This is a genomic window from Streptomyces sp. NBC_01190, assembly GCF_045039895.1.
Classification (GTDB): Bacteria; Actinomycetota; Actinomycetes; order Streptomycetales; family Streptomycetaceae; genus Actinacidiphila.
Genome location: NZ_CP108580.1, coordinates 4,958,727 through 5,417,803, shown reverse-complemented (window position 1 = coordinate 5,417,803; position 459,077 = coordinate 4,958,727). Strand labels below are relative to the sequence as shown.

408 protein-coding genes, 4 tRNA genes, 9 pseudogenes and 1 riboswitch (2 of these 422 cut by a window edge) are annotated in these 459,077 nt (G+C 71.4%); of the genes and pseudogenes, 170 read left to right on the top strand and 251 right to left on the bottom strand.

Going from position 1 to position 459,077, the window contains the following annotated elements:
- Together OG519_RS22835 and OG519_RS22830 are read left to right on the top strand one after the other, a co-directional pair.
- A protein-coding gene (locus OG519_RS22835) for a hypothetical protein (RefSeq protein WP_405587023.1) crosses the window boundary here: on the top strand, window positions 1–993 show its 3' portion. 165 nt of this gene lie to the left of the window's left edge; only the last 993 of its 1,158 coding nucleotides appear in the window; the start codon falls outside the window, past its left edge; its stop codon occupies window positions 991–993.
- Window positions 994–1,604: 611 nt separating this feature from the next.
- Window positions 1,605–3,989, top strand: coding sequence for a protease pro-enzyme activation domain-containing protein (locus OG519_RS22830; RefSeq protein WP_405587020.1), 2,385 nt, complete (start codon window positions 1,605–1,607; stop codon window positions 3,987–3,989).
- 122 nt (window positions 3,990–4,111) lie between these two features.
- On the opposite strand, the gene OG519_RS22825 is transcribed toward OG519_RS22830, so the two are convergent.
- The 7 genes from OG519_RS22825 to OG519_RS22795 form a co-directional block, all read right to left on the bottom strand.
- The gene (locus tag OG519_RS22825; RefSeq protein WP_405587017.1) at window positions 4,112–5,161 is read right to left on the bottom strand and encodes an ABC transporter ATP-binding protein; all 1,050 of its coding nucleotides are present in this window, start codon (window positions 5,159–5,161) and stop codon (window positions 4,112–4,114) included.
- On the bottom strand, window positions 5,145–6,182 hold the full coding sequence (locus OG519_RS22820; protein WP_405587014.1) for an ABC transporter ATP-binding protein: 1,038 nt from the start codon (window positions 6,180–6,182) through the stop codon (window positions 5,145–5,147). Before OG519_RS22820 ends, OG519_RS22825 begins: the two co-directional genes overlap by 17 nt.
- An 11-nt stretch (window positions 6,183–6,193) precedes the next feature.
- The gene (locus OG519_RS22815) at window positions 6,194–7,126 is read right to left on the bottom strand and encodes an ABC transporter permease (RefSeq protein ID WP_405587011.1); all 933 of its coding nucleotides are present in this window, start codon (window positions 7,124–7,126) and stop codon (window positions 6,194–6,196) included.
- Window positions 7,119–8,042 carry an ABC transporter permease gene (locus tag OG519_RS22810; protein ID WP_405587008.1) on the bottom strand — a complete coding sequence of 308 codons (924 nt, stop codon included), beginning with the start codon at window positions 8,040–8,042 and terminating at the stop codon, window positions 7,119–7,121. Before OG519_RS22810 ends, OG519_RS22815 begins: the two co-directional genes overlap by 8 nt.
- A 147-nt stretch (window positions 8,043–8,189) precedes the next feature.
- A complete protein-coding gene (locus OG519_RS22805; RefSeq protein WP_405587006.1) occupies window positions 8,190–9,842 on the bottom strand; it encodes an ABC transporter substrate-binding protein in 1,653 nt (550 codons plus the stop codon).
- Window positions 9,843–10,287: 445 nt separating this feature from the next.
- On the bottom strand, window positions 10,288–12,156 hold the full coding sequence (typA, locus tag OG519_RS22800) for a translational GTPase TypA (RefSeq protein ID WP_405587003.1): 1,869 nt from the start codon (window positions 12,154–12,156) through the stop codon (window positions 10,288–10,290).
- A gap of 256 nt (window positions 12,157–12,412) precedes the next feature.
- The gene (locus tag OG519_RS22795; RefSeq protein WP_405587000.1) at window positions 12,413–14,227 is read right to left on the bottom strand and encodes an ABC transporter family substrate-binding protein; all 1,815 of its coding nucleotides are present in this window, start codon (window positions 14,225–14,227) and stop codon (window positions 12,413–12,415) included.
- 418 nt (window positions 14,228–14,645) lie between these two features.
- Between OG519_RS22795 and OG519_RS22790 the strand changes: the two genes are divergently transcribed.
- The 3 genes from OG519_RS22790 to OG519_RS22780 all read left to right on the top strand — a co-directional run bounded on the left by OG519_RS22790 (window position 14,646) and on the right by OG519_RS22780 (window position 18,116).
- Complete coding sequence (locus tag OG519_RS22790; RefSeq protein WP_405586997.1) at window positions 14,646–14,933, top strand: hypothetical protein; 288 nt, start codon at window positions 14,646–14,648, stop codon at window positions 14,931–14,933.
- Between the two features lie 275 nt (window positions 14,934–15,208).
- The gene (locus OG519_RS22785; protein WP_405586995.1) at window positions 15,209–17,371 is read left to right on the top strand and encodes a TPM domain-containing protein; all 2,163 of its coding nucleotides are present in this window, start codon (window positions 15,209–15,211) and stop codon (window positions 17,369–17,371) included.
- A 28-nt stretch (window positions 17,372–17,399) separates the two neighbouring features.
- A complete protein-coding gene (locus OG519_RS22780) occupies window positions 17,400–18,116 on the top strand; it encodes a PspA/IM30 family protein (RefSeq protein WP_405586992.1) in 717 nt (238 codons plus the stop codon).
- A gap of 104 nt (window positions 18,117–18,220) precedes the next feature.
- On the opposite strand, the gene OG519_RS22775 is transcribed toward OG519_RS22780, so the two are convergent.
- The 7 genes from OG519_RS22775 to OG519_RS22745 form a co-directional block, all read right to left on the bottom strand.
- Window positions 18,221–20,707 carry a SpoIIE family protein phosphatase gene (locus OG519_RS22775; RefSeq protein WP_405592915.1) on the bottom strand — a complete coding sequence of 829 codons (2,487 nt, stop codon included), beginning with the start codon at window positions 20,705–20,707 and terminating at the stop codon, window positions 18,221–18,223.
- A 389-nt stretch (window positions 20,708–21,096) separates the two neighbouring features.
- A complete protein-coding gene (locus OG519_RS22770) occupies window positions 21,097–23,553 on the bottom strand; it encodes a SpoIIE family protein phosphatase (protein WP_405586989.1) in 2,457 nt (818 codons plus the stop codon).
- A 347-nt stretch (window positions 23,554–23,900) separates the two neighbouring features.
- The gene (locus tag OG519_RS22765) at window positions 23,901–24,287 is read right to left on the bottom strand and encodes a (deoxy)nucleoside triphosphate pyrophosphohydrolase (protein WP_405586986.1); all 387 of its coding nucleotides are present in this window, start codon (window positions 24,285–24,287) and stop codon (window positions 23,901–23,903) included.
- On the bottom strand, window positions 24,284–24,469 hold the full coding sequence (locus OG519_RS22760; protein ID WP_405586984.1) for an SPOR domain-containing protein: 186 nt from the start codon (window positions 24,467–24,469) through the stop codon (window positions 24,284–24,286). The genes OG519_RS22765 and OG519_RS22760 overlap by 4 nt, the downstream gene beginning before the upstream one ends.
- Window positions 24,466–24,915 (bottom strand): RpiB/LacA/LacB family sugar-phosphate isomerase, encoded by a 450-nt coding sequence (locus tag OG519_RS22755; protein ID WP_405586981.1) that lies wholly within the window; start codon window positions 24,913–24,915, stop codon window positions 24,466–24,468. The genes OG519_RS22760 and OG519_RS22755 overlap by 4 nt, the downstream gene beginning before the upstream one ends.
- Window positions 24,916–25,046: 131 nt before the next feature.
- The gene (locus OG519_RS22750; protein WP_405586978.1) at window positions 25,047–25,799 is read right to left on the bottom strand and encodes a GntR family transcriptional regulator; all 753 of its coding nucleotides are present in this window, start codon (window positions 25,797–25,799) and stop codon (window positions 25,047–25,049) included.
- Window positions 25,800–26,064: 265 nt separating this feature from the next.
- Window positions 26,065–27,093 carry a DUF4190 domain-containing protein gene (locus tag OG519_RS22745; RefSeq protein ID WP_405586975.1) on the bottom strand — a complete coding sequence of 343 codons (1,029 nt, stop codon included), beginning with the start codon at window positions 27,091–27,093 and terminating at the stop codon, window positions 26,065–26,067.
- Window positions 27,094–27,298: 205 nt separating this feature from the next.
- Between OG519_RS22745 and OG519_RS22740 the strand changes: the two genes are divergently transcribed.
- The gene (locus OG519_RS22740; RefSeq protein WP_405586973.1) at window positions 27,299–28,693 is read left to right on the top strand and encodes a glycoside hydrolase family 18 protein; all 1,395 of its coding nucleotides are present in this window, start codon (window positions 27,299–27,301) and stop codon (window positions 28,691–28,693) included.
- Window positions 28,694–28,757: 64 nt separating this feature from the next.
- Here OG519_RS22740 and OG519_RS22735 read toward each other — a convergent pair whose 3' ends face one another.
- Window positions 28,758–29,585, bottom strand: coding sequence for an oxidoreductase (locus tag OG519_RS22735; protein ID WP_405586971.1), 828 nt, complete (start codon window positions 29,583–29,585; stop codon window positions 28,758–28,760).
- A gap of 133 nt (window positions 29,586–29,718) precedes the next feature.
- Here OG519_RS22735 and OG519_RS22730 point away from each other — a divergent pair, with 133 nt between their 5' ends.
- Window positions 29,719–30,621 (top strand): LysR family transcriptional regulator, encoded by a 903-nt coding sequence (locus OG519_RS22730; RefSeq protein ID WP_405586968.1) that lies wholly within the window; start codon window positions 29,719–29,721, stop codon window positions 30,619–30,621.
- A 284-nt stretch (window positions 30,622–30,905) separates the two neighbouring features.
- On the opposite strand, the gene OG519_RS22725 is transcribed toward OG519_RS22730, so the two are convergent.
- A complete protein-coding gene (locus tag OG519_RS22725; protein WP_405586965.1) occupies window positions 30,906–31,460 on the bottom strand; it encodes an RICIN domain-containing protein in 555 nt (184 codons plus the stop codon).
- Window positions 31,461–31,822: 362 nt separating this feature from the next.
- Between OG519_RS22725 and OG519_RS22720 the strand changes: the two genes are divergently transcribed.
- The 4 genes from OG519_RS22720 to OG519_RS22705 all read left to right on the top strand — a co-directional run bounded on the left by OG519_RS22720 (window position 31,823) and on the right by OG519_RS22705 (window position 34,613).
- Window positions 31,823–32,539: an alpha/beta fold hydrolase gene (locus OG519_RS22720; RefSeq protein ID WP_405586962.1), complete on the top strand. Its 717-nt coding sequence runs from the start codon at window positions 31,823–31,825 to the stop codon at window positions 32,537–32,539.
- 265 nt (window positions 32,540–32,804) lie between these two features.
- Window positions 32,805–33,338, top strand: coding sequence for an EF-hand domain-containing protein (locus OG519_RS22715; RefSeq protein ID WP_405586959.1), 534 nt, complete (start codon window positions 32,805–32,807; stop codon window positions 33,336–33,338).
- 52 nt (window positions 33,339–33,390) lie between these two features.
- Complete coding sequence (locus OG519_RS22710) at window positions 33,391–34,335, top strand: SAM-dependent methyltransferase (protein WP_405586956.1); 945 nt, start codon at window positions 33,391–33,393, stop codon at window positions 34,333–34,335.
- Between the two features lie 47 nt (window positions 34,336–34,382).
- Complete coding sequence (locus OG519_RS22705; protein WP_405586953.1) at window positions 34,383–34,613, top strand: prevent-host-death protein; 231 nt, start codon at window positions 34,383–34,385, stop codon at window positions 34,611–34,613.
- A gap of 278 nt (window positions 34,614–34,891) precedes the next feature.
- On the opposite strand, the gene OG519_RS22700 is transcribed toward OG519_RS22705, so the two are convergent.
- The 3 genes from OG519_RS22700 to tdh form a co-directional block, all read right to left on the bottom strand.
- Complete coding sequence (locus OG519_RS22700; protein WP_405586950.1) at window positions 34,892–35,800, bottom strand: LysR family transcriptional regulator; 909 nt, start codon at window positions 35,798–35,800, stop codon at window positions 34,892–34,894.
- 148 nt (window positions 35,801–35,948) lie between these two features.
- Window positions 35,949–37,142: a glycine C-acetyltransferase gene (locus tag OG519_RS22695; protein WP_405586947.1), complete on the bottom strand. Its 1,194-nt coding sequence runs from the start codon at window positions 37,140–37,142 to the stop codon at window positions 35,949–35,951.
- 96 nt (window positions 37,143–37,238) lie between these two features.
- Window positions 37,239–38,267 carry an L-threonine 3-dehydrogenase gene (gene tdh / locus OG519_RS22690; protein WP_405586945.1) on the bottom strand — a complete coding sequence of 343 codons (1,029 nt, stop codon included), beginning with the start codon at window positions 38,265–38,267 and terminating at the stop codon, window positions 37,239–37,241.
- Window positions 38,268–38,486: 219 nt separating this feature from the next.
- On the opposite strand from tdh, the pseudogene OG519_RS22685 reads away from it, so the two are divergent.
- Window positions 38,487–38,816: pseudogene (locus OG519_RS22685) on the top strand (Uma2 family endonuclease); the annotation flags it as partial.
- A 480-nt stretch (window positions 38,817–39,296) separates the two neighbouring features.
- Here the strand turns inward: OG519_RS22685 and OG519_RS22680 are convergent.
- Together OG519_RS22680 and OG519_RS22675 are read right to left on the bottom strand one after the other, a co-directional pair.
- Window positions 39,297–40,700, bottom strand: coding sequence for an IS1380 family transposase (locus OG519_RS22680; protein ID WP_405586942.1), 1,404 nt, complete (start codon window positions 40,698–40,700; stop codon window positions 39,297–39,299).
- 298 nt (window positions 40,701–40,998) lie between these two features.
- Window positions 40,999–42,438 carry an ATP-binding protein gene (locus OG519_RS22675; protein ID WP_405586940.1) on the bottom strand — a complete coding sequence of 480 codons (1,440 nt, stop codon included), beginning with the start codon at window positions 42,436–42,438 and terminating at the stop codon, window positions 40,999–41,001.
- Window positions 42,439–42,717: 279 nt separating this feature from the next.
- Here OG519_RS22675 and OG519_RS22670 point away from each other — a divergent pair, with 279 nt between their 5' ends.
- Window positions 42,718–42,984 (top strand): hypothetical protein, encoded by a 267-nt coding sequence (locus OG519_RS22670; protein WP_405586937.1) that lies wholly within the window; start codon window positions 42,718–42,720, stop codon window positions 42,982–42,984.
- Complete coding sequence (locus OG519_RS22665; RefSeq protein ID WP_405586935.1) at window positions 42,981–43,373, top strand: twitching motility protein PilT; 393 nt, start codon at window positions 42,981–42,983, stop codon at window positions 43,371–43,373. Before OG519_RS22670 ends, OG519_RS22665 begins: the two co-directional genes overlap by 4 nt.
- A 212-nt stretch (window positions 43,374–43,585) precedes the next feature.
- On the opposite strand, the gene OG519_RS22660 is transcribed toward OG519_RS22665, so the two are convergent.
- Both OG519_RS22660 and ychF read right to left on the bottom strand, forming a co-directional pair.
- Window positions 43,586–44,416, bottom strand: a complete 831-nt coding sequence (locus OG519_RS22660; RefSeq protein ID WP_405586932.1) for a hypothetical protein — start codon at window positions 44,414–44,416, stop codon at window positions 43,586–43,588.
- Window positions 44,417–44,564: 148 nt separating this feature from the next.
- The gene (gene ychF, locus OG519_RS22655; protein ID WP_405586929.1) at window positions 44,565–45,653 is read right to left on the bottom strand and encodes a redox-regulated ATPase YchF; all 1,089 of its coding nucleotides are present in this window, start codon (window positions 45,651–45,653) and stop codon (window positions 44,565–44,567) included.
- Window positions 45,654–45,888: 235 nt separating this feature from the next.
- On the opposite strand from ychF, the gene OG519_RS22650 reads away from it, so the two are divergent.
- Window positions 45,889–46,446: a DUF6542 domain-containing protein gene (locus OG519_RS22650; protein WP_405586926.1), complete on the top strand. Its 558-nt coding sequence runs from the start codon at window positions 45,889–45,891 to the stop codon at window positions 46,444–46,446.
- Here the strand turns inward: OG519_RS22650 and ppgK are convergent.
- Together ppgK and OG519_RS22640 are read right to left on the bottom strand one after the other, a co-directional pair.
- Complete coding sequence (ppgK, locus tag OG519_RS22645) at window positions 46,367–47,104, bottom strand: polyphosphate--glucose phosphotransferase (protein WP_405586923.1); 738 nt, start codon at window positions 47,102–47,104, stop codon at window positions 46,367–46,369. The genes OG519_RS22650 and ppgK overlap by 80 nt on opposite strands.
- Before the next feature lie 30 nt (window positions 47,105–47,134).
- A complete protein-coding gene (locus OG519_RS22640) occupies window positions 47,135–48,121 on the bottom strand; it encodes a 4-hydroxy-3-methylbut-2-enyl diphosphate reductase (RefSeq protein WP_405586920.1) in 987 nt (328 codons plus the stop codon).
- Window positions 48,122–48,190: 69 nt separating this feature from the next.
- Between OG519_RS22640 and xseA the strand changes: the two genes are divergently transcribed.
- Both xseA and OG519_RS22630 read left to right on the top strand, forming a co-directional pair.
- Window positions 48,191–49,411 carry an exodeoxyribonuclease VII large subunit gene (xseA, locus tag OG519_RS22635; RefSeq protein ID WP_405586917.1) on the top strand — a complete coding sequence of 407 codons (1,221 nt, stop codon included), beginning with the start codon at window positions 48,191–48,193 and terminating at the stop codon, window positions 49,409–49,411.
- A 66-nt stretch (window positions 49,412–49,477) separates the two neighbouring features.
- On the top strand, window positions 49,478–49,768 hold the full coding sequence (locus OG519_RS22630; protein ID WP_405586914.1) for an exodeoxyribonuclease VII small subunit: 291 nt from the start codon (window positions 49,478–49,480) through the stop codon (window positions 49,766–49,768).
- Between the two features lie 119 nt (window positions 49,769–49,887).
- On the opposite strand, the gene OG519_RS22625 is transcribed toward OG519_RS22630, so the two are convergent.
- Window positions 49,888–50,442, bottom strand: coding sequence for a DUF4245 domain-containing protein (locus OG519_RS22625; protein WP_405586912.1), 555 nt, complete (start codon window positions 50,440–50,442; stop codon window positions 49,888–49,890).
- 281 nt (window positions 50,443–50,723) lie between these two features.
- On the opposite strand from OG519_RS22625, the gene glpX reads away from it, so the two are divergent.
- Window positions 50,724–51,755: a class II fructose-bisphosphatase gene (glpX, locus tag OG519_RS22620; protein WP_405586909.1), complete on the top strand. Its 1,032-nt coding sequence runs from the start codon at window positions 50,724–50,726 to the stop codon at window positions 51,753–51,755.
- A 102-nt stretch (window positions 51,756–51,857) separates the two neighbouring features.
- Here the strand turns inward: glpX and OG519_RS22615 are convergent, their stop codons facing one another.
- Both OG519_RS22615 and OG519_RS22610 read right to left on the bottom strand, forming a co-directional pair.
- On the bottom strand, window positions 51,858–52,211 hold the full coding sequence (locus OG519_RS22615; protein ID WP_405586906.1) for a WhiB family transcriptional regulator: 354 nt from the start codon (window positions 52,209–52,211) through the stop codon (window positions 51,858–51,860).
- Window positions 52,212–52,393: 182 nt separating this feature from the next.
- Window positions 52,394–53,218, bottom strand: coding sequence for a DUF1707 domain-containing protein (locus OG519_RS22610; RefSeq protein ID WP_405586904.1), 825 nt, complete (start codon window positions 53,216–53,218; stop codon window positions 52,394–52,396).
- Window positions 53,219–53,451: 233 nt separating this feature from the next.
- Between OG519_RS22610 and OG519_RS22605 the strand changes: the two genes are divergently transcribed.
- The 11 genes from OG519_RS22605 (at window position 53,452) to OG519_RS22555 (ending at window position 67,972) form a co-directional block, all read left to right on the top strand.
- The gene (locus OG519_RS22605) at window positions 53,452–55,116 is read left to right on the top strand and encodes a fumarate hydratase (RefSeq protein ID WP_405586901.1); all 1,665 of its coding nucleotides are present in this window, start codon (window positions 53,452–53,454) and stop codon (window positions 55,114–55,116) included.
- Between the two features lie 484 nt (window positions 55,117–55,600).
- On the top strand, window positions 55,601–56,986 hold the full coding sequence (locus OG519_RS22600) for a class II fumarate hydratase (RefSeq protein WP_405586900.1): 1,386 nt from the start codon (window positions 55,601–55,603) through the stop codon (window positions 56,984–56,986).
- A 23-nt stretch (window positions 56,987–57,009) separates the two neighbouring features.
- Entirely contained in the window at window positions 57,010–57,687 is a 678-nt protein-coding gene (locus OG519_RS22595; RefSeq protein ID WP_405586897.1) for a DUF402 domain-containing protein, read from the top strand.
- A 280-nt stretch (window positions 57,688–57,967) separates the two neighbouring features.
- Window positions 57,968–58,717, top strand: coding sequence for a class I SAM-dependent DNA methyltransferase (locus OG519_RS22590; RefSeq protein ID WP_405592913.1), 750 nt, complete (start codon window positions 57,968–57,970; stop codon window positions 58,715–58,717).
- 251 nt (window positions 58,718–58,968) lie between these two features.
- On the top strand, window positions 58,969–61,068 hold the full coding sequence (locus OG519_RS22585) for a SpoIIE family protein phosphatase (RefSeq protein WP_405586894.1): 2,100 nt from the start codon (window positions 58,969–58,971) through the stop codon (window positions 61,066–61,068).
- Between the two features lie 186 nt (window positions 61,069–61,254).
- Complete coding sequence (locus OG519_RS22580) at window positions 61,255–62,712, top strand: catalase (RefSeq protein WP_405586892.1); 1,458 nt, start codon at window positions 61,255–61,257, stop codon at window positions 62,710–62,712.
- A gap of 207 nt (window positions 62,713–62,919) precedes the next feature.
- Window positions 62,920–63,444 (top strand): PadR family transcriptional regulator, encoded by a 525-nt coding sequence (locus OG519_RS22575; protein ID WP_405586890.1) that lies wholly within the window; start codon window positions 62,920–62,922, stop codon window positions 63,442–63,444.
- Window positions 63,441–64,130 (top strand): ABC transporter ATP-binding protein, encoded by a 690-nt coding sequence (locus OG519_RS22570; protein ID WP_405586887.1) that lies wholly within the window; start codon window positions 63,441–63,443, stop codon window positions 64,128–64,130. Before OG519_RS22575 ends, OG519_RS22570 begins: the two co-directional genes overlap by 4 nt.
- Window positions 64,127–66,610, top strand: coding sequence for an FtsX-like permease family protein (locus OG519_RS22565; protein ID WP_405586884.1), 2,484 nt, complete (start codon window positions 64,127–64,129; stop codon window positions 66,608–66,610). The genes OG519_RS22570 and OG519_RS22565 overlap by 4 nt, the downstream gene beginning before the upstream one ends.
- Before the next feature lie 206 nt (window positions 66,611–66,816).
- The gene (locus OG519_RS22560) at window positions 66,817–67,374 is read left to right on the top strand and encodes a peroxiredoxin (protein WP_405586882.1); all 558 of its coding nucleotides are present in this window, start codon (window positions 66,817–66,819) and stop codon (window positions 67,372–67,374) included.
- Between the two features lie 7 nt (window positions 67,375–67,381).
- A complete protein-coding gene (locus OG519_RS22555) occupies window positions 67,382–67,972 on the top strand; it encodes a carboxymuconolactone decarboxylase family protein (RefSeq protein ID WP_405586879.1) in 591 nt (196 codons plus the stop codon).
- Window positions 67,973–67,979: 7 nt separating this feature from the next.
- On the opposite strand, the gene OG519_RS22550 is transcribed toward OG519_RS22555, so the two are convergent.
- The 4 genes from OG519_RS22550 to OG519_RS22535 all read right to left on the bottom strand — a co-directional run bounded on the left by OG519_RS22550 (window position 67,980) and on the right by OG519_RS22535 (window position 73,133).
- Window positions 67,980–69,539 (bottom strand): AI-2E family transporter, encoded by a 1,560-nt coding sequence (locus tag OG519_RS22550; RefSeq protein WP_405586876.1) that lies wholly within the window; start codon window positions 69,537–69,539, stop codon window positions 67,980–67,982.
- A 154-nt stretch (window positions 69,540–69,693) separates the two neighbouring features.
- The gene (locus OG519_RS22545) at window positions 69,694–70,362 is read right to left on the bottom strand and encodes a transglycosylase SLT domain-containing protein (protein ID WP_405586873.1); all 669 of its coding nucleotides are present in this window, start codon (window positions 70,360–70,362) and stop codon (window positions 69,694–69,696) included.
- 434 nt (window positions 70,363–70,796) lie between these two features.
- Window positions 70,797–72,125, bottom strand: a complete 1,329-nt coding sequence (locus tag OG519_RS22540) for a PhoH family protein (RefSeq protein ID WP_405586872.1) — start codon at window positions 72,123–72,125, stop codon at window positions 70,797–70,799.
- Between the two features lie 246 nt (window positions 72,126–72,371).
- On the bottom strand, window positions 72,372–73,133 hold the full coding sequence (locus OG519_RS22535; RefSeq protein WP_405586869.1) for an isoprenyl transferase: 762 nt from the start codon (window positions 73,131–73,133) through the stop codon (window positions 72,372–72,374).
- A gap of 229 nt (window positions 73,134–73,362) precedes the next feature.
- Here OG519_RS22535 and mgrA point away from each other — a divergent pair, with 229 nt between their 5' ends.
- On the top strand, window positions 73,363–74,391 hold the full coding sequence (gene mgrA / locus OG519_RS22530; RefSeq protein ID WP_405586866.1) for an L-glyceraldehyde 3-phosphate reductase: 1,029 nt from the start codon (window positions 73,363–73,365) through the stop codon (window positions 74,389–74,391).
- A 127-nt stretch (window positions 74,392–74,518) separates the two neighbouring features.
- Here the strand turns inward: mgrA and OG519_RS22525 are convergent, their stop codons facing one another.
- On the bottom strand, window positions 74,519–75,238 hold the full coding sequence (locus tag OG519_RS22525) for a prepilin peptidase (protein WP_405586863.1): 720 nt from the start codon (window positions 75,236–75,238) through the stop codon (window positions 74,519–74,521).
- A 74-nt stretch (window positions 75,239–75,312) separates the two neighbouring features.
- On the opposite strand from OG519_RS22525, the gene OG519_RS22520 reads away from it, so the two are divergent.
- Window positions 75,313–75,657: a DUF192 domain-containing protein gene (locus OG519_RS22520; protein ID WP_405586860.1), complete on the top strand. Its 345-nt coding sequence runs from the start codon at window positions 75,313–75,315 to the stop codon at window positions 75,655–75,657.
- Window positions 75,658–75,775: 118 nt separating this feature from the next.
- On the opposite strand, the gene OG519_RS22515 is transcribed toward OG519_RS22520, so the two are convergent.
- The 12 genes from OG519_RS22515 to OG519_RS22460 form a co-directional block, all read right to left on the bottom strand.
- Window positions 75,776–76,312, bottom strand: a complete 537-nt coding sequence (locus tag OG519_RS22515; RefSeq protein ID WP_405586857.1) for a hypothetical protein — start codon at window positions 76,310–76,312, stop codon at window positions 75,776–75,778.
- 187 nt (window positions 76,313–76,499) lie between these two features.
- Window positions 76,500–77,165, bottom strand: coding sequence for an OmpA family protein (locus tag OG519_RS22510; RefSeq protein ID WP_405586855.1), 666 nt, complete (start codon window positions 77,163–77,165; stop codon window positions 76,500–76,502).
- A 7-nt stretch (window positions 77,166–77,172) separates the two neighbouring features.
- Window positions 77,173–77,760 carry a hypothetical protein gene (locus tag OG519_RS22505; protein ID WP_405586853.1) on the bottom strand — a complete coding sequence of 196 codons (588 nt, stop codon included), beginning with the start codon at window positions 77,758–77,760 and terminating at the stop codon, window positions 77,173–77,175.
- Window positions 77,761–77,773: 13 nt separating this feature from the next.
- A complete protein-coding gene (locus OG519_RS22500; RefSeq protein ID WP_405586850.1) occupies window positions 77,774–78,331 on the bottom strand; it encodes a pilus assembly protein TadG-related protein in 558 nt (185 codons plus the stop codon).
- A 32-nt stretch (window positions 78,332–78,363) separates the two neighbouring features.
- Entirely contained in the window at window positions 78,364–78,567 is a 204-nt protein-coding gene (locus tag OG519_RS22495; protein WP_405586847.1) for a hypothetical protein, read from the bottom strand.
- A gap of 274 nt (window positions 78,568–78,841) precedes the next feature.
- The gene (locus OG519_RS22490; protein ID WP_405586845.1) at window positions 78,842–79,741 is read right to left on the bottom strand and encodes a DUF5936 domain-containing protein; all 900 of its coding nucleotides are present in this window, start codon (window positions 79,739–79,741) and stop codon (window positions 78,842–78,844) included.
- Window positions 79,742–79,751: 10 nt separating this feature from the next.
- The gene (locus OG519_RS22485; protein ID WP_405586842.1) at window positions 79,752–80,900 is read right to left on the bottom strand and encodes a type II secretion system F family protein; all 1,149 of its coding nucleotides are present in this window, start codon (window positions 80,898–80,900) and stop codon (window positions 79,752–79,754) included.
- A complete protein-coding gene (locus OG519_RS22480) occupies window positions 80,897–82,231 on the bottom strand; it encodes a CpaF family protein (protein ID WP_405586839.1) in 1,335 nt (444 codons plus the stop codon). The genes OG519_RS22485 and OG519_RS22480 overlap by 4 nt, the downstream gene beginning before the upstream one ends.
- Entirely contained in the window at window positions 82,228–82,629 is a 402-nt protein-coding gene (locus OG519_RS22475; RefSeq protein WP_405586837.1) for a TadE/TadG family type IV pilus assembly protein, read from the bottom strand. Before OG519_RS22475 ends, OG519_RS22480 begins: the two co-directional genes overlap by 4 nt.
- A gap of 113 nt (window positions 82,630–82,742) precedes the next feature.
- A complete protein-coding gene (locus OG519_RS22470; RefSeq protein ID WP_405586835.1) occupies window positions 82,743–84,305 on the bottom strand; it encodes a CpaE family protein in 1,563 nt (520 codons plus the stop codon).
- On the bottom strand, window positions 84,302–85,024 hold the full coding sequence (cpaB, locus tag OG519_RS22465; protein WP_405586832.1) for a Flp pilus assembly protein CpaB: 723 nt from the start codon (window positions 85,022–85,024) through the stop codon (window positions 84,302–84,304). The genes OG519_RS22470 and cpaB overlap by 4 nt, the downstream gene beginning before the upstream one ends.
- 12 nt (window positions 85,025–85,036) lie before the next feature.
- Window positions 85,037–85,891 carry a hypothetical protein gene (locus OG519_RS22460; RefSeq protein WP_405586829.1) on the bottom strand — a complete coding sequence of 285 codons (855 nt, stop codon included), beginning with the start codon at window positions 85,889–85,891 and terminating at the stop codon, window positions 85,037–85,039.
- Window positions 85,892–86,272: 381 nt separating this feature from the next.
- On the opposite strand from OG519_RS22460, the gene OG519_RS22455 reads away from it, so the two are divergent.
- The gene (locus OG519_RS22455; RefSeq protein WP_405592911.1) at window positions 86,273–87,805 is read left to right on the top strand and encodes a chitinase; all 1,533 of its coding nucleotides are present in this window, start codon (window positions 86,273–86,275) and stop codon (window positions 87,803–87,805) included.
- 79 nt (window positions 87,806–87,884) lie between these two features.
- Here OG519_RS22455 and OG519_RS22450 read toward each other — a convergent pair whose 3' ends face one another.
- The 3 genes from OG519_RS22450 to OG519_RS22440 all read right to left on the bottom strand — a co-directional run bounded on the left by OG519_RS22450 (window position 87,885) and on the right by OG519_RS22440 (window position 90,201).
- On the bottom strand, window positions 87,885–88,292 hold the full coding sequence (locus OG519_RS22450; protein ID WP_405586826.1) for a RidA family protein: 408 nt from the start codon (window positions 88,290–88,292) through the stop codon (window positions 87,885–87,887).
- Between the two features lie 65 nt (window positions 88,293–88,357).
- On the bottom strand, window positions 88,358–89,206 hold the full coding sequence (locus OG519_RS22445; protein ID WP_405586823.1) for an IclR family transcriptional regulator: 849 nt from the start codon (window positions 89,204–89,206) through the stop codon (window positions 88,358–88,360).
- On the bottom strand, window positions 89,203–90,201 hold the full coding sequence (locus OG519_RS22440; RefSeq protein WP_405592909.1) for a sugar kinase: 999 nt from the start codon (window positions 90,199–90,201) through the stop codon (window positions 89,203–89,205). The genes OG519_RS22445 and OG519_RS22440 overlap by 4 nt, the downstream gene beginning before the upstream one ends.
- A gap of 354 nt (window positions 90,202–90,555) precedes the next feature.
- On the opposite strand from OG519_RS22440, the gene OG519_RS22435 reads away from it, so the two are divergent.
- The 3 genes from OG519_RS22435 (at window position 90,556) to OG519_RS22425 (ending at window position 94,779) form a co-directional block, all read left to right on the top strand.
- A complete protein-coding gene (locus tag OG519_RS22435) occupies window positions 90,556–91,821 on the top strand; it encodes an amino acid deaminase (RefSeq protein ID WP_405592907.1) in 1,266 nt (421 codons plus the stop codon).
- Window positions 91,821–93,398, top strand: a complete 1,578-nt coding sequence (locus OG519_RS22430; RefSeq protein ID WP_405586820.1) for an amidohydrolase family protein — start codon at window positions 91,821–91,823, stop codon at window positions 93,396–93,398. The genes OG519_RS22435 and OG519_RS22430 overlap by 1 nt, the downstream gene beginning before the upstream one ends.
- Before the next feature lie 169 nt (window positions 93,399–93,567).
- The gene (locus tag OG519_RS22425) at window positions 93,568–94,779 is read left to right on the top strand and encodes a pyridoxal phosphate-dependent aminotransferase (protein WP_405586818.1); all 1,212 of its coding nucleotides are present in this window, start codon (window positions 93,568–93,570) and stop codon (window positions 94,777–94,779) included.
- 95 nt (window positions 94,780–94,874) lie between these two features.
- Here the strand turns inward: OG519_RS22425 and OG519_RS22420 are convergent, their stop codons facing one another.
- Window positions 94,875–96,809 (bottom strand): phosphoenolpyruvate carboxykinase (GTP), encoded by a 1,935-nt coding sequence (locus OG519_RS22420; RefSeq protein WP_405586816.1) that lies wholly within the window; start codon window positions 96,807–96,809, stop codon window positions 94,875–94,877.
- A gap of 235 nt (window positions 96,810–97,044) precedes the next feature.
- Between OG519_RS22420 and OG519_RS22415 the strand changes: the two genes are divergently transcribed.
- Window positions 97,045–97,779 (top strand): hemolysin III family protein, encoded by a 735-nt coding sequence (locus tag OG519_RS22415; RefSeq protein WP_405586815.1) that lies wholly within the window; start codon window positions 97,045–97,047, stop codon window positions 97,777–97,779.
- Window positions 97,780–97,831: 52 nt separating this feature from the next.
- On the opposite strand, the gene OG519_RS22410 is transcribed toward OG519_RS22415, so the two are convergent.
- Window positions 97,832–99,886 carry a thioredoxin domain-containing protein gene (locus tag OG519_RS22410; protein WP_405586812.1) on the bottom strand — a complete coding sequence of 685 codons (2,055 nt, stop codon included), beginning with the start codon at window positions 99,884–99,886 and terminating at the stop codon, window positions 97,832–97,834.
- A gap of 202 nt (window positions 99,887–100,088) precedes the next feature.
- Between OG519_RS22410 and OG519_RS22405 the strand changes: the two genes are divergently transcribed.
- From OG519_RS22405 to OG519_RS22395, 3 genes are all read left to right on the top strand, one after another.
- The gene (locus tag OG519_RS22405; RefSeq protein WP_405586809.1) at window positions 100,089–100,655 is read left to right on the top strand and encodes a Uma2 family endonuclease; all 567 of its coding nucleotides are present in this window, start codon (window positions 100,089–100,091) and stop codon (window positions 100,653–100,655) included.
- 118 nt (window positions 100,656–100,773) lie between these two features.
- Window positions 100,774–101,127 carry a YciI family protein gene (locus OG519_RS22400; protein WP_405586806.1) on the top strand — a complete coding sequence of 118 codons (354 nt, stop codon included), beginning with the start codon at window positions 100,774–100,776 and terminating at the stop codon, window positions 101,125–101,127.
- Between the two features lie 149 nt (window positions 101,128–101,276).
- Window positions 101,277–102,566 (top strand): RNA polymerase sigma factor, encoded by a 1,290-nt coding sequence (locus tag OG519_RS22395; RefSeq protein WP_405592905.1) that lies wholly within the window; start codon window positions 101,277–101,279, stop codon window positions 102,564–102,566.
- Window positions 102,567–102,704: 138 nt separating this feature from the next.
- On the opposite strand, the gene OG519_RS22390 is transcribed toward OG519_RS22395, so the two are convergent.
- Together OG519_RS22390 and mca are read right to left on the bottom strand one after the other, a co-directional pair.
- Complete coding sequence (locus OG519_RS22390; protein ID WP_405586803.1) at window positions 102,705–103,001, bottom strand: hypothetical protein; 297 nt, start codon at window positions 102,999–103,001, stop codon at window positions 102,705–102,707.
- A 6-nt stretch (window positions 103,002–103,007) separates the two neighbouring features.
- Window positions 103,008–103,880, bottom strand: coding sequence for a mycothiol conjugate amidase Mca (gene mca / locus OG519_RS22385; protein WP_405586800.1), 873 nt, complete (start codon window positions 103,878–103,880; stop codon window positions 103,008–103,010).
- 119 nt (window positions 103,881–103,999) lie between these two features.
- On the opposite strand from mca, the gene OG519_RS22380 reads away from it, so the two are divergent.
- Together OG519_RS22380 and greA are read left to right on the top strand one after the other, a co-directional pair.
- Window positions 104,000–104,497, top strand: a complete 498-nt coding sequence (locus tag OG519_RS22380; protein WP_405586797.1) for a DUF4307 domain-containing protein — start codon at window positions 104,000–104,002, stop codon at window positions 104,495–104,497.
- 316 nt (window positions 104,498–104,813) lie between these two features.
- Window positions 104,814–105,311, top strand: a complete 498-nt coding sequence (gene greA / locus OG519_RS22375) for a transcription elongation factor GreA (RefSeq protein WP_405586795.1) — start codon at window positions 104,814–104,816, stop codon at window positions 105,309–105,311.
- 142 nt (window positions 105,312–105,453) lie between these two features.
- Here the strand turns inward: greA and OG519_RS22370 are convergent, their stop codons facing one another.
- The 3 genes from OG519_RS22370 to ilvA form a co-directional block, all read right to left on the bottom strand.
- Entirely contained in the window at window positions 105,454–106,308 is an 855-nt protein-coding gene (locus OG519_RS22370) for an ABC transporter permease (protein WP_405586793.1), read from the bottom strand.
- Complete coding sequence (locus tag OG519_RS22365) at window positions 106,305–107,366, bottom strand: ATP-binding cassette domain-containing protein (protein ID WP_405592903.1); 1,062 nt, start codon at window positions 107,364–107,366, stop codon at window positions 106,305–106,307. Before OG519_RS22365 ends, OG519_RS22370 begins: the two co-directional genes overlap by 4 nt.
- Before the next feature lie 223 nt (window positions 107,367–107,589).
- On the bottom strand, window positions 107,590–108,810 hold the full coding sequence (gene ilvA / locus OG519_RS22360; protein WP_405586790.1) for a threonine ammonia-lyase: 1,221 nt from the start codon (window positions 108,808–108,810) through the stop codon (window positions 107,590–107,592).
- Window positions 108,811–109,071: 261 nt separating this feature from the next.
- On the opposite strand from ilvA, the pseudogene OG519_RS22355 reads away from it, so the two are divergent.
- The 3 genes and pseudogenes from OG519_RS22355 to OG519_RS22345 form a co-directional block, all read left to right on the top strand.
- Window positions 109,072–109,536: pseudogene (locus OG519_RS22355) on the top strand (MarR family winged helix-turn-helix transcriptional regulator); the annotation flags it as partial.
- Window positions 109,537–109,739: 203 nt separating this feature from the next.
- Entirely contained in the window at window positions 109,740–110,252 is a 513-nt protein-coding gene (locus OG519_RS22350) for a sigma factor-like helix-turn-helix DNA-binding protein (protein ID WP_405586788.1), read from the top strand.
- Window positions 110,249–110,515, top strand: a complete 267-nt coding sequence (locus OG519_RS22345; RefSeq protein ID WP_405586786.1) for a hypothetical protein — start codon at window positions 110,249–110,251, stop codon at window positions 110,513–110,515. Before OG519_RS22350 ends, OG519_RS22345 begins: the two co-directional genes overlap by 4 nt.
- A 135-nt stretch (window positions 110,516–110,650) precedes the next feature.
- Here OG519_RS22345 and OG519_RS22340 read toward each other — a convergent pair whose 3' ends face one another.
- Entirely contained in the window at window positions 110,651–111,829 is a 1,179-nt protein-coding gene (locus OG519_RS22340) for a cystathionine gamma-synthase (protein WP_405586783.1), read from the bottom strand.
- A 173-nt stretch (window positions 111,830–112,002) separates the two neighbouring features.
- Here OG519_RS22340 and OG519_RS22335 point away from each other — a divergent pair, with 173 nt between their 5' ends.
- Window positions 112,003–112,962, top strand: coding sequence for an aminoglycoside phosphotransferase family protein (locus tag OG519_RS22335; RefSeq protein ID WP_405586780.1), 960 nt, complete (start codon window positions 112,003–112,005; stop codon window positions 112,960–112,962).
- Between the two features lie 8 nt (window positions 112,963–112,970).
- Here the strand turns inward: OG519_RS22335 and OG519_RS22330 are convergent, their stop codons facing one another.
- The 3 genes from OG519_RS22330 to xylA form a co-directional block, all read right to left on the bottom strand.
- Entirely contained in the window at window positions 112,971–115,040 is a 2,070-nt protein-coding gene (locus OG519_RS22330) for a glycosyl hydrolase family 28-related protein (protein WP_405586777.1), read from the bottom strand.
- Window positions 115,041–115,280: 240 nt separating this feature from the next.
- Complete coding sequence (locus OG519_RS22325; protein WP_405586775.1) at window positions 115,281–115,733, bottom strand: VOC family protein; 453 nt, start codon at window positions 115,731–115,733, stop codon at window positions 115,281–115,283.
- Between the two features lie 291 nt (window positions 115,734–116,024).
- Window positions 116,025–117,230: a xylose isomerase gene (xylA, locus tag OG519_RS22320; protein WP_405586772.1), complete on the bottom strand. Its 1,206-nt coding sequence runs from the start codon at window positions 117,228–117,230 to the stop codon at window positions 116,025–116,027.
- 306 nt (window positions 117,231–117,536) lie between these two features.
- On the opposite strand from xylA, the gene OG519_RS22315 reads away from it, so the two are divergent.
- Both OG519_RS22315 and OG519_RS22310 read left to right on the top strand, forming a co-directional pair.
- Complete coding sequence (locus OG519_RS22315) at window positions 117,537–119,036, top strand: FGGY family carbohydrate kinase (protein WP_405586770.1); 1,500 nt, start codon at window positions 117,537–117,539, stop codon at window positions 119,034–119,036.
- 213 nt (window positions 119,037–119,249) lie between these two features.
- Entirely contained in the window at window positions 119,250–120,419 is a 1,170-nt protein-coding gene (locus OG519_RS22310; RefSeq protein WP_405592901.1) for an ROK family protein, read from the top strand.
- 120 nt (window positions 120,420–120,539) lie between these two features.
- Here the strand turns inward: OG519_RS22310 and OG519_RS22305 are convergent, their stop codons facing one another.
- Complete coding sequence (locus OG519_RS22305) at window positions 120,540–121,934, bottom strand: Ig-like domain-containing protein (RefSeq protein WP_405586767.1); 1,395 nt, start codon at window positions 121,932–121,934, stop codon at window positions 120,540–120,542.
- Window positions 121,935–122,355: 421 nt separating this feature from the next.
- On the opposite strand from OG519_RS22305, the gene OG519_RS22300 reads away from it, so the two are divergent.
- Entirely contained in the window at window positions 122,356–122,640 is a 285-nt protein-coding gene (locus tag OG519_RS22300; protein ID WP_405586764.1) for a hypothetical protein, read from the top strand.
- Window positions 122,641–122,815: 175 nt separating this feature from the next.
- Here the strand turns inward: OG519_RS22300 and hutH are convergent, their stop codons facing one another.
- From hutH to OG519_RS22275, 5 genes are all read right to left on the bottom strand, one after another.
- Window positions 122,816–124,399 (bottom strand): histidine ammonia-lyase, encoded by a 1,584-nt coding sequence (gene hutH, locus OG519_RS22295; RefSeq protein ID WP_405586762.1) that lies wholly within the window; start codon window positions 124,397–124,399, stop codon window positions 122,816–122,818.
- Window positions 124,400–124,979: 580 nt separating this feature from the next.
- A complete protein-coding gene (locus OG519_RS22290; RefSeq protein ID WP_405586759.1) occupies window positions 124,980–126,191 on the bottom strand; it encodes a diguanylate cyclase domain-containing protein in 1,212 nt (403 codons plus the stop codon).
- 176 nt (window positions 126,192–126,367) lie between these two features.
- Complete coding sequence (locus tag OG519_RS22285) at window positions 126,368–127,168, bottom strand: enoyl-CoA hydratase-related protein (RefSeq protein ID WP_405586756.1); 801 nt, start codon at window positions 127,166–127,168, stop codon at window positions 126,368–126,370.
- Window positions 127,169–127,362: 194 nt separating this feature from the next.
- Window positions 127,363–128,454 (bottom strand): adenylate/guanylate cyclase domain-containing protein, encoded by a 1,092-nt coding sequence (locus OG519_RS22280; protein ID WP_405586753.1) that lies wholly within the window; start codon window positions 128,452–128,454, stop codon window positions 127,363–127,365.
- Between the two features lie 232 nt (window positions 128,455–128,686).
- Window positions 128,687–129,583, bottom strand: a complete 897-nt coding sequence (locus OG519_RS22275) for a biotin--[acetyl-CoA-carboxylase] ligase (protein WP_405586750.1) — start codon at window positions 129,581–129,583, stop codon at window positions 128,687–128,689.
- A 290-nt stretch (window positions 129,584–129,873) separates the two neighbouring features.
- Between OG519_RS22275 and OG519_RS22270 the strand changes: the two genes are divergently transcribed.
- From OG519_RS22270 to OG519_RS22260, 3 genes are all read left to right on the top strand, one after another.
- Window positions 129,874–131,463 (top strand): acyl-CoA carboxylase subunit beta, encoded by a 1,590-nt coding sequence (locus tag OG519_RS22270; RefSeq protein ID WP_405586748.1) that lies wholly within the window; start codon window positions 129,874–129,876, stop codon window positions 131,461–131,463.
- 108 nt (window positions 131,464–131,571) lie between these two features.
- Window positions 131,572–131,787: an acyl-CoA carboxylase subunit epsilon gene (locus tag OG519_RS22265; RefSeq protein WP_405586745.1), complete on the top strand. Its 216-nt coding sequence runs from the start codon at window positions 131,572–131,574 to the stop codon at window positions 131,785–131,787.
- Between the two features lie 49 nt (window positions 131,788–131,836).
- Entirely contained in the window at window positions 131,837–132,442 is a 606-nt protein-coding gene (locus OG519_RS22260; protein WP_405586742.1) for a Maf family protein, read from the top strand.
- 47 nt (window positions 132,443–132,489) lie between these two features.
- Here the strand turns inward: OG519_RS22260 and OG519_RS22255 are convergent, their stop codons facing one another.
- Complete coding sequence (locus OG519_RS22255) at window positions 132,490–132,939, bottom strand: hypothetical protein (protein WP_405586739.1); 450 nt, start codon at window positions 132,937–132,939, stop codon at window positions 132,490–132,492.
- Window positions 132,940–133,417: 478 nt separating this feature from the next.
- Here OG519_RS22255 and OG519_RS22250 point away from each other — a divergent pair, with 478 nt between their 5' ends.
- Complete coding sequence (locus OG519_RS22250) at window positions 133,418–135,178, top strand: acetyl/propionyl/methylcrotonyl-CoA carboxylase subunit alpha (RefSeq protein ID WP_405586736.1); 1,761 nt, start codon at window positions 133,418–133,420, stop codon at window positions 135,176–135,178.
- A 109-nt stretch (window positions 135,179–135,287) separates the two neighbouring features.
- On the opposite strand, the gene OG519_RS22245 is transcribed toward OG519_RS22250, so the two are convergent.
- Window positions 135,288–136,817 carry an MFS transporter gene (locus OG519_RS22245; protein WP_405586733.1) on the bottom strand — a complete coding sequence of 510 codons (1,530 nt, stop codon included), beginning with the start codon at window positions 136,815–136,817 and terminating at the stop codon, window positions 135,288–135,290.
- 173 nt (window positions 136,818–136,990) lie between these two features.
- Here OG519_RS22245 and OG519_RS22240 point away from each other — a divergent pair, with 173 nt between their 5' ends.
- The gene (locus tag OG519_RS22240; RefSeq protein WP_405586730.1) at window positions 136,991–137,680 is read left to right on the top strand and encodes a TetR/AcrR family transcriptional regulator; all 690 of its coding nucleotides are present in this window, start codon (window positions 136,991–136,993) and stop codon (window positions 137,678–137,680) included.
- A 17-nt stretch (window positions 137,681–137,697) separates the two neighbouring features.
- On the opposite strand, the gene OG519_RS22235 is transcribed toward OG519_RS22240, so the two are convergent.
- Together OG519_RS22235 and OG519_RS22230 are read right to left on the bottom strand one after the other, a co-directional pair.
- The gene (locus OG519_RS22235) at window positions 137,698–138,621 is read right to left on the bottom strand and encodes a DeoR/GlpR family DNA-binding transcription regulator (protein ID WP_405586727.1); all 924 of its coding nucleotides are present in this window, start codon (window positions 138,619–138,621) and stop codon (window positions 137,698–137,700) included.
- Between the two features lie 218 nt (window positions 138,622–138,839).
- Window positions 138,840–140,288 (bottom strand): NAD(P)H-quinone dehydrogenase, encoded by a 1,449-nt coding sequence (locus OG519_RS22230; RefSeq protein ID WP_405586724.1) that lies wholly within the window; start codon window positions 140,286–140,288, stop codon window positions 138,840–138,842.
- A 132-nt stretch (window positions 140,289–140,420) separates the two neighbouring features.
- On the opposite strand from OG519_RS22230, the gene OG519_RS22225 reads away from it, so the two are divergent.
- Window positions 140,421–140,858, top strand: a complete 438-nt coding sequence (locus tag OG519_RS22225; RefSeq protein ID WP_405586721.1) for a gamma-glutamylcyclotransferase — start codon at window positions 140,421–140,423, stop codon at window positions 140,856–140,858.
- Here the strand turns inward: OG519_RS22225 and OG519_RS22220 are convergent.
- Together OG519_RS22220 and OG519_RS22215 are read right to left on the bottom strand one after the other, a co-directional pair.
- Window positions 140,830–141,666: a DUF6907 domain-containing protein gene (locus tag OG519_RS22220; RefSeq protein ID WP_405592899.1), complete on the bottom strand. Its 837-nt coding sequence runs from the start codon at window positions 141,664–141,666 to the stop codon at window positions 140,830–140,832. The two genes, OG519_RS22225 and OG519_RS22220, sit on opposite strands and share 29 nt — an antisense overlap.
- Window positions 141,667–141,740: 74 nt before the next feature.
- Complete coding sequence (locus OG519_RS22215; RefSeq protein ID WP_405586719.1) at window positions 141,741–142,115, bottom strand: ATP-binding protein; 375 nt, start codon at window positions 142,113–142,115, stop codon at window positions 141,741–141,743.
- 360 nt (window positions 142,116–142,475) lie between these two features.
- Here OG519_RS22215 and OG519_RS22210 point away from each other — a divergent pair, with 360 nt between their 5' ends.
- From OG519_RS22210 to OG519_RS22190, 5 genes are all read left to right on the top strand, one after another.
- A complete protein-coding gene (locus OG519_RS22210) occupies window positions 142,476–143,723 on the top strand; it encodes a helix-turn-helix domain-containing protein (protein WP_405586716.1) in 1,248 nt (415 codons plus the stop codon).
- A 166-nt stretch (window positions 143,724–143,889) separates the two neighbouring features.
- Entirely contained in the window at window positions 143,890–144,636 is a 747-nt protein-coding gene (locus tag OG519_RS22205) for an NPCBM/NEW2 domain-containing protein (protein WP_405586713.1), read from the top strand.
- Window positions 144,637–144,771: 135 nt separating this feature from the next.
- Window positions 144,772–145,581, top strand: a complete 810-nt coding sequence (locus tag OG519_RS22200; RefSeq protein ID WP_405586710.1) for a purine-nucleoside phosphorylase — start codon at window positions 144,772–144,774, stop codon at window positions 145,579–145,581.
- An 89-nt stretch (window positions 145,582–145,670) separates the two neighbouring features.
- Complete coding sequence (locus OG519_RS22195; protein ID WP_405586708.1) at window positions 145,671–147,356, top strand: phospho-sugar mutase; 1,686 nt, start codon at window positions 145,671–145,673, stop codon at window positions 147,354–147,356.
- A 578-nt stretch (window positions 147,357–147,934) separates the two neighbouring features.
- Window positions 147,935–149,776, top strand: a complete 1,842-nt coding sequence (locus OG519_RS22190) for a DUF4157 domain-containing protein (RefSeq protein ID WP_405586705.1) — start codon at window positions 147,935–147,937, stop codon at window positions 149,774–149,776.
- Window positions 149,777–150,047: 271 nt separating this feature from the next.
- Here the strand turns inward: OG519_RS22190 and OG519_RS22185 are convergent, their stop codons facing one another.
- The 3 genes from OG519_RS22185 to OG519_RS22175 form a co-directional block, all read right to left on the bottom strand.
- Window positions 150,048–150,764, bottom strand: a complete 717-nt coding sequence (locus OG519_RS22185; RefSeq protein WP_405586702.1) for a PH domain-containing protein — start codon at window positions 150,762–150,764, stop codon at window positions 150,048–150,050.
- A gap of 80 nt (window positions 150,765–150,844) precedes the next feature.
- The gene (locus tag OG519_RS22180; RefSeq protein WP_405586700.1) at window positions 150,845–151,264 is read right to left on the bottom strand and encodes a type II toxin-antitoxin system VapC family toxin; all 420 of its coding nucleotides are present in this window, start codon (window positions 151,262–151,264) and stop codon (window positions 150,845–150,847) included.
- Window positions 151,261–151,587, bottom strand: coding sequence for a CopG family transcriptional regulator (locus tag OG519_RS22175; protein WP_405586697.1), 327 nt, complete (start codon window positions 151,585–151,587; stop codon window positions 151,261–151,263). The genes OG519_RS22180 and OG519_RS22175 overlap by 4 nt, the downstream gene beginning before the upstream one ends.
- 132 nt (window positions 151,588–151,719) lie before the next feature.
- Between OG519_RS22175 and deoC the strand changes: the two genes are divergently transcribed.
- The 5 genes from deoC (at window position 151,720) to OG519_RS22150 (ending at window position 156,106) form a co-directional block, all read left to right on the top strand.
- Window positions 151,720–152,733, top strand: a complete 1,014-nt coding sequence (gene deoC, locus OG519_RS22170; RefSeq protein ID WP_405592897.1) for a deoxyribose-phosphate aldolase — start codon at window positions 151,720–151,722, stop codon at window positions 152,731–152,733.
- A 3-nt stretch (window positions 152,734–152,736) separates the two neighbouring features.
- Window positions 152,737–154,230: an aldehyde dehydrogenase family protein gene (locus tag OG519_RS22165; protein ID WP_405586695.1), complete on the top strand. Its 1,494-nt coding sequence runs from the start codon at window positions 152,737–152,739 to the stop codon at window positions 154,228–154,230.
- 89 nt (window positions 154,231–154,319) lie between these two features.
- Entirely contained in the window at window positions 154,320–155,249 is a 930-nt protein-coding gene (locus OG519_RS22160) for an aldehyde dehydrogenase family protein (RefSeq protein ID WP_405586692.1), read from the top strand.
- A gap of 42 nt (window positions 155,250–155,291) precedes the next feature.
- On the top strand, window positions 155,292–155,606 hold the full coding sequence (locus OG519_RS22155; RefSeq protein ID WP_405586690.1) for a hypothetical protein: 315 nt from the start codon (window positions 155,292–155,294) through the stop codon (window positions 155,604–155,606).
- Complete coding sequence (locus OG519_RS22150) at window positions 155,603–156,106, top strand: hypothetical protein (protein WP_405586688.1); 504 nt, start codon at window positions 155,603–155,605, stop codon at window positions 156,104–156,106. Before OG519_RS22155 ends, OG519_RS22150 begins: the two co-directional genes overlap by 4 nt.
- 18 nt (window positions 156,107–156,124) lie before the next feature.
- On the opposite strand, the gene OG519_RS22145 is transcribed toward OG519_RS22150, so the two are convergent.
- Window positions 156,125–156,523 (bottom strand): hypothetical protein, encoded by a 399-nt coding sequence (locus tag OG519_RS22145; RefSeq protein WP_405586685.1) that lies wholly within the window; start codon window positions 156,521–156,523, stop codon window positions 156,125–156,127.
- Between the two features lie 17 nt (window positions 156,524–156,540).
- Here OG519_RS22145 and OG519_RS22140 point away from each other — a divergent pair, with 17 nt between their 5' ends.
- Complete coding sequence (locus OG519_RS22140) at window positions 156,541–157,278, top strand: hypothetical protein (protein WP_405586683.1); 738 nt, start codon at window positions 156,541–156,543, stop codon at window positions 157,276–157,278.
- A 105-nt stretch (window positions 157,279–157,383) separates the two neighbouring features.
- Here the strand turns inward: OG519_RS22140 and OG519_RS22135 are convergent, their stop codons facing one another.
- A complete protein-coding gene (locus OG519_RS22135) occupies window positions 157,384–158,214 on the bottom strand; it encodes a SigE family RNA polymerase sigma factor (protein WP_405586680.1) in 831 nt (276 codons plus the stop codon).
- Window positions 158,215–158,572: 358 nt separating this feature from the next.
- Between OG519_RS22135 and OG519_RS22130 the strand changes: the two genes are divergently transcribed.
- The 4 genes from OG519_RS22130 (at window position 158,573) to OG519_RS22115 (ending at window position 162,166) form a co-directional block, all read left to right on the top strand.
- Window positions 158,573–159,250 (top strand): response regulator, encoded by a 678-nt coding sequence (locus OG519_RS22130; protein ID WP_405586678.1) that lies wholly within the window; start codon window positions 158,573–158,575, stop codon window positions 159,248–159,250.
- On the top strand, window positions 159,247–160,830 hold the full coding sequence (locus OG519_RS22125; protein WP_405586676.1) for an ATP-binding protein: 1,584 nt from the start codon (window positions 159,247–159,249) through the stop codon (window positions 160,828–160,830). The genes OG519_RS22130 and OG519_RS22125 overlap by 4 nt, the downstream gene beginning before the upstream one ends.
- Window positions 160,830–161,528, top strand: coding sequence for a hypothetical protein (locus OG519_RS22120; protein WP_405586673.1), 699 nt, complete (start codon window positions 160,830–160,832; stop codon window positions 161,526–161,528). Before OG519_RS22125 ends, OG519_RS22120 begins: the two co-directional genes overlap by 1 nt.
- A 146-nt stretch (window positions 161,529–161,674) precedes the next feature.
- Window positions 161,675–162,166, top strand: a complete 492-nt coding sequence (locus tag OG519_RS22115; protein WP_405586671.1) for a VanZ family protein — start codon at window positions 161,675–161,677, stop codon at window positions 162,164–162,166.
- Between the two features lie 249 nt (window positions 162,167–162,415).
- On the opposite strand, the gene OG519_RS22110 is transcribed toward OG519_RS22115, so the two are convergent.
- Both OG519_RS22110 and OG519_RS22105 read right to left on the bottom strand, forming a co-directional pair.
- Window positions 162,416–162,736, bottom strand: a complete 321-nt coding sequence (locus tag OG519_RS22110) for an ATP-binding protein (protein WP_405586668.1) — start codon at window positions 162,734–162,736, stop codon at window positions 162,416–162,418.
- Window positions 162,737–162,829: 93 nt separating this feature from the next.
- The gene (locus OG519_RS22105; protein WP_405586666.1) at window positions 162,830–163,996 is read right to left on the bottom strand and encodes an adenosine deaminase; all 1,167 of its coding nucleotides are present in this window, start codon (window positions 163,994–163,996) and stop codon (window positions 162,830–162,832) included.
- Window positions 163,997–164,099: 103 nt separating this feature from the next.
- Here OG519_RS22105 and OG519_RS22100 point away from each other — a divergent pair, with 103 nt between their 5' ends.
- Window positions 164,100–164,900 carry an alpha/beta hydrolase gene (locus OG519_RS22100; RefSeq protein WP_405586663.1) on the top strand — a complete coding sequence of 267 codons (801 nt, stop codon included), beginning with the start codon at window positions 164,100–164,102 and terminating at the stop codon, window positions 164,898–164,900.
- Window positions 164,901–165,008: 108 nt separating this feature from the next.
- Here the strand turns inward: OG519_RS22100 and OG519_RS22095 are convergent, their stop codons facing one another.
- From OG519_RS22095 to OG519_RS22040, 12 genes are all read right to left on the bottom strand, one after another.
- Complete coding sequence (locus OG519_RS22095; protein WP_405586660.1) at window positions 165,009–166,298, bottom strand: thymidine phosphorylase; 1,290 nt, start codon at window positions 166,296–166,298, stop codon at window positions 165,009–165,011.
- Window positions 166,299–166,397: 99 nt separating this feature from the next.
- Entirely contained in the window at window positions 166,398–166,817 is a 420-nt protein-coding gene (locus OG519_RS22090) for a cytidine deaminase (protein ID WP_405586658.1), read from the bottom strand.
- Window positions 166,818–168,107, bottom strand: coding sequence for an ABC transporter permease (locus OG519_RS22085; RefSeq protein ID WP_405586655.1), 1,290 nt, complete (start codon window positions 168,105–168,107; stop codon window positions 166,818–166,820).
- Window positions 168,104–169,213 (bottom strand): ABC transporter permease, encoded by a 1,110-nt coding sequence (locus OG519_RS22080; RefSeq protein ID WP_405586652.1) that lies wholly within the window; start codon window positions 169,211–169,213, stop codon window positions 168,104–168,106. Before OG519_RS22080 ends, OG519_RS22085 begins: the two co-directional genes overlap by 4 nt.
- Window positions 169,210–170,883: an ABC transporter ATP-binding protein gene (locus OG519_RS22075; RefSeq protein WP_405592895.1), complete on the bottom strand. Its 1,674-nt coding sequence runs from the start codon at window positions 170,881–170,883 to the stop codon at window positions 169,210–169,212. The genes OG519_RS22080 and OG519_RS22075 overlap by 4 nt, the downstream gene beginning before the upstream one ends.
- A 270-nt stretch (window positions 170,884–171,153) precedes the next feature.
- Entirely contained in the window at window positions 171,154–172,185 is a 1,032-nt protein-coding gene (locus OG519_RS22070) for a BMP family protein (RefSeq protein WP_405586649.1), read from the bottom strand.
- Between the two features lie 238 nt (window positions 172,186–172,423).
- Entirely contained in the window at window positions 172,424–173,593 is a 1,170-nt protein-coding gene (locus OG519_RS22065) for an amidohydrolase (protein ID WP_405592893.1), read from the bottom strand.
- 493 nt (window positions 173,594–174,086) lie between these two features.
- The gene (locus OG519_RS22060) at window positions 174,087–175,556 is read right to left on the bottom strand and encodes a glycosyltransferase (protein WP_405586646.1); all 1,470 of its coding nucleotides are present in this window, start codon (window positions 175,554–175,556) and stop codon (window positions 174,087–174,089) included.
- 164 nt (window positions 175,557–175,720) lie between these two features.
- Window positions 175,721–176,917, bottom strand: a complete 1,197-nt coding sequence (locus tag OG519_RS22055) for a hypothetical protein (RefSeq protein ID WP_405586643.1) — start codon at window positions 176,915–176,917, stop codon at window positions 175,721–175,723.
- A 107-nt stretch (window positions 176,918–177,024) separates the two neighbouring features.
- Window positions 177,025–177,996, bottom strand: a complete 972-nt coding sequence (locus OG519_RS22050; RefSeq protein WP_405586640.1) for an N-acetylneuraminate synthase family protein — start codon at window positions 177,994–177,996, stop codon at window positions 177,025–177,027.
- Window positions 177,997–178,077: 81 nt separating this feature from the next.
- Entirely contained in the window at window positions 178,078–179,337 is a 1,260-nt protein-coding gene (locus tag OG519_RS22045; protein ID WP_405586638.1) for a cytidylyltransferase domain-containing protein, read from the bottom strand.
- Between the two features lie 82 nt (window positions 179,338–179,419).
- Window positions 179,420–180,718 (bottom strand): DUF6716 putative glycosyltransferase, encoded by a 1,299-nt coding sequence (locus OG519_RS22040; protein ID WP_405586635.1) that lies wholly within the window; start codon window positions 180,716–180,718, stop codon window positions 179,420–179,422.
- A gap of 212 nt (window positions 180,719–180,930) precedes the next feature.
- Between OG519_RS22040 and OG519_RS22035 the strand changes: the two genes are divergently transcribed.
- The 3 genes from OG519_RS22035 to OG519_RS22025 are packed head-to-tail and all read left to right on the top strand — an operon-like array spanning window position 180,931 to window position 184,495.
- Complete coding sequence (locus tag OG519_RS22035; protein WP_405586632.1) at window positions 180,931–181,926, top strand: glycosyltransferase family 2 protein; 996 nt, start codon at window positions 180,931–180,933, stop codon at window positions 181,924–181,926.
- Window positions 181,926–183,278, top strand: a complete 1,353-nt coding sequence (locus tag OG519_RS22030) for a polysialyltransferase family glycosyltransferase (protein ID WP_405586629.1) — start codon at window positions 181,926–181,928, stop codon at window positions 183,276–183,278. Before OG519_RS22035 ends, OG519_RS22030 begins: the two co-directional genes overlap by 1 nt.
- Window positions 183,279–183,292: 14 nt before the next feature.
- Window positions 183,293–184,495, top strand: a complete 1,203-nt coding sequence (locus OG519_RS22025) for an acyltransferase family protein (protein WP_405586627.1) — start codon at window positions 183,293–183,295, stop codon at window positions 184,493–184,495.
- A gap of 105 nt (window positions 184,496–184,600) precedes the next feature.
- On the opposite strand, the gene OG519_RS22020 is transcribed toward OG519_RS22025, so the two are convergent.
- Window positions 184,601–185,941: a polysialyltransferase family glycosyltransferase gene (locus tag OG519_RS22020; protein WP_405586624.1), complete on the bottom strand. Its 1,341-nt coding sequence runs from the start codon at window positions 185,939–185,941 to the stop codon at window positions 184,601–184,603.
- Window positions 185,938–186,906: a glycosyltransferase family 2 protein gene (locus tag OG519_RS22015; RefSeq protein ID WP_405592891.1), complete on the bottom strand. Its 969-nt coding sequence runs from the start codon at window positions 186,904–186,906 to the stop codon at window positions 185,938–185,940. Before OG519_RS22015 ends, OG519_RS22020 begins: the two co-directional genes overlap by 4 nt.
- Window positions 186,907–187,091: 185 nt before the next feature.
- On the opposite strand from OG519_RS22015, the gene OG519_RS22010 reads away from it, so the two are divergent.
- Window positions 187,092–187,778 (top strand): TetR/AcrR family transcriptional regulator, encoded by a 687-nt coding sequence (locus OG519_RS22010; RefSeq protein WP_405586621.1) that lies wholly within the window; start codon window positions 187,092–187,094, stop codon window positions 187,776–187,778.
- Window positions 187,779–187,821: 43 nt separating this feature from the next.
- Here the strand turns inward: OG519_RS22010 and OG519_RS22005 are convergent, their stop codons facing one another.
- A complete protein-coding gene (locus tag OG519_RS22005) occupies window positions 187,822–189,402 on the bottom strand; it encodes a methylmalonyl-CoA mutase (RefSeq protein ID WP_405586618.1) in 1,581 nt (526 codons plus the stop codon).
- A 302-nt stretch (window positions 189,403–189,704) separates the two neighbouring features.
- On the opposite strand from OG519_RS22005, the gene OG519_RS22000 reads away from it, so the two are divergent.
- Window positions 189,705–190,610 carry a L,D-transpeptidase family protein gene (locus OG519_RS22000; protein WP_405586615.1) on the top strand — a complete coding sequence of 302 codons (906 nt, stop codon included), beginning with the start codon at window positions 189,705–189,707 and terminating at the stop codon, window positions 190,608–190,610.
- 148 nt (window positions 190,611–190,758) lie between these two features.
- On the opposite strand, the gene OG519_RS21995 is transcribed toward OG519_RS22000, so the two are convergent.
- Both OG519_RS21995 and OG519_RS21990 read right to left on the bottom strand, forming a co-directional pair.
- On the bottom strand, window positions 190,759–191,364 hold the full coding sequence (locus OG519_RS21995; RefSeq protein ID WP_405586612.1) for a hypothetical protein: 606 nt from the start codon (window positions 191,362–191,364) through the stop codon (window positions 190,759–190,761).
- A gap of 20 nt (window positions 191,365–191,384) precedes the next feature.
- Window positions 191,385–192,086 (bottom strand): RNA polymerase sigma factor, encoded by a 702-nt coding sequence (locus OG519_RS21990; RefSeq protein ID WP_405586610.1) that lies wholly within the window; start codon window positions 192,084–192,086, stop codon window positions 191,385–191,387.
- A 291-nt stretch (window positions 192,087–192,377) separates the two neighbouring features.
- Here OG519_RS21990 and OG519_RS21985 point away from each other — a divergent pair, with 291 nt between their 5' ends.
- The 5 genes from OG519_RS21985 to OG519_RS21965 are packed head-to-tail and all read left to right on the top strand — an operon-like array spanning window position 192,378 to window position 196,605.
- On the top strand, window positions 192,378–193,130 hold the full coding sequence (locus OG519_RS21985) for a 2-oxo-4-hydroxy-4-carboxy-5-ureidoimidazoline decarboxylase (protein ID WP_405586607.1): 753 nt from the start codon (window positions 192,378–192,380) through the stop codon (window positions 193,128–193,130).
- Window positions 193,131–193,179: 49 nt separating this feature from the next.
- Entirely contained in the window at window positions 193,180–193,560 is a 381-nt protein-coding gene (gene sdhC / locus OG519_RS21980) for a succinate dehydrogenase, cytochrome b556 subunit (RefSeq protein ID WP_405586605.1), read from the top strand.
- Window positions 193,561–193,567: 7 nt separating this feature from the next.
- Window positions 193,568–194,050, top strand: a complete 483-nt coding sequence (locus OG519_RS21975) for a succinate dehydrogenase hydrophobic membrane anchor subunit (RefSeq protein ID WP_405586602.1) — start codon at window positions 193,568–193,570, stop codon at window positions 194,048–194,050.
- A gap of 27 nt (window positions 194,051–194,077) precedes the next feature.
- The gene (gene sdhA, locus OG519_RS21970) at window positions 194,078–195,832 is read left to right on the top strand and encodes a succinate dehydrogenase flavoprotein subunit (protein ID WP_405586599.1); all 1,755 of its coding nucleotides are present in this window, start codon (window positions 194,078–194,080) and stop codon (window positions 195,830–195,832) included.
- Complete coding sequence (locus tag OG519_RS21965) at window positions 195,832–196,605, top strand: succinate dehydrogenase iron-sulfur subunit (protein WP_405586596.1); 774 nt, start codon at window positions 195,832–195,834, stop codon at window positions 196,603–196,605. Before sdhA ends, OG519_RS21965 begins: the two co-directional genes overlap by 1 nt.
- Window positions 196,606–196,772: 167 nt before the next feature.
- On the opposite strand, the gene OG519_RS21960 is transcribed toward OG519_RS21965, so the two are convergent.
- The 3 genes and pseudogenes from OG519_RS21960 to OG519_RS21950 form a co-directional block, all read right to left on the bottom strand.
- Window positions 196,773–197,627, bottom strand: coding sequence for a carboxymuconolactone decarboxylase family protein (locus OG519_RS21960; RefSeq protein WP_405586593.1), 855 nt, complete (start codon window positions 197,625–197,627; stop codon window positions 196,773–196,775).
- Window positions 197,624–199,276, bottom strand: coding sequence for a sensor histidine kinase (locus tag OG519_RS21955; protein WP_405586590.1), 1,653 nt, complete (start codon window positions 199,274–199,276; stop codon window positions 197,624–197,626). The genes OG519_RS21960 and OG519_RS21955 overlap by 4 nt, the downstream gene beginning before the upstream one ends.
- 209 nt (window positions 199,277–199,485) lie before the next feature.
- Window positions 199,486–200,253 (bottom strand): annotated as a pseudogene (locus OG519_RS21950) (response regulator transcription factor); the annotation flags it as partial.
- Window positions 200,254–200,420: 167 nt separating this feature from the next.
- Here OG519_RS21950 and OG519_RS21945 point away from each other — a divergent pair.
- The 5 genes from OG519_RS21945 (at window position 200,421) to OG519_RS21925 (ending at window position 205,763) form a co-directional block, all read left to right on the top strand.
- Window positions 200,421–202,703, top strand: a complete 2,283-nt coding sequence (locus OG519_RS21945; RefSeq protein ID WP_405586587.1) for an MMPL family transporter — start codon at window positions 200,421–200,423, stop codon at window positions 202,701–202,703.
- A 234-nt stretch (window positions 202,704–202,937) separates the two neighbouring features.
- The gene (locus OG519_RS21940; protein WP_405586585.1) at window positions 202,938–203,366 is read left to right on the top strand and encodes a hypothetical protein; all 429 of its coding nucleotides are present in this window, start codon (window positions 202,938–202,940) and stop codon (window positions 203,364–203,366) included.
- A gap of 55 nt (window positions 203,367–203,421) precedes the next feature.
- Window positions 203,422–204,177 (top strand): thiol-disulfide oxidoreductase DCC family protein, encoded by a 756-nt coding sequence (locus OG519_RS21935; protein WP_405586582.1) that lies wholly within the window; start codon window positions 203,422–203,424, stop codon window positions 204,175–204,177.
- Window positions 204,155–205,012 carry a TetR family transcriptional regulator gene (locus tag OG519_RS21930; protein WP_405586579.1) on the top strand — a complete coding sequence of 286 codons (858 nt, stop codon included), beginning with the start codon at window positions 204,155–204,157 and terminating at the stop codon, window positions 205,010–205,012. Before OG519_RS21935 ends, OG519_RS21930 begins: the two co-directional genes overlap by 23 nt.
- A 382-nt stretch (window positions 205,013–205,394) precedes the next feature.
- Window positions 205,395–205,763, top strand: a complete 369-nt coding sequence (locus OG519_RS21925; protein ID WP_405586576.1) for an Ig-like domain-containing protein — start codon at window positions 205,395–205,397, stop codon at window positions 205,761–205,763.
- A 69-nt stretch (window positions 205,764–205,832) separates the two neighbouring features.
- Here the strand turns inward: OG519_RS21925 and OG519_RS21920 are convergent, their stop codons facing one another.
- A complete protein-coding gene (locus tag OG519_RS21920) occupies window positions 205,833–206,039 on the bottom strand; it encodes a DUF397 domain-containing protein (protein WP_405586574.1) in 207 nt (68 codons plus the stop codon).
- A gap of 321 nt (window positions 206,040–206,360) precedes the next feature.
- Here OG519_RS21920 and OG519_RS21915 point away from each other — a divergent pair, with 321 nt between their 5' ends.
- The 3 genes from OG519_RS21915 to OG519_RS21905 are packed head-to-tail and all read left to right on the top strand — an operon-like array spanning window position 206,361 to window position 209,280.
- Window positions 206,361–207,467 (top strand): hypothetical protein, encoded by a 1,107-nt coding sequence (locus tag OG519_RS21915; protein ID WP_405586571.1) that lies wholly within the window; start codon window positions 206,361–206,363, stop codon window positions 207,465–207,467.
- Between the two features lie 26 nt (window positions 207,468–207,493).
- Window positions 207,494–208,804 (top strand): AAA family ATPase, encoded by a 1,311-nt coding sequence (locus OG519_RS21910; RefSeq protein WP_405586568.1) that lies wholly within the window; start codon window positions 207,494–207,496, stop codon window positions 208,802–208,804.
- A 2-nt stretch (window positions 208,805–208,806) separates the two neighbouring features.
- Window positions 208,807–209,280 (top strand): hypothetical protein, encoded by a 474-nt coding sequence (locus OG519_RS21905; protein ID WP_405586565.1) that lies wholly within the window; start codon window positions 208,807–208,809, stop codon window positions 209,278–209,280.
- Window positions 209,281–209,326: 46 nt separating this feature from the next.
- On the opposite strand, the gene OG519_RS21900 is transcribed toward OG519_RS21905, so the two are convergent.
- Window positions 209,327–209,635, bottom strand: a complete 309-nt coding sequence (locus tag OG519_RS21900) for an SCO4848 family membrane protein (RefSeq protein ID WP_405586563.1) — start codon at window positions 209,633–209,635, stop codon at window positions 209,327–209,329.
- Between the two features lie 194 nt (window positions 209,636–209,829).
- Between OG519_RS21900 and OG519_RS21895 the strand changes: the two genes are divergently transcribed.
- Complete coding sequence (locus OG519_RS21895; protein WP_405586560.1) at window positions 209,830–211,377, top strand: D-alanyl-D-alanine carboxypeptidase family protein; 1,548 nt, start codon at window positions 209,830–209,832, stop codon at window positions 211,375–211,377.
- Here the strand turns inward: OG519_RS21895 and OG519_RS21890 are convergent.
- From OG519_RS21890 to OG519_RS21875, 4 genes and pseudogenes are all read right to left on the bottom strand, one after another.
- Window positions 211,337–212,317, bottom strand: a pseudogene (locus OG519_RS21890) (YihY/virulence factor BrkB family protein); the annotation flags it as partial. The gene OG519_RS21895 and the pseudogene OG519_RS21890 overlap by 41 nt on opposite strands.
- 164 nt (window positions 212,318–212,481) lie before the next feature.
- Window positions 212,482–212,862 (bottom strand): annotated as a pseudogene (locus tag OG519_RS21885) (GtrA family protein); the annotation flags it as partial.
- A 221-nt stretch (window positions 212,863–213,083) separates the two neighbouring features.
- Complete coding sequence (locus tag OG519_RS21880) at window positions 213,084–214,088, bottom strand: decaprenyl-phosphate phosphoribosyltransferase (RefSeq protein ID WP_405592890.1); 1,005 nt, start codon at window positions 214,086–214,088, stop codon at window positions 213,084–213,086.
- A 181-nt stretch (window positions 214,089–214,269) separates the two neighbouring features.
- Entirely contained in the window at window positions 214,270–214,812 is a 543-nt protein-coding gene (locus tag OG519_RS21875) for a phosphatase PAP2 family protein (RefSeq protein ID WP_405586558.1), read from the bottom strand.
- Window positions 214,813–215,006: 194 nt separating this feature from the next.
- On the opposite strand from OG519_RS21875, the gene OG519_RS21870 reads away from it, so the two are divergent.
- Together OG519_RS21870 and OG519_RS21865 are read left to right on the top strand one after the other, a co-directional pair.
- The gene (locus tag OG519_RS21870) at window positions 215,007–216,581 is read left to right on the top strand and encodes an FAD-binding protein (RefSeq protein ID WP_405586555.1); all 1,575 of its coding nucleotides are present in this window, start codon (window positions 215,007–215,009) and stop codon (window positions 216,579–216,581) included.
- Between the two features lie 148 nt (window positions 216,582–216,729).
- Complete coding sequence (locus OG519_RS21865; protein WP_405586553.1) at window positions 216,730–217,485, top strand: decaprenylphospho-beta-D-erythro-pentofuranosid-2-ulose 2-reductase; 756 nt, start codon at window positions 216,730–216,732, stop codon at window positions 217,483–217,485.
- A 92-nt stretch (window positions 217,486–217,577) separates the two neighbouring features.
- Here OG519_RS21865 and OG519_RS21860 read toward each other — a convergent pair whose 3' ends face one another.
- From OG519_RS21860 to rocD, 3 genes are all read right to left on the bottom strand, one after another.
- Window positions 217,578–218,153 (bottom strand): 2'-5' RNA ligase family protein, encoded by a 576-nt coding sequence (locus OG519_RS21860; RefSeq protein ID WP_405592888.1) that lies wholly within the window; start codon window positions 218,151–218,153, stop codon window positions 217,578–217,580.
- Between the two features lie 241 nt (window positions 218,154–218,394).
- On the bottom strand, window positions 218,395–219,429 hold the full coding sequence (gene trpS / locus OG519_RS21855) for a tryptophan--tRNA ligase (RefSeq protein ID WP_405586550.1): 1,035 nt from the start codon (window positions 219,427–219,429) through the stop codon (window positions 218,395–218,397).
- Window positions 219,430–219,696: 267 nt separating this feature from the next.
- Entirely contained in the window at window positions 219,697–220,881 is a 1,185-nt protein-coding gene (rocD, locus tag OG519_RS21850) for an ornithine--oxo-acid transaminase (RefSeq protein ID WP_405592886.1), read from the bottom strand.
- A gap of 623 nt (window positions 220,882–221,504) precedes the next feature.
- Here rocD and OG519_RS21845 point away from each other — a divergent pair.
- Window positions 221,505–222,407: a hypothetical protein gene (locus tag OG519_RS21845; RefSeq protein ID WP_405586547.1), complete on the top strand. Its 903-nt coding sequence runs from the start codon at window positions 221,505–221,507 to the stop codon at window positions 222,405–222,407.
- 184 nt (window positions 222,408–222,591) lie between these two features.
- Here the strand turns inward: OG519_RS21845 and OG519_RS21840 are convergent, their stop codons facing one another.
- Window positions 222,592–223,185 carry a DinB family protein gene (locus OG519_RS21840; protein ID WP_405586544.1) on the bottom strand — a complete coding sequence of 198 codons (594 nt, stop codon included), beginning with the start codon at window positions 223,183–223,185 and terminating at the stop codon, window positions 222,592–222,594.
- Window positions 223,186–223,447: 262 nt separating this feature from the next.
- Here OG519_RS21840 and OG519_RS21835 point away from each other — a divergent pair, with 262 nt between their 5' ends.
- A complete protein-coding gene (locus OG519_RS21835) occupies window positions 223,448–224,893 on the top strand; it encodes an NF041680 family putative transposase (RefSeq protein ID WP_405586541.1) in 1,446 nt (481 codons plus the stop codon).
- Between the two features lie 26 nt (window positions 224,894–224,919).
- Here OG519_RS21835 and OG519_RS21830 read toward each other — a convergent pair whose 3' ends face one another.
- The 5 genes from OG519_RS21830 to OG519_RS21810 form a co-directional block, all read right to left on the bottom strand.
- Complete coding sequence (locus tag OG519_RS21830; RefSeq protein WP_405586538.1) at window positions 224,920–225,162, bottom strand: hypothetical protein; 243 nt, start codon at window positions 225,160–225,162, stop codon at window positions 224,920–224,922.
- A 148-nt stretch (window positions 225,163–225,310) separates the two neighbouring features.
- Entirely contained in the window at window positions 225,311–225,934 is a 624-nt protein-coding gene (locus tag OG519_RS21825) for a DUF4253 domain-containing protein (protein ID WP_405586535.1), read from the bottom strand.
- Window positions 225,935–226,116: 182 nt separating this feature from the next.
- Window positions 226,117–227,139, bottom strand: coding sequence for an RHS repeat-associated core domain-containing protein (locus tag OG519_RS21820; RefSeq protein ID WP_405586533.1), 1,023 nt, complete (start codon window positions 227,137–227,139; stop codon window positions 226,117–226,119).
- Window positions 227,140–227,146: 7 nt separating this feature from the next.
- Window positions 227,147–228,031 (bottom strand): IS3 family transposase, encoded by an 885-nt coding sequence (locus OG519_RS21815; RefSeq protein ID WP_405586530.1) that lies wholly within the window; start codon window positions 228,029–228,031, stop codon window positions 227,147–227,149.
- Entirely contained in the window at window positions 228,028–228,333 is a 306-nt protein-coding gene (locus OG519_RS21810) for a transposase (protein WP_405585552.1), read from the bottom strand. Before OG519_RS21810 ends, OG519_RS21815 begins: the two co-directional genes overlap by 4 nt.
- 19 nt (window positions 228,334–228,352) lie before the next feature.
- Between OG519_RS21810 and OG519_RS21805 the strand changes: the two genes are divergently transcribed.
- Genes OG519_RS21805 through OG519_RS21795 form a run of 3 tightly spaced genes read left to right on the top strand, consistent with a single transcriptional unit; the run spans window position 228,353 to window position 229,048 of the window.
- Window positions 228,353–228,610, top strand: a complete 258-nt coding sequence (locus tag OG519_RS21805) for a Scr1 family TA system antitoxin-like transcriptional regulator (protein ID WP_405586528.1) — start codon at window positions 228,353–228,355, stop codon at window positions 228,608–228,610.
- On the top strand, window positions 228,586–228,807 hold the full coding sequence (locus OG519_RS21800; RefSeq protein WP_405586526.1) for a DUF397 domain-containing protein: 222 nt from the start codon (window positions 228,586–228,588) through the stop codon (window positions 228,805–228,807). Before OG519_RS21805 ends, OG519_RS21800 begins: the two co-directional genes overlap by 25 nt.
- A 19-nt stretch (window positions 228,808–228,826) precedes the next feature.
- Window positions 228,827–229,048, top strand: a complete 222-nt coding sequence (locus OG519_RS21795) for a DUF397 domain-containing protein (protein ID WP_405586523.1) — start codon at window positions 228,827–228,829, stop codon at window positions 229,046–229,048.
- An 83-nt stretch (window positions 229,049–229,131) separates the two neighbouring features.
- On the opposite strand, the gene OG519_RS21790 is transcribed toward OG519_RS21795, so the two are convergent.
- The 4 genes from OG519_RS21790 to OG519_RS21775 form a co-directional block, all read right to left on the bottom strand.
- Window positions 229,132–230,121, bottom strand: a complete 990-nt coding sequence (locus tag OG519_RS21790) for a malate dehydrogenase (RefSeq protein ID WP_405586520.1) — start codon at window positions 230,119–230,121, stop codon at window positions 229,132–229,134.
- Window positions 230,122–230,290: 169 nt separating this feature from the next.
- The gene (locus OG519_RS21785) at window positions 230,291–231,145 is read right to left on the bottom strand and encodes a helix-turn-helix domain-containing protein (RefSeq protein WP_405586517.1); all 855 of its coding nucleotides are present in this window, start codon (window positions 231,143–231,145) and stop codon (window positions 230,291–230,293) included.
- Between the two features lie 465 nt (window positions 231,146–231,610).
- Window positions 231,611–231,973 (bottom strand): DUF3017 domain-containing protein, encoded by a 363-nt coding sequence (locus OG519_RS21780; protein ID WP_405586514.1) that lies wholly within the window; start codon window positions 231,971–231,973, stop codon window positions 231,611–231,613.
- A gap of 175 nt (window positions 231,974–232,148) precedes the next feature.
- The gene (locus tag OG519_RS21775) at window positions 232,149–233,090 is read right to left on the bottom strand and encodes a bifunctional methylenetetrahydrofolate dehydrogenase/methenyltetrahydrofolate cyclohydrolase (RefSeq protein ID WP_405586511.1); all 942 of its coding nucleotides are present in this window, start codon (window positions 233,088–233,090) and stop codon (window positions 232,149–232,151) included.
- Between the two features lie 247 nt (window positions 233,091–233,337).
- Here OG519_RS21775 and OG519_RS21770 point away from each other — a divergent pair, with 247 nt between their 5' ends.
- Entirely contained in the window at window positions 233,338–234,102 is a 765-nt protein-coding gene (locus OG519_RS21770; protein WP_405586509.1) for an RDD family protein, read from the top strand.
- Window positions 234,103–234,286: 184 nt separating this feature from the next.
- On the opposite strand, the gene purH is transcribed toward OG519_RS21770, so the two are convergent.
- Both purH and purN read right to left on the bottom strand, forming a co-directional pair.
- Window positions 234,287–235,912 (bottom strand): bifunctional phosphoribosylaminoimidazolecarboxamide formyltransferase/IMP cyclohydrolase, encoded by a 1,626-nt coding sequence (gene purH, locus OG519_RS21765; protein ID WP_405586506.1) that lies wholly within the window; start codon window positions 235,910–235,912, stop codon window positions 234,287–234,289.
- Window positions 235,909–236,532: a phosphoribosylglycinamide formyltransferase gene (gene purN / locus OG519_RS21760; RefSeq protein WP_405586503.1), complete on the bottom strand. Its 624-nt coding sequence runs from the start codon at window positions 236,530–236,532 to the stop codon at window positions 235,909–235,911. The genes purH and purN overlap by 4 nt, the downstream gene beginning before the upstream one ends.
- A 582-nt stretch (window positions 236,533–237,114) precedes the next feature.
- Between purN and OG519_RS21755 the strand changes: the two genes are divergently transcribed.
- Together OG519_RS21755 and OG519_RS21750 are read left to right on the top strand one after the other, a co-directional pair.
- Window positions 237,115–238,032, top strand: coding sequence for a hypothetical protein (locus tag OG519_RS21755; protein ID WP_405586500.1), 918 nt, complete (start codon window positions 237,115–237,117; stop codon window positions 238,030–238,032).
- Window positions 238,033–238,208: 176 nt separating this feature from the next.
- Window positions 238,209–239,012 (top strand): ferritin-like domain-containing protein, encoded by an 804-nt coding sequence (locus OG519_RS21750; RefSeq protein ID WP_405586497.1) that lies wholly within the window; start codon window positions 238,209–238,211, stop codon window positions 239,010–239,012.
- Window positions 239,013–239,060: 48 nt separating this feature from the next.
- Here OG519_RS21750 and OG519_RS21745 read toward each other — a convergent pair whose 3' ends face one another.
- Window positions 239,061–240,566, bottom strand: a complete 1,506-nt coding sequence (locus tag OG519_RS21745) for a DUF6350 family protein (protein WP_405586494.1) — start codon at window positions 240,564–240,566, stop codon at window positions 239,061–239,063.
- 482 nt (window positions 240,567–241,048) lie between these two features.
- Between OG519_RS21745 and OG519_RS21740 the strand changes: the two genes are divergently transcribed.
- Complete coding sequence (locus tag OG519_RS21740; RefSeq protein WP_405586491.1) at window positions 241,049–242,146, top strand: RNA polymerase subunit sigma-70; 1,098 nt, start codon at window positions 241,049–241,051, stop codon at window positions 242,144–242,146.
- Window positions 242,147–242,301: 155 nt separating this feature from the next.
- Here the strand turns inward: OG519_RS21740 and sucD are convergent, their stop codons facing one another.
- From sucD to OG519_RS21715, 5 genes are all read right to left on the bottom strand, one after another.
- Window positions 242,302–243,189 (bottom strand): succinate--CoA ligase subunit alpha, encoded by an 888-nt coding sequence (gene sucD / locus OG519_RS21735; RefSeq protein ID WP_405586488.1) that lies wholly within the window; start codon window positions 243,187–243,189, stop codon window positions 242,302–242,304.
- Between the two features lie 22 nt (window positions 243,190–243,211).
- Window positions 243,212–244,384, bottom strand: a complete 1,173-nt coding sequence (gene sucC / locus OG519_RS21730) for an ADP-forming succinate--CoA ligase subunit beta (RefSeq protein WP_405586486.1) — start codon at window positions 244,382–244,384, stop codon at window positions 243,212–243,214.
- 392 nt (window positions 244,385–244,776) lie between these two features.
- On the bottom strand, window positions 244,777–245,985 hold the full coding sequence (locus OG519_RS21725) for a VWA domain-containing protein (protein ID WP_405586484.1): 1,209 nt from the start codon (window positions 245,983–245,985) through the stop codon (window positions 244,777–244,779).
- On the bottom strand, window positions 245,978–249,028 hold the full coding sequence (locus tag OG519_RS21720) for a DUF5682 family protein (RefSeq protein ID WP_405586481.1): 3,051 nt from the start codon (window positions 249,026–249,028) through the stop codon (window positions 245,978–245,980). Before OG519_RS21720 ends, OG519_RS21725 begins: the two co-directional genes overlap by 8 nt.
- Window positions 249,025–250,191: an AAA family ATPase gene (locus tag OG519_RS21715; protein ID WP_405586479.1), complete on the bottom strand. Its 1,167-nt coding sequence runs from the start codon at window positions 250,189–250,191 to the stop codon at window positions 249,025–249,027. The genes OG519_RS21720 and OG519_RS21715 overlap by 4 nt, the downstream gene beginning before the upstream one ends.
- Before the next feature lie 140 nt (window positions 250,192–250,331).
- Between OG519_RS21715 and OG519_RS21710 the strand changes: the two genes are divergently transcribed.
- Window positions 250,332–251,678, top strand: a complete 1,347-nt coding sequence (locus OG519_RS21710; RefSeq protein ID WP_405586476.1) for an SWIM zinc finger family protein — start codon at window positions 250,332–250,334, stop codon at window positions 251,676–251,678.
- A gap of 222 nt (window positions 251,679–251,900) precedes the next feature.
- Window positions 251,901–253,526 carry a DUF5691 domain-containing protein gene (locus tag OG519_RS21705; protein ID WP_405586475.1) on the top strand — a complete coding sequence of 542 codons (1,626 nt, stop codon included), beginning with the start codon at window positions 251,901–251,903 and terminating at the stop codon, window positions 253,524–253,526.
- A gap of 396 nt (window positions 253,527–253,922) precedes the next feature.
- Here the strand turns inward: OG519_RS21705 and OG519_RS21700 are convergent, their stop codons facing one another.
- The gene (locus OG519_RS21700) at window positions 253,923–254,333 is read right to left on the bottom strand and encodes a cobalamin B12-binding domain-containing protein (protein WP_405592884.1); all 411 of its coding nucleotides are present in this window, start codon (window positions 254,331–254,333) and stop codon (window positions 253,923–253,925) included.
- Window positions 254,334–254,686: 353 nt separating this feature from the next.
- Here OG519_RS21700 and OG519_RS21695 point away from each other — a divergent pair, with 353 nt between their 5' ends.
- The 3 genes from OG519_RS21695 (at window position 254,687) to OG519_RS21685 (ending at window position 261,037) form a co-directional block, all read left to right on the top strand.
- Window positions 254,687–255,709, top strand: coding sequence for a lipase family alpha/beta hydrolase (locus tag OG519_RS21695; protein ID WP_405586472.1), 1,023 nt, complete (start codon window positions 254,687–254,689; stop codon window positions 255,707–255,709).
- Window positions 255,710–255,848: 139 nt separating this feature from the next.
- Complete coding sequence (locus OG519_RS21690; RefSeq protein WP_405586469.1) at window positions 255,849–257,459, top strand: M23 family metallopeptidase; 1,611 nt, start codon at window positions 255,849–255,851, stop codon at window positions 257,457–257,459.
- A 188-nt stretch (window positions 257,460–257,647) separates the two neighbouring features.
- Window positions 257,648–261,037: an NACHT domain-containing protein gene (locus tag OG519_RS21685; protein WP_405586466.1), complete on the top strand. Its 3,390-nt coding sequence runs from the start codon at window positions 257,648–257,650 to the stop codon at window positions 261,035–261,037.
- A 35-nt stretch (window positions 261,038–261,072) separates the two neighbouring features.
- On the opposite strand, the gene pcrA is transcribed toward OG519_RS21685, so the two are convergent.
- Window positions 261,073–263,637, bottom strand: a complete 2,565-nt coding sequence (pcrA, locus tag OG519_RS21680; RefSeq protein WP_405586463.1) for a DNA helicase PcrA — start codon at window positions 263,635–263,637, stop codon at window positions 261,073–261,075.
- A gap of 295 nt (window positions 263,638–263,932) precedes the next feature.
- Between pcrA and OG519_RS21675 the strand changes: the two genes are divergently transcribed.
- Together OG519_RS21675 and OG519_RS21670 are read left to right on the top strand one after the other, a co-directional pair.
- Window positions 263,933–265,072, top strand: coding sequence for an NlpC/P60 family protein (locus tag OG519_RS21675; RefSeq protein WP_405586460.1), 1,140 nt, complete (start codon window positions 263,933–263,935; stop codon window positions 265,070–265,072).
- A 202-nt stretch (window positions 265,073–265,274) separates the two neighbouring features.
- Window positions 265,275–265,431: riboswitch (cyclic di-AMP (ydaO/yuaA leader) on the top strand.
- Window positions 265,432–265,437: 6 nt separating this feature from the next.
- Window positions 265,438–266,541: an NlpC/P60 family protein gene (locus tag OG519_RS21670; protein ID WP_405586457.1), complete on the top strand. Its 1,104-nt coding sequence runs from the start codon at window positions 265,438–265,440 to the stop codon at window positions 266,539–266,541.
- On the opposite strand, the gene OG519_RS21665 is transcribed toward OG519_RS21670, so the two are convergent.
- Window positions 266,538–267,626, bottom strand: coding sequence for a dihydrodipicolinate synthase family protein (locus tag OG519_RS21665; RefSeq protein WP_405586454.1), 1,089 nt, complete (start codon window positions 267,624–267,626; stop codon window positions 266,538–266,540). The two genes, OG519_RS21670 and OG519_RS21665, sit on opposite strands and share 4 nt — an antisense overlap.
- 72 nt (window positions 267,627–267,698) lie before the next feature.
- Here OG519_RS21665 and OG519_RS21660 point away from each other — a divergent pair, with 72 nt between their 5' ends.
- From OG519_RS21660 to OG519_RS21640, 5 genes are all read left to right on the top strand, one after another.
- On the top strand, window positions 267,699–268,694 hold the full coding sequence (locus OG519_RS21660; protein ID WP_405586452.1) for a LysR substrate-binding domain-containing protein: 996 nt from the start codon (window positions 267,699–267,701) through the stop codon (window positions 268,692–268,694).
- A 409-nt stretch (window positions 268,695–269,103) separates the two neighbouring features.
- Complete coding sequence (locus OG519_RS21655) at window positions 269,104–270,180, top strand: C40 family peptidase (protein WP_405586449.1); 1,077 nt, start codon at window positions 269,104–269,106, stop codon at window positions 270,178–270,180.
- 183 nt (window positions 270,181–270,363) lie between these two features.
- Window positions 270,364–270,789 carry an ester cyclase gene (locus OG519_RS21650; protein WP_405586447.1) on the top strand — a complete coding sequence of 142 codons (426 nt, stop codon included), beginning with the start codon at window positions 270,364–270,366 and terminating at the stop codon, window positions 270,787–270,789.
- Between the two features lie 84 nt (window positions 270,790–270,873).
- The gene (locus tag OG519_RS21645) at window positions 270,874–271,323 is read left to right on the top strand and encodes a VOC family protein (RefSeq protein ID WP_405586444.1); all 450 of its coding nucleotides are present in this window, start codon (window positions 270,874–270,876) and stop codon (window positions 271,321–271,323) included.
- A gap of 268 nt (window positions 271,324–271,591) precedes the next feature.
- Window positions 271,592–271,921, top strand: coding sequence for a hypothetical protein (locus OG519_RS21640; protein WP_405586441.1), 330 nt, complete (start codon window positions 271,592–271,594; stop codon window positions 271,919–271,921).
- A 125-nt stretch (window positions 271,922–272,046) separates the two neighbouring features.
- On the opposite strand, the gene OG519_RS21635 is transcribed toward OG519_RS21640, so the two are convergent.
- Window positions 272,047–272,820, bottom strand: coding sequence for a LuxR C-terminal-related transcriptional regulator (locus OG519_RS21635; protein WP_405586440.1), 774 nt, complete (start codon window positions 272,818–272,820; stop codon window positions 272,047–272,049).
- A complete protein-coding gene (locus OG519_RS21630; RefSeq protein WP_405586437.1) occupies window positions 272,817–274,136 on the bottom strand; it encodes a PspC domain-containing protein in 1,320 nt (439 codons plus the stop codon). Before OG519_RS21630 ends, OG519_RS21635 begins: the two co-directional genes overlap by 4 nt.
- Window positions 274,137–274,302: 166 nt before the next feature.
- Here OG519_RS21630 and OG519_RS21625 point away from each other — a divergent pair, with 166 nt between their 5' ends.
- Together OG519_RS21625 and OG519_RS21620 are read left to right on the top strand one after the other, a co-directional pair.
- Entirely contained in the window at window positions 274,303–275,607 is a 1,305-nt protein-coding gene (locus OG519_RS21625) for a PspC domain-containing protein (protein WP_405586434.1), read from the top strand.
- Window positions 275,604–275,825 carry a hypothetical protein gene (locus OG519_RS21620; protein WP_405586431.1) on the top strand — a complete coding sequence of 74 codons (222 nt, stop codon included), beginning with the start codon at window positions 275,604–275,606 and terminating at the stop codon, window positions 275,823–275,825. Before OG519_RS21625 ends, OG519_RS21620 begins: the two co-directional genes overlap by 4 nt.
- On the opposite strand, the gene OG519_RS21615 is transcribed toward OG519_RS21620, so the two are convergent.
- Window positions 275,785–276,321, bottom strand: a complete 537-nt coding sequence (locus tag OG519_RS21615) for a DoxX family protein (protein ID WP_405586429.1) — start codon at window positions 276,319–276,321, stop codon at window positions 275,785–275,787. The genes OG519_RS21620 and OG519_RS21615 overlap by 41 nt on opposite strands.
- 243 nt (window positions 276,322–276,564) lie before the next feature.
- Window positions 276,565–278,157 (bottom strand): glutamine-hydrolyzing GMP synthase, encoded by a 1,593-nt coding sequence (gene guaA, locus OG519_RS21610; protein WP_405586426.1) that lies wholly within the window; start codon window positions 278,155–278,157, stop codon window positions 276,565–276,567.
- Between the two features lie 312 nt (window positions 278,158–278,469).
- Here guaA and OG519_RS21605 point away from each other — a divergent pair, with 312 nt between their 5' ends.
- Window positions 278,470–278,877, top strand: coding sequence for a chorismate mutase (locus OG519_RS21605; protein WP_405586423.1), 408 nt, complete (start codon window positions 278,470–278,472; stop codon window positions 278,875–278,877).
- Between the two features lie 312 nt (window positions 278,878–279,189).
- On the opposite strand, the gene OG519_RS21600 is transcribed toward OG519_RS21605, so the two are convergent.
- The 7 genes from OG519_RS21600 to OG519_RS21570 all read right to left on the bottom strand — a co-directional run bounded on the left by OG519_RS21600 (window position 279,190) and on the right by OG519_RS21570 (window position 293,363).
- The gene (locus OG519_RS21600) at window positions 279,190–281,127 is read right to left on the bottom strand and encodes a GMC oxidoreductase (RefSeq protein ID WP_405586421.1); all 1,938 of its coding nucleotides are present in this window, start codon (window positions 281,125–281,127) and stop codon (window positions 279,190–279,192) included.
- 78 nt (window positions 281,128–281,205) lie between these two features.
- A complete protein-coding gene (locus tag OG519_RS21595) occupies window positions 281,206–282,870 on the bottom strand; it encodes a succinic semialdehyde dehydrogenase (protein WP_405586420.1) in 1,665 nt (554 codons plus the stop codon).
- 492 nt (window positions 282,871–283,362) lie between these two features.
- Window positions 283,363–285,009 carry a serine/threonine-protein kinase gene (locus tag OG519_RS21590; protein ID WP_405586417.1) on the bottom strand — a complete coding sequence of 549 codons (1,647 nt, stop codon included), beginning with the start codon at window positions 285,007–285,009 and terminating at the stop codon, window positions 283,363–283,365.
- A 433-nt stretch (window positions 285,010–285,442) separates the two neighbouring features.
- Complete coding sequence (locus OG519_RS21585) at window positions 285,443–287,446, bottom strand: protein kinase (protein WP_405586416.1); 2,004 nt, start codon at window positions 287,444–287,446, stop codon at window positions 285,443–285,445.
- Window positions 287,447–287,789: 343 nt separating this feature from the next.
- On the bottom strand, window positions 287,790–289,709 hold the full coding sequence (locus OG519_RS21580) for a protein kinase domain-containing protein (protein ID WP_405586414.1): 1,920 nt from the start codon (window positions 289,707–289,709) through the stop codon (window positions 287,790–287,792).
- 176 nt (window positions 289,710–289,885) lie between these two features.
- On the bottom strand, window positions 289,886–291,595 hold the full coding sequence (locus OG519_RS21575; protein WP_405586412.1) for a protein kinase domain-containing protein: 1,710 nt from the start codon (window positions 291,593–291,595) through the stop codon (window positions 289,886–289,888).
- 61 nt (window positions 291,596–291,656) lie between these two features.
- Entirely contained in the window at window positions 291,657–293,363 is a 1,707-nt protein-coding gene (locus OG519_RS21570; RefSeq protein ID WP_405586411.1) for a glycerol-3-phosphate dehydrogenase/oxidase, read from the bottom strand.
- Between the two features lie 371 nt (window positions 293,364–293,734).
- Here OG519_RS21570 and OG519_RS21565 point away from each other — a divergent pair, with 371 nt between their 5' ends.
- Together OG519_RS21565 and OG519_RS21560 are read left to right on the top strand one after the other, a co-directional pair.
- Entirely contained in the window at window positions 293,735–295,012 is a 1,278-nt protein-coding gene (locus OG519_RS21565) for a nucleotide sugar dehydrogenase (RefSeq protein WP_405586409.1), read from the top strand.
- Window positions 295,013–295,200: 188 nt separating this feature from the next.
- Window positions 295,201–295,839 carry a hypothetical protein gene (locus OG519_RS21560; RefSeq protein ID WP_405586408.1) on the top strand — a complete coding sequence of 213 codons (639 nt, stop codon included), beginning with the start codon at window positions 295,201–295,203 and terminating at the stop codon, window positions 295,837–295,839.
- Between the two features lie 80 nt (window positions 295,840–295,919).
- Here OG519_RS21560 and OG519_RS21555 read toward each other — a convergent pair whose 3' ends face one another.
- The 4 genes from OG519_RS21555 to OG519_RS21540 form a co-directional block, all read right to left on the bottom strand.
- Complete coding sequence (locus OG519_RS21555) at window positions 295,920–297,041, bottom strand: GuaB3 family IMP dehydrogenase-related protein (RefSeq protein WP_405586405.1); 1,122 nt, start codon at window positions 297,039–297,041, stop codon at window positions 295,920–295,922.
- Window positions 297,042–297,310: 269 nt separating this feature from the next.
- Window positions 297,311–298,810 carry an IMP dehydrogenase gene (guaB, locus tag OG519_RS21550; protein WP_405586402.1) on the bottom strand — a complete coding sequence of 500 codons (1,500 nt, stop codon included), beginning with the start codon at window positions 298,808–298,810 and terminating at the stop codon, window positions 297,311–297,313.
- A 139-nt stretch (window positions 298,811–298,949) separates the two neighbouring features.
- Window positions 298,950–299,558 carry a sigma-70 family RNA polymerase sigma factor gene (locus OG519_RS21545; protein WP_405586400.1) on the bottom strand — a complete coding sequence of 203 codons (609 nt, stop codon included), beginning with the start codon at window positions 299,556–299,558 and terminating at the stop codon, window positions 298,950–298,952.
- Window positions 299,559–299,841: 283 nt separating this feature from the next.
- Entirely contained in the window at window positions 299,842–300,453 is a 612-nt protein-coding gene (locus OG519_RS21540; RefSeq protein WP_003948568.1) for a response regulator transcription factor, read from the bottom strand.
- A gap of 611 nt (window positions 300,454–301,064) precedes the next feature.
- Here OG519_RS21540 and OG519_RS21535 point away from each other — a divergent pair.
- From OG519_RS21535 to OG519_RS21520, 4 genes and pseudogenes are all read left to right on the top strand, one after another.
- Window positions 301,065–301,388 (top strand): annotated as a pseudogene (locus OG519_RS21535) (WhiB family transcriptional regulator); the annotation flags it as partial.
- A gap of 531 nt (window positions 301,389–301,919) precedes the next feature.
- On the top strand, window positions 301,920–302,708 hold the full coding sequence (locus OG519_RS21530; protein WP_405586397.1) for a GNAT family N-acetyltransferase: 789 nt from the start codon (window positions 301,920–301,922) through the stop codon (window positions 302,706–302,708).
- On the top strand, window positions 302,705–303,394 hold the full coding sequence (locus OG519_RS21525) for an MOSC domain-containing protein (RefSeq protein WP_405586394.1): 690 nt from the start codon (window positions 302,705–302,707) through the stop codon (window positions 303,392–303,394). The genes OG519_RS21530 and OG519_RS21525 overlap by 4 nt, the downstream gene beginning before the upstream one ends.
- Window positions 303,391–304,155 carry an SDR family NAD(P)-dependent oxidoreductase gene (locus OG519_RS21520; RefSeq protein WP_405586391.1) on the top strand — a complete coding sequence of 255 codons (765 nt, stop codon included), beginning with the start codon at window positions 303,391–303,393 and terminating at the stop codon, window positions 304,153–304,155. The genes OG519_RS21525 and OG519_RS21520 overlap by 4 nt, the downstream gene beginning before the upstream one ends.
- Before the next feature lie 104 nt (window positions 304,156–304,259).
- Here the strand turns inward: OG519_RS21520 and groL are convergent, their stop codons facing one another.
- Window positions 304,260–305,885, bottom strand: coding sequence for a chaperonin GroEL (gene groL / locus OG519_RS21515; protein WP_405586390.1), 1,626 nt, complete (start codon window positions 305,883–305,885; stop codon window positions 304,260–304,262).
- A gap of 146 nt (window positions 305,886–306,031) precedes the next feature.
- Window positions 306,032–306,340 (bottom strand): co-chaperone GroES, encoded by a 309-nt coding sequence (groES, locus tag OG519_RS21510; RefSeq protein ID WP_401474591.1) that lies wholly within the window; start codon window positions 306,338–306,340, stop codon window positions 306,032–306,034.
- A 232-nt stretch (window positions 306,341–306,572) separates the two neighbouring features.
- Here groES and OG519_RS21505 point away from each other — a divergent pair, with 232 nt between their 5' ends.
- Window positions 306,573–307,754 carry a THUMP-like domain-containing protein gene (locus OG519_RS21505; RefSeq protein ID WP_405586388.1) on the top strand — a complete coding sequence of 394 codons (1,182 nt, stop codon included), beginning with the start codon at window positions 306,573–306,575 and terminating at the stop codon, window positions 307,752–307,754.
- A gap of 105 nt (window positions 307,755–307,859) precedes the next feature.
- Here OG519_RS21505 and OG519_RS21500 read toward each other — a convergent pair whose 3' ends face one another.
- The 4 genes from OG519_RS21500 to tsaB are packed head-to-tail and all read right to left on the bottom strand — an operon-like array spanning window position 307,860 to window position 310,654.
- Window positions 307,860–308,120 carry a hypothetical protein gene (locus tag OG519_RS21500; RefSeq protein ID WP_405586385.1) on the bottom strand — a complete coding sequence of 87 codons (261 nt, stop codon included), beginning with the start codon at window positions 308,118–308,120 and terminating at the stop codon, window positions 307,860–307,862.
- Entirely contained in the window at window positions 308,117–309,301 is a 1,185-nt protein-coding gene (gene tsaD / locus OG519_RS21495) for a tRNA (adenosine(37)-N6)-threonylcarbamoyltransferase complex transferase subunit TsaD (RefSeq protein ID WP_405586383.1), read from the bottom strand. Before tsaD ends, OG519_RS21500 begins: the two co-directional genes overlap by 4 nt.
- Window positions 309,294–309,959: a GNAT family N-acetyltransferase gene (locus OG519_RS21490; RefSeq protein ID WP_405592882.1), complete on the bottom strand. Its 666-nt coding sequence runs from the start codon at window positions 309,957–309,959 to the stop codon at window positions 309,294–309,296. The genes tsaD and OG519_RS21490 overlap by 8 nt, the downstream gene beginning before the upstream one ends.
- A gap of 29 nt (window positions 309,960–309,988) precedes the next feature.
- Window positions 309,989–310,654, bottom strand: a complete 666-nt coding sequence (gene tsaB, locus OG519_RS21485) for a tRNA (adenosine(37)-N6)-threonylcarbamoyltransferase complex dimerization subunit type 1 TsaB (protein WP_405586380.1) — start codon at window positions 310,652–310,654, stop codon at window positions 309,989–309,991.
- Between the two features lie 153 nt (window positions 310,655–310,807).
- Here tsaB and OG519_RS21480 point away from each other — a divergent pair, with 153 nt between their 5' ends.
- The gene (locus OG519_RS21480) at window positions 310,808–311,386 is read left to right on the top strand and encodes a hypothetical protein (protein ID WP_405586378.1); all 579 of its coding nucleotides are present in this window, start codon (window positions 310,808–310,810) and stop codon (window positions 311,384–311,386) included.
- A gap of 868 nt (window positions 311,387–312,254) precedes the next feature.
- Here the strand turns inward: OG519_RS21480 and tsaE are convergent.
- The 5 genes from tsaE to OG519_RS21455 all read right to left on the bottom strand — a co-directional run bounded on the left by tsaE (window position 312,255) and on the right by OG519_RS21455 (window position 317,541).
- The gene (gene tsaE / locus OG519_RS21475) at window positions 312,255–312,800 is read right to left on the bottom strand and encodes a tRNA (adenosine(37)-N6)-threonylcarbamoyltransferase complex ATPase subunit type 1 TsaE (RefSeq protein ID WP_405586375.1); all 546 of its coding nucleotides are present in this window, start codon (window positions 312,798–312,800) and stop codon (window positions 312,255–312,257) included.
- Window positions 312,801–312,811: 11 nt separating this feature from the next.
- Entirely contained in the window at window positions 312,812–314,053 is a 1,242-nt protein-coding gene (locus tag OG519_RS21470; RefSeq protein WP_405586373.1) for an alpha/beta fold hydrolase, read from the bottom strand.
- 8 nt (window positions 314,054–314,061) lie between these two features.
- Window positions 314,062–315,276: an alanine racemase gene (gene alr / locus OG519_RS21465; protein ID WP_405586370.1), complete on the bottom strand. Its 1,215-nt coding sequence runs from the start codon at window positions 315,274–315,276 to the stop codon at window positions 314,062–314,064.
- Window positions 315,277–315,381: 105 nt separating this feature from the next.
- Window positions 315,382–316,824, bottom strand: a complete 1,443-nt coding sequence (locus OG519_RS21460; protein WP_405586367.1) for an NAD(P)H-hydrate dehydratase — start codon at window positions 316,822–316,824, stop codon at window positions 315,382–315,384.
- Window positions 316,825–317,172: 348 nt separating this feature from the next.
- On the bottom strand, window positions 317,173–317,541 hold the full coding sequence (locus OG519_RS21455; protein ID WP_405586364.1) for a holo-ACP synthase: 369 nt from the start codon (window positions 317,539–317,541) through the stop codon (window positions 317,173–317,175).
- Between the two features lie 417 nt (window positions 317,542–317,958).
- Here OG519_RS21455 and coaA point away from each other — a divergent pair, with 417 nt between their 5' ends.
- Entirely contained in the window at window positions 317,959–319,005 is a 1,047-nt protein-coding gene (gene coaA / locus OG519_RS21450; RefSeq protein ID WP_405586361.1) for a type I pantothenate kinase, read from the top strand.
- Between the two features lie 104 nt (window positions 319,006–319,109).
- Here the strand turns inward: coaA and glmM are convergent, their stop codons facing one another.
- The 4 genes from glmM to OG519_RS21430 all read right to left on the bottom strand — a co-directional run bounded on the left by glmM (window position 319,110) and on the right by OG519_RS21430 (window position 323,694).
- A complete protein-coding gene (gene glmM / locus OG519_RS21445) occupies window positions 319,110–320,468 on the bottom strand; it encodes a phosphoglucosamine mutase (protein ID WP_405586359.1) in 1,359 nt (452 codons plus the stop codon).
- A gap of 343 nt (window positions 320,469–320,811) precedes the next feature.
- A complete protein-coding gene (gene rpsI / locus OG519_RS21440; protein ID WP_405586356.1) occupies window positions 320,812–321,327 on the bottom strand; it encodes a 30S ribosomal protein S9 in 516 nt (171 codons plus the stop codon).
- A 39-nt stretch (window positions 321,328–321,366) separates the two neighbouring features.
- A complete protein-coding gene (gene rplM / locus OG519_RS21435; RefSeq protein ID WP_405586353.1) occupies window positions 321,367–321,810 on the bottom strand; it encodes a 50S ribosomal protein L13 in 444 nt (147 codons plus the stop codon).
- A gap of 261 nt (window positions 321,811–322,071) precedes the next feature.
- Window positions 322,072–323,694: an ABC-F family ATP-binding cassette domain-containing protein gene (locus OG519_RS21430; protein WP_405586350.1), complete on the bottom strand. Its 1,623-nt coding sequence runs from the start codon at window positions 323,692–323,694 to the stop codon at window positions 322,072–322,074.
- 178 nt (window positions 323,695–323,872) lie between these two features.
- Here OG519_RS21430 and OG519_RS21425 point away from each other — a divergent pair, with 178 nt between their 5' ends.
- The gene (locus OG519_RS21425; protein ID WP_405586347.1) at window positions 323,873–325,264 is read left to right on the top strand and encodes a hypothetical protein; all 1,392 of its coding nucleotides are present in this window, start codon (window positions 323,873–323,875) and stop codon (window positions 325,262–325,264) included.
- 57 nt (window positions 325,265–325,321) lie between these two features.
- On the opposite strand, the gene truA is transcribed toward OG519_RS21425, so the two are convergent.
- From truA to rpsJ, 32 genes are all read right to left on the bottom strand, one after another.
- Window positions 325,322–326,167 (bottom strand): tRNA pseudouridine(38-40) synthase TruA, encoded by an 846-nt coding sequence (gene truA / locus OG519_RS21420; RefSeq protein ID WP_405586344.1) that lies wholly within the window; start codon window positions 326,165–326,167, stop codon window positions 325,322–325,324.
- Between the two features lie 101 nt (window positions 326,168–326,268).
- Window positions 326,269–326,832, bottom strand: coding sequence for a 50S ribosomal protein L17 (gene rplQ, locus OG519_RS21415; RefSeq protein ID WP_405586341.1), 564 nt, complete (start codon window positions 326,830–326,832; stop codon window positions 326,269–326,271).
- Window positions 326,833–327,123: 291 nt separating this feature from the next.
- Entirely contained in the window at window positions 327,124–328,146 is a 1,023-nt protein-coding gene (locus tag OG519_RS21410) for a DNA-directed RNA polymerase subunit alpha (RefSeq protein ID WP_033177813.1), read from the bottom strand.
- A 163-nt stretch (window positions 328,147–328,309) separates the two neighbouring features.
- Window positions 328,310–328,936 carry a 30S ribosomal protein S4 gene (rpsD, locus tag OG519_RS21405; RefSeq protein WP_311298484.1) on the bottom strand — a complete coding sequence of 209 codons (627 nt, stop codon included), beginning with the start codon at window positions 328,934–328,936 and terminating at the stop codon, window positions 328,310–328,312.
- Window positions 328,937–328,963: 27 nt separating this feature from the next.
- Window positions 328,964–329,368 (bottom strand): 30S ribosomal protein S11, encoded by a 405-nt coding sequence (rpsK, locus tag OG519_RS21400; protein WP_006376016.1) that lies wholly within the window; start codon window positions 329,366–329,368, stop codon window positions 328,964–328,966.
- Window positions 329,369–329,437: 69 nt separating this feature from the next.
- Entirely contained in the window at window positions 329,438–329,818 is a 381-nt protein-coding gene (gene rpsM / locus OG519_RS21395; RefSeq protein ID WP_405586336.1) for a 30S ribosomal protein S13, read from the bottom strand.
- 184 nt (window positions 329,819–330,002) lie between these two features.
- Complete coding sequence (gene rpmJ / locus OG519_RS21390) at window positions 330,003–330,116, bottom strand: 50S ribosomal protein L36 (RefSeq protein ID WP_003956441.1); 114 nt, start codon at window positions 330,114–330,116, stop codon at window positions 330,003–330,005.
- A 40-nt stretch (window positions 330,117–330,156) separates the two neighbouring features.
- A complete protein-coding gene (infA, locus tag OG519_RS21385) occupies window positions 330,157–330,378 on the bottom strand; it encodes a translation initiation factor IF-1 (RefSeq protein WP_003956442.1) in 222 nt (73 codons plus the stop codon).
- Window positions 330,379–330,521: 143 nt separating this feature from the next.
- Window positions 330,522–331,355, bottom strand: a complete 834-nt coding sequence (map, locus tag OG519_RS21380; RefSeq protein ID WP_405586333.1) for a type I methionyl aminopeptidase — start codon at window positions 331,353–331,355, stop codon at window positions 330,522–330,524.
- A gap of 191 nt (window positions 331,356–331,546) precedes the next feature.
- The gene (locus OG519_RS21375) at window positions 331,547–332,209 is read right to left on the bottom strand and encodes an adenylate kinase (RefSeq protein ID WP_405586331.1); all 663 of its coding nucleotides are present in this window, start codon (window positions 332,207–332,209) and stop codon (window positions 331,547–331,549) included.
- Window positions 332,209–333,525 carry a preprotein translocase subunit SecY gene (secY, locus tag OG519_RS21370; RefSeq protein WP_405586328.1) on the bottom strand — a complete coding sequence of 439 codons (1,317 nt, stop codon included), beginning with the start codon at window positions 333,523–333,525 and terminating at the stop codon, window positions 332,209–332,211. Before secY ends, OG519_RS21375 begins: the two co-directional genes overlap by 1 nt.
- 272 nt (window positions 333,526–333,797) lie before the next feature.
- A complete protein-coding gene (gene rplO, locus OG519_RS21365; protein WP_405586325.1) occupies window positions 333,798–334,253 on the bottom strand; it encodes a 50S ribosomal protein L15 in 456 nt (151 codons plus the stop codon).
- A 2-nt stretch (window positions 334,254–334,255) separates the two neighbouring features.
- Window positions 334,256–334,438 (bottom strand): 50S ribosomal protein L30, encoded by a 183-nt coding sequence (gene rpmD / locus OG519_RS21360; RefSeq protein WP_030890715.1) that lies wholly within the window; start codon window positions 334,436–334,438, stop codon window positions 334,256–334,258.
- Window positions 334,438–335,043 carry a 30S ribosomal protein S5 gene (gene rpsE, locus OG519_RS21355; RefSeq protein WP_093713222.1) on the bottom strand — a complete coding sequence of 202 codons (606 nt, stop codon included), beginning with the start codon at window positions 335,041–335,043 and terminating at the stop codon, window positions 334,438–334,440. The genes rpmD and rpsE overlap by 1 nt, the downstream gene beginning before the upstream one ends.
- Window positions 335,044–335,091: 48 nt before the next feature.
- A complete protein-coding gene (gene rplR, locus OG519_RS21350) occupies window positions 335,092–335,475 on the bottom strand; it encodes a 50S ribosomal protein L18 (RefSeq protein WP_405586320.1) in 384 nt (127 codons plus the stop codon).
- 2 nt (window positions 335,476–335,477) lie between these two features.
- Complete coding sequence (gene rplF, locus OG519_RS21345; protein WP_405586318.1) at window positions 335,478–336,017, bottom strand: 50S ribosomal protein L6; 540 nt, start codon at window positions 336,015–336,017, stop codon at window positions 335,478–335,480.
- A 21-nt stretch (window positions 336,018–336,038) separates the two neighbouring features.
- A complete protein-coding gene (gene rpsH, locus OG519_RS21340; protein WP_405586315.1) occupies window positions 336,039–336,437 on the bottom strand; it encodes a 30S ribosomal protein S8 in 399 nt (132 codons plus the stop codon).
- Between the two features lie 139 nt (window positions 336,438–336,576).
- Window positions 336,577–336,762 carry a type Z 30S ribosomal protein S14 gene (locus OG519_RS21335; RefSeq protein ID WP_033177806.1) on the bottom strand — a complete coding sequence of 62 codons (186 nt, stop codon included), beginning with the start codon at window positions 336,760–336,762 and terminating at the stop codon, window positions 336,577–336,579.
- A 3-nt stretch (window positions 336,763–336,765) separates the two neighbouring features.
- Complete coding sequence (rplE, locus tag OG519_RS21330; protein WP_405586311.1) at window positions 336,766–337,332, bottom strand: 50S ribosomal protein L5; 567 nt, start codon at window positions 337,330–337,332, stop codon at window positions 336,766–336,768.
- Window positions 337,332–337,655 (bottom strand): 50S ribosomal protein L24, encoded by a 324-nt coding sequence (gene rplX / locus OG519_RS21325; protein ID WP_405586308.1) that lies wholly within the window; start codon window positions 337,653–337,655, stop codon window positions 337,332–337,334. Before rplX ends, rplE begins: the two co-directional genes overlap by 1 nt.
- 3 nt (window positions 337,656–337,658) lie before the next feature.
- Window positions 337,659–338,027, bottom strand: a complete 369-nt coding sequence (gene rplN, locus OG519_RS21320) for a 50S ribosomal protein L14 (protein WP_405586305.1) — start codon at window positions 338,025–338,027, stop codon at window positions 337,659–337,661.
- Between the two features lie 119 nt (window positions 338,028–338,146).
- Window positions 338,147–338,437 (bottom strand): 30S ribosomal protein S17, encoded by a 291-nt coding sequence (gene rpsQ, locus OG519_RS21315; RefSeq protein ID WP_405586302.1) that lies wholly within the window; start codon window positions 338,435–338,437, stop codon window positions 338,147–338,149.
- Complete coding sequence (rpmC, locus tag OG519_RS21310) at window positions 338,437–338,679, bottom strand: 50S ribosomal protein L29 (protein WP_405586299.1); 243 nt, start codon at window positions 338,677–338,679, stop codon at window positions 338,437–338,439. The genes rpsQ and rpmC overlap by 1 nt, the downstream gene beginning before the upstream one ends.
- Complete coding sequence (rplP, locus tag OG519_RS21305; protein ID WP_093742370.1) at window positions 338,679–339,098, bottom strand: 50S ribosomal protein L16; 420 nt, start codon at window positions 339,096–339,098, stop codon at window positions 338,679–338,681. Before rplP ends, rpmC begins: the two co-directional genes overlap by 1 nt.
- A gap of 5 nt (window positions 339,099–339,103) precedes the next feature.
- A complete protein-coding gene (gene rpsC / locus OG519_RS21300; protein WP_405586296.1) occupies window positions 339,104–339,949 on the bottom strand; it encodes a 30S ribosomal protein S3 in 846 nt (281 codons plus the stop codon).
- Window positions 339,949–340,296 carry a 50S ribosomal protein L22 gene (gene rplV / locus OG519_RS21295; RefSeq protein WP_405586293.1) on the bottom strand — a complete coding sequence of 116 codons (348 nt, stop codon included), beginning with the start codon at window positions 340,294–340,296 and terminating at the stop codon, window positions 339,949–339,951. The genes rpsC and rplV overlap by 1 nt, the downstream gene beginning before the upstream one ends.
- A 56-nt stretch (window positions 340,297–340,352) precedes the next feature.
- A complete protein-coding gene (gene rpsS, locus OG519_RS21290) occupies window positions 340,353–340,634 on the bottom strand; it encodes a 30S ribosomal protein S19 (RefSeq protein ID WP_405586290.1) in 282 nt (93 codons plus the stop codon).
- Window positions 340,635–340,646: 12 nt separating this feature from the next.
- Window positions 340,647–341,483, bottom strand: coding sequence for a 50S ribosomal protein L2 (gene rplB, locus OG519_RS21285; protein WP_405586288.1), 837 nt, complete (start codon window positions 341,481–341,483; stop codon window positions 340,647–340,649).
- Between the two features lie 48 nt (window positions 341,484–341,531).
- Window positions 341,532–341,879 carry a 50S ribosomal protein L23 gene (rplW, locus tag OG519_RS21280; protein WP_405586285.1) on the bottom strand — a complete coding sequence of 116 codons (348 nt, stop codon included), beginning with the start codon at window positions 341,877–341,879 and terminating at the stop codon, window positions 341,532–341,534.
- Window positions 341,879–342,538 (bottom strand): 50S ribosomal protein L4, encoded by a 660-nt coding sequence (gene rplD / locus OG519_RS21275; RefSeq protein ID WP_405586282.1) that lies wholly within the window; start codon window positions 342,536–342,538, stop codon window positions 341,879–341,881. Before rplD ends, rplW begins: the two co-directional genes overlap by 1 nt.
- A gap of 5 nt (window positions 342,539–342,543) precedes the next feature.
- A complete protein-coding gene (rplC, locus tag OG519_RS21270; RefSeq protein WP_405586279.1) occupies window positions 342,544–343,188 on the bottom strand; it encodes a 50S ribosomal protein L3 in 645 nt (214 codons plus the stop codon).
- 14 nt (window positions 343,189–343,202) lie between these two features.
- Window positions 343,203–343,511, bottom strand: a complete 309-nt coding sequence (gene rpsJ / locus OG519_RS21265; protein ID WP_014144312.1) for a 30S ribosomal protein S10 — start codon at window positions 343,509–343,511, stop codon at window positions 343,203–343,205.
- A 505-nt stretch (window positions 343,512–344,016) separates the two neighbouring features.
- Here rpsJ and OG519_RS21260 point away from each other — a divergent pair.
- Both OG519_RS21260 and OG519_RS21255 read left to right on the top strand, forming a co-directional pair.
- A complete protein-coding gene (locus tag OG519_RS21260; protein WP_405586275.1) occupies window positions 344,017–344,724 on the top strand; it encodes an ABC transporter ATP-binding protein in 708 nt (235 codons plus the stop codon).
- Complete coding sequence (locus OG519_RS21255; protein ID WP_405586272.1) at window positions 344,721–346,523, top strand: hypothetical protein; 1,803 nt, start codon at window positions 344,721–344,723, stop codon at window positions 346,521–346,523. The genes OG519_RS21260 and OG519_RS21255 overlap by 4 nt, the downstream gene beginning before the upstream one ends.
- Window positions 346,524–346,755: 232 nt before the next feature.
- On the opposite strand, the gene tuf is transcribed toward OG519_RS21255, so the two are convergent.
- The 11 genes from tuf to rplK form a co-directional block, all read right to left on the bottom strand.
- Window positions 346,756–347,949 (bottom strand): elongation factor Tu, encoded by a 1,194-nt coding sequence (gene tuf, locus OG519_RS21250; RefSeq protein ID WP_405586270.1) that lies wholly within the window; start codon window positions 347,947–347,949, stop codon window positions 346,756–346,758.
- A 176-nt stretch (window positions 347,950–348,125) separates the two neighbouring features.
- Entirely contained in the window at window positions 348,126–350,252 is a 2,127-nt protein-coding gene (gene fusA, locus OG519_RS21245) for an elongation factor G (RefSeq protein WP_405586267.1), read from the bottom strand.
- 39 nt (window positions 350,253–350,291) lie between these two features.
- The gene (rpsG, locus tag OG519_RS21240; protein WP_073492360.1) at window positions 350,292–350,762 is read right to left on the bottom strand and encodes a 30S ribosomal protein S7; all 471 of its coding nucleotides are present in this window, start codon (window positions 350,760–350,762) and stop codon (window positions 350,292–350,294) included.
- A gap of 2 nt (window positions 350,763–350,764) precedes the next feature.
- Window positions 350,765–351,136: a 30S ribosomal protein S12 gene (gene rpsL / locus OG519_RS21235; protein WP_014144289.1), complete on the bottom strand. Its 372-nt coding sequence runs from the start codon at window positions 351,134–351,136 to the stop codon at window positions 350,765–350,767.
- Window positions 351,137–351,513: 377 nt separating this feature from the next.
- Window positions 351,514–351,948, bottom strand: coding sequence for a DUF1707 and DUF4190 domain-containing protein (locus OG519_RS21230; RefSeq protein WP_405586263.1), 435 nt, complete (start codon window positions 351,946–351,948; stop codon window positions 351,514–351,516).
- 176 nt (window positions 351,949–352,124) lie between these two features.
- Window positions 352,125–356,042 carry a DNA-directed RNA polymerase subunit beta' gene (locus tag OG519_RS21225; protein ID WP_405586260.1) on the bottom strand — a complete coding sequence of 1,306 codons (3,918 nt, stop codon included), beginning with the start codon at window positions 356,040–356,042 and terminating at the stop codon, window positions 352,125–352,127.
- A gap of 89 nt (window positions 356,043–356,131) precedes the next feature.
- Window positions 356,132–359,617, bottom strand: coding sequence for a DNA-directed RNA polymerase subunit beta (gene rpoB, locus OG519_RS21220; RefSeq protein WP_405586257.1), 3,486 nt, complete (start codon window positions 359,615–359,617; stop codon window positions 356,132–356,134).
- A gap of 596 nt (window positions 359,618–360,213) precedes the next feature.
- Window positions 360,214–360,597, bottom strand: a complete 384-nt coding sequence (rplL, locus tag OG519_RS21215; RefSeq protein WP_405586254.1) for a 50S ribosomal protein L7/L12 — start codon at window positions 360,595–360,597, stop codon at window positions 360,214–360,216.
- Between the two features lie 87 nt (window positions 360,598–360,684).
- Window positions 360,685–361,245 (bottom strand): 50S ribosomal protein L10, encoded by a 561-nt coding sequence (gene rplJ, locus OG519_RS21210; protein ID WP_405586252.1) that lies wholly within the window; start codon window positions 361,243–361,245, stop codon window positions 360,685–360,687.
- Window positions 361,246–361,694: 449 nt separating this feature from the next.
- Window positions 361,695–362,420 carry a 50S ribosomal protein L1 gene (gene rplA, locus OG519_RS21205; RefSeq protein ID WP_405586250.1) on the bottom strand — a complete coding sequence of 242 codons (726 nt, stop codon included), beginning with the start codon at window positions 362,418–362,420 and terminating at the stop codon, window positions 361,695–361,697.
- Between the two features lie 74 nt (window positions 362,421–362,494).
- Window positions 362,495–362,929, bottom strand: a complete 435-nt coding sequence (rplK, locus tag OG519_RS21200; RefSeq protein ID WP_405586248.1) for a 50S ribosomal protein L11 — start codon at window positions 362,927–362,929, stop codon at window positions 362,495–362,497.
- 104 nt (window positions 362,930–363,033) lie between these two features.
- Here rplK and OG519_RS21195 point away from each other — a divergent pair, with 104 nt between their 5' ends.
- Entirely contained in the window at window positions 363,034–364,029 is a 996-nt protein-coding gene (locus tag OG519_RS21195) for a TDT family transporter (RefSeq protein WP_405586246.1), read from the top strand.
- A gap of 175 nt (window positions 364,030–364,204) precedes the next feature.
- Here the strand turns inward: OG519_RS21195 and OG519_RS21190 are convergent, their stop codons facing one another.
- From OG519_RS21190 to OG519_RS21175, 4 genes are all read right to left on the bottom strand, one after another.
- On the bottom strand, window positions 364,205–364,462 hold the full coding sequence (locus OG519_RS21190; RefSeq protein ID WP_405586244.1) for a type II toxin-antitoxin system RelE/ParE family toxin: 258 nt from the start codon (window positions 364,460–364,462) through the stop codon (window positions 364,205–364,207).
- Window positions 364,459–364,821, bottom strand: a complete 363-nt coding sequence (locus tag OG519_RS21185; RefSeq protein WP_405586242.1) for a hypothetical protein — start codon at window positions 364,819–364,821, stop codon at window positions 364,459–364,461. The genes OG519_RS21190 and OG519_RS21185 overlap by 4 nt, the downstream gene beginning before the upstream one ends.
- A 137-nt stretch (window positions 364,822–364,958) precedes the next feature.
- Window positions 364,959–365,183 carry a DUF397 domain-containing protein gene (locus OG519_RS21180; protein WP_405586240.1) on the bottom strand — a complete coding sequence of 75 codons (225 nt, stop codon included), beginning with the start codon at window positions 365,181–365,183 and terminating at the stop codon, window positions 364,959–364,961.
- Window positions 365,180–366,046, bottom strand: coding sequence for a helix-turn-helix domain-containing protein (locus OG519_RS21175; RefSeq protein ID WP_405586238.1), 867 nt, complete (start codon window positions 366,044–366,046; stop codon window positions 365,180–365,182). Before OG519_RS21175 ends, OG519_RS21180 begins: the two co-directional genes overlap by 4 nt.
- Window positions 366,047–366,294: 248 nt before the next feature.
- Between OG519_RS21175 and OG519_RS21170 the strand changes: the two genes are divergently transcribed.
- From OG519_RS21170 to OG519_RS21160, 3 genes are read left to right on the top strand one after another with little or no spacing between them, the layout of a single operon-like run.
- The gene (locus OG519_RS21170) at window positions 366,295–366,720 is read left to right on the top strand and encodes an ATP-binding protein (protein ID WP_405586236.1); all 426 of its coding nucleotides are present in this window, start codon (window positions 366,295–366,297) and stop codon (window positions 366,718–366,720) included.
- A 52-nt stretch (window positions 366,721–366,772) separates the two neighbouring features.
- Window positions 366,773–367,483, top strand: coding sequence for a hypothetical protein (locus OG519_RS21165; protein WP_405586234.1), 711 nt, complete (start codon window positions 366,773–366,775; stop codon window positions 367,481–367,483).
- A gap of 27 nt (window positions 367,484–367,510) precedes the next feature.
- The gene (locus OG519_RS21160; protein WP_405586233.1) at window positions 367,511–367,825 is read left to right on the top strand and encodes a 4a-hydroxytetrahydrobiopterin dehydratase; all 315 of its coding nucleotides are present in this window, start codon (window positions 367,511–367,513) and stop codon (window positions 367,823–367,825) included.
- A 25-nt stretch (window positions 367,826–367,850) separates the two neighbouring features.
- Here the strand turns inward: OG519_RS21160 and OG519_RS21155 are convergent, their stop codons facing one another.
- The 3 genes and pseudogenes from OG519_RS21155 to OG519_RS21145 all read right to left on the bottom strand — a co-directional run bounded on the left by OG519_RS21155 (window position 367,851) and on the right by OG519_RS21145 (window position 370,629).
- Entirely contained in the window at window positions 367,851–368,906 is a 1,056-nt protein-coding gene (locus tag OG519_RS21155) for a YeiH family protein (RefSeq protein ID WP_405586230.1), read from the bottom strand.
- A 113-nt stretch (window positions 368,907–369,019) separates the two neighbouring features.
- A pseudogene (locus tag OG519_RS21150) lies at window positions 369,020–369,586 on the bottom strand (cysteine dioxygenase); the annotation flags it as partial.
- A 137-nt stretch (window positions 369,587–369,723) separates the two neighbouring features.
- Complete coding sequence (locus tag OG519_RS21145) at window positions 369,724–370,629, bottom strand: LysR substrate-binding domain-containing protein (RefSeq protein WP_405586228.1); 906 nt, start codon at window positions 370,627–370,629, stop codon at window positions 369,724–369,726.
- Between the two features lie 200 nt (window positions 370,630–370,829).
- Here OG519_RS21145 and OG519_RS21140 point away from each other — a divergent pair, with 200 nt between their 5' ends.
- The gene (locus OG519_RS21140) at window positions 370,830–371,633 is read left to right on the top strand and encodes an SGNH/GDSL hydrolase family protein (protein WP_405586225.1); all 804 of its coding nucleotides are present in this window, start codon (window positions 370,830–370,832) and stop codon (window positions 371,631–371,633) included.
- Between the two features lie 287 nt (window positions 371,634–371,920).
- Window positions 371,921–372,739, top strand: coding sequence for an NPCBM/NEW2 domain-containing protein (locus OG519_RS21135; RefSeq protein ID WP_405586222.1), 819 nt, complete (start codon window positions 371,921–371,923; stop codon window positions 372,737–372,739).
- 157 nt (window positions 372,740–372,896) lie between these two features.
- Here OG519_RS21135 and nusG read toward each other — a convergent pair whose 3' ends face one another.
- From nusG to OG519_RS21120, 3 genes are all read right to left on the bottom strand, one after another.
- Window positions 372,897–373,883 (bottom strand): transcription termination/antitermination protein NusG, encoded by a 987-nt coding sequence (nusG, locus tag OG519_RS21130; RefSeq protein WP_405586220.1) that lies wholly within the window; start codon window positions 373,881–373,883, stop codon window positions 372,897–372,899.
- Window positions 373,884–373,957: 74 nt separating this feature from the next.
- Entirely contained in the window at window positions 373,958–374,251 is a 294-nt protein-coding gene (gene secE / locus OG519_RS21125; RefSeq protein WP_405586218.1) for a preprotein translocase subunit SecE, read from the bottom strand.
- A gap of 95 nt (window positions 374,252–374,346) precedes the next feature.
- Window positions 374,347–374,419: transfer RNA gene (locus OG519_RS21120), tRNA-Trp, on the bottom strand.
- 295 nt (window positions 374,420–374,714) lie between these two features.
- Between OG519_RS21120 and OG519_RS21115 the strand changes: the two genes are divergently transcribed.
- The 3 genes from OG519_RS21115 to OG519_RS21105 all read left to right on the top strand — a co-directional run bounded on the left by OG519_RS21115 (window position 374,715) and on the right by OG519_RS21105 (window position 378,243).
- On the top strand, window positions 374,715–376,034 hold the full coding sequence (locus OG519_RS21115) for a pyridoxal phosphate-dependent aminotransferase (protein WP_405586215.1): 1,320 nt from the start codon (window positions 374,715–374,717) through the stop codon (window positions 376,032–376,034).
- 77 nt (window positions 376,035–376,111) lie between these two features.
- Window positions 376,112–377,155, top strand: coding sequence for an adenosine deaminase (locus OG519_RS21110; RefSeq protein WP_405586212.1), 1,044 nt, complete (start codon window positions 376,112–376,114; stop codon window positions 377,153–377,155).
- A 32-nt stretch (window positions 377,156–377,187) separates the two neighbouring features.
- Window positions 377,188–378,243 (top strand): UDP-N-acetylmuramate dehydrogenase, encoded by a 1,056-nt coding sequence (locus OG519_RS21105; protein WP_405586210.1) that lies wholly within the window; start codon window positions 377,188–377,190, stop codon window positions 378,241–378,243.
- A 92-nt stretch (window positions 378,244–378,335) separates the two neighbouring features.
- Here OG519_RS21105 and OG519_RS21100 read toward each other — a convergent pair whose 3' ends face one another.
- The 8 genes from OG519_RS21100 to OG519_RS21065 form a co-directional block, all read right to left on the bottom strand.
- Window positions 378,336–379,841, bottom strand: a complete 1,506-nt coding sequence (locus tag OG519_RS21100; protein WP_405586207.1) for a DHA2 family efflux MFS transporter permease subunit — start codon at window positions 379,839–379,841, stop codon at window positions 378,336–378,338.
- 116 nt (window positions 379,842–379,957) lie between these two features.
- The gene (locus tag OG519_RS21095) at window positions 379,958–380,512 is read right to left on the bottom strand and encodes a TetR/AcrR family transcriptional regulator (protein WP_405586204.1); all 555 of its coding nucleotides are present in this window, start codon (window positions 380,510–380,512) and stop codon (window positions 379,958–379,960) included.
- A 120-nt stretch (window positions 380,513–380,632) separates the two neighbouring features.
- Window positions 380,633–381,022 (bottom strand): SCO0607 family lipoprotein, encoded by a 390-nt coding sequence (locus tag OG519_RS21090; protein ID WP_405586201.1) that lies wholly within the window; start codon window positions 381,020–381,022, stop codon window positions 380,633–380,635.
- 271 nt (window positions 381,023–381,293) lie between these two features.
- Window positions 381,294–381,722: a MaoC family dehydratase gene (locus OG519_RS21085; RefSeq protein ID WP_405586198.1), complete on the bottom strand. Its 429-nt coding sequence runs from the start codon at window positions 381,720–381,722 to the stop codon at window positions 381,294–381,296.
- Entirely contained in the window at window positions 381,722–382,255 is a 534-nt protein-coding gene (locus OG519_RS21080; protein ID WP_405586196.1) for a MaoC family dehydratase N-terminal domain-containing protein, read from the bottom strand. Before OG519_RS21080 ends, OG519_RS21085 begins: the two co-directional genes overlap by 1 nt.
- Window positions 382,256–382,553: 298 nt before the next feature.
- Window positions 382,554–382,718: a 50S ribosomal protein L33 gene (rpmG, locus tag OG519_RS21075; RefSeq protein WP_405586193.1), complete on the bottom strand. Its 165-nt coding sequence runs from the start codon at window positions 382,716–382,718 to the stop codon at window positions 382,554–382,556.
- Window positions 382,719–382,802: 84 nt separating this feature from the next.
- Window positions 382,803–382,875, bottom strand: a tRNA-Met gene (locus tag OG519_RS21070).
- A 47-nt stretch (window positions 382,876–382,922) separates the two neighbouring features.
- A tRNA-Thr gene (locus tag OG519_RS21065) sits at window positions 382,923–382,995 on the bottom strand.
- Between the two features lie 421 nt (window positions 382,996–383,416).
- Here OG519_RS21065 and OG519_RS21060 point away from each other — a divergent pair.
- From OG519_RS21060 to OG519_RS21050, 3 genes are all read left to right on the top strand, one after another.
- Window positions 383,417–384,667, top strand: coding sequence for an amidohydrolase family protein (locus tag OG519_RS21060; RefSeq protein WP_405586191.1), 1,251 nt, complete (start codon window positions 383,417–383,419; stop codon window positions 384,665–384,667).
- Between the two features lie 9 nt (window positions 384,668–384,676).
- The gene (locus tag OG519_RS21055; protein ID WP_405586188.1) at window positions 384,677–385,339 is read left to right on the top strand and encodes an NAD(P)H-binding protein; all 663 of its coding nucleotides are present in this window, start codon (window positions 384,677–384,679) and stop codon (window positions 385,337–385,339) included.
- Window positions 385,340–385,420: 81 nt separating this feature from the next.
- The gene (locus tag OG519_RS21050; RefSeq protein ID WP_405586185.1) at window positions 385,421–387,118 is read left to right on the top strand and encodes a GAF domain-containing protein; all 1,698 of its coding nucleotides are present in this window, start codon (window positions 385,421–385,423) and stop codon (window positions 387,116–387,118) included.
- Between the two features lie 490 nt (window positions 387,119–387,608).
- Here OG519_RS21050 and OG519_RS21045 read toward each other — a convergent pair whose 3' ends face one another.
- Both OG519_RS21045 and OG519_RS21040 read right to left on the bottom strand, forming a co-directional pair.
- Entirely contained in the window at window positions 387,609–388,292 is a 684-nt protein-coding gene (locus OG519_RS21045; protein ID WP_405586182.1) for a response regulator, read from the bottom strand.
- Between the two features lie 217 nt (window positions 388,293–388,509).
- A complete protein-coding gene (locus tag OG519_RS21040) occupies window positions 388,510–389,079 on the bottom strand; it encodes an FAD-dependent oxidoreductase (RefSeq protein WP_405586180.1) in 570 nt (189 codons plus the stop codon).
- A 274-nt stretch (window positions 389,080–389,353) separates the two neighbouring features.
- Between OG519_RS21040 and OG519_RS21035 the strand changes: the two genes are divergently transcribed.
- From OG519_RS21035 to OG519_RS21020, 4 genes are all read left to right on the top strand, one after another.
- Window positions 389,354–391,732 carry a phosphoketolase gene (locus OG519_RS21035; RefSeq protein ID WP_405586177.1) on the top strand — a complete coding sequence of 793 codons (2,379 nt, stop codon included), beginning with the start codon at window positions 389,354–389,356 and terminating at the stop codon, window positions 391,730–391,732.
- A 142-nt stretch (window positions 391,733–391,874) separates the two neighbouring features.
- A complete protein-coding gene (locus tag OG519_RS21030; RefSeq protein WP_405586174.1) occupies window positions 391,875–392,606 on the top strand; it encodes a hypothetical protein in 732 nt (243 codons plus the stop codon).
- 347 nt (window positions 392,607–392,953) lie between these two features.
- Window positions 392,954–396,526 (top strand): DNA polymerase III subunit alpha, encoded by a 3,573-nt coding sequence (locus OG519_RS21025; protein WP_405586171.1) that lies wholly within the window; start codon window positions 392,954–392,956, stop codon window positions 396,524–396,526.
- Between the two features lie 289 nt (window positions 396,527–396,815).
- A complete protein-coding gene (locus tag OG519_RS21020) occupies window positions 396,816–397,844 on the top strand; it encodes an ImpB/MucB/SamB family protein (RefSeq protein WP_405586168.1) in 1,029 nt (342 codons plus the stop codon).
- 362 nt (window positions 397,845–398,206) lie between these two features.
- Here OG519_RS21020 and OG519_RS21015 read toward each other — a convergent pair whose 3' ends face one another.
- From OG519_RS21015 to OG519_RS21000, 4 genes are all read right to left on the bottom strand, one after another.
- Window positions 398,207–399,124, bottom strand: a complete 918-nt coding sequence (locus OG519_RS21015) for a hypothetical protein (protein ID WP_405586166.1) — start codon at window positions 399,122–399,124, stop codon at window positions 398,207–398,209.
- Window positions 399,125–399,670: 546 nt separating this feature from the next.
- Window positions 399,671–400,771, bottom strand: a complete 1,101-nt coding sequence (locus OG519_RS21010; protein ID WP_405586163.1) for an MrcB family domain-containing protein — start codon at window positions 400,769–400,771, stop codon at window positions 399,671–399,673.
- A 241-nt stretch (window positions 400,772–401,012) separates the two neighbouring features.
- Window positions 401,013–402,230: a NaeI family type II restriction endonuclease gene (locus OG519_RS21005; protein ID WP_405586160.1), complete on the bottom strand. Its 1,218-nt coding sequence runs from the start codon at window positions 402,228–402,230 to the stop codon at window positions 401,013–401,015.
- A 69-nt stretch (window positions 402,231–402,299) separates the two neighbouring features.
- A complete protein-coding gene (locus tag OG519_RS21000; protein ID WP_405586158.1) occupies window positions 402,300–403,373 on the bottom strand; it encodes a DNA cytosine methyltransferase in 1,074 nt (357 codons plus the stop codon).
- 635 nt (window positions 403,374–404,008) lie between these two features.
- Between OG519_RS21000 and OG519_RS20995 the strand changes: the two genes are divergently transcribed.
- Entirely contained in the window at window positions 404,009–405,370 is a 1,362-nt protein-coding gene (locus tag OG519_RS20995) for a PIN-like domain-containing protein (RefSeq protein ID WP_405586155.1), read from the top strand.
- 110 nt (window positions 405,371–405,480) lie between these two features.
- Here the strand turns inward: OG519_RS20995 and OG519_RS20990 are convergent, their stop codons facing one another.
- Together OG519_RS20990 and OG519_RS20985 are read right to left on the bottom strand one after the other, a co-directional pair.
- A complete protein-coding gene (locus OG519_RS20990; protein ID WP_405586152.1) occupies window positions 405,481–406,164 on the bottom strand; it encodes an HAD family hydrolase in 684 nt (227 codons plus the stop codon).
- A complete protein-coding gene (locus OG519_RS20985; RefSeq protein ID WP_405586149.1) occupies window positions 406,161–407,000 on the bottom strand; it encodes a GntR family transcriptional regulator in 840 nt (279 codons plus the stop codon). The genes OG519_RS20990 and OG519_RS20985 overlap by 4 nt, the downstream gene beginning before the upstream one ends.
- 464 nt (window positions 407,001–407,464) lie before the next feature.
- Between OG519_RS20985 and OG519_RS20980 the strand changes: the two genes are divergently transcribed.
- The 13 genes from OG519_RS20980 (at window position 407,465) to OG519_RS20920 (ending at window position 417,944) form a co-directional block, all read left to right on the top strand.
- Window positions 407,465–407,734 (top strand): hypothetical protein, encoded by a 270-nt coding sequence (locus OG519_RS20980; protein ID WP_405586146.1) that lies wholly within the window; start codon window positions 407,465–407,467, stop codon window positions 407,732–407,734.
- Window positions 407,731–408,219 (top strand): Pycsar system effector family protein, encoded by a 489-nt coding sequence (locus OG519_RS20975; protein ID WP_405586143.1) that lies wholly within the window; start codon window positions 407,731–407,733, stop codon window positions 408,217–408,219. Before OG519_RS20980 ends, OG519_RS20975 begins: the two co-directional genes overlap by 4 nt.
- On the top strand, window positions 408,216–409,076 hold the full coding sequence (locus tag OG519_RS20970) for a DUF2637 domain-containing protein (RefSeq protein WP_405586140.1): 861 nt from the start codon (window positions 408,216–408,218) through the stop codon (window positions 409,074–409,076). The genes OG519_RS20975 and OG519_RS20970 overlap by 4 nt, the downstream gene beginning before the upstream one ends.
- Window positions 409,077–409,093: 17 nt before the next feature.
- Window positions 409,094–409,411 (top strand): hypothetical protein, encoded by a 318-nt coding sequence (locus OG519_RS20965; RefSeq protein ID WP_405586137.1) that lies wholly within the window; start codon window positions 409,094–409,096, stop codon window positions 409,409–409,411.
- 3 nt (window positions 409,412–409,414) lie between these two features.
- On the top strand, window positions 409,415–409,600 hold the full coding sequence (locus OG519_RS20960) for a DUF6257 family protein (RefSeq protein WP_405586135.1): 186 nt from the start codon (window positions 409,415–409,417) through the stop codon (window positions 409,598–409,600).
- Window positions 409,601–409,684: 84 nt separating this feature from the next.
- Window positions 409,685–411,841 carry an ATP-binding protein gene (locus OG519_RS20955; protein WP_405586133.1) on the top strand — a complete coding sequence of 719 codons (2,157 nt, stop codon included), beginning with the start codon at window positions 409,685–409,687 and terminating at the stop codon, window positions 411,839–411,841.
- 210 nt (window positions 411,842–412,051) lie between these two features.
- A complete protein-coding gene (locus tag OG519_RS20950) occupies window positions 412,052–412,330 on the top strand; it encodes an RRQRL motif-containing zinc-binding protein (RefSeq protein WP_405586130.1) in 279 nt (92 codons plus the stop codon).
- Window positions 412,327–412,689: a hypothetical protein gene (locus OG519_RS20945; protein WP_405586127.1), complete on the top strand. Its 363-nt coding sequence runs from the start codon at window positions 412,327–412,329 to the stop codon at window positions 412,687–412,689. The genes OG519_RS20950 and OG519_RS20945 overlap by 4 nt, the downstream gene beginning before the upstream one ends.
- Window positions 412,690–412,776: 87 nt before the next feature.
- Window positions 412,777–413,502 carry a DNA methylase gene (locus OG519_RS20940; protein ID WP_405586125.1) on the top strand — a complete coding sequence of 242 codons (726 nt, stop codon included), beginning with the start codon at window positions 412,777–412,779 and terminating at the stop codon, window positions 413,500–413,502.
- Window positions 413,499–414,332 carry a bifunctional DNA primase/polymerase gene (locus OG519_RS20935; protein WP_405586122.1) on the top strand — a complete coding sequence of 278 codons (834 nt, stop codon included), beginning with the start codon at window positions 413,499–413,501 and terminating at the stop codon, window positions 414,330–414,332. Before OG519_RS20940 ends, OG519_RS20935 begins: the two co-directional genes overlap by 4 nt.
- A gap of 2 nt (window positions 414,333–414,334) precedes the next feature.
- Complete coding sequence (locus OG519_RS20930) at window positions 414,335–415,810, top strand: ATP-binding protein (RefSeq protein ID WP_405586120.1); 1,476 nt, start codon at window positions 414,335–414,337, stop codon at window positions 415,808–415,810.
- A 471-nt stretch (window positions 415,811–416,281) separates the two neighbouring features.
- Window positions 416,282–416,473: a helix-turn-helix transcriptional regulator gene (locus OG519_RS20925; RefSeq protein ID WP_405586118.1), complete on the top strand. Its 192-nt coding sequence runs from the start codon at window positions 416,282–416,284 to the stop codon at window positions 416,471–416,473.
- A 61-nt stretch (window positions 416,474–416,534) separates the two neighbouring features.
- The gene (locus OG519_RS20920) at window positions 416,535–417,944 is read left to right on the top strand and encodes a site-specific integrase (protein WP_405586116.1); all 1,410 of its coding nucleotides are present in this window, start codon (window positions 416,535–416,537) and stop codon (window positions 417,942–417,944) included.
- Window positions 417,945–418,079: 135 nt separating this feature from the next.
- Here OG519_RS20920 and OG519_RS20915 read toward each other — a convergent pair.
- Window positions 418,080–418,161, bottom strand: a tRNA-Tyr gene (locus OG519_RS20915).
- A gap of 241 nt (window positions 418,162–418,402) precedes the next feature.
- Between OG519_RS20915 and OG519_RS20910 the strand changes: the two genes are divergently transcribed.
- Window positions 418,403–418,891, top strand: coding sequence for a YajQ family cyclic di-GMP-binding protein (locus tag OG519_RS20910; protein WP_093734939.1), 489 nt, complete (start codon window positions 418,403–418,405; stop codon window positions 418,889–418,891).
- Between the two features lie 59 nt (window positions 418,892–418,950).
- Here the strand turns inward: OG519_RS20910 and OG519_RS20905 are convergent, their stop codons facing one another.
- Complete coding sequence (locus OG519_RS20905) at window positions 418,951–419,409, bottom strand: peroxiredoxin (protein ID WP_405586112.1); 459 nt, start codon at window positions 419,407–419,409, stop codon at window positions 418,951–418,953.
- A 285-nt stretch (window positions 419,410–419,694) separates the two neighbouring features.
- On the opposite strand from OG519_RS20905, the gene OG519_RS20900 reads away from it, so the two are divergent.
- Window positions 419,695–420,108, top strand: coding sequence for a YccF domain-containing protein (locus tag OG519_RS20900; RefSeq protein WP_405586109.1), 414 nt, complete (start codon window positions 419,695–419,697; stop codon window positions 420,106–420,108).
- Window positions 420,109–420,210: 102 nt separating this feature from the next.
- On the opposite strand, the gene htpX is transcribed toward OG519_RS20900, so the two are convergent.
- The 11 genes from htpX to OG519_RS20845 all read right to left on the bottom strand — a co-directional run bounded on the left by htpX (window position 420,211) and on the right by OG519_RS20845 (window position 431,103).
- Entirely contained in the window at window positions 420,211–421,071 is an 861-nt protein-coding gene (htpX, locus tag OG519_RS20895) for a zinc metalloprotease HtpX (RefSeq protein ID WP_405592880.1), read from the bottom strand.
- A 103-nt stretch (window positions 421,072–421,174) separates the two neighbouring features.
- Window positions 421,175–422,800 carry an NADH-quinone oxidoreductase subunit N gene (locus OG519_RS20890; protein WP_405586107.1) on the bottom strand — a complete coding sequence of 542 codons (1,626 nt, stop codon included), beginning with the start codon at window positions 422,798–422,800 and terminating at the stop codon, window positions 421,175–421,177.
- Window positions 422,800–424,365 (bottom strand): NuoM family protein, encoded by a 1,566-nt coding sequence (locus OG519_RS20885; protein WP_405586106.1) that lies wholly within the window; start codon window positions 424,363–424,365, stop codon window positions 422,800–422,802. Before OG519_RS20885 ends, OG519_RS20890 begins: the two co-directional genes overlap by 1 nt.
- Window positions 424,366–424,371: 6 nt before the next feature.
- Window positions 424,372–426,486, bottom strand: coding sequence for an NADH-quinone oxidoreductase subunit L (locus OG519_RS20880; RefSeq protein ID WP_405586103.1), 2,115 nt, complete (start codon window positions 426,484–426,486; stop codon window positions 424,372–424,374).
- Entirely contained in the window at window positions 426,483–426,863 is a 381-nt protein-coding gene (nuoK, locus tag OG519_RS20875; RefSeq protein ID WP_405586101.1) for an NADH-quinone oxidoreductase subunit NuoK, read from the bottom strand. Before nuoK (OG519_RS20875) ends, OG519_RS20880 begins: the two co-directional genes overlap by 4 nt.
- Window positions 426,863–427,516 carry an NADH-quinone oxidoreductase subunit J gene (locus tag OG519_RS20870; protein ID WP_405586099.1) on the bottom strand — a complete coding sequence of 218 codons (654 nt, stop codon included), beginning with the start codon at window positions 427,514–427,516 and terminating at the stop codon, window positions 426,863–426,865. The genes nuoK (OG519_RS20875) and OG519_RS20870 overlap by 1 nt, the downstream gene beginning before the upstream one ends.
- Window positions 427,513–428,139: a NuoI/complex I 23 kDa subunit family protein gene (locus tag OG519_RS20865; RefSeq protein ID WP_405586096.1), complete on the bottom strand. Its 627-nt coding sequence runs from the start codon at window positions 428,137–428,139 to the stop codon at window positions 427,513–427,515. The genes OG519_RS20870 and OG519_RS20865 overlap by 4 nt, the downstream gene beginning before the upstream one ends.
- 3 nt (window positions 428,140–428,142) lie before the next feature.
- Complete coding sequence (nuoH, locus tag OG519_RS20860) at window positions 428,143–429,105, bottom strand: NADH-quinone oxidoreductase subunit NuoH (RefSeq protein WP_405586094.1); 963 nt, start codon at window positions 429,103–429,105, stop codon at window positions 428,143–428,145.
- Window positions 429,102–430,106, bottom strand: coding sequence for an NADH-quinone oxidoreductase subunit C (locus OG519_RS20855; protein WP_405586091.1), 1,005 nt, complete (start codon window positions 430,104–430,106; stop codon window positions 429,102–429,104). Before OG519_RS20855 ends, nuoH begins: the two co-directional genes overlap by 4 nt.
- Window positions 430,103–430,744, bottom strand: coding sequence for an NADH-quinone oxidoreductase subunit B (locus OG519_RS20850; protein ID WP_405586088.1), 642 nt, complete (start codon window positions 430,742–430,744; stop codon window positions 430,103–430,105). The genes OG519_RS20855 and OG519_RS20850 overlap by 4 nt, the downstream gene beginning before the upstream one ends.
- Complete coding sequence (locus OG519_RS20845; protein ID WP_405586086.1) at window positions 430,735–431,103, bottom strand: NADH-quinone oxidoreductase subunit A; 369 nt, start codon at window positions 431,101–431,103, stop codon at window positions 430,735–430,737. The genes OG519_RS20850 and OG519_RS20845 overlap by 10 nt, the downstream gene beginning before the upstream one ends.
- 284 nt (window positions 431,104–431,387) lie before the next feature.
- On the opposite strand from OG519_RS20845, the gene OG519_RS20840 reads away from it, so the two are divergent.
- Window positions 431,388–432,587: a sensor histidine kinase gene (locus OG519_RS20840; RefSeq protein WP_405586083.1), complete on the top strand. Its 1,200-nt coding sequence runs from the start codon at window positions 431,388–431,390 to the stop codon at window positions 432,585–432,587.
- 190 nt (window positions 432,588–432,777) lie between these two features.
- Entirely contained in the window at window positions 432,778–434,145 is a 1,368-nt protein-coding gene (locus OG519_RS20835; RefSeq protein WP_405586080.1) for a sensor histidine kinase, read from the top strand.
- A gap of 290 nt (window positions 434,146–434,435) precedes the next feature.
- On the opposite strand, the gene OG519_RS20830 is transcribed toward OG519_RS20835, so the two are convergent.
- The gene (locus tag OG519_RS20830) at window positions 434,436–435,392 is read right to left on the bottom strand and encodes a zinc-binding alcohol dehydrogenase family protein (protein ID WP_405586078.1); all 957 of its coding nucleotides are present in this window, start codon (window positions 435,390–435,392) and stop codon (window positions 434,436–434,438) included.
- Between the two features lie 240 nt (window positions 435,393–435,632).
- Between OG519_RS20830 and OG519_RS20825 the strand changes: the two genes are divergently transcribed.
- The 3 genes and pseudogenes from OG519_RS20825 (at window position 435,633) to OG519_RS20815 (ending at window position 439,560) form a co-directional block, all read left to right on the top strand.
- On the top strand, window positions 435,633–436,292 hold the full coding sequence (locus tag OG519_RS20825; RefSeq protein WP_405592878.1) for a LuxR C-terminal-related transcriptional regulator: 660 nt from the start codon (window positions 435,633–435,635) through the stop codon (window positions 436,290–436,292).
- 183 nt (window positions 436,293–436,475) lie between these two features.
- Window positions 436,476–438,407, top strand: a pseudogene (locus OG519_RS20820) (2-oxoacid:acceptor oxidoreductase subunit alpha); the annotation flags it as partial.
- Window positions 438,408–438,483: 76 nt separating this feature from the next.
- Complete coding sequence (locus OG519_RS20815; protein ID WP_405586075.1) at window positions 438,484–439,560, top strand: 2-oxoacid:ferredoxin oxidoreductase subunit beta; 1,077 nt, start codon at window positions 438,484–438,486, stop codon at window positions 439,558–439,560.
- Window positions 439,561–439,661: 101 nt separating this feature from the next.
- On the opposite strand, the gene OG519_RS20810 is transcribed toward OG519_RS20815, so the two are convergent.
- Window positions 439,662–440,060, bottom strand: coding sequence for a winged helix-turn-helix transcriptional regulator (locus OG519_RS20810; protein WP_405586073.1), 399 nt, complete (start codon window positions 440,058–440,060; stop codon window positions 439,662–439,664).
- Between the two features lie 116 nt (window positions 440,061–440,176).
- Between OG519_RS20810 and OG519_RS20805 the strand changes: the two genes are divergently transcribed.
- Window positions 440,177–441,037, top strand: a complete 861-nt coding sequence (locus OG519_RS20805; RefSeq protein WP_405586070.1) for an SDR family oxidoreductase — start codon at window positions 440,177–440,179, stop codon at window positions 441,035–441,037.
- Window positions 441,038–441,215: 178 nt separating this feature from the next.
- A complete protein-coding gene (gene rarD / locus OG519_RS20800) occupies window positions 441,216–442,154 on the top strand; it encodes an EamA family transporter RarD (RefSeq protein ID WP_405586067.1) in 939 nt (312 codons plus the stop codon).
- Here the strand turns inward: rarD and OG519_RS20795 are convergent.
- From OG519_RS20795 to OG519_RS20780, 4 genes are all read right to left on the bottom strand, one after another.
- Window positions 442,144–443,106 carry an ABC transporter permease gene (locus OG519_RS20795; RefSeq protein ID WP_405586064.1) on the bottom strand — a complete coding sequence of 321 codons (963 nt, stop codon included), beginning with the start codon at window positions 443,104–443,106 and terminating at the stop codon, window positions 442,144–442,146. The genes rarD and OG519_RS20795 overlap by 11 nt on opposite strands.
- On the bottom strand, window positions 443,093–444,049 hold the full coding sequence (locus tag OG519_RS20790; protein ID WP_405586061.1) for an ABC transporter ATP-binding protein: 957 nt from the start codon (window positions 444,047–444,049) through the stop codon (window positions 443,093–443,095). The genes OG519_RS20795 and OG519_RS20790 overlap by 14 nt, the downstream gene beginning before the upstream one ends.
- 245 nt (window positions 444,050–444,294) lie before the next feature.
- The gene (locus tag OG519_RS20785) at window positions 444,295–445,632 is read right to left on the bottom strand and encodes a LolA family protein (protein ID WP_405586058.1); all 1,338 of its coding nucleotides are present in this window, start codon (window positions 445,630–445,632) and stop codon (window positions 444,295–444,297) included.
- A gap of 308 nt (window positions 445,633–445,940) precedes the next feature.
- Entirely contained in the window at window positions 445,941–446,960 is a 1,020-nt protein-coding gene (locus tag OG519_RS20780; RefSeq protein WP_405586055.1) for a polyprenyl synthetase family protein, read from the bottom strand.
- A gap of 479 nt (window positions 446,961–447,439) precedes the next feature.
- On the opposite strand from OG519_RS20780, the gene egtA reads away from it, so the two are divergent.
- The 4 genes and pseudogenes from egtA (at window position 447,440) to egtD (ending at window position 452,481) form a co-directional block, all read left to right on the top strand.
- The gene (gene egtA / locus OG519_RS20775) at window positions 447,440–448,696 is read left to right on the top strand and encodes an ergothioneine biosynthesis glutamate--cysteine ligase EgtA (protein WP_405586052.1); all 1,257 of its coding nucleotides are present in this window, start codon (window positions 447,440–447,442) and stop codon (window positions 448,694–448,696) included.
- A 240-nt stretch (window positions 448,697–448,936) separates the two neighbouring features.
- Window positions 448,937–450,301, top strand: coding sequence for an ergothioneine biosynthesis protein EgtB (egtB, locus tag OG519_RS20770; protein WP_405592876.1), 1,365 nt, complete (start codon window positions 448,937–448,939; stop codon window positions 450,299–450,301).
- A pseudogene (locus OG519_RS20765) lies at window positions 450,301–450,924 on the top strand (hypothetical protein); the annotation flags it as partial. The gene egtB and the pseudogene OG519_RS20765, both read left to right, overlap by 1 nt.
- Before the next feature lie 540 nt (window positions 450,925–451,464).
- Window positions 451,465–452,481 (top strand): L-histidine N(alpha)-methyltransferase, encoded by a 1,017-nt coding sequence (gene egtD / locus OG519_RS20760; protein ID WP_405592874.1) that lies wholly within the window; start codon window positions 451,465–451,467, stop codon window positions 452,479–452,481.
- A gap of 123 nt (window positions 452,482–452,604) precedes the next feature.
- Here egtD and nuoN read toward each other — a convergent pair whose 3' ends face one another.
- The 5 genes in view from nuoN to OG519_RS20735 are tightly spaced (at most 13 nt apart) and all read right to left on the bottom strand, a layout consistent with a single transcriptional unit that may run on beyond the window.
- On the bottom strand, window positions 452,605–454,275 hold the full coding sequence (nuoN, locus tag OG519_RS20755; protein WP_405586049.1) for an NADH-quinone oxidoreductase subunit NuoN: 1,671 nt from the start codon (window positions 454,273–454,275) through the stop codon (window positions 452,605–452,607).
- Window positions 454,272–455,897, bottom strand: a complete 1,626-nt coding sequence (locus tag OG519_RS20750) for an NADH-quinone oxidoreductase subunit M (protein WP_405586046.1) — start codon at window positions 455,895–455,897, stop codon at window positions 454,272–454,274. Before OG519_RS20750 ends, nuoN begins: the two co-directional genes overlap by 4 nt.
- A gap of 6 nt (window positions 455,898–455,903) precedes the next feature.
- Window positions 455,904–458,195, bottom strand: a complete 2,292-nt coding sequence (gene nuoL, locus OG519_RS20745; RefSeq protein ID WP_405586043.1) for an NADH-quinone oxidoreductase subunit L — start codon at window positions 458,193–458,195, stop codon at window positions 455,904–455,906.
- A 13-nt stretch (window positions 458,196–458,208) separates the two neighbouring features.
- A complete protein-coding gene (gene nuoK, locus OG519_RS20740; RefSeq protein ID WP_405586040.1) occupies window positions 458,209–458,508 on the bottom strand; it encodes an NADH-quinone oxidoreductase subunit NuoK in 300 nt (99 codons plus the stop codon).
- Window positions 458,505–459,077: the 3' portion of an NADH-quinone oxidoreductase subunit J gene (locus OG519_RS20735; RefSeq protein ID WP_405586037.1), read on the bottom strand. The gene runs 321 nt beyond the window's last position; the window shows 573 of its 894 coding nt (coding positions 322–894); its start codon lies beyond the right edge, outside the window; the stop codon is at window positions 458,505–458,507. The genes nuoK (OG519_RS20740) and OG519_RS20735 overlap by 4 nt, the downstream gene beginning before the upstream one ends.

Sequence of the window (459,077 nt, the reverse complement as noted above, 5' to 3'; positions counted from 1 at the left end):
TACGCGCTGCACGCACCCTCGCCGCACCGGATACGTGTGGATGTCGTCGCGCCCCCGTCGACCACCGCACAGGTCAGGGGGCAGCTCGAGAAAACCGCGCACGGCGGCTTCGACGTGCGGGCCAGGAGCACGGAGCACCAGGCGCGCGCCGACATCCTGGACACGTCCGCCTCCGGCGCGCTCGTCGTGCCGTCCTCCGGTCCGGCGCGCGTGCTGACCGCCGGGGCCGGGGGCGTCTCGCTCCAGCAGGTCGTCTCCGGCGGGCTGGGCGGGGCCGCGCGCATGCTGGACCGCCCGGTGCGGGCGGTCGACGAGGCGCCGCTGCCGGCCGGTGACCGGGCGGGCCAGTCGTCGTTCGGGTACGAGATCGGCCTGGTCGTCCCCGGGGTGGCCGGGAGCATCGGGCTGTACCTGTTCGGACGCCGGATCCGGCTGTGGTTCCGGGTCGCCGCCGCACTCGGCTACGCCGTGCTGTCGGCCGCACTCGGCGTGTTCATGATGGACGGCGTGCTCGGCGCGCTGACCGGCTCGCCGTGGGCCCTGATCGCGACCGGGGCCGCCGCCTCGATGGTGTTCCTGCTGACCATGGCCGCGGTGCACGCGCTCTTCGGCCTGCCCGGCACGACCCTCGGGGCCGCCGCGCTGGTGATCGTCGGCAACGCGGCCAACGGTTCGACGGTCCCGGTACCGATGCTCCCGAACGTCTATCGCCAGGTGTCGCCGTGGCTGCCCAATGGCGCTGCCATAAGGTCCTTCCGCGACGTGACCTACTTCGCCGGGCACGGCCTGACACAGCCGCTGCTGGCCCTGGCGCTGTGGGCGCTCGGCGCGCTGACGGTGATCTCCCTCGCGGACCTTCTGCATCTGCGGCAGAAGCGGCACTCCGGACTGCCGCCCGCCCAGATCCACGCCACCCCCGCCCTGATCCACTTGCGGCGCCGCCACGCGGCGCGGCGATCCGGCGCGCGGATCCCGGGCCGCGCCGGCCGTTGATCCCCTTTTCCTGACGGGCAGCCACCTTTCGGCTCGACGCCACGTCAACTCCGGCCCCCCGGCAAAAGGCGACGCGCCTCCGCGCCGACGGGCCTGGGACAGAGCCTCGGCAATTCATTTACCCGACCATGACCCGGGCCTTACCAAATCCCTTGGGTAAAGCACGGGTAAGGGACGCCACCGGCCGCGCGGCGATTTCCCGGCAGCCCGGCCGGCGGCCCTTCCAACGGCCGCCGGACCGCGCCCGACCGCGCCGTTCCCCGACCGGTCCATCCCTCGAACTCAGCCTTGTGCCCAGCCTTGGGGTCTGCCTATCGTGGCACCGTTGTCCCCAGATCTCCGCGAGTAGATGTCCGTTTCGACTTGTCATGCCCATGATATCCCGTAGTCAATCGGGCATGTCCGACGGGGTGTTCCCACCGCTGCGCGGGCGCCCCGCCGAATGTTTCGAAAGTCAGCACGTGCGCCACCGCTCGATCCGGTTCCGCACGGTCCGAGGGCAACCGCCGTCGTTCCGGCCCTCGTGTCCGAGCATCTCCCAGAGAAGGTGTTCCTTGCACTCGTCTCCTTCCGCGCCCCGGCGCGGCCTCCGCAGAGCCGTCACCGCGTCCGTGACGACCGCGGCACTGATAACCGCCGGTCTCGCCGCCGGCGCCAGTGCGTACGCCGCGCCCTCCCCCGACGCCGGCACCGCGCGTACGGCGCTGGCCCAGAACCTCGCCCCCGCGCTCGGCCGTTCGCAGGCCCTGGGCGCGGTCCCCGACACCCAGCGGCTGTCGGTGGCCGTCAGCCTCAAGCTGCGCGACAGCGCCGCGCTCGACCAGCTCATCACGGCGGTCTCCACACCCGGATCGGCGGACTACGGGCACTATCTGACACCCACCCAGTTCAACGCCCGCTTCGCCCCGGCGCGGGCCGACGTCGACCGGGTGACGGCGTACCTGCGCGCCCAGGGCCTCACCGTCACCGCGGTCAGCCCCAACGCGCAGGTCATCGACGCCAGCGGCCCCTCGTCCGTCGTCGAGGCGGCCTTCGGGACCCAGGAGGTGAACTACTACGACGCGGCGTTGGCGCGGCACTTCTACGCCAACACCGGCACGCCCACCCTCCCGGCGGACGTGGCCTCCGTCGTGCAGGGCGTCTCCGGTCTCGACAACCACACGGTGCTGCACCCCGAGCTCGCCGGCGGCACCGCGACCCCGAACGCGACACCGAGCGGTTTCGGTCCGAGCCAGTACGACGCGGCCTACCGGCTCAACCAGTTGGGCGCCGACGGCACCGGGCAGACCGTGGCGCTGTGGGAGTTCGACGGCTACAAGGCGGCCGACCTCACCACGTACAACAGCCAGTTCGGGCTGACCGGTCCGACCGCGAGCACCGTCTCGGTGGACGGCGCCAACTACGACAGCCGGCCCGGCGACGGCCAGGTCGAGGTCGAGCTGGACAGCGAGATCGTGCGCGGCGTCGCCCCGAAGGCGACCCAGCTCGTCTACGAGGCCCCCAACAGCGACCAGGGCGAGATCGACATGGCCGCCAAGATCGTCTCCGACAACCGCGCCTCGGTGATCTCGATCTCGTGGGGCGGCTGCGAGCGGGACACCACGTCGTCCGTACGGACCGCCGTGGACAACTCCTTCCGGCAGGCCGCGGCGCAGGGCATCAGCATCTACAGCGCCTCGGGCGACGACGGTTCCCGTGACTGCGCGGGCTCGTCCACCAAGGCGGTCGACTACCCCGCCTCCAGCCCCTACGACACCGGCGTCGGCGGCACCACGCTCACCCTGAACGGCGGGGCCTACGGCTCGGAGCGGGCCTGGAGCGACAGCGGCGGCGGTGTCTCCACCGTCTACGCCAAGCCGTCCTGGCAGACCGGCAGCGGCACGATGCGCTCGGTGCCCGACGTCTCCTCCAACGCCGACTACCCCGGCTCCCCGTTCGCGGTGTACACCACCGGCGGCTGGACCGTCGTCGGCGGCACCAGCGCCGCGGCCCCGCTGTGGTCCGGTTTCAGCGCGCTCTACAACCAGAAGGCCACGGCGGCCGGCAAAGCGCGCCTGGGTGAGGCCAACCCGGCGCTCTACCGGATCGCGTCCGGCAGCGGATACGCCGCCGCCTTCCACGACATCACGGCCGGCGCCAATCAGGACTACAGCACCGCCACCGGCTACGATCCGGTCACCGGTGTCGGCTCCCCGATCGCCGACGGCCTCACCAACGCCCTGCTGAACGGCAGCACCGGCGGGGGCGGCGGCAACACCGTGACCGTCACCAACCCGGGCGGCAAGTCAGGCACCGTCGGCACCGCGACCTCTCTGCAGATCGCCGCGGCCGACTCCACCTCCGGCCAGACGCTGAGCTACAGCGCCACCGGACTTCCCCCGGGCCTGTCGATCGGCGCCACCAGCGGCCTGATCTCCGGCACCCCGACCACCGCGGGCGGCTACAGCGTGACGGTCACCGTCAAGGACGGCACCGGCGCCGCCGGCAGCGCGAGCTTCACCTGGACCATCACCGGCACGGGTGGTGGCGGCGGTGGCTGCACCGCGCCCGGCCAGAAGCTCGGCAACCCGGGCTTCGAGACCGGCACCGCCTCACCGTGGAGCGCCAGCACCGGGGTGGTCGACAACTCCACCGACGAGGCCCCGCACGCCGGCAGTTGGAAGGCGTGGCTCAACGGCTACGGCTCCACCCACAGCGACACGCTCTCCCAGGCGGTGGCCGTGCCGGCCGGCTGCGGCGCCACCTTCACCTTCTACCTGCACATCGACACCGCGGAGACCTCCGGGACCACGGCCTACGACAAGCTCACCGTCAAGGCAGGCGGAACCACGCTGGCCACCTACTCGAACCTGAACGCGGCCACCGGCTACGTCCAGAAGAGCTTCGACCTCTCGTCCTTCGCGGGCCAGACGGTCACGGTGGCGTTCGCCGGCAGCGAGGACTCGTCCCTTCAGACGAGCTTCGTGATCGACGACGCGGCGCTGACGGTTTCCTGACCGTCGGCCGGCTGAACAAGGCGGCGGAGCCGCGGTGGAAGAGGTGTGTCCCAGCGGGACACCCTCACCACAGCGGCTCCGCTGTCGGATCAGGCCGCTCCCCCGACTCGACGGCCCCGCGATCAGACGACCGCGGCCTCTTCCGCGAAGTGGCAGGCCGACTCGTGCGCCGCCGGGGTGTCCTGCCCGGCGAAGACGCTGGGCACCGCGAGCAGCGGCTCCTCGACCGCGCACCGCTCCTGCGCCTTCCAGCAGCGGGTGCGGAAGCGGCAGCCCGAGGGCGGGTTGGCCGGTGAGGGCACATCCCCGGAGAGGATGATCCGCTCCCGGTGCTCACGCGCCCGCGGGTCCGGCACCGGCACCGCGGAGAGCAGCGCCTGGGTGTACGGATGGGTCGGGTGCTCGTAGATCGCCGCGTCCGAGCCGATCTCCGCCATCCGGCCGAGGTACATCACGCCGACCCGGTCGGAGATGTGCCGGACGATGGACAGGTCGTGCGCGATGAAGATGTACGACAGGCCGAACTCGTCCTGGAGCTTCTCCATCAGGTTGATCACCTGCGCCTGCACCGAGACGTCGAGCGCCGAGACCGGCTCGTCGCAGATGATGATCTTCGGGTTGAGCGCCAGGCCGCGGGCGATGCCGATGCGCTGCCGCTGACCGCCGGAGAACTGGTGCGGATAGCGGTTGATGTACTCGGGGTTGAGCCCGACCACGTCGAGCAGTTCCCGTACCCGCTTGCGGCGGTCGCCCTTGGGCGCCACCTCCGGGTGAATGTCAAACGGCTCGCCGATGATGTCGCCGACCGTCATCCGGGGGTTGAGCGAGGTGTAGGGGTCCTGGAACACCATCTGGATGTTGCGGCGGACCGCCTTCAGCGCCCGGCCGGTCAGCTTGGTGATGTCCTGGCCCTGGTAGAACACCTCACCCGCGGTGGCGGTCTCCAGGCTCATCAGCAGCTTGGCCACGGTGGACTTGCCGCAGCCGGACTCGCCGACGATGCCCAGCGTCTCCCCCGGGTAGAGGTCGAAGGAGATGCCGTCCACCGCCTTGACGGCGCCGGTCTGCTTCTTGAAGAGGATGCCCTGGGTCAGCGGGAAGTGCTTGACCAGGTTGCGGACCTGGAGAATCGGTTCGCGGGCCGGGCTGGCCGGCTCATTCACCGTTGACACCGAGGGTCTCCTTCCAGAAGTGGCAGGCACTGCCGCGCCGGTCGCCGACCGGCTGGAGCCGGGGCACCTCGGTACGGCAGATGTCCTGGGCCATCGGGCAGCGCGGGTTGAAGGCGCACCCCGAGGGGACGTGCAGCAGGTTGGGCGGCAGGCCCTGGATCGCGTAGAGCTCCTGGCCCTTCTGGTCCAGCCGGGGAATCGACTGGAGCAGACCCTTGGTGTACGGGTGGGCGGGCGCCGCGTAGATGTCGTGCACCGGGGCGTCCTCGACGATCCGTCCCGCGTACATCACCGAGATCTTGTCGGCGACGTCCGCGACCACACCGAGGTCGTGGGTGATCAGGATCAGGCCCATGTTCAGCTCGCGCCGCAGTTCGGCGAGCAGATCCATCACCTGGGCCTGCACCGTCACGTCGAGCGCGGTGGTCGGCTCGTCGGCGATGATCAGCTCGGGCTCCAGCGCGAGCGCCATCGCGATCATGATGCGCTGGCGCATACCGCCGGAGAACTGGTGCGGGTAGTCGTCGACCCGCTCCTTGGCGGCCGGGATGCGCACCCGGTCCATCAGCTCGATCGACTTGGCCTTGGCGGCCTTGCGGGACATGCCCTCGTGCACCCGGAACATCTCGCCGAGCTGGTAGCCCACCGAGAGCACCGGGTTCAGCGAGGAGAGCGCGTCCTGGAAGATCATGGCGATCTTCCGGCCGCGGATCTTGCGGCGCTGCTCGCCGGACATCTTCAGCATGTCCTGGCCGTGGAAGAGGATCTCGCCCTGCGGGATCCGCCCCGGCGGCATGTCCAGGATGCCCATCACGGCCTGCGCGGTGACCGACTTGCCCGAGCCGGACTCGCCGAGCACCGCGAGGGTCTCGCCGGCGTTCACCGAGTAGTTGACGCCGTTCACGGCACGCGCCACACCGTCGCGGGTGTGGAACTCGACGTGCAGGTCCCGTACTTCCAGCAGCGGGGTGGTGGTCGCGGCGGACGGCTGGGCGCCCGCGCTCTCATCGATGACAGTCAACGTACGCCCTCCTAGCGCAGCTTGGGGTCGAGGGCGTCGCGAACCGCGTCGCCCAGCATGATGAACGCCAGCACCGTGATGCTCAGCGCTCCCGCGGGCCACAGCAGCATGTGCGGGGCGTTGCGGATCTGGTCGGAGGCGGCGGAGATGTCGATGCCCCAGGAGACGGCCGGCGGCTTGAGGCCGACGCCGAGGAAGGACAGGGTCGCCTCGAGCGAGATGTACGTGCCGAGCGCGATCGTCGACACCACGATGATGGGCGCGAGCGCGTTGGGCGCGATGTGCCGCAGCAGCATCCGGCTGTTGCTCGCGCCGAGCGCCTTGGCCGCCTGCACGTAGTCCTGCTGCTTGGCGGTGATCACCGCGCCGCGGGCGATCCGGGCGATCTGTGGCCAGCCGAGCAGCACGATGAACGCGGAGACGGTGAAGACCGAGCCGCCCTTGACGACGGAGAGGAACACCACGCCGCCGAGCAGGATCGGGATGCCGAAGAAGATGTTGCTGAGCATCGAGATCAGCGCGTCCCAGATGCCGCCGAGGAAGCCGGCCATACCGCCCAGGAAGGTGCCGATCAGCGCGGCCCCGACGGTGGTCAGGATGCCGACCGAGACCGAGTCGCGGGCGCCGAACACCGTACGGGTGTAGACGTCGCAGCCCTGGGTGTCGAAGCCGAACGGATGACCGCTCTTCGGCCCCACCTGGGAGTTGATCAGATTGCAGTTGAGCGGGTCGCCGCTGGCGATCAGTCCCGGCCAGATCGAGATCACGATCAGAAAGAGGATGATCAGGCCGGAGATGTAGAACATGGGCTTGCGGCTGAGGTCGTGCCAGGCGTCGTTCCACAGACTGCGCGGCTTCTCGCGCTCTTCCGCGGGGACCGCGAGGCCGTCCGGGGTGGTCGCGGCGCCGTCTTCCAGCACCGTGGCGGGGATGGATTCAGGCATACCGGATCCTCGGGTCCAGGACCGCGTAGAGCAGGTCGACGAGCAGGTTGGCGACGAGGAAGATGATCACCAGGATGGTCACGAAGCCCACCACGGTCGGCGGGTTGTTGCGCAGAATGCCCTGATAGAGCTGGTAGCCGACGCCGTGGATATTGAAGATCCGCTCGGTGACGACGGCGCCGGCCATCAGGCCGCCGATGTCGGTGCCGAGGAAGGTCACCACGGGTATCAGGGAGTTGCGCAGCAGGTGCACGGTGACCACGCGCCGCCTGGGCAGGCCCTTGGCGACGGCGGTGCGCACGTAGTCCGCGCTGGAGTTCTCCGCGACCGAGGTTCGGGTCAGCCGGGCCACGTAGGCCAGGGACACCCCGGCCAGCACCACACCCGGCAGGATCAGATCGCCGAACGGCGCGCCCTCGGCGACCGCCGGGTGCGCCACGTGCCACTTGACGCCCAGGAAGTACTGGAGCAGGTAGCCGGTGACGAAGGTCGGGATGGAGACCACGAGCAGGGTGAACGCCAGCACACCGGTGTCGGCGAAGCGGCCCCGGCGCAGGCCCGCGAGCAGGCCGAGCGCGACACCGACGACCGCCTCGATCGCGAACGCGACCAGCGCGAGCCGCAGCGTGACCGGGAACGCGGTCCGAAGGAGCTGGGTGACCGGCTGGTCGTTGACGCCCTGGCCGAAGTCCCCGGTGAAGATGCCCTTCATGTAATGGATGTACTGGGCCGGCAGCGAGTGGTCGAGATACAGCTGATGCCTGATCTGGGCCGCCGTGGCGGGGTCGGGGGCACGGTCGCCGAACATGGCGGCCACCGGGTCGCCGAGTGCGTAGACCATGACGAAGATCAAAAAGGTGGTACCGATGAAGACCGGAACCATCTGGAGCAGTCGTCTGATGACGTAGCGCCCCATCTGCCCTCCAGGGATCGGGCAGACGCCGGCCGGGGCCTGTGGACCCGGCCGGCATCGTTACCGCGAGCGATTGCTGTCAGTCCCCCGTGTGCCTCCGTGTGCCCGCCCTCCGGCGCGGAGGGCGGGCGGCGGCTTCTTCCGGTCAGGTCAGTGGTTGACCGTGATGTCGGTGAAGACGGGGTAGCTGAAGGCGTTCTCCTTGACGTTGGACACCCGGGAGGACCAGGCGGCGCCGCCGTTCTGATACCACAGCGGGATGACCGGCATGTCCTTGAAGAGCAGCTTCTCGGCCTGCTGGTAGAGCGCCGTCGCCTTGGCGGTGTCCGGCTCCGCGTTCGCCTGCTTGATCAGCGCGTCGAACTGCGGGTTGCTGTAGTGCGAGTCGTTCGAGCTGGCGCCGGTCGCGTAGAGCGGCGTCAGGAAGTCGTCGATCAGCGGGTAGTCCATCTGCCAGCCGGAGCGGAAGGGCTCGGTCTCCTGGCCCTTGGTGATCTGGTTGCGGAAGTCCGCGAAGGTGCCGGTGGGGGCGCCGACGCAGGCCTTGTTGTTGCCCAGCACCTGGTTGATGCTGTTGCAGACCGCGTCCACCCACTCCTTGTGGGAGCCGGTGTCGGCGTTGTAGCCGATGGTGATGTGGCCGCCGGGCAGGCCGCCGCCCTCCGCGATGAGCTGCTTGGCCTTGGTGGGGTTGTACGTGACGGCGTCGCCCGCGATGGTCGAGCTGTAGCCGCCGGCCGCGCCGAGCACCGGGGAGGTGAGGTCGGTGGCCGGGGTACGGGTGCCCTGGAAGATCTTCTGGGTGATGGTCTTCCGGTCGATCGCCATCGACAGGCCGAGCCGCACCTTGTCCATGCCCGGGGCGCTCCACGCCTTCTGGTTCAGCGGGAACGAGATGGTCTGGTTGATGCCGGCCGGCTGGTTGAGGTAGCGGCCGTCCATGTCGGTCTTGACGTGGCTGAGGTCCTGGGCCGGGATGGAGTCGTCGACGTCCAGGTTGCCCGCCTGGAGATCGGCGTAGGCGGTGTTCTCGTCGGTGTAGACCTTCAGCAGCACGCCCTTGTTCTTGGGCTTGCTGGGGCCGGTGTAGTACGGGTTCGGGACCAGCTTCATGCTGCTGCCCTTGGTGTAGGACTGCACCATGTACGGCCCGTCGCCGACCGGCTTGGCGAGGTAGGCGGCGTGGTTGGTGAAGAACGAGGCCGGCAGCGGCGCGAACGCCTTGTAGCCGAGCCGGTCCGGCCAGGTGGAGAACTTCTGGGTCAGCTTGACCGTGAAGGTGTCGTCGTTGACGACCTTCAGACCTGACATGGTCTTCGCGGTCGGCTTGGCGCCCTCCGCCGAGGGGTGCACGGCGTCGTAGCCCTGGATGTCCTCGAAGAAGTACGCGTTCAGCTGGGCGTTGGTGAGCAGCGCGCCGTAGTTCCACGCGTCCACGAAGGACTTCGCGGTGACCGGCGTGCCGTCGGAGAACTTCAGCCCCGGCTTCACCTTGATGGTGAAGTTCTGCTGGTCGGTGGTGGTGATGGACTGCGCGGCCTCAAGGTTGGCCTTGCCCGTGGCGGGGTCGTACTCCTTGAGGTCCATGAAAATCATGTCCATGACCTTGCCGCCCTGCACCTCATTGGTGTTGGCCGGCTCCAGGGGGTTCTGGGGGTCGCCCCACCAGGCCCGGACTATGCCGTCGTTCCCGCTCCCGGCGTCGGACTTGCTGTCACCGGAACCGCCGGAACCACAGGCGGTTGCTGCCAGGGCGACGACTGCCGCCCCTACCACCCACTTGGCGCTCTTGGCACCACGCATGGGTTGCCTCCTCAGGAGTCACTGTCGATACGTGAAAGGAAGGCCGTGCGCTGACACCCCTGACAGCGAAGGCGGCCTTCCGTGCTCGTGAGTCGGCGCTCTCCATCGGCGCTTGACCCATTGACCCGAGCTCAACATCGTCCACTATCGGTCATGTTTGGCTTGGGAATGAACAGAAGACGGTTTCGCTTTGATCACAGCGCGCTGGAAAATGTCCCGGAATCCGGACATTCCGGAAGTAGACAGACACTATCCAAAGGGACAATGTGACCTATCTAACGATGAAGAGTGTCCGAATAACGGACATCCGTCGGCCGACGATCCGGCCAACGCAAAGGGTCCGGGGGACGTCCCCCGGACCCTTGGACAGGCTCGCTTCAGGCTCTCGACACGCTCACCCCGGGCTCATCCCCGGAGTCGCGGCCGACGGCGCCCGCGGCGGCTGCTAGCCGTGCTTGGCGCGTGAGGCGGCGCGGCCGCGCTCCTTCTGGTCGAGGACGACCTTGCGGATCCGGACCGTCTCCGGGGTCACCTCGATGCACTCGTCCTCGCGGCAGAACTCCAGCGACTGCTCAAGGGAGAGCTTGCGCGGCGGCACCACGTTCTCGGTGTTGTCCGCGGACGCGGCGCGCATGTTGGTGAGCTTCTTCTCCTTGGTGATGTTCACGTCCATGTCGTCGGTGCGCGAGTTCTCACCGATGATCATGCCCTCGTACACCTCGGTGGTCGGCTCGACGAAGATCACGCCGCGCTCCTGGAGGTTGATCATCGCGAACGGCGTCACGACGCCGGACCGGTCGGCCACCAGCGAGCCGTTGTTCCGGGTCCGCAGGTCGCCGAACCACGGCTCGTGGCCCTCGAAGATGCTGTGCGCGATGCCGGTGCCGCGGGTGTCGGTGAGGAAGTCGGTGCGGAACCCGATCAGACCACGGGCCGGCACGACGAACTCCATGCGGACCCAGCCGGAGCCGTGGTTCGTCATGGTCTCCATCCGCCCCTTGCGGGTCGCCATCAGCTGGGTGACCGCGCCCAGGTACTCCTCGGGGCAGTCGACCGTCATCCGCTCGACCGGCTCGTGGATCTTGCCGTTGATCAGCTTGGTGACGACCTGCGGCTTGCCGACGGTCAGCTCGAAGCCCTCGCGGCGCATCTGCTCGACCAGGATGGCCAGCGCCAGCTCGCCGCGGCCCTGGACCTCCCAGGCGTCCGGACGCTCGGTCGGCAGCACCCGGAGCGAGACGTTGCCGATCAGCTCCCGGTCCAGGCGGTCCTTGACCTGCCGGGCGGTGACCTTGTGGCCCTTGCCGCCCTTGCCGACCAGCGGGGAGGTGTTGGTGCCGATGGTCATCGAGATGGCGGGCTCGTCGACCGTGATGAGCGGCAGGGCGACCGGGTTCTCCAGGTCGGCGAGGGTTTCGCCGATGGTGATGTCCGGGATGCCGGCCACCGCGCAGATGTCGCCTGGGCCCGCCATCTCGGCCGGCTTGCGGGTGAGCGCCTGCGTCATCAGCAGCTCGGTGATCTTGACCTGGGTGACCGAGCCGTCGCGCTTCATCCACGCGACCTGCTGGCCCTTGCGAAGCTCGCCCTCCTCCACCCGGAGCAGTGCGATCCGGCCGAGGAAGTTGTCCGCGTCGAGGTTGGTGACGTGCGCCTGGAGCGGCGCGCCCTCGGTGTAGGTGGGGGCCGGGACGGTGGACAGGATGGTGGAGAAGAAGGGCTCCAGGCTGTCGCTGTCGGCCGGCACCGTGCCGTTCTCCGGCTTGGTCAGCGAGGCCACCCCGTCCCGGGCGCAGGCGTAGACGATCGGGAACTCGATCTGCTCCTCGTCCGCGTCCAGGTCGAGGAAGAGGTCATAGGTCTCGTTGACCACCTCGTCGATCCGCGAGTCGGGGCGGTCGGTCTTGTTGATGCACAAGATCACCGGCAGCCGGGCGGTCAGCGCCTTGCGGAGCACGAAGCGGGTCTGCGGCAGCGGACCCTCGGAGGCGTCGACCAGCAGGACCACCGCGTCCACCATGGACAGGCCGCGCTCGACCTCACCGCCGAAGTCGGCGTGGCCCGGGGTGTCGATGATGTTGATCGTGACGGGGTCGCCGCCGTCCTTCGGGTGGTACTTGACGGCGGTGTTCTTCGCGAGAATGGTGATGCCCTTCTCGCGCTCCAGGTCGTTGGAGTCCATCATCCGGTCGTCGAGATGCTGGTGGGCGGCGAACGCGCCGGCCTGCTTGAGCATCGCGTCGACCAGGGTCGTCTTGCCGTGGTCTACGTGAGCGACGATGGCGACGTTACGGATGTCGTGGCGCGTGGACATGCTGCGGCGCTTCTCCCGGAATCGTGGATGACGTCGCGTCCCTCGTTCGACGCGCTCGCCTGCCGGGCAAGGTCGAGCCACGGCCTCCCCCCATGGTACGGGGCCCCGGTCCCTGTCAATACAGCGGCAAACCCGGGGACCGATGCGGCGACCGACGCAGGGGCCGATCAGGCGGCCGATCAAGCGGTCGATCAAGCGACCGGGGCGGGGCGGGACCGGGATGGTCCGGCCGCCGCCCCGCCTCAGTAGCGCCCGCTCACTTGCGGAAGCCGAGATCCTCGTACGCCGGGGTCTGGAAACCGAAGGCTCCCGCGTTGGCGACGTTGGTGCGCAGGGCCACCACCTGGGGGCGCTGGTAAAGGGGGATGGAGCCGGCCGCCGCCCAGATCCGGGAGTCCGCCTGGGCGGTGAGGTCGTGGGCGGCGGAGGCGTCGAGTTCGCTGCCGGCCCGGGTCAGCAGCTGGTCGATCTGGTCGGTGCCGACCCGGGAGTAGTTCTGGGCGACCGAGACCGAGCCGTCGGCGGCCGGCACCGGCTTGGCGAAGATCGGGGTGTCGTCGGTCGCCGGGTAGGCGGTGCCGGGCCACGACCACAGCGCCAGATCGAAGTGCCCGCCGGCGATGCTGTCCTGGAAGGCGTCGCCCGCGCCCACCTTGCTGATCTCGGTACGGACCCCGATGCCGGAGAGCATCCGGGCGATCCGGCCGCCGACGTCGTCCAGGGTCGGGGAGTTCGACGGCAGCACCAGCCGCAGGCTGAGCGGCTTGCCCGCCTTGGCCACCACCCGGCTCGGCTCGACCACGGTGAGCGCGCCGGAGGCCGCCGTCCGGCCGGGACCCGCCGCCTTCTCGCCGGTCTTCGCCGCCGACCGGTGCCAGCCGGCGTCGGCCAGCATCGCCTCGGCCGACTGGAGCCCCGCGGCGCCCAGCGCCGAGCTGTGGTCGGCGTATCCGTTCTGGGAGGGCAGCACCAGGTGGTTGCCGAGCGCGATCACCGGCAGCCCGAGCGGCTTGAGCACGGCGGCGGCGATCTTCTTGCGGTCGATCGCCCGCGCCACCGCGTGCCGCACCCGCTCGTCGGCCAGTGGCCCACCGCTGCCGTTGATGGCGAGCTGCGCGTACGCCGCGTCGGGTGCCTTGCGCACCGCGAAGCCGCTGGTCCCGCGCACCACGGCGAGCGAGGTCGGGTCGATGTCGGCGAGGTCGAGCCTGCCGGCGGCGAGCTGGGCGGGCCGGGCGGCGCGCGGCACCGCGGTCAGCACGATCCGGTCGAGCCTGGCCCGGTGGCCCCACCAGGAGGTGTTGCGGACCAGGGTGACCGTCTTCGCCTTGGTGTCCGTCGCCCCCAGCCGGAACGGCCCGGCGACGACCGGCAGGGCGGTGCGGGCGCGGTCGTTGAAGGCGTCGGCGTTGCCGCTGACCGAGGCCGGGTAGAGCGGGCCGAACAGCGAGCGCCAGTCGGCGTACGGGGTGGCGAAGGTGACCTTGATCTGGTGCGCGTCCGCGCCCTGCCGGATGGCGGAGATCCGGTCGTAGCCGGCGTTGCGGGCGGTCCAGAAGGCGGTGTTGTTGCCGTTGAGCGCCTTCCACTGAGCGGTGAAGTCGGCGAGGCCGATCGCCCTGCCGTCGCTCCAGCGTGCCCGCGGGTTCAGCCGGTAGGTGACCACCTGGCGCGGTTCCTGCTTGGTGACCTCGGCCTTGGTGACGAAGTTCTTGTCGGCCTTCGGAGTGCCGTGCCCGTCGAGCCGGAACATCGCCGGCAAGGTGGCGGCCGCGACGGCGGCGGTCTCGACCCCGGCGTCCGCCTGATAGGCGTTGAGAGTGCGCGGCATCGCGTCCACCGCCCAGCGCAGGGTGCCGCCGTCGCGCACCCCTGACCTGGCGACGGTGGCCAGGTCGGTGCCCGCGGTGCCGGCCGCTTTGTTGCCGCCGGCCGAGCAGGCGGTGAGCGTCAGCGCGGCTCCGGCGGTGAGCGCCACGGCGATCCGCAGCGTCCGGCGCCGGGCCGCCGGGGCCGGGCCGGCCGGTTTCATGCCGTCGCGCGGGGGGCTGCTCATGGGGCTGCCGTTCATGGGTGGGACACCTCCGCGGCCCCGCCGGCGCCGGTACGGCCTGCGTACGCGATGTGCCGGGGACCTGGCTCGGCTGGTCTGATCTGCCGTTTATCGGTTTTATCGGGCGATTCCGCAGGGATATGGCATCCCGCCCCGGCCGTCCCCGACCGCCGACCCGCCGCGCCGGGCCACCGAGATCATCCGGACGGCCCACCGGCGGGGGCGGGGGGCGGGCGCGGGCGGCCGGGGGCAGGCGGGCGACCAGGGGGCACGCGGGGGCGGCCAGGAACGAACCCGGAACGGCCCGGAGCGGCCCGGAATACGGTGCAGCCGTCTTCACAAGGCCCGGTGTGCCGCGCGACACTCACAACCGCGGCGGTGCCACCGCCCACCTGAGCGTCATCCACCGCACGCCGGCAGATGGTGAGGGCACCGCATGTCCCTGCACGACGACCTGAGCTCGGTCCAGCGACGACTCGACGATCTGATGCGGTGTGTCGCCCGGCTGGACGAGCACGCGGCGGACTGCCTCGACATGCGCCGGGTCCGGACGGACGCCGCGCGGCTGCGGGAGAGCATGGCGCTGCTGCGGGAGTCGCTGCCGGTCAGCGTCGGAAGCCGGCAGGTCGAGATGGTGTCCATACCGGAGGCGCCCTACGACCGCGGGCTGTGGACGGACGCCGAGGAGGAGGGGCTCGGCTCACCGCACCGGCGCGCACCTTGAGCCGCCGCCCGCGGTCGGGATCGGCCCCTCGGTGAAGCGGCCCTTCCGTCGAAGCAGGGGGGATCACAAGGGGCGCGAGGAACCGCGCGAGCGACCCACCGCCAGCCGGAGGTCCGGCGACAGCGGCAAGGCGCTGGGGCAGCCGGCCCCGGCCACCGGGGGCTCAAAGGCCGGGGCGGCGGCGCCCCCTCCCGGTCGCGCCACCGGCAAACCGCACATAGCCTCCGAAAAAGGAGCCACGCGGTGGGCCGTGGCGCGGAGCGGGAGGCGGCGCGGTGCGCAAGAGACGTCGGGCGGTCCCAGCGTTCCTCGCGGCTCTCGGCGCGGTGGCCCTCTGCCTCGCCCCGCCGGCCGGCGCCGCCCGCGCCGACGACCCGGTCCGGCTCGGCCCCGGCGCCCGGGTCACCGACCGGGTGGGCGCGCTCGGCAGCCGCGGCCCCGCGGTGCGGGCCGCCCTCGACCGGCTCTACGACACCCAGCGCATCCGTCTCTACGTCGTCTACGTCAGCGGCTTCTCCGGCCGCATCCCGCAGGACTGGGCCAACGCCACCGCGGTGCGGAACGGTCTCGGCCGCCGGGACCTGCTGCTCGCGGTGGCGACCCACGACCGGCAGTACGCGGTCTCCGCCGATCAGGACTCCGTGCTCAGCCAGACCCAGCTGGGCGAGGTCACCGACGGCGCCGTCGAGCCGGCGCTGCGGGCCAACGACTGGGCGGGCGCGGCGATCGGCGCGGCCGACGGCTGCGCCGCGGTGCTCGCCGGCCGTCCGGTGGCCTTCCCCGCCATCACCCCGGGCGCCGTCGACCCCGGCGGCGGCGCCTCGGGCACCCGGCAGGGTGCCTCCGGTCTGTGGGTCCCGGTGGCCGCGGTCGTCACCGTGGTGGTGCTCGGCGCGATCGCCACCCGCAGGCGCCGGTTCCGGCAGGCGGCGGCCGGCCGGCCGGTGGCCGGCGTGGCCGGCTGGGGCGCGGCCAGGCCCAAGCCCAAACAGCCGACGCCGGTGACCGCGCTGCCGGAGCTGGACGCCCAGGCGCGTCAGCTCCTGGTGGCCACCGACGACGCGGTGCGCACCAGCCAGGAGGACGTGGGCTGCGCCGCCGCCCAGTTCGGCGAGGCGGCGGCCCGCCCTTTCGGTGAGGCCGTGGAGTACGCGCGCAGCGAGCTGACCGCGGCCTTCCGGCTGCGGCAGAAGCTCGACGACACCTTCCCCGAGGACGACGGCACCCGGCGGCTGATGCTGGACGAGATCCTCTCCCGCTGCACCCGGGCCAACCGCAGGCTCGACGCGGAGTCCGAGGCCTTCGACGAGCTGCGGGCGATGGAGGCCAACGCGCCCCAGGTGCTGGAGCGGGCCGAGGCCACCGCGGCCGGACTGCCCGGCCGGATCGGCGCCGCCGAGAGCGGCCTGCGCGCGCTGGCCCGGCGCTACGCCGACTCCGCCCTGGACCCGGTCGCCGCCCACCCCGCCGAGGCCATGGACCGGCTGGAGTTCGCCCGCGCCAGCCTGCACCAGGCCCGGGCGGCCCTCGGCACCGACCACAGCCGGGTCGCGGTCTTCGTCCGCGCCGCCGAGAGCGCCCTGGATCAGGCGGCCACGCTGGCCGACTCCGTCACCCGCCGTGAGCAGGAGCTGCGGGCGGCGGACACCAAGCTGCGGGGCGCGCTCGCCGGGACGGACACCGATCTGGCCGAGGCGCGCGGGCTGCTGGAGTCCACCGCGCGGGCCGCCGGCACGGCGGGCACCGGCGCCGGCACCCCGTACGCGGATCTGCGCGGCCGGATCGCCCGCGCCGAGTGGGTGGCCGAGGACGTACGGCAGGAGGTGACGGCAGGCCGCTACGACCCGATCGCGGCGCTGCGGCGGGTGGAGGAGGCGGACTCCGGGCTCGACCAGGCGCTGGCCGGCGCCCGGGAGCGGGAGGACGGGGAGCGAAGGGCCCGGCTGCTGCTCGACCAGGCGCTGCTCGCCGCCCGCAGCGAGGTGGCCGCCGCCGGGGATCTGATCACCACGCACCGGGGGGCGATCGGCAGCCAGGCGCGTACCCGGCTGACCGAGGCCGAACGCCGGCTCAGGATCGCCGAGTCGACCGCGGCGACCGACGCGGCGGGCGCGCTGCGGCATGCCAGGCAGGCGGACCGGCTGGCCCGGGAGGCGCAGACCGACGCCCGCCAGGACCTCAGCGGCTACCGGGACTTCGGCTACGGCGGCGGGGGCGGCGCGGGCGGTACGGGCGGCATGGGCGGCGCGGTGGTCGGCGGCATCCTGCTGGGCGGCATCCTCGGCGGCGGTGGGGGCGCGGGCGGCGGGGGCGGCGGTGGACCCGGCGTCCGGGACCACGACCCGGACGGCCCCGGCGGGGGCTACGGCGGCCCCGGGCCCGGCAGCTTCGGCGGCGGCCGGACCCGCGGCCGGATGAGCGGCGGCGGGCGCTTCTAACCGAACATCGAGGCACAGGGAGTCAGGTATGTCCAAGCAGACCGTCCTCGGCCGGGTGGGGCAGCTCGCCAGGGCGAACGTCGGCGAGGTCCTCGATGAGGCCGAGGACCCGCAGAAACTGATCGACCAGCTCATCCGTACCTACGGCGCCACCATCGCCGAGGCGCAGGAGGCGCTCACCGCGGCCATCGCCGACCACCGGCTGATGCAGCAGGACCACGCCGAGGACGTGGGCGCCGCCGCCGAGTGGGGTGCCAGGGCGCGCACCGCCAGCGGCCGGGCCGACGAGCTGCGCACCGCCGGGAGCGGCGCGGCGGCCGACCGGTTCGACCGGCTCGCCCGGGTCGCCCTCGGCCGCCAGCTCCAGTCGGAGAAGGAGGCCGCGACGGTCGCGCCCACCCTCACCGGGCAGCGCGAGGCGGTCGACAAGCTCAAGTCGGGGCTCGACCGGATGAGGCACAAGCTGGAGCAGCTCAAGACGCGGCGGGACGAGCTGGTGGCCCACTCGCGGTCGGCGAAGGCGCGGGCCCCGATGATGGACGCGGTACGAGAGGTCGACCTGTGCGATCCGACGACCGATCTGGGGCGGTTCGAGGACAAGATGCGGCGCGAGGAGGCCCGGGTGGCGGGCCGGGAGGAGCCGGCCGCTTCATCGCTGGACGCGCAGTTCGAGGCGCCGGATCCGTTCTCCGACACGGGCGAGATCGAGGCGCGGCTGGCCCGGCTGAAGTCCCGGGCCGGCTGATCCGCCGTCGGGTCCCGCCCCTGGCCCTGGTCCCGCCTGTGGGTCCCGCTCCTGGTCAGGGCACGGTCTCTGTCACAGTCCGGTCACGGCGGGTCACGGCACGGTCAGAACATGCTCAGCAGATCGTCCACCGAGGGACCGGAACCCGGCGCGCCGCCACGCAGCGCCAGTTCGAACCAGACGGTCTTGCCGCGGTGGGTGCGCCGGCTGCCCCAGCTCTGGCTGAGCATGGAGACGAGCTGGAGGCCCCTCCCGCCCTCGTCGGTCTCGCGGGCCCGGCGGCGGCGCGGCTGCATCAGCGCGTTGTCCCACACCTCGCAGACCAGGGTGCGGTCGAGCAGCAGCCGCAGTCTGATGTCGCCGTAGCCGTGCCGGAGGGCGTTGGTGACCAGCTCGCTGACGAGCAGTTCCGTGGTGTCCACCAGCCCTTCGAGGCCCCAGGCCAGCAGTTGGTCACGGGCCAGTTCACGGGCCCGGGCGACCGAGGTGGGCTGCGGCTCCAGCGTCCAGTCGCCGACCTTCTCGGCGGACAGGCCGTCGATCCGGGCCATCAGCAGGGCGATGTCGTCCTCGCCGTGCGCGGTGTCCAGGGTGGCGAGCACGTGGTCGCAGACGTCCTCAAGCGGCCGGGCGGGGCCGGCCAGCGAGTCGCGGAAGGCGTCGAGGCCCTCGTCGAGCGGGAGGCTGCGGGACTCCACCAGGCCGTCGGTGTACAGGGCCAGCAGCGCCCCGTCGGTCAGCTCGACCTCGATCTCCTCGAACGGCTCGCCGCCGACACCGAGCGGTACGCCTCTGGGCACTTCGAGCAGCAGCGGGGTCTCGCCCGGCTCGACCACGACCGGCGGGAGATGCCCGGCGTTGGCGATGGTGCAGCGCCGGGTCACCGCGTCGTAGACCACGTAGATACAGGTGGCCAGATAGACCTCCGCGAGGTCGGCGTCGCCGCGCTCCTTGGCCCGGCGGGTGCCGCCGCGGGCCGGGGCGCCGAGCCCGCTGACCACCTCGTCCAACGCGCCGAGCACCTCGGCGGGTTCGAGGTCGAGCATGGCCAGGGTGCGGACGGCGGTGCGCAGTTCGCCCATCGCGACGGCCGCCCGCAGGCCGCGGCCCATCACGTCGCCGACCACCAGCGCCGTACGGTGGCCGGGTAGTTCGATGACGTCGAACCAGTCGCCGCCCACCTCGGTCTCCATGCTGCCGGGCAGATAGCGGCAGGCGATGTCGAGCCCGGCCGCCTCCGGGTCGTCGGGCGGCAGCAGACTGCGCTGGAGGATCAGCGCGCGCTCGTGCTCCCGGCGGTACAGGCGCGCGTTGTCGGTGAAGATGGCGGCGCGGGCGGCGAGTTCCTCGGCCAGCATCCGGTCCCGCTCGGTGAACCGCTCGCTGCCCTTGGCCCGGGAGAACTGCACCAGGCCGAGTACGGTGTCGCGGGCCACCATCGGCACCACGAGGGTCGACTGCACCAGCGAGTTGCCCTGCCCGTGGTCGCCGTCGAGCATCTGCGGCTGGGCGGTGCGCAGCGCGCGGGCGCTGGCCGAGCCGAACCGGTAGCGGTGCACCGCGCCCACCGAGACCGGTCCCTCCGAGGGGTCGACGTCGTCGTCGCCGGGCATCGCCACCGGCGCGTCGGAGACGGAGCTGGCGAAGGCGACCCGGCGCAGCTCGCCGCTCCCGTCGGTGGTGCCCGGCAGGTCCTCCACGCCGGAGAGCAGCGCCTGGTAGAGGTCGACCGAGGCCAGGTCGCAGAAGTGCGGGACCGCCACACCGAGCAGTTCGCGTGCAGTGGTCTCCAGGTCGAGCGAGGTGCCGATCCGTGCGCCGGCCTCGTTGAGCAGGGCCAGGTTGCGCCGGGCGTGCGCGGCCTCGCGTTCGGCGCGCTGCCGTCCGGTGACGTCCATCGCCAGGCCCGCCACACCGATCGGCCGCCCGGAGCCGCTGTGCAGCCGGTAGAGCGACATGGACCAGCGGCGGCGGCCGGGGTCGCCCGGCACCGTGCCGACGAGGGGCATGTCGAGCACCGGGTCGCCGGTCTCCAGCACCTGGCGCAGCGCCGCGGAGAGCCGGTCGGACTCCACCCGGGAGAGGAAGTCGTGCGGGCCGCGGCCGCGGTGCTCCTCGGAGGCCCGGCCGAAGACGGCGGCGAAGCGCTGGTTGACCCGGATCAGCCGCAGTTCGGTGTCGAAGAGCACGAAGCCCATCGGGGACTGCCCGAAGATGGCCTGCGACGCGGCGAGGTCGGTCTCGATCTGCCGGAGCGTCGCCACGTCCACCGCGATGCACAGCGCGCCCTGGCCCGAGGGCATCACATAGACCTCGGCGAGGCCCTCACCGCCGTTGGCGTCCTTGTACGGCACCAGGCCGTTCCACTCCCGGCCGTCGAGGATCTCGGTGAGCCGGTCGTGTGCGCGCCGCTGCACATCGGGCGGCGCGAAGGCGGTGACGGGGTCCCGGCCGAGCGCCTCGGCGGCGCTGACGCCGAAGAACTCCTCGGCGCGGTTGCTCCATTGTTCGATCCGGCCGTGCCGGTCGAGCGCGAAGGAGGCGACGCGGATGTAGTCGTAGAGGGAGCCGGGTGGGCTGGACTGCCAGATGCCGCCGCGCACCGCGGTCGCCGTGCGGTCGCCGCCGTCACTGCTGCCGGCCCTGTTGCCGCCGTCGGCGGAGCCGGCCGCGTCGGATGCGGCCGAGGCAGCCGATGCTTCACTGTGGGGCGGAACCGCCCCTGCTGGCCTGTCGCTCACTCGCCCGACCCCTCCAGCTCAGCACACATGGACCGGTTGGAGCTGAGTATTCAGCATGACGACCGTCCAGCACACGGTCTTGTCGATCACAGCATCATCTCGGCTCAAGGGGTACGGGGAAGAGCCCCGGGACTCCAATGTCACCCCTTTCCCTCCTGTTTCGAACCTGCCTCTTCGGCATACCCGGCCCAGTCCCGTCGAACCATGCGTTCCGCCGGTGCCGCCCGGGCGTCCCGGGGTCACGGCAGGGCCAGTTCGAACCAGACGGTCTTGCCGAGCGGGCCGTGCCTGGTCCCCCATCGACGGGACGCCACGGCCACCAGTTGAAGGCCGCGGCCGCCCTCGTCGTCGATGGCGGCCACCCGTTCGCGCGGCGGGTCCGGCAGCGGGTCGGAGACCTCCACGAGCAGCGAGGACCCCCGGACGACCCGGACCCCGATGGGACCGTGGGCGTACCGAAGTGAATTGGTGACCAGCTCGCTGACGAGCAGCACCGTGACATCCGAGAGCTGGGCGAGGCCCCACTGGGTCAGGATGTCACGGACCCGGCGCCGCGCCAGTCGCACCGCCCCGGCCTCGGCGGGAAAGGTCCAGAAGGCGGTGGAGCCCTCCGGCAGGCCGCCGAGCCTGGCCATCAGCAGCGCCACGTCGTCCGGCTCCCGGCCCGGCTCCATGGTGGCCAGCAGTTCGTCACAGGCCGCTTCGAGCGAGGCCATCGGGCGGCACAGCCGCCGGCGCAGGTTCTCCAGGCCGACACTGATGTCCTGGCCGCGGGCCTCCACCAGCCCGTCGGTGTAGAGCACCAGGACGCTCCCGTCCGGCACCTCAAGCTCGGTGGTCTCGAAGCTGAACCCGCCGATGCCCAGCGGCACTCCGGGCGGCAGGTCGAGCAGCTCCGCCTGGTAGCCGCCGGCGCCGGCGCTGTCGGCCGGCCGGACCAGGACCGGCGGCAGGTGCCCGGCCTGGGTGATGGTGCAGCGCCGGGTCGAGGGGTCGTAGACGGCGTAGACGGCGGTGGCCATCCACCCCTCCTCCTGGCTCTGGGCCAGGTCGTCGCCGAGGTCGTTGACCCGGCGCAGCAGTTCGGCGGGCGGCAGGTCGAGGCCGGCCAGGGTGCGTACCGCCGTCCGGAGCCGGCCCATCGTGGCGGCGGCCCGCATGCCGTGGCCCATCACATCGCCGACCACCAGGGCGATCCGGCCGCCCGCCAGCGGGATCACGTCGAACCAGTCGCCGCCGATCTCGGCGCCGCTGCTGGCCGGCAGATAGCGGAAGGCGATGGCCACGCCGGGCGGCTCCGGCAGCAGTTGCGGCAGCAGGCTCCGCTGGAGCATGAGCGCGCCCTCGCGCTCGCGGACGTAGAGCCGGGCGTTGTCCAGCGCGGTGCCGGCCCGGCCGACCAGTTCCATCCCGAGGGTCAGGTCGTCGCTGTCGAAGGGCTCGCGGTCCTTGCCGCGGGCCACCACCAGCAGGCCGAGCACCACCCCGCGGGCCCGCAGCGGCAGCACCATCACCGAGGCGATGCCCAGTTCGAGCGCGGCCCGCATCCTGGGGTCGCCGGGATACGTGGTGGCGACGAGCTGCTCCTTGGAGTCGATCACCCGGGGGCGGCCCGAGGTGAGCACCTCCGCGAAGAGCGAGTTCTCCCCGAAGCCGACGAGTGAGCCGGGCTGGAGCATCTGGTCCACCGCCGACTCCCAGCGGACGGCGCCGGCGCCCACCAGCCGCATCGAGGTGTCGACGCTGTAGGAGGCGGTGGGCAGTTCGCCGCCCTCCGCGGCCCCCGCGTGCAGGATCACCCCGGAGAAGTCGCAGAAGGCGGGGACGACCGCCTGCGCGAGGCCGTCGGCGGCCCGCCGCACGTCCAGCTCGTCGCCGATCCGGGAGCCCGCGTCGTCCAGCAGCGCCAGCCGGCTGCGGGCGTGCTCGGCCTTGGCGGCGGCGACCACCCGCTGGGTCACGTCCATCACGATGGCGCTGACCCCGAGCACGTTTCCCAGCCGGTCGACCAGCCGGTGGTACGACAGTGACCGGTACCCCCCGCCGCCCGGGGCGCGCACCACCCGGTCGACGACCGGGTGACCGGTGGCCAGCACGTTGCGCTGGAGCTTCATCAGCGCGCTGCCGAAGTCGGGGTCCAGGACATCGACGACGGTACGGCCGATGTGGTCGGCGACGGGCAGCCCGTTGAGTTCGGCGAGGGATTCGTTGATCCTGGTGTAGCGCAGCTTGTCGTCGAAGATGGCCACGCCGAGCGGGGAACTCTCCAAGAGGGCGTCGAGCGCGGCGAGATCGTGCTCCAGGGTGCGCAGCCGGCTGGTCTCCACGATGGAGGCCAGCACGAAGGGGCGGCCGTCGCCGTCGACCAGCAGGCTGGCCCGCGCCTCCACCTGGACGCCGTGCCCGTCCCGGTGCCGCAGCGTCAGGATGCCGTCCCATCGGCCGCTGCGCAGCAGCTCCACCAGGATCTGCTCGCTCTGCTCGGGGCGGGCCTCGTCGGGGGCGGCCTTGTCGGTGGGGCCGAAGAGGCCGCCGACCCGGCGGCCCACGATGTGCTCCCCCGCCCACCCCAGGACCTCTTCGGCCAGCGGGCTCCACAACAGGACGCGGCCGGTGGTGTCGAGCATGACGACGGCGACCCGGAGCATGTCCAGGAGTGCTTCGGCCTGCGGCTCCCCCTCCGCTCCGTCGGTCATCCCATTCCACCCCCGCACCGGGTCCGCGCCGGACCCAGGCCGGCTCCACAAGAGAGATCTCATTCCCTATTACCCGATATTGCCCCGATCCCCGCCGATCCGCCCATACGGGGCACCCACGCGAACCCGCACGGTCCGGAGCGCGGGGGAAGGGGTGCCCGACCCGCCCGCGCGGGGCAGCCACGCGCCGCCGCGCGGACGGGCGGGCCGGACGTGGGTCGGGGCGCGGGGGAAGGAGGGCACGATCTGCCCGCGCGGGTACCCGCGCGCGGACGGGCGGGCGCGGACGCCGTCCGGGGGGTCGAAGGGGGATGGGCCGCTGCGGGGGGATGCGGGTACGCGGGGAGTCAGAGGTGGGTGGTGGTCCAGGTGACGGCGGGGCGGTCGGGGGGGAGCCAGTCGAGGGTGAGCGCCTCGTGTGCGGTCACCCAGCGGAGCTGATCGTGGTCCTGGAGGGCCCGCGGCTCGCCCCGCACCAGGGCGGCGACCCAGACGTGCAGCACATGGCCCGAGGGCAGCGCCCACTCCCCCGGCACCCGCTCGACCGGGCGGACGACGACCCCCAGCTCCTCCTGGAACTCCCGCACCAGCGCCTCCGGCGCGGACTCACCCGGCTCCACCTTCCCGCCGGGCAGCTCCCACCGGCCCGCGAGTTCGGCCGGCGCGGTCCGCCGGGCCGCCAGCAGCCGCCCCTCGCGCAGCAGCGCCCCGCCGACGACGATCGGCCGGCTCACGCCGACGCGGTCCTGGGCGCGGGCACCCGCTCTATCAAGTAGACCCGGCCGGCCCCGCCGCGGCCACCACCGAGTGTGTCGGCGACCCGCTCGGCCTCGGCCCGGGTCGCGTACCGCCCCACCCGGTAACGGTTCGCCCCGCCGTCCTGCCGTATCAGCACCCAGATCAGTTCGGACGTCACGACGAAATCCCCTCAAGCGCGGTCAGATGCGCCACGTTCTCCCGGTCCTCCGTCTGCTGGCTCGGCGCGCCGTTGAACCAGGCGTCGAGGATCTCACCCAGCACCGGCCCGGACAACGTGCGCAGGCTCAGCGCCAGCGCGTTCGCGTCGTTCCACCTGCGCGCCCCACCGGCGGTGTACGCGTCGGCGCACAGCGCCGCCCGCACGCCCGGGATCTTGTTCGCCGCGATGGACGCGCCCGTTCCGGTCCAGCAGCACACCACCGCCTGGTCGGCCGCCCCTTCGGCGACCGCCCTGGCCGCGGCCTCCGCGCTCCAGGCCCAGTCCGTGTGATCGCCCGGGCGCAGCGCCCCGTAAGCCAGCACAGTGTGCCCGCGGCGCCTGAGTTCGTCGACGGCGTGTCGGGCCATGGGTTCATCCATGTCCGAGGAAACGGCGATGCGCATATGCCCGACCCTACGCCCGAGGTTTACGGCGCGGGCACGCATTGCCCCGATAATGGCGAACGACGTACCGATCCGGCCATCTGTTCGACCGAATGCCGATCGTCCGTCAGTACGTTCTGATATAAGGCGCGTTAGCGCACCGGAAGGTGGTAAACGGCCCGATAGCGTTCGGCCGGGATCACCACGTCCGCGGTCTCCACCGGCCGCCCGGAGGCGTAATAGGTGCGCCGGATCTCCATCACGATGTGCCCGGGCACCCCGCCGAGCGCCGCGGTCTCCTCGGCGAGTCCGGGCCGCGCGGCGACCTCCTCGGCCATGTGGTCGACCAGGACGTCGATCGCCGCCATCCGGGACACCACGCCCTGTCCGCCCACCGGCCCCTCCTCGGGCAGCAGGACGGGGGTACGGGCGGTGAGCGCCAGCGGCTCCCAGGAGGTGGAGAGCATCGCCGGTTCGCCGCCGGACCGCAGCAGATAGCGCGTGCGCATCACCCGGTCGCCGGGCGCGATGCCGAGCCGCTCGGCGATGTGGACCGGCGCGGTGTCCTGCACACTGCGCGACTCCCACGTGCCCTCGCTCGCCTCGTCGGCCTGCTCCTGCCGGAAGAGGGTGGGGGTGCCGGCCGGCCGGTACCCGCTGCGGATGATCCGCCGGGGCCTCGGGCGCTCGCGGACATACGTACCCGAGCCGGAGCGGCCCTCCACGAAGCCCTCGGCCATCAGCACTTTGCGTGCTTCCAGGGCGACGGTGTCCGAGACGCCGTACTCGGTGCGGATACGGGCCTGTGACGGCAGCCGGGCATGCGGCGGCAGCGTTCCGTCCAGAATCTTCCGCCGCAGGTCTCCCGCCACACGAAGGTAGGCGGGCTGCTCACCGAAGGCCACGTGCCCCTCCCAGGGGTTGACTGTCCGCGACAGCTTGACAACCCTCGGTACTCGACCGCAAGCCTTGCCCCGAGCTTCACCCTCGGAAGTGGGAGGTGGCAGCCCCGTTCGCACCGATGGCGTCACCCGTTCGAGTGACGCCATCCGTGGCCTCGGCTCAGCGCGGGGGCACGCGCGCCGGCCGGCCGGCCCGTTCCCGGCGACAGCGGACTCCCCCTCGGCTCCCCGCCGGCCCCCGGCCGGCCGTCAGCGGTGAGCCGGCCGCTCAGACGCCGAAGCCGCCCCCGTCCCCCGCGTTCCGCGCCGAACCGGTGACCTTGCCGGAGCGGCTGCCGAAGAAGCAGGTCACATCGCGGTCGCCGCGGTTCCACCCGTCCTCGGGCGGCATGTAGTAGTAGATCTCCAGGCCCTTGGCGAGCGGTGTGCCGTCGAGGTACTCGTCGGCGAAGTCGTTGCACTGGGCGCCGGCCTCGTCGGAGATCGTGTCCACGCCCGGGTAGCCGCCGTCCGGCGTGGCGTCGACCGCGAAGACCTTGTACGCCTCCGCGTCGTGCTTGTGGTCGCAGGGCACCACGTCCACCGTGGTGGACCGGGCGCCCCGCCCGTCGTAGTCGGAGAGCGAGGTGTTGACGGTGTTGAAGCACTGCCCGGCGACAAGGTCCGCCACCCGCGTGTTGCCCTCGTCGAACGCGCCGGCCGCGCCGAGGGCGACGAGCGCGGCGATCAGCAGGGTCGTGACGCTGGAGATGACGATGGCCGCGACCGCCATCGCCTTGCCCCGGTCGCCGCGGCGGTTGACCTGCCGCAGCGCGAAGACGCCGAGGACGAGGCCGAGCAGCGGAATGCAGATCACCAGCGCGGTCACCAGCGCGGCGATGGCCAGACCGTTGGTGGGCCGCTCGGCGTACCAGCCCGCCTGCGGCGGGTAGCCGTACGCCGGCGGCCCGTACGGCGGGCCGGGATACGGGCCCGGCTGCTGACCGGGAAAGGGCCCGGGCTGCGGGCCGGAATACTGACCGGGATAAGGCCCGCCCGGATAACCCGGGTAGGGCTGCCCGGCGTAAGGCTGGCCGGGATAAGGCGGTGAGCCGTAGGACGGCCCGCCGGCGTACGGCGGCGGTGTGCCGTAGCCGCCCTGCGGATACGTGGGCAGGCCGCCGTACGGCGAACCCGGCTCGTGCGGCGCGGGGGACGGCGGGGGTTCCGGGGGCGACGGGGGCCCGGCGGGGGGCGGCGTGCCGTCGGGGGACGGCGTGGCGTCAGAGGACGGAGGCGGGGGCGGAGGTATGTCCACCAGGGGAGTTTACGGGCTGTTCGAACAAGGGAAGGCCCCTGTCGGGGCCTCACCGGCCCCCGGCAGCCGGGCGGTTCGGACCGGCCCCGCGCGGCCACCTCCGGCATGGACCCGGTATGAACCCGGTATGAATTCGGGTACGCACCGGTGGCCGGTTTTCCCGTTTCGCTTGACCCACATTGGTCCAGACCAATACTTTCCCGGCATGCGTCGAAGACTCCTCGGCCGTTTGGCCGCCACTGCCGCCACGCTCTCGGTGGTCGCTGTCCTCCCCGCCCTCACCGGCGGCAGTTCCGCGCAAGCCCACGACGGCCACGGATCCGGGCACGCCACCCCGGCCCACGCCGACTCGTCCTACAAGAACGTCGGTTACTTCACCCAGTGGGGCATCTACGCCCGCAACTACCAGGTGAAGAACGTCGAGACCTCCGGCACCGCCGCCAAACTCACCCATCTCAACTACGCGTTCGCCAACATCGGCGCCGACGGCAAGTGCTTCGAGGCCAATGTCGCGGGCGAGGGTGACGCCTGGGCCGACTACCAGCACCCGGTGGACGCGGCGACCTCGGTGGACGGCACCGCGGACACCGCGGCGCAGCCCCTGGCCGGCAACTTCAACCAGCTTCGCGAACTCAAGGCGAAGAACCCCAAGTTGAAGGTGCTGATCTCGATCGGCGGCTGGGGCTGGTCCACCCACTTCTCCGACGCGGCGCTGACGCCAGCCTCCCGCACGGCACTTGTCGCCTCCTGCCTCGACATCTTCGTCAAGGGCAATCTGCCGCTGCTCGACGGCAAGGGCGGCCCGGGCTCGGCGGCCGGCCTCTTCGACGGCGTCGACATCGACTGGGAGTGGCCCGGCTCCTCCGGTGACGTGGACACCGTCTACCGGCCCGAGGACAAGCGGAACTTCACCGCGCTGGCGGCCGAGTTCCGCAAGCAGCTCGACACGTACGGCCGCACGACGCACAAGCACTACGACCTGAGCGCCTTCCTGCCCGCCGCGCCGGCCAAGATCGACGCGGGCTTCGAGGTCAAGAAGATCTTCAGGTACCTCGACTTCGGCACCGTGCAGGGCTACGACTTCCACGGCCCCTACGAGGCCACCACCAACCAGCAGTCCGCGCTGAAGGCCCCGCGCGACACCCCGGTGGCGAACGACTTCAGCGACACCCAGGCGGTCGGCGACTGGCTGCGCCGCGGCGCCCCGGCCCGCCAACTCGTGCTCGGCGTACCGTTCTACGGCCAGGGCTGGACCGGCGTCCCGGACGGCGGCAAGGCCGGCCTCTTCCAGACCTCCACCGGTCCCGCGCCCGCCACCTGGCAGGCCGGCAACGAGGACTACCACGCGCTCAAGGCCCTTGCCCAGTCGGGCACGTACGCCCTCCACCGGGACACCAGGGACGGCTTCGCCTGGCTCTACGACGGCACCAACTTCTGGACCTACGACGACCCGCAGGTCATCGCCCAGAAGACGGCCTACATCCGGCAGCAGCACCTCGGCGGCGCGATGGCCTGGTCTCTGGACGGCGACACGTCCGACGGTGAGCTGATCACCGCCATCGACAGCGGCCTCAACCCGCACCACCAAGGGCATCACTGACGGACCGTCAGCCCCTGGCCGCGGGCCGGCTCCCCCCACCCTGCCGGGGGGAGCCGGCCCGTCCTCACGCGTCGAAGCGGGTGGCGCGGGCGCGGGATTCCCAGGGGGTGATGTCGGCGCGCACCTCGTCGAGATGGCCGAGGACCGCGCTCACCCCGTCGTCGCCGAGCGGGAGACGCAGCGGGGTGTGCTCGGCTTCCAGGGCGTCGATGATGAGGGCGGCGGCCTTGGCCGGGTCGCCGGGCTGGGTGCCGTCGCCGGCCGCGACCATGGTCCGGGTGGGGCCCACCGTCGCCTCGTAGTCGGGGAGTTGCGCGCTGACGCCGCCGTTGCCCATCAACGAGGTCCGGAAAGCGCCGGGTTCCACGATCAGCGTCTTGATGCCGAGCGGCCGCACCTCGTCGGCGAGCGCCTCCGTCATCCCCTCCAGGGCGAACTTCGTCGCGCTGTACGCCGAGAAGCCGGCGAAGGACATCTGCCCGCCCATGCTGCTGAGCTGCACGATCGCGCCCGAGCGGCGGGCCCGCATCCCCGGCAGCACCGCCCGGACCAGCGCGGCAGGACCGAACACGTGCACCTCGAAGAGGCCGCGCAGCTCGGCGTCGGTGGTCTCCTCGAAGGCGCCCACATGGGTCCGGCCCGCGCTGTTGACCAGTACGTCGATCCGGCCGTGCCGTGCGGTCACATCCGCCACCGCCGCGTCGATCGCGGCCGGATCGGTGACGTCGAGCGGCAGCGGCTCCACCTGGTCGGGGTGCGCGGCCACCAGGTCGTCCAGCGCCTTCGCCCGGCGGGCGGCGGCCACCACCACGTCACCGGCCGCCACCGCCGCTTCGGTGATCGCCCGGCCGAAGCCGCTGCTCGCGCCGGTGATCAGCCAGACCCTGCTCATCCGTTCACCCTCTTCATCTGTCGTCAGTCGTCGTCAGCCGTCGGCAGCCACGTCTCTTTTCCCGGCCCGAGTCGCCTCACTGTGCCCGGCGGCACCCTTGCCGGTCCAAGATCCGTCGTGATAGCCGACGGACATGGATGTTCACGGGCGGGACCTGCGCTACTTCGTCGCGGTGGCCGAGGAGTTGCACTTCACCCGGGCCGCCGAACGCCTCTACGTCTCCCAGCCCGCGCTCAGCAAACAGGTGCGCGCGCTGGAACGGCAGCTCGGCGCGCTCCTGTTCGTCAGGGACCGGCAGGGCGTCGCGCTCACCCCGGCCGGCGCGGCCCTGCTGCCGTACGCCCGGCAGGTGCTGGAGACCTGGGACGAGGCATGGGCGGTGGTGGAGGGGGCGAAGTCCGCCGAGCGGAGCACCCTGGTGATCGGGATGAGCACCAGCCCGGGGCGCGGCGGTCTGCTGCCCGCCATCCGCTCCCGCTTCGGCGCCCGCTGTCCGGGAGCCACGCTGCGGCTGCGGCAGGTCGGCTGGACCGATCCGACGGCCGGGCTCGCCGACGGGGCCAGCGATCTCGCCTTCGTCTGGCTGCCGTTGCCCGACGAGGAGCGCTACGACCATCTCGTCCTCGCCGAGGAGCCCCGCTTGGTGGCGTTTCCCGACTCGCATCCCCTCGCCGCCCGCGCCGGCGTCGACTTCGCCGAGTTGCTCGACGAACCGTTCCTGGCCCTGCCGCCCGACGCCGGCCCGCTGCGGGACTACTGGCTCGCCCTGGACGCCCGGGGTGGCCGGCCGGCCCGGATCGGCGGCGAGGTGGCCGGCACGGAGGAGACGTACGAGGCGCTGGTGGCGGGGCTCGGGGTCGTCCTCGTCGCGGCGGGCAACGCCCCGCTGATCACCCTCGGCGGGGTCACCACCCGCCCGGTCGTGGGGCTTTCGCCGAGCCGCTTCGCGCTGGCCTGGCCGCGCGCGTCCGCCCATCCGCTCGTCCCGGCTTACGTGGCCGCGTGCCGGGAGGCCACCCGGGGCCGGCGGGGGTGAGCGCGGCCGGCGGGGGTGAGCGGGGCCGGGGTGAGAGGTGACGTCATGCGGTGTGCTCCTGACGGACGAGGCGGGTGGCGCCGCCCGGGCGATGGAGGCAGGAGCACCTCTCGCCCACCGGCCGGCGCCCCCCACCCCGCCCGCCCGACCCCCGCACCTGCGTGTCGGGGGTCGTCACCGGGAAACGGCTCACGGTGTCCCAACGCGGTCGGCGGGCCGGGAGGTTGCCCGTCGGCCGCGCGGGGATCAGGACCGGGAGCCGCGCCCCGGGAGCCGGGGGCCGGTCAGAGCGAGGCGTTCTCCCAGACCGGCAGCCATACGTCGTTGGGCAGGCCGCCGACCGTACAGGTGTACTGGATCAGCGGGTTGCCCTTGCCGACGCCGCCCTTGACGTTGAGGCACTTGTGGCTGGACCTGACGATGATCTGGTAGCCGATGCCCTTGGGGACGAACTTCCACTCCTCGTTGCTTTCGGTGCCACAGGTGTACTGGATCACCTGGGTGCCGTTGGCGTTTCCACCCCCCTGGACATTGAGGCACTTGCCGCTCTCCACCGACCTCAGCCGGAAGTAGCCGCCCGAGACGGGCTCCGGCTCCCACCGCTCGTTGTCCGTGTGGGAGAGCGGCCACTGGATGACATGGGCGAGGTTCTCCGTCGAACCGCCGGCGACGTTGGCGACCTGGCCCGGATGGCTCGCCAACCGCAGCGTCACGGTCCGCACGCGGGCGGCCGCGTCCGCGGCGGGCGCCGCGCCGAGCGCCCCGAACACCAGCCCGGCGCCGATCACCGCCGCACCCAGACCCCGGACGGGGCCGCCGCGGCGGCCCGGGCGCTTCATGCCGTTCCTACGTGTCGTAGTCGTTGCCACAAATCCTCCATACGGTGTGACATCGGGACAAGACGATCCGAGCATGCCCATCCCCACGCCTTCCGCACAACACATCGGCCCCACCCTCCACTCCAAGGAGTGATCGCGGCGGTAATGTCCGTCGGGAGTGACGCGGCATGCGCGGCCTGGCCTGGCCCGCGACCGGCAGCCCATAGCGGGGAGCACCAGTGAACACACCATCGAATACTGTGATCCGCCCGCGGTTCAGGACCATTGACGGATTGTCGGTCCGCTTCGCCGAAACGGAGAGCGAGGGTTCGGAAGATTCGGAGCGTGCGGACGCGATTCTGCTGAGCCCCTGGCCGGAAAGCGTGCTGGCTTTCGAACAGATCTGGCCCGAACTCTCCCGTCACGCGCGACTGCTGGCCGTCGACCCGCCCGGTTTCGGACAGTCGGAGCGCCGCGATTCGCTGATGAATCCCCGGGCGATGGGCGACTTCATCGTGCGCCTCGCCGATGAGTTCGGACTGGAGAACCCGCACCTCGTCGGCCCCGACATCGGCACCTCCTCCTGCCTCTTCGCCGCGGCCGCGCAACCCGGCCGTTTCCGTAGCCTGGTCATCGGCAGCGGCGGCGCCGCGGTGCCGGTCCAGGTGACGGGGGTGCTGCGGGAGTGGGTGGAGGCGCCGGACCTGGCGCCGTACGAGCGGATCGACGGCCGCGAGATCGTCACCGCCGCGCTGAGCACCATCGAGGGATACACCCCGTCCGCCGAAATCCGCGAGGACTACCTCACCTCGTACGCCGGTGACCGCTTCGTGGCGACCATGCCGTATGCCCGCGCCTATCCGGAACAGTTGCCGATCCTGAGCGAACTGCTGCCGGACATCCAGACCCCCGTCCGTATCGTCCAAGGCGTGAACGACCAGGTCGTCCCGCCGGTCAACGCCGAATTCCTGGCCGCCCGGCTCCCCCGCGGCCGAGTCGACCTCATCGAGGACGCGGGCCATTTCTGCTGGGAGGAGAAACCCGCCGAATACGCCTCCCTCGTGATCACCTGGTGGAACGGCGGCCACCTCTCCGTATAGCCCCCGCCATAACCCCCGTCCGGGCCGGGCCGGCGCTGCATATCGCCGCCCCACCCACCGGCGTTATGACGACAATTAGCCCGTTGGAGTGAAGAGCGGCCTCGGTCGAGCCTCGATCCGGCGCGTGGACCGGATAGTGAACGGGTCCGGTCGGCGAGGAGACGGCGCCGCCGGATCCGCGGCGGGGGTAGGCGCCTTGGCGCTTTTGGTACCTGCCGCCGCGACCCGATCGCACGGGGACGGACCGAGAAAGGTGACAGCATCCATGCGCGCAGAAGCCACCAAGCGGGTCGCACTCGTTTTCTCTCTTTTCGACGCGGACGGCAACGGCGTCCTCCAGGCCGAGGACTTCGCACTCATGGCGGACCGCGTCGTCGAGGCGGCGCCCGCGGCGGACGAGTCGGCGCGGGACGCGATGCGCGCCGCCTTCCGGCAGTACTGGACCACCCTGCTCACCGAGCTCGACGCCGACCACGACGGCGAGATCAGCTTCGCGGAGTACACCGCGTGTGTGCTCTCCCCCGCGCGGTTCGACGCGACGATCGACGCCTTCGCCCAGGCGCTCGCCGCCCTCGGCGACCCGGACGGCGACGGACTCATCGAACGCCCGGCGTTCGTCGCGCTGATGACGGCGATCGGCTTCGAACACGGCAACATCGAGGCGCTCTTCGACGCTTTCGGTCCGTCGGACGAGGACCGGATCCAGGTGGCGACCTGGGCGGAGGGCATCAAGGAGTACTACGCGCCGGACAAGGCGGGGATCCCCGGCGACCACCTGGTCGCGGGCGCCACGGTCTGAGCCGCTGAGGCGGCGGGCGAACCTGGCGGACGGCGACTCAGGAGGGGGCGGCATGGCGGGCACCGCCGGGCCGAACAGCGGCGTCGGTGTCAACGACGGCGACGGCGACGGGATCGAGGAGGGCGTCGGCGTCGAGGAGGGCGTCGGGGCGACGGCCCTGATGGTCGCCGCGGCGCGGGCCATCGAGACGTACCGCCACGACGCACTGGCCCGGGACGTCTACGCGGAGCACTTCGTACGGGCGGCCCGGGTCTCCGCGGACTGGCCGGTGCGGCCCGGGGAGGTGCCCGGCGGTGAGGCCGATCCGCTGTGGGGCCGGCTGGGGCGTTACTTCGGGCTGCGCACGCGGGTCCTCGACGACTTCCTGCTGGACCGGGTCCGCGCCGGGACCCGGCAGGTGGTGCTGCTCGGGGCGGGCCTGGACACCCGGGCGTACCGGCTCGACTGGCCCGCCGACCTCGTGGTCTTCGAGATCGACCAGGAGGAGGTGCTCGCCTTCAAGCGCCGGGTGCTCGACGGTCTCGGCGCGGTCCCGACGGCCCGGCGGATCACGATCGCCGCCGATCTGCGGTTCGACTGGGCCGGGAAGCTGGCCGCCGCCGGCTTCGACCCGACCGCGCCGACCGCCTGGCTCGCCGAGGGCCTGCTGCTCTACCTCCCGCACGCCGCCGAGCGCGCCCTCATCACCACCGTCGACACCCTCAGCGCGGCGGGCAGCGCCCTCGCCTACGAGGTCAAGCTCGGCACCGAGTCCGCGGCCGTGCGCGACAGCCCGGTCTACACGGCCGCCCGCCACCGCATCGGCGTCGACCTGCTCGCCCTCTTCGACGCCGAGCCCCGCCCCGACTCCGCCGCCGCCCTCACCACCCACGGCTGGTCCACCACGTCCCACACCCCCTTCCACTTCACCCACCACCACGGCCGCGGCCCCTACCCCGACTCCCCGGACGCCCTGGCCGCCAACCGCTGGATCTTCGCTACCAACCCCACGGCGTGACGGTGACCTTTTGCCAGGGCGCCGGGATGGCTGGCACCCTCCGTCACATGACAAGGGAGCTGTCCGGAGAATCCGTCCACGATGTCCGCGCCCACCCGGCCGACATCACGGACCGAGCCGATCGCGACAACCTGCCCACAGCCTTGGACGAACGCGAGATCAACCGGATCATCGACCGCCGTATGTCCGATCCGGGCCCGGGCATCCCGATCGAGGAGATCATCCGGGAGACCCTGGCGCGCAACCGCACACCCCCGCCCCGAGCGTCCAGGAGGTGAACGCCCAGGGCCTCACATAACCCGGGACCGGTAGGAGGATCGGCGCCATGAGGACGCGCAGGAAATACACCATCACCCTGCCCGGGGAGCTTGCCGAGGCGGCATGCGCCTACGCCGGGCCCGGCGGCTTCTCCGCCTACGTCACCGAGTCCCTCGAACAGCGGTTGGCCATGGACAAGCTCCGCGAGATCGTCGCCGGCCAAGGGCCTCTCCCAGCCGTACCGCACTCGCCTGGTGGCCGCCGGCGAGGGCCGCTTGCGCAGGTCGGGGCGCCGGGGTCAGGGGAGGGTGGGGGTGGAGTGGGTGAGGGCGGTGAGGACGGGGCGGATCGGGGGGTGTTTTTCCGCGCCGCGCCGGACCGCGGCGAAGACGCGGCGGGTCGGGGCGTTGCCCACCACCGGGCGGACGACGGCGTTGCGGCGTTCCATGCCGCTCAGGGCCGAGCGGGGGACGAGGGCGACGCCCGCACCCGCGCCGGCCAGGGCGACGACGGCGCGGAAGTCGTCGGAGGAGTGGATCAGGCGCGGGGCGAAGCCGGCCATCTCGCAGGCGAGCAGGACCACGTCGTGGCACGGGTTGCCCGGGTAGGGGCCGATCCAGTCGCGGTCGGCGAGCTGGTCGAGGGAGATCCGCGGCTGGCCGCTCAGCGGATCCGCGGCGGACAGCACCGCGTCGAAGGGCTCGGCGTAGAGCGGCACCCGGGTGAGCCGGCGGTCGTCCTCGCGCGGGGCGCCGCGGTAGGCGACGGCCACCGCGAGGTCGGCGGCCCCGTCGAGCAGCATGGGCAGGCTCTCGTCGCCCTCGGCGTCCAGGATCCTGACCCGGATCCCCGGGTGGAGCGCCGCCAGGTGCCCGATGGCCGGCGCGACCACCTCGGCGATACCGGTGGCGAACGAGGCGATGGCGACCTCGCCGATCTCACCGTCGGCGTACGCGGCCAGTTCCGCCTCGGCCTGTTCGAGCTGGGCCACCACGGAGTGGGCGTGCTCCAGCAGGATCCGGCCGACGGCGGTGAGCTGGACGCCCCGGGTGCTGCGCGTCAGCAGGGTATGACCGGACTCACTCTCCAGGGAGGCGAGTTGCTGGGAGACGGCCGACGGCGACAGGTACAGAGCGGCCGCGGCCGCGGTCACCGTGTGGTGCTGCGCCACGGCACGCAGGACACGCAGCCGCCGAGGGTCGATCACGTGTCCATCCTCGCACGTCAGCGGGGCTAACCCCGAGGGCCCGGAACGCCGGGCCCGTGCCGGGCCGGGCCCCCCATCCGCCGTGCCGTCACCCCGCCGTACGTTCCCGGTCCCGCCCCGCCGGCCCCGCCCCCGCGACCGGCGGCCCTCAGCCCCGCAACGCCCGCCGCGCGTCCACGAACGCCTCGACCGCCCGGTCGACATCCCCCGCCGAGTGCGCCGCGGACAGCTGGACCCGGATCCTGGCCTGCCCCAGCGGCACCACCGGATACGAGAAGCCGATGACGTACACCCCTCGTTCAAGCAGCAGTTCGGCCATCCGGCCCGCCTCCGCCGCGTCGCCGATCATCACCGGGGCGATCGGGTGGTCACCGGGCAGTACGTCGAAGCCCGCCGCGGTCATCGCGCTCCGGAACCGCCGGGTGTTCGCGTCCAGCCGCTCGCGCAGTTCGGCCGCGCCCTCGATCAGGTCAAGCACGGTCAGGGAGGCGGCGGCGATGACCGGGGCCAGCGAGTTGGAGAAGAGGTACGGCCGCGAGCGCTGCCGCAGCAGGGCCACGATCTCCGCGCGCGCCGCCACGTACCCGCCGGAGGCACCGCCGAGCGCCTTGCCGAGAGTGCCGGTGACGATGTCGACCCGGTCGGACACGCCGTGCAGCTCGGGGGTGCCGCGGCCATTGGCGCCGATGAAGCCGACCGCGTGCGAGTCGTCGACCATGACCATCGCGTCGTACGCGTCTGCCAGGTCGCAGATGGCGGCCAGCGGGGCCACGTACCCGTCCATCGAGAAGACGCCGTCGGTGACGATGAGGCGGCGGCGGGCGTCCTGGCTGTCCTTGAGGCACTGTTCGAGCTCGGCCAGGTCGCGGTTGGCGTAGCGCAGCCGGCGGGCCTTCGACAGCCGGATGCCGTCGATGATGCTGGCGTGGTTGAGGGCGTCGGAGATCACCGCGTCCTCGGCGCCGAGCAGCGTCTCGAAGACACCGCCGTTGGCGTCGAAGCAGGAGGAGTAGAGGATGGTGTCCTCCTGGCCGAGGAACTCCGACAGGCGCCGTTCGAGCTCCTTGTGCACGTCCTGCGTGCCGCAGATGAAGCGGACGCTGGCCATTCCGTAGCCCCAGCGGTCCAGCGCGTCCTTGGCGGCGGAGACGACGGCCGGGTGGTCGGCGAGGCCGAGGTAGTTGTTGGCGCAGAAGTTCAGCACCTGGTCGGGGCTTCCGCCGGAGGTCACGGCGACCGAGGAGCTCTGCGGGGTGCCGATGACCCGCTCCGGCTTGAACAGGCCGGCCTCGCGGATCTCGTCCAGGGTGGCGCGGAGGTCGTCGCGGACGGACTGGTACACGGGGGGCTCCTTGGTGGGCGGTCGGGCGGGGCTGGGGCTGGGGCTGGGCGCGGGTCGGGCGGGGCGGTGGGCGAGGCGGGGCGGTGGGCCGGCCGCTCAGCCGGTCCAGTCGAGGATGATCTTGCCGCCGGTCGCGGTGGCCGCCTCGTCGAAGGCGCGGTCGAAGTCCCGGTACCCGTACCGGCCGGTGATCACCGGGCTGAGGTCGAGGCCCCGCTCCAGCAGCACACTCATCGCGTACCAGGTCTCGAACATCTCGCGGCCGTAGATCCCCTTGATGGTGAGCATCGAGGTGACGATCCGCGACCAGTCGACCGGGAACTCCTCGGCGGGCAGCCCCAGCATCGCGATCCGGCCGCCGTGCGTCATGTTGTCGACCATCGCGCGCATGGCCTCGGGGCGGCCGGACATCTCCAGGCCGACGTCGAAGCCCTCTTTCAGGCCGATGGCGGCCCCGGCCTCGGCGATGCTGACGCGCGAGACGTCCACGGCGAGGTCGGCGCCGGCCTTGCGGGCCAGTTCCAGGCGCGGCGCGCTGATGTCGGTGATCACGACGTTGCGCGCCCCGGCGTGCCGGGCGACGGCGCAGGCCATGATGCCGATCGGGCCCGCGCCGGTGATCAGTACGTCCTCGCCGACGAGCGGGAAGGAGAGCGCGGTGTGCACGGCGTTGCCGAACGGGTCGAAGATCGCGGCGATGTCCAGGTCGACCTCGGTGCGGTGCACCCAGACGTTCGAGGCGGGCAGGGTGACGTACTCGGCGAAGGCGCCGTCCCGGCCGACGCCGAGACCGATCGTGCTCCGGCACAGGTGGCGGCGGCCGGCCAGGCAGTTGCGGCAGGTCCCGCAGACCAGGTGGCCCTCGCCGCTGACGAGGTCGCCGACGGCGATGCCCGTCACGTCCCGGCCGGTCCCGGCGACCTCGCCGACGAATTCATGGCCGAGCACGAGCGGGGCGGAGACGGCCTGCCGGGCCCATCCGTCCCAGGCGCGGATGTGCAGGTCGGTGCCGCAGATGCCGGTGCGCAGGACTTTGATCAGCACGTCACCGGGCCCGGCCACCGGTTCCGGCACGTCGGCGAGCCACAGGCCGGGTGCGGCGTCTTTCTTGACCAGGGCCTTCACGGTGCGCTCCTGAGGAGGGGGATATAGCCGCGTCGCGCGCTACGCCCTCCAATGTGCCCATCCCCCGCCGCGAGGTCCATCGCGGTTTTCTTAACCACCCCAACAGCATCCCTGCACACCCGACCCCCGCCGCCCTCCGGCGAGGCCACCGGCGAGCGCGTCGACTGGCGCCGCTCACGAAGCCTCTTGGTCGGGAACTCGGATCGCTGGGGTTGTGCCATGACCGCACTGCCCGGTTGGATGCGCCCGCCGCGCGCGGAGGGGTGGTTCGCGGAGGACTTGGACCGCCTTCCCGAGGCGCCGCGGCACACCGAGCTGATCGACGGAGCGCTGGTCTTCGCGACGTGGCCGCGGAGGTGGGGGCACGGAGAGATCGTCACCCTGCTCACCGTCGCCCTCATGGAGCAGGCCCCGGCGGGTTTCAGGGTCGGCCGGGAAATGACGATTCGCCTCGACGCCCGAAATCGTCCGGAGCCGGACCTCGTGGTGACCACGGCCCCGTACGACCCCGATCGCACCTGGTTCGCTCCCGAAGACGTTCAGCTCGTCGGGGCAGGCGGTCGAGCGCGTCGCGGATGGCGACGCTGTTCCAGTGCTCTTCGATTGCGATGATCTTCATATTGCTGTCCCTGGAAGTCGAATCCCGCCCTCGTGCTCACCGCACCCGCTCCGGCAGCAGCCTCCATGAGCGGACTCCCGAACGAACAACTCGCCAACCTGACCGGAGCCACGGACGGCGAGGACACCGCGCCGCGAGCATCCCCGCCCCTTCATCGCCTCCGGTGCTGGTGGCGGTCCCGGTGCCGATCGACTCTCGGGATGCCGGTGCCGTGGGGGATGGCGGCCCAGTGCGGACCGCCGAGCCGGCGGAGCTAGCCTCGCTGTTTCGTTTGGGGTCGGCTGAGTTGGGCTGATGTCTCTTTTCGGTGGTCGGCGCCGTTTGTGGCTGGGTGGGCATGGTTTTGGCCCGACGCTGGGTCGGGTGCTCCGGGGGTCCTCGGGTCGTGGTGGTCAGGGCGGTGTCATCGTTCAGGTGGCTGGCCTGGGCAGGGCCGCAAGGCGGGTGAATGCCCTGGTCAGCTCGTGGCGCCAGGGCCAGGTGGAGGCGATCCGTAGGTGGAGACGTCGCCCGCCACGGGTGAGGCGGGCGGCTGCGTGCAGCAGGCGGTAGCGGAGTTTCTTCGGCTCGCACGCGGCCAGTTCGCCGTCCAGCAGGAGGGTCTGGGCCCAGGCGAGCAGGTCGATGGCGGTCAGGGCCAGCTCCAGCCACGCGGTGTTGATGGCGAAGTGGCGGGAGGGGAAGCGCCCGAAGCCGGTGGTCTTGCCGCAGCGGATGCGGTCCTCGACGCGGGCATGGCCGCGGTGGCGGACCTCCAGATACTGCAGGGAGCCTTCGCCGACGGGGGTGTCGGTGAGGAATGCCTGGTGGCGCATGCCGGCGTCGAGGTCGAACAGGGACAGCTGTGCGCCGGGGTGCGGGCGTTCGCGCCGGACGATGATCCGGGTGCCGTCGGGGTGTCCAGTCAGGTCGATCATGCCGGTCAGTTCGGCGACCCCGGCGCCTGTCCGCAGGGTGCCGTCCTGTTCGAGGGCGGGGTGCCAGAACCGGTCGGGCAGGGCCCGGATCGCCCGGCGGACCGGTTCGGTAACCGGGTATCCCACGGAGAAGGATGTGTGGATGCCCCGGTTCCGCAGGGCGCGCAGGTGGGTGAGGAAGGGTTTCGCGCCGCCTGCGCTGTCCGTGCGGACCAGGATCGGGGTGCCGTGGCGGTGGGTGTCGGGGACCTGGGCCAGGGCGTGGTCGAGGACGGTGATGTGGTCGCTGGCGGTGTTGGCGCCTGCGTTGCCCGGCCGCAGCAGTCCGGCCAGGGCCTCGCCGGTGTTGTCCAGGAAGCACAGCAGCGGGTGGTAGCCGAAGCCGCGTTTGTATGTGGGTGCCGCCTGTTCCGTGTCGGAGTGACAGGTGACCAGGGTGGCGTCGATGTCCAGGACCAGGCCCGGCAGGTCGCGTCCACCTGCGCGGGCCGCCGGTATGCCGGTCCTGGTCTCGGCGGCCTGGAGCCAGGCGACTTCGCGTGCGGCGGCCCTGGCCGAGCGCAGCCCGGCGAGTGCAGCCGGGTCGAGGCCGGCCAGCATCCGCCAGGCGGTCGGGGTGGAGGCGACCGGGCCGAACACGTCCGCCTGGTCGCGCAGCAGTGCCAGATCTGAGATGGCCTGGCCGCCGTCGGCGAGCATGACCGCCACATCTACTGCGATCCTGCCCGGGTCGTGCCCGGTGCCACGTGGCCGCAGCCGGCGCAGCGTGTCAGTGAATGCCGCTGTCAGGCCGGTGGCATCGGCAAGGTCGGCCAGCAGCCGGGACCCAGCGTGGCTGACCACCCCGCGGCCCTCGGCTGACACGATGAGCTGGGGGCGTGACCCGGTAGTGTGCACGCAGAAAGTGCCTTCTCGCTGTGGTGACGGAAGCCCTAGACAAGCCTCATCATCCCAGCTCAGAAGGCACTTTCGCGTTCCCGCTCAAGATCCGGACGCCACCGCAAACGAAACGCTGAGGCTAGGCCGTGTCTGACAAATCCCGCCTGCCCCGCGACGCCTGGCACGCACGCTCGCTGCGTTGTCGGAGTCGTCCGAGTAGGCCCACTACGAGGACGACCCTCCGCCTTGCGAGCGCACGCACCAGACGCCGCGGGCCCCGCCCTGCGGGCGGACGACGCTATTTGTCAGACACGGCCTAGCGGGGCTGCCATGCGCGGACGAGGTCCTCCGGGCCCCAGTGGGCGGTGAGCGGCAGATCATCGGTCACTCCGCAGCGGGAAACCGCGATCAGGGGGGTGTCCGGGGTGGTGCCGGGGACGGCGGGCATGGCGCGTACCAAGGCGTCGTAATCGTGACGCCCGAAGGGCTGGGTCTCCAGCCACTTGACCGACCCGACGAAGGAGACCTGCCGGGCCACCGGCTCGCGGTCCGCGCCGATGAGGTCGATCTCGGGGTTGTTCCGCCGGTTCCACCAACCGCCGACAGCCTCGGTCTCGGGCCACTCGTCATTGGGCATCAGCCGCAGCAGGGACTCGCGGATCAGCGGCTCGACCGCCCGCCCGCGCCAAGTGGTCCATGACCGCTCGATGCGTTCAAGCGCCACCTCGCCGCGGCCTCGCTCGATGAGCGGGATCGCGCGGGCCAGGAACGCCAGCCAGAACCGCAGATACGGGTCGGCGATCCGGTAGCGCTTGTTCTTGCTGTCCGGCGTGACCGAGAGCGGGAGATCAGCGGCCAGGACCCGCTTGGCCTGGAGCGCGGCCAGCAGCGGGGACAGCGTGCCGGACGGGAGCGCGCCGGCACCGCCGGCCTGGGCCGCGATCGCGCTAAAGGTGCGCTCGCCACTGCCGACCGCTTCCAGCACCGCCCGTGAGTGCGAGGCCTCGGGGAATTCGCCCAGCAGGGACAGCTCGCCGGCCACCAACAGGGGCGAGAGCGGATGGGTGACCGACGCCCGCAAGAAGTCTTTCCGCCCCATTCCCGGCCGCCACGACTGCACGATCTCGGGGAATCCGCCAGTGATCAACTGGGCGTCGACGGCCCCCGCCGCGTCGAGTCCGGTCATGGCCCGCACGTCGGCGAGGTTCAGGGGATGGACGGTCATTTTCGCCGCCCGGCCGAAGAACGGGCGTCCGTACGACTGCAGTGCCTCCATCACCGAGGTATCGCTGCCGACCAGCAGCAGAAGCACGGGTTTCGCTGACAGGTGACGGTCCCAGACCGTCTGGAGCGCCCCCTCGAATTCCTGATCCTGCTCGACCAGCCAAGGCACCTCGTCGATCACCGCGATGCTGGGTGAGTCATCGGGTACCGCGAGCGCCAGCGAACGCAGGGCCTGGTTCCAGTCCTGCGCCTGGAGGCCGGAGACCAGTTCCGCCCCTGGCAGCGGCGCATGGGTGAGCGTCGCGGCGAAGTCGGCCCGCTCCGTCACCGGGTTACGCCCCCGGGTGGCCTGGAACACCACATACGGCGCCGCCGAGCGGTCGCAGAATTCCTGAACCAGCCGCGACTTCCCCACGCGACGCCGCCCCGTCATGATCACCGCCCGCCCCCGAGTGGCCCCGCCGCCCTCTGCCACGATCCGGTACTGCTCAGCCAGCAGCTCAAGATCACCGGCCCGACCTCGGAACTCCATGAGCCGCTCCCCGGGAGGCTAAACGTAGATGCATTCTTACGTAGATTGCATCTTACGTTACCTCGCAATATCGGCCCCCGGAAAGACACAGGGCCCGGCTCAGAGGAGCCGGAGCCCGCCCCGCAGCCTGACCGGGCGACGGATTCGTCCGCGATGCACCCGGTCGCCACCCGGGACGCTCCGCCGCAGGTCAGAGGGCTTACACCTAAGCTCTCCTGCCTCATCGGCGTCTGATCCATGGGCCAACGAGCAAACGGCATACCAGAGTATGGTTGTTATATGGCTACCAAGAAGGTGACTATCACTCTCGACGAAGCCCTGGTCGAAGCCCTGGCCGGAGCCGCCGAGGAAGAAGGCATCCCACTCTCCCGCCTCGTTGCCGGAGCAGCCGAACGTGAGCTGCGCTTGCGGGCCGGCCGGGCCGTCATCCGGGAGTGGCAGGCGGAGCACGGCGCCTTCACACCGGAAGAGCTCGCCGCCGCCCGCGCGGACCTGGCCAACGCCGACGCCGAGTACCTCAGCGGCGCGGGAGCCTCGGCCGCGTGAATATCCCTTACCTGTACGACGCCGGTGTACTGATCGCCATCGACAACGACGACCGGCGCATGTGGGCGCGCCACAGTCTGGCGCTGGACGACGGCCGGGACATCCACATCCCATCCATCGTCGTCAGCCAGGCTTGGCGGGACTCCCGCCGCCAGGTAAGACTCGGCAAGTTTCTCGCCGGGTGCCACGTCGTACCCGTCGGCCTCGAAACCGCCAAGACCGCAGGCATCCTCTGTGGCAAGGCAGGCACCTCCGACATCGTCGACGCCACCGTCGTAACCATGGCAGCCGGACTCGGCGCCATCATCTGGACCTCGGACCCGAACGACATCCGCACCCTCATCGACGCCCAGGACCTCAAACCCGCCCCTGTCCTCCGCACCGTCTGATCATCGACAATCTCCGTTGGACGGTCCCCGCGGGTCCGGTTATCACGAGCGCGGAGCCGGGTGCGGCCGATTGATTGCGCACAACGTCAGTTGCCGCCGGCGTTTTACGGGTGTCCTGCGGAGGTCGGTCGGCCCCGCCGGAGAACTCCGTGACGCAGCGGCTAGGCCCGCGACGACGCTGCGCGGGTGAGGGACCGCCGGCTTGGGGCGCCTCAGGCAGTGGTCCCCTTGGCTGCGGACTCGTCGACGGTCTGCACGGCGGGCGGCTCCTGGATGTGCTTGAGACCGCCGAAGCCGGTGAAGTCCTGGGTGTTGCGCTGCTCCCCGTCGTCGGTGATCATCCGGAGCGGAAGCCCGTCCGCCCCCACCCACACGTCGACCCGCTGAGTGGCCGGAACCTTCCGCGACGCGACGATCCGGGGGTCTACCGGCTCCGTGCCACGGTAGTGGACCGCGGGTCGACCATCCACCGTCTCACGCCCGATCAGCGTCACCGGCCCGCTCGACGGCATCAGCGACAGGCGGTGCACCGGGCTGTGCTCCAGCGCCTCCGCCATCGCGTCCGCAGTGCCCTGGCCGAGTGTTGACAGGCTCAAGCGGATCCACGTCCTGCCCTTGTAGGGACCGGGCGGCATCGGGTCGATCCGCACATACTCCGACCCGTTCACCGTCCGCATCTCCGTACGGTCCTGGTGGTTCAGCCCCTGCATGCCGATCGCCGAGGGCGCCACCGTGTAATCGGTGCCCTCGCCCGCGCCGCCCCACGCGATGAGCCCGCTCATCGTGACCTTCGACGTGCTCCGCTGCTGCACCGTCACCACGTGGACCGAGTCCATGGCATCCGCCCGGTCGACCATCGCGACGACCGCCCTGCCCGCCGCGTCGCCGGCGGAGGCCCCAACGGAGCCGGAGGGCAGGGGGGTCCCGGCGGTCCCATGCACGGCCTTCGCGCCGGGCGCCGCGGCCCGCTGGTGCGAGGCATCGCATCCGGCGGCGCCGAGCATCAGCGTGAGAGCCAGCCCGGACACTGTCAACGTACGCACAGCCGCTTCCTCCGTTTCGCTGAACGGGAACTCTCAATAAACGGTCCGCCCCGCACACATCGGCGATCTGAATTCCTGCGGACCGCAGCGGACAGCAGCACGGCCTGACCCGCTTCGTCGCAGGTCAGGCGACCTTCCGCAGAGGCAACTACACGTTGAAGCGGAACTCGACCACGTCGCCGTCCTGCATGACGTAGTCCTTGCCCTCCATGCGGGCCTTGCCCTTGGCACGGGCTTCGGGGACGGAGCCGGTGGTGAGGAGGTCGGCGTAGGAGATGACCTCGGCCTTGATGAAGCCGCGCTGGAAGTCGGTGTGGATGACGCCGGCCGCCTCGGGGGCGGTGGCGCCGCGCTTGATGGTCCAGGCGCGGGATTCCTTGGGGCCGGCGGTGAGGTACGTCTGGAGGCCGAGGGTTTCGAAGCCGACCCGGGCGAGGGTGGCGAGGCCGGGTTCCTGCTGGCCGACGGACTGGAGGAGTTCGAGCGCCTCGTCGTCGTCGAGTTCGGCGAGGTCGGATTCGAGCTTGGCGTTGAGGAAGATCGCCTCGGCGGGGGCGACCAGGGCGCGCTGCTCATCCTTGAACGCCTCGTCGACCAGCTCGTCCTCGTCGACGTTGAAGACGTAGAGGAACGGCTTGGTGGTCAGCAGGTGGAGCTCGCGCAGGAGGAGGCCCTGTTCCGTGCTGCCGCTGATGCCGTGGGAGAAGAGGGTGTCGCCGGCCGCGAGGATGCTCTGGGCGGCTTCGGCGGCGGCCAGCACCGCCGCCTTCTCCTTCTGCAGCCGCGCTTCCTTGGTGAGGCGCGGGATCGCCTTCTCCACCGACTGGAGGTCGGCCAGGATCAGCTCGGTGTTGATGGTCTCGATGTCGTCCTTGGGCGAGACCTTGCCGTCGACATGGACCACGTTCTCGTCCTTGAAGGCCCGGATGACCTGGCAGATCGCGTCGGACTCACGGATGTTCGCCAGGAACTTGTTGCCGAGCCCCTCACCCTCCGACGCGCCGCGGACGATGCCGGCGATGTCCACGAAGTCGACGGTGGCGGGCAGCACCCGGGCCGAGCCGAAGATCTCCGCGAGCTTGTGCAGCCGGGGGTCGGGGACGCCCACCACGCCGACGTTGGGCTCGATGGTGGCGAACGGGTAGTTGGCCGCCAGGACGTCGTTCTTGGTCAGGGCGTTGAAGAGGGTCGACTTGCCGACGTTCGGCAGGCCGACGATTCCGATGCTGAGCGACACGTGGCGACTTCCCGTAGCGAGCGAAGAGGGTGCGAGACGGCCCCCAGTTTACGGGCCGCACCGCCCCGGCCCCGCCGCGCGTCCCGGCCCGGGCGCCGCACACCCGCCCAAGCCCACGCCACCGGCCCCGCCGCGCGTTCACGGCCGCCCCGCGCTGCGGCCGGCGCGGGCCCAGCCGGGCGACATCGCGTGTCCCGCGCTGCGGTCACCCATCCGCCACACTTACTGTGAGTAGGTGGATCAACACACTGCGCGCACACCGCCGCCCCCGCCACCACCCGGGCCCACCGGTGAGGTCCCGCCGGAGGCCTACCCGCCGCCGCGCCCGGCCCGCCCGCTCAGCGGGCTGCTGCGCCGGCTTAGGTCCGTCCGGCCGCCCCGGGCCCGGCTCACCGGCCTGGGCACCGGCCTGCTCACCACGGCGGTGACCGTGCTGGGCGGGGCCGTCGACGCGACGGTCTTCAACGGCCCCGGCCTCCTCTTCGGCCTGGTCTTCGTGCTGATCAGCGTGGTCGGCGCGGTCTACGTGCGCCCCTACGACCTGGTGGCCGCGCCGGTCGCCGCGCCGATCGCCTTCGCGGCCGGCATCCTGCTGACCTCGGACGGCGGCGGCGGCGGCCTGGTCGGGCATCTGCTGGGCGTCTTCACCGGTCTGGCGCTGCTGACCGGCTGGCTCTACACCGGCACCGTGCTGGCCGCGATGATCGTCGGGATCAGAGCTTTGCTGCGGCCATCGCGGCGCCGACGATCCCGGCGTTGTTCTGAAGCTCCGCGGGAACGATCTCGGCCTTGATTCCCTCGATCAGCGGTACGAACTTCTCGGCTTTGCGGCTGACCCCGCCGCCCAGCACGAAGAGGTCGGGCGAGAAGAGCATCTCCACGTGGGCGAGGTACTTCGTCAGCCGGTGCGCCCAGTGGTGCCAGCTCAGGTCCTCGTCCTCGCGCGCCTTCGCCGAGGCCTTCTTCTCCGCGTCGTGCCCGTGCAGCTCCAGGTGGCCGAGCTCGGTGTTGGGTACGAGGCGGCCGTCGACGAAGATGGCGCTGCCGATCCCGGTGCCGAGGGTGAGCAGGATGATGGTGCCGCCCCGCCCGCGTCCGGCGCCGAAGGTGATCTCGGCGACCCCGGCGGCGTCGGCGTCGTTGAGCACGACCACCGGCAGGCCGAGCTTCTCGCTGATCTTGGTGCGGGCGTCGAATCCCACCCAGCCCTGATCGACGTTGGCGGCGGTCCTGGTCACACCGTCCACCACCACCCCGGGGAAGGTCACACCGAGCGGGCCGGTGTGTCCGAAGTGCGTGACGACCTCCTGCACTCCCTCGATCACCGACTCGGGGGTGGAGGGTTGCGGGGTCAGGACCTTGAAGCGCTCCTCGGACAGATCCCCCTTGTCGAGGTCGACCGGAGCGCCCTTGATACCGGTACCGCCGATGTCCACACCGAACACGTTCATGGCCTCCACGTTAAGGGGCAGCGAAAAAGCTCACCTCTTGGTAGCTGCCCGGTCGGCGAGCTCGGCACGCAGATCCCGGCGGAGTTCCTTCGGCAGCGAGAACTGAATGGACTCCTCGGCGGACCGCAGCACCTCCACCTCGCCGAAACCGCGTGCGGCCAGCCACTCCAGCACACCCTCGACGAGGATCTCCGGCACGGACGCGCCTGATGTGACACCTACCGTACGGACGTCTTCCAGCCACGCATCGTCGCACTCCTCGGCGAAGTCCACCAGATAGGAGGCGGTGGCGCCGGCCTGGAGGGCGACCTCGACGAGCCGGATGGAGTTGGAGGAGTTGCGGGAGCCGACCACGATCACCAGGTCCGCCTCGGCCGCGATCTCCTTCACCGCGACCTGCCGGTTCTGGGTGGCGTAGCAGATGTCGTCGCTGGGCGGGGAGAGCAGGTTCGGGAAGCGGTTCTTCAGCGCGTCGACGGTCTCCATCGTCTCGTCCACCGAGAGCGTGGTCTGGGAGAGCCAGACCACCTTGGACTCGTCGCGGACGGTGACCTTGGCGGCGTCCGCGGGGCCGTCCACCAGGTGCATCCGCTCCGGGGCCTCGCCCATGGTGCCGACGACCTCCTCGTGGCCCTCGTGGCCGATGAGCAGGATGTCGTAGTCGGAGTCGGCGAAGCGGACGGCTTCCTTGTGGACCTTGGTGACCAGCGGGCAGGTCGCGTCGATGGAGGCGAGATTCCGCTCGGCGGCCTCGTCGTGGACGACCGGGGCGACGCCGTGCGCGGAGAAGATCACGATCGCGCCCTCGGGCACCTCCTCCGTCTCGTCGACGAAGACGGCGCCCTTCTTCTCCAGGGTCTGCACGACGTATTTGTTGTGCACGATCTGCTTGCGCACATAGACCGGGGCGCCGTACTGCTCGAGCGCCTTCTCGACGGTGATCACGGCACGGTCCACTCCCGCGCAGTACCCGCGGGGGGCGGCGAGGAGGACGCGGCGGGGAGCTTCGGTGGTCATGGCGTCCATCGTACGGGGCGGGTCCGACAGGCAGGCAGTCGTGTCGGTGGGGCGCACTAGGGTGCGGGTATGGCACTGAACACCTCGGCGGACGCGCCGATTCCGGTCGGCGAGGTGTCGCGGCTGATCGGGGCGTGGATCGACCGGCTCGGCGCGGTGTGGGTCGAGGGGCAGATCACCCAGCTCTCGCGGCGACCGGGGGCCGGGGTGGTGTTCTTGACGCTGCGCGACCCCTCGCACGACATCTCGATCGGGGTCACCTGCTTCCGCGGGGTTTTCGAGCAGGTGGCGGAGGTGGTCGGGGAGGGCGCGCGGGTCGTGGTGCACGCCAAGCCCGAGTGGTACGGGCCGCGGGGGCAGTTGTCGCTGCGGGCGGTCGAGATCCGCCCGGTGGGGATGGGCGAACTCCTGGCCCGGCTCGAACAGTTGAAGAAGACACTGGCCGCAGAGGGGCTCTTCGCGGCGGACCGCAAGCGGCCGCTGCCGTTCCTGCCGCAGCTCATCGGGCTGGTCACCGGCCGCGCGTCGGCCGCCGAGCGTGATGTGCGGGAGAACGCGCGGCTGCGCTGGCCGGCCGTCCGCTTCGAGGTGCGCAATGTGCCGGTGCAGGGCGCGACCGCCGTGCCGCGGGTGATCGAGGCGGTGCGGGCGCTGGACGCGCACCCCGAGGTCGATGTGATCATCGTGGCGCGGGGCGGCGGCAGCGTGGAGGATCTGCTGCCGTTCTCCGACGAGCGGCTGGTACGGGCGGTCGCCGAGTGCCGTACGCCGCTGGTGTCCGCGATCGGCCACGAGCCCGACACCCCGCTGCTCGATCTCGTCGCCGACCTGCGCGCGTCCACTCCGACGGACGCGGCGAAACGGGTGGTGCCGGACGTCCGCGAGGAGCTGGCCCGGGTGCAGTTGGTACGGGACCGGGCGCTGCGGGTGATCCGCGGCCTGCTGGACCGCGAGGAGCGCGGCCTCACCGCGGCGCTCAGCCGCCCGTCGATGGCGGCGCCGTACCGGATGGTGGACGACCGGGCGGCCGAGGTCGCGGACCGCGTCGACCGCGCCCGGCGCGGCCTGCGCCACGCGCTCGACCGGGCCGACGCCGACCTCTCCCACACCTTGGCCCGCGTGGTCGCCCTCTCCCCCGCGGCCACCCTCCGCCGGGGGTACGCCGTGCTGCAACGCGCCGACGGCACCGTGGTCCGCGACCCGTCGGAGGTGACCCCGGAAGAAGACCTCCGGGCCCGCGTCGCCGAGGGCACCTTCGGGGTCCGGGTCACCGAGCTCCCGCACCCCTGACCGGCGGCACCCGGGCATCCCGGCCACTCGGGGTGGGGTGTCGGAGGGACGCCCTAGGGTGGCGGCATGGCTGGAGATCAGGAGGGCCGGGCGACGCTCGGTTATGAGCAGGCGCGTGACGAGCTCGTCGATGTCGTGCGGCGGCTGGAGGCGGGGGGCGTGAGCTTGGAGGAGTCACTCGCGCTGTGGGAGCGGGGCGAGGAGCTGGCCAGGCTCTGCCGGCACTGGCTGGAGGGGGCCAGGGCGCGGCTCGACGCGGTGCTGGCGGCGGAGGAGCAGGAGGAGCTGGCGGCCGGCGAGGCGGAGCAGCGCACGGTGGACCGCGAGGAGGCGGCGCGGGGCGAGCGGGGGAAGTGACCGGGCGGGAGGGCCGGAGGGGCGGGGCGGACGCCGGGCGGCGAGGCCCCCGGAACGCCCAGCCGCCAGGCGCTTGGGCGGCCAGCCTTGCGAGACCGGCAGGACGCTGAGCCCCGGCCCTACGAGGAGATGTGCTGCGGGCCGCGGCTTGAGGTGAGCGCGCCGGCCAACTGGGCGAGCTGCGTGTCGGGGGCCGTGCCGAGGACGACCGTGGTGACGTCGTGCTCCTTGCGGACCAGGGCGGTGTAGCGGCCACCGGTGTAGCGCTGCCAGCTCTGGCCGCCGGCCTGGACGGTGCGGGTGCCGTCGCGGTGGGCGTTGAGGGTGACGTCGGCGATGAAGGTGTCGGCCGGCCCGTTGCTCTGCTCGAGCGCCACGTACTGCTCCTGTGGGTCGATGAAGCCGAGGTGCCAGGTGATGTCCTGCCGGTTGGCGCCGTCGTAGGTGACGGAGGTGGAGCGCCACCGCGCGCCGAGGCCCTCCGGGCCCGCCACCGGGAAGGGCGCGTCGCGTCGCGCCTGGCCCAGCTCGACCGAGAAGGGGACCACCCGCACCGGGTCCGCGTTCGAGTCGTGCGGGATGAACAGGTAGATCAGGAAGACGGCGAACCCGAGCACGATCAACGACAGCGTCAGGTCCACGAGAGTCTTGTTGCCACGTTTGTCTGCTGCCACGGGCCTATCGTCCCCCATGCCGCCGATCCCGCCGACCGCCGGGTCCGCCCGTCGGCTCCGGACAGCCGCACCGTCACTCGACCGCTCATCTGACACATGTACTGCTCATATTGCCGGGTAAACGATAAGTTCGAACCACGGCTCATGCTCATCCCTGTCGTTCATGGTCATTTTCGTCCGTGCCCGTCTGTTTCCGTCCTTATCCGTCCAAGAACGTCTTTGCCCGCCTATGCCCGTCCAATTCCGGCCGTCCGGCCGTCCCGTACAGAAAGGTGCGCGTGATGACCGAACAGCACTTGCCCCCGCAGCTCGAAGTGAGCCCGGAGGCGCCCGACCGCAACCTCGCGCTCGAACTGGTCCGGGTCACCGAGGCCGCCGCGATGGCCGCCGGGCGGTGGGTCGGCCGCGGTGACAAGAACGGCGCCGACGGTGCCGCCGTCAAGGCGATGCGGACGCTGGTGTCGACCGTCTCGATGAACGGCGTCGTCGTGATCGGCGAAGGCGAGAAGGACAAGGCGCCGATGCTCTTCAACGGGGAGCGCATCGGCGACGGCACCGGGGCGGAGTGCGATGTCGCGGTGGACCCCGTGGACGGCACCACGCTCACCGCCAAGGGCATGCCGAGCGCGGTGTGCGTGCTGGCGGTGGCCGACCGGGGCACCATGTTCGACCCGTCGGCCGTCTTCTACATGGACAAACTGGTGGCCGGCCCGGAGGCCGCCGAGTTCGTGGACATCACCGCGCCGCCGTCGGTGAACATCCGCCGGGTGGCGAAGGCCAAGGGCGGCGCGCCGGAGGACGTGACCGTCGTGGTGCTCGACCGGCCGCGCCACGACGGCATCGTCAAGGAGATCCGGGAGACCGGCGCCCGTATCAAGTTCATCCAGGACGGCGATGTGGCCGGCGCGATCATGGCGGTACGCGAAGGGACCGGCGTCGATCTGCTGCTGGGCATCGGCGGTACGCCGGAGGGCATCATCGCCGCCTGTGCGATCACCTGCCTGGGCGGCACCATCCAGGGAAAGCTCTGGCCGAAGGACGACGCGGAGCGGCGGCGGGCGCTGGACGCGGGCCATGACCTCGACAAGGTGCTGCACACCGGGGATCTGGTCAGCGGCGAGAACGTCTTCTTCGTGGCCACCGGCATCACCGACGGCGAGTTGCTGCGCGGGGTGCGCTACCGCGCCGAGACCGCGACGACCTCATCCCTGGTGATGCGGTCCAAGTCCGGCACCATCCGGCAGATCGACTCGGTGCACCGGCTGTCGAAGCTGCGGGCGTACAGCGCGATCGACTTCGACCGGGCCCGCTGACCGGACTGCCTCTCACCCTCTCACCGCTCCGCCCCGCCCCGGCCGCCGCCGCCCGAGCCCCGTCGTCCCAGGGCCGCGGTGGAGGGGTGGGAGAGCGGTGGGTCAGCCGGCCGCCGCTATGGACGCGGCGGGGCGCTGGAGTTCGACCTCACGGCGCCGTCTGCGGGCCAGCACCACGCGGCGCTCGGCGGCCGTCATCCCGCCCCACACACCGTACGGTTCCGGCTGGAGCAGCGCGTGCTCACGGCATTCGAGCATCACCGGACACCGGGCGCACACCCGCTTCGCGGCTTCCTCACGCGACAGTCGCGCCGCGGTCGGTTCCTTGGAAGGCGCGAAGAAGAGCCCCGCCTCGTCGCTGCGGCAGGCGGCATCGGAGTGCCAAGGACCGCCGGGGTCCCGCGGGTGGCCTGGTGGCTGAGCGGGGACCGTGGCGGGCTCGATCGGTTGCAGCACGGATAACTCCTGACGACGGCTCGGCGTTTGCCACGCTGGCGTCGTCGACCGGGTCCGCGGGCTGGGGATGCCTGAGCTGCCGGGCGACGGCGTGCTCCATCCCCTACCCGCTGTACGCGACTTCATGCGCACCGTGTTCGCCGCCGGGCGTTTTTCGCCGCCGTCAACCAGTAGGCGCGGCTTCAACTTTCGAGCGGCTTCTTTGTCCAGTCCTTGACTTTCTTACCCCGCTTGGCCTTTGCCTCCACGCCGCCCCAGAAGGCGAGTCCGTCGACCCGGACCACGGGTGCGCCGGGATCGGGCGCCTCGAACGCCTTGATGTCGGAGCCGCCCATGACGCCGACCACGCCGCCGCCGCGCAGCGTCACGTTCTCCGGCAGCCGGATGCTGACACCGCCCATGATCGCGGTGCAGTGGATCACCAACTCCGGCGCGGTGAAGGTGGCTTCGGTGAGGTCTATCTCGATCCCGCCCAGGATGGCCACCGCGGTGATCCGGCTGCCCACCCGCCAGCGGCCCTTGCGCTCGGCGCCGCCGAGGATGCCCACGAGGTGCGGGTTCTCGCCGCTCTGCCCCGGGTCGTAGCCTCGGGGCGCGGCGGGCGCGTGGCTCGCGGTGGCGGCCCGGCCCATCGGCAGATCCCTTACCAGCGGCTCCAGTTGGCCGATCGTCTTGGCCGCGTAGACCTGGTCGAGCCGCTCGGAGTGCTCGGCGGCGTCCAGCCGGCCCTCGGCGAGGGCGTCCCGCAGGATGTCGGCTATCCGGTCCCGGTCGGCGTCCGAGGCGCGCAGTTCGGCGTCGGCGACCGGTCGGCCGGCGCTCGCCGGCTGGACCGGACGCGCGGCCGGCCGGGGGCCCGGCTGGGAGGTCGGCTGCGAGGCCGCCTGGGGGGCCGGCTGCGACGTCGGCTGGGGGTCCGAATGCGAGGCCGACGCTGACGTCGGCTGGGGGTCCGATTGCGGGCCCGATGGGGGTTGCGGGCGCTTTTCGAGCGACGATTCGTCCACGCCATCACCGTACACAGACGCGATAGATCGCGACTACCCTGAAGTCCGCCGGAGTCCGGCCCCTAGGGGTTCGACGGCGCCCCGGACAACCGGCGCGGGCTCCGCCGAAGAACCGGCTCCGCCCCGGGAGGCCCGGGTCCAGCGGTGAGCGCCACCTCACACCGAGCGCGCCCCGCCGACGTTCTACGCTTGACGCGCTTCAGCGTCGACGCAGCCGAGTGAGGATGCCCCCCATGCCTGAGTTTGTCTATACGGATCTGCTGCCCCTCGGCGAGGACACCACCCCGTACCGCCTGCTCACCTCCGAGGGCGTCAGCACCTTCGAGGCCGGCGGCCGGACGTTCCTCTCGGTGGAACCGGCGGCGCTGCGGCTGCTCGCGGCGGAGGCGATGCACGACATCTCGCACTATCTGCGCCCCGCCCACCTCGCCCAGCTCCGCCGGATCCTCGACGACCCGCAGTCCAGCGCCAATGACCGCTTCGTCGCGCTCGACCTGCTGAAGAACGCGAACATCGCCGCCGCCGGGGTCCTCCCGATGTGCCAGGACACCGGCACCGCGATCGTGATGGGCAAGCGCGGCCAGCAGGTGCTCACCGAGGGCGGCGACGAGGAGGCGCTGTCCCACGGCATCTACGACGCGTACACCAAGCTCAATCTGCGCTACTCCCAGATGGCGCCGCTGACCATGTGGGACGAGAAGAACACCGGCTCCAACCTGCCGGCCCAGATCGAGCTGTACGCGACCGACGGGGGCGCGTACAAGTTCCTCTTCATGGCGAAGGGCGGTGGCAGCGCCAACAAGTCCTTCCTGTACCAGGAGACGAAGGCGGTGCTCAACGAGTCCGCCATGATGCGGTTCCTGGAGCAGAAGATCCGCTCCCTCGGTACGGCCGCCTGTCCGCCCTACCACCTGGCGATCGTGGTCGGCGGGACCAGCGCGGAGTTCGCGCTGAAGACCGCGAAGTACGCGTCGGCGCACTATCTGGACGAGCTGCCCGCCGAGGGGTCGGCGGCCGGCCACGGCTTCCGGGACAAGGAGCTGGAGCAGCAGGTCTTCGAGCTGACCCAGCGGATCGGTATCGGGGCGCAGTTCGGCGGCAAGTACTTCTGCCACGACGTACGGGTGGTGCGGCTGCCCCGGCACGGGGCGTCCTGCCCGGTCGCGATCGCGGTGTCCTGCTCGGCGGACCGGCAGGCGCTGGCCAAGATCACCGCGGCGGGGGTCTTCCTGGAACAGCTCGAGACGGACCCGGCGCGGTTCCTGCCGGAGACGACGGAGGAGCACCTGGACGAGGCCGACCAGGACGCGGTGCGGATCGACCTGAACCGGCCGATGGCCGAGATCCGGGCGGAGCTCACCAAGTACCCGGTGAAGACCCGGCTGTCGCTGTCCGGGCCGCTCGTCGTCGCGCGCGACATCGCGCACGCGAAGATCAAGGAACGGCTCGACGCGGGCGAGGAGATGCCGGGGTACCTGCGGGACCACGCGGTCTACTACGCCGGCCCGGCCAAGACCCCGGAGGGTTACGCCTCGGGCTCCTTCGGCCCCACCACGGCCGGCCGGATGGACGCGTACGTCGAGCAGTTCCAGGCGGCGGGCGGCTCCTTCGTGATGCTGGCCAAGGGCAACCGGTCCCAGCAGGTCACCGACGCGTGTGCCGCCCATGGCGGCTTCTACCTGGGCTCCATCGGCGGCCCGGCGGCCCGGCTGGCCCAGGACTGCATCAAGAGGGTCGACGTCCTCGAATACGCCGAGCTGGGCATGGAAGCGGTCTGGAAGATCGAGGTCGAGGATTTCCCGGCGTTCATCGTCGTGGACGACAAGGGCAACGATTTCTTCCAGGACCCGGCGCCGGCCCCCACCTTCACCTCGATCCCGGTCCGCCACGGAGCGTAAGCCTCCGGCGGCAACCCCGGGCACCCGCGGCCCTCGCCACCCCGGGGTTGCCACCCCGGCCCGCCACCCGACCGGCCGGCGCCCGTCGCCGCCGCCCACCCCCCGACGGACGGAGTCCGGCGCAGCCGGCCGAAGCCGGTGAGGCCCCCCGGGGCCGAGCCGTGCGAGGGCGGCGATCAAAACGTGCCCCCGGCGCCGGCCCCCACCTTCACCTCGATCCCGGTCCGCCACGGAGCGTAAGCCTCCGGCGGCAACCCCGGGCACCCGCGGCCCTCGCCACCCGAGGTTGCCACCCCGGCCCGCCACCCGACCGGCCGGCGCCCGTCGCCGCCGCCCACCCCCCGACGGACGGAGTCCGGCGCAGCCGGCCGAAGCCGGTGAGGCCCCCAGGAGCCGAGCCGTGCGAGGGCGGCAATGGGAGGTTCGTGCGAGTGTGGCCATGCGAAAGGGGAACAAATCGCGGCGGGGCGGGCACTGTATGGGTATGGACGAGTACCGGATCGAGCATGACTCGATGGGCGAGGTGCGGGTGCCGCGGGCGGCCAAGTGGCGGGCGCAGACGCAGCGGGCGGTGGAGAACTTCCCGATCTCCGGGCAGCGGATCGAACGCGCGCACATCGAAGCCCTGGCCCGGATCAAAGCCGCCGCCGCGAAGGTGAACGCCGAGCTGGGGGTGGTCGACAAGGAGATCGCCGAGGCGATCCAGGAGGCCGCAGCGGAGGTGGCCGCCGGGCGGTGGGACGCCGAGTTCCCGATCGACGTGTTCCAGACGGGTTCCGGCACCTCCTCGAACATGAACACGAACGAGGTGATCGCCACCCTGGCCACCGAGCGCCTCGGCCGGGACGTCCACCCGAACGATCATGTGAACGCCTCCCAGTCCTCCAACGACGTCTTCCCCTCCTCCATCCACATCGCCGCGACCGCCGCCGTGACCCGGGACCTGATCCCCGCGCTGACCCGGCTGGCCGAAGCCCTGGAGCTGAAAGCGGCCGAATTCGCCACGGTGGTGAAGGCCGGCCGGACCCACCTCATGGACGCCACCCCGGTGACGCTGGGCCAGGAGTTCGGCGGATACGCCGCCCAGGTGCGCTACGGCATCGAGCGGCTCCGGTCCGCCCTCCCCCGGCTGGCCGAGCTGCCGCTGGGCGGCACCGCCGTCGGCACCGGCATCAACACCCCGGCCGGCTTCCCCGCCGCGGTGATCGCGGAGGTGGCGGCGGCGACCGGGCTGCCGCTGACCGAGGCCCGCGACCACTTCGAGGCCCAGGGCGCCAGGGACGGCATCGTGGAGGCCTCGGGCCAGCTCCGTACGATCGCGGTCGGCCTCACCAAGATCGCCAACGACCTGCGCTGGATGTCCTCGGGCCCCCGCACCGGCCTGGCCGAGATCGCGCTGCCCGATCTCCAGCCGGGCTCCTCGATCATGCCGGGCAAGGTGAATCCGGTCATCCCGGAGGCCGTGCTGATGGTCGCCGCCCAGGTCATCGGGAACGACGCCGCGATCGCGACCGCCGGCGCGGCCGGTAACTTCGAGCTGAACGTGATGCTGCCGGTGATCGCCCGCAACATCCTGGAGTCGGTCCGGCTGCTGGCGAACGTCACCCGGCTGCTCGCCGACCGCACGGTCGAGGGGATCACCGCCAACGTGGAGCGGGCCAGGGAGTACGCGGAGTCCTCCCCCTCCGTGGTCACCCCGCTCAACCGCTACATCGGCTACGAGGAGGCCGCCAAGGTGGTCAAGAAGTCGCTGGCCGAGCGCAAGACGATCCGTCAGGTCGTGGTCGAGGGCGGCTACATCGAGCGCGGGCAGCTGACCGAATCACAACTCGACGAAGCGCTGGACGTGCTGCGTATGACGCGTCCGTAACACCTGCTCCGTAAGCTCTGTTCATGACAGCCGACGTCGACACCACCTTCAGGAACGGACCGCAGCGGCACTTCTGGGCCCCCGGCGAGCAAGTGCTGTGGCGCTATCGCTGGAACGGCACCGGCGAGGTGCACATCGCCCGGCCGGTGACCGTGGTGCGGGACGACGCCGACCTGCTGGCGGTGTGGATGGCGCCGGGGACGCCGTGTGTGAAGCCGGTGCTCGCGGACGGCACCCTGGTCCACCACGAGCCGCTCGCCACCCGTTATCGCAAGCCGCGGGTGGCCACCCGCGACCAGTGGTTCGGCTCCGGCGTACTGAAGCTGGCCCGGCCGGACGAGCCGTGGTCGGTATGGCTCTTCTGGGAGGAGGGCTGGCGGTTCAGGAGCTGGTACGTGAACCTCGAGGAGCCGCGGCGCCGCTGGTCGCGCGGGGTGGACTCGGTGGATCACTTCCTGGACATCTCGGTGCGCCCGGACCGGAGCTGGCACTGGCTGGACGAGGACGAGTTCGCGCAGGCCCAGACGGACGGTCTGATGTCGCCCGAGCTGGCGCCGCAGGTCCGGCAGGCGGGGCTGCGCGCGGTGGGGCTCATCGGGTCGTGGGCCTCGCCCTTCCGCGACCACTGGGAGGACTGGCGGCCGGACCCGGCCTGGCCGGTGCCCGCGCTCCCGGCCGACTGGGACCGTCCGGCCGACTGACCCGGCCGCGCCGGCGCAGGGTTGACCCCCGGCGCACGAACCGATGCGCCTGAGCCTCTTGTTGCGCCCCTGGCGGTCAACCGTAGGATCGTGCTCCTGAGGACTGCGCAAATACGCACCAGGGCCTAGAGTTTGACGACACGTCACGGACTTTGTTGTCGGCTGATGCCTTCGGCATATGCCAACCGCACCACAGCACGCCGCACCACCCGGATCGCTTGGACAGTCACGGAGGCCCTGAGCAGTGGGAACCGGCAACTACGAGCAGTCGCGCGCCGAGATCAGCGAGACCACCGAGACCGGCTCCGGTGCGGGTCCCGCACGGGACCGCAGCGGCCAGGCAGCGGCGTTCGACGCGATCGGTGACCGTTACGACGAGGCGTTCCCGCACAAGGAGGGCCAGCTCGCGGCCGGTGAGTGGCTGCTCGCCGCGCTGCCCGCCGGGGCCGGGGTGCTCGACCTGGGCTGCGGTACGGGGCTGCCGACCGCGGCACAGCTCAGCGCGGCGGGGCTGCGGGTGACCGGCGTCGACCTGTCGCCCGGCATGCTCGCGCTGGCCCGGCGGAACGTGCCGGGCGCCCGCTTCGTGGAAGCGGACATCTCGGATCTCGCGGATCTCCCGGACCTGACGGCTCCCGCCGGTCCGGCAGATCCCACGGTTCCCGCAGATCCCGCCGCGCCGACCGATCCCGCAGCGCCAGCCGGGGACACCTTCGACGCCGTCACCGCGTTCTTCGCCCTGCTGATGCTCCCCAGGGCCGAGATCCCGGTGGTGCTGCGGGCCATCCACGGCCGGCTGGCACCCGGCGGGCTGCTCGCGCTGTCGATGGTGGAGGCGGATGTGGACGACGTGTCGATTCCGTTCCTCGGCCACACCATCCGGGTATCGGGTTATCTACGGGACGAACTGGTCGAGGTCGTGACGGACGCGGGGTTCGAGGTCATCAAGGAGGACGCCTACGCCTACGCTCCGGCGAGCGTCGAGGTGCCGCCGGAGGAGCAGATCTTCCTTTACTGCCGACGCGCCTGACCAGGCCCGAGCCCCGCCGCACGCCGGCCCGCGGCGGCGCACCGACGGATGGAACGACTCGCGTGACCACGGACCCGCCCCGCCCAGCCCCTGCGGACCCCCTTCCGGGGGCTTCCGCCGATGACCCGCGCGCACCTCTCGACGCCCCCGACACCCCGCGTCCCACCCCGCCCGGGCCCGGTCGGCAGCCGCGGGGCGGCGCCCGCTATCCCGCCGGTGCGGCCGGCGAGTGGCACGCGCACGACCACGGCGTGGCCGATCCGCACCCGGCGGCCGCGCACGCGGAGGCTCCCGGCGCGGCCGGATCCGGTGGCCGGGAACCCCAACCACCGGCCCCTGAGGGCGAATCCGGTACGGTGACCGGCCAGCCGCACCCCGGGCCCGGGGCGAGGACGAGTGGCGGAGACAATGACTCCGCTGGCACCATCGACGGCGGCGAGTTCGCCGGGTACGGCGGGACGCCGAGCGGGCTCCCACCGTTTCCGCCGATCACGCCGGTCCCGGCGCACGGCAGCGGCTGGGGCGTGGCGACGACGGACGGGAGCGAGGCGTTGGGCGCTTATCTGAGCACGCCGCCGCGGGATACCCCGCTGGAGGCGGCGGGACATCCCGGGGACGAGGACTCGGTGGGCACGCGCATCCCGATGCCCGCCCAGACCGGCCCCGAGGCCGACCGGCTGCGGTATGTCGGCGCCGCTACCCGGCGGATCGCCCGCGGTCTCGACCTGGACGAGATCCTGCTGGGGCTGTGCCGGTCGGCGGTACCGGCCTTCGCCGATGTGATCATGGTCTTTCTGCGCGATCCGCTGCCGGTCGGCGACGAGCGCCCGTCGGGTCCGCTGCGACTGCGGCTGCGCCGGGCGGACGGCAGCCTCAACGGACCCTCGGACGACGACGCCCCGGTCGGCGCCCTGCCGGTGCTGCCGGCGCTGGAGCCCGCCTACGGCTCGGAGCCGATCAGTGTGCTGCTCGACGGCCCGCTGGCCGAGGTGCTGCGCGGCGTACGCCCGGTGTTCGCCGAGTCCCGGCGGGCCGCGGACGCGCTCGAAGAGCTGCTCGGCCACCCGGACAGCCCACTTCCCACCGGCCGCCGGGCGCTGCTGGCCCCGCTGCGCGGCCGGCGGCGGGTGATCGGCGCCGCGGTGCTGCTGCTCAGCGCCGACCGGCCGCCGTTCGAGAACGACGACCTGCTGGTGGCCGCCCAGCTCGCCACCCACACCGCGCTCGGCGTGGACAAGGCGGTGCTCTACGGCCGCGAGGCGTACATCGCCGACGCCCTCCAGCGCGAGATGCTGCCGGACTCGCTGCCGCAGCCGACCGGGGTGCGGCTGGCCAGCCGCTATCTTCCGGCGGCCGAGTCGGCCCGGGTCGGCGGCGACTGGTACGACGCGATTCCGCTGCCGGGCAGCCGGGTGGCGCTGGTGGTCGGCGATGTGATGGGCCATTCGATGACCTCGGCCGCGATCATGGGTCAGCTCCGTACCACCGTGCAGACCCTGGCCGGGCTCGATCTCGCGCCGCAGGAGGTCCTCTACCACCTGGACGAGCAGGCCCAGCGGCTCGGCCAGGACCGGATGGCGACCTGTGTCTACGCCGTCTACGACCCGATCGCGCACCGGCTGGTGGTGGCCAACGCGGGCCATCCGCCGCCGGTGCTGCTGCACGCCGACGGTCTCGCCGAGGTGCTGCGGGTGCCGCCGGGCGCCCCGATCGGTGTCGGCGGGGTGCCCTTCGAGGCCGTCGAGCTGCCCGCGCCGGCCGGCGCGACGCTGCTGCTCTACACCGACGGCCTGGTGGAGTCCCGCAGCCGCGATGTCTGGGGCGGCATCGAGCTGCTGCGGGAACGGCTGCACGCGGCCGCGTCGGTGGTCTCGCCGCCACCGCTCGAACCGTTGTGCGACGAGGTGCTGGAGATCCTCGGGCCCGGCGACCGGGACGACGACATCGCGCTGCTGGCCGCCCGCTTCGACGGGATCTCGCCGAGCGATGTCGCCTACTGGTTCCTGGAGCCGCAGGCGCAGACCGCGGGTCGGGCCCGCCGGCTGGTCCGGCAGGCGCTGCGCCGCTGGGACCTGGACGACCAGCTGGACGCGGCCGAGCTGCTGGTCAGCGAGATCGTCACCAACGCGGTCCGGTACGCGGAACGGCCGATCACGCTGCGGCTGTTGCGGACCGACGTGCTGCGCTGCGAGGTCGGCGACGACGCCCCGCTGCTGCCCCGGATGCGGCACGCCGCGCCGGAGGAGGAGGGCGGCCGCGGGCTGTATCTGGTCAACCGGATGGCGCAGCGCTGGGGAGCGACCCGGCTCGGCGCGGGCAAGGTGGTCTGGTTCGAGCTGCCCCTCGGGTAGTGGCCGAGCCCCCGGCCGGTCGTGTCCCCCGAGTGGTGGTCGCGTCGCGCGCGTCCCGACACGTATGGTGATGATGCGGTCACCTGGCGTGCCGGGTCGCGTGTTCGGTGCGAGTGTGGGTAGCAGCCCCGCGATGTGACGCGACCTACGGTGTCCGCGGACCGGCACCGGACGGAGGACTGCCCGATGAGTACGCCGAACTTCCAGCACACCACCAACAACGCCGGCATCCCGGTGGAGAGCGACGAGCACTCACTGACGGTGGGGGCCGACGGGCCGATCCTGCTCCAGGACCACTATCTGATCGAGAAGATGGCCCAGTTCAACCGGGAGCGGGTCCCCGAGCGGGTGGTGCACGCCAAGGGCAGCGGGGCGTACGGCAGGTTCGAGGTGACCAACGACGTCAGCCAGTTCACCAAGGCGGATCTCTTCCAGCCGGGCCGGAGCACCAGGATGCTGGCCAGGTTCTCCACCGTGGCCGGCGAGCAGGGCAGTCCCGACACCTGGCGGGACCCGCGCGGCTTCGCGCTCAAGTTCTACACCGAGCACGGCAATTACGACCTGGTCGGCAACAACACACCGGTGTTCTTCGTCCGGGACACCATCAAGTTCCAGGACTTCATCCGCAGTCAGAAGCGCCGCCAGGACAACGGGCTGCGCGACAACGACATGCAGTGGGACTTCTGGACGCTCTCACCGGAGTCGGCGCACCAGGTCACCTGGCTGATGGGCGATCGCGGTATCCCGAAGACGTACCGTCATATGAACGGCTACGGGTCGCACACGTTTATGTGGATCAACGCGTCCGGCCAGAAGTTCTGGATCAAGTACCACTTCAAGACCGACCAGGGCATCGAGTTCCTCACCCAGGCCGAGGCCGACGAGCTGGCCGGGCAGAACGCGGACGCGCACCGGCAGGATCTGTGGCAGGCCATCGAGCGCGGCGACCACCCGTCCTGGACGCTGAAGGTCCAGGTGATGCCGTTCGGCGACGCGCCCGACTACCGCTTCAACCCGTTCGACCTCACCAAGGTGTGGCCGCAGGGCGACTATCCGCTGATCGAGGTCGGCCGGATGACGCTGGACGCCAACCCCGAGGACTACTTCGTCCATATCGAGCAGGCCGCCTTCGAGCCGTCCAACATGGTGCCGGGCATCGCCCCGTCGCCGGACAAGATGCTGCTCGGCCGGCTCTTCTCGTACCCCGACACCCACCGGTACCGGATCGGCCCCAACTACGCGCAACTGCCGCCGAACCGCCCGCACGTGCCGGTGCACTCGTACGCCAAGGACGGTCCGATGCGGTTCGAGCCCAACCGGGTGGGCGCGCCCTATGCCCCCAACTCCTACGGCGGACCGGCCGCGTCGGCGGAGGCGTACCGGGACATCGCCGGCTGGCGGGCGGCCGGCGACATGGTCCGCGAGGCGTACACCCCGCACGCCGAGGACGACGACTTCGGCCAGCCGGGCACGCTGGTCCGTGAGGTGATGGACGACGCGGCCCGCGACCGGCTGGTCACCAATGTGTCGGGCCACCTGAGCGACGGGGTGAGCGCGCCGGTGCTGGAGCGCGCCCTGGCCTACTGGCGCAGCATCGACCAGCGGATCGGCGACCGGATCGCCGACGCGGTCAAGCGCGGCTGACCCCGCGCCCCGCCCCCAGAGCGCAGCCCCGGCGCACGTGATCACCTCCCGTGCGCCGGGGCTGCACCGCGTGGTGGGGCCGGTGCGAACGCAACAGGGACCGGCACGGAGCGGCACGGCCCCGGCAGGGAGCGGTACGAACCAGCGGGGTGGACCATTCCCTCGGTGTATACACGCGATGTATACCCGTCGTGTAGTGTGCTCCGCATGTCAATCGGCCACACCCTTCTCGGGCTCCTGGAGTCCGGACCGCGCCACGGTTACGACCTCAAGCGCGCATTCGACGAACGCTTCGGACACGACCGGCCCCTCGCCTACGGACAGGTCTACTCGACCATGGCGAGGCTGCTGAAGAACGGCCTGGTCGAGGTCGACGGGATAGAGCCGGGCGGCGGCCCCGAGCGCAAGCGGTACGCCATCACCGACGCCGGGGTCACCGATGTGGCCGCCTGGCTCGCCCAGCCGGAGAAGCCCGAGCCGTATCTCCAGACCACTCTCTACACCAAGGTCGTCCTCGCGCTGCTGACCGGCCGCCCGGCGGCGGACCTGCTCGACACCCAGCGCGCGGAGCACCTGCGGCTGATGCGGGAGCTGACCCGGCGCAAGTCGGCCGGCGACCTCGCGGACCAGCTCATCTGCGACCACGCCCTGTTCCATCTGGAGGCGGACCTGCGGTGGCTGGAGCTCACCGCGGTCCGGCTCGACCAGCTCGCCGCGGAGGTGGCCCGATGAACGACCGACCCGAACCCCTGCTCGTCGCGACGGCGCTGCGCAAGGCCTACGGCCCCACCGCCGCGCTCGACGGCGCCGATCTGACCATCCACGCCGGCGAGGTGGTGGCCGTGATGGGACCGTCGGGATCCGGCAAGTCGACGCTGCTGCACTGTCTGGCCGGCATCGTGCGGGCCGACTCCGGTGAGGTGCTCTACCGCGGCCGGGACCTGATGGTGATGTCCGACGGCGAGCGCAGCGCGCTGCGCCGCTCCGAGTTCGGCTTCGTCTTCCAGTTCGGCCAGCTCGTGCCGGAGCTGACCTGTGCGGAGAACGTGGCGATGCCGCTGCGGCTCGGCGGCGTCAAGCGGCGCGAGGCCGAGACGAAGGCGGTCGGCTGGCTGGAGCGGCTGGAGGTCTCCGACATCGCGGGCAAGCGGCCCGGTGAGGTGTCCGGCGGCCAGGGCCAGCGGGTCGCGGTGGCCAGGGCGCTGGTCTCAGGACCGCGGGTGGTCTTCGCGGACGAGCCGACCGGCGCGCTCGACTCCCTCAACGGCGAGCGGGTGATGCGGCTGCTGACCGAGGCGGCCCACGACACGGGCGCGGCGGTGGTGCTCGTCACCCATGAGCCGCGGGTGGCCGCGTACTCCGACCGGGAGATCGTCGTGCGGGACGGGAAGTCGCGCGACATGGAACGGGTGTCATGAGCGGCTCCGCCATCTCCCCCGGCTCTTCCGGCCCTCCCGACTCTTCTGGTCCCTCCGGCCCCTCCATCGGTGTCGACGCGATCGGCCCCCGCGGGCCGCACGGCCGGGAGCCCGAGCAGCGCGTCTCGCCGCGGACCTGGATACGTGATCTGGCGCTCGGCGTCCGCTTCGCCGCGGGCGGCGGCCGCGAGGGCTGGACCCGGACGATCCTCACCGGGGTCGGCGTCGGCCTGGGCGTGGCGATGCTGCTGCTCGCCGCCGCCGTCCCGGCGATGATGCACGACCGCGAGGAGAGGTGGGCGGCCCGCAACCCGCAGACCACCGGCTACATCGCCAAGCCCACCGACAGCACCCTGCTCCTTGCCGACGCCTCCACCACCTACCACGACAAGGCCATCACGGGGATCCTGGTGCGTCCCGAGGGGACGAAGCCGCAGCGCCCGCCGGGCGTCGCCGAACTGCCGCCCGCCGGGCACATGGTGGTCTCCCCCGCGCTCCGGAAGCTGCTGGCCGCCGCGCCGTTGCTGCGCGAGCGCCTCCCGTACCGGATCGACGGCACCATCGGGCACGCCGGGCTGATGGGTCCCGCCGACCTCTACTACTACGCGGGCAGTGACCGGTTGACCGCGCGGGACGCCGACTACCGCACCGGCGACGCCGACCGGGTGGCCGGCTTCGGCCGGCCGGCCGACTCCGATCCGATGGGCCCGGTGTTCGACCTGCTGCTGCTCATCGTGCTGGTGGTATTGCTGCTGCCGGTGGCGGTGTTCGTCGGGACCGCGGTCCGGTTCGGCGGCGAACGCCGGGACCGGCGGCTGGCCGCCCTGCGGCTGGTCGGCGCCGACATACAGATGACCCGCCGGATCGCCGCGGGTGAGGCGCTCTTCGGGGCGGTGCTCGGGCTGCTGCTCGGCGCGGTCTTCTTCCTGATCGGGCGCGGGCTCTCCTCGCGGATCACCATCAGGGACATCTCCGCCTACCCGTCGGACCTGACGCCCAACGCGGGCCTGGCGCTGCTGATCGTGCTCGCGGTGCCGCTCGCGGCGGTCGTGGTCACCATGCTGAGCCTGCGCGGCACCACGATCGAACCGCTGGGCGTGGTCCGGCAGTCGCTCGGCCGGCCGCGCCGGCTGTGGTGGCGGCTGGTGATCCCGGCGATCGGCCTGCTGCTGCTCGTCCCGCTCTTCGGCGCGGTCAAGGGCGACGCGCACATCAACGAGTACCAGATCGCCTTCGGCACGATCCTGCTGCTCATCGGGGTCACCGCCGTGCTGCCGTGGCTGGTGGAGTCGGTCGTCGGACGGTTGCGCGGCGGACCCGTCGCCTGGCAGCTCGCCGTCCGCAGGCTCCAGTTGAACAGCAACGCGTCGGCCCGGATGGTCAGCGGTGTCACGGTCGCGGTGGCCGGGGCGATCGCCCTCCAGATGCTCTTCACCGGTGTCGACGGCACCTTCGTCTCCAGCACCGGCGCCGACCCGACCCGGGCCCAGGCCCATGTCCTGGCGCCGATCACCAACGGCGCCCAGACCCGGCGGTACATGAGCACGATCGCCGCCACCACCGGCGTCCAGCAGGTCTTCGGCTACGTCGACGGGAGTGCCACCCAGCCCGACGCGAAATCCGCGCCGGCCACCGACCTCGCGTACATCCCGCTCGCCGTCGCCGACTGCCCGACCCTCGAACAGATGGCCACCATCACCTCGTGCACGGCCGGCAGCGCCTTCCTGGTCCCCTCCACGGACGGCGGGGACGACGGGTCGCTGGCGAAGTACGCCAAACCGGGGGCGAAGCTCGACCTCAACGTCCCGGACGGCGAGAAGTACACCGGCACGCCCGAACTGTGGACGGTCCCGACCGATCTGCGTCCCGCCACCTCCCGTACGGACCCGGCGGGCGACCACAACTGGGGGCTGTTCGTCACCCCGCAGACGCTGGACGCCGGGCGGCTGCGGATGCCCAGCTCGCAGATCCTGGTCTCGCTCGACCCGAAGCAGCCGGAGGCGATGGAGTACCTCCGCAACGCGGGGGCGAAGCTCGGTCCGGGTGTCGCGGTGCTGAGCATCAGGAGCACCAGCGAGAAGACCGCCTTCACCCAGCTCAGGCGCGGCCTGTTCGCCGGCGCCGCGCTCACCATGGCGCTGATCGGGGCCAGTCTGCTGGTGACGATGCTGGAGCAGTTGCGGGACCGCAAGAAGCTGCTGGCCGTGCTGGTCGCCTTCGGCACCAAGCGGATCGCGCTGGCCTGGTCGGTGCTCTGGCAGACCGCGATACCGGTGGTGCTCGGGCTGCTGCTGGCCTGCGCGGGCGGTATCGGCCTCGGCGCCGCGCTGCTCGCCATGGTCGGTGAGCCCTTCCACACCGACTGGGGCAGCGTCGCCGCGATGTCGGCGATCGGCGCCGGCGTGGTGTTCGCGGTGACGCTGCTGAGCATGCCGCCGCTGTGGCGGCTGATGCGGGCGGACGGGCTGCGCACCGAGTAGCCCATCCGGTGGCATCTGCCCGGGGTGCCTGGTCCTGACGTGGCCGGGCACCCCGAGGCGTTTCCCGGATCGGCACGCTGTGTGGCAGTCTGGTCACCTTCCGTACGGCCTGCTTTTCCCGTTGACCATCCATAAAGCCCATGGCGTCCAGAACATCCAGGCCATGCGGACCGTCCAGATCATCCCCGCCGCAAAGGAGAACGCACGTGCTGTCAGTCGGTGACCAGTTCCCCGCGTGGAAGCTGATGGGCGTGACCGGCCCGTCGGACGACAAGCTGGAGATCAGGGAGTTCCGCGCCGCGGACTTCGCCAAGGGCTGGACGGTGGTCTTCTTCTGGCCCAAGGACTTCACCTTCGTCTGTCCCACCGAGATCGCCGCCTTCGGCCGGCTGGCCGGCGACTTCGCCGACCGGGACGCCCGGATCCTCGGTGTCTCCGGCGACTCGGAGTACGTCCACCACGCCTGGCGCAAGGACCACCAGGACCTGCGGGACCTGCCCTTCCCGATGCTCGCCGACGCACGGCACGAACTGATGCGCGGCTGCGGGGTGGAGAGCGCCGACGGTTCGGCGCAGCGCGCGGTGTTCATCGTGGACCCGGCCAACGAGATCCAGTTCTCGATGGTCACGGCCGGCTCGGTGGGCCGCAATCCCAAAGAGGTGCTGCGGGTGCTCGACGCGTTGCAGACCGACGAGCTGTGCCCGTGCAACTGGAACAAGGGCGAGCGCACCCTCGACCCGGCCGCGCTGCTCGCGGGGGCGTGAACCGCCCATGTCACTGGACGCGCTGAAGGACGCGCTGCCCGACTACGCCAAGGATCTGCGGCTCAACCTCGGCTCGGTGCTCGGCCAGGCGGATCTGTCCGAGCAGCAGCTCTGGGGCACCGTGCTGGCCGCCGCCATCGCCGTACGCTCCCCGCTGGTGCTGACCGGGCTGGAGCCGGAGGCGCGGCAGCGGCTGTCGCCCGAGGCGTACACCGCGGCCAAGGCGGCCGCCGCCGTGATGGCGATGAACAACGTCTTCTACCGCGCCCGCCATCTGCTCTCCGATCCGGCGTACGGCACCCTGCGCGCGGGCTTGCGGATGAACGTGCTGGCCGATCCGGGCGTGGACAAGAGCGACTTCGAGCTGTGGTCGCTCGCGGTCTCGGCGGTGAACGGCTGCGGGCAGTGCCTGGACAGCCATGAGCGCGTGCTGCGGTCGGCCGGGATGCCGCGCGAGGCCGTACAGGAGGCGTTCCGGATCGCGGCCGTGGTGCAGGCGGTGGCGACCACGCTGGAGGCGGAGGCGGTGCTCGCCGCGGCCGGGGAGGCCGCCGTGGCGGACGGCGCGGTCCTGGCGGGCGAGGGCGCGGGCGTCTGAGGCGGCTTCAGAGGATGGGGGTGCGCATGCCCTCGTCCTCGGTGGCGCCCTTCCCGGGGTTCCCAGCCTTCTCCGGCGCCGCGGCCTTCCCGGGCTCTGCCGCGTTCTCCGGCTCCGCGGCGTTCTCCGGCGTGTCCGCCGGGTCCGCGGCGCTCAAGGCCGCGCCCCCGGCGCCCGTCTGCCCGGCCTCGGCGGGCCGTTCGGCCCCCGCCGCACCGGCCGGCGCGGCCGGTGCCAGCTCCGCCGCCTCCCGGGCGGCGGCCAGTTCCCGGGAGTGCGCCCGCAGATAGCCGACCACCGTATTGCCGACCGCGACCAGCGGCACCGCGGACACCGCGCCGCCGATCCCGGCCACCAGCGAACCGGCCGCGACGGACAGCACCACCGCCAGCGGGTGGACCCGTACCGCCCGGCCGAGGATGAACGGCTGGAGGATGTGGCCCTCGATCTGCTGCACCGCGAGCACCACCACCAGCACCATCAGCGCGGTGAACGGGCCCTGCGTGACCAGCGCGACGATCACCGCGATCGCCCCTGAGGCGACCGCGCCCACCAGCGGCACGAAGGACGCCAGGAAGATGACGACGGCCAGCGGCACCGCCATCGGCACGCCGAGGAAGAAGATGCCGACCCCGATGAAGATGGCGTCGATCAGCGCGACCAGCACGGTGCCGCGCACATAGAGGGTGAGGGTGTGCCAGGCCCGGGGCCCCGCGCCGGCCAGCCCCTCCCTGGCGGACTCGGGGAAGAGCCTGAGCACCCAGTTCCAGATGTTGGGTCCGTCGTAGAGGAGGAACAGCGTGCTGAACATCGCCAGCAGCATGCCGGTCAGCAACTCGACGATGACGGTGACGCCCTGGAGGCCGGCGTCGGTGAGTTCCTGGGTGTTGGAGCCGATGGCGTCACTGAGGTTCTTGGCGATCTGGTTGATCTGATCCTCGGTCACATGGAAGGGGCTGTTGAGCAGCCACTTCTTGCCTTCCGCCACACCGTCCTGGAGGCTGCCGGACAGATTGTCGATGTTGGCCATCACCTGCCACACCATGAACCAGCCGAGCAGGCCCATCACGATGAAGCCGCCGATGAAGACGATGGCGGTGGCCAGTCCCCGGGGGACGCCGGTCCGCTTCAGCCGGGCGACGAAGGGTTGCAGCAGCGCGGTGATCAGCAGGGCGGCGATGAAGGCGAGCACCACGAGCTGGACCGCGCCGATCACCCGCATCAGCACCCAGACCGTGCCGGCCAGCACCAGCAGCCGCCAGCCGAGTTCGGCGGCGACCCGCATGCTCCACGGCACCACCTCGACCGCGTCGACCGACGAACGGCCGGCCGCCCGCTGGGCGGGGACGGGGGGCTTCTTGCCGGCCACCGCGCGCGGTTGCTCCTGCGGCGCGACGACGGCGCCCGCCCCGGCGGCGTCCACCGGGGCGGTCATGGGTTCAGGGCCGGCCGTCTGCCGGGGATCCGCGTCGCGCGCCGAGACGGCGGCGTGCCGCTCCTCGATCTTGCCGGCCAGACCGGCGAGCCCGGCGGCGAGCGCGGAACTCCAATGGCGCTTTTCCGGCATCCTGTTCTCCCCCTGCCCCCCTCGACCGCCGATGGCACCGCCAGTGGCGGCACGGTCGGTCGCTGTGTCCCGGTTGTGAGGACGACGTTACCCGGGACCTGGGTTGCTCCGGTCGGGGGGATCAAGCGGGAGGCACGGAACCGCCGGGCCCACGTCAGTAGTTGCTGTGGACCTGCCAGTAGTCCCACGCGCCGCACGGGCTGCCGTAGCGGCTGTTCATGTAGTTCAGGCCCCACCTGATCTGGGTGGACGGATTGGTCCGCCAGTCGGCGGCCACCGAGGCCATCTTGTAGCCCGGGTTGGACTGCACCAGGCCGTAGGCACCGGAGGAGGGGTTGGTCGCGGTGTAGTCCCAACCGCTCTCGTGGGAGACGATGTTGGAGAAGCACATGAACTGGGCGCTGCCCACGATCTGCTGGGCCATCGCCTTGACCTGCGCGATCGTGTACGTGGCCTGGATCGGGAAGGAGGCGCTGGCATCGCCGGCCGACTCCTTCGCCAGCTTCTCCTTGGCCGCCTTGTCCGCGGCCGCCTTCTTCGCCGACGCGTCGTGCGCCGCCTGCATGCGGGCCGCCTGTTCGGCGTACTGCCGCGCTGTCGCGTCGGCGGCGTCGGACTGCGCCTGGACCTGCTCGGTCAGCGAGGCCTGCTGGACCTGCTGTCCGGCGGGCAGGTCCGCCAGCAGCGTGGTGGTACCTGCCGCCTCGACGGGCTCAGGGGCGGCGGCCTTCTCAGCACCTGACGCGACGCCGACAACGGCGCCCACGGTGGTGACGGCGGTGGCGGATGCCACCGCGAGGCCCCGTACCGAGATCGGGCTCACACGGTTTCCTTCCGGCAGCGTCCGCGTGGTGACCGCACGGACGCAATCGTGCCCCTGGCGCTCGCCCCCTGGCTCCGGTCCGCCCGCAAGGGCCGGTCGGTCACGGGGGTACTGGCCCGGTGCGAAGTCCCGTGCGGGACCCGCATGGTGCTCGGGCGGCTTATGGCGGTCTGTGTGGACTTGTCTGGGTCGTGCTGATCCCACCCCCGTAAGGAGGTAGGACTGCCATAAGCGGGGCCTGACAGCCTCACACCATGCCGTACCCGGACGCCGCGCGGCAATTTCCGGTTGAGTGGCAAAGTTCACACGCCGCGAATGAAGGAATATCCAGGCCCGCGCAACCGCCGGACGCTAAGCTGCTGCGTCCTCCGCGGAGGACGCAGCAGCTTCACATCATCCGATTCCCGGACGGATCGGGACATCCCGCTCCGGGATCAGACACCGCCCTCGGCGCCCTCCTCCAGCATCTCGGTGACGAGCGCGGCGATCGGCGACCGCTCGGAACGGTTGAGCGTCACATGGGCGAACAGCGGATGACCCTTCAGCTTCTCCACCACCGCCACCACGCCGTCGTACCGCCCGACCCGGAGGTTGTCCCGCTGGGCCACGTCGTGGGTGAGCACCACCCGCGAACCGGAGCCGATCCGGGACAGCACGGTCAGCAGCACATTGCGTTCCAGCGACTGCGCCTCGTCCACGATCACGAAGGCGTCGTGCAGCGAGCGGCCCCTGATGTGGGTGAGCGGCAGCACTTCGAGCATGCCGCGGGCCACGACCTCCTCTATGACGTCCTTGGTGGTGACCGCGGACAGGGTGTCGAAGACCGCCTGGGCCCACGGGCTCATCTTCTCGGCCTCGGTGCCCGGCAGATAGCCGAGCTCCTGGCCGCCCACCGCGTACAGCGGGCGGAACACCATCACCTTGCGGTGCTGGCGGCGCTCCAGGACCGCCTCAAGACCGGCGCACAGGGCCAGCGCGGACTTGCCGGTGCCGGCCCGGCCGCCCATCGAGACGATACCGACGTCCGGGTCGAGCAGCAGATCGAGCGCGATCCGCTGCTCGGCGCTGCGGCCGTGGATGCCGAACGCCTCGCGGTCGCCCCTGACCAGCCTGACCCGGCCGTCGGCGGTGACCCGCCCCAGCGCCTTGCCCCGGTCGGACTGGAGCACCAGACCGGTGTGCACCGGGAGATCCGTCGCCTCGGGCAGCACGATGGTCTCCTGCGCGAAGAGCGCGTCCACGTCCTCCGCGGAGACCTGCAACTCCTCCATTCCGGTCCAGCCCGAAGTGATCGCGAGCTCGGCGCGGTACTCCTCGGCCAGCAGACCGACCGAGGAAGCCTTCACCCGCAGCGGCAGGTCCTTGGAGACGACCGTGACGTCGTACCCCTCGGCCTGGAGATTGCGGGCGACCGCCAGGATGCGCGAGTCGTTGTCACCGAGCCGGAATCCCGCGGGGAGCACCCCGGGGTCCGAGTGGTTGAGCTCGACACGAAGCGTGCCGCCGATGTCGCCGATGGGGATCGGCGCGTCGAGCCGGCCGTACCGGATCCGGAACTCGTCCAGCAGGCGCAGCGCCTGCCGGGCGAAGTAGCCCAGTTCCGGGTGGTTGCGCTTGGCCTCCAACTCCGTCACCACGACGACGGGCAGCACGACCTCGTGCTCGTCGAAGCGGGTCAGGGCATTGGGGTCTGCAAGCAGCACGCTGGTGTCGAGTACGTACGTGCGCCGGTCGTGATCACGGCGGTTTTTGCTGGTCACCACGTGTGGACGAACCCCCTCGGGAGAGGTGAGTCTTGCGGTCCGGCAGCCAAGGTCCGGATGCCGGTCTCTGCCAGTGATATGCCCTGGAAAGCCGACCGCCATGCGGATGCATATGACAGAGGTCCGACGGTCATCGACCGGCCATCGGGCGCTCATCGCACTGCGGCGAGCTCTGCGGCCACCGTAACTCCGCAGGCAGGCGACCCACCAGCCCTTTTTGTCCGACTGCCGGCCGGTTGCGCTCGACTACGATCCGTAGCGGCGGTGCCGGGCCGCATAGTCACGCAGGGCCCGGAGGAAGTCCACCTTCCGGAACGCGGGCCAGAAGACCTCGCAGAAGTAGTACTCCGAATGGGCACTCTGCCAGAGCATGAAGCCGGACAGCCGCTGCTCGCCCGAGGTGCGGATCACCAGGTCCGGGTCGGGCTGGCCGCGGGTGTAGAGGTGCTCGGCGATGTGCTCGACGTCCAGGATCTCGGCGAGGTTCTCGATGGTGGTGCCGCGCCCGGCGTGCTCGTGCAGCAGCGACCGTACGGCGTCGGCGATCTCCTGCCGGCCGCCGTAACCGACCGCGACGTTCACCAGGATCCCGGTCGCGCCCTGGGTGGCCTGCTCGGCTTCCTTGAGCACATGCTGGGTGTGGGCCGGCAGCAGGTCCATGGTGCCGACGTGGTTGACCTTCCAGCGGCCGCTGACCGCCAGTTCGGTCACCGCGTCCTCGATGATGCCGAGCAGCGGCACCAGCTCGTCGGCCGACCGGTCCAGGTTGTCGGTGGAGAGCAGCCACAAGGTGACCACCTCGACGCCGGTCTCCTCGCACCAACCGAGCATCTCGGCGATCTTGTCGGCCCCGGCCCGGTGGCCCTGCTCGGTGGTGCCGCCGGCCGCCTTGGCCCAGCGCCGGTTGCCGTCCAGGATCACACCGATGTGCTTGGGCGCCTGCGAGATGTCGAGCCGGCGTTCCACTCGGCGGGAGTACAGCCCGTACACCAGGTCGCGCAGACTCATCGCGTACCAGCCCCTCCTGCACTTCGACGCCCGGCGGCCACAGTACTGCGGGAAGTGGCGCGGGCACGAACCGGCCGAGGCCATGGGAGGGACGGGACGGCTGGGGGTATGGGGGGCAAGCGGGCCCGGGGAGGCCCGGGGAGGCCCGGGCCGGATGAAGAGGAGGCGGCGGCGCTGACCGGCGATATCCGAAGGTAAGCGGTTCAACCTCTCGTGATAAGCAGTGCCGGTGAATATCCGCAACCTCTACCGCGCCTCCGACGAGCGCTACGACTCGATGGAGTACCGCCGCACCGGCCGCAGCGGCCTCAAACTGCCGGCCATCTCCCTCGGGCTCTGGCACAACTTCGGCGACGACCGCACGCTGGACTCGCAGCGGGCCATCCTGCGGCGCGCCTTCGACCTCGGAGTCACGCACTTCGACCTGGCCAACAACTACGGGCCGCCCTACGGCGCCGCCGAGGCCAACTTCGGCACCCTCTTCGCCCAGGACTTCCGCCCCTACCGGGACGAGCTGGTCATCTCCACCAAGGCGGGCTACGACATGTGGCCCGGGCCGTACGGCGAGTGGGGCTCCCGCAAGTACGTGCTCGCCTCGCTGGACCAGTCGCTGTCCCGGATGGGCCTGGACTACGTCGACATCTTCTACTCGCACCGCTTCGACCCGGACACTCCCCTTGAGGAGACGATGGGGGCGCTGGCCTCCGCGGTCCAGCAGGGCAAGGCCCTCTACGTCGGCGTCTCCTCCTACGGCCCCGACCGCACCCGTGAGGCCGCCCGCATCCTGCGCGAGCTCGGCGTACCGGCGCTGATCCACCAGCCGTCGTACTCGATGATCAACCGCTGGATCGAGGACGAGGGCCTGCTCGATGTGCTGGAAGAGGAGGGCATGGGCTGCATCGGTTTCGTGCCGCTCGCCCAGGGCCTGCTGACCGACCGTTACCTCGGCGGCATCCCGGAGGACTCCCGGGCCGCGCAGGGCAAGTCCCTCAACCCGTCGCTGGTCAACGACGAGACGATCGCCCGGCTGCGCGCCCTCAACGACATCGCCGCGGGCCGCGGCCAGTCGCTGGCCCAGCTCGCGCTGAGCTGGGTGCTGCGCGACCCGCGGGTCACCTCGGCGCTCATCGGCGCGTCCTCGGTCGCCCAGCTGGAGACCAATGTCGCGGCGCTCGGCGCGGCGCCGCTCACCGCGGAGGAACTGGCCGCGATCGACGAGCACGCTCTGGAGCCGGCCGGGGTCAAGCTCTGGTCGTGACCGGGCGCTGATCCGCCGGGCCGCGGGGCCCCTCCTTGAGGTCCGGGTTCTCCCGGGGCTTGAGGTCCGGGTTTTCCCGGGGCGGGGCCCCGCCGCTTGTCGCGCTTGTCGGCGGGGCCCGCCGGTGTCAGCCGGCCAGCAGCAGCGCGCCCAAGGCGCCGAGCAGCATGAACGGGCCGAACGGGATCGGCGTCTTGCGGTTGGCGCGGCGGGCGGCGATGAGCACGAGGCCGGTCACCGCGCCCAGCGCGAACCCCGCGAACGTACCGGTGAAGACGGCCGGCCAGCCGTACCAGCCGAGGGCCAGTCCGAGGGTGGGGGCGAGTTTGACGTCGCCGAAGCCCATGCCGGCCGGATTGATGAAGAAGAGCAGGAAGTAGACCGCCCCCACCACCGCCCCCGCGCACAGCGCGCGGAGCCAGGACCCCTGGTGGGACGGCAGCAGCGCGGCCACCCCGAGCAGCGCCGCCGTACCGCCGAGCGCGGGCAGCGTCAGCACGTCGGGCAGCCGGAAGACGGTGAGATCCACCCGGGCGAGCAGCAGCCCGACCGGTATCAGGACCAGCCAGACCGCGACCTCGGGGTGCGCACCGACCGCCCACGCCACCCCCGCGCTCGCCAGCCCGCAGCCGATCGCGGCGCCGGGGCCGAGGCCGTACCGCGGGGTCGGGCACCCCGGCGCCCCGCAGCGGGCCGGACCCAGCCAGCCCCGCACCGGGTGCCCTGACGGGCAGGTCCCCGCCCACGGCTCCTCGGCCGGCACGGCCAGCCGGTACGCGGCCCGGGGCAGCAACGACCCGCCGGCCATTCCCCAGACGGCGGCGACCGCGATCAGATAGACATGCACCGGCCGACCGTACACGGGCCCGCCGGGGCCGAGTTGGCTTTCCGGCCCGGCAACAGCGCGACCTCGGAGGGGACATGCGGCGACGCCGGCAGGACGGCGAGGGCACTCTGCGGACCCCGGAGGCGGAGGTGCGGCTGCGGATCGCGGCCTCGTACCGCGCCCGTACCCGGGGGCTGTTGGGGCAGGACGGCATCGAGGGCGCGCTGCTGCTGACGCCGGCCGCGAGCGTGCACACCTTCCGGATGCGGTTCGCGATCGACGTGGCGTATCTGGACCGGCGGCTGCGGGTGCTGTCCGTCCGTACGATGCCTCCCGGCCGCCTCGGCCGGCCGCGGCTGCGGGCCCGCCACGTCCTGGAGTCGGAGGCGGGCGCGATGGCGGGGTGGGGGATCCGGCGGGGGGTGCGGCTCGATTTTTGAGGCGGGGGGTTAGTGGCTGGTGCCGGTGCCTGGGCGGGTGCCGGGTGTCTCTGCCTGCGCCGGTCCGCCGGGCCGGTCCGCCGCCGCTGGCTTGCCGCCGCTGGTTCGCTGCCGCAGGTCAGGGCAGCCGCTCGGCCGAGAACTCGACGCTGTTGACGATCTCCCTGAGCACCGCCGGGTCGCGGACCGTGCCGTCCACCGCCCAGGCGCGGATCAGCAGCGGGCGGCCGTCCCGGCCCGGTACGCGCACCTCGGCGTAGGCGGCGGGCCGGCCGTCGGGGGCGGGGCGGGCGTAGTCGTAGACCCGGGCGCGGTGGCCGTCGAGGATCAGCGTTGACGCGCGGGCTCCGGCGGGCACGGCTTCCGGGGCCGGCCCCTCGGCGGCGGCTCGGGGCGCCGGGGCCCGGTTGGGGGAGCCGCCGGGCGCGGCCGGGGCCGCTTCCACGGTGAGAGCCGCGTCCGTACGGCCGTGCGGGCCGCGCAGTGCGGCTCCGTTCGCCGTCTGCCGCCAGGTCTTCGGGTAGGCCACCGCCGCCTGCCCGGACCGCAGATACCGCCACCCGTCCGGCGAGCCCTGGCCGACCGCGCATCCCGCGGCGAGCAGGGCGGTCAGCACGGCCGCGCCACGGGCGGCTGACTCGTGTTTTCTGGCCATGGCGGCAATGTACGGGCGGCCCGGTCCGCGGCGGGGGAAGCCATGCGGAGTGCGGGCGGGCCGAGATATGGGCCGGATATGGGCCGGGCCCGGACAAGAGAAAACGGGCCGGCTCGCAGGGGGGGAGAGCGAACCGGCCCGAGGGGGGGAGTTACACCGTACCGCGTCCGAGCCCGTGCTCAGGTCGTTACGCGGCAGGTGGCGTGAAAGTGATCTCCACGCGTCGGTTCTGCTGCCGCCCGCTTTCGGTGGAGTTGTCGGCGATCGGATAGTCCTCGCCGTAGCCGCGAACCTGAAAGGTGTGGGACGCGTCACCCAGGCCGTCCAGTTCCGTTGCCAGAATTTGGTACACGGCGTCCGCCCGCTCCTTGGACAGCACGTCCCCGTGCTCGGCGCTGCCCAGATTGTCGGTGAAGCCGAAGACCCGAATGGGTGAGGAGACGTGGCGTGCCTTGATGTCGTTGGCGATCGCCTGGATCCGGCCGGTCGCGGCCGGCGCGAGCTTGGCGCTGTCCTTCCCGAAGACGACCTCGGCCTGGAGGGCGTAGGTCACGATCGAGTTCGAGGTCTCCTGCCGCTGCTCGGGCTGGCTCGCCGCGACCCTGCTCTGGTCGGTGACCGAGACGATGTCCAGCACCTTGGCCGGCGCCAGCGTGGCGCCGGCCGGCAGCTTCAGCCCCGGCGAGGTCGGGTCGATCTCCACCGGCGGGGCCGGCGTGCTCTCCCCCGCACTCGGCGGCGGATTGTCGTCCGCCACCGCCACCGACCCGTTCACCACCCCGGCGGCGAACAGCACAGCGAGCAGGGCGGTGACCGTCACCGAGGCGGCGGTGCTGGAAGCGGCGCGCTTCACTCGTTCCTCACCCCTCAGAAAGCGTGATTTTTGCGGGCGGCATGGTGGGCAGCTCGAACTCCACCTCGGTGGTGGCGGCGGGGGGGGAGGGGAACTGCGCGAAGAAGGGGCGTACTTCCTTGGGCTTGATGAGGATGAGTCCCATGGTGCAGAGGCACTTCCCATCGGTGTCCCGTAGGACGTAGTACCTCTTCTTACCCGCCTCGTCGATCAGCACCGCCCCCGCGACGGAAGCGCCTGACTTCTGCACGGCCAACTCCTCGCCGGACCAGGAGGAAGCGTTGAAGATCGATTCGCCTTCGTTGGTGATCACTCCCTCTACGGTGACAAACCCACCACTGTCACGGACTGCCGAGTTGATCGTGACGACCATGTCCTTTTCGCCCTTGAGTTGCGCCAAGACCGGCGCCTCAGTGGCTGAAACGCTGGGCGTACCCGGGTCCGGTGCGGCAGCCGACGCGGAGGCCGAGGACACCGCGGGCGGTTTGTCGTCTGATTTGCCCCCACCGCAACCCGTCACGGTCACAGCGGCGACAACCGCAAGGGTTCCCGCTACCACCGCACGCCAGCTTCTCATCGATTTCCGCTCCTCCATGCGTGATCTTGGGTCAACTCGTCAGATGGACCGAATAGAACATCGACAGGTCCAAAGTGAAACCGTCATCGGTCGGATCGATGTCCACATCCGGCTCACCAATGCAGGAGAAGTGAATCGCGTCCCCGTCCTTGCCGAGCACACCACAGCGTGCCTCGACCACCGCCGTGGCATGGGCTGAGGCGTGCATGGCGTCGGTGCCACTGATCACCGAATTGCCGACGCTGCGCTGGTTGATCACCGTGACCGCGTAGCCCAGCGGATTTCCGACACGATTACACAGCCCCCTCGTCGCATGATTGAGATTCGCATAGTCCGCAGCCGCCGCGCAGGGACCGGCGTCACCCACACCGTCACCCAGGAGAAGCCGCCCGAGATCATCGATGTCCCCGGCCGTGAGGGCCGCCAGAAAGGGGGCCTTCATCTCATCACGCGCTTCGCGGGCCGCGGCCAGTGCGGCGGCGTCGGCAGCGGTCTGACTGCCGTTCCGGTTCACCGCCGCCTGGCCAACTGCAAAGTAGGCGAAGGCAAGGAAGAAAAGTGCCGAGATGGCGACGATGTAGATACCCACCGTCTGCCCCGAGTCCTCCGCGAGTCCGCCGATCAGGCTCCGACGATATCGGCGATCTTGTCCAGAATGCCGGTACGGATGGCATTGCCGATGTCCGTAGTCGCCAGCACCCCGATGATCACCGCGATCACGACGGCGATGCCGAGATACTCGATCCCGGTCTGGCCGCGGTCGCGGCCGAGACCGGCCATCCGTGTGCGGATCCGGACGAAGCGCCGGACTAGCCACCTGTTCATGATTGTTCGCCCCATCCTTTGTCACCTGGCTATTGCGTTGGGCGGCCGTGCGCAGCTCAACGGGGGAGATGGACACGGCGCACCGCCTCTCGCTGGTCGTAGTGCGGGTTCGCAGAGCTTCATTGCAGGTGCAAATATGGTTGCGAATGCAAAGGTAACTCAACTCCTCCTCATCCGCACCCGGTTGGTCCGTGACCGGCTGAAATCCTGCTGCTTCTACCGGAATCACAGCCCCCGCCAGCATGACGCCCAAGTCCACCCCGCGGCACCCTAATCACCCATTCCCGAAGAGATCGCCGAAGTTGGTCTGCGACCCAAGGATCGTCCCCGAGATCAGGAGGATCATCGTTGCCGGGACCAGCAGCGTGGTGATCACGCCCGTTGCCCTTGGGACCGCGCGGGCTGCGCGGCGGCGGGCGTTTTGGGCCTCGGCGCGGCGCATGTCCTGGGCGATCTGGAGGAGGGTGCGGGCGATCGGGGCGCCGAGCTCCTCGCCCTGCTGGAGGGCGGAGACGAACTGCGCCACCTGCTCACTGTTGTTCCGCTTGCGCAGCTGGTCGAAGGCGTCCCGGCGGCTGACGCCGACGTCCATCTGACGCAGCGCCACCCGGACCTCGTCCGACCAGGGGCCTTTGTAGACCGCGTTGACCCGTTCCAGCGCCTGCCGGAAACCGAGCCCCGCGCTGACCACCACCGCGAGCACGTCGAGGAAGTCCGGCAGCGTCCGCTCGATGTCGTCGCGGCGCCGCCGCAGCGCCAGCCAGATGATGACGTCGGCCCACCACCAGCCGTAGGCGAGCACGAGCAGCGCGAGCAGCCAGCTCCCCCGGGTGAGCAGGACCAGCCCGCCGAGGCCGCCGACCGCTCCGTAGACCGCGCGCCGGGCGGCGTACCGCTCGACGGTGAGACCGTACGGATGCCCCGCGTGGTCGATTCTGGCCCGGATCCGGGAGATCCGGGCCGGCCCCATCATCCGCAGCACCATCGGCGCCCAGCGGATGCCGAGCCGGTCGATCGCGTTGCCGGTGCGGGTGGTCCGGGTCCGGCCGACTTCGAGGGCGAGCGCCAGGTCGTCGGGGAGTTTGACGTCGGCCCGCAACAGCGCGACCGCGTACACCACACCGACCGCGCAGGCGGCGACCACCAGCGCGAGCCCGGCTCCGATCAGGTTCATCGCCGCCTCCTCACACGTCGATCCGGGACATCCGGCGGATCAGCAAGAACCCGATCACGTACAGGCTGAGCGAGATCAGCACGCAGATCCGGCCGATGTTGGAGCCGGTCAGCGAGCCGAGCGAGCCCGGGATGATGCGGTCCAGCAGCAACAGCGCGCCGATGCCGATCACCGGGACGGCGTAGGCGGTCACGGTGACCTGGGACATCTGGGTACGGACCTCCCGCCGGGTCTCCTTGCGCTCCTCCAGCGTGACGGTGAGGTTGCGCAGCGACTCCACCACCGAGCCGCCGGCCCGGCTGGACAGCACGAGGGTGGACACCAGCACGATCAACTCCCGGCTGGGAAGTCGCTGTTGCAGCTCGGCGAGGGCGTCCTCCACCGAGTGGCCGACCGCCATCGCGTCGGCGACCTGCCGCAGTTCCTCACCGGCCGGGGCGTCCAGCTCGTCGGCGGCCATCGAGACGGCGGTGCGCAGCGCGAGGCCGGCCTGGGTGGCGTTGGCCAGCACCCTGGCCAGGTCGGGGAGTTGGGCGATGAAGAGTTCGGTACGGACCCGGCGGCGCCAGGACAGGAAGGAGTACGCGGTCCAGCCGGCCAGCAGCGCGGCGATCGGGCCGAAGAAGGGGGCCAGCACCATGGCCGCCAGCAGCCATGCGGCGGCGACCGTCGCGATGAACGCGGCGGTGAACTGCCCCGGAGTCAAGGCCGTCCCGGTCGCGGCGAGTTGCGTTTCGAGCCGGCGGCCCCAGGCGTAGCCGCGCACCCGCCGGTCGAGGCCGGAGAAGGCGGCGCGCTGCGCGGCCTTTCCCGCGCCGCCGGCGAGGCGTTCGACGAGCGCGGCGCGGTCGGCCCGGCCGCCCCGCCAGGCGTTCAGCCCCCAGACGCCGAGCACCAGCGCGACGGTGGCGAGCAGCAGCACCAGCAGCGGGTAGGGACCGGAGGCGAAGGCAGGCGCCGCCAACCGGGCGTGGCCGCCCGGCAGATACCCCGGGTCCGTGCGCGCGGCCGGGATCCCGACCGTCGCCCGCACCGGCCAAGGCCCGGGCGCCCCCACCGACACCGGCACGGGCCCAGGCACAGGCACCCGCACCGGCACCGGCACGGGCACCCCCACCGGCACCCGCTCACCCACGGCCGCCGCCGCGAGGCACCTCATTTCGCCTCCCGGCTGTCGAGTTCCAGTTCACTGGCGCCGATCCCGAACGCGGCCGGCACGTGCTCGCCCGCCAGATAGAGCCGCTCGCCGATCTCCCGTGGCACCGGCCGGTGTTCGTACCAGCCGCGCACGATGCGGTCGACGCCGAGCGGTTCGGCGCGGAAGCGGGAGGCCGAGGCGAGCAGGAAGGAGGACCGGCCGCGCGAGGACAGGACGGCGATCTCGCCGACCCGCCGGGTGCCGTCGATGTGCCGGTTCAGTTGGACGATGACGTCCACCGCCGAGTTGATCTGGTCCCGGAGCGCCTCGAAGGGGATCTTCACCTCGCTCATGGAGGCCAGCGTCTGGAGCCGGAGCACCGCGTCCTCGGCCGAGTTGGCGTGCACGGTGGCCAGCGAGCCGTCGTGGCCGGTGGACATCGCCTGGAGCATGTCGAGGGTCTCGCCGCCGCGGACCTCGCCGACGATGATCCGGTCGGGCCGCATCCGCAGCGAGTTGCGGACCAGGTCGCGGATGGTGACCCGGCCCTCGCCCTCGACGTTCGGCGGCCGGGACTCGAGCCGGATCACGTGCTCCTGCTGGAGCTGGAGTTCGGCGGCGTCCTCGACGGTGATGATCCGCTCGCCGTCGGGGATCAGCCCGGACAGGGCGTTGAGCAGGGTGGTCTTGCCGGAGCCGGTGCCGCCGCTGACGATGATGTTGCACTTGGCCCGGACGAACGAGGAGAGCAGGAGCAGCATGTGCTCGTCCAGGGTGCCCAGGCCGATGAGTTCCTGGAGGGTGTAGGCGCGTGGGAAGCGGCGGATGGTGAGGGTCGGCCCGGTCAGGGAGAGCGGCGGGATGATGACGTTGACGCGCTCGCCGGACGGGAGCCGGGCGTCGACCATCGGATTGGACTCGTCCACCCGGCGGTTGACGGTGGAGACGATGCGTTCGATGGTCTGGAGGAGCTGCTCGGCGGAGGAGAAGCGGGCCGCGACCTGCTCGACGCGGCCGCCGCGTTCGACGTAGATCTTGTCCGGGCCGTTGACCATGATCTCGGTGACGGACGGGTCTTCGAGCAGCGGTTCGAGGATGCCGAGGCCGAGCGCCTCGTCCACCACCCGGCGGATGAGCGCGGCGCGTTCGGCGGTGGAGAGGACCGGGCCTTCGCGGCTGATGATGTGGCCGAGGACGCGTTCGAGCCGGGCGCGGCGCTCGGCGGCGGCCAGCGCGGACATCTCGGCGAGGTCGATCTCCTGGAGCAGCTTGCCCCGGTAGACGGCGACCAGGTGGCTTTCCTGGGTCTGCGGGGTGGCCTCTTCGACGGTGATGCGGGCACGCAGGCTCATGGTGTCGTGTCCTCCCTCGGCATCGTCGCGGAGCGCGTTATCGGGTCGACGAGGCTGAACCCGGGCAGCACCGAGGGCACCCGGACGCGGGCGGAGACGGTGACGCTGTCGGCGCCGCCGCCGGAGAAGCTGATCGCGGGGTTCACCCAGCCGCTGACCGCGTCCTGCCCCGCCGTCGCCGGGTCGAGTTCGGGGTGTGCCTGGGCGGCGGTGCGCGCGGCGGTCCGCGCGGCCGTGCCGGCCTGCTCCGCACAGTAGGCGACGATCCCGAGCTGGATGCCGGCCAGCGCGATGAGCAGCAGAAACGGCACCATGCCGAGATATTCGAGCGACGCGACACCCCGCTCCCGCCGGCCCGGCAGCCGCGCCTCCTTCTGCCCCGCCCGCACGGCCCGCACGGTCCGCGCCGTCCTCGGCGTCCGCGGTGCCCTCACGGCCCTCACGGCCCGCACCGTCCGCGCCGTCCGCGCCGTCCGCACCGTCCGCGCCGTCCGCGCCGTCCGCGCCGTGATCATCGGTTCGGCTCCTCGTCGACGGTACGGGCGTGGCCGTGGACGGTCAGCGGGAAGTCGATCGCCCCGGGGAAGAGCACCGGGACCTTGAGGCCGACGGTCGCGTCGACCTGTCCGTCGCCGGTGGGACCGGCCGAGAACTCGGCCACGTTCCACGCGCCGGGGATGTCGCGGGTCGCGGCGGCGCGGGCGTCCTGGCCGACGGCGGCGGCCCGGGCCGCCTCGTCGGCGGCGTTGCCGGCCAGGGTGAAGGTGTAGCCGGCCAGCACGGCCTGCCAGACGAGGATCAGGGTGATCAGGATGAGCGGGGTCATCCCGAGGGTTTCCAGGGTGACTTGGCCGCGGTCGCCGCGGCGCTGCCGCCGGCCGCGGGCGATGGCCGGCGCGGCCCCGGTGATGAGCCCCAACTCCCCGGCCAGCGCCCAGATACCGGCCTTGACGGTGGACTTGCTGTCGAGGTCCTGGAGCCGTCCGGCGTCGATGACGCCCTGCAACTCCCGGAAGGCGGCCGGGATGACCGAGGAGGCGATCCTGGTGCCGGTGATCCGGCCGATCAGCGAGGGCTGGATCTCGCTGCTCCGGGTGTGGCGGTTGACGACGGTGGTGGTGTCCTGCGGTTTGCGGATCTGGAGCCGGTCCCACATCCGCACCATCCGCTTGGCGGCGCGGACCGCGATGACATCGGGGGTGGTGACCAGGACAGCGGTGTCGGCGGTCTCCACGGCGACGGCGTTCGCGCTGGTCACCTGGGTGCCGCAGTCGACCACGACCACTTCGTAGCGCTGCCGGAGCGCGGCGAGCACCAGCCGGGCGGAACGGTCGGTGACGTCCTCGCCGCGTTCGCCGTCGGCCGGCGCGAGCAGCAGCGCGGGCCCAGACTCGTGGACGTACATCGCGTCGTTCAGCACCCGCGAGGAGACATCGGCGATGTCGGCGAGATCGGCCATCGAGCGGCGGAACTGCACGTCCAGGTAGGAGGCGACGTCACCGCCCTGGAGGTCGAGGTCGACCAGGGCGGTGGAGCGGCCGGACGCGTGGGCGGCGAGGGCGAGTTGGATGGCGGCGACGGTGGTGCCGACCCCGCCCTTGGCGCCGGCGACCGCGACGAGGACGCCGCCGGCCACCGCGGGCAGCGGGGCCCGGTTGCCGCTGAGGTGCCGCCGCACGCCGACCGCCCAGTTGGCGGCGGCTTCCACCCGGGCGCCCAAGTCGTCGTAGGCCAGCGGCAGTCCGATGACACCGCGGGCGCCGGAGTTCATCGCGGCGGCCAGCATGCCGGGGCTCGGGTCGGCGGTGAGCAGGACGACCCCGACGGCCGGGAAGCGCAGGGCGACGTCCCGGATCAGGTCGAGCGCGGGCATCGGCCCGATCGCGTCGTGCAGGACGACGACCTCCGGCAGGTCGTCGAGGCTGGTCTCGGCGGCGCGGCCGAGGACGTCGAGCAGCGAGGTGGAGTCGCCGACGGCGGGTGCGGGCTCCACGCCCGGGAGTTGGCCGAGCAGTCCGAGCAGCGCCCGGGCGGCGTCGGGGTCGCCGGTGGCGGCGAGGATGCGTACGCTCATTGCGCGCTCCCGGTGGTGGCGTCGCCGCTCAGGGTGTAGGTGCGGTCGCTCTGGGCCGGCGTGCCGGTGTCGCCGGGGGCGACGAGGGCGAGCCGGACGTGTTCGGCGAACGACTCGGAGTAGGCGATGCGCTGGGCGTCCTTGACGTCGAGCGCGAAGGTGATCGGCACGCCTTGGGTGGAGAGCCGCTCGGGGTCGGTGTTCTTGTCGAACGCCTTGATCTCACCGACGTCGATGACCTCGGCGTTGGCCACCATGAGCTTGGAGATGTCCGGGTCCTGGTCCCGGCGGCCCTTGAAGGTGGCGAAGAGGTCCACCCGCGCGCCCGGCGTGATCTTGCCGGCCACGCCGGTCTCCGCGTCGATCATGATGGCGAGTTCCATCTGGCCGGCCTGGAGTTCGGGCCGGGGGGCCATCATGTCGGACTGGAGCAGCGACCCCTTGGTGAGCGACACGGCGGCGATCTTCCCCTGGAGGTCGCCGAGATCACGGATCGCGGTGTCGGGCAGCCAGCGCTTCGGCACCGATATCCGGCGCACGTCGGAGGCGCCGAGCGAGGCGTACGCCGGTATGTTCGCGGTCAGTTCGTACGCGGTGACTTTCGATCCGACCTGCGAGCGCGCGTTGCCGACGACGGCGAGCACCCCGGCGAAGGCGGCCACCGCGCAGAGCACGGAGATCACCAGGAGGACGACACCACGGCGCTGACGTGAGTTCATGTGCGGGTGGACCTATCGCTTGTGGGGTTCGAGTTGCGGGCGGCGCGGGGCCTCGACCGCCCGCCCCTGACCGGTGGTGACGGCGGCGTGCTTGGGCGGGGTGGCGCGTTCGCCGAGCCGGGTGGCGCAGAACAGGCACTGATCGCCGATGACTTCGAGGCCGCACCAGGTGCAGGTGTCGCGCCGTACCGAGGTGACCAGTTGGTAGAGCATGCCGACGTCGGCGATGTACGCGGTGAACTCGACCAGCCGCGACGTGCCCCACCAGGCGGCGGAGTCGGCGGGCAGCGGGATCTCCCGCAGGTGCTGGGTGTGCCAGGCGGCGGCGAGCGGTCCGGTGATCCAGCCGGCGTCGACGCCGGAGCCGGCCAGCGCGAGCTGGGTCTGGTAGCCGGGCCCCGGCGGCAGATGGTCGGGGTCGGCCTCGGCGAGATAGGGCTCGGGGTGGGCCATGACCGCGAAGTGCTTGCCGGGGACGAGGGATTTGACGTGGCTGGCGACACCGACCGGCACCCGGTCGAGTTTGGTGATCGAGCCGAGCAGCGCGCCGGAGTGCAGATAGTACGAGAGCAGCCGGGCGGCGCCGGCCAGCACGCCGGGGCCGAGGTCGGTGCCGGCCAGTTGCCGTAACTGCTCGGCCAGCAGGGTGACGGCCAGCGGCGGCAGCGAGATCGGCACGATGGCGATCCGGTCGGCCTCCAGGGCGGACCGTACGGTGTGCATCCGGCGGCGGGCCGGTTCAGCGGGGTCGGCCGGGGCGAGCGCGACGATGTGGCCGTGCGCGTCGAGGGCGGCCGAGGTGCGCATCACCTGGTCCTCCAGCGGGAGTTCCAGGTCGTCCTTGGTGACGGTGATGACGCTCGGCATCCGGAACCTCCCCTTCTCCGTTCGGCGCCGGCCCTGGACCCGGTGCGGGGACGATCCGTGGGTCGTCCCGCCGAGTCCGGTTTTACCTGGCGATTCGCGGTCGTCAGCTTATCGATGTGTAGCGGCATGGGTGCGGAAAGTTGCGGATCGGGATCGGTGAACGACAGGTGGCCACCAGAGGTCTTGACAACCGGATTGGTCTGGACCAGCTTTCTCCCTAATAGGTGTCACCTGTGTTCGCAGCGTTTTTCACCTTCTTTGCAGCACCTGTCAACACCTGTCAACACCTGTCAACACCTGTCAGCACCTGTCAGCACCCCGCACTCCCACCACCCCCCAACTCCTTGCCCCCAGGAGGCAGTCGTGGAACGTGCAACACCCATGAATCAGGACGGGACCGTGCGCGCCAAGCAGAGATCGACCGTGCTTCAGCGCACCCTGGCCGCGGTGAGCGCCGCCGCCGTCATCGGCACCGGCGCAGTCCTCGTCGATGTCGGCGCCGCCAGCGCCGCGACCACCAATCTGATCGCCAACCCCGGCTTCGAGAGCGGCCTTTCCAACTGGAGCTGTACCGCGGGCAGCGGCTCCACCGTCTCCAGCCCGGTGCACTCCGGCGCCTCCGCGCTGAAGGCGGCGCCCTCCAGCAGCGACACCGGACAGTGCACGCAGACGGTCAGCGTCCAGCCCAACTCGCAGTACACGCTGAGCGCGTGGGTGCGGGGCTCGTACGTCTACATCGGTGCCACCGGCACCGGCACCACCGACCCGTCGACCTGGACCCCGGGCACCTCCGGCTTCCAGCAGTTGAGCGTCAGCTTCACCACCGGCGCGAGCACCCACGCGGTGACGGTCTACACCCACGGCTGGTACGGCCAGCCCACCTACTACGCCGACGACCTCAGCCTCTCCGGCCCGGCAGGCAACCCGACCACGCCGCCGACCACGACCAAGCCCCCGACCACACCCCCCACCACCCCGCCGACGACACCCCCGACCACCCCGCCGACCACTCCGGTCACCCCGCCGCCCGGCAACCTGCCCAAGCACGTGGTCACCGGCTACTGGCAGAACTTCAACAACGGCGCGACGGTCCAGACCATCGCCCAGGTGCAGAGCCAGTACGACATCATCGCGGTGGCCTTCGCGGACGCGACCACCACGCCCGGCGCGGTCTCCTTCACCCTCGACCCGACGCTCGGCTACAGCGTGGCCCAGTTCAAGGCGGACATCGCGGCCAAGCAGGCGGCCGGCAAGAAGGTCATCATCTCGGTCGGCGGCCAGAACGGCACCATCTCGATCCGGGACTCCGCCTCGGCCACCAACTTCGCCAACAGCGCCTACTCGCTGATGCAGACCTACGGCTTCAACGGGGTCGACATCGACCTGGAGAACGGCATCGACTCCACCTACATGCCGCAGGCGCTGCGGGCGCTGAGCGCCAAGGCCGGCTCGTCGCTGATCATCACGATGGCCCCGCAGACCATCGACATGCTCTCCGCTGGCAGCGACTACCTGGCCACCGCGCTGAAGGTCAAGGACATCCTGACCATCGTCAACACCCAGTACTACAACAGCGGTTCGATGAACGGCTGTGACGGCGGCGTCTACAGCCAGGGCACGGTGGACTTCATCACCACGCTGGCCTGCACGGCGATCCAGGCGGGTCTCTCACCGGCCCAGATCGGTATCGGCACCCCGGCGTCCACCAGTGCGGCCGGCTCCGGCTATGTCGACCCGAGCGTGGTCAACAACGCGCTGGACTGCCTCGCCAAGGGCACCGGGTGCGGCCACTTCAAGCCCAGCACCACCTGGCCCACGATCCGCGGCGCCATGACCTGGTCGACCAACTGGGACGCGAAGAACGGCAACACCTGGTCCAGCAGTGTGGGCGGCCACGTCCACTCGATGTCGTAGTCGGCGCTCCGTAGTCGGCACTCCGCACAGCGAGCCCCGTGCCGCCGGTCCTCCGACCGGCGGCACGGGGCTCGGCGGTTCAGCCCAGCACGGCCAGCGCGTCGATCTCGACCAACAGCCCGGCGGGCAGGCCCACATACACGGTGGTCCTGGCGGCCGGCGCCTCCAGCAGGCTCGCGAAGTACGCGTTGTAGATCTCGTTGAACTCCGCGAAGTGACCGGTGTCGGTGAGGTAGACGCGGATCATCACCACGTCCTCCCAGGTCGCGCCGCCGGTCTCCAGCACCGACCGGACATTGGCGAGCGTCTGCAGGGTCTGTTCGCGCAGCGTGGGACCGGCCGGGGTCGGCGGCTCCCCCACCACGGCGGGCAGAAAGCCGACCTGCCCGGCCACCTGGAGGATGTTGCCCTTGCGCACCCCGTGCGAGAACTTCGCGGGCGGGGTGGCGTGGGTGGGCGGGACGACGGCGGTCTTGGGCTCGCTCATACGGGATGTTCCTTGTGCTCGGGGCGAGTTGCCGTGCTCGGGCGGTGTTGAGCGCTCGGCACGGGTTACGTGCTCGGTACGGGGAGGTGGGCGGTGCCGGGGAGGTGGGCGGTGCCGGGGAGGTGGGCGGTGCCGGGGAGGTGGGCGGTGCCGGTGTGCGGCGGCGGCGAGGGCGCCGCGCCGGACAGCTCCGCGCTGATCGCCTCGGCCGCCTTGAGCAGCTGGGGCCGCAGCCGCAGCAACTCCTCGGCCGAGACGACCACGTTGGGCGCGGAGACGGACATCGCGGCGCGGGCCCGGCCGTCCGGGCCGCGCAGCACCGCGCCGAGGCAGTTGATGGACTCCTCGTGCCCGCCGAGGTCGGTGGCCCAGCCCTGCTCGCGCACCCGGGCCAGCTCGGCGAGGAAGGCGGCGGCGTCCGGCGTCGACCGGGAGGTGTAGCGCGGGTACTCCAGGCCTTCCGCCACCGCCCGCCGTTCGGGTTCCGGCAGGTCGGCGAGGAGCAGTTTGGCGACGGCGGCGACCGTGATGGCCACCGGGCGGCCGATCCGGGAGTACATCCGGACCGGGTAGCGGCTCTCCACCTTGTCGATGTAGACCACCTCGCCCTGCTCGTAGACCGCCAAGTGGACCGTGTGACCGGTCCGTTCGTTGAGCGCGGCCAGATGCGGGTGGGCGATGCCGCGTACGTCGAGTTCCTCGATGGCCTGGTGCGCCAGCGCGAACAGCCGGGCGCCGAGCCGGTAGCGCTGGTCCTGCTGCCGGTAGACCAGGCCGTGCTCGTGCAGGGTCCGCAGCAGCCGGAGTGCGGTCGACTTGTGCACGTCCAGCCGGGTGGCGACCTGTTCGAGGCCGGCCGGGCCCTCGGCGAGCAGCGGCAGGATGCTCAGTGCGCGGTCGACGCTCTGGCTCATCGCGGCCCCTCCGTTTCCGTCCAGCCGGGGCCGAGCCGCAGGCTCTCCCACCGCTCGTCGTCCAGCGCGGTGAGCGCGTCGGCGTGCGACCGGCGGGGCGGCGCCGCGTGGTCGGCGGGGACGGCGAGCGCGGCGGCGGCCAGCAGATGGCCGTGGCGCAGCCGGTCCCGCAGCGGCAGCCCGCGCAGGGCGGCGGACAGGAAGCCGGCCGCGAAGGCGTCGCCCGCGCCGACGTGGGAGACGACGTCGACCCGCGGCGCGGGTATGTGCAGGCGTTCGGTGCCGGTGAAGGCGGTGGCGCCGAGCGCGCCCTGTTTGACGACGAGGACGGCGGGTTCGGGCAGGGCGGCCCGGATCGCGTCGGCGTCCGGGAGCCCCCAGGCCGCCTCGGCCTCGTCCTCGCCGACGAAGACCAGGTCGCAGCCGCGGGCGAGTTCGGCGAGCCGCCCGGGATCGCCGTCGTGCCACAGCGCGGGCCGGAAGTTGACGTCGTAGGAGACCGTCGGGCGGCCGGGCTCGCGCTGGGTCAGGCGCCGCATCAGGGCGTGGCACGTGGCCGAGAGGGCGGCGGTGATGCCGGTCAGGTGGAGGACCCGGCCGGACCAGGCGTCGCGCCGCCTGACCAGCGCGGGTGACAGCGCCGAGGCGGCCGAGCCGCCGCGGTAGTAGACGACCTCGGCCTTGGCCGGGTGGGTGTCGCCGACCGAGGTGGCCCGCTCCCCCGCCGTACGGAAGTACACCCCGGTGGGCCGGCGCGGGTCGCGCTGTACGGCGCCGACGTCGACCCCGGCCGCCGCGATCGTGTCGACCAGGTGGTCGCCGAAGCCGTCCGCGCCGACCCGGCTGATCCAGCGCACGGAGTGTCCTGAGCGGGCCAGCGCGCAGGCGACGTTGGACTCGGCGCCGCCGATCGCCCGGTGGAAGGTCGGCACGTCGGCGAGGCGGCCGGGGCGGGCGGGGACGAAGGTGACCATGGACTCGCCGAGGCACACCACGTCGAAGCGGGCGGCGGCGCGGGCCCCGGCCGCGGGAGGCTCGGCAGCGGCCCGGTCCGGAGCGGCCCGGTCCGCCGCGTGGGCGTCGGCCGCGGCGACTTCGGGGACGGCGTGGTGGTCACCAGCGGTCACGACGGTTTCCCCGCTCTCCTGGACGCCGGGCGGCCGGGCGGGTGCCGACCCGGCGCAGACGTCGGAGCGTAGACCGGGTGCGGCATCCTGTGCAATGCCCGTTGCGCGGGACGCAACGACTTGATGGATGACGCGGTACGCGCCAGGGTGCGTGCCATGGGCATCGAAGCGGAGATCACCGACACCACTGCGATCACTGGTATCGACGACATCAGTGCGTACATGGCCGAGCTGGACCGGGAGCGGATCGACCACCGCTTCAAGGGGCTGCCCCCGGACGCCGAGGGCCTGACCCTGGGCGAGCTGGCCGCGCAGCGGCGCTCCCTCTTCGACGGCGGCTTCACCACCCCCGTGCTGGTGCTCTCCGAGGAGGCCCTCGATCACAACCTCGGCCTGCTGGAGCGCTACACGGCCGAGCACGGTCTGGTCTTCGCCCCGCACGGCAAGACCTCGATGGCCCCGCGGTTGTTCGCCCGCCAACTCGCCCACGGCGCCTGGGGCATCACCGTCGCCGTCCCCCACCAGGCCCGGGTCGCCCACGCCTTCGGGGTGCGGCGGATCTTCCTCGCCAACGAGGTGGTGGACCCGGCCGCGCTGCGCTGGATCGGCCGACAGCTCGACGCGGACCCCGACTTCACCCTGCTGTGCTACGTGGACTCGGTGCGGGGCGTCACGCTGATGGACGAGGCGCTGCGGGCGGCCGGTACCCGCCGCCCGCTCGATGTGGTGATCGAACTCGGCGCCGGCGAGCAGGCCCGTACCGGTGTCCGCACCGAGGCGGAGTGCCTGGCGCTGGCCGAGGCGGTGGCCGCCGTCCCCTCGCTGCGGCTGGTCGGCGTGGCGGGCTACGAGGGCGAGGTGCCGGACGCCGATCCCGAGCGGGTACATGCCTGGCTGCGCCGGCTGGTGGCGCTGGCGGCCGATCTGGACGCGGCCGGCCGCTTCGCCGACACCCAGGAGATCGTGATCAGCGCGGGCGGCTCCGCCTGGTTCGACGCGGTGGCGGACGTCTTCGCGGAGATCCCGGAACTCTCCGCCCCCGTCATGAAGCTGCTCCGCTCGGGCGCCTATCTCACCCATGACGACGACCACTACCGAAGGATCACCCCCTTCAACCGCGTCCCGGCGGAAGGCCATCTGGAGCCCGCCTTCCGCCTCTGGGCCCAGGTCCTCTCCCGCCCCACCCCCACCCAGGCGTTCCTCAACGCGGGCAAACGCGACGCCCCTTACGACCTCGGCCTGCCGCACCCGGTCGCCGTCCGCTCGGCCCGCGACGGCTCGGTCCGGGACCCTTCGCCCGGCTTCGCCGTCACCAAGCTCTCCGACCAGCACGCCTGGCTGAGCGTCCCGGCGGCCGAGCCGCTCGAAGTCGGCGACTGGGTCGCTCTCGGCCTCTCCCACCCGTGCACCACCTTCGACAAGTGGCCGCTGATCCCGGTCGCCCGCGCGGACGGCACGGCGACGTCGTTCGTCCGCACCTTCTTCTGATGGAGACGGTGCTGCGGGGCGCCCGCGTGGTGGACGGTTCCGGCGGGGCCGCGTACACCGCCGATGTGGGGCTGGCGGCCGGGCGGATCGCGGAGATCAGGACATCCGGCGCGCGGCTGTCCGGCAAGCGGGTCGTGGACGCGGACGGGCTGGTGCTCGCCCCCGGTTTCATCGACATGCACGCGCACAGCGATCTGGCCCTGCTGCGGGACCCGGCCCACGAGGCGAAGGCCGCGCAGGGTGTCACGCTGGAGGTACTGGGGCAGGACGGGCTGTCGTACGCGCCGGTCGACGACGACACGCTGGCGGGGCTGCGCACCCAGCTCGCGGGGTGGAACGGCGACGGGCACGACATCGGGTTCGGCTGGCGGCGCGTCGGGGAGTACCTGGACCTGCTGGACCGGGGTGTCGCCGTCAACGCGGCCTATCTCGTACCGCAGGGCACCGTAAGGGCGTTGGCCGTCGGCTGGGAGGACCGGCGGGCGACGCCGGGGGAACTGGCCCGGATGAAGGAGCTGGTGGCCCAGGGCCTCGCGGAGGGCGCGGTCGGGCTGTCCTCGGGACTGACGTACACCCCCGGGATGTACGCGTCGGACGCCGAACTGACCGAGCTGTGCCGGGTGGTGGCCGCGTACGGCGGCTACTACTGCCCGCATCACCGGTCGTACGGGGTGGGCGCCCTGGAGGCGTACGCGGAGATGCTCGCGCTCGCCCAGGAGGCGGGCTGCGCGCTGCACTTGGCGCACGCCACGATGAACTTCGGCGTCAACGAGGGCCGCGCCCCCGAGCTGCTCGCGCTGCTGGACAGGGCGCTGGACGCGGGCGCCGACGTCAGTCTCGACACCTATCCTTACACCCCGGGCTGTACGACGCTGGCCGCGCTGCTGCCGAGCTGGGCGGCGGCGGGCGGCCCGGCGGCGACGCTGGCCCGGCTGCGGGACGACGCGACCGCCGAGCGCATCCGGTACGACCTGGAGGTGACCGGCTCGGACGGCAGCCACGGGGTGCCGATGGACTGGTCCACCATCGAGATCTCCGGGGTCGGCGATCCGGCCCTCGGCGGCCACACCGGCACCCGGCTGGACGGCTGGCCCACCGCCCGGCGGCTGCTGCTCGCCGACCGGCTGGGCACCACGATCCTCCAGCACGTCGGCGACGAGCGGAACGTCGTCACGATCATGCGGCACCGCGTCCACACGGCCGGCTCCGACGGCATCCTGCACGGCGCCAAGCCGCACCCGCGGGCGTACGGCACCTTCCCGCACTATCTCGGCCGGTACGTGCGGGAGTTGGGGGTGCTGACGCTCGAGGAGTGCGTCGCCCACCTCACCGGCCGGCCCGCCGCCCGGCTGCGGCTGGCCGACCGCGGCCTGGTACGCCCCGGCTACCGCGCCGACCTGGTGCTCTTCGATCCGCGGACGGTCGCGGCGGGCGCCACGTACGACCGGCCCCGCACCCTGCCCACCGGGATCCCGCACGTCCTCATCGACGGCCGTTTCGTCATCGAGGACGGCCGCAGGACCCAGGTGCTCGCCGGACGCTCGGTACGGCGGCGCGGATTTCGCCCATTCGGGTGAAGGGGCACGCGTGTCCGGCACCCGGGCGGGCCGGCCGCTCCACCGCTGGCGGGCGCCGCCGGACAGCGGGCCGTCGCACGCTCGGGCGGCCCGGCGCGCGGATGGCCGGTCGTGACGGGTGGCGAAAAACACCGCGCGGCGGCCGTTACGTAGCCGTAAGGTGACCGGCATGCAGGTGATCCAGTCCACGAAGCTCGCCAATGTCTGTTACGAGATCCGGGGTCCGGTTCTTGAGGAGGCGATGCGGCTCGAGGCCGCCGGGCACCGCATCCTCAAGCTGAACACCGGCAACCCCGCGCCCTTCGGCTTCGAGTGCCCGCCGGAGATCCTGGAGGACATGCTCCGCACCCTCCGGGACGCGCACGGCTACGGAGACGCCAAGGGCCTGCTCTCCGCCCGCCGCGCGGTGGTGCAGCACTACCAGACCAAGAACATCCCGCTCGACGTCGAGGACATCTACCTCGGCAACGGCGTCTCGGAGCTCATCCAGATGTCGATGCAGGCGCTGCTCGACGACGGCGACGAGGTGCTGGTTCCGGCGCCGGACTACCCGCTGTGGACGGCCGCGGTCTCGCTGGCCGGCGGCACCGCGGTGCACTACCGGTGCGACGAGCAGGCCGACTGGATGCCGGACCTCGCCGACATCGAGCGCAAGGTCACCGACCGCACCAAGGCCATCGTCGTCATCAACCCGAACAACCCCACCGGGGCGGTGTACGACGACGAGATGCTGCGCGGCCTGACCGACATCGCCAGGCGGCACGATCTGATCGTCTGCTCCGACGAGATATACGACAAGATCCTCTACGACGACGCCACCCACACCCCGACCTCGGCCATCGCCCCCGACCTGCTGACGCTCACCTTCAACGGCCTGTCGAAGGCGTACCGGGTGGCCGGCTTCCGCAGCGGCTGGATGGCGGTCTGCGGGCCCAAGAAGGGCGCCGCCAGCTACATCGAGGGTCTGACGATCCTGGCCAACATGCGGCTGTGCGCCAACCAGCCGGCGCAGTACGCGATCGCCACCGCGCTCGGCGGCCACCAGTCGATCCACTCCCTGGTGCTGCCCGGCGGCCGGCTGCGCGCCCAGCGGGACGCCACCTACGAGGCGCTCACCGCCATCCCGGGCGTCACCTGTGTGAAGCCCAAGGGCGCGCTCTACGCCTTCCCCCGGCTCGATCCGCAGGTCTACAAGATCAAGGACGACCGGCAGATGGTGCTCGACCTGCTGCGGGCCGAGAAGATCATGATCGTGCACGGCACCGGCTTCAACTGGACCGAGCCGGACCACTTCCGGATCGTCACACTGCCGCGCGCCGAGGATCTGGTGGAGGCGATCGGCCGGATCGGGCGCTTCCTCGACGGGTACAGCCAGCCGTAGCCGGGGCGCCGGTCGACGGGGCCGCCGCACGGAGCGGGTCCGCGGGCCCGGTGGACGGCGGGCGCCCCCGGCCAGGGGCGCCCGTCCGGTCGATGTCAGCCGAGGCGCGCGACCAGCGCCTCGTACTCATCCCACAGCTCCTTCGGCAGCTGCGCGCCGAAGGTCTCCAGATGGGCCGGGATCAGCGACGCCTCCTCCCGCCACACCTCGCGGTCGACCGTCAGCAGCAGATCGAGGTCGGCCCGGGACAGCCCGAGGCCGTCCGTGTCGAGCGCGCCCTCGGCGGGCAGCACGCCGATCGGGGACTCGACGCCCGCGGCCCGCCCGTCGAGCCGCTCCACGATCCACTTCAGCACCCGGCTGTTCTCACCGAAGCCGGGCCAGACGAAGCGGCCGCCGGCGTCCTTGCGGAACCAGTTGACGTAATAGATCCTCGGCAGCCGGTCCGCGGTGCCCCGCCGGCCGGCGTCCCGGCCGAGCTTCAGCCAGTGGCCGAAGTAGTCGCCCATGTTGTAGCCGCAGAACGGCAGCATGGCGAAGGGGTCCCGGCGCAGCTCGCCGACCTTGCCCTCGGCCGCGGCGGTCTTCTCGCTGGCGATGTTGGCGCCGAGGAAGACACCGTGCTGCCAGTCGAAGGACTCGGTGACCAGCGGGACGGCGGAGGCGCGCCGGCCGCCGAAGAGGATCGCGGAGATCGGCACGCCCGCGGGGTCCTCCCATTCGGGCGCGATGATCGGGCACTGAGCGGCCGGCACGGTGAAGCGGGCGTTGGGGTGGGCGGCCGGTGTGCCGCGGTCCGGCGTCCACTCCTCGCCCCGCCAGTCGGTGAGCCGGGCCGGGGGTTCCTCGGTCATGCCCTCCCACCACACGTCGCCTTCGCCGGTGAGGGCGACATTGGTGAAGATCGAGTTGCCGTACATGGTCTTCATGGCGTTGGCGTTGGTGTGCTCGCCGGTGCCGGGGGCGACGCCGAAGAACCCGGCCTCGGGGTTGATGGCGTAGAGCCGGCCGTCCGCGCCGAAGCGCATCCAGGCGATGTCGTCGCCGATGGTCTCCACCGACCAGCCGGCGACGGTGGGCTCCAGCATGGCCAGATTGGTCTTGCCGCAGGCGGAGGGGAAGGCGGCGGCCACATAGCGGCTCTGGCCGCGCGGCGGGGTCAGCTTGAGGATCAGCATGTGCTCGGCGAGCCAGCCCTCGTCCCTGGCCATCACGGAGGCGATCCGCAGCGCGTAGCACTTCTTGCCGAGCAGCGCGTTGCCGCCGTAGCCGGAGCCGTAGGACCAGATCTCGCGGGTCTCGGGGAAGTGCGAGATGTACTTGGTGCCGTTGCACGGCCAGGGGACATCGGCCCGGCCGTCGGTGAGCGGCGCGCCGACGGTGTGCACCGCCCTGACGAAGGCGCCGTCCGGGCCGAGTTCGTCGAGCACCGCGCGGCCCATCCGGGTCATGGTGCGCATCGAGACGGCGACGTACGCGGAGTCGGTGAGCTCCACGCCCATCGCGGCCAGCGGTGACCCGATCGGGCCCATGCAGAACGGGACCACGTACATCGTCCGGCCGCGCATGGAGCCGCGGAAGAGGCCGCCCTCGCCGCCGTCGGCGTCACCCTCGCCCTCGCCCTCGCCCTCGCGCCCGACGAAGATCTCCCGCATCTCGGCCGGCGCTTTCCAGTGGTTGGTCGGGCCGGCGTCGGCCGCGCGCTCGGAGCAGATGAAGGTACGGTCCTCCACCCGCGCCACGTCAGAGGGGTCGGAGGCGGCGTAGTACGAGTTGGGCCGCAGGGTCGGGTCGAGCCTGGTGAAGGTGCCCTTGGCGACGAGTTCCGCGGCGAGGCGGTCGTACTCCTCGGCGGAGCCGTCGCACCACACCACCGCGTCGGGCTGGGTGAGGCGGGCGATCTCGCCGACCCAGGCGATCAGTTCCCGGTGGCTGGTGGGAGGGTCCTGGGGGGTGAGGGGGTCCGGCCGGGGGCCTTGTCGGGGGTGCTGCCCGGGGTTTTGCTGGGTGAGGGTGTTGGCGCGCGTCACGATCGCTCCGTCCCGCCGGGTCCGCACAGACCGGCGTCGCACAGTGAGGGTTCGGTTCGGCCCCTTGGGGGCTGCGACCCGGACGCTTGCTGGCGCTCATCCGGTGCCGACCACACTCATATGAGTGTGGCCCCCTTCAAATGATTCTGTCCAGAGCGGCCAAACGGGTCACCGGGGATCCACCCGGGCTTCTTCCTAACAAGTGACCTACGGGACCGTAGATATGATTGACGCCATGAGCGCTCGGGAAAGGACTGGCGGCGTGGTCGCGGACATCGAAAACGTCAACCGTGGCGATGACGCCGGGGACGCCGCGGCGGCCGACCTGGCCTCGCTGGTGAAACCCAAGCTCAGAGGGTGGCTGCACGCCGGAATGTTCCCGGCAGCCCTGGTGTCGGGCGTGATCCTCACCGCGTTCGCGCAGAGCACCCGCGGCCGCGTCGCCTGCGCCGTCTTCACCCTCACGGCGTGCGCGCTCTTCGGCACCAGCGCGCTCTACCACCGGGGGAACTGGGGCAGCCGGGCGTCGGGAATTCTGCGCCGCCTTGACCACGCCAACATCTTCCTGATCATCGCCGGCACCTACACACCGCTGACGATCCTGCTGCTGCCCGGCGCCACCTCCGAGCTGCTGCTGTGGCTGGTCTGGGCCGGCGCGCTGGCCGGCATCGCCTTCCGGGTCTTCTGGGTGGGCGCGCCCCGCTGGCTCTACACCCCCTGCTACATCGCGCTCGGCTGGGTGGCCGTCTTCTTCCTGCCGGACTTCCTGCGGACCGGCGGGGTCGCGGTGACGGTGTGCGTGGTCGCGGGCGGGGTGCTCTACAGCATCGGCGCGGCGGTCTACGGCTTCAAGCGGCCCAATCCGTCACCCCGGTGGTTCGGCTTCCACGAGGTCTTCCACTCCTTCACGCTGGCCGCTTTCGCCGTGCATTACGTGGGCATCTCGCTGGTGGCGTACCAGCACGCGTAGCGGCCGCTCGGCGCGGTGATCGCCGAGCGGACGGCCCGCTCTCCCCACCCGGCTACGAACCGCGGGGGCCTGACCACTGCTGCGAGCGGAGCTGGGCGCTGAGGGCGCGGGGGTCGGAGGTCGGGGCGTCGCAGACGAAGTGGCGGCAGACGTAGGCGGTGGCGAGGCCGGCCCGGGTGGGGCGGTCGGCCAGCAGCGGGAATTCGGCGGAGCCCTCCTCGCCCACCGCGACCACCGCCCCTGGCGCGGAGCCGAGCAGGGCGGTGCGGTGCAGTTCCGCGGTGAGCGGGTCGGCGGTGGCGCCGACCACGGCGACCTCGCGGGGCCCGTCGAGCGCGGCCTCCGCGACCGCGAGCCCCCAGCCGATGAACCGCGGCGCCTTGTCCGCCAGCGCGCCCACCACGCCCAGCGCCCGTTCGGCCGCCTCGCGGTGCTGGTCGGAGCCGGTGTGGGCGGCGTAGGACAGCAGCGCGCCGGCCGCCGCCGTCCAGCCGGAGGGCGTGGCGTTGTCCGTCGGGTCCTGCGGCCGGCGGATCAGGGTCTCGGCGTCGTCGGCGGTGTCGTAGAAGGAGCCGTCGGCGGCGGTGAAGTGGTGGAGCACGGAGTCGAGCAGCAGCCCGGCGACATCCAGCCAGACCCCTTCGCCGGTGACCGAGGCGAGCGCGAGGAAACCCTCGGCGACATCGCCGTAGTCCTCCAGGACGCCCGCGTTGCGGCCCGCGGCGCCGTCGCGGGAGGTGCGCAGCAGCCGGCCGCGGTCGTCCAGGTGCACCCGGACCAGCAGATCGGCGGCGTCCACCGCGGCCTGCACCAGATCGGGCCGGTCGAAGTAGGCGCCGGTCTCGGCGAGCGCGGCGATGGCCAGGCCGTTCCAGGCGGCCACCACCTTGTCGTCCCGCCCGGGCCGGGGGCGGCGGCCGCGGGCGGTGAGCAGCCGTTCGCGGACCGAGGCGACCCGGTCGGCGTCCACCACGCCGTTGCCCTGCGGGAGCTGGAGCACGGAGGAGCCCTCCTCGAAGGTGCCCTCTTGGGTCACCCCGAAGTATCCGGCGGCGAATTCGCCGTCGGCGGGGCCGAGTTCGGCCACCAGTTGCGGCGGGGTCCAGACGTAGTAGGCGCCTTCGACGTGCCGGCCGGTGCCGTCGTCGCTGTCGGCGTCCAGCGCGGAGGCGAAACCGCCCTCGGGGGTGCCGAGTTCGGCGATGAGGAAGTCCGCGGTCTCCAGAGCGACCCGGCGGGCGAGGTCGGAGCCGGTGGCCCGCCACAGGTGGGCGTAGACCCGGGTGAGCAGGGCGTTGTCGTAGAGCATCTTCTCGAAGTGCGGCACGGTCCAGGTGCGGTCGACGCTGTAGCGGGCGAAACCGCCGGCCAGTTGGTCGTAGATGCCGCCGCGGGCCATCGCCTCGCAGGTGTCCCTGGCCATCTGAAGGGCGCGCTCGTCACCGGTCCTGGCGTGGTGGCGGAGCAGGAACTCCAGCGTCATCGCGGCCGGGAACTTGGGCGCGCCGCCGAATCCGCCGTGCTCGGCGTCGTACCCGCGGGTCAGCCCGCCCAGCGCGGCGCCCAGTTCGGCCGGTCCGACGGGGCCGGCCGCCGCCGCGAACGCGCCGGTCCGCTCGCCCAGTTCGCGGGTGATCCGGGCGGCGACCTCGCCGACCTCCGCCCGGCGGTCCCGCCAGGCGGCGACGACCCCCTGGAGCACCTCCATGAAGGCCGGCATTCCGTGCTGCGGCCGGGGCGGGAAGTAGGTCCCGAAGTAGAAGGGCTCGCCCTCCGGGGTCAGGAACACCGTCATCGGCCACCCGCCCTGCCCGGTGGCCGCCTGCACCGCCTCCATATAGACGGCGTCGACGTCCGGCCGCTCCTCGCGGTCCACCTTCACGGCGACGAAGTGCTCGTTGAGATAGCCGGCGGTCGCCTCGTCCTCGAAGGACTCGTGGGCCATCACATGGCACCAGTGGCAACTGCTGTACCCGACGCTCAACAGCACCGGCACCCCGCGCTTGCGCGCTTCCCCGAACGCCTCCTCCCCCCACGGCCACCAGTCCACCGGGTTGTCCGCGTGCTGAAGCAGATACGGCGAGGTCGCGTCACCAAGTCGGTTCACGCGGTTACTTTCTCACGCCCGCCCCCTCCAAAGCGCCCACACCTCACCCACCCCACCAACCTCCCCGATCCCCGCCCCCACCGCACGACCCCCCGCCCCGCCCGGAGCGGTACGCCGCCGGACCAATACGTGGCGACATGTCCGCCTCTAAGCTGTGGTCAGCGGCGCCCCGCGCGTCGCGTCCGAACTCCGGGAGGTACGCATGAGCGCCGAGATGATCGCGCCTGCCTGGATGCACGAACGCATCACCGCGGAGCAGTACGACTCCTGGTCCGAGGAGCAGTGCGCCGGCATCGAGATCGTTGACGGGATGGTCGTCGTGAGCCCGAGTGCGGCAAAGCGGCACAACCGGCCGGCCCGGATCCTGGCCAACGCGTTGGACGCCGCCGCCGGGCCGGACTGGAACGCCGACACGGACTTCGACGTCCGCCTCCAGGACGTGCCGCTCACCAACCGGCGTCCGGATGTCGTCGTGTACCGGGCGGAGACCATCGACCTCGCGCCGACCCGCCCGGAGCACGTGCTCCTCGTCGTCGAGGTCGTATCGCCCGGCTCCGAGACCACGGACCGGATCGTGAAGGTCGACCAGTACGCCAAGGCGGGGATCGCCTTCTACTGGCGCGTCGAACAGGCTGCCACCGGTGTCCCGCTCGTTCATACCTACGTGCTCGATCCCGCCAGTAGGTCCTATCGCGACGGAGAGGTGTTCGCCGGCGTGATCAAGGCCGCGGTCCCCTTTTCCGTGGAGATCGACCTCGGCCGGGTCTGAGCTCCGGGTTCCCGGCGGCGGCCGGGAGAAGTTTCGGGTGCGGTGTCGATTCCGGTGGGGGTCGCTCGACGTAGGGGTGTGGGTGGGAGGAGATCCGCCCCGTTGAGAGGACGGCGCTATGCGTTACATGATGTTGCTCAGGCTGGACCCCGCCGCGCAGCCCGGGGCGCCGGGTGAGGAGTTGATGGCGGAGATGGGGAAGCTGCTGGAGGAGATGACGCGGGCCGGGGTGCTGTTGGACACCGGTGGGCTGCGGCCGGTGGAGGAGGGGACGGTGCTGCGGCTGTCCGGCGGCAAGCAGACCGTGGTGGACGGCCCGTACGCCGAGGCCAAGGAGGTCGTCGGCGGCTATCTGCTGCTCCAGGCGAGGTCGCTGGAGGAGGCCGCGGAGTGGGGCGGCCGGTTCCTGGCGATCCACGGTGACGGATGGGAAGTGGACGCCGAGATCCGGCAGGTCGTGGAGCCCGACTGAGCCCGGCCGGGGCGTCCGCTTGGCGCGGGCGCCCCGGGCTGCTCTGATGGGTGGTCGTGACCCGTGACGACGCCCAAGGCACGCCCGACGCCGAAGGCAGCCCCGACGCCGCCGGCCCCGGTCGGCCGGACGGCTCCGTGGGCCGCACCGTGGACGCGGTGTGGCGCATCGAGTCGCCGCGGCTCGTCGCCGGGCTGACCCGCATCGTGCACGACATAGGCGTGGCGGAGGAGCTGGCCCAGGACGCGCTGGTCGCCGCGCTGGAGCAGTGGCCCCGCGAGGGCGTGCCCCGCAATCCGGGTGCCTGGCTGATGACCACCGCCAAGCGGCGGGCGATCGACCAGATCCGCCGTAACGAGACCTTCGCCCGCAAGCTGCGGCTGCTCGGCCACGAGCTGGAACTCGAACAGGACGCCGCCGCCTTCGGCGACGTCAAGGAGCCCGACGATCCGCGGGACATCGAGGACGACCTGCTGCGGCTGGTGTTCGTCGCCTGCCACCCGGTGCTGCCCCGCGAGGCCCGGGTCGCCCTGACGCTGCGGCTGCTGGGCGGTCTGACCACGGACGAGATCGCCCGGGCGTTCCTGGTCGCCGAGTCGACGGTGGCGCAGCGGATCGTCCGGGCCAAGCGGACCCTCGCCCGGGAGCGGGTGCCGTTCGAGGTGCCCTCCGGCGCCGCGCTCGCCGAGCGTCTCGCGTCCGTCCTGGAAGTCGTCTATCTGATCTTCAACGAGGGCTACGCGGCGACCGCGGGGGACGACTGGACCCGGCCTGGCCTGTGCGAGGACGCGCTGCGGCTGGCCCGGGTGCTGACCGGACTGCTGCCCCGGGAGCCGGAGGCGTGGGGGCTCGCGGCGCTGCTGGAGATCCAGGCGTCACGGTCGGCGGCCCGCTCGGGACCGACGCCGGTGCCGCTGCTGGAGCAGGACCGGGGCCGCTGGGACCCGCTGCTGATCCGCCGCGGCTTCACCGCGCTGGCCCGCGCCGACGCCGCCGCCAAGGCCAGGGGCGCCGCGCCGGGCCCGTACGCCCTGCAAGCCGCCATCGCGGCGTGTCACGCGCGGGCGCCGCGGCCCGAGGAGACGGACTGGCGGACCATCGCCGCCCTCTACGACGCCCTGGCCGCCCGTGCGCCCTCCCCGGTGGTGGAGCTGAACCGGGCGGTGGCGGTCGGCCGGGCGCACGGCCCGGCCGCGGGTCTGGCCCTGGCCGACGCGCTGGCCGCGACCGGCAGCCTGGGCGACTACCACCTGCTGCCCGCCGTGCGCGGCGATCTGCTGGCGAGCCTCGGCCGCCGGGCCGAGGCCCGTACCGCGTTCGAGCACGCCGCCGCCCTCACCCGCAACAACGCGGAACGCGCCTTCCTGCTCGCCCGAGCGGCCTCCTGCGCCGAAGGGGCCGCCGGGGGGAGCGCTGACGCCGGGAGTAGTGGCAGTTAGCAGGAGCGCTCGGGCCGGCGGGGCCCACTCGCCCGGCGGGGCGGGCCGCCCTCAGGAACGCCTGACCACCCGTCCCACGGGCGGCTCCGGCACGCGGCCGACCGCGCCCCGAGCCGGCGGATGTGCAAGCGGAAGCGCTCAGGCGCCGGGCGCCTTGGGCTCCGGGTGCGGGGCCGGCGACTGGGCGGGCACCCGGCCGGCCGGGGCCGGGCCCCCGCTGTCGCGGCGCGCCGCAGGCGTCCCCTCCTCCGGCTGCTCCTCGAAGTCGATCTTCTTCATCTGCTTGCCCATGTTCTTCATGAGCGCCCACAGTCCGAGGGCGATGACAGCGAAGATCACGAATCCGAGGAGCCCCGGCGTCACCTTGTTCTCGTCCAGGTCGGCGGCGAGCGGCACGAGCTGATGAAGGGCGGGAGTCTGGTTCACGCCCACCATTGTCGCCTAAGCCTTCCGGAGGCCCGCAAAGAGGTCGTCCTCGGGGAGCGATACGTCCACCCGGGACGCCACCAGCTCGTAGTCCTCGGTGGGCCAGACCTCCCGCTGGATGTCCATCGGCACCTTGAACCAGCCGCCGTCCGGGTCGATCTGGGTGGCGTGCGCGAGCAGCGCCTTGTCCCGGATCTCGAAGAACTCACCGCACGGCACATGGGTGGAGATGTTCCGTTCCGGCCGGTCCATCTCCTCCCAGCGCTTGAGCCACTCACCGTACGGGGACTCCAGGCCGCGGGCGAGCAGCGCCTCGTGGATGGCGACCGTACGGCTCCGGTTGAAGCCCTGGTTGTAGTAGAGCTTCGACGGCGTCCACGGCTCGCCGGCCTCCGGATACCGCTCCGGGTCGCCGGCCGCCTCGAAGGCCACCATCGTGATCTTGTGGGTCATGATGTGGTCAGGGTGCGGATACCCGCCGTTCTCGTCGTAAGTGGTGATCACCTGCGGCTTGAACTCACGGATCAGCTTCACCAGCGCGCCGGCCGCCTCGTCGACGTCCTGGAGGCCGAAGCAGCCCTCGGGCAGCGGCGGCAGCGGGTCGCCCTCGGGCAGCCCGGAGTCGACGAAGCCGAGCCACGCCTGCCGCACCCCGAGGATCTGCCGGGCCTCCTCCATCTCCTTGGCCCGCACCTCGTGGATGTGCTCCTCGATATAGGCGTCGCCCTGGAGCTTGGGGTTGAGCACCGAGCCGCGCTCACCTCCGGTGCAGGTGGCCACGAGCACGTCCACCCCTTCGGACACGTACTTGGCCATGGTGGCCGCGCCCTTGCTCGACTCGTCGTCGGGGTGGGCGTGCACGGCCATCAGTCGCATCTGCTCAGTCAAGGCTGGGTCCTCATCAGGTCTCCGTCGTGTGGGCCCCTCGCCTGGGCCGAGGGAACACCTTCTATAGTGACCGAGCGAGGGGGCGAATCATTCCGGTGGTCCCGATTGGGAGGAACATCATGACGGCCGTGCAGTCAGGCCCGCCGGACTCCCCGCCGAACTCGCCGCCCGAAGGCCGCTACGGCCCCGCGAGCCGCCGTGACGCCTCTGGTGCCGACGCCCGCGCGGACCGCGATCTCAAGGTCGTCGCCATCGTACTTGGCGCGCTGGCCGCGGTGGTGCTCGCCTGGTACGGCTGGCACTCGGTGGCGGGGAACAAGGTGAGCGCGCAGGTGGTCGCCTTCAAGGTGGTGTCGGATCAGGCCGTCGAGGTCCACCTGGAGCTGCACAAGGACGCGGGCACCGTCGCGGTGTGCACGCTGCGCTCGGAGGACGCCGACCACAACGAGGTCGGCCGCAAGGACGTCCGGATCACCCAGCACGCCAAGCAGGTGGACACTTTGGTGACGGTCCGCACCACCGCCCGCGGCGAGACCGGTGAGCTGGTGAGCTGCGAGGCGGCGGCCGGCACCGCGTCGGGCCCGGCGCCGGGCGCCTCGGGCGCGTCGGCGAAGTAAGCGGCCCCGCGGGCCGCTGAGCGGCTCGGAGCCGCGATGGCGGGAACCGCGGCTGACGCGGATCCGTCGGCGGCCGCGTCGCTCGCTCCCCTCCACGGCCGCTAATTGTTAGGCTCGTGGTTTCGTCCCGGCGGCCGGTGGCAATGCAATGGTGCAACCGGGTTTGTCCCTGACCGGCTCAATGGGACAGCGCAGGCCATATGGGGAGCGGCAGGAGTACGACACTGCGGCCGCATCGACCAGATGGGGCGCTTATCGTCCGCGGGGAGTCCGCCGGACAGGCACACGGCATGAACAGTACCGACGAGGAGCACCTGTGACCCAGACCAGCGACAACGTCACCTGGCTCACCCAGGCGGCGTACGACCAGCTCAAGGCCGAGCTGGAGCATCTGTCTGGTCCGGCGCGCGCCGAGATCGTCGCCAAGATCGAGGAAGCCCGCCAGGAAGGCGACCTGAAGGAGAACGCGGGGTATCACGCGGCGCGTGAGGACCAGGGCAAGCTGGAGCTGCGCGTCCGCCAGCTCAACCAGATCCTGGAGACCGCGAAGGTGGGCGAGGCCCCGGCGGACGACGGTGTGGTGGCGCCCGGCATGGTGGTCACCATCGCGTTCGACGGGGACCCGGACGACACCATGACCTTCCTGCTCGGCTCGCGCGAGGGCATCGCCGACGACCTGGAGACGTACTCTCCGCAGTCGCCGCTCGGCACCGGTGTGAACGGCCGGCGGATCGGTGAGGACGCGACGTACGAGCTGCCCAACGGCAAGACCGCGGCGGTGAAGATCCTCGAAGTGAAGCCGTACCGGGGCTGAGCCCGCACCGAAGCCCCGGCCGCCGGAAAGGAATTCCGGCGGCCGGGGCTTCGTCGTATCCGGCGGCCCCCGAGGGCGCCCGCCGGGGCGTCCGGCGAGGCCCGGAGCCGCTACCGGGTCACGCGGTCAGGCGGTCACACGGTCACGCCGTCGCCGAGCGGTACTTGCGGACCGCCAGCGTGCGGAAGACCGCGACGATCACCAGCGACCAGACCAGCGAGGCCCAGACCGGGTGCTGCATCGGCCAGGCGCTCGACTTCACCACGCCGGGGTTGCCGAAGAGCACCCGGCCCGCCTGCACGGTGGCGCTGAACGGGTTCCACTCGGCGACATGCCGCAGCCACGGCGTCATGCCGGCCGGGTTGACGAACGCGTTCGACACGAAGGTGACCGGGAAGAGCCAGACCAGGCCGCCGGAGGTGGCCGCCTCCGGGGTGCGCACCGACAGGCCGATCAGCGCGCCGATCCAGGAGAAGGCGTATCCCAGCAGGAGCAGCAGCCCGAAGGCGCCGAGCATCTTGGGCACCCCGTTGTGGATCCGCCAGCCGACCAGTACGCCGACGATCGCCAGCACGATCACGGTCAGCAGCGTCTGCACCAGATCGGCGATGGTACGGCCGGTGAGCACCGCGCCCCGGGACATCGGCAGCGACCGGAAGCGGTCGACGAGCCCCTTGTGCATGTCGTCGGCGATGCCCGCGCCGGCGCCGGCGGTGGCGAAGGTGACGGTCTGGGCGAAGATGCCGGCCATCAGGAAGTTGCGGTAGGCCGAGGCGTTGAAGGTGCCGCCGATGTTGACCGATCCGCCGAAGACGTAGCTGAACAGCACGACGAACATGATCGGCTGGAGCAGCCCGAAGACGATCACTTCCGGGATCCGGACCATCCGCAGCAGGTTGCGTTTGGCGACCACCAGCGAGTCGTGCGCGGCCCCGACCAGGCCGCCGCGCGGGGTGGGCGCCAGGGTGTTGCGCGGGTTGTCGGTCGCGACGCTCACTTGGCGTTCTCCTTCGCGGACGGACCGGGCGGGTTGTCGCCGGGCGGGTTGTCGCCGGGTGAATTGCCGGGGGCCGTTGTGCCGGTGCCCGGCTTGTCGGGGTCGCCGTTCTCCCCGGCCTCGGCGCCGTGGCCGGTCAGTGAGATGAACACATCGTCGAGGGTGGGACGGCGCAGACCGATGTCGTCGATCTCGATGCCGTCCGCGTCCAGGTCGCGGATCACTTCGGCGAGCAGCTTGGCGCCGCCGGTGACCGGGACGGTGATCTTGCGGGTGTGCTCCTCGATCTTGGCCTCGCTCTTGCCGTATCGGGCGAGCACCCGGGCGGCGTCCTCGATCCGGTCCCGTTCGTGCGCGACGACCTCGACCCGCTCGCCGCCGGTCTGCGCCTTGAGCTGGTCGGAGGTGCCGCGGGCGATGACCAGGCCGTGGTCGATCACGCAGATGTCGTGCGCGAGGTGGTCGGCCTCCTCCAGATACTGGGTGGTCAGCAGCAAGGTGGTGCCGCCGGCGACGAGTTCCTGGATGACCTCCCACAACTGCTGCCGGTTGCGCGGGTCGAGCCCGGTGGTGGGCTCGTCCATGAACATCACCGGCGGGCTGACCACGAGCGCCGCGGCCAGGTCGAGCCGGCGGCGCATACCGCCGGAGTACGTCTTGGTGGTGCGGTCGGCGGCGTCGGCCAGATGGAACCGCTCCAGCAGTTCGGTGGCTCTGGCCTTGGCCGCCTTGGCCGGCAACTGGTAGAGCTGAGCGACCATCTGGAGGTTCTCCCGGCCGGTCAGATACTCGTCCACCGCCGCGAACTGACCGGAGAGGCCGATGTGGCGGCGTACCTCGTTGGGGTGCTTGAGTACGTCGATGCCCGCGACAACGGCGGTACCGCTGTCGGGCTGGAGCAGGGTGGTCAGGACGCGGACGGCCGTGGTCTTCCCCGCGCCGTTCGGGCCGAGCAGGCCCAGAACGGTGCCTTCGGGTACGTCGAGATCCACTCCCCCCAGTGCCCTGACATCGCCGAAGGTCTTCACGAGACCTTCTGCGTAGATGGCGCCCGGCATGTTCTGGCTCCCGTTCGTTGCGGTGATCGTGTGGCGATCGGCGGCGGTGATGGGTTTCGCGTCGGCGCGCTTCTTCACCTGTCCGGCTGATGGCGCGCTCGTGTGTTCGACCGGCCGCGCGGGCGAAACTCATCGCTCGCCGCGGCACGACGCGACAATGCCAGACGCGATATATCGCGTCAAGCGGATTATCCGACTTGCCCGTACGAACGAAGACCTCGCGTCAGGCGATCACCGTGTACCCCGCGTCCTCCAGGGCCGCGCCGACCGCCGTGCAGTGCTCGGGCCCCTTCGTCTCCAGGTGCACCTCGACCTCCGCCTCGGTCAGCCCCAGCCGGGGGTCGGTCCGCACATGGCTGACGTCCAGGACGTTGGCGTCCGCGAGCGAGAGCACGCCCAGCAGGGTGGCGAGCACCCCCGGCCGGTCGGTGAGCCGTACCCGCAGCGACAGATAGCGGCCGGCCGCCGACATGCCGTGGCGCAGGGTCCGCTGCAAGAGCAGCGGGTCGACGTTTCCGCCGGACAGCAGCGCCACCACCGGGCCCTCGAAGGCCTCGGGCGCGGCCATCAGCGCCGCCACCGGACTCGCCCCGGCCGGCTCAACCACCAGTTTGGCCCGCTCCAGACAGAGCAGCAGCGCCGAGGACAACTGGGCCTCGGAGACCGTCACCACCTCGTCCACCAGGTCGCGGATGATCGCGAACGGTATGTCACCCGGCCGGCCCACCATGATGCCGTCGGCCATCGTCGCCACCGACCGCAGCACCACCGGCCGGCCGGCGGCCAGCGAGGGCGGATAGGCCGCGGCGCCCGCCGCCTGCACCCCGACGATCCGCACCTCCGGCCGCATCGCCTTGACCGCGACCGCCACACCGGCCGCGAGCCCGCCGCCGCCGATGCCCACCACGATGGTGCGCACCTCGGGGCACTGCTCCAGGATCTCCAGGCCCACCGTGCCCTGCCCCGCGATGATGTCGGGGTGGTCGAAGGGGTGGATGAAGACCGCGCCGGTCTCCTCGGCGTACGCGATGGCCGCGCGCAGCGTCTCGTCCACCACCGCGCCGTGCAGGCGGACCTCGGCGCCGTACTCGCGGGTCGCGGCGACCTTCGGCAGCGGCGCGCCCATCGGCATGAAGACGGTCGAGCGCACCCCGAGCAGCGAGGCGGCGAGCGCCACCCCCTGGGCGTGGTTGCCGGCGCTGGCCGCGACGGCGCCGGCCGCGTGCTCCTCAGGACTCAGCCCGGCGATCCGTACGTAGGCGCCGCGGATTTTGAAGGATCCGGTCCGCTGCAAATTCTCGCATTTGAGGTGCACCGGTGCACCGACCAGTGACGAGAGATGGCGGGAGGTTTCCATGGCGGTGTTCCTGGCGATTCCCGACAGCATTTTGTGCGCGCCACGCACATCGTCGAGAGTGATCGCCCGCGGGGTCCTGGAATCCATGCCCTCAGTCTCGCAGTTCCGCCCCGATCATGGCTGCGCCGCTCCCACCAGCGCGTCTGCCGGGCGGCGGCGCGATGCGGCGGCCGGGCGCGGGTCGGGACCGGCCCGCGCGGCCCCGGCGGACGCGGCCGGAAGCGGTCAGCCGGCTGATTGCTGTTTGTGCGGGAACGGCCCCGGGGCTGGCCGGTCCGCGTACTCTTCTGCCAACTTCCCGCAGCCCGCCCCCCTTAACAGGACCGACAGAACGCGAGCTTCCAGGTCATGTCCAACCCTCCGGAGACCTCGGCCGAACTGCTTGAGCGGCTCCAGCATCAGGTCGCCCTCTTCGCCCGCCGTGCCGAACAAACCCGGCTCGGCGGCGTCGGCAAGGCCCGCAACTCCATGGACCGCGCCGCCTATCTGCTGCTCAACCGGCTCGACCGGGAGGGCCCGATGGGCGTCAAGGCGCTCGCCGAGGCCATGGGCATCGACTCGTCCACGGTGACCCGGCAGGTCGCGCCGCTGGTCGACACCGGGCTGGTCAAACGCACGTCCCACCCCGAGGACGGACGTGCGGTCGTGCTCGCCCTTTCGCCGCGCGGCCGGGGCCGGCTCGACGATGTGCGCGTCTCGCGGCGGCGGCTGATGGCCGACGTCACCGGTGACTGGACCACCGAGGAGCGGGAGGCCTTCACCGAGCTGCTCGTACGGTTCAACACCGCGCTGTCCGAGTGGCACGCGGGGGGCGGGCAGCCCGGTCAAGAGGGCCGGCAGGGCTCCTCGGGCCAGTCAGCGGACCCCGCGGCCGGGGAAGCCGCCGGGGAGGCCCTGGAGGCCGGGAGCGTCGCCGCTGGGGCCGGTGAGTCCGGTGGCACGGGCGGGGGCACCGGGTCGCGGGGGGAGACGCAGGGGGCTTGACCCGGGCCGTCCGGTTGCCGTCCCATGGCCGCGTGGGGAAGCGCCGGGCGGCAGCGGAACTCCGACGGGACGCCGAGTTCGCGGCGTTCACGGCGGGCGCGGCGGGACGCCTGCTGCACGCCGCGACGCTGCTCACCGGCGACCGGGAGGCGGCGGACCGCCTGCTCACCGCCACGCTCGCCCGGGTCTACGCCGACTGGCTGCGGATGCGCGCGGATGATCCGTACGACCAGGCGAGGGGCGAGCTGGTGCGGCGGTTCGCCTACCGCCCCTGGTGGCGGCGGCCGCAGGGCGGCGAGCTCGACCGGCTCACCGCGCAGGAACGGCTCGTGGTCACCCTGCGGTTCTTCGAAGGGGTCGCCGAGGAGCAGACGGCGGCCCAACTCGGGCTGCCCGCCGAACGGGTGCGGGCGATCGGGGCGCGCGCGACGGCGACGCTGCGCAGCCGGCGGGACGATCCCGGCGGGCTCTACGGCGGAGGTCCGGCCGCGCCGCGCTCGGTGGCCGAGGCCCGCCAGGCGGCGGCCGAAGAGGTCACGCGGTGAGCGCGGTGCCCAATCGCCGCGACGACGAGGTGCGGCGGCTGCTCGACACCCCGCACCCGGTCGTCCCCGCCGACCTCGGCGCCCGCGCGATGCGCCGCGGCCGCCGTATCGTCCGCCGCCGCCGCGCCCTCCACACCACCCTCTGGCTCCTCCTGACCGCCGCCCTCCTCACCGCCCTCGCCCTCACCATCACCTTCTGGCCCCACCCCGCCGCCTCCACCTCCCCCACCGACAACCCCTGGTGGTCCCCGATAGCCCGCTAAAACTCCCCGGCGAACCCGCACCAACCCCTTCGGGCCAGCGGACCCCCGCCCAAAGGGGCGCGAGGAACTGCGCGCTCAGCCCAAAACGGCGGCACCCGACAGACAACCGAAGCGACCCGAACCCCGAGGGCCCTCTTAGCCCAGCGCCCGCGTCAAATCAGCCAAAAGATCATCCGCCGCCTCGATCCCGACCGACAGCCGAATCAAATCCCCCGGCACCTCCAGCTCCGACCCGGCCACCGACGCATGCGTCATCCGCCCCGGATGCTCGATCAGCGACTCGACACCGCCGAGCGACTCCCCGAGCGTGAAGAGCCGCGCCCGGTCGCACACCTCGACCGCCGCCTCCTCGCCGCCCTCGACCCGGAACGACACCATCCCGCCGAACGCCTTCATCTGCTTGGCGGCCACCTCGTGCCCGGGGTGTTCGGGCAGCCCGGGGTAGTACACCTCGGCGACCCGCGGATGCGCACTCAGCATCGCCACCACCCGTTCGGCGTTGGCGCAGTGCCGGTCCATCCGTACCGCGAGCGTCTTCAGACCCCGCATGACCAGCCACGCGTCGAACGGCCCGGACACCGCGCCCATCGCGTTCTGGTGGTACGCCAACTCCTCGCCCAGTTCCGCGTCCGCGGTGATCAGCGCGCCGCCGATCACGTCGGAGTGCCCGCCCATGTACTTCGTCGTGGAGTGCACGACCACGTCGGCGCCGAGCGCGAGCGGCTGCTGGAGGTAGGGGCTGGCGAAGGTGTTGTCCACCACCAGCCTGACCCCCGCCTGCCGGGCCACCCCGGCGAGCGCGGTGATGTCGCTGATGCCGAGCAGCGGGTTCGACGGGGTCTCCACCCAGATCAGCTTGGTCTCCGGCCGGACCGCGTCCCGTACCGCCGCCGGGTCCGAGGTGTCGGCGACCGACCATGTCACCCCCCAGCGCTCCACCACCTTGGCGAACAGCCGGAACGTGCCGCCGTAGGCATCGTTGGGGATCACCACGTGGTCGCCGGGCGCCAGCACGGTCCGCAGCAGGCAGTCCTCGGCGGCCAGCCCGGAGGCGAAGGCGAGACCGCGGCGCCCGCCCTCGAGCGCGGCGAGGTTCCGCTCCAGGGCGGTCCTGGTGGGGTTGGCGGACCGGCTGTACTCGTAGCCGCCGCGCAGGCCGCCGACGCCGTCCTGCTTGTACGTCGACACCTGGTAGATCGGAGTCACCACGGCTCCGGTCTGCGCGTCGGCCGGCTGGCCGGCGTGGATCGCGAGCGTCTCGAAGTGCTCGCTGTGGTGCTCGGAGGAGTGGTGCTCCCGGTGCTTGTCGCTCATGGGCACCGAGGGTATCCGCCCGCGGCGGTACCGCGTCGGCAGTCGATAACGGCCCGCCGCGGTCGTGGCGCCGATCATGACCGCCGGGCCTGGCCGGAAAGGAGTTGCCGACAGGGGCGGGGGTCGGTTGGATCGGGGGCCTTGGCGGCGAGGTGGCGGGAGGGGTGGGGCTCATGGGAGCTGTGCGGCGCCCGAGGATGCATGCCGACGAGGTGGCGACCGACCCGGACCTGGTACGGCGGCTGGTCGCCGGGCAGTTCCCGGAGTGGTCCGGGCTTCCGGTCGAGCCGGTCGACTCGGCCGGGACCGTCAACGCGGTGTACCGGCTCGGTGACACGATGGCCGTACGGCTGCCCCGGATCGAAGGCGGGGTGAAGGACGTCGAGACGGAGGCCCGCTGGCTGCCGGCACTGGCGCCCGCGCTGCCGGTGGCGATCCCGGCGCCGCTCGCCAAGGGCCGCCCCGCCGAGGGGTATCCGTATCCCTGGTCGGTGCACTCCTGGCTGCCGGGCGCGAATCCGTCGCCCGGACAGGTCGCCGGGGCCGACCCGCTGGCCCGCGATCTGGCCGGCTTCATCACCGCACTGCATCGCGTCGACCCGGCCGGCGGCCCGCCCTGCTACCGCAGCGAGCCGCTGACCGCGCGGGACGCCGCCACCCGCGCCGCGATCGGCACGCTGCGCGGAGACATCGACACCGGCGCGGCGACCGCCGGCTGGGAAGCCGCCCTGGGCGCGCCCTCCTGGCCGGGCCCCTCCGTGTGGGTGCACGCCGACCTCTCCCCCGGCAACGTCCTGCTCGACGCCGGCCGCCTCAGCGCGGTCATCGACTTCGGCTGCGTCGGCCTCGGCGACCCGGCGGTCGACCTGATCGCGGCCTGGAGTCTCTTCCCCGCCCCCGCCCGTACCGTCTTCAGGACCGCCCTGGACGTCGACGACGCGACCTGGCTGCGCGCCCGCGGCTGGGCCCTGTCCATCGCCCTCAGCGAGCTGGCCTACTACCGGGCCACCCATCCGGTGATGGCCGCGACCGCGCGCCACGTCCTGGCCGAGCTGCTCATGGACGCCGCCGGCCACCCGGGCGGGGAGGCCCGGGCGGCCGGCGGGGATGGGTCAGGTTGTGCGTCGCGGTAGGTGCCCGGTCACCACTGGGCGGGGGCCGGCGGGGTGACGACCGGCGGGCGGTCGTCGCAGGTGATGGTGTTGGGGAGTTCCCAGGGCGCCAGCCAGTCGCCGGTGGTGCCGCCACCGTCGTTGCCGCCGAGGTCGGTGACGGTGAACTCGGAGCCCGCCGGGGTGAAGTTGAACGAACCGCAGTTGTTGACGCCGACCGCGCCGACGTTGCGGGCGTCCACGTTCTGGAAGGTGGCGCCGCCGGCCACCCGGGCACTCAGCACCGACGTACCCGTGCCGTCGACCTTGATGTCCTTGAAGTGGACGTTGGTGATGGAGTAGAGGTCCTTCACCGGGAAGTCGGAGACCAGCATGATCGCGTTGTAGGTGGAGTCGAGGAAGCTGTCCCCGGTCACCTCGATGTCCGCGCTGATGTTCTTCTCCAGCGCGTAGAACCAGATCGCGCCGAGCCCGATGTTCCAGTTGAGCTCGTAAGTCCCGGCCCTGACCGTGGTGTTGCCGGTGATCCACAGGTGTCCGGTGAACGCCTCGGAGCCGAAGCGGGAGCCGACCTGGATGGCGCTGCCCTCGCGGATCGGGTCCGCGACGAGGTTGTCCGAGATGGTGTTGTCGGTGCCGCCGTAGACCGCGATGCCGTTGGCGAGCACCGGCGTCTGGACGGTGTTGTGGTCGATGGTGTCGCCCGCGTCCTCGGTCTTCTCCGACCACAGGGCGATGCCGTCGTCACCGCTGTTGCGGATGAAGTTGTTCGCGATCGTCGAATGCGTCACGCCGGTGTGGAAGTTGATGCCGTCGGCGATCTGGTCGACGATCACGTTGTCGGTCAGCTTCAGGTTGTCCATCGGGCCGTCGAACCACATGCCGACCTTGGTGTGCTGGATGTAGAGGCCGTCGATGGTGGAGTCGCTCAACGCGCCGCCGATGCCGTTCACCTGGTCGGTGTCGATGCGCTCGCGCACGTCGCCCTCGATGGCGAAGCCGGACAGGTGGACGTCGGAACTGCCGCCGGCCGAGGCGTCCTTGCCGTAGAAGCCGACGCCGGTGTGCACCGAGCCGTCGGGGGCGGGGGCGGCGAGTTCGACCTGGTGACCCTTGATGATCGTGTACCAGTTGCCCGCGCCCTCGATCGTCACGTTGTCGACGATGATGTGCCGGTTGACCTGGTACGTGCCCGGTGGGATGTAGACCTTGAGGTGGCTCCGCTTCGCGAAGGCGATCGCCTTGTCGATGGCGTCGGCGGAGTCATGGCGGCCGGTCGGGTCGGCGCCGAAGAGCAGCACGTTGGCGGCGAGCAGGTCCACCTTCGGCGGGGCGACCTGCTGGGAGTCGAGCAGGTCGATGGTGGTGGGCGCGGCGCCGGCCGGCGCGGTCAGCCTGATGGTGTCGCCCGCGTGGTAGGTGCGGCCGAGCAGCAGGCGCTGCTCGTCGTAGAAGTGGTTGGGGCGGAAGGGCTTGGGGAAGACCGGGGCGGGTGTGGTGTCCTGGGGGACGCAGGCGCACTCGGTGACCCAGTAGTCCGGGTGCAGGATGTCCGCGCCGGGGTCGTTCGAGAACGGGTACAGGTTGTAGAGCCAGGCGTACTGCGAGCTGAGCGTCATCGACTTCTTGGCGCCGCCGTTGACCGTCACGTTGAGCGGCGAGGTGATGCCGCCGCCGGCCGGGGCGTCCGGGATGCTGTAGCGGACGTTGATCGCGTTGGTGGTGTTCGGCAGCGTGAACTCGACGTACTGGCCCGGCTGGAGGGTGACGGCGCTGCGGCCGGACGCTTCGGCGGGCAGGGTGTACGCGGCGCGGCCGGGGCCGATGACGGTGCCGTTGGTCCTGGCGTGCTCGGCCTCCTGCTCGGCGAAGCCGACGCTCGCGCCCTTGCCGGCGACGAGCGAGGGGGCGAGGGCGGCGCGGGTGACCGCGGGCTGCGCGGTGGCGGTCGCGGTGCCGCGGGTGCCGGCGACGGCGGCGCCGCCGGTCAGCATGGTGAGGCCCGCCGCGGCCGCGGTCAGCGAGGCGACCACCACGACGGCTCTTCGCCGCGGCCTGCCGGACCGTCTCGCCGCGGCACCTGTGCTGCTCCGTGACATCGAAGGCTCGTTTCTCTCGGGTCTGACGCCATCAAGGGTGAGGTGACATTAGGGCCCGGCTGTCCCGTTCCACAAGATTCCTGCGAAATGATTTCGCAACTTTGGACTCAAACTACGCCCTCCTGTTCATTTTTTGCATTACCCCGACAATTCCTTACCCTCCACCCACCCCACCAGCCCCAGCGGTCGTCCCATCCTCCGCGTGGGGCGCACCTCCACCAACACCTGGTCGACGGCGGGTCAGGGGGTGGGGGTCCAGAGGCAGAAGGGGTGGCCGGCGGGGTCGAGGAGGACGCGGACGTCGGGCTGGGGCTGGAAGTCGGGGAGGGTCGCGCCCAGGGCGCGGGCGTGGGCGACGGAGGCGGCCAGGTCGGGGGTCTCGATGTCGAGGTGCAGCATCATCTGCTGCTCGCCCGGCGTGGCCGGCCAGTGGGGGCGTACGAAGGCGGGCTCGGCCTGGAAGGAAAGGCCAGGCCCCCCGCCGGGCGGGTTGAGTTTCACCCAGTCCGGCTCGTCCTGCGTGACCTCCCAGCCGAGCAGCCGCCGGTAGAAGTCGGCCAGGGCATGCGGGTCGGGGGTGTCGAGGACCGTGCCGGTCATGGTCAGCGGGGGCGGCGGCGTACGCGGCGCGGCGTCCACGGGCTGTGCCGGCTGCGTTGGGCGCGCGGGCTGCGTTGGCTGTGTGCGGGTCATGGACGCACACCTACCCGGGACCGCGCCGGCACACAAAGCCGTTCGGGGGACACCCGGCGGACACATATGCCCGGCCGACCGGCACCCTACGGCCCGGACAAACGCCAGAACCGCCGCACCCGGCGGACCGGGCCGGGGCCGTACCGGAAGCCGTACGGAAAGCCGTACGAGAAGGGCGGCGCGGCCGGCAAGCGCGGGGCACCCGGAGGTCGGCGGCCGGGCGGCAGCCGGTGCGGCGGCGGGGCGGGTGGGGCGCCGGAAAGGCGACGGGCGGCCCACCCGCCCAGGGGGTCAGCGGGCGCCGAGGAGGTGGTCCATCGCCAACTGGTCCAGCCGCTCGAACGCCATACCGCGGGCCGCGAGAGCCTCCACGTCGAACTCCTCGTAGGCCGTACGGTCGGCGAGCAGATCGGCCAGGGTCTCCCCCTCGCCGAGGGTCGGCTGGACCAGCTCGTGCAGCCGGGAGGCCCGCAGCGCCTCCTGGACCTCGGGGTCGGCGCGGAAGGCGGCCGCGTGCTCCTTGAGGATCAGGTAGTTGCGCATACAGCCGGCCGCCGAGGCCCACACGCCCTCGTAGTCCTCGGTACGCGGCGGCTTGAAGTCGAAGTGCCGCATCCCCTCGTAGCCGGCCGTCTCCAACAGGTCCACCAGCCAGAACGCCGACCGCAGGTCACCCGCGCCGAAGCGCAGGTCCTGGTCGTACTTGATGCCGGTCTGCCCGTTGAGGTCGAGGTGGAAGAGCTTGCCGTGCCAGAGCGCCTGGGCGATGCCGTGCGGGAAGTTCAGCCCGGCCATCTGCTCGTGGCCCACCTCGGGGTTGACGCCGACGATGTCGGGCCGCTCCAGCGAGTTGATGAAGGCGAGGGCGTGGCCCACGGTCGGCAGCAGGATGTCGCCGCGGGGCTCGTTCGGCTTGGGCTCGATGGCGAACCGCAGGTCGTAGCCCTGCTCGGTGACATAGTCGCCCAGCAGGTCGAACGCCTCCTTCATCCGGTCGAGGGCGGCCCGTACGTCCTTGGCGGCGCCGGACTCCGCGCCCTCCCGGCCGCCCCAGGCGACGTACACCTTGGCGCCCAGTTCCACCGCGAGGTCGATGTTGCGGATGGTCTTGCGCAGCGCGTAGCGGCGGACGTCGCGGTCGTTGGCGGTGAAGGCGCCGTCCTTGAAGACCGGGTGGGTGAAGAGGTTGGTGGTCGCCATCGGGACGGCGAGCCCGGTGCTGTCCAGCGCCTGCCGGAAGCGCTTGATGTGCGCGTCGCGCTCGGTGTCGGAGGAGCCGAACGGGATCAGGTCGTCGTCGTGGAAGGTCACCCCGTACGCGCCGAGTTCGGCGAGGCGGGTGACGCTCTCGACCGGGTCGAGCGGCGCGCGGGTGGCGTCACCGAACGGGTCGCGGCCCTGCCAGCCGACCGTCCACAGGCCGAAGGTGAACTTGTGCTCGGGCGCCGGGGTGTAGGGGTTCCCGGAACCGGAGGGCGCGGGCGTGGCGGAAGTCATGGTGGTCCACTCCTATTCGTCAGACTGTTGAACAAATTAGTATGCGAGGCCGATGATGGGAAGTGGGCACCGCCGAGAAGCACGGTCGAGCGTCGACAAGCACGGTCGAGCTTCAAGAAGCGCGGCGGGCACAACAAGCACGGCCAGTACGGTCAGAGCCCGGCAAGGGTGGTCATGGACGCGGGAAAGGATGCGGATCGCATGGCGTCGGAGAGTCAGCCGCAGGACGAGCCGCGGAGTCGGCCATCGAACCCTCGGGGCGGGGCGGGGAGCGGGGAGCGCGGCCACGGGCCGATCGTGCTCGGGGTGGACAGCTCAACCCAGTCCACCAAGGTGCTCGCGGTGGACGCCGACACCGGCGAGGTGCTGGCCCGCGGCCAGGCCCCGCACACCGTCAGCGGCGGCGCGGGACGCGAGAGCGACCCCGAGGAGTGGTGGCGCGCGCTGCTCGACGCGCTCGACCAGTTGGGTGACTACGCCCGCCGCGCGGCGGCCATATCCGTCGGCGGTCAGCAGCACGGTCTGGTCGTCCTCGACGCGGCCGGGCGCCCGCTGCGTCCCGCCCTGCTCTGGAACGACGTACGGTCCGCGCCGCAGGCGACCGCCCTGGTGGAGCGGTACGGCGCCGGGTGGTGGGCCGAGCGCTTCGGCTCGGTGCCCGGCGCCAGCTTCACGGTGACCAAGTGGGAGTGGCTGCGGGCGCACGAGCCCGAGGTGGCGGCGGCAGCGGCGGCCGTACGCCTGCCGCACGACTTTCTGACCGAGCGGCTCAGCGGGGCCGCCGTCACCGACCGGGGGGACGCGTCCGGCACCGGCTGGTGGGCTTCGGGCGCCCCGTCGGCCTCGGCCACGGATACGGCCCCCGGTTCGGCCACCGCTTCGGCCGCCGGGGACAGCGCGGCCGCCCCCGGCGGGTACGACGAGACGCTCCTGGGCGAGATCGGGCTCGACCCGAAGCTGCTCCCCACCGTGCTGCGGCCCGGTCAGCAGGCCGGCACCGTACGGGAGCGGCTGCCGCTGCCGGCCGGCGCGCTGGTCGCGGCCGGCACCGGCGACAACGCGGCGGCGGCGCTCGGCCTCGGGCTCACCCCCGGCCGGGCCGTGCTCAGCCTCGGTACGTCCGGCACCGTCTACGCAGTCTCCCGCCGGCGCCCCGCGGACCCGACCGGCACGGTGGCCGGGTTCGCCGCCGCCGACGGGGGCTGGCTGCCGCTCGCCTGCACCCTGAACTGCACGATGGCCGTCGACAAGGTGGCCGCGCTGCTCGGCCGGCGGCGGGAGGAGGTGGAGCCCGGCGGCTCGGTGGCCTTCCTGCCCTTCCTCGACGGGGAGCGGACGCCCAACCTGCCGTACGCGTCCGGGCTGCTCACCGGGTTGCGGCACGAGACCACCGCCGGGCAGGTCCTGCAAGGGGCGTACGACGGGGCGGTGTGGGCGCTGCTGCGGGCGCTCGACGAGGTGCTCGCGGTCGACGGCGACGGGGATTCGCGGGGCTCCGGTGCGCCGGGGTCCGGGTCGGGGTCGGGGTCGGGCGAGCCGCTGCTGCTGATCGGCGGCGGCGCCCGGGGCGCGGTCTGGCGCGACACGGTCCGCCGGCTGTCCGGCCGGCCCGTACAGGTGCCCGAGGCCGAGGAGCTGGTCGCCCTCGGCGCGGCCGTCCAGGCGGCGGCGCTCCTCAGCGGCGAGGAGCCCACCGCGATCGCCCGCCGCTGGAACACCTCGCGCGGACCGCTCCTCGACCCGCTCCCCCGGGACGACGACGCGCTGGCCCGGCTGTCGGCCGCCCTGCCCTTGGCGGCAAGCTGACCTTCCGGCGTGGCCGGGCCGCACATACTGAGGGCCGGACGGGCCGGACGGGCTGGACCGGCCGGACGACCCGCACCGGCCGAACGGAAGAGCGCACCAGAACACCGACGCCGGCGCCAAGGCACGCGAGGAACCGAAGGAAGGAGCTCCGTGGGGAAAGGCAACGGGACGGGCGCCCAGACGGGGCTCCGGCGGCGGAACATGGCGGCGGTGATGCGGGTGCTCGCGGCCGGCGAGAAGGTGACGCGGGCCGGGGTCGCCGTGGAGGTCGGCCTGACCCGGGCCACCGTGTCGACGCTGGTGGACGAGTTGCTGGTGGCCGGCCTGCTGGAGGAGCGGGGCGCCCAGCGCCCCGGGACGGTGGGCCGCCCCGGCACCGCGCTCGCGCTGTCCGCCACCGGCCCGGCCGGGGTGGGCGCCGAGATCGGCGTCGACCATCTCGCCGCCTGTGTGGTGGACATGCGCGGCGTCGTCCGCTGCCGCGCCGAGGCTCCGGCGGCGAACCGCAACCGCCCGGCCCCCGCCGTCCTCGCCGAACTCGCCGAGCTGACCGCCCGCGTCACGGCGGAGGCCGAGCAGGCGGGACTGCGCCCGGTCGGCACCACTATCGCCGTCCCGGGCCTGGTCGGCCGCGACCGGGGCACCGTACTGCGGGCGCCCAACCTCGGCTGGGAGGACGTCCCGGTCGCCGCGGCCCTCGGCGAGCGGACCGTCGTGGAGAACGAGGCCAATCTCGGCGCCCTCGCCGAACTCTGGCTCGGCGGGCACGACAAGCTCGCCGACTTCGTCCATGTCTCCGCCGAGATCGGCATCGGCGCCGCCCTGGTGGTGGAGGGCCGGCTCTTCCGGGGCGCGCGGGGCTTCGCGGGTGAACTCGGCCATGTCCCGGTCCGCCCGGACGGTCCGCTGTGCTCGTGCGGCGCGACCGGCTGCCTGGAGACGTACGCCGGGGAGGAGGCGCTGCTGCGGGCGGCGGGGGTGGCGGCGCCCGGGAACAGCGGGGAGCAGGCGGACCACGCGGATCACGGGAACAGCGGCCCGGCGGCGCTGCGCGAGGCCGCCCGCAGGGGCGATCCGGCCGCGCTGCTGGCCCTCGCGGAAGCGGGCGCGGCGCTCGGCATCGCGCTGAGCGGGGCGGTGAACCTGCTCGACCCGCAGGCGGTCGTGGTGGGCGGCCCGCTGGCCGATCTGGCGCCCTGGCTGCTGCCCGGCGTCCGGCGCGAACTGGCCGCCCGCGTCACCGACCGCCAGTGGCGGCCCGAGGACCTCGTCACCTCACGTCTCGGCCGTGACGGGGTGCTGCGGGGCGCCGCCTACAGCTCGGTACGGACCGTGCTCGACGACCCGGCGGCCTGGATCAGCACCGTGACGGCGAAGGCGTAAGGCGACCGCCCGTCCCGTCCGGCCGTGGGGCCGGACGGAACGGGCGGAACGCGCGGGTGCGGGAGCGGGCCTGAGCCGATCGCGCGGCAGGCGGGGCCGGGGCCCATCGGACGAGGACGGTCAGCGGAGCGCCGACCCGGCCAGCCAGTCGCTCCAGCTCATGTTCCAGCCGTTGAGCCCGTTGTCCGGCGCGATCGTCTTGTCCGGCGAGTTCTTGACGACGACCACGTCACCGACCATCGAGTGGTTGTAGAACCACGCGGCCGGGGTGTTCGGGTCCTTGCCGCCCTTGACGTCGGCCATGCCGATGCAGCCGTGGCTGGTGTTGGCGTGGCCGAAGACGGACGGGGCGGCCCAGTAGTTGCCGTGGATGAAGGTGCCGGAGGTGCTCAGCCGCATGGCGTGCGGGACGTCCGGGATGTCGTACTCGCTCTTGCCGTCCTTGTCCTTCAGGCCGACGGTCGCGCTGTTCATCCGGGTGGACTGGTCCTTCTCCGAGATCACCATCTGCCCGTTGTAGGTGGTGAACTGCGGGGTGGTGCCGGACGAGATCGGGATGGTGCCGATGACCTTGCCGTCACGGACGACGGTCATCTCATGGGTCTGGGTGTCGACCGTGGAGACCTGGGAGCGGCCCACGTCGAAGCTGACGGTCCTGTCCTGGACGCCGTGGACGCCGGGCGCGCCCTCCACCCCGTCGAGCTTGAGGGTGAGCGAGACGTGCGAGCCGGCCAGCCAGTAGTTCTGCGGGCGCAGATCGAGCCGGCTGGAGCCGAACCAGTGGCCGACGACCTGCTGGCCGCTGCTGGACGACACGGTGACCGCCTTCTGCACGGCGGCGCGGTCCTGGCTCGCGATGGGCTTGTCGAAGTTGATCGAGACCGGCATGCCGACGCCGACGGTCGAGCCGTCCTCCGGCGTGAAGTAGCCGATGAAGCTGCCGGCCGTGGAGACGGTGGCGAAGACGGAGTTCGCGGTGGTGCTCCGGCCGTGCGTGTCGGTGGCCGCGGCGGATATCTGGTACTGGGTGCCGCGGGCGAGCTTGACGTCCGGCGACCAGCTCGTGCGGTCGGCGGATATCGTGCCGGCCACCTTCTGGCCGGTGGGCTTCACCGTCATGGTGACCGAGGTGAGGGTGCCGTCGGTGACGAAGACCTTGGTGCCCCTGTTGATGTCGGCGCCGGTGCTGCCGGTCCTCGGCGTGATGTTGATCTTCACGTCGGACGCCTGCTTGGCGACGTCGGCGTCCACCCGGGACTGGGTGGCGGCGGGGGTGGAGGCAGCACCCGAGGGACCTGCGGGGGCACCAGGGGCCGAGGGCGAGGCGGACGGCGCGGCCGATGTCCGGGCCGGGGCGGAGGTGGCCGCGGCGGCCTTGTCACTGCCGCCGCCATGACCGCAGGCGGCCACCCCGACGGCGCCGCCCACCGCGAGGACCACGGCGGCCGCTATGGTCCGACGGCGGCGCAGGCGGGAGCGCTGAGCAGGGGTCTTTCCGGCGTCTGACGGCGTCACACGTACTCCAATATGTGGGGGGTCCCGCCGGGACCGCGCGGGCCCGCACTGCTGCGGGCCGTGGACCGGCGCCTCATCGGGCGGCCATGCGGTCCCGTCGGTCGTCGGGCGAGCTGGTTCCTCGTCCTTGGCTCTTGCGGTTCGGCGTGATCAACGCGGCGCGTCGCGGCTCACGGGGTCCGCCGTGGACAGAGCATCCTTACCTATTCATGGAAACAGGCGAAAGGGGAAAACAGGCCCTCTTCGGTGAGAATTGTGGGCTTTCACACGTGCCAGTGGGGTTGATTTCCTGACTGCGGGCATACGATCCGTGTAATCACTTCTACACACCGTGAGCGTTTCGTCGCCGCTTCACAGGGCAGCACCGAGTCACTACCATCGGCCCTCACGGTCAAGTCACCGCTCTCGCTTGGGGGATACGTTGACCTCACCCCGCCCTTATGTCGCCGCGGCCGCCGCTTCCGTGCTGGCCGCGCTGTATTTCGTCCCCTCCGCGACGGCCGGACCGGTCGACGCGGCCCCCGTCACGTCGACGACAAGCCACTCCATCGCCGCGACGAACGGCTCCGCACGGCACCTGGGCGATCTCGCCGACACCGGTGCGGTGGATACGAAGCCGTATGTCATTGGCGGGGCGGCGTTTCTGGTGGCGGGGGCGGGACTCGTCCTCAACGCGGGGCGGCGCTCCCGCGAAGCGGTCAGCTGAGGGTTTCCCTTACGCCTCGGGGTGCCCGTTTGCGGCCGGCCGTCGCGGGAGGACCAGCACCACCAGGGGCGCGAGGAACTGCGCGAGCAACCGGCCACCGGCCGATGGTCGGGCGACGGCCCGGATTGGCACCCCGAGCCGTCCGAGGACGCCGGCCGCGCGCCGGCAGCGGCGCTTACGCCAACGGCCCGGTGACCGACTCCGCCGCCCGCGCGAGCGCACCCTCGCGGACAAAGACATACGCCGCCTCCAGGTCGGGCGAGAGGAAGCGGTCGGGACCCGCGCCCCGCACCCCGGCCTCGCGCACCGCGTCGAGCACCGCCTGGGACGCGGGCGCCAGCCCCAGCACGCTGGTCGCGGACCTGATCTCCAGCGCGCGGGTGGCCGCGAAAAGCTCCACCGCGATGACGCGGGTGAGGTTGTCGACGGCGGTACGGAGCTTGCGCGCCGCCGACCAGCCCATGGAGACGTGGTCCTCCTGCATCGCGGAGGACGGGATGGAGTCGACCGAGGCCGGTACGGCCAGCCGCTTCATCTCGCTGACCAGGGCGGCCTGGGTGTACTGGGCGATCATCAGACCGGAGTCGAGCCCGGGGTCGTCGGCGAGGAACGGCGGCAGGCCGTGCGAACGGTTCTTGTCCAGCAGCCGGTCGGTACGGCGCTCGGCGATGGAGGCCAGGTCGGCGGCGGCGATGGCGAGGAAGTCCAGCACGTAGGCGACCGGGGCGCCGTGGAAGTTGCCGTTCGACTCGACCCTGCCGCCCCCGGAGCCTTCGTCGTCGGAGGTGTCCCCGACGAGCACCACCGGGTTGTCGATAGCGGCCGCGAGTTCACGGTCGGCGACCAGCCGGGCATGGGCCAGGGTGTCCCGGCCGGCGCCGGCCACCTGGGGGGCGCAGCGGATGGAGTACGCGTCCTGGACGCGGGGGGCGTCGTCCTGGTGGTGGCCGGTGAGCCCGGACCCGGCGAGCACCCGGCGCATGTTCTCGGCGCTGGCCGCCTGGCCGGGGTGCGGGCGGATCGCGTGCAGCTCGGGCGCGAGCACCTTGTCGGTGCCGAGCAGGGCTTCGAGGCTGAGGGCGGCGGTGATGTCGGCGGCGGTGAAGAGGCGGGCGAGGTCGGCGCAGGCGAGCAGGAGCATGCCGAGCATGCCGTCGGTGCCGTTGATGAGGGCGAGGCCCTCCTTCTCCCGCAGTTCGACCGGGGCGATCCCGTGCGCGGCGAGGAGTTCGGCGGCGGGGCGGACGACGCCGTCGGGGCCGGCCGCCTCGCCCTCGCCCATCAGGACCTGGGCGCAGTGCGCGAGGGGGGCGAGGTCGCCGGAGCAGCCGAGCGAGCCGAATTCGTGCACGACCGGGGTGATGCCGGCGTTGAGCAGCGCGGCGATCGTCTCCACGACCACGGGGCGGACCCCGGTGTGGCCCGAGGCGAGCGTCTTGAGCCGCAGGAACATCAGCGCGCGTACGACTTCGCGTTCCACCTGGGGGCCCATGCCGGCCGCGTGCGACCGGACGAGGCTGCGCTGCAACTGGACGCGCAGCTCGGGGCTGATGTGCCGGACGGCGAGGGCGCCGAATCCGGTGCTCACGCCGTAGACCGGTTCGGGCTTGGCCGCGAGCGCCTCGATCACCCCCCGCGCCCGGGCGACCCCCGCCAGCGCGCCCTCGCTCACCACGACCTTCGCGGCCCCCCGGGCCACCGCCAGCACGTCCTCCGCCGCGATCCCCTCGGCGCCCACCACCACGTTCTGCATATCCATATTCACGCACCCTAAGCACTGAATCCCCGCCTGTCACCCCGCGGCTCCCTGCGGGGCCGACCCCCGAGAACCGGCGCGCGCCCCGACGTCGCGAGACCCGCGGACGGACCGATTTCGCTGCGCGGCCGAACCGGGCGCCCACCGCCGGTGGGCAGGTACACGGGCGGACCCGCACGCGGCAGCGGACCCGCATGCCGGGCCGCCCGCCGACGCCGGGCAACCCGCACCGGAAGACCCGCACGTGGTAGCGGAGGCGCACGGGCGGGGAGCCGCCGACGCCGGGCAAGGCACGTGGAGACGAAGTCGCACGGGCTGGGGGCTGCCGGTGCCGGGCAAGCGGCACGGGAAGACCCGCACGCGGCAGCGAAGCCGCACGGGCGGGGAGCCGCCGACGCCGGGCAAACCGGACCGGAAGACCCGCACGTGGTAGCGGAGGCGCACGGGCGGGGAGCCGCCGACGCCGGGCAAGGGGTACGGGGAGACCCGCAGGTGAAGACGGAGTCGCACGGGTGGTGCGGGTGGGAAACACCCCCCTCCCCCCGGAGGGGCCCGCACCGCACCCCGCGGGGAAGGGGAACCCTCAGCCGTGGCGGCCCCGCAAAGAGCGGCGCTCGGGGGCGGAAGGCGACGCCGGTGGCGAATCCGCGAGGCGGACGACCGGGTCGTCCGGAGCCTCCCGCCCCGCCACCACCGGATGCGCCGCGCGCAGCGCCTTCGCCCGATACTGCGCCGCGTCCGCCAGCCGGAACAACCGCCGCGCCGAACTGACCTGCCCAATCGCGTCCCCCGTGGACGCCACCCCGACCGCCACCCCCTCCCCCACCTCCAGCTCCTCCGCCCGCCTGCACACCTCCTCGGCCATCCGCTCCACCTCCGCCGCCTCCTGCCCCACCGCCACGATGCAGAACTCGTCCCCGCCCAGCCGCGCCGCGAGACTCCCCGGCAGCATCGCCGCGCTCAGCGACAGCAGCGACCCGAACCGTTCCAGCAGCCGGTCCCCCACCGCGTGCCCGAGCAGATCGTTCACCTTCTTCAGCCCGTTGAGGTCGCACACCACCAGGCTGACCACGGTCCCCCGCTCCCGGTGCCCCTCCAGCGCCTGCTCCAGCCGTACGTCGACCGCCCGCCGGTTGCCCAGGCCGGTGAGCGGGTCGGTGAAGGCGAGCCGTTTCACCTCGGCGAGCCGCTCGGTCTGCGCGATGGCCGCCGCGATCAGCGCGGCCAGCACACTGGCGAAGTCGGCGTCCGTACGGCCGAAGACGGGTTCGCCGATCTCCCGGGCCACGTACAGCTCGCCCCACGCCCGTCCGTGCACCACGATCGGCGCCACCACACAGCTGCCGCGCCCGCGCCGCCGCAGCGCCGCCGTACGGCTCCAGCCGCCCGCCCCGCCGGAAGCCGCGCCGGAGGCGTCGGCCGCGTCGGACGCGGGCCGCGAAGGGTCGGAGGGCCCCGCACCCTCGACCGTGTCCACCCACGCGTGCGGCGCGCCGCCCCCCGCCCAGGTGTCGTGCAGAAACTCCGCGATCTCCGGGAAGTCATGGACCGAGTACGACTCGTCGACCGGTTCCGGCTCCTCGCCCGCCGCGAGATCACCGTCGTTGACCAGCACCCGGAGCCGTCCCGCCTCCCGCTCCCACGCCGAGATCGCCGCGAAGGAGCCGCCGATGGCCAGCCGGGCACGCCGGGCCCCCGCCCGTACCGCGGCGCGCGGTGTCTGGGCGGTGGCGAGCGCCTGGGCGAGTTCGACGACCGCCCGCAGCCGTACGTCGGCCGCCGTCCCGTCAACCATTCCCCCAGGCTAGGGACGTTTCTCCGGCTATGACCGCTGGCCCGGCGCCGGATGGGCCGAACGGGCGGCTCGCCCCGGACGGCACCAGGCGGCACCAGGCGGCACCAGGCGGCATCACTCGGCCCAAGCCGCCCCAAGCCTCCGCCGGCCGGAGCCCGGCCGGGCCGTACCGCCCGCTACTCGCCCGGCCACTCCGGGGTGCGCTTGTCGTTGAAGGCGGCGACGCCCTCGGCCCGGTCGGCGGAGAAGGCGACCGTGCGCCAGGCCGCGTCCTCGATCTCCAGACCGGTGCGGAGGTCCGCGCCGTGGCCCAGCCGCAGGGCGCGCTTGGCCGCGCGCAGCCCGACCGGGGAGTTCGCGGCGATGGTGGCGGCCAGTTCCAGCGCGGTGGCGCGGGCCGCCCCGTCTTCGGGGGCGAGCCGGTCGATCAGGCCGAGCTCAACCGCCTCGGCCGCGGCCAGCCGGCGGGCGGTGAAGATCAGCTCGGCGGCACGGGCCGCGCCGACCCTGCGCGGCAGGAGCTGCGTTCCGCCGCCGCCCGGAATCACGCCGACCGACACCTCGGGCAGACCGAGCACGGTGGTCGCGTCACCCACGATCAGGTCGCAGGAGAGCGCCAGCTCGAAACCGCCGCCGAGCGCGTAGCCGTGCACGGCGGCGACGGCCGGCATCGGCAGCTCCAGCACCCCGGTGTACGCGGCCCTGGCCAGCGGGCGCTGCCGGCCGAGTTCGGCGTCGCTCAGCGCGTTGCGCTCCTTCAGGTCGGCGCCGACGCAGAACGCCTTGTCGTTGGACGAGCTGACGACGGTCACGCTCACCGCGCGGTCCCGGCCGAGCGCCTCGCAGGCCGCCGCGATGGACCCGGCCATCGCCGTCGACACCGCGTTCATGGCCCGCGGCCGGTCCAGCACCAGCTCCGCCACCCGCGCGCCGTGCCGCCGCACCACCACGAACTCGCCGAACCGCTCCTCAGCCATCACGCCGTCCTCCCGGTTAACGCCCGTGAACCCCCATCCTGTCAGCCCCGCCGGGGCCCCGGCGGACCGGGGGTCAGAGGGCGTTCCGGCAGCTCAGCGAGGCGCCGTCCGGCGGCGAACCCACGGCCCCACCGACCCGTGAGGTCCCCGGGGGCCGATTCAGGAGCGGCGGCCACTCAGGAGCGGCAGCCGATTCAGGAGCGGCGGCGGGTCAGGAGCCACGGCTCGACCACGCCGAGGCCCCGGACCGGGCGGCGCCACATCGGCTGGAGCGCGAAGCGGTACTTCTCCGCCGAGGAGGGGTCGACGTCCGCCTCGGAGGCCGGCGCGTCGCCCGCCTCCGCCAGTGCCTCGGCGAAGTCGCCGTCGACGAGGACCGCGTCCCTGGGCGCTATCGAGGTCAGGCGCGACGCCAGGTTGACGGTGGTGCCGAAGACATCACCCATCCGGGTGGTGACGGTGCCGAACGCCATGCCGACCCGGAGCGCCGGCATCGACTCGTCCCCGGTCATCGTCTCGATCAGCCGCATCCCGATCTCCGCCGCCGTACCGGGGTCGTCGGCGACGAAGAGCACCTCGTCGCCGAGAGTCTTGATGAGCCGGCCCCCGTAAGCGGCGACCTGATCGGCCGCGGTGGTCTCGAACGCCTCCACCAGCTCGCCCAGTTCCTCCTCCTCCAGGCGCCGGGTGAGCCGGGTGAACCCCACCAGATCGGCGAAGCCGACCGCGAGCCGCCGGTCCACGGCCTCCTCGTCGTCGGACTGGACCACCCGGCTGGTTGCCGCCGCGACCTGGCGCCGCCAGACGTAGACCAGGAACTCCTCCAGCTCCGGCAGCAGCAGCTCCACCAGCGGGTACGCCACCTCGGCCCGGGTCATCCCGGGCTCCGGCGGCTCGGTGAGGCCCTCCAGGAAGGAGTCGGTCTGCCAGTCGGCGAGCCGCGCGGTGGTCTGGCCGGTGGAGCGCGCCACCTGGATGGCCATCGACTCGCTGAGCAGGCCCGCCTCGACCAGACCGGCCAGCCGCCGCAGCGCCAGCACGTCCGCCTCGGTGAGCGCCTTGGCCTGGCCGATGTCGGCGAAGCCCATCGCCCGCCAGAACCGGGACGCCAGGTCCATCGAGACGCCGGCGGTACGGGCCGCCTGGAAGGGGGTGTAGCGGCGGGGCGCGCCGAGGATCAGCTCCTCCAGCCGGAGGGCCAGCGGATGCTCCCCGGTGTCGGGATACTCGCCCGTCTCGGGGTCGGCGTCCGGATCGGCCCCGTCGCCGGGGTCGACAAAGCCCATCGTGGGATGTTCCGACGCCCCGGAAGCGCCGCGCACACCGCGCACCGGATCCCGGTGGGCACCCGGATCCGGTGAGTTCGGCTGGTCCGGTGCGGCGCTGTCGTTGTCCACGACCTACCGCCCGGCCCGCGAAGAATCCCTGCGCACAGCCCTTCCGATCATCGAGACGACGCAGCTCCTCAAAGATACGGCAGGTGTGCGGTGGCTCACTCGCACCGGGCCGCGACGCCGGTCAGAGCTGCCCGGTCCCGGGCCGCAGATGCACGACGTCGCCGGCCCCGACCGCCTCTTCCCCGTCCGGCCCGGCGATCACGAGCCGGCCGTCGCCGTCGACGGCCACCGCCGTACCGGACAGCTCCTTGCCGCCGGGCAGTTCGGCCCGGACCTGGCGGCCCAGCGTGGCGCACCCGGCGCCGTACGTCTGCTGGAGGCGGGAGACGGCCGGGTCGCCGTCGGCCGCCCGCCAGGCCCCGTACCAGTCGGCGAGCGAGCGCAGCACGGCGCGCAGCAGCGGGTCGCGGTCGGTGCCCTGGGCGCCGGCCAGCGCCAGCGAGGTGGCGGTGGGGACCGGCAGCTCCGCCGCCCGCAGCGAGACGTTGACGCCGATACCGACGACCACCGCACCGCCGGAGCCGTCGGCCGGGGAGGTGCCGCCGCCGACCCGCTCGGCGAGGATGCCGCCGGCCTTGCGCTCCTCGCCGTCGACGGTGAGCAGCAGGTCGTTCGGCCATTTGAGGGCGGTGTCGATGCCGGCCGCCCGGGAGAGCGCGGTCGCGGTGGCCACCCCGGCGAGCAGCGGCAGCCAGCCCCAGCGGTGCACCGGCACCGGCCCGCGGTCGCCGCGGGCCTCGCCCGGCCGCAGCAGGACGGAGAAGAAGAGGCCGGAGCGGGCGGGCGCGCTCCACCGCCGGTCGAGCCGGCCGCGGCCGGCCGTCTGCTCCTCGGCGATCAGCGCGACGCCCTCGGGGGCGCCCTGCCGGGCCCGCGCGGCCAGGTCGAGGTTGGTGGAGCCGGTGGCCTCGACCACGTCGAGTTCGGTCCACAGGCCGTCCGGGACGACCACCGCGCGGCGCAGCGCGGTGGCGTTCAGAGGCGGTCGTTCCAGATCGGACCAGCGGCTGCGCGTCATGGCGCAAGCCTACGATCCGCCACCGCCCGGCTCCCGGCGAAGCCCCCGGCGGGGTCCTGTTGGCGGCTCCCGACGAGGTCCCGGCTGCGTCCTGGCGGGGTCCTGTTGGCGGCTCCCCGCGCTTTTCCGGCGGCGTCCCGCTGACCGCTGTCGAATGCCCGGCCGCTGTGTCGAACGCCGCGGTGCCCGGGGCCGGGCCTCCGCACTACGCTGAACGCAGCGTTACCCGCCGGTCATATCACCGGCGGGACGCCACCGTAGGATCCGCCGAGAGCAGGAGAGCCGCCTCCATGGCCGAGCCGGAGTACGACATCCACACCACCGCCGGAAAGCTCGCGGATCTGCGCCGCCGTATCGAGGAGGCGACGCACGCCGGTTCGGGGAGCGCGGTCGAGAAACAGCACGCCAAGGGCAAGCTGACCGCCCGCGAGCGGATCGGGATGCTGCTGGACGAAGGGTCGTTCACCGAGCTGGACGAGTTGGCCCGGCATCGCTCCACCAACTTCGGCCTGGCGGCCAACCGGCCTTACGGCGACGGTGTGGTGACCGGGTACGGCACGGTGGAGGGCCGCCCGGTCGCGGTGTTCTCGCAGGACTTCACGGTCTTCGGCGGCGCACTGGGTGAGGTCTACGGCGAGAAGATCGTCAAGGTGATGGACTTCGCGCTGAAGACCGGCTGCCCGATGATCGGCATCAACGACTCGGGCGGTGCCCGGATCCAGGAGGGCGTCACCTCGCTCGGCATGTACGGCGAGATCTTCCGCCGCAACACCCACGCCTCCGGGGTGATCCCGCAGATCAGCCTGATCATGGGCCCGTGCGCGGGCGGCGCGGTCTACTCGCCGGCGATCACCGACTTCGTGGTGATGGTCGACCGGACCTCGCACATGTTCATCACCGGGCCCGACGTGATCAAGACGGTGACCGGCGAGGACGTCGGGATGGAGGAGCTGGGCGGCGCGAGGACCCACAACACCACCTCGGGCAACGCGCATCACCTGTCCGGCGACGAGAAGGAGGCCGTCGAGTACGTGAAGGCGCTGCTGTCGTATCTGCCGAGCAACAACCTGGAGGAGCCGCCCGAGTTCGCCGGCGGGGCGGACCTGGTGGTCGGCGACGAGGACCTCGAACTCGACACGCTGATCCCGGACTCGGCCAACCAGCCCTACGACATGCACAAGGTCATCGAACACGTGCTGGACGACGGCGAGTTCCTGGAGACCCAGAGCCTGTTCGCGCCGAACATCGTCACCGGCTTCGGGCGGATCGACGGCCGGCCGGTGGGCGTGGTAGCCAACCAGCCGCTCCAGTTCGCCGGCTGTCTCGACATCAACGCCTCGGAGAAGGCGGCCCGTTTCGTCCGGACCTGCGACAGCTTCAACGTCCCGGTGCTCACCTTCGTCGACGTGCCCGGTTTCCTTCCCGGCACCAACCAGGAGTGGGACGGCATCATCCGCCGGGGCGCCAAGCTGATCTACGCGTACGCCGAGGCGACCGTACCGCTGATCACCATCATCACCCGTAAGGCGTACGGCGGCGCGTACGACGTGATGGGCTCCAAGCACCTGGGCGCGGACCTCAATCTGGCCTGGCCGACGGCGCAGATCGCGGTGATGGGCGCGCAGGGCGCGGTGAACATCCTCTACCGCCGCACGCTGGCCGAGGCGGAGACGCCCGAGGAGGCCGAGGAGCTGCGCCGGCGGTTCATCACGGAGTACGAGGACACGCTGCTCAATCCGTATGTCGCCGCCGAACGCGGTTATGTGGACGGGGTGATCGCGCCGTCGCAGACCCGGGTGGCGCTGGTGAAGGCGCTGCGGACGCTGCGGAACAAGCGGGAGAGCCTGCCGCCGAAGAAGCACGGCAACATCCCGCTCTGAGGCAGTCCGCCAAACCCCGCGGCGGTCCGTGGCGATCCGCGGCAGACGGGCGGGCAGGCGGGTAGGCAGGCGGGTCGTCGATACGTCGCTGAGAGGAGTCGTCCCGTGATGATCAGGGTGGAACGGGGATGTCCGACCCCGGAGGAGCTGGCCGCCGTGGTGGCGCTGGTGCAGCTGAGGGCCGCGTCGGCCGAGGCGGCCGGGGATCCCGCCGACGACGCTCCGGGGCCGCCGGCCGTCTGGGCCGACCCGGCCCGTACGGTGCCGCGTGCCGTACCCCGGCCGGGTCCCGGCGCCTGGCGGACCTCGGTGTGGCCGGCCTGAACCGACGCCCCTGGACCGCGGTCGCCGGACGGGTCCCTACGATGTGCGGGTGACCTCCAAGCGACCGCTCGTCCTCGCCTCCGCCTCCCCCGCCCGGCTCGGGCTGCTGCGCCAGGCCGGGTTCGAGCCGCGCGTGGTGGTGAGCGGGGTGGACGAGGACGCCATCACGGCGCCGTCCCCCGCCGAGCTGGCCCGGGTGCTGGCGGTGGCGAAGGCGGAAGCGGTGGCCGGCGGCGGGCTGCTGACCGGCGGTGAGCTGGTGGTCGGCTGCGACTCGGTACTCGACCTGGACGGCGCGGCGCTGGGCAAGCCGAAGGACGCGGCGGACGCGACCGCCCGCTGGCAGGCGATGCGCGGCCGCAGCGGGGTGCTCAGGACGGGGCACTGTGTGATCGACAGGGCGAACGGCCGCCGGGTCTCGCGGACCGCGTCGACCACCGTACGGTTCGGGACGCCGGACGACGCGGAGATCGCGGCCTATGTGGCGAGCGGCGAACCGCTGAGCGTGGCGGGCGCGTTCACCCTCGACGGGCGTTCAGCGCCCTTCGTGGAGGGCGTCGACGGCGACCCGGGCAACGTGATCGGGCTCTCGCTGCCGCTGCTGCGGCTGCTGCTGGCCGAGTTGGACGTACGGATCACCGATCTGTGGGCGTGACGGGCGGGGCCGGGCACGGCGGGCACGGCAGCGGGCAGGACGGCCCGCTAAGCGGTCGCCGGGGGCGGCAGCTCACCCGGCTCGGGTACGGCGGCGGGCCGCGGTTGGTCCTCCGGCGCGTACAGGACCAGGGTGGCCACCAGCAGCGAGAGGACGACCATCAACGCCACGAACGCGGGCCAGCCGACCGGGCCGACCACGACCGCGCCGGCCACGCCCTGCACCACGGCGCAGACGATGAGCACGATCCGGGCGACCCGGCCGGTCATCCGGTCGCGCCGGGCTATCCGGAGGGCGAGGACCGCGCAGCCGATCAGGAAGAGCGCGAACACCCCGCCGGCCACCCACGATCCGATCGCCATGGCGTCGGGGTCGAGGCCGGCGAGCGACATGCTCTGGTGCCGTATCGCCAGGCCGAGCAGCCAATTCACCAAGGCGATCGCGAGGGCTTCGAGAACCAGGGCGACCGCCGCGCCGACGGCTGTTCCTCTGCGCATCCGCTCCCCCTCTTGCTCTCGTGCCCTCGTGCTCTCTTGCCCTCGTGCACTCGTGGCCTGTTGTCCCCGTTGTCGTCGTGCCCCGGCTTCCCCCGCTACGATCGCCAGCGCCCGCCGCGTTACCGGGGGTACTCCGGGGCTTGCAGGCTACGCATGAGTACGGTCAGTGACAAGAGCGGGCGGCCCGCCACCCGTTCGGGGGTGTCCGGGATGTCGGGACGAAAATTTTCCGCCCACTATTCGTGGGGTTTCCACAAAAGGCGGCCGGATGGTGGAGCCCCGCAGACCGCCGAACCGCCCGGCGCCGGGGAGTCCGGGACAACGCCCCCAACCGGGCCGTACCGTGGAATGAGCAGGCTTTCAGGGATTCTTAAGCCCCCTGAATCACCCTCCGTGTGGGCAAGCTCACGTGCAGGGGTGCCTCGGCATCGAGTGTGGCCAGTACCTAAACTCGGCTTGTTTCAAGGAGGGAGCCATCGTGCGTAAGGTGCTCATCGCCAATCGCGGTGAAATCGCAGTTCGTGTCGCCCGTGCCTGCCGGGACGCGGGGATCGCCAGCGTGGCCGTCTACGCTGACCCCGATCGGGACGCGCTGCATGTCCGCGTGGCCGACGAGGCCTACGCCCTGGGCGGTGATACCCCCGCGAGCAGTTATCTCGACATCGCCAAAGTCCTCGCGGCAGCCGCCGAATCGGGCGCCGACGCCGTCCACCCCGGCTACGGATTCCTGTCGGAGAACGCGGAGTTCGCACAGGCCGTGCTCGATGCCGGCCTGACCTGGATCGGCCCGCCGCCGCAGGCGATCCGTGACCTGGGCGACAAGGTGGCGGCTCGTCACATCGCACAGCGCGCGGGCGCCCCGCTGGTCGCGGGCACCCCCGACCCCGTGTCGGGCGCCGAAGAGGTCGTGGCCTTCGCCAAGGAGCACGGCCTGCCGATCGCGATCAAAGCCGCCTTCGGCGGTGGCGGTCGCGGTCTGAAGGTCGCCCGCACCCTGGAGGAAGTCCCCGAGCTCTACGACTCGGCCGTCCGTGAGGCGGTCGCCGCCTTCGGTCGCGGCGAGTGCTTCGTCGAGCGTTATCTGGACCGGCCCCGGCACGTGGAAACGCAGTGCCTGGCCGACACCCACGGCAATGTGGTCGTCGTCTCCACCCGCGACTGCTCGCTCCAGCGCCGTCACCAGAAGCTCGTCGAGGAAGCTCCCGCGCCCTATCTGAGCAAGGAGCAGAACGCCCAGCTCTACGCCGCCTCGAAGTCCATCCTGCGCGAGGCGGGCTATGTGGGCGCCGGTACCTGTGAGTTCCTGGTCGGCCAGGACGGGACGATCTCGTTCCTTGAGGTCAACACCCGTCTCCAGGTGGAGCACCCGGTGACCGAGGAGGTCTCGGGCATCGACCTGGTGCGCGAGATGTTCCGGATCGCCGACGGCGAGGCCCTCGGTTACGACGACCCGCCGCTGCGCGGTCACTCCTTCGAGTTCCGCATCAACGGTGAGGACCCGGGGCGCAACTTCCTGCCGGCCCCCGGCACCGTCACCAAGTTCGCGGCCCCCACGGGCCCGGGCGTGCGGCTCGACGCGGGCGTGGAGTCGGGCAGCGTGATCGGCCCGGCGTGGGACTCGTTGCTGGCCAAGCTCATCGTCACCGGCGCCACCCGCGAGCAGGCCCTCCAGCGGGCCGCCCGCGCCCTGGGCGAGTTCGAGGTCGAGGGCATGGCGACGGCCATCCCGTTCCACCGCGCCGTGGTCGTCGATCCCGCCTTCGCGCCGAAGGAGGGCCCGTTCAAGATCCACACCCGGTGGATCGAGACCGAGTTCCAGAACACCATCCCGGCCTTCGCCGGACCCGTGGTGAGCGAGGACGAGGACCTCCCCGGCCGCGAGACCGTCGTGGTCGAGGTCGGCGGCAAGCGGCTGGAGATCTCGCTGCCGGTGTCGCTCGGCATGACGCTGGCCCGTACCGCCGCGGCGGGCGGTGCCAAGCCCAAGCGCCGCGCGACCGCCAAGGCCGCCAAGGCGGTCTCCGGTGACACGCTCTCCTCGCCGATGCAGGGCACCATCGTCAAGGTCGCCGTTGAGGAGAACCAGAAGGTGGCCGAGGGCGATCTGATCGTCGTCCTGGAAGCCATGAAGATGGAGCAGCCGCTCAACGCGCACCGGGCCGGCACCGTGGTCGGGCTGACCGCCGCGGTCGGCTCCTCGGTCACGTCGGGCGCCGTGATCTGCGAGATCAAGGACTGACCCGCGGCACACGTCACCAAACGCCGGCCCGCTGGTCACTGACCAGCGGGCCGGCGTTCGTCCGTACGGGTCCCGGCGCCCGGCGGGGCGCCGATGGCCGGGCGGGTGTTCACGAGCCGCCGACACGCTCCAGGGTCGGCGGCTTCGGCCGGATCGAGAGGGCCAGCACCAGCGCGATGGCGGAGAAGACGGTGCCGGCCAGGAACGCGGTGGTGGCGCCGTGCAGGAACGCGTTGTGGTGGGCGTGGCGCGCGGCGGTGCCGAAGACGGTGACCAGGATGGAAAGACCGAGACTCGCGCCGACCTGCTGCATCGTCTGGAGCAGTCCGGAGGCGGAGCCGGCGTCCTTCGGCTGGACGCCGGACAGGATCACCGTGTTGAGCGGCATCATCGTGCAGCCCATGCCGAACCCGAAGAGCATCAGCGGCCCGAGCAGACCGGCCGCGTACCCCTCGGACGCCGACAACTGGGCGATCCACAGGCCACCCGCGAGGGTGAGGCCGATCCCGGTGGCGGCCATCCGCCGGGGGCCGAACCTGCCGAGCGCGCGCGGTGCCACCCGGGCGGCGGCGAAGAGCAGCCCGGCCAGCGGCAGGAAGGCGAAGCCGGTACGCAGCGGGCTGTAGCCCAGTTGGTTCTGGAGGTACTGGGTGGTGAAGTAGAAGACGCCGAACATGCTGGCCGGCACGAGCAGCATGACGCAGTACGCCAGCGCCCGGTTGCGGTCGGCGAAGAGGCCGAGCACCACCAGCGGGCGCTCCGCCCGCACCTCGTTGACCAGGAAGGCGGCGAGCAGCGCGAGGGCGGCGCCGAAGCAGATCAGCCCGCGGCCGTCACCCCAGCCCGTCTCGGCCACCCGGATGAACGCGTAGGAGAGCGTGGCCATGCCGAGGGTGCCGGTGACCGCGCCGGCGATGTCGAACCGGCCGCCGCGGTGCCGCTGGGTCTCCTTGATGAAGCGGGGGGCGATCAGCACCACCGCGAGGCCGATCGGGATGTTGATGAAGAACACCCAGCGCCAGGAGCCCCACCCGGTGAGCATGCCGCCGACGGTGAGGCCGATGGCGAAGCCCGCGCCGGCCACCGCGGAGAACACGCTGAGCGCGCGGTTGCGCTCGCCGCCCTCGGTGAAGGACGTGGTGATCAGCGCGAGCGTGCTGGGCGCGGCGAGCGCGGCGGCGGCGCCCTGGAGGGCGCGGGCGATCAGCAGCACGGTGGCGCTGGTGGCCACACCGCCGGCGACGGACGCGAGGGTGAAGGCCGTGACGCCCCAGACCAGCGCGGTGCGCCGGCCTATCAGGTCACCGATCCGGCTGCCGAGCAGCAGCAGCCCGCCGAAGGCCAGGGTGTAGACGTTCAGCACCCAGGACATGCCGGTGGGGGTGAAGTGCAGATCGCGGCCGAGGTCGGGCAGCGCGACGTTCACCACGGTCGCGTCGAGCAGCAGCATGAGCTGGGTGCCGATAATGGCGGCCAGGGCGAGGAAGGAACGGCGGCGGGCGGCCGGCGACGGGCGGGAGAAGCCCGTGGCCAGGTCACTCGTGGCGGGTGCGGAGGGTAGGGGCGGCGTGGATGGCGTGGCCGAGGTGGACGGCGTGGCCGAGGTGGATGGGGTGGACGGCGTGGACGGTGTGGACACGGAAGAAGCCTCCGGCGGGCGTCGGCGAGGGGCTCGGCGCGGGATTCAGCGCAGGGCTCAGGAGTGGGCATAGAAACGGAGGGCGCCTCCGTTAACTATACGGAGACTACCTCCGGTTCTACCATCGGTTTCGGGTGAACGGCTGAAACGGCGCTTCAGGAGGAATGACGGCCATGCGGGCGGACGCGCAGCGCAACTACGACAGACTGCTCGAAGAGGCCAGACAGGCGTTCATCGTGCACGGCACGGATGTGGCGCTGGAGGACATCGCCCGCCACGCCGGAGTCGGCGTCGGCACCCTCTACCGGCACTTCCCCGACCGGTACGCGCTGATGAACGCGGTCTTCGAGCAGGAAGTGCAGGCCCTCGGGGTGCGCGGCCGGGAACTGCTCACCGAGGACGACCCGGCGACGGCGCTGATCCTGTGGCTGCGCGCGGTGGCCGGCCACTCCGCGATGTACCGGGGGCTGGCGGCGGCGATCACCGAGGCGTCCACCACGAAGATGCCGGCCTGCGCGTCGATGCCGCACGTGGGCGGCGCGCTCCTGTGGCGCGCCCAGCAGGCGGGCGCGATCAGGGCGGATGTACGGATCGCCGATCTGCTGAAGCTGACGTACGCGATCGTGGTGACCGCCGAGAAGAACACCGCGGACAAGGAGATGTTCAAGCGGCTGATGTCGCTGATGATCGACGGGATGCGCACGCGCGGCGGGGCGGCCGGGGTGGCAGGGGTGGCCGCGCCGACCGGGGCGGCCGATGCGGGGCCGGCGCCCGAGACGTCGGAACCGTCGGAGCTGCCGGAGCCGTCGGAACCGTCAGAGCTGCCGGAGCCAGCCTCGCCGGAAGCCGAACTGACGCGCTGACCGCCCGGCGGACGGACTCAGCGGCGGCGGACGTCCGCGAGGCGGGGGGTGGACTGGTCGGCGCCGCCGGCGGTGCCGCGCAGCGGTGGCTGGTGCCTTCTGGGGCCCGGCAGCGGCGTCTCCCGGCGCTGCCGCCCCGCCCCCGCCGGGTCCGCGCCCGGCACCGTCGCCACCACGATCTGCACCCCCCGGTCGGCGAGCGCCTGCAACTCGGTGCCGGCCCGTTCGTCCTCGGCGGGCGGCTCGTCGGTGACCAGATGGGTGATCAGCTCCGTCGGCACCGTCTGGAACATGGTGTCCGCGCCGAGCTTGGTGTGGTCGGCGAGGACCACGACCTCGGCGGCGGCCTGCACCAGCGCCCGGTCCACGCTCGCGGCGAGCATGTTGGAGGTGGACAGGCCGCGTTCCGCGGTCAGACCGGCACCGGACAGGAAGGCCCGCGAGACCCGCAGCCCGTGCAGCGACTGCTCGGCGCCGCTGCCCACCAGGCCGTAGTTGGAGCCGCGCAGGGTGCCGCCGGTCATCACCACCTCGACCCGGTTGGCGTGCGCGAGCGCCTGGGCGACCAGCAGCGAGTTGGTGACCACGGTCAGTCCCGGCACCCGGGCCAGCCGTCTGGCCAGCTCCTGCGTGGTGGTGCCGGCGCCGACCACGATGGCCTCGCCCTCGTTGACCAGACCCGCGGCCACGTCGGCGATGGCCGTCTTCTCCGCGGTCGCTCGATGGGATTTCTGTGGGAAGCCGGATTCCCGGGTGAAGCCACCCGGCAGCACCGCACCGCCGTGTCGGCGGTCCAGTAGTCCTTCGGCCTCCAGGGCGCGTACGTCACGGCGCACGGTCACTTCGGAGGTCTGGACGACCCGGGCGAGCTCACGGAGCGAAACCGCTCCGTTCGCCCGCACCATTTCCAGGATCAATTGGCGACGTTCTGCAGCGAACACGGAACCGACAGTAACCCCAACGACCGTCTGTTTTCAGCGTTTTGCGCCGGATGACGAAAGTCGTGCCGGAAACAGACCGGGAAGTGCTATGAGCCGACCGTGCGTTCCCACTGCGGGAAAGGTTTGGATCGCCGGCCGGGAGTGCCGCCCGGTCCCGCCCTGTCCTGCTCGGTGCCGTTCAATGCCGCCCAGTGCCGTTCAGTGCCGCCCAGTGCCGCTCAGTCCCGCTCGATCGTCTTCCGGCTGTGCAACTGCCGCGCCACCTCGGCGATCGAGCCGGACAGCGACGGGTAGACCGTGAAGGTGTTGGCGATCTGGTCCACCGTCAGGTTGTTGTCGACCGCGATCGAGATCGGGTGGATCAGCTCGCTCGCCTTGGGCGCGACCACCACGCCGCCGACCACGATGCCGGTGCCGGGGCGGCAGAGCAGCTTCACGAAGCCGTCCCTGATGCCCTGCATCTTGGCCCGCGGGTTGCGCAGCAGCGGGAGCTTGACGACGTTCGCCTCTATCCGCTGGGTGTCCACGTCCGCCTGGGTGTAGCCGACGGTGGCGATCTCCGGGTCGGTGAAGACGTTGGACGAGACGGTCTTGAGGTTGAGCGGGCTCACCGTCTCGCCGAGGAAGTGGTACACCGCGATCCGGCCCTGCATGGCGGCGACCGAGGCGAGCGCGAAGACGCCGGTGACGTCGCCGGCCGCGTACACGCCCGGGGCGCTGGTGCGGGAGACCTTGTCGGTCCAGATGTGCCCGGAGTCGGTGACCTTGACGCCGGCCTCCTCCAGGCCCATGCCCGTGGTGTTGGGTATGGCGCCGACCGCCATCAGGCAGTGCGTGCCGCTGATCACCCGGCCGTCGGCGAGCGCGACCTCGACCCGGTCGCCTATCCGCTTGACCGACTGGGCCCGGGAGCGGGCCATCACGTTCATGCCGCGGCGGCGGAAGACGTCCTCGAGTACGGCGGCGGCGTCCGGGTCCTCGCCGGGCAGCACCCGGTCGCGGGAGGAGACCAAGGTCACGGTGGAGCCGAGCGCCTGGTAGGCGCCGGCGAACTCGGCGCCGGTCACCCCGGAGCCGACCACGATCAGCTCCGAAGGCAGCTCGTCGAGGTCGTAGACCTGCGTCCAGGTGAGGATCCGCTCGCCGTCCGGCCGGGCGTCCTCCAGCTCGCGCGGCCGGGCGCCGGTGGCGATCAGCACGGCGTCGGCGGTCAGCCGCTCGACGGTGCCGTCGGTGCGCTCCACCAGCACGGTCCTGGTGCCGCCGGCCGACGGCGGGCCCTCCAGGCTGCCGCGGCCCCGCTCCACCTTGACCCCGGCCCGGGTCACCGAGGCGGTGATGTCGTGCGACTGGGCCAGCGCGAGCCGCTTGACCCGGCGGTTCACCTTGCCGAGGTCCACCCCCACCACCCGGGCGGCGCGCTCCAGCGGCGGGGTGTCGTCGGCGACGATGATGCCCAGCTCCTCGTAGGAGGAGTCGAAGGTCGTCATCACCTCGGCGGTGGCGATGAGGGTCTTCGACGGCACGCAGTCGGTCAGCACCGACGCGCCGCCCAGGCCGTCGCGGTCCACGACGGTCACCTCCGCGCCGAGCTGCGCCGCCACGAGGGCCGCTTCATAGCCGCCGGGTCCGCCACCGATGATCACGATCCGAGTCACGTACCCCATTGTCCCGCACGCGCCAAGCTTGTCCTGCCGCGGGGCGGGTCTGCTCCGTCCCGGCCGGTCGTGGGGCAATCATGGGGAGGCGCGGGCCCGCTCCTTACGCCGGGCCGATCCGGCTCCCGTACCCTCATTTCCATGTCGCTCTACGCCGCCTACGGAAGCAACCTCGACGCGCGGCTGATGACGCGCCGCGCCCCGCACTCCCCGCTGCGCGGCACCGGATGGCTGGACGGCTGGCGGCTCACCTTCGGCGGTGAGCAGATGGGCTGGGAGGGCGCGCTGGCCACCATCGTGGAGTCGCCCGGCAGCCAGGTCTTCGTCGGCCTCTACGACATCGCGCCGGTCGACGAGGAGTCGCTCGACCGGTGGGAGGGGTTGCCGCTCGGCATCTACCGCCGCACCACGGTCCGCGTCCACACGCTGGAGGGGGACGCGCCGGCCTGGCTTTTCGTCCTCAACGACTACGAGGGGGGGTTGCCGTCGGCCCGCTACCTGGGCGAGCTGGCGGATGCGGCGGAGTCGGCGGGGGCGCCGTACGACTACGTCATGGAGCTGCGGAAGAGGCCCTGCTAGAGCCTTTGCCCGGGCCCGCCCCGTCTGCCCCGGGAGGCCGCCCCCGGACCTCCCCCGGTGGTGGGTTCCCCGCGCAGTTCCGCCCCCAGAGCTTCGCCTGGGGGTACCCCCAGCGCCTCCTATCGGGGCACGGTTCCGCCGGGCGCTGGGTTCGAGTGCCCCGAAGGGGAGCGACGAACTGCGCGCCCAGCCACAGCGCATCCGCAGCCGCACCCGGCAACGAACCGCACAAGGCAGGACGCACCCCGCGAGCTCTGGGGGCGGACGGGCCAAGGCGGGTCAGTCCGGTTCGGGAAGGCAGGTAGGCCCGGCAGGCCCGGCGTGGGCGGCCCAGTCCGCGCGGGCAGCGCAGCTTCGGTGCCACGTCGAACCGTAGGTAGTCCGCGTGGGCGCGCAACACTTCGGCGAACGCGGTGAGATCTTCAGGGCTCATGCCAGGCATGCAGGACTCATCGGTCAGGTGCAGGTTGAAGACCGGGACACGCACAGCCGGATCACCCGCGTACGGGTCGCAGTCGATGCTGCCCCACAAGATCACCGCATCCCGCACCACCGGGCTGCCGCCGTCCCCGTCCCCGCTCCCGCCCCCGTAAAAGCGGACCCCGAGGGCCATCGCCCCGTCGGTGACGTAGAAGTGGTTGACGTCCTCAAGCCGGACGGCCAGGACCTCATCCGGCACGCGGTCCGCGCTCGGGTCCCGCTCCGCCCACGGCGGCAGGTAACCGCGGATCTCACGGCCCGACCCGGTACTGATCAGCCACCTACTCCCGGGCCCGGCGAACGACTGCTCACGAGCGCCCGGCGACACATCACCGGCAGACGACGGGACAGCGGCGCCCTCACCCGCCCCGCCCAGCGGAACGCTCTGCCACTCCACGGCCGTCACGCCGCACCCCCTTCGCCGCCCGAACCACCGGCCCGCACCACGGCCCAGACCACTTTCCCCGGCCCCTGCCGCTCCCCGACCCCCCACTGCCCTTCCGTGATCGCGTCCACCAGGATCAGCCCCCGACCGGACTCCGACCATTCCGACCGCTCCCGCAGCACCGGCCGCCCCTCGCCCGTGTCATGCACCTCGATCCGCACCGCACCCGCCAGCCGCTCAAAACGCGTCTCGATATACCGGTCCCACGGCTCGTCGCCGTGCCTGACCGCATTACCCAGCAGCTCCGACAGCACGACCTCCGCCCCCTCCACCACAGCCACCAGACCCCAACCGCCAAGCACCGCCCCCAGATAGCTCCGCGCCTCACCCACACAGCGAGGATCACGAACCCACCACGCCACCACCACGGCGTCACCCTCACCACCCGCCGAACCCCGCCCAGGCGGAGCAACCATCAACCGCACCGGCCTACCCCCATACCCCGCACCAGCACCAGCACCAGCACCAGCACGAAACCCCCGCCGGACCATAAGGCGCCCACCCGCCCCACCCATCCGAACCAACGCCCGAACAACTCCCGCATGTCAGCCCACTTTCTCCACCTCGGCCACGCCCCGAACCGTCACCCGGTCGCGGGGGTCTGTCATCTCCATCGAATCGGTCCGCCCCGTTCAGGTGAGGAACCAGACAGGGGGCCAGGAAGAGGCCATAATGGACGAGGAAGGGGCCAGATGAGCGAGAGTGAACGGCGGCAACGGTTCGGTGCCTATCTGGCGCAGCTCCGACGTCGAGCCACGAAATCACAACGGCAGTTGGCTCTTGCGCTCTGCGATGGCGCGGGTATCGCTTCCGTCACACGTAACGAGGTCTCTCGCTGGGAACGGGGCGAACGTATCCCCGATACGTGGCTCCCCTTTCTGGCCGAAGCCCTTGGGACTCCACTGCATGACCTGGAACGCGCCGCAGCGTACGCGCGGAACGAAGCCGACGGTGTCCTGCCCGGCCCCAGCGCCACGCTGGCCGAGTTGCTGCCCGACAGCGAACTTCTGGCCCCCCGGGTGGCCTTGCGGGGCAGGCATCTTGGTGCCGAGAACGTCAGCAACCTCGCCGCCCGCGTGCATGCCCTGCGGTTGGCGGACGACGTAGTGTCCGGCGGTGACTTGATCGGACCCGCTTTCCGCGAACTGCATGGGGCCGTTCGCCTCCATCAAGAGAGCACGTTCAGCCAGGACATCGGGCGGGACTTGCTGATCCAGATCGCAGAACTCGCCCAGATCTCCGGCTGGATCGCTTCCGACGCAGGGCAGCACGCCGATGCCGAGCGCGCCTACACCTTGGGAATCTCCGCCGCGCGCAACGCCGGAGACCGCACCCTGGCCGCCAACCTGGCCGGATCACTGGCCTACCAGCACACGAACACCGGTCGAGAGCGTGAGGGCATCGACCTCGCACACGCGGCCGTCGAAGAGGCCGGGCCGCACGCTTCGGCGAAGCCCAGAGCGCTCTTCCTCGATCGAGTCGCATGGGCGCACGCAAAGGCGGGGGAAGCACAACCCGCGATAAGAGCGCTCGAACAAGCCCATGCGGCCTTGGCTGATGATGACGGGACCACCCCGCCGACCTGGGCCTACTGGGTGACCTCGGAAGAGCTCGATGTCATGGACGCGCGCGCGTACACAGAGCTGCGCAGACCACTCCGAGCAGTCCCCGTCTTGTCGGACGTGCTTGAGCGCTACGACACCACCCACGTACGGGAGGTCGCCCTGTACCGATCGTGGCTGGCAGAGGCACTGGCGGACGCCAACGAGCCAGAGCAAGCGGTACAAGAAACCCTGCGGATCATCGAACTGTCCGACGGTCTCACCAGCGACCGCACGGCCGAGCGGACCCGCGTCGTCCTGCACCGGCTCAAAGAACACGCCGACGTATCCGAAGTCCGCGAGTTGCTCCGAGACTACGGCCACCTGCTGATGCTGTAACGCGAGTCGAGGCCCTTCCATTTCGGCGTCTCGCCGTCGGATCGGCAACCATTGGCGCTGACCGTGTAACGATAGTGCCACAAGATCCCGGCCCCGAAGCGGCCCGCTCCGGGGCCGCATACTCTCTAGCCACGCAATTTGTACCGAGGGATCAAAAGGGGCGGATGTGGCTGAGGGGATTTCAAAGAACACGATAATCGAGGTGGCGGGGGCGATCGTCGCCGCGATCATCGGGGCCGGCGTATTCCATTCCTGTACATCCGACAAATCCTCCGACGCCGCGCCTCCCCAATCGTCCGCCTCCGCTCCCCTGTACACCGAGACGCCCGCAACGCCCGGTCCCACCACCGACCCTCCCAGCCCGAGCGATTCTCCCTCTCCCACCGATTTCTCCACCGACTCGGAAGAGACCGCGCCACCGACCACCGGGGGAGGCGACGACCCGCCCGCATCCGGCGGCGACGATACGGGCGGTGTCGCTCCGCAACCTGACGTGCGGTACCTGTCCGACCTCGACCCGATCGGCGGCTTAGGGAATGGGGAGAGCACCGGAAGTATGGAGATGAGGCAGCAGCCGTACGGCAACAGCGTCGAATTCTCGCCGAGTTATTTCGGTGCGCAGCGCCTCAGCCTCACGTATAACATCCCCCTGCATATGCGGTACTTCGATGCCACGGTGGGACTCGACGACAGGACGGGGGTCGAATCGAGCGTATTCTTCCAGGTCGAGCGCAATGAGAGTCCAGTCGATTCCGGCTTTACCCTGGGAGTCGATGGAACGAAGAATCTGCACCTACCGATCAGCGGTTTCCAGCGCATCACGATCACCATCGAGGTGATGAAGCGCGGCCCTGACGCGGTCAACGCGAAGCTCCATGCCGTGTGGGGCAACGCGCGGTTCGCGACCCATTAGTTTCTCAAGCGCCCGACGGCCCGGTCTCGTGCGCACCGCCGGATGGCAAAGAACCGTGCGGGACAGGGCGCGCCCCGGGAGAAAGGGCGGCGCCCCGTCTACGCGCGTAGGAAGCAACAGGTTACCCTCGTGCGCGTGAACGCTTCCCTGAACCCCGACCCCTACGCCGCGGCCGACGCCGCCGCCGCGCGTCTGCGCGAGCTTACCGGCTCCGACACGCACGACGTAGCTCTCGTGATGGGCTCGGGCTGGGTGCCCGCCGCCGACGGTCTCGGCGCCCCCGATCATGAGTTCGCCGTCACGGACCTGCCGGGCTTCCCGGCCCCCGCGGTGGCCGGCCACGCCGGCAAAGTGCGCTCGGTACGGATCGGCGGGATCCGCGCCCTGGTCTACCTCGGCCGGACCCACCTCTACGAGGGCCGGGGCGTCGCCACCGTCGTGCACGGGGTGCGCACCGCGGTCGCCGCGGGCTGCAAGACGGTCGTGCTCACCAACGGCTGCGGCGGCCTGCGCCCCGGCTACCGTCCCGGCCAGCCCGTACTGATCAGCGACCACATCAACATGACGGCGATCTCCCCGATAGTCGGCGCCAACTTCGTGGACCTCACCGACCTCTACTCACCGCGGCTGCGCACCCTGTGCCGCGAGGTGGACCCGTCCCTGGAGGAGGGGGTCTACGTACAGCTCCCCGGCCCGCACTACGAGACGCCCGCCGAGATCCGGATGGTCCGCGCGATAGGCGGCGACCTGGTCGGCATGTCCACCGCGCTGGAGGCGATCGCCGCCCGTGAGGCGGGCGCGGAGGTGCTCGGCATCTCCCTGGTCACCAATCTGGCCGCGGGGATGACCGGCGAGCCGCTCAACCACGAGGAGGTCCTGGAGGCGGGCCGGGAATCGGCGACCAGGATGGGCACCCTGCTGGCCCAGGTGCTCGGGCGACTGTAGCCCCTGGGATTTCGGTACTTCCGGGACTTCCAGGACTTCCAGGACTTCCGGTACGCACACCCAGGAGCGCGAAGAGGTGGAGGAACGACGTGGCCGACGTACTCGCTCAGGTCCGGGAGTGGATCGCCGAGGACCCGGACCCGGACACCCGCGGGGAGTTGGCGACGCTGCTCGCCGCGGCGGACGCGGGTGACCCGGCGGCGCTCGCCGACCTGACAGAACGGTTCGCCGGGACGCTGGAGTTCGGCACCGCGGGGCTCCGCGGTGAGCTGGGCGGTGGCCCGATGCGGATGAACCGGGCCGTGGTGATCCGCGCCGCCGCCGGGCTCGCGGCGTATCTGCGGGCGCGCCAGGGCGGGTTGGTGGTCGTCGGCTACGACGCGCGCCACAAGTCGTACGACTTCGCCCGGGACACGGCCGCCGTCATGGTGGGTGCCGGGCTGCGCGCCGCGGTGCTGCCGCGGCCGCTGCCCACCCCCGTACTGGCCTACGCCGTACGGCACTTGGGCGCCGCGGCCGGTGTGATGGTGACCGCGAGCCACAACCCGCCACAGGACAACGGCTACAAGGTCTATCTGGGCGACGGTTCACAGATCGTGCCGCCCGCCGACGGCGAGATCGCCGCCGAGATCGCGGCGGTCGGGCCACTTGCCGAGGTGCCGCTCGCCGAAGCGGGCTGGGAGGTGCTCGGCGAGGACGTACTGGCGGCGTATCTGGCGCGGGCGGCGGAGGTGGTACGGCCGGGCGGACCACGCGAGGTGTCCGTGGTCTACACGCCGATGCACGGAGTCGGCCTGGACGCGCTGACCGCGGCCTTCGCCCGGGCGGGCTTCCCCGCGCCCGTACCGGTGGCCGAACAGGCCGCCCCCGACCCGGACTTCCCGACCGTCGCCTTCCCCAACCCGGAGGAGCCGGGGGCGATGGACTTGGCGTTCGCCACCGCCCGGACGGCGGACCCCGACATCGTCATCGCCAACGACCCCGACGCGGACCGCTGCGCCGTCGCCGTTCCCGACCCGGCCGCCGGCTCCGGGTGGCGGATGCTGCGCGGTGACGAACTCGGCGCGCTGCTCGCGGTCCACCTGGTACGGGGCGGCGGCGCGAAGAGCGGCCAGGACGTCTTCGCGGCCAGCATCGTCTCGTCCTCGCTGCTGTCCAGGATCGCCGCGGGCGCCGGACTCGGCTACGAGGACACGCTGACCGGCTTCAAGTGGATCGCCCGGGTGCCGGGGCTGCGCTACGGCTACGAGGAGGCGCTCGGCTACTGCGTCGACCCGGCCGGTGTGCGGGACAAGGACGGCATCACCGCGGCGCTGCTGGTCGCCGAGCTCGCGGCGGGCCTCAAGGGGGAGGGCCGCACGCTGGGTGACCTCCTCGACGAGCTCGCGCTCACCCACGGGCTGCACGCCACCGACCAGCTCTCGGCGCGCGTCGCCGACCTGTCCCTCATCGCCGACGCGATGGCGCGGCTGCGGGGGCGGCCGCCGGCCGCGCTCGGCGGTCTTACGGTCACCGGGGCGGAGGATCTCGCGGCGGGAGGTGGTGGGCTGCCGCCGACCGATGGGTTGCGCTATCGCCTTGGCGGGGATCCCGGCCGGGGGGTGGCGGGTGGGCGGGTGATTGTTCGGCCGAGCGGGACGGAGCCGAAGCTGAAGTGTTATTTGGAGGTGGTGGTGCCGGTGGCCGGTCCCTTGGCCTTGCCGGCGGCTCGCGCTACCGCGGCGCGCGTCTTGGCCGAGCTGAAGACCGACTTCGCCTCGGCGGCGGGCCTCTGAGGGGGTTCCCTCTCGGGGCCCGCGCTGCCCCTTGCGGTTCCTTGCCGGCTTCCGGTCCGCTGTGGCTGGTCGCGCAGTTCCTCGCGCCCCTTGCGGGGCACGTCCTGCCTCGTGCGGTCCTTTCCCGGCTGCGGGTGCGCGGCCCTCTCGGGGCCCGCGCTGCCCCTTGCGGTTCGTTGCCGGCTGCGGGTCCGCTGTGGCTGGTCGCGCAGTTCCTCGCGCCCCTTGTGGGGCAGGTCCTGCCTTGTGCGGTTCCTTGCCGGCTTCCGGTCCGCTGTGGCTGGTCGCGCAGTTCCCCGCGCCCCTTGCGGGGCACGGTTCCGCTGGGCGGGTGGGTTGGAGTGCCCCGGAGGGCGCGCGGACTGGTCCGGGCAGAGGGATCCGAGCCCTGAAGGGGCGGGAGGAAATGCGCGGGCAACCCAGCGCCGGGGGGAGGTCTGCCGCACAAGGGTCAAAACCCATACGTACGGCCCCCCGCCGCAGTACCGTCGGAGGCCATGCCCGGAGGGACCGCCGGGTGGGGGACGGCTCACGGGGAGCCGTAGTCAGCAGGGGGACAAATGAGTGGTGTTCGAGGTATGCCCGCAAGCGTGCGCCGGGAGTTCGAGGAACTCTTCGAGGCCGGTTTCCGGGACGTGCGCGTCGGGTGGGACGGAGTGCCCGGGGCTCCAGGACCGGATCGCGGGGGACCGCTGGCGGCCACGCACGGCAGCGAGATCCGCATCGCCGCCCAGGCTTGCCACGCCCCCTCCGGCGACTTCGGCCGCGAACTGCTGGGGCACGAACTCGCGCACGTGCTACAGCAGCGGTACGGGCGGGTGCTGCCCGGCGCCGACCTGCGCGCGCTGGAGGCCGAGGCCGTCGCGGCCGGAAGGCGGGCCGCGCGCGGGGAGCAGGTGCGGATCCCCGGCCGCCCGTCGGCCCGGGCCCGCGCGGCGACACAGTTCTACACCGTGGTCACGGCGCCGAACCGCGCACTCGCGGGCATCGCCGTCCCCAACCCCAACACGCACGCGCCGACCCAGGTCCAGGACACCTTCGTGGGCCAGAACAAGGGCGTGGGCGGCGCCGCTTCATCGTTCCTGAACGCCGGGGCGGTGGCGCTGGTCTCGACTCCGCACGGCGCCGCGCCGATCCGGTTGTCCGCCAATGGCGACCTGGCCATCGAGGACTGCGACCTGAGCGTCCGTCAGCCCAAGGCGTTCTACGCCACCGCGGCGATCGTCACGGCGAGCAACGACCGTCTGGCGATGATCGGTTCGACCTACCGGCTCGTGCCTGACGCGGTGGGCCCTCATCAGCAGCGGATCACGGTCAACGGCAACGTCCTGCTGCGGGTGACGCCCGCGAACAACGCGGACGGCACGGCAGGATTCACCACCAACGGCCTCCAGGCGTGCAACGACCTGGTCCTGCGCGTCGTCGGCGTCCCGGCTCTGACGCCCCGGTTCGACGTCGACCCGGTGCTGGGGCCCAACCCCCTGGTCGAGTACTCCGTCGCCCGCCAGTTGCTGCCGCCGCCGCGGCCCGCGGACCTCGACAACTCCACGGCGGCCAATCGCGGCGCCACCGCGCGGGCGATCGCCATCCCGTACGGGCAGGCCGCGCACGCCGCCGCGGCGGGTTTCGTCACCGATCTCCAGCACTACGGGGTGAACCAGTTCGTGGCCCCCGGGGTGGGCGAGGCGTTCTGCACGGCCTCCCTGGTCGGCGGGGTGGCCGGAATGAGCCTGGGCATGGGCGCCAATCCGCCCACCCATACCGACTACTACCGCCCGATCGGCGGCGTGAACCCGGTGGTCATGACGGCGCGGACATGGGGATCGCACTGGGCCGGAGTGGTCGCCGTCGACGGCAACGACGTCATCACCCTGGAGAACTACGCCCGCAACACCGAGGACGCGCTCGCCAACAACGACACCCGCTACTACTTCCAGATGTACCAGACCACGCCCGGCGGGCCCGGCGACACCTTCCACTCGGCCTGGACCAGCACGCCGATGCAGGTGATCCCGCCGCCTGTCCCGGTCGTCGCCGGCCCGCACCTGCCCCCGACCCACCGGCCCGTCTCACCCGGCGCGCGCAGCTTCACCAACCCGGTCACCCTGCGGATGACCGGCGCGGAGGACAGGTGGGACGCGATCGCCGACACCCTGTACGGCGCGGTGGCCACCAACACGATCAAGAACGATCACAACCTGATCGCCCCCGCCGCCACCGCGGACGCCGAGGTGCGCGAGATCCTCAAGGGGCTGCGCTACGCCAACCGCCGGCTCGCCGCGCACGACCGCGGCGACCCGGCCCGGGTCAACGCCTGGATCCTCGCTGTCGGCACGGCGGCGACCGCCCCCCGCTGGCAGCAGAACGTCCAGCCCGCCCTGCGCGCCCACGCCCGCCTGGTGGCCCTCCTCGGGATGTGACCCCTACCGCTCACCGGCTGCGGCGCGGCTGAATCGGCTGCCTCCAGGTGAACCGCGGGTTCGCCTGGAGGCGCCCCACCGCCCTCCGGTTCACGTGGAGGTGCCCACCGCCCTCTCGTCGGGGCACGGTTCCGCCCAGCGGCGAAGTCGGGTTCACCAGGGCACACGGACTGCTCCGGCCACGCGAACCCGACCCCCAAAGGGGAGCGAGGAACCGCGCCAGCGCCGTGAGCCCCGCCCGGTGAGGACGACGCTCCCTCTCAAACCCGCCCTAGATCGCGAAAAGAACGATCAGCACGACCGCCCCCGCCACCGCCGGGGCGACAATCTCCCAGCACCACCGAACCGCCGGATCGACCCGTGCCTCGCCCTCCACCACCGGGTGCCGCTCCGCGATCTCCGTGAGTTCGGCCACCGCCTGGTCCGACCACGCGCGCACCGGCTCGCCGTCGACTCCCCGGGCCGCGGCCGCGGCCGCCGCGGAAGAACGCTGCGGGCGCCGCCGGAGGCCGGCTATCCCGGCCACCCCGTACTGATCGTCGCCCGCCGCCTTCGCCCGGACGGTCTGCCGGCTGGCCCGCTTGCGCGCGCGGATCGACACCGGGATCGCCCAGAGCTGGAACTTCCGCTCACCGGAGAAAAGCTCCGTCGAGTACGAGGCGCGGATCCGGTCCACCGCGGACCAGGGCAGCGTGATCGTCCGGAACGGGTTCCGGATCCGGAGCTGCTCGGCCCCCGCGTAGACAGCCGGCCGGATCGTGAAGGCGACGACCAGCGGCACCGCGAGCAGCAGCCCGGCCAGCGCGAGCCACGGCGTATGCCCGGAACCGCGCACCACCGCGTCCCCGCCCAGCCACGCCGCCAGCACGAGCAGCAGCACACCGCCGGCGAACCCGGCCGCCGAACGGTAGACCCGGTCGGCGTACTGCGGCTGCCCGCCGACGGTGGCCGCCGCCCCGCCCGAACGTTCCTGGTTGAAGCTCCTCATACCCTCGATTCTGCCTGACCCGTCCGACAGAGCCACCCTCCGGCCCACTCCCCCACTCTTTTCGCCCCGGAACCGCCGCCTCAGATCTTCATCACGGTGACCCGCCCAGCGCACAGCGCCGTGACGTCCTCCGGATCGGAACTCAGCACGGTGACCGGGCCGGCAGCCGCGAGGGCCGTGGCGCAGAGCATGGCGTCGATGGCGTACTTGTGCCCGTGCAGACCGGCGTCGGCGAGGAGTGCCGACGCCTGGCGGGCGATCGATTCGGTGACGGGCTCGATGACCAGGCGGGAAAGCGTCCACTCCAGAGCCGCGCGATTGATGCCGGGATGCATGACTTCGACGAGGGTGGCCGCGCTGGTGACGACCCGCATGTCGTCGGCCCTGGCCAGCGCGAGCCAGCCGGTGACCTCGCGATCGCGCAGCACCGCCTTGGCCAGCCCCTCGCTGTCGATCACCAGCGTGCCACCGGGAACGGCGACAGGGGTGACCCGGCTCATGCGGCGTGCGTCCCTGGTCCGCCCGCCGGCCCGGAACCCGGCCCCGACCCGGTCCCCGCGGGCGCCCCCGCCCCACGGTTCCCGCCCTGATCCACCCGCGCCTGGTGAAGCTGGTCACGCCTGGCCTGGATCTCCTCCTCGGTGATGGGCCCGTGCTCGGCCTCGGCGACAGCGATCAGCTCGTTGAGGTTGTCCCGCTCGATCTGCCGGGCGACGGCGGCGGCTACGTAGGCGGACAACCCGGAGGGACCGCTCCGGGCCCGGGCGGCCTCGGCGATGTCGCGGGGCATCGTGATCGAGTACTTCTGGGTAGGCTCGCTCATACCACTTATGCTACCGCTCATGCCCCGTGTCACCGCCGCCCAGGACGGCACCGCCGCCGGGAAAGCCTCCAGAGAGGCTTCCCACAAGGGTGGCGGAGCTGCTACGCGCGTAGATATGGTGGTGTGGTGACCATGTCCTCCGTTGTTCCCGCATACGCACCCGACGCCCCGGGGAAGCTGGCCGGTTTCGCGGACGCCACGGCGTCCGCGAGCGCGCTGCGCCGCTTTCTGCACGGACTGCCCGGGGTCGACGCCGTCGGGCTCGAAGCCCGGGCGGCCGGCCTCGGCACCCGGTCGATCAAGACGACGGCGAAGGCGTACGCCATCGACCTCGCCATCTCGATGATCGACCTGACCACGCTGGAAGGCGCCGACACCGCCGGCAAGGTCCGCGCGCTGTGCGCCAAGGGCGTCCGCCCCGACCCCACCGACCGCACCGCGCCCCAGGTCGCCGCCATCTGCGTCTACTCGGACATGGTGGCGGTCGCCAAGGAGGCGCTGGCCGACAGCGGTGTGGCGGTGGCCTCGGTGGCCACCGCCTTCCCCTCCGGCCGGGCGGCCCGCCACGTCAAGCTCGCGGACACCGCGGAGGCGGTCGCGGCCGGGGCCGACGAGATCGACATGGTGATCGACCGGGGCGCGTTCCTGTCCGGCCGCTATATGGACGTCTTCGAGGAGATCCAGGCGGTCAAGGAAGCCTGCGTCCGGCCCAAGGGGAGCGCCGCGGGCGCAGGCACCCGCGCCCACCTCAAGGTGATCTTCGAGAACGGCGAACTGGCCACCTATGACAACATCCGCCGCTGCTCCTGGCTGGCGATGCTGGCCGGCGCCGACTTCATCAAGACCTCGACCGGCAAGGTCGCGGTGAACGCCACTCCGGCCAACACCCTGCTGATGCTGGAGGCGGTCCGCGACTTCCGCGAGGCGACCGGCGTCCAGGTCGGGGTCAAGCCGGCCGGCGGCATCCGCACCGCCAAGGACGCGATCAAGTACCTGGTGATGGTCAACGAGACCGTCGGCGACGACTGGCTCACCCCCGACTGGTTCCGCTTCGGCGCCTCCAGCCTGCTCAACGATCTGCTGATGCAGCGTCAGAAGCTGAGCACCGGCCGGTACTCCGGCCCCGATTACGTCACGGTGGACTGATTCATGGCCTTCGAGTACGCCCCCGCGCCCGAATCCCGCGCGATCCTCGACCTCGCGCCCTCCTACGGGCTCTTCATCGACGGCGAGTTCACCGAGTCCGCCGACGGCAGGGTCTTCAAGTCGGTCTCCCCGTCGAGCGAGGAGGTCCTCGCCGAGGTCGCCCGGGCCGGCGAGGCGGATGTGGAGCGCGCGATACGCGCGGCCCGCACGGCATTCGAGCCGTGGTCCGCGCTGCCGGGCGCCGAACGCGGCAAGTACCTCTTCCGGATCGCCCGCATCCTCCAGGAACGCGCCCGCGAACTGGCCGTGCTGGAGTCACTGGACAACGGCAAGCCGATCCGCGAGACCCGCGACCTCGATCTCCCGCTGGTGGCCGCGCACTTCTTCTACTACGCGGGCTGGGCCGACAAGCTGGCCTACGCGGGATACGGTCCGGATCCGCGCCCGCTCGGCGTGGCCGGCCAGATCATCCCGTGGAACTTCCCGCTGCTGATGCTGGCCTGGAAGATCGCCCCGGCGCTGGCCGCGGGCAACACGGTGGTGCTCAAGCCCGCCGAGACCACCCCGCTGTCCGCCCTCTTCTTCGCCGACATCTGCCGGCAGGCCGGGCTGCCCCGCGGGGTCGTCAACATTCTGCCCGGGTACGGGGACTCGGGCGCCGCGCTGGCCGCCCACCCGGACGTGGACAAGGTCGCCTTCACCGGTTCCACCGAGGTCGGCCGGGCGATCGCCCGCGCGGTCGCGGGCACGGACAAGAAGGTCACCCTGGAGCTGGGCGGCAAGGCGGCGAACATCGTCTTCGACGACGCCCCCATCGACCAGGCCGTCGAGGGCATCGTCAACGGCATCTTCTTCAACCAGGGCCATGTCTGCTGCGCGGGCTCGCGGTTGCTGGTCCAGGAGTCGGTGCACGACGAGGTGCTCGACGCGCTCAAGCGGCGGATGAGCACGCTGCGGGTCGGTGATCCGCTGGACAAGAACACCGATATCGGCGCCATCAACTCCGCCGAGCAGCTCGCCCGGATCACCGCGCTCGCCGAGGCGGGCGAGGCGGAGGGCGCCGAGCGCTGGGCCCCGGCGTGCGAACTGCCCACCAGCGGCTACTGGTTCGCGCCGACCCTCTTCACCGGGGTCACCCAGGCCCACCGGATCGCCCGCGAGGAGATCTTCGGCCCGGTGCTCTCGGTGCTGACCTTCCGTACGCCGGCGGAGGCGGTCGAGAAGGCCAACAACACGCCGTACGGGCTGTCGGCGGGCATCTGGACCGAGAAGGGTTCGCGGATCCTGTCGATGGCGAACAAGCTGCGGGCCGGGGTGGTGTGGGCGAACACGTTCAACAAGTTCGACCCGACCTCGCCGTTCGGCGGTTACAAGGAGTCCGGCTACGGCCGGGAGGGCGGCCGGCACGGCCTTGAGGGGTATCTCGCCCCGGCGGGCGGAGCGGCGGGGACGCCCGGCGGGACCGTGGCGCCCGGAGCAGGGGAGCGCGACCGATGAAGGCGTCCGAGAAAGCTGAGCACCCCGAAAACGCTGTGAACCCTGAGAACCCTGAAAACGCTGAAAACCCTGAGAAGGCTGAGCATGCGGTGAAGGCCGAAAAGTCCGAGCGGGCTGAGAAGCCCGTCAAGGCCGAGAAGTCAGAGAAGCGGGAAGCCGTGCGGCTGAGCGTGTTGAAGACCTACAAGCTGTACGTCGGGGGCGCGTTTCCCCGTTCCGAGAGCGGCCGGGTGTACGAGGTGACGGACTCCAGGAGCGGTGCGTGGCTGGCCAACGCGCCACTGTCGTCGCGCAAGGACGCGCGGGACGCGGTGGTGGCGGCCCGCAAGGCGGTGGCCGGCTGGTCCGGGGCGACCGCCTACAACCGCGGGCAGGTGCTGTACCGCGTCGCGGAGATGCTGGAGGGGCGGCGCGACCAGTTCGCCCGCGAGGTGGGCGAGGCGGAGGGGCTGACGAAGGGGAAGGCGGCCGCGGTGGTGGACGCGGCGGTGGACCGCTGGGTCTGGTACGCGGGCTGGACCGACAAGATCGCCCAGGTGGTCGGCGGCGCGAATCCGGTGGCCGGGCCCTACTTCAACCTCTCCACGCCCGAACCGACCGGCGTGGTCGCGGTGTTGGCCCCGCAGGACTCGTCGTTCCTGGGCCTGGTCTCGGTGCTCGCCCCGGTGATCGCCACCGGCAACACCGCGGTGCTGGTCGCCTCGGAGCGGGCGCCGCTGCCCGCGCTCTCGCTCGGCGAGGTGCTGGCCACTTCCGATGTCCCGGCCGGCGTGGTCAACATCCTCTCCGGCCGTACCGCGGAACTCGCCCCGCCGCTCGCCTCCCACCAGGACGTCAACGCGCTCGATCTCACCGGCGCCACGGGTGAGCTGGCCGTCGACCTGGAGGCGTCCGCCGCCGACACCCTCAAACGCGTCCGGCGCCCCTCCCCCACCGAATCCTGGACCGCCGACCCCGGCATCTCCCGCCTGACCGCCTGGCTGGAGACGAAGACGGTCTGGCACCCGATCGGGGTGTAGTCCGCTTGCGGCAGCGTCTTACGGCGTCATACGCTCGGGGGTATGGCCAAGAACCGGATGACGCTGACGCTCGAGTCGGACGAGGACGCCGCGGTCCGCGCCGCCGCCCAGGAGGAAGGCCTTGAGCTTTCCGCCTTTCTGCGGGTGGCGGCGCTGGCCGAGGTCTCCCGGCTCAGGCGGACCAAGGCGCGGTTCGCCGAGATCGACGCGCTGAGCCGGGCCGCCGAGCAGGCACCCGCAGAGGGACGACCGGCCGAGCAGACCGAACCGTCCGCGGCGGACGACGCGGCGATGGACAGCTACCTCGACGCGATCGACACCGCGTTCGCCAAGCGACGCCCCGGCACCGCCGCGTGACCGTCTTCCTCTACGACACGGGCGCGCTGATCGCCCTGGAGCGGAACGAGCCGGAGGCGCACCGCTTCCACGAACGGCTGGTGAGCCGGCCCGGGGCACATCCGCCGGTCGTCCTGGTCCCCGTGCTGGCCCAGGCGTGGCGGCCACGGCCCGGCCACTGGACACCGCTGGCGCGGATCCTGCCCACCTGCACGCTGTTCGCCGCCGATACGGGCGTGCCCGACTGCGGGGTGTGCCACTCAGGACACACCATCGACGACGCGAAACGCGCGGGCGTCGGCGCGGCCCGCGCCACGCTGCCGGCCAAGAAGCGCCCCGACGCGGTCGACGCGCTGATCACGGTGGTCGCCGCGCGCCACGAACACGCGGTGATCCTCACCTCCGACCCGGACGATCTGTGCGCCTACCGCGACGCGCTGGGCGGGGCCGGCGAGGGCGTCGCGGTACTCCCCGTCACCTCCCTCGCGGAGTTCCGCTCCGGCAAACCGACCCTTCTCTGAGACGGACGCCGAGTCGGCTCAGTGCGGCAGCAGTCCCGTCAACGGCCCCGCGAGGGGCAGGGTGCCGAGGGAGCCGCCGGAGGTGAGGGGGGAGGTGGCGTCGGCGGTGGAGACGGGGCGGAAGTCGGCGACCTGGGAGCCGACCGCGTTGTCCAGGGGGTCGACGCCGGTGTTGGAGAGCGGGTCAAGGCGCAGGTCCCGGACGGGGCCGATGCCGTAACCGAGCGAGCCGGTGACGTACTGGGTGGGGAGCGCCTGGGCGGGGAGCGTGTCGGTCAGGGTGCCGCCCACCGGGAGGGCCGGAGTGGCAGGGGTGGCGGGTGTGGCAGGGGTCGCCGCCGCGGCGATCCCGGCGGGCAGCACAGCCGCCGCGGCGGACAGGAAGAAAGCGGTACCGGCGGTACGGAAAGAGAGCATGCACCCAGAGTAACGTAATGAGCGCCCAGGGTAGTTGTTCACCCGGCGGGTCACGCCCGCGGCGTCGTGCGGGAGAATGGTGTCCCGTGAGTTCACCCTCCCCAGAAGCCGCGCACGGAACCACCCCTCTCCCGCCGCGCTCCCGCGTGATCCTGCTGGCCGGCCCCTCCGGTTCCGGAAAGTCCTCGCTCGCCGCCCACAGCGGCCTCCCCGTACTGGTCCTCGACGACTTCTACAAGGACGGCGACGACCCGACCCTCCCGCTGCTGCCCGGCTCCACCGCCGTCGACTGGGACGCGCCCGGGTCATGGCACGCGGCCGCCGCCGTCGCCGCGGTGGCCGAACTCTGCGCCCGGGGCGCCACCGACACCCCCGTCTACGACATCGCCGCCAGCGCCGCCACCGGCCGCGCCCACCTCGACCTGCGGGGCGCCCCGGTCTTCGTGGCCGAAGGCATCTTCGCCGCGGAGATCGCCGAACGCTGCCGGGAGTTGGGGCTGCTCGCCGACGCGCTGTGCCTGCGCGGCCGACCCACCACCACCGCCCGCCGCCGCTTCCTGCGGGATCTGCGCGAGGGCCGCAAGTCGGTGCCCTTCCTCATCCGCCGGGGCCTGCACCTCCTGCGCGCCGAACGCGCGATCGTCGCCCGCCAGATCGCCCTCGGCTGCCACCCCTGCGCCCAACCCGAGGCCCGCCTCCGCATCACCGCGGCCGCAGCGACCCGCACCCCCGCGGCCGTCCCGGTTGACGCATAGGGCGGCGCGGCAAAAAAACGGGGCCGGACGGATTCCCCCTTTCCGTCCGGCCCCGCTCCCCCGTATCCCCCCGGTCAAAAAGCTCAAATGGCCGGCGTGGCCGCGCTACGCGACCAGCTCGCCGAAGGCCGCTTCCTCGTCGTGGCCGAAGCTCAGCGCCTGGTCCTCGCGCATCCGGCGCAGCGAGCGCCAGATGCTGCTCTTGACCGTGCCGACGCTGATGCCGAGGATGTCGGCGATCTCCGGGTCGGTCCGGCCCTCGTAGTAGCGCAGCACCAGCATGGTCCGCTGCTGTTCGGGCAGCCGGGCCAGCGCCTGCCAGAGGACCGCGCGCAGTTCGGTGCCGCCCATCTCGTCGGTGTCCCCCACCGTCTCGGGCAGCTCCTCGGTCGGGTACTCGCTGAGCTTGCGCCGCCGCCAGGCGCTGATGTGCAGATTGGTCATCGTCCGGCGCAGATACCCGCCGACCGCGGCCTTGTCGCTTATCCGGTCCCAGGCCCGGTAGGTGGAGAAGAGCGCGCTCTGGAGCAGGTCCTCGGCGGCGAACCGGTCACCGGTCAGGTGATAGGCGGTCGCGTAGAGGGAGGCCCGGCGTTCCTGGACGTAAGCGGTGAAGGCGGCTTCCGCCTCGGCCCGCTTGGCCTCGGCCTGTTCCGCCGTGAGGCGCCCGGTGAGGTCCGTCCCGTCGGCCGGTACGGTGCCGGGCACCCGCTCGACGGCGGTCTCCGCCAACACCTCCGGCGACTGCTCGACCGGCGCCTCGACCGAGGTGATGTAGGCCGGCCGCTGGCGCGGCACCAGGTGCGCGGTGGTGTTGCGTCCGGTGCCGCGAGCGTACCCCCGTGCGCTCGCGGCACCGGCCGTCTCGGCGGTTCGTACCGAGCGGGAGAGCGCGGAATGAACTGCGGTACCGGTGGAGCCGTGCAGTGTCTTCATTGTCGCGCCCCCGTCGTGGAACCTTCAGCGTGGTCTTCGGCGTCGCAGCCGTTGTGCGGCTTTCCCCGCGTCGATGGGATAAGACTGGCGGGCCAGTTTCATGGGCTTGTCCGCCGAGTGTCACAGGCCCGTCACAGAGGCCTGGGCAGCCGTGTCCTCGCCGACCCCGCCCGCAGCACCACCTGCGCACCCCCTGTCGTAACCCCGTCGCACCCCTGCCGTGACCCCACGCGCACTCCTGCCGCGCTCCTGTCGCGCTCCTGTCTTCGATGCCCCCACCCCGGCCCCCCGGACTTGATTACGGATCGAGACAGGATCAGGGTTCATCGCCCACCGGGCGTAGGCAAGAATGTCCGGCGTGCCCTTCCTGTTGCTGATCGAGGATGACGACGCCATCCGCACCGGTCTTGAACTCGGCCTGTCGCGTCAGGGTCACCGTGTGGTGTCCGCCGCCACGGGCGAGGACGGTCTGCGGCTGCTGAAGGAGCAGCGCCCGGACCTGATCGTGCTGGACGTCATGCTCCCCGGGATCGACGGCTTCGAGGTGTGCCGGCGCATCCGGCGCACCGACCAGCTCCCGATCATCCTGCTCACCGCCCGTAGCGATGACATCGACGTGGTGGTGGGCCTGGAGTCGGGCGCCGACGACTATGTGATCAAGCCGGTGCAGCCCCGGGTGCTGGACGCCCGGATCCGGGCCGTGCTGCGGCGCGGCGAGCGGGACAGCACCGACTCCTCGGCCTTCGGCGCGATCGTCATCGACCGCAGCGCGATGACCGTCACCAAGGACGGCGAGGACTTGCAGCTCACGCCGACCGAGCTGCGGCTGCTGCTCGAGCTGAGCCGGCGGCCCGGCCAGGCGCTGTCCCGGCAGCAGTTGCTGCGGCTCGTCTGGGAGCACGACTACCTGGGCGACTCCCGGCTGGTGGACGCCTGTGTGCAGCGGCTGCGCGCCAAGATCGAGGACGTGCCGTCGTCGCCGACCCTGATCCGTACCGTGCGCGGCGTCGGCTACCGGCTGGACACTCCTCAGTGACCGATGGCCGGGTGCGCCGGGTCTCCGGGCTGCTGCGCTGGACGACGAGCCTGCGGCTGCGGCTGGTCGCGGTGTTCGCGGTCGTGGCGCTGACCGCGGCCGTCGCGGTGTCGGGGATCGCGTACTGGCTCAACCGGGACGCGGTGCTGACCCGCGCCCAGAACAGCGCGCTCAACGACTTCAGCGACTCGTTGCAGCGCAACGCCGCCCTGCTGCCGGTCGAGCCGACCTGTATCTCGCTGAACACCGCGGCGGACAAGATCGGCGGCCCGGACACGTACCAGGTGGTGCTGATTGACACCACGCCCGACAACGGGCAGTGCGCGGCGGCCTCGGACCGGGACCGGTTCTCGATGGACGCGGTGCCGGAGTCGTTGCAGCACGCGGTCAACACCGTGCACAAGGACGGCGATTACCACCTGCACTGGGAGCGGATTTCGCTGCGTGACCACCCCTATCTGGTGGCGGGCGCGCGGATCAACGGCAACGGGCCGACCGGCTACATGCTCAAGTCGCTGGACGCGGAGCGCAAGGACCTCAACTCCCTCGCCTGGTCGCTGGGGATCGCCACGCTGCTGGCGCTGATCGGGGCGGCGCTGCTGGCGCAGGCGGCCGGTTCGGCGGTGCTGCGGCCGGTCCGGCGGCTCGGCGAGGCGGCGCAGCGGCTCGGCGAAGGCCATCTGGACACCCGGCTGAAGGTGACAGGGACCGACGAACTGGCCGAGATGTCACGGACGTTCAACAACGCGGCGGAGTCGCTGGAGTCGCGGGTCGAGGAGTTGAGCGCGCGTGAGGCGGCCAGTCGCCGTTTCGTCGCCGACATGTCCCACGAGCTGCGGACGCCGCTGACCGCCATCACCGCGGTGACGGATGTGCTGGAGGACGAGGCGGAGACGCTCGATCCGATGATCGCGCCCGCGGTGCGGCTGGTGGTCAGTGAGACCCGGCGGCTGAACGAACTGGTGGAGACGCTGATGGAGGTCACCCGGTTCGACGCGGGTACCGCGAAACTGCGGGTGGACGAGGTGGATGTGGCGGACATGATCATGGCGTGCATGGACGCCAGGGCGTGGGTCGACTCGGTGGAGCTGGACGCTCCCCGCGGGGTGCTGGCCAATCTCGACCCGCGCCGGCTCGATGTGATCATGGCGAATCTGATCGGCAACGCGCTGAAGCACGGCGGCTCACCGGTCCGGGTGTCGGTGCGCAAGGAGCGGCAGGTCGGGCGCGGAAGTCATGAGGGCCATGAGGGGCAGCTCGGGCAGGAGGGGCCGTACGGGCAGGACGGGGAAGAGATCGTCATCGCGGTCTCCGACCACGGGCCCGGTATCCCGGAGGATGTGCTGCCGCACGTCTTCGACCGGTTCTTCAAGGCGGACGCCTCCCGGGCCCGCTCCGAGGGCAGCGGCCTCGGTCTGTCGATCGCGATGGAGAACGCCCACATCCATGGCGGTGACATCACCGCCGCCAACGGCCCCGACGGCGGCGCGGTCTTCACGCTGCGGCTGCCGGTTCGCCCGACCGGCGCGGACCCGGCGGGCGAGGACGAGCCGAGACGCGGACCGGCGGGGGTGGCGTGATGGGGGGCTCTGGCCTGTCGGCGGCGGAGACGCGGCCGGTCCACATATCCGCCGGCCGACGGTCGGTCGGGCGTACGGTGCGGCGGGGCACGGTCCGGCGGCGCGGGATACGTACGGGGGCGGTCGCGCTGCTGCTGCCCGCGGTCGCGGTGCTCGCGGGCTGCGGGATCCGGAGTACGACGGTGCCGGTGGACGCCGGGCCCGCGCCGTCGCGGGTGTCCTGCGCGGTGCCCGAGGCGCCGGCGACGCCGCCGGCGGACACCGTGCTCAGGCCGGTCTACCTCGTGTGCAGTCAGCAGATCACCCGGGTACGGCGGGTGGCGGAGCTGCGGGAGGCGCCGGTCAGCGCGTGGTCGGTGGCGGGTGAGCTGATCAGGGAGTTGCAGCGGAGCCCGGGGGTCGACGAGACCAGGGCGGGGTTCTCCACGGCGGTGCCGGGCAACCGGTTGTATCTGCTGGCGCCGGCCTCGGGTGATCCCAGGGTGGCGCTACGGCTCAGCCAGTCGCTCGACGAGCTGCCGTCGTTCGCGCTGGCCCAGATCATCTGCACCTTCACCGACAATCCGGTGATCGCCCCCGGCCACTCGGTGGTGCTCGGTGGGCCGGCGCCGACCGAACTGCGCCGCTACACCTGTACGTCGGACCTGCGCACCCGGTCGGACGCGGCGGATACGGCGGGGACGCCGGTCGGTGGCTGAGTTGCGGCCGGGGATGGGGGCTGGGTACGGGTCGGGGCGGAGGTCGGGGCCGGGGCGGAGGTCGGGGCCGGAAGGCGGCACTCCGTTCGTGCGGGAACCGTGGGGCGGGTCGTGGCGTCCTTGACAGCGTGCGGCACGATGGCTCCATGATCAGGGTGCGCGCGGCCGGGCTGCTGCTGACCGCGGCGTACCTGGCGTTCGTCGGCTGGATGCTGCTGCGGCCGCATTACGTGGCCTGGGTGCCGTCCCCCAACCTCCGTCCGCTGGGCACGATTCGGGCGGACCTGGCGATGGGGCCGGGCGAGGCGGCGCAGCGGATCGGGGCGGGGCTTTCGCTGCTGGCGCCGCTGGGGGTGCTGTTGCCGATGGCGGGCGGGCGGATCCGGGCGGGCGGGGTGACGTCGTTCGCGCGGACGGTGTTCGCGGCGTTGATGGTGTCGCTCTCGCTGGAGTTCACGCAGACGCTGGTGCCGGGGCAGCTTTTTGATGTTGACGCGTTGTTGCTCAACACGCTTGGGGTGGCGGTTGTGCATGTTCTTTTGGTGCCGCGGGGGAGGCGGTGGTTGCGGCTTCGGGAGGAGGCCGCTGCCGCGGCGGCGGCGCCGTTGGAGCGGGCTCCCGCGGGGCTGGTCCCTTAGCGGTGCCCCTTCCGGGGGGGCGCCCGCCGCTGGGGTTCCGCCGGGTCCCGGCCTCCAGCCCGGTGGGGGGTTGCTCGCGCAGTTCCCCGCGCCCCCTTTAGGTTCGACGTCCCCAGCCCGGAAGCGCTTGCTCGGCCCCTGCGGGGCCACCCCGCCGCTGGGGTTCCGCCGGGTCCCGGCCTCCAGCCCGGTGGGGGGTTGCTCGCGCAGTTCCCCGCGCCCCCGACGGGGCACGGCTCCTCTTCCCCGCTAGCTGTTGAGGATGGACGTGCCGGTGGGGAGGCCGCCGAGGAGGGTGGGGAGGGGGGCGACGGAGTTGCCGGAGAGGTGGTTGCCGGCGGGGAGGAGGTGCGCCGCCTCGGTGGGGAGGGTGGGGGACGCGTGGGTGAGGGCCTGCTGGGCGCCGGACGCGGAGGCCGCCGCGCCCGGGAGCAGGTTGGTCGCCTGGCCGACCGGGAGCGAGTTGAGGCCGGAGGTCAGGTCGGCGGCCGAGGCGCTGCCCGCGGCGGCGGCCACGGCGGCCAGGCTGAGCGCGGCGGTGGCGAGGGTCTTCTGGGTTCGCTTCTGCATAACTGCCGAACGTAGTCAGCCGGTGACGGCACCCGCAACCGGCGTGCCGCCGCCCCGGACGGCCCAGGCGCCGCTCCACCGCGCCCCGCGCGATCAGCTCCGCTCGACCACGGAACCGCTGGCCACCACCGGTACGGCCGCGCCGGGCGCGAACAGCCACTCGGCCTTCAGCTCGGCATACCCGGGCTTGATCACCTCATTGATCATGGCCAGACGTTCGTCAAAAGGGATGAACGCTGACTTCATCGCATTGACGGTGAACCACTGCATGTCGTCGAAGGTGTAGCCGAACGCCTCGACCAGATGCCCGAACTCCGCGCTCATCGTGGTGCCGGACATCAGCCGGTTGTCCGTGTTGACGGTGACCCGGAAGTGCAGCCGCCGCAGCAGCCCGATCGGGTGCTCCGCGTAGGAGGCGGCCGCGCCGGTCTGGAGGTTGGACGTCGGGCACATCTCCAGCGGCACCCGCTTGTCGCGCACGTACGAGGCCAGCCGGCCGAGGGTCACCTGGCCGCCGGGCCCCCGCTCGATGTCGTCGATGATCCGCACACCGTGGCCGAGCCGGTCCGCCCCGCACCACTGGAGCGCCTGCCAGATCGACGGCAGCCCGAACGCCTCGCCGGCGTGGATGGTGAAGTGGTTGTTCTCCCGCTTGAGGTACTCGAAGGCGTCCAGGTGCCGGGTGGGCGGGTAACCCGCCTCCGCGCCCGCGATGTCGAAGCCGACGACGCCCGCGTCCCGGTAGGCGTTGGCGAGTTCGGCGATCTCCAGCGAGCGGGCCGCGTGCCGCATCGCGGTGAGCAGCGCGCCCACCCGGATCCGGTTGCCGTCCTCGCGGGCCCGCCGCTCGCCTTCCCGGAAGCCCTCGTTGACCGCCTCGACGACCTCGGGCAGGCTGAGGCCCCCTTCGAGGTGCTGCTCGGGCGCGTACCGGATCTCGGCGTAGACCACACCGTCGGCGGCCAGGTCCTCGGCGCACTCGGCGGCGACCCGGACCAGTGCCTCCCGGGTCTGCATCACCGCGCAGGTGTGCGCGAAGGTCTCCAGATAGCGTTCGAGCGAACCGGAGTCGGCCGCCTCCCGGAACCAGGTGCCGAGCCCGGCCGGATCCGTCTCGGGCAATCCGTCGTAACCGGTGGCGCGGGCGATGTCCACGATCGTGCCGGGGCGCAGCCCGCCGTCCAGGTGGTCGTGGAGCAGTACCTTGGGGGCGCGGCGGATCTGTTCCGGGGTGGGAATGCCCGATGTGACGTTCTGCATGCTCGAACTGTAGTCCCTACGCGCGTAGATCTCTGATCGAAAAAAACAACTATTTTCCGCCCGGCCATACTGCGCACACCCCCTCGTCTGCGATCGTTGCGCCATGGCTTCGCAAGCATTACCGGCGCGTGGCGCGCGCCTTGGGCGCGCCGTGCCGCCCGGGCGGGTGGCCGTCCCGCTGGCACCTCCGTCCCGACCGCGCGATCAGGACCACACCGCGACGGTGCGCGCCGTCGTCCTCGCCCTGCCGGGCGGCGACGCGCTCAGCACCCGCCGCCGCTCCCCCATGGCCGCCGCCCTCATCTGGCCGCTGGCCCGCCACTTGGTGCGGGCCGGCGCGGCCGAGGGGGTGGCCGCCCACCTCGTGCACTACCGCTTCCGCGGCTGGAACGGCGGCCACGCCCATCCGGCGGAGGACGCGGAGTGGGCGGTCGGCGAGGCGGTGCGCCGCTACGGTGACGTGCCGGTGTGCCTGGTCGGCATCGACATGGGCGCGCGGGCGGCGCTGCACGCCGCGGGGCACCCGGCGGTGACCTCGGTCGTCGCGCTCGCCCCCTGGCTGCCGCGGGACGACGAACCCGAGCCGGTGAAGCAGCTCATCGGGCGCCGGGTGCTGATCGCGCACGGCACCAACGACGAGTCCACCGACCCCGATCTCTCCTACCAGCTCGCCGAACGGATCAAGAAGGTCAACCAGCGGATCTGCCGGTTCGAGGTCCACTCGGCCGGCCACGGCCTGCACCCGCACCGGGCCGAAGTCTTCGCGCTCGCAGGCGACTTCGTGCTGGGCTCGCTGCTGGAGCGCCCCTACGCGCGTCCCATCGCGGACGCGCTGGCCGCGCCCCCGCCGCTCGGCCTGCGGATGCCCCTGGCCGCGGGCTTCGGCCGCTCCCTGCGCGCCTGAGACCCGGCCGGCCCGCGGGGGCAGCGAGAGCGCCTGGACCGACCGGCCGGGGGCCGGGCCCGGGCCGGGGTCACTTCGAGCCGGGCCCGGGGGCGCGTTATTCGCGGCTCAGTCGATCCGGTCCAGCACGATCCGCCGGGGATCCGCCCCGGCGGAGGCCGAGATGGTCACCGCGGCCGCCAACGCCTCCTCGGCGTAGGGGAACTTCTCCGGGGTGTCGGTGTGCAGGGTGAGCAGCGGCTGGCCGGCCACCACCCGGTCGCCCGGCTTGGCGTGGAGTTCGACGCCGGCCCCGGCCTGGACCGCGTCCTCCTTGCGGGCCCGGCCCGCGCCGAGGCGCCAGGCCGCGACACCGACCGCGTAGGCGTCCAGGCCGGTGAGCACGCCGGAGGAGGCCGCGGTGACCACCTGGGTCTCGCGGGCGACCGGCAACTCGGCGTCGGGGTCGCCGCCTTGGGCGCGGATCATCCGGCGCCACACGTCCATGGCCGAGCCGTCGGCCAGCGCCTCGGCCGGGTCGGCGTCCGGCAGACCGGCCCCGTCCAGCATCTCGCGGGCCAGCGCGAGGGTGAGTTCGATGACGTCGGCGGGGCCGCCGCCGGCCAGCACCTCGACCGATTCCCGGACTTCGAGGGCGTTGCCCGCGGTGCGCCCGAGGGGTACGGACATGTCGGTGAGCAGGGCCACCGTGCGGACCCCGTGGTCGTTGCCGAGGCCGACCATGGTGGCGGCCAACTCCCGGGCGTCCGCGAGGGACTTCATGAAGGCGCCGGAGCCGACCTTCACATCGAGCACCAGCGATCCGGTGCCCTCGGCGATCTTCTTGGACATGATGGAGGAGGCGATCAGCGGGATCGACTCCACCGTGCCGGTGACGTCCCGCAGCGCGTAGAGCTTCTTGTCCGCGGGCGCGAGCCCGTCCCCGGCGGCGCAGATCACCGCGCCGGCGTCACCGAGGACGGCGAGCATCTCGTCGCCCGAGAGCGAGGCGCGCCAGCCGGGGATCGACTCCAGCTTGTCGAGCGTGCCGCCGGTGTGGCCGAGGCCGCGCCCGGAGAGCTGCGGGACGGCGGCGCCGCAGGCGGCGACGAGCGGGGCCAGCGGCAGGGTGATCTTGTCGCCGACGCCGCCGGTCGAGTGCTTGTCCGCGGTGGGCCGGGACAGCCCGGAGAAGTCCATCCGCTCCCCGGAGGCGATCATCGCCGCCGTCCAGCGGGCGATCTCGGCGCGGTCCATCCCGTTGAGCAGGATGGCCATGGCGAGCGCGGACATCTGCTCGTCCGCGACCGCGCCCCGGGTGTAGGCGTCGATGACCCAGTCGATCTGCTCGTCGCTGAGCCGACCGCGGTCGCGCTTGGTACGGATGACGGAGACGGCGTCGAATGCGTCGGCGTTCACGGTGACAACTTCCCAGCGAGTAGTTCGAGCGGGCGGACAGAACATCAGCACACCGGCCGGCACCGCACGCGGCACGGCGCCGGGCGGCGGCCCGGCCGGTCAGCGCTCCAGGTCCTCGGGCCCGAAGGCGTCCGGCAGCACCTCGCGCATCGTCCGCACCCCCCGGACCGTGTCGACCAGCAGGTCGGGGCCGCCGTGCTCCCAGAGCAGTTGCCGGCAGCGCCCGCAGGGCATCAGCACCGCGCCCCGCAGGTCGGAGCAGGTGAAGGCGACCAGCCGGCCGCCGCCGGAGGCGTGCAGCGCCGAGACCAGCCCGCACTCGGCGCAGAGCGCGACCCCGTAGGCGGCGTTCTCGACGTTGCAGCCGACGACGGTGCGGCCGTCGTCGGTGAGCGCCGCCGCGCCGACCGGGAAGCCGGAGTAGGGCGCGTACGCCCGCTCCATCGCCGCCCGGGCGGCGCCGCGCAGCGCCGCCCAGTCCACCGCGGCCGCGGCGGCCGTCGAAGCACTGGAACCCATTTACCCGCCCTGTCCCTTCCGGTATGGCAGCCCGTCCGCCTTCGGCATCCGCAGCCGCTGCGCCGACAGGCCCATCACCAGCAGCGTGGCGACGTACGGCGTGGCCTGGACGACCTCGTCCGGGACCGAGTCGGTCAGCGAGTACCACAGTGCCAGCAGCACCGCGAAGCCGAGCGCGATCGCCGCGCCGAGCCGGGCGCCCCGGTAGAACTTCCAGGCCGCCATGGCGAGCAGCAGCAGCGCCAGCAGGAGCAGCAGCGCGTGCACGGACGGGCCGCCGTTGCGGAGCTGGAGGCTGTCGGCGTAACCGAAGAGCCCGGCGCCCATGGCCAGACCGCCCGGCCGCCAGTTGCCGAAGATCATCGCGGCGAGGCCGATGTAGCCGCGGCCGCCGGTCTGCCCCTCCAGGTAGAAGTGCGTACCGATGGCGAGGAAGACGCCGGCGAGCCCGGCCAGGCCGCCGGAGATCATCACCGCGAGGTATTTGTACGTGTAGACGTTGACGCCGAGCGACTCGGCCGCCACCGGGTTCTCGCCGCAGGAGCGCAGCCGCAGGCCGAACGGGGTGCGCCACAGGATGAAGAAGGTCGCGACGAAGAGCACCAGCGCGATCAGCGTGAGCGCGGAGATGTTGGTCACCACACCGCCGACGATCCCGGCCAGGTCGGAGACCAGGAACCAGTGGTGTTTCTCCAGTGTGGACAGCCAGTGGGAGAGCCCTGGCACGGTGAAGTGCTTGATGTCGTCGATCGGTGGTGACTGCTTGGGGGTGCCGCCCTTCTGCGCCGCCTCGCCGACGTTGAACAGGCGCTTGGCGAGGTAGGCGGTGACGCCGGTGGCGAGGATGTTCATCGCGACACCGGCGATGATGTGGTCCACGCCGAAGGTGACGGTGACGACCGCGTGCACCAGGCCGCCGAGCACGCCGCCGGCCACACCGGCCAGCACGCCGAGCCACGGGTTGGTCTGCCAGCCGGCCCAGGCGCCGAAGAACGTGCCGAGGATCATCATGCCCTCAAGCCCGATGTTGACCACGCCGGCCCGCTCCGACCACAGGCCGGCCAGCCCGGCCAGACCGATGGGGACCGCGCCGGAGAGCGCGCCGGCCACCTGTCCGGCCGAGGTCACGTCCTCGGCGCCGGTGATGGCGCGTACCGCGGAGACCAGGATCAGGGCCGCGGCGACGATCAGCAGGATCACCGGCAGGGTGAGCTTGAAGCGGCCGTTGACGCCGCCGCCGGGGCGGCGCGTCGCCGGCGGCGGGGTCTGGGTGGTCGCGGTGGCAGTCACGCCGTCACCTCCTGCTTGTCGTCGGAGCCGGCGGCGGCGAGTTCCGCGCCGACCTGGCGTTGCTGCCGGGTCAGGCCGTAGCGGCGTACGAGTTCGTAGGCGATGACGACCGCGAGCACGATGACGCCCTGGATGACGCCGACGATCTCCTTGTCGTACCCCTCGAACTCCAGGCCGTTGGAGGCGCGTTCGAGGAACGCCCAGAGCAGGGCGCCGATGCCGATGCCGACCGGGTTGTTGCGGCCGAGCAGGGCGACCGCGATACCGGTGAAGCCGATGCCGGTCGGGAAGTCGGTGCCGTAGTCGTACGACTGGTTGAGCAGCGTGGGCAGGCCGACCAGGCCGGCCATCGCGCCGGAGATCAGCATGCTGGTGATGACCATCCGCTTGACGTTGACGCCGCTGGCCGCGGCGGCCGACTCGGAGCGGCCGACCGCCCGCAGGTCGAAGCCGAAGCGGGTGCGGGACAGGCCGAACCAGTACAGGACGCCGGCCAGCACCGCGAAGACGATGAAGCCGACCACCGGACCGCTGGCGGTGCTGAAGTTGAAGAGGTGGCTGCCGGCCGGGATCGGCTTGGTGGAGACCATGTTGGCGTTCTTGTCGAGCACGCCGAGCCGGCCGTCCTGGAGGAAGTAGCCGATGACGATGCCGGCGATCGAGTTGAGCATGATCGTCGAGATGACCTCGCTGACGCCCCGGGTCACCTTGAGGACACCGGCGATCGCGGCCCAGACCGCGCCGACCGCCATGGCGGTGAGGATGATCACCGGGATCTGGATCACCCCGGGGATCGACAGCGCGCCGCCGACCGCCGCGGCGAAGAAGGCGGCGAGCCGGTACTGGCCGTCCACGCCGATGTTGAACAGGTTCATCCGGAAGCCGACGGCGACGGCGAGGCCGGCCAGGTAGTACGTGGTGGCCTTGTTGAGGATGTAGACCTGGCTGTCGGACTTGCTGCCGTAGTCCACCATCACGTTGAACGCGTGGAACGGTTCCTTGCCGGTGGCCAGCAGTACCAGGGCGGTGACGATCAGCGCCCCGACCACGGCCAGTACGGGGGCGGCGATCCCGAGGATCAGCCGGTCCTTGTCGAACTTCTTCATCGGTCCTCTCCCTCGGCTCCCTCGGCCGCCGTGGCCTGGTGCGGGACGGTGGGCGGCCCGGCGGGCGCCTCTTCGGTCCCGCCGGCCTCGGCCGCCTCGCCGGCCAGGTGTCCCGAGGCGGCGCCGGTCATGGCGGACCCCAGCTCTTCCGGGGTGATGGTGCCCGGGTCGGCGTCCGCGACCAGCCGGCCCCGGTACATCACCCGCAGTGTGTCGGAGAGCCCGATCAGCTCGTCCAGGTCGGCGGAGATCAGCAGCACCGCGAGCCCCTCGCGCCGGGCCTCCCGGATCTGGTCCCAGATCTGCGCCTGCGCGCCGACGTCCACGCCCCGGGTGGGGTGCGCGGCGATCAGCAGCTTGGGCAGATGGCTCATCTCCCGCCCGACGATCAGCTTCTGCTGGTTGCCGCCGGACAGCGACGCCGCGGTGACCTCGATGCCGGGAGTGCGTACGTCGTACTCGCGGACGATCCGCTCGGTGTCGCGGCGGGCCGCGCCCGGGTCTATGAGGAAGCCCCTGCTGTTGGGGCGCTCGGTGACGTGCCCGAGGATGCGGTTCTCCCACAGCGGGCCTTCGAGCAGCAGCCCGTGCCGGTGCCGGTCCTCCGGGATGTAGCCGATGCCGTCCTCCCGCCGCCTGCGGGTGGGCGCCACCGAGATGTCGTTGCCGTCCAGTACCAGCGTGCAGGTGTCGGGGACCCGGATTCCCATGATCGCCTCGACCAGTTCCGCCTGGCCGTTGCCCTCGACGCCCGCGATGCCGAGCACTTCGCCCTTGTGGATGGTGAAGCCGATGTCGTCCAGCACGATCCGCTCGACGCCGTCCGGGTCCACCGCGGCCAGCCGCAGCCCCTCGACGGTCAGCATCGGCTCGGTGGTGACGGTGGACTCGCGGGTCTCCGGCGAGGGCAGTTCGCTGCCCACCATCAGCTCGGCGAGCTGCTTGGTGGTGGTCTGCCGCGGGTCGACGTTCCCCACCGTGGTGCCGCGCCGGATGACGGTGATCTCGTCGGCGACCGACAGCACCTCGCCCAGCTTGTGCGAGATGAAGATGACGGTCAGGCCCTCGGCCTTCAGCTCCCGCAGGTTGTCGAAGAGCGCGTCCACCTCCTGCGGCACCAGCACGGCGGTGGGCTCGTCCAGAATCAGGATCCGGGCGCCGCGGTAGAGCACCTTGAGGATCTCCACCCGCTGCCGGTCGGCGACCCCCAGGTCCTCGACCAGCGCGTCCGGCTTGACGCCGAGCCCGTAGGCGTCGGAGATCTCCCGGATCCGGTTACGGGCCCGGCCGCCGATGCCGTGCAGCTTCTCGCTGCCGAGAACGACGTTCTCCAGCACGGTGAGGTTGTCGGCGAGCATGAAGTGCTGGTGCACCATGCCTATCCCGCGGGCGATGGCGGCGCCGGGGTCGCCGAAGGTCACCTGCTCGCCGTTGATGGCGATGGTGCCCTCGTCCGGCTTCTGCATGCCGTAGAGGATCTTCATCAGGGTGGACTTGCCGGCGCCGTTCTCGCCCACGAGGGCATGCACGGTGCCGCTGCGCACGGTGATGTCGATGTCGTGGTTGGCGACGACACCGGGGAAGCGCTTGGTGATTCCCCGCAGTTGGACGGCCGGGGTGGACGGCGGCGCGGACTCGGGCGGCGTGGGTGGACTCGTGGACGCGTTGATGGCGCACTCTCCTCGGGGGAAAGGCTCGGGCAGTGCTCGGTCAGTGGGGGCGAACGTATCGCGGGACCCCTAGGGCGTGTGTTAGAAGTCCCTCCCCCAGCTACCGCTGGGAGGTGCCCCCAGTCTCACGGCGCCTGGCACACACGCCCTAGCCGTGACGGGACGGGGCCACACGTCGACAAGGCTCGGCGGGGGTGCGCAAACAACCCCCGCCGAGCCTCATGTCACACGCTTCTCATCGGCTCGTGGTCGAGCCCGAGGTTCCCTGGATCACGGAGTGCTGCTGACCGTGATCGCCTTGGAGACGATCTTCTGCTTCGCGGCGTCGAGCTGCGCCTGGATGTCGCTGATGAAGCCGCCGGAAGTGGACACCGACACACCGCCGTTGGCGAGGGTGTACGAGTTGGTGCCGGTCTTCGGCTTGCCGTCCTTGACCGACTTGATCAGGTCGTAGACCGCGACGTCGACGTTCTTGATCGCCGAGGTGAGGATGCTGTTCTTGTACTTGGCCAGCGCCGGGTCCTGGTACTGGTCGGAGTCCACGCCGATCGCCCAGGCGCCGGACTTGGCGGCCACCGCCTGGATGGAGCCGTCACCGGAGAGGCCGGCCGCCGTGTAGATGACGTCCACGCCGCTGTCGAGCATGCCCTGCGCCTTGCCCTGGGCCGACGTCGGGTCGTTGAAGCCCTTGGTGTCGGTCTCGTAGAGGTACTGGCGGGTGACCGTCACCGACGGCTTGGTGTCCTTGACGCCCTGCGCGAAGCCGGCGTCGAAGGTGCCGATGAGGGTGTTGTGCACACCGCCGATGAAGCCGACCTTGCCGGTCTTGCTCTTCAGGGCGGCGGCGACACCGGCGAGGTAGGAGCTCTGCTCGGTGGCGAACACCATGCTGTCGACGTTGGGCGCGTCCACCACGGAGTCGACCAGGCCGAAGGTGGTCTTGGGGTACTTCTTGGCGATGGCGGTGACCGCGTCGCCGTAGGTGAAGCCCACCGCGACGACCGGGTTGTAGCCGGCCGCGGCCAGCGAGTCGAGCCGCTGCTCGCGGTCGGACTCGGTCTCGCCGTTGCTGGCGGTCAGCTCCTTGGTGCCGAGCTTGAACTCCTTGTCGGCCTTGTCCATGCCACGCGCGGCGGAGTCGTTGAAGGAGTGGTCGCCACGGCCGCCGACGTCGTAGGCCATGCCTACGCCTTTGTCCTTGCCACTGCCCGAACTGGTGGAACTGCTGCCACACGCGGTCGCGGTGAGCGCGAGGGCCGCGGACACCACACCCGCGGCAGCTATCTTGGATACCCGGCGCAAGAGGGTCCCCTTCAGTTGGAAGCGCCCCATCCGGCGCTGGCTAAGCCCGGAGCTTAACGCGCGTAGATGTCAGGTAAAGACCGAATGAAGACCTGTTATCGGATCGACGCATTTCAGCCAGGTGAAGCACCCGTAGCGGATGCTTCACCCGGTGTCAGATCCCCAGTACACCGGCGTTCGCGGGGCTGCGACGGCGGCGGCCGACCGCCATCGCCGCCCCGTGTCGGGACGCCCCGTGTCAGGACAGTAGCGCCGCCGCGGTGAAGAGGTCCACGCCTACCGCGATCGCGCCCTCGTCCACATCGAAGTCGCCCCGGTGCAGATCGTGCCGCGCGGTGTCGCCGACGGCCCGCACGCCGAGCCGGGCCAGCGCGCCGGGCACCTGCTCCAGGTACCAGGAGAAGTCCTCGCCGCCCAGGCTCTGCTCGGTGTCCTCGACGGCCTGCGCGCCGTACCGCGCGGTCATCGCCTCCCGCAGCAGCTCCACCGAGACCGCCTCGTTGACCACCGGCGGCACCCCGCGCTGATAGGTGATCTCGCACTTGGCCCGGTAGATCGCCGCGATCTGGTCGATCACCTCGTGCACCAGGTCGGGGGCGTCGTGCCAGGCCACCAGGTCCAGGCAGCGGACGGTGCCCTCGATCTCGGCGTGCTGCGGGATGACGTTCGCCGCGTGACCGGCCTCGATCCGGCCCCAGACCACGCTCATCCCGGCCCGCGGGTCCACCCTGCGGTTCAGTGCGGCCGGCAGCTCGGTGGCGAGCTTGGCGGCGGCCATCACCAGGTCGGTGGTCAGGTGCGGGCGGGCGGTGTGGCCGCCGGGACCGTCCAGGGCGAGCTTCAGCTTGTCGGCGGCCGAGGTGATGGGCCCCTGCCGCAGTCCGATCCGGCCGACCTCCACCTTGGGGTCGCAGTGCACGGTGAGGATCCGCTCCACCCCGTCGAGCACCCCGGCCTCCACCGCGTCCAGCGCGCCGCCGGGCATGATCTCCTCGGCGGGCTGGAAGACCAGCCGGACCGGGCGCGGCAGGGTGCCGCGCCGGCTCAGCTCGGCGAGCACCAGTCCGGCGCCGAGGACGACGGTGGTGTGCACGTCGTGGCCGCAGGCGTGGGCGCGCCCGTCGACCGTCGAGCGGTACTCGACGGTCTTGGTGTCGGGGACGGGCAGCGCGTCGAGGTCGGCTCGCAGCGCGAGCCGCTTGCGGGCCGGGTCTGCCGGGCCGATGTCGCAGACCAGTCCGGTCCCGTTCGGCAGCACCCGCGGCTGGAGGCCGGCCTGCGCCAGCCGGGCCCGCACCTTCTCGGTGGTCCTGACCTCCTGCCGCGCCAGCTCCGGGTGGCGGTGCAGGTCACGGCGGAAGGCGATCAGTTCGGCCCGCAGCTCGGCCGAGAGCACGCAGGCCGGCACCGCGGATGTGTCGTGCTGGTCGTGCTTTTCCTCTTGATAAACGGGTGAGTCGTCGTTCACCTCAGTCAGGGTATGCCCCACAACCGACTCCTCTTACTCGATCGGGAAATATTGGGTACGGCGAGAGGAGAAGAAGTCGCCTGATCGGCGCATACCGAATCATCCTCGAGGGTATGCCCACCCTTTTGGGGTTCGACCTGATCACACCCGTACATCGTGCGGTGCCACGCGTCGGCGCGCGGTGCCGCCTCATGCCGTTCGGCGCCGTTGGGCTGCCGCTCGGCTCGTCCAGTGTCGTCCAGCTTGGCGCAAGGACGCTTGGAACCGCTTAAGCGGCCGCTCGACGAGCCATCCGCCACGCGGGACGTTGTTCGCCCCGGGGCGTCCCCGCCCGCGGGCGGGGACCACCAGCGTACGGCCGGTCTGTTACGGGTGGGTGCGCGGCGCGGCAGCCGGCCCCCGGGTGGGGCTGCCGGCGGGGCTGACGAAAGGCCTACCGGCGGGGGCCGAGCAGGCGGGCGTAGAGGTCGAGCAGCGGGGTGGACTCGGTCTGCCAGGACCACCGCTGGAGGACGTCGACCCGCTCGTAGGCCTTGCGGTAGCGGCGGGGATTGGTGAGGACGGCGCCGACCGCGCGGACGAAGTCGGCGGTGTCGCGGGCGCGGAAGACCTCCCCGTTGCCGAGTTCCAGGGTGGCGGCGGCCATCGCCCGGACGTCGCTGACCACCACCGGCAGCCGGGCGTGCGCGTATTCGAAGTAGCGGGAGGCCAGCACCGCCTGGTGGTGCGGGAGTTGGTGGACCGGCAGGACGCCGATGTCGGCCGAGCAGAGGAAGGTGGGGATCTCGTCGACCGGCACGTAGGGCAGGACGTGGAGCCGCCCCTGGACGCCGAGCCGGGTGGCCCGTTCGCGCAGCGCGGCCAGTTCCGCGTCGCCGGTGTCGGGGACGACGAAGGCGGCGTGCAGGTCGTAGAGCTTGGGCAGGGCGTCGATGACGGTGGCCGGGCCGCGGTCGGGGGTGACCGGACCGATGTGTACGAGGAGCGGGACATCGGCGGCGAGATGGCAGCGGTCCCTTACGCCGTTCGGGTGGCGGGCGGCGATGGTGGCGAGCGGCGGGGCGTTGCGGACGACCGCCGGGGTGGCGGCGAGGCCGTGGCGTTGGCGGAGTTCTCCGGCCAGCCGGTCGCCGACGGTGACGACGCCGTCGGCCTCGCGGGCGAAGGTCCGCATCAGGGCGTCGGAAGCCACGGTGGCCCGGCGGGTCCGCGCCGGCACCCGGGGTGGCGCGTCCCAGACCACCTCGATCCGGTGGCCGGAGCCCTCAGCTCGCAGTGCGGCCCGGATCGCGAGCGCCAGCGAGCGGTGGCCGAGCGCGTGGATGAGGTGCGGGCGGACCGCGTCGAGCACCGGGCCGTACGCCGCTTCCTCGTCGAGCAGCCCTGGATCGAGGCGCCAGGCGCGCCGGCCGAGCAGCAGCCGGGCGACCTCGGTCACCAGGTTGTCCAGCCGGCCGTCGGGGCGCTCGCGGCGGCGGACGGCGGACCGGTACTGCGCGGCGCGGGCCCGGGTCCAGCCGGCCCGTGTGGCGTGTCGCAGCCGGGCCAGGGTGTGGCCGACGCGGGCCAGTGCGAGCAGCGGCAGCGGCCGGTGCACGATGTCGAGTTCGGCGCCGCGGGTGGTGAGCAGCGCGCGCCGGGCGGTGAGCAGCGTGGTGCGGTACTCGTAGGCCGCCGTGGACCGGTAGGCCAGTGGCCAGCGCAGCCCGGGTCGTGGCCGCACCACCCGGTGGGTGCGCAGCACATCGCCCACGGCCACCTGCCGTACCTCGACGCCGGGCAGGGCGAGCCCGGCCGGCGCGCGGCCGATCAGCGTCACCTGGTAACCGGCCGCGCGGGCGGCGCCCGCCACTCTGATCGCCCGCGAGTCGCCGTCGAGACCACCGCCCGAGACCACGGCCACCCGCGCTGGTCCGCGTAAGCTCCCCGTCATTCCCGCACCCAACCCCATCCAGATGATCAAAGGGTTAAGTACGGCTTGCCGGAGGGCGAACGGGCCCGGGTGATGGACCACGCGGGCCGCCGGGGGGGCGCCGGCCGGTGCGGGCCGCCGCGGGCCGGTGCGGGTCAGGCGGGACTCGGGGTGTCCTCCATCGGCAGGCCGTGCAGATCCCGGGCCGAGTCGGTGATCCCGCTGAGGAAGGTGTGGGCCCGGGGCGAGGCGCCGGAGGTGAGCCACTCCTGGTCGATGTCGACCATCACGATGTCCACGCCGGTGCCGGCCAGGGCCAGCGGCAGCGTATGGACCACCGTGGAGGGGAAGGACAGCACGGACCGGCCGATCGGCCCCCGCCTGGCGACCAGTTCGAGCGGCAGATCGGGCCGGACGATTTCCAGGCCGGTCTCCACCGCCAGCTTGTGCAGCTTGTCGACGGCCTCCCTGCGGTGCGCGAAGTACCGCTTGGCGCCGTGGCGTTCGGCGAGCGCGCGGACCACGTCCAGATACCGGTCCGGGTCGAGCACCCCGGTCTCGACCAGCGAGGTGCCGATCAGGTCGGTGCCTTCGAGCACGTGCGGCGGCCCGAACCGGCTGCGGGTCCAGGCGAATCGGTTGGCGCGGACCGTCATCCCGGCCGGCGGGGTGGCGGGCATCGCGCTGAACAGCTCGACGGTGCGCCGCTTGCCGGGGGTGAGCCGGCGCCGGGCGGCCGAGGCGAAGAGCCCGAACGCGGCCTCGGCCGGCGACCTGCGCCGCCCGCTGCGGTGCCAGCGCACCAACCGGCCGCCCCTGGCCAGGATTTCGGTGAACTCCATGGTGGCGGTGCCGTCGTCCACCACGGTGAACTCCCTGGCGCGGCACAGCGGCAGCAGCGTCTGCACCAGCCGGGAGAACGGATCGCCGATGACCAGCCGCTTCACCCGGAAGAGCAGCGGCGCCAGCTTGACGGCGGTGCTCATCAGGCCGCCGCTGCGGCCCTCACCGCCGCGCGCCTCGTACCAGAGGACGACGGCGCCCTCCTCGCGGGCGAGTTCGGCCATCCGGCGGAGCTGGCCACGGCTGATCGGGTCCCGTGGTGAGAGCACCACCACGGTGAGCGGCTGGGCCGCTCGGGCGGTGTCCCCGCCGCCGCGGCCCTCGCGGGCGGCCCCGCCGTCCCGGACGGCGCGGCCGTCCCGGGCGGCGGGGATCGCGGGTACCGCGGGCGGATGCACGTGGGCCCACTCCAGGACGTTCAGAAGCTGGACCGGTGACTCGACCAGCGCGACCGGGCCGGAGCCCGGTGCGGGCGGTCGGCCGGTGCCGAACGCGGGCCTTGCGGTCATTGCCTCGTCCTCGTCCCTTGTGTGTGCTGGTCGCTTCGCGTCCGCTAAGCCGGCCGGGCCGCCCTCGCCGGGCGGCCGGCCCCGCTGATCCCCTCCGCCCATGACGGTCAGACCGTCGCGTTCTCCGTCTTGTCGGCGGCGTTGTCGGATTTGTCGGCCTCCGCGACCACACCCGGCACCCGGCGCAGCTTCTTCATCGGGCCGAGCTCGCCCTCGTAGACCTTCTTCACGCCGTCACCGAGGGAGGTCTCGATGATCCGGATGTCGCGGACGAGGCGCTCCAGGCCCTGCGTCTCGACGGACGCGGCCTGGTCCGAGCCCCACATGGCGCGGTCGAGGGTGATGTGGCGCTCCACGAAGACGGCGCCGAGCGCGACCGCGGCGAGGGTGGTCTGAAGGCCGACCTCGTGGCCGGAGTAGCCGACCGGCACGTTCGGGTACTCGGTCCGGAGCGTGTTGATCATCCGCAGGTTGAGCTCTTCGTGCTTGGCCGGGTATGTCGAAGTGGCGTGGCAGAGCACGATGTTGTCGCTGCCGAGCACCTCGACGGCGTGCCGGATCTGCTTGGGCGTCGACATGCCGGTGGAGAGGATGACGGTGCGGCCGGTGGCGCGCAGCGCGCGGAGCAGGTCGTCGTCGGTCAGGCAGGCGGAGGCCACCTTGTGGACCGGCACGTCGAACTTCTCCAGGAACTCGACGGAGGGCACGTCCCACGGGGAGGCGAACCAGTCGATGCCGCGCTTGCGGCAGTACTCGTCGATGGCGCGGTAGCCGTCCTCGTCGAACTCCACGCGGTGGCGGTAGTCGATGTACGTCATCCGGCCCCAGGGGGTGTCGCGCTCGATCTCCCACTGGTCGCGCGGGGTGCAGATCTCGGGGGTGCGCTTCTGGAACTTGACCGCGTCACAACCCGCGGCGACGGCCGCGTCGATCAGGGCGAACGCGTTCTCCAGGTCGCCGTTGTGGTTGATGCCGATCTCGCCGGTGATGTACACGGGCTGGCCGTTGCCTATGTGGCGCGAGCCGACGGCGCGGAGGTTGGCGGGAAGGGTTACCGGAGATGCCGGGTATGAGGCCACGGGGGTGTTCCTTAGGATTTCAGGGGGTTCTGGACTTCGTGGTACGTCGGTCAGTGGTCGGCCGGATGGTCGGGCCGGCCGTCAGCGAGCGAGAGTGGGGCCGAGCAGCCAGGCGGCGATCTCACGGATCGCCCCCCGGCCGCCGTGGGCGGTGGTGACGGCGCGGGCGGCGGCCCGCACCACGTCATGTGCTCCGGCGACGGCCACCGGCCAGCCGACCAGGGCGAAGCAGCCCAGGTCGTTGACGTCGTTGCCGGCGTAGAGCACCCGCTCAGGGGCGATGCCGTTCTCCTCGCACCACTGCTTGAGCGCGAGGTCCTTGCGGTCGATGCCGTGCAGGACCGGGACCCGCAGCTTGCGGGCCCGTGCGGCGACGACCGGGTTGGTCTCGGTGGACAGGATCAGGACGGGCAGACCGGCCCGGCGCAGTGCCGCGATCCCGAGTCCGTCGCCGCGATGCACGGTGACGGTCTCGTGTCCTTCCGCGTCGATCAGCACCCGGTCATCGGTCTGGGTGCCGTCGAAGTCGAGTACGACCGCGTCGACGTCGTCGCGGGTCGGGGTGCCCGCGCGCGGGTCGAGCAGCGGGGCGAGGGCGCGGGCGCGTTCGAGATCGGCGGGCTCGTCGATCTCCAGCACCCGGGCCGCGTCGGTGCGGACCAGCGCGGTGCGGCCGAAGAAGCGGTGCTGCGCGGCGCGGAAGCCGGGCGCCCGCATGGCGTACGCGGCGCCGGTCTCCAGCAGGTCCTGCGGGCGGTCCTGGCGGCGCGGCCGGGTGGTCTTGTCGTGGTTGACGCCGAACGAGCCGGCGGCGGCGTTGACCTTGGCGGCAGCGGCGTTGGTGACCGCAGCAGCATCGGCGCCACTCTCGGCGCCGCCGTCGCGCCAGATGAAGCCGTGGAAGGGCGCGACCGTGTGGGCGGTGTCGGCGCCGCCGTCGGTGACCGCGGCGACCACGCCGTCGATCTCCTCGCTGGTGATGAACGGGCTGGTGCACTGGACCAGCAGCACCACGTCGGTGGCCGCGCCGCTCATCGCCTCGTGCGCGTCCATGGCGTGCAGGACTGCGGCCTCGCTGGTGGCGGTGTCACCGGCGATCGCGACGGGTCGCAGCACCACCTGGGCGCCCGCCGAACGGGCCACCTCGGCTATGGAGGGGTCGTCGGTGGACACCACGACATCGCTGACCCGGCGGCTGCCGGTGCAGGCGAGGACCGCGCGGGCGACCAGCGGGACACCGCCCACGGCGGCGAGGTTCTTGCCGGGTACGCCCTTGGATCCGCCCCTGGCCGGTATGACGGCCAGCACGCGGGCGGCCGGTGGGGCCGGTTCGGTGGTCATGCGGTGACTCCTGTCGGTGCGGGCACCGGCTGCTCCGGCGGTGCCTGGTCTTCTGCCGTGCCACGGGCGGCGGTCGCAGCGGTCACAACTGGCCCCAGCGGCGGATGGCGGGGGCGACCCGCTGGACGCCCTGGCGGTAGGCGGTGCGGGCCGAGTTGCGCACCAGGTCGCGGACCGCCTTGCGGACCGGACCCGGCTCGCGCGGCTCGAAGCCGCCGATCGGCTCGCCCTTGGGGTCGAGCCCCTGCCGGGCGAGGATGCCGGGGAGATAACGGGGTGCGGTGCGCACCGTGTAGTAGGGGGACAGCCGCGGCAGTTCGGGTTCGGCCAGCAGGGCGTCGACCCGGGCCCGCAGCGCGCTGTAGGCGTCGTGTCCCGCCACGCCGTGCGACGCGGTCCACTCGGGGTCGGCCAGCGGCAGGTGGCCGTCGTCCAGTTCGTCCCAGGAGGCGAAGCAGCCCGAGCCGAGGAAGTGGTGGTTGCCGAGGGCTTCCCTGATACCGAGGTCGGTGAGGACGGCGGTCGGGATCCGGCGGTGCAGCGACTCGAGCGCCGCGGTGGAACTCACCGTCACCAGCAGGTCGGTGCGGTCCAGGACCTCGCCCATATTGCCGTAGACCAACTGGAGGTTCGCCGGCGGATCCAGCGAGGCGACCAGCTTCTGGTACGGGTGCTCCTCGATGTGCGTGGTGTGCTCGCCCGGCTTGCTGCGCAGCTTGACCAGCACATCGCGCTCGGGGTGCCGGCGGGCGTGCTCGACGGTCCGGCGCAGCAGGTGCATCCGGTCGGCGCGCCCTTCGGGAGCGGACGGCTGGACGGCGAAGGTGACGGTGAACCGGCGCTCCGGGTCGGGCCGGTAGGGCTCGCCGCCGAGGAACGGCAGCGCCGTCTCGACGATGGCGCCGGTGGGCTGGCCCACCCCTTCGTATACGGCCGTGAACCGCCGGGCGTCGTCGGCGCTGTTGGCGAGGACCACATCGGCGCCGGCCCGCAGCAGCAGACCGTCGGCGAGCTTCTCGTAGACAACCCCGACATAGCCGGTCACCACGACCGGGCGGGACGTACGGCCCGCCCAGGCCCGGTTGAGGCCGTGCAGCAGCGCCTGAACGGTGCCGCCGACGCAGGAGATCACCACGACATCGCAACTGTCGGAATGCGTACCGGCGAGGATCTCGGCGGCGGTCGCCTCGATCATGGAATCGGCGGGAATACCCAGCTCAGCCAATTGACGGGCAGTGGGGGTTGCCCGGCCGCGGAGCAGGCGTGCGTCGACACGGGCCTCGGGGTCGATACGGCGCGCGGTCAGCGCGCCCCACTTCCACCGGGTGTCCGAATCAGCGATCACCATGACCCGCAAAGGGCCGGACTTACGTTTGGGCACACGCTGAGCCTAGGAAGGAGTTGAGTTCCGTGTGCTAATAATCGGCCAACACGAGGTAAACAGGGGGCCGCGACTTGGCGGTCGATTGACCGATCTTGACGATCGGTTGAGCTGCTGGGGCTACCTTGCGCCACCATCCCGACATCTTCCGTTTACCCAGAAGTACGCTGAACTCCAAGTCAAAGGGCAGTCGAACGGCCTAATGTACGGGAGTGGTCAAGCTCTCCGTCGTGGTGCCCTTTTTCAATGTCCAGCAGTACGCTCCGGACACCCTGCGCAGCCTCCGGGCGAATACTGCGCCAAATTACGAGTTCGTGCTGGTGGACGACGCGTCGACCGACCGGACACCGGTGATCCTGGAGCAGGCGCTCGACTCCCTGCCCGGTGCCAGACTCGTCCGGCACGAGCGGAACGGCGGCCTCGCCACCGCCCGCAACACCGGCATCGACGCGGCCCGCGGCGAGTACCTCACCTTCCTCGACGGTGACGACTGGTACGGCCCCGGGTATCTGCCGAAACTCCTGGCGGCGATCGAGGAGTTGGGCACCGACTTCGTCCGGGTCGACCATGTGCAGTCCACCAACCGGGGCCGCAACGTGATGCGGCTGCCGTACGGGCGCCGCGGCGTCCCGCTGACCCCGCGTGACGCGATCCTGCCCGCCGACCGCTCCACCTCGGTGGACTACGCCTTCGCCTGGGCCGGTGTCTACCACCGCCGGGTGGTCGACGCGGGGCTGCTGCACTTTCACGACGGGCTGCGCACCGCGGAGGACCGCCCGTGGATCTGGCGGCTGCACCGCGAGGCGGCCTCGTTCGCGGTGGTCGGCCTGCTGGGCGTCTACTACCGGCGGGGCGTGGCCACCTCGCTCACCCAGATCGGCGACGCGCGGCAGCTCGACTTCATCCGCGCCATGGACCTGGTGATCGAGGAGACCGGCGCGGACCGGGACGCCGACCTGCTGCTGCCGAAGGCGGTCCGCACCTACTGCGCGATCATGGCCCACCATCTGGGCACCATCGAGAGGTTCGAGCCGGCCGTGGCCAAGCAGTTGCGGACGATGTGCGCGGCCGCGCTGCGGCGGCTGCCGCAGGACGTGCTGGACGCGGCGCTGGACTCCATGGACCTCAGGCGGGCCGCCCGGCTGCGCCGGCTGCGCCGATGGCCCGCCGGCGGCTCGGCCGCCGACGCCGGGACGGAGGTGGCGTGATGCGGCGCACCGCCCAGATCTTCGCCGCCTCCAGCCTCTACGGGGCGGCTTCGATGGCCGCCGCGATCGACGCGGACCTCTTCCGGCCGGCCGACCGGCGGATCCTGCTCGCCGCCAACACGGCGCCGGTGCCGGAGACCGCGCCGTCGCTCACCGAACTGCCGGGCTTCGAGCGGCTGCGCTCCCTCTTCGACGAGGTGATCTCCTGGAACGAGGTCATCCACCCCTTCCACCCGGGCGGTTGGAGCACCCGCGGTGACGACTCCCCGCTGTGGGAGCGCCACATCCGGCGGTTGTGGAACCTCGGCGACGACCGGGTGGAGATCGCCGGCGACACCGTGGCGAGCGGGCCGGCCTTCGCGCTGGCCCAGATGTTCCCCGACTCCCCGGTGGACGCGATCGCCGCGGGCCTGGCGGTCTACGGTCCCACCCGCGCCAAGCTGGACCCCATCGTCGGCACCCGGGTGCGCCGGCTGATCCAGCCCGACCTCATCCCCGGTCTGCCGTCGCTGCTGCTCTCCGAGTTCGGCGTCGCCGTCGAACCGCTGCCCGCCGACCGGCTGCTGAAGGCGCTCGGCGACGTGTCCGCGCCGAAACCGGAGGAGCCCGCGGCCGGTTCGGGTCCGGTCCTGCTGCTCGGCCAATACCTCGCGGCCCAGGGCCTGCTGACCGAGGAGGAGGAAGAGGAGCTGTATCTGCGGATGGTGCGCGGCGCGGTCGAACTCGGCCACCGCGAACTGGTCTTCGTCCCGCACCCGGCCGCGCCGCCGCGCTGGTCGCGGCGGCTTGAGGACGAGGCGGCGCGGCTCGGCGCCGAACTGGCCTCCCCGGCCCGGCCGGCCATCGCCGAGGCGCTCTTCACCTCCGCGCGGCCCGCGCTCGTCGTCGGCTGCTTCTCCACCGCGCTCTTCACCGCCGCCGGGCTGTACGGGCTGCCGGTGGCGCGGATCGGCACCGGCGAACTGCTGGCGCGGCTGCCCGCGTACACCGCGCCCCAGCGGATCGCGCTGACCCTCGCCGACACCCTGCTGCCCGATCTGGCGGACCCGGCCGCGGTCGCCGGATGGCGGCTGCCGCCCGCCGCCGAGGTGGCGGACGCGGTGGCCGGTCTGCGCGACGCGGTGGCCTTCTGTATGCAGCCCCAACTGCTGTCCGGGCTGCGCCCGGCGGCCGAGGACTATCTGACCCGGCACCTGGACGCGCGTACCTGGCGGTACTTCAAGCGCTCCCGGCTGGCGTCCCTCGCGCTGCCGGGCGCCGTGCCCGCGCAGCTCGCGTTCATTCCCCGTCATCCCACTGTGCGCCGGATGGCCCGCAGGGCCAAGGCCCTCGGCATGGGTGCACAGGACTGAGAGAAGGACCATCCGTGACCACCACCAGTCATGTGCTGCCGCCGCCGAGCACGCCGCGAGGCGATGCCGGGGCCGACGCCGGCGCCAGGGAAGCCGGCGCCGACGGGAGCGGCGGGGAGCGGCCGGCCCGCCGGGCCGGCGGGCGGCTGCGGGCGCTTGACGGGCTGCGGGCGATGGCCGCGCTGGCCGTCTGCTCCTACCACTACATGGGCAAGGGTCAGCAGGTCGCCCAGTCCTGGGACGGTTCGCCCGCGCACATATTCCCCACCCTCAGCCGGGCCGCGACCTACGGCTCGCTGGGGGTGCAGCTCTTCTTCCTGATCAGCGGTTTCGTCATCTGCATGAGCAGTTGGGGCAAGTCGCTCGGCGACTTCTTCCGCTCCCGGGTGGCACGGCTCTACCCCGCCTACTGGGTGGCGATCTGCGTCGTCACGGCGGCGTCCCTGATCATGCCGGTGGTGGTGCACCATCTGCGGTCCGACGAGATCCTGCTCAACCTGACCATGTTCCAGCAGCCGATGGGCTCACCCCGGGTGCTGGGCGTGGACTGGACGCTGTGGGTGGAGCTGAAGTTCTACATCTTCTTCGGTCTCTTCGTGGTCTGGCGCGGCGTCACCTACCGCCGGGTGGTGCTCTTCTGCTGCCTGTGGACCGTCGCCTGTGTCTTCGCCCGGGTGGCGGACAACGGTCTCGTCACCGAGCTGGTCTTCCGTGACCACGCCCCCTACTTCATCGCCGGCCTGGCCTTCTACCTGATCCACCGGTACGGCAGCGACTGGTTGCTGTGGGGCATCGTGGTGATGAGCTTCCTGCTGGCGCAGCGCTACTCGGTGACCGCGCTGTGGCACCCGGGCCCGCAGGGCGCCTTCGTCCACAACCCCTACGTCATCCAGGCCATCGTGGCGGTGTGGTTCCTGCTGATCGCGGCGATCGCGCTCGGCTGGCTGGGCTGGGCCAACTGGAAGTGGCTGAGCGTCGCGGGCGCGCTGACCTACCCGTTCTACCTGGTGCACGAGCACATGGGCTGGTTCGCCATCCGGATCTTCCACCGCGGCATGGGCATCGGGCCGTACCCGACGGTGGCGCTGACGCTGGCGTGCATGCTGGGCCTGGCCTGGCTGCTGCACACCTTCGTGGAGAAGCCCTTCGGACCGCGGCTCAAGCGGAGCCTGAAGATCTCCGAGGCACGGCAGGCGCTGATCCGCGGCGGCCGCTGACCCCCGCCTCCGGCGTGCGAAAAAGGCGGGCCCCCTCCGGTGTCGGAGGGGCCCGCCTTTTCGCCGCCAAGCGCCGTGTGCCCGGGGTTTGTTGGGTTCAGCCGGTCAGGACGCCTGCCTGGCCCGGATCTTGCGGACCACCCGGCGCACCGTCGGGTTGCGGCGCAGCGCCTCGGCGCGGACCACACTGCCGCCGGGCAGCCGCAGGCTGGTGAGCCGGCGGCGCTTGAAGTAGCGCTGGTTGTCCGCGAGATGGGTGGTGAGCCAGGCCGCCGTCCGGTCCCGCAGCAGCGGATAGCGGCGGGCCTGCATGCAGTAACCGACCGCGTTGACCAGCGGGGTCAGCTCACCGGCGAGTGAGGCCAGCTCCAACGGGCCAAGATCCGCGACCTGTTCGGCGTCCGGCAGCGCCGCGTCGATGATGGTCAGCGGCACCCGGTTGCTGTTCTCGTAGGGCGCGATCCGGTCGAGCAGCAGCTCGGTGCCGACCCGGGCGACGGGGATGCCGAAGAAGGCGGACGCGGTCATCAGCGCGGTGGAGAAACAGCCGATGACGAGCTTGGGCCGGGCGAAGGCGTACAGCGTCTCGGCGAGCACCGGCTCGTTGAGCACCATGAACTCCACGCCCAGCTCGCGGGCGGCCGCCTCCAGCGCGTCGGAGTAGAGCGCGGGCGCGCTCGGGTGCGCCTTGAACAGGACGCTGCGGTGGCCCGCCCTGACCGCCGCCCGCAACATCCTGACGTGCAGCGCCTCCTCCTCGTCCTGGGTGATCAGGCCGAGCGCGGAGAGGTACTGCCCGAGGAGCACCGCGGTGGGCCGGACGCCGGCCAGCTTCTCGGCCAGCAGCGCCTCGCCGGACTCGCCGATCTCCGCGAGCACCTTGACGATGGACTCGTTGGGTATCGGCTCGCCGGGCACGCCGTACTCCGAGAGCAGCATCGGCCGCAGCCCCGGCACCAGGTCGAGGTGGAGCACCCGCTTGATCCGGGTGCTCAGACCGTGCGGGATCTTGTTACGGGTCGGGCCGTAGCTCATCAGCCCGTCGGCGTACACATGCACCGGGCTGTCCGCGAAGATGTCCGCGACCGCCCGGGAGGGGTTGGCCTGGATGGACTCGCAGGCGATCTCCACCGGCCCGTCACCGAGGTCCCAGGCCCGCCGGATCGACGCCTGCCAGAGCGGGGCGTCCTGGGCCCGCGGCGACCAGCCCACCGGGTGGTGCGGGGAGATGAACTCGTTCCAGGACAGCACCCGGTCGAACTCGGGGCTGATCTTCTCGAAGCCGGCCATCTCGTTGAGCGGGGTGCTGACCTCGGGTACGGCGGCGACATTGCTCACCACCAGCAGCCGGCGGCCGTCGCGCGGCCCGAACTGGCCGGCCCGGATGGCGGCGGTGATCGTCGCCGCCGCGTACTGGGTCGCGGCGAAGAAGAGCTGGGTGGTCACGCGCGGACCTCCTTCATACCGCCGCGCACCCGGCGCAGCTCATGGACGCGTTCCTCGCCCATGCCGAACAGGGCATCGCTGAGGTCCTCCTCACTGATCCGGCTCAGTGTCTCGGCGGCCATCTGCCGCAACTGGGCGCCGACCTTGCGGTCGAACCGCTCCTTGTTCATGAGCTGGTGGGCGATCACCGTGCAGTAGTTGCGGATCGCCTTGGGCCGCAGCTTTCCGGCCTCGGGGTCGTCGGCGAGTTCGGCGAGCACCAGGTCGAAGGAGCGGAAGAAGTCGAGCTGCCGTACGTCGCCGATCTGGGTCAGCGAGCTGGCGATGCCCCGCCGGTAGAAGACCCCGCGCAGGCCGGTCACCACATACGACTCGGCCTTGCGGTGCAGGCCCCAGATCCACGGCCGGTCCTCGGCGGTGCGCAGCCCGTCGTGGAAGTGCAGCAGTCCGCGGTCGACCAGCCTGCGGTGGTAGATCCCGGCCCAGGCGTACGGGTAGTCGACCATGGTGGTGTCGGTCACCGGCATGATCGACAGCCGCGGGTCGAGGATGACGTTCCGGCGGCCCTCGGGGGCCCGCATCACCTCGCGCTGGACGCCGTTGACCGAAACATGGTCGACCCGGACGAAGTCGGCGTCGAATCGGGTGATCGTGTCGAGCAGTTGGGTGAGATATCCGGGGGCCAGCCAGTCGTCGCCGTCGAGAAAGGTCAGATACCGGCCTTCCGAGGCGTCGATCCCGGTATTGCGCGCGGTGGCCAGTCCGCCGTTCCGCTCATGGCGGATGACCCGGCCGTGCTGGAGCCGCTTGCTCAGCTCCAGCAGCGCCTCGTACGTCCTGTCCTTGGTGGAGCAGTCCTCGATGAAGAGGAATTCGATGTCGTCCCGGTCGTTGTTGACGAGACTGAGCACGACATCGGGAACGTATCGTTCCACGTTGTAACAGGGAACGATCACGGACATCATCGGGGGCTTGGTCACGCGGATACCTGCGTCCTCTCAGCGGTAAAAGCACCAGCGACCGTAGGGGACGTCCGGCTGCGCTGGCCGAAATCGTATCGACCCCGTTGTGAACGGCGCACTACTTCCGGGTGAATTCGACCGGATGGCCGGGGGGCGGCCGGTCGGGACCGCTGCCCTACGATGGATCAGTGAGCGAAATCACCCGTGGGACGCGGCGTGAGCCGACCCGTGCGCAGGAGATCCACGCCCTGGGGCTGCGGGACGAGAAGAGACAGCAGACGAGACGGCATATCGCCGAGGTCGCCACCGGGCTGTTCCTGCGCCATGGATTCGGGCGGGTGACGATCGCCGAAGTGGCCAGGGCCGCCGAGGTGTCGGTCAACACCGTCTACACCTATTTCCCGTCCAAGGAAGACCTGGTCTTCTATCCGGCGGAGACATCGGCGCGGCGCATGGTGGCGATGGTCGCGGACCGGCCGCCGGGGCGGTCGGCGGCGGGCGCGGTGCTGGCCGCGCTCCGCGCCGAGCTGCGGTACGGGAATCGGATGGTCGGCCCGGTGCACGGCTTCGGCCGCTTCCTGGAGATGGTCCGCGCCGAGCCGGCGCTCGCGGTCCGGCTGGACTCGCTGCGGGGCGAGATGGTCGACGCGCTGGCCGCCGCGCTCGCCGCCGAGACCGGCGCGGCGGCCGGCGACCCGCTGCCCCGGCTGGTGGCCTCCCAGCTCGGCTGGGCGCAGGACCAGCTCTTCCGTGAGGTCGGCGAGCGGACCCGCGCCGAGCAGGACCCGGAGACCATCACGGCGGCGGCGCTCGGCCTGCTCGACGCGGTGGAGGGGCTGCTCGGCGAGCACGTGCTGACGTACGCGACCCGCTGAGGACGGGGCGCCGGGCGGTACCGGTCACCGGCCGCGAGGCACCTCAGAAGGCGTTGGTGGGGACGTAGGTGCCCCACACCGTCCGCAGCGCGTCGCAGACCTCACCCACGGTGGCGCGGGCCCGCAGCGCGTCCTTCATCGGGTAGAGGACGTTGTCGGTGCCTTCCGCCGCCTTGCCGAGCACGGTCAGCGCCTGGTCGACGGCCGCCTGGTCGCGCCCGGCCCGCAGTTCGGCCAGCCGCCGGGCCTGCCGCGCCTCGATCGCCGGGTCCACCCGCAGCGGCTCATAGGGCTCCTCCTCGTCGAGCCGGAAGCGGTTGACGCCGACCACGACCCGCTCGGCGGCATCGGTCTCCAGGGCGATCCGGTAGGCGTTGCGCTCGATCTCGCCCTTCTGGAAGCCGTGTTCGATCGCGGTCACCGCGCCGCCCAACTCCTCGATCCTCGCCATCAGTTCGAGCGCCGCCGCCTCGACCTCGTCGGTCATCCGCTCCATCACGTACGACCCGGCGAACGGATCGACGGTCGCGGTCACATCCGTCTCGTACGCCAGCACCTGCTGGGTCCGCAGCGCGAGACGGGCGGACTTGTCGGTGGGCAGCGCGATCGCCTCGTCGAAGGAGTTGGTGTGCAGCGACTGCGTACCGCCCAGCACGGCGGCGAGCCCCTGGACGGCCACCCGCACCAGGTTCACCTCCGGCTGCTGCGCGGTGAGCTGCACCCCGGCGGTCTGCGTGTGGAAGCGCAGCATCATCGACTTGGGGTTCCTCGCCCCGAACTCGTCCCGCATCACCCGGGCCCAGATCCGCCGGGCGGCGCGGAACTTCGCCACTTCCTCCAGGATCGTGGTCCGCGCCACGAAGAAGAACGACAGCCGGGGCGCGAAGTCGTCCACGCCCATCCCCGCCGCTATGGCGGTCCGCACGTACTGGATGCCGTCGGCGAGCGTGAAGGCGATCTCCTGCGCGGGCGACGCCCCCGCCTCGGCCATGTGGTAGCCCGAGATGGAGATGGTGTTCCACTTGGGGATCTCCGCCCGGCAGTACGCGAAGATGTCCGCGATCAGCCGCAGGCTGGGCTTGGGCGGGAAGATGTACGTCCCGCGGGCGATGTACTCCTTCAGCACGTCGTTCTGGATCGTGCCGGTCAGCTGGTGTGCCGGCACGCCCTGCTCCTCGCCGACGAGCTGGTACAGCAGGAGCAGCAGCGCGGCGGGGGCGTTGATCGTCATCGAGGTGGACACCTGGTCCAGCGGGATGCCGCGGAACAGCAGCCGCATGTCCTCGATCGAGTCGATCGCCACCCCGACCTTGCCGACCTCGCCGTGCGAGATCGCCGCGTCACTGTCGTGCCCCATCTGGGTGGGCAGGTCGAACGCCACCGAGAGCCCCATGGTGCCCTGCGCGATGAGCTGCCGATAGCGGGCGTTGGACTCCGCCGCCGTGCCGAACCCGGCGTACTGCCGCATCGTCCACGGCCGTCCGGTGTACATCGACGGATAGACGCCCCGGGTGAACGGGAAAGCGCCCGGCTCCCCCAGTTGCTCCGCCGCGTCCCAGCCCGCCAGGGTGTCAGGACCGTACACCGGCTCGATCGGCAGACCCGATTCCGACTCGCGTGTCATGTTTCACGCCTCCGCTGGGAGAACTCGCTGAGGGCTGCCGGGAGGTACGTCCACGGGCCCGACACGGACTGTAGTGGTGACCGTGCGTGCCGCGCGCGGGAACCGCACGGGGAGCTTCCGCACAATTCTGGCACTCCCCCGTGACAGTCCGGTGCAACCCCCACGGCTTCCACGGCGTCTTGTCAGTGACACACAGGAAACCCACAGGGGATCCACCGCGGGATCCCGGGTGGACCACGAAAGCCGGGAACACCAGGGGAAGTCAGGGAGAGGTGAGTGCCGTGCGTCGGACTCCGACGGCGATGGCCGTGAGCACACTGACCGCGGCGGTGTCCGCCGTCGTCCTCACCGCGTGCGGGCCGCAGCACCCGGTGACCGACGGGGCCGCCGGCCACCCGCGACCGGCGAGCGCCGCGTCGGCGCCGGCCACCACGGCTGAGCCGCCCGCTCCCGCGGCCACTTCGACCGCTCCCGCGACGACGACTCCCCCGAGCCGTACGCCGACCGCCGCGCGGCCGACGACCGCCGCGCCGACGACCGCCAGGCCGCCCACGCCGGCCGCCCCATCGGTGGCACCGGCGATCATGGTGTCGGGCACCAGTGGTGAGCGGGTCAGGGAGCTCCAGGCCCGGCTGGGCCAGCTCCACTTCTTCAGCCGGACCCCCACCGGGTACTACGGCTCCGTCACCCAGCACGCGGTGAGCGACTTCCAGGAGCGGCACCAACTGGCCGTGACCGGCCGGGTCAGCCAGGGAACCTGGGACCGGCTGGTCGCGCTCACCGTCAAGCCCACCCACCGGCAGATGTATCCGGCCGCCGCGCCCCGGCCGGCCGAGAAACTGGACCCGCGCTGCACGACCGGCCGGGCGATGTGCGTGAGCAAGACCAGTCGCACCCTGTCCTGGGTGGTCGACGGCAAGGTGCTGGCCACCATGGACGTACGGTTCGGGGCGCAGTACACACCGACCCGCGAGGGCCTCTTCCATGTGACCTTCAAGAGCCGGAACCATGTCTCGACGCTCTACAACTCCCCCATGCCGTACGCGATGTTCTTCAGCGGCGGCCAAGCGGTGCACTACTCCGCCGACTTCGCCGCCCGCGGTTACGCCGGGGCCTCGCACGGCTGCGTCAACGTCCGCGACAAGGCGGGGATCGCCAAGCTCTTCGACCAGGTGAAGGTCGGCGACAAGGTGGTCGTCCACTGGTGAGCCGGCCGGGCGGGGGCGAGCGCGACCGGGCAGGGGGAATGCGCCCGGCCGCGCTCTGACACACGGACCTCGACACGGGGAGAATCGGGGTCCGCGGAACCGATGACCAGTCGGTTCACTTGCTACAGCGGATCACCGGCCGGAAGTGTCACCTGCGGTTCCGGCCGGGGGCGGCACGTTTGCGTGTACCCAGGCCATGACGGCTGCCGGAACCCCGGTGGCCGTGGCGGCCGAGCACACGTTCCCGGCGGGGGTCGGCCGGTCGGGCCGTGACGGAGGCGGCGGGGGTGACGGGAGGAGTCAACTCCGCTCCGACGCACGGGGTTTCACCGGTCGGCAGGACCCCGGCCCCGGCGCAGGGCGGTGGTGTCGCCCGCGCGGTGGGCGCGGCCGGGAGCGGCGACTGCGGCTGAAGTGTCCCGTCCAGCGGGGTGACGGCGGCCGGCGGCCGGCTCATCGGGGCGCTGCCGGAGCCCGCTCCCGGCAGCGCCGCCCGGCCGGTGACCGTGGTCACCGCGACCGCGACCCCGCCGAGCGCCACCACCGAGACGATCGTGGCGGCGGCCACCCGCAGCGCCCGCCCGGCCCGTATCACCGGCCGTACGGAGGCACGCGCGGCCCGGAAGGCGGCCAGCGCCGCTTCCTCCCGTATCGGGTCCAGGGCCACCGGCACCCCGCCCGCGGCGGTCAGCAGCCGGCCGAGGCGCGCGGCGGTCAGCGCGTCGGCGACCTCAACTCGTCCGTCGTCTCTCATGTCGCTTCCATGTCACTTCCTCACAGCGCCTTCGCCGCCGAAACCGTCACATCGGCTGGTCTGCCGTCCCTTCCGTCCCGCGGGTCCCGGCCGTCGTGGCCCTCATGACCGGCGTGGCTGTCATGACCGGTGTGACCGGTGTGGCTGTCGTGATCGCCCCGGCCCCGGTGGCCGTCCCCATCGCCGTCGTCCAGGTCGAGGATCTCGGCGAGCCGGCGCAGCCCCCGGTGGGTCGCCATCCGGACCGAACCGGCGCGCTTGCCCAGCACCCGGGCGGCGCTGGTGGAGTCCAGGCCCATCACCACCCGCAGCAGCACCGCCTCGGCCTGTTCGCGGGGCAGCGCGGCGATCGCGGCGAGCGCCCGGTTGGTGGCGACCGCGTCGAGCGCCTCACCAGCGGTGTCCGAGCGGTCGGGGAGCTGGATCAGTTCGTCGACGCCGGCCCCGGAGACGGGCCGCCGGCTGCGCGCCCGGATGTGGTCGAGCGCCCGGTTGCGGGCGATGCGGGCCGCCCAGCCCCGGACGGAGGCGCCGTCGCCGCGGAAGTTGGGCAGGTCCCTGGCTATCTGCAACCACGCCTCGGAGGCGACGTCCTCCGCGTCGACCGGCCCGACCAGACTGCGGACGTACTGGAGCAACTGCGGCTGCACGGCGCGGTACACGACTCTGAAGGCGGTCTCGTCACCGCCTTGCGCCGCGCCGACCGCGGTATCCAGATCCATGACCGGCCCCACCCCCTCGAACACCGTCTCCATCCTGCCTCATGAGGGCCGGTGACACTTTCGGGGTCGGTGACGCCGTACTAGTGGCGGCCGGGGACGCTCCTGTGGGGGGAGGCGGCCCCCGGCCGTCGTCATATGCCCTGGGGCAGGCCCGCGCGGACCCGCCGGCCGCGTCGAGCGGCACGCCGTTCCGGCCCGCTCGCCAACGCCGTCAATGATCCGCCCCCTTTTCTTCCGTACGAGTGAATTTTTCCGCTCTGTCGGCCGGGAGCCCGGGCGCACCCAATACAGTTGAACGCACCCCTCACCACCCCTCACCACCCTTCGCGCTCCCTTGCGCACGCCCCCAGCACGCCGTGTCCCTCAGCACCCCCAGCACCCGTCAGCGTCCCCAGACCCCCGTCCCCCGCGCGCCGTACGCGTCCCCGTACCGCCGCCGCACCCCACAGGAGCCCGCCGCTGTCCAGCGATCTGCCTGCCGAGGGGCTCGCCCTGTTCAACCGCGCCCCGTCCCTGGTCGCCGAGGCGGCCCTGCGCGCCTGCTGCGGCTCCCACCGCTGGGCCCGCCGGATGACCGCCCACCGGCCGTACCCGTCGCTGGAGACGCTGCTCGCCGCGGCGGACGAGGCGGCGTACGACCTGACGCCCGCCGATCTCGCCGAGGCGCTCGCCGGTGAGGCCACCACCGTCGTCGCCGACCGGGGCAATCTCGCCGCCCACACCGCGCTGCGCGCCGCCCACGCCGCCTATGAGGCGAAGTTCGGGCACGCGTTCGTCATCGACCTGGCCGCCGCCGACCCGGCCGAGGCCCTGGACCAGACGCTGGCCAGCCTGCGCGTGCGGCTGGGCAACGACGAGGACGAGGAGACGGTGGTCACCGCCGAGCAGCTCCGGCGGATCTGCCGGGCCCGGCTGCGCCGGCTCGCCGTCGCGGGACCGGTCGGCCGTGCGGGATCCCTCACACCTGGCCGACCCCGTGGTACGGAGTCCACGGAGCGTCGCTACGATGGCCGGGGCCGGTGGACCGTACCCGGCCGGGCGTGACCGACACCGAAGCCGGCAGCCCCCGCACCGCTCCCGGAGGGTTTTTTCCGTGCCGGCTGGAACGCTCTACCGCGGCCGGGAAGGCATGTGGTCCTGGGTGGCTCATCGAGTCACCGGCGTCCTCATCTTCTTCTTCCTGTTCGTGCACGTCCTCGACACCGCCCTCGTGCGGGTCTCCCCCGAGGACTACGACAAGGTCGTCGCGACCTACAAGACCCCCGTCGTCAGCCTGCTGGAGTACGGCCTCGTCGCCGCGATCCTCTTCCACGCGCTGAACGGCCTGCGCATCATCGCGGTCGACTACTGGACGCAGGGCCCCCGCTACCAGAAGCAGATGTTCTGGACCGTGATGGGCCTGTGGATCCTGCTGATGCTCGGCGCGATCTACCCGGTCCTCGGCCACGCCGCACGAGTAGTGTTCGGGAGCTGAACGACACATGGCCACTGATGTCACGCCCCCGGACGACGTGGAGCTGACCGGCTCCAGCGTCGCGTACGGTCCGGAGAACCCGGCGCCGGTGATCGAACCGCCGCGGGCCCGCACCAACCGCTCCCCCCGCGCCACCCGCACCAATTTCGAGCTGTACGGCTGGCTGTTCATGCGGCTGTCCGGCGTGGTGCTCGTCGTGCTGGTCATCGGCCACCTGCTGATCCAGCTCGTGCTCGACGGCGGTGTCACCAAGGTCGGTTTCGCCTTCGTGGCCGGCCGCTGGGCCTCGCCGTTCTGGCAGTTCTGGGACCTCGCCATGCTCTGGCTGGCCATGCTGCACGGCGGCAACGGCCTGCGGACCGTGATCAACGACTACGCCGAGCAGGCCAACACCCGCGTCTGGCTCAAGACACTGCTGTTCACAGCGGTGACCTTCACCATCGTGCTCGGATCGCTGGTGATCTTCACCTTCGACCCGAACATCCGCTAAGCCAGGGCTGGACAGGGAAGCGACCCCATGCAGATCCACACGTACGACACCGTCATCGTCGGCGCGGGCGGCGCCGGTATGCGCGCCGCCATCGAGGCCACCAAGCGCAGCCGCACCGCCGTCCTGACCAAGCTCTACCCGACCCGCTCCCACACCGGCGCCGCCCAGGGCGGCATGGCCGCCGCCCTGGCGAACGTCGAGGACGACAACTGGGAGTGGCACACCTTCGACACGGTCAAGGGCGGCGACTACCTGGTCGACCAGGACGCCGCCGAGATCCTGGCGAAGGAGGCCATCGACGCGGTCCTGGACCTGGAGCGGATGGGCCTGCCGTTCAACCGGACGCCCGACGGCCGGATCGACCAGCGCCGTTTCGGCGGCCACACCCGTAGCCACGGCGAGGCCGCGGTACGCCGGGCCTGTTACGCGGCCGACCGCACCGGGCACATGATCCTCCAGACGCTGTACCAGAACTGCGTCAAGGAGGGCGTGGAGTTCTTCAACGAGTTCTACGTGCTCGACCAGCTCCTCACCGAGGTCGACGGCGTCCGGCGGTCGGCCGGCGTGGTCGCGTACGAGCTGGCGACCGGCGAGATCCACGTCTTCCAGGCGAAGGCCGTGATCTACGCGTCCGGCGGCACCGGCAAGTTCTTCAAGGTGACCTCGAACGCGCACACCCTCACCGGTGACGGCCAGGCCGCGGTCTACCGGCGCGGGCTGCCGCTGGAGGACATGGAGTTCTTCCAGTTCCACCCGACGGGCATCTACCGGATGGGCATCCTGCTCACCGAGGGCGCCCGCGGCGAGGGCGGCATCCTGCGCAACAAGGACGGCGAGCGCTTCATGGAGAAGTACGCGCCGGTGATGAAGGACCTCGCCTCGCGCGACGTGGTGTCCCGGGCGATCTACACCGAGATCCGGGAGGGCCGCGGCTGCGGTCCCGACGGCGACCACGTGTACCTGGACCTCACCCACCTGCCGCCGGAGCAGCTCGACGCGAAGCTGCCGGACATCACCGAGTTCGCCCGGACGTACCTCGGGATCGAGCCGTACACCGACCCGATCCCGATCCAGCCGACCGCGCACTACGCGATGGGCGGCATCCCGACCAACGTCCAGGGCGAGGTGCTCTCCGACAACACCACGGTGGTGCCAGGGCTCTACGCGGCCGGCGAGGTCGCCTGCGTGTCCGTGCACGGGGCCAACCGGCTCGGCACCAACTCGCTGCTCGACATCAACGTCTTCGGCCGCCGCTCCGGTATCGCCGCCGCCGAATACGCGCACACCCACGACCATGTGCCGCTGCCGGAGGAGCCGGCCGAGCAGGTCGTCGCCCAGATCGAGCGGCTGCGGAGCGGCACCGGCACCGAGCGGGTCCCCGAGATCCGCCGGGAGCTCCAGGAGTGCATGGACGCCAACGTGATGGTGTTCCGTACCGAGCAGACGATCAAGACCGCGGTGGAGAAGATCGGCGAGCTGCGGGCCCGCTACCGGAACGTGTCCATCCAGGACAAGGGCAAGCGGTTCAACACCGACCTGCTGGAGGCCGTCGAACTGGGCAACCTGCTCGACCTGGCCGAGGTGATGGCCGTCTCCGCGCTGGCCCGCAAGGAGTCCCGCGGCGGTCACTACCGCGAGGACTTCCCCAACCGCGACGACGTGAACTTCATGCGGCACACGATGGCCTACCGCGAGGTGGAAGCGAACGGCACCGAGTCGATCCGCCTCGACTACAAGCCGGTCGTGCAGACCCGCTACCAGCCGATGGAGCGTAAGTACTGATGAGCACCCCGACGCTCGACAAGAACTCGGCGGCGCTCGACGCCGCCGAGATGGGCGAGTCGCACCTGATCACCATCACCCTGCGGATCCGCCGGTTCAACCCGGAGGTCTCGGCGGACGCGGAGTGGATCGACTACCAGATCCCGATCGACCCCAAGGAGCGCGTCCTGGATGCCCTCCACAAGGTCAAGTGGGAGATCGACGGCACGCTGACCTTCCGCCGCTCGTGTGCCCACGGCATCTGCGGCTCGGACGCGATGCGGATCAACGGCAAGAACCGGCTGGCCTGCAAGGCGCTGATCAAGGATCTCAACCCGGACAAGCCGATCACGGTCGAGCCCATAAAGGGCCTCACCGTGCTGAAGGACCTCGTGGTCGACATGGACCCGTTCTTCCAGGCCTACCGGGACGTCATGCCCTTCCTCATCACCCAGGGGAACGAGCCGACCCGCGAGCGTCTCCAGTCCCCCGAGGACCGTGCGCGTTTCGACGACACCACCAAGTGCATCCTGTGCGCCGCGTGCACCTCGTCGTGCCCGGTCTTCTGGAACGACGGCCAGTACTTCGGCCCGGCGGCGATCGTCAACGCCCACCGCTTCATCTTCGACTCCCGCGACGAGGGGGGTGAGCAGCGGCTGGAGATCCTCAACGACAAGGACGGTGTCTGGCGCTGCCGCACCACCTTCAACTGCACGGACGCGTGCCCCCGCGGCATCGAGGTGACCAAGGCGATCGCCGAGGTCAAGCGCGCCCTGATCACCCGCCGCTACTGAGCTGCTTCCTCTAAGGCGCCCCTCGCACCGCCCGGCCCTGGCGGGACTCCCGGGCTTCGGGTCGCCACGCCGGACTCCGTCCGGCGGTGCGGGTGGCTGATCGGCTGAAAGCACCACCGCCCGGCCCCGCCTCCTTCGGGAGGCGAGGCCGGGCGCTTTGGTGGGGGTCAGGCGGTGTCGGCGGACTCGGCGAAGATCTCCTGCGCGGCGGTGATGCCGTTCAGGGTCGCGGGGAAGCCCACGTAACCGGCCATCTGGATCATCAGCTCCAGGATCTCCTCGCGGGTGCCGCCGACGTTGAGGAAGCCGCGCAGGTGGACGCGGAGTTGCGGCCCGGCCGTGCCCAGGGCCGTGCACATGGCGATGGAGGCGAGTTCGCGGGCCGCCAGGTCGAGGCCGGTCCTGGTGTAGACGTCCCCGAAGACGAAGTCGACCAGAACCGTGCCGAGGTCGGGGGCGACCGCGTTGAGCGCCTCGACGATGTGGACGCCGGGCGGCCCGTCGACGGCCCGCAGCATGTCGAGGGCGCGGGCGTGCCGTTCGTCGGGAGTGACAGGGGCGGACGCGCCGGGCGCCCCGTCGAGGGCGGCCGGCTCCGCCGGGGCCGGGCGCTCGGTGAAGACGGCGTGCGCGACGGTCAGCGCGTTGAGGGCGGCGGGGAAGCCGGCGTAGACCGCCGCGTGGATGAAGATCTCCACGATCTCGCGGTGCGTGACGCCGACGTTGAGAGCGCCGTCGATGTGCACGCGCAGTTGGGGCGCGGCGTTGCCGAGGGCGGCCAGGGCCGCGATGGTGGCTATCTGCCGCTGCCGGGGGGTGAGGCCGGGGCGGGACCAGATGTCGCCGTAGCCGAACTCCACGGTGAAACGTACGAGGTCGGGGGCGATCTCCGACACCACGTCGAGCGCTGCCGGGCGTTCGCTTCCGGTGAGTTGACGGAGTGCGGCGAGGCCGCGGGCGTAACGGTCGTTCGCGGGGCCCGAGGGGTCGGAGGTGGCCGAAGATGCCGAAGAGGTCGTCATGGCAACGACGCTAGGGCCCCGGGGGCGGGCGCGGAGCCGGAACCGGCAGGCCCCGCCGGCGTACCGGCCCGCACCGGCGTGGCAGCAGACGTGGGGGCAGACGTGGCGGCCGGCAGCGTGACCCGCACGGTCAGCCCGGCACCCGGCGCCGTATGCAGGGTGACCGTGCCGTGGTGGGCGTGCACCAGCGCCTGCACGATGGACATGCCAAGACCCGCGCCGCCGGTCTCGCGGGCCCGCTCGGGGTCGGCCCGGAAGAACCGGTCGAAGGCGCGCGCCGCGTCCTTCTCGCTCAGTCCTGGCCCCGAATCGCTGATCCGCAGCCGGAGTTCGGCCTCACCGCAGCCTTCCACCGCGATGGTGACCGGGGATTCGGCGGGAGTGTGCACCCGGACGTTTGCGAGCAGATTGCCGACGACCTGCCGCAGCCCGGCCTCGTCACCGAGCGCGTACGGCCGGCCCGGCCCGGCCACCACGCCGCCGTCACCGTCGGCGTCGGCGTCGGCGTCGGCACCCGCTTGGGCCGCGCCGGTCGGGCCGGTCGGGCCGTCCGGCAGCAGCAGCGTCAGCGGGCGCTCCGGCTGCTGCGCGGCCAGGTCCGCGGCGGCGTCCTGGACCAGGCCGGACAGGTCCACCGGGCAGAAGGTGAGCCCGGGGCGGTCCTCGAGCCGGGCCAGCGCGAGGAGTTCGTCGACCAGGCAGCTCATCCGCAGCGCCTCCGCGGAGACCCGGGTCAGCGCCCGTTCCTTCTCCTCCGCGTCGAGCATGCCCTTCTCGTAGAGCTGGAGGTAGCCGCGGACCGAGGCGAGCGGGGTGCGCAGTTCGTGGGAGGCGTCGGCGAGGAACTGCCGCTGCTGGGCAGTGGCCCGTTCGCTCTCGGTGAGCGCGGCCTCGATCTGCTGGAGCATCGCGTTGAGCGAGGAGCTGAGCTCCTCGACCTCGCTCGACCCGTGCCGGGCGGTGCCGATCCGCCGGGACAGGTCGCCCTCCGCGATCGCCGAGGCGGTCGCCACCATGTCCTCAAGAGGGCTGAGCCGCCGCCGGGCGGCGGTGAGCGACCCGGTGGCGAGCAGCCCGAGCAGCACGGCGCCGACCGCCGTCTCCACGATCAGCAGCTTGCCGATCGCCCGCTTGACACCGCTCAGCCGCATGCCCTTGACCACGATGGTGCCGTCGGGCAGCCGGACCGCCACCACCCGGTACTCCCGCGGGCCGGAGGTCACGGTCGCCGCGTCGCCGCTGCGGGCCAGCTTCGCCGGGTCGGGCAGCGCCGCGGCCAGCCGCCGCTGCTCGTCGCTGACCGGCATGGCGCCGTGGCACACCCCGGCGGCCTTGCCGTGCTTGTCGAGCACGATGAAGAGATCCTGCTGGAACGCCTTGCCGAGCTGTGGACCGCCGTCCCTGTCGCTCTGCAACAGGTCGGCGAGGGTGCAGAACTGTCCCATGCCGTGCTCGGTGAGCGAGGTCTGCTGGAGCGCGGTCTGCGAGGACTTCAGCGAGCCGTCGATCTGTCCGACGAGCACCATGTAGGTGGCGGTGATGCTGGCGGCGGCCGCGAGCAGCAGTCCGACGCCGAGGAAGACCACGTTGGCGATGGTGAGGCGGCCGCGCAGCGAGTGCGGGCGGGGCCAGAATCCGCGGGGCCTCACCGGGCCGCTCCGCGCCCGCCGCGCGCCGCACCGGGGGTCGGGCCTTGTGCCGCGCCGCCTGACGCCCCGCCTGACACCCCGGTTGCCGCGCTGCCTGCCTGGGCGCCTGCCACCCCGCCTGCCGGGCCTGCCGGGCCGGGGCCCGCGGCGGCATCCTGCCGCCCCGCCCCGGCGCCCGCGGCGGCCGCGCCTGGCGCCGCCTCCACCGCCCGCAGCCCGTACCCGATCCCCCGCCGCGTCTCGATCAGCGGCGGCCCGAGCCGGTCCAGCTTCCGCCGCAGATAGGAGATGTACGTCTCCACCACCGTGGACGACACCGCCGTCTCGTACTGCCACACATGCTGGAGCAACTGCTCCTTGGTGAGGATCCGGCCCGCGTTGCGCAGCAGATGCCGCAGCAGGTTGTACTCGGTGGGCGTCAGCTCCACCGGCCGCCCAGCCCGCCGGACCGTGTACGTCGCCTCGTCCATCTCCAGGTCGCCGTGGCGCAGCACCCGCTCGGCCGGCCGCCGGTCCCGCCGCCGGGTGCGGCGCAGCACCGCGTGCACCCGGGCCACCACCTCGTCCACCCCGAACGGCTTGGTGATGTAGTCGTCACCGCCGAGCGCGAGCCCCGCCACCACATCGCGCGGGGCGTCTCGGGCGGTGACGAAGATGATCGCCAGATCGTCCGCGTCCTCGCCGTCGCCGGTGCCGCTGGCTTCGGCGGTACGCTGCTCGCGCAGGGCCCGGCAGACCTCCCAGCCGTTGCCGTCGGGCAGCATCACATCGAGCAGCACCAGGTCCGGGCGGTGTTCGCGCGCGGCGGCCAGGGCTTCCCGCCCGGTGGCCGCGCTGTGCACCGTGAACCCGTTGTACCGCAGGGTGATGCGCAGAATGTCGGCGATGCCGGGTTCGTCCTCGACGATGAGGACGGTGCCGACCGGGGGCGTGGCCCCCGCGATGACCGGGGGCGTGGGAAGAGCGGCGGCATCCATGCCTTCCAGTATCCGTAGCGCTCTGTGCATCCCCGAACCGGTGGAACTTTGGAGTTCCCTGAGAGAACGCGGATCGGCTTGGTGATGGGCGGGGCCGCCCCGGACGCTGAAGCAGCAAGCAACTAACAGTCAGCAGCGAATAGCGACGGATGACAGGAGTGTGGAGCGTGGCCGCAGTGGCGCGATGGTGCTTCCAGCACAAGTGGACGGTGATCCTCGTGTGGCTGGTGGCGTTGCTGGTCGTCGGTGGGGCCGGCCGAACACTCGGCGACAGCTACTCCAACGCCTTCTCGCTGAAGGGCACCGAGTCCGCGAAGGTGCTCTCCCTGCTGGGCAAGGTGCTCCCGGAGCAGTCCGGCGAGTCCGACAGCGTGGTGTGGCACGTCGACTCCGGTTCGGTACGCGACGCCTCGGTGCGGCAGCGGATCGACCCGGTGCTGGCGAAGATAGCCGCGCAGCGGGACGTCGGTACGGTCGCGAGTCCGTACGGCAAGAACGGCGCCGCGCAGATCAGCAAGGACGGCCGCACGGCGTACGCCACCGTGACGTACACCAAGCTCGGCAACGACATGACCAACGAGCAGGCGCAGGCGCTGATCGACACCGCCCACCAGGCGAAGACCAGCGGCCTGGACGTCGAGGTCGGCGGCAACAAGCCGGCCCAGGCCGAGCAGCCGCTGCCGGGCCTCGCCGAGGGCGTCGGCGTCCTCGCCGCCGGTGTGGTGCTCTTCCTGGCGCTCGGCTCGCTCTTCGGCATGCTGCTGCCGCTGGTGACCGCGCTGTTCGGCATCGGCATCTCGTCGTCGGCGATCATCCTGCTCAGCCACGGCATGAGCGTCGCGGACTTCGCCCCGCAGTTGGCGACCCTGGTGGGTCTCGGCGTCGGTATCGACTACGCGCTCTTCATCGTGACCCGGCACCGCAAGGGCATCCTGCGCGGCCGTACGCCCGAGGAGGCCGCCGTCACCGCGATCAACACCTCCGGGCGGGCGGTGCTCTTCGCCGGCGGCACGGTGTGCATCGCGCTGCTGGGCATGTTCACGCTCCGGCTGACCTTCCTCAACGGGGTGGCCGTCGCCTCCGCGCTGACCGTGGTGATCACCGTCGCCGCCGCCGTCACCCTGCTGCCCGCGCTGCTCGGTCTGCTCGGCATGCGGATCCTCAGCCGCAGGCAGCGCCGCAGGCTGGCCGCGGACGGCGCCGAGGAGTCGGTGGCGAAGGGCGCGGCGGCCCGCTGGTCGTCCTTCCTGGAGCGCCACCCCCGTACGCTCTCGATCGCGGCGGTCGCGGTGATGGCCACCCTGGCGATCCCGGCGCTGTCCCTGCGGCTCGGCTCCTCCGACCAGGGCAACAACCCGACCACGACCACGACCCGCAAGGCGTACGACATGCTGGCCGACGGTTTCGGGCCGGGCTTCAACGGCCCGCTGACCATCCTCGCCGAGGTGCCGACCGCCGCCGACCGGACCGCGCTGACCGGTCTGGTGACCGACCTGAAGTCCACCAAGGGCATCGCGTACGCCGCCGCCGTGCCGATGAAGCCGGGCGACACGGTCGCGCTGGTGCAGGCGGTGCCGACCACCTCCCCGCAGGACAAGGCGACCTCCGACCTGATCGACCGGCTGCGCGACCATGTGGTGCCGGCCGCCGAGCGCGGCACCACGATGCGCGCTTACGTCGGCGGGCAGACCGCGATCTTCAAGGACTTCTCGACCGTGCTGTTCGGGAAGCTGCCCCTGTTCATCGGGGTGATCATCGCGCTCGGCTTCGTGCTGCTGCTCTTCGCCTTCCGCAGTCTGGTGGTGCCGCTCACCGCGGCCGTGATGAACCTGGTCGCGGCGGCGGCGTCCTTCGGTGTGCTGGTGGCCTGCTTCCAGTGGGGCTGGGGCGGCTCGATCGCCGGGCGGGCCGGGCCGATCGACGCGTTCCTGCCGGTGATCATGCTGTCGCTGCTCTTCGGCCTCTCGATGGACTACCAGGTCTTCCTGGTCAGCCGGATGCACGAGGAGTGGGTGCACAGCCGCGACAACGCGCGGGCGGTCCGGGTCGGCCTGGCCGAGACCAGCCGGGTGATCAACTCGGCGGCGGTCATCATGATCTGCGTCTTCGCGGCCTTCGTGCTCAGCGGCCAGCGGGTGCTGGCGATGTTCGGCGTGGGCCTGGCGGGAGCGGTCGCGCTGGACGCGTTCATCCTGCGGACGGTGCTGGTGCCGTCGCTCATGCACATGTTCGGTACGGCCAACTGGTGGCTGCCGGGGTGGCTGGACCGGCGGCTGCCGCACCTCGCGGTGGAGGCGGCGGAGGAGGACGGACCGGCGGCGGGTGCCGAGGCGGGTGCCGTCCCGGGCTCCGCCGGCCTCTCCGGGGCCGGGGCCGGTGCCGACGCCGTGCCGGACGGCTCGGGTCCCGCCGTACCGGGCCGGGCGCCGGCCCCGGCGGAGGTCGACTGACCGTACGCGGGCGGGTCATCACCTGACCCCGCGCCCCATGGCCTGACGCCACCCCTGACCGGGCCCGGCTCCGATTCCCCCCGGAGCCGGGCCCTTTGGCGTCTCCTGGTCCGCTCTCCTCCCGTCCTCCACGCCGCTTGAACATGTTCAAAAAGGGGTCTACAGTCGGGCTGTCAGCCGGTTTGAACATGTTCAGACTGACTTAACCTGACGTCGTGAGGGGTGGGACCTGCAATGGACATGACCGTGGTCGCCTATGTGGTCTATCTGGCCGTGAGCGTCGGCCTGACCGCCTGGGTGGCCAGAACGCTGAGCTCCAACGGCCGGGTCTTCCTGGCCGACGTACTGCACGGCAACGAGCCGCTGGCCGACGCGGTGAACCGGCTGCTGGTGGTCGGCTTCTACCTCGTCAACCTGGGCTTCGTCGCCCTCTACCTGAAGTCGGCCGACACGATCGAAGACGCGAGGGAGATTTTCGAGGCGCTGTCGGTCAAGCTCGGGGTGGTGCTGCTGGTGCTGGGGGTGATGCACCTGGGCAACGTCTACGTGCTCAACAGGATCCGCCGCCGGGGGCTGCTCGAACGCGAACAGTTCCCGCCGGTCGACCCGGACGGCCGTACGGATCCGGCATGGGCGGGGCCGGGCAAGCCGGCGGGGGCCTGAGGTGCCCGGCGCGGGGGGTGCGGGGGGTTCGGGCGGCGCGGGGGGCGCCGGGCCGATGGGGGGCGCCGGGGGCGGCGGCGCCGAGGGGGCGGGAGGCGTCGGGGGGCGGCTCGGTGGGCGGGTCCCCGTTCGTAGGCTGACCGTTCTCTACGATCCCGCGTGCCGCCTCTGCTCCTTCGCGAGCGGCTGGCTCGCCCGGCAGCGCCAGCTCGTACCGCTCGACCTGGTCCCGGTCGGCTCGCCGGAGGCGCTCCGCCGCTTCCCCGCGCTCGACCACCGCGCGTCGACGTCGGAGGTGACCGTCGTGGGGGACGCCGGTCAGGTCTACCGGGGGGACAGTGCCTGGATCGTCTGCCTGTGGGCGCTCGCCGACTACCGCGCGTACTCCCACACGCTGACCTCGCCGGCCGGCCGCCGGCTGGCCAGAGCCGCGGTGCTCAGCGCGGCGAAGTACCGGGAGTCCCAGGCGAGGGAGCCGGCCCGAGGGGAGGGGATGTCCATCAAACCGACCCGAGGGGAGGGGAAGCACGCCGTACCGGCCCGAGCGGGGGGACAGCCGGCGGACGCCACGCGGAGGGGGCGTGGCGTGCCGCCGGCCGGGGGCGCGACACCCGTCTGGGTCTACCTCGGGTCGGGCGGCTGGACGTATGGCAACCAGGAGCCGTTGCCGGAGCGGCCTCGCGAGGCCGGGCAGCCGGCGCCCTCGATGCCGCCCGGCTGGACGTACGACGAAGTGGCCGGCTGGACCCAGGGCGATCAGCCGACGGGAACGCCGGGGGGCTGCGCCGATGGCTGCTCGCCGTCCGGATAGTGCCGCGCGCGGCATTAGGCTCACCGGCGTGGAGGACAAGCGCAGCCGTACCGCCGCCGAGCAGCCCCCGGTCGAGGCCGAGGAGCTGCCCGGCGGGCGGGCGCGCCCCAAGACCGGGAAGAGTGAGCAGACCCGGGCGGTCATCCTGGACACCGCGATGCGGCTCTTCCAGGAGCGTGGGTACGACAAGACCACGATGCGGGCGATCGCCCAGGAGGCCGGCGTCTCGGTCGGCAACGCCTACTACTACTTCGAGTCGAAGGAATTCCTGATCCAGGGGTTCTACGACCTGATGACGCGCGACCACGCCATCGACGCGGCGTCCCGCATGGCGGGGGTGCGGGACTTCGCCGGACGGCTGGACATCGCGCTGGCCTCCTGGCTGGACGTCGCCGCCCCGTACCACGAGTTCGCGGCGCAGTTCTTCCGCACCGCGGCCGACCCGGACAGCTCGCTGAGCCCGTTCTCCAACGAGTCGCACCCGGCCCGCGCCACCGCCGTCGAACTCTTCCGCGAGGTGCTGAGCGGCTCCGACCTGGCACCGAAGCTCGACGCCGAACTCGCCGAGCTGCTCCCGGACCTGCTCTGGCTGCACCTCATGGTCGTCGTCCTCTACTGGGTCTTCGACCGCACCCCGGACACGACCCGCACCCGCGAGTTCGTCCGCCGCTCCACTCCCCTGGTCGCCCGGCTGATCGCCCTGTCCCGCTACCGCGCCTTCCGCCCCCTGGTCCGCGACGCGAAGGGCCTCATCCAGGACTTCATCCTCCCCACCATCGGCAAGTCCCCCCTCCCGGGCCCGAGCCGAGGCACCTCGCCCCCCCGGCGCGGCTGATCGGCCACCTAACGGTGCGGAGTCGCGCGTGGTCGGCGGACCCGCGGATGGGGCCGCCGCGTTGGCGGGGCTTCTGGGCGCTTGGCCGGGGTGGGCAGGTTCGGCCGTGGTGGAGAGCGAGGAGCTTGAGCGGCGGGGCTACTCCAATGGGGTGGACCGCGTGCGACGGTATTGTTTTCGCCGCCCCGCTCACCGTTACTGGTGCTATCGACCAGGTCGGCTTGCCCGTCCCTCTCTGGACGTCCGCCCGCGGCAAGACCGCCAAGGGCGCTCCTGGATGGGCCTCCCGCCGGCTACGCCCACGCTCCTCGGCGAGACGTACGCCACGGCACCGGCGGCATCCCATTCCGGGCTCAGCAGTCCACGTCGAATGGGGTACATCATGGCCGGCCAACCCACCACCATCACGCTCACCTCAGTGCCCGACCCGTCGATCTCCGGCCAGCCGAAGACGCTCATCGCGAAGGTGAGTTCCACGGCCGGCTCCTTCCCCACCGGCACCGTCGCCTTCTTCGACGACGGCATCGGAGTGGGCACCGCCGTGCTGGAGGCCGGCGCGGCCTCCTTCACCACCTCGGCCCTCGCCGCCGGCTCCCACGCCCTCACCGCCGTCTACGGCGGGGACGCCAACTTCAGTGCCTCGGTCTCCCCGGTGGTCGTGCAGACCGTCACTCCCCCCGCGAGCGCCAGATGGCTGCGGCGCCTGGGCGAACTGCTCATCGCCCTGGGCGAGTTCCTGGTCTCCCTGTAGCGGGACCGGTGACGGTGCGGAGTTATGCGTAGTCGGCGGCCCCACGGATGGGGCCGCCGACTCGCGGGGTCAGACGTGCTGGGCGGCGTACGCCAGGAAGCGGGACCACGCGGCGGGGCTGAAGGCGAGCTGCGGCCCCTCCGGGTCCTTGGAGTCACGGACGTGGACGGTGCCGCTAGTCGTCGCGACCTCGACGCAGTCCGGACCCTCGTTGCTGCTGTAGCTGCTCTTGGGCCACCGCAGTTCGGCACTGTTGGCGGAGGGCTCGATCGTCATGTCTCTCCCAGGACCTTAGTGCGCGCGGGTGTGAGGCGACGCGGCGTCACAAGTTCCGTTCCGGGGCGTGGGGTGGCGCTCCCCGGCCGGGCACGCTTCCCCTTAAGTACCGGTGAAAGAACCCACCCCACCCCACCCGACCTGCGATGGCGTGCCACTCGATCGGGTGAGGGATCGTCCGGAAATCGGAGGAGTGCGATACGGTCGGCCGCAGCAAACCGTCCACAGGACGGCCCCCGGTGGGACGGCAATCCACACCGAGGGCCTGACCGTTCAGGAAGTCAGAGCTTCCCAATGGCTGAGACGCAGTCTAACGCGGGCATGTCCGCGTCCCCCCTGCCCGAGGGCGCGCCCCGCGCCGGTGTGATCCACGTACGCCACCGGCACCCCGACCGGTTCGTCGTGATCGGCAACCACCTGTCCCAGCACCTCGAGCTGTCCGCGCTGGCGATCGGGCTGGCCGTACACATCCTGTCGCTGCCGGACGGCGATCCGGTCACCGTCAAGGGCCTGGCCAACCGGTTCCCCGAAGGCGAGATCACCGTGCGCCGGGCGATGAACGAACTCGTCGCGACCGGATATCTCGAACGCCGCCGCGTCCCCCTCGGCGGCGGCCGCTTCGCAACCCGCACGTTCGCGTACGACCACCCGAGCCACCGTGCCCAGGACGCCGCCCAACCGCCCGCCCCGGACCCCGAACCCCCGAGCGAACCCCCGCCCCCGCCTCCGCCACCGCCGCCCCCCGCCGGGGCCGTACCGCCAAAGCCCCTGCCCACCGGGACCGTAACGCCGAAGCCCGCGCCCACCGGGACCGCAACGCCAAAGCCCCCGCAAGCCGAGGCCACGCGGCCCGCGACCGCGCCGCAGAAGTGCCCAGCCGCCGGGCCCGTAGCGCCAGAATCGCCAGTCACCGGGGCCACTCAACCCGCGCCCGCAACGCCAAAGTCCCCGCCCACCGGGGCTGCCCGGCCCGGGACCGTACGGCTGCCGCACTCCGCCCCGGAAGCGGAGCACCCGGCCCCCGCCGCATCCGGACCCGCATCCGGGCCCGCCGCCGACCTGCTCGCCCGGTTACGCCTCGCCGACCCGCGCCTGCTGCTGTCCGCCCGCGACATCGGGCGCCTGGTCCCGGCCGTGGACCTGTGGCTGGCCCGCGCCGCCACCCCCGCCCAGATCGTCCGCGTCCTGACCACAGGCCTGCCACCGGACCCCGTACTGATCCACCACCCCGCCCGCCTGCTGGCGTACCGCCTGACCGCCCACCTCCCCCCGCCCCTCCCCGCCGACACCCCGCCCCCCGACCGCCCGGCCCCCCTCATCACCTGCGACGGCTGCGACCGCGCCATCCGCAGCCACGACCCCACCACCCTCTGCACCGACTGCCGCCCCACCCCCACCCACCCTCCCCGCGAGCACCAGGCCGCCTGATGACCGCCTGGGGTAGCTTGGCGAGCGTGACTGCTCCGGGCATCGAAGAGGTCCGCCTGACCGCGTTCAAGAGCTTCCGCGACCAGGTTTTTCCGCTCGCACCCCTGACCACGCTCATCGGGCGCAACAGCAGCGGAAAATCCAACGCGCTGGACGGTCTCGAAGTGCTGTCCCGGCTCGCGCGTGGTGAGGACATCACCGAGGCGCTGGAGAGCCGCCGGGGCCCTGAGGGGCCGGTCCGGGGAGGGCTGGCCGGGTGTGTGCCGCACGGCTCCGACCGCTTCTCCCTCGGGTGCAGCGTGCGCACCGAAAACGGTCCCATTCATCTGGACGTCACGGTGCAGGTGGAGCCCGAGGTCCAGATCATCGAGGAGAAGCTCTCCGGCCCGACGGCCGAGGGGCGCCAGTACGTACTGGCGAGCCTCGACGCGAACCCTCACGTCGGCGACACCTTCGCCACATGGCACAACGGCAAACGGGGGCGGAATCCGAGTGTGCGGTTCCGCGGCTCCCGGCTGCTGACCTCTCAACTTCCGCTGCGTGTCGTCCCGCAAACCACCGGTGGGCGGGACAGCGTCTGGTGCGCCGTGACCATGCTGGCCACGCTGGAGAGCGTGTTCCACCTTGATCCGGTTCCCCACCTGATGCGCCAGTACGTTCCGTCAAGGGACGCGAACCTCCGCCGTACCGCGGAGAACCTCTCCGCCGCCGTGGGGAGCGTCCAACGGACCGACCCGGCCCTCTTCGCCCGTCTGGTGGAACTCCTGCGGGGGCTCTCCGACCACGCCATCGAGACCCTGGCGGTCACCAGATCCGACCTCGGCGACGTGATGCTCGCGCTGGACGAGGGCGCGCTCGGCCTCACTCCGGCGCGGGAGATGAGCGACGGGATGCTCCGCTTCCTGGCCATCGCCACCTCGTTGCTCACCGGAGGGGGCGGCCTCGATCTCGGGCCGTCGACCACCGAGCCGGCCGAGCGGTCGCTGATGCTCGTCATCGAGGAGCTGGAGAACGGGCTGCACCCCTCCCAGGCTTCGGAGGTGCTCGGCCTGGTCCGCCAGGCCAGCGCGGAAAACGGCACGCAGGTGTTGATCACGACGCACAGTCCCGCACTGCTGTCCGCGCTCGACGCCCCGGATCACGAGGGCGTCGTCGTCTGCTGGCGGGACCGCGAGTCGGGCACGAGCCGCCTCACCCGGCTCACCGAACTCGACGGCTATCCGGCCGCGATGGCGGCCGGCTCCCTGGGCGACGTGGTCGCCCAGGGACGCCTCGACGCCCGCGACCGCGGCGATCGCGACTACACGGAATTCAACCGGCTGCTGGGGATCGGATAGGCGTGGCGCGCAGGGTCGAATTCGTCGACACCTCCATTCTCTGCAACCTGCTCGGCGTGCCGGGCAAATGCCAGGACCGCGAGAAGGTCGTCAAGCAGTTGCAAGACAAGGAACAGGCACGGGACTGCGACCTGCTGCTGCCGATGACGGCGGTCTTGGAAACGGGCAATCACATCGCTCAACTGCCCGGCGGAAGGGAGCGGCGGACCTGCGCCGAACGCTTCGCCGGAGTGCTGCGGATGGTCGTGGAGGGCAAGGCACCCTGGGCGCTCAACGAGATCGAATGGGACGCGGCGCACCTGGACATGCTCATCATGGGCGGCAGGACCGGCAGCACCCTTGTCGATCACGCGTGCAACCGGTTGGGTTGCGGCGACCTGAACATCCTCATCGAGCGGGACCGCTACCTGGCCCGTACGTCCGGGGTCGAGGCGACCGTGTGGACGCTGGACGAGTTGCTGGCCTCGTACGCGTGATCGCTCACGGGCGTCTGTTGATCACGGCCGCGCCCGGTCGCCGGGGTCAGGGGGTTCGCTGGGGGGCGGGCTCGGAGGGGGCGGGGGTCTCCGGGGTCGGGGGCGCGGTGGGGGTCGGGGGTTCGGCGCGGAGGGCGCGGAGGCCGAGGATGCCGATGGCGGTGCCGAGAATGGTGGAGACGATCGCCAGGGTGAGGTGGATCCAGAAGTAGGCGGTCGGGGCGGAGTGGTCGCCGTGGTGGAAGGCGAGACCGCTCGTATCGTGCCAGAGGTTCTTGACGAAGGTCGTCCAGACGATCCACGACCAGACGCCGAACGCGACGAGGAACCAGGACACCCGGCGGCTGAGCTTCATACGTCCCAGTATGGGCACGGCCGGGTTCATACCCGCGCCAGGGGTGGCCGGGGGGCGGTACGGCAGCGGGGTGGGCCGACCGGGTAGGGGCGCCGCCAGGCCGGCGGTTCCGTGGTGGGGTCGTGGGGAGGATCACCCGGGCGGGGGGATACCCGGTGGGCCGGGTGAGGTCGTTGGGGCGGTACGTTCGACGCGTGCTTTTCACCGCGAGGACCGCCCCGCGCCGTACCGCCCTGGCTGTGTCCCTGATCGCCGCGCTGCTGGGCGGGCCCGCGCTGGCCGGGACCGCTGCCGCCGCGGCGCCGAAGCCCAAGCCGACCCCGACGCCGCCCGCGGTGATGTCGAAGCTCGGCGGGGACCGGTTCGGAATGCCCGGCACGCAGGTCAACGCGGCCCCCGGCGTACCCGCGCTGCCCACCAGGCTGACCGCCCGCTCCTGGATCGTCGCCGACGCCGAGACGGGCGCGGTCCTGGCGGAGCACAACGCCCACTGGCGACTCGCCCCCGCCAGCACCCTGAAGATGCTCTTCGCCGACACGGTGCTGCCGCGCTTCCCCAAGACCGAGGTGCACACGGTCGCCGATTCGGACCTGGCCGGCATGGGTGCCGGCAGCAGCCTGGTGGGGATAAAGGAACACCTGGCCTACACCGTGCACGACCTCTGGCTCGGCGTCTTCCTGCGCTCGGGCAACGACGCCGTGCACGTGCTGGCCGCGATGAACGGCGGCGTGTCCAAGACGGTGTCCGACATGAACGCCGAGGCTCACGAGTTGCAGGCCGCCGACACGCATGTGGTCTCCCCGGACGGCTACGACATGCCCGGCCAGGTCAGCAGCGCCTACGACCTGACGCTCTTCGCCCGGCAGGGCCTCCAGAACGCCGACTTCCGCGAGTACTGCTCCACGGTCAGCGCCCAGTTCCCCGGCGACTACAAGAAGGACAAGAAGGGCAAGCCCACCAAGGTCAGGGAGTCCTTCGGGATCTCCAACACCAACCGCCTGCTCGCCGGTGACTACGACCTCAGCCGCTACCCGGGGATAGCGGGAGTGAAGAACGGCAACACCACCAACGCCGGCGCGACCTTCACCGGCGTCGCCCAGCGGGGCGGCCATACGCTGCTGGTCACCGTGATGAACCCGTCGGCGCCGGTGCACGACGAGGTATACCGGGAGGGCGCCGCGCTGCTCGACTGGGGGTTCAAGGCCGAGCCGAGCGTCTCGCCGGTGGGCACGCTGGTGCCGCCGCTGAGCAAGCTGCCGAAGACGCCGGCGCCGACCGCGAAGATCCCGCCGCTGCGGCAGGGACAGACGGCGGGGGCCACCTCCGCGTCGTCGGCGTCGTGGTCGCACGCGCGGTGGACGGCGGTCGGTCTGGCCGCTGCCACCGCGGTGCTGCTCGCGCTGATCGTCATCGTCGTACGACGGCGCCGTCCGCTGCCATCTGAGGTCGGTCCGGCCGGTCGGGGCGGTCGGGGCGGTCCGGCCGCTCGGACTGCTCGCCGCCGGATTCCCTGGACTTCCCCTGCTCCCGGGGACGGTCCCGGGAATCCCGGTCCCGGTGGTCCCGGTGATCGCGATTCGGGTCCCGATCCGACGGGTCGTCCTGCCGACGGGGACTCAGCCGCTCCGGATGATCCAGCCGGTGCGCCCCCGAGCCGCCGCCGTCCCCGGGGTCCCCGGGCCGGTCGGCTCCCCCGGGTCCCGAAGGTCCGTTTCCGTCCGCTGGGGCGGCGGGACCGCTAGCGGCCGGGGCCGACACCCCGTCGTCGGTGTCGTCGGTCTCCGGAACGCCGCCCCCCTCATCCGCCTTCACGTCCGCGCCCTCGGGCCGCTGGGCGTGCCTCGGCGTCGCCGTCCACGCGGCGCAGTACAGCAGCAGCTTCGACTCGAAGTTGATCCAGAGCAGCAGCGCCACCGGGGTGCCGAAAGCGCCGTAGATGTTCTTGCCGGCCACGTGTTGCAGATAGTTGCTGAGCAGCGCCTTCAGCGCCTCGAAGCCGATCGCGCCGATCAGCGCCGCCTGGAACAGCGCGCGGCGCGGCGGGTCGACCCCCGGCATCAGCGTCAGCAGGTAGAGCAGGATCAGGAAGTCCGCCAGCACCGCGAGCACGATGCCGACCAGGGTGAGCAGCGCGGGGCCCGGTCCGGTGTGCGCGATGCCGAGCCGGTCGGCGGTCCAGTTGACGGCGGCGGTGGCGAAGCCGGAGGCGCCGAGCGAGACGAGCACGGCGGCGCCCAGACCGAAGAGGGTGACGGCGTCCCACGCCTTGCTGATGAACGGGTTACGCCCCTCGTTGTCCTTGCCCCACACCGCGCGCAGGTTGTCCCGCAGCGAGCCGACCCAGTTGACACCGGTGAAGAGCAGGACGGCGCCGGCGATCACCCCGACGGTGCCGGCGTTGGCGACCAGGCCGCTGATGTTGAGCTGGTCGGCGATGCCGGGGATCTCCTCGCCGATCTTGCGCTCCAGCGTGTCCAACTGGCCGTTGGAGAGCAGGGCCGCGCCGACCGCGGCGACCACCGCGAGCAGCGGGAAGAGGGCGAGGAAGCTGGTGAACGTCATCGCCCCGGCCAGCCGGTTCCAGTGCACGGACTCCAGATGGGCGAACGCCCGGTAGGCATGGGTGCGCAGGAACCGCGCGATCCGCGGGCCGATCCAGGGCAACCCGGTCAACCAGTCCATGTCTGGCGGTTACCCTCCTCCGTCGGAGACACGCCGGTGCTCCCCTGGACGGATGACGAGGATCCACCGGCCGGCCCCGCCGCCTCCGCCCCACCGGCGCCCGCCCCGGCCGCGCTCGCCGTGCCCGCCGCCTCGGCGCTCCCCGGTCCCCCACTCTCCTGGCCCGCCCGGAAGACCAGCGTCCGGGTACCCCAGAACCGCAGCGCCGTCGCCAGCACCATGCCGACGCCCAGCCCGGAGATCAGGTCGGCGCGGCGGCCGGTGAGACCGAGTACGTAGTGGGAGCAGAAGAGGCAGAGCAACTGGACCAGCGCGCCGGCGATGTTCACCGCGAAGAAGACCCCGTACTGCCGGGCCCGGCTGATCCGCGGGGTACCGCCGCGGTAGGTGACCAGGGCGTTGCCGAGGTAGGCGACCGTGCAGCCGGCCAGGAAGGACAGGGCCTTGGCGGTGAGCGGGCCCAGGCCGCCGGGGCCGCGCAGCCAGAGGAAGAGGCCCAGGTCGGCGGCGTAGGCGGCGAGCCCGGCGACCGCGAAGCTGAGCATCTCCGCCAGCCGGGGCCGGGCGGGGCGGCCGACGCCGGCGGCGCCGGCCGCGCCGGCCGCGCCGTCAACGGTCGTCGGCGCCGCCGGCCCGGAGCCCGCCCCCTCGCCGGGTCGCGCGGACCCCTCAGACCCCGCCTGCCCTGCCGACTTGGCGGACCTGGGCAACCTGGCCGACCTCGCTGATCTGGGCCACCTCATCGATCTCACTGACCTCACTGACCTCACTGATTGACCACGGCCAGTACGTACAGCACGCCCCACCCCAGCGCGATGACCAGCAGCGCCCGGTCCCGCAGCACCACGTCCTCGGGGGCGCCGGCCGAACCGGCGTCGGCGAAGACCGCGTACCGCAGCACCGAAAGGGTGAACGGGATCATCGAGAGTTGCCGCCAGGGCAGCAGGCCGTGCGGCCGGCCGCCGGTCTCCATCGCCCACAGGCAGTACGCCAGCACCGCGACGCCTGCCGCGAGTTGCCAGACGAAGCGCAGATAGCCGGTGGTGTAGGAGCCGAGCAGCGACCGGGAGGCCCCGGGGTCCTGCCGGGAGGACATCAGGACCAGCTCGGAGTAGCGCTTGGCGGCGACCATGAAGAGCGCGCCGAAGCCGGAGGTGATCAGGAACCAGCGGGACAGATCGATCTCCAGGGCGATCCCGCCGGCCATGGCCCGCATCAGGAAGCCGGTGGTGACGATGGCCAGGTCGACCACGAGGATGTGCTTCAGCCAGACGCAGTAGGCGAGCTGCATGACCACGTAGCCGGCGAGCAGCAGGGCGGTGTCCGGGTTGCAGAAGACCACGGCGGTGGTGACGGCGAGGACCGCGAGCACCGCGCCGGTCGTATAAGCGACGGCGACCGGTACGAGGCCGCTGGCCACCGGGCGGCGGCACTTGACCGGGTGGGCCCGGTCGGCGTCGGCGTCCCGCGCGTCGTTGATCAGATAGACGGCGGCGGCGCACGCGGTGAAGAGCACCAGCACCACGGCGAGCCGTACGCCCTCGGCCGGGCTGAGCAGCTTGGCGGCGGCGAAGGGAGCGGCGAGCACCAGGCAGTTCTTCATCCACTGCCGGGGCCGGGCGGTGCGCAGCAGCCCGCCCGCCAGCGTCCCTGCCGGGCGAGCCCCGGCCTCCTCGGCCCCGGGGCGCCCGGCCCCGCCGCCCGCCCCGGGGTACGCGACAGGGTCGGCCGCGCCGGTACCGGGCACCCCCACCCCGGCGGATCCGGCCATGCCCGCCCCGGTCATACCAACGCCGGTCGGCCCGGCGGCACCCGTACCGGTAAGACCCACCCCGGCGGGTCCGCTCGCGCCCGCTCCGGGCGGCCCGGTCGGACCGGGTCCGGCCACCTCGCTCCCGGACGGCTCGACGACCCCCTCCCCCGAGGCCTCGGTGACCGCGTCGGCGGCGGGCTCAGTCATCGCGGACCCCCGCGAGCGTCCAGCGGCGGCCGAGGCGCGCGACCGTGCCGCCGAGGAGCGCGCCGCAGGCGACGTCCGTGGGGTAGTGGACGCCGACCACCAGCCGGGACGCGCACATCGCGGCGGCCAGCGGGGGGACCAGCAAGGGAGCGCCCGGCAGCAGCGCGCCGAAGGCGATGGCCGCCGCGGCGGCGGAGGCGGCGTGCGAGCTGGGGAAGCTGTGCCGTCCCGCGGTCCGCACCAGCGGCGCCGCACCGGGGAGTTCGGGCCGGGGGCGGCGGACGACGCGTTTGACCACCATGCTCGTGGCGTGCGCGCCGGCCACGAGCGCGGTGGCGCGCAGCCAGGCCCCCCGCCGTACGGGATCGGTGGCGGCGCCGACCAGCCCGGCGGCCAGCCACACCGCTCCGTGCTCGCCGGTCCAGGAGAGCCCCCGGGCGGCCCCCGCCACCCAGGGGTCGCGGCCGCAGCCGCGCAGCGCGGTGAGCAGGCGGTGGTCCGCGCGATGTGCCGCGGCTGAGTGGGGGCAGCGCACCGGCGGTTCTCCCAGTTCTGCCGAAGGGCGGACCGGTCATACCCGCATACCGGTCATTTCGGACGGGATATCCCTACCGTGCCGACCCCTCCGTCTCACCGCCGTTCGCCCTTTCCGGTGAGAAAAGCCGCATAAGACGCATCAGGCCCAAGAGAACATCAACGGTGATCTATCCGGGCGATACGGTCGCCGGTATGTCCGTACCCCCCGTCCCGGCGACCGCCACCGACACCGCCGCCAACACCATCGGGTCCGCCGACACCGGCTCCGGCACCGCGCCCGGCGCCGCCACCGAAGCCGCTGAAGCCGCCGAAGCGGCTGAAGCCGCCGAAGCGGCTGGAGCCCCTGGACCCCCTGGAGCCGCCGAAGCCGGCGCGACCGCCCCCGCCGAGACCCCCGCACCCCCCGCCCCCATCGTCCCCACCACGGAATCCGTCTCCGGCTGGGGCCGCACCGCCCCCACCACCGCCCGGGTCTTCCACCCCCGGAGCTACGAGGAGGCCACCGAGGCGGTCAGGAGCAGCGACAACCGGGGCGTCATCGCCCGCGGCCTCGGCCGGGCGTACGGCGACGCGGCCCAGAACGCGGGCGGCGCGGTCCTGGACATGACGGGCCTGGACCGTATCCACGAGATCGACGCGGTGAACGGGCTCGTGGTGTGCGACGCGGGGGTCTCGCTGCACCGGCTGATGGAGGTGCTGCTGCCGCTCGGCTGGTTCGTGCCGGTCACCCCCGGCACCCGCTATGTGACGGTCGGCGGGGCGATCGGCGCGGACATCCACGGCAAGAACCACCACGTCTCGGGGTCCTTCACCCGCCATGTGCGGGCCATCGAGCTGCTCACCGGAGACGGCGAGACCCGGCTGGTCACCGCGGAGGACGAACCCGAGCTGTTCTGGGCCACCTGCGGCGGCATGGGCCTGACCGGGGTGGTGCTCGCCGCCACCGTCCAACTGCTGCCGGTCGAGACCTCACTGATGCTCGTCGACACCGAACGGGCCGCCGACCTCGACGACCTGATGGCCCGGCTCACCGCGACCGACCACGAATACCGCTACTCGGTGGCCTGGATCGACCTGCTGGCCCGCGGCGCCAAAACCGGCCGCGCGGTGCTCAGCCGGGGCGACCACGCCCCGCTCGACGCGCTGCCCGCCCGGCTCCGCCGCGATCCGCTGGCCTTCCGGCCCGGCCGGCTGCCGGCCGCGCCCCGCTTCGTGCCCGAAGGGCTGCTCGGCCGCACCACGGTCGGCCTCTTCAACGAGGTCTGGTACCGCAAGGCGCCCCGCGAGCAGCGCGGCCGGCTCCAGAAGCTCTCCCCCTTCTTCCACCCGCTGGACGGCCTGCCCGAGTGGAACCGGATCTACGGCCGCAGCGGCTTCGTCCAGTACCAGTTCGTGGTCGGCTACGGACAGGAGGAGGCGCTGCGCCGGATCGTACGGAAGCTCAGCACCCGGGGCTGCCCGTCGTTCCTCGCGGTGCTCAAAAGGTTCGGGGCCGCCGACCCGGGGTGGCTGTCCTTCCCGATGCCCGGCTGGACGCTGGCGCTCGACATCCCCGCCACCCTCTCCGGCCTCGGCGCGCTGCTGGACGAGCTGGACGACGAGGTGGCCGGTGCGGGCGGCCGGGTCTATCTCGCCAAGGACTCCCGGCTGCGGCCCGAGCTGCTGGCCCGGATGTATCCGCGGCTCGACCACTTCCGCGCACTGCGGGCCCGGCACGACCCGGCGGGCGCGATCACCTCGGACCTGGCACGGCGGCTGGGGCTCTGACCCCGGCCGCCGACGCCGCCGCCCCCGACCCCGACCCGCCGCGACGACCTCGCCACGACGCCACCACCCGCCACCTCGCCACGACTCGCCACCACCCGTCACCTCGCCACCACCCGCCACGACTCGTCACCACCTAGGGAGTACGCACGTGAAGGACGCATTCGGGGCACCGCAGTCGCTGCTGCTCCTCGGCGGCACCTCCGAGATCGGACTGGCCACGGCCCGGCGGCTGATCGGCCGCAGGACCCGTACGGTGTGGCTGGCCGGCCGGCTGTCGCCCGGCCTGGAGGCGGCGGCCGACGAGTTGCGCGCGCTGGGCGCCGAGACGCGGGTGGTCCCCTTCGACGCGCTCGACACGGACTCCCACGAGGTGGTCCTCGGCAAGGTCTTCGCCGAGGGCGACGTGGACGCGGTGCTGCTCGCCTTCGGCGTGCTCGGCGACCAGGCGCGCGACGAACAGGAGCCGATCGCGGCGGTACGGGTGGCCAGGACCAATTACGCGGGCGCCGTCTCCTCCGCACTGGTCTGCGGCGCCGCCCTGCAACGCCAGGGCCACGGCTCGCTGGTGGTCCTCTCCTCGGTCGCCGGGGAACGCGGCCGCCGCTCCAACTTCATCTACGGCAGCAGCAAGGCCGGTCTCGACGTTTTCGCCCAGGGCCTCGGCGACGCGCTCCGGCCGACGGGCGTCCACGTACTCGTGGTGCGGCCCGGCTTCGTGCACACCAAGATGACCGCGGGCCGCCCCGATGTGCCGCTGTCCACCACGCCGGACGCGGTGGCCGCCGCGATCGAGTCAGGCCTGCGCCGGCGCGCCGAGGTGCTGTGGGTGCCGGGGACGCTGCGGCCGGTGATGATGGCGCTGCGGCATCTGCCGCGGGCGGTGTTCCGGCGGCTGGCGCTGTAGCTGTCGCCGCGGCCCCGGGCGCCCTGGCCACGCGGCGCCGGACCCCTCGTGGGACCGGCCGCCGGAGTCGCGCGGGGTGCCAGGCGTGCCGCTCAGATACGGGTCGGGGTGCGCGATCCCTGCTGGTGCGGGACGGCGGGCCGTTCCTCGTGGCCGCCGAACGGGAAGTCCTCGATCCGCTGCCACACGCCGTCCGGGCCCTGCTCGTAGAGCGTGAAGCCGGTCGCCGTCCACCCGGCGGCGAAGGCGGCCAGCTCCGCCCGGGCGCGGTCGAGCGCGGGCTCCGGGATGCCGTGGCCGATGGTCACATGCGGGTGGTACGGGAACTGGAGGTCGCGGGCGAGCGGCCCGGACCGTACCCGCTCCTGAAGCTCCCCGCAGGCGGCGCCGCCCTCCACCACCCGGACGTAGACCACCGGGGAGACCGGGCGGAAGGTGTCGGTGCCGTCGAGCCGCATCGGGAAGCAGCGGGTCTCGGCGGCGACCCGCGTCAGGTGGCGGCGGAAGGCGGGCAGCCCGGCCGGTGCCACCTCGGTGGGCGGCAGCAGCGTGACATGGGTGGGGATGGCGAAGGCCGCGGGGTCACCGAAGGCGGCCCGCCGCTCCTGGAGCGACCGGCCGTACGGCTCCGGGACCGCGATGGACACGCCGATCGTGGTGGTGCCGATCGCGTCTGTCTCGGCGCTCACTTCTGCCACGGCGTTTCACCCCTCTCCCCAACGTTTCCCCAGGTCGGCGACAAACTCGGGCAACCCAGCACTCAGTGTCGCGCGTCGAGCAGCACACCGGACAGCGACCTCGGTCACAGGTCGCCCGGGTGCGGCCTGGCTCGACCGGAGCCTGCCGGGCCGGTCCGAAGCTCCCGGGTCCGGAGCTTCCGGGTCGGTCCGGAGCCGCCCCGGCGGCGGCTCAGTGCTTCGCCGGTACGAACCCGATCCGGTCGTACGCCGCCGCCAGCGTCTCCGCCGCGACAAGCCGCGCCTTCTCGGCTCCCTTGGCCATCACCGAGTCCAAGGTCTCCGGGTCCCCCAGATACTCCTGGGTACGCTCCCGGAACGGTGTGACCCACGCCACGAAGATCTCCGCGACATCGGTCTTGAGCGCACCGTAGCCCTTGCCGGCGTACTGCTCCTCGAGTTCGGCGATTCCGGTGCCGGTGAGGGCCGAGTGAATGGTGAGCAGGTTACTGACGCCCGGCTTGTCCTTTTCGTCGAACCGGATGACCGTGTCGGTGTCGGTCACCGCGCTACGGAACTTCTTCGCCGACACGCCCGGCTCGTCCAGCAGGTTGACCAGGCCCTTGGGCGAGGGCGCGGACTTGCTCATCTTGGCGGTCGGCTCCTGGAGGTCGTGGATCTTGGCGACCTCCCGCACGATGTGCGCCGCCGGCAGGGTGAAGGTCTGGCCGAAGCGGCCGTTGAACCGCTCGGCGAGGTCCCGGGTCAGCTCGATGTGCTGCCGCTGGTCCTCACCGACCGGCACCGCGTCCGCCTGGTAGAGCAGGATGTCGGCGACCTGGAGGATCGGGTACGTGAAGAGGCCGACGGTTGCGCGGTCCGCCCCCTGCTTGGCCGCCTTGTCCTTGAACTGGGTCATCCGGGAGGCCTCGCCGAAGCCGGTGATGCAGTTCATCACCCAGCCGAGCTGGGCGTGCTCGGGCACGTGGCTCTGGATGAAGAGGGTGCAGCGGTCCGGGTCGAGGCCGGCCGCCAGCAGCTGGGCGGCGGCCAGCCGGGTGTTGGCCCGCAGCTCCGCCGGGTCCTGCGGCACGGTGATCGCGTGCAGGTCCACCACCATGTAGAACGCGTCATGGGTCTCCTGAAGCGCCACGTACTGGCGGACCGCACCGAGGTAGTTGCCCAGGTGGAAGGAGCCCGCGGTGGGCTGGATGCCGGAGAGGGCGCGGGGGCGCCCGGGGATGCGTTCTGAGGCCATGTTCACCATTGTCTCAGCCTCCCGGAGGTGGTTGCCGTTGCCCGTCCGGCTGCCCCCTCCCGGGGGCCGGGGTGCTTTTTTGGGGGCGCGGGGAGGGTGGTGCCCCAAAGGGGCGCGAGGAACTGCGCGCTCAGCCACGGCGCGGCCCGCGGGTCGTCACCGGACCGAAGGGGCTGTTGCTGTCGTGTCCGGACCACCGGCCGGTGGCCGGTTGCTCGCGCAGTTCCTCGCGCCCCTTTGGGGCACCCCGAAGCGCACCGGGACGCTAGGGCCCGGTTAGCCGCGCAGCGCCTCGCGGAGCTGGGTCAGGGACCAGTCGAGGTCGGCCTGGGTGATGACCAGGGGTGGGGCCAGGCGGATGGTGGAGCCGTGGGTGTCCTTGACGAGGAGGCCACGGGCGAGAAGGCGTTCGGAGATCTCGCGCCCCGTCCCGATGGAGGGGGCGACGTCGACGCCCGCCCACAGCCCGCGCCCGCGCACCGCGGTCACCGCCCCGGTGCCGAGCAGCCCGCGCAGCTCCCCGTGCAGGTGGTCGCCGAGCTGGGCGGCCCGCCGCTGATACTCCCCGGTCCCCAGCATCGCCAGCACTTCGAGGCCGACCGCGCAGGCCAGCGGGTTGCCGCCGAAGGTGGAACCGTGCTCGCCGGGACGGAAGACACCGAGCACCTCCCGGGAGGAGACGACCGCGGAGACCGGGACGACCCCGCCGCCGAGCGCCTTGCCGAGCACGTACATGTCGGGGACGACGTCCTCGTGCTCACACGCGAAGGTACGGCCGGTGCGGCCCAGGCCCGACTGGATCTCGTCGGCGATGAAGAGCACCCCGCGGTCGGCGGTGAGGCGCCGCACCCCGGTGAGGTAGCCGGGCGGCGGGACGAGGACGCCGGCCTCGCCCTGGATGGGTTCGATGAGGACCGCCACCGTGTTCTCGTCCACCGCCGCGTCGAGCGCGGCGAGGTCGCCGTACGGGACCACCGTGAAGCCGGGGGTGTACGGACCGTAGTCGGCGCGGGCCTCGGGGTCGGTGGAGAAGCTGATGATCGTCGTGGTCCGGCCGTGGAAGTTGTCCGCGGCGACGACGATGTTGGCCTGGCCGTCGGGCACGCCCTTGACCCGGTAGCCCCACTTGCGGGCGGTCTTGACGGCGGTCTCCACCGCCTCGGCCCCGGTGTTCATCGGCAGCACCATCTCCATCCCGCACAGCTCCGCCAGCGCCGTACAGAACGCGGCGAACTTGTCGTGATGGAACGCCCGGGAGGTGAGGGTGACCCGGTCGAGCTGGGCCTTCGCGGCGGCGATCAGGCGGGGGTGGCCGTGGCCGAAGTTGAGCGCCGAGTATCCGGCGAGCATGTCCAGGTAACGCCGCCCCTCGACGTCGGTCACCCAGGCGCCCTCGCCGGAGGCGATCACGACGGGCAGCGGGTGGTAGTTGTGCGCGCTGTGCGCTTCCGCCGCGGCGATCTCGCGGTCCGTCGCGGCCCCCTTGGCGGCCGGTCCGGTGCGGTCGGTCGCGCTGTCGCTGGAGAGAGTGGTCACTGGGGGACTCCGTTCGGGGGCCTTTTTGTACGAGGCAGGGGGTGGTGCCTCCCCTCCATGGTCCCGCGCCCACCCCCGTCCCGGACCCCTTCCCGGAATCCCCCTCCCGGGAGGCCCTTGCGGGGGCGTCGCCCGCCACCGGCCGGGAGGGGCTGTTCCTGTCGTGTCCGGACCACCGGCCGGTGGGTGGTTGCTCGCGCAGTTCCTCCCCCAGAGCTCCGCCTGGGGGTACCCCCAGCGCCCCTTGAGGGGCACCCCGAGCCACACCGGACCGCCGGGCGCCCCTCCGAGAGGACGTTGCCCTACAGGGGCGCGGGGAACTGCGCGCCCAGCCCCCACCGGCCCAAGGCCCGAACACCACCGAACCCCCCACGGCGAACCCGGCCGGAGGCAGCCGCACAAACGCCCCCGGGTCGGCGAACCCGGACCCAAAGGGGCCGCGAGGAACTGCGCGAGCAACCACCCACCGGCCCAAGGCCCGAACACCACCGAAGCCCCCACGGCGAACCCGCCACGCACTCGCCCGTACAAAGACATACCCTCGGCGAATGGTGACCGGACTGCTAGAAGCCCTCGGCGCAGCCGCCTGCTTCGGCGTCGCCTCCGTCCTGCAAACCTTTGGCGCCCGCGCCGCCCACCCAAGCACCGGTTCACGCAAAAACTCCGGCGTGGACGCGAAACTGCTGGCCGGCGCCGTACGCCAAGGGACGTACACCGCCGGCCTCGCCCTCGACGGCGCCGGCTTCCTGCTGGAACTCCTCGCCCTCCGCACCCTCCCGATCTACGCGGTCGGCGCCGCGCTCGCCGCGAGCCTCGCGGTGACCGCCGTCACCGCCGCCCGCCTCCTCCACGCCCGCCTCGGCCCCGTGGAGTGGTCCGCCGTCGCCACCGTCTGCGGTGGCCTCGCCCTCCTCGGCCTCGCCTCGGGCACCGAGGGCGGCAGCCACGGCACCGCCCCCCTGCGCTGGGCCCTGCTCGCGGCAGCCGCCGCCGTACCCGCCCTCGGTGCCGCGGCCGGCCGCCTCCCGGGCCGGGCCCGCGCCGCCGCGCTCGGCCTGGGCGCCGGCTTCGGTTTCGGCGTGGTCGAGGTGGCGGTCCGCCTCATCGACGCCCTCCGCCCGGCCGCCCTCTTCACCAACCCCGCCCTCTACGCCCTGCTGCTCGGCGGCGCCGCCGCCTTCCTCCTGCTGACCTCCGCCCTGCACCGCGGCTCGGTCACGGTGGCCACCGCCGGCATGGTGATCGGCGAGACGATCGGCCCCGCGCTGGTCGGCGTACTGGCCCTCGACGACCGGACCCGTAACGGCTGGGCCCCGGCCGCCGTGGCCGGCTTCGCCCTCGCCGTCCTCGGCGCCCTCGCCCTCGCCCGCTTCGGCGAACCCGCCGACCCCGGCGCCGCGACGGACCCCGCGACCGCCGCACCCCTCGCCGTACCGACCTCCCGCCCGTAAGCCCGCCACGTCCGACCGGCATGAGCCGCGGCCGGCGTGCCTACGTATCCCCGGGAAGCCGGGCCGGATCCCGGTGGCTCCCGCTGGCGCCGCCGCGTCCGACCCCGCGCGGGCCACAGGTCTCCATACGGCCGCGCTGCCGGGCCGCCGGGCCGCCGGGCGTGACCCCGGCGACGGGTGCTGCCTACGCGTCCCGGCCCGCCGCCTCCTCGGCCGCCCGCTCGACCCGGCCTCGATAGCTCTCCCACCACGCCGCGTCACCCGGCGCCATGCTGGTGTTGCCCTCGTTCATCCCCACCGCCCCGTCGACGAGCTCCCGGAGGATATCCGCGTGCCCGGCGTGCCGGTGCGTGTCGGCGATCACCCGGATCACCGCATGGTTCAGCGTCACCTCGCTCACCGCGCTGGGCCACCACGGCACCCGGCCGACCGCGTCCAGCGGCAACGCGTCGATGGTCGCGTCGGAATGCGCCCACGTCTGCCGGTAGAGCCCGACGATCTGCTCCCGCGACTCCTCGGCGGTGGCCCACATGTCCGCGTTGGGCTCCCCACTGTCCGCCCAGGGCAGTTGCCCCCCGGCCGGACGCCCGAACGTATCGCCGAGGTACCCCCGCTCAGCCCCGGTCACATGCTTGACCAGCCCCAGCAGATTGGTCCCGGTCGGCGTCAACGGCCGCCGTATGTCGTACTCGCCCAGCCCGTCGAGCTTCCACACCAGCGCATCACGGGCGTACTGCAGATAACGGCGCAGGTCAGCCTTGGCATCCGAAACAGTCATCCCCCAAGTCTCCCGCCCACCCCGCCTCCGCTCCTCCCCGCCCCCGCAGCTCCATAGGCACCCTGAGCACACCCGGGCCGCAGATACTCCGGCGTCGAACAGATCTCACCGGACGACGTTCTGGGACGGCGACTCAACTTGGCGTTTAACCTCGCAGGTCACTCGACCTGCTGATCTGTGGTTCTTCCCGGGACAGCAGAGGCGGCCGTTCCTCACGCTTCGAGATGTCGAGTCACGAAGTCCGGACGAACGGCCGCTGTCTATGAGTCTTCACGTTGATGTGCCCACAAGCGAGGCATTGAGGGTGTTCTCCCGCTTTCGGGTCGAGTTCTACGACTGCCTGTACGCGCGTGCGGATGCGCTCTTCGAGCTCACCGACGCGGTCCTGTGCGTGGACGGACCGGTGAACACCTTGGTCGAACTCTGCCTCGCACTCGAGCACCGGCGGGGGCATGGTGCCCTGTATGCCGCTTTGGACCGGGGCTGGTGCGAGCCTGCCCGCCTGCGCCGCACCTTGGCCGGCCTGCCGCTGCCCCGCTCGGCCGATGGCCGGATTGTGCTGGCTGTGGATGTGAGCAATTGGCTCCGGCCTGACGCCCCCACCAGCGACGACCGGTTGTTCTGCCACGTCTACGGGCGCGGAGACCGCAGCAAAGACCAGTTCGTGCCCGGCTGGCCGTACTCCTTCGTCGCCGCGTTGGAGACCGGCCGGACCTCCTGGACCGCGCTGCTGGACGCCGTGCGCCTGGGCCAGGCCGACGATGCGACCGCGGTCACCGCCACCCAACTCCGCGGCGTCGTAACCCGGTTGCGGCAAGCCGGCCAGTGGCAGGACGGCGACCCGGACATCTGGATCGTCATGGACTCGGGTTACGACATTGCCTACCTCTCCCACGCACTGGCCGACCTGCCGGTCGTGCTGGTCGGACGCCTGCGCTCGGACCGCGTGATACTCCGCGACGCCGGGCAAGCCCGCTGCGGTCCGAAAGGCGGCCGACCCCGCAAGCACGGCGGCGTCCTGTCCTTCGCCCGGCCCGACAGCTGGCACGAGCCCGAGGTCAGCACGGTCACCGACACCACCCGCTACGGCAATGCCGAGGCGATGGCCTGGGACCGGATACATCCCAGGCTCACCCACCGCGGTCCCTGGCTGGACCTGGCCGAGGAGGAACTGCCCGTCCTGCACGGCACTTTGATGCGGCTGAAGGTCGAGCGCCTGCCGGGCGACCGCGACCCGAAACCGGTCTGGCTGTGGATCTCCTCGACCGACGCCGCACCGGCGGACGTGGACCACTGGTGGCAGGCGTTCCTCCGCAGATTCGATCTTGAGCACACCTTCCGGCTGATGAAGCAGACCCTCGGCTGGACCACCCCGAAGATCCGCCGGGCCGACAGCGCCGACCTGTGGACCTGGCTGGTCATCGCCGCCCACACCCAACTCCGACTGGCCCGGCCCCTTGCCGAGGATCTACGCCGCCCCTGGGAACGGCCGGCCGAACCCCGCCGCCTCACCCCCGCCCGAGTCCGTCGGGGGTTTCGCAACATCCGCCCGACGGCGGCCTGTCCCGCAGCCGCACCGAAACCGTCCCGACCCGGCCCGGGACGACCCCCAGGATCGAAGAACAAGCACCGTGCGAAACGCCACGATGTCGGCAAGAGGGTGAAACGTGCCGAATCAATCAAAGAACACCAAGCCCAGCAGGGATAAACGCCAAGCTCAAACCGCGCGCCGAATTAGGGCTTGGCCTCGAAGGATAGCCAGCCGTTGGCCAGGACCGTTGCCGCGTGTCGTACGCCGACGCGGAGCCGGGACCAGTAGAGGACCTCTCTGACCCGAAGATCGTCAGCCTCGATTATGGCCGCGAGCCCTCCAGGGTTGTCTGGGTCGCGGCGCACCTCCACCAGCGCCTCGCCCTGCTCCACGAGCAGCGGCCTGACCTCCTCCACGTACAACGCGGCCAATGAAATGACCGCCATCAACGGCCCTCCTGAGCGGCCGAATCACCCTACCTGCCACGCCCGACCAAGGCACTTCAACAAAATCGTGTTACGAGCTCTCAGTACCATGAGAAGGGACCACGGAAAAGGATCCAACGGTACGTCCGCCATCGTGTTGAGTCCGAAGTCAATCCCACCAGAAGAACCATTGCGTTGATGGCACCTGGCATTTCGCCACAGCAATGGGATCGCCGACAATCTGCAAGAGGTCCTCGCAGTAGGAAAATTGCTCTACGGCTACCCGCGCCGCCTCTATTTTTGAAATCGGAGGCCTGTCGATTGACAACACCAAAGAGGAAGAACCGATGTAGTACACCACTGCCCCATAACGAATACCCCAATCTCGCAAAACACCAGCATGCTCGCCGAAGCCAAGAGCTTCAACCAGCCTTGAGCCGCGCCAATTTGGCGTAGATGGTGCATGTAGGATCATAGGCAACTCGTAGGAGCCACGGACTTCAGCAACACAAACCCATTCAGGTTGGTACTGGAAGCGTGATTTCATCAATTCGCCCTCCCTATACGGAGAGAGGCTACCCAACCCGGAAGAAATCGAGTTCATGATCGTTTCATAATTACTCGACTTCACGTCGGATGAGTTTCCCAAGTACTCAGCAATGTCGCCCAACCGGGCAGCAACAATCGCGTTCGCGACTCCACGGTCGACTTCCCATGGATGATCCGGTGAGCCTGACACCCACTCCCACTCAGCCGGAGAATCATGACTAATAAATGGCCAAAGTCCACTCACGTCATGAAGGGACCTCAATTTCCGCCAGACAGCACCTTGACAAGACGAGGGACATCTTATGCCAGAGATGGAAAGTCCAGTGGGGGATACTGCCGTCTGCATGTCCGTTGGGTCCAGATCGAATTCTGCCGCAATCCTATAGAGATATTCTGACACTATAACCTTTCTCAGCCAAATCGATTCTATGCAATGCCGTCATCGCCACCACCATCAATAAGATCCTCTAGTATATCCGCCGGATCCGTCACACCCCCAACCGGTCCCCCGTCAGCTCCGCTGCAGTTGCAAGGGCCGGTGTAGGGCTCGCCTTGGCCTCCACTAACTCCTCCAGAGTCCCCTCCGACTGGGTCAGGATTAAGCGCCGGAGACCCGACCGAAGCTGAATTATTGAGCATCGAACCCGAAAGGCCAGATGTCACTTCGTTGTAGTATTCGCTACTCTGGTTAATGACTGTTACGGCGTTGAATCGTAGGCCACTGAGAGAGACTGCTCTGATCAATTCCTGCGCCTGCTCATCGTCAGCGTGCTTCAAATTGAAAACAATCTCATCTCCTTGCCCCTCCTTTTTGGACGCTGATTTCAAATATGGGCCAGTTTCTGCCTTTTCATTAGAAGGGGTAATGATGTCGACCGCATCAGCCTTGACCAATTTTCCCCCCTTCCAGGTAAGGCGCACCAGGTCTGCAGTCCCATTACCTCTCTCTGCGCCCTTGATGGGATTTACAGGGAGATACTGTTGTCCGGTACCAGCGTCGCTGCCATCCGAATACTCACCACCTTCCTGCAGTTTCCTATTCAGATAAGTACGCGTACTGACCTCATCTTGAGTTATCCCTTTCTCCTCTCCTATCCGATAAGTATTCCCCCGCCCATCCTTGACGACGTCGGTTCTATATTCTTTGCTATATTTAATAGTCGGAAAATGAGCCTTATTGTAATCGTTTAGATCTTTTACATTTCCAAATCCAAGCCCAGTAGTGTCGTCGAATAGCATCTCGCCCGACGAATCGCTGTTATTTGCAGGATTGTCATCTGCATAAGCGTAGCCATTCCACTGCTGAGGTTGGCGGATTTCTAGAAGCGGGTCACGGCTTAGGAAGCGGCCGAGGGTGGGATCGTATTCGCGTGCGCCGAGGTTGGTCAGGCCGGTCAGGGGGTCGGGGGTGCCGCCGACGAATTGAAGTGACCCCTCGGGTCCCGACACTTCCGTTTTATGCCGCGAGGTCCAGCCGTTGATGGCAGCGGAGCCTTGCCTGGTACGGCGTGATGTAGCCGATCGTCGAGTGGATCCGCTCCCTGTTGTAATGTTCCGCGATCCACCGGAAAACGTCCTGCCGAGCCATCGCCCTGCTCTCCCAGACTGTCGTGCCGATCTCCGCTTTCAGGACCGCGAAGAAGCTCTCCGCGGCGGCGTTGTCGAAACATGAGCCGGTCCGGCCGGTGCTCTGCCTCATGTCCAACTCCGTCAACAACTCACGGAATTGATGAGACGTGTATTGAGAGCCACGGTCCGAGTGGAAGATCCCGTTGCCGGCCGTATGCCCGCCCGCATGGGCCATCCGGATGGCGTCCGCGACCAGCTCACTACGCATGTGATCGGCCATCGACCAGCCCACGACCTCCCGCGTGCACAGATCGATCACGGTCGCCAGATACAGCCAGCCCTCCGAAGTCGGCAGACAGCTGATGTCTCCGACGAATTTCAGGCCCGGCAGCGGCGCGGTGAAGTCCCGCTGGATGAGGTCCGGTGCTGGAGGCGCTGTGCGATCCTGCTTCGTCAGCGACCGCGATTTTCGTCGTGTTATCCCGGCGATCTCACGCTCGCGCATAATCCGCGCGACGCGTTTGCGGTTCACGACGCGCCCAAGACTGCGTAGCTTCTCGGTGATCCGCCGGGCACCATAGGCACCCCGCGAATCAGTGTGGATCTCCCGGATGCGGCGGACCAGATCCTCTTCCTCGTCGGCCTTCTCCTGCCGCGCCTCCTTGTTCTGGTGCCATGTGTAGTAGCCGGAGCGGTCCCAGCCGAGGACATCGCACATCCGCTTCACCCTGTGGGCGTTCCGGTGCTCATCGACGAAACGGAAGCGGATCACCGTGTCGTCTCCCGCGCGAAATAGGCGGCGGCTTTCCGGAGGATCTCGTTGTCCTCCTTCAGCCGGGCGTTCTCCCGCCGCAAGCGCTTGAGTTCTTCCTTCTCATCAGGGGTCATGCCGGACTCATCCCCACCATCCGCCGCTCGGACCCGAGCTTTGTCATCGCGGACCCAGTTGCGCAGGGTCTCCAGATGGATACCCAAGCTGTGGGCGATGTCGGTGAGGGTCCGGTCCTTCGAGGAGCGCACCAGATCCACCGCGTCCCGCTTGAACTCTTCGGGGTAGTTCTTCCGCTTTGCCACCTTGGATCACTTCCCCTGGATGACCAATCATCCAGTGCCCAGGTGTCGGAATTTCGGGGGTCACTCCAAGTTGCTGTGGCTCCCGAACGGGCGGACGGTCGCCTACCTGGAAAGCAGTTGGTACGGGCAAATCGTCGAGGAAACAGAGGAAGTAGAGCACCTCCGGTTGTCCTACGATCGACTCAGAGACTCCGCCCTGTCGGCTTCCGAGTCTCTCGGGCTACTGCGATCCATGCTGGAGGACCACACGTCATGCACGACACCAGAGCAGACCTGAGCGTCGCTGAATGGCGCAAGTCGTCGTACAGCGACAATGCGCAGGCGGACAGTTGCGTTGAGGTCGCCGACAACTACCCCGGAGTCGTCCCGGTCCGCGACTCCAAGGACCCCGAGGGTCCCGCGCTCGTCTTCCCGGCGGCGAGCTGGTCCGCGTTCATCACCGACGTGAAGTCAGGCCACTTGCCCACCGTCTGACCGACGAAAGGTGCTCGTCATGTCCAACCCCAGTCCTGACCTGAGCGCCGCTGAGTGGCGCAAGTCGTCGTACAGCGATGGCGCACAGGCCGGCAGTTGTGTTGAGGTCGCCGACGGGTTCCAGGGCGTCGTTCCCGTTCGCGACTCCAAGGACCCCGAGGGTCCCGCCCTCCTGTTCCCCGCCGCAAGCTGGTCCGCGTTCATCACCGACGTGAAGACCGGCCACCTGCCGACCGTCTGAGCCGAGGCAAACGGGAGGGCCCCGCGGTCCGTCAACGTGACGGACCGCGGGGCCCTTTCGTCGCGCGAAGCGTCAGGCGGAGGTCAGATCAGGCCGAGGCCGCGAACCGCCTCGCGCTCCTCTTCGAGCTCCTTCACGGACGCGTCGATCCGCTTACGCGAGAACTCGTTGATGTCCAGGCCCTGGACGATCTCGATCGTGCCGTTCTTCGTGGTGACCGGGAAGGAGGAGATCAGGCCGGCCGGGACGCCGTAGGAGCCGTCGGAGACGATGCCCATGGAGGTCCAGTCGCCGTCGGCGGTGCCGTTGACCCAGGCGTGGACGTGGTCGAGGGCGGCGGACGCGGCGGAGGCGGCCGAGGAGGCGCCACGGGCCTCGATGATGGCCGCGCCGCGCTTCGCCACGGTCGGGATGAAGGTGTCGGCCAGCCACTGCTCGTCGTTGACGACCTCGGCCGCGTTCTTCCCGGCGACCTCCGCGTGGAAGATGTCCGGGTACTGGGTCGCGGAGTGGTTGCCCCAGATGGTGAGCCGCTTGATGTCGGAGACCTGCGCGCCGGTCTTCTTGGCGAGCTGGGCGATCGCCCGGTTGTGGTCCAGGCGGGTCATCGCGGTGAAGCGCTCGGCCGGGACGTCCGGGGCGGCGGACTGGGCGATCAGGGCGTTGGTGTTGGCCGGGTTGCCGACCACCAGCACCTTGATGTCGTCGGCGGCGTGGTCGTTGATCGCCTTGCCCTGCGGCTTGAAGATGCCGCCGTTCGCGGAGAGGAGGTCGCCGCGCTCCATGCCGGCGGTGCGGGGGCGGGCGCCGACCAGCAGGGCGACGTTGGCGCCGTCGAACGCGGCGTTCGGGTCGTCGCTGATGTCGATGGACCGCAGCAGCGGGAAGGCGGCGTCGTCCAGCTCCATGGCGGTGCCCTCGGCGGCCTTGAGGCCCTGCGGGATCTCCAGGAGCCGGAGGCTCACCGGCACGTCCGCGCCGAGCAGGTGGCCCGAGGCGATACGGAAGAGGAGGGCGTAGCCGATCTGGCCGGCCGCTCCGGTGACGGTGACGTTGACGGGAGTGCGAGTCATGCCTTCTCCTGGCCTTTTCCTGCGGCGGGTGACTGGTCGCCCCGGCAGTGGCCCAGGCGGCCCCTAACGTGGATCTCTCGGCGTCAAGAGAGCCATCGCTCAGGCTATCGCGCGCGGGGACCGGCATTCCCCCACGGGCATGTGGCTCCGGTCACCGCGCGCGGCCGGGTCAGCCGAGGCAGATGCCTACGACGATCACCTTGAGGCAGAGCCCGCTGGTCGTGGAGGTGGGGGTGGCGGGCGTAGGGGTGGGTGACGGGGTGGGCACGCCGGTGGCCGGTGCCGACGTCGCTTCGGGGGGCGGCGCCGTGGTGGGGGCGTGGGAGGGGCTGGGCGGTTTGGGGTCGGCCGAGGGTGGGTCGAGGGGGGAGGGGGAGGCCGAGCCCATGGCTGACGGCAGGTCGGCGTCGGCGGCCGCGCCGGGGGCGGTTCCCGTACGGGGGTTGTGGCTGGGGGTTGTTGCTGATTGGCGGGAGCCGCCGCTGCCGGGGGCGCCTGCCCGGCTGTCGCCTGAGGGGCCGGCGGAGGTGAGCTGCCGTGGGCCGGTCGGGTCGGCGTTTCCGGTCGGGCCGTCGCCCGTGCTTGTGCCTGCCGTCAGGGCGACGGTGAGGAGGGCGGCGACGGCGAGGAGTCCTGCGGTGGTGAGCAGAAGCGCTCGGCGGCGCGGTCTGGGCAGTCCTTCGTCGGCGCTCAGGGGGTCGAGCGGGTCGGGGTACGGGATGGGGTGGCCGGGCGTGCGGTTGACGCCACGCGCGGCGGATCTCTCGGCTTTCTCGGCGAGTTGCCAGAGGGCGCGGATGCGGTCGTAGTCGGCGCCGCTGGCCTGTGCGAGCACTTCGACGGCGTGCAGCGGGGGGATGGCCTGGCCGGCCAGGGCTCTTTCCCACGTCTCGGCCGGCTGGGCGGTTCTGGCGGCCAGCGCGGGGACGGTCAGGGCGCTGCGGTCCTTCATCCTGCGGAGCTGGGTGGCGAGGCGGCGGGTGTCCACGGGGAGTTTGTCTGCCAACGGCTCCCACTGGACCATGGATGCTCCTGTGTCACTCGGGGGTTTTGTATAGGGCACACGGTAGGACGGTGGTCACCCGTCCGGGCGATTTCTTTTGGATGTGGGCTTGGTGGGGGCTGTATCTGGTATGGGGCAGCCTTGCGGGGCTCACGCCTCGGGCCGGTGGCCGGTTGCTCGCGCAGTTCCTCGCGCCCCTTTGGGGCTCGGCTCCCCCGGCCCGGAGCGTTCGTCCCGGCCCCTGCGAGGGCCGGAACCCGCCGTAGTTGCTCCGGCCGCACCCGGACTCCCGGCCGGTGGCCGGTTGCTCGCGCAGTTCCTCGCGCCCCTTTGGGGCTCGATCTTCCGCCCGGGACAGTCTTCGTGCCCCTGGGGCGCCAAACCCCTCCGCCCGGCAAAACCGTGCCCCGACAGGGGCGCGAGGAACTGCGCGACAAGCCACAACGCACCCGCACACGGCAGACAACCGCAAGGGCGGGGAGCCGGTTAGCGGACGGAGAAGTGGATGATGTCCTCCAGGAAAGGGATGCGGATCAGGGGGTCGGGCTGGGCCATGAGCGCTAGGAGGACGATCACCACGCCCAGCACCGCGTAGGTGAAGACATCCGTGAAGCGGCTGCGCACCGCCAGCATGCCCACCCTCGCAAGGGTCCACCGCAGCACACCCCCGACAAGCAGCGAAGCGCCGATCAGCAGCGTCCCCACCCGAAACGCCCCCGTCGCGGTGACGATCAGGCCGACCGCCACGCCCACGATGACCAGCAGAATCGGCCACTGCCTGGCCGGCGCGGGCGCGTCGACGCCCGCCGCCGGCCGGCCGCCCTCGGGACGCGGGGTGCTGGTGGTCACGGCGGGCCGGCCGCCGGGTTCACGAGGCTCACGGGGTTCACGCGGCTCGCGGCGCCAGGGCGGTTCGACCGCACCGTCAGCGGGCCCGGCAGACCCCGTCGGCCCGGCCGGCGGCAGCGGGGCCGCCTGAGCCGGGGAAGCGGCGGGGCCCGGCGCCGGGGTGGGCCCGGGCGCGTCAGCCGACATGCGCCGCCACCTGCTCCGTACCGGCGTCACCCGTACCCGAACCGGAACCCGCACCCGCACCCGCACCCGCACCAGAAGAACCCGCAAGCCCCTCCGCCGCCTCCACCACATTGAGCAACAGCATCGCCCGCGTCATCGGCCCCACCCCGCCCGGGTTCGGCGACAGCCAGCCCGCGACCTCGGCAACACCCGGGTGGACGTCGCCGACGATCTTGCCCTGCTCGTCCCGGCTCACGCCGACATCCAGCACCGCCGCGCCCGGCTTCACGTTCTCCGGTGTGATGATGTGCGGCACACCCGCCGCGGCGACGATGATGTCCGCCTGCCGCAACTGCGCGCCCAGGTCCCGGGTGCCGGTGTGGCACAGCGTCACCGTGGCGTTCTCCGACTTACGGGTCAGCAGCAGCCCGATCGAGCGCCCGACGGTGATCCCGCGCCCGACCACCACCACATACGCGCCGTTGATCTCGACGCCGTGCCGCCGCAGCAGCTCCACGATGCCGTTGGGGGTGCAGGGCAGCGGCCCGGTCTCGTTGAGCACCAGCCGGCCCAGGCTCGTCGGGTGCAGCCCGTCGGCGTCCTTGGCCGGGTCCATCAGCTCGAGCACCCGGTTGGTGTCGATGCCCTTGGGCAGCGGGAGCTGCACGATGTAGCCGGTGCACTCGGGGTTCTCGTTCAGCTCGCGGACCACCGCCTCGATCTCCGCCTGGGTGGCGGTGTCCGGCAGTTCGCGCTGGATGGAGGCGATGCCCACCTGGGCGCAGTCGCGGTGCTTGCCCGCCACGTACCACTTGCTGCCCGGGTCGTCACCGACCAGCAGGGTGCCGAGGCCGGGGGTGATCCCACGGGACCTGAGGGCCGCGACGCGGGTGGTCAGTTCTGACTTGATCGCTGCGGAGGTGGCCTTGCCATCGAGAATCTGGGCGGTCATGCCCCCATACTCGCGGATCGGGCCCGTGGCCGACCAATCAGCCTCCGAACCGGACAACTTTGTCCCTTGCGCCCGCCCCTTCCCGCGCCGGACGATGTCCCGCGGCCGGGGAAACGCCCGCTCACCAGGGCGCGTCCCCCGAGGTCCCTCGCGTATCCCCCGCTTCGCGCAGCGCCCGGCCCGTGCTCCTTTCACGATCCGCCCGTGCCCGTGGACCGCCCGCCCCCTCCGCGTAAGGAACGCCTCCGTGAGCCAGCCGCCAGGTCCCGCCCAGCCACAGGGCGAGCCGCCCGAAGGACAGCCGCAGCAGCCGTACGGTGGCGGCGGCCCCTACGGCTATCCGCAGCAGCAGCCGTCTCCGTATCCGCACCCGTATCCGCCGGGCCAGGGATACGGCCCGCAGCCCGGATACGGCCCGCCGCGGCAGCCGCCGCACGGTCCGTACGGTCCCCCGCCGTACGGACCCGGGCCCTACGGCGCCGGTCCGTACGGTTACGCGCCGCACGCCGCCGCCGTAGTGCCGGGAATGCCGCCGCTGGCGAGCTGGGGCGCCCGGCTGGGCGGAACGCTCCTGGACGGCCTGATGTTCTTCCTCGTGCCGACCGGCCTGTGGCTGGCCGGCTCCGCCCGAATAAGCATCTCCGCCGCCCACCAGGCGGACGACTGCGACAAGCGGGGCATCCCGGACGCCGACTGCCCGGTGCACGTCCCGCACGGCCCCGCCGTGCTGCTCGCCATCAGCGCGATCCTGGCCCTCCTCGCCGTGATCTTCATCTCCTACCGCGAGGGCGCCACCGGCCAGACCCCCGGCAAACGCGTGGCCGGCGTCCGCCTGCTGAAGGCGGCCGACGGCTCCCGGCTCGGCTTCGGCCGCGCCCTCGGCCGGCGCCTGCTGCACATCCTCGACCTTCTCGCCTGCTGCATCGGCTGGTTCTGGCCGCTGTGGGACGCCAAACGCCAGACCTTCGCCGACAAGCTCACCAAAACCGTCGTCATCAAGGACCTGACATGACCCCGGGCCCACCCGGACCACCCGATCTGACCGATCTGTACGGGGCGGCGATCGCCCGCTGACCGCGGAATGCCGGGCCGCCCGCTGACCGCGGAAGGCCGGGTCCCTGGAGCGGGGCCCGGCCTTCTCGGCGGTACGGGGGTGGTGCGCCGGCGCGGAGTCGGCGGCCCACCCAGGGGTCAGGTCAGTGGAAGAAGTGGCGCGTGCCGGTGAGGTACATCGTCACGCCCGCCTTCGCCGCCGCCTCGATGACCGCCTCGTCGCGGATCGAGCCGCCGGGCTGGGCCACCGCCCTGATACCGGCCTCGGTGAGCACTTCGAGGCCGTCGGGGAAGGGGAAGAACGCGTCGGAGGCGGCGTAGGCGCCCGCGGCGCGGTCGGCGCCGGCCCGCGCGACGGCGAGCCGGGCGGAGTCCACCCGGTTGACCTGGCCCATGCCGACGCCGACGGTGGCACCGTCCTTGGCCAGCAGGATCGCGTTGGACTTCACCGCGCGGCAGGCCCGCCAGGCGAAGGCGAGCTCGGCCAGCTCGGCGGCGGAGAGCGGCTCACCGGTGGCCAGCGTCCAGTTCGCCGGGTCGTCGCCCTCGGCCTGGAGCAGGTCCTTCGCCTGGATCAGCGCGCCGCCCTCGATCGGCCGGTACTCGGTCACCGCGGCTGGCGCGGCCGCGCAGCGCAGCACCCGGATGTTCTTCTTGCGGGCCAGCACCTCGACCGCGCCGTCCTCGTAGGCCGGGGCGACGATCACCTCGGTGAAGATCTCCGCGACCTGCTCGGCCAGGGCCACCGACACCGGCCGGTTCACCGCGATGACGCCGCCGAACGCGGAGAGCGGGTCGCAGGCGTGCGCCTTGCGGTGGGCCTCGGCGACATCGGCGCCGACCGCGATCCCGCACGGGTTGGCGTGCTTGATGATCGCCACACACGTCTCGTCGTGGTCGTACGCGGCCCGGCGGGCGGCCTCGGTGTCCACGTAGTTGTTGTACGACATCTCCTTGCCGTGGAGCTGCTCCGCGCCGGCCAGCCCGCGCCCGGAGCCGTCGGTGTAGAGCGCGGCGCCCTGGTGCGGGTTCTCGCCGTAGCGCAGGGTGTGCTGCCGCTGGTAGGTCACGCCGGCGAAGTCGGGGAAGTCGCTCTCGCCGTCGGCCGCGTAGCCGCTGGCGAACCACGAGGCCACCGCCACGTCGTACGCGGCAGTGTGCTGGAACGCCTCGGCGGCCAGCCGCTTGCGGGTGGCCAGGTCGAAGCCGCCGGCGCCGACCGCCGCGAGCACGTCCGCATACCGCCGCGGGCTGACGACGACGGCCACCGAGGGGTGGTTCTTGGCGGCGGCGCGCACCATCGAGGGGCCGCCGATGTCGATCTGCTCCACGCACTCGTCGTCGCTCGCGCCCGAGGCGACCGTCTCGCGGAAGGGGTAGAGGTTCACCACCACCAGCTCGAACGGCTGGATGTCCAGGTCGTTGAGCTGCTGCCGGTGGTCGTCGAGCCGCAGGTCGGCGAGGATCCCGGCGTGTACCCGCGGGTGCAGCGTCTTGACCCGGCCGTCCAGGCACTCCGGGAAGCCGGTCAGCTCCTCGACCTTGGTGACCGGCACCCCGGCCGCGGCGATCCGGCCGGCCGTCGAGCCGGTGGAGACCAGTTCCACACCGGCCTCGTGCAGCCCGCGGGCCAGCTCCTCCAGACCGGTCTTGTCGTAGACGCTGACCAGCGCGCGGCGGATGGGGCGCTTGTGCTCCCCCCCGTCAGGCCGCTGCGACCCGTTCGATCCGTCCGACTGGTTCCTGCCGTTGGTGACGTCGGCGCTCATGCCGGGATCCGTACCTTTCGTCCATCGATGCGGTAGCCGTCGCGTGACAGCCGCCCTACTACGTCGACGAGCAGTCGTCGCTCGACTTCCTTGATGCGCTCGTGGAGCGCTTCCTCCGTGTCGTCCGGCCGGACCTCGACCACGCCCTGGGCGATGACCGGTCCGGTGTCCACCCCGTCGTCGACGAAGTGAACGGTGCAGCCGGTGACCTTCGCGCCGTACGCGAGCGCTTCCCGTACGCCGTGCGCGCCGGGGAAGCTCGGCAGCAGCGCGGGGTGGGTGTTGATGAAGCGGCCGCCGAACCTGGCCAGGAAGTGCGGGCCGACGATCTTCATAAAGCCCGCGGAGACCACCAGGTCGGGCCGGTACGCGGCGGTGGCCTCGGCCAGCGCGAGGTCCCAGGCGGCGCGGTCGGCGTGGTCCCTCACCTTCACCACGAAGGTGGGCAGTCCGGCGCGGGCGGCCCGGTCGAGCCCGGCGATGCCCTCGCGGTCGGCGCCGACCGCGACGACGGTGGCGCCGTAGGAGGGGTCGGCGCCGATGGCGTCGAGCAGCGCCTGAAGGTTCGTACCGGAACCGGAGACGAGGACGACGAGGCGGGCGGGGGTGCGGGCGGCCACGGGCGGGGCTCTCTGTCTTCTGGCGGTCGGTCTGCTGGCGGTTCGGGGGGCTTCGGGTACTTCGTGGGCTTCAGCGACTTCGGGGGCGGTTCGGGTCGGTACGAGGGCTTCGGGGCGGCTTCGGGCGGTGCGGGCACGCCGATCGGGCCCGGGCGGGGCTTGGCTGGGCTTGGCTGGGCTTGTCGAGGCTGGTTGGCGGGGCTCCGACGCGCATGCACCCTGGCTGGCGTGCGCTTCATGTGCGATCGTCTGGTGAGCAGGGTGTTCGGAGGATCGTACGAATCGGTGGCCCCATGGATTCCGGGGAACCCTACGAGACCGCCGACCGTCAGCAACGATACCGGCACCGCGAACGGCCCCCGCGGGACGGGGGAGCACGCGGGCGGTAGCGTCTGCCAGGAAACCGGTGGCCCGCACATCGGTCGTGCGGTGGCCGGCAAGCCCCCGCGAAGGCGGCGGCGTGGGGTGACGGAAGATCCGGCGGCCCATTGACCGACGGACGCCAAGCGGTCGGATGGCTCCGCCATCTGGCTGGACAGATGGCGGAGCCGGTGAGATGACAGAGGAGTCGAGCCCAAGGGGATGGCGCATCACATCATGAGCAGCGGCCGTATTCACATCGCGCTGCGCGCGCCAGAGGGCGATCAGCGGGACAACCCCTTCGCGCCGCCGCCCGAGGGGGCGCCGGACCGGCCGTGGCAGCCACGCGGGCCGGAGGGGTCAGGAGCTTCGGGGTCGGGGGACGGCCCGGGTTCCTCGGGTTCCGCCGACTCGGGCCAGGGTGTCCAAGGCGGCCAGGACGGTCACGGCGAGCAGGGCGGCCACGGGAGCCACGACGGCCAGGGACACAGCGGCCCCGCCGGGCCCGGCCACGGCGGCCACCCCGAGGACAAGGCACCCTGGGCGCACGGCGGCCCCCCGGACCGCGGCACGCCCCCGCCCCCGTCCGCCTGGGGCACTCAGTGGAGCAGCAGGCAGCCGCAGTCGGGACGGCCCGACCCGTTCGCCCAGCGCCCCCAGGGCCCGCAGGGCGCCGCGCCCAAGTTCGACCCCACCGACCCGGCCCACCGCCGGTCCCGCTACGCCCTGATCTGCGGCGGCTGGGGCCTGTTCTCCGGGCTGCTCGGCTGGACCCCGGTCGCGCTGCTGCTCGGCTCGCTCGCCCTGTACTGGGGAGTCAGCGCGCTGCGGATGCCCGCGGAGGAGCGGGCCAAGGCTCGGGCCGCCACCGCGTCGGCGCTGGCCAACGCGGCCCAGTCGCCCCGGCCCGCGCCGCCGGCGCCGGGGCCGGACGCCCAGCGGTCGTTCCTGACCGCCGCCTGGACCGGGATCGTGGTCAGCTCGCTGACGCTGGTGATCGTCGCCGGCACGTACGCCTTCCAGCTCGCCTACCGCGACTACTACACGTGCCGCTCCGACGCGTTGACCTCGCCCGCCGCGCACGCCTGCCACAAGCTGCTGCCGGGGCCGTTCCAGGACCTGCCCGCCTTCCACGACTGAGCCGCGACAGCATCCTCCGCCGCCTTCCGCCACCTTCCGCCGACCGGGCTCCCCCGGGCGGCCCAGTGCGGCCCCGGCCCCGGTTGCGGCCTCCTTCCGACCGGCCTTGACTCGTGACTGCACATGGTGTGCACACGGGTGCACACGGTCATGGCCGTAGTGGAAGGAGTGACGCGATGCTGTCTGCGCGCGGTCTGTTCACGGAGATCCTCGAGAACGACGACTCCTTCTCGCTCTTCTGCTCGATCGCGGCCAGCGGGGAGTCACAGGGAGGCTGGGAGAACAGCCGGATCGCGGCGCTGGTGCCCGCCTCACAGCGCGGGATGGCACCGAAGATCGCCCGGCACGGCGCGGACGAGGACAAGCACGGCCGGATCTTCCTCGCGCTGCTCCACAAGCGGGAGCTGGAGACCGTGCCGGTGCCGCCGGACACCGACTACACGATGCTGCTGGAGCGGGCCGGCATCGGCCTCACCCACGCGCGGCTGCGCCAGGACGAGGCGCTCAGCGAGCAGGACATCGTCACCTACCTCGCGCACAGCCGGGTGACCGAGCAGCGGGCGTCGGAGCAGATGCGGCTGCTGCTGAAGCACTTCGGGGACCACCCGGAGCTGGGCCGCGCGGTCCGGGCGATCTCGCACGACGAGGACAACCACCTGGCCTACTGCCACGAGGAGCTGCTCCGGCTCGCCAGGTCCGGCCACGCCCGCAGCATCCACCGCATCCTCCGCGACTGCGCGCACGCCGAGATCCGCGTCTACCGCGACGTCAGCATCTCCGTGATGAACCACATGGCCGACATCCTCGGCTGGTCGCACGCGAAGATCGGCACGCTGCGGTCGGGCATCCACGCGGTCTACGCCTACGAGCGGGCCGTGAGCTGGCGCCGGATGACCTCGCTGACCTGGCCCGCCGACAACCTCAACGCCCTGGGCGCCACCCCGCCCTCGGAGCCGGTCACCGCGAAGACCTCCCACTGACCTGCCCCTGACCTCTGACCTCGTGTACCGGGCTCGGCCGAGGCGGGGTCAGGGGTGCGTGGACGGTGGGGCCGTAGGGGGTGCGGGGGGCTTGGGGCGGCGGCGTGGGAGGTACGGGATGTGCGGGAGGCCGCGCGGCAGGCCCGGGAGGCGCTGAAGGGTGGCGTGGAGGGCCGGGAGGGGGTGGTTCAGGTAGACGCGGCGGAGCAGGGCCAGAGGGAGGGCCAGGGCGACCGTCCAGGACCAGGACGCGGCGCACGCGCGCCACCAGGTGGGGCCGAAATCGGCGAGGCGCGCAACGCCGAGGGGGCCGCTGGACCAGGCCGCGAGGACCGCGACGGCGAGGGCGAGGAAACCGGCCGCGCCCGCGACGACCCGGACCGTACTGACCGCCGGCCATCCGCCGTGCCCGATCCACCACCCCACCGCGCACGCGCCGACCGCGGGCACCGCCAGGGTCAGCCACCCCGGCCAGCCGCCGACGCCCTCGCCCGGCAGCGCGGCGAGCAGCGGGAACCTCGGCAGCAGCCCGTACCCGAAGGCCCCCACGGGTCCCACCGTGCTGCCCGCGCCCACCGAGAACCCGACGCCGAGCGCGTAGCACGCCCCCCACACCGCGAGGTTCGGCAACAGTGCGATCGCGATCAGCAGCACCGCGAGCTTCCCGGCGAAGGGGCCGCTGAGCTGCGCGTACGTCCCGCCGGACGAGCCCGCGTGCCAGGCGAGCGACACCGCGCCGAGCAGCGCGCCGCCACCGAGGAGGACGCCGAGCGCGATGCCGGCGGCCCGCAGCGCGGCGACCGCTTCCTCGGCGTACGGCGCGCACCGGTCGAGGTACCGGTTGAGGTGCGGGCCGAGGTACCGGCCGAGACGCCGGTCGAGCGCCCGCCAGCGCGCCGGGGCGGGCCGGCCGCCGCCCGCCCACGCGCCGTAACCGGCGACGCCGATCGCGAAGAGCGCCACGTATCCGACTGTCGGCAGGTCGACCCGGACCGGGCCTCCTGCCGCGTAGGCGACCACCGCGGCGACCACGGAGAGGTAGCCGGTGAGGACCCAGCCGGCCACCTCGATGAGGCTTCCTTTGGCCGCTTCTGGCCCGTCGGCCCTCTCGGCCCCCTCGGCCCGTTCTGGCCCGTCGGCCTCCTTCGGCTCGTCCGCCTGGGCCGCCGCGGCGACCGCCGACGACGTACCCCGGTAGAGCAGCCAGGCCGGCACCGCGCTGAACAGCAGCGGCGTCACCGCGATCGGGGCCGGGTCACCGGAGAGGGTCTGGGTCCTGACGAGTTCGGCGCCCTGGGCGAGCAGCCACATACCCGCGCCGACGTGCAGCGCGCCGCCCAGCCCGCTGTCGGGGTACGGCGAGGCGATCCACAGCACCAGGACGAGCGCGGCCAGCGCGCCGAGCCCCAGGGCGGCGGCAGCGGCGCCCCCGGCGGCGGCCGACACGCGGACATCCGTACGGCGGGCGGGCCCGCCCTTGCGCCCGGCGGGGGGTGCGGGGGCGGCGGCGCCCGGGAAACCTGGCAGCGGAGCCGAGTCGGTCGTATGCGTCACGGCGACCCATCGTGCCAAGAACATCCGTTTCGCCCCGGCAGCGGGCGAATGGTCGTCGTGTCGCGCAAAATATGCGGTATGCGTATTTTTTGGAGGCCGGGCCCGCTCGCTGGTCGTTCAGCCCCGGAGCGGTACGGGTCGCCGGCCGGCGGCTGGGCTGCTGCCCGGCGGCCTGAAGTCCGCCCGGCGGCGCGGGCGGAGGGGTCGCGATGACCGCCCGGAAGAAGCCGCGCAAGGGCGGCAAGGGGGGCCGGGGTGAGGGGTCGCGTTACCGCGAGGCGGGCGAGCGGGGCGGGGGCGGTGGGCCGACCCGCTCGGGCGCGTCCCCGCAGCTCCGCGACCCCTCGCCGGGGGCATCTTCGCCAGCGGCGCCTTCGCCGGGGCTGCTTTCCCGGGGGGCCGACCCCCGCCGGGGCACCCGGGAAGCCGCGCCGGAGGTGGCCGGGGCGGTCGCCGTGGGCGCGGGCGGCGGCGGTCGGGTGGTGGCTGACGTTGAGGCCGAGGGGAACCTCGGCGGAACCACCCCACCGGAAGCGGCCAGGGCAGTCGCCGTGGGCGCGGGCGCGGCCGGCGGCGCTCAGGCGACGGCCGCCGCAGGGGCCGAAGCGGACCTCGGCGGAACCACCACACCGAAGGCGGCCGGGGCGGTCGCCGTGGGCGCGGGCGGCGGCGGTCGGGTGGTGGCTGACGTTGAGGCCGAGGGGGATGCGGGTGGAGGCGGCGGGACGGCCGGGCTAGGTGTCGCGGGGCGGCAGCCTCAAGGCGGCGCCGACGCCGGGGCGCCACCGCGTCGGACACGTATTCGGGGGGCGACGCCCGAGGATGCCTTTGACTCGCTCTACCGGCACGCGGCCGGCCCGCTGCTGCGGCAGGTCGAACTCCTCACGGGGGACCGCCTCTTCGCCCGCCGGGCCGTGGCACACGCCTTCGACCTGGCGTGGCAGCGGTGGCCCGAAGTGGCCCGGGACAGTGATCCGGTGGGCTGGGTCCGGGCCGCGGCGCACGATTACGCGCTCGCGCCCTGGCAACGCTGGGTGCCGTTCCGCCGCCGTCATCGGGCTGACCCGGTGAACCCGGCCGGGGATCCGCTCGCGGCGGCGCTCTTGACGTTGCCACCGCACCGCCGCCGGGCCGTCCTGCTCCGCGACGGCCTGGGCCTCGACCTGCTGACGACCGCGGCCGAGACCGAAGCCGGCCCGCTCACGACCGCCGGCCGGATCGACCAGGCCCGGGAGGCGCTGACCGAGGCCGTGCCGGGGCTGACCGAGGCCGAGCTGCCCGGCCGGCTGGGCACACTGCTGGGAGCCGGCGCGGGGGACCCGGGCCGGGGCCCGGATCAGGCCCCGGCCCTGACGCTGCCGGACCGGCCCGAGGCCGTCCGCGCCGCCGGCGAACGCGGCACCCGGCGCCGTACAGCCTTTGTCTTCGCGGCCAGCGGCCTGTTCGCGGCGCTGACCACCGCGGCCATGCTCTTCACCTCCGCGCACGCCACGTACCACCACTCGCACCCGCGCCCGCCGGCCAGCGGCGTACCAGCCACCGGCGCCACCGTCGTACCGGACCCGGACCGGGGCCCGTAGGTACGTACCGGCCCGCCCGGGTCACCTCAGCCGTGCGGGCCCGCCCCCCGAAGGGAACGGGCCCGCAGCATGCGGCCGTACCGCTCGACCCGAAGGTCAGGGCAGGTCGGTCAGGCCGGCTCAGCTCAACTGAACTCAGCCCAACTCAGCTCAACTCAACCGGCGAGGATCGCCCGAGCCAGCCGCGCCGTCTCGGACGGCGTCTTGCCGACCCTGACGCCCGCCGCCTCCAGGGCCTCCTTCTTCGCCTGCGCCGTGCCGGAGGAGCCGGAGACGATGGCGCCGGCGTGGCCCATGGTCTTGCCCTCGGGCGCGGTGAAGCCCGCCACGTAACCGACGACCGGCTTCGTCACGTTCTTCTCGATGAACGCCGCGGCCCGCTCCTCCGCGTCGCCGCCGATCTCACCGATCATCACGATCAGGTCGGTGTCGGGGTCGGCCTCGAACGCGGCGAGCGCGTCGATGTGCGTCGTACCGATGATCGGGTCGCCGCCGATGCCGACCGCGGACGAGAAGCCGATGTCTCGCAGCTCGTACATCATCTGATACGTCAGGGTGCCGGACTTCGACACCAGGCCGATGCGGCCGGGCTTGGTGATGTCACCGGGGATGATGCCCGCGTTGGACTGGCCGGGGGTGATCAGGCCGGGGCAGTTGGGCCCGATGATCCGGGTCTTGTTGCCCTTGTCCTGGGCGAGCGCCCAGAACGCGGCGCTGTCGTGGACCGCGACGCCCTCGGTGATGACGACCGCCAGCGGGATCTCGGCCTCGATCGCCTCGACCACCGCGTCCTTGGTGAACTTCTCCGGGACGAAGATCACCGTCACGTTCGCACCGGTGGCCTCGATCGCCTCCTTGACGCTGCCGAAGACCGGTACGTCACGGCCGTGGTCGAAGGTGACGGTGGTGCCGGCCTTGCGCGGGTTGACGCCGCCGACGATGTCGGTGCCGTCGGCGAGCATCAGGGTGGTGTGCTTCATGCCGGTGGCGCCGGTCATGCCCTGGACGATGACCTTGCTGTCCTTGGTCAGGAAGATAGCCATGGTGTGTCGGTGTCCTCGTCCCTTACTTCGCAGCCAGCTCGGCGGCCTTGTCGGCCGCGCCGTCCATGGTGTCCACGCGCTGCACCAGCGGGTGGTTCGCGTCCGAGAGGATCTTGCGACCCAGCTCCGCGTTGTTGCCGTCGAGCCGTACGACCAGCGGCTTGGTGACGTCCTCGCCCCTGGAGGTGAGCAGTTCGAGCGCCTGCACGATGCCGTTGGCGACCTCGTCACAGGCGGTGATGCCACCGAAGACGTTGACGAACACGGACTTCACATCCGGGTCGCCCAGGATGATCTCCAGACCGTTGGCCATCACCTCGGCGGAGGCGCCGCCGCCGATGTCCAGGAAGTTGGCGGGCTTGACGCCGCCGTGGCTCTCGCCGGCGTACGCCACGACGTCCAGGGTGCTCATCACGAGACCCGCGCCGTTGCCGATGATGCCGACCTCGCCGTCGAGCTTGACGTAGTTGAGGCCCTTGGCCTTGGCCTTCGCCTCCAGCGGGTTGGCGGCGGCCTTGTCCTCGAGCGCCTCGTGGCCGGGCTGCCGGAAGGCGGCGTTCTCGTCGAGCGAGACCTTGCCGTCCAGGGCGATGATCTGACCATCGCCGGTCTTGACCAGCGGGTTGACCTCCACGAGCAGGGCGTCTTCCTTGACGAAGACGACCCAGAGCTTCTGGAGCACCTCGGCGACCTGGTCGGCGATCTCGGCCGGGAACTTCGCCGCGGCGACGATCTCGGCGGCCTTCGCCGGCGTCACGCCCTCCAGCGCGTCGACCGGAACCTTGGCCAGCGCCTCCGGGTTCTCCTCGGCGACGACCTCGATCTCCACACCGCCCTGGACGGAGGCCATGGCGAGGAAGGTGCGGTTGGTGCGGTCCAGGAGGAAGGAGACGTAATACTCCTCCTTGATGTCCGCGGTCTCGGCGAGCATCACCTTGTGGACCGTGTGGCCCTTGATGTCCATGCCGAGAATGGCGTCGGCCTTGGCCACCGCGTCGGCCGGGTCCGCGGCCAGCTTCACACCGCCGGCCTTGCCGCGGCCGCCCACCTTGACCTGCGCCTTGACGACCGCACGGCCGCCGAGCCGCTCCGCCACGGCACGCGCCGCCTCAGGCGTGTCGATGACTTCACCGGCCAGCACCGGTACACCGTGCTTGGCGAAGAGGTCCCTCGCCTGGTACTCGAACAGGTCCACGCGCGTCCGTCTCCCTTTTTTCCTGATGTCCCGGATCCCTGGATCCCTGGATTTCCGAGACTCAGCGGGCCGCGGGCCGCTGCCGCCGGGTGTGCGGCGCTGCCTGACTGATCCGATCCGCTGGGCCTGGATAATCTGCCTGGGCGTGCCGCTACGGGCAGGGCGACTGCACTGTCATGAGAGAAGCGCACACGGTGACCGAGTACGCGGCATGTCCGCATTGCAGGTTATCGCCGAGCACCGTGGGGGCCTAAATCGCGGGTGGCTCCCGCACGGTGAGAACGGTCACAGCGCCCCCGCTCCCCACCCTGGCCTCGCCCCCTCGGCGCGTGGGATCGCCCGGACATCACCGGGCGGCCACTTCGGATCCCCCTGCTCGGCCGCCCGGGGTCTTATTTCTCGGGTATCGGGAGCGGGCGCTTCTCGATCGCGGCGGCCATGACCTCGGGAAAGAGGTCGGGGGTGCAGGCGAAGGCGGGGGCGTCGAGCGCGGCGAGCGCCGCCGCGTGCTCCCGGTCGTAGGCGGGCGCCCCCTCGTCCGACAGTGCGAGCAGCGCCACGAACTGCACGCCGGCCGCCTTCATCGCCGCCACCCGTTTGAGCATCTCGTCCCGGATGCCGCCCTCGTAGAGATCACTGATCAGCACGACCACGGTGTCCGCGGGGCGGGTGATCAGCGACTGGCAGTAGGCCAGCGCCCGGTTGATGTCGGTGCCGCCGCCGAGCTGGGTGCCGAAGAGGACGTCCACCGGGTCGTCCAGTTGTTCGGTGAGGTCCACCACAGCGGTGTCGAAGACCACCAGCTTGGTGTCGATCGACCGCATCGAGGCGAGGACCGCGCCGAAGACCGAGGCGTAGACGACCGAGGCGGCCATCGAACCGGACTGGTCGATGCAGAGCACCACGTCCTTCTTCACCGCCCGGTCGGCCCGGCCGTAACCGATCAGCCGCTCGGGGACGATGGTGCCGTGCTCGGGCAGATAGTGCTTGAGGTTGGCACGGATGGTGCGGTCCCAGTCGATGTCCCGGTGGCGCGGTCGGTTGATCTTGGCCGAACGGTCCAGGGCGCCGGTCAGCGTGGCCCGCGTCCTGGTGGCGAGCCGCTTCTCCAAGCCGTCCACCACCTTGCGAACCACGGCCCGGGCGGTCTCCTTGGTGGTCTCCGGCATCGCCTTGTTCAGCGAGAGGAGGGTGCCGACGAGGTGGACATCGGCCTCGACCGCCTCCAGCATCTCCGGTTCGAGCAGCAGCGCGGAGAGCCCCAGCCGGTCGATGGCGTCCCGCTGCATGACCTGCACCACGGAGCTGGGGAAATACGTGCGGATGTCGCCGAGCCAGCGGGCGACTTGGGGGGCCGAGCCGCCGAGTCCGGCCGAACGATCTCCGCTTCGGCCGCTGTTGGCGCCGGTGCCGCTACGGCCGCCGTAGAGCGCGGTGAGGGTACGGTCCATCGCCGCGTCCTGCCCGGAGAGCTCGCACCCGGTGCCGTCGGCCTGCCCGCCTCCGAGGACCAGCCGCCAGCGCCGCAGCCGCTCCCCGCCATCGACGGGCACGGCCACTCCGTGGGTGAGGTCGGCGGCGTTCGCCGCGGTGTCAGACATGGGGTTCCCCCGCGTTGGTCGGGTCTTCCGGGTGGGTTGAAGCGGTGGCTGCGGACCGGTCCGACCGCGGGCCGCCCGGGGCGGGGCCGGCCGCCGGGACCAGGTCGACCGCCGGGGCGAGGCTGGCCGGGGTGGTGGTTGGCGTGGTGGCCAGGTCGGTGGTCAGGTGCGGGTCGGCCGAGGCGGCCGGAAGCGCAGGGCCGGCCGCCGGGACCGGGTCCCCCGCCGGGGTGAGGTTGGCCGGGGTGGTGGTTGGCGTGGTGGCCAGGTCGGTGGTTGTTGTGGTGCCGAGCAGCAGCCGGACGGTGTGCAGGGCCGCTTCCGCGCGGGTCGGGTCGAGTTCCTGGCCGAACCCGGGCAGACCGGCTTCCGCGCCCGTGGCGTCCCGAACGGGCGCCGCCGTCGGACCGCGCCGCACCAACTCACCCACCGACCGCCGCACCCCGGGCTCGAACTCCGCGAACGTCCGCCGCAGCAACGGCAGCACATCCGTGAACGCCTCCCCCGACACCCGCGCCAGCCAGCCGTCCAGCAGCGCCAGCAGCCGCTCGTCGTGCACCAGCAGCACCCCACCGCCGGCCAGGAACCCCTCGATCCAGCCGGCCGCCTCCACCGGGCCGGTCCCCGGCGACAACGCGAGCCCCATCAGCCGCGCCGCCTCCGCCGCCGGGAGCCGTCCCTCGTCCATCAGCAGCCGGGCGGCGGCGCCCCTCAGCAGGCCGGGTATCGCGCCGTCCCGCTCGGCGAGTGCCCGCAGCATCGCGGCCCAGCGCTCCCGCACGTCGTTCGGCGACGCAGGCTGACCGGGCGCGGGGTCCGACCCAGGAGCCGCCGGGGCCCCCGCTGGCGCCGGGAGGAGACCGACCGCACGGTGCACCGCGTCCAGGTGGCCGCACAACTCACCCGCCCCGTCCGCGTCCAGACCCACGCACGCCGACGGGAAGCCGACACAGATCCGGCGGGCGAGGCCCTCCGCCACATGGCCGAGCGCGGCGGAGTCGGTGCCGCGCACATCTCCGTAACGGACCGCCCGCACCAGCGCGGGCAGCGCCGCGGCGAGGTGGGCGACATCGGCGTCCAGCGCGGCACGATCGGCCAGGACCCGCATCACCGTGGGCAGCGCGTCGGCGAGCCCGGCCAGCAGACACCGCTCGGCGACGGCGGTGACGCCGGCCAGCACCTCCGCCCGCACCGCCAGGTCCTCCGCGCGGGCGGTCGCCGCCGTCTCCACGGTGGTGCCCCAGATCCCCGCCTCGGCGACCCGGATCGCCAACTCGGGCTCCCACCGCAGCCGCCATGTCTCCCGGAACGTCCCCTTGTTGTCCCGGCCCGCCGTCGGCTCCCCCCAGTCGATACCGAGCAGCCGCAGCCGGTGCAACAGCCTGCTGCGGGCGGCGTCGGTGTCCTTGCGCAGATCGAGCGCCAGCTCCCGCTCCAGCGCCTCCGGCTTCAGCCTGAGCGTGCGCTGCTCACGGGCCAGGTCCCGGGCGAGCGGCACCGCGGGCGCGTCCGGCGGCACCTCACCGAGCACGTCCCCTACGATGAGGCGGTCCTGGATCAGCGCCAACGGCACGTCTGAGCCGTCGCACATCACCGACCTGATCGCGTCGGTCGTCTCGCCCAGGCCGGCCAGCGGGCGGCCCCGCATCACGGCGAGGGTGTCGGCCAGCCGCACCGCCTCGATGACGTGGGCGGAGGACACCGGGTAGTCCTCCTCCCGCAGCAGCCCGGCGACCTTGGTCATCCACCGGGTGATCGGACGGTCCGGCGCGCTGAACAGATGCCCGTACCAGCCCGGTGAGTCGATACCCGCCCCATAACCGCTGGCCCGCCCCAGCCGCCGGTGCGTCCACGGCACCCAGGTCGTCTCCACCTTCGCCTTGGGCAGCCCCTTCAGTAGCTGCTTGTCGGCCGCCGCCGTCGTCTTCACCGCCAGCGCCGGCACGTGCCAGGCCCCGCACACCACCGCGGTCCTGCCGTGCGTCCGCCGGGCCTCCCTTATCCGCAGCCGCATATGCGCTTCCCGCAGCAGGTCGCGGTCGTGTCCCCCGTCCCCGTAGGCGGCCCGGACCTCCGTCATCGCCTCGGCCAGCGCTTCGAAGGGCGCCAGCGCGTCACCCTGCCCCGAGCCGCCCAGGTGTTCGACGGCGTCCTCCCACCACCGCTCGGGGTCGTCGTACCCCGCCGTCTGCGCCAGCACGGCCAGCGGATCGACCCGCACGGCGGCCTCCGACGGCGGTCCCGCGCTCTCCGGGGCGGCGTCCCCATCGGGAGCGGGCGCCCCCACCGACAGCTCCGGCCCCCGCCGGTCCGGCCGTTGCTGTGCCCCCTGCTCCCCCTGTTTCCCTTGCCCCTCTTGTGCCCGCCCTTGCTCCTGGGCCCGCCCCTCGTCCTGCCCGTCCGCACCCTCCTGACCGGCGTGGTCTTCCTGACCGGCGTGGTCTTCCTGGCCGGCGTGGTCTTCCTGGCCGTCCCCACCTTCCTGGCCTGCCCGGCCTGTGAGCTTCTCCCCCTCGGCTCCTTCGTCTCCTTCCTGCTTTTCATCTTCTTCGTCGTCCTGGACCGCCCGCATGGCGAGGCTGTGCGCGGCCGGCAGGTCTATGAAGCGGACCTCCACGCCCGCTTCGACGGCCCAGCGCATGGCCACCCATTCGGGGGAGAACTCGGCGAAGGGCCAGAACCCCGCCCGCGCCGGGTCGTCCACCACGTGAGCGAGCAGCGCCACCGGCGGCCGCATCGCCGGATCGGCGGCCAGCCCCACCAACGCGTCCCCCTCAGGCGGCCCTTCGATCAGCACGATCTCCGGCTGATACGCCTCCAGCGCGGCCCGCACCCCCCGAGCCGAACCCGGCCCGTGATGCCGCACTCCGAGCAGCACCACATCCTCGACCTCGGCCGCGCGCCCCCCGCCTGCTCCGGCCGCTTCCCTGCTCGGCGTGCCCCGCAAGGCCGCCGGCTCCTCGCCCGCCGATACCGCCACGCCGCCGGTCGGGCGGGACCGGTCCGTGGTGGTCACCGCAGGTGAACTCATGGCGGCGGTCATGCCGTCACCTCGCGGCAGGCGCGGTAGAAGTCCTTCCAGCCGTCCCGCTCGCGGACGACCGTTTCGAGGTACTCCTGCCAGATGAGGCGGTCGGCCGCCGGATCGCGGACCACCGCGCCGAGGATGCCCGCCGCGACATCGCCGGCCCGCAGCACGCCGTCCCCGAAGTGCGCGGCGAGGGCGAGCCCGTTGGTGACGACCGAGATCGCCTCGGCGGTGGAGAGCGTGCCGGAGGGGGACTTGAGCTTGGTGCGGCCGTCCTCCGTCATACCGGAGCGGAGTTCACGGAAGACCGTAACCACCCGGCGGATCTCATGCGCGCCGTTCGGCACGTCCGGGAGGTCCAGGCCGCGGCCGAGCTGGTCGACACGACGGGACACGATGTCCACCTCGTCCTCCGCGCTGGCGGGCAGCGGCAGCACCACCGTGTTGAAGCGCCGGCGCAGCGCGCTGGACAGGTCGTTGACCCCGCGGTCGCGGTCGTTGGCGGTCGCGATCAGGTTGAAGCCGCGCACCGCCTGGGTCTCGGTGCCCAACTCCGGTATCGGCAAGGTCTTCTCGGACAGGATGGTGATCAGTGAGTCCTGCACGTCGGCCGGGATGCGGGTCAGCTCCTCGACCCGCGCGATCCGCCCCTCGGCCATCGCCCGCATCACCGGGCTGTGCACCAGCGCGGCCCGGCTCGGCCCGTTGGTCAGCAGTTGGGCGTAATTCCAGCCGTACCGGATCGCCTCTTCCGGTGTGCCGGCCGTGCCCTGCACGAGCAGGGTCGAATCGCCGCTGATCGCCGCCGCGAGATGCTCGGACACCCAGGTCTTCGCGGTGCCGGGCACGCCGAGCAGCAGCAGCGCCCGATCGGTGGCCAGCGTGGTGACCGCCACTTCGACGATGCGACGCGGACCGACATACTTCGGGCTGATCACCGTGCCGTCGGACAGTGTGCCGCCGAGCAGATACGTGGCGACCGCCCAGGGCGACATCTTCCAGCGCGCGGGGCGCGGCCGGTCGTCCATCGCGGCGAGCGCCGCGAGCTCATCCGCGAAGGCGTCCTCCGCGTGTGGTCGCAGCGCCGACTCGGCTGCCTCGGCGGATCCAGCAGGCCCGGCAAGTCCAGCAGGTACGGCCGGTGCGGACACGGCCGTGACGGTCGTCGTTTCGGTCATGGCTCTTCCCCCACTCGCATGCCCGGACCCCCTCGGTCCGTGCTGTTCTCAACCCTGCACCACCCCACTGACAATCGGTCACCCAGCGCTATTCGTGCTGGTCAGAGCGATTGTCAGTGGGGGGTTCTACCTTCGGGGACATGGAGACGGAAGCACGGTGGACAGCGGATCAGGTGCTGGCGCTCGCGCCTGACGCCGCATCACGCAAAGCGGGCGCCCGCTTGGCCACGCCCGATCCGTGGAGCGGCACGGGGGTGGCGGGAAGCGCGGTCTGGGGGCTGTGCAAAGGCAGTGGCAGCAAGCCGTACCAGACGGTGGTGGACGTATCGGGACCGGCGTTCCGCTGCACCTGCCCGAGCCGCAAATTCCCGTGCAAGCACGCGCTGGCGCTGCTGATGCTCTGGGCGGAGGGCGAGGCGGGGCCGGTCACCGCGGCCGCCGAGCCGGACTGGGTCGAGCAATGGACATCGGCGCGGCGGAAGAAAGCGGAGGAGGCGCGGGCCGCGGCGCCGCGGGCGGCCGCTCCCGCCGACGCGGAGGCGGTCAGGAGGCGGGCGGAGCGCCGGGCGGTGCGGGTGGAGGGCGGCGCAGCGGAGTTGGAGCAGCGGCTGGGCGATCTGCTGCGCGGCGGTCTGGCGGGGGCGGACCGCGGCGGTTATCAGCAGTGGGACGAGATCGCCGCGCGGATGGTGGACGCGCAGGCGCCCGGGCTGGCCACGCGGGTGCGGGAGTTGGGGGCGGTGACGGCCACCGGCGGGGACTGGCCGTCGCGCATGCTGGAGGAGACGGCGCTCCTCCATCTGCTCGCCCGCGGCTTCCTCGGCCGGGAGGGCCTGCCCGGCCCCCTCGCGGAGACGGTGCGGGCACGGATCGGTTTCACCGTCGACTCGGCGGAGTTGCTGGCGGGGCCTATGGTCAGGGGGAGTTGGCTGGTCCTGGCGCAGTACGAGACGGCGGACGAGCGGCTCACCACCCGGCGGATCTGGCTGTACGACGAGGGGGCCGGCCGATTCGCCCTGCTGCTCTCCTTCGGCGCGGCGGGACGCGCGCCCGAACTCGCCCTCCCGGTCGGCTCCCTGCTCGACGCCGAGTTGGCGTACCACCCGTCCGCGCTGCCCCTGCGGGCGGCACTCGGACCGCACCGGACCCTCCAGGCCCTGCCCGAGGCCGCGCCGCTCGGCACCACGGTGGCCCCGGCGCTCGCCTCTTACGGCACCGCGCTCGCCGACGATCCATGGCTGGACGCCTGGCCGGTGGTCCTCACCGATGTCGTCCCGCTGCCCGGCCCCGACCGCTGGCAGCTCGCGGACGCCGCGACTCAGGACGCCCTTCCCATCGCCTCCCCCGCAACACCGGCCGCGGCGCTGTGGCGGCTGGCCGCTGTCTCCGGCGGCCATCCGACCACCGTCTTCGGCGAACTCGGCCCCACCGGTCTGCGCCCCCTGGCCGCGTGGCCGCCGGGGGTGCGGGAGTCCATAGCGCTCTGAGCCGGGGCCGGGCCCGGGGCACCACCCGGCCGAAAGGCCCGCTGAAGGCGACAACAGCAATCTGGGCCACAGGCCCGACAAAGGGCCGCCCCGACCGCGCCGGGCCGAAGCGACGGCCGCGAAGCAGCAAGACGCAGACAGAAGCGAGACACCGGAACCGCGCGGAACGGCGGTGCCCGGCGCGGTGCCCGACGGGCCGCGACGACACGAGGGGGAGACGACATGGACATCACGTGGGACGACCTGGTGGGAAGCGCCCTGCTCGGGACGGAGCGGCGGCGGCCCGCGGGGGTGGTCGGGGACGCGGAGGAGGCCGCGGCCGGGCTGCTGGACGCGGCGGCCGGTGGGGTGATGCGGCGGCGGGCCGGAGTGCGGCCCGGGGTGGCCGGGGAGCGCCCCGGGCTCGCGCCGGAGGATCGGCGGCCGGAGTTGCCGGAGGCAGCGCGCCGACGACTGGGGATGCTGCTCGCGGACCGGACCGGGGACGGCGGACGCGGAGGTCGCCGGGGCGCCGCGCCGAACCTGGCGGAGTTGCTGCCGCAGTGGCTCTCCGAGGCGCGGCGTGAGGGCTATGCCGCCCCGCCGGCGCTGCTGCCCGCGCTCCTGGAAGCGGCCAGGGCGCGTACGGACCTGCGGGCCGACGCGCTGGCACTGGCCGGGCCACGGGGACTGTGGCTGGCGCGGCTGAATCCGGAGTGGAAGTTCGCACTGCGCGCCGGCCAGGCGGGGGTGCCGGGCGGGGCCGGACCTGATGACGCGGCGGAGGTGCGGCGGGTGTGGGAGGAGGGGTTGTTCGCCGAGCGGGTGGCGCTGTTGACGCGGCTGCGCCTCGCGGATCCGGCCAACGCGCTCGCGCTGCTCTCCGGCACCTGGCGGGGCGAGCGGGCCGAGGACCGGCTGATGTTCCTGGACTCGCTGCGGACCGGGCTGTCGGGTGAGGACGAGCCGTTCCTGGAGGAGGCGTTGTCCGACCGCAGCCGGAATGTGCGGGCGACGGCCGCCGAGTTGCTTTCCGCGCTGCCCGAGTCCGCGCTCGCGGCACGGATGGCGGAGCGAGCCCGCAGTTGTGTGTCGATGAGCCCCGAGGGGATAGCGGTGGAGGCGCCGTACGAGTGCGACGCGGCCATGGAGCGGGACGGCGTGGCCTCGAAGCCGCCCAACGGCAGGGGCGAAAGGGCCTGGTGGCTGGGGCAGTTGGTGGAGGCCAGCCCGATGGCGGCCTGGTCGGCCCGGTTCGGCGGGCGCACCCCGGAAGAGATCGTCGCACTGCCGGTGCTGGACGACTGGCAGCCGGATCTGCACGCGGCGTGGTGCCGGGCGGCGGTACGGCAGCGGGATGTCCGTTGGGCGCGGGCGTTGCTGGGTCCGCCGCCGGCCGCCCAGACACCGGTCGGCGCGGTGGGTGACCCGGCGAAGTTGCTGTCGATCCTGCCTGCGGAGGAACGGGCTTCCTGGGTTGCGGAGTTCATCGCCGCACACGGACTGTCCGAGGCGTTCCAGATGCTGGGGGTGTGTGCGGTGCCGTGGGCGGCCGAGCTTGGCCGGGCGGTGGTGGACGCGCTGGACATCGCACGGGACGCGGGGAGTTACCCGTGGAGTTTCAGCGGGGTGATGGGCCTGGCCGAGCGCTGCCTCGACCCCGACGGGGCCGACCAGGTCGCGGTGCTCAGCGCGGGCGCCGAGGAGCCGCCCGACGGTGCGCCGGGGGCGACGGTCTACTGGTCGGAGGCGTTCCAGCGACTCACCGGCACGCTTCGCCTACGCGCGACAATGCTGGCCGAACTCCGCACCCGCCCCCTCCCGACCGCCCCGACCCCCACCGCCACCTCGCATGCCGACACACCATGAGCAACGCCGGCCACGGCCCCCGGCCGAGGGGCACCTCTCCTGGGCACCCCACCCGGAAGCACCCCGCCGGGGGCAATGACCCAGACGGGATCCACGAACGGAGCAGCAACCGAGCGGCGCCCCTCCCCGCGAGGTCAACCACCTGGTGGACACCACCCGCGTAGTGCGGCACCCCAGTAAGCAACCAGAGGACGCCTCACGAGGGCAACCGTCTGGCGGGGCAACAGCCCGCGGGGAGGAGCCTCGCCGCCGGGCTTCTTGCGCGGGTGCCGCCGCCCGGGAGCGCATCAGCGACGGTCGTCTCCCGGGGGGCAAACGTCCGGTGGGCGAGAGGCGTCGGGGGGCGCCTCATGTCCGGTTCGGGCCTGCGAGGGCGAGGGGCGGGGGTGGGTGGGGTTAGGCCGCGGGCTGGCGGACGTTGGCGTTGACCCAGTCGACCACGGAGACGGTTGTCGCGCCCGGGGTGAAGATCGCCGCGACTCCGAGTTCTTTGAGGAGGGGGATGTCCGCTTCGGGGATGATCCCGCCGCCGAAGACCAGGATGTCGGCCGCGTCGCGCTCCTTGAGGAGTTCCAGCACCTTGGCGAAGAGGGTCATATGGGCGCCGGAGAGGATGGACAGGCCGATCGCGTCGGCGTCCTCCTGGATCGCGGTGTCCACGACCTGCTCGGGCGTCTGGTGGAGGCCGGTGTAGATGACCTCCATACCGGCGTCCCGCAGCGCTCTGGCGATGACCTTGGCCCCACGGTCGTGACCGTCGAGTCCTGGTTTCGCCACCACCACGCGAATCGGTCCGGACACTCCCATCATTGCCTCCATGCTTGCGGCTCACGGGCCTGGACCAGAAGTGCGGTACCTGGCCGGCACACCACAGTGTGAACGAACGTTAGCGTCCACGCCAGGGACCCCACGGTTTTACGACGGCCATGGAGGGGGAAGTCACACAGGGAGAGACCGGACAGCTCGGGTCCGCGAGGCCCCCCGGCGCGGAGCCGCGCCGACTGGCCCGACGGACCCGCGAGCTACCCGAGAAGCCGCCGCACTGGGCGCCGCATCGCCGCCCGCGCGGCCACGGAGTGGCGCGGCCTCCGGGACACCGGCTCCCGCTCACAGGCACCGACGGGGTCAATGCCGACCCCCGGGCCGCGAGGAGGTGGGCTATGACCGCCAAGTCGTCAGAGGCCGGACCGGAGGCCGAATCCGGTGGAAGTTACTGGGGGTATCTCTCGGGGCACGGCCGCTGGGGGAGCCACGGCGTCGATCTGGTCCGGGTCACCGCCATCGACCTGGCGGTTCTCGCCGGTCACCTGCTGCTCTACCCGACCGGGATCCTGCCCGAACGCCTCCCCGGCCCACCGCACGCCACGGCCGACGCCGAGCCGGTCACGGACGATCCTGCCGCGGGCCAACCCCCTGCCGCCGACACGCCGACGCCAACGGTGACACCCGCGCACACAGCCACACCCGAGCCACGGCCCACGCCCGCGCCCACACCCGCACCCGCACCCGCACCCACGGATGAGCACCCCACCGCCCCGCCGCCCACCGAGGCCGCCACCCATCCCCCGGTGCTCCTGCTGCACGGCTTCGTCGACAACCGCTCAGCCTTCGCCCTGCTGCGCCGTTCGCTGGTGCGCAACGGCTGGCCCGAAGTCCAGGCGCTCAACTACTCGCCGCTGACCAGCGACATCCGCACCGCCGCCGAGATGCTCGGCCCACACATCGAACGGGTCTGCGAACAGTCGGGACACCGCAGGGTGGACATCGTCGCCCACAGCCTGGGCGGCCTGGTGGCTCGCTACTACGTTCAGCGGCTCGGCGGGGACGCGCGGGTCCGCACGCTCGTCACCCTGGGCACCCCGCACTCCGGGACCAGGGCGGTGCCGGCCCTGGTCCCGCACCCGCTGGCGCGGCAGATGCGCCCCGGTTCCGACGTGCTGACGGAGCTGGCCGCACCGGCCGAGCACTGCCAAACCAGGTTCGTGGCCTTCTGGAGCGACCTGGACCAGGTGATGATCCCGGCGGAGGCGGCCCGGCTCGACCATCCGGATCTGCGGACCCGGAACATCCAGGTGCATGGAATCGGACATCTGTCCTTGCCGGTCCACGCGTCGGTGGCGGCCGAGATACGTCGGGTGCTGTCGGGAGAAGGCCCGCTGCCGGGCGTGGCGGACGCCGCTTAACAGATCCATAACGGTCGAATATCGACCGAACATCGGGCAAGCCGGGCGTCAGGCTTCGGCCGGAGATTGTCGCGGCCGGGTGCAGGCAGCTACAGTCGCCGCTAATTCTCCTGCTGCCGAGGCGAAAGAGAAGTTGGCGGTGACCGAAAGTCCCCTGTCGGGGTTCTCCCCCGACTACGACGCCTACGGGTACGACGCTTATTCCACGGGCGCCCACCAATCCGTCGGCACCACCTTCGCGGACGACGCGACCGGCACTTACGCGTATGTCCCGCAACAGCCCACCTACGCCGCGCAACCCGCGCAGCAGCACGACACGTACGACCAGAGCCAGAGTCAGGGCCAGAGTCAGGGCCAGGGCCAGGCGCCGACGCAGCAGACCTTCGGGTACGGCTACGCGGGTTACGACGCCGGATACGACCAGACGGGTGGTTACCCGGTCTACGACCCGTACGCGTACGGAGACGCCACCACGACCACGACGGTCGGCGCGGGCACGTACTACGACACGGGCACATATGACACCAGCGCGCTGTGGCAGCAGGAGCAGTCGCAGCAGATCCCGGCGCAGGCCCAGCCCACGTATCCGCAGGCCGACTGGGACTCCGGTGCCTACCCCGCCTACGGTTACGGGTACGGCTATGACGCGAGCGGCGACACCGGCGTCTTCGAGCAGGTGCAGCCGGTCCAGCCCGCCCAGCACGGGCAGCAGTCCCCGTACGCCGCCCAGCAGGAGCACATCGAGCGGGTCGAGCACGCCGAGCGCCCCGAACACGGCGAGCCTGTCTACCAGTCGGCCGACCACACCGCCGAGTTCGAGGCCCCGGCCGGCGGCCACCTCGCCGACCAGGACCGGCTCAGCGACGACGTCAACCGGTTCGCCGACGAGTTCAACGGGTTCGCCGAGTTCAACGAGTTCGCCGAGTTCCCGGCCGCCGCCCGCGACACCGAGCCGGACCGGCACGACTACGCCGCCGACGGCGACGGTTTCGCCGACGGCGAGCCCGCTGCCCGCAGCCGGCGCCGCAAACCCGCGAAGCGTTCCGCACTGCTGACCGTGGCGGTTCCGTCGGTCGCGGTGATGGGTGTGGCGGCGGTGGGCGCCGCGGCAGTGGCCGGCGTCGGCATGGCCCAGGACGCCCCGAAGGCACAGGCCGACGGCCAGAACGCGGGGGGCGTCGCGACGAACGCGCCGACCACCCAGTTGGACCGGCAGCTCGCCGGAGTGAGCCGGGACGCCGACGAATTCGCCGGCCGCGCCAGCCGTACGCAGGAGCGGATCGACCTCAAGGACCGCCAGTTGGCGGCGAAGAAGGCCGCACTCCTCGCGGCGGCCCGCAAGGAGGCGCTGCGGCCGAAGTTCCTGCTGCCGGTGAAGCAGAAGGGGCTGAGCGCGTACTTCGGGCAGGCCGGCGTCAACTGGATGGCGCTGCACACCGGCATCGACTTCCCGGTGCAGGTCGGCACGCCGGTGATGGCCGCCACAGACGGCACGGTCCGCACCCAGTGGAACAGCTCGTACGGCAACATGGCCATCGTCACCGCCCCCGACGGCACCGAGACCTGGTACTGCCACCTCAGCAGCACCAAGATCCGGTCCGGCAAGGTGAAGGCGGGCGACGTCATCGCGTATTCGGGCAACACCGGCAACACCACGGGCCCGCACCTGCACTTCGAGGTACGCCCCAACGGCGGCGCCCCGATAGACCCCCTCCCCTGGCTGCTGGCCCACGGCCTCGACCCGCGCTGAGGCGGCCCGGCTCGCCGACCACCGCTGAGGCCGGTCCCGCCCGCCAACCGCCGCCGAGGCCGGCCTCGTCCGGCAACCGCCGCCAAGCGAAGCCGTATTGACCCGGAAAGTCCCCGAAGCCCCGCGGGGACCGACCGAAGCGCCCTAGGATCCGGAGGCATCGGTCACGGCTTTCCGGGGGGCACCACGTGGATCCCGCAACCATCGGCGCGCGCCTCGCCTCGGCGGCCATCAGCCCGCTGGTCAAGAAACTGTTCGTCAGCGAAGGACCGGGAGCCGGGCTGGTCGACAAGCCGATCCGTATCTCCGGCTATGTCTCCTTCAAGGGCGAGAAGCGCGCCCTCACCGAGTCCGATGTCCGCGACCTCGCGGCAAAGCTGGTCAAGCAGGCGCTGCGCAGCGGCGAACGGCCCATTCCCGCCGACGAGGAACAGGCCGTCACCGACACCCTCGCCGACACCCTGCACGCACTCGGCGATCTCACCATCACCGATCTCGACGCCGTCCGCCTCGGCTCCGAAGCCTTCGCCGCCGAGCTGCGCCGCGCGAGCGACCACCCCGAGCGTCAACTCAGCGCCGACGCGACGTACTTCTACGAGAGCCTGCTCAACAGCGCCTGTCTGCACATCCTGCACTTCTTCACGCAGCGCTCCACCTTCGTCGCGCACGCGCTGGTCGAGCAGACACGGGAAGTGGCCGGCCTGATCGCCAAGGTGGACGAGCTGATCCGCCGGACCCCGCTGCCGGGCGGCGAGGACGCGGCGTTCGAGCAGGCGGCTTACCTGCCGTACGTGGCGAAGAAGCACGGCAAGTTGACGATCTACGGGATCGACCTCAGCAATTCGCCCGCGCGGTGGCCGCTGGACGTGGCGTACTTGAGCTTGGAGGCGACGGGATCGCGGAGCTCGGTGCAAGAAGCGCTTCGGTGGTACGGGCTGGCTGACGAATCCATCCGGCGCGACGCCACCCTGCGGAACATGGCGCTTGCCTCCGACCCGTCATCGCCCCTCAAGGTGATCGACAGAGGAAGTATCACCATGGCAGGTGGTGGGGATCTCGATGCAACACCGGCCACTCTCCTCATGGTCCAGAAGGCCGAGAGCCTACTGGCTCGTGCCCTCGCCGAAGGCATGGAAGTCTCCTCCGCCGATCAGGTTCTCGCCGACCGGCACCGCGTTCTGCTCCGGGGCGAGGCCGGTTCGGGGAAGACCACGCTCGTGCAGTGGCTGGCGGTCACCACCACCGTGCGGCAGGATCTCAGCAATGAGATGAGCTACCTGTACGACCGGATACCGTTCGTCCTCCCGCTCCGCACGCTCACCCGCAACGGCCAGCAACTCCCGGCACCCAAGGACTTCCTCGCCGCCGTCCGCTGCCCGCTCGACGGCACGCAGCCGGCCGGGTGGGAGAACCGGGTGCTCGCCGCCGGGCGCGGGCTGATCCTCATCGACGGTATCGACGAGATCCCCGACGCTGAGCGGGAACGCACCCGCAGGTGGCTCCAGGATCTGATCGAGACCTACGACGGTGACAACCGCTGGCTGGTCACCTCCCGGCCGTCCGCCGTGGGGCAGGACTGGCTCGCCGAGGACGGTTTCGCCGAGCTGACCCTCTCCGCCATGGGGCCCGCCGACGTGGCCACCTTCATCAGGCGCTGGCACAAGGCGGCTCGGGCGGGTGCCGAGGACCTCGGCGAGATCGACGCGTTCGAACAGCAACTCCTCGCCGCCGTCCGCAGCAAAGCCGACCTCGGCCGGCTGGCCACCAATCCGCTGATGTGCGGGCTGATCTGCGCTCTCCACCGCGACCGCCGAGGCTATCTCCCGCACGGGCGCAAGGACCTCTACGAGGCCGCGCTCTCGATGCTGCTGAGCCGCCGGGACCGCGAACGCGACATGGTGGGCCCCGACCTCCGCGAGGAACCCCAACTCGACCTGCTCCAGCGGCTCGCCTACTGGCTGATCAAGAACGGCCGTACGGAGATGGACCGTTCACGCGCGGTGGAGATCATCGGCCGGGCCCTCCCTGCGGTACCGGAGGCCGCGGCCCTCGGCGAAGCGCCGGCCGTCTTCGAGCACTTCCTCCACCGCAGCGGGCTGCTCCGAGAACCGGGCCCCGACACCGTGGACTTCATCCACCGCAGCTTCCAGGACTTCCTCGGCGCCCGGGCGGCGGTGGACGAGGGCGACTTCGGTCTCCTCGTTGACCATGCGGCTGATGACCAGTGGGAGGACGTCATCCGCATGGCCGTCGCGGTCGCCCGACCCCGGGAACGGGTTGAGATCCTCTCCGGGTTGGTCGCCCTCGGGGACCGGACGGCCGAGAAGCGCACCCAGGCGCGTATCTACCTGCTCGCCGCCGCTTGCCTTGAGCACGCCACCGCTCTCGATCCCTCGGTGCGCGGGGCGGTGGAGGGGCGTATGGCCACCCTCATACCGCCCACGGACGAGAACGAGGCCCTCGCGCTGGCCAAGGTCGGTCCGCTGATCCTTGATCTTCTCCCCGGCCCCGAGGGTGCCGCCGACTTCTGGACCACCTACTACGTGGTCACTGCGGCTTCCCATGTCAAGTCTGACGCCGCCATATCCTTCCTGGCGCAGTTTGCCGAACACCCCTTCCAACTGATCCGTTCTGCGCTTCAGTTGGCGTGGTCGCGCTTCGACTGCACGGAATACGCCGACGGAGTCATCGCTCGACTTGACCCAAACAACCTCACCCACGTCATCAAGTCCGATGATCAACTCCATCACCTCTCTCGCATCGGCCTGCGACCCCGCCGTATGCGTATCGAGGGCGGCATCTCGCCGGAGGCGCTGCGGTCCTATGCATCCCAGAACACTTTCAGCGCCCTGTCGCTCTTGGACAACGCCACATCCGATCTGGCCTTTCTTTCCGGGCAGAGGGGTCTGACTTCCCTCACCATCACCGATTGCCCGGCGTTGGCGGATATTTCGGCGATCGACAAACTCCCCCTCCGGCACCTGCGCATCGGCGATGCCTCACCCGACCTCGACCTGAGCCCGATCGCCCGGGCCAGGGGTCTGGAAACCCTTATCTTCGGTGGTACATACGGCTTCGATTGGTCCACGGCCATGCTTCCGGCCGAGGCTCCCCTGCGCACCCTGCGCCTGGCCGGTACGGTGCGGCCGCGCCGCGGACTCCAAGGGCTCTCCGCTTTTTCCCACCTCACGGATCTCGCACTCAACCCACCGTCAAGTCCGGCTTCGGCGGACGACTGGCGGGAGATCTGCGGGCTCCCTTCGCTCAAGGGACTGAGCGTGACTGCCGCGTCCTTCGAGACCCTTCCGGCGACAGCGATCCTGACGAACGTCACCACCCTGTCCCTCAGAGCCGGGGATGGTGAACGGACCGTCCAAGCGGCTATCCACCGGCTGCCGGCATCATTCCCCGCGGTACGTGAATGCACTTTCGTTGGGGACTTCTCCGCCGAAGGAGATATCGATATCGCACCGCTGGCCACCCTGTCCGCATTGCAGGGGCTTCATTTCGAGGGGGGCGAGGACCGTATTCGGGGCGCCGACGCGTTGCCGCCCTCGGTAACCCTGATCACCTATTAGCACGCCGCCGAAGAACACACCCCGCCTAAAAAACCTCAAAGCTTCTCCACCGGCGCATACCGCAAAAGCAATTGCTTCGGCCGCTCGTCGCCGAAATCGATCGTCGCCTTCTCGTCACCCGGGCGGCCGGTCACGGAAACGACCGTGCCGAGGCCGAACTGGTCGTGGGTGACGCGGTCGCCGACCGAGAGGGAGATCACCGGGCGGTCGCCCGCCGAGCGGCGCGTGGCGAAGCCGCCGGAGGCCGAGCGGGAGCCGGCCCGGGCCGACAGCGAGGAGGAGAGGGACGCCGCCGCCTTCGACACCCCGCCCCCGGAAGACCCCGCCGAGGGCCCCGTCCGCTTCCAGTTGATCAGCGCGGCCGGGATCTCCTCCAGGAACCGTGACGGCGGGTTGTAGGAGGGCTGTCCCCAGGCGCTGCGCATCATGGAGCGGGTGAGGTAGAGCCGTTCGCGGGCCCGGGTGATGCCGACGTACGCCAGCCGGCGCTCCTCCTCCAGCTCCTTGACCTCACCCAGCGCCCGCATGTGCGGGAAGACGCCGTCCTCCAGACCGGTGAGGAACACCACGGGGAATTCGAGGCCCTTGGCGGTGTGCAGGGTCATCAGGGTGATCACGCCGCCCGATTCGGCGTCGTCGTCGGGGATCTGGTCGGAGTCGGCGACGAGCGCGACCCGTTCCAGGAACTCGGCCAGTGTGCCGGGTTCGTCCTCGCCGCGTTCCTGCTCGAACTCCAGGGCGACGGCGGCGAGTTCCTGGAGGTTCTCGACGCGGGTCTCGTCCTGCGGGTCGGTGGACGCCTGCAACTCGGCGAGGTAGCCCGTACGGTCGAGCACCGCCTCCAGGACGACGGCGGGGCCGGCGCCGGACTCCACGATCGTCCGCAGCTCGTCCATCAGGGTGTTGAAGCGCTTGACCGCGTTCGCCGAGCGGGCCGCCATGCCGTAGGCGTCGTCGACCCGGCGCAGCGCCTGCGGGAAGGAGATCCGTTCGCGCAGTGCGAGCGCGTCGATCATCGCCTCGGCCCGGTCGCCGATACCGCGCTTGGGCACGTTGAGGATACGGCGCAGCGGTACGGCGTCCTCGGGGTTGGCGAGCACCCGCAGGTACGCGAGCACGTCCCTGACCTCGCGCCGCTCGTAGAAGCGGACGCCGCCGACGACCTTGTAGGGGAGGCCGACGCGGATGAAGACCTCTTCGAAGACCCGGGACTGCGCGTTGGTGCGGTAGAAGACGGCGACGTCGCCGGGGCGGGCGTCGCCGGCGTCGGTGAGCCGGTCGATCTCGTCGGCGATGAACTGCGCCTCTTCGTGTTCCTGGTCGGCCACGTAACCGACGATGACCGGGCCGTCGCCGGACTCGGTCCACAGGTTCTTCGCCCGCCGGCTCGCGTTGCGCTCGATGACGGCGTTGGCGGCGGAGAGGATGGTCTGGGTGGAGCGGTAGTTCTGCTCCAGCAGGATGGTGCGGGCCTGCGGGTAGTCCTCCTCGAACTGGAGGATGTTGCGGATGGTCGCGCCCCGGAAGGCGTAGATCGACTGGTCCGCGTCACCGACGACGCACAGCTCGGCGGCCTCGTCGCCGATCCCGACCAGTTCGCGCACGAGTGTGTACTGGGCGTGGTTGGTGTCCTGGTACTCGTCGACCAGCACATGGCGGAAGCGCCGCCGGTAGTGCTCGGCGACGTCGGGGAAGGCCTGGAGCAGGTTGACGGTGGTCATGATGATGTCGTCGAAGTCCAGCGCGTTGGCCTCGCGCAGCCGTGCCTGGTAAAGCGCGTACGCCTCGGCGAGCTTCTTCTCGAAGGGGTTCTCGGCCCGGGCGGCGAAGGTCTCCTCGTCGATCAGCTCGTTCTTCAGGTTGGAGACCTGAGCGCTGAACGACTTCGGCGGGAACTGCTTGGGATCGAGGTCCAGATCCCGGCAGACCAGCGCCATCAGCCGTTTGGAGTCGGCGGCGTCGTAGATCGAGAAGGACGAGGTGAAGCCGAGCGACTTCGACTCGCGGCGCAGGATGCGGACGCAGGCGCTGTGGAAGGTGGACACCCACATGACGTTGGCGCGCGGGCCGACCAGCTCCTCGACGCGCTCCTTCATCTCGCCGGCCGCCTTGTTGGTGAAGGTGATGGCGAGAATGGAGCCGGGGTGGACCTGCCGGGCGCCCAGGAGGTGCGCGATGCGGTGGGTCAGCACCCGGGTCTTGCCCGAGCCGGCGCCGGCCACGATGAGCAGCGGTCCGCCGGCGTGCTCCACGGCCGCGCGCTGCTGCTCGTTGAGCCCTTCGAGCAGCTTCGCGGGGTCGGCGACGGGGCGGGCGGCACCGTCGCGGTAGTGCGCGTCACGCGGCGGTCCGTCGAACCGGTCGCCGAAGAGGTGGTGCGGTACGTCCTCCTCTTCGGGACCGCCGGGGCCGCCGGGGTAGCCGGGACCGTCGGGGTCGCCAGGACCATCGGGACCCTCAGGGCCGCCGCGCCAGCCCGGCTCGCCGGGGTCGCCAGGTCCGTCCGCCGGCTCCGGCGGTTCGTGCGCCGCGGCGTCGGACGGGCCGTTGGCGGCGGCGTCGAAACCGGCCAGGAAGTTATCGTCAAAGAGGCTGCTCATCGCTGACCGAGTCTAGTGCCGCCGGTTCGGTCGGGGTCGGCTGAGCCGGGCTGATCGGATCTGGTCGATTCCGGTCGGCACATTCAGCACGCGGATGCCGTCGGTGCCCGCGCCGAACCACCGCCGTCGCCGTAACCCCTCTGTCGCCTTCCGTGACCGTAGCGGGGGGCGGCGAGGGGTTCGGCAAAACATTACGAAAAGGTATCGGGCCTATCGGACACCGCTCTTCCCAGCAGGCCACCGCTTTGGTTACGGTGCGGCACCAGGCAGAGCGTCCGGAAGGAGTCCGCCCGCCATGGCGACGCACCGTAAGGCCCGTACCGCGATACTGAGCGCCCCCGGCCCCCGAGCGGCCGTGGGGCTCACGACGGCGGCGCTGGCCACCGTGACGCTGATGACCGAGAGCGCGAGCGCGACTCCCGCGCCCGCCAAGCCCGCGCAGCCGTCGATCGCGTCGGTCAAGGCGAAGGTGGACTCGCTGTTCCACCAGGCCGAGGTCGCCACCGAGAAGTACAACGGCACCAAGGAGAAGACGGACCGGCAGAACGTCACCGTCAACAAACTGCTGGCGCAGGCGGCCCAGAAGACGCAGGCGCTCAACGACTCCCGCCGGGTGCTCGGGCTCTACGCCGCCGCGCAGTACCGGGACGGCGGTGACACGACCACCACCCGCTACCTCCTGGCGCCCGACCCGTCGTCGCTGGTGGACCAGGTACACCTGACCGACGTGATGGCCAAGCGGCAGAAGTCGGCGGTGGACTCGTACCGCACCCAGCAGGCGGCGGCCAGCCGGCAGCGGCTCGCGGCGGCCAAGAGCCTGGATGTGCTCACCGCCCAGCAGACCCAGCTCAAGGCCGCCAAGAGCGACGTACAGGACAAACTGGGCCAGGCGCAGCACCTGCTCAACAGCCTGACCGCGCAGGAGAAGCAGCGGCTGGCGGCGCTCGCGGCCAAGCAGGAGGCCGAGGCCAAGGCGAAGGCGGCGGCGCTGGCGGCCAAGGAGAAGGCGAAGGCGAAGGCCGAACAGGAGGCGGCGGCGGCCGCCGGCAGCAAGGGCGCCGACGCGCCCACATCGCCGGTCAACTCCTCGGTCGCCGAGCAGGCCATCGCGTTCGCGCAGAAGCAGATCGGCAAGCCGTACGTGTGGGGCGCGACCGGGCCGGACTCGTTCGACTGCTCCGGACTGACGCAGGCGGCCTACAAAGCGGCCGGCATCGACCTGCCGCGGACCACCTACGACCAGGTGAACGTCGGCACGCGGGTGTCGGAGGACGACCTCCAGCCGGGCGACCTCATCTTCTTCTACAGCGACGTCAGCCATGTCGGGCTCTACATAGGCGACGGGGAGATGATCCACGCGCCGCACACCGGGACGGTCGTGAAGATCGCGCCCATCACCGAAATGCCCTTCTACGGCGCGGTACGCCCGTATTGATCCGGCGATCGGCTCCCGGCGGCTCCCGAGACCATCGGCACGACCCTCCCCCCGGCCCCGCCAAACCCCCAGAAGCCAACACAACCCGAATGATCACAAAGCGATTTCGGTCACATTGCGATCCAAACTTCCCAAGCGCCGCTGAAGTTGACTAGCGTAGCCCGCTAGGTGACCTGCTTCCTGCCGGTGCGAGTGCCGGCACACGTCACCTCCGCTCAATCCGGCTCCGGCCGGAGCCGGGGACCCACGCAGTCAATATGGGGTGAATCGGGACGGACGCCGCAGGGCGTCGGGACCGTAGGGCGACCTTTCCCGCCCGAACCCGTCAGCTAACCCGGTCGGCGGTACACGGAGGGAGCGCCTCCTTGGCGTCGCACCGCAAGCCGCGTACCCGCATACTCACCACCTCCGCCCCCCGGGCGGCAGTCGGAGTCACCGCGGTGGCGGCCCTGGCGTCCGTCACTCTGCTCAGCGAAGGCGCGAGCGCCGCTCCGGCGCCGGCCAAGCCCTCCATCAGCGAGGTCAAGAAGCAGGTCGACAGCCTCAACCAGCAGGCCGAGGTGGCCACCCAGCAGTACGACCAGGCCAAGGAGAAGACCGACACCCAGCGGGCCAAGGCCAATCAGCTGCTCGAGCAGGTCGCGCAGAAGACCGAGAAGCTCAACGAGACGCGCCGGGTGCTCGGCCAGTTCGCGAGCGAGCAGTACCGCGAGGGCGGTATGGACGCGACCACGCAGCTACTGCTTTCGGCCAATCCCGAGGCGTTCCTCGCGCAGACCCACATGATGGACCGGGCCTCCCTCACGCAGGAACAGGCGCTGAAGACGTTCCAGATCCAGCAGGAGCAGGCGGCGATCCAGCGCTCCCAGGCCAGTGCGAGCCTGAGCGAACTCACCTCCGCGCAGGCGAAGCTGGCCGCCCAGAAGAAGAACGTGTCGGCGAAGCTGGCCGCCGCCCAGAAGCTGCTCAACAGCCTCAACGCCGAGCAGCGCGCGCGGATCGCCGCGATGAACAGGCCGCCGGCGTCTTCGACCGGGTTCGCCAAGTCCAGTGCCGGCGGTAGTTCGTCGTCCGGTTCGTCCGCGTCCAGCGCGAGCTACAACTACAACGGCCCCGCCTCCGGCCGCGCCGCCGCCGCGATCCAGTTCGCCCTCGCGCAGCGCGGCAAGCCCTACGTCTCGGGCGGCACCGGCCCCGGCGCGTACGACTGCTCCGGCCTCACCCAGGCCGCGTACGCCGCCGCCGGGATCAAGATCGGCCGCACCACCTGGGACCAGGTCACCGACGGCACGTCCGTCTCCGAGGCCGACCTCCGCCCCGGCGACCTCGTCTTCTTCTACTCCGGCATCAGCCACGTCGGTATCTACCTCGGCAACGGCCAGGTCGTGCACGCCCCGCACACCGGCGCCGTCGTGGAGATCGCCCCGATGAGCTGGATGCCCTTCGCGGCGGCCCGCCGCATCGCCTAGGACGGATCGCCCGGAACGGCGGGGTTTGCCGCGTGCGCCAGCCCCGCCGGATCAGCCTTTCCGGTCGGCCTGGCCGGCTTGTTCGGCAGGGCCCGCTCATCCAGCCAGGCCCGCTCATCCAGCCAGGCCCGCTCATCCAGCCAGGCCGGCTCGTTCGGCCTGGCCCGCTCGTCGGGCTTGGCCGGCCCACCCGCCACCTCGGCCAGCCGGCTCAGCGTCGCGTCCAGCGCCGCGCGTCCGGCGGGCAGCAGCGGCAGCCGTACGTCGGGGGTAGGGACGAGGCCGCGCGCGTGGAGCACCCCCTTGATGACCGTGGGGTTCGGTTCGCCGAAGGCGGCGGCCGACAGCCGGGCCAGCCCGTGCCCGAGCGCCCGCGCCCGGACGACGTCGCCCACCCGCCACGCGGCGGCCAGCTCCACGAACCGCTCGGTCGCCAGGTGCGCCGAGGCGAGGATCGCGCCCGCGGCGCCCAGGGCGAGCAGCGGCGAGACGAAGAGGTCGTCCCCGGCGAGCACCGCGAAGCCCGGCGGCGGATCGCCGAGCAGTTCCACGGTGTCCTGGTCGATGCCGCCGACCGCCAGCTTGACGCCGATGACCATCGGCAGCCGTCCCAGCGCGCGCAGGGTGGTCACGTCGAGCGGCTGCGCGGTGCGGTAGGGGACGTGATAGACGATCAGCGGCAGCGGGCTGCGCTCGGCCAGCCGGGTGAAGTGCGCGAGGACGCCGGCTGCCGACGGCCGGGTGAAGGACGGCACCTGTACCAGCGCGGCGGCCGCGACCGGCCACCGGCGGCACGCCGCCAAGGCTGCCGCGCTGGCCCGGGTGTCGTTGCCCCCGGCGCCGATGATCAAGGTGGCGCCGCGTTCACGGCAGACCCGGGCGCATACCTCGACGACCGCGGTCCGCTCGTCGCTGTCGAGAGTGGCGGCCTCCGCGGTCGTCCCCAGGGCGACGATCCCGGTGGCGCCCGCGGCCAGCACCGCGTGCGCGAGTTCTTCGAGGGAGTCCGCCGCGATGCGTCCGTCGGCGGTGAGCGGAGTGATCAGCGGGACGTGGATCCCGTCCAGCGAAGGGTGCTCGGTCATGGGTCCGAGGGTGTCCCGGCCGGTTGGCGCGGGTCCAGTTCGGCTTTCCGATCCCCAGCGTAAGCTGCGGTGATGCTCGACGTCCGACGTCTGCGTCTCCTGCGGGAACTCTCCTCGCGCGGCACCATCGCCGCGGTCGCCGAGGCGCTCGCCTTCACCCCGTCGGCGGTCTCCCAGCAACTCAGCGCGCTCGAACGCGAGGCGGGGGTACCGCTGCTGGAGCGGACCGGGCGGCGGGTGGTCCTCACTCCTGCCGCGCGGGGTCTGGTCCGCCACGCCGAGGCCGTCCTGGAGCGGCTGGAACAGGCCGCCGCCGAACTGGCGGGCGCCCGCGACGGCCTGGCAGGCCCGCTGCGTATCGGGACCTTTCCCTCCGCCGCCCGGGTGATGGTCCCCGCCGCGCTGACCGCGCTCGCGGCGCGGCACCCGGGCCTGGAACCGATGGTCTCGGAGATCGACCCGGCCCGGGTCGGCGGGGCCCTGCGCGCGGGTGACCTGGATGTCGCGCTGATCCACGCGTACGACTTCGTGCCGCTGCCGGCCGAACCGGGGCTGGCCACCGAGCCGCTCTGCACGGAGTCCATGTATCTGGCGTCGATGGAGCGGGCGGGCGGGGTGCCGGGCGGCTCGGGTGGCTCGTCGGGCGGGGCTGGCGGGGTCGGCGGGACTGGCGGGGCTGGCGGCCCCGTGGACGGTACGGCGCACTCGGCCAGGGATGCGGTCATCGGCCTGTTCCGGGACGCGCCCTGGATCACCGCGAGTCCGGGGACGCTGTGCCGCACGATGACCGTCCGGGCCTGCCAGGCCGCCGGGTTCACCCCTCGGATACGCCATCAGGTGGACGACTTCGCCGCCGTACTGGCCCTCGTCGCGGCCGGGCAGGGCGTCGCCGTCGTGCCGCGGCTCGCTGTGGTGGACGCCGTGCCCGCCGTCACCTTGACCCGGTTGCCGATACGGCGGCGGACCATGATCGCCTTCCGGGCCGGCGCCGGCCGGCACCCCGCGGTCACCGCGACAGCCACCGCCTTCCGCGACGCGGTGCCGCCGGATCTGCTCGGCGGACCCTGAGCGAGTCGCGCAGCGCCACGCCATGCCACCGCCGAGCGCGTGGTTCCGCCAGGAACCGGCGCCCGGCTTTGCGCCATAGCAGCGCCCGGCGCGGCAGAGCGGCGCACCGGGGCATCGGTCATGGCGCGCAAGGATGTGGGCGGGTCACCCGTCGAACAGCGGTCATCTCTGACCGGACCTGGGCGAAAGGGGGCAGTGCCGGTCACAGGGGTCACACGGACCCCCGGACTGGTCTAGCTTCGCCTGGCAGGTGGCCGACCCACAGCCGTCGTGAAAGCGACGGCAGGCCTCCTGCCGCAGGCCCGGCGGCGGCCCGACCCCCGTGCGGGGCGCCGCCGGCGCCATCGGCCGGTCCGTTCGGACCAGCCGGACCCCTTGGACGACTTGCCCGGAAGGAGTGACGGCCGCCATGGCCTCACACAGTCGCGACCCGCACTTACGCAAGACCCGGTTCGCCGTGTCGCGGATGGCCCTCGCCCTGGCCCTCGCCTCGGCCGCCTCGGTCACCCTCCTGGGCGAGACCGGCCAGGCGGAGCCCCAGCCGACCCTGCGCCAGGTGAAGGCGAAGGTCGACACGCTGTACCGGCAGGCCGAGCAGGCGACCGAGGACTACAACGGCGCGAAGACGCAGGCAGCCGCCGCCCGCACCGCGGTGGCCACCCTCCAAGGCGAGCTGGCCCGCAAGACGGCGATGCTCAACACCACGCGGGACGCGCTCGGTTCAATGGCCGCGGCGCAATACCGCGGCGGGGGCATCGACCCCGCCGTGCAGCTCACGCTCAGCTCCTCGCCCGAGACCTATCTCGAACGGGCCTCGCTGCTCGACCGGCTGGGCTCGCACCAGAGCGCCGCCCTGGCCCAACTCACCGCCGAACAGCGGGACATCGCCCATACTCGGGCCCAGGCCGGCGGCAAGCTCGCCACCCTGCGCGAGGCACAGGACCGGCTCGCGGACCGCAAGCGCGCCGTCCAGACCAAGCTGGACCAGGCGCGGGCCCTGCTGACCCGCCTCACCGCCGCCCAGCGGGCCGCGATCAACGCCGACGCCGGTACGTCCCCGACCGCCGCCCAGTCCTCGGCGGCCACCGCGTCCCGGTCCCTCAGCCGCCCGCCGCTGAACGCGCCCCCGGCCTCCTCCGCGCGCGCCGCCGAGGCCATCGCCTTCGCCTACCGCGCCCTCGGCCTCCCCTACGTCTGGGGCGCCACCGGCCCCAACGCGTACGACTGCTCCGGCCTCACCCAGGCCGCCTACCGCGCCGCCGGCGTCTCCCTCCCCCGCACCACCTACTCCCAGATCAACGCCGGCACCCGCGTCACCGAGTCCCAGCTCCGCCCCGGCGACCTCGTCTTCTTCTACTCCGGTATCTCCCACGTCGGCCTCTACATCGGCAACGGCGAGATGATCCACGCCCCCCACCCCGGCTCCCCCGTCCGCATCGCCCCCATCACCCAAATGCCCTTCGCCGGAGCAACCCGCCCCGCTTGACCCCTGCCTGCCTGAGGCGGCGCCCTGAATAAAGGGCTCGGGCGGGTGGCGGCCCGGTAGTGGCCCGTCCGGGCCGGAGATGCCGGGGTCGGCCATTCGGCGTACCGTCGCAATAGGCATAAGTGCGTGGATTTCGCAGTCGGCCCAGGAGGCCGCTGGTCGGCGCGCGGCCGGGGAGCACCCATGTCAGCAGAGAGCAGCGAAGCAAGCAATATCGCCGTACAGGCCGCTTTCGGCGAGGCCGTCGCCAGCGGTGATCTCGACGCCTTCGAGGAGATCGTCGCGGCCGACGCGGTCGACCACGACCCCGGGCCAGGGCAGGGGCCGGGCCCCGAGGGGTACAAGGAGCTTTTCGGCGAACTGCGGTCCGCCTTTCCCGATCTGCATGTCGAGGTCGAGCATCTCGTGGCCACCGAAGACGAGTTGGCCTTTGCCTACACCATCACCGGCACCAACCTCGGCTCGCTGCTCGGGCATCCGCCGACCGGCCGGACGGTGAGTTACCGAGGGATGCAGATCAGCCGGTTCGCCGACGGAAAGCTGGTCGAGCGGTGGGGAAGCAGCGACGAACTCGGGATGCTGCAACAGCTCGGCCTGGCCGGGGGCTGAGGGTCGCGCGGAGCACGCACCGATGCGGATACGCGGTCTCCCCGTATCCGCCGACAGACAGATACGCGGAGAGGAACGGTCGCGATGCCATCTGAAGGACTGCCCACCCCGGAGACCGGGATCGTGGTCACCCACTTTCTGACCGTCGGCGACGTACCCCGGGCCCGCGCGTTCTACGCCGATGTGCTCGGCGGCACCGTGGTGCTGGCGGAGAATCCGTGCATCGTCCAGCTCGCCAATAGCTGGCTCATCATGAACCCGGGCGGCGGGCCCACCCCCGACAAACCCGAGGTGACCCTGCGGACGCCGGAAGAACCGAATACGGTGTCGAGTTTCCTCAATCTCCGGGTCGCGGACATCGAGCAGTGCTATCGGGAATGGAGCGCCAAGGGAGCGGAATTCCTCACCCCGCCCATCGACCGCAAAGCCGAGATCCGCTGCTACATGCGCGACCCCGACGGCTACCTCATCGAGGTCGGCCAGGCGACCGGCCTCCTCCACGGCGTCTACGCCGACCCGAGCCCGCCGGACTGATGAGCGTGCTCTGCCCGAGCGCCACTGGACGAGGGCCGGGAGATCCCCTACTTCCTAGCCCCTACCTCCTGGAACACGTTCTTCGCGTCACGCCGGGGATCGCGGGGTTTGGGGCGGCGGGAGCTTAGTATCCGAATATCGACCTTCGTGCCGGTCTCAGGTCACGGTTCGGATCGGGGACGGCCGAATGCGGGGCATCCGGTACGGAGGCGGCGTAGTGTCGGCTGTCGTTCGGAACCGGCGTGAGCAGACCGGCGGGAGGTCGGGGATGCAAGCTCTGACGGCCAGTTGGGGAGCGTGGGTGGCGGCGTACGAGCAGCACTGCAAGGCGCTGCCGGGGCCCGCGCACACCGAGTGCCCGAATTGCGGGGCGGACGAGTTGCGGCTGATGTTCACCGGGCGGGCCGCCGATCGGGTGGGATACGCGGCCTTCTGGTGCGATGGCTGTCTGGTGGGCATCCACCTCGGGCACTGTTCGGTGCCGGCGGACGCGCCGATGGAGTCGCTGGACACGCCGGTCGAGCAGCGCGCGGTACGGGTCCCGAGCTACACGATGCTCTGGCCGGACGAGTGCGAGCGGTCCCACCGCGCCCGGTAATCCCGGAGCCGTTCTGCCCGGAGCTTCCGCTGTCCGGAGGCCCGCTGCCCGGCGCCCCCGCTGTCCGGAGCTCCGGGCGCAATCCTGGGCTCAAAGACTCCGGATCCGGCCCCGCCCCGGTCCCCTCAGACCAGCCGTCGGGCGGTCGCCCACCGCGTCAGTTCGTGCCGGTTCGACAGTTGCAGCTTCCGCAGCACCGCCGAGACATGCGACTCCACCGTCTTGACCGAGATGAAAAGCTGCTTGGCGATCTCCTTGTACGCGTACCCCCGCGCGATCAGCCGCAGCACCTCCCGCTCCCGCTGGGTGAGCCGGTCCAGGTCCTCGTCGACCGGCGGGGCGTCGGTGGAGGCGAAGGCGTCGAGCACGAAACCGGCCAGCCGCGGTGAGAAGACCGCGTCGCCGTCCCGGACCCGGAAGATCGAGTCGATCAGGTCGGGGCCGGTGATGGTCTTGGTGACGTAACCCCGGGCACCGCCGCGGATCACGCCGATCACATCGTCGGCCGCGTCGGAGACGGACAGCGCCAGGAAGCGGACCGGCCGCTCCGGGTCGGCCATCAGCGCGGCCGACCGGCGCAGTACCTCCACCCCGCCGCCGCCGGGCAGGTGCACGTCGAGCAGGACCACCTCGGGCCGGGTCGCGGCGACCACCGCCACCGCCTGGTCGACGTCGGCCGCCTCACCGACCACCTCGACACCGGTCTCCGCGGTGGTGCCGATCTCCGCCTGCACTCCGGTGCGGAACATCCGGTGGTCGTCCACGAGCACCACCCGCACCTGGCGCGCTTCGGCGCCGGCCGCGCCGCCAGGACCGCCAAAGCCGCCGCCCCCGCCGCCCGCCCCACCCGTACTGCCCGCGCCGCTGGCCCCACTCGTCCCGCCGTCGGAAACGCTCATGCCGCCGCCACCCTCTCCATCTCCAGCTCCACTTCCGTACCCCCACCCGGCGCCGGACGCAGCCGCGCCTGCCCGCCGTTGCGCTGCATCCGTCCGATGATCGACTCGCGGACACCCATCCGGTCATCCGGTACCTGGTCGAGGTCGAAGCCGGGACCGTGGTCGCGGACCGAGACGAAGACCTTGGCCCCCTCCACCTCCGCGTAGACCTGAACGGCGACACCGCCACCGTACTTGGCCCCGTTCACCATCGCCTCCCTCGCGGCTTGCATCTGGGCCACCAGCCGGTCGTCCAGCGGGCAGTCGCCGACGCACACCACCTCGACCGGCACCCCGTGCGCGTCCTCGACCTCCGCCGCGGCGGCCCGTACCGCGTCGGCGAGCGTGGTCGGCTCGTCGTCGCGGCCGGTGCCCTCCGGGCGGTAGAGCCAGGCCCGCAGTTCGCGTTCCTGGGCGCGGGCCAGCCGGGCCACCTCGCGGGGGTCCTCGGCGTTCCGCTGGATCAGGGTCAGGGTGTGCAGCACGGAGTCGTGGACGTGGGCGGCGACTTCGGCCCGCTCCTGGGCGCGGATCCGCATCAGCCGCTCGGCGGACAGATCCTGCGTCAGCCGGACGAGATACGGTCCGGCGATCAGCGCGACACCGACGAGGACCGCCAGCGCGGCCTGGAGGATGCCGCCGAGGTGGCTGCCGGAGCCGCGCACCACGATGAAGCCGGTGACACCGGCCACCACGAGCACGATCCCGGCGGCGGCCCGGGCCAGCGGCCAGAACCGCTTGCCGTGGCTCATCTCCACCCAACGGGCCCGGCGGGCGTTGTCGGCCTGCCGCCACACCAGGGCCACGCCCAGCGCGATCACCAGCAGCGGCCACACCGCGCGGTTGGCGGCGCCGAGGTTGAGGTTGTCGACGAGGATGCCGGTGCCGATCGCGAGCGCGATGAGCGCGATGATCTGACCCTTGTCCGGGCGCTTGCCGGCCAGCCAGGCCCGGGCGTTGCGCGGCTCCTTCGCCTCGGCGACGCCGCCGACCCCGAGCGGTACGAAGAACCAGAAGACGGCGTAGAGCAGCAGCCCGATGCCGTTGAAGATCGACAGCACCAGGAAGAACACCCGCACCCACAGCACCGGCAGGCCCATGTGCCCAGCGAGTCCGCGGGCGACCCCGCCCACCATCCGCCCCTCGGAGCTGCGGTAGAGCTTGCGGGCGCCGGCCTCCGCGGGGTCGGGCGGGGAGAGGAAGGACGCCCCGGTCGGCCCCGGGTTGACCGGGGGCGCGCCCGTACGCGCCGCCGTGGGCGGACTGCTCGCTGCCATGCCCCGATCGTCACACAGTGGCCGCGCGGAGGGAATCAGGGTTGTCCCCAGCCATCCCCCACCCCGGGCAGCGGCCAGGACCCGGGCCGCCCCCAGGGGACGGATCAGGGACGTACCAGGGTCGGGGAGGGTGCCGGGCGGTCCGCCGACCGGTCACCATGGTCGTATGACGGACCAGCCCGCGACCGGCGCCGCACCCGGGGACACCCACGCCCCCGGGACCGACGCCGACGGCAGCCCCAGCACGGACCGGCCCAAGCTCGCCCGGGGCCACGGCAGCCGCAAGGTGCTGGCCGGCGTCTGCGACGGCGCGGGCCGCTACTTCGAGGTCGATCCGGTGATCTTCCGGATCGTGCTGGTCGTGCTCTCCCTCACCGGCGGCATCGGTCTGATCATCTACGGCATGGGCTGGCTGGTCATCCCGCAGGAGGGCGAGTCGGAGAGCGAGGCGCACCGGCTGCTCTCCGGCCGGATCGAGGGCGCGCCGCTGACCGCCGTACTGATGGCGCTGGTCGGCTGCGGCCTGTACGCCTCGACCATCGGCAACGGCACCAACCAGGCGTTCTCGGTGCTGCTGCTGGCCGGCACGATCGGCGCCGTCTACTGGTCGCAGCAGCGCAAAAAGCTGCCGGAAGCGGTCTCCCCCGAGGTCGCCAGCGTGGTGGCGGACGCGCCGCCGGCCGTTCAGGCGCCGCCGGAGCCGGGCGGTTCGGCGTCCTGGTGGCGGGAGCCGCTGACCAAGGAGCCGCCGTATCTGTGGGGGCCGGACGACGGACCCTACGGCGAGCAGGACCGGGCGGCCTGGCGGCAGCGGAAGAGGGAAGTCCGCCGCCAGGAGCACGACTCCTGGCCCTTCGGCCTCGGGGTCTTCCTGTGCGCGGTGACGGCGGCGGCGGTCGGGGTCGGCGTCTCCTGGCCCCGTGAGCCGGTCGGCACCAGCGTGGAGATCGGCCTGTCGGCGACCCTCGGCGTCCTCGGCGCCGCCTTCGTGATCGCCTCCTTCGCCGGCCGGGCCCGCGGCGGCACCGTCTTCTTCTCGCTGCTGACCATCGCCGGACTGATCGTGGCGGCGGCGCTGCCGAAGACCGGCCACGGCGTGGGCGGCGCCACCTGGCGCCCCGCGACCACGGCGGCGCTGCTGCCGGTGTACGAACGCGGCACCGGTACCGGCACCCTCGACCTGACCGGGCTCGCGCTCGGCGGCCGTACGGTCTCGACGCAGCTGCGGCTCGGCGCGGGCCAGGCCGTGGTCAAGCTGCCGACGGACGCCGTCATCCGGCTCGACTACGATCTGGGCCTCGGCCAGGCCGAACTGCCCGGGCCCCAGGGAGAGGACGGGGACGGCATGCACCACCTCCAGCACAACCAGCACACCTCGCTGACGTACCAGCCGGTGACCGGCGCCGAGCCGGCCGGCACCATCGACCTCGAAGTGAACATCGGGGTCGGCCGGCTGAAGGTCATCCGATGAAGCGGCACCGTTTCGAGCCGGCCGCCCTGGTGATGGGCCTGGTGCTGCTCAGCATCATGGCGGCCTTCATCCTGGACCTCTGCGGCGTGCTCGACCTGTCGGAGCCCGCCCGGTCGATCCCGCTGGCCGGCGCCGGCCTGGTCCTCGCCGCCGCGACCGCGATCGTCACCCAGGGCGTCAGGGGCGTACGGAGCCGGGTGCGCCGGCCGCGTCCATGACCGTCGCGCCCACCGGCTCCGCCGTCCGCTCCGCGCCGCGCCGCTGCTTGATCAGCGCGTCGAGCGAGAGGTAGGGCGTGCCGGCCAGCACCAGCGGCAGCCAGCCCATCAGGTACATCAGGTCGTTGCCGTAGTAGTAGGGCGTGGTGGACCAGCTCACCGTCAGCCACAGGCTGAGCGAGATGAGCGCGCCGCCCAGCGCGGCCACCCGGCCGAGCAGCCCGAACAGGGTGCCGAGACCGACCGCCAGCTCGCCGAGCGCGATGGCGTAGCCGAAGCCGTGCGGCGCCTTGAGCGCCAGGTCGATCATGGCCGGTATCGCGGCACCGCCCTTGGCGCCGTGCAGGATCTGGAGCAGCGACCCGTTGGCCGAGTCGGTGAAGAAGGTGTCGCTGGTCAGTTTGTCGAGCCCGGCGTAGATGAAGGTCACGCCGAGGAAAATCCGCAACGGCAGCAGTGCGTAGCGACGAGCGGTCTCCCGCCACACCTCAAGCATCGTCTTCCGCCTCTCCGGCCGTCCGCGCCCCCCGGTGAGGGCGATGGTCCGGAACGGACACGTTCACCGGGACATACGTACACCCCCGGGCTGTGGTTCAGCGCGAAGGGCGGTATTTTCGGGCGGTTCCGGCATCGGGCCCGGCGCGGCGGGGCGCCACCGGGTCCAGGGAGCCCAGCGGGACCAGGCAGCCCAGGGATGCCGGTAAGCCCCGGGAGCCCGTCGAGCCCCGACCGGCGGGGGCTACTCCCACTCGATGGTGCCCGGGGGCTTGCTGGTGATGTCCAGCGTGACCCGGTTGACGTCCTTGACCTCGTTGGTGATGCGGGTGGAGATCCGGGCCAGCACGTCGTAAGGCAGCCGGGACCAGTCGGCGGTCATCGCGTCCTCGGAGGAGACCGGCCGCAGCACGATCGGGTGACCGTAGGTGCGGCCGTCGCCCTGGACACCGACCGAGCGGACGTCGGCGAGCAGCACCACGGGGCACTGCCAGATCTCCCGGTCGAGGCCGGCGGCGGTCAGCTCCTCGCGGGCGATGGCGTCGGCCTCCCGCAGCAGGTCGAGCCGCTCACGGGTGACCTCGCCGACGATCCGGATGCCGAGGCCGGGGCCGGGGAACGGCTGCCGCTGCACGATCTCGGCCGGCAGGCCGAGCTCCTGCCCGACCATCCGCACCTCGTCCTTGAAGAGCTTGCGCAGCGGCTCCACCAACCGGAATCGGAGGTCGTCCGGGAGGCCGCCGACGTTGTGGTGGGACTTGATGTTGGCGGCGCCGGTGCCGCCACCGGACTCGACGACGTCCGGGTAGAGGGTGCCCTGCACCAGGAACTCCACCGGGTGGTCGCCCGGCGCCTCGGCGACGATCTCGGCCTGCGCCTGCTCGAAGACCCGGATGAACTCCCGGCCGATGATCTTCCGCTTCTGCTCCGGGTCGCTGACGCCGGCCAGCGCGGCGAGGAACCGCTCGCTCGCGTCGACCACCTTGAGCTGGACGCCGGTGGCGGCCACGAAGTCCTTCTCGACCTGCTCGGTCTCGCCCTGGCGCATCAGACCGTGGTCGACGTAGACACAGGTGAGCTGGGAGCCGATGGCCTTCTGCACCAGGGCCGCGGCGACCGCCGAGTCCACGCCGCCGGACAGGCCGCAGATGGCCCGACTGCTGCCGACCTGGGCGCGGATCAGCGCGATCTGCTCGTCCACCACGTTGGTGGTGGTCCACTCCGGCTTGATGCCGGCGCCACGGTAGAGGAAGTGCTCGAGGATCTGCTGGCCGTGGGTGGTGTGCAGGACCTCGGGGTGGTACTGCACACCGTAGAGCCGCCGGGCGTCGTCCTCGAAGGCGGCGACCGGGACGACCTCGGTGGCGGCGGTGACGGTGAAGCCCTCGGGGGCGGCCGAGCAGGCGTCGCCGTGCGACATCCACACCGACTGCTCGGCGGGGGTGCCCTCGAAGAGGGTAGAGCCGGGCTTGGCGACCGCCAGAGCGGTACGGCCGTACTCCCGCGCGCCGGTGTTGTCGACGGTGCCGCCGAGCGTGGTGGCCATGAGCTGGAAGCCGTAGCACATGCCGAAGACCGGGACGCCGGCCTCGAACAGCGCCCGGTCGAGCGTCGGGGCGCCCTCCTCGTAGACCGACGAGGGACCGCCGGAGAGGATGATCGCGCGCGGCCGCCTGGCGAGCATCTCCGCCACCGGCATGGTCGACGGCACGATCTCGCTGTAGACCCGGGCCTCGCGGACCCGGCGGGCGATGAGCTGGGCGTACTGCGCCCCGAAGTCGACGACCAGGACGGTGTCCGGGGTGCGGTCGGGGGCGGCTGGGGTCGCTGATGCCACGGGCGGCCTTCCGGCGGTTGCTGCGGGGTATTGCTACGGGATCTACGCCGAGTCTACCGGGCACGGCGGGCCCCGACGGCGGACGCCTGGGTGGCGTGGGGGCTTGCGTACGGCCCCGGGAGGTGGTCCATACTGACGCCATGCAGACGCGCTTCTACTTTAGCTATGGCACCGGCCGGTCCGGCTGCCACGGTCGCGTCGCGTGAATTGTTGACAAGCGACTTACCAGGCGCCCCCGGCCCATCGGCCCGGGGGCGCCTGTCGCGTCTGCCCCAGGCCGTGGACCGTGGCCCAACGATCCGAGGAGCAGATGTGAGCGAGACCGCAGCAGGATCCGCCATCCCGACCCCCGGCCCGGCCGGCGTTCCCGACGGGGAGCCCGAGGCAGCCGGGACCGCAGGGGCCGCCGGGGCCGTCAGGGACACCGAGCCCGCAGGGACGGCCGGGAGCGCCGGGGGCGCCGGGGGCGCCGAGGAGACGGACCGGTTAATCGCCGAGAAGCGGCGTCACATCGACGATCTCGACGCCCGGATCATCGCCCTCATCGAGGAGCGGGTGGCGCTGTCCGGTGAGATCCAGGCCGCCAGGATCGACGCCGGGGGCCGGCGGCTGCATCTGAACCGGGAGATGGAGGTGCTGCGGACCTACGGCAACGCGATGGGCCGGTGCGGCACCTCGCTCGCCATGACGCTGCTCGAACTGTCCCGCGGCCGGGCGTGAGCGGCAGCCGGGCCGAGCTGAGGCGGGGCCCGAGCGGCAGCGTGCCGGCGGCGGCAGCCGGGCCGACACGGCCAAAGGCGAACCCTTTCAGGGGGATCACCCGATCGGCACGTGACCGCCCAGCGGGCGCTTCGTTGGAGGAAGTGTCCGTGTCAGCCAGGGGCGGTCACCCAACACCACGCGTGGAACAGGACACCGCCCAGACGCAGCTGGGCGGGGTGCGGCCGGTGCGATGAGGCGGGTGCAGTCGTGCACCCGCCGTGGGACCTCGCACGGGCATCAGTGACCGGACGGCAGGGGACAGCCGCCCGGTCACGGCTCAAAGAGGCGGTCGGTGCCAGGGACGCCGGGGACCGACCGCTCTGCGGAGCCCGCGCCCGCGGGCGGCGGCACCACCGGTATCGGAAGCAGCGGCAGCCGCAGCGCCCCGAAGGCCGCGTCCGGCACCGCGGGGGCCGTCGGGCGTACCGCGGCGATCATCCGGTAGGCCGCGCCCTGGGCCGGCCGCGGATCCGCGTCCCCCTTGTTGGGCCACAGCGCCATCGCCCGCTCGGCCTGCGCGGTGATGGTCAGCGACGGGTTGACGCCAAGGTTCGCCGACACCGCGGAACCGTCCACCACCGAGATGCCCGGGTGCCCGTAGAGCCGGTGATAGGGGTCGATCACGCCATGCTCGGCGTCCTCCCCGATGGGGCAGCCGCCGAGGAAGTGAGCGGTCAGGGGCCGTTCGGTGGCCTCGCCCACATTGCTGCCCGCGAAGCCGTTGATCTCGGCGGCGAGCAGCCGGGCCGCCGCCGCGCCCTCCGGGATGTGCGTCGGATTGGGCGCGCCGTGCCCTTGGCGTGCGGTGAGCAGGCCCTTGCCGACGCCCTTGGCCTTCCGGAAGGTGGTCAGCGAGTTGTCGCTGGTCTGCATGACGAGGCCGATGATGGTCCGCTCCGACCAGTGGTAGGTGGACAGCGAGCGCAGCGTCAGCAGCGGGTGGCGGAGGTCATAGCCGAGGAACTCCAGCCAGCGCGGCAGCTTTCCCCGGTACGGGGCGGCCAGGGTGGACAGGCCGCCCATCGCGTTGGAGCCGCGGCCGTAGCGGACCGGTTCGATATGGGTGTGGTCGTTGGGGTGTACGGACGAGGTGATCGCCACCCCCCGGGTGAAGTCCAGCGGGCGGTCCGGGTGGCGCCTGCGGTAGCGGCGCGGCGAGGTCTGCGCGCCCACCAGGGACTCGGAGTTGGTCCGGGTCAGCTCGCCGAGCCGCGGTGAGATGCCGGGCAGCCGGCCCGTGTCGCGCATGGCGTGCAGCAGTGTCTGGGTGCCGTAGGTGCCGGCCGCGACCACCACCCGGCCGGCCCGCAGCACCTGCCGGGCGCCCTTCTTGCGCCGGTCGGTGGGGACCGCGGTGATCCGGTAGCCGCCGCCCCGGTCCTCGGTGAGGTCCACCACGGTGGTCATCGGGTGGATGACGGCGCCGGCCCGTTCGGCGAGATACAGATAGTTCTCGTTGAGGGTGTTCTTGGCGCCGTGGCGGCAGCCGGTCATGCACTCGCCGCACTCGACGCACGCCCTGCGGGCCGGGCCGGCGCCGCCGAAGTACGGGTCGGCGACCTCCTCGCCGGGCGCCGCCCGCACCGCGCCGGCGGCGTCCTGGCCGTCGCCGAAGAAGACGCCGACCGGTGCCAGGTGGAAGGTGTCGCCCACCCCCATCTCCTCGGCTGCGGCCCTGAGATGGACGTCGGAGGGGGTCAGCGTCGGGTTGAGCCGCACCCCGAGCATGCGCCGCGCCTGGTCGTAGTAGGGCGCCAACTCCTGCTGCCAGTCGGTGATGTGGCCCCACTGGCGGTCCTCGAAGAAGGCGGCGGGCGGTACGTAGAGGGTGTTGGCGTAGTTCAGCGAGCCGCCGCCGACGCCCGCGCCGGCCAGCACCAGGACGTTGCCGAGGACGTGGATGCGCTGGATGCCGTAGAGGCCGAGGGCCGGCGCCCAGAGGTAATTGCGGGCGTCCCAGGAGTTCTTGGGGAGTTCGTCGCGGGCGAAGCGGCGTCCTGCCTCCAGGACGCCGACCCGGTAGCCCTTCTCGGTCAGCCGCAGCGCGGCGACGGCGCCGCCGAAGCCGGAGCCGATGACGAGCACGTCGTAGTCGTGGCCGGGTTCGGACACGGCTTCGGCTTTGGCGTCGGCTTTGCCTTCGGTTTTGACTTCGGCTTCGGCTATGACGTCGGCTTTGGTGGCGCCGTCGCGGTCTTCCTTCGCCATCACGTCCTCCGGGGTCCGTTCGCCGGGGGCCGGCGGGGCGCCGACCGGGTCGGGTGGGGTCGCGGGACCCGCGGCGGCTCAGCGCATCCGCAGGGTCTTCATCAGCCGCAGCGAGCGGCTCAGCAGCGCCGCGTAGGCCTCGTCGTCCATGCCGCGGGTGGGCGCCATCGGCAGCAGTCGCTGGGTGGCGACGGTCTGCGCCTCGGTGTATTTGAGGATGCCCTCCGAGCCGTGCCTGCGGCCGAGGCCCGAGTCCTTCATGCCGCCCATCGGCGCGCGGACGCTGCCGTACGCCGCCCCGTACGCCTCGTTGACGTTGACCGTGCCGGCCCGCAGCCGCTGTGCGACGCGGAAGCCGCGGCGGACGTCCTTGGTCCACACGCTCGCGTTGAGGCCGTACGGGCTCGCGTTGGCGCGCTCGATCGCCTCCTCCTCGTCCCGGAAGCGGTAGAGCGAGACCACCGGGCCGAAGGTCTCCTCGGTGCAGACCGCCATCGGAGGCTCGACGCCGTCGAGGACGGTCGGCTCGTAGACGTACGGACCGATGTCGGGGCGGGGACGGCCGCCGGTGAGTACCCTGGCGCCCTTCTCCCTGGCCTCGTCGACATGGGCGCTGACGATCGCCAACTGCCGCTCCCCGACGAGCGATCCCATCCCGGCGCCGTACGCGAGGGCGGTGCCGAGCCGGATCGCGGCGGTTTGGGCGACGAACTTCTCGGTGAAGGCGTCGGCGACCGACTCGGCGACGAACAACCGCTCGACGGAGATGCAGAGTTGGCCGGCCGAGGCGAAGCAGGCGCGCACCGCGCCCGCCGCGGCCTTGTCGAGGTCGGCGTCGTGGAGCACCAACAGCGGGTTCTTGCCGCCGAGTTCGAGGGAGGCGCCGATCAGCCGTTCCGCGGCCCGGCGGGCGACCTCGCGGCCGGTGCGGGTGGAGCCGGTGAAGGACACGTAGTCGGCGTGCTCGACCAGCGCCGGGCCGATCACCGGGCCGTCGCCGATCACGATCTGCCAGACGTCCTCGGGCAGTCCGGCCTCGATCAGCCGCTCGCGGGCCCACAGGGCGGTGAGCGCGGTCTCGGTGTCCGGCTTCATCACGACGGCGTTGCCGGCCATGAAGGCGGGCAGCGCGTCGCCGACGGAGAGCTCCAGCGGGTAGTTCCAGGGCGCGATCTGGCCGACCACACCGCGTGGCTGGCGCAGTTCGACGGCTTTGGTGAGGAGCGGGATCGCCCCGGAGTGGTGCTTCGGCCGCAGGTAGGCGGGGCCCTTGAGGCCGTAGTGCCTGGCCTCCGTGGCGACGATCTGCACTTCCTCGTGGGCGTGGAGGCGGGCTTTGCCGGTTTCGAGCTGGATCAGGTCGAGGATTTCGCGCTGGCCGCTGAGCAGGAGGTCGTGGAAGCGCAGCAGGATCGCGGCGCGGCGGCGCGGTGGGGTGGCGGCCCAGAGCGGCTGGGCCGCGCGGGCCCGATCGAACGCCTCGGCGACTTCGTCCGGCGTGCTCGCCGGGAGGTCGGCCAGCTTCTCGCCGGTGAGGGGGGTGTGGTTGGCGGTGACGCCGCTCCCTTTGACCCGCCGGGTGAGCTGGGCCAGCAGCGCTGGGGTGAGGACGTGCTGCGGCCCGCGCGGGGTGGTGGGCGCGGTGGGGTTGCCTTCGGCGGTGGGGCTGCCTCCGGCGGTGGGCGGCGCGGCGGGACTGCCTCCGGCGGCGGGCGGCGCGGCGGGGTCCGGCGAATCCGTCATGCCGGTGAGGTTACGACTACGGCGGGCTTACGGCTACCCGTCAGTAGGGTGTTTTCTCGGGCAGAGCGATGGGGTGCCGTCGCGAGCGGTTTCTCGCACCCCCGCCCGCAAACGCACCCCGAGCAGTGGTTGCCCTCGCGCAGTTCCTCCCCCAGAGCTTCGCCTGGGGGTACCCCGAGCTTCCCAAAAAACTCAATCCGCACCCCGCGGCTCCACCGGGCCCCGACAGGGGCGCGGGGAACTGCGCGAGCAACCCGCCACCGGGCGGCACCCGGAAAAACACCGAACCACCCACCCCCTGCCCTAAGGGCGCCCCGAGCAGTGCTTGCCCTCGCGCAGTTCCTCGCGCCCCCAAAGACCAGATCCGCACCCCGCGGCTCCACCGAGGCCCGACAGGGGCGCGGGGAACTGCGCGGGGAACCCCCACCGGGGGGCAGCCGGAAAAAGGCCGAACCACTCACCCCCTGGCGCGTGGGCACCCCAGCGTGGGGGTCAGGGGACGTGGAAGGTGGTGGCCGCGGTGTTGAGGGCCTGGCGGGTGGTCTCCACCCGCGCCACCGGGCCGGAAACCCATATGTCGTACATCCGCCCCTCCTCCGTCCAGCAGAGATCAAAGGTGCGGCGCGGGCCGGCGCCGTCGGCGAAGCCGTCGTAGGTGAACTCCCACAGCGCGGCGTCCTGCCCATGCTGGGTCGTCCGGGTGATCACCCCGTCCCGGTATCCGGGGTAGACCGGCGACGTCGGAGCGGCGAGGTCCTGGTCGCGCATCACCGCGTAGGGCCCGCGCGGATCAGGGGCCTGCTCACGCTCACCGAAGCGGAAGACGTCGCCGGGCGACCAGTAGTACGTCCGTGGGCCCTGCGGGTCGCGGCGGGAGCCCCGGAGAAGGGCCACGGAGAAGCCCTTCTCATCGCTGATCCGCTCGAACCCGGCCGGGAGGGACGGCACGGCGGACGGTGCGGGAGAGGGTGTGGTCCCGGGGGTGAGCGGGGTTCGCGAGGTCGCGGGGGCGGTGACCGCCGTACGGGGGCGCCCGGCGTCCGAGCGGTCCTCGCTCCGGGCCCGGGTGACCAGCAGGGCCGCCGTGGCGCCCGCCACCACCGCGATCGCGGTCGCGGCGACCACGGCCATGGCGATCCGGCCCCGGGACCGGCGGGGCGGCGTCCGGGCCGCCGTGGGCTCGGCGGGCGGCGCCGGGGGGACGGCCTCGGCGGCCGACGAGGCGGGCGCGGGAACGAGCGCGGGCACCGGGAGTTTCGGGGTCGGCGGCTCGATCCCCGCCTCCGCATACGCCGTCAGCACCGTCTGGACGTCGGCGGCGCCCATCCGCCGCTCCGGGTCCCGCTCCAGCAGGCCCCTGACCACCGGCAGCAGCGGCCCCACGGCGGCCGGCGGGTGGATGTCCCCGATTGCGACCGCGTGCACGATCTCGCCGATCGACTCCCGGTGGAACGGCGACTGCCCGTCGACGGCCGCGCACAGCAGTACGCCCAGCGACCAGAGATCGGACGCGGGGCCGGCCGGGCGGCCCGACATGCGCTCGGGCGCGGTGTACTCGGGCGAGCCGACGAAGGCGCCGGTCTCGGAGATGGTGTGGGCGCCGGGGACGCGGGCGATGCCGAAGTCGGTGAGTACGACCCGGCCGCCACCGGCCGGGTGGTGCTCGATCAGCACGTTGGCGGGTTTGACGTCACGGTGCTGGATGTCGTGATCGTGGGCGGCCCGCAGCGCGCCGGCCACGGCCGCGCCGATCCTGGCCGCCTGCCGCGGATCGAGCGGGCCATCCTCGGCGAGTACGTCGGCCAGCGACCGGCCGTCGACCAGCTCCATCACGATCCACGGGCGCCCGTCCTGCTCCACCACGTCGTAGACCACGACGACGTGCGGATGGCGGACCCGGGCGACGCCGCGGGCTTCGCGTAGGGCCCGGTCCCGCTGTTTGGCCGCGTCGGCCTCGGTGAGGCCTGCCTGCGGCAGGTGCAGTTCCTTGACCGCGACTTGGCGGCGCAGTAGTTCGTCGGTTGCGCGCCAGACCGTGCCCATGCCGCCGCGGCCGAGCCGGCCGGAAATTCGGTAGCGGCCCGCGATGGCGTGTTGCGGCTGCGCTGCGGCTGTGGTGCGGCCCCCGTCACTCCCCATACGGCCATGATGCCGCAGTCCTGTCTCTGACCCCGCCCTTATCCCACCCCGAGCAGTGGTCGCCCTCGCGCAGTTCCCCGCGCCCCCAAACCCCATCGCACCCCCGCCTGCAAACGCACCCCGAGCAGTGGTCGCCCTCGCGCAGTTCCTCGCGCCCCTGAAAGACTCAACTCGCACCCGGCAGCTCCACCGAGCTCAGAAGCCATCGCGCAACCGGAAGCACATCCCAGCCCCGACAGGGGTCGCTGGGGGTACCCCCAGGCGAAGCTCTGGGGGAGGAACTGCGCGGGCAACCCACCACCGGGCGGCACCCGGAAAAACACCGAAGCACCCACCCCCGCAAGGGCACCCCGAGCAGTGGTCGCCCTCGCGCAGTTCCCCGCGCCCCCAAACCCCATCGCACCCCCAGCCGCAAACGCACCCCGCGTAGGGGCTAGCGCGGCGTGTAGGTTTCGACGGCCTTGTCGAACGCCCGCTGGACCGCCGCGCGTTCCGCGTCGGGGCCGATGATCAGGACGACGTGGTAGTGGCCGTTGATGAGAACCGCCAAGTTGCGGGCGTAAACGCTCTGCTCGTTGGTGTCGCGCCAGGTGTACTCGCCCTCGGCGGCGGGGTGGCCGCGGAGGGTGAGTGCCTGGAGGCCGGCCGCCGAAGACCAGGAGGAAGCGCGGAAGTCGGCCAGCTCGGGTTCGACGAGCTGGTACGCCAGCGGGTCACTGGTGTCGCCGGAGGCCTTGTCCCGGCCGGGGACCACGGTGAGCCCGAGGTCGCTGCCGGTGAACCGCACCTCGTCCTTCGCGTTCTTGCCCGACCGCGCCCACCCGGTGTGCACGGCGACCGTGAACCCCGCGGAGTCGGTGTGCATCGCGAAGTCCGCGCCGAGGTCGGGAGGCGCGGTGGGCGGCTGCGCGGTGTGCTGGGGCGGGGTAGTCGGCGCCTTGGTCGTCGGCTTGGGGGTCGGCCGGGGAGACGGCTTGGCGGTGGTCGGCCGCGCGGTGGGCGACTTGCCGGTGTGGTCGCTGCCGCCGGAGCCGGGCATCTCGGCCGGCACCGGCCGATCACCGTTGGAGTCCGTCGAGTCGCTCTTGTGCGGCAGCACCAGCATCGCGTAGAGCACCACGGCCGCCAGCACCACCAGCACGGCGACCAGCAGCCGCGCGCCGAGCCGGCGCGGCCCCCCTTCGGCCGGCCGGTCGGGGCGGCGCGACACCACCTGCTCCTGGCGAAGCTGCTCCTGCCGCGGCTCGCCGGGCCGGGCGTTCTCCCGCTTGACCTTGACCGCCTTGGCCTGCTTGCCGCGGGCGTGCCGCCGATGCGTGGCGGCCGACGCGTCGGCGGCGGCAGCGGCGGCCGCGGCCCGGGCGCGCCGCCTGCGGACCAGCTCGCCCCGGCGCCGCTTTATCGGCAGCTTCGTCGGGTCGGCCGGCAACTGGACAGTCTCGGTGCCGAGTTCGGGTTCGGGCGCGGAACGGATCAGGGACCGCAGCCAGCCGCCCAACTCCTCCGCCTCGGGCCGCTCTTCGGGGTCGGGGCGCAGCAGCGACTCGACGATCGGCCGCAGCGGGCCGCACTCCTCGGCGTAAGCGGGCGGCTCGGCGCAGACGAGTTGGACGAGCTCGGCGGCGCTGTCCTCGGGATAGGGCGGGTGGCCCTGAACGCTGCGGAAGAGCAGCGAGCCGAGGGCCCACAGGTCTGCGGGCGGGCCGACCGGCGGGGACAACCGCCAGTTCTCGTGCACCTCATGGGCCTGCTCCGGCGCCCAGCGTTCGGTGACCGCGCCCACCACGGTGATGCGGTTCTGCCGGGCCCGCTCCTGTTCCAGCGCGGACTCGGGCCCGTGCCAGGAGGATTCGGCGCCGCCGGCGAGCACCTGCTCGGGCAGCGGGTCGTAACCGCACAGCGCCTCCTGGGCGGCGCCCGAGGCGAGTCCGCCGAGCATCGCCCGGCCGTCGTCGCAGAGCAGCACCGTGCTCGCGGTGACGTTGCGATGGGTCCAGCCGTGCGTGTGCAGGGCCCGCAGCGCGGCGAGCACGTCGGAGGCGACCTCCGCGGCGCGATACGCGTCGAGCGGACGGTCCGCGAGGTAGGCGGCGAGCGGGCGGGCGGACACCAGTTCGCTCGCGATCCACAGGCTGCCGCCCTCGACGAAGATGTCGAAGACCTGCACCAGCCGGGGGTGGTCGGGTATCGCGGCGGCGGCGCGGGCCGCGTCCAGTGCCCGCCGGGCGCTCTCCCCCAGCCCTTCCGGATCCGCGGACTGCCGCCCCTCGCCGGGCAGTTCCGCGGTCACCACATCAGGCAGCAGCACCTGATGGACCAGCACTTCCTGCCCGCTGTACGTGTCGAAGGCGCGGGTCTCGACCAGTTCGAACTCGTCGGCCGGCGGCCTGGGCAGCCGGTAACGCTCGGCGAGCACCCGCCCTGCGTACTCCTCCACGGTGCCCCCCTCTCGGCCCCGGTCCAACTCCCGCGGCAACTGTGCGGTTCGGGCCCGTGCGGTCTCGCTCGGACCCACTAGGTCCCGCTCGGTCCCACTCGGTCCCGTTGAACGCCGCCCCGATCCGAAGGGAGCCGGATACGGATGCGGACAGTCCTCAGTTACTCACCATACGTGGTGCGCGGCCATACTTGGGACTCTTCGCGAGGTGCGAACCCTGTCCCGGTTCGAGCCGTGTACCTGCTTACCCCTTCACCGCCGGTTGTACTCCCCCTGTGCTTCCGTGAGCGGGAGCAGACCGGCGGCCGGGGTGTCAGGCGGTGGTGGTCGGTGTCAGGCGCTATCACTTGACGGACTTGAACGTCCCGAAGAACGTGTCGCGCATCTTGACGGACGCGGCGCTGTCCCAGTCCGCGGCCGGGATCGAGATCATGATCGAGTACGCGTGGGTGTCGTCCACGACGAAGCCCCGGTTCACCACACGCACCTTCCCCACGTTCTCCGTACGGTAGAAGTTCCAGTCCGCCGCGGTCCGGTAGTCCCGGTAGTTCACCGTCTCGATGGAGATCCGCTGGTAGTCATCACTTTGGGAGGCGATGGCCGGCTCCTCGGCCTGCCAGGCAGCCTTCGCGTCCTTGCCCGGCTTGCCGGTGAAGTCGACCTGCACCCGCGGATATCCGCCGTGCGCGCTGTAGATGGCGCCGGAGCCCTGTCCGGCCTCGCCAGTCTGGTGCCATCCCGCCGGCAGCGCCATCGAGAAGTGGAACTGGCCGCTGGTCACCGTCTGGTAGCCGCTCGGCACATCGTCGCCGCCGCCTGAGCCACCCGAGCTGCCCGAGCCACCCTTGCCGCCGGTGTCCTCACCCTTGTCCGTCGCCGTGCCCCCGGCAGGCGGCTTCGGCGTGGACGGCGTCGAAGAGGCGCTGGTGCCGGCGGTGCCGGACGTGCCGGACGTGGTGGCGGAAGCCGGCGGCGTCTTCGACGGCCCCGCGGCGTCGCCGGAGTGCGAGAGCGACGGCGTGGCGCCGGGCTTGGCCGCGCCGTCCTTGCTGTCCCCGCCGCCACCGGAGTTGGCGATCGCGAGGCCTATGACCGTACCCACTATGGCGATGACCAGCGCCGCGACCACGATGGCCAGGGTGCGGCGGGACACCACGTCGGTGAGCGGCGCGCGGGGCGGCGGGGCGGGCGCGTTGTGCGGGGTGCCGGGCTCGGGCGCCGGCGTGGGCCGGGGCTTGGTGGCGGCCTTGCGCACCGAGCGGAGCGCGTCCCTTACCCGGGCCTGGTCCTCGGCGGCCGCCACGATGGACGGCGGCGCGTCGGTCGGGGTGGGCTGCGGGTCGACGGGCAGCACCATGGTGCGGGAGTCGGCGGGCGGCGCCGGCGGCGCCACCGGACGCTCGGGCGCGGTGGCGACGGCGGTCAGCATGGCGCGGGCCTTGGGCTCGGTCAGCCGCTGCTCAGGGTCCTTGATCAGCAGGCCTTTGATCACCTCGGCGAGCGGCCCGGCGTTGGTCATCGGGCCGACCGGCTCGGTCATCACCGCGGTCAGGGTGGCGATCGCCGACCCCTTGTCGTACGGCGGGTGGCCTTCGACCACGGCGTAGAGGAGGGCGCCGAGCGACCACAGGTCGGCCGGCGGCCCAGGCTTCTGGCCGCGGGCCCGCTCCGGCGAGATGTACGAGGGGGCGCCGACGAGCATGCCGGTGGAGGTGACGGACGGGTCGCCGTCGATCTGCGCGATACCGAAGTCGCCGAGCACCACCCGGCTGCCGCCGGCCGCTCCGTCCTGGGTGGAACCGCTGTCGGCGATCATCACGTTGGACGGCTTGACGTCGCGGTGCAGGATGCCCTCGGCGTGGGCGGCCTTGAGCACGTCGAGCAGCACCAGACCGATCTCGGCGGCGCGCTTGGGGGTCAGCGGGCCGTCCTCACGGATGGCGTCGGAGAGCGAGCGGCCCTCGACCAACTCCATCACGATCCACGGCCGGTCGTCCTCCTTCACCACGTCGAAGACAGTGATGGCGCCGGAGTTGCGGATCCGGGCGGTGGCCTTGGCCTCGCGCAGCGTCCTGGTGACCAGGCGGCGCTTCTCCTCGTCGTCCACGTCGCCGGGGAAGCGGAGTTCCTTCACGGCGACGCTGCGGCCGAGTGTCTCGTCGACCGCTCGCCAGACCGTGCCCATCCCGCCTTTGCCGAGCACCGCGCCGAGACGGTACCGGTCCGCGAGCAGACGTCCGTCGGTACCTTCGACCTCGCTCATGGGTTCCCTCTGCTGTGCCGGCGTAGTCAAGCGGTTTGATCACACGGTTGGTCAGGCGGTCGGTCACACGGTGGTGCGATGCGACGAAGTGCGGTGCGACGGGGACCCGTCGCGCCATGGAGACGCTATGCAAGTGTCCATCATCCCCGAACGGGGGACGTGGAAGCCAACCAGACCTATCCGCCGGATTGCCGGAAACCGGCCACCGCGGCGTCGAAGACCGGCCTGTTGACGTCCCACTCGGCGTCTGGAGCCGACAGATAGACCGCGTACTCGGTGCCGCCCGACGTGATGAAGCCCAGATCGATCGCGTGGAACTTGCGCACCGAACCCTCGAAGGTGAACTCCCAGATGGCCGCCGGATCGCCCAACTGTGTCGTCGCGTCGAGCCGTTCACGATGATAGTCGTCGACCTGCGAACTCGTCTCCGGCTCGAGGTCCTTGAAGTGCTGGTACGGGCTGGTGCTGCCGTAGTCGAGCGCGCTGATCTTCAGATCGACCTTCTGCGTCGGGTCGATGAAGTCGACTTCCTCGCCGTCCTTGGCGACCTGCCGGGTCCAGCCGTCGGGGACCGGGACGGTGTAGCCGCGGTCGGTGTTCTCGTAGTGGTGGTAGCCGTCCGGCAGCGGCGGGGGTGGCGGGGTCGTGCCGGGCGGGATCGTGGTCGACGGCGTGGTGGCGGTCGGCGTGGTGGCGGTCGGACGCGTGGTGGTGACGGTGGCCGGGCCGCTGGGCCCGCCGGCGGGCTTGGCGTCGCTGCCGTCGTCCGCCGAGCCGAAACGGTGCAGCGCGAAGACTCCGGCGCCGGCCACCACGGCGACCGCGAGCACCGCGGCGAGCCAGGAGCTGGTGCGGCGCCTGCTCGGCGGGGCCGGCTGCGGGGGCCGCGACCGGCCGACCGTCGAAAGGTCCGGGTGGAACGTCCTGGAGTCGTCCGGCAGCGGGGAGGGACCCGGCTGCCGGGGGGTGGTCGCGGCGGGCGGTGCGCCGACCGGGACGTTCTGCCGCGACACCAGCGCGGTGTCGGCCTCGGCCGCGGGTATCCGCAGCAGCCGTTCGGCCTCCGCGGCGGACATCCGCTCGCCCGGCTCCTTGGCCAGCAGCCCGGCGATCACCCGGGTCAGCTCGCCCGCGTCGGGCGCGGTGGGCACCGGCTCCTCGGCGATGGCGTACGCCGTCTCGATCGCGGTGGGCCGGCGGAACGGCGACTCACCGGTGACGGCCTGGTAGAGGGTGGCGCCCAGTGCCCACAGGTCGGCCTCGGGGCCCGGCATGGCGCCGCGGATCCGCTCGGGGGAGAGGAAGTCGATGGAGCCGATGAGCTCACCGGTGCGGGTCAGCGTGGAGGTGCCGGACGCCTGGGCGATACCGAAGTCGGTGAGGACCACCCGGTACGCCCCGTCGGCGTCCCCCTGGGCGGTGCCCGCGGTGCCGAGCAGCACGTTGCCCGGCTTCACATCGCGGTGCAGCACCCCGGCCCGGTGGGCGGCCCGCAGCGCGGCGACCATGCCGCGGCCGACCCTGGCCGCCTCCGGCACCGACAACGGGCCCTGCTCCTTGAGGAGTTCGCCAAGGGTGACGGACGGCACGTACTCCATCACGATCGACGGCAGTCCGTCGTCGTCGACCACGTCGTGCACGACGATCACATTGGGATGGCTGATCCGGGCGGCGGCGCGGGCCTCCCGCCGGGTGCGCTCGAAGAGGGTGGCGAGTTCCTCGTCGTCCATGTGCGGCTGCGGCGGGTGCAGCTTCTTCACCGCCACCTGGCGGCCGAGGAGTTCGTCCTCGGCGCGCCAGACGGTGCCCATGCCGCCGCGGCCTATCCGCGTGATCAGCCGATAACGGCCCGCGACCAACCGTCCCTCGTCCGTCTGTCCGACCATCTCGCGCCCTTCCGCCCGTTCCCCCGAACGCACGTCGCGCTCGCGCCCAGACTCCTCTCGTCTACAGGGGCACGATATCCGGCGCGCCGAGACGGGCGGCATCCGCCGTCGTGTCGTCGGGCTGGCGCTGCGACTCGCGCTCGGCCTCGACCCGCTTCTCGTAGTGCGCGACCTCGTTCTCGATCTGGTTCTGGTCCCAGGCGAGGATCGGCGCCATCAGCTCGGCGACCTCGCGGGCGCACCGGGTGCCCCGGTCGAACGTCTCGAAGGAGATCCTGGTCCGGCGGGTGAGCACGTCCTCCAGGTGGCGGGCGCCCTCGGCCTTCGCGGCGTAGACCACCTCGGCGCGCAGATAGTCGTCGGCGGCGGTGAGCGGCGAGCCGAGCGAGGGGGTCTCCTCGATCAGCGCGAGCACCTCCTCGGCGAGCGAGCCGTACCGGTTGAGCAGGTGCTCCACCCGGGCGACGTGCACACCGGTCCTGGCCGAGATCCTGGCCCGGGAGTTCCACAGCGCGTGATAGCCCTCCGCGCCGACCAGCGGTACGTCCTCGGTGCAGCACTCGGCGACCTTGCGGTCCAGGCCGTGCACGGCCTCGTCCACCGCGTCCTTGGCCATCACCCGGTAGGTGGTGTACTTGCCGCCGGCCACCACGACCAGGCCGGGCACCGGGTGCGCCACCGTGTGCTCGCGGGACAGCTTGCTGGTGGCGTCCGACTCCCCCTCCAGCAGCGGGCGCAGTCCGGCGTAGACGCCCTCGACGTCGTCCCGGGTGAGCGGGACGGCGAGCACGGCGTTGACGTGTTCGAGTACGTAGTCGATGTCGGCGCTCGAGGCGGCCGGGTGTGCCTTGTCGAGCTCCCAGTCGGTGTCGGTGGTGCCGACGATCCAGTGCCTGCCCCAGGGGATGACGAAGAGCACGCTCTTCTCGGTACGCAGGATCAGCCCGGTGTTCGAGTGGATCCGGTCCTTGGGCACCACCAGGTGGACGCCCTTGGACGCGCGGACGTGGAAGAGGCCGCGCTCGTTGATGAGGCCCTGGGTGTCGTCGGTCCACACCCCGGTCGCGTTGACCACCTGGCGGGCCCTGATCTCGTACTCGCCGCCGGATTCGACGTCCTGCACCCGGGCGCCGACGACGCGTTCGCCCTCCCGGAGGAACTCGGTCACCCGGGCGCCGTTGGCGACGTGCGCGCCGTAGGAGGCGGCGGTACGGACCAGCATGAGCACCAGGCGCGCGTCGTCCACCTGGGCGTCGTAGTACTGGAGGGCACCGACCAGGGCGTCCTTGCGCAGCGCGGGGGCGATCCGCAGCGCGTGCTTACGGGTGAGGTGGCGGTGGTGCGGCAGGCCGCGGGCGCGGCCCGACGAGACGGACATGGCGTCGTAGAGCGCCACCCCGCTGCCGGCGTAGAACCGCTCCCATCCCCGGTGCTGCAACGGGTAGAGGAACGGGACCGGCTTGACCAGGTGGGGGGCGAGCCGGTCGAGCAGCAGTCCGCGCTCCTTGAGGGCCTCGCGGACCAGGGCGAAGTCCAGCATCTCCAGATAGCGCAGGCCGCCGTGGATGAGTTTGCTGGACCGGCTGGAGGTGCCCGCGGCCCAGTCCCGGGCCTCGACTATGCCGACGGTGAGACCGCGTGTGGCGGCGTCGAGCGCGGTGCCCGTGCCCACCACGCCGCCGCCCACCACCAGGATGTCCAGTTCCTGTTCGGCCATTCGGGCCAGCGCCTCGGCTCGCTCTGTGGGTCCGAGAGTTGTGTCACGCATCCGTGCCTCCGTACCTGCGCCCACGGGGCGGGCTCTGTCGCTCGACATTGCTGGACGTTGCTCGGTGTTCCCGACTGTTCCCGGCTGTTCCCGGCTGTTCTCGACTGTTCTCGTCTTGTTCCCGGTTGTTCCCGGTTGTTCCCGGTTGTTCCCGACTTGTTCCCGGCTGCTGCCGGCTGTCGCCCGAACTTCTGCCGGGGATCTTCGCCGGGATCTTCTTCGATAGTGACGGCCCTGCCCGGGAGCGGCCACCTTGATGCGTGAGGTGCGGACGGCGCGCCGAGAGTTCATATCAGCGATTTGTCTGGTTAGCCTGTTTTACAGCTATTCGAGAGGCCGTCCGTGAGGCCATTCGTGGAGGACCGACGCCCATGCCAGCAGACCTCGCGGTGCTCGGCCTCGGCCACACCGGACTACCGCTCGCCCAGGCGGCAACCGCCGCCGGAGTGAACACCATCGGGTTCGACCCCGATCCGGCCCTGGTCGCCGAGATCAACGCCGGCCGGGTGCCGCCCGGCACCCTCGCGCCCGCCGAACTGCGCCGGCTGCTGGCCGGCGGCTTCCGGGCCACCAACGACCCCGCCGTACTCGGCCGGGTCAGGACCGCCGTCATCTGCGCCGGCGCCCCGCTCGGCGCCGACCACACCCTCGATCTGACCGAGGTCGCCGCCGCCGCCGACGCGCTCGCGCCGCGCCTTCGCCCGCACACCACGGTGATCCTGGAGTCGGCGGTCTACCCGGGCACCACCGAGGGCTTCCTCCGCCCGCTGCTGGAGGCGCACGGCCTGCGGGCGGGCCGCGACTTCCACCTCGCCTACTCCCCCAGCCGGCTCGACCCCGGCAACCGGGACGTGCACCTCGCCAACACGCCCAAGGTGGTGGGCGGCACCACACCCGCCTGCACCGAGGCCGCCGCCGCCTTCTACGGCCGCCTCACCGAGCGGGTGGTCCGGGCCAGGGGGGTGCGCGAGGCCGAGGCGGTCAAGCTGCTGGAGACCAACTACCGGCACGTCAACATCGCCTTCGCCAACGAGATGGCGGTCTTCTGCCACGACCTCGGGGTGGACCTGTGGGACGTGATCAGGTGCGCGGAGACCAAGCCGTTCGGCTTCCAGGCGTTCCGGCCGGGACCCGGGGTCGGCGGCCCCTCCCCCGCGCTCGACCCCAACGCGGCACCCGCCTTCACCGCGGGGCTCGGCCGCCACCCCAGGCTGCCCGGCCACCCGCTGCGGATGGTGGAACTGGCCCAGGAGGTGAACGGCCGGATGCCCCGCTACATCGTGCAGCGCGCGGCGGGGCTGCTCAACGAACACGGCAAGTCGCTGCGCGGCGCCCGGGTGCTGCTGCTCGGCGTCACCTACAAGGCCGACCTCGCCGCCGAGGAGGGCGCCCCGGCCCGCGAGATCGGCGCCCGGCTCATCGAGCTCGGCGCGCAGCTCGCCTACCACGACCCCTACGTCCCCCAGTGGCGCGTCCTGGACCGCCCGGTGCCGCGCGCGGACTCCCTCTGGGAGGCGGCGGCCGACGCGGATCTGACGCTGCTTCTCCAGCACCACCGCACCTACGACCTGCAGGGTCTGGCGGTAAAGGCCCAGCTCATGCTGGACACCCGCGGCGCGACCCCGGCCGGCGCGGCGGCACGGCTCTAGCATCGCCGGCAGCGCTCGGAGGCCGGTTGGAGGATTTTGACGGGTTGTCATGCCCAGCGATGGCGCCTGCCACCGGTCCGGAGTGCCCCGGCCCCGTAACGACCTGATGAATCTGTTTGTCCGATGGTCGTTCCCCCCTGCTAGATTTCGGCGTCTTGTCAGCGCTTCAATCACCATCGGGGGACTTCATGAGTGCCAACTACCCGCCGCCACAGCCGCCTCAGCCGACCGGCCAGAACCCGTACGCCCAGCAGCCGCAGGGCCAGGCTCCCGGCGTGCCGGGCGCTCCGGGCGCCCCGGGCTCCTTCGGGCCGCCGCAGCCGGGTGCCACGCCGTACGGTGCGCCCGCGCAGCCCGGTACGCCCGGCGGGTTCGACCCCGCCGGCTACCCGCCGCCCGGTGGCCCCATGGTCGCCGCGGCGCCGCCGCCCAATGTCGCGCTGGCCGTCCTGGCCGGTATCGCGGCCGCGCTGGTGGTCGCCTTCGCGTACGGCTGGATCATCGGCTCGACCAAGCACGAGATCGGTTACGCGGCCTTGGGCGTCGGCTTCGCGGTCGGCGCCGTCGTCGGGAAGGTCGGCGGACGTAGTCCCGCGCTGCCGTACGTCGGGGTGGTGCTGGCCCTGCTCGGGGTCTTCCTCGGCCAGTTCCTGGGCGAGGCGATCATCGGCGCCCACGAGGTCGGGATCTCGGTGACCAGCGCGCTGACCGACTACACGCACGAGGTCTTCCTCGCCTGGAAGGACGACTTCGACGTCATGTCCTTCTTCTTCATGGTGCTGGCCGGCGTGACCGGCTTCCAGATGCCGCGGCGGATCAACGGCTGATCCGCAGCCGCCATACGGAAGGGGCCCGTACCGGTCGCGGTACGGGCCCCGAGCGTCGGTGGCCGCGCGGGCGGGTGGGGTCAGCGGTGGTGGGTCGGGGAGACCGTGACCTCGACCCGCTGGAACTCCTTCAGGTCCGAGTACCCGGTGGTGGCCATCGACCGCCGCAGCGCGCCGAAGAAGTTCATCGAACCGTCGGGGGCGTGGGACGGGCCGAGCAGGATCTCCTCGGTCGTGCCCGCGGTGCCCAGATTCATCCGCTTGCCACGCGGCAGCACGGTGTTGACCGCCTCCATGCCCCAGTGGAAGCCGCGTCCCGGCGCGTCGGTGGCGCGGGCCAGCGGGGAGCCCATCATCACCGCGTCCGCGCCGCAGGCGATCGCCTTCGGCAGGTCGCCGCTGGCGCCGAAGCCGCCGTCCGCGATGACGTGCACATAGCGGCCGCCGGACTCGTCCATGTAGTCGCGGCGGGCCGCGGCCACGTCGGCCACCGCGGTGGCCATCGGCACCTGGATGCCGAGCACGTTACGGGTGGTGTGCGCGGCGCCGCCGCCGAAGCCGACCAGCACACCCGCCGCGCCGGTCCGCATCAGGTGCAGGGCCGCGGTGTACGTGGCGCAGCCGCCGACGATCACCGGTACGTCCAGCTCGTAGATGAACTGCTTGAGGTTGAGCGGCTCGTGCGAGCCGGAGACGTGCTCGGCGGAGACGGTGGTACCGCGGATGACGAACAGGTCCACGCCGGCGTCCACCACGGCCTTGGAGAACTGGGCGGTGCGCTGCGGGGAGAGGGCGGCCGCTGTCACGACACCGGCCTCCCGTACCTCCTTTATCCGCTGCCCGATCAGCTCTTCGCGGATCGGCGCGGCGTAGATCTCCTGGAGGCGGGAGGTGGCCCGGTGGTCGTCGAGCTCCGAGATCTCGGCGAGCAGCGGCTCCGGGTCCTCGTACCGGGTCCAGAGGCCTTCGAGGTTCAGCACCCCGAGGCCGCCCAGGTTGCCGATCCGGATCGCCGTCTCGGGCGACACCACGGAGTCCATGGGGGCGGCGAGGAAGGGCAGGTCGAACCGGTAGGCGTCGATCTGCCAGGCGATCGAGACTTCTTCGGGGTCCCGGGTACGCCGGCTGGGCACCACGGCGATGTCATCGAACGCGTATGCCCTGCGGCCCCGCTTGCCCCGGCCGATCTCGATCTCTGTCACAACCCGTACCTCTCCTTTTTTAGCGTGGGGCGTTCAGTATCCCTTGGCGGGGGGTGGCCCTCACCGCCCGGGGAGCCCCCCGGGCCCACCGGACCGCCCGGGCTGCCCCGCCCGGCCGTCGCCGGACCGTCCGCCGGTACGTGGCTGGTGTTCGCCGAGAACCCGCACCACCTAGGGGCGCGAGGAACTGCGCGAGCAACCAGCCACCGGCCGGTGGTCCGGCGACCGGCCGAAAAGGGGCACCCCGAGCGGTCCGGTACCCCGCGGCGTCAGCCGTGATAGTTGGGGGCCTCGACGGTCATTTGGACGTCGTGGGGGTGGGACTCCTTGAGCCCTGCCGCGGTGATCCGGACAAAGCGCCCCTTGGACTCCATCTCGGAGACCCTCGCCGCGCCCACGTACCCCATCGTCTGCCGGAGCCCGCCGACAAGCTGGTGCAGAACCGCCGAGAGCGGGCCGCGATACGGCACCTGCCCCTCGATCCCCTCGGGCACGAGCTTGTCGTCGGAGGAGACCTCACCCTGGAAGTAGCGGTCCTTGGAGTACGACCGCGCCTGGCCGCGGGACTGCATCGCGCCCAGCGATCCCATGCCCCGGTAGGACTTGAACTGCTTGCCGTTGATGAAGAGCAGCTCGCCCGGCGACTCCTCGCACCCGGCCAGCAGACTGCCGAGCATCACACTGCTCGCGCCGGCCGCCAGCGCCTTGCCGATGTCGCCGCTGTACTGGAGGCCGCCGTCACCGATCACCGGCACCCCGGCGTCGATACACGCCTGCGCGGCCTCGTAGATCGCGGTGACCTGCGGCACACCGATGCCGGCCACCACCCGGGTGGTGCAGATGGAGCCGGGGCCGACCCCGACCTTCACCCCGTCCACGCCCGCGTCCAGCAGCGCCTGGGCGCCGTCGCGGGTGGCGATGTTGCCGCCGACCACATCGACCGGGACGGCCGACTTGATCTTCGCGGTCCAGTTGAGCGCGTTGCTGTTGTGGCCGTGCGAGGTGTCCACCACCAGGAAGTCCACCCCGGCGGCGACCAGCGCCTGCGCCCGGTCGAGCGCCTCCGGGCTTGCCCCGACGGCCGCACCGACGAGCAGCCGGCCCTCGGCGTCCTTCGCCGCGTTCGGGTACTGCTCGGCCTTGACGAAGTCCTTGACGGTGATCAGGCCGCTCAGCCTGCCGTCGGGGTCCACCAGCGGCAGCTTCTCGATCTTGTGGCGGCGCAGCAGCGCCATGGCGTCCACGCCGGAGATGCCGACCTTGCCGGTGACCAGCGGCATCGGGGTCATCACCTCGCGGACCTGGCGGCCGCGGTCGTTCTCGAAGGCCATGTCACGGTTGGTGACGATGCCGAGCAGCTTCCCGCTCTCGTCGGTGACCGGCACGCCGCTGATCCGGAAGCGGGCGCACAGCGCGTCCGCCTCGGCGAGGGTGGCGTCGGGGCGGACGGTGATGGGGTCGGTGACCATGCCGGACTCGGACCGCTTCACCAGGTCGACCTGACTCACCTGGTCCTCGATCGACAGATTGCGGTGCAGCACGCCCACCCCGCCCTGCCGGGCCATCGCGATCGCCATCCGCGCCTCGGTGACCTTGTCCATGGCCGCGGAGAGCAGCGGGATGTTCACCTTGACGTTGCGGGAGATGAGCGAGCCGGTGTCCACTTGGCTGGGCAGCACCTCGGAGGCGCCCGGGAGCAGCAGCACATCGTCGTAGGTCAGTCCGAGTGTGGCGAACTTCTCGGCTACTCCGTCGGCGTTCAGCGACATGGCACCTTCCCGAATGGTCTTGCCCGGCGAGTTGTTCAATGGTAGGGCCTGTGCCGGTATTCCCCCGCCGCGGGCGGGATCCGCCGCCGCCCCCAGCCGCCGCCCGTGTCGCACAGCGGCCGCACGACGTCACATCACGTCACGCGCTGCGCGGGGTGCCCGTCGCGGTGGTGGTCTCCTCGGCGATGGCCCGCAGCCGGCTGAGCGCGCGGTGCTGCGCGACCCGTACCGCCCCCGGCGACATGCCCAGCACCTGCCCGGTCTCCTCGGCGCTCAGCCCGACGGCCACCCGCAGCAGCACCAACTCCCGCAAGTGGTGCGGCAGCCGTTCGAGCAGCTTCTTGGCCCAGGCCGCGTCGCTGTTGAGCAGCGCCCGCTCCTCGGGGCCGAGTGAGTCGTCCGGCTTCTCCGGCATCTGGTCGGACGGCACCGCGGTGCTGCCGGGCCAGCGCATGGCGGACCGCTGGAGATCGGCGACCTTGTGGGCCGCGATGGAGACCACGAACGCCTCGAAGGGCCGGCCGAGATCCCGGTAGCGCGGCAGCGCGCAGAGCACCGCGAGGCAGACCTCCTGCGCCAAGTCGTCCACGAAGTGCCGTGCGTCACCCGGCAACCGGGACAACCGGGTGCGGCAGTACCGCTCGGCCAGCGGGTGGACGTGCGCCAACAGTTCGTGCACGGCCCGCTGGTCGCCGTCGACGGCGCGACGGACGAGTGCACCGATGGCAGGTGTGTCGTCGTCGCGCATCCCCCCATGGTGCCTCGCCGCCGGACGATCCGTCGCATCGCGGTCGTACTTCTGCACCGAAGCGTTATCCGGCGCCCCTTGCGGTACCGCGTCCGGCGCTGTCATCTCCGCCATCCGAGGCCCCCGCCGATCCCCGAGGAAGTCCATACGCCAAGCATGCGTCCTCCCCCGGGAAACCGAGGACTCGCGGGCCACCCAAACGATCCGGCGTCCGGCACGGGGGCCGGGGCGACGCCCGGTCGGGCGGCCGTCGCGGCGGCCCGCGCGGGCAGGCGCACGGCGCTTATCGCACCAGGCCCCAGCGGAAGCCGAGCGCCACCGCGTGGGCCCGGTCGGACGCGCCGAGCTTCTTGAACAGCCGCCGCGCGTGGGTTTTCACGGTGTCCTCGGAGAGGAAGAGTTCACGGCCGATCTCGGCGTTGGACCGGCCATGGCTCATGCCTTCGAGAACCTGGATCTCCCGGGCGGTGAGGGTGGGCGCGGCGCCCATCTCGGCCGAGCGCAGGCGGCGCGGCGCGAGCCGCCAGGTGGGATCGGCGAGCGCCTGGGTGACGGTGGCCCGCAACTCGGCGCGGGAGGCGTCCTTGTGCAGATAACCGCGGGCCCCGGCGGCGACGGCGAGCGCCACCCCGTCGAGGTCCTCGGCGACCGTGAGCATGATGATCCGGGCGCCGGGATCGGCGGACAGCAGCCGCCGTACCGTCTCCACGCCGCCGAGTCCGGGCATCCGGACGTCCATCAGGATGAGGTCCGAGCGGTCGGCACCCCAGCGGCGGAGGACTTCCTCGCCGTTGGCAGCCGTGGTTACCCGCTCGACGCCGGGCACGGTGGCCACCGCGCGGCGCAGGGCCTCTCGGGCGAGCGGGGAGTCGTCGCAGACGAGGACGGAAGTCATGACCGCCCTCCGGTGCTGAACCGCGTCACGTTGTGCCTCCAGGCTGTACGAAGTACGAATCTTCACCGTGGGTGCTGACGGATCGGGCACCTGCCCGAATCACCGATGCGCCAACGGCTTCCGCCAAACTCAACGACCCTCACCCGAAAGAGTTACGAGGTTTGGTCGCAGTCATCGGCACTCTACGTGATCGGACCGGTACTGAGCGACCATGTCGCAGGTCAGACAGGTGTGGCGGCGGGATTTCCGGGGTCGGGGTGGGGGCTGCGGCACGGCCGGGGGCGCGCGGATGCTGCCGAACGGGTCTTATGCCGGACTTGTAGCGGCTAGCCGTTTTTGTAGATAAGTGGCCGTTTGGCCCCTCTTCTCTGGCTTGGTCATCATTCGTCACTAGATTGGCGATGAGTCATATTTACATCTACTAAGACAGTAGATGTACCGTCGGCTCACGGGCACAGCGTGTCATCGCGTCGCGCCGTCGGCGTGTCATCCCGGACGTGCGGGCCTGTCCTTACTGGCTCGCCCGTCCGGGAGTCCCGCCTGTCCTGGCCCCGCCCCGCCTGTCCAACCGTCTTCCGCGCCTTCACGCCACCCGTCGAGGGGAATGAGCAATGGCAGACTTCTCCCGCCTTCCCGGGCCCAACGCCGATCTTTGGGACTGGCAACTCGTGGCAGCCTGCCGCGGCGTCGACAGCTCGCTCTTCTTCCACCCGGAGGGGGAGCGGGGCGCCGCCCGGAGCGCTCGTGAGGCCTCGGCCAAGGAGGTGTGCATGCGCTGCCCGGTGCGCGCGGAGTGTGCCACCCACGCGTTGACCGTCCGGGAGCCGTACGGAGTCTGGGGCGGTCTGACCGAGGACGAGCGCGAGGCGATGATGGGGCGGTCCCGGCATCGCGGCGCCGAGGCGGACCCGGAGGCGGAGGCGGAGGCGGAGTCCGAGGCGAACGAACCGGTGGTCATGGCCGCCAAGGCCCTGTCGCTGTCCCAGTCCAGGTCCAGGTCGCGGTCCGGGCAGGGGGCGGGGCCGGAGTTCGACGAGGAGCCGGAGTTCGACCCCGAGACGGAGTACGAGCCGGAGGATTTCGACGCGGACCACGGGGACGACCCGGAGCACGGAGTGGACGCCACCGGCGAACCGGACCACGAAGCCGGCGCCACCGACGAGGACCCGGACGACCGGGACGAGCCGGATGACCGGGACGACCGCGACGACCGCGATGACCCAGACGACCCGGACGACCCGGACGACCGCGACGACGATCACCCGTATGACCAGGACTTCGAGCCGGAGCCCGGCGACGACGGGGTCCGCGACTCTTACGCGCGCTGAGCAGAATCGATTCTTCGATGGCTCGGGGCGGTCGTCGCGGGGCAGCCCCGGCGGGCGGGAAACCCGGTGCGGCCCCGGGCTGCGGCATGCTGGAATGCGCGCGTGCGGCACGGGCGGCACGGGACGCAAGGGGAGCCGATGGACCAGGAAGCCGTACTCACGCTGTTCGACGCCCAGATGCGGCGGGACGCCACGCCGGCCGAACCGGGCGCCAGGGTGGAGCGGCTCGGCCGGCTGGTGCGGCAGACCGGCGTGGCGGCGCACGACTGGACCAGCGTGCTCTGGTCGGATCTCGACGAGAGCAACGCGGACGAGGCGATCGCCGGGCAGAAGGCGTGGCTGGCCGGGCCCGAAGGAGCCGGACGGGAGTTCGAGTGGAAGCTCTACTCCCATGACCACCCCGCCGACCTGGGTAAACGGCTGCTCGCCGCCGGTTTCACGCCCGACCCGGCGGAGACGCTGATGGTCGCGGAGATCGCCGCGCTGCCGAGCGAGGTGGCGCTTCCGGACGGCGTACGGCTGGAGCGGGTCACCGACGCGGCGGGCATCGCCCTGATGGCCCGAGCCGCCGAAGGAGCTTTCGGCACCGGGCTCGCCGGGCTGCACGCGCGGCTGCTCGACCAGCTCACCCGCAGCCCCGACAGCCTCACCCTGACGGTCGCGATGGCCGGCGACGAACCGGTCTGCTCGGCCCGGGTGGAGTTCTACCCCGGTACGGACTTCGCCGGCCTGTGGGGCGGCGGCACGGTGCCGGCCTGGCGGGGCAAGGGGATCTACCGGGCGATGGTCGCCCACCGGGCCCGGATCGCCGCCGACCGGGGCTTCCGCTTCCTCCAGGTGGACGCCTCCGACGAGAGCCGCCCGATCCTGGAGCGCCTCGGCTTCGTACCGCTCAGTGTCACCACCCCCTATCTGCTCCAGGGATGAGGTCCGACGTGCACATACTCAGCGTCAATGTGGGGCGGCCACGGTCCAACCCGTGGAAGAGCGTCTCGACCACCGGCATCGACAAACGCCCCGTCACCGGACCGGTCGCGGTGACCGCGCCCGAGCGCAAAGGCGACGGCGCGGTGGGCCTGGCCGGCGACCGGGCGTACGACGTCAAGCACCACGGCGGTCCCGACCAGGCGGTCTACGCCTACGCCAGGGAGGATCTCGACCGCTGGGAGCGGGAGTTGGGCCGCGAGCTGCCCGGCGGATCCTTCGGGGAGAACCTCACGACGGTCGGGCTCGACGTCAACTCCGCGCTGATCGGTGAGCGTTGGCGGATCGGCGGCGTGCTGCTCGAAGTGTCCTGTCCGCGTATCCCGTGCTCGACCTTCGCCGGGTGGCTGGACCAGCGCGGCTGGCTCAAGCGCTTCACGGGGGCGGCGATTCCGGGCGCGTATCTGCGGGTCGTCGAACCCGGGTACGTCACCGCCGGTGATCCGATCACGGTGGTGGACCGTCCCGACGACCACGAGGTGACGGTCGCCCTCTCCTTCCGCGCGGTCACCACCGAGCCGGAACTGCTGCCGCTGCTGGTCGAGGTGGCCGCCTTCCCGGCCCGGGAAAGGGAGGAGATCCGTCGCCGTATCGCCCGCCCCGGCCCCCCGTCTACGCTGCCCGCATGACGACTTCACTCATCACCGGTGCGACGTCCGGCCTCGGCGCGGCCTTCGCCCGGCGGCTCGCGGCCGACGGCCACCGCCTGGTGCTGGTCGCCCGCGACGAGGACCGGCTGGCGCGCGGCGCCAAGGAACTCGGCGCCCGGTACAACTCGTCGGTGGAGACGCTCTCCGCCGACCTCGCCACGGAGGCCGGGATCGCCGCCGTCGAGGCCCGGTTGGGCGACCCGGCGCGCCGGGTGCACGTGCTGGTCAACAGCGCGGGCTTCGGCATCCGGGGCAGCTTCCTCGACGCGCCGGTCACCGATGAGATCCGGCTGCTGAGGGTCCACTGCGAGGCGGTGCTGCGGCTCACCGCGGCCGCCGTGCCCTCGATGCGCGAGCGGCGGCACGGCTTCGTCATCAACGTGGCCTCCACCGCGGCCTTCATGCCCCGCGGCACCTATGGCGCGAGCAAGGCGTGGGTCGTCAGCTTCACCGAGGGCATCGCCCAGGAGCTGCGCGGCTCCGGCGTCCGCTTCCTGGCCCTCTGCCCGGGCCTGACCCGCACCGAGTTCCACGACCGGGCCGGCATGGACTCCACCCGCGTCCCCTCCTGGGCCTGGCTCAACCCCCACCGCGTCGTCGCCACCGCTCTCCGCGACCTGGCCCGCGGCCGCACCCTCAGCATCCCCGACCCCCGCTACAAACTCGCCGTCGCCCTGGCCCGCCACACCCCCACCCCCCTCCTCACCGCCGCCACCCGCAACTACGACCCCAAGCCCTGACCCCCCGGCCAAGCCCCCCGATCGGCCAGAATGGGCGCGGCCCGGCGCCCTCATAGGGGAGGGCGGCCGGGCCGGGCGAGGTGGGGCTTGGTGCGAGGGGTGGGTCAGTGGGAGTGGCCGTGGCCGCCGTGGCCGGCGTCCGCGGGCTCCTCTTCCTTCTTCTCGACGACCAGGGTCTCGGTCGTGAGCAGCAGGGAGGCGATCGACGCCGCGTTCTCCAGGGCGGAGCGGGTGACCTTGACCGGGTCGATGACGCCGGCCTTGACCAGGTCGCCGTACTCGCCGGTGGCCGCGTTGAAGCCGTGGCCCTTGTCCAGGTCGGCGACCTTCGCGGTGATCACGTAGCCCTCGAGGCCCGCGTTCTCGGCGATCCAGCGCAGCGGCTCGACGGCGGCGCGGCGGACGACCGCGACACCGGTGGCCTCGTCACCGGTCTTGCCGAGGTTGTCGGCGAGCACCTTGACCGCGTGGACCAGGGCGGAGCCACCGCCGGAGACGATGCCCTCCTCGACGGCCGCGCGAGTCGCGGAGATCGCGTCCTCGAGACGGTGCTTCTTCTCCTTGAGCTCGACCTCGGTGGCCGCGCCGACCTTGATCACGCAGACCCCGCCGGCCAGCTTGGCCAGCCGCTCCTGGAGCTTCTCGCGGTCCCAGTCGGAGTCGGTGGTGCCGATCTCCGCCTTGATCTGGTTGACGCGGGCGTCGATCTCGGACTTGTCACCGGCGCCGTCGACGATGGTGGTGTCGTCCTTGGTGACGGTGACCCGGCGGGCGCTGCCCAGCAGGTCCAGACCGGCCTGGTCCAGCTTGAGACCGACCTCCTCGGCGATGACGGTCGCACCGGTGAGGGTGGCGATGTCGCCGAGCATGGCCTTGCGGCGGTCACCGAAGCCCGGGGCCTTGACCGCGACGGCGTTGAACGTGCCGCGGATCTTGTTGACGACCAGGGTGGAGAGCGCCTCGCCCTCGACGTCCTCGGCGATGATCAGCAGCGGCTTGGAGCCACCGGCCTGGATGACCTTCTCCAGCAGCGGCAGCATGTCCTGGATCGAGGCGATCTTGCCCTGGTGGATGAGGATGTACGGGTCGTCGAGGACGGCCTCCATCCGCTCCTGGTCGGTGACGAAGTACGGCGAGAGGTAGCCCTTGTCGAAGGCCATGCCCTCGGTGAACTCCAGCTCCAGGCCGAAGGTGTTGGACTCCTCGACGGTGATCACACCGTCCTTGCCGACCTTGTCCATCGCCTCGGCGATGAGCTCGCCGACCTGCTTGTCCTGGGCGGACAGCGCGGCGACCGCGGCGATGTCCTCCTTGCCCTCGATCGCGCGGGCGGAGGCGAGCAGCTCGTCGGAGACGGCCTTGACGGCGGCGTCGATGCCCTTCTTCAGGGCGGCCGGGGAAGCGCCCGCGGCGACGTTGCGCAGGCCTTCGCGGACCAGCGCCTGGGCCAGCACGGTCGCGGTGGTGGTGCCGTCACCCGCGATGTCGTTGGTCTTGGTCGCCACCTCCTTGACGAGCTGCGCGCCCAGGTTCTCGTACGGGTCGTCCAGCTCGACCTCGCGGGCGATGGTGACACCGTCGTTGGTGATGGTCGGGGCGCCGAACTTCTTGTCGATGACGACATTGCGGCCCTTGGGACCGATGGTCACCTTCACGGTGTCGGCGAGCTTGTTGACGCCGCGCTCAAGGGCGCGACGGGCGTCCTCGTCGAACTTCAGGATCTTGGGCATGCCTGGGAACTACCTCGTCTACTCGTCAGTCAGGTGTCGTCGTCTGTCATCGGCAGGACGGTCAACGAAACCGCCCCGGGGCCCCCGGCCTGTAGGACACGGAGAACCCGGGGCGGGATCACGGCTGTGCGGTGAAGCCGGAAGACTTACTTCTCGACGATCGCGAGGACGTCGCGCGCCGAGAGGACGAGGTACTCCTCGCCGTTGTACTTCACCTCGGTGCCGCCGTACTTGCTGTAGAGCACGACGTCTCCGACGGTGACGTCGAGCGGCAGCCGGTTGCCGTCCTCGAAGCGGCCCGGGCCCACAGCCAGGACGACGCCCTCCTGGGGCTTCTCCTTGGCGGTGTCCGGAATGACCAGGCCGGAGGCCGTGGTCTGCTCTGCATCGAGCGGCTGGACCACAATGCGGTCCTCAAGCGGCTTGATGGCAACCTTGGTGCTGGCGGTCGTCACGATCCGACCTCCCCCTTCAAAGGGCTCACGGGAGTGTCTGTCTGGGTCGGCGACCTGGTAGGCCCGTCGTCGCGGGTGCCGGACCTGCCCGTCGCTGAGTTCTGGCACTCAGCGGTGCCGAGTGCCAGACCCGAGACTAGGACGGCTCTTAGCACTCGGTCAAGCGGAGTGCCAGCGACATGGGCCGGACGGGTGGCGATCGGGACTCCGCCGGCTCACCGACAATGGTCCGGTGGACCCCGAAACCTTCCGTGCGCTGCTCACCGCCGACGGCCAGGCACTGCTCACCGCGCTGCGCGAGCACGACCACGCCGACGACCTCGCCGTGGCCACCCGGCTGCGCCGGACGTACGACGCCGGGCTGGTCTCGGCGGCGCTCGGGCAGGCCCGGCTGCGGCAGCGGGCGGTGGCGAAGTTCGGCGCGGCCGACGCCCACCGGATGTACTTCACGCCGGACGGCGTCGAGCAGGCCACCCGGGCCACCGTCGCCGCCCACCGGGCCGGGCGCTTCCGGGCGCTGGGCGTGGGCCGGCTGGCCGATCTGTGCGGCGGCGTCGGCGGCGACGCGATCGCGCTGGCCCGGGCCGGCATCGAGGTGCTCGCGGTGGACCGCGACCCGCTCACCTGCGCGGTGGCCGGCGCCAACGCCGAGGCGCTCGGGCTCGCCGACCGGATCGAGGTGCGGTGCGCCGACGTGACCGGGATCGACCCGGGCCCTTACGACGCGGTGTTCGTCGACCCGGCGCGCCGCACCGGACGCGGCAGGACCTTCGACCCCGAGGCGTACTCGCCACCGCTCTCCTGGGCGCTGACAGCGGCCCGTACGGTGCCCTTCGCCGCGGTGAAGGTGGCGCCCGGCATCCCGCACGAGGCGGTGCCGAAGGACGCCGAGGCGGAGTGGGTCTCCGACCGCGGTGACGTGAAGGAGGCGGCGCTCTGGTTCGGCACCGAGCCCGGCGCCGTACGCGCCACCCTGCTGCCCTCAGGGGCCACGCTGCGGGCCGCCGCGATGCCTCAGGACCCGCCGCCGGTACGGCCGGTGGGCCGCTTCCTCTACGAGCCGGACGGCGCGGTCATCCGCGCCCACCTCGTCGCCGCGGTGGCGGCGGAACTGGGCGGCGGGCTGATCGACCCCACCATCGCCTACGTGACCGCGGACGAGCCGCGGCCCACCCCGTACGCCGCCGGGTACGAGATCGGCGACGTGCTGCCCTTCAACCTCAAGCGGCTCAAGGCGCTGCTGCGGGAGCGGGAGGTGGGCACGCTGACGGTCAAGAAGCGCGGCTCCGCGGTGGAGCCGGAGGAGGTGCGGCGCCGGGTGAAGCCGCGGGGGCCGAACGCGGCGACGGTGTTCCTGACCCGGGTGGCGGGGGCGCCGGCCATGCTCATCGGGCAGCCGCTGAAGGGCGATTGAGGCCCTCGACGGCCCGGTCCACGACTCGGTCGGGGGCCCGACCGACGACTCGATTGACGGTCCATCAGTGGACGCCGATCCCCTGGCACCGCGCTCGACCGGCCGTCAGTTCTTCACCGACACCGAGACGAAGCGCCAGCGGTGCACCTGACGGCGGACCAACTCAGCCGGTGGGTCCGGCAGTTCCGGCACCTGGTCGTCGTACGGCTCCTCCCACCAACTGATCACCAGCACCCGGTCGCCCGGCGCGGTGAGGAACTCCAGCCGCCGGGGGACGGCGGCCAGTTCCTGCTCCCGCGCCCAGTCGAGGAGTCGGGGTCCACATCCCTCGGCGGCCGCGGCTTCCCACATCAGGGTGACGGTCATCCGTAGAGGTTGTCCTTGCTCAACTCGTGTACGTGGCCGTGGTGGTGAGCGACCGGCTGCCCCGGGGCGGCCGGCACCGTACGCAGGGCGGTCCGCCGGCCCCCGCCGGGCCCGGACGCCTCGCCGCGCTCATGGGTATGCCCCGGCACGGAGACCTCGGTGACGGGCAGTGAGGAGTCGGCCGGCAGGTCGAGCGTCGAGGCGGGACGGCCCCTGGCCACCATCTCGGCGCCCAGCGCGGCGACCATGGCGCCGTTGTCCGTGCACAGCCCGGGACGCGGCACCCGCAGCCGGATACCGGCGTCCGCGCACCGTTCCAGCGCGAGCGACCGCAGCCGGGAGTTGGCGGCCACCCCGCCGCCGATCATCAGATGGTCGACGCCGTTGTCCTTGCACGCCCTGATCGCCTTGCGGGTCAGCACGTCCACCACGGCCTCCTGGAAGGACGCGGCCACATCCGCGACCGGCACCTCCTGGCCGTCCCGGCGCCGGCCCTCCACCCAGCGGGCGACGGCCGTCTTCAGACCGGAGAAGGAGAAGTCGTACAGCGGGTCCCGGCCGCCGGTCAGCCCGCGCGGGAAGGCGATGGCCGAGGGATCGCCGTCCCGGGCGTAGCGGTCGATGACCGGGCCGCCGGGGAAGCCGAGACCGAGCACCCGGGCCACCTTGTCGAAGGCCTCGCCCGCCGCGTCGTCGATGGTGGCACCCAGCGGCCGGACGTCACCGGTGATGTCGGGGGCGAGCAGCAGCGAGGAGTGGCCGCCGGAGACCAGCAGCGCCATCGTCGGCTCGGGCAGCGGGCCGTGCTCCAGCTGGTCGACGCAGATGTGCGAGGCGAGGTGGTTGACGCCGTAGAGCGGCTTGCCGAGGGCGTACGCGTACGCCTTGGCCGCCGACACCCCGACCAGCAGCGCGCCGGCCAGTCCGGGCCCCGCGGTCACCGCGATGCCGTCGAGGTCGCGGGCGCGCACCCCGGCCTCCTTCAGGGCCCGCTGGATGGTGGGGACCATCGCCTCCAGGTGGGCGCGGCTGGCGACCTCCGGCACCACGCCGCCGTAGCGGGCGTGCTCATCGACGCTGGAGGCGATCGCGTCGGCCAGCAGGGTGTGCCCGCGCACGATGCCGACACCGGTCTCGTCGCACGAGGTCTCGATGCCGAGGACAAGGGGTTCGTCAGCCATGGATCTCTGTTTCCTCCACGCCGGGCGGGCCGGCTGCTCCTGATACGCCCGAAGCGCCGGGCGGGCCGGACGCGCCGGGTTCGTCGGCGGCGTCTGGGTCTGCGTCTGCGTCTGCGTCTGCGTCTGCGTCTGCGGTCACGGTGGTGGCCGGGTCGGCGAGCCGCATGACGAGCGCGTCCACGTTGCCCGGCTGGTAGTAGCCCTTGCGGATGCCGATGGGCTCGAAGCCGAAGCGCCGGTAGAGCCGCTGGGCCCGGGGGTTGTCGACCCGTACCTCCAGCAGGACCTCATGGCATTCGGCGGCGGTCGCGGTACGGAGCAGCTCGGTGAGCAGCCGGGCGCCGAGCCCGGTGCCCCAGTGGTCGCGGGCGGCGGCGATGGTCTGCACATCGCCGGTGCCGCCCACCGCGGCGAGCCCCGCGTACCCGACGATCCGGCCGCGGGCCGACGGCCCGGGGGATCCGCCCGACGACCCACCCGGCGAACCGTCCGATCCGGCCGAACCGTCCGGTACGGTCTCGGCGACGACGTACCGCCGGGTGGCGGCCGGGTGGCCGGTCTGGGCCAGCTCGGACCAGAACATGCCGCGGGACCAGGCGTCCTCAGGGAAGAGGTCGTGCTCCAGGTCGATGACAGCGCCCAGATCCCACCAGCGCATGTCCCGCAGGACGATGTCCGATGCCGTGTTCACCGGGGCAGGACCGCCTTGTAGCCCGCCGGGACCTGGGCGTCGGGCCGCCGCAGATAGAGCGGGAGTGCCGGGGCGAAGGGTTCGCCGGTGGTCATCCGGTGGACGGCGAGGCCGGCCAGCGCGCCCGCCGACTGGTGGGCGGGGTCCGCCCGGCGGTCCGCGAAGACCTCCGGATACAGGTGCGCGCCCGCGCCGACGGCGGGCACCCCCGCCACCTGCTCGGCGATGTCGGCGGGGCGGTCCACGGCCGGTTCGGTGACACGGTGGCCCGGACCGTCGTAGCGCGCCCAGTAGACCTCTTTGCGGCGGGCGTCGGTCGCCACCACGAAGGGACCGTCGAGCCCCGCCTCGCCGGCCGCCCAGGCGAGGCCGTCCAGCGTGCAGAGCCCGTACACGGGCACGTCGAGGGCGTCGCCGAAGGCCGCCGCGGTCACCAGGCCGACCCGCAGCCCGGTGTACGGGCCGGGGCCGACGCCGACCACGATGCCGGTGACCAGGGCCATCTCGGCGCGGGCGGCGGTCAGCACCCGGTCGACGGCGGGGACGAGCAGCTCACCGTGGCGGCGCGCGTCGACCACGGTCGACTCGGCGAGCACCCGCTCCCCGTCGTGCAGAGCGGCGGTGACGGCGGGCGTGGCGGTGTCGAAGGCAAGCAGGAGCACGTGTCCAGCGTACGGCGCGTGGTCGCGGCGGCAGGGCGGCGGGCGGCGCGGCTGCTAACGTCAAATCTGATCAAAAGCTTACTTTTGGTCTTTTTTGCTCCGCTTGGGGCAGTGGACGGTGACGCGGTGATGAGGAGCGGGAGGATCGCGACGATGGCGGAGATCAAGGCCGGCACGCTGGTCGCCGGGCTGGCCGGGGCGGCGCTGATCGCGATCGGCGCGCTGGCCGCCGTCTCCGGCCCGCCGCCGCGGGCAGCGGTGGGTACCGCCGGGGCGACCGGGAGGACCGGGACGAGCGGGGCGGGCGGGACGGCCGACAAGGCCAGGCCCGCCCCGGACGCGCCCGCCCCGGATGCGCTGCCGGCCCACTCCGGTCTGGGCGAGCGGGTGGTCTACAGCCTCGGCCGCCGGCGTGTCTGGCTGGTCGACCCCAACGAGCTGGTGCTGCGCACCTACCGGGTGATGGGCGGGGCCGTCCGACCCGCGATCGGCGGCCACCGGGTGTTCGCGCGCCGGGCGGAGGGCGTCGGCGGTGACGGGGAGCGGGTCGAACACGCGGTGTTCTTCGCCCGGAGCGCGGACCGGAACGTCGGCTTCAGCGCCGCGCTCGACGCGCCCCTCCGGCCGCCGGACCCGACCAAGCGGACGGCCGCGGTACGGGAAGGCCGGGCGGACGCGCTTGCCCTCTGGGAGCACGCGATGATCGGCACGGCGGTGGAGGTTACGCGGTAGCGGGGCCGCCCCATCGCACCCCCACCCGCCAACGCACCCCGCGCGGTTCCTCGGCGCACCCAAAAAACAGACCCGCACCCCCGCCCGCCAACGCACCCCGCGCGGTGCTTGCCCTCGCGCAGTTCCCCGCGCCCCCAAAAACCACATCCGCACCCCCGCCTGCCAACGCACCCCGGGCGGTTCGTCGCGCACCCAAAAAACAGACCCGCACCCCCACCCGCCAACGCACCCCGGGCGGTTCGTCGCGCACCCAAAAAACAGACCCGCACCCCCGCCCGCCAACGCACCCCGCGCGGTTCCTCGCGTCCCGAAAAACCAGACCGCAGCCGGCGGCTCCACCGGGCGAAATCGGTTGGCCGGAAATCACTCGACCGGGTGAAAGGGCGGCGCCCCCCAGGGGCGCGGGGAACTGCGCGAGCAACCGGCCACCGGCCGGTGGTCCGGACGCGACAGCAACAGCCCCTCCCGGCCGGTGACGACCCGCAGGTGCGCCGTGGCTAAGCGCGCAGTTCCTCGCGACCCTGGGGGCGAGCCAAGATGCCCCCGGACGGGTCAGGCGGCGTGCCGGCGGTCCGCGCGGTCTGGGCCGGTAACAGGCCCGGCCTCCCCCTCCGCCGTGGTGGCCGGCTGGGCTGGGGCCCGGGGTGGGGTGGAGACCGTGCGGGCCGCCGCGCAGGCCGCGAGCAGGTCCCGCACCGACGGGAGTGGGCCGGCCACGGCCGGCGACTCCGGGGCCTGACCGTGTTGGTGCCGATCCGACATGCGCGCCTCCTCGTAGCGAGAAGTTAGGCAGCCCTAACCAGGTGCCCGCACCCAGCAGACCACGGCCGCCCTCCCCTGCGCAACATCTTCCCGACAGCCTGTCGGCTCACACCCCGAGCGCGGTCAGATCCTCCTTGGCCCAGCGCGGGCCCACACCGGTCACCGTCACCTCGCGGACGTCGTCGCCCTCGGCCTCCGGCGCCTCCGGTCCCGCCGTACGGGAGATGGACACGTGCAGCCGGGCGTCGGAGAGATCCTCGACCTTGCCGTCCCCCCACTCCACGACCACCACCGACTCCGGCAGCGACACATCGAGGTCGAGGTCCTCCATCTGGTCGAGGCCGCCGCTCAGCCGGTAGGCGTCCACATGCACCAGGGCAGGGCCGCCGCCGAGCGAGGGATGGACCCGGGCGATGACGAAAGTGGGCGAGGTGACGGCCCCCCTGACCCCGAGCCCCTCGCCGAGCCCGCGGGTCAGCGTGGTCTTGCCCGCGCCCAACTCCCCACTGAGGAGTACCAGGTCACCGGGGGTGAGCAGGGACGCGAGCCGGCGCCCCAGCTCGTGCATGCGCTCGGGGTTGCGGACGGTGATCCGGATCGTCGGAGCGTCCGCTGTGGCGTTGGCGGTGTAGGGGTCGTGCGGTGTGCCCATGAAGGCGAATGCTACGCGTCGGGCACCGTCGTCAGCTCACGAAGTCGCTGCGCAACGGGTGCGCGCACGGCGTCCGCCGCCTCCGCCACGAGCCGGGCGAGAGCGGCGTTCACCAGCTCGGGCCGCTCCATCAGCACCAGGTGCCCGGCGCCCTCGACGATGATCAGGTCCGCGTCCGGCAGCTTCTCGGCTATGTCGGTGCTGTGCGCGCTCGGCGTCAGCAGATCCTTGTCGCCGGCCAGCACCAGTCCGGGCAGTCCGGCCAGCACGGCGAGCGCGGCGCCCTTCTCGTGCGCGGTGAACGCGGGATAGAACTCGGCCACCACATCGATCGGCGTGCTCTCGATCAGCCGCTCGGCGAACCGCCCGACCGCCGGGTCTATGTCGTCCGAGCCGAAGGAGTAGCGCTTGATGAACCCGGCGAAGAGGTCGGCGGTGGCCCGCCGGGTCCGCTCCACCAGCTCGACCTGGCTGCCGAGCACCTTCAGCACCCCGGGGGCCAGCACCCGGAACGCGCGGGCCCCCGCCGTGGGCAGCCCGAGGGTGACGGCGGCGAGCTTGCCGGAGGAGGTCGCGATGAAGGCGACTCCGGCCACCCGCTCCCGTACGTACTCCGGGAACTGGTCGGCGAAGGCCATCACCGACATGCCGCCCATGGAGTGTCCGACGAGGACCACCGGGCCCTCGGGCACCGCCGCGTCGAGCACCGCCTTGAGGTCGCGGCCGAGTTGGTCGATGGTGGCCGGTTTGCCCGCGCTCTGGTCCCGGCCGCGCTCGCTGCGGCCGTGGCTGCGCTGATCCCAGTAGACCGCCCGGACGACGCCGCGCAGGGCGGCGCGCTGGAAGTGCCAGGAGTCCTGGGTGAGGCAGTAACCGTGCGAGAAGACGACGGTGACCGGCAGCGGCGGCGGCTGCCCGGCGCCGCCCTTGGCCTTGCCGCGGGCCGTGGGCGGGCCCGGGCGGCGCAGCCAGCTCCTTGCGCGCCTGGCCTGCTGCTCCGGCTCGGCTGCCGGCGGCGAGTCGGCGTCCTCGGTCTCGTAATACAGCTCCGTGCCGTCCTCGGCGATCGCGGTGCCGGGGACGCCGCGCAGGCTGCCGTACGGACCGGACGCGTCGAGGGCGAGCTGCGCCCGGCGGCGCATGCCGCGGCCCACGGTGACCCGCTCTATCGCCACTCCCGCGGCGGCGCCGGCGGCCACCACGCCGATGGCGGCGCCGAGCAGCCCGGCCTTCTCCCACGTCCGCTCGGCCATCGGGGCGGTTACCGCCCGCCCGGGCCGACGGCGGGGGTGCCGTCTCCAATGGCGGGGGCGTCACCGACGGCTCCGTCACCGGCTGCCGGGGCGTCCACGTAGACCCGGGGGACCCGGGGGCCGATCCGGGTGACGATCTCGTACGCGATGGTGCCGGCGGCGCGCGCCCAGTCCTCGGCGGTCGGCTCGCCCCGGTCGCCGGGGCCGAAGAGGACGGCCTCGTCCCCGGGCGCGGCCGCGTCGCCGCCGAGATCCACCACGAACTGGTCCATCGCCACCCGCCCCGCCACCGCCCGCCACTTTCCGGCCACCAGGACCGGCCCCGATCCCGACGCGTGCCGGGGTACACCGTCGGCATACCCCACCGGCACCAGCGCAAGCGTGGTGTCACCCGGAGTGATGTACCGATGGCCGTAGCTGACGCCGTGTCCGCCCGGCACCCGCTTCACCGAGGCGAGGTCTGCGGTGAGCGTCATCACCGGCCGCAGCCCGAAGTCGGCCGGGCCGCCGAGCTGCGGCACCGGGGAGATGCCGTACATCGCGACCCCCGGCCGCACCAGGTCGAAGTGGGACTCGGGCAGGGTGAGGGTGCCGGGCGAGTTCGCCAGATGGCGCACCTCGGGGGTCAGCCCGGCGTCCGCCGCCTGCCGTACGGCGGTGCGGAAGACGGCGAGTTCGCGGTCGATCGAGGGGTGGCCCAGCTCGTCCGCGCAGGAGAAGTGCGACCAGACGCCGGTGACCCGGATCGCCCCGGCGCGTTCCGCGGCGCGGGCGGCGGCGGTCAGATCCGGCCACTCGGCGGGCTGGGCGCCGTTGCGGCCGAGCCCGGCGTCGATCTTCAACTGCACCCGGGCGGTGCGGTCGGCGGCGCGGGCCGCCGCCACCACCGCGTCGAGCGCCCAGCGCGCGCTGACCGTCACATCGATGTCCGCCTCGACGCACTCCCGCCACGGGCCGCCGGGCGTCCACAGCCAGCAGAGCACCCGGCCGCCGACGCCGGCCGCCCGCAGCGCCAGCGCCTCGTCGGGCGTGGCCACCCCCAGCCAGGTCGCGCCGGCCGCCAGCGCGGCGCGTGCGCACGGCACCATCCCGTGTCCGTAACCGTCCGCCTTGACGACCGCCATGAACGCGGCGCCGGGGGCTTTCGCCCGCAGCGCCGCGACATTCGATCGCAGCGCGCCCAGATCGATGCGCGCCCGGGCACGCGTGTCCATGTCGTTCATTGCGGCCAGTCTCTCAGGCGGTGCCGGCTTTGCCGTCAGCACTGCCCCCGGCGCCCGGCGCCCCGCCCCCGGCCGGTGCCCGGGATCGGCCGGCGGGACCGGTGCTCAGGCCAGCACGTTGCGCCAGGCGGCCGGGATCGTGTCGGCCACGTCCATCGCGGACAGCGGCCCTTGGCCGAGGCGGGCGGACAGGCCGTGCAGATACGCGCCGACCGAGGCGGCGTCCCGCGCGGCCAGCCCGGACGCCAGCAGCGAGCCGGTCAGGCCGGAGAGGACATCGCCGCTGCCGGCCGTGGCGAGCCATGCGGTGCCCGTCGGGTTCACCCGGACCGGGACGGCCGGATCCGGGTCGGCCACCAGCGTGGTGGACCCCTTGAGCAGCGCGGTCACCCCGTAGCGCTCGGCCAGCGCCCGCACCGCGTCCAGCCGCCGTGCCTCCACGTCGGTCCGCTCCCAGCCGAGCAGCGCCGCCGCCTCCCCCGCGTGCGGGGTCACCACGGTCGGCGCGGCTCGGCGCCGCAGCCGGTCGGCGTCCACCAGCCGCAGGCCGTCCGCGTCCACCAGGACCGGTACGTCGGAGCCGAGCGCCTCGTCGACTGCGGTACGGGCCTCCGCCGTGTCGCCGAGGCCGGGGCCCACCACCCATGCCTGGACGCGGCCCGCGTGGCTCGGCGAACCGTTCGACACCAGCGTCTCGGGATGCCGGGCCAGCACCGCCTCGCCGCCGGGCCCCGCGTACCGTACGGCGCCCGCACCCGCCCGCAGGGCGCCGGACACCGCGAGCACCGCCGCGCCCGGATACCGCTGCGACCCGGCGGCGATCCCCACCACGCCCCTGCGGTACTTGTCGCTCTCGCCGCCCGGCCGGGGCAGCAGCGCGGCGACATCGGCGTGCTGCAACGCCTCCAGTTCCGGCGCGCCGAGATCGGCGTCGAGGCCGATGCCGACCAGCCGCAGCGCGCCGGCCAGCGAGGCGCCCGGGTCGATCAGCAGCCCCGGCTTGTACGTGCCGAAGGTGACGGTCACCTCGGCGTGCACGGCGGCGCCGGTCACCTCGCCGCTGTCGGCGTCCACCCCGCTGGGCAGGTCGACGGCGACGACCGGCGCGCCGGATTCCCGCGCCGCCTCGGCCACGGGTACGGCTTCGGGCCGCAGGCCCCCCTTGCCGCCGATGCCGGTGATGCCGTCGAGCACGAGGTGCGCTCGCGCGATCGCGGTGCGGCCGGCTGACGGGTCGACGGCGCGGCCGCCGGCGGCCCGCAGCGCGGCGAGGCCCTCCTGGTGGGTACGGTCGGGGGCGAGCAGTACGGCGGTCACGGCCGCTCCTCTGCGGGCCAGCCGGGCCCCGGCGTAGAGCGCGTCCCCGCCGTTGGAGCCGCTTCCCGCCAGCACCACGATCCGGGCGGCGTAGACCCGCCGGCCCAGCAACTCCACGCATACGGCGGCGAGTCCGGCCGCCGCCCGCTGCATCAGCGCGCCCTCGGCGACCCGGGCCATCAGGGCGGCCTCGGCGGTTCGTACGGTTTGCACGCTGTGGCCGTACCGCATCGTGTCTCTCCCTCTCCCTGCGTGGCCCTTTCGGCCCCGGTCCACCCTCCCCTACCCCGCGGGGTCCCGCGCGGTGGGGGGTTACCGGACCGCCCGAGCTGCCCCTTCCGGCTGTCGCCGGATCCTCCGCCGATGGGGGGTTGCTCGCGCGGTTCCTCGCGCCCCTGGTGGGGCCGCCCAGCCCCTTCCGGCCGTCGCCGGACCGCTGGTGGGTGGGTGGTTGCTCGCGCGGTTCCCCGCGCCCCTGGCGGGGCCGCCCAGCCCCTTTCGGTCGTTGGCGGACCACCGGCCGGTGGGGGTTGCTCGCGCGGTTCCCCGCGCCCCTGGTGGGGCTGGTGCCGGCGAGGGTTAGCCTTCGGCGATTACTACGGCGGAGGCGATGCCTGCGTCGTGGCTGAGGGAGACGTGCCAGCTTGTGACGCCGAGTTGTTCGGCGCGGGCGGCGACTGTGCCGGTGACGGAGAGGCGGGGCTGGCCCGAGGGGGTGGTGGTGATCTCGGCGTCGAGCCAGTGCAGGCCGCCCGGGGCGCCGAGGGATTTGGCCAGGGCCTCCTTGGCGGCGAAGCGGGCGGCCAGCGAGGCGGCGCCGCGGCGCTCCCCGCTGGGAAGCAGCAGCTCGTTCGGGCTGAAGAGGCGCTCGGCCATGCCGGGGGTGCGGTCGAGAGCGGCCGCGAAGCGGTCGATCTCGGCCACGTCGATACCAACTCCGACGATCATTCGAAAGTCACCACACCGCACACACGCATGTTCGCCAGCTTAGATGCGTCCCCACCACCCCCGCATCCGAGCACCCGACTACTCCGCACCAGCCCAACCAGGGGCGCGAGGAACCGCGCGAGCAACCCCGACGGACGGGCAATCCGGCGACGACCGGAGGGGGCTGGGCGACCCCGCCAGGGGCGCGAGGAACCGCGCGAGCAACCACCCACCGGCCCAAAGTCCGCCAACGACCGCAAGGGGCTGGGCGGCCCCGCAAGGGGCGCGGGGAACTGCGCGAACAACCACCCACCGGCCGCAGGTCCGGCAACGACCGAAAGGGGCTCGGCGCCCGGCAGGGGCGCGGGGAACTGCGCGAACAACCACCCACCGGCCGCAGGTCCGGCGACGTACGGGAGGGGCACCCCGGGCGGTCCGGTGGCCCACAATGATCCCGTGCCGACAACCCCCACCCCCTACGTCGATCTGACCCGGGACCAGTGGCGCACCCTGCGCCACCGCACCCCGCTCACCCTCACCGCCGCGGAGGTGGAGCGGCTGCGCGGGCTCGGGGACGTCATCGACCTGGACGAGGTCGTGGACGTCTACCTGCCACTGGCCCGCCTGCTCAACCTCTACATCGCCGCCCACAGCGGCCTGCGCGGCGCCCTCAACACCTTCCTCGGCGACCTCGCCGACGCAGGCGGCGGCCAGAGCAACGGCCGGAGCCCCGGTCAGGCCGCCGGCCAAGGCACCGGCACCGGCGGCGTCCCCTTCGTCATCGGCGTGGCCGGCAGCGTCGCGGTCGGCAAATCCACCACCGCCCGCCTGCTGCAGGCCCTGCTCTCGCTGCCGCAGCACCCGGCCGACGGCGGCGAACGGCCCCGCAAGGTCGAGCTCGTCACCACCGACGGATTCCTGCTGCCCAACGCGGAACTCGCCCGGCGCGGCCTGATGGCCCGCAAAGGCTTCCCCGAGTCCTACGACCGCCGCGCGCTGACCCGCTTCGTCGCCGACGTGAAATCCGGCAAACCCGAGGTCGGCGCGCCGGTCTACTCGCATCTGAGCTACGACATCGTGCCCGGCGAGCGGCTCGTCGTCCGCCGCCCGGACATCCTCGTGGTGGAGGGCCTGAACGTTCTCCAGCCCGCGCTGCCCGGCAGCGACGGCCGCACCAGGATCGGGCTGGCCGACCACTTCGACTTCAGCGTCTACGTGGACGCCCGCACCGAGGACATCGAGCGCTGGTACCTGGAGCGGTTCCGCAAGCTGCGCGAGACCGCCTTCCAGGACCCCGGCTCGTACTTCCGCAGGTACACCCAGGTGACGGAGGGGGAAGCCCTGGCCTACGCCCAGTCGATCTGGCGGACCGTCAACGAGCCCAACCTGGTCGAGAACATTCTGCCGACCCGCGGCCGGGCCACCCTGGTCCTGCGCAAGGGGCCGCAGCATCGGGTGCGGCGGCTGAGCTTGCGCAAGCTGTGACGCTGCGCGGGGCCGGACCGCACGGGGTGTGCCCCTTCCGGCTGTCGCCGGACCACCGGCCGGTGGGGGGTTGCTCGCGCAGTTCCCCGCGCCCCAACCGGGGGCTAGGCGAGTGCTGACTTCACCACGTCGGCGAGGCGGCCCGCCACTGTTCTGGCGTGGTCGATGTCGGCCGCCTCGACCATGACCCGGACCAGCGGCTCCGTGCCGGAGGGGCGCAGCAGTACCCGGCCGGTGGAGCCCAGCTCCAGTTCGGCCTCGGCGATGGCGGTGGCCAGCTCGACCGCAGACTCGACCCGGGTGCGGTCCACGTCGGGCACATTGATGAGCACCTGCGGCAGCCGCACCATGACGGTGGCGAGATCGGCGAGCGAGCGCCCGGTCTCGGCGACCCGGGCGGCCAGCAGCAGCCCGGTCAGCGTGCCGTCGCCGGTGGTGGCGTGGTCGAGCACGATGACGTGCCCGGACTGCTCGCCGCCGAGCGCGTAGCCGTGCTCCTTCATCGCCTCCAGCACGTACCGGTCGCCGACCCCGGTCTGGACGAAGTCGATGCCCTCGCGCTCCATCGCCAGCTTGAAGCCGAGGTTGGACATCACCGTGCCGACCACGGTGTTCCGGCGCAGGCCGCCGCGTTCGCGCAGCGAGATCGCGAGGATGGCCATGATCTGGTCGCCGTCGATCTCCTGGCCCGCCCCGTCCACGGCCAGGCAGCGGTCGGCGTCGCCGTCGTGCGCGATGCCGAAGTCGGCGCCGTGCTCGATCACTGCGGCCTTCAGGAGGCCCAGATGGGTGGAGCCGCAGCCGTCGTTGATGTTGAGGCCGTCCGGCTGGGCGCCGATGGTGATCACCTCGGCGCCGGCCCGGGAGAACGCCTCGGGCGACACCCGGGAGGCGGCGCCGTGGGCCTCGTCGAGGACGATCTTCAGCCCGTCGAGCCGGTTGGGCAGCACACCGATGAGATGGGCCACGTACTGGTCGAAGCCCTCGTCGTAGTCCCGGACCCGGCCGACGCCGGCGCCGGTGGGACGGTTCCAGGGAGCGCCGGTGCTGTGCTCCTCGTAGACCGCCTCGATCCGCTCCTCCAGCTCGTCGTCGAGCTTGTGGCCGCCGCGGGCGAGGAACTTGACACCGTTGTCCGGCATGGCGTTGTGGCTGGCGGAGAGCATCACGCCGAGATCGGCGCCCAGCGCGCCGGTGAGATACGCCACCGCTGGGGTGGGCAGCACACCGACCCGCAGGACGTCCACGCCCGCGCTCGCGAGACCCGCCACCACGGCGGCCTCAAGGAATTCGCCGGACGCCCGGGGGTCACGGCCGACCACGGCCACCGGACGGTGCCCCGCGAAACTGCCCGCCTCGCCCAGTACGTGCGCCGCCGCCACGGACAGCCCGAGGGCCAGCTCGGCGGTGAGATCGGCGTTGGCGATGCCCCGCACCCCGTCGGTGCCGAAAAGTCGTCCCACTGTTGTTTCCTCCGATTACGTGCGAGGTGCCGCGACGCGGTCCCGCTCGTGCTGGACCGTCCGCGTGTGGTGCCGTCCCGATGGCCCACGCACGGCACCCGGGGCTCTTACGCGCCCGGACGCGCCCCGACTAGCTCTGACTAGCTCTGACTAGCTCTGACTAGCTCTGACAAGCGAGGCGTGCCAAGGGGTTGTACGGGGTGTGCATGAGCGGGGCTGCGGGACTTTCGAAGTCGTACCACCACACATATACGCCCCTGGCGTGGAATGCGAACGCCCCGGAGGCACCAGTGTGTCTCCGGGGCGTACGACACGCCGGGCGGGAGCGATCCCGCCGGAGGCGTCAGCGCTTGCTGAACTGCGGCGCCTTGCGGGCCTTCTTCAGACCGGCCTTCTTCCGCTCGACCGCGCGGTCGTCACGGGTCAGGAAGCCGGCCTTCTTGAGCGCGCCGCGGTTGTTGTCCACGTCCGCCTCGTTGAGCGCACGGGCGACGCCCAGGCGCAGCGCACCGGCCTGGCCGGAGATGCCGCCACCGTTGATACGGGCGACGACGTCGTAACGACCGTCGAGCTCCAGCACCTTGAACGGCTCGTTGACTTCCTGCTGGTGCACCTTGTTGGGGAAGTAGCCCTCAAGGGTGCGACCGTTGATCTTCCACTTACCGGAGCCCGGGATGATCCGGACGCGGGCGATGGACTGCTTGCGGCGGCCGGTGCCGGCGGCCGGCTGCGGGTCACCGAAGCGCGAGGCGAGCGACTCGGAGGTGTACTCCGACTCGACGGTCTCGGACTCGAAGGTGGTGATCTCGTCGTAGGACTCTTCGCCCTCGAGCGGGGTCTCGGCGGTGGTCTCAGCCACGATTCTCCTCAGATTCTTTCTGGTAGCTGGTGGCCGGGACTACTGCGCGACCTGGGTGATCTCGAACGGCACCGGCTGCTGGGCCGCGTGCGGGTGCTGGTCACCCGCGTAGACCTTCAGCTTCGTGAGCATCTGACGGCCCAGGGTGTTCTTGGGAAGCATGCCCTTGACGGCCTTCTCGATGGCCTTCTCCGGGTGCTTGTCCAGCAGCTCGTCGTAACGCACGGAGCGCAGGCCGCCGGGGTAACCCGAGTGGCGGTACGCCATCTTCTGGGTCTTCTTGTTGCCGGTCAGGTGCACCTTGTCGGCGTTGATGATGATGACGAAGTCACCGGTGTCGACGTGCGGGGCGTAGATGGGCTTGTGCTTGCCCCGCAGAAGGGACGCGGTCTGGGTCGCCAGACGGCCCAGGACAACGTCCCGCGCGTCGATGACGTGCCACTGGCGAGTGACATCGCCGGGCTTGGGGCTGAACGTACGCACGGTCGTATGCCTTCGCTTCTTCTCAGTGAGTGTGATCCTGACAAGGCCACCCGGACGATCACGACAGCCTTGGCCGCATTCGGGGACGCAACCCGTCTGCCTGCCGCTGGTCATCGGCCCGGTGGACCGGCGTAAGGGCCCCTCACGTGAGATAAGGCAAGCCAATACGCATAAGTTTCAAGGTATCAGGATAGCCAGCAGGGCCGTACGGGTCAAAACGGTGGCCGCCGCCCTACGCCCCTCCGCTCCGTACACACCACCTCACCGCTTGCGCTCGACGCGCCGCTCGTCCCACACCGGCTCCGGCGTCTCCCGCACCAGGCCGTCGGAGCCGAAGACCAGATAGCGGTCGAAGGAGCGGGCGAACCATCGGTCGTGGGTGACGGCGAGCACCGTCCCGTCATAGGACTCCAGGCCCTCCTGGAGTGCCTCGGCGCTCTCCAGGTCGAGGTTGTCGGTGGGCTCGTCGAGCAGCAGCGCGGTGGTGCCGACCAGCTCCATCAGCAGGATCTGGAAACGGGCCTGCTGGCCGCCGGAGAGTTTGTCGAAGGGCTGGTCGCCCTGGCGCTCCAGCTCGTACCGGCGCAGCACCGACATGGCCCGGCCCCGGTCGTGCGCGTGCTCGCTCCACAGGATGTCGACCAGAGTGCGGCCGATCAGCTCGGGATGCGCGTGCGTCTGGGCGAAGTGGCCCGCCACCACCCGGGCACCCAGCTGGTACGTGCCGGTGTGCGCCACCGAGGTGTCCCCGGCGAGCAGCCGCAGGAAGTGCGACTTGCCCGAGCCGTTGGAGCCGAGCACCGCGACCCGCTCGCCGTAGAAGACCTCCAGGTCGAACGGCCGCATCAGGCCGGTCAGTTCGAGCTGCCGGCAGGTCACCGCGCGGACGCCGGTCCGGCCGCCCTTGAGCCGCATCCTGATGTCCTGCTCGCGCGGCGGCTCCTGCGGGGCGCCCGCCTCCTCGAACCGGCGCAGCCTGGTCTGGGCCGCGTGGTAGCGGGAGGCCATGTCGGGGCTGATCGCCGCCTGCTGGCGCAGGCGCAGCACCATCGCCTTGATCTTGGCGTGCTCCTCCTCCCAGCGGCGGCGCAGCTCCTCGAAGCGGGCGAAGCGCTCCTTGCGGGCCTCGTGGAAGGTACCGAAGCCGCCGCCGTGGATCCAGACCGTCGAGCCGGCCGGGCCGGTCTCCACGCTGACGATCCGCCGCGCGGTGCGGGCCAGCAGCTCACGGTCGTGGCTGACGAAGAGCACCGTCTTCTTGGTCTGTTCGAGCTGCTCCTCCAGCCAGCGCTTGCCGGGGACGTCCAGATAGTTGTCCGGCTCGTCCAGCAGCAGCACCTCGTCGGGGCCGCGCAGCAGCGCTTCGAGCACCAGCCGCTTCTGCTCGCCGCCGGAGAGCGTCTTGACCTCGCGCCACTGCGCCCGTTCGTACGGCACCCCGAGCGCCGCCATGGTGCACATGTCCCACAGCGTCTCGGATTCATAGCCGCGCGCCTCGGCCCAGTCGCTGAGCGCCGTCGCGTACGCCATCTGGGCCGGTTCGTCGTCCTGCGCCATGATCGCCAGCTCGGCTGCGTCGACCGCCTTGGCCGCGGTCTGGATCCGCGAGTGCGCCACCGAGACCAGCAGGTCACGGACGGTACGGTCGTCGCGGACGCTGCCGACGAACTGGCGCATCACGCCGAGGCCGCCGCTGACCGTGACGGTGCCCGAGTGGGGTTTGAGCTCGCCGGCGACAAGCCGGAGCAGGGTGGTCTTTCCCGCGCCGTTGGGGCCCACCAGGGCCGCCACGGCGCCTTCGCCGACCCGGAACGAGACGTCGCCGAGCAGCGCCCGCCCGTCCGGCAGGTAGTACTCGATGTGCGCTGCTTCCACATGTCCCATGGGTGGATTCTCCCCGGAGGCCCGCTTCGGCCCCAACTCGTTTTCCCTGACGGGTGGCCGGTGCGCCGGTCGGTGTGCCGCCGCGTGTGATGGCCGACGGGATGGCCGGACCATGGCCAACATGGCCGGAACCCGCTCCGAATACAGCCATCCCCGGTACGGCAATATGATGCGCGACATGACTGAAGGGCCCGGGCAGCAGCCACCGCAGGATCCGCGTTCCACAGCCCCCGAGGGCGGCCGCGAGATCCTGGAGGGACGTGTCATCCCCTCCCGGTCGCAAGCGCAGCGACAGTACGACGCTCCTCCGCCGCGGCAGCCACAGCCGCAGGACGATCCGCGGCAGCAGTTCGCCGCGCCGCCACCGGCCGCGCCAGGGGCCGGCGCGGCCCCACAGGCGCCGGGGGCGGGACCGGCCTGGAGCACCCAGGAGCCCCAGCAGGGACCGCGCCCTGGACAACCGGGTCCCGACGCGGGGCCGCGGGGCCAGGCCGCTCAGCAGGCACCCCAGGCACCCCAGGCCCCGCAACACGCCCAGGGCCCGCGGCAGTCGGACCCCGGCCCGCAGGACCAGCAGCCCGGCCAGGGGTTCAGCGGCCAGGCCGCCGCCTTCCAGCAGCGGATCCAGCAGATACGCGAGGCCGCGGCGGCCGAAGAGGCGAACGAAGAGGGAGCGGCCAGAGGTGCCGGCGCCAAGGCGGCGCGGGCGGGCAAGGGATCCGGTGCGGGCGCGCCGCCCAAGGCGCCCGGCTCGCACCGCGCCTCCGGCGGCCCCCGGTCGGGCCCCGGCACCCCCGACTGGAGCGCGCTCGCCGACGAACAGGCGGCCGGCGCCCGCCGCCGTAAGGTCATGATGCTGACCGGCGGAATCGTCGCCGTGGCGGTCATCGCCGGCGGTGTGGCGACCGCCGTCGTCCTGTCCGGCAAGAGCTCGGACAGCGCGGCGGGCCCGACGGCCGCCGCCAGTACGGCCGGCCAGCCGACGCTGCCGCCCGCCCCGTCCTTCTCCTCGGTCGCCCCGCCGCCGCCCGCCAACCCGCTCGACTACATCGGCACCGCCGCCAAGGACAAGGCGCCGCTCACCGCGGACTCCCTCTTCCCCGGCAAGCAGTTCGTGCTCAACGGCCGTACGTACGTGAAGACCGCGGCGGTCAGCACGGCCAACTGCGAGAGCGGCGCCCGTGACGCGGTCGCCACCGCGCTGGCCGCGAACGGCTGCCACCAACTGGTCCGCGCCACCTACACCAACGGCCCGCTGGCCGTCACCGTCGGCGTCGCCGTCTTCGACGACAGCGCGCGCGCCGCCAAGGTGCAGCACACCGCCCGCTATCTGGCCCCGCTCAACGGCGGCGGCGTCAAGGACTTCTGCCACGCGGTGTACTGCCAGATGACCTCGAACGCGGTCGGCCGCTACGCCTACTTCGCCATCTCCGGCTACAAGAACGGCAAGACCCTGGCCGTCAAGGACAGCATCGGCCGGCGCGCCGCCAACGAGGCGTCCAACTTCGCCTTCCAGCGGATCGTGCAGCGCGGCAAGGACGCGGCGGCGGCCGACCCCGACCGGGGCTGATCAGCGCTGGTGGAGGGGGCCGGTCCGGCTGCTAGTAGGTCGCGCCGGACCGGGCCCCTACAGGCAGCCGGGGAGGGTGCGCTTGTTGCGGGCCGCCAGGTTGCGGGCGGCGAGCTGGTCGTCCGGCGGGTAGCCGACCTCTTCGAGGGTGAGGCCGTGCGGGCGCAGCACGTTGACGGCGGAGTGCCGCTCCCGGCCGGCCAGCACCTCACCGGGGAAACCGGCCGGCCGGTGGCCGTCGCCGACCAGGATCATCGCGCCCACCAGGGCCCGCACCATGTTGTGGCAGAAGGCGTCGGCCCGTACGGTCGCCACCGCGAGCCCGTCGGCGGTCCGCTCCCAGTGCAGGTCGAGCAGGGTCCGGATGGTCGTCGCGCCGTCCCGCTTCTTGCAGTACGCGGCGAAGTCGTGCTCGCCGAGCAGCAGTTTGGCGGCCGTGTTCATCGCGTCCACGTCCACCGGGCGGTCGTGCCAGAGCACATGGCCGCGCACCAGCGGATCGACGCCGCCGGGGTGGTCGCCGACCCGGTACGCGTAGCGGCGCCAGATCGCCGAGAAGCGCGCGTTGAACCCGGCGGGTGCCGCCTCCGCCCGCCACACCCGTACGTCCCACGGCAACCGGCCCGCCAGCCGGCGGCGCAGCCGCCCGCTCTCCCGCGCCCACACCTCCGCCGGCAGGTCGACGTGGGCCACCTGGCCGCGCGCGTGCACGCCGGCGTCGGTCCGCCCGGCCACCGTCAGCTCGACCGGCTCCGAGAGCCGCAGCACGGTCCGGATCGCCGACTCCAGCTCGCCCTGTACGGTCCGCCGCTCGCGCTGCTTGGCCCAGCCGGAGAACTCCGCACCGTCGTAGGACAGGTCGAGCCTGACCCGGACGAAGCCGGGGGCGGGGTCGTCGCTCACGCTTCGCTCCTCACTCATGCCTGCTGCCTGTTCGTCGCCGCTCATGCGGGCGGGCCCGCACCCCGTGGGGTGCGAGCCCGCCCGTTCGGACGTCAGAACGCTCAGGCGTCCTTGGACTCCGTGCCGTCCTCGTCGGTGGCGGCAGCCTCATCAGTGGCGGCAGCCTCGTCGGCCGGAGCGGCGGCCTCGTCCTCAGTGTCCTCGGTCGCCGGCTTGGCGTCCTCGGGCTCGGCCTTCTTCAGGGTGTCTTCCTTGACCGCGCGCTTCGTGGCCGCCTCGGCTTCGCCGGTCGCCTGCTGGGCCACGGTGAGCGCCTCGACCAGCTCGATGACCGCCATCGGGGCGTTGTCGCCGCGGCGGTTGCCGATCTTGGTGATCCGGGTGTAGCCACCCGGGCGGTTCTCGTAACGCGGCGCGATCTCGGTGAAGAGCGTGTGCACGATGCTCTTGTCCGTGATCGACTGGAGAACCTGGCGACGGTTGTGGATGTCGCCCTTCTTCGCCTTGGTGATCAGGCGCTCCGCGACCGGGCGCAGCCGGCGCGCCTTGGCCTCGGTGGTGGTGATGCGGCCGTGCTCGAAGAGGGACCTCGCGAGGTTCGCGAGGAGCAGCTTCTCGTGCGCGGCGCCGCCGCCCAGACGGGCACCCTTGGCGGGCTGAGGCATGGTCTTTCTCCTTCTACGCTGCACCGGCCGTGTCAGGTACCGGTGTCAGGCCGGGCGTGCGGCTGCAAACCCGGTACCCCGAGGCTACCGCCTCGGGTCTCGCCCCTTAGGGGCGCGAGGAACTGCGCGAGCAACCGGCCGCCGGCCGGTGGTCCGGATACGACAGCAACAGCCCCTTTGGGCCGGTGACGACCCGCAGGCGCGCTGTGGGCTGAGCGCGCAGTTCCTCGCGCCCCTGGAGGGGCACGTCAACCGTGGCGGACGCGGAATCCCCGCTGACCGCCGGAGGTACTAGTACTGCTCGGTCTCCACGAAGCCCGCATCCACATCGTCGTCCGCGCCGAACGCGTCCGCCGCGGCGGTGGGGTCGAATCCGGGCGGGCTGTCCTTCAGGGCCAGGCCCATGCCGGCCAGCTTCGCCTTGACCTCGTCGATCGACTTCGCACCGAAGTTGCGGATGTCGAGCAGGTCCGCCTCGGAGCGGGCCACCAGCTCACCCACGGAGTGGATGCCCTCGCGCTTGAGGCAGTTGTAGGAGCGGACGGTGAGTTCCAGCTCCTCGATCGGGAGCGCCAGATCCGCGGCCAGGGCGGCGTCCGTGGGGGACGGGCCCATGTCGATGCCCTCGGCGTCGACGTTCAGCTCGCGGGCCAGGCCGAAGAGCTCGACCAGGGTCTTGCCGGCCGACGCCATCGCGTCACGCGGCCGCATGGCCTGCTTGGTCTCGACGTCGACGATCAGCTTGTCGAAGTCGGTGCGCTGCTCGACACGGGTCGCCTCTACCTTGTAGGTGACCTTGAGCACCGGGCTGTAGATGGAGTCGACCGGGATCCGGCCGATCTCCTGGCCCTGCTGCTTGTTCTGCACCGCGGAGACGTAGCCGCGACCGCGCTCGACGGTCAGCTCCATCTCCAGCTTGCCCTTGGCGTTCAGCGTGGCGAGCACCAGGTCGGGGTTGTGCACCTCGACACCGGCCGGCGGCGCGATGTCGGCGGCGGTGACGACGCCCGGGCCCTGCTTGCGCAGGTACATCACGACCGGCTCGTCGTGCTCGGAGGAGACGACGAGCTGCTTGATGTTGAGGATGACGTCGGTGACGTCCTCCTTGACGCCCGGCACGGTGGTGAACTCGTGCAGGACCCCGTCGACCCGGATCGAGGTGACCGCCGCACCCGGGATCGAGGAGAGGAGCGTACGGCGCAGGGAGTTTCCGAGGGTGTAGCCGAAGCCCGGCTCCAGCGGCTCGATCACGAACCGGGAGCGGAATTCGTCGACGACCTCTTCGGTCAACGATGGACGCTGAGCGATCAGCATGTGGTGGATCCTTCAGTCGTGGGCGCCCGCTATTTGACGCCCCCAGTAATACGAGGGTACGGGTGGCACGGCTTTTCCCGCCAAAATCTACCGAAACCTACCGGGATCCTGGAGAAAAGCCGCACCACCCGTGACCGAGAGCCGATCTTCCGGCTACTCGGGGTTACTTCGAGTAGAGCTCGACGATGAGCTGCTCCTGCACCTGGGTGTCGATCACCTGGCGCTCGGGCATGCTGTGCACGAGGATCCGGAGCTTGCCCGCGTTGGCCTCGAGCCACGCCGGCACGGTCTTGTCGCCGGCCTCGCCCTGGGCCACCGCGAACGGGGTCAGGTTGCGGGACGACTCGCGCACCTCGACGATGTCGTTCACAGCCACGCGAGCCGACGGGATGTCGTTCTTGCGGCCGTTGACGGTGATGTGTCCGTGACGGACCAGCTGACGGGCGTGGTCGCGGGACTTGGCGAAGCCGGCCCGGTACACCACGTTGTCGAGGCGGGTCTCAAGGATGCGCAGAAGGTTCTCACCGGTCTTGCCGGTCTTCTGGTTCGCTTCCTTGTAGTAGTTCACGAACTGCTTTTCGAGGACGCCGTAGATACGAGCGCACTTCTGCTTCTCACGAAGCTGAAGCAGGTACTCGCTGTCCTTGGTGCGCCCGCGTCCGTGCTCACCCGGGGGGTAAGGACGGATCTCAATCGGGCACTTCGCGCTTTCGCACTTGGCTCCCTTGAGGAAGAGCTTCTGCTTCTCCCGACGGCAACGCTTGCAGTCGGCCCCGGTGTATCGCGCCATGTGTCTCGTTCTCCTGTTGTCGGCTGGTCAGACGCGGCGGCGCTTCGGCGGGCGGCAGCCGTTGTGCGGGGTCGGGGTGACGTCCTGGATCGAACCGACCTCAAGGCCGGTGGCCTGGAGGGAGCGGATCGCGGTCTCCCGGCCGGAGCCGGGGCCCTTCACAAAGACGTCCACCTTGCGCATGCCGTGCTCCTGCGCGCGGCGGGCGGCCGACTCGGCGGCCATCTGCGCGGCGAAGGGGGTGGACTTGCGCGAGCCCTTGAAGCCGACGTGACCGGCGGAGGCCCAGGAGATCACATTCCCGGCGGGGTCCGTGATCGAGACGATGGTGTTGTTGAACGTGCTCTTGATGTGGGCGTGCCCATGAGCGACGTTCTTCTTTTCCTTGCGGCGCACCTTCTTGGCTGCACCCTGACGGCCCTTAGGAGGCATGTGTGGGTTTCTCCCGGTGGAGGTGATCGGTCCTACAGCGAAGACCGCTGATGAGCGTCCGGCTGAGGACTACTTCTTGCCCGGCTTCTTCTTACCGGCGATGGCGCGACGCGGGCCCTTGCGGGTGCGGGCGTTGGTGTGAGTGCGCTGGCCGTGGACCGGCAGGCCCCGACGGTGACGCAGACCCTGGTAGCAGCCGATCTCGACCTTGCGGCGGATGTCGGCCTGGATTTCGCGACGGAGGTCACCCTCGGTCTTGAAGTTGGCGTCCACGTAGTCGCGGAGCTTCACGAGGTCGTCCTCGGAAAGGTCGCGAACGCGGACGTCGGGGCTCACACCGGTTTCCTTCAGCACTTCGAGGGAGCGGGAGCGCCCGATGCCGAAGACGTAGGTGAGGGCGATCTCCACGCGCTTCTCGCGCGGGAGGTCAACGCCTGAAAGGCGTGCCATGTGCTTGGCTCCTGATGGTTTCGGAGGTCTTCCACAGCACCGGTTCCCCATCCGCCGTACCAGGTACGGATCGGGTCCCCGGCCTCCACCGGGGGTGTCATCCCCTGGGAGCAGGGGATGGGTGACTGCGTATGAGCGGGTGTGCGTCGCGCGAAGTTCTGCTAAGGCAGGTGGTCGGCTTGCGTCAGCCCTGGCGCTGCTTGTGGCGCAGGTTGTCGCAGATGACCATGACCCGGCCGTGGCGCCGGATCACCTTGCACTTGTCGCAGATCTTCTTGACGCTCGGCTTGACCTTCATGGGTCTCAGGTTCTCCGGGTCTTGTTTGATCTACAAGCGGTTACTTGTATCGGTAGACGATCCGGCCGCGCGTCAGGTCGTACGGAGACAACTCCACGACGACCCGGTCATCCGGGAGGATGCGGATGTAGTGCATCCGCATCTTGCCGCTGATGTGCGCGAGGACCTTGTGACCGTTCTGCAGCTCCACCTTGAACATCGCGTTCGGCAGAGACTCGATCACGGTGCCTTCGATTTCGATGGCGCCTTGCTTTTTGGCCATGTCCTACTTTCGGGATCGGCTACCGGGGGCCGGCTCCAGACATGCCGGATGGCACACGAGAGCCGACGTATGAGTCTACGCCACGCCCACCCGAAAGACGAATCAGGGGAGAATCAGGTGAGCATGCCCACCGATCAAGATCGCTAAGCGGGGTCGGGCGCGGTGGTGATGCCGAACTCGGCGAGTTTGGCGCGACCGCCGTCAGGGGCGGTGAGGACGATCGGGCCCTCCTCGGTGAGGGCGATGGAGTGCTCCCAGTGGGCGGCCCACGAGCCGTCGTCGGTCTTCACGGTCCAGTCGTCCCGCAGCACGTGGGTGGCCGGGGAGCCGAGCGTCACCATCGGCTCGATGGCCAGGCAGACGCCCGGCACCAGCTTGATGCCGCGGCCGCGCTTCTTGGTGACGTAGTTCAGCAGATGCGGGTCCATGTGCATCTCGCTGCCGATGCCGTGGCCGCCGTAGTCCTCGACGATGCCGTACTTACCCGAGGCGGGGCGGGGCTGGCGGCGGATGTACGTCTCGACGGCCCGGGAGATGTCCTCCAGCCGGCTGTTCTTGCGGAAGGCCGCGATACCGGCCCACATCGACTCCTCGGTCACCCGGCTGAGCTCGATCAGCTCGGGCGCGTGCCCGGTGCCGATGAAGCAGGTGAAGGCGGCGTCGCCGTGCCAGCCGTCGATGATCGCGCCGGCGTCCACCGAGAGGATGTCGCCGTCCTTGAGCACCGTCGTACGGTCGGGGATGCCGTGCACCACCACATCGTTGACCGAGGTGCAGATGTTGCCGGGGAAGCCGCCGTACCCGAGGAAGTTCGGCTTGGCGCCGTGGTCGGCGATCACCTTGGCGGCGATCTCGTCGAGGTCCTTGGTGGTCGCACCGGGCACCGCCGCGGCCCGCGTGGCCTCGTGGATGGCCGCGACGACCAGCCCCGCCGCCCGCATCTTCGCGATCTGCTCCGGTGTCTTGATCTCCACCATCGCCGCCGACGACCTCCCTCTGTCCGTGCTGCCGCTGCCGCTGCCGCTGCTGTGCCGTGCCGTGCTGTGCTGCGTGGATCGTTGAGCCCGTACAACCATACGGCCGTGGCGCCCACAAGGGACACCACGGCCGTATGCCGTGCTGAGGCAGGAGAGGACACACCCAAGCCGGAGAACCGGCCGGGAAGGCCCTAGTGCTGGTGCTGGGTGTGCCGCAGCGCTTCCATCGCCCGCTTGGTCACCTCGGGCACCGGCCCGAGCGCCGAGATCGTCACGACGAGATTCTGCTGCTTGTAGTAGTCGATGATCGGCTCGGTCTCGCGGTGGTAGACCTCGAGCCGGTTGCGCACCGTGTCCTCGGTGTCGTCCGGACGCTGGTACAGCTCGCCGCCGTCCTCGTCGCAGACGTTGTCCCGCTTGGGCCGCTTGTACTCGATGTGGAAGACATGCGCGCTGTCGTTGCGGCAGGTGCGGCGGCCGGCGATCCGCTTGACCACCTCGGCCTCCGGCACCTCCAGGTCGAGCACGCCGTCCAGCCTGATGCCCTTGCGGTCCAGGTAGGCGTCGAGTGCCCGCGCCTGCTGCTCATTGCGCGGGAACCCGTCGAGCAGGAAGCCGTCCGCCGCGTCCTGCTGGTCGAGCCGGTCCTCCGCCATGGCGATGGTGACCTCGTCGGGTACGAGATTACCGGCGTCCATGTACGCCTTTGCCTGCTTGCCCAGCTCAGTGCCCTGGCTGATGTTGGCGCGGAACAGGTCGCCCGTGGAGATGTGCGGGATCGACAGGTTCTTGGCGAGGTACGCGGCCTGCGTCCCCTTGCCGGCGCCGGGCGGCCCGACCAGGACGATTCGCATCAGCGGAGGAACCCTTCGTAGTTACGCTGCTGGAGCTGGCTCTCGATCTGCTTCACGGTTTCCAGGCCCACACCCACGATGATCAGGATGCTGGTGCCGCCCAGCGGGAAGTTGCCGTTGCTCCCGTTGAAGATCGCGATGGCGATCGTGGGAACGAGGGCGATGAGACCCAGATACAGCGCACCAGGCCAGGTGATGCGGTTCAGTACGTAACTGAGGTACTCGGCGGTCGGGCGACCGGCCCGGATACCGGGGATGAAGCCACCGTACTTCTTCATGTTGTCGGCGACTTCCTCGGGGTTGAAGGAGATCGCGACGTAGAAGAAGGCGAAGAAGACGATCAGCAGGAAGTACGCCGCCATGTAGATCGGGTGGTCGCCCTTGGTCAGGTTCTGGCTCACCCATTGCGCCCAGCCGGCCGTCGAGCCGGAGAACTGGACGATCAACGCCGGGATGTACAGCAGCGACGAGGCGAAGATGACCGGGATGACACCGGCCTGGTTCACCTTGAGCGGGATGTACGTGGAGGTGCCGCCGTACGACCGCCGGCCGATCATCCGCTTGGCGTACTGCACCGGGATCCGGCGCTGGGCCTGTTCGACGAAGACCACCAGGGCCACCATCGCCAGCCCGATCGCGATCACCGCGAGGAACTCCACCCAGCCGTCGGCGATCTTGCCGGAGACCTTGATCGCCCACAGCGAGCCGGGGAAGCCGGCCGCGATGGCGACGAACATCAGGATCGACATGCCGTTGCCGATGCCGCGGTCGGTGATCAGCTCACCGAGCCACATGATCATCACGGTGCCCGCGGTCATCGTGGCCACCATCGTGATGGTGGTGAAGATCGACTGGTTCGGCACGATCTGGCTGGCGTTCTGGCAGCTCGAGAAGAGGGTGCCGGAACGGGCGGTGGCCACCAGGCCGGTGCCCTGGAGCACGGCGAGGGCGACCGTCAGATACCGGGTGTACTGGGTGATCTTCGTGGTGCCGGCCTGGCCCTCCTTCTTGAGGGCCTCAAGGCGTGGAATCACCACGGTGAGGAGCTGAAGGATGATGCTGGCCGTGATGTACGGCATGATCCCCAGCGCGAAGATCGTGAGCTGGAGCAGCGCGCCGCCGCTGAACAAGTTCACCAGCCCGAAGAGGCTGTTGTTGCTCTTCGTGTCCTTGATGCACTCGTTGACCACCGAGTAGTCGATACCAGGCACCGGGACGTGGGCACCGAGGCGGTAGACCACCACGATGCCAAGTGTGAACAGCAGCTTCTTGCGCAGGTCGGGCGTCCTGAACGCCCGGGCGAACGCGGTGAGCACGGTGCCTCCTGCACCCCCCGCGCACGGCGGAAGGTCGGTCTGGTGAGGTTCTGACAGATCTGACAGATACGGCCGCTTACTACTGTCGCACTCGCGAAAGCACACAGGCTTTCGGAGAATAACAGCGTTCGCCACCCTACCCGCGAGGCAGGCTCGCTAGGAATGACCAACAGGCCAGCAATCAGCCGGGGTTCGGTCAAGGAAATCCACCGAAACAACGACCGGGGACGCCCCCAGGTGCTGGGCATCCCCGGTCAAGTGTGACAAAAACCTCAGACGAGTTCCGTCACGGTACCGCCTGCGGCGGTGATCTTCTCCTTGGCGGAGCCGGAGGCCGCGTCAACGGACACCTGCAACGCTACCGAGATGTCGCCGGTGCCGAGCACCTTGACGAGGTGGTTCTTCCGCACCGCACCCTTGGCGACCAGGTCGGCGACGGTGACCTCGCCACCCTCGGGGTAGAGGGCAGCGAGCTTGTCCAGGTTGACGACCTGGTACTCGGTGCGGAACGGGTTCTTGAAGCCCTTGAGCTTCGGGAGCCGCATGTGGAGGGGCATCTGCCCGCCCTCGAAGCGCTCCGGAACCTGGTAACGGGCCTTGGTGCCCTTGGTACCACGACCGGCCGTCTTGCCCTTGGAGCCCTCGCCTCGACCCACGCGGGTCTTGGCGGTCTTGGCGCCCGGGGCCGGACGAAGGTTGTGGATCTTGATCGGGCTGTTGTCACCCATGATCAGTCGACCTCCTCGACCGTGACGAGGTGGCGGACGGTCTGGACCATGCCGCGGATCTCCGGACGGTCCTCCTTGACCACCACGTCGTTCAGCCGCTTCAGGCCGAGCGAACGCAGGGTGTCACGGTGGTTCTGCTTGCTGCCGATGTAGGACTTGGTCTGTGTGACCTTCAGACGCGCCATCACGCACCAACCCCGGCGCGCGCCCGCAGCAGAGCGGCCGGCGCGACATCCTCGATCGGCAGACCACGACGGGCGGCGATCTCCTCGGGCCGCTGAAGGCCCTGGAGCGCGGCCACCGTGGCGTGCACGATGTTGATCGCGTTGTCCGAGCCGAGGCTCTTGGACAACACGTCGTGGATACCGGCGCACTCCAGCACGGCGCGCACCGGACCACCGGCGATCACACCGGTACCGGGGGAAGCCGGCTTGAGCAGGACGACGCCCGCGGCCTTCTCGCCCTGGATCGGGTGCGGGATGGTGCCCTGGATACGGGGGACCTTGAAGAAGTGCTTCTTGGCCTCCTCCACACCCTTGGCGATGGCGGCCGGCACCTCCTTGGCCTTGCCGTAGCCGACACCGACGGTGCCGTCACCATCGCCCACCACGACCAGCGCGGTGAAGCTGAAGCGACGACCACCCTTCACAACTTTGGCGACGCGGTTGATCGCGACGACCCGTTCGACGTAGGCGGTCTTCTCGGCCTGCTGGCCGCCGTCCCGCCGGTCCTTGCGGTCCCGTCGCTCGCCGCCACCGGCACCGCTTCCGCGGCGCTGGGGTCCAGCCATTGGATTACCTCTCCCTGATTTCGGCGTTTCTCCGTCAGACGGAACCGGCTAGAACTTCAGACCGGCTTCGCGGGCGGCGTCCGCCAGGGCGGCGATGCGCCCCGCGTACTGGTTGCCGCCACGGTCGAACACGACAGCCTCGACGCCCTTGGCCTTGGCACGTTCGGCCACCAACTGGCCGACCTGCTTGGCCTTGGCGCTCTTGTCGCCTTCGCCGCCACGGATGGACGCGTCGAGGGTCGACGCGGACGCGAGCGTGTGGCCCGCGAGGTCGTCGATGACCTGCGCCACGATGCCGCGGTTGGACCGCGTCACCACGAGGCGCGGACGCTCGGTCGTACCCGAGACCCGCTTGCGGACCCGGATGTGGCGCCGCTTGAGAGCGGCCCCCTTGTACGCCTTGCCCTTGGCGATCTTCACACCGTATGCCATGGCTACTTACCGGCCTTTCCGACCTTGCGGCGGATGACTTCGCCGGCGTACTTGACACCCTTGGCCTTGTACGGGTCGGGCTTCCGCAGCTTGCGGATGTTGGCGGCGACCTCGCCGACCTTCTGCTTGTCGATGCCCTCGACGGAGAACTTCACCGGGGACTCGACCTTGAAGGAGATCCCCTCAGGGGCCTCGACGAGAATCGGGTGGCTGTAGCCCAGCGCGAACTCCAGGTTGGAGCCCTTCGCCTGGACGCGGTAGCCGACGCCGCTGATCTCGAGTGCCTTCGTGTAGCCCGCGGTCACGCCGGTGATCATGTTCGCCACCAGCGTGCGGGACAGGCCGTGCAGGGCCTTCGAGACACGCTCGTCGTTGGGGCGGGTGACCAGCAGAGTGCCGTCCTCGCCCTTGGCGACCTCGATCGGCGCGGCGACGGTGTGGGTGAGCGAGCCCTTGGGGCCCTTCACCGCGACCGTGCGGCCGTCGATGGTGACGTCCACTCCGGCGGGAACCGAGATGGGCAGCTTGCCGATGCGCGACATTGCTTTACCTCTCTTTCCCGGTTACCAGACGTAGGCGAGGACTTCCCCACCCACGCCCTTCTTCTGCGCCTGCTGGCCGGTGAGCAGCCCGTGCGACGTGGAGATGATCGCCACGCCCAGGCCCCCGAGCACCCTCGGCAGGTTGGTGGACTTTGCGTAGACCCGCAGACCCGGCTTGCTGATCCGCTTGATGCCGGCGATCGAGCGCTCGCGGTTCGGGCCGAACTTCAGCTCGAGGACGAGGTTCTTGCCGACCTCCGCCTCCTCGACCTTCCAGCCGGTGATGTAGCCCTCCTGCTGGAGGATCTCCGCGATGTGCGACTTGATCTTGCTGAACGGCATCTCGACATCGTCGTGGTACGCCGAGTTCGCGTTACGCAGACGGGTCAGCATGTCTGCGATGGGGTCGGTCATGGTCATGAGTTGGCCCTGGGCCTCTCTCGCCGGGGTTTCCTGTCTGCTCCGTCCCTCTCCCCCGGCCGGAGCCGGGGACGGGTGTGGTGCGGGGACCTACGGCGTAGTGGATCGGTCCTGGTCTGTGTTCCGCCGACTGACGGAATTACCAGGAGCTCTTGGTCACGCCCGGCAGCTCACCACGGTGGGCCATCTCACGAAGGCACACGCGGCACAGGCCGAACTTGCGGTAGACGGAGTGCGGCCGGCCACAGCGCTGGCAGCGGTTGTACCCGCGCACAGTGAACTTGGGCTTGCGAGCGGCCTTGGCAATGAGAGCCTTCTTCGCCACGGCTCACGCCTCCTTGAACGGGAAGCCGAGGTGACGAAGGAGGGCGCGGCCCTCATCGTCGTTGGTCGCCGTGGTGACCACGGTGATGTCCATACCCCGGACGCGGTCGATCTTGTCCTGGTCGATCTCGTGGAACATGACCTGCTCGGTGAGACCGAAGGTGTAGTTGCCACGGCCGTCGAACTGCTTCGGCGACAGGCCGCGGAAGTCGCGGATACGCGGCAGCGCCAGCGACAGCAGCCGGTCCAGGAACTCCCACATCCGGTCACCGCGCAGGGTGACGTGCGCCCCGATCGGCTGACCCTCACGCAGCTTGAACTGCGCGATGGACTTGCGAGCCTTGGTGACCTGCGGCTTCTGACCGGTGATCGTGGCGAGGTCGCGGATGGCGCCCTCGATCAGCTTGGAGTCGCGGGCGGCGTCGCCCACACCCATGTTGACCACGATCTTGGTGAGGCCGGGGATCTGCATGACGTTCTCGTAGTGGAACTCGTCACGCAGCTTGCCGGCGATCTCGGCACGGTAGCGCGCCTTCAGACGCGGGGAGGTGCTGGTGGTGGTGGCAGTCATCAGATGTCCTCACCGGTTCGCTTGGCAACGCGGATCTTGTTGCCCTCGTCGTCGAAGCGGTAGCCGACCCGGGTCACGACCTTCTTGCCGTCCTTCTCGACAACCAACTGCACGTTGCTGATGTGGACGGGCGCCTCGGTGGTGATGATGCCGCCGGTCTTCGAACCGCGGTCGGTCTGGCCGGCCTTGGTGTGCTTCTTGACCCGGTTGACACCCTCGACCAGGACCCGGTCCTCGCGGGGGTAGGCCACGATGACCTTGCCCTGCTTGCCCTTGTCCTTACCGGTGATGACCTGGACCAGGTCGCCCTTCTTGATCTTCATCGGTTACAGCACCTCCGGCGCGAGCGAGACGATCTTCATGAACTTCTTCTCGCGCAGCTCGCGGCCGACCGGGCCGAAAATGCGGGTGCCACGGGGGTCGCCATCGTTCTTGAGGATGACGGCCGCGTTCTCGTCGAAGCGGATGTACGAGCCGTCGGCACGGCGGCGCTCCTTGACGGTGCGCACGATGACCGCCTTGACGACCTCGCCCTTCTTCACGTTGCCACCGGGGATCGCGTCCTTGACGGTGGCGACGATGACGTCACCGACTCCCGCGTAGCGGCGACCCGAGCCTCCGAGAACACGGATGCAAAGGATCTCCTTGGCACCAGTGTTGTCGGCGACACGAAGTCGCGACTCCTGCTGGATCACGTCTATCTCCTGTTTGTCGCGTCGGTTCCCGGCGGGGGGCCGGTACGGAGTACGAGCCCCACCGCCGAGCCTGACGGAACGGTCCTGAGCGATACCGCTCAGGGATTACATGGCCCGGACTACTTGGCCTTTTCGAGGATCTCCACGACGCGCCAGCGCTTGGTCGCGGACAGCGGCCGGGTCTCCATCAGGAGAACACGGTCGCCGATACCCGCGGCGTTCTGCTCGTCGTGCGCCTTGAGCTTGTTGGTGCGACGGATGACCTTGCCGTAGAGGGCGTGCTTCACACGGTCCTCGACGGCGACCACGACGGTCTTGTCCATCTTGTCGCTGACCACCAGACCCTCGCGGGTCTTGCGGAAGCCGCGGCTCTCGTTCGCGTTCTCTTCAGTCACAGTGCTCTCGCTCATCAGGCGCTCTCCACCGGCTCCACCGTTTCCACGGTCTCGATGCCCAGCTCGCGCTCGCGCATCAGCGTGTAGATCCGGGCGATGTCCTTGCGGACGGTCCTCAGCCGGGTGTTGTTCTCCAGCTGTCCGGTGGCCGCCTGGAAGCGGAGGTTGAAGAGCTCCTCCTTGGCCTCACGCAGCTTGCCGACGAGTTCCTCGTCGCCGAGCTGGCGCAGCTCGGTCGTCTTGGTACCGACCGCCATCACGACTCACCTGCCTCGCGCCGCACGATGCGGCACTTCATCGGAAGCTTGTGCGCGGCGCGGGTGAGCGCCTCACGAGCGACCTTCTCATTCGGGAAAGACAGCTCGAACATCACCCGTCCGGGCTTGACGTTCGCGATCCACCACTCCGGCGAACCCTTACCGGAACCCATGCGGGTCTCGGCCGGCTTCTTGGTGAGCGGACGGTCCGGGTAGATGTTGATCCAGACCTTGCCGCCACGCTTGATGTGCCGGGTGATGGAGATACGAGCGGACTCGATCTGCCGGTTGGTCACGTAGGCGGGGGTGACGGCCTGGAGGCCGAACTCACCGAACGCCAGCTCGGTGCCGCCCTTGGCCATGCCGTCACGGCCGGGGTGGTGCTGCTTGCGGTGCTTGACCCTGCGGGGGATCAGCATGGTACTCAGCCTTCCGTTCCGGGGGTCTCCGCGGCCGGGGCCTCGACGGGGGCAGCGGTCTCGGCCTTGGCGGCCGGGGCGCCTTCCGTCTGAGGACGACGGCCGCCACGGCCACCGCGCTCGCCGCCACGCTCGCCACCGCGGCGCTGCGGACGCTCGTTGCCGCCACCGCGGGCCGGACGGTTGCCGGCGCGGGCGGCCGCGTTGTCGGCGCGGACCTCGGCGATGTTCTTGACGTCGCCCTTGTAGATCCACACCTTCACACCGATGCGGCCGAAGGTGGTCTTGGCCTCGAAGAAGCCGTAGTCCACGTTGGCGCGCAGGGTGTGCAGCGGCACCCGGCCCTCGCGGTAGAACTCCGAGCGGGACATCTCGGCGCCGCCGAGACGGCCACCGCACTGGATCTTGATGCCCTTGGCGCCGGCCTTCAGCGTGCCCTGCATGCTCTTGCGCATGGCACGGCGGAAGGAGACCCGGGAGGAGAGCTGCTCGGCGACCGCCTGGGCCACGAGCTGCGCGTCCATCTCCGGGTTCTTGACCTCGAGGATGTTGAGCTGGACCTGCTTGCCGGTCAGCTTCTCCAGGTCACCGCGGATACGGTCGGCCTCCGCGCCGCGGCGGCCGATGACGATGCCCGGCCGGGCGGTGTGGATGTCGACGCGGACGCGGTCACGGGTGCGCTCGATCTCCACCTTGGAGATGCCGGCCCGCTCCATGCCCTGCGTCATCATCCGGCGGATGGCGACGTCTTCCTTGACGTAGTCCTTGTACAGCTTGTCGGCGTACCACCGGGACTTGAAGTCCGTGGTGATGCCGAGCCGGAACCCGTAAGGGTTAACCTTCTGGCCCATTACCGGGTCCCTTCCTTGCTGGCGACGACCACGGTGATGTGGCTGGTCCGCTTGCGGATCCGGTAGGCACGGCCCTGGGCGCGCGGCCGGAACCGCTTCAGGGTCGGGCCCTCGTCCACGTACGCCTCGCTGATGAACAGCGTCTCGGCGTCGGTGTGCTCGTAGTTGTGCGCGGCGTTGGCGATGGCGCTGTCCAGCACCTTGCCGACCGGCACGCTCGCGGCCTGCGGCGTGAAACGCAGGACCGCCTGAGCCTCCGTGGCATCCATGCCACGGATGAGGTCCACCACGCGGCGGGCCTTCATGGGCGTGACGCGGATGTACCGCGCCTGGGCCCTGGCTTCCATGGTTGTCCCTTCAGTGTCTGTCATGTCTGTCGCGTCGTGTCGCGTCTCGCCGCTGATCAGCGACGACGCGCCTTGCGGTCGTCCTTCTCGTGGCCGCGGAAGGTGCGGGTCGGCGCGAACTCGCCGAGCTTGTGGCCGACCATCGACTCAGTGACAAACACCGGGACGTGCTTACGGCCGTCGTGCACCGCGATCGTGTGGCCGAGCATGGCCGGGATGATCATCGAGCGGCGGGACCAGGTCTTGATGACGTTCTTGGTGCCTGCTTCGTTCTGGACATCCACCTTTTTGATGAGGTGGTCGTCGACGAAGGGCCCCTTCTTGAGACTGCGCGGCATCTACACCCGCTCCTAGCGCTTCTTGTTCGTCTTGCGGCGGCGGACGATGTACTTGCTGCTCGCCTTCTTCGGCGAACGAGTACGACCCTCCTTCTGACCCCACGGGGAGACCGGGTGGCGACCACCGGAGGTCTTGCCCTCACCACCACCGTGCGGGTGGTCCACCGGGTTCATGGCGACACCGCGGACGGTCGGGCGAACGCCCTTCCACCTCATCCGGCCGGCCTTGCCCCAGTTGATGTTCGACTGCTCGGCGTTGCCGACCTCGCCGATGGTGGCGCGGCAGCGTACGTCGACCATCCGGACCTCGCCGGACGGCATACGAAGGGTGGCCATGTTGCCTTCCTTCGCCAGCAGCTGGACCGAAGCACCCGCGGAGCGGGAGATCTTCGCGCCGCCACCGGGCCGCAGCTCGATCGCGTGGATCGTGGTACCCACCGGGATGTTGCGCAGCGGCAGGTTGTTGCCCGGCTTGATGTCGGCGTTGGCGCCGTTCTCGATCCGGTCGCCCTGCTTCAGGCGGGCGGGGGCGAGGATGTAGCGCTTCTCGCCGTCCGCGTAGTGCAGCAGCGCGATGCGCGCGGTGCGGTTGGGGTCGTACTCGATGTGCGCGACCTTGGCGGGCACGCCGTCCTTGTCGTGCCGACGGAAGTCGATGACACGGTAGGCGCGCTTGTGGCCACCACCCTGGTGGCGAACGGTCACACGACCGGCGTTGTTACGGCCGCCCTTGCTGTGCAGCGGGCGGACCAGCGACTTCTCCGGCGTGGACCGCGTGATTTCGACAAAGTCGGCGACGCTGGAGCCACGACGGCCCGGGGTCGTCGGCTTGTACTTGCGGATACCCATTTCTCAGTCCTCGGATGAATTCCGGACTTCTGAACGATCCAGCCCCCGTTAGGAGACCGGGCCGCCGAAGATGTCGATGCGGTCGCCCTCGGCAAGGGTCACGATGGCGCGCTTGGTGTTCGCGCGCTTGCCGAAACCGGTGCGGGTGCGCTTGCGCTTGCCCTGCCGGTTGATCGTGTTGACCCCGGTGACCTTGACCTGGAAGACCGCCTCGACGGCCTGCTTGATCTGGGTCTTGTTGGCGCGCGGGTCGACGACGAACGTGTACTTGTTCTCGTCGAGCAGCGCGTAGCTCTTCTCCGAGACAACCGGCTTGATCAGCAGGTCACGGGGGTCCGTGTACGTCTTGCTGGTGACCAGTGTCCCGGTCGTCTGGGGGTCGGTCTGCTCGGCCATCAGGCGTCGCTCCCTTCGGTCTCGGCGGCGCCGTTACCGACACCGACAAAACGGTCGAAGGCGGCCTTGGTGAAGACCACGTCGTCGGAGACGAGCACGTCGTACGTGTTGAGCTGGCCGGCGTCCAGGATGTGCACCTGGGGCAGGTTGCGGGCGGAGAGCCACGCGGCCTCGTCGGCGCGCTCGACGACCAGCAGCAGGTTCTTGCGCTCGCTGATCTTGCCGAAGAGCGTCTTCGCGGCCTTGGTCGACGGGCTGTCACCGTCGATCACACCGGTCACGACGTGCACGCGGTTGTGGCGCGCCCGGTCGGTGAGGGCACCGCGCAGGGCGGCGGCCTTCATCTTCTTGGGGGTCCGCTGCGAGTAGTCACGCGGCACGGGACCGTGCACGACGCCACCACCGGCGAACTGCGGGGCGCGGGTCGAACCCTGACGGGCGCGGCCGGTGCCCTTCTGGCGGTACGGCTTCTTGCCGCCACCGCGGACCTCGCCACGCGTCTTGACCTTGTGCGTGCCCTGACGGGCGGCGGCCAGCTGCGCGACGACGACCTGGTGGATCAGCGGGATGCTGACCTTGGCGTCGAAGATCTCGGCCGGGAGCTCTACGGTCCCGGTCACGTCGCCCGCGGGCGACCAGATGTCAATGGTGGTGCTCATATCCTTCAGGCCCCCTTGGCCGCGGTGCGGACCAGGACGAGGCCGCCGTTCGGACCAGGAACCGCGCCCTTGATGAGCAGCAGGCCCTTCTCCGCGTCAACGGCGTGAACGGTCAGGTTCTGGGTGGTCACCCGCTCGTTGCCCATGCGACCCGCCATGCGCATGCCCTTGAACACGCGGCCGGGGGTGGCACAGCCGCCGATGGAGCCCGGCGAGCGGTGCTTGCGCTGAACGCCGTGTCCGGCGCCGAGGCCCTTGAAGTTGTGACGCTTCATGACACCGGCGAAGCCCTTGCCCTTGCTCTTGCCGGTCACGTCCACCTTGACGCCGGCCTCGAACACCGTGGCGGTGATCTCCTGGCCGAGCGTGTACTCACCGGCGTCTGCGGTACGCAGCTCGACCAGGTGGCGGCGGGGCGTGACATCGGCCTTCGCGAAGTGGCCCTTGAGGGGCTTGTTCACCTTGCGCGGGTCGATCTCGCCGAATGCGAGCTGGACCGACTCGTAGCCGTCGTTGTCGCTGGTGCGAACCTGGGTCACGACGTTCGGGCCGGCCTTGACGACGGTCACCGGGACGACACGGTTGTTCTCGTCCCAGACCTGGGTCATGCCGAGCTTCTCGCCCAGGATGCCCTTGATCTGCTTTGCCATCTTCTCCGCGCCTCTCAGAGCTTGATCTCGATGTCAACGCCGGCCGGCAGGTCCAGGCGCATCAACGAGTCAACGGTCTTGGGCGTCGGGTCGAGGATGTCGATCAGGCGCTTGTGCGTGCGCATCTCGAAGTGCTCGCGCGAGTCCTTGTACTTGTGCGGCGACTTGATGACGCAGTACACGTTCTTCTCAGTGGGCAGCGGCACCGGGCCCGCGACCTGCGCACCAGTACGCGTCACCGTCTCGACGATCTTCTTCGCCGAGGAGTCGATGACCTCGTGGTCGTAGGCCTTGAGCCGGATGCGGATCTTCTGTCCCGCCATGGCTACTCCGTAGTCCTTGTCTCTTTTTACGCTCTTGGCACCCGCTTGCCCGACCCACGCGGTCGGGCGTGTCGCGCCCCTCGCCATAGCTTTCCGCGCATGCGGAAATCCCTGCCCGAAGGGTTTGCGTGGGAGAGAACACCCACCGGATGCCTGGTCGGAACCGCACTGACACTTCCCGGAAGATTCCCGTACGTCCGTCCCAGTGCTGCCCATCAGGCAGATAAGACGACGAGTACTGTGGGACTCGCTTCCGGTCCCCCCGACGGGAGGCGCGCAGCATCGGCGCTCGACCGAGCAACTTGGGTAGTCTGCCATACACCCCGTACCCGACGCCAATCGAGCGCGGTAGCTTACCCCGGGGTGATCACCCCCCAAACCTCCCCGGCCCCGCGCCGCGGACCAGGGCGCCCCGGGCGACCCGGCCTTGTGGATCCGCCGCTGACAGACGGGCGGGCTAGGGTCTGCGGAAAGTCGGGTGGGGTGAGGCGAGGTGGGGAGCGCGATGGTGGCGGCGGGGAGCGGTGGGGGTGGGTTGCTGCGGCTGCGGAAGGTGAGCCGGACGTACGGGGCACGGGTGGCGCTGCGTCCGCTGGATCTGGAGCTGCGGGCCGGGCGGTGCACCGCGCTCTTCGGGCACAACGGTTCGGGCAAGTCGACGCTGCTGCGGATAGCGAGCGGGCGGGACGCGCCGACCACGGGTGAGGTGCTGTTCGCCGGGCGGCGGATGAGCGAGGACGACCCGGAGGTACGGGCCCGGGTCGCCGTGGTCGGTGACACGGTGGCCTGCTATCCGGACCTCACCGTGCGCGAACACCTCGAACTGGTCACCGTGGCGCACGCCGTTGACGACGCGGCCGGCTGGATCGACCAGGTGCTCGCCGACCGGCGGCTCCTCGAACACGCCCACGCACTGCCGAGCGCGCTCTCCTCCGGCCAGATGCAGTCGCTGCTGCTCGCCTCCGCGCTGGTCCGCCCGCGCGACCTGATGGTGCTCGACGAGCCCGAGCAACGGCTCGACCCGGGCGCCCGGGAGCGGCTGGCGGAGCTGCTCAGCGCCGAGAAGCGGGACGGGGTGGCGGTGCTGCTCGCCACCCACCAGGCCGACCTCGCCATCGCGGTCGCGGATCATATGGTCGCGCTGGAAGACGGTCAGGTGATCGCCGAGGGCCCGCCGGCCGCGGTGCTGCGGCAGCTCGGCGTCCGGGCATGACGGCGCCGGCCGTACCGGGCGAGCCGGGGGAACTGGGCGAGCCGGGCGGGCTAGGGGGCGTCGCATCCGCGCCGGGCGAGCGCGAAAGCGCCGAGGCCGCCAAGGACGCCGGGGCCACGGATCTCGCCGAACCCGCCGAGCCTGCCGCGGACTTGTGGGACGAGCACACCTGGTCCGCGGCGGACGACGACCGCACCGCCGAGACGGTCCAGTGGCTCCGGCGGAAACGCAGGGCCCACCGGCGGCAGCGCGGCCAGGACCTCGCGGTGATGGCGTACTGCGTCCTGCTCGGCGTCGTCGCCTATGGCAGCGGCCTCGTCGTGCACTCCCTGCGCGGTCTCTCCGAAGGCGCCGGCTACGGCCGCTACGGCGCGGACGTACAGCGCGGGCTGCCCGCGCTCTTCACCGCCCTCACCCTCACCCTCGCGCTGCTCGCCGCCCGCGACGCGCTCTGGCGGGGGCCGGTCGTGCTGCCGGCACCGTCCGTGGGGTGGCTGCTGGCGCAGCCGGTACGGCGGGCGGCCGTCCTGCGGCCCTGGTTCCGGCTGTCCGCCGGGCTCGCCCTCCTGCCGGGGGTGCTGGGCGGCGTGGCGGCGGGCGTGGCCCTGCGGGTCACCGGGCTGGCGCCGATCGGCTACGCCCTGCTCGCCGTGGCTCCCGCGGCGCTCTGCCTGCCGCTGCTGGCGACCGCGTTCGGCATGGCGGTGGAGCGGCGGCCCCACTGGGCACGGCGGGTCCGCCGCTGGACCGCCCCCGCCGTACTGCTGCTCGGCGCGCTGGCCGCGCAGACCGGGCTGGCCGGCGGTGGGCACCGGGTGCGGGCGCTGGAGTGGGTGGAGTTGTGGTCCGGGCCGTGGGGCTGGGCCGCCCAGCCGGTGGTACGGGCCTGCGGCGGCAATGCTCCCGGCTGGCCGGCCGCGCTCGCCCTGCTGCTGGCGGCCACCGGTGCCGCGCTGGCCCAGGCCCACCGGGACGCCGGTCAGGTACCGTCCGCCGAGCTGCGGAGCCGGGCGGCGACGGCCACCACGGTGGCCTCCGTGGCCTGGTCGATGGAGCTGCGCGCGGCCAAGCTGGCGCTGATGGACGCCGGGGCGGGCGACGGCGGCGCACCCGGGATCCGGCTCCCGCTGCCGCGCAGCCGGTATCTGGTGGTGGTCTGGCGGGACGCGATGACGTTGCTGCGGGCGCCGGGGCGGCTCGGCAAGGCGGCGCTGTGGGCGGTGGCGGCGGTCGCGCTCGCCGGGTTCGGCGCGGATCTCGGGGGTGAGCGGCGGGGCGTCGGGCTGGTGCTCGGGCTGCTGTGCGGGTACCTCGCGGTCGGCGTGCTGGCGGAGCCGGCCCGGCTGGAGACGGATGATCTGCGGCGGTCGTCGTGGTCGCCGTTTCGCTTCCGTAGCCTGATGGTTCAGCACGCGGTGGTGCCGGCCGGGCTGGGGGTGCTGCTCGGGGTGGTGGCCGCGGTGCCGTTCGCCGCGCACGGGGCGCCGTGGGCGCTGCTGTTGCTGCCGCTGTGCGCGCCACCGTTCGCCGCGGCGGCGCTTTATGGGGCGTGCCGGGGGCCGGCCCGTACGCATCTGATGTTTCTGGGCGGGGGGAGTCCGGTGGGCGGGCCGGGGCCGCTGATCTTTCTCGGCTGGTACGCGGCGGGGCCGATTCTTTCGGTGAGCGCGTTGGCGCTGGCGCTTTTTCATGGGGTGACGCGGGGGGCTGTGGCCTCCACCGTATGCGCGAGCGTCGCGCTGACGTGGCTTCTCCTCTCCCTGACCCGCCAAGCGGCGAACCGCCTGCTCACCCACTGACCTAGTGGGCACCCCGCGGTGCTTGCGCTGTTGCGCACCCCCACCCGTAAACGCACCCGGGCCCCGTCAGGGGCGCGGGGAACTGCGCGGGCAACCCACCACCGGGCGGCAGTCGGGGAGGGACCGCACCACCCACCCCCTCCCCCGTACCCCAAAAACAAAGAGAAGGGTGCCCCGCGCTGCCGTAAGAGCAACGCAGGGCACCCTTCTCAGGTCAAGCGGCCCGCAAGGGCTACTTGTTGATCTTGGTGACCTGACCCGCGCCCACCGTCCGGCCACCCTCACGGATGGCGAACTTCAGACCCTCTTCCATGGCGATCGGCTGAATGAGCTGAACCGACATCGCCGTGTTGTCGCCCGGCATGACCATCTCGGTGCCCTCGGGGAGGGTCACCACGCCGGTCACGTCCGTGGTACGGAAGTAGAACTGCGGACGGTAGTTGTTGAAGAACGGCGTGTGACGGCCGCCCTCGTCCTTGGACAGGATGTACGCCTGCGCCTCGAACTCGGTGTGCGGGGTGACCGAACCCGGCTTGATGATGACCTGGCCGCGCTCGACGTCCTCGCGCTTGATACCGCGAAGCAGCAGACCGACGTTCTCACCGGCCTGGCCCTCGTCGAGCAGCTTGCGGAACATCTCGATGCCGGTGACCGTGGTGGTGGTCTTGCCTTCCTTGATGCCGATGATGTCAACAGTCTCGTTGACCTTCAGCACACCACGCTCGATACGGCCGGTGACGACCGTGCCACGACCGGTGATCGTGAAGACGTCCTCGATCGGCATCAGGAACGGCTTGTCGACGTCGCGGTCCGGGGTCGGGATCGCCTCGTCGACGGCCGCCATGAGGCCGAGCAGCTTCTCGCCCCACTCCTTGTCGCCCTCGAGCGCCTTGAGAGCGGAGACCCGCACGACCGGAAGGTCGTCGCCCGGGAACTCGTACTCGGAGAGGAGTTCACGCACCTCGAGCTCGACGAGCTCCAGGATCTCCTCGTCGTCCACCATGTCGGCCTTGTTCAGGGCGACCACGATGTAGGGGACGCCGACCTGGCGGGCCAGGAGCACGTGCTCCTTGGTCTGCGGCATCGGGCCGTCGGTCGCGGCGACCACCAGGATCGCGCCGTCCATCTGGGCGGCACCGGTGATCATGTTCTTGATGTAGTCCGCGTGACCGGGGCAGTCGACGTGGGCGTAGTGACGCGACTCGGTCTGGTACTCGACGTGCGCGATGGAGATGGTGATACCGCGCTGGCGCTCCTCAGGAGCCTTGTCGATCTGGTCGAAGGCCGAGGCCTCGTTCAGGTCCGGGTACGCGTCGTGCAGCACCTTGGTAATCGCCGCGGTAAGCGTGGTCTTACCGTGGTCGATGTGACCGATGGTGCCGATGTTGACGTGCGGCTTAGTCCGCTCGAACTTCGCCTTCGCCACTGGGGTCCTCCTGGGAGTGGATCTGTACGCCTTGCTTCATCGGCGCCAGGTGATCTTTGCTGGAATGCCGACCGCCGGGGCATTCCGCCGTTGTCCGTCGGGATGATCCTCGCGGATCGCCCCACCGTATTGCGACGGAATGCCCAGATAGCCTGCTGTCAAGCCTAAACGAGGTACTACTCGCCCTTGGCCTTCGCGATGATCTCCTCGGCGACGTTCCGCGGAACCTCGGCGTAGGAGTCGAACTGCATGGAGTAGCTGGCCCGGCCTGAGGTCTTCGACCGCAGGTCACCGACGTAGCCGAACATCTCCGACAGCGGAACCAGGCCCTTGACGACCCGGGCACCGCTGCGTTCGTCCATGGCCAGGATCTGGCCACGGCGGGAGTTGAGGTCGCCGATGACGTCGCCCATGTAGTCCTCGGGCGTGGTGACCTCGACGGCCATCATCGGTTCGAGGAGCACGGGGCTCGCCTTGCGAGCGCCCTCCTTGAACGCCTGCGAGCCGGCGATCTTGAACGCCAGTTCGGAGGAGTCCACCTCGTGGTAACCGCCGTCGAGCAGGGTGACGCGGACGCCCACCATCTCGTAGCCGGCCAGGATGCCGAACTTCATGGCCTCCTGGGCGCCCGCGTCCACCGAGGGGATGTACTCCCTGGGGATACGGCCACCGGTGACCTTGTTGACGAACTCGTAGGTGGCGTCGCCGCCTTCGAGCGGTTCGAGCATGATCTGCACCTTGGCGAACTGACCGGTACCACCGGTCTGCTTCTTGTGGGTGTAGTCAATGCGCTCGACCGTCTTACGGATGGTCTCGCGGTACGCGACCTGCGGCTTGCCGACGTTGGCCTCGACCTTGAACTCGCGCCGCATCCGGTCGACCAGCACCTCAAGGTGCAGTTCGCCCATGCCGCCGATGATCGTCTGGCCGGTCTCCTCGTCGGAGTGCACCTGGAAGGACGGGTCCTCCTCGGCGAGCCGCTGGATGGCGACACCGAGCTTCTCCTGGTCGCCCTTGGACTTGGGCTCGATGGCGACCTGGATGACCGGCGCCGGGAAGTCCATGGACTCCAGGATCACCGGCTGCTTGTCGTCGCTCAGCGTCTCACCGGTGGTGGTCTGCTTCAGGCCCATGACGGCGACGATGTCGCCGGCGCCCACCGACTCGATCTCCTCACGCTTGTTCGCGTGCATGCGGTAGATCTTGCCGATGCGCTCCTTCTTGCCCTTCACCGAGTTCAGCACGGCCGAACCCGCCTCAAGGCGACCGGAGTAGATCCGGATGAAGGTGAGCTTGCCCAGGTGCGGGTCGCTCATGATCTTGAACGCGAGAGCGGACAGCGGCTCGTCGTCCGACGGCCGGCGCTTGATGATCTCCTCCGCGTTGTTGACCGCGTGGCCTTCGACGGCCTCGACGTCAACCGGGGAGGGGAGGTAGCGCACGACCGCGTCGAGCAGCGGCTGGACACCCTTGTTCTTGAACGCGCTGCCGCAGAAGACCGGGGTGACGGTGGTGCCGCCGCCCTTGCCGGAGTGGATGGTGATACGGCGGACCGCGTCGTAGAGCTGCTCCTCGGTGGGCTCGGTGCCCTCCAGGTACAGCTCCATCATCGCGTCGTCGTTCTCCGCGACGGCTTCCAGCAGCTTGCCGCGCCACTCCTCGGCCGCTTCGGTGTGCGTGGCCGGGATGTCGACGACGTCGTACATCTCGCCCTTGGTCGCCTCGGCGGACCACACCAGGGCCTTCATGGTGACGAGGTCGATGACGCCCTTGAAGTCGGCCTCGGCACCGATCGGGAGCTGCATCACGATCGGGGTGGCGCCGAGGCGGTCCACGATCATGTCGACACAGCGGTGGAACTCGGCGCCGGTGCGGTCGAGCTTGTTGACGAAGCAGATACGGGGCACGCCGTAGCGGTCGGCCTGCCGCCAGACCGTCTCGGACTGCGGTTCCACACCGGCGACGCCGTCGAACACCGTGACCGCGCCGTCGAGGACGCGGAGCGAACGCTCCACCTCGACGGTGAAGTCGACGTGGCCCGGGGTGTCGATGATGTTGATGGTGTGGTCGACATCCTCGAGCGGCCAGTGACAGGTGGTCGCGGCGGACGTGATCGTGATGCCGCGCTCCTGCTCCTGCTCCATCCAGTCCATGGTGGCAGCGCCGTCGTGGACTTCACCGATCTTGTACGAAACGCCGGTGTAGAACAGGATCCGCTCGGTGGTCGTCGTCTTGCCCGCGTCGATGTGGGCCATGATCCCAATGTTGCGGACCCTGGCCAGGTCAAGCGAAGTGGTGGCCATAGTGGCTCAGTCTTCTCTCGGTCTCGATGTGGGTGGTGACTACCAGCGGTAGTGCGCGAAGGCCTTGTTGGACTCGGCCATCTTGTGCGTGTCCTCGCGGCGCTTCACCGAAGCACCCAGGCCATTGCTGGCGTCGAGGATCTCGTTCATCAGGCGCTCGGTCATGGTCTTCTCGCGACGAGCGCGGGAGTACCCGACCATCCAGCGGAGCGCCAGCGTGTTCTGTCGGCCCGGACGGACCTCGACCGGCACCTGGTAGGTCGCGCCGCCGACGCGGCGGGACTTGACCTCAAGGGTCGGCTTGATGTTCTCCAGCGCGCGCTTCAGCGTGATGACCGGGTCGGCGCCGGCCTTCTCACGGACACCTTCGAGGGCGCCGTACACAATGCGTTCGGCGGTGGAGCGCTTGCCGTGCAGCAGGATCTTGTTGACCAACGACGTCACCAGAGGGGAGCCGTAAACCGGGTCGATGATGACCGGGCGCTTCGGGGCGGGGCCCTTACGAGGCATTCTTACTTCTCCTTCTTGGCGCCGTAGCGGCTGCGCGCCTGCTTACGGTTCTTGACGCCCTGCGTGTCGAGAGAGCCACGGATGATCTTGTAACGAACACCCGGCAGGTCCTTCACACGACCGCCGCGCACGAGCACGATCGAGTGCTCCTGCAGGTTGTGGCCCTCACCCGGGATGTAAGCGGTGACCTCGATGCCGCTGGTCAAACGCACACGCGCGACCTTGCGGAGCGCCGAGTTCGGCTTCTTCGGGGTGGTCGTGTAGACGCGCGTGCAGACGCCACGACGCTGGGGGGAACCCTTGAGCGCGGGCGTCTTGTTCTTCTCGACCTTGTCCTGCCGGCCCTTCCGGACCAGCTGCTGGATCGTAGGCACCGTTTCTCCGGTTTCTGTGTGCCGATCTCGATACATCTAACCTGGGGTACCGACCCACGCGGTCGGGTGTGTCGCGCACCCCGCACATATCCGAGCCAACGGAGAAGTGCGTTTGGCGGGTGTCGCGGCCGCGGTGTCCCCACGCGGTCGCATGGCACGCGCAAGAACCCGGGCACACCCCAGGCACAAGATGAGAGCGTACCTACCGCATCCCCTGCGGTCAAAACAAATGCATACGGCCCCAATGGCCCGGCGTCTCACCCACCGAACGTCCGGTGCCCTCGCAGGAGCCCGCCGACCCGCCGTCCGGCCGTCTCAGGCCACCTCAGGCCGCCTCACAGCGTCCCCTGGCCGTCTCAGCGCCCGTCCGGCCGCCGCTAATTCCCGATGGCCCCCGTGATGAGGCCCACTACCAGCAGGGCCAGGGTGAGGTAGCCGATGATGAGGCCGGCGGTGGCCATAGCGTCGCCGCGGTCGCCGGTGTGGCGGATCTCGCGTTTGGCGGTGTGGCCGAGGACGACCGCGGCGATGGGGCCGGCGCCGCACAGTGGCCAGCCGACCAGGGCCAGGACCAGAGAGGCGATGGCCTTGCCGTTGGTCCGCTGCGAGAGTGGGACGAAGAGAACCGGCGGCAGCGGGGCCACCCTGGGGCGCGGGATGTCCGCGGTCAGGTGGTCGAGCTCGGCGTACGTACGCGCCTGGTACGCCCGGCCGATCCGCTCCTCGTACTCCTCAGGGCTCAACCGTCCCTCGGCGAAGGCGTCCTTCAGGACGTTCGCCGCACGATCCCGATCCGCGTCACCGGCCAGCATGTGTTCAGCATGCCGCAAACCGGCCCAGATCATGCGCCGAATCCCGGATGTGACACGGGCGCCCCGCCTTTCGCGTGGCGGGCCCCGCGGCGGGGCCACCACGCGAAGGGCGGCCGCCCCGGGAAAGTCCCGGGACGGCCGCCCCATTCACCGCACTACCGCTTCACATCCGACCGTCAGCCGTTGTACGGGCCGTAGTCGTAGTCCTCCAGCGGGACCGCCTGGCCGGAGCCGGTGCCGAAGGGGCTGTAGTCGATGTCGTCGTAGCCGACGGCCGAGTACATCGCGGCCTTGGCCTCCTCGGTCGGCTCCACCCGGATGTTGCGGTAGCGGGACAGGCCCGTACCGGCCGGGATCAGCTTGCCGATGATGACGTTCTCCTTCAGGCCCAGCAGCGAGTCGGACTTGGCGTGGATCGCCGCGTCCGTCAGCACCCGGGTGGTCTCCTGGAAGGAGGCCGCCGACAGCCACGACTCGGTGGCCAGCGACGCCTTGGTGATACCCATGAGCTGCGGACGGCCGGAGGCGGGGTGACCGCCCTCGGTGACCACCCGGCGGTTCTCCTGCTCGAACCGGCCGCGCTCGACCAGCTCACCGGGCAGCAGCTCGGCGTCACCCGACTCGATGATCGTCACCCGGCGCAGCATCTGCCGGATGATGATCTCGATGTGCTTGTCGTGGATCGACACACCCTGCGAGTTGTAGACCTTCTGCACTTCCTGCACCAGGTGGATCTGCACCTGACGCTGGCCGAGGATCCGCAGCACGTCGTGCGGGTTGGTCGCGCCGTAGGTGAGCTTCTGCCCGACCTCGACGTGATCTCCCTCGCCGACCTGGAGCTTGACGCGCTTGGAGATCGGGTAGGCGATCTCCTCGGCGCCGTCGTCCGGGGTGACCACGATCTTCTTGGTCTTCTCGGTCTCCTCGATCCGGACCCGGCCGGCCGCCTCGGAGATCGGGGCGACACCCTTCGGGACCCGGGCCTCGAAGAGCTCGACCACACGCGGCAGACCCTGCGTGATGTCGTCACCGGCCACACCACCGGTGTGGAAGGTACGCATGGTGAGCTGAGTGCCGGGCTCACCGATCGACTGGGCCGCGATGATGCCGACGGCCTCGCCGATGTCGACCAGCTTGCCGGTGGCCAGCGAGCGGCCGTAGCAGTAGGCACAGGTGCCCACCGCCGACTCGCAGGTGAGGATCGAGCGGGTCTTGACCTCCTCGACCCCCAGCCGCACGAGCTGGTCGATCAGCACGTCGCCGAGGTCGACGTTGGCGGGCGCGACGACCTTGCCGTCCACCACCACGTCCTCGGCGAGCATCCGCGCGTACACGCTGGTCTCGACGTCGTCGGTCTTGCGCAGCGTGCCGTCCTGGCCACGCTCGGCGATCCGCAGCTTCAGACCGCGCTCGGTGCCGCAGTCCTCCTCACGGATGATGACGTCCTGCGAGACGTCCACCAGACGACGGGTCAGGTAACCCGAGTCGGCGGTACGCAGCGCGGTGTCGGCCAGACCCTTTCGGGCGCCGTGGGTGGAGATGAAGTACTCCAGCACGGACAGGCCCTCACGGAAGGACGCCTTGATCGGACGCGGGATGGTCTCGTTCTTGGCGTTCGAGACCAGACCGCGCATACCGGCGATCTGCCGCATCTGCATCATGTTTCCGCGGGCGCCCGAGTCGACCATCATGAAGATCGGGTTGGTCCGCGGGAAGTTGGCGTTCATCGCCACCGCGACCTCGTTGGTCGCCTTGGTCCAGATCTGGATCAGCTCGTCCGACCGCTCCTGCTTGGTGATCAGACCGCGCTCGTACTGCTTCTGGACCTTCTCGTCCTGCGCCTCGTAGGAGGCGATGATCGCCTTCTTGGCCTCGGGCACGACGATGTCGGTCACGGCCACCGTGACACCGGACCGGGTGGCCCAGTGGAAGCCCGCCGCCTTCAGGTTGTCGAGCGTCGCCGCCACGATCACCTTCGGGTAGCGCTCGGCGAGGTCGTTGACGATCTCGGAGAGCTGCTTCTTGCCGACCGGCTGGTCCACGAACGGGTAGTCCTCGGGCAGCAGCTCGTTGAAGATCGCGCGGCCCAGCGTGGTGCGCAGCCGGAAGGAGTCGCCGAGCTGGTACGGCCTGGCGTCCGCACTGTCGGCCTCGCCCTCGGCGGGCTCCGGCGGCGTCCAGCCACGCGGCGGGACGGTGCCCACCGGGAAGCGGATGTCGACCGGGGACTGCATCGACAGCTCCCGGTTGTCGAAGGCCATGATCGCCTCGGCGGTGGAGCCGAACGCCCGGCCCACTCCGATGACCTCGCGCTCCTCGGAGTCCGTGGTCAGGAAGAAGAGGCCGAGCACCATGTCCTGGGTGGGCATGGTGACCGGACGGCCGTCGGCCGGCTTCAGGATGTTGTTCGAGGACAGCATCAGGATGCGGGCCTCGGCCTGCGCCTCCGCGGACAGCGGCAGGTGCACGGCCATCTGGTCGCCGTCGAAGTCCGCGTTGAACGCGGTGCAGACGAGCGGGTGGATCTGGATGGCCTTGCCCTCGACGAGCTGCGGCTCGAAGGCCTGGATGCCGAGGCGGTGCAGGGTCGGTGCCCGGTTGAGCAGCACCGGGTGCTCCGCGATGACCTCTTCCAGCACGTCGTACACGACCGTACGGCCGCGCTCGACCATCCGCTTGGCCGACTTGATGTTCTGCGCGTGGTTCAGGTCGACCAGGCGCTTCATCACGAACGGCTTGAAGAGTTCGAGCGCCATCGCCTTGGGCAGCCCGCACTGATGCAGCTTGAGCTGCGGGCCGACGACGATCACCGAACGGGCGGAGTAGTCGACGCGCTTGCCGAGCAGGTTCTGCCGGAAGCGGCCCTGCTTGCCCTTGAGCATGTCGGAGAGCGACTTCAGCGGACGGTTGCCGGGGCCCGTGACCGGGCGGCCGCGACGGCCGTTGTCGAAGAGCGCGTCGACGGCCTCCTGGAGCATCCGCTTCTCGTTGTTCACGATGATCTCGGGCGCGCCGAGGTCGAGCAGTCGCTTCAGGCGGTTGTTGCGGTTGATCACCCGGCGGTACAGGTCGTTCAGGTCGGAGGTGGCGAAGCGGCCACCGTCGAGCTGGACCATCGGACGCAGGTCCGGCGGGATCACCGGGACGCAGTCCAGCACCATGCCACCGGGCTTGTTGGTGGTCTGCAGGAACGCGGAGACGACCTTGAGGCGCTTGAGCGCGCGGGTCTTCTTCTGGCCCTTGCCGGTGCGGATGATCTCGCGGAGGCGCTCGGCCTCCTCGTCCAGGTCGAACGACTCAAGACGCTTCTGGAGCGCCGCGGCGCCCATCGAGCCCTGGAAGTACGTACCGAAGCGGTCGCGCAGCTCGCGGTAGAGCAGCTCGTCGCCCTCCAGGTCCTGGACCTTGAGGTTCTTGAAGCGCGCCCACACCTCGTCGAGGCGGTCCAGCTCGCGCTGGGCACGGTCGCGGAGCTGCTTCATCTCGCGCTCGGCACCTTCGCGCACCTTGCGGCGCACATCGGCCTTGGCACCCTCGTTCTCCAGCTCGGCGAGGTCGGCTTCCAGCTTCTTCTGGCGGCCTTCCACGTCGGCGTCACGGCGCTGCTCGACCTGCTGGCGCTCGACGGAGACCTGGGCCTCCAGCGACGGCAGGTCGCGGGTGCGGCGCTCCTCGTCGACCCACGTGATCATGTACGCCGCGAAGTAGATGACCTTCTCCAGGTCCTTCGGGGCGAGGTCGAGCAGGTAGCCGAGGCGCGACGGGACGCCCTTGAAATACCAGATGTGGGTGACGGGGGCGGCCAGCTCGATGTGGCCCATCCGCTCACGGCGCACCTTGGCGCGAGTGACCTCGACGCCGCAGCGCTCGCAGATGATGCCCTTGAAGCGGACACGCTTGTACTTACCGCAGTAGCACTCCCAGTCCCGGGTGGGGCCGAAGATCTTCTCGCAGAAGAGCCCGTCCTTTTCCGGCTTGAGGGTGCGGTAGTTGATGGTCTCGGGCTTCTTGACCTCGCCGTGCGACCAGGTCCGGATGTCGTCCGCGGTGGCCAGGCCGATCCGCAGCTCGTCGAAGAAGTTGACGTCGAGCACTGTGTCGTCAATCCCTCTCAGGGTTGATTCTCAAAATGGTCTGAACGGGTCCGGGAGCGCTGCCGGGCCGATGGCCCGGCAGCAACCCGTCAGACCTCTTCGACGCTGCTCGGCTCGCGCCGGGACAGGTCGATACCGAGCTCCTCCGCCGCGCGGAACACGTCCTCGTCGGTGTCCCGCATCTCGATGGACATACCGTCCGAGGACAGCACCTCCACGTTGAGGCAGAGCGACTGCATCTCCTTGATGAGCACCTTGAAGGACTCGGGGATGCCGGGCTCGGGGATGTTCTCGCCCTTGACGATGGCCTCGTAGACCTTCACGCGGCCGAGAACGTCGTCGGACTTGATGGTCAGCAGCTCCTGGAGGGCGTACGCGGCGCCATAAGCCTCCAGCGCCCACACCTCCATCTCGCCGAAGCGCTGTCCGCCGAACTGCGCCTTACCACCCAGCGGCTGCTGGGTGATCATCGAGTACGGACCGGTGGACCTGGCGTGCAGCTTGTCGTCCACCAGGTGGTGCAGCTTCAGGATGTACATGTACCCGACCGAGATCGGCTCCGGGAACGGCTCGCCGGAGCGGCCGTCGTACATCCGGGCCTTGCCGGACGGCAGCACCATCCGGTCGCCGTCCCGGTTGGGGACCGTCGCCTCGAAGAGGCCGGCGATCTCGTCCTCCCGGGCACCGTCGAAGACCGGGGTCGCGACGTTGGTGTTCGGCTCGACGTGGCCGGCGCCGATGGCGTCCAGCCGGCGGGCCCACTCGTCACCGATACCGGAGACGTCCCAGCCCTGCTTGGCGAGCCAGCCGAGGTGGATCTCCAGCACCTGTCCCGGGTTCATCCGGGACGGGACGCCGAGCGGGTTGAGGATGATGTCGACCGGGGTGCCGTCCTCCAGGAACGGCATGTCCTCGACCGGCAGGATCTTGGAGATGACGCCCTTGTTGCCGTGCCGGCCGGCCAGCTTGTCGCCGTCGGTGATCTTCCGCTTCTGCGCCACGTACACGCGCACGAGCTGGTTGACACCGGGCGGCAGCTCGTCGCCCTCCTCGCGGTCGAAGACGCGCACCCCGATGACCTTGCCGGTCTCGCCGTGCGGCACCTTCAGCGAGGTGTCACGGACCTCACGGGCCTTCTCACCGAAGATCGCGCGCAGCAGCCGCTCCTCCGGGGTCAGCTCGGTCTCGCCCTTCGGGGTGACCTTGCCGACCAGGATGTCGCCGGCCACCACGTCGGCGCCGATCCGGATGATGCCGCGCTCGTCGAGGTCGGCCAGCACCTCCTCGGAGACGTTCGGGATGTCCCGGGTGATCTCCTCGGGGCCCAGCTTGGTGTCGCGGGCGTCGACCTCGTGCTCCTCGATGTGGATCGAGGAGAGCACGTCGTCCTGGACGAGGCGCTGCGACAGGATGATCGCGTCCTCGTAGTTGTGTCCTTCCCACGGCATGAACGCGACGAGCAGGTTCTTGCCGAGGGCCATCTCGCCCTCTTCGGTGGACGGACCGTCGGCGAGCACCTGGCCGACCACGACGCGGTCGCCCTCGTTGACCACGGCCTTCTGGTTGAAGGACGTGCCCTGGTTGGAGCGGGAGAACTTGGCGATCCGGTACGTGTTGTACGTGCCGTCGTCGTTGGTGACCGTGACGTAGTCGGCGGAGACCTCCTGGACCACACCGTCCTTGTCCGCCTTGATGACGTCACCGGCGTCGACCGCGCAGCGGTACTCCATGCCGGTGCCGACCAGCGGCGCCTCCGCCTTGATCAGCGGTACGGCCTGGCGCATCATGTTCGATCCCATGAGCGCGCGGTTGGCGTCGTCGTGCTCAAGGAACGGGATCATCGCGGTGGCGACCGACACCATCTGGCGCGGCGAGACGTCCATGTAGTCGACGTCGTCGCCGGGGATGTAGTCGATCTCGCCGCCACGGCGGCGGACCAGCACGCGGGACTCGGCGAACCGCATGTCCTCGGTGAGCGGCGCGTTGGCCTGCGCGATGACGAAGCGGTCCTCCTCGTCCGCGGTCAGGTAGTCGACGTCGTCGGTGACGACGCCCTCGACGACCTTGCGGTACGGGGTCTCGACGAAACCGAACGCGTTGACCCGCCCGTAGGAGGCCAGCGAGCCGATCAGGCCGATGTTCGGGCCTTCCGGGGTCTCGATCGGGCACATCCGGCCGTAGTGGGACGGGTGCACGTCACGGACCTCGAAGCCGGCCCGCTCACGGGACAGACCGCCGGGGCCCAGCGCCGACAGGCGGCGCTTGTGGGTCAGGCCGGAGAGCGGGTTGGTCTGGTCCATGAACTGGGAGAGCTGGCTGGTGCCGAAGAACTCCTTGATGGAGGCGACGACCGGCCGGATGTTGATCAGGGTCTGCGGCGTGATCGCCTCGACGTCCTGGGTCGTCATCCGCTCGCGGACCACGCGCTCCATCCGGGCCAGGCCGGTACGGACCTGGTTCTGGATGAGCTCGCCGACGTTGCGCAGGCGGCGGTTGCCGAAGTGGTCGATGTCGTCGACCTCGACCACGATCTGCGAGCCGTTGTCACCCGCGGTCTCGGTCTCACCGGCGTGCAGCTTCACCAGGTACTTGATGGTGGCGATGATGTCGTCGGTGGTGAGCACGCCGGCGTCCAGCGGGGCTTCGCCGCCGAGCTTCTTGTTCACCTTGTAGCGGCCGACCTTGGCGAGGTCGTAGCGCTTGGGGTTGAAGTAGAGGTTCTCCAGCAGGGTCTGGGCGGCCTCCTTGGTCGGCGGCTCGCCCGGACGCAGCTTGCGGTAGATGTCGAGCAGCGCGTCGTCCTGGCCCTGGGTGTGGTCCTTCTCCAGGGTGGCGCGCATCGACTCGTACTCGCCGAACTCCTCCAGGATCTGCTCGGTGCTCCAGCCGAGCGCCTTGAGCAGCACGGTGACCGACTGCTTGCGCTTGCGGTCGATGCGGACACCGACCATGTCGCGCTTGTCGATCTCCATCTCCAGCCAGGCACCCCGGGACGGGATGATCTTGGCGGAGAAGATGTCCTTGTCGGACGTCTTGTCGATCTGGCTGTCGAAGTAGACACCAGGGGAGCGGACGAGCTGCGAGACGACGACACGCTCGGTGCCGTTGATGCAGAAGGTGCCCTTGCTGGTCATCAGGGGGAAGTCACCCATGAAGACCGTCTGGGACTTGATCTCGCCGGTTTCGTTGTTGGTGAACTCGGCCGTGACGAAGAGCGGGGCGCCGTAGGTGAAGTCGCGCTCCTTGCACTCGTCCAGCGAGTTCTTCGGCGGCTCGAAGCGGTGGTCACGGAACGTGAGCGACATCGACCCGGAGAAGTCCTCGATCGGCGAGATCTCCTCGAAGATCTCCTCCAGACCGGACTTCCTGGGGACATCCTGCCCACTGTCAAGGGCCGCCTCGACCCGGGCCTTCCACGCGGCGTTCCCGAGCAGCCAGTCAAAGCTCTCGGTCTGGAGCGCGAGGAGGTTCGGAACTTCGAGCGGTTCACGGATCTTCGCGAAAGAGATGCGCAGCGGTGCGGTGCTGGCGCCGTTGTTCGAATTGGTAGTCGAGGCGTTGCGCGAGGCGGCCAAGAGGGGGTCCTTCCGAGGGCTCGGACTCACTACGCGCGTACCGGTCCACCCCTGAGCCGAAGAGAAATCCCTGATGACGGGGTCCTTCAGTGGTCCTCAGATACGGGCATGCCCCTGGTGACGGGCCAGGTAGCAGCTAACAGGCAGCGCAAAGGGACAGTGTAGCCACTCGGCTCACTGATGTCCAGAGCTGTGATTCGGAGTACCGAATCGTCGCCCCCTTGCCCATCTCGCGGGGGTCCGGCCCTCGGAGCCCGGACCCACTATCCGTCACGCTGCATTGCCATGCATTCCCGCTTCCGCGCCGATCCATGCATCCGACCCGGATCCAACCAGATCCAATCGGGTCCCGGTCGGGTCCCAGTCGGATCCCAGCCGGATCCCAGCCGGATACCGCTGTATCGCCGCCGGGCCGGCGTTCGGATCCGGTGGTGGACCGGATCGAGCACGGCCCGGGGCCGGTCGGACGCACGCACGGCGCGTCCTGAGAATTGCGCGATGCGTGCCATCCGTCAAGGCCCCAGCCTCGCGTAGATCGAAAACGGCCGAGGGCGGCCACCCTTTCGGGTGGCCGCCCTCGGCAGGTGGAGCAGGTGTTACTTGACCTCGACGGAGGCGCCGGCGGCCGCGAGGGACTCCCTGGCCTTCTCCGCGGCTTCCTTGGTCGCCTTCTCCAGGACGGGCTTCGGGGCGCCGTCCACGAGGTCCTTGGCTTCCTTCAGACCCAGCGAGGTCAGCTCACGCACGACCTTGATGACCTGGATCTTCTTCTCGCCCGCGCCGGTGAGGATGACGTCGAACTCGTCCTGCTCCTCGACGGCCTCGGCGGCGGCGGCCGGACCGGCCGGACCGGCAGCGGCGACCGGGGCGGCGGCGGTGACGTCGAACTTCTCCTCGAAGGCCTTCACGAACTCGGAGAGCTCGATGAGGGTGAGGTTCTCGAACTGCTCGAGCAGCTCGGCCTGGCTGAGCTTCGCCATGATGGCGGTCCTTCCACTAATTCGGCTGGTGCCGGATGTACATGTCGGCGGGCGTACTCGGTGCCCGCTGGACTACCGGGTAAGTGATTACTCGGCGGCCTCGGCGGGAGCCGGCGTACCGGCACCGCCCTGCTCGTCCTCGATCTTGGCCCGAAGCGCCTCCGCGGTGCGGACGAACTTCGAGGGAAGCGCCTGGAAGAGCGCGGCAGCCTGGGACTGCTTGGCCTTCATGGCGCCCGCCAGCTTGGCGAGCAGAACCTCGCGGGACTCGAGGTCCGCGAGCTTCTTGATCTCGTCGGCGGACAGCGCCTTGCCGTCAAGGACACCGCCCTTGATGACGAGAGCGGGATTGTCCTTGGCGAAGTCACGCAGACTCTTCGCCGCCTCGACCGGGTCACCGGTGACGAAGGCGACGGCCGACGGACCCGCGAACAGGTCGTCGAGCGTGCTGATCCCGGCCTCGTTGGCCGCGATCTTGGTCAGCGTGTTCTTCACCACGGCGTAACTGACGTTCTCACCGAGTGAACGGCGCAGCGTCTTGAGCTGCGCCACGGTGAGACCGCGGTACTCGGTCAGCATCGCGGCGTTCGAGGAGCGGAACTTGTCCGTCAACTCGGCAACCGCGGCAGCCTTGTCGGGCCTCGCCATGAGTCTCGGCCTCCTTCCGGGTGATTGCGGACCGCCCAGCAGGCGAAGGAGGGAACCCGGGTGACGTACAAACACGGACGCCCCATGCGCGGGCGCACGGGGCGGAACTCGACGGAAGCATGTTCGCGCTTCCGGAGATCGTTCTCGATGACACCTGCGCGGGCCGTCCGCATCCAGCGGATCCTTCGGCCACCCCACCCCTCGCGGGGCACGGCGACAACCAGCGGTCTATGGCTTCTCCGGGATCGTACGGGACCGGCCCCCCACCGGGCAAATCGCCTCCGGCGAGGGGTTCCCTGCCCTCGGCGGAGGCCTCCGCCGGGCTCCTCCGCCGGCCCGGGCGGCGTGAGCCGGGCGGGTGGACGGGCCGAGCCCGCCCCCTGTGGATATCGGGGGCGGGCTCGGCACGGACTAGGCACGGCGTTCCGCGCGGGCGCGGAGCGGCGGGATCAGACAGCCGCCGGGTCTTCCTCGACCAGGAGGTTGCGGGTGCGGTTGGGGTCGACCTGGATGCCGGGGCCCATCGTGGTGGAGACCGCGGCCTTCTTCACGTAGCGGCCCTTGGCGGCGGACGGCTTCAGACGCAGGATCTCGTCCAGCGCGGCCGCGTAGTTCTCCACGAGCTGGGCGTCGTCGAAGGACACCTTGCCGATGATGAAGTGCAGGTTCGAGTGCTTGTCGACGCGGAACTCGATCTTGCCGCCCTTGATCTCGGTGACCGCCTTCGCCACGTCGGGCGTCACGGTGCCGGTCTTCGGGTTCGGCATCAGGCCACGGGGGCCGAGCACACGGCCGAGGCGGCCGACCTTGCCCATCAGGTCCGGGGTGGCGACGACGGCGTCGAAGTCCAGCCGGCCCTTCGCCACCTCGTCGATCAGTTCGTCGGAGCCGACGATGTCGGCGCCCGCGGCTTCCGCGGCCGCAGCACGGTCACCGGTCGCGAAGACCAGGACCCGGGCGGTCTTGCCGGTGCCGTGCGGAAGGTTGACGGTGCCGCGGACCATCTGGTCGGCCTTGCGCGGGTCGACACCCAGGCGGAAGGCGACCTCGACGGTCGAGTCGAACTTGGTGGTGGCGGTCTCCTTGGCGATCCGGACGGCCTCCAGGGGCCCGTACAGGCGCTCCTGGTCGATCTTGGCGTCCGCAGCGCGGAGAGACTTGCTGCGCTTGCTCACTTGCTGCTCCTACGTAGGTATGGGAGTCGTGGTGCGGGCCGAGCAGGCCCTACCACAGGTGATCTGGTTTGGGCTCAGCCCTCGACCGTGATGCCCATCGAACGGGCCGTACCCGCGATGATCTTCTCCGCGGCCGCGAGGTCGTTCGCGTTCAGGTCGGGCAGCTTGGTGGTGGCGATGTCCCGCACCTGGTCGCGCGTGAGCTTGGCGACCTTCTTGACGTGCGGCTCGCCGGAGCCCTTGTCCACGCCCGCGGCCTTCAGGATCAGCTTGGCGGCCGGCGGCGTCTTGGTGATGAAGGTGAAGCTACGGTCGTCGTAGACCGTGATCTCCACCGGGATCACCATGCCGCGCTGCGACTCGGTGGCCGCGTTGTACGCCTTGCAGAACTCCATGATGTTCACGCCGTGCTGGCCCAGCGCGGGGCCGACCGGCGGAGCGGGGTTGGCCGCGCCGGCGTTGATCTGGAGCTTGATCAGCCCCGTGACCTTCTTCTTCTTGGGAGGCATTTGCTCTCTCCGGGTCCTGTTGAGAGTGTTCCTGCCTGCGAGCAGGCATACCGCACAACAATAGCGGGTACCCACTACCGACCCGAAACCCCCAGGTCAAGCTGTTGCCCAGCTCGGAGGGGACGATGAACCTCGGCAGGACATCCCCCTACCGGCTGACCCCCAACCTGCTCAGCATCGGCTTCGGCACCACTGGCGTGGCCCAGGCGTGGGCCCTGGCAGAGGAGACCGTGGACGCGCCGTCCTGGCCGGCCGATGTGCTGTGGATCACCGCCGCCGTCTTCTGGGTGGTGATCACGGTCTCCTACCTCGGCAACGTCATCGCCCAGGGCCGGCTCGGCGCCCAGATGCCCGATCCCATCATGGGCCCCTTCACCTCGGTGCTGCTGATCGTGCCGATGCTGCTGGGCATCGCGCTCGAACCGCACGCCTCCACCGCGGGCAGGACGATCTTCGCGATCAGCCTGGTGCTGACGATCCTGCTCGGCGCGTGGCTGACCGGCCTCTGGATCCGGGCCGACATCGATCTCGTGCAGTGGCACCCGGGCTACTTCCTGCCGACCGTCGCGGGCGGCTTCATCGCCTCGGCGGGCAGCGCCACCCTCGGCTGGACCACGCTGGGCCGCCTCATGCTCGGTTACGGCCTGGTCTGCTGGTTCGTCCTCGGCTCGATCATGCTGCTCCGGCTGTTCACCCAGCCGATGCTGCCGCCGCCGCTGCTGCCGACCATCGCGATCGAAGTGGCACCGCCGGTGGTGGGGGGCAACGCGTGGTTCGCGCTCAACCACGGCCGGCTGGACATCGTGGCCGCCTTGTTCGGCGGTTACGCCGCCTTGATGGTGCTGGTCCAGTTCGCACTGATCCCCGTGTACCGGAAGGCCCCCTTCGGCCCGGCCTACTGGGCGTTCGCCTTCTCTTACGCGGCGGTGTTCACCGACGCCGTCCGCTGGCTCGACATCGAGCACGTCGATGCCCAGGAGTCGCTGACGTATCTGCTGCTGTCCATCGCCACGGCGGCGCTCCTCGCCCTCCTGACCCGCACCGTCCTGGGCCTCGCCCGGGGCACCTTCCTCCCCCGAGCACCCTCCCCCACCCACTGACGAGTCGGCCCCCAGGTCCTCGCTCAGCCGGGTGCCGCGCTGTCCCCGCGAGGATGACCATGGACCGGTACAGCCAGACGCGGTCCGCACCGTATTCGCCTGGCCCTACCGTTCGGCTCACGCCCGAGGCGGCACAGATGTTCCGGCAGCTCGAAAAGCCACGCCCGGCGATTGCTCACCGCAGCGGAGTGCTACCGACAGTAAGCACCTTGACGGCGATGCGTTCGCCGTCGATCTGGTACATCGCGCGGTAGTCGCCGACGCGCAGGCGCCGGTTGTTCGTGCCACCGAGCTTGCTGCTTTCCGGCGGCTCCGGGTTGGTGGCCAGGTTGTTGATCGCCTGGACTAACGGGCGCACCGCCTCGCCATCACGCTGCCGGAGACGTTTGAGCGTTTCCGTCGCGGAGGATTCCCAGATGATCGTGTACCTCACTGGGCCTCCGCGGAGAGATGGAAGCCGAGGATGTCCTCGACCTCGGCCGTGGACAGGGTCGGGCCACCGCTCGCGCTGATACGGAGCGAGACCGCGAGGTCGGCGAACTCGAGGGCGGCTTCGCGGGAGTCCTCGTCGTGGGTGGCGTCGACGACCGCCTGGGTCCACCACTGGTCCAGGAAGACCTCGAAGGAGATGCCCTGCGACAGAGCGGCGAGGTCCGCGTGGAAGGCGTCACGGTGACGGGCGAGCAGCGCGTCGCGGACGCCGGCGACCGTGCGGGGAATGCCGGGGTCGCGATAGCCGAGCGCTTCCTGCGCCTGCTCGACCGCCAGCGGCCAGGGGTCCTTGCCCACCATCTCGTCCTCCTGCTCATCGGCGGCGGTGCCGCTATCTTCCTACGGCGCGACGAACCCGGGCGGCATCCCGGCTGAGCCGTCCGGCGGCCCGCGCCCGGGCTTTTTGGGGGCGGGCCGGGTGAAGGGGCGGGGGGAGGTCAGGTGGGGAAGTGGCCCTGGCGGATGGCGGTGACGAAGGTGGTGAAGGACTCCGTCGGGAACAGCAGGGCGGGGCCGGTCTTGTCCTTTGAGTCCCGGATGGCGACCCGACCCGAGGCGGTGAGGTCGGCGACCTCGACGCAGTTGGTTGCGTTTTCCTGGCTGTAGGACGACTTGAACCACGCAGCCTCAGGCGCGATCTCGGGTGCCATGCGGTGCCTCATGTCAGTTCTCCTGCTAGTCGGTGCACAAAGGTAGGGGTCTCGCCGGGAGCCAGAGCCCCGGCCCGCAGGGCGTCGAACCTACGGTTGAACGCCCAGATCGTGGTGTCCTTGTCACTGACGTTCGACCCGTCGGGCATGTCGATCTGGACGACCGTGAGCTGCGGAGCGTCAAACTCCAGCAGGGTGAAGTTGCTGCTGGACCGGTACGTCGCACTGGACAGCGGTAGGACCTGGACCGTCACGTTGTCGAGCTTCGACAGCCGGATGATCTCTTCGTACTGCTCGAGCATCACGTCCGGGCCGCCAATGACCCGTCGCAGCGCCGCCTCATCCATAACGGCCCACAGCTTGAGCCTGCTGTCCTTGCGGGTGAGGTTCTCCTTGCGCTCCATCCGAACCTGGATGTTGCGCTCGATGAACTCGGTGGTGCTCTCTTCGACCGGCTTGGCAGCCTGAAACATTTCACGCACGTAGCGCTCGGTTTGCATCAGACCGAACACGACGTTGGGTTGCCACACCCGGACCGCGCGAGCTCCGCTCTCCAGCCCGACGTACATCCCCATCCCCGATGGCATCGTGCTGCGGTAGTGCGACCACCAGCCCCGGTTCAGGGAGTCTCGATGGATCTCGGCGAGGAAGTCGATGTCCCCGTCGTCGGTCACGCCGTACCGGTCAAGCAGTATGCGCAGGTCAGAAGCTGCTTTCAGTCCCGTAAGGCCGTTCTCGACGCGGTAGAGCTTGGAGATCGAGAAGGCCAACCCGTCGACCGCCTCAGCGAGGGTGAACCCCGCCTTCTCTCGTAACCGGCGCAGCTCGCCGCCGAGTTGCATTCGCCGAACGGTGGGTCCGGTCGGTGCCGCCATGAGTCTGCCTCCCCAGGCATCGAGTGTAGGTGTCCGGCGCCTCAGCTCCGAGGGGATAACCAGGAGTCCCCCTCTCAGCGCGGAGAGCCTACGTCGCCACATATGCCAATGCTGCTGACTTTTTCAGATTCTGTTGCATTTAGCCTCCGCGCACTACCAAGCTAGTACATGACGTCACCCCCTGTCACGGGTGGTGAAACTCGCAGGTCCGCACGTGCGTGCGACCCCGCCCTGCCAGAGGTGCACGCATGATCACCACGCCCCCCACCCCCAGCCCCACCGGTCGCCCCGCGTACTTCCAGGCGATGCCGTGCGCCGCACCCAGCGCGGGTGAGGCGCGGCGCCTCGTGCGTACGGCCGTGGCCGCATGGGGGCTGGACGTGCTTACCGACGAAGCCGAGTTGGTGGTTTCCGAGCTGGTGGGGAACGCCGTACGGCACACCCGGTGTCGGCTGATCCACGTCTCGGTCGCGCGGCCCGCGCAGGGCACCGTGCGGGTGGCGGTCGCCGACACCTCGTACGTGAAGCCGGTGGTGGTCGAGGCGGGGGCCGAGGGGACCTGTGGGCGCGGGCTGTTGCTGGTCGCCGCCGTGGCCGCCCGCTGGGGGACCGAACCGCTGCCGTGGGGCAAGCGGGTCTGGGCCGAGCTGGCGTGGGCGGGTGGCGCGCCGTGATGGGTGACCCGTGCCGTGGGAAATGAACGTACGACGAAGGAGCACCGCCAGTATGTCCGTACAACCGGCCGCGCCCGCTGAGGTGTTGACGTGGGGGCCGAAGAACCTGCCGGTCCCGTACGCCGCCACGTGGAGCGGTGAGACGCCCGGCCTCGGGTCGGGGCTGATCATCCGACCGCAGGGGCTGGGGTATCGGGACGAGACGCCGGCCGACCGCGATCGCAACGGCGTGCTGTGGTCCCGGGTCACCCACTCCCCCGGCGCCGGGCGGCCCGACTATCAGTCCATGCACCCCCAGCGGCAGCGTCGCGCGATGCTGCACAAGCTCTGCCAGGTCTGCGGCGGCCCGGCCGACCGTACCGCGCGGGGCTGGCTCTTCCTCCTCCCGGGACCCGGACCCGACTCCGGACCTGAGGCCGGACCCGACGCCGGACCCAAATCCGGGCCCGAAGACGCGGACCTGCCACCCGACCGGACCGGCTGGACCGACGACCTCCGCACCACCAAACCCCCGATCTGCCGCCCCTGCGCCGCCCTCGCCCTACGCCACTGCCCCCACCTCACCGCGCCCCTCTTCGTCCGCTCCCGCAAGCCCCGCGCCTGGGGCGTCTACGGCGACCTCTTCACCCCCACCGGCCAACTCGCCCCGGCCGACTCGGGCAACTACCTGCCGTACGGACACCCGGCAGCCCCTTGGTTCCTCGCCTCCCAGAGTGTCGTGGAACTCGGCCGCTGCACGCCCGTCACCCTGGAAGCGGGCTGACCCCGGCCCCTCGATAAGGAGACCCGCATGCCCAGCAAGCCGCTCAGCGCCGCCGAACTCGACCAGGCACTCACCGAACTCCCCGACTGGACGGTGAGCGACGGCGCCCTCACCGCCACCTTCACCGCCGACCGCGCCGACATCCCCGCCCTCTACGCGGCCGTCGCCACCGCCGAGGACACCGCCGACCACCACGCCGACATCCGCATCCTCTACGGCACGATCAGCTTCGCCCTCACCACCCACGACGCCGGCGGCGCGATCACCGCCAAGGACACCGCCCTGGCCACCCGCGTCACCGACCTGGCCGCCGCCCACCACGCCCAGCCGAGCCCGGCGTAAAGACAAAGCACCGGGATCACCGGGATCACGTGGTCAGCAGCACTCCCCCGTACGACACCCCCGCCACCACGACCCACGACGCCAGGCCCAGCAGCGCCACCCGCCCGCCCGACTTACCGACCATCGCCCGCAGGTTCACCGCGGTGCCGAGGCCGAAGAGCGCGGTGGCCAGCACCAGTTGCTGCACCCGGTCGGCGGAGGCCAGTACGCCCGCGCCGAGCAGTCCGGTACCGCGCAGCGCGATCATCGCCAGGAAGCCCACCACGAACAGGGGCAGCACCGGAGGCCGTCTGCCGCTCACCACGGGCCGCTCGCGCCGGGAGCGGCGGACGGCGATCCCGATGCCCGCGGTGAGCGGCGCCAGCAGGACCACCCGCATCAGCTTGACCAGCACCGCCTCGCGCAGCGCGACCGGTCCCGCGGCCTGGGCGGTGGCGACCACCTGGCCGACGTCGTGGACGCTGGCCCCGGCCCAGCGGCCGAACTGCACCGGGTCGAGCCCGAGCGGCGCGTGCAGCAGCGGCAGCACCACGATCGCCAGCGTGCCGCAGAGCGTGACCAGGGCGACCGAGCCGGCGATGTCCTCCTCCTCGCTCGCCGTCACCTGGCTGACCGCGCCGATCGCGGAGGCGCCGCAGATCGAGTAGCCGGTGGCCACCAGCAGCGGCAGGTCGCCGGGCAGGCCCATCCGCCGGCCGAGCCAGTACGTGCCGGCGAAGGTGGCCGCGACCACCGCGAGCACCATCCCCACCGTGGCCCAGCCGAGCCCGGCGACGTCGGAGAGGCTGAGCTTGAGGCCGAGCAGGACCACGCCCACCCGCATCAGCCGTTTACCCGCCACCGCGAGCCCCGCCTTGGCCACGCCCCGCAGAAGCTGCCGGGTGCCGGGCAGGTGGGCGGCGGCGATGCCGAGCAGCACCGAGGCGGTGAGCATCGGCACGGCGGGCAGCAGCCGGTGCACGCAGGTCGCCAGCAGTACGCCGATCACCGCGACGACCAGGCCGGGCAGGGCGCCGGGCGAGTGCAGCGACCCGGAGCCGAGCGGCACATACGGCCGGACCCGGGGGCTGGTCACCGCCATCAGCCGCGCCCGCCTTCGAGGCGGCGCCCGCCCTCGGCGCCGTACCCGCCTCCGAGACCCCGCCCACCCTCGAAGCACTCGCCCTCGAAGCCCCGCCCACCCCCGAAGCGCTCGCCCTCGGGGCGCGGATAGACCCGCCGCACGCTGTTGCCCAGGCGCAATACGTCGGCGCCGTAGATGTGCAGCGAGATCGCCGTCCCGGTACCGGAGTTGCGCACCTCGTGGATGTCGCCCGGCGGGGCGAAGCCGGCCACCGAGCCGAGCGGGTTGGTCAGCTCCTCCGTACCGACCAGCCGCGCGGTGCCGCCCTCGGCCCCGGGCACCAAGCGGTACCGGCGCTCGCTCTCGGCGCCCTGATGGACGCCGGCCACGCACCAGGAGACGTGGTCGTGGATCGCGGTGTGCTGGCCGGGCAGCCAGACCAGCGCCACCACGGAGAAACTGCCGTCGGGTTCGGCGTACAGCACGTGCTGGAGATAGCGGTCGGGCGAGCTCTCGGACTGCTCGGCGGTGAGCAGCGCGGGGTCGCCGAGGTACGGGCGCAGGGTTTCCGCGGTCAGCTCGGCCGTCGGCCCGGGGGCGAGGCCGCGCGCCACCACGGCGCGGACCTCCGCGATCAGGGACGCGGCCGGCCGGGTGATGCGCGCGCCCACTGCCGGGGCAACGGTGGTCACTGTCATGTCCGGCAGCCTCCGCCCGGACCGGCCATAACGTCCAAGGAGGAATTCTTCGTCTCCCCCTAGCCCCGCTTATCGATCGCGCTGTCGATCGCGGCGGCCGAGGGGCACGACCCGAGCAACGGGGGCTCCCCAGGCGGTCAGCACCCGCTCCGGGCGGCGGCGGCCGACCGCAGTCCGTCCAGCACCAGCTCGGTGGCCGGCAGCGGCAGATGCTCCCGCAGGACGTAGGCGCTGATCTGGCGGCGGACGTGCGGTTCGAGCATCCGCCCGGTCACCTGGCGGTGGTTGAGAAAGGAGAGCACCAGGGAGGGGGCGACCGCGATGCCGACGCCGGCGGCCACCAGGCTCTGCAACGCGAGATTGTCGTCGGTGGTGAAGACGATGTCCGGGTCGAAGCCCTCCTCGGCGCAGATCTGCAGGAAGTTGGCCCGGCACCGGGGGCAGCCCGTGACCCAGCGGGCCTGCGCCAGCTCCGTCAGCCGGACCGCCCGCCGCCGGGCCAGCGGATGGCCGGTCGGCAGCAGCACCGTCAGCAGGTCCTCGAGCAGCTTGATCTCCACCAGTTCCGCCGGGAGTTCGGCGCGCAGGCCCGGATAGCTGAAGGAGAGCGCGATGTCGCATTCACCCGCCAGCAGCTTGTGCAGCGACTCGGGCGGCTCCGCTTCCAGCAGTTCGACCCGTACGGAGGGGTGATCGGCCAGGAGTGCGGCCACCACCTCGGGGATCAGGGTGGCGTTGGCACTGGGAAAGGCGCAGACCCGGACGCGGCCGGCCCGTAGCCGGGCGAGCGCCTGGAGCTGCTGCTGGGCGGCGCCGAGGTTGCCCAGGATCACCTCGGCGTGCCGGGCCAGCGTCTCGCCCGCCTCGGTGAGCCGCATCCGGCGGCCCTGCCGGGCGAAGAGCGGCACACCGGCGTCCCGTTCGAGCGCCCGGATCTGCTGGGTGACGGCCGGCTGGGTGTAGCCGAGGGAGCGGGCGGCGGCGGTGAAGGAACCGGTCTTGACCACCTCGTGGAAGGTCCGTATGCGGCGCGAGTCGAGCATCCGACAATCATAAGTACAAGTTGGGGAAGAACGACCAAGCATGCTCCTGGCTGATGGTGAACCTCACCCATGAGCTTCCCGGTCGCCCACCCGTGCGTGTACACGCGTTGTTTTTGGCATGGACATCTTCAAGAAAGTGATGCTACGTAATCTCCTGGTCACAATTCTGCGGCAGCGATCCTGCCCTTCCAGGAGGTTCCGTGAGACTCACCAGGTCCCTGTCAGCGCTCGGCGCGCTGGCATCCGCCTTCGCCCTCGCCACCGTCGCCACCATCGTCGCCACCGGCCCGGCCCAAGCGGCCGGCGTCTCGTACGTCGCCCTCGGCGATTCGTACTCGGCCGGCAACGGAGCCGGGAACTACATCAGTTCGAGCGGTGACTGCCACCGCAGCAACAGCGCCTATCCGGCGCTCTGGGCCGCCGCCCACGGGCCGTCCTCGTTCACCTTCGCCGCCTGCTCGGGCGCGGTGACCACCGACGTCACCAACTCCCAGCTCGGCTCGCTGAGCGCGGCCACCACCCTCGTCACCGTGACCATCGGCGGCAACGACGCGGGCTTCTCCGACGTGATCACCACCTGTGTGGCCGGCTCCGACAGCACCTGCGTCAACCGGGTCAACACCGCCGAGAACTACGTCCGCAGCACCCTGCCGAGCCGGCTCGACGCCGTGTACAACGCGATCCGCGCCAAGGCCCCGTCGGCCCGGGTCGTGGTGCTGGGCTACCCGGACCTCTACACCCTCAACGTCTTCTGCATAGGGCTCAGCGCCACCAAGCACCAGAAGATCGACGAGGCCGCCGATCTGATCGACACCACCACGGCCGCGCGGGCCGCCGCCCACGGATTCGTCTTCGGCGACGTCCGCGGCACCTTCCACGGCCACGAGCTCTGCTCGGGCGACGGCTACCTGCACGATGTCGCCCTCCCGACCTGGGAGTCCTACCACCCCACGGCCGTCGGCCACTCGGCCGGCTACCTCCCCGTCCTCAACGCCGACGACTGAGCGGACCTCCCCGCACCCCCGCACCCCCCGCACTCCCGCGCCACCACGTGAACCCCCGTCCCGCGCAACGCGGCCGGACGGGGGTTCCGTACGCGTCCGGACGCGCCGGGATGCGTACGGACGCGTCCGGACGCGTCCCTCCGCGGAAACCCGCTGTTTCCGCCCCGACTGACCCTCTGGGCGCAGGAGTTCGGGGCAGGGACAGCGGCGCGTCTCGATCGGGCAAAGTTCGCATGTGGTCGGGAAATGACCTGCGATGCTCACCCAACGCGGCGCTAGGAGGAAAAATGACCATTGAGCCAGGATCGGGCGAGACACCCCCTTCGCGTGAAACGCCACCGCCGCGGCCGAGCGCGCCGCCGCCCGCCTCGCCGGCCACCCCACCAGCCGCCCAACCGGCCGCCCCGCCCCACACACCGCAGCAATTCCCCGGCCCGTCCCCCCGCTCGAAGCGGGACCTCAGCGGCATCGCCAATCTCGTCAACGCGGGGATCGGAGTCGCCGCCCTGGTCCTCGGCTTCTTCGGCGGAGCCGGCGTGCAGGCGACGGCGGGCGGCCCGTTCTCCGGCCCCACCACCACCGTCACGGTGACGCCGACCGGCACCCCCGTCCCCATCACTCCGGCCACCACCCCGCCGGCCCCCAACACCACCCCGGGGAGCCCGAACACCACGTCGACCGTGGCCTTGAGCACCCTCACCCCGCTGTCGGGACCGTTCCAGTCGGCGAACACCACCCCGAGCCTGGACGGCCGGCCCCAGCCCCAGGCGATCATCCAGGACCTCGGCTGCGCGGCGTCCGGCGACGCCCAGTACAACCTCAGCCGCGGCTACACCCGGCTCACCGCGCAGGTCGGCCTGGACGACAACTCGCCGGACTCCAAGGTCACCCCGACCCTGACGATCGTCGGCGACGGGCGGCAACTCACGAGCGCCTTACCCAAGTTCGGCACCCCGTCGACCCTGGACGTCGATGTGACCGGGGTGATCAGGCTGGAGATCAAGTGGAGCTACCAGCGCCCCCCGCAGACACCCATCCCGATCGTCTGCACCCCCAACGCGCAACTCGTCGTGGCCGATGGCCAGTTGACGCAGACCTCGGCTTGACGCAGACCTCGGCTTGACGCAGACGTCGGCTTGACGCAGACCGCGGCCGGATAGTCCGGGCACGGGCGGCGGCGGCGGAAAGAGCCCGGCCATGACGAAAGCGGCCCCCACCGACGCTCGACGCGCTGGTGGGGGCCGCTCCACGGCAAGGATGCGGTCAGTTCTTCTGGATCTGGTCGAAGCTCAGCTCGACCGGGGTCTCCCGGCCGAAGATCTCCACCAGGCCCTTGACCTTCTTGGAGTCCGGGTTGATCTCGTTGATCGTCGCCTGGAGGGTGGCGAAGGGGCCGTCGGTGACGGTGACCGAGTCGCCGACCTCGAAGTCGAGGACCTGGACCTCCACCTTGCGCGGCTGAGCCGTGCCGTCGGCGATCGCGGCGGCCTCGGCCGCGGCTTCCACCTCGGGGGCGAGCATCTTGACGATCTCGTCCAGCGTCAGCGGGTACGGGTCGTAGGCGTTCCCGACGAAGCCGGTGACACCGGGGGTGTTGCGGACCACGCCCCAGGACTCGTTCGTCAGATCCATGCGCACCAGGACGTAACCAGGCAGTTTGTTCTGCCGGATCGTCTTGCGGTCGCCGTTCTTGATCTGGACGACCTCTTCCTGGGGCACCTCGGCCTGGTAGATGTACTCCTCGACGTTGAGCGAGACGGCGCGCTGCTCCAGGTTGGACTTCACCCGGTTCTCGTAACCCGCGTAGGTGTGGATCACATACCACTCGCCGGGCAGGGTGCGCAGCTCCTCGCGGAACGCGGCGACCGCGTCGACCGGCTCACTCTCGGCGGGAGCGGCGTCCTCGCCGGTGACCTCGGAGATCTCGGCGGCTGACTTCTCAGCGTCCTCAGCGTCCTCGGCATCCGTGACCGCGTCGGCGTCCTCGTCAGCGGCTTCCGCGGACTCCGCAGCCTCTTCGGCCGCATCAGCCTCTTCCTCGGCCTCGACGGCTTCAACCGCTTCAGCCTCGGCGGCCTCAGCCGACTCGGCCTCGACCGCCTCTTCCTCGGCGGGCTCGCCCGCGGCCCGGTCGGCAGCCTCTGCCTGGTCGATGTCGCCGTCGGCCGCCTCGACGATGTCGAGCGCGGTGTCGTCGCCCTCGGCAGATTCGTCTTCGGCGGCGGCGTCGTACACGTTCGGGTCAGACACGGTGGCTGCTCTTCCTGACTCTCATGGGTGGGACATACGGACGGGCGCGCAGAACTGGGGCGCCCGCCGCGGGATCAGCCGAAGACGTACGAAACGAGCTTCGAGAAACCCCAGTCAACCACGCTCACGAAGCCGATGATGACCACGACGAAGACAATCACCACAGTGGTGTACGTCATCAGGTCATTGCGGTTCGGCCAGACGACCTTGCGCAGCTCCGCGACAATCTGGCGGTAGAACAGCGCAAGACGACCGAGTGGGCCCTTCTTGCCGCGCTTACCACCGCGGCGGGGCTTCTTGTCGGTCTCCTGGTCGTCCTGAGTCGTGCCAGGCTCAGGAACATCGATGGAGTCCGTGATCTCGGTCACTCGTCCTCACCTGACTCCGGTCGTGTGCCATGCCGCGCCCGTCGCGCGGTACGGCGAGTGCTTACAGCCCACGCCCATTTTCTGGACGTGTGGAGCAGGGCCGGAGGGACTTGAACCCGCAACCGCTGGTTTTGGAGACCAGTGCTCTACCAATTGAGCTACGACCCTATGCTGACACCCCCAACGTACCTCAGTCTCGCTGCCGGGAGGGCCACCGACGGATGAGTGTACGTGTTCAGAGCCTCGCCGTCGAACCTCTTGTCCGGGTGCGGCTCGGGAGCTTCCGTTGAGTTCTCGCTGAGTTGTCGCTGAGTTCTCGCCGAAGCTCCCGTCGAGCCCCTGGTCGGGGCCGCGGCAGGCCGCCGAACGATCCCGCGCCCGGCTCTCTGAGGGCCCCCGCTCCCCCGCCGCCGCAAGGGAATCCCCGGTGCCGGAGCCCCCCAGGTTCTGGGACCATGCACTCATGAGCGCAGCCACTCCCGCAGTACCGTCTGCACCGTCAGGATCTTCAGGGTCCTCATCGGCCGCTGGATCCGCCGGCCCCTCCGCCACCGAGCGGCGGGTGTCCGCCCGCGTCGGGTCGATCTCCGAATCCGCGACGCTGGCCGTGGACGCCAAGGCGAAGGCCCTGAAGGCCGCCGGGCGCCCGGTGATCGGCTTCGGCGCCGGCGAGCCCGACTTCCCGACGCCCGACTACATCGTCGAGGCGGCCGTCGAGGCCTGCCGGAACCCGAAGTACCACCGCTACACCCCGGCCGGCGGCCTGCCGGAGCTGAAAGCGGCCATCGCCGCCAAGACGCTCCGCGACTCCGGTTACGAGGTGGACGCCTCCCAGGTGCTGGTGACCAACGGCGGCAAGCAGGCGATCTACGAGGCGTTCGCGGCGATCCTGGACCCGGGCGACGAAGTGATCGTCCCCGCTCCGTACTGGACCACCTACCCGGAGTCGATCCGGCTGGCCGGCGGCGTCCCGGTCGAGGTGGTGGCCGACGAGACCACCGGCTACCGGGTCTCCGTCGAGCAGCTCGAAGCGGCCCGCACCGAGCGCACCAAGGTCGTACTCTTCGTCTCGCCGTCAAACCCGACCGGCGCCGTCTACAGCGAGGCCCACTCCGAGGCGATCGGCCGCTGGGCGGTCGAGCACGGTCTGTGGGTGCTCACCGACGAGATCTACGAGCACCTGGTCTACGGGGACGACGGGGACGACGGAGACGACGGAGACACGGCCTTCACCTCGCTGCCGGCCATCGTCCCCGAGCTGCGGGACAAGTGCGTCGTGGTGAACGGCGTCGCGAAGACCTACGCCATGACCGGCTGGCGGGTCGGCTGGATCATCGGCCCGAAGGACGTGGTGAAGGCCGCCACCAACCTCCAGTCGCACGCCACCTCCAACGTCTCCAACGTGGCCCAGGTGGCCGCGCTGGCCGCCGTCTCCGGCGGCCTGGACGCGGTCGCCGCGATGCGCACCGCCTTCGACCGCCGCCGGCAGACCATCGTGCGGATGCTCAACGAGATCGACGGCGTGGTCTGCCCGACCCCGGAGGGCGCCTTCTACGTCTATCCGTCGGTGAAGGGGCTGCTCGACAAGGAGATCCGCGGGCAGCGGCCGAAGAGCTCGGCCGAGCTGGCCGCGCTGATCCTGGACGAGGCCGAGGTCGCGGTGGTCCCCGGTGAGGCGTTCGGCACACCCGGCTATCTCCGGCTCAGCTACGCGCTCGGTGACGAAGACCTGGTGGAAGGCGTTTCCCGGCTCCAGAAGCTGCTGGGCGAAGCGACCGCCTGATCGTTCGTTCTTTCGGACAAGCCCCCGTTCGGTGAAAGTGGTACCGAGCGGGGGCTTTCTTGGAGCAGGATCTTCGAATGGCACGCACGTCACGCGAGGGACGCGACATAAGCACCCTCCCCAAAGCACACCTGCATCTGCACTTCACCGGCTCCATGCGGCCCAGCACCCTGCTGGAGCTCGCCGACCGGCACGGAGTGCACCTGCCAGAAGCGCTGACGTCCGGCGAGCCCCCGAAGCTGCGCGCCACCGACGAGCGCGGCTGGTTCCGCTTCCAGCGGCTCTACGACATCGCGCGCTCCTGCCTGCGCACCCCCGAGGACATCCAGCGGCTGGTCCGCGAGGCCGCCGAGGAGGACGCGGCGGACGGCTCCGGCTGGCTGGAGATCCAGGTCGACCCGACCTCTTACGCACCCCGGCTCGGCGGGCTGATCCCCACCATGGAGATCATCCTGGACGCCGTGCACACCGCCTCCCGGGACACCGGGGTCGGCATGGCCGTGGTGGTGGCCGCCAACCGGATGAAGCACCCGCTGGACGCCCGTACGCTGGCCCGGCTCGCGGTCAGATACGCCGACCAGGGCGTGGTGGGCTTCGGCCTGTCCAACGACGAACGCCGGGGCCTGGCACGGGACTTCGACCGGGCCTTCGCCATCGCCAGGGAGGGCGGCCTGCTCGCCGCCCCGCACGGCGGCGAGCTGGCGGGCCCGTCCAGCGTCCGCGACTGCCTGGACGACCTGCACGCCCAGCGCGTCGGCCACGGCGTACGCGCCGCCGAGGACCCGTACCTGCTGCGCCGCCTCGCCGACTCCGGCATCACCTGCGAGGTGTGCCCGGCCTCCAATGTCGCCCTCGGCGTCTACGACAAACCCGAGGACGTCCCGCTGCGGACCCTCTACGAGGCCGGCGTCCCCATGGCCCTCGGCGCGGACGACCCCCTCCTCTTCGGCGCCCGCCTCGCCGCCCAGTACGAGATCGCCCGCGACGCCCACGCCTTCACCGACGACGAACTGGCCGACCTCGCCCGCCAGTCCATCCGCGCCTCCCGGGCCCCCCAGGAACTGCGGGACAGCCTCCTCGACGGCATCAACGCGTGGGCGGCCGACGACTCGGCGGCCTGAGACGGCCTCGGCGGAACAAATAAGCTGGGGGTGTGTACGTGAACCGGAACGCCCCGCTCGCCCCGCTGACCACCTTCCGGCTGGGCGGACCCGCCGACACGCTGGTGACGGCGACCAGTGATGACGAAGTGGTCGCGGCCGTACGGGAGGCGGACCGGCGCGGTGAGCCGGTGCTGCTGATCGGCGGGGGCAGCAATCTGCTGATCGCCGACGACGGCTTCCGCGGCACCGCCGTACGGGTGGCGACCGAGGGGATCACGCTCGACGGTCTACGGCTCGAGGTCGCCGCGGGGGCGAACTGGTCGCAGACCGTGGCCGCGACCGTGCGCGCGGGGCTGGCCGGGATCGAGTGCCTCGCGGGGATCCCGGGGTCGGCCGGCGCGACGCCCATCCAGAACGTGGGCGCGTACGGCCAGGAGGTGGCGAGCACGATCACCCAGGTGGTCGCTTATGACCGCCGGGCGGACGAGGTCGTCACCCTGGACAACGCCGAGTGCGGGTTCTCCTACCGGCACAGCCGCTTCAAGGAACGGCCCGACCGCTTCGTGGTGCTCCGGGTCAGATTCGCGTTGGAGGACGCCGGCGGCCTGTCCGGGCCGGTGAAGTACGCCGAGACCGCGCGCGCCCTGGGGGTCGAACCCGGCGACCGCGTACCGCTCGCCCAGGCGCGCGAGACCGTACTGGGCCTGCGCCGGGCCAAGGGCATGGTGCTTGACGAGGCCGACCACGACACCTGGTCGGCGGGCTCCTTCTTCACCAACCCGGTGCTGACCGCCGCCGAGTACGCCGCATTCCTGGACCGCGTCCACACCCGGCTGGGCCCGGAAACCACCCCGCCCGCCTACCCGGCGGGCCAGGACACCACCAAGACCTCGGCCGCCTGGCTGATCGACAAGGCCGGCTTCCCCAAGGGCTACGGCACCGGCCCGGCCCGCATCTCCACCAAACACACCCTCGCCCTCACCAACCGCGGCCGCGCCACCACCACCGACCTCCTCACCCTCGCCCACCAGATCCGCAGTGGCGTCCACGAGGCCTTCGGCGTGACGCTGGTCAACGAGCCCGTCATGGTCGGCGTCACCCTCTGACGACCCCGGCCAACAAACCGGACCCCACCCCGAGGGGTGAGGTCCGGTGGCTTGAGGCGACTGGTCCGGTGGCTTGAGGGGCTTGGTCGGGCTCAGCCCGCGGCCTGCAGCTCGCGCGCGTCCGACACGTCGTCAGCCGTCGCCCCTGCACCGCCGCGGCCCCGCGGGAAGAGGAGCGCTGCCAGCGTGCCGAGGCCGAGGATCCCCGCGCCGACCCACAGCGCCGGCGTCACGCCGCGGACGAAGAGCGCCCCCGACCCGTATCCGCCGTGCGCCGCGAAGATCGAACCGAGCACGGCGATCCCCAGCGCGCCGCCGATCTCCCGCAGCGCGTTGTTCGCCCCGGAAGCGATCCCCTGCTCAGCCCCCCGCACCGTCGACATCAGCAGATTCACCGCCGGCGCGATGAACAACGCCATCCCGGCCCCGCAGACGATCAGCGCCGGCAACTGCTCCGCGTAGGACACGTTCGGCGAGATGATCAGCGCGAACCACCCGAGACCGATCGCCTGAAGCGCCAGCCCGGCCGTCACCACCGGCCGTCCGCCGATCCGGTCGGAGAGGTACCCGGCGATGGGCGCCACGATCATCGGCATCCCGGTCCACGGCAGCATCCGCAGCCCCGCCTCGGTCGGCCCGTACCCGATCACCGTCTGCAGGAACTGGCTGAGCAGGAAGATCGACCCGAACATGCCGACGAACATCAGCATGGTCGCCGCGTTGATCGCCGCGAACCCGCGGTTCTTGAACATCCGCATCGGCAGCATCGGGTTCTTCGCCACCAGCCCGTGCCGTATGAACGCCGCCACCAGCACCGCCCCGCCGATCAGCCCGCCGAGCACCCGCGCACTGGTCCAGCCGTTCGACGTGGCGGTGACCAGCGCGTACACGATGCCGAAGAGGCCGAGACTGATCAGCACGGTGCCACGGATGTCGAGCCGGGCGCCGGGCGCGTAGGACTCGCGCAGCCGCAGCCGGGCCAGCGGGAGGAGCAGCAGCCCGATCGGCACGTTCAGCCAGAAGATCCAGTGCCAGGAGATGTGCTCGGTCAGTCCGCCGCCGATGAGCGGCCCGCTGGCGACGGCGAGACCGTTGACCGCGCCCCAGATCCCGAACGCCATCCCGCGCCGCTCGGCCGGCACCGCCGCGGTGAGCAGGGTGAGGGTGAGCGGCATCATGACGGCCGCGCCCACGCCCTGGACGGCCCGCGCCGCGATGAGCGCCTCGATCCCGGGTGCGAGGGCGGCGGCGGCCGAAGCGGCGGTGAAGAGGGCGAGGCCGCCGAGGAAGAGCCGGCGGCGGCCGAAGCGGTCGCCGAGCGCGGCGCCGAACATCAGCAGGACGGCGAAGGTGAGGGTGTAGGCGCTGACCGTCCATTCCAGGTCGGAGAGCGCCCCGCCGAGGTCCTCGCGGATGGAGGGCAGCGCGGTGGTGACGACGAGGTTGTCGAGCGCGGCCATGAAGCCGGCCACGCTGGTGATGACGAGCGCCCAGCCGGCGCCGCCGCTCAGCGCCCGCTCTTTCGGCCGGCCGGGCGCCGCGCCCGGCTCCCGCTGCTCGCCGTGGCCGGCTGCCTGCTGGTCCGTCTGCTGTTCCATGGGTGATCCCCCAGTGGGTTAGTTATTGATGACTAACTTTCCAGCCCAAAAATTGGGTCTTCGCGGGCCGGGAGCGAACCGGGGCCGTGATCCGAAGCCGGGCGGGGAACCGCCGCTCACTCCGCTCCGGGCGCCACGTCGAACCCCGCCCAGTTGCGGTGGCCGGGCGGGAAGCCCAGCGACACCAGCGTGTTGATGAGCATGCCGTAGGCCAGGAAGGTGGTGGTCTCCTCCACGTCCGCCCCCAGCTCCACATGCACGGTGTCCCACAGCTCCTGCCACCCCACCCGCACCGCCTCGCCGAACTCCCGGTCGCCGAGCGCCTCGGCCGCGGCGACCGCCACATACGCCTGCATCTGCATCAGCAGCAGCTCGGGATCGTCACGGATCAACTGCTGGTACGCGGTCGCCATCGCCTCCAGCTTCTCGTCCTGCGGCACGTCCTTGGCGGCCGCCGCCATGACCTGCCGGGTGCCGTCGACGCAGCGTGCGGCGGCGGCCGAGAAGATGGCCTGCTTGTTCGGAAAGAGCCGGAAGAGATACGGCTGCGAGACGCCCACCCGGCGGGCGATCGTCTCGGTGGAGGTGCCGTGGTAGCCCCCGCGGGCGAACTCGCTCATCGCCGCGCGGATGACGCTCTCGCGCCGCTCTTCCGCACTCATTCTGACCATGCGAGTAAGTTAGTGGCCAATCACTACCTTCGTCAAGTGCGAGCCTGCGGGCGCGCGGTCAGCCGGTTGGGGGGTCGGCCGGGCAGCCGCCGGTCGGCCGGTCAGCCGGTCAGCCGCCGATCAGCCGGGGATGACGTTGCCCTGGGCGTCCAGGGCGTGGTTCCCCCAGTAGGTGTCCCACTTGTCACCGACGTGCTGCGGGACCTTGCCCTTGGGGTAGCGGACGTACCCGGCCGGCGGCCGGTCCCCGTTGGTGACGCAGGCGCCGCCCAGGGTGGAGCCGACGGCCGCGACCGGGTACTCGTTGGACATGCACATGTTGTCGCGAACGTCGCAGGCTGTGGTGAGGGCCGTGACGGCCGCACCGGTCAGGACCAGCGCGACCAGGGAAAGCCGGCGGCGGGGAGCGCCCGCGGGGGCGGCGGCACGCTCGACACCGTACGGCGCGGACGGGCGCGGCGCCGGGGTGGCGGATGCGCGTCGGGTGGCGTTCTTCGTGGTGTTCCTCATGGTCTCGGCCTCTCGTCTCTGTTGGCTGTTTCACCGATGAGGAGAGTCTGGCCGGAGGACGAGCGGCGCCCATCGGGGCGCGTACTCAAACGTCGGTAAGTACCGCCCGGCGGAAGGCCCGTTGAAGCTGAGTATGCGCACCCGGGTCCGGCCGGCCGGCACGCGGTCCCCGCGATACGACAGAGCGGGCGGTACGGCCGTGGTCAGCGAGATCTGACCCTCGATCCGTACCGCCCGCCCTGTCCGTCGCGTGACCTCAGGCCCCGCCGTCTCAGCCGAGCTGGACCACCGCGCGGGACATGCCCAGCACCTTCTGGCCCGCGCTGGTCGCGGTGAGGTCGACCCGGACGCGGTTGTCGTCGAGCTTGACAGCGACCTTGGCCGTCACCTCGATCAGCGCGCCCTGATCGTCATTGGGTACGACAACCGGTTTGGTGAAGCGGACGCCGTATTCGACCAGCGCCCCCGGATCGCCCACCCAGTCGGTGACGACCCGGATCGCGGACGCCATGGTGAACATGCCGTGCGCGATCACATCGGGCAGTCCGACCTCGCGGGCGAACTTCTCGTTCCAGTGAATCGGGTTGAAGTCCCCCGACGCGCCCGCGTACTTCACGAGCGAGGAGCGGACCACCGGGAAGGTCTGGGCCGGCAGTTCGGTGCCGACCTCGACATCCTTGTAAGCGAGCGTCGCCGCCATCACGCCTCACCCTTCACTTGGGCCTCTTGGGCCGCCTGGGCTACTTCGGTCGCCTCGGCCCCGGCAGGTGTCTCGACCGGGTCGGCCGGGTCGACCGCGCGGGAGACCAGCTTGGTCCAGGCGCTGACCACGTGCTCGCCCAACTCGTCGTGGACATCGCCGCGGATTTCCAGGATGTCGTTGCCGGCCAGCGACTTGACCGTCTCGATGGTCGAGGTCACCGTCACCCGGTCGCCGGCCCGCAGCGGGCGGGTGTAGGCGAAGCGCTGGTCGCCGTGGACCACCCGGCTGTAGTCGAGGCCCAGTTCGGGGTCCTCGATCACCTCTCCGGCGGCCCGGTAGGTGATCGCGAAGGCGAAGGTGGGCGGGGCGATCACATCGGAGTGGCCGTACGCCTTGGCCGCGTCCGGATCCGTATAGACGGGATGGGGATCGCCGACCGCTTCGGCGAATTCACGGATCTTCTCCCGGCCCACCTCATAGGGGGCGGTGGGCGGGTAAGTGCGCCCCACGAAGGACTGGTCCAGGGCCATCGGCACCTCCGGGTACGGAATCGACAGAACGGCCCGCCGAACGGGCCGAGCAAGATCGGGCACGGGATCGGACACGAGATCAGGCACGTTCGGACACAAGGTCGAGCACAAGATCTCGCAAGGGCAGGCACAAGGAGAACAGGCCGCGCTGGCAGAATCATGAAGCCCGCCAAGCACTACGAGGCCGCCCCCGGTGGTGACACGGGAACGGCCTCGTAGTGCACAGGACTGCGGTCCGGCCGTACAGCCACGGTGCGACGGTGGCGTACGGCGGGGTGATACCGCGTGCTGCGGTGCGTCAGCGGGTTTCGCGGTGCGCGGTGTGCCGGTTGCAGCGCGGGCAGTGCTTCTTCATCTCAAGACGGTCCGGGTCGTTACGCCGGTTCTTCTTGGTGATGTAGTTGCGCTCCTTGCACTCCACGCAGGCCAGCGTGATCTTGGGGCGAACGTCGGTGGCGGCCACGTGGGTGCTCCTTGACAAGCAGGTGTGATGAACACAGGAATAGTAGCCGACTGAGGGACCGATCCCACAATCGGCTACGGAGAGTAGCGGCGACCGGACTTGAACCGGTGACACAGCGATTATGAGCCGCTTGCTCTACCGACTGAGCTACGCCGCTTTGATGAACAGGCCCCCGCCGAAGACGACGGGGAACCGATCCACCAGAGCCCCAATACGGAATCGAACCGTAGACCTTCTCCTTACCATGGAGACGCTCTACCGACTGAGCTATTGGGGCGAGCGAGGAAGACATTACACGCTCCGCAGCGATACGTGAAATCCGTTTCCGGCCGCGCGGAGCGGGCGATCGAGGGGTGCGAACGGGGGTGCGGGCGGAGACGGAACGGGGGTGCAACCGGGCCTGCAATGGGGCTGCAACGGAGGCTGCGGCGCGCCCCCCGCGACCCCAGGCGGTACTACTAATCGCCGGTAGCGGGGAAGCCGGTGTGCCGGGCCCTAGGCTCCGACGTGCGAGATCCTGGCTCCGCCTGGTGCTCTCCAGTCGTTCCCCCGTGTTCTCCAGTCGTTCCCCTGTTTCTCCATTTGTCACCCCAGCCCGTCACCCCAGCCCGTCACCCCAGTCCGTCACCCCAGTCCGTCACCCCAGCCCGTCACCCCAGTTGGCTCCGCCGTCCGCCTTGCCCACACCGAGGAGCGCGATGACCGACAGCCCTCGTGAGACCGCCGCGGAGACCGCCACGCTGCTGCTGTGCGACGCCCGGCTGGCCGACGGTCGGACCGTGGACGTACGGCTCAGCGGCCGGCGGATCGAGGCGGTCGGCACCGCGGGCAGTCTCACCCCCGCGACCGGCACCGGCCGCCAGGGCGAGGCGGGAGCAGGTCGCGGGGGCACCCGGATCGACCTGCGCGGCTACCTGCTGCTGCCCGCGCCCGCCGAACCGCACGCCCACCTCGACCAGGCCCTCACTGCGGGCGGCCCGCCGGCCGGCGACAGCGAGGACGTACAGCGCCGCGTCACCGAGGGTGCCCTGCTCCAGCTCGGCCACGGCGCCACCGCGGTGCGCAGCCATGTGCGGATCGGCGATGTGCAGGGGCTGCGGGCCCTGGAGGCGGTGCTCCAGGCGCGGCGCGCGCTGCGCGGCTTGGTCGAGGTGCGGACCGTCGCCGTACCCCGGCTGCTGACCGGTGTGGCGGGCGCGGACGGCGCGGCGATGCTGCGGGACGCGCTGAAGATGGGCGCGGACGCGGTCGGCGGCTGCCCGGATCTCGACCCCGATCCGAGCGGCTGCACCGAGGCGCTGCTGTCGATGGCCGCCGAGTTCGGGGTGCCGGTCGATCTGCACACCGCGGCCGACGACCCGGCCCGGCTGGCCAGGCTCGCCGCGATGTGCGGCGGGATGCGGCCGGGTGTCACCCTCGGCCCCTGCCACGGCCTCGGCGCGCTCCCCGCCCACACCGTCGCCGCCGCCGGGTCCCGGCTGGCCGCCGCCGGTATCTCGGTGGTGGCGCTGCCGCAGGGCGGCTGCTGTGTGCTGGACCGCGGCGGCCCCACCCCGGTCCGGCTGCTGCGCGCGGCGGGCGTCCGGGTCACGGCGGGCAGCGGCGCGCTCGGCGACCTGGCCAATCCGGTGGGCCGCGGCGATCCGCTGGAGGCGGCCTTCCTGCTCTCCTCGCATGGCGAGTGCCGGCCCCAGCGGGCGTACGACCTGGTCAGCCGGGAGGCGCGGGCGGTCATGGGCCTGCCGGAGGTCCGGGTGGAGGCGGGCTTCCCGGCCGAGTTGCTGGCGCTGCGCGGTGACAGCCTGGCCGGTGTGCTCTCCCTCGCGTACAGCCGGATCGTGATCCACCAGGGCCGGGTGGTGTCCAGGACCAGCGCGGTGCGGGAGTACTGCGACTCGTCCGGCGAGAGCGTGCTCGATCTCCCACGTCAGGCAAACGGTGAGGCGTAACGTCGCCGTATGCGTACTGTGATCGCGGGTGGACACGGACAGATCGCGCTGCGGTTGGAGCGCTTGCTCGCCGATCGCGGTGACGACGTGGTGGGCCTGATCCGCAACCCGGCCCAGATCGACGACGTGCGGGAGACCGGCGCGGAAGCCGTCGTCCTCGACCTGGAGGCGGCGTCGGTGGACGAGGTGGCGGCCGTGCTCAACCACGCCGACGCGGCGGTGTTCGCGGCGGGCGCGGGGCCGGGCAGCGGCCCGGACCGCAAGCTCACCGTGGACCGTGACGCGGCGGTGCTGCTGGCGGACGCGGCCGAACTGGCCGGGGTGCGGCGTTATGTGATCATCTCCTCCACCGGGGCCGACGCCGAGGCCCCCGGCTCCGACCCCACCCTCACCGCCTACCTCCGCGCCAAGGGCGCCGCCGACGACGCGATCCGCGCGCGCGGCGCCGCCCTGGACTGGACCGTGCTGCGCCCCGGCCGCCTCACCGACTCCCCCGGCACCGGCCACGTCAGGCTCGCCCCGTCCGTCGGCCGCGGCTCCGTCCCCCGCGACGACGTGGCGGCGGTCATCGTCGCCCTGCTCACCCATCCCGGTACGGCGGGCGTCACGCTGGAACTCGTCTCGGGCGACACGGAGATCGACGAGTCGATCCGGCTGGTCGCGGGCCACTAGCCGGGACTTGGCGGGCCCGGGGGTACGGTGACCGGGATCATTGAACGGTCGGGTGTCCGGGCGCGGGGGAGGAGCCGGCCGGTGGGGGAGGATGCGGGACGGCTGCCCCGGCTTCAGCTCGATGAGCTGCTGGCGGAGCTCCAGGTGCGGATCGACGCGGTGCGCGGTACGCGCGACCGGGTGCACAACCTGCTGGAAGCGGTGCTCTCGGTCGGCGGTGATCTGGATCTGGCGCAGGTGCTGCGCCGCATCGTGGAGGCCGCGGTGGTGCTGGTGGACGCCGAGTACGGCGCGCTGGGCGTCATCGAGGGCACCCGGCTCTCGCAGTTCCTCACCAGCGGGATATCGGCGCAGCAGGCTGGGGAGATCGGTGCGTTGCCGTCCGGCCACGGCATCCTCGGCGAACTGATCCGCCACCCCGAGCCGTTGCGACTCGCCGAGCTCTCCGAACACCCGGCCTCGTACGGTTTCCCCGCCAACCATCCCCCGATGCACTCCTTCCTGGGCGTGCCGATCCGGGTCAGGGACGAGGTCTTCGGGAACATCTACCTCACCGAGAAGCGGGGCGGCGCGGACTTCGACGGCGAGGACGAGACGGTGCTGCGCACCCTGGCGGTGGCCGCCGGTGTCGCCATCGAGAACGCCCGGCTCTACAAGTCCGCCCAGAACCGGCAGCAGTGGCTTGAGGCCAACGCCGCGGTGGTCGGCGACCTGCTGTCCGGCGCCGACGAGATGGCGGTGCTCCAGGGGATCGTCCGGCACGCGAGCCGTATCCTCGGCGCCGACCTGGGCGTCATCGCCCTGCCCGTCGGTGACAGCACCGATCTGCGGGTGGTGATCGCGGTGGGGGTCGACGCGGCGGAGCACAGCGGGCTTGTCCTCCCCTTGGAAGGGTCCTTCATGGGGGCGGCGCTGGCCGCCGGGGCGCCCATCATCACCAGCCAGGTGCGGTCGGATCCGCGGGTCACGGTGGGGCCGCCGCGGTGGAAGGGCCTCGGACCGGTGGCGGCGGTGCCCATGGTGGCCGAGGGCCGGGCGCGCGGTGTGCTGCTGCTGGGCCGGGCGGAGCACGCGCTGCCCTTCACCGTCGACGAGACGGCGCCGCTGGCCTCGTTCGCCGGGCAGGCGGCGCTGGCGATGGAGCTGGCCGAGCGGCGGCGGGTCGCCGAGCAGGTCGCGCTGCTCGAGGACCGCGACCGTATCGCCCGTGATCTGCACGACCTCGCCATCCAGCGGCTGTTCGCGACCGGGATGACGCTGCAGAGTTCGCTGCGGTTCATCGAGCACCCGGCGGCGACCGAGCGGGTGATGCGGGCGGTGGACGACCTCGACGAGACCATCAAGATCATCCGTTCCACCATCTTCGGGCTGCGCGCGAAGGAGGCGGACCGCAGTCGGCTGAGCTTGCGGGCGCGGGCCGTCACGGCGGTCGAAGCGGCGGCTCGGACGCTCGGCTTCACCCCGTCGCTGCGGATGGAGGGGCTGATCGACACGGATGTGCCGCAGGCGGTGGCGGAGGATGTGGTCGCGGTGCTGGCGGAGGCGCTGTCCAATGTCGCGCGGCACGCGGGGGCTTCGGCGGTCGGCGTCTCGCTGATCGTCTCGGCGGGCCGGCTGGCCGTGACCGTCACCGACGACGGGGTCGGGCTGCCGCCGGACGGGCGGCGCAGTGGTCTGCGGAATTTGGCGGAGCGGGCGGAGCGGCGGGGCGGGGAGATGGTGGCGGGGCCGGCTGAGCAGCGCGGCACCCGTCTGCTCTGGCAGGTGCCGCTCCCTTAGCCGGCGGGACCCTCCGTCCAGCCCCTTTCGGCTGTCGCCGGACCTGCGGGTTGGTGGATGGTTGCTCGCGCAGTTCCTCGCGCCCCTGACGGGCGCCGCCCTCGATCCGGCGGGAGGTGTCGTGCCCCAAAGGGGCGCGAGGAACTGCGCAACCAGCCACAACGCACCCGCAGACCGCCACCGACCCAAAGGGGCTCTTCCGGCCGCCTCCAGACCACCGGCCGCTGGCCAGTTGCCCGCGCAGTTCCCCGCGCCCCTATCGGGCGCCGCCCGGCGCGGGGGCACCCCTAACCTCCACCGGAGGCGGTGTGCCCCAAAGGGGCACGAGGAACTGCGCAACCAGCCACAACGCACCCGCAGACCGCCACCGGTCCGAAGGGGCTGTCCTTGCCGCCCCGGGACCACCGGGTGGGCCGAACGGCCCTGCGGCCAGGGCCTGGCCGGGCTCCGGCGTCGAGCATCCTGCACCACTCCCGCCGTCCGGCAGGCCCTACGTACTGTTCGCCGGGTTGTTCGAGGCGATGACCGCGGCCTGCACCCGGCGCTCCACCCCGAGCTTGGCGAGCAGCCGCGAGACATTGTTCTTCACCGTCTTCTCGGACAGATAGAGCTGCTTGCCGATCTGGCGGTTGGTGAGACCCTCTCCGATCAGCCCGAGGATCTCCCGCTCCCTGGGCGAGAGCGCCGCCAGCGTGTCCTGCTCGGGGACGGCGCCCGAACGGTCCTCGCGCAGGCTGCTCATCAGCCGGGCGGTGGTGGCCGGGTCGAGCAGCGACTGGCCCGCGGCGACCGTCCGCACCGCCGACACCAGGTCGGAGCCCTTGATCTGCTTCAGTACGTAGCCGGCCGCGCCGGCCATGATCGCGTCGAGCAGCGCGTCGTCGTCATCGAACGAGGTGAGCATCAGGCAGGCGAGTTCCGGCATGGCCGAGCGCAGCTCCCGGCAGATCGAGATGCCGTCGCCGTCCGGGAGGCGTACGTCGAGCACCGCCACGTCCGGCCGCAGGGCGGGTCCCCTGGCCAGCGCGTGACCCGCCGAACCGGCCTCGCCCACCACCTCGATGTCGGCCTCCGCGTCGAGGAGATCGTGGACACCGCGCCGTACGACCTCGTGGTCGTCGACGAGGAAGACCCGGATCGGGGAGTCTGCGGAGAATCGCCGTGCCTCGTTCATTCGCGAACCCTCGCCTGTCGTGTCGTCGTCTGGTCAGCTCGTCGGCTGATCAGCGATCAGCCGATCAGCCGACCACCCCGGGGGCGCCGTAGGCCGGCATTCACCGGCTCCGCACCGCCCCGGCCTCCGATCATCGCCCCGGAAGCGGCCCGCCACCAGGGCCGAACGGCCCTGGTGGCGCGCTGCGCCGACGCCCGCCGACCCCGGCCACCCGGCGTCACCCCGCGCTCGTGCGCGCGACCCCGCTCTCGGCCGGTGCGCGTCGGTCCAGATAGCGGCGAACCCCGCTGACCAGGCGTTCCACCTGGGACGAGATCGGCCGCTCCGTCGCCTCCCATGTCGCGGCCGTGACAGGGGTGACGGCGAAGACATCGGCGCGACTCGTCGCGGGCAGGCTGCCCGCGACGACCGCGAGCTGTGGTCCACCCGTCGTGGCCGGCACCGGGTGCCGCCCGGTGGCCAGCACCAGAACCCCGTACGGGATCGTGGTGCCGTCGGTGAGACAGACCTCCTGGCGGTCCGTGTCGACGGCAGCCGCGTTCGCGAGCCGGAAGCCGATCCCCTCCCGCAGCCGGAGGTGCTCGGGCGGCTGGAGTGTGGCCGGGCCGTAGACGCCGAGGGCGACCAGCAGTTCGAGTTCCTGGTCACGAGGGTCCGTACGGTCGATGACGACGATCCGGTGACCCGTGTCGCCCAGCGCCGCCCGCAGCCGGTTGGCGGCCAGCGTGCCCGCCGGGCCGCCGCCGATGACCACTATCTGCTCGTCCATCTCGTACATCTCGTACATGAGGGCTTTTCCTCTCCATCGGCCGGCCCCGGCGCCGTTCACCCGAGCGGGCCGGACCTCGCGTGTCGCCGGGCGCCGGCGAACGGTCGCTTGCGGTTTTCACCCTGGCGGGTGAGGGGGCCGCGGTGGAGAGCCGAACGGCCCCCGGTGCGGCCAAGGCCCGCGGCAGGGAAGAGGGACCAATGGTCCCGGAGTGCGCCCGTACGGCCCTACTCCCGCCGTACTCCGGCCTTGAGGCTGATGCGGACGACACCGTCCCACCCCGGAGGTCCACATGTCCGACGTGCTCGCACCCGCTCCGCTGTCCGCCGAGGAGCTGCGGGCTCTGGACGCCCACTGGCGCGCCGCGAACTATCTCGCGGTCGGCCAGATCTATCTGCTGGCCAACCCGCTGCTGACCGAGCCGCTGCGCCCGGAGCACGTCAAACCGCGACTGCTCGGCCACTGGGGCACCTCACCGGGACTCAACCTGGTCCACACCCACCTCAACCGGGTGATCAAAGCCCGCGGCCTCGACGCCATCTGCGTCTGGGGCCCCGGCCACGGCGGCCCCGCGGTGGTCGCCAACTCCTGGCTCGACGGCAGCTACACCGAGACCTATCCGGACATCACCCAGGACACCGCGGGCATGGCCCGGCTCTTCAAGCAGTTCTCCTTCCCCGGCGGCATCCCCAGCCATGTCGCCCCGGAGACCCCCGGCTCCATCCACGAGGGCGGCGAACTCGGCTACAGCCTCTCCCACGCCTACGGCGCCGCCTTCGACAACCCCGACCTCCTGGTCACCTGCGTCATCGGCGACGGCGAAGCCGAGACCGGCCCGCTCGCCGCCTCCTGGCACTCCAACAAATTCCTCGACCCCGTCCACGACGGCGCCGTCCTCCCCATCCTGCACCTCAACGGCTACAAGATCGCCAACCCCACCGTGCTCGCCCGCATCCCCGACACCGAACTCGACGACCTGCTGCGCGGCTACGGCCACGACCCCATCCACGTCACCGGCGACGACCCCCTCACCGTCCACCGGGATCTCGCCGCCGCCATGGACACCGCCCTCGACCGCATCGCCGCCTTCCAGCACGCCGCCCGCGCCGAAGCGGCCACCGCACGACCCAACTGGCCGATGATCGTGCTGCGCACCCCCAAGGGCTGGACCGGCCCCGCCAAGGTCGACGGCCTCCCGGTCGAAGGCACCTGGCGCGCCCACCAGGTCCCGCTGGACAAGGTCCGGGACAACCCGCAGCACCTGCGGGAACTGGAGGAGTGGCTGCGCTCGTACCGGATCGACGAGCTCTTCGACGAGGCCGGACGGCCGCGCCCGCAGGTGCTGGAGTGTGTCCCGGCCGGCGACCGCCGGCTCGGCGCCAACCCGCACACCAACGGCGGCCTGCTGCTGCGCGACCTGCCCATCCCCGAGCTGGAGCGCTTCGCCGTACCGGTCGACAAACCCGGCGTCACACTGCACGAGCCCACCCGCGTCCTGGGCGGTCTGCTCGAACAGGTGATGGCCGACACCGCGGGCCGCCGCGACTTCCGTCTCGTCGGCCCCGACGAGACCGCCTCCAACCGGCTCCAGGCCGTCTTCGAGGCGTCAGGCAAGGCGTGGCAGGCCCGCACCCTGGCGGTGGACGAGGATCTCGACCCGCACGGCCGGGTGATGGAGATCCTCTCCGAGCACACCTGCCAGGGCTGGCTGGAGGGCTATCTGCTGACCGGCAGGCACGGCCTGTTCTCCTGCTACGAGGCCTTCGCGCACATCGTGGACTCGATGGTCAACCAGCACATCAAATGGCTGCGCACCAGCCGCCGGCTCCCCTGGCGCCGGCCCATCGCCTCCCTGAACTACCTGCTCACCTCGCACGTCTGGCGCCAGGACCACAACGGCTTCTCGCACCAGGACCCCGGCTTCATCGACCACGTGCTCAACAAGGCCCCCGAGGTCGTCCGGGTCTACCTGCCGCCGGACACCAACACGCTGCTGGCGGTCGCGGACCACGTCCTGAGGTCGAAGGACTATGTGAACGTGGTGGTGGCGGGCAAGCAGCCCTGCTACGACTGGCTGAGCCTGGCCGCCGCCCGGGCGCACTGCGCCCGTGGGGCCGGGGTCTGGGAGTGGGCCGGCACCGAGGACGGCGCGGGCGAACCCGATGTGGTGCTCGCCTGCGCCGGCGACGTACCGACCCAGGAGGTGCTGGCGGCGGCCCAGTTGCTCCGCCGCCATCTGCCCCGGCTGACCGTCCGCGTCGTCAACGTGGTCGACCTCGCCCGGCTGCTGCCCGCGGAAGAGCACCCGCACGGCATGTCCGACGCCGAGTACGACGCGCTCTTCACCACCGACAAGCCGGTGATCTTCGCCTACCACGGCTACCCGTGGCTCATCCACCGGCTGGCCTACCGCCGCACCGGCCACCGCGACCTCCACGTGCGCGGCTACAAGGAGAACGGCACCACCACCACGCCCTTCGACATGGTCGTGCGCAACGACCTCGACCGCTACCGGCTGGTCATGGACGTCATCGACCGGGTGCCGGGCCTCGCCGTGGCCGCCGCCCCCGTACGCCAGAACATGGTGGACACCCGGCTGCGGCACCGCGCCTGGATCCGCGAGCACGGCACCGACCTGCCCGAGGTCACCGACTGGGCCTGGGAGGGCTGAGCCGTCCCAACGGCCCTCCCGGACAGGGCCGTTCGGCCCCCCGGTCCGGGCCTTGGGCCCCCAGCGCCCGCGTCCCCACAGGCGGGACAGTCATGCCGTACCCGAACAACGAGCCCGACTCAGCGATCAGGGAGACGACATCATGGCCGTTCACGAGCGCACCCGGCAGCACACGGGGTTCCATCTCCCCACCCGGTCTGCCCTGTCTACCCGGCCCGCCGGGAACAAGGCGTCCGCCGATCGGGTGAGCGACCCGGCGACCGCCGACGCCACCACCGATGTCAGCACCGATGTCAGCACCGGTGCCGAGGCCGTCAGCGCCGCCGCCGTCACCGCTGCCGCGAGCGCCGCCCGCACCGCCCTCGCCGCCAGGTCGCTGGCCGCCGTACGGATCGCGACCGGCTTCGTCTTCCTGTGGGCCTTCCTCGACAAGGCCTTCGGCTGGCACTACGCCACCGGCTCCGGCAAGGGCTGGATCGACGGCGGCTCCCCCACCAAGGGTTTCCTCGCCGGCGTCTCGGCCGGCCCGCTCCAGTCCTTCTTCCACACCATCGCCGGCCAGGGCTGGACCGACTGGCTGTTCATGCTCGCCCTGCTCGGCATCGGCGTCGCCCTGATGAGCGGCATCGCGCTGCGCGTCACCGCCGTGGCCGGCACCGCCCTGATGGCCATGATGTGGGCCGCCGAATGGCCGCCCGCCCAGCACCTGACCGACGGCGCCCCCAGCATGTCCTCCAACCCGATCGTGGACTACCACCTCGTCTACGCCCTCGCGATGATCGCCTTCGCCCTCGCCGCCGCCGGCGCCACCTGGGGCCTCGGCCGCCGCTGGGCTCAGCTCCCCGTCGTCCGCGACCACCGCTGGCTTCTCTAGCGGTGCCGGGCCCCGGTGACCGGGCCCGCGACACGGGCACACGTACGGGCACGCGCACGGCGAAAGGTCCGCCCCACCCGGGGCGGACCTTTCGCCGTGCGCTCCCGAAAATCCGCGCGGCCGGCGCCCCACCGGCCCCGTCGCCAAGTCCGCTGCCAGGCGGCGGAGATGGCCGGGAAGGATCATTCCCGGCCACCGCCCGGCCTCCCCCTTCGGCGCCCCGCGTGCGCGAACACCCCCGATTCGGAGTCGCTGACCTGGGGCAACCGCGCTAAGCTAATCGAACGGACGTACGAGGAACGTATCCGGTCATTGGCTGAAAAGGGGTGGAGTGATGGAGGTGCGGCATGGCGGGCTTCGCCCATCTGCATGTCGCGTCCGGTTACTCCCCGCGGTACGGCGCCGCCCACCCCGAGCAGCTCGTCCGGCGCGCCGCCGAGCGCGGCGTGACCACCCTGGCGCTCACCGACCGGAACACCGTCACCGGCGCCGTACGGTTCGCCGAGGCCTGCGCCGAGGCGGACGTCCGGCCGGTCTTCGGGATCGACCTGGCCGTCGAGGCGCTCGCGCCGCCGCCCCCGCAACGACGCGGCCGCACCCCGGTGCGTGGCGGCGCGCATGTCGTCGAACCGTCGCTGCGGTTCGTGCTGCTCGCCCGGGACAAGGAGGGCTGGGCGCGGCTGTGCCGCATCACCTCGGCCGCCCATGTCGGCACCGCGAGCGGCGCCGCCCCCGTCCAGGTCTCCTGGGAGGCGCTGCGCGAACACGGCGGACCCGTTTCCGGCGGCGGCCTGACCGTACTGCTCGGCCCGCTCTCGGAACCGGTGCGGGCGCTGATCGCCGGCCGGGAGGACGTCGCGGCCCGGCTGCTGGCCCCCTGGCGGGAGATCTTCGGCGACGGCCTGCGGCTGGAGGCGGTCTGGCACGGCCGGTCCGGCACCGGCCCGGGTTCACTGCGGCTGGCCGCCCGCACCCTGGCGCTCGCGGACCGTACCGGCGTCACCGCGGTGCTCACCAACGCCGTCCGGTACGCCGACCCGGACCAGCACCGGCTCGCCGACGTGCTGGACGCCGCCCGGCTGCTGCGGCCGGTCGACCGGCGCCGGCTGGACGGCGGCGAGCGCTGGCTGAAGGGACCCCTGGAGATGGCGATGGCGGCCGAGGAGATCGCCGCGTGCGCCGGGACGGGCCCGGCGCGGGCGGCCCGGCTGCTCGCCGACACCGAGGCCACCGCGGCCTGCTGCCGGCTGGACGCCCGGGACATCGGTCTGCGCACCCGGCACTTCCCGGAACCCGAGGTCGTCGGCGCGGCGCCGGGCGGGGCGGCCCGGCTGCTGCGGGAGCGGTGCGAGGCCGGCCTGGTCCGGCGCGGCCTCGACCGCGACCGGCCCGCCCTCGACCGGCTCGAGGAGGAGCTCGCCGTGATCGCCACGCTGGGCTACGACCCCTACTTCCTCGCCGTCGGCCAGGTGGTGGCCGACATCAGGGAGCTGGGCATCCGGGTCGCCGCCCGCGGCTCGGGCGCCGGCTCGATGGTCTGCCACACGCTGGGCATCGCCACCGCCAACCCGCTCGACCACCGGCTGCTGTTCGAGCGCTTTCTGAGCGTGCGCAGGGGATCGCTGCCGGACATCGACATCGATGTGGAGTCCGCGCGCCGGCTGGAGTGCTACGACGCGATCTTCGCCCGGTTCGGCAAGGAGCGGGTCGCGGTCACCGCGATGCCGGAGACGTACCGGGCCCGCAGGGCGCTGCGCGACACCGGCCTCGCGCTGGGCATCGCGCCGGACGAGGTGGACCGGATCGCCAAGAGCTTCCCGCACCTGCGGGCCTGCGACATCACCAGCGCGCTGGCCGAACTGCCCGAGCTGCGCGGACTCGCCGCGGAAGCGGGGCGGTACGGGCCGCTGTGGGAGCTGGCCGAGGGCCTCGACTCGCTGGTCCACGGCATGGCCATGCACCCGTGCGGGGTGATCATCAGCGACGCGACGCTGCTGGACCGGCTGCCGGTGCAGCCCACCCCGCAGGGCGACTACCCGATGGCGATGGCGGCCAAGGAGGAGATCGAGGCCCTGGGCAACATCAAACTCGACGTACTGGCGGTACGGATGCAGTCCGCGATGGCCCACGCCGTCACCGAGATCGAGCGGGTGACGGGCGACCGTGTCGATCTGGACGACGCGCGGCAGGTCCCGCTGGACGACGTCTTCGCCTTCAAGCTGATCCAGGAGAGCCAGACCATCGGTATGTTCCAGCTCGAATCGCCGGGCCAGCAGGACCTGTTGTCCCGGATGCAGCCCCGTGACGTCCAGGACGTCATCGCCGACATCAGCCTCTTCCGGCCTGGCCCGGTGGCCGGCGGCATGCCCGAGCGGTACATCGCCGCGCGGCACGGCGCCTCCCCCGACTACGCCCACCCGGACCTGGAACCGGTGCTCGCCGACACCTACGGGGTCACCATCTGGCACGAGCAGATCATCGAGACGCTGCATGTGATGACCGGCTGCGACCGGGCGGCGGCCGAGATCGCCCGGCGGGCGCTCGCCGACAAGGCCCGGCTGCCGAGGATCAAGGAGTGGTTCCACGCCGCCGCCGGCGCCCGCGGCTACCCGACGGCGGTACTCGACCAGGTGTGGGCGACCGTCGAGTCCTTCGGCGCGTACGGCTTCTGCCGGGCGCACGCCGTCGCCTTCGCCGTCCCCGCCCTCCAGTCGGCCTGGCTGAAGGCGCACTTCCCGGCCTTCCTGCTGGCCGGGCTGCTGGAGCACGACCCCGGTATGTGGCCCAAGCGGGTCATCGTCTCCGACGCCCGGCGGCGCGGCGTCCCGGTGCTGCCCGTCGATGTCAACCGCTCCCGGGCGGAGCACGTCGTGGAGCGGGCCGACGGGGACCGGTGGGGGGTACGGCTGGCGCTCGCCGGTGTACGCGGCATCAGCGAGGAGGAGTGCGCGCGGATCGCGGCGGGGCAGCCGTACGGATCGCTCTCGGATTTCTGGCAGCGGGGCCGGCCCAGCCGGCCGGTCGCCGAACGCCTCGCCGAGATCGGTGCGTTGGGCGCTCTGCACGACGGGCGCCTCACCCGGCGGGACCTGCTGCTCCAGCTAGCCGAACTCCACCGGCAGTCCCGGGTCCGTACGGCGGCCGGCGGCCAACTGCCCATCACCGCCGAGGCGGTCGGCGGGGCCGAGCCGAGCGGGCTGCCGGAGATGACCGGGCGGGAGGGGCTGAGCGCTGAGCTGACCACTTTGGGCATCGATGTGTCCCGCCATCTGATGGAGCACCATCACCGGCTGCTGCGGGAGGTCGGCGCGACCGACGCGGCGCGTCTGGCCTCCTTCAAGGCGGGGCAGCAGGTGCTGGTGGCCGGGGTGCGCGCCTCCACCCAGACGCCGCCGATCGCCAGCGGCAAGCGCGTCATCTTCGTCACCCTGGAGGACGGCTCGGGCCTGGTCGACCTGGCGTTCTTCGAGGACTCGCACGAGGACTGCGCGCATACGGTCTTCCACTCCGGGCTGCTGCTGGTCCGCGGCACGGTCCAGGTCCGCGGCACGCGGCGCACGGTGGTCGGCACGATGGCGTGGGACCTGGACGAGGTGGCCGCGGCGCGGCGGGACGAGGGCCCGGAGGCGGCGCTGGCACTGCTCGGGGCGAGCCGGCCGCATCCGACACCGGCGCAGGCGGGGCTTTCGGGGTCTGCGGGGGCGGGGCCTCTGGGTGCGGATGCGGGGGCCGGTGCGGGGCCTCCGGCTGCGGGTGCGGGGCCTTCGGGTGCGGCTGGGGTCGGGGCTGGGGTTCAGCGGACATTGGCCAACGGCACCACGGGCGCCCGCCTCCACCCGTACGCCGACCTCCAGCCGGCCGGCAGCCGCTCCGCCGACCTGAAGAAGCTGGGACACCGCAGCCAGGGAAGCGCGGGATGACCGGAATGCGAGCGAAAGGGGCTGCCACCAGCCCCGCCAGGGGCGCGAGGAACCGCGCGACCAGCCACAACGAACCAGCAACCGGAATACAGGCGAAAGGACCTGCCACCAGCCCCGCCAGGGGCGCGAGGAACCGCGCGACCAGCCACAACGAACCGGCAACCGGAGTGTGGGCGGGATGAGCGGCCGGTGGGGCGGCGGCCGGGGCGGGGCGGGCGTACCCGGGGGCCGGGCCCTACCCGGCGGCGGGACCGGCGTACCCGCGGAACCGGCCGCGCCTACCCGTACCGTGCGAGAACGCCCCCCGAGGGCCCCGCACATCGCCCACCTGCACCTGCACGCCACGCTCGACGAGAACCAGTACGCGGACGTGCTGGAACTGCTGACCGGCATCACCCCGCACGTCCAGGACTTCCCGCCCGACGCGGTCCAGCTCGACCTCACCTCGGCGCTGCGGTACTTCGACAGCGGCCCGTACGAACTGGTCCAGCGGGCCCAGTTGCGGCTCGCCGGCCTCTACGGCATCGAGAGCAGCGCGGGTCTGGCGGGCAACCGGATGCTCGCCGCCATGGCGGCGGCCGCCTCGGAACCGGGGCGCGCCACCCGCATCCCCGGCGAACCGGCCGACACCGCCGCCTGGCTGCGGCCCCGGCCGGTGACCGCGCTGCCCGGGATCGGCCGGGCCACCGCCCTCACCCTGAGCCGGTACGGTCTGCACACCATCGGCCAGGTCGCCGACCTCCCGCCGGCCACCCTCCAACGGCTGCTCGGCGCCGCCCCGGCCCGGCTGCTGGCCGAACGCGCCCGCGGCCACGACCCCCGCCCGGTCACCCCGCGGACACCCGCGGCCAGGATGACCGCCGATCTCGTACTCGACCGGGACTGCCTCGACCCGGCCGAGCACCACCGCGCGGTCCTTGGCCTGGCCGAAGAGCTCGGCCGGCGGCTGCGGACCGAGGGCCAGGCCACCGGCCGCCTCACCCTCACCGTCCGCTACGCCGACCGCACCGCCACCACCCGTACCCGTACGCTGCCCGAGGCGACCGGCCACTCACCCGCCCTCGCCACCACCGCGCTCGGCCTGCTGACTGCCCTCGGACTGCAACGTGCCCGGGTCCGCGCCTACGCGATCCGCGCCGACGACCTGCGCCCGGCCGCCGAAACCCACCGCCAACTCACCCTCGACCCCACCGACCACCGCGCCCGCGCCGCCGAATCCGCCGCCGACCGAGCCCGCCACCGCTTCGGCCCCAAAGCAATCATCCCGGCCGCCACGGCCTCACCCACCCACCGCCCCACCCCTCCTACCCCCAGCTGATTCCCCCTTCGCCCCACCCCAAAAGACCCCACCCCCGCCCCACCGCCCACACCTATCGGCAGTTCCCCGAGACTTCGGCCACGTGGAACCCAAGCCTCAAGTCCCGCTCAGAAAAGGTGTGAACACCGCGCCGGAAGCGCACGCTGCCTTTCCTGGGTAATGACACAAAGGGCGGGGTCATGGCGAGCATCCTCAGCAAAGCTGTTACGTATATCCTCGACGGGCTCTCCGGGCGTCAGCCCGACAAGTACCCCGGCCAGGACGGGAAACGGGGCCGGAATCGGGGCGGGAAAACGCCGGGCCCCGGCGGGCGCCCCTCTTCAGAAAGGGGAGCGTCGCCGGGGCCGGGCTGGCGGACCGCGTCAGCTCTTCTTGACCTTCGCCAGCGTCACCGTGACGGTCTGGTTGGCGGTGACGTACTGCCCGTAGTCCGGGTCCAGCGCCGTCGCCTGCGCCTTCACCTCGACCTTGCCCTTCTGGAAGGGAACGCTCCCGGTGGGAAGCGCCGTCGCCGTCCACGCGACCGGCGCGCCGGGGACGCACGCCACCGACGTGGTGTACGAACCCCTGATGAGCTGCCGCTGCTTCACCTGGGTGATGTCGCCCGCCGCGGTCACCTGGACCGGCTTGTTGCAGCTCACCGTGCCGTGCACGGTCGCGTTGCCGTCCAGCGCGCTCGCGGTGCCGTCGACCGCGACGGCGAGGCCGAGGTCGAGTGCCGCCGGCGGCTCCGGGTTGGCGATGTGGACCTCGCCGCGCAGGGCGCTGGTCCCGCCCTCACAGTGCTGCTCGTACGTGGCGTCGAGCGTCTTCAGGTACCCCTCCGGCCCGAAGACGACGTCGTCGATGGTGAACTCACCGGTGAGCGTGTTGCAGCCGCGCCCGTTCCCGTCGAGGGAAAGTCCGGGCTCGGCGCCCTCGTTGAAGGGATAGCGGGTGGCACCGGTGTACGTACCCGGGGCCAGCACCTCCCCGGCGGGGGCCGCGAGGTCGAGGTACCACCAGTCGCCGTTGGCCCCGCTGACGGATACGGACACGACACGGTCGTCGGTGCTGGCCGAAGCGTCGAAGCCGTCCCGTGCGATGGTCGCGTAGGCGTACGACCCTCCCCCGCTGATGTAGTCGCCCGGGTCCCCGCTGAAGCTCAGCGATCCCGAGGCGACGGTCGCGGCCTGCGCCGTACCCGTCAGCAGCCCCGTCGTCCCGGTGGCCAGCGCGGCGGCCAGCGCGAGGACGGAAGTGGTCTGGGCGAGGGCGCGTTTGGGCGCGCTGAATCTCATAACGTGTTCCCCCCGTGTGCGATAAAAAGCTCGTCGCCCGACCGGTACCACCGGTCGGACCTTAACGAGTGTGCCGCTCATGAGTCCGCTCAACAACCCCATTTCCAGGGCGGTTTGACCCCCCCACGACCAGCCCGGCTCCCCTGCCGCACAAATGAAAGAAGCCCCCCACCCCGCATTCTCCGGGGTCGGGCCACGAGTCCGGCCCCGATCCGGAATTCGGCACCACCCAAGGTGAATTTTCGCCCCCCACATCCGGAATCCCGGCCACGCACCGTCCAGGGAGGCTGGTAGCGAGCGGGTCGGGTCGGGGCGACTCAGGATGGGACACGGCGGCGGAGCGTTCGAACAAGCAAAGAGGGCCTCTGGTCAGCGCAAGCGCTGACCAGAGGCCCTCTTCAGGGTGTGGCGGCACGTGGATTCGAACCACGGTAGGCTAAGCCGACGGATTTACAGTGAGCCCAGTCAACCCCTCGCGACCTGCGAAATTTCGTGCTCCGCCCTCCGCGGGGGAACACCTGGGGGGAACTGTGCTCAGCAGCCGCCTTACAGTCCGGTTCGGTGGATGTAGGAGATGACGGTCAAGGTCTCCTCCTCAATAGTCCATGGCGAGGCGCAGTGCAGGACTCCACCTGTCGCGGTCACGGGTTCAACCGTGCGATCCAGTTCCATGGAGTGGACGATCACAAGGGCGTTGTCCGGCGCGAACTTACGCTGCCATTCGACCTCGGCCCGCGTCAGAATGACCTGGCTGCCGTCTGACGTGGTCCCTTTCACCTCCACGTGCAACTTCTCGTTCGCCCGCGTCAGGTGCAGGTCATACGGCTTGCTGGCGCCGACGTCCTGAACAGTCCACCCCAGCGCCTCGAAGTGCTCCGTGGCGAGCAGGACACTGCGCTGCTCGATGGCCCTGCGCTCGGCTGCGGTCAGGAGAAACCCCTGACCGCCCTTGCGGGCGCTCCTGCGGTTCGCAGTAGTCGCCGCGCTCTGGGTTGCCTCCCGGACCTCTACAGGCAGGTCGCCGGGAACGAAGGTTGCATCGTCCGAGGCCTTGTAGAGCAACCCCAAGAGCCGCGCCATGAAGAGCAAATCTTCGCTCAGTACAACCGGGTTCGGGATGGCGTCGCGCTCGTACTCGATGGCCACGACGTTGCCTGGCCCGTAGCCTCTGCCAAGCTTCGTGCGCGCGTTGAGGCGAATCTCCTTCAGCAAGTCGGGACGCCTGGCGACTACTTGCTCGATGAGCGGGCGGGCCCAGTCGATGCGCTTCTTCAGGGCAGCAGGCTCGCGAGGCTTGAGCTCACCGGCGATCCACTCGGTCGTGCCCTGGTTGAGTGACAGGTAGATCCGTTCGCCATCGCCGCTGAACAGATAGACGACGTACCAGCCTTCGGTTGCACTCGGGGTTCTACTCTTCGAAAAGACGCGGTTCCATACGACTTCAGCCCTCTGACCGGCCCCGTCCTTGCCCTCCACCCCAACATCGTCAAGGGGTATCTCCATAGCCACGGCGAGTGCCTCGGCATGCTCGCGCAGCCAGTCACGGATCTCGCTACGAACGACGAAACCGCGGCGCTGCATCTCTTCGGTGTTCTTCGCCTGCCACACCTTCTGAAGGCCGAGCACCTCACTCAAGAGTTCATCCACGCCCGAACAATAGCCAGGAGCAACGACATTGGCCGGTGCAAGTTGGCCTGAGACGCGCCGCAGCCCGGGGCGGACAGACAGCCAGCCTCGGGCTTGGCGAGCTACCAGCGCCACCCGAGACATCCAGCCGGACGTCTTGATGTGGCACAAAGAGACACTGCGGCGCTCTTAGTGCCGCTTGGTGGCCTAGCCCGTGGATCTGCTAGGCAGTCGTCCTGGCGAGGACCTTCTGATTGGGCGGCTACGAAGTGAAATCGAACCCAAAACCGTCCTGCCCGTCGATCTCTTGCTTGTCAGGGAGGTCGGGCGCTGGGCCAAGTCCACGTTGCAGCTCGTCCTCGCGGGCGCGCGCCCAGAACTGGCCGTCCAGTGAGAACTTCGGACGCGCATCGTCAGAGGAGACAGCAACGAGACGGGTGGAGATCCACTCGCCCTTGATCGGTACTGGCAGTTCGAGTGCACGGGCGATGTGGGGATGTGATCCTTGGTGTCCCAGTACGACAATGCCCGACCCACGCAGGTGTATCCGTGCGTCGCGGGCCCGTTTCGGCGAATCGTCCTGTTGGGCTACCGTCAACACGGTCTGTCTGCCTATGAGCCGGTCCGTCACCTCGCGAAACAGCTGATTCACGCGCTGCTGTCCGGATGAGGCTCGGTTCGGCAATGATGCCGTAAGTATCCGCTTGCGCGTTTCGGATTCCAGGTGACGCAGCAGGTTCGTCGGCAGATCGCCCTGAAGCCCGCCCCAGAGCCAGTACACCTCGGGCTTGGCGCTGTAGTCGAGCTTGCGCTTGTTGTCCCGGTTGTACGCACGGACGCGGTTGCCGCTTCCATCCCGCTCCTGCTTCCAGCGCAGCCGATCATCGGTGATGCGCACTATGCCTGCGGCCCACTGACTCTTGTCGTCGTTCATCCAGGTAAGGACTGCAACGTGATTGGCACGACCGCTGCGTTCACCGTGGTCAGCACACAGATACATCTCCATCGGAATCTCCCAGCCGCCGAGATCCTTGGAAAACTTGCAGTCGATGTCACGGCCGGCGATAGACCAGTCGAGGTCTTCGCCGTTGTCGATGTCGAACTCCTTGGTGAGGTTCACCTCCACTGCTGTCCCGAGGTACGTCTTCTCGGTCTTCGTCAGGTGCTGGTATGCCCAGCGGCCCGTCCTCGGACCATCGAGCAACTCGTCGAGAGAGTCACGGAGCGCCCATCGGAAGCGCTCTCGCGCCTCCGGCTGGCTGTAGAACCACTCCACGAACGGGGCGAGGTCATCGGGTACGGGCTGCGTAGGACCGGGCTGGATCCGCCACTCGCGCGGCACCTTGCCCATGTCCTCGCGTGGGGTATCCCAGGTTCGGAACCTATCGCGGTGCGAGTGCTTCGCCGCCAACGCCCGCGAGTCCTGCATGCCAGTCCGAACGGAATCCTCCGGGAACGACAGACCCTCTTGTATCGTCACGCGCTGAAGTCTGACAGCAAGCACCGAGCCGTATTCGACGAACCCCGTCGTAGCCGGCGCGGTCGCAAATCAGCAGTTGCCGGAAGACGTGTCCTCAACCAGTCGGGGAGCCGACCACGTGTTGAGAGCCTGCAACTTGTCCTTGCTGGGGCTGGTCCAGCCGAATGCAGCACTGAGGACATGCATGGCCAGCTGGGGAGGCACGGCGTTACCGATCTGCTGACCGATGTCACGCCCAGACCAGGGATAGTCGGTCGGGAAGGTCTGAAGGCGACCTGCCTCGGAGAAGGAGAAGCGGTCGAGTTCGGAGCCGTCCAGGCCCACGACACGGTTGCGCGAGATCTTCCCCGTGACTGTGGCGGACGGCTCATCGGACCGCCTACGACCGCGGGCTTTCGGGTCGCCACCAGTGCCATAGTTGGAGATGACCTCGAAGGCGGTCGGCCGGCTGATCACGTCTGCCATCGTCCGCCACGGCAACAGGTTCGCATCTCCTGAGTCTCGCGCCACGCCCTTGTGGTAGATGCGGTGTGTCGCTGACGGGAGCGTCACGGGCTCCTTGCCGTATCGGGCGATCAGGACAGCTCGCCGACGGGTTTGAGGGACGCCGAATGCTTCGGTGTGCAGGATGCCGGAGTCGACCTGATAGCCCTCCTCGATAAGGGCCTGCGCGTATGCCTTCCACACAGGAAGTACAGCGGGCACCTGCTCAAGGACGATCGCCCGGTAGGGGCGGTCGACTTTGTCGATGGCGTCGAGCGCCCACATGAGGGGGCGCAGGACGAGCCCTGTCCGCTCGTCATCCAGCTTGGCGAGGTCCTTCTCGATCTCCTCGCGGTCCTCTCGGGCCACGAGCCGTGCAACAAACGTCAGAACGTCGTCGAGGGCCCTGCGACCGACACCTGTGCCCGCGACGGTGAAGGTCTGGCACGGCGGCCCGCCGGCCAAGACGTCCGCCTCGGGGAAGTCTGAGGGGCCATAGAGGCGGACATCACCCTCGGCTGTCTCAAGGCCCGCGGCACGGCGGGTAGTGCATGCTGACGCGTCCCATTCGACGCCCACCGTGGGCACACCAAGCTTCTCGGCTGCCACGTCGAGTCCGCCGGGGCCGGCGAAGAGGTCCACGATTTTGGTGGGCTGCACTCAAGTCTCCAGATGTATCTAATCTAGGGCGACGGCGCTCCGAGCTTCGTCAGCTTGTTGCCCGCTCTGACTTTCGCTCACTGGCGACCATGCAGCGTATCGCGAGGCACGGACAACGAAGCCTCATGCTCTTGCGATGTCGTCCGGTCATGACCTTGACCTCCCGGGCGACGGCGAGCGGCCCGGGAGGCGCTCCGGGTGCTTGCGCATGGCGGCCCGCTGTCTTGGTCGTTCCCTCTGCGGCCGATCGGCCATTCGCTCACCGGCCACGGACCGGGACGGCGCCAAAACAGCGAACGCTTTCTTGCAGTGAAGGAAGATGCGGAGCACCGCAGCGACGCAACGGCCCGGCCTCGTGCTGCGCCCGCGGATGACGCCACGGACTGGGGGTCTCAGGCCATAAGTAGTAGTGGTGAGCATCGACCTGAACGTCCTGGACCACCCCGGATGGGGCCGGAACTCAGACGAGCAGCCGGGCTACTCCTCGCCACCTGAGACGTAGGCGTGTGCTGATGCACCGCAAACGCAGGCCGAGCGATCGTTTCAGACCCTGCTCACGTACGGTGTTAGCCGAAGCCCGCTCGTGGCCGCCCATCTGCCAGACAGAGGCGTTCGAGGCTGCGTAGTCTGAGTCGGTGACGAGTGGACAAGACCCGGCAGATGGTTCCGTTGGCACGCCTGACGGGCAAGACATACGGTCAGGATTTAGTGGCTACTTGACGCCGTCAGATAGTGACTGGCGCCGCGTCCTCAACGAGGGACTCATAGTAACCGACACAAATGCCTTGCTTAATCTGTATAGATACAACAAAGAAGCCCGCGCAGACCTGATCTCGGTAATGACTCGATTTGGCGAGCGACTTTGGATTCCACATCAGGTCGCAGAGGAATTCTGGCGGAATCGCGAAAATGCACTCGAAGATCCAATTCGCCAGGCGGAACAAACCGTTCAAAGCCTCCAAATGCAAGCATCTAAATCCGTCGAAACGCTGCGAGCATGGGCCAACAGAATCGCCTATCCTCGCGACAAGAGACTTGCACTTGAGACCGTAATCGATAATTGCACCTCCGAACTTCGGGGTGCGATTGAGCATGCGATCGAGATTGACAACGACAAAATCGACCAGGCTCGGGATACAGACCACGACCCGATCCTGGCCGAACTGGAACCGATCCTTCGAGGCCGAGTGGGCTTCCCACTCAGCCGAGCCGACTACGTTGCGGCAGTAACTGAGGCTCAAAAGCGCGTGGAAGCCAAAGAACCTCCCGGTTACCGCGACAAGAAAAAGGATGGTCGCGCAGAGGACTCTAATTCCAGCGGCGACTACTTGGTTTGGCATCAAGTAATCCGAGAAGCAAAGCGCAGGAGGAAAGATGTCCTCTTGGTGACCGGGGACGTAAAGGAAGACTGGTGGCGCATCCGAAACGGCATTCAAATGGGACCGCGAAATGAATTGGCCGAGGAACTACTGAAAGAGGCCGACTCTCGCCTCTTCATGCTACGGCCGGATCGCCTACTGGTTAGCGCAAAGAACTACCTTGATGTCGCGGTTCGCGATGAATCAGTCAAGAATGTCGAAAGGATCAACGAGCAGCTGAGTGCCCAAGGCGAGGAGGCGGGAGGCTGGACTCTCGGCGCCATGCTTTACGTGCTGGCGGCCCTCAACAAGGAAGCATCAGTTCAATACAACGTGATACAAGCGGCAGTTGTAAACGGGGGATTCGTTAGTCGCGACGAAGTGTACGCAATCGGTGATTACGATTCGGATCGAATGCTGAAGGGATTCACTCGACCCGTAAACAGGATCTCTGCAGCAGCCGCTTCTCTCTTCAACGACCAGAAGGCTTTTTCTCTGGAACTTTTATCGCCAGTCTATGATGAGATGAGTGCGGGATTCGGGCGGGCCGACGGCTTCAAAGTCCCCGTCGAACTACATCACCTCCTCCGCACTATCTATAAAACCATTGAAGATGCAGGTGGCGATGGCGAGGTGTGAACCAAGGTCTTGAGCCTCACCGATGTGTTGTCCATGGCAATCACCAAAAGCAGTTCAGCGGGTGCAAGGTTGAGAGATCAATCCATTGTCGTCGAGCGATTTATATCGCTTCATAGCAACCATGCCTGAGTCAACGTCACCATCGTGGTCACGACCAACGCGGCCCCTGCTTCTGCGAGGGCTTCCGCTTTTCCGGGCTTGTTCGCGTACCCGATTGCCGACATTCCGGCCGCGTGAGCGGCTTCCACGTCTCGGACGGCGTCACCGATGAAGATGGCGTCGGTTGGCTCCGCGTGCGCCGCCCGCAGCGCGGCGAGTAGGAGTTCCGGTGACGGTTTCATGGACTGCGGGTGGCCGGGCACTCGCCCGAAGCACCCCGCCACCAAGGGTTTGAGTTGGTGCGCATCGACGTACGAGTCGAGCGCTGTCGTCGCGTTGTTGCTCACCAACCACACCCGCCTGCCGGTTGCCGCGCACGCCTCCAGGAACCCCGCAGCGCCCTCTGTAGGTCGCGCCTCAGCGACGGCTTCAACCTCCATCCGCGCCAAGGCATCGTCCGCCGCCGGTACCAGCTCGGGCCGTGTGTCCGCGATATGCCTCAGCATCGCCAGAGGGTCCGTCAGCTCGTTTCCCGGCGGGGGACCGTCCAGCCCGGTCAACAGGTCCGAGAGGCGCCGGGCAACATCGGCTGCGGGGAAGCCTGCGAAGACCGAGCAGACCGGTCCGTCGAAGTCGAGCAGGACGTGTCGCACCGGCGCGAGGATGGAGGCCAGTTCCTCCGGGGTCGTGCTCATGCGCGCTCGAAAGCGATGGTGGACCACACGCTGTTGAACCAAGTGGTGGCCTGCTGCACGTACTGGGAGCCCATCGACTCCGCGTCGGGCCCGGCTGCGTGGTGGAACAGTGTCGCATCCTTGCCTGTGACGTCGTAGAACGTGCGGGCCTCGCCCTCAACTGCCAGGGTGCGTTCGCGTAGCGGGTAGAAGCCGAAGAACACATCGCGGTGATTCAGGACATACAGCTTGAACAGTGATGTGGCCCGGTAGACCTTGACCTCCACCGACGCCTTCTCCACTAGACCCATCTCCGCCAGTACTTCCACCGAGTGCTTGATGCCGGCCGCGTTCGTCAATGCGATATCACGGGCCCGGTCCCTCAGCGAGGGGTCATCTGCCAGCCCATCCACCAGGGTTGGAACCGCCATTGGGGCCGTGGTGTCCGGCAGCAGGAGGCGGACCGAGATGGACTCCGGCCGCAGACGGCCCGCACGGATCTTGTCGAGAGGTTCTTGCATCGCGCTGTGCAATGTCTCGCTGCTGAACCCGGCGAAGTCGACTGTGACCTGCTGGTCGGCGAACGCCATCTCCAGGTGCGGTCGTAGACCGACCGGCCGCTCAGTGCGCTCGCGGACATAGGAGCCTGAACCCTTCCGGGTCACGATCAACCCCTCGTCCCTCAGCATGTCGATGGCCTTCGTGACCGTGCCCCGGGCTACCCCGAAGCGCTTGGCCAACTCTGGGCCCGACGGAAGCTGTGTTCCAGGCTCGAACTTCTTCGTCAGGATCTCGGCGCGCAGAACGCTGTTGACCTGCAAATACGGCGGGCGGTCGTCGTTCGGGTCGAGGGTCATACCCCCATGTTAGGCCACCTGTCCATCCTGAGTGGCCTTGCCATCCTGGTTGACCTGCCTAGGCAGGTTGGCTATGTTGGTCATGTCGCCGCCGGAGAGCATCCGCGACGACAGAGAGGCCCTTCTTTGGGCTGCTCAGACGTACCCAGGAGCCCCGCGATGGTCGGGGGGAGGTCACCGGCGCCTTGTCAGCCGGATGGCACGAGACCGAAAGGTCACGTCTCTGCCTACAACGGGCTTCGGCTGCTCTACCTGATACGGGAGCGGCTGGCCCGAAGGAGACATGCACGTCAGCCCCGGTATTCACGCCGTGAGGGTGTCGGATCAGATCCGGCCCGGGGCACTTGCACCACCCGCTTGCCCGGTTCGGCGGCTCCCGACCAAGGACATTCCGCCGTTCCGGGTTCCTCCACCAATTCGTCAGGAGACGACCCGTGTACGACTTTGTTGGGCCCCATCGGGCCTTGAGTACGGACGAGTTCATTGAACTCGCGCTGGGCACACCGCTGGACCTGTGGCTGGGTGTCGAGGGCGAGAGCGAGCAGGAGAGGGCGGCGCGTGAGGCGGCGGCCCGGGACATCCTCGCCGACGACCCGGGCATGGTCGACCGGACCACCGCGCTGGCGGTGGAGACCATCGGCCGGACCATGCCGGAGTTGCTGCACCTCGCCCCGGCTCCCCGCACTGCCACGGTGGTTCGCCACCGGGCCGGCCGGAAGGGGCTGGCGGCATGACCACCACCGAACCGACACCCGGCGCGGGCAGCGCCCGTACGGATGCGAACCTGGATGCCGCTCGCGCGGACGTGAAAGCTGAGATCAGCCGGACGGACAACAAGGCGTCGCTGTTGCTGGCGTTCGTCGGCGCGCTGCTTGCCGGGGTGTGGGCGGTGGCGTCCGGCCGGCGCCTGCCCCTGGCGGTGCTGCTGATCGGCGGCGCGGCGGTGCTGATGCTGGCCGGTGCTGCCGGTGTGCTGCTGTGGGCGGTGCGGCCGAATCTGGGCGGGGCCCGGCCGGTCGGGTTCCCCCGTTGGGCGACCCTCGCGGCTGAGCAGGTGACCGCCGACCTGTCCGGCGACGACCGGGCCGAGCACATCTCGGTGCTGTCGCGGATCGCGGTGCGGAAGTTCACCCACCTGCGGTGGGCGGTCGACCTGACCTGTGTCGCTGGTGTGCTGCTGCTGATCGCCGCCGCGATCGTGATCGGCGGTGCGGCATGAAGGGGACGGCCAAGGTTCTTCTGGTCACGGCGCTGGTGGTCGTGGTCGGGCTGGCGTTCCGTGTGTCCTGGAACGCGTTGCGGGACATCGCCAGCACGGTCGGCGCGGACTCGACCGCCGCCCTGCTCTACCCGTTCGTGGTCGACGGGCTGATGGCGCTCGCGCTGGTGGCGACGCTGGTTCTGACCGGTGCCGACCGGAAGTTCGCCCTGCGGGTGCTGGCCGGCTACACCGCCGCTTCACTGGCCCTGAACTACGTGCACGGGCTGGTGCCGGCGCTGCACGCGCACGCCGCCGGCCGGATGCACCTGGTCGACTACGCCCCGGCCAACTGGGCGCTGGTGCTGCTGGCCACGTCGCTGCCGGTCGGGTCGATTTTCTTCGGCTCCGACCTGGTCGCCAAGGTCCTCCACCACCGACCCACATCGTTCACAAACCAGGATCAGACTATCCCTTCTACCGTAAATCAGTTGAGGTCTGACCTGCGGGAGTCGACTCCCCCCACCCCGCAGACGCCTGTCGATTCGCCCGCGTCTGAGTCGGCCGACCCGGCGCCGCTTCCCCCGCCGGTCGAGCCTGCCCCGTCCGGCCCGCGTCGCCCGACCGGCCCGGTGCCGAAGGTCGCCCGTACGCCCCGACCGACCCGCACCGCCGATCAACTGCTGACCGAGGCGAGGCAGGCAACCGCCGACTGGTCGGACGACGCGCTGACCGGCGAGGCGATCCGCAGGGCCGTGCACACCTCGTCCGCCAACGGCCGGATGCTCCGCGACGCCCTGCGCGCCGAACGCACCGCCCCGACACCCCTGCACCTGGTCGACACCGACCAGCGCGCCGACTCCGCTGCGGCTCTCTGAGAACGGGAGACCTGATCATGACCGACATCAGCAAAGCGTCCGCCGAAGCGGTCGAAGCCGCGAAGCAGGGCGAGCAGTTCGCGGTGTTCCTCGCCGCGATCCAGGCCGCCCAGATCATCCAGACGCGGCAGCCCACCCCGGCCCCGCCGCCCGTCGCGGCGGCGCAGCCGTCCGGCGCTGGCACGGCCGGCAAGTGGCTGGCCATCGGTGCCGGCGGCTCGATGCTCATGGTCACGGTCGCGTTCGCCGCCGTGGCGCTGGCCATCGCATCGGCGTGCATCGCGCTGGTGGCGCTGGTGGTCTACGGCATCTACCGCGACATCAGGAAGCGGTGACCCATGCTCCACACCCACCCCGACGACCCGCCCCTCACTGCCGGTGAAGCCGCCCGCCTCGCGTGGCTGGTCGGCCGGATGGCCAAACGCGCTCTGGCCGGTGAAGAGGTTGACCAGACCGACTTGCAGCGCAAGGCAGACCGCGTCCTGGACGGCGCCCGCAAGCGCGCTGACCAGGACGCCAAGTAGCTCCGCCCCGGACCGGCCGCCTATCCGCCAAGACACCGGCCGGCCCGGGCCCGCACCTCACATCAGAGAGCAGGTAACCCCAGCATGACCGAAGTCATCGACCTGGACGCGTACCGGCCCCGGTCCGCACCCGATCTGACCAAGCACACCACCCCGCCTGACACCGCGCCGCCGCGCGAAGTGCTGGAGGGCGTCATCCTCCCGGCCGGCACGGCTGCGCCTGCCCCGGCGCCGTTGTGGCGGCGCTCGGCCCGCACGGTGCGGGTGGTCGCCACCGACCAGCGCACCCGCACCGCCGCCCGTGCGGCGGCCCGGCACGGCGCCTACGTGGCCGGCGGCGCGGGCATCCTCGCCAAGCGGACGTGGGACGGCCGGTCCGCCGCCCGCTACGAGCGGATGATCCGTATCGCCGAAGCCGCGGGGCAGCACGAGACCGCGATGGAGTGGGAAGAGCGGGGCCGGCAGTTCCGCGCGGCCCGCCACCAGCGGCGTATGGACCTGCTCGCCGCCCCGCAGCGCATCGCCAAAGCCGCCGTGGCCGGCACCGCCACCACCGCCGGGGGCCTGCTCGCCCTGGGCACCGTGCTGGCGTTCGCCGAGCGCGACGTGTCGCAGGTCATCGCCCCGATGACGTTCACCATCGACGCCGTGCGCACGCTGGTGTGGCTGGCGTCGATCGTGTGGGGCCCGGCCGTCTTCCTCGCCCCCTGGGCTGCCCTGTTCGGCCTGTGGAACACCGGCCGGCGCGGGCAGGCCGCACCCCAGTGGGCGCTTCCGCCCGTTCAGCGCTCCAACGATGGAGTTCCGATCACACCGTCCATCGTGGTCACCGCGCTGCGTGACCTGGGCATCGCCGCGCTGCGCGGGGCGATCCGGGCGATGGAGGACAACGGCGCGGCGATGCTCGGGCCGATCCGGATCGCCGGGTGCGGTGTCGAGGTCGACGTGACCCTGCCCTCCGGGGTGTCGACGGAGGAAGTGCAGGGGCGTCGCCGGAAGTTGGCGGAGAACCTGGGGCGGCATGAGCACGAGGTGTTCATCAGCATTCCGCAGGCTGCCCGCACGGTGCGCCTGTGGATCGCCGATTCAGGGGCGCTGGACGAGCCGATCGGCCCGTCCCCACTGGCCATCGACGCGGACCTGTCCGGCAACTACGCGACCGGTCGGGCCCCGTGGGGACAGGACTTGCGCGGGGACGCCGCGCTGATCAGCCTGTTCCAACGCCACCTGCTTATCACTGGTCTGTCCAACCAGGGCAAGACCGCGAGCCTTCGGGCGCTGTTGCTGTGGCTGGTGCTCGACCCGACCGTGGAAGTCCGCATCGCCGACCTCAAGGGCGTTGGCGACTGGCGGATGTTCACCGGGCTGGCCACGGTCCTGATCGAGGGCCCCACCGACGAGCGTGTCATCGACGCGACCGAGATGCTGGAACAGGGCGTTGCCGAGATGGAGCGCCGGTTGATGGCCCCGACCGGCACCCGCTGGGACCCGCTGATCCTGCTCGTGGACGAAGCGCAGGTCGCGTTCATGTGCCCGGCGGTCGGACCCGACAAGCGACCCTATGGCGGCACCAAGGCCACGTCCCGCTACTTCCAGGCCGCGCGGAAGATCCACAACCAGGGCCGCGCGGTCGACGTGCTGCTGTGGCAGGGCACGCAGGACCCCACCGACCAGAACCTCCCCAAGCTCGTCCGGGAAGGCGCGCACATCCGCGCCTCGCTCGTGCTCGGCACCGAGAGCCAGGCGCGCATGGCGCTGGGAGACAAGGCCATCGACGGCGGCGCCGCCCCGCACAAGCTCCGCCAGGGTCTCGACAAGGGCACCGTCGTGGTCGCCGGCGACGGCGTGAGGCTCGCCCCGGGACAGTCCTCCATCACCATCCGCACGCACTTCATCGACGGCGACACCGCCGCCGAGATCGCGGAGCGGGCCAAGGCCCGGCGCACCGGGGTGACCACCCGCGCGGCGGTCGACACCGGGGAGCAGGTGGACGCGCTCGCCGACATCGCAACCGTGCTCGCCGACGCCGACCGGATGCGCACGCAGGAGGTCTTGCAGCGCCTCGCCGAACTGCGCCCCACCGAGTACCGGGGCTGGAAGTTCGGCGACCTGCGCGAGGTGCTGGAACCGTTCGGCGCGGCCCCGCACAAGTCCGACGGCGTGATGGTCGTGGACCGCGCCAAGGTCCGTACCGCGCTCGCCGTGCGGGACGCTGACAGCGCCGAAAGTCACGGAGAGTAAAGGGAGGCGTCCAGGGTGGCAGGGAGAACTCCCTGCCACCCTCCCTGACCCTGCCTCCCTGACCTGAACAGCGGCAACGCTCACTCAGGGAGGCAGGGAGCCACCTCTCCGCGACCTGCGGAAACCCCCGGAAACACAGGTCCCGGGGTGCCCCCTGCCTCCCTCCCTGCACGCACAGTCACCACTCCGGCTTCAGGAAGGAACGACGCTGTGACCCTGCCTGTCTACCGCTACCGCCTCGCCCCGCACGGCCTGATGACCCGCGCTCAGCTCCGGCGCCACGGACTCAGCGCCGCCCGCGCGGAAGTCGTCGGCGAACTGCGCTGGCGCTCCCGCAAGGCCCGGCACTGCGGCGGATGGCGCGTGGCCTACCTCTACGACCCGGCCACCGCCCGCCCCGTCCAGCCCATGACCCCCAGCCGCTGGCGCTCTCACGCCGCGATGATGCGCGCCCGCCGCATCGACGCGTTCAAGGAGACCGCCGCATGACGCATCCCAGCACCGCCCTGCCACCGACCACAGCTCTGACCGCTACCGACCTCGCGCCGCACATGACCACCCACTGTGGCCTCCCGGTCATGCGCTGGGGCGACGAAGACGACACCTGGCTGACCCTCGGGCACCAGGAACCCCGCCGCGCGCTCGCAGCGTTCCTCGCCCACGCCCACGCCACCTACACCGCCCACACCCTCACCACGCGCTGCGGGCCGACCGGCGGGCTCCTGCGGGAAGTCCTGCACGGCTACGCGATCTTCACCCCGGACGAGTTCAACGACTGGCAAGCCGTGTTCAGCCTCGCCCCGGGAACCCCGGGGGCCATCCCCCTCACCTGGCTCTGCACAGGCTGACCAGACCCGTGGCGACGGCTCCCGACCAAGGACAATCCGCCGCCACGGTCCTCCACCCATCCCCGAAGGGACAGGAGAACCACCAGCATGACCCATCCCGCCCCCGTCCGGCGACGGCCGACCCGGCCGCGCCTGCTGGACTTGTTCTGCTGCGCCGGCGGCGCCGCCACCGGCTACCACCGAGCCGGATTCGATGTCGACGGCATCGACCACACCGACCGCCCCAACTACCCATTCACCTTCACACGCGCCGATGCGCTGGAAGGCCTCGCTCATCTGATCGCCACCGGTCACATCCACCGTTACGCGATGGTGCACGCGTCTCCGCCCTGCCAGGGCAAATGCAGCCTCACCGTGGGCACGAACAACTCCCGTGGGTGGGGCGGGGACCATGAGGATCTGGTCGCCGACACCCGTACCCTGTTGGACGCCACCGGCCTGCCCTACGTGATCGAGCAGCCCAACGGACAGGCCGAGATCCGCAAGGATCTGACCCTGTGCGGAGAGATGTTCGGTCTCGGCGTCATCCGGCACCGCAACTTCGAGCTGGGCCGCTGCACCGTCGCGCAGCCGGTACACGTGCAGCACCGGGGACGGGTGCGCGGATACCGGCACGGCATGTTCTACGACGGCCCGTACGTCGCCGCCTACGGCAACGGCGGCGGCAAGCCCACCGTTGCGGAGTTGCAGACCGCCATGGGCATCACCTGGACCGACGTGCGCGAGGAACTGACCGAAGCCATCCCACCCGCCTACACCCACTTCATCGGCCGCGCGTTCCTCGCACAGATCAGGGCGGGGGTGGCGGCATGAGCGAGCACCTGCGCAACGCTCTGCGCCTCGCAGCCGGTGGCGTCCCCGTTCTGTCGTTGCGGGTGGGGAAGGTGCCGTTCGGGAACTGCCCGACCTGCACCGGAAACGCGTGTGGTGGCCGGCCGAACATGAAGACGCCCGGCCCCTGCACCTGCCCGCACCCCTGCCACGGATGGGCTGCGGCCACCACCGATCCCGCCGTCATCACCTCCCGCCCTTGGGGCTCCGCCTGGCGGGAGGCCGCAGCGGTGGCCTACCACCCCGGCGGCGCCGGTCTCACCGTCGTGGATCTCGACCACGCGGAAGCCGTCGCCTGGGCCCGCGAGCACCTGCCCGCCACCCGGACCGTGCCGACAACGCGCGGGGAGCACTGGCTCTACCGGGGGACCATGCAGTCGGCCAACGGCGTGCGGCCCGGGGTGGACATCAAGTCCGCCATGGCTTACGCCCGTTGGCTTGGTCCAGGATCCGGCGCCATCTCGGAGCTGCCGGATGCCGTGCGGGCGCTGGTGCTGAGGAAGCCTTCCGCTGTCCGGCCGGTTGCCGTCCCGGTGCCTGCGCTCACTGGGGGCGGGGAGTGCCGTCATCGCACCCCGGCCTACCTGGAACGCGGCATCACCATGGCCGAGCAACGCATCACCGAGGCCACCAGCGCGATCCACAACACCGTCTACGCCACGTTCCTGGCCGTGCTGTCCGCGCACGGCCGGTGCGGCTGCCTCACCGAGGACCACATGGCGCGCCTGTTCACCGCCGCACAGACCAAGGGCGAATCGGCCCGGCACTGCACCGACGCGTGGACCAACGCCCGCGCCCGGCTGGGGGTGTAGCCGTGTCCGAAGACGAGAAGAACCCGGCCCGCGAGGTCATCACCGACTACGCGCAAGCGCACTTCCGGTACTTCCGCACCGCCGAGGGGACCGTGTACGCGCAGAAGAACGGCCACCCCGTCGCCCGCCCCATCCGCGCGCAAGGCACCACCGGCAGCCACCGCCAAGAACTCATGGTCGGCTTATTCCGCGACGGGCGCGGCGTTTTCAACGGCACCGCGCTCAAAGAGGCGCTCGACCTCATCGAAGCGCTCGCGCTGACCGAGGACGTGCAGCCGGTCCACATCCGCGTGGCCCCGGGGTTCGACGGGGCCACATGGCTGGACCTCGGACGCGACGACGGACAGTCGGTCCGCATCCACCCCACCGGCTGGGACATCACCATCCCCGACCCCCGGGAAGTCTGCTGGCGCCGGACCCAGCTCACCGGAGAACTCCCGCTACCGGTCAAAAACACCGACGGCAAGGGCATCGACCTGCTGCTCAGACTGTGCAACTTCGCCAACGCCGAGACCGAATGCCTCGCCATCGCCTGGCTCATCGGCTGCCTCGGACCCTCCGTGCCCGTCCCCGCCCCCTTCCTCACAGGCCCCCAGGGCGCGGGCAAATCCACCGGCGGACGCATGCTCATCCGCATTGTGGAGGGCATGAGCGGGGACCTGCGCCGGGCCCCCAAGGATGAGGAGAACCTGATCGCGGCGGTGGCGGCCGGATGGGTCACCGCGCTGGACAACCTCTCCCACATGACCCCGGACCTGTCCGACGCCATGTGCTGCATCGTCACCGGCGCCGAAAGCGTCAAACGGGCCCTGTTCACCGACGGGGACGTGTTCCGCGCCCGCTACCGCCGCCCCCTGCTCCTGACCGGCATCGATGTCGGAGTCATCCGCCCCGACCTCGCCGAACGCCTCCTGCCGCTCCGCCTGGAGCGGCCCCGCGTCCGCCGCACAGAGGCGGAACTGTGGGCCGAGTACGCGGAGGTGCTGCCGGTCGTACTCGGGTCGCTGCTGGACCTCACCGTCAAAGTCCGGTCGGTCGTGGCGGAGACCCCCACCGACCTGCGCATGGCGGACTTCGCGCACCTGTGCGCACAGCTCGACGCGGCGGCCGGCCTCGGGGCACTCGGCGCCTACCGCGCCAGCCTGGACGACCTGAACGACGACGTGATCGAGGGCGACCTCCTCGCCCAGACCGTCCTCCGGCACGCCGAGACGATCGAGCCGGGCACGGCTCAGCAGATGACCTCCACCCAATGGCTGCACTGCCTCACGCGCCTCTACACGGGCGAGGAACTGCGCCCCGTGCCCAAAGGCTGGCCCACCACCGGGAAAGTCCTCTCAGACCGCCTCAAACGCCTCCAACCCACCCTCGCCGCCCGAGGTGTCCTCATCGACACCGGCCGCACCAAAGAGGGCCGCTACCTCGAAATCACCCGCCCGACCGGACCACCACCGCCCGAGCAGCAGCCGGCGTTCTGACTCGAACTCCGGTCAGGGCGGACAAGCGAGAAGAGCACCACCGGGCCCGGGGTGCTCCTCTTGCTGTTCGCCGCTGCGGCGGCGCCCAAGGGTCGCGCCGCGAAGCGGCCCCTTCTCCACGCTCGAAGATGCTGCCCACGACCACAGACACCCCCTCTTTTTGTCCTAAGAGGGAAGACGCTGCGTCACCTGCGTCACCCGGGCCGAAAAACCGCCTCCGACCTGCGGCAACAGGGGTGACGCAGACGGAAAGCTCTGCGTCATCCTGCGTCACCTGCGTCACCCGGTGACGCAGCTCATGACGCAGCGATGACGCACACCCGAACCTCTGCGTCACCCAAACCCGCAGGTCACAGTCCCAGATGACGCAGGTGACGCGGTGACGCAGAAATCCGAACCTCGGACAGACACCAGCCCTGCATCCTTCTCCACCTCGCTCGCCTGTGCCGGACACCGCTGTCAAGGAGTGCCATGCCTCGCCCCCAGATGCTCAAGCTCCCCGAACTGCTGGCCGAACTCGACATGAGCCGCCCCGCCTTCTACCGCATGCGGGCCCGGGGCAAGGCGCCCAAGGTCCTCAAGCTGCCGAACGGACAGATCCGCATCCGCCGTTCCGACCTGGACGCCTGGCTTGCCCAGTGCGAGCAGCAGCCCACCACCTGACACCACCCGCACCGACCGAGGGGCCCGCCGTGCCGGCGGGCCCCTCTCCCTTGGGAGAGACGTGTTCACCTACGACGTACGCATTTACTCGATCGAGACCCGCCGCGACCGTCCCAAGCCCTACCGGCTTAGGTGGATGGTGGGCACCCGGAAGCACTCCAAGAGCTACACGGTGAAGGCCCAAGCGGACGGGCGCCGTTCGGAGCTGATGACGGCTCTCCGAAATCAGGATCAGTTCGACGAGGAGACCGGGCTGCCCGCATCCGAACTGCGCGCGCAACACAGCGCCGTCTCCTGGTACGAGCACGCGCGTACCTACGTCGACCGCAAGTGGGACGCCGCTCCGGCCAAGTCCCGCAAGAGCTACGCCGATGCGCTGTCCACCATCACGCCCTCGCTCGTGACGAACGCCCCGGGGAGGCCGGCCCCCGAACTGCTGCGGCGGGCCCTTTACGGCTGGGCTTTCAATCGCAACCGCTGGACCGAGCAGCCGCCCGCAGATGTGGCCGCCGCACTGCGCTGGATCGAGAAGAACTCGGTTCCGATTTCCGCGCTGGAGGACGCGGTAACGCTCCGGCTGGCCCTTGACGCCCTCAGCAGGAAGATGGACGGAACCCCGGCCGCCGCGAGCACGGCTCGCCGGAAGAAGGCGTGTCTGAGTGACGTACTCGGCATGGCCGCCGAAGCCCAATACTTCCGGACGCCGGCAAGCCCCCTCAGCACCGTGAAATGGCGCGCGCCGAAGACTGCGGAAGCAGTGGACCCCGAGGCCGTACCGCACCCGGGGCAGGTGGACTTCCTGTTGCGGGCGGTGCGCGAACAGGGGCCGCGCGGTGAGAAGTTGGAAGGGTTCTTCGGGTGTCTGTATTTCGCGGCCATGCGGCCTGCTGAGGCTGCGGCACTGCGAGCAGATCAGTGCCACCTGCCGGCAACCGGCTGGGGCTCTCTCGTTCTGCGTGGGGGCATTGTCCGGGTGGGTCGGGGCTGGACCAACGACGGCAGCGCGCACGAGCGGCGGCATCTCAAGGCGCGCGCCGAGCAGGACTCACGGCCGGTGCCGATCCCGCCGCCGTTCGTCCGTCTGCTGAGGCACCACCTTGAGACGTACGGCACCGCGCCGGACGGCCGGTTGTTCCGCACCGAGCGCGGTGGACTGCTCCAGGAGTCCGGTTACGGGGAGGTGTGGGCCCGTGCCCGCCGTGCGGCGCTGGGAGGCGACGCGGCCACCTCGCGGCTCGCGCGGCGACCGTACGACCTGCGGCACGCCGGCGTCTCACTGTGGCTCAGCTCCGGCGTGGAGCCGATCGAATGCGCCCGCCGGGCGGGGCACTCCGTGGCCGTGCTGTTCCGCGTCTACGCCAAGGTGCTCGCCCACTCGCAGGAACGCGCGAACCAGAAGATCGAAGCGGCCCTGACCGACTGGCGCGGGGGCGAGGCGTCCCCCGGGGGACGCCTGGGGGACACGCGCTGATCAGGGGGCGAGAAACCGTGAGACACGGTGAGACAAAGCGGAGTTTTTCGATCTAGGTTCGATCAGGCCGCTGGAGCACGAAAAAACCCTCCCCGATCCAGCGTTTCCGCAGGTCGGGGAGGGTTTCCCAAGGTGTGGCGGCACGTGGATTCGAACCACGGTAGGCTAAGCCGACGGATTTACAGTCCGCTCCCATTGGCCACTCGGGCATACCGCCATGGGGGTGAAGCCTGGATCGTCCCGCTGGGGGCGGGGGGCCTTGGCGACGGGGTAAACGATACCTGATGCGGAGGGGTGGTTCGCCACCGGATTGATCAGGGCCCGGAGCGGGTGAGGTGGCTAGGCTGGCGGGGTGGCCCCCTTGGGTGGGCCGCGCCGAACGGAAGCGACGGATCCATGGACGACAGACCTGTGGAACGTCGCACACCCCTAGAACACAGCCAAGGAGCCCACTGAAGATGGCCGACTCCAGTTTCGACATCGTCTCGAAGGTCGAGCGGCAGGAGGTCGACAACGCCCTCAACCAGGCCGCCAAGGAGATCTCCCAGCGGTACGACTTCAAGAACGTCGGGGCGTCGATCGCGTGGTCGGGCGAGAAGATCCTGATGGAGGCGAACTCCGAGGAGCGCGTGAAGGCGATCCTGGACGTCTTCGAGACCAAACTGGTCAAGCGGGGGATCTCGTTGAAGGCCCTGGACGCGGACGAGCCGCAGCTCTCCGGCAAGGAGTACAAGATCTTCGCGTCGATCGAGGAAGGCATCTCGCAGGACAACGCGAAGAAGGTCGCGAAGATCATCCGCGACGAGGGGCCGAAGGGCGTCAAGGCCCAGGTCCAGGGGGACGAACTGCGGGTCAGCTCGAAGAGCCGGGACGACCTCCAGGCGGTCCAGGCGCTGCTCAAGGGCAAGGACCTGGACTTCGCGCTCCAGTTCGTCAACTACCGCTGACGGGCCCGGAAGAGGGCCACGGCCGGGGCAGCCGTACGATCGCCGCCCCGGCCGAAAGGTCACGCGCCCTGCAACCGCTTCACCACCGCGAGCGCCTCCTCCACGTGCCCGCCGACATTGGTCAGGGACGAGAACGTGTGCTGGATGACGCCCTCCTTGTCGATGACGAAGGTGATCCGGCCCGGCGCCACGCCGAGCATCGTGGCGCCGTACTGCTTGCGCACCGCCTTGTCCGTATCGGCGACCAGCACGAACGGCAGCGCGTTGCGGCCCGCGAAGGTCTCATGGGACTCGACGGTGTCCGAGCTGACCCCGATCACCTCGGCGCCGGCGTCGGTGAAGCTCTCGTAGCTGTCCCGGAAGGCGCAGGCCTCGGCGGTGCAGCCGCGTGAGTTGTCCTTGGGGTAGAAGTAGAGGACGACCACCTTCTCCGCCAGTTTGTCGCTGAGCTTCACCGGCGTCCCCGACTGGTCGGGAAGGGTGAAGTCCGGTGCCTTGTCGCCGACCTGCAGGCTCATCGCCATCTCCTTGGCTCGACTGGTGTGGCGGTCATCCTCGCGTATGCCGCCAGGCACGCCGTCAGCGCCCACCCCGCCGCCGGCCCCCACCCCGCCGCCGGCGCCCGCCGCGGCGGCACCCTCCACGGCGGCACCACCCGCCGCACACGGCAAAAACGCCCGCTCGGTTTCCCTTGATCACCCGTTGGCCGGATACTTGTCGTACCGGACTCGTGGTCGAAGAGACGCCCGCGACGGCCGGCAGAGACGCCGGCCAAGGCCGGAAAACCTGGAGAGGTGCCGATCATGCAAGCGTTCAGGTTGGTGTTGAACATCCTGTGGCTGCTCTTCTGCGGGATCTGGATGGCCCTCGCGTACGCACTCGCCGCGCTGGTCTGCTTTGTCCTGATCGTCACGATTCCGTTTGGTGTCGCCGCGCTGCGCATCGCCGGTTACGTTCTGTGGCCATTCGGCCGGACCACGGTGGAACGGGTCGACGCCGGCGCCCCCTCGTTCGTCGGCAACATCCTCTGGCTGGTCCTCTTCGGCTGGTGGCTGGCGCTGGGGCACCTCATCACCAGCGTCACCCTCGCCGTGACCATCATCGGCATCCCCTTCGCCTGGGCGAACCTCAAGCTCATCCCGGTCTCGCTGACGCCGCTGGGCCGCGAGGTGGTCCCGTCCGACGAGAGCTTCGGCTACCGCCAGGTCGGCGTCTGACCAGCGGCTCGCCAGAAAACAGGAGGGCGCCCCGCCGCCCGGTGACGTATCACCGGCCGACGGGGCGCCCTACCTAAACCCCCGCTCAGCGCGAGCGACCCCTCAGCGCGTACGCCCCGCCATCTCCTGAAGCCGCGTGATCCGCTTCTCCATCGGCGGGTGGGTGGAGAAGAGCCGGGACACGTCGCCGGGCCGGAACGGGCTGGCGATCATCAGGTGGCTGGTGGTCTCAAGCTGCGGCCTCGGCTGGAGCGGCAACTGCTTGGTGCCTACATCGAGCTTGTGCAGCGCGGAGGCCAGCGCCAGCGGGTCGCCGGTGAGCCGGGCCCCCGAGGCGTCGGCCTCGTACTCCCGGGAGCGGGAGACGGCGAGCTGGATCACCGAAGCGGCGATCGGGCCGAGGACCACCAGCATCAGGAAGCCGAGGATGCCCGGGCCCTCGTCGTCGTCGGAGCGGCCGATCGGGATCAGCCAGGCGAAGTTCGCCAGGAAGACGATGGCCGAGGCGAGCGCGCCCGCGACCGAGGAGATCAGGATGTCGCGGTTGTAGACGTGGCTCAGCTCATGGCCGAGCACCCCGCGCAGCTCACGCTCGTCGAGTATGCCCAGGATTCCCTGGGTGCAGCAGACGGCGGCGTTCCGCGGGTTGCGGCCGGTGGCGAAGGCGTTGGGCGCGTCGGTGGGCGAGATGTAGAGCCGGGGCATCGGCTGCCGGGCGGCGGTCGACAGCTCCCGCACGATCCGGTAGAGGACCGGCACCTCGATCTCGCTGACCGGGCGGGCGTGCATCGCGCGTAGAGCGAGCTTGTCGCTGTTCCAGTACGCGTACGCGTTGGTCCCCAGCGCGATGATGAGCGCCACGATCAGCCCGGTCCGGCCGAAGAAGCTGCCGATGACCACGATGAGAGCCGACAGACCGCCGAGGAGTACGGCGGTCTTCAGTCCGTTGTGCCGGCGGTGCACGGTGTGCCCTCCAAAAGTGTGCGTCGGGGGAACCTCCCCCATCAGGAGAACCTCCTACCCACCGCAACGCCACCCGAGCGTCACTGGTTCCCCGGTGCCGCGCCTAGAGCAGCGTCCCCTGCGCGTACCGCAGCACGATCTGCGGAGCGCCGGACAAGGCGATGCCCGCCACCGCGGTCAGCGCGATCGCCGCGGTGAGGCCCACGGGCGTGCGGGCGAGAGCGCCCACCCCGCCCAGCGGCTCCACTGCCGAGGCACCCGCTGCCGAAGCCCCGGCGGACCCGGCGCCCGCCGCAGCTCCAGAACCCGCCGCGGCCCCAGCGCCCCCAGCAGCCCCCGCACCGGCAACCCCCTCCGCCTCGCGCCGCGCGAACAGCAGCGCGGTCCACCGCAGGTAGTAGACGAGTGCGATCACCACGTTGACGGCCATGATCACCGCGAGCCAGCCGTGCCCGTCGCCGACCGCCGAGGAGAAGACCGCGACCTTGGCGAAGAGCCCGATGACGCCCGGCGGCAGCCCGGCCAGGCAGAGCAGGAAGAAGCCCAGCGCCAGCGCGGCCAGCGGCTTGGCCGCGTAAAGGCCGCGGTAGTCGGTGATACGGCCCCGGGGGGCGTTCCGCGTCACCAGCGCGGCCACCGCGAAGGCCCCGAGGTTCACCACCCCGTACATCAGCGCGTACGCGACGGTGGTGCCCACGGTGTGCGCGGGGCTGTCGGCTGAGGACGCGGCGGCGAGCGGGACCAGCAGATAGCCGGCCTGGCCGACCGACGACCAGGCGAGCAGCCGTACGGCGCTGCGGTCGGTGTCGGGCCGCTGCCGCAGTGCCCCGACGTTGCCGACGGTCATCGTGAGCGCGGCCAGCACGCCCATCGCCGGGCCCCACACGTCGTCGTACGGGCGGAAGGCGACCACCGTGACCAGGATCAGCCCGGAGAAGCCGGCCGCCTTGCCGACCACCGACAGGTAGGCGGCCACCGGCAGCGGGGCGCCCGCGTAGGTGTCCGGCACCCAGAAGTGGAAGGGCGCGGCGGCCAGCTTGAACGCGAAGCCGACCAGGGTGAGGGCGACGCCGACCTTGGCGAGGTGGTCGAGCTGGTCCGGCGTGTGGGTGAGGCCGTCGGCGACCGCGGACAGGTTCAGGGTGCCGGTGGCCGCGTAGACGAAGCTGATGCCGAGCAGTGAGACCGCGGTCGCGGTGACGGACGAGAGGAAGAACTTCAGCGCGGCCTCGCTCGCCAGCTTGTCGCCGCGGCGCAGGGCGACCAGGGCGAAGGCGGGCAGCGTGGTCACCTCAAGGGCGACGAGCAGGGTGGCGAGGTCCCGGGAGGCGGGCAGCAGGGCGCCGCCGGCCGCCGAGGAGAGCAGCAGGAACCAGTACTCACCCGGCGGCGGGGCCTCGGCGCCGTCGGCGGTCTCGGTGGCGAGCGACAGCAGCGCGGTGAGCAGCGCGCCACCGAGCACCAGCACCTGGACGACGAGGGTGAAGTGGTCGGCGACGTACGAGCATTCTGCCGTACCCCGCTGACAGAAGGTCGCGCGATGGCCGGCCCGCAGCGGGATCAGGGTCAGCCCGGCGGCCAGGAAGCCGGCCGCGGTGACCCAGCCGAGCAGCGCCTTGCGGGCGGGCGGCAGGAAGAGGTCGGCGACCAGGACGGCCACGGCCAGCACGGCCGGGATCACCACCGGGGTGAGCGCCGTCCAGTCGACGGACTGCACGAGGGACGACATCAGCTTCCTCCGAGCAGGGAACGGACGGCCGGATCGGTGAGGCCGAGCAGTACGGCGGGCCACACCCCGGCCACGACGGTCAGCGCGGCCAGCGGGGTCCACGCGGCGAACTCGTAGCCGCGCACATCGGCGAGCTGGGGCTGTCCGTGGGCGGTCTCGCGGTCGCCCATGCAGACCCGGCGGACGACGGTGAGGAGATAGCCGGCGGTCAGCAGCGTGCCGAAGGAGGCGACTGCGGTGAAGGTGAGGAAGGCGGGTCGGCTGAGCCCCGCGGCGGGTTTGAAGGAGCCGAACATCGTCAGCATCTCGCCCCAGAACCCGGCCAGGCCCGGCAGGCCGAGCGAGGCGACGGCGGCGAAGGCGAGCAGGCCGCCGAGGCGGGGGGCGCGGCCGTAGAGGGCCGCGCCGGTCCGGCCGGCCAGCAGGTCGAGATCGCTGGATCCATAGCGGTCCTTGACCGCGCCGACCAGGAAGAAGAGCAGGCCGGTGATGAGGCCGTGCGCGATGTTGGCGAAGAGGGCGCCGTTGACCCCGGTGGGGCTGAGGGAGGCGATGCCGAGCAGGACGAAGCCCATGTGGCCGACGGAGGAGTAGGCGATGAGGCGCTTGAGGTCGCCGCCGTTGCCCTGCCGGGCGAGCGCCAGGCAGGCCAGCGAGCCGTAGACGATGCCGACGACCGCGAGGGCGCCGAGATACGGGGCGAAGGTGTGCATGCCCTCGGGCGCCATCGGCAGGGCGATCCGGACCAGGCCGTACGTGCCCATCTTCAGCAGTACGCCGGCGAGCAGCACGGATCCGACGGTGGGGGCGGCGGTGTGGGCGTCCGGCAGCCAACTGTGCAGCGGCCACATCGGGGTCTTCACGGCGAGGCCCAGACCGATGGCGAGGACCGCGATCAACTGCGTGGAGTGACTGAGGTGTGACCCATTGTCAGAGGCGAGTGTCACCATGTCGAATGTGCCCGCTTTCACGCCGATGAGCAGCAGGCCGAGCAGCATGACCACGGAACCGAGGACGGTGTAGAGGATGAAGCGCATGGCGGACCGCTCGCGGTCTCCCCCGCCCCAGCGGGCGATGAGGAAGTACATCGGGATGAGGACCATCTCGAAGGCGAGGAAGAAGAGCATCAGGTCCAGCACGGCGAAGGTGGCGAGCGTGCCCGATTCCAGCAGCAGCAGCAGGGCCACGAATGCCTTGGGGGACGGCCCCGCAGGCAGGTGGGAGTACGAGTAGAGCGCGCAGAGGAAGGTCAGCAGCGCGGAGAGCACGAGGAGGGGGAGCGAGATGCCGTCGATGCCGAGATGGAGGTGGATCCGCAGCGCGGGGATCCAGTTGAGGTCGGTGGTGGCCTGCATCTTCGCGGGGTGGTCGTGGTCGAAGCCGGCCGCGAGCACGATCGCGAGGATCAGTACGGCGCCGGTGACCGTCACACCGTGGCGGAGTACCGCCTGGTCGGGGTCACGGCCCCGGAGACCGGGCGGGGGCGGGAGCAGGGCGCCGACCGCGCCGAGCAGTGGCAGCACCACGATCGCCGCCAGGACGTACTGGAGTGCGGTGTCGTTCACGGGATCTCACGCTCCGACGGCGACGAGGACGGCGAGCACGACCGCACCGGCCAGCAGCGCGCTGAGGTAGGTCTGGATGTTTCCGGTCTGGGCCTTGCGGACGGCCGCGCCGAGCAGCCGCGGGGTGCCGGCCGCGCCCCGGACGGTGGCCTCGACGACCTCCCGGTCCAGGAAGCGGACGAGGCCGGCGGCGGCCAGCACCGGGCGGACGAAGAGGGTGCCGTAGAGGGCGTCGAGATGGAAGCCGCGGGCGGCGTGCCGGTGCAGTGGGCCGAGCAGCAGCCGGCCGGGATCGCCCGGGTCGTCGGCGGCGCCGATGTCGCCGTAGATCTGCTCGTGGCCGGCGATGGCCTCGGCCTCCACCAACTCCGGTTCGGCTCCCGCGGGTTCGGCGGAGACGGCGCCGATGGGGACGGCCAGCCGGGTCGCGGATGCGGCCCGCCAGGCGGCGTAGGTGATCAGCACGCCCACCAGGGCGAACCCGGTACCGAGGACGGAGGTGATCAGGGTCGGGCCCAGCGGGGCATGGCCGAACCAGTCGGGGAGCTCGTGATAGGCGAGCCCGCCGAAGGCGATGGTGGGGACGGCCAGCACCCACAGCACGACGGTCATCGGGACCGGGACGCCGTGCAGATGGCCGTCGGCGGGCGGTTCGGCGAGCTCGTCGGCGGGGTGGTCGGCGGTGGGGTCGGCGGTGGGGTCGCCCGGGCGGGCGGGCCGGTCGGCGGGCTCGTCGGCCGGGTGGTCGGCGGGGTGCTCGGCGGTGTCCCGGGTGTGCGGGGAGGTGCCGACCAGCAGGAAGAGGCGGGTGGCGTAGGCGGCGGTGAGCAGCGCGGTGGCGAGGGCGGCGACCAGCACCGTCCAGCCGACGGCCGACGGCACGTGGGCCACCTCGCCGGAGGAGGCGTGCTCGGCCGCCCGCAGCACGGACTCCTTCGAGAAGAAGCCGGAGAAGGGGGGCAGCGCCGCGAGGGCCGCCAGACCGATGCCCAGGGTCCAGCGCACATCGGGGGCCCGCTTGGACAGGTCGTCCATCCGGGACATGACGGCGAGGGAGTTGGTGCCGGAGACATGGATGAGCGCGCCGGCCGCGAGGAAGAGCAGCGCCTTGAAGGCGCCGTGGGAGAGGAGGTGGAAGACGGCGGCGTCACGGTTGCCGACGGCGAGCGCGCCCGCCATATAGCCGAGTTGGCCGATGGTGGAGTAGGCCAGCACCCGCTTGATGTCGTCCTGCGCGAGGGCGGCCAAGCCCGAGCCGATCATGGTGACGGCGGCCATCACGGCGAGGACGACGAGGGCGGCGGCGGAGGCGGTGAAGACCGGCAGCAGCCTGGCCACCAGGTAGATGCCGGCGGCGACCATGGTGGCCGCGTGGATCAGCGCGGACACCGGGGTGGGGCCGGCCATCGCGTCGGGCAGCCAGGTGTGCAGCGGGAACTGCGCGGACTTGCCGGCCACCCCGGCGAGCAGCAGCAGCGCCACCACCGTGGGGTGGTGCAGCCGGCCGTCGGCGACGGCGCTCAGGATGCCGGTGATCCGGAAGGTGTGCGCGTCGGCGGCGAGCGCGAAGACACCGATCAGAAAGGGGACATCGCCGAGCTTGGTGACCAGGAACGCCTTGATGGAGGCCGAACGGGCGGTGGCGGTCTCCCAGTAGTGCCCGACCAGGAAGTAGGAGCAGATGCCCATCACCTCCCAGCCGACGAGCAGCACCATCAGGTCGCCGGAGTAGACCACCAGGAACATCGCGGCGGTGAAAAGCGAGACGATCGCGGCGTACGACGGGTAGCGCGGGTCGTCGTGCAGATAGGAGATGGAGTAGAGCTGCACGCAGGTGGCGACCAGGCCGACGAGGACCGCGATCAGGACGGAGAAGCCGTCCAGGTGCAGGGCGATGTCGATGGGCACCGAGCCGGTGGGGGTGAGCCGGTGGGCGGCGTCGGTGGCGGGTCCCGTGCCCTGCTTGGCGGCCACCGTGGCGGCGAGCACGAAGGCGGCGGCGGTGGGCAGGACGGCCAGCGGTCGTACGAAGCCGGGCGCGCGCCGGCCGAGCAGCAGGCCGGCGGCCGCGCCCAGGAAGGGAAGGAGGGGTACGAGGGCGGCCAGGGCGGTCAGGGTCACGCGGTGGCCTCTGCCTTCTCGTCGTCGGCCGTTGCGAGTGCGTCGGTCGCCGGGGGTTCCTCGGCCAGCCCCGGGTCGGCGAGGGCGGTGAGGCGGTCGATGTCGGAGCTGCCGCGGTTGCGGTAGACGAGCAGCACGATCGCCAGGCCGAGCCCGATCTCGGCGGCGGCGATGGTGATGGTGAACAGGGTGAGGGCCTGGCCGGAGTGGAGGCTGTCGCGCAGCCAGACGTCGAAGGCGACCAGGTTGAGGTTGACGGCGTTGAGCATCAGCTCGACGGACATCAGGACGAGGATCGCGTTGCGCCGGGCGAGGACGCCGTAGACGCCGACGCAGAAGAGGAGGGCGGCGAGGACGGCGGGATAGACGAGGTGCATCAGTTCTCCTTGCCGTCGGTGCCGGGCGCGCTCGGGGTGCCGGGAGTGCGGGGGCCCGCTGGGGTGGCCAGTACGGCTGGGGCAGCCGGGGCGGCCGGAAGGGCGGCGGTGGCGGGGTCCTCGCGGCGGGAGACGACGATCGCGCCGACCAGCGCGGCCAGCAGCAGCACCGACAGCGCCTCGAAGGGAAGCACCCAGTGCCGGAAGAGGCTTTCACCGGTGGCGCGGGAGGAGCCCTGGACGACTCCGTGCAGGTTGATCCAGGTGGCGCGGAAGGCGTCGACGACCACCCATATGAGGGTGGCCGCGGCGGCGACCGCCACGGCGAGGGCGACCCAGCGGTTCTCCGAATCGGCGTCCGGGGAGCGGCCGATGGGGGCTCTGGTCAGCATCAGGCCGAAGAGCAGCAGCACGACGACCGAGCCGACGTAGATCAGCACCTGCACCCAGGCGATGAACTCGGCGGTGAGCAGCAGGTATTCGATGGCGAGACCGCCGAGCGCGACCACCAGCCACAGCGCGGCGTGCACGAGTTGGCGGGTGGTGACGGTGAGCAGGGCCGCGCCGAGGGTGGCGAGGCCGATCAGCACGAAGGTGATCTCCACGCCGGTCGGGGAGAGGAATCCGGGGTGGTGCGCGGCAACGTGATTCACGCCTGGCCCTCCCCGGGGGCGCCGTCGCCGGAGCCGGGCGCCTGGCCCGGCGCCTGACCGGGCGCCCCACCCGACGCCTCGCCGGGCGCCTCGGCCGGCGGCCGGGCGGCGAGCGCCTTCTCGGCCGCCTTGCGGGCCGCCGCGATCTCCTTGGGCTCCTCGGCCGCCGGGTCGAGCGCGGGCGGGGCCGGCACCGTCCACATCCAGTCGCGCAGCTTGTCGCGTTCGTGGGTCAGATCGAGGATGTCGGTCTCCGCGTACTCGAACTCCGGCGACCAGAAGAGCGCGTCGAAGGGGCACACCTCGATGCAGATACCGCAGTACATGCAGAGCGAGAAGTCGATGGCGAAGCGGTCGAGCACATTGCGGCTGCGCTCGCGACCGCCGGCCGCGGCCGCCGGCACCGTCTCCTTGTGGGAGTCGATGTAGATGCACCAGTCGGGGCACTCGCGGGCGCACAGCATGCAGACCGTGCAGTTCTCCTCGAAGAGCGCGATCACTCCCCGGGTGCGGGGGGCGAGTTCGGGTTGCGCGTCCGGGTACTGGGCGGTGACGGTGCGCTTCGTCATGGTGCGCAGCGTGACGGCCAGTCCCTTGGCCAGACCGGATCCGGGAATACCCATGGCTTAGGAGATCACCACCTTGACGACGCCGGTCAGGGCGAGCTGGACGAGGGAGACCGGGATGAGCACGGTCCAGGCGAACTTCATCAACTGGTCCTCGCGCAGCCGCGGGTAGCTCACCCGCAGCCAGATCACCAGGAAGGCGAGGAGGGCGGACTTCAGCAGCGTCCAGAGCCAGCCGACGCTGCCGGCCCACGGGCCGTGCCAGCCGCCGAGGTAGAGCACCGTGGTCAGCGCGCAGAGCACGACGATGCCGCCGTACTCGGCGAGCAGGAAGAAGGCGAAGCGCAGCCCGGTGTACTCGGTGTAGGCACCGAAGATGATCTCGGAGTCGGCCACCGGCATGTCGAACGGCGGGCGTTGCAGCTCGGCGAGGCCGGAGACGAAGAAGACCACGCCGCCCAGGAGCTGCCAGGCCGTCCACCACCAGTGGTACTGCTCGACGATGCCGGGCAGCGAGAGCGTGCCGGCGGCCATCGCGACGGACGCGGCGGCGAGCAGCATCGGCAGCTCGTACGCCATCAACTGGGCGGCCGTCCGCAACCCGCCGAGCAGCGAGAACTTGTTGGCCGAGGCCCAGCCGGCTATCAGCGAGCCGAGGACGCCGACGCCCATCACGGCCAGGACGAAGAAGAGGCCGGCGTCCAGGGCCTCGCCGACGAAGCCGTGCGGGCCGACCGGGATCGCGATCAGCACGACGAGGTAGGGCAGCAGCGAGACGGCCGGCGCCAGTTGGAAGATCCGGCGGTCGGCGTCGGTCGGGACGATGTCCTCCTTCTGGGCGAACTTCACCCCGTCCGCGACCAGTTGGGCCCAGCCGTGGAAGCCGCCGGCGTACATCGGCCCGAGCCGGCCCTGCATGTGCGCCATCACCTTGTGTTCGGCCTGGCCCACCAGCAGCGGGAAGACCAGGAACACGACGAGGACGGCGACGAGCCGGAGGAGGACGTCCAAGGTGTCGTTCACGTGGCGTCGCCTCCCTCGGCGGGGGGTTCGGGGCGGGGGCCGGGCTCGGCGGGCGGCGGCTCCGGGGGCGGGATCCGCTCCGGCGGCGGCGTCCGGCGGGGCTGCTCCCAGGGGGCGTCCGGGCCTGACGGCTGAGTCCGCTCGGGCCGCTCGGGCCGCTGAGGCCGCTCGGACGGCTCGGAACGCTCGGGCCGCTCCGCCTGGTCCGGCCGCTGACTCGCCGATCCCTCGCTCGCGGAGCGGGTACGGCGGGCCGGCCGGTCGGCCGGGGCGGTCCGGGGTGTACGGGCGGGGCGGGGCGGAGCCGGCGGGAGCTGGCCCTTGAGCGGGCCCCAGTCGTTGGGGTCGGGCACCCCCGGCGGCTGCATCTGCCGGCGCTTCGGGCCACCGTCATGCGACTCCCCCGGCTCCTTCGCGCCGGGCCACGCCTTGGCGACCCGGGCGGCCAGCACGAAGTCCTTACGGAGCGGATGGCCCTCGAACTCGTCCGGGAGCAGCAGAGGTGCCAGGTGGGGGTGGCCGGCGAAGGCGACGCCGAACATCTCGTACGTCTCCCGCTCGTGCCAGCCCGCGCCCGCGTAGACGCCGGTCGCGGTGGGCAGCTCGGCGGCCTCGTACGGAACGGTGGTCCGCAGCAGCAGCTTGCGTACGGCGGGCGCGGCACCGGCAACGGCACCGGCCGCCCCATCGGCACCGGCCACGTCACCGGTGGCGGCCACGTCGCCGGCCGGCTCAGCAGCGGGCAGCCGCGCGTCACCGACCGCCCCGCCCGCGCCGAGCGCCACCACATGCGCGCAGACCCGGAAGCCGGTGCCCGGCTCGTCGACCGCGCTCAGCCAGTCGAAGAAGGTGCAGCCCAGCGTGTCCCTGGCCGTGCCGAGAGCAGCGATCCAGGTGTCCGCCGGCACGTCGACGGTCAGCAGACCGTACGCCTCCTCGGCTGTCGCACCCACGCCGAAGAGTTCGGCCGCGGCGTGCGGCAACAGGGCGAATCCGCTCACCGGTCACCCTCCACGGCGGCCGGCGGCTGGAGGAGCCCGCTGGTCAGCGCGGCGGCGGACGGCCGGGCGGCGCCGTAGCGCTCCCCCAGCGACTCGCGGGCGATCTTCTCCTGGAGCTTGAGGATGCCCTGGAGCAGTGCTTCGGGCCGCGGCGGGCAGCCGGGCACATAGACGTCGACCGGGATGATCTGGTCGACGCCCTTGGTGACGGAGTACGAATCCCAGTAGGGGCCACCGCAGTTGGAGCAGGCGCCGAAGGAGATGACGTACTTCGGCTCGGGCATCTGCTCGTAGAGCCGGCGGACGGCCGGGGCCATCTTGTCGGTGACCGTGCCGGAGACCACCATCAGGTCCGCCTGCCGGGGTCCGGGAGCGAAGGGGATCACGCCGAGCCGGATGAAGTCGTGCTTGGCCATGGAGGCGGCGATGAACTCGATGGCGCAGCAGGCGAGGCCGAAGTTGAAGACCCACAGGCTGTAGCGGCGCCCCCAGTTGAGCACCACCTTCATCGGCTCGGGCGCGAGTCTGGCCAGCGGGCCCAGCCGGCGCGGCTCGGGCAGCGATACCCCGGCTCCGCCGGAGGCGCCCGCGGCCGGTCCCGGGGGGGAAGCGGCGGCGCCGGTCGGGGTCAGGTCCATTCGAGAACGCCCTTCTTCCAGGCGTAGAGCAGCCCGACCGCGAGGAAGCCGATGAACACGAACATCTCGATCAGCGTGGTGCCGCCGAAGCCGGGTGCGGCGAAGACGGTGGCCCACGGAAAGAGGAAGATCGCGTCCACCGCGAAGATCACATAGAGGAACGCGTACACGTAGTAGCGGACCTGGGTGTGCGCCCAGCCCTCGCCGACCGGGTCGACCCCGCACTCGTAGGTGAGCATCTTCTCCTGCGTCGGCACCACGGGCCGCAGCAGCCGGCCGCCCGCGAAGGCGACCGTGACGAAGAGCACACCGACGACCGCGACCAGGCCGACGACCGAGTAGCCGTGGAAGTAGTCCACGTCCGTCCGCCCCTCGTTTCACTCGTTGACCGGTGGTGTCCAGCGACCCGGGTGGATCTTTAGACGATTTATACGGAGGGAGTCTAGGCCCTGGCCTCACCCTGGCACCCCCTGTCCCCCAACTCTTCCCAGGCCGGGAATGGGCCGGCCTTGTGCGGCCGCTGCGTCGCAGGTCGCCGGGGCTTGACCCGCGGCGGACCGGGTCCCGAGGGGGGATAACCCCACCCCGGCCGGGACAGCGCACCCCATGGCGACCGGGCGCCGGGCCCGGCAGGCTTGGGGCCATGAACACCACGCCCACCCCTGGCGCCGCCACGCCGACGTCCGAACCGCTGCCGCCGGCGCGGTTCGCCTTCGACGGCGCGACCTGGCGGGAGATCGCGCACCTGCTGCTCAACCTCGTCACCTCGATCATCGGTTTCGTCTACGTCGTCACCACGGTGAGCCTGGGCGTCGGCCTGTCGGCGACGGTGATCGGGCTGCCGCTGCTGGCGCTCGGGCTGAAGGGCTGCCGACTGCTCGGGAAGCTGGAACGGGCGCAGGCCCGGGCGCTGCTGGGGGTGCGGGTGGAGGAGCCGCGGCCGCTGCGGATGGGCACGATGGGGTTTCTGCCGTGGCTGTTCGCGGCAGTGAAGGACCCGGTGGCGTGGCGGCACGCGCTGTACTTCGCGATCCGGCTGCCGTGGGGGATCGTGACCTTCACGGTGACCCTGGTCTCGCTGTTCGTGCTGTGGCCGGTGCTGCCGTTCGTCGCCCGGGGGATGGCGTCGGTGGACCGGGCGCTGGTGCGGGGGCTGCTCCAGCCGTCGGACGAGCTGGAGCGGCGGATCGCCGAGCTGGAGTCGGACCGCGGGGTGGTGGTGGACACCGCCGCCGCCGATCTGCGCCGGATCGAACGTGATCTGCACGACGGCGCGCAGGCCCGGCTGGTGGCGCTCGCCATGGATCTCGGGCTGGCCAGGGAGAAGCTGCTGGAGGACCCGGAGGCGGCGGCGCGGATGGTCGGCGAGGCGCACGGCGAGGTGAAGATCGCGCTTCAGGAGCTGCGGGACCTCGCGCGCGGCATCCACCCGGCGATCCTCACCGACCGGGGGCTGGACGCGGCGCTGTCGGCGGTGGCCGCGCGCTGTACGGTCCGGGTCGCGGTCACCGTGGAGCTGCCGGCCCGGCCGGCCGAGGCGATCGAGGGGATCGCCTACTTCACCGTCTCCGAACTGCTCCAGAACGTCAGCAAGCACAGCCAGGCCCGGAGCGCCTCGGTGGACGTGTGGCGGGCCGGGAACCGGCTGATGATCCAGGTACGGGACGACGGGCACGGCGGCGCGGATGTCGGCTCGGGGTCGGGTCTCGCCGGACTCGCCGAGCGGCTCGACTCGGTGGACGGCCTCTTCGTTGTGAGTTCGCCGCCGGGCGGCCCGACCGAGGTGACGGCGGAACTGCCGTGGCGGGACCGGGAGTTCCGCAAGGACGCGATAGGGCGCTGAGGCGTCGCGGGTGGCCTCGCGGGCGGTCCGTACCTGGTCGGCTCGCGGCTGCGCCGCCCGCGTTCGGTCGGCGGTAGCCGGGGGTGGGGGTAGCCCCACCCCCAAGACGCCTATCCGCACCATGGGTCGGCCCGGGCCCGGGGGCCACGCTGTTGGTATGACGAGCAGTGCGGAGAGGACGGTCCCGACCATGGCTTACGGCATTGCGACCGAGGAGCGCGCCCACCGGGCGCCGACCGCGCTGCGGGCGCCGGTCGAGGCGCGGACCTGGCGGGAGTTGGGCTATCTGCTGCTCAATCTGCCGATGGGCATCACCGGCTTCGTCTGGACCGTGACGATGCTGTCGCTCGGCGCCGGACTGCTGATCACCTTCATCGGCCTGCCGGTGCTGGTCGTGGCGCTCGGCGGTTGCCGGGCCATCGGCTTCGCGGAACGCGCCAGGGCCCGGGCCCTGCTCCGGCTGCCGATCGAGGAGCCGGGTCCGGTACGGACCAAGGGGCGCGGCTTCTTCCCGTGGGTCGGCGCGCAGCTCGGCAGCGGCGTCAACTGGCGGCACGCGGTCTACTGCCTGCTGCACTTTCCGTGGGGTGTGTTCACCTTCTCCGTCGCGGTCACTCTCTTCACCTCGGGCTGGGGGCTGCTGACGTATCCGCTGTGGCACTGGGCCGCCCCGGTGTACATCGGTCAGCAGGGCGTCCAGGCCTACGGTGACGGCGGCCACCGGGGCTGGTGGCTGCACACTCCGCTGGACCTGACGCTGTCGGTGGTGGCCGGCGCGCTGCTGGTGCTGGCACTGCCGTGGCTGGTACGGGGGATGGCGTACGTGGACCGGATGCTGGTGGCCGGGCTGCTCGGTCCTTCGCCGCTGGACACCCGGGTCACCGAGCTGGAGTCGGACCGCGGGGTGGTGGTGGACACCGCCGCGGCCGATCTGCGCCGGATCGAACGTGATCTGCACGATGGCGCGCAGGCGCGGCTGGTGGCGCTGGCGATGGATCTGGGCATGGCGAAGGAGAAGCTGCTGGAGGATCCGGCGGTGGGGGCGGCGATGGTGGAGGAGGCGCACGGTGAGGTGAAGATCGCGCTTCAGGAGTTGCGTGATCTGGCGCGGGGGATCCACCCGGCGATTCTCACCGACCGGGGGCTCGGTCCGGCGCTGTCGGCGGTGGCGGCGCGGTGCGTGGTGCCGGTGGCGGTGACGGTGGAGTTGCCGGGGCGGCCGGTGCCGGCGATCGAGGGGATCGCGTACTTCACGGTGTCGGAGCTGTTGCAGAACGTGAGCAAGCACAGTGGGGCGTCGCGGGCGGGGGTTGATGTTTGGCGGGTGGGGGATCGGTTGATGGTGTGTGTCTTTGACAATGGGAGGGGTGGGGCCTCCGGTGGGGCGGGCGGGGTGGGCGCCGGGCCCGGCGGGGTGGGCCTGGCCGGCCCGGGGCTCGTGGGGTCGGGCTTGGCGGGGTTGGCGGAGCGGCTCGACTCCGTCGATGGGGTGCTGGTCGTGGACTCCCCCGCGGGTGGGCCCACCCGGGTGACGGCGGAGCTTCCCTGGCGGGTGTAGGTAGCCCTGCCGGCGGCAACCGGTCTGCGTCGGCCACGCAATCGGGCGGGCCCATCCGCGACCGCCGCGGTGCCTCGGTTGTACGCGGACCGCCGGCCGGCCGTGGCTGGTCGCGCAGTTCCCCACGCCCCTACGGGGCACGGTCGGTCGCACCCCGGCCGCCGGCCGGCTGTGGTTGCTCGCGCAGTTCCTCGCGCCCCTGACGGGGCATGGTCCGGGGTGGGGCGGTCGCGCGCCGGATGCGGGCCGGATGTGGCTGGGCGCGCAATTCCTGGCGCCCTCCGGCGGGGTTAGCTGACGCGGAGGAGAGATTTGCCCAGGTTTAGGCCGGATTGGAGGGTTTCGTGGGCCTCGGGGGCGGAGGTGAGGGGGAGTTCGGCGGTGATGTCGAGGCGGATCGCGCCGGTGGCGAGGAGGGAGAGGGCGGCGAGGGCGTGGGCGCGGACCAGGGTGGGGGCGCGGCGGGAGAGGTCGGCGATGTCGTAGCCGGCGAGTGAACGATTCTGCTGGCGGAGGGGGAGGACGGGGAGGGAGAGGTCGGGACGGCGGGCGGCGTCGCCGTAGACGGCGAGGCGGCCGAAGGGGGCCAGTACGGACAGGCTCGCCAGCCGGGTGGGGCCGCCGATCGGGTCGAGGACGACATCCAGCTCGGCGACGTGCGCGGTGAAACCGTCCCGTATGTGCACCGCGTCATAGCCGAACCGCTTGGCGTACACCGCCTTGGCCGCCGTGCTGACCGTGCCGTGCACGGCGGCCGCGCCCAGCGCCCGGGCGATCTGGGCCGCCGCGGAGCCGACCCCGCCGGCCGCCGCGTGGATCAGGACGGAATCGCCCGCGGCGAGCCGCGCCGCCCCGGCGAGCACCCCGTACGCCGTGGTCAGCGAAAGCGCCACACCGCCGCCGTCGCGCAGTGAGATGCCGTCCAGCGGATAGGCGAAGGCTGCGGGCGCGACCGCGAACTCGGCGTAACCGCCGCCGTCGGGCAGGAAAGCGGCGACCGGGTCGCCGCAGGACAGCCCGGTGACGCCGGGGCCGAGCGCGGCGACCTCCCCGGAGACCTCGTACCCGGGCACGTCGATGCCGTCCGGCGCGCCCAGGTCGCCGAGCCGGTGGCACATCTCGCCGTAGTTGACGCCGGCGTAGGCGACGCGGATGAGCACCTGGCCGGGCCCCGGCTCCGGCACGGGCAGCTCCACCGGCCGCAGCACCTCCGGGCCGCCGTTGACGTCGAAACCGACCGCGAGCACGCGCTCTCCTCTCCCCTGGGCGCCGCCCGATCGCGGCGCCCCCTTGATCGCCGAGTGCCGCGCGGGCTCGCCCGGTCTCCCGACCGGGCAGGATCACCCGGTTCGGCCGATGGGCGCAACCTTGCCCATCCGATGTCCACCGGCACCGTATGCCCCATCGCCCCGCCGATGCTGGAATGCTGGGGAGGGTCGATCAGGCCCGAGGGGCTGGGAGAAGAGTGAGGGACAGTGAAGGACACCGTGCGGGTGGTCATCGCCGAGGACTCGGTGCTGCTGCGGGACGGCTTGACCCGGCTGCTGACCGATCGAGGTCATGAGGTGGTGGCCGGGGTCGGCGACGCCGTGGGCCTGCTGAAGACGGTCGACGAGCTGGTGGCGCAGGGCGCGGCCCCCGATGTGGTGGTGGCCGATGTCCGGATGCCGCCGACCCACACCGACGAGGGCGTCCGCGCGGCCGTCCGGCTCCGGCGCGACCACCCGGCGGTGGGCGTCCTGGTGCTGTCGCAGTACGTGGAGGAGCAGTACGCCACCGAGCTGCTCGCCGGTTCCACCCGGGGCGTCGGCTATCTGCTCAAGGACCGGGTGGCCGATGTCCGGGAGTTCGTGGACGCGGTGGTGCGGGTCGCCGAGGGCGGCACCGCGCTCGACCCCGAGGTGGTCGCCCAGCTCCTGGGCCGCAGCCGCAAGCAGGACGTACTGGCCGGCCTGACCCCGAGGGAGCGCGAGGTGCTGGGCCTGATGGCCGAGGGCCGGACCAACTCGGCGGTCGCCAGGCAGCTCGTGGTGAGCGACGGCGCGGTCGAGAAGCACGTCAGCAACATCTTCCTGAAGCTGGGGCTCGCGCCCAGTGACGGGGATCACCGGCGCGTACTGGCCGTGCTGACCTACCTGAACTCATAGGTTGGGGACAGCCGCCACACAGCATCGGGCGGCGCCCGGCGGCCGGCGCCGGCGCCTGTGACGGGAGTGACACCGGCAAGGAGTCGGCTTTGCGCACCCGGCAAGATCCGGTCACATCCAGGGGAGGGGACCCTTACCGACGTACGATGACCGGAGCCGCCGCCTCGAAGGAGGTCCGTTTCTGTGACCAGCCAGGTCAGCAGCCCCACCGGTGTGGGCGCGGGACAGGAGCCTGCCGTCATGACAGACGTACTCGGCGAACCAACCAAGCTGTCGAAGGAGACCAAGCGGCTGGACCGGGTGATCATCCGGTTCGCCGGTGACTCCGGGGACGGCATGCAGCTCACCGGGGACCGTTTCACCTCGGAGACCGCGTCGTTCGGCAACGACCTGTCGACGCTGCCGAACTTCCCGGCCGAGATCAGGGCGCCCGCGGGGACCCTGCCGGGGGTGTCGTCCTTCCAGCTCCACTTCGCCGACCACGACATCCTCACCCCCGGCGACGCGCCGGATGTCCTGGTGGCTATGAACCCGGCCGCGCTGAAGGCGAACGTGGGCGATCTGCCGCGGGGCGCGGAGATCATCGTCAACACCGACGAGTTCACCAAGCGCGCGATGGCCAAGGTCGGGTACACGGCCAATCCGCTGGAGGACGAGTCGCTGACCGCCTACGCCGTGCATCCGGTGCCGCTGACGACGCTGACCGTGGAGGCGCTGAAGGACTCCGGGCTGGCCCGCAAGGACGCCGAGCGGGCCAAGAACATGTTCGCGCTCGGGCTGCTGTCCTGGATGTACCACCGGCCGACGGAGGGCACCGAGGAGTTCCTGCGGAAGAAGTTCGCGAAGAAGCCGCAGATCGCCGAGGCGAACGTGGTGGCCTTCCGGGCCGGCTGGAACTTCGGCGAGACCACCGAGGACTTCGCCGTCTCCTACGAGGTGCGGCCGGCCGCCACCGCCTTCCCGCCGGGTGTCTACCGCAACATCTCAGGGAATCTGGCGCTGTCGTACGGGCTGATCGCGGCCTCCGCCCAGAGCGGGCTGCCGCTGTTCCTCGGCTCGTACCCGATCACCCCGGCCTCGGACATCCTGCACGAGCTCTCCCGGCACAAGAACTTCGGCGTGCGCACCTTCCAGGCGGAGGACGAGATCGCGGCGATCGGCGCCGCGCTCGGCGCCTCCTTCGGCGGGTCGCTCGCGGTGACGACGACCTCGGGTCCCGGACTGGCGCTGAAGTCGGAGACGATCGGCCTGGCGGTCAGCCTGGAGCTGCCGCTGCTGATCGTGGACATCCAGCGCGGCGGCCCGTCGACCGGCATGCCGACCAAGACGGAGCAGGCCGACCTGTTGCAGGCGCTGCACGGCCGCAACGGCGAGTCGCCGGTGCCGGTGGTCGCGCCCTCCACCGCCGCTGACTGCTTCGACGCCGCCCTGGAGGCCGCCAGGATCGCGGTGGCCTACCGCACCCCGGTGCTGCTGCTCTCCGACGGATATCTGGCGAACGGCTCCGAGCCGTGGCGGATCCCGGACACCGCCGAGCTGCCCGATCTGCGGGTGGAGTTCGCCTCCGGGCCGAACCACACCGAGGCCGACGGCAGCGAGACCTTCTGGCCCTATCTGCGCGACCCCGAGACGCTGGCCCGGCCGTGGGCGGTGCCGGGGACCCCCGGCCTCGAACACCGGATCGGCGGGATCGAGAAGCAGGACGGCACCGGCAACATCAGCTACGACCCGGTCAACCACGACTTCATGGTGCGCACCCGGCAGGCCAAGATCGACGGCATCACGGTGCCGGACGTGGTGGTGGACGACCCGGGCGGCGCGGCCACCACCCTGGTGCTCGGCTGGGGCTCGACCTACGGTCCGATCACCGCGGCGGTCCGCCGGATCCGCGGCGAGGGCGGCGCGGTGGCGCAGGCGCACCTGCGGCACCTCAACCCCTTCCCGGCCAACCTGGGCACGGTGCTCGCCGGGTACGACACGGTGATCGTGCCGGAGATGAACCTGGGGCAGCTCGCGCAGCTGCTGCGGGCGCGCTATCTGGTGGACGCGATCTCGTACAACCAGGTCACGGGGCTGCCGTTCAAGGCGGAGCAGCTCGCCACGGCGATCAGCGAACTGAGCACGCGGTCCGGTACCGGTCCGAGCGATGGTGCGGGCGGTCGTCCGAGCACGGGAGATGAGGGTCATGGGAATGTCTGAGGCGCTTTCTTTGGTGCCCAAGGCGGCGGCCACGCAGAGCATGAAGGACTTCAAGTCCGACCAGGAGGTGCGCTGGTGCCCCGGCTGCGGGGACTACGCGATCCTGGCCGCGGTGCAGTCCTTCATGCCCGAGCTCGGCCTGGCCCGCGAGAACGTGGTGTTCGTCTCCGGGATCGGCTGCTCCAGCCGCTTCCCGTACTACATGAACACGTACGGCATGCACTCCATCCACGGCCGCGCGCCGGCCATCGCAACCGGGCTCGCCGCCTCCCGGCGGGACCTGAGCGTGTGGGTGGTCACCGGTGACGGCGACGCGCTCTCCATCGGCGGCAACCACCTGATCCACGCGCTGCGCCGGAACGTCAACCTCAAGATCCTGCTCTTCAACAACCGGATCTACGGGCTGACCAAGGGCCAGTACAGCCCCACCTCGGAGATCGGCAAGATCACCAAGTCGACGCCGATGGGCTCGCTCGACGCGCCCTTCAACCCGATCTCCCTCGCGCTGGGCGCCGAGGCGTCCTTCGTCGCCCGCACCCTGGACTCCGACCGCAAGCACCTGCAGAGCGTGCTGCGGGCGGCCGCGGCCCACGAGGGTACGGCGCTGGTGGAGATCTACCAGAACTGCAACATCTTCAACGACGGCGCCTTCGACACGCTGAAGGACCAGGAGACGGCGCAGGAGGCGCTGATCCACCTCGAACACGGGCAGCCGATCCGCTTCGGCGCGCCCTTCGCGGCGGATCAGGGCGGCGACGGCCTCGGCTGCAGGGGGGTCGTCCGCGACCCGGCGACCGGCGATCTGGCCGTGGTCGACATCGCCACCCACGGCACCGAGGGCGTCCTCGTCCACGACGCGCACGCCGCCTCGCCGACCAACGCCTTCGCGCTGTCCCGGCTCGCCGACGCCGACACCCTCCACCACACCCCGGTCGGGGTGCTGCGGGACGTGAAGCGGCCGGTCTACGAGAACGACATGGCCGATCAGTTGGAGGAGGCGGTGGTCCGGCAGGGCAAGGGAGAGCTGTCGGCGCTGCTGGCCGGCAGCGACACCTGGACGGTCGTCTGACCCACCGCCCTGCGGCGAGCCCGCCGCGCAACCGCCACCGCCCGGCCCGGAATCCTCCGAGCCGGGCGGTCGTGGTGCGGGGTGCGGCCCGGCGGGCGGCCTCAGGCCGTACGGGCGGCTTCCCGGGTGCCGGCCCGGGGATGCGTGCCCGCGCCGCTCGCGGCCTGGTCGTCGTACGCCGTACGGGCCGCCTCCACGTCCGGGACGTGCGCCACGGTCCACTCGGCCAGCGCGCGGACCTGGCGGGCGGCGCCCATACCGAGCGGGGTGAGGTCGTAGTCGACGTGCGGCGGGATGACCGGGCGGGCCTGGCGGCGGACGAAACCGTCCCGCTCCAGGGTGCGGAGCGTCTGGGTGAGCATCTTCTCGCTGACGTCGCCGATCTCCCGGCGCAGCTCGCTGAACCGGCGGGAGCCGTCGAGCAGGGCGGTGAGCACCAGGACGCCCCAGCGGCTGGTGACGTGCTCCATGATGGCCCGCTCCGGGCAGCTAACCTTCATGTACGTACCGTACCTGAAGGTGGGTACTTTCCCGTGGTTAGTGTGACGGATACCGTGGACCGGGCCGTGCGGGAAGCGATCGCGCGCCCTCAACCACCGCATCACGGGAGCACACCATGAGTATCGTCGTCACCGGGGCCACCGGGCACCTGGGCCGCCTCGTCATCGCGGAGCTGCTGGCCCGCGGCACCGCCGCCGGGGAGATCGCCGGGGTGGTGCGGGACGCGGAGCGCGCCGCCGACCTCGCCGGGCAGGGCGTGGAGCTGCGGGTCGCCGACTACGACCGGCCGGAGACGCTCAAGGACGCCTTCCACGCCGGCGACCGGGTGCTCTTCGTCTCCGGCAGCGAGCCGGGCCGCCGGATCCCGCAGCACACCGCGGTGGTGACGGCGGCCACCGAGGCCGGCGTGGCGCTGCTCGCCTACACCGGCGTCTTCGGCGGACCGGCCGCCGACTTCGCGCTCGCCGATGAGCACAAGGCCACCGAGGAGCTGATCCTCGCCTCCGGACTGCCGTACGTCTTCCTGCGCAACAACTGGTACACCGAGGTCTACACCGACAACCTGGCCCCCGTACTCGAACACGGCGCGGTGCTCGGCAGCGCGGGCGACGGCCGGATCGCCTCGGCCGCCCGCGCCGACTACGCGGCCGCCGCCGCGGTCGTGCTCACCGGCTCCGGCCACGAGAACCGCGCCTACGAGCTGAGCGGCGACACCGCCTGGAGCCTGGCCGAATACGCCGCCCTGGTCGGTGAACTGACCGGCCGGGAGATCACGTACCGGAACCTGACCACCGACGAGCACCGCGCGGCCCTGATCGCGGCCGGCCTGCCGGCGGGCTTCGCCGGAATCCTGGCGGACGTGGACCAGGCGATCTCCCGCGGCCTCCTCGCCGGCACCCCCGGCGACCTCACCCGCCTGATCGGCCGCCCCACCACCCCGCTCCGCGAGACGGTCGCCGCCGCGCTGAAGGACTGACACCGGCCCGCGCCCGGACCGCTCTTGGCGTCCTGGTGACACCTCCCGCCCGTCTGTCATGACCGTCTGGTGGAACGGACATGACAGACGGCGGCGGTCCCGCTACCGTCGTCGGGCGGGGATGTGGCGAGGCGGCACACCGCGGGCCGGTCCCGTGGGAGCACGGGGAGGGACCGGGATGGGCGAGCAGCGTACGGGTCTGGTGTACGGATTCGTGGCCTACGGGCTGTGGGGGCTGTTCCCGCTTTTCTGGCCGCTGCTGAAGCCCGCCGGGGCGATGGAGATCCTCGCCCACCGGATGGTGTGGTCGCTGGTCGTCGTCGGGGTCATCCTGCTGGTGCTGCGGCGCTGGGCGTGGCTGGCCGAGCTGGTCAGGCAGCCCAAGCGGCTCGGCCTGGTGGCGATCGCGGCCGTGGTGGTCTCGGTCAACTGGGGCATGTACATATGGGCCGTCAACGCCGGCCATGTGGTGGAGACCGCGCTCGGCTACTTCATCAACCCGCTGGTCACCATCGCGCTGGGCGTCCTCGTGCTGCACGAGCGGCTGCGTCCTGTGCAGTGGGTGGCGGTCGGCATCGGGCTCGTGTCGGTGGTGGTGCTCACCGTCGGCTACGGCCGGCTGCCGTGGATCGCCCTCACCCTCGCCTTCTCCTTCGGCAGCTACGGCCTGGTCAAGAAGAAGATCGCGATGGGCGGCCTGGAGTCGGTCGCCGCCGAGACCTCGGTGCAGCTCCTGCCCGCGCTGGTCTTCCTGCTGGTGCTCGGGGCGCGCGGCCACGCGACCTTCACCGGCCACGGCCCGGGCCACGCGGCCCTGCTCGCCGCCTGCGGGCTGGTCACCGCGCTGCCGCTGATCTGCTTCGGCATGGCCGCGACCCGGCTGCCGCTGTCCACCATGGGCCTGATGCAGTACCTGGCGCCGGTCTTCCAGTTCCTGATCGGCATCCTCTACTTCCACGAGGAGATGCCGGCCGAGCGCTGGGCCGGCTTCCTGCTGGTCTGGGCCGCGCTCGTGCTGCTCACCTGGGACGCGCTGCGCACGGCCCGCAGGACGCATGCGGCCGGCGCCGCCGACCGGGCCGCGGCGGCCACCGCGCCCCTGGCCGTCAGGCGGTGATGTCGCGGGTGGTCAGGCGGGCCCAGGCGGCGGAGCCGAAGACCGCCGCGTAGAGGGCTTGGAGGGCCAGATCGCGGGCGATGCCGCCCCACTGCACGGGGTCACGGAGCAGATCGGCGAAGCTCAGCCAGTAGTGCGGGAACAGGAACGGCTGGACGGCGTGCGACTGCGGGATGCTGTCCACGATCTGCACGGTGATCAGCAGCCCCACCGTGCCGGCCATCGCGCCGATGCCGCTGTCGGTGAGGGTGGAGATGAAGAGTCCCAGCGTGGCGAGCCCGATCAGCGATGCCGCGACCAGGAACGCGATCAGCAGCGCCCGCAGCATCCCCTCGCCCAGGGAGATCGTCGTACCGGACAGGGTGGTGACCGCGCCGACCGGGAAGAGCGCGCAGCCGACGATCAGCCCGGACACCGCCACCGTCAGCGTCCCGGCGAGGCAGAACACCAGCACCGAGGTGAACTTCGCCAGCAGCAGCCGGGTCCGGCCGGCCGGCGCGACCAGCAGATAGCGCAGGGTGCCGCCGCCCGCCTCGCCGGCCACCGCGTCGCCCGCGATCACCCCGATCGCCATCGGCAGGAAGAACGGCAGGGTCGCGGCGAGCGAGGCGAAGGTGAGGAACAGGCCGTTGCCGCTGACCTGCTGGATGAAGGCGGGGCCGTCCCCGCCGCCCCGGCCGACCGAGCCGCCGTCGCCGGTCTCGATCCGTACCGCGATCCCCACCAGCAGCGGTACTGCCGCCAGCACGGCGAGCAGTGCCAGAGTGCGCCAGCGCCGGAAGACGGTGACCAGCTCGGACCGGAAGAGGCCCAGCGACCACAGCGGGCGCGGTGGCCGGACGGGCAGGGGGCCGGCGGCGGCGGACACGGCGGGTCCCGCCGCGGGCCCCTCCGATACCTCGGCGGCGGGGTCCCCGACTGGCCCGGTGGGGTCGAGCTCAGCCCGCGACATCGAACCCCTCCCCCGTCAGCGCCACGAACGCGTCCTCCAGCGACGCCCGCTCCAGGCCGAACGCGCGGACCCGCACCCCGGCCGCGACCAGGGCGGCGTTGAGGTCGGCCAGATCCGGCGGGTCGGCGGGCAGTTCGCCGGTGACCCGGTCGCCCGCGATGACAGGGTCCTTGACCCCGTGGGCGGTGAGCACCTTCGCCGCGGCCCGCGGGTCCGGGGTGCCGACCGCCAGCCTGCCGCGGCCCCTGACACCCGCGGAGAGCTCAGCGACCGGCCCCTGGGTGATCAGCCGGCCGCGGGCCATCACCGCCGCGTGCGTACAGACCTGCTCGATCTCGTCCAGCAGGTGCGAGGAGAGGAAGACGGTGGTGCCGTCCGCGGCCAACGCCCGTACCAGCGAGCGGATCTCCCGCATGCCCTGCGGGTCGAGGCCGTTGGTCGGCTCGTCGAGCACGAGCAGCTCGCGCGGCTGGAGCAGGGCGGCGGCCAGACCGAGCCGCTGCTTCATGCCCAGCGAATACGCCTTGGCCTTCTTGGCCGCCGCCGGGGTCAGCCCCACCCGGTCGAGGGCGGCCCCCACCCGGGCCCGCCGGGTCCGGGGGTCCGCGGTGGGGTCGGCGGCGTCGTACCGCACCAGATTGTCGCGGCCGGAGAGGAAGCCGTAGAGGGCCGGGCCCTCGATGAGCGCGCCGACCTTGGGCAGTACGGTTCTGGCGGCGCCGGGCATCGGGGCGCCGAGCACGCGGGCGGTGCCGGCGGTCGGGGTGATCAGGCCCATCAGCATCCGGATGGTGGTGGTCTTGCCCGAGCCGTTGGGCCCGAGAAAGCCGAAGACGCTGCCGCGCGGCACCCGGAGGTCGAGGGCGTCCACGGCGAGGGTGCGGTGGTATCGCTTGGCGAGGCGGTGGGTCTCGATCACCGCGTCTTGCCTGTCGGCTCCCACCGCACACCTCCAGCTCTCTTGGCGGTAACACCGGCCCCGGACCGTCCGGGGAGCGGCTTTCGGCTCTCCCCCGGACCACCGGCCGGTGACCGGTCACCCGCGCAGTTCCTCGCGCCCCTGACGGGGCTCGGTTCCGCCGCCGCGGCAGTAGGCGGCGCCCTACAGGGGCGCGAGGAACCGCGCGACAAGCCACGATCGGCGGACGATCCGGCAACCGGCGGGCAGGGGCACCCCGGGCGGTCCGGTTATCGCAGGGCGGCACTCGCCGCGTCGGTGAGGGCGGATTCGGTGACCGCGCCGACGTAGATCGTGCCGTCGTCGGTGAGCAGGGCGTTGACCAGGCGGGTGTGGAAGAGAGTGCCGGCGCCGTAGGAGCCGCTGACCCTCTTGCCGAAGCTGTTCAGCAGATTCAGCGCCCCGCTGTCCTGGTCGCCCTTGGCGTCCTTGGCGTCCTTAGCTGCGCCCTTGCCCGGCTTCCCTAGGCCCCCGGAGGGCACCGCGTCCTTGGTGGTGACCACCGCGATCGTGTCCCAGCCCTGGCCGATGAGGGTCGGCTGCCCGGCCGCGGCGCCGTCGGCCGACCCGCCCCGACCGCCTGGCGCGGCGGGGGTGCCCGAGGGCGTCCCCTTGCCGGAAGCCGCGGGGCCGGAAGCCGGCTTGCCGCCCTCGGTGACCTTCACGCCCTTGCCCGGCGTGAAGGAGAACGTGCTCGCGGCCGGCTCGGCGAAGCTCACCTTGGTGAAGCCGATGTCGAAGACCGCCTCTCCACCACCCTTGGGGATCAGCGTGAACCGCAGCGGGACCCCCGTCTTTCCGTCCACCGCGATCCGGATCGCGCCGACGGTGGTGGCGTCCGCGTGCCGCGGGGTGACCACCAGCTCGTAGGCACTGTGCCCGGCGACCCGGGCGGTGCCGTCCACGGTGATCGAGGCGGTGCCCCGGGCGGCCTTGAGCACCTCTCGCGCGGCGGCCTGCGGGGTGGCCGGGAAGGGAAGGTCGCCGAGGACACCCGGGACTCCGCCGGAAAGCCGGTCCTGCCCGGCGCCGGCCGCCGGGCGCGGCAGCGTCTGGTGGTACGCCTGGTCGGACCCGCTGTCGTACGCCCACAGTTGAGCGCCGTTGTGGATGACGCTGTACTCGGCGGCGGGCTCGATCACGGAGATCTTCTGCCGGTCGGGCCCGTCGGCCGCCACATGGAGCTGGTGCGAACCGGCCAGGAGCTGGGTGAGCTGGGCCTGAGGCGCGGCGGGCGAGCCGCCGCCCGAGCCGGATCCCGCGGGGGCCGAGCCGCCGAACAGCCCGCCGCTGACCCCGGAGAGCGCGGCCGGCAGCCCCAGGTCGGTGGTGACCTTGACCGAGCCGCTCACCGTCCGGGTGTCGGAGCCGGCGATCTTCGTGAGGAGCTGCTCGGCGGTGATCGAGGGCAGCGAGGGAGAGCCGGCGTCGGCCAGCGCGGGCACCAGCAGGATGGTCGCCGCGGCGATGCCCGCGACCGCGAACGGCACCGCGTAACGTGCCGCTTTGTGTCCCCGGCCGCGCTCGGGCGGGGCGGGCTCCGGTCGGGGCGGTTGGATCAGTGCCATCGCTCTGCTGCCTCCCTGGTGAAGCGGCGGTCGGTCGGGGCGGCGCACCTTCGGCCCTCATCGACCGCCCCGGCCCTTGTCGCCATTGTCGCCCGGTCCGTCATGAAGTGGTGTGCCGCGGTGCGCCGTGCGTTACGGACAGTCGACCAAATCGGCGGCGGCCGCACATCGGCCGCCGGTCGCAACCCGCTCCACCCTTTGTACGCCGGGGGTATGACAACCCCTTAGGGCCCTTCAGAACCCGGACCCCGAAGGCCACGACGCACACGGCTCGGGCGGCCAAAGCGGCTCGGCTCACGCCTCACGCCTCACGCCGTCCGGTGCACCACCGCGTCGCACAGCCCCGCCAGCGCGTGCTTGGCCGGCGTCTCCGGCAGCGGGGCGAGCGCCGCCCTGGCCTCGTCCGCGTACCGCACCGTGTCACGGCGGGCCTGCTCGAGCGCCGGATGGCCGCGCAGCAGCTCCAGCGCCTCGGCGTGCAGGGCGTCGTCGGTGAGGTCGCCGTCCAGTAGCTGGTTGAGCCGGCGGTCGGTGGCCGAGACGCTGCCGGCCGCCTGCATGTACCAGCGGCGGACGTGCAGCACCGGCAGGGTGGGGATGCCTTCGCGCAGGTCGGTGCCGGGGGTCTTGCCGGACTCGTGGCGGTCGCTGGCGATGTCCAGTACATCGTCGGCGAGTTGGAAGGCGGTGCCGATCCGCTCCCCGAACTGGGCGAGGATGCTGACCACCGACTGGTCGGCGCCGGACATCATCGCGCCGAACCGTCCGGAGACCGACATCAGCGAACTGGTCTTGCCCGCGATGACCTCAAGGTAGTGGTCGATCGCGTCCCGGCCGTCGCGGGGACCGATCGTCTCCATGATCTGGCCGGTGACGAGTCGTTCGAAGGACTCGGCCTGCACCCGGACCGCCTCGGGCCCGAGGTCGGCGAGGATGTGCGAGGCGCGGGAGAAGAGGAAGTCGCCGGTGAGGACGGCCACCGAGTTGGCCCAGCGGGCGTTGGCGCTCGGCACGCCGCGGCGTACGTCCGCCTCATCCATCACGTCGTCGTGGTAAAGGGTGGCCAGATGGGTCAACTCGACCACGACGGCGGCCGGCACCACCCGGGGCGCGTACGGGTCGCCGAACTGGGCGCCGAGCATCACCAGCAGCGGCCGGAAGCGTTTGCCGCCCGCCTGGAGCAGGTGCCGGGCCGCCTCGGTGATGAAGGGCACGTCGCTCTTGGTGGCCTCCAGCAAGCCTTCCTCCACGGCCGCGAGGCCGTTCTGGATGAAGGCCTCAAGGGCCTCGTCCCACACGCTCAGCCCGAGGGGCCCGACGACGGTCACGAGGGGTACTCCTGTCGCTGATCTGGCTTCTGGCGAGTTCTGGTGCGGCGGGGCGGCACGGCTGCGGATCCGACCGGATCCGCGGGCGTTCGAGCTGCTGACGGGGGTAGTGCTGCTGACACGGGTTACACGGGCAGCGTAGCCGGTCGGCTGTGGATCACCGTCGGGGCATGGCGTTAGACCAAGCCGCGGGAGGCCACACCAGCGAAGGGAGAGCCAGTGCCGCGTATATCATCACCATTACCGGATTTGCGGGCCTCTGTCCCACCCGAATGGGTGACAGATGCCAAACGGCGGAGGTGCGGGGCGCGACACGGGAATGACCGGCTTGATTCGAACGCTTGAGCTAGTATCGTTCACCGTTCCGTAAGACCATCCCGTAACGACGCCAATTAGACTCACGGCTGCACCATGTGACATGTCCTCGCTTCGGGACCGGCGATCCCGGATCCCCGAACGGCTTGAGAGGAGGTGGACCGATGCCAGTAGATCTGCTGGAGGAGGAGGCCGAAGCGCATGTGCGCGGCGTCTGCTTCAAGACCGGCCCGCCCGTACGGACCGGTGTGGAGTTGGAGTGGCTGGTCCAGGACCGCTCCGACCCTCATGAACCGATAGCCGCCGACCGGCTGGACGCGGCACTCGCGCCGGTCGAAGCCCCGGGAGCACTGCCACGGGACGGCAGGATCACCCGGGAGCCGGGCGGCCAGGTGGAGCTCAGCTCCCCGCCCGCCACCACCCTCGCCGCGTGCGTCGAGGCCACCGCCACCGACCTCGCCGTACTCCGGCGGGCCGTGGAGGGTGCGGGACTGGTACTCGTCGGCCGTGGGCTCGACCCCCACCGCGAGGAACCGCCCCGGGTGCTCGACCATCCCCGCTACCGGGCGATGGAGCGCTTCTTCGACCGCGAGGGACCCTGGGGCCGCACCATGATGCGGCGCACCGCCTCGCTCCAGGTCAACCTCGACTGCGGCGACGAGAGCGACGGACCGGCCGGGTACCGCTACCGCTGGGACCTCGCGCACCGGATCGGTCCGGTGCTGATCGCCGCTTTCGCCAACTCCCCGCTCAGCCGGGGCCGCCCCACCGGCTGGCTCTCCACCCGGCAGGCCAACTGGTCGCGGATGGACCCGGGCCGCACCCGCAGGCCCGACCACCATCCCGACCCCGGCACCGCCTGGGCCAGGTACGCGCTGGACGCGCGGCTCCTGTGCATACCCGGCGCGCCAGGGGACGAGTCCGCCGACTGGTCGGCGCCATCCGGGCTGACCTTCCGCGACTGGCTGCGCGGGGCGCCGGGACTGCGCCCGGCCACCCTCGCGGATCTCGACTACCACCTGAGTACGCTCTTCCCCCCTGTCCGACCGCGCGGCTATCTGGAACTGCGGATGATCGACGCGCAGGACGGCGACGACTGGATCGTGCCGACCGCGCTGACCTCGGCCCTGCTCGACGACCCGGTCGCCGCCGACGCGGCCTTCGCCGCGACCGAGCCGCTCTGCCAGGACGGCGAGCCGGTGCCGGCCGACGAGATCTGGCGGCGCGCCGCCCGGATCGGTCCGGCCGACCCCGACCTCGCCAAGGCCACCCGGGCCTGCTTCGCCGCGGCCGAGAGCTCCCTGGCGCGTTCCGGCGCCCCGGCGGCCGTACGGCAGGCCCTCACCGACTTCGCCGAGCGCTACTCCGAACGTGGCCGATGCCCCGCCCACGACCTGTTGGACGCGCCGAGCCGCGCTTGATCCTCCGGAAGGCATCCCATGAACCACCCTCGTACCGAAGGCGACAGCTCGGGCCGAAACCGAGTCACTGCCTCCTCAGCCGTCACTTCAGGAACTTCAGGCACCAGAGCCTCTTCCGTATCCGACGCGGTGGCCGCGGGCGACAAGAGCGCCGGGCCGGCAGAAAACGCCGCGAACCTGGTGTTCACCAACCCCTCGGCGGCCGCCCGCGCCGCGCTGGAGACCGCCAGGCGGCGGACCATGTCGCTCACCGACCCGGTGAGCGAGGCGGACCTCGTCGCCCAGCACTCCAAGCTGATGTCCCCGCTCGCCTGGGACCTCGCCCACATAGGCAACCAGGAGGAGCTGTGGCTGATCCGGCAGGCCGGCCGGCGCCCCGGCCTGCGCCCCGACCTCGATCCGCTCTACGACGCCTTCCAGCACCCGCGCGCCGACCGCCCCTCGCTGCCGCTGCTCAGCCCGGCCGAGGCGCGCGACTACATCGCGGCCGTGCGTACCGAGACGTGGGAGGTGCTGGAGAGCGCCGACACCTCGCCCGCGCAGGCCGATCCGCTGCTGGCCGGCGCCTTCGTCTTCGGCATGCTGGCCCAGCACGAGCAGCAGCACGACGAGACGATGCTCGCCACCCACCAGCTCCGCGAGGGCCCGCCGGTGCTTCAGGCGCCGACGCCGCCGGCCGCGCCCGCCGACGCGGTCTGGCTGCCCCGAGAGGTGCTCATCCCGGGCGGCCCCTTCATCATGGGCACCAGCACCGAGCCCTGGGCGCTCGACAATGAGCGCCCGCACCACGAGGTGGACGTGGCCCCGTTCTTCCTCGACACGGTGCCGGTCTCCAATGTCGCCTACCAGGAGTTCATCCAGGACGGCGGCTACCAGGACGCGCGCTGGTGGACGCCGGAGGGCTGGGAGCACGTCCGGTCGGCCGGGCTTGAGGCCCCGCTCTTCTGGTCCCGCGACGGCTCCCCCGACGGGCCCTGGGTCCGGCGGCGTTTCGGCCATGTCGAGCCGGTACCGGCCGACGAGCCGGTGATGCACGTGTGCTGGTACGAGGCCGACGCGTACGCCCGCTGGGCCGGCCGGCGGCTGCCGACCGAGCAGGAGTGGGAGAAGGCGGCCCGCTACGACCCGGCGTCCGGCCGGACCCGCCGCTATCCGTGGGGCGACGCCGACCCGGGCGCCGAGCACGCCAACCTCGGGTCCCGCTACCTCCAGCCCACCCCGGTGGGCAGCTATCCGGCGGGCGCGGCGCCGAGCGGCGTACGGCAGCTCATCGGTGACGTCTGGGAGTGGACCTCGTCGGACTTCGCGCCCTACCCCGGCTTCACGGCCTTCCCGTACAAGGAGTACTCGGAGGTCTTCTTCGGGCCCGAGTACAAGGTGCTGCGCGGCGGGGCGTTCGGGGTCGACGCGGTGGTCTCCCGGGGCACCTTCCGTAACTGGGACTATCCGATCAGACGGCAGATCTTCGCCGGGTTCCGGACCGCGCGGGACGCCTCCGGCGGGGAGGGGTCGTGGGCGGGTGGTTCCGGCGGCGGCGCCGGCGGTACCGGCGGCGGCGCGGGCGGCTCCGGACAGGGCGGCGGAGCCGACGGCGGTCGGGCCTGATGTGCCGCCACCTCGCCTATCTGGGGCCGTCGGTGCCGCTGGCGCGGGTGCTCACCGAACCCGCGCACAGCCTCTACGAGCAGTCGTGGCGGCCGGCCAGACAGCGGTACGGGACGGTGAACGCGGACGGTTTCGGGTTCGGCTGGTACCCGGAGGAGGGCGGGCCCGGGGGTGACGGGGCCGGGCCCGGCGGGGCCGCCGGGCAGGGGGCTTCCGCTGCCGCGGCTCCCGGCGGGGCTTCCGGCGGCGGGGTCGAAGCCGGCCGGTCCGTGGCCGGCGGGTCCGTGGCCGGCCGGTCCGGCGCCGTGGGTGAAGACTCGCCCCGGCCGGGGCGTTACCGGCGGGCCGTGCCGATCTGGGCGGACACCAACTTTCCCGAGCTGGCCCGTACGCTCCGCAGCGGCGCGATCCTCGCCGCGGTCCGCTCGGCCACCGCAGGCACCACCCAGGACGAGTCGGCGGCCGCGCCCTTCCGCGACGGCCGCTGGCTGTTCAGCCACAACGGCGCCGTCCCGGAGTGGACCCGGCTGCCCACCGGCCTCAGCACGGCCGAGGCGCTCGACCTGGAGACGCACAGCGACTCGGCGCTGCTCTGGGCGATGATCGGCGGCCGGCTGCGGCGCGGCGAGGGAGCGGGCGCGGCGCTGGCGGCGGTGGTCCGCGAGGTTGCCGACGCCCGGCCGACCGCGCGGCTGAACTTCCTGCTCACCGACGGCCGGACGATCGCCGCCACCGTGTGGGGGGACACGCTCTGGTACCGGACGGGGCCCGGCACGGTGCTGGTCGCGTCGGAGCCCGACGAGACGGCGGAGCAGGTGGCGGCGGGCCGGGCCGAGGACGGGCACTACGACGCCGAGGAATGGGCCGTGGGATGGACTGAGGAGTGGCCCGCCGAGGCGACCGGCGGGGCGGCCGGCACCGCCGGGGGGACGACGTTCGGGGGGAGCGCCGGTGCGGTCACCGGCGATACCAGCGGGGGGACTTCGGCCCGGCCGACCGGTGGGACGACCGGCCGGCCGCCGCAGGCCCCCCACGACCCCGCGTCCGCGTCCCCCGACGTGTGGCGCGAAGTCCCCGACCGATCACTGCTGCTGGCCACCACGGCCGGTGTACGGATCATCCCGCTGCGCTCCCCGCGCCCGCACGGCAAGGAACCGCACCCCATGAACGAGAGCCGCTTCACCCTCGACAACCGCCTGCCCGACGACTACTTCACCAGCAGCCTCCACCGGGACGTCCTGCACGGCCTCAGCGCGAGCCCGCGCGCCCTCCCGCCCAAGTGGTTCTACGACAAGCGCGGCAGCGACCTCTTCGAGCAGATCACCCGGCTGCCCGAGTACTACCCCACCCGGGCCGAGCAGGAGATCCTCACCAGCCGCGCCCCCGAGATCGCCGCCCTCAGCCGGGCCGCCACCCTGATCGAGCTGGGTTCCGGCTCCTCCCGCAAGACCCGCCTGCTGCTCGACGCGCTCACCGGGGGCGGCACCCTGCGGCGGTACGCGCCCCTCGACGTCAGCGCCGCCGCGCTGGAGGAGGCCGGGCAGGCGATCTGCCGGGACTATCCAGGGCTCCGGGTCACCGCGACGGTCGCCGACTTCGAGAGCGAGCTGGCGGTATCCGAGCCATCCGCACCGTCCCAACCGTCCGGTGAACCGTCCGAGGAGCGGGGCCCACGCCTGCTGGCCTTCCTCGGCAGCACCATCGGCAACTTCGACCCGGGCCAGCGGGCCGCCTTCTACCGCACCCTGTCCGGGGCGCTGAGCGGCGACGACATGCTGCTGCTCGGCGCGGACCTGGTGAAGGACCCCAAGGTGCTGGTCCGCGCGTACGACGACGCGGCGGGCGTCACCGCCGAGTTCAACAAGAACGTGCTGCACGTGCTCAACCGCGAGCTCGGCGCCGACTTCGACCCCGACGGCTTCGACCATGTCGCCGTCTGGAACACCGAAGACGAGCGCATCGAGATGCGGCTGCGGGCCCGCGCCGCCCAGACCGCCAAGATCTCGGACCTCGGCCTCACCGTGGACTTCGCCGCCGGCGAGGACCTGCGCACCGAGATCTCCTGCAAGTTCCGCCGCGACTCGCTCACCGCCGAACTCCGCGACAACGGCTTCACCCTCCAACAGTGGTGGACCGACCCGGCCGCCCGCTTCGCCCTACTACTGGCCACGCCGAACTGACGTCATCCACCCGATCCCCCCGACCGGCCCCCCGGCGCCCTCCAAGCCGCCGGGGCCGGCCAGACGGCGCTGCCCGGCTCCTCCGTAGGGAGGGGCCGGGCAGCGGTGGGGTTGCAGGCGGGGTCAGCGGACGAAGATGCCGGCTTTGTCGGCCAGGTCGAGGAAGTACTGGGGGGCCAGGCCGAGGACGAGGGTGACGGCTACGCCGATGGCGATGGCGGTCGAGGTGAGGGGGCTGGGGACGGCCACCGAGGGGCCGTCCGGCTTGGGCTCGCTGAAGAACATCAGCACGATCACCCGGATGTAGAAGAACGCGGCGATCGCCGAGGAGATGACACCGACGATGACCAGCGGCATCGCGCCGCCCTCCGCCGCCGCCTTGAAGACGGCGAACTTTCCGGCGAAGCCGGAGGTCAGCGGGATGCCGGCGAAGGCCAGCAGGAAGACCGCGAAGACCGCGGCGACCAGCGGGGAGCGGCGGCCCAGGCCCGCCCAGCGGGAGAGGTGGGTGGCCTCGCCGTCGGCGTCGCGGACCAGGGTGACCACCGCGAAGGCGCCGAGGGTCACGAAGGAGTACGCCGCCAGGTAGAAGAGGACGGAGGAGACGCCGTCCTCCGAGGTGGCGATGACACCCGCCAGGATGAACCCGGCGTGCGCGATGGACGAGTACGCCAGCAGCCGCTTGACATCGGTCTGGGTCACCGCGATGACCGCGCCGATGATCATGGTGACGATGGCGACACCCCACATGACGGGCCGCCAGTCCCACCGCATCCCCGGCAGCACCACATACAGCAGCCGCAGCAGCGCGCCGAACGCGGCGACCTTGGTGGCCGCCGCCATGAAGCCGGTGACCGGCGTCGGCGCGCCCTGGTAGACGTCGGGCGTCCACATGTGGAAGGGGACCGCGCCGACCTTGAAGAGCAGGCCCACCACGACCATCGCGATACCGATCAGCAGCAGCGCGTCGTTGCCGGTGGTGTCCGCCAGCGCCGGCGTCATCTTGGCGCTGCCGTCGATCACCGAGGAGATGCCGGAGTAGGAGACGGTGCCGGCGTATCCGTAGAGCAGCGCGATCCCGAAGAGCAGGAAGGCCGAGGAGAACGCGCCGAGCAGGAAGTACTTGACGGCGGCTTCCTGGGACATCAGCCGGTTGCGGCGGGCGAGCGCGCACAGGATGTAGAGCGGCAGCGAGAAGACCTCAAGGGCGACGAAGAGCGTCAGCAGATCGTTCGCGGCCGGGAAGACCAGCATGCCGCCGACGGCGAAGAGCAGCAGCGGGAAGACCTCGGTGGTGGCGAAGCCGGCCCGCACCGCGTTCTTCTCCTGCTCACCGCCGGGGACCGCGGAACCCTGCGCGGCGAAGGAGTCGACGTGCCGGCCATGGGCCTTGGGGTCGAGCCGCCGCTCGGCGAAGGTGAAGACGGCGACGATCGCGACCAGCAGGATGGTGCCCTGGAGGAAGAGCGCGGGCCCGTCCACCGCGACCGCGCCCATCGCCGCGATGTGCGCCTTGGTGCTGCCGTACCCCTTCTCGGCCAGCGTCACGACCGCCGCGAAGGCCGCCGCGAGGCCGGCCACCGCGAGCACCACCTGGGTGGTGTACCGCGACTTCCGCGGGGCGAAGGCCTCGACGAGGATGCCCGCCATGGCCACCCCGAAGACGATCAGCACCGGCGAGAGCTGGGCGTACTCGATCTTCGGGGCCGGGATCTTGTCCGCGACGGGGGCCGCCGCCGTCCACAGGGTGTGGACGGCGCCGGTCGCCGGGCTTGCGGATGCGGATGCGCTCACTTCTTCGCCTCCAGCGCGGGCTTGGGGTCGGTCTTGTGCACGTCGGAGAGCGTGTGCGCGACGGACGGGTTGACGATGTTCGTCACCGGTTTCGGGTACACGCCGAAGAAGAGGAGCAGCCCGATCAGCGGGGCCACCACCAGGACCTCACGGACCTTCAGGTCGGCCATGCCCTCGATACCGGCCTTGACCGGGCCCGTCATCGTCCGCTGGTAGAGCACCATTACGTAGAGCGCGGCCAGCACGATGCCGGCCGTCGCGATGATGCCGATCACCGGATACCGGCTGAAGGTGCCGACGAGCACCAGGAACTCACTGACGAAGGGTGCCAGGCCCGGCAGCGACAAGGTGGCGAGACCGCCGACCAGGAAGGTGCCGGCCAGCACCGGCGCCACCTTCTGCACCCCGCCGAAGTCCGCGATGAGCCGCGAGCCGCGCCGGCTGATGAGGAAGCCGGCCACCAGCATCAGCGCGGCGGTGGAGATGCCGTGGTTGACCATGTAGAGGGTCGCGCCGCTCTGGCCCTGGCTGGTCATCGCGAAGATGCCCAGCACGATGAAGCCGAAGTGCGACACGGACGCGTACGCGATCAGCCGCTTGATGTCGCGCTGGCCGACGGCGAGCAGGGCGCCGTAGACGATGCTGATCACGGCGAGCACCAGGATCACCGGGGTCGCCCACTTGGACGCCTCCGGGAAGAGCTGGAGGCAGAAGCGCAGCATCGCGAAGGTGCCGACCTTGTCGACGACCGCGGTGATCAGTACGGCGACCGGCGCGGTGGACTCGCCCATCGCGTTGGGCAGCCAGGTGTGCAGCGGCCACAGCGGGGCCTTCACCGCGAAGGCGAAGAAGAAGCCGAGGAAGAGCCAGCGTTCGGTGCTGGTGGCCAGGTTGAACTTGCCGGCCGCGCGGGCGGAGAGGATCTCCTGGAGCGAGAAGGTGCCGGTGCCGAGCTGGTGGGCGGTGGCGGCGTAGAGGCCGATCACCGCGGCGAGCATGATCAGACCGCCGGCCAGGTTGTAGAGCAGGAACTTCACCGCGGCGTACGAGCGCTGCCGGGCCGCCTCCTCCTCGCCGGCGGCGTGCGCGCGGTCGCCGAAGCCGCCGATGAGGAAGTACATCGGGATCAGCATGGCTTCGAAGAAGATGTAGAAGAGGAAGACGTCGGTGGACTCGAAGGAGAGCACCACCATCGCCTCGACCAGCAGGATCAGCGCGAAGAAGCCCTGGGTGGGGCGCCACTTGCTCGGGTCGCCGGTGGCGGTGCCGCCGGCCGCCGTGGTCTCCAGCGGGTCGGCGTCGTGCCAGCCGGCCAGCATCACGAAGGGGATCAGCAGCGCGGTCAGCGCGACCATGACGACGGCGATGCCGTCCACGCCGAGGTCGTAGCGCAGGCCGAAGCTCTTCACCCAGGCGTGCGACTCGGTGAACTGGTAGCGGTCGCCGCCCGGTTCGAACCGGGCCATGGTGATCACGGCCAGGACGAGGGTGCCGAGCGAGAAGAACAGCGCGGTGTATTTCGCGGCCACCCGGCGGGCCGCGGGTACGGCGGCGGTGACCACGGCGCCGACCGCGGGGAGCGCGGCGGTGACGGTGAGGATGGGGAACGAGCTATCTGCCATCGGGTATCAGACCGCCCTCATGAGAAGAGTCGCGGCGACCAGCACCGCGGTGCCGCCGAGCATCGAGACGGCGTACGAGCGGACGTAGCCGTTCTGGAGCTTGCGGAGGCGGCCGGAGAGGCCGCCGACCGAGGCGGCGGTGCCGTTGACGACGCCGTCGACCAGGGAGTGGTCGAGATAGACCAGCGAGCGGGTGAGGTGCTCGCCGCCGCGGACCAGGACGACGTGGTTGAAGTCGTCCTGGAGCAGGTCGCGGCGGGCCGCCCTGGTGAGGAGGCTGCCGCGCGGCGCGACCGCGGGGACCTCCCGGCGGCCGTACATCAGCCAGGCGAGGGCGACGCCGATGACCAGGACGACCAGGGTGGCGGCGGTGACGGTGCCGGCGCTGACCGGTGAGTCGCCCTCACTGTGCCCGGTGACCGGCTCCAGCCACTTAACGAAGGACGAGTTGATACTGAAGGCCGCGCCGGCGAAGACGGAGCCGAGCGCGAGGATGATCATCGGCACGGTCATCGAAGCGGGTGACTCATGCGGATGGGGCACCCCATGAGCGCCAGCCGCCGTGGCCGGCGCCGCCGCAGACCCCGCTCCCGCGGCGGAAACGCCCGCGTCGGACGACGACACGCTCGCGGCTGCCGCCGACGAATGGCCGCCGGCCAAGGCCGGCGAAGAGCCGGTCGCCGTACCGGCGGAGCCCGCCGCTGCGGGCGAACGCAGGTCGCCTGCCCCGGCATCGGCAGCTCCGGCTTCCGAAGACGGCACACGCGCCGTCGCGGCGGAGCCCGCGGACGGACTCGCCGCCGCAGGCGACACGCTCGCGGCTGCCGCCGACGAGTGGCCGCCGGCCAGGGCCGGCGAGGGCCCGGTCACCGTAGCGGTGGAGCCCGCCGCAGGCGGGAACGTGCCCGGCGCGGCCGAGCTCGCGTCCCCGGTGAACGCAGCCGCTTCCTTCCAGCGGGCCTTGCCGAAGAAGGTCATCAGCATCACGCGGGTCATGTAGAACGCGGTGACCGCCGCGCCCACGAGGCCGGCCGTGCCGAGGATCCAGCCCTCGGTGCCGCCCTTGGCGAAGGCCGCCTCGATGATCTTGTCCTTGGAGAAGAAGCCGGACAGGCCGGGGAAGCCGATGATCGCCAGGTAACCGAGGCCGAAGGTGATGAAGGTGATCGGCATGTAGGAGCGCAGGCCCCCGTACCGCCGCATGTCGACCTCGTCGTTCATGCCGTGCATCACCGATCCGGCGCCGAGGAAGAGCCCCGCCTTGAAGAAGCCGTGGGTGACCAGGTGCATGATCGCGAAGACGTAGCCGATCGGGCCGAGCCCGGCCGCCATGATCATGTAGCCGATCTGCGACATCGTCGAGCCGGCCAGCGCCTTCTTGATGTCGTCCTTCGCGCAACCGACGATCGCACCGTAGAGGAGCGTGACCGCGCCCACGGTGACGACCGCGGTCTGCGCGTCCGGCGCGGCATTGAAGATCGCCCCGGAGCGGGTGATCAGATACACGCCCGCCGTCACCATCGTGGCCGCGTGGATCAGCGCGGAGACCGGGGTCGGACCCTCCATCGCGTCGCCGAGCCACGACTGGAGCGGCACCTGCGCCGACTTGCCGCAGGCGGCGAGCAGCAGCATGAAGCCGATCCCGGTGATGGTGGCGTGCTGACCACCGCTCGCCTGGCCGACCCGCGGCAGCACATCGCCGAAGGCGAATGAGCCGAAGGTGGTGAACATCAGCATGATGGCCACCGAAAGCCCGATGTCACCCACCCGGTTGACCAGGAACGCCTTCTTCGCCGCCGTCGCCGCGCTCGGCTTGTGCTGCCAGAAGCCGATGAGCAGGTACGAGGCGAGGCCCACCCCCTCCCAGCCGGCGTAGAGCAGCAGGTAGTTGTCGGCGAGCACCAGCAGCAGCATCGCCGCCAGGAAGAGGTTGAGGTAGCCGAAGAACCGGCGGCGCCGCTCGTCCTCCTTCATGTAGCCGATCGAGTAGATGTGGATCAGCGTGCCCACACCGGTGATCAGCAGCACGAACGTCATCGACAACTGGTCGAGCTGGAAGCCGACGTCGGCGCGGAAGCCGCCGACGGGCACCCAGGTGAACAGATGCGAATGCAGGGCCCGGGCGTCGCTGTCCTTGCCGAGCATGTCGGTGAAGAGCACGACGCCGAAGACGAAGGACAGCAGCGCGAGCAGCGTGCCGAGCAGGTGTCCCGCGCGGTCGAGCCGCCGGCCGCCGGTCAGCAGCACCGCCGCGCCGAGCAGCGGCGCCGCGACCACCAGTCCGATCAGGGTTTCCACTGGAGCAGCCCCTCTACAGCTTCATCAGATTGGCGTCGTCGACCGAGGCCGAGTGGCGGGAACGGAAGATCGACACGATGATCGCGAGTCCGACCACGACCTCCGCGGCGGCCACGACCATCGTGAAGAAGGCGATGACCTGGCCGTCGAGGTTGCCGTGCAGCCGGGAGAAGGTGACGAACGCCAGATTGCAGGCGTTCAGCATCAGCTCGACACACATGAAGACCACGATCGCGTTGCGCCGGATCAGCACGCCGGACGCGCCGATGGTGAACAGCAGCGCTGCCAGATAGAGATAGTTGGCCGGATTCACTTGGCGCCCTCCTCGGCCCGTTCGGCGTCCCGGTCCTGGCCGGCGGCGGGCCGTCCGGCCCGTCCGGCCCGGTCGAGGACCGGGGTTTCCGGCTCCCGCTCCAGCCACTCCCCGGAGCGCTGTTCCAGTGCGGCGAGCCGGTGCATGGCGTCGCCGGACACATCGCGGATCTGGCCGCGGTCCCGCAGCGTGCCGCTGACGGACAGTTCGGAGATGGTGCCGTCCGGCAGCAGCGCCGGGATGTCCACCGCGTTGTGCCGGGCGTAGGTGCCCGGCGCCGGCAGCGGGGTGACCTGCCGGCCGGCCCGCACCCGCGCCTCGGAGAGCTCGCGCTGGGTGCTGCGCTCCTCGGTGCGTTCCCGGTGGGTGAGCACCATGGCGCCGATGGCGGCGGTGATCAGCAGCGCGCCGGTGATCTCGAACGCCCAGACGTACTGGGTGAAGACCAGCTTGGCGAGCCCCTGCACATTGCCGCCGGAGTTGGCCTGGCCGGCCCCGGCGAAGGTGTCGAGCGAGGCGTTGCCGATGCCGGCGATCAGCAGGATGCCGAAGCCGAGCCCGCAGGCGGC

Excerpts from the sequence above, each read along its gene's own strand:
- OG519_RS22815 (WP_405587011.1), bottom strand. The coding sequence starts at position 7,126 with ATGCCTGAATCCATCCCCGCCACGGTGCTGGAAGACGGCGCCGCGACC.
- OG519_RS22810 (WP_405587008.1), bottom strand. The coding sequence starts at position 8,042 with ATGGGGCGCTACGTCATCAGACGACTGCTCCAGATGGTTCCGGTCTTC.
- OG519_RS22805 (WP_405587006.1), bottom strand. The coding sequence starts at position 9,842 with ATGCGTGGTGCCAAGAGCGCCAAGTGGGTGGTAGGGGCGGCAGTCGTC.
- typA (WP_405587003.1), bottom strand. The coding sequence starts at position 12,156 with ATGTCCACGCGCCACGACATCCGTAACGTCGCCATCGTCGCTCACGTA.
- OG519_RS22795 (WP_405587000.1), bottom strand. The coding sequence starts at position 14,227 with ATGAACGGCAGCCCCATGAGCAGCCCCCCGCGCGACGGCATGAAACCG.
- OG519_RS22790 (WP_405586997.1), top strand. The coding sequence starts at position 14,646 with ATGTCCCTGCACGACGACCTGAGCTCGGTCCAGCGACGACTCGACGAT.
- OG519_RS22780 (WP_405586992.1), top strand. The coding sequence starts at position 17,400 with ATGTCCAAGCAGACCGTCCTCGGCCGGGTGGGGCAGCTCGCCAGGGCG.
- OG519_RS22770 (WP_405586989.1), bottom strand. The coding sequence starts at position 23,553 with ATGACCGACGGAGCGGAGGGGGAGCCGCAGGCCGAAGCACTCCTGGAC.
- OG519_RS22755 (WP_405586981.1), bottom strand. The coding sequence starts at position 24,915 with ATGCGCATCGCCGTTTCCTCGGACATGGATGAACCCATGGCCCGACAC.
- OG519_RS22740 (WP_405586973.1), top strand. The coding sequence starts at position 27,299 with ATGCGTCGAAGACTCCTCGGCCGTTTGGCCGCCACTGCCGCCACGCTC.
- OG519_RS22735 (WP_405586971.1), bottom strand. The coding sequence starts at position 29,585 with ATGAGCAGGGTCTGGCTGATCACCGGCGCGAGCAGCGGCTTCGGCCGG.
- OG519_RS22730 (WP_405586968.1), top strand. The coding sequence starts at position 29,719 with ATGGATGTTCACGGGCGGGACCTGCGCTACTTCGTCGCGGTGGCCGAG.
- OG519_RS22725 (WP_405586965.1), bottom strand. The coding sequence starts at position 31,460 with ATGAAGCGCCCGGGCCGCCGCGGCGGCCCCGTCCGGGGTCTGGGTGCG.
- OG519_RS22715 (WP_405586959.1), top strand. The coding sequence starts at position 32,805 with ATGCGCGCAGAAGCCACCAAGCGGGTCGCACTCGTTTTCTCTCTTTTC.
- OG519_RS22710 (WP_405586956.1), top strand. The coding sequence starts at position 33,391 with ATGGCGGGCACCGCCGGGCCGAACAGCGGCGTCGGTGTCAACGACGGC.
- OG519_RS22705 (WP_405586953.1), top strand. The coding sequence starts at position 34,383 with ATGACAAGGGAGCTGTCCGGAGAATCCGTCCACGATGTCCGCGCCCAC.
- OG519_RS22675 (WP_405586940.1), bottom strand. The coding sequence starts at position 42,438 with ATGGAGTTCCGAGGTCGGGCCGGTGATCTTGAGCTGCTGGCTGAGCAG.
- OG519_RS22670 (WP_405586937.1), top strand. The coding sequence starts at position 42,718 with ATGGCTACCAAGAAGGTGACTATCACTCTCGACGAAGCCCTGGTCGAA.
- ppgK (WP_405586923.1), bottom strand. The coding sequence starts at position 47,104 with ATGAACGTGTTCGGTGTGGACATCGGCGGTACCGGTATCAAGGGCGCT.
- OG519_RS22640 (WP_405586920.1), bottom strand. The coding sequence starts at position 48,121 with ATGACCACCGAAGCTCCCCGCCGCGTCCTCCTCGCCGCCCCCCGCGGG.
- xseA (WP_405586917.1), top strand. The coding sequence starts at position 48,191 with ATGGCACTGAACACCTCGGCGGACGCGCCGATTCCGGTCGGCGAGGTG.
- OG519_RS22630 (WP_405586914.1), top strand. The coding sequence starts at position 49,478 with ATGGCTGGAGATCAGGAGGGCCGGGCGACGCTCGGTTATGAGCAGGCG.
- glpX (WP_405586909.1), top strand. The coding sequence starts at position 50,724 with ATGACCGAACAGCACTTGCCCCCGCAGCTCGAAGTGAGCCCGGAGGCG.
- OG519_RS22605 (WP_405586901.1), top strand. The coding sequence starts at position 53,452 with ATGCCTGAGTTTGTCTATACGGATCTGCTGCCCCTCGGCGAGGACACC.
- OG519_RS22600 (WP_405586900.1), top strand. The coding sequence starts at position 55,601 with ATGGACGAGTACCGGATCGAGCATGACTCGATGGGCGAGGTGCGGGTG.
- OG519_RS22595 (WP_405586897.1), top strand. The coding sequence starts at position 57,010 with ATGACAGCCGACGTCGACACCACCTTCAGGAACGGACCGCAGCGGCAC.
- OG519_RS22580 (WP_405586892.1), top strand. The coding sequence starts at position 61,255 with ATGAGTACGCCGAACTTCCAGCACACCACCAACAACGCCGGCATCCCG.
- OG519_RS22575 (WP_405586890.1), top strand. The coding sequence starts at position 62,920 with ATGTCAATCGGCCACACCCTTCTCGGGCTCCTGGAGTCCGGACCGCGC.
- OG519_RS22570 (WP_405586887.1), top strand. The coding sequence starts at position 63,441 with ATGAACGACCGACCCGAACCCCTGCTCGTCGCGACGGCGCTGCGCAAG.
- OG519_RS22565 (WP_405586884.1), top strand. The coding sequence starts at position 64,127 with ATGAGCGGCTCCGCCATCTCCCCCGGCTCTTCCGGCCCTCCCGACTCT.
- OG519_RS22555 (WP_405586879.1), top strand. The coding sequence starts at position 67,382 with ATGTCACTGGACGCGCTGAAGGACGCGCTGCCCGACTACGCCAAGGAT.
- OG519_RS22550 (WP_405586876.1), bottom strand. The coding sequence starts at position 69,539 with ATGCCGGAAAAGCGCCATTGGAGTTCCGCGCTCGCCGCCGGGCTCGCC.
- OG519_RS22535 (WP_405586869.1), bottom strand. The coding sequence starts at position 73,133 with ATGAGTCTGCGCGACCTGGTGTACGGGCTGTACTCCCGCCGAGTGGAA.
- OG519_RS22520 (WP_405586860.1), top strand. The coding sequence starts at position 75,313 with ATGCGGCGACGCCGGCAGGACGGCGAGGGCACTCTGCGGACCCCGGAG.
- OG519_RS22515 (WP_405586857.1), bottom strand. The coding sequence starts at position 76,312 with ATGGCCAGAAAACACGAGTCAGCCGCCCGTGGCGCGGCCGTGCTGACC.
- OG519_RS22505 (WP_405586853.1), bottom strand. The coding sequence starts at position 77,760 with ATGGAGGAGCGGAAATCGATGAGAAGCTGGCGTGCGGTGGTAGCGGGA.
- OG519_RS22495 (WP_405586847.1), bottom strand. The coding sequence starts at position 78,567 with ATGAACAGGTGGCTAGTCCGGCGCTTCGTCCGGATCCGCACACGGATG.
- OG519_RS22490 (WP_405586845.1), bottom strand. The coding sequence starts at position 79,741 with ATGAACCTGATCGGAGCCGGGCTCGCGCTGGTGGTCGCCGCCTGCGCG.
- OG519_RS22485 (WP_405586842.1), bottom strand. The coding sequence starts at position 80,900 with ATGAGGTGCCTCGCGGCGGCGGCCGTGGGTGAGCGGGTGCCGGTGGGG.
- OG519_RS22480 (WP_405586839.1), bottom strand. The coding sequence starts at position 82,231 with ATGAGCCTGCGTGCCCGCATCACCGTCGAAGAGGCCACCCCGCAGACC.
- OG519_RS22470 (WP_405586835.1), bottom strand. The coding sequence starts at position 84,305 with ATGAGCGTACGCATCCTCGCCGCCACCGGCGACCCCGACGCCGCCCGG.
- cpaB (WP_405586832.1), bottom strand. The coding sequence starts at position 85,024 with ATGAACTCACGTCAGCGCCGTGGTGTCGTCCTCCTGGTGATCTCCGTG.
- OG519_RS22460 (WP_405586829.1), bottom strand. The coding sequence starts at position 85,891 with ATGCCGAGCGTCATCACCGTCACCAAGGACGACCTGGAACTCCCGCTG.
- OG519_RS22455 (WP_405592911.1), top strand. The coding sequence starts at position 86,273 with ATGAATCAGGACGGGACCGTGCGCGCCAAGCAGAGATCGACCGTGCTT.
- OG519_RS22450 (WP_405586826.1), bottom strand. The coding sequence starts at position 88,292 with ATGAGCGAGCCCAAGACCGCCGTCGTCCCGCCCACCCACGCCACCCCG.
- OG519_RS22445 (WP_405586823.1), bottom strand. The coding sequence starts at position 89,206 with ATGAGCCAGAGCGTCGACCGCGCACTGAGCATCCTGCCGCTGCTCGCC.
- OG519_RS22435 (WP_405592907.1), top strand. The coding sequence starts at position 90,556 with ATGGCCGAGCTGGACCGGGAGCGGATCGACCACCGCTTCAAGGGGCTG.
- OG519_RS22430 (WP_405586820.1), top strand. The coding sequence starts at position 91,821 with ATGGAGACGGTGCTGCGGGGCGCCCGCGTGGTGGACGGTTCCGGCGGG.
- OG519_RS22425 (WP_405586818.1), top strand. The coding sequence starts at position 93,568 with ATGCAGGTGATCCAGTCCACGAAGCTCGCCAATGTCTGTTACGAGATC.
- OG519_RS22415 (WP_405586815.1), top strand. The coding sequence starts at position 97,045 with ATGAGCGCTCGGGAAAGGACTGGCGGCGTGGTCGCGGACATCGAAAAC.
- OG519_RS22405 (WP_405586809.1), top strand. The coding sequence starts at position 100,089 with ATGAGCGCCGAGATGATCGCGCCTGCCTGGATGCACGAACGCATCACC.
- OG519_RS22400 (WP_405586806.1), top strand. The coding sequence starts at position 100,774 with ATGCGTTACATGATGTTGCTCAGGCTGGACCCCGCCGCGCAGCCCGGG.
- OG519_RS22390 (WP_405586803.1), bottom strand. The coding sequence starts at position 103,001 with ATGGTGGGCGTGAACCAGACTCCCGCCCTTCATCAGCTCGTGCCGCTC.
- OG519_RS22380 (WP_405586797.1), top strand. The coding sequence starts at position 104,000 with ATGACGGCCGTGCAGTCAGGCCCGCCGGACTCCCCGCCGAACTCGCCG.
- OG519_RS22365 (WP_405592903.1), bottom strand. The coding sequence starts at position 107,366 with ATGCCGGGCGCCATCTACGCAGAAGGTCTCGTGAAGACCTTCGGCGAT.
- ilvA (WP_405586790.1), bottom strand. The coding sequence starts at position 108,810 with ATGGATTCCAGGACCCCGCGGGCGATCACTCTCGACGATGTGCGTGGC.
- OG519_RS22340 (WP_405586783.1), bottom strand. The coding sequence starts at position 111,829 with ATGAGCGACAAGCACCGGGAGCACCACTCCTCCGAGCACCACAGCGAG.
- OG519_RS22335 (WP_405586780.1), top strand. The coding sequence starts at position 112,003 with ATGGGAGCTGTGCGGCGCCCGAGGATGCATGCCGACGAGGTGGCGACC.
- OG519_RS22330 (WP_405586777.1), bottom strand. The coding sequence starts at position 115,040 with ATGTCACGGAGCAGCACAGGTGCCGCGGCGAGACGGTCCGGCAGGCCG.
- OG519_RS22325 (WP_405586775.1), bottom strand. The coding sequence starts at position 115,733 with ATGACCCGCACACAGCCAACGCAGCCCGCGCGCCCAACGCAGCCGGCA.
- xylA (WP_405586772.1), bottom strand. The coding sequence starts at position 117,230 with ATGACTTCCGCCACGCCCGCGCCCTCCGGTTCCGGGAACCCCTACACC.
- OG519_RS22310 (WP_405592901.1), top strand. The coding sequence starts at position 119,250 with ATGCGGGTGCTCGCGGCCGGCGAGAAGGTGACGCGGGCCGGGGTCGCC.
- hutH (WP_405586762.1), bottom strand. The coding sequence starts at position 124,399 with ATGGATATGCAGAACGTGGTGGTGGGCGCCGAGGGGATCGCGGCGGAG.
- OG519_RS22290 (WP_405586759.1), bottom strand. The coding sequence starts at position 126,191 with ATGGTTGACGGGACGGCGGCCGACGTACGGCTGCGGGCGGTCGTCGAA.
- OG519_RS22285 (WP_405586756.1), bottom strand. The coding sequence starts at position 127,168 with ATGGCTGAGGAGCGGTTCGGCGAGTTCGTGGTGGTGCGGCGGCACGGC.
- OG519_RS22280 (WP_405586753.1), bottom strand. The coding sequence starts at position 128,454 with ATGGGCTTTGTCGACCCCGGCGACGGGGCCGATCCGGACGCCGACCCC.
- OG519_RS22275 (WP_405586750.1), bottom strand. The coding sequence starts at position 129,583 with ATGACGCGCAGCCGCTGGTCCGATCTGGAACGACCGCCTCTGAACGCC.
- OG519_RS22270 (WP_405586748.1), top strand. The coding sequence starts at position 129,874 with ATGGCCGAGCCGGAGTACGACATCCACACCACCGCCGGAAAGCTCGCG.
- OG519_RS22265 (WP_405586745.1), top strand. The coding sequence starts at position 131,572 with ATGATCAGGGTGGAACGGGGATGTCCGACCCCGGAGGAGCTGGCCGCC.
- OG519_RS22255 (WP_405586739.1), bottom strand. The coding sequence starts at position 132,939 with ATGCGCAGAGGAACAGCCGTCGGCGCGGCGGTCGCCCTGGTTCTCGAA.
- OG519_RS22240 (WP_405586730.1), top strand. The coding sequence starts at position 136,991 with ATGCGGGCGGACGCGCAGCGCAACTACGACAGACTGCTCGAAGAGGCC.
- OG519_RS22230 (WP_405586724.1), bottom strand. The coding sequence starts at position 140,288 with ATGGGGTACGTGACTCGGATCGTGATCATCGGTGGCGGACCCGGCGGC.
- OG519_RS22225 (WP_405586721.1), top strand. The coding sequence starts at position 140,421 with ATGTCGCTCTACGCCGCCTACGGAAGCAACCTCGACGCGCGGCTGATG.
- OG519_RS22210 (WP_405586716.1), top strand. The coding sequence starts at position 142,476 with ATGAGCGAGAGTGAACGGCGGCAACGGTTCGGTGCCTATCTGGCGCAG.
- OG519_RS22190 (WP_405586705.1), top strand. The coding sequence starts at position 147,935 with ATGCCCGCAAGCGTGCGCCGGGAGTTCGAGGAACTCTTCGAGGCCGGT.
- OG519_RS22185 (WP_405586702.1), bottom strand. The coding sequence starts at position 150,764 with ATGAGGAGCTTCAACCAGGAACGTTCGGGCGGGGCGGCGGCCACCGTC.
- OG519_RS22180 (WP_405586700.1), bottom strand. The coding sequence starts at position 151,264 with ATGAGCCGGGTCACCCCTGTCGCCGTTCCCGGTGGCACGCTGGTGATC.
- OG519_RS22175 (WP_405586697.1), bottom strand. The coding sequence starts at position 151,587 with ATGAGCGAGCCTACCCAGAAGTACTCGATCACGATGCCCCGCGACATC.
- deoC (WP_405592897.1), top strand. The coding sequence starts at position 151,720 with ATGTCCTCCGTTGTTCCCGCATACGCACCCGACGCCCCGGGGAAGCTG.
- OG519_RS22165 (WP_405586695.1), top strand. The coding sequence starts at position 152,737 with ATGGCCTTCGAGTACGCCCCCGCGCCCGAATCCCGCGCGATCCTCGAC.
- OG519_RS22155 (WP_405586690.1), top strand. The coding sequence starts at position 155,292 with ATGGCCAAGAACCGGATGACGCTGACGCTCGAGTCGGACGAGGACGCC.
- OG519_RS22145 (WP_405586685.1), bottom strand. The coding sequence starts at position 156,523 with ATGCTCTCTTTCCGTACCGCCGGTACCGCTTTCTTCCTGTCCGCCGCG.
- OG519_RS22140 (WP_405586683.1), top strand. The coding sequence starts at position 156,541 with ATGAGCGCCCAGGGTAGTTGTTCACCCGGCGGGTCACGCCCGCGGCGT.
- OG519_RS22135 (WP_405586680.1), bottom strand. The coding sequence starts at position 158,214 with ATGAAGACACTGCACGGCTCCACCGGTACCGCAGTTCATTCCGCGCTC.
- OG519_RS22120 (WP_405586673.1), top strand. The coding sequence starts at position 160,830 with ATGGGGGGCTCTGGCCTGTCGGCGGCGGAGACGCGGCCGGTCCACATA.
- OG519_RS22115 (WP_405586671.1), top strand. The coding sequence starts at position 161,675 with ATGATCAGGGTGCGCGCGGCCGGGCTGCTGCTGACCGCGGCGTACCTG.
- OG519_RS22110 (WP_405586668.1), bottom strand. The coding sequence starts at position 162,736 with ATGCAGAAGCGAACCCAGAAGACCCTCGCCACCGCCGCGCTCAGCCTG.
- OG519_RS22105 (WP_405586666.1), bottom strand. The coding sequence starts at position 163,996 with ATGCAGAACGTCACATCGGGCATTCCCACCCCGGAACAGATCCGCCGC.
- OG519_RS22100 (WP_405586663.1), top strand. The coding sequence starts at position 164,100 with ATGGCTTCGCAAGCATTACCGGCGCGTGGCGCGCGCCTTGGGCGCGCC.
- OG519_RS22090 (WP_405586658.1), bottom strand. The coding sequence starts at position 166,817 with ATGGGTTCCAGTGCTTCGACGGCCGCCGCGGCCGCGGTGGACTGGGCG.
- OG519_RS22080 (WP_405586652.1), bottom strand. The coding sequence starts at position 169,213 with ATGAAGAAGTTCGACAAGGACCGGCTGATCCTCGGGATCGCCGCCCCC.
- OG519_RS22055 (WP_405586643.1), bottom strand. The coding sequence starts at position 176,917 with ATGACCGCAAGGCCCGCGTTCGGCACCGGCCGACCGCCCGCACCGGGC.
- OG519_RS22045 (WP_405586638.1), bottom strand. The coding sequence starts at position 179,337 with ATGACCACCGAACCGGCCCCACCGGCCGCCCGCGTGCTGGCCGTCATA.
- OG519_RS22030 (WP_405586629.1), top strand. The coding sequence starts at position 181,926 with ATGCGGCGCACCGCCCAGATCTTCGCCGCCTCCAGCCTCTACGGGGCG.
- OG519_RS22015 (WP_405592891.1), bottom strand. The coding sequence starts at position 186,906 with ATGATGTCCGTGATCGTTCCCTGTTACAACGTGGAACGATACGTTCCC.
- OG519_RS22005 (WP_405586618.1), bottom strand. The coding sequence starts at position 189,402 with ATGACACGCGAGTCGGAATCGGGTCTGCCGATCGAGCCGGTGTACGGT.
- OG519_RS22000 (WP_405586615.1), top strand. The coding sequence starts at position 189,705 with ATGGCCGTGAGCACACTGACCGCGGCGGTGTCCGCCGTCGTCCTCACC.
- OG519_RS21995 (WP_405586612.1), bottom strand. The coding sequence starts at position 191,364 with ATGAGAGACGACGGACGAGTTGAGGTCGCCGACGCGCTGACCGCCGCG.
- OG519_RS21990 (WP_405586610.1), bottom strand. The coding sequence starts at position 192,086 with ATGGATCTGGATACCGCGGTCGGCGCGGCGCAAGGCGGTGACGAGACC.
- OG519_RS21975 (WP_405586602.1), top strand. The coding sequence starts at position 193,568 with ATGGCCACTGATGTCACGCCCCCGGACGACGTGGAGCTGACCGGCTCC.
- sdhA (WP_405586599.1), top strand. The coding sequence starts at position 194,078 with ATGCAGATCCACACGTACGACACCGTCATCGTCGGCGCGGGCGGCGCC.
- OG519_RS21965 (WP_405586596.1), top strand. The coding sequence starts at position 195,832 with ATGAGCACCCCGACGCTCGACAAGAACTCGGCGGCGCTCGACGCCGCC.
- OG519_RS21960 (WP_405586593.1), bottom strand. The coding sequence starts at position 197,627 with ATGACGACCTCTTCGGCATCTTCGGCCACCTCCGACCCCTCGGGCCCC.
- OG519_RS21940 (WP_405586585.1), top strand. The coding sequence starts at position 202,938 with ATGGACATGACCGTGGTCGCCTATGTGGTCTATCTGGCCGTGAGCGTC.
- OG519_RS21935 (WP_405586582.1), top strand. The coding sequence starts at position 203,422 with ATGGGGGGCGCCGGGGGCGGCGGCGCCGAGGGGGCGGGAGGCGTCGGG.
- OG519_RS21930 (WP_405586579.1), top strand. The coding sequence starts at position 204,155 with ATGGCTGCTCGCCGTCCGGATAGTGCCGCGCGCGGCATTAGGCTCACC.
- OG519_RS21925 (WP_405586576.1), top strand. The coding sequence starts at position 205,395 with ATGGCCGGCCAACCCACCACCATCACGCTCACCTCAGTGCCCGACCCG.
- OG519_RS21920 (WP_405586574.1), bottom strand. The coding sequence starts at position 206,039 with ATGACGATCGAGCCCTCCGCCAACAGTGCCGAACTGCGGTGGCCCAAG.
- OG519_RS21915 (WP_405586571.1), top strand. The coding sequence starts at position 206,361 with ATGTCCGCGTCCCCCCTGCCCGAGGGCGCGCCCCGCGCCGGTGTGATC.
- OG519_RS21900 (WP_405586563.1), bottom strand. The coding sequence starts at position 209,635 with ATGAAGCTCAGCCGCCGGGTGTCCTGGTTCCTCGTCGCGTTCGGCGTC.
- OG519_RS21880 (WP_405592890.1), bottom strand. The coding sequence starts at position 214,088 with ATGGCCGGATCCGCCGGGGTGGGGGTGCCCGGTACCGGCGCGGCCGAC.
- OG519_RS21870 (WP_405586555.1), top strand. The coding sequence starts at position 215,007 with ATGTCCGTACCCCCCGTCCCGGCGACCGCCACCGACACCGCCGCCAAC.
- trpS (WP_405586550.1), bottom strand. The coding sequence starts at position 219,429 with ATGGTGAACATGGCCTCAGAACGCATCCCCGGGCGCCCCCGCGCCCTC.
- OG519_RS21845 (WP_405586547.1), top strand. The coding sequence starts at position 221,505 with ATGGTGACCGGACTGCTAGAAGCCCTCGGCGCAGCCGCCTGCTTCGGC.
- OG519_RS21840 (WP_405586544.1), bottom strand. The coding sequence starts at position 223,185 with ATGACTGTTTCGGATGCCAAGGCTGACCTGCGCCGTTATCTGCAGTAC.
- OG519_RS21835 (WP_405586541.1), top strand. The coding sequence starts at position 223,448 with ATGAGTCTTCACGTTGATGTGCCCACAAGCGAGGCATTGAGGGTGTTC.
- OG519_RS21830 (WP_405586538.1), bottom strand. The coding sequence starts at position 225,162 with ATGGCGGTCATTTCATTGGCCGCGTTGTACGTGGAGGAGGTCAGGCCG.
- OG519_RS21805 (WP_405586528.1), top strand. The coding sequence starts at position 228,353 with ATGACCAATCATCCAGTGCCCAGGTGTCGGAATTTCGGGGGTCACTCC.
- OG519_RS21800 (WP_405586526.1), top strand. The coding sequence starts at position 228,586 with ATGCACGACACCAGAGCAGACCTGAGCGTCGCTGAATGGCGCAAGTCG.
- OG519_RS21795 (WP_405586523.1), top strand. The coding sequence starts at position 228,827 with ATGTCCAACCCCAGTCCTGACCTGAGCGCCGCTGAGTGGCGCAAGTCG.
- OG519_RS21790 (WP_405586520.1), bottom strand. The coding sequence starts at position 230,121 with ATGACTCGCACTCCCGTCAACGTCACCGTCACCGGAGCGGCCGGCCAG.
- OG519_RS21785 (WP_405586517.1), bottom strand. The coding sequence starts at position 231,145 with ATGGTCCAGTGGGAGCCGTTGGCAGACAAACTCCCCGTGGACACCCGC.
- OG519_RS21775 (WP_405586511.1), bottom strand. The coding sequence starts at position 233,090 with ATGACCGCCCAGATTCTCGATGGCAAGGCCACCTCCGCAGCGATCAAG.
- purH (WP_405586506.1), bottom strand. The coding sequence starts at position 235,912 with ATGAGCGCCGACGTCACCAACGGCAGGAACCAGTCGGACGGATCGAAC.
- OG519_RS21755 (WP_405586500.1), top strand. The coding sequence starts at position 237,115 with ATGGCGCATCACATCATGAGCAGCGGCCGTATTCACATCGCGCTGCGC.
- OG519_RS21750 (WP_405586497.1), top strand. The coding sequence starts at position 238,209 with ATGCTGTCTGCGCGCGGTCTGTTCACGGAGATCCTCGAGAACGACGAC.
- sucD (WP_405586488.1), bottom strand. The coding sequence starts at position 243,189 with ATGGCTATCTTCCTGACCAAGGACAGCAAGGTCATCGTCCAGGGCATG.
- OG519_RS21725 (WP_405586484.1), bottom strand. The coding sequence starts at position 245,985 with ATGTCTGACACCGCGGCGAACGCCGCCGACCTCACCCACGGAGTGGCC.
- OG519_RS21720 (WP_405586481.1), bottom strand. The coding sequence starts at position 249,028 with ATGACCGCCGCCATGAGTTCACCTGCGGTGACCACCACGGACCGGTCC.
- OG519_RS21715 (WP_405586479.1), bottom strand. The coding sequence starts at position 250,191 with ATGACCGAAACGACGACCGTCACGGCCGTGTCCGCACCGGCCGTACCT.
- OG519_RS21710 (WP_405586476.1), top strand. The coding sequence starts at position 250,332 with ATGGAGACGGAAGCACGGTGGACAGCGGATCAGGTGCTGGCGCTCGCG.
- OG519_RS21705 (WP_405586475.1), top strand. The coding sequence starts at position 251,901 with ATGGACATCACGTGGGACGACCTGGTGGGAAGCGCCCTGCTCGGGACG.
- OG519_RS21700 (WP_405592884.1), bottom strand. The coding sequence starts at position 254,333 with ATGGGAGTGTCCGGACCGATTCGCGTGGTGGTGGCGAAACCAGGACTC.
- OG519_RS21695 (WP_405586472.1), top strand. The coding sequence starts at position 254,687 with ATGACCGCCAAGTCGTCAGAGGCCGGACCGGAGGCCGAATCCGGTGGA.
- pcrA (WP_405586463.1), bottom strand. The coding sequence starts at position 263,637 with ATGAGCAGCCTCTTTGACGATAACTTCCTGGCCGGTTTCGACGCCGCC.
- OG519_RS21675 (WP_405586460.1), top strand. The coding sequence starts at position 263,933 with ATGGCGACGCACCGTAAGGCCCGTACCGCGATACTGAGCGCCCCCGGC.
- OG519_RS21665 (WP_405586454.1), bottom strand. The coding sequence starts at position 267,626 with ATGACCGAGCACCCTTCGCTGGACGGGATCCACGTCCCGCTGATCACT.
- OG519_RS21660 (WP_405586452.1), top strand. The coding sequence starts at position 267,699 with ATGCTCGACGTCCGACGTCTGCGTCTCCTGCGGGAACTCTCCTCGCGC.
- OG519_RS21655 (WP_405586449.1), top strand. The coding sequence starts at position 269,104 with ATGGCCTCACACAGTCGCGACCCGCACTTACGCAAGACCCGGTTCGCC.
- OG519_RS21650 (WP_405586447.1), top strand. The coding sequence starts at position 270,364 with ATGTCAGCAGAGAGCAGCGAAGCAAGCAATATCGCCGTACAGGCCGCT.
- OG519_RS21645 (WP_405586444.1), top strand. The coding sequence starts at position 270,874 with ATGCCATCTGAAGGACTGCCCACCCCGGAGACCGGGATCGTGGTCACC.
- OG519_RS21640 (WP_405586441.1), top strand. The coding sequence starts at position 271,592 with ATGCAAGCTCTGACGGCCAGTTGGGGAGCGTGGGTGGCGGCGTACGAG.
- OG519_RS21635 (WP_405586440.1), bottom strand. The coding sequence starts at position 272,820 with ATGAGCGTTTCCGACGGCGGGACGAGTGGGGCCAGCGGCGCGGGCAGT.
- OG519_RS21630 (WP_405586437.1), bottom strand. The coding sequence starts at position 274,136 with ATGGCAGCGAGCAGTCCGCCCACGGCGGCGCGTACGGGCGCGCCCCCG.
- OG519_RS21625 (WP_405586434.1), top strand. The coding sequence starts at position 274,303 with ATGACGGACCAGCCCGCGACCGGCGCCGCACCCGGGGACACCCACGCC.
- OG519_RS21620 (WP_405586431.1), top strand. The coding sequence starts at position 275,604 with ATGAAGCGGCACCGTTTCGAGCCGGCCGCCCTGGTGATGGGCCTGGTG.
- OG519_RS21615 (WP_405586429.1), bottom strand. The coding sequence starts at position 276,321 with ATGCTTGAGGTGTGGCGGGAGACCGCTCGTCGCTACGCACTGCTGCCG.
- OG519_RS21600 (WP_405586421.1), bottom strand. The coding sequence starts at position 281,127 with ATGGCGAAGGAAGACCGCGACGGCGCCACCAAAGCCGACGTCATAGCC.
- OG519_RS21595 (WP_405586420.1), bottom strand. The coding sequence starts at position 282,870 with ATGACGGATTCGCCGGACCCCGCCGCGCCGCCCGCCGCCGGAGGCAGT.
- OG519_RS21590 (WP_405586417.1), bottom strand. The coding sequence starts at position 285,009 with ATGGGGAGTGACGGGGGCCGCACCACAGCCGCAGCGCAGCCGCAACAC.
- OG519_RS21580 (WP_405586414.1), bottom strand. The coding sequence starts at position 289,709 with ATGAGCGAGGTCGAAGGTACCGACGGACGTCTGCTCGCGGACCGGTAC.
- OG519_RS21575 (WP_405586412.1), bottom strand. The coding sequence starts at position 291,595 with ATGGTCGGACAGACGGACGAGGGACGGTTGGTCGCGGGCCGTTATCGG.
- OG519_RS21570 (WP_405586411.1), bottom strand. The coding sequence starts at position 293,363 with ATGCGTGACACAACTCTCGGACCCACAGAGCGAGCCGAGGCGCTGGCC.
- OG519_RS21565 (WP_405586409.1), top strand. The coding sequence starts at position 293,735 with ATGCCAGCAGACCTCGCGGTGCTCGGCCTCGGCCACACCGGACTACCG.
- OG519_RS21560 (WP_405586408.1), top strand. The coding sequence starts at position 295,201 with ATGAGTGCCAACTACCCGCCGCCACAGCCGCCTCAGCCGACCGGCCAG.
- guaB (WP_405586402.1), bottom strand. The coding sequence starts at position 298,810 with ATGTCGCTGAACGCCGACGGAGTAGCCGAGAAGTTCGCCACACTCGGA.
- OG519_RS21545 (WP_405586400.1), bottom strand. The coding sequence starts at position 299,558 with ATGCGCGACGACGACACACCTGCCATCGGTGCACTCGTCCGTCGCGCC.
- OG519_RS21540 (WP_003948568.1), bottom strand. The coding sequence starts at position 300,453 with ATGACTTCCGTCCTCGTCTGCGACGACTCCCCGCTCGCCCGAGAGGCC.
- OG519_RS21530 (WP_405586397.1), top strand. The coding sequence starts at position 301,920 with ATGGACCAGGAAGCCGTACTCACGCTGTTCGACGCCCAGATGCGGCGG.
- OG519_RS21525 (WP_405586394.1), top strand. The coding sequence starts at position 302,705 with ATGAGGTCCGACGTGCACATACTCAGCGTCAATGTGGGGCGGCCACGG.
- OG519_RS21520 (WP_405586391.1), top strand. The coding sequence starts at position 303,391 with ATGACGACTTCACTCATCACCGGTGCGACGTCCGGCCTCGGCGCGGCC.
- groL (WP_405586390.1), bottom strand. The coding sequence starts at position 305,885 with ATGCCCAAGATCCTGAAGTTCGACGAGGACGCCCGTCGCGCCCTTGAG.
- OG519_RS21500 (WP_405586385.1), bottom strand. The coding sequence starts at position 308,120 with ATGACCGTCACCCTGATGTGGGAAGCCGCGGCCGCCGAGGGATGTGGA.
- tsaD (WP_405586383.1), bottom strand. The coding sequence starts at position 309,301 with ATGGCTGACGAACCCCTTGTCCTCGGCATCGAGACCTCGTGCGACGAG.
- OG519_RS21490 (WP_405592882.1), bottom strand. The coding sequence starts at position 309,959 with ATGCGCTGGTGGGATCTGGGCGCTGTCATCGACCTGGAGCACGACCTC.
- OG519_RS21480 (WP_405586378.1), top strand. The coding sequence starts at position 310,808 with ATGGCGGAGATCAAGGCCGGCACGCTGGTCGCCGGGCTGGCCGGGGCG.
- tsaE (WP_405586375.1), bottom strand. The coding sequence starts at position 312,800 with ATGGGCACACCGCACGACCCCTACACCGCCAACGCCACAGCGGACGCT.
- OG519_RS21470 (WP_405586373.1), bottom strand. The coding sequence starts at position 314,053 with ATGGCCGAGCGGACGTGGGAGAAGGCCGGGCTGCTCGGCGCCGCCATC.
- alr (WP_405586370.1), bottom strand. The coding sequence starts at position 315,276 with ATGAACGACATGGACACGCGTGCCCGGGCGCGCATCGATCTGGGCGCG.
- OG519_RS21460 (WP_405586367.1), bottom strand. The coding sequence starts at position 316,824 with ATGCGGTACGGCCACAGCGTGCAAACCGTACGAACCGCCGAGGCCGCC.
- OG519_RS21455 (WP_405586364.1), bottom strand. The coding sequence starts at position 317,541 with ATGATCGTCGGAGTTGGTATCGACGTGGCCGAGATCGACCGCTTCGCG.
- OG519_RS21430 (WP_405586350.1), bottom strand. The coding sequence starts at position 323,694 with ATGGGACATGTGGAAGCAGCGCACATCGAGTACTACCTGCCGGACGGG.
- OG519_RS21425 (WP_405586347.1), top strand. The coding sequence starts at position 323,873 with ATGACTGAAGGGCCCGGGCAGCAGCCACCGCAGGATCCGCGTTCCACA.
- rplQ (WP_405586341.1), bottom strand. The coding sequence starts at position 326,832 with ATGCCTCAGCCCGCCAAGGGTGCCCGTCTGGGCGGCGGCGCCGCGCAC.
- OG519_RS21410 (WP_033177813.1), bottom strand. The coding sequence starts at position 328,146 with ATGCTGATCGCTCAGCGTCCATCGTTGACCGAAGAGGTCGTCGACGAA.
- rpsD (WP_311298484.1), bottom strand. The coding sequence starts at position 328,936 with ATGGCGCGATACACCGGGGCCGACTGCAAGCGTTGCCGTCGGGAGAAG.
- rpsK (WP_006376016.1), bottom strand. The coding sequence starts at position 329,368 with ATGCCTCCTAAGGGCCGTCAGGGTGCAGCCAAGAAGGTGCGCCGCAAG.
- rpsM (WP_405586336.1), bottom strand. The coding sequence starts at position 329,818 with ATGGCACGCCTTTCAGGCGTTGACCTCCCGCGCGAGAAGCGCGTGGAG.
- rpmJ (WP_003956441.1), bottom strand. The coding sequence starts at position 330,116 with ATGAAGGTCAAGCCGAGCGTCAAGAAGATCTGCGACAAGTGCAAGGTG.
- infA (WP_003956442.1), bottom strand. The coding sequence starts at position 330,378 with ATGGCCAAAAAGCAAGGCGCCATCGAAATCGAAGGCACCGTGATCGAG.
- map (WP_405586333.1), bottom strand. The coding sequence starts at position 331,355 with ATGGTGGAGATCAAGACACCGGAGCAGATCGCGAAGATGCGGGCGGCG.
- OG519_RS21375 (WP_405586331.1), bottom strand. The coding sequence starts at position 332,209 with ATGCGAATCGTCCTGGTCGGGCCGCCCGGCGCCGGCAAGGGGACGCAG.
- rplO (WP_405586325.1), bottom strand. The coding sequence starts at position 334,253 with ATGGGTGACAACAGCCCGATCAAGATCCACAACCTTCGTCCGGCCCCG.
- rpmD (WP_030890715.1), bottom strand. The coding sequence starts at position 334,438 with ATGGCGCGTCTGAAGGTCACACAGACCAAGTCCTACATCGGCAGCAAG.
- rpsE (WP_093713222.1), bottom strand. The coding sequence starts at position 335,043 with ATGGCTGGACCCCAGCGCCGCGGAAGCGGTGCCGGTGGCGGCGAGCGA.
- rplR (WP_405586320.1), bottom strand. The coding sequence starts at position 335,475 with ATGGCATACGGTGTGAAGATCGCCAAGGGCAAGGCGTACAAGGGGGCC.
- rplF (WP_405586318.1), bottom strand. The coding sequence starts at position 336,017 with ATGTCGCGCATCGGCAAGCTGCCCATCTCGGTTCCCGCCGGAGTGGAC.
- rpsH (WP_405586315.1), bottom strand. The coding sequence starts at position 336,437 with ATGACCATGACCGACCCCATCGCAGACATGCTGACCCGTCTGCGTAAC.
- rplE (WP_405586311.1), bottom strand. The coding sequence starts at position 337,332 with ATGACTGCCACCACCACCAGCACCTCCCCGCGTCTGAAGGCGCGCTAC.
- rplX (WP_405586308.1), bottom strand. The coding sequence starts at position 337,655 with ATGAAGATCAAGAAGGGCGACCTGGTCCAGGTCATCACCGGTAAGGAC.
- rpsQ (WP_405586302.1), bottom strand. The coding sequence starts at position 338,437 with ATGAGCGAGAGCACTGTGACTGAAGAGAACGCGAACGAGAGCCGCGGC.
- rpmC (WP_405586299.1), bottom strand. The coding sequence starts at position 338,679 with ATGGCGGTCGGTACCAAGACGACCGAGCTGCGCCAGCTCGGCGACGAG.
- rplP (WP_093742370.1), bottom strand. The coding sequence starts at position 339,098 with ATGCTGATCCCCCGCAGGGTCAAGCACCGCAAGCAGCACCACCCCGGC.
- rpsC (WP_405586296.1), bottom strand. The coding sequence starts at position 339,949 with ATGGGCCAGAAGGTTAACCCTTACGGGTTCCGGCTCGGCATCACCACG.
- rplV (WP_405586293.1), bottom strand. The coding sequence starts at position 340,296 with ATGGAAGCCAGGGCCCAGGCGCGGTACATCCGCGTCACGCCCATGAAG.
- rpsS (WP_405586290.1), bottom strand. The coding sequence starts at position 340,634 with ATGCCGCGCAGTCTCAAGAAGGGGCCCTTCGTCGACGACCACCTCATC.
- rplB (WP_405586288.1), bottom strand. The coding sequence starts at position 341,483 with ATGGGTATCCGCAAGTACAAGCCGACGACCCCGGGCCGTCGTGGCTCC.
- rplW (WP_405586285.1), bottom strand. The coding sequence starts at position 341,879 with ATGGCCGAGCAGACCGACCCCCAGACGACCGGGACACTGGTCACCAGC.
- rplD (WP_405586282.1), bottom strand. The coding sequence starts at position 342,538 with ATGAGCACCACCATTGACATCTGGTCGCCCGCGGGCGACGTGACCGGG.
- rplC (WP_405586279.1), bottom strand. The coding sequence starts at position 343,188 with ATGGCAAAGCAGATCAAGGGCATCCTGGGCGAGAAGCTCGGCATGACC.
- rpsJ (WP_014144312.1), bottom strand. The coding sequence starts at position 343,511 with ATGGCGGGACAGAAGATCCGCATCCGGCTCAAGGCCTACGACCACGAG.
- OG519_RS21260 (WP_405586275.1), top strand. The coding sequence starts at position 344,017 with ATGGTGGCGGCGGGGAGCGGTGGGGGTGGGTTGCTGCGGCTGCGGAAG.
- OG519_RS21255 (WP_405586272.1), top strand. The coding sequence starts at position 344,721 with ATGACGGCGCCGGCCGTACCGGGCGAGCCGGGGGAACTGGGCGAGCCG.
- fusA (WP_405586267.1), bottom strand. The coding sequence starts at position 350,252 with ATGGCCACCACTTCGCTTGACCTGGCCAGGGTCCGCAACATTGGGATC.
- rpsG (WP_073492360.1), bottom strand. The coding sequence starts at position 350,762 with ATGCCTCGTAAGGGCCCCGCCCCGAAGCGCCCGGTCATCATCGACCCG.
- OG519_RS21230 (WP_405586263.1), bottom strand. The coding sequence starts at position 351,948 with ATGCTGGCCGGTGACGCGGATCGGGATCGTGCGGCGAACGTCCTGAAG.
- rplL (WP_405586254.1), bottom strand. The coding sequence starts at position 360,597 with ATGGCGAAGCTCAGCCAGGCCGAGCTGCTCGAGCAGTTCGAGAACCTC.
- rplJ (WP_405586252.1), bottom strand. The coding sequence starts at position 361,245 with ATGGCGAGGCCCGACAAGGCTGCCGCGGTTGCCGAGTTGACGGACAAG.
- rplK (WP_405586248.1), bottom strand. The coding sequence starts at position 362,929 with ATGCCTCCCAAGAAGAAGAAGGTCACGGGGCTGATCAAGCTCCAGATC.
- OG519_RS21185 (WP_405586242.1), bottom strand. The coding sequence starts at position 364,821 with ATGGTGGGCAAGGACCCCTGGCCGCTGGCGGTCGAGCAGGCGCAGGAA.
- OG519_RS21180 (WP_405586240.1), bottom strand. The coding sequence starts at position 365,183 with ATGAGGCACCGCATGGCACCCGAGATCGCGCCTGAGGCTGCGTGGTTC.
- OG519_RS21175 (WP_405586238.1), bottom strand. The coding sequence starts at position 366,046 with ATGGCGGCACCGACCGGACCCACCGTTCGGCGAATGCAACTCGGCGGC.
- OG519_RS21170 (WP_405586236.1), top strand. The coding sequence starts at position 366,295 with ATGATCACCACGCCCCCCACCCCCAGCCCCACCGGTCGCCCCGCGTAC.
- OG519_RS21165 (WP_405586234.1), top strand. The coding sequence starts at position 366,773 with ATGTCCGTACAACCGGCCGCGCCCGCTGAGGTGTTGACGTGGGGGCCG.
- OG519_RS21160 (WP_405586233.1), top strand. The coding sequence starts at position 367,511 with ATGCCCAGCAAGCCGCTCAGCGCCGCCGAACTCGACCAGGCACTCACC.
- OG519_RS21155 (WP_405586230.1), bottom strand. The coding sequence starts at position 368,906 with ATGGCGGTGACCAGCCCCCGGGTCCGGCCGTATGTGCCGCTCGGCTCC.
- OG519_RS21145 (WP_405586228.1), bottom strand. The coding sequence starts at position 370,629 with ATGCTCGACTCGCGCCGCATACGGACCTTCCACGAGGTGGTCAAGACC.
- OG519_RS21135 (WP_405586222.1), top strand. The coding sequence starts at position 371,921 with ATGACCATTGAGCCAGGATCGGGCGAGACACCCCCTTCGCGTGAAACG.
- OG519_RS21115 (WP_405586215.1), top strand. The coding sequence starts at position 374,715 with ATGAGCGCAGCCACTCCCGCAGTACCGTCTGCACCGTCAGGATCTTCA.
- OG519_RS21110 (WP_405586212.1), top strand. The coding sequence starts at position 376,112 with ATGGCACGCACGTCACGCGAGGGACGCGACATAAGCACCCTCCCCAAA.
- OG519_RS21100 (WP_405586207.1), bottom strand. The coding sequence starts at position 379,841 with ATGGAACAGCAGACGGACCAGCAGGCAGCCGGCCACGGCGAGCAGCGG.
- OG519_RS21095 (WP_405586204.1), bottom strand. The coding sequence starts at position 380,512 with ATGGTCAGAATGAGTGCGGAAGAGCGGCGCGAGAGCGTCATCCGCGCG.
- OG519_RS21090 (WP_405586201.1), bottom strand. The coding sequence starts at position 381,022 with ATGAGGAACACCACGAAGAACGCCACCCGACGCGCATCCGCCACCCCG.
- OG519_RS21085 (WP_405586198.1), bottom strand. The coding sequence starts at position 381,722 with ATGGCGGCGACGCTCGCTTACAAGGATGTCGAGGTCGGCACCGAACTG.
- OG519_RS21080 (WP_405586196.1), bottom strand. The coding sequence starts at position 382,255 with ATGGCCCTGGACCAGTCCTTCGTGGGGCGCACTTACCCGCCCACCGCC.
- OG519_RS21060 (WP_405586191.1), top strand. The coding sequence starts at position 383,417 with ATGACCGACAGCCCTCGTGAGACCGCCGCGGAGACCGCCACGCTGCTG.
- OG519_RS21055 (WP_405586188.1), top strand. The coding sequence starts at position 384,677 with ATGCGTACTGTGATCGCGGGTGGACACGGACAGATCGCGCTGCGGTTG.
- OG519_RS21045 (WP_405586182.1), bottom strand. The coding sequence starts at position 388,292 with ATGAACGAGGCACGGCGATTCTCCGCAGACTCCCCGATCCGGGTCTTC.
- OG519_RS21040 (WP_405586180.1), bottom strand. The coding sequence starts at position 389,079 with ATGTACGAGATGTACGAGATGGACGAGCAGATAGTGGTCATCGGCGGC.
- OG519_RS21035 (WP_405586177.1), top strand. The coding sequence starts at position 389,354 with ATGTCCGACGTGCTCGCACCCGCTCCGCTGTCCGCCGAGGAGCTGCGG.
- OG519_RS21030 (WP_405586174.1), top strand. The coding sequence starts at position 391,875 with ATGGCCGTTCACGAGCGCACCCGGCAGCACACGGGGTTCCATCTCCCC.
- OG519_RS21025 (WP_405586171.1), top strand. The coding sequence starts at position 392,954 with ATGGCGGGCTTCGCCCATCTGCATGTCGCGTCCGGTTACTCCCCGCGG.
- OG519_RS21015 (WP_405586166.1), bottom strand. The coding sequence starts at position 399,124 with ATGAGATTCAGCGCGCCCAAACGCGCCCTCGCCCAGACCACTTCCGTC.
- OG519_RS20990 (WP_405586152.1), bottom strand. The coding sequence starts at position 406,164 with ATGAGCACGACCCCGGAGGAACTGGCCTCCATCCTCGCGCCGGTGCGA.
- OG519_RS20985 (WP_405586149.1), bottom strand. The coding sequence starts at position 407,000 with ATGACCCTCGACCCGAACGACGACCGCCCGCCGTATTTGCAGGTCAAC.
- OG519_RS20975 (WP_405586143.1), top strand. The coding sequence starts at position 407,731 with ATGACCACCACCGAACCGACACCCGGCGCGGGCAGCGCCCGTACGGAT.
- OG519_RS20970 (WP_405586140.1), top strand. The coding sequence starts at position 408,216 with ATGAAGGGGACGGCCAAGGTTCTTCTGGTCACGGCGCTGGTGGTCGTG.
- OG519_RS20965 (WP_405586137.1), top strand. The coding sequence starts at position 409,094 with ATGACCGACATCAGCAAAGCGTCCGCCGAAGCGGTCGAAGCCGCGAAG.
- OG519_RS20960 (WP_405586135.1), top strand. The coding sequence starts at position 409,415 with ATGCTCCACACCCACCCCGACGACCCGCCCCTCACTGCCGGTGAAGCC.
- OG519_RS20955 (WP_405586133.1), top strand. The coding sequence starts at position 409,685 with ATGACCGAAGTCATCGACCTGGACGCGTACCGGCCCCGGTCCGCACCC.
- OG519_RS20945 (WP_405586127.1), top strand. The coding sequence starts at position 412,327 with ATGACGCATCCCAGCACCGCCCTGCCACCGACCACAGCTCTGACCGCT.
- OG519_RS20940 (WP_405586125.1), top strand. The coding sequence starts at position 412,777 with ATGACCCATCCCGCCCCCGTCCGGCGACGGCCGACCCGGCCGCGCCTG.
- OG519_RS20935 (WP_405586122.1), top strand. The coding sequence starts at position 413,499 with ATGAGCGAGCACCTGCGCAACGCTCTGCGCCTCGCAGCCGGTGGCGTC.
- OG519_RS20925 (WP_405586118.1), top strand. The coding sequence starts at position 416,282 with ATGCCTCGCCCCCAGATGCTCAAGCTCCCCGAACTGCTGGCCGAACTC.
- OG519_RS20910 (WP_093734939.1), top strand. The coding sequence starts at position 418,403 with ATGGCCGACTCCAGTTTCGACATCGTCTCGAAGGTCGAGCGGCAGGAG.
- OG519_RS20905 (WP_405586112.1), bottom strand. The coding sequence starts at position 419,409 with ATGAGCCTGCAGGTCGGCGACAAGGCACCGGACTTCACCCTTCCCGAC.
- OG519_RS20900 (WP_405586109.1), top strand. The coding sequence starts at position 419,695 with ATGCAAGCGTTCAGGTTGGTGTTGAACATCCTGTGGCTGCTCTTCTGC.
- OG519_RS20890 (WP_405586107.1), bottom strand. The coding sequence starts at position 422,800 with ATGTCGTCCCTCGTGCAGTCCGTCGACTGGACGGCGCTCACCCCGGTG.
- nuoK (WP_405586101.1), bottom strand. The coding sequence starts at position 426,863 with ATGCACCTCGTCTATCCCGCCGTCCTCGCCGCCCTCCTCTTCTGCGTC.
- OG519_RS20865 (WP_405586096.1), bottom strand. The coding sequence starts at position 428,139 with ATGGGTATTCCCGGATCCGGTCTGGCCAAGGGACTGGCCGTCACGCTG.
- OG519_RS20850 (WP_405586088.1), bottom strand. The coding sequence starts at position 430,744 with ATGGACCTGACCCCGACCGGCGCCGCCGCTTCCCCCCCGGGACCGGCC.
- OG519_RS20840 (WP_405586083.1), top strand. The coding sequence starts at position 431,388 with ATGAACACCACGCCCACCCCTGGCGCCGCCACGCCGACGTCCGAACCG.
- OG519_RS20835 (WP_405586080.1), top strand. The coding sequence starts at position 432,778 with ATGGCTTACGGCATTGCGACCGAGGAGCGCGCCCACCGGGCGCCGACC.
- OG519_RS20815 (WP_405586075.1), top strand. The coding sequence starts at position 438,484 with ATGTCTGAGGCGCTTTCTTTGGTGCCCAAGGCGGCGGCCACGCAGAGC.
- OG519_RS20810 (WP_405586073.1), bottom strand. The coding sequence starts at position 440,060 with ATGAAGGTTAGCTGCCCGGAGCGGGCCATCATGGAGCACGTCACCAGC.
- OG519_RS20805 (WP_405586070.1), top strand. The coding sequence starts at position 440,177 with ATGAGTATCGTCGTCACCGGGGCCACCGGGCACCTGGGCCGCCTCGTC.
- rarD (WP_405586067.1), top strand. The coding sequence starts at position 441,216 with ATGGGCGAGCAGCGTACGGGTCTGGTGTACGGATTCGTGGCCTACGGG.
- OG519_RS20795 (WP_405586064.1), bottom strand. The coding sequence starts at position 443,106 with ATGTCGCGGGCTGAGCTCGACCCCACCGGGCCAGTCGGGGACCCCGCC.
- OG519_RS20785 (WP_405586058.1), bottom strand. The coding sequence starts at position 445,632 with ATGGCACTGATCCAACCGCCCCGACCGGAGCCCGCCCCGCCCGAGCGC.
- egtA (WP_405586052.1), top strand. The coding sequence starts at position 447,440 with ATGCCAGTAGATCTGCTGGAGGAGGAGGCCGAAGCGCATGTGCGCGGC.
- egtB (WP_405592876.1), top strand. The coding sequence starts at position 448,937 with ATGTCGCTCACCGACCCGGTGAGCGAGGCGGACCTCGTCGCCCAGCAC.
- egtD (WP_405592874.1), top strand. The coding sequence starts at position 451,465 with ATGAACGAGAGCCGCTTCACCCTCGACAACCGCCTGCCCGACGACTAC.
- OG519_RS20750 (WP_405586046.1), bottom strand. The coding sequence starts at position 455,897 with ATGGCAGATAGCTCGTTCCCCATCCTCACCGTCACCGCCGCGCTCCCC.